Origin of the sequence: Streptomyces sp. NBC_00872, assembly GCF_045161915.1 — a bacterium.
Classification (GTDB): Bacteria; Actinomycetota; Actinomycetes; order Streptomycetales; family Streptomycetaceae; genus Streptomyces.
The window spans coordinates 3,450,415-3,906,987 of the sequence record NZ_CP108806.1 but is presented as its reverse complement, the minus strand read 5'-3'; the positions used below and the strand labels follow the sequence as shown (position 1 = coordinate 3,906,987).

Here is a 456,573-nt window from a genome sequence, read left to right as displayed (position 1 = left end):
AAGGCGGCGATGACCGAGGCGCTGGCCGAGCTGGGCGTCGAGTACGACGGCATCAGCCAGACCGAGCAGTACACCTCGGGGGTGTACCGCGCGCAGATCCTGCACGCGATGAGGCATCGCGCGGACATCGACGCGATCCTCGACCGCTACCGGACGAAGGACAAGCCCTCGCAGCTCCCCCAGGGCCAGAAGCAGGGCCAGACACCGGGCCAGAAGCAGGGGCAGAAGAAGCCTGAGGAGGCCGAGCTGGAGGCCGCCGAGGGTTCGGGCGCGGCGGCCGAGGACGACGGCAGCGGGGGCTCCGCGGGCTACTTCCCGTACAAGCCGTACTGCGGCGGCTGCGGCAAGGACCTGACCACCGTCACCTCGTACGACGACGAGACGACGGAGCTGGCGTACACCTGCGCGGAGTGCGGCTTCTCCGAGACCGTGCGGCTGAGCGAGTTCGACCGCGGCAAGCTGGTCTGGAAGGTCGACTGGCCGATGCGCTGGGCCTACGAGGGCGTGATCTTCGAGCCGTCCGGCGTCGACCACTCCTCGCCGGGGTCCTCGTTCGTCGTCGGCGGGCAGATCGTGCGCGAGATCTTCGACGGGGTGCAGCCGATCGGCCCGATGTACGCCTTCGTCGGGATCTCCGGGATGGCGAAGATGTCGTCCAGCAAGGGCGGGGTGCCGACCCCGGCCGACGCGCTGAAGATCATGGAGGCGCCGCTGCTGCGCTGGCTCTACGCGCGGCGCAGGCCCAACCAGTCGTTCAAGATCGCCTTCGATCAGGAGATCCAGCGGCTGTACGACGAGTGGGACGCGCTGGAGCGCAAGGTCGCGGACGGGTCCGTACTGCCCGCCGACGCCGCGGCGTACGCGCGTGCCACGGGTACGGCCGCCGGCCCGCTGCCGAGTACGCCGCGCCCGCTGCCGTACCGCACGCTGGCCTCGGTCGTGGACATCACGGCCGGTGCCGAGGAGCAGACCCTGCGGATCCTGAGCGAGCTCGACCCGGCCCGTCCGCTGACCTCGCTGGAGGAGGTGCGTCCCCGGCTCGACCGCGCCGAGAACTGGATCACCAGCCAGGTGCCGGCCGAGGCGCGGACGATCGTGCGCTCCGAGCCGGACCACGAGCTGCTGGACTCGCTGGACGAGCAGGCCCGGGAGTCGCTGCGGCTGCTGCTGGAGGGCCTGGACGACCACTGGTCGCTGGACGGGCTGACCACGCTCGTCTACGGAGTGCCGAAGGTGCTGGCGGGCCTGGCGCCGGACGCCAAGCCGACGGCGGAGCTGAAGGTCGCGCAGCGGTCGTTCTTCGCGCTGCTGTACCGGCTGCTGGTGGGCCGGGACACCGGGCCGCGGCTGCCCACGCTGCTGCTGGCGGTGGGGGCGGACCGGGTACGGAAGCTGCTGGGCGCCTGAGCCCTTGGGCCCCGGAGTTTTGAGCCCGGAGCCCGGAGCCCGGAGCCCGGAGCCCTGAGCCCGGAGTCCTGAGCCCGGAGCTCTTGGCTCCGGGCTCTGCCGTTTCGCTGCGACGTGCTCTTCCGGCTACGCGATGTGCTCGGAGTCCAGCTCCGCCTGGTAGCGGAAGGGGAAGTCGCGCAGGTAGGGGCGCAGGGCACTCTCGGTCAGCGGGCCGCCGTTGCGCCCCGTGATGCCGTAGAGGTCCACGAGGTAGAGGCCGAACTGGCGGGCGTTGGGGAAGCCGCCGTTCTCGCTGATGTACTTCCGGAAGGCTCCGTAGTACGCCTCTTCGCGCGAGACGTCGTCGGGCAGGCTGGGGGTGGGCAGCTCTTCCGACGGCTCCTGGTCGGCGCCGGGTGTGTCGGTGCCGGCCGGCTCGGCCTGCTGCTGGGGCTGTTCCTGCGCGCGCTGTACGGGCACCCCGCCGAGCGGGCGGCTGCGGCCGGGGCCGGACGGGATCATCACCGGTGTCGGTTCGAGGCCCTCGACGTAGGTGGGGTTGTAGGCGCCCTCGTACGCGCCTTCCGGCACCTGCGGCGCGGCGAACCACGGGCTGGTGTGGCCGGCGTTGCCGGCCTGGTTCGGGAGCTGGGGCGGGAACTGGGCCTCAGCGTCGGGCTGTTGCTGCTGCTGGTGTGGTGGCTGGGGCTGCTGCTGTGACGGGGGCTGCGGCTGCTGGCCCTGCCCGTTCTGCTGCGACTGGACCTGCTGCTGCCCGGGTATGGGTGCCGGCGCCTGGGCTTGGGCCTGCGCTTGGGGCTGAGCCTGCGCTTGGGGCTGGGGCTGGGGTTGGGGCTGGGCGTCGGCGGGTATCTCGCCCCGGCCCTGCGGGAGTTCGGCCATCGGGGGCGCGGGCGGCAGCAGCACCGGTTCGATACCGGCGGCGGCCAGACCCGAGGGCGCGGTGTCCGCGAGCGGTACGCCGTACTTGGCGAGCCGTAGCGGCATCAGCGCCTCGATGGGGGCCTTGCGGCGCCAGTTGCGGCCGAACCTCGCCTGGAGGCGCGACTGGTAGATGAGCCGGTCCTGTTCGAGCTTGATGACCTGTTCGTACGACCGCAGCTCCCACAGCTTCATCCTGCGCCACAGCATGAACGTGGGGCCGGGCGAGAGCAGCCAGCGGGTGAGCCGTACGCCCTCCATGTGCTTGTCGGCGGTGATGTCCGCGATCCGGCCGACCGCGTGCCGTGCGGCCTCGACGGAGACGATGAAGAGGAGGGGGATCACCGCGTGCATGCCGACGCCCAGCGGGTCCGGCCAGGCCGCCGCGCCGTTGAAGGCGATGGTGGCGGTGGTCAGGACCCACGCCGACTGGCGCAGCAGCGGGAAGGGGATACGGATCCAGGTCAGCAGGAGGTCGAGCGCGAGCAGGACGCAGATGCCCGCGTCGATACCGATCGGGAAGACCAGTGAGAACTGCCCGAAGCCCTTCTCCTCCGCGAGTTCGCGTACAGCGGCGTAGGACCCCGCGAAGCCGATCGCGGCGATGATGACCGCTCCGAAGACCACGACCCCGATGAGTATCCGGTGCGTGCGTGTGAGCTGCATCGCGGCCACCCGCGATCCCCTCCCGTATTCGACTCCTTATGACGCCGTGCGGCGCCTGGTGACGCCGTGTTCGACGTCGGACAGCCGGTCAGGTACTCGACAACCGGTACCCGACGGCCCGACATCCGGCGGGCACAGCCTGGCACATGTGTACGCATGACGTGGCGCGGGTAGCGTAGCGGGGCCCGCCGAAGAGGGCCGTGCTACGTGGAAAAGCGGAGAAAACGCCCTGCGTGGGGGAGCTGTTCCGGAACTCCGGGGTTCGTTTCGCAACCGCGAGACCGCGAGACCGCGAGACCGCGAGACCGCGAGACCGCGAGACCGCGAGACCGCGAGACCGCGAGACCGCGAGGAACAGGCGGGACCGCGAGGCAGGAACAGGCGGGACCGCGCAGGTGCCGTCCAGAAGACCGCACAGGTCCCCTCGTGGGCGGCCCCGCACCCCCGTACCCCGCACCCCGTATCCCGTATCCGCACCCCGTACGGCCGCGTGCCTACTTGGCCTTGGCGGTCTCCTGGGCGGCGGATTCCCCCGTGGCGGGTGTCTGCCCGGACCCGGCGGACACCGCGGCCACCACTTCCTTCGCCGTCTTCACCGCGTCCTTCGACATATCGGCGATGCTGGGCGACTTCGCGCCCGCGTACCCCGCGCCGTTGTAGGTCAGAGTCAGGACGACGTTCTCCGTACGGGCCACGACCGTGGCGTACGAGAAGTCCTCGTCGGTCTTCTTGAGCGAGTACGTGACGGTCGTCGCCTCACTGCCGATACCGGTCGACGGGGTCGCCTTGAGCTCCTTGGCGCCCTCCGTCCCCTGGACCCCGGCGACCTCCTTCGTGTAGTACTCGGTGGCGCGCTTGGCGCCGCTGCCGAGTGTCACGTCGGAGTCGTACCGGGTGAGGGAGACATCGAGCCAGCGGTACTGCGAGCCCTTGACGCCGTTGTCGTCCAGACCGTTCCAGGAGCAGCTCGCACGCGCGGCGATATCGCTGGACTTGCCGGCCGTACCGCCCTTGACCTTGGCCTTCGGCACGAGCGAGTCGATCGTCTTGCGGCCGATCGTCGCGCAGGCGTCGGGCAGCCCGGTGAACTTGGCGGGGGCGACGGTCGCGGACGGCTGGGCGGTCGGGCTCGTGGCGGAGCCGTCGGCGTCGCTCTTGTCGCCGGAGTCGGAGGAGCAGCCGGCGACGACGAGCATCACCGGAACGGCTGCGCAGGCGAGTATGCGGGTGAGTCGCGAGGCTGATCGGTGCATGGTTCCTTCAGTCGGTCATTCGTCCGGTCATTCGGCGCACGGTCATTCGTCGTACGGTCCGATCGGCCACGGTAACCGGCGAGCCGGGGCCGCGGGTCCTGGATCCGGAGTCCGTGCCCGGCCGAGGAGCGGTCCGAGGCGCGGACGGGGGCCGCTACTCGTCGAGCTCCTCGGCGAGCCTCTTGGCCAGTGTCCGGGCCTTGTCCTGCAGTTCTGCGCTGTCGGGCACCGAGGCGGTGAGCGCGGGCTGCTCGGTGTACCGGACGGTCACGATCACATTGGATGTGCGGAACACCACGCTCACCGTCCGGTGCTGGGCGGCCGAGCCGGAGCGCGCGAGGACGTCGTTCAGGAACGCGGCGTCGCCGAGGCCGTCCAGGAGGCGGGGCTCCAGGCCCTCGGCGGGCGGGGTCTCGGAAGGCGATCCGGGAGTGACGGGAGTACCGGGCGACCCCGAGGCGCCGCCGGAGGGAGCGGCCGGGGAGGAGGCGCCGGTCTGTGTCGTCGTGTTCGGATTCGTACCGTTGCCGGGATCGCCGCCGGCCTTGGGATCGGTGGCCGGTCCGGTGGCCGACCCGGTGTCGGGGGACGAGTCGCCGGGCGTACCGGACGTACCAGACGTACCGGGCGGGGTTCCGGTGTCCGTGCCGCTCGGTGACGGCAGGGCGGCGGAGGTCTCCTTCCTCGTGTAGACCTCCTGTGCGCGGTCGTCGTCGCTCACGGCCGGGTCGTACGACACCACGCGTTCCAGATCGATCACGAGCTGGTGGGAGGCGTCCGCGCCGTCGGCCTTCCAGTTGCATCCGACGCGGCGGTCCGTGTCGTACGTCACGGCGGCCGTGCCCCCGTACACCTTCGTCTGCTGGTCCTCGGGGAGCGAGGCCGCGCCGGGGAGCAGATCCTTGAGCATGGAGAGCGGTACGGCGCCGCAGGGCTCGCGGAGCGTGCGGTACTTGCCGGGGGCGGCCGCGGTGGCGGTGGTGGGGCTGCCCGCCTTGGGGTCGGCGGCCGAGCCGCCGTCCGCGCCGCCGCCGGAGCAACCCGCGACGACCGCCACGAGGAGCGCCGCCAGGCCGGGTAGGTACGCGTGTCGCGCCTTGGGCTGCACGGTCCCGGGCTCCCTTCTGTACGGGTTCCGCGCGGGGTTCCGCGCGAAAACTGCTTGCCGCCGGATGACGGTCGATGGACACAATGTCTATCGCACGCACCGCCGTCGACGCTGGTCGGCTGTCTCCTTTGACGGTCCCGGTTCCGGTTTTTGCGTTATTCAGACTTTCGGGGGAATCGAGGGGTTATGTCGTATGTAGAGATACCGGGCGCGAAGGTCCCGATCCGTATGTGGGCGGACCCCGCGGCGGTCGACGAGGGCGCGATGCGGCAGCTCCACAATGTTGCCACCCTGCCCTGGATCAAGGGCCTCGCCGTCATGCCGGACGTCCACTACGGCAAGGGCGCGACGGTCGGCTCGGTGATCGCGATGCACGGCGCGGTCTGCCCGGCGGCGGTGGGCGTGGACATCGGCTGCGGAATGTCGGCGGTGAAGACGTCCCTGACGGCGAACGACCTGCCGGGCGACCTCTCCCGGCTCCGCTCCAAGATCGAACAGGCGATCCCGGTGGGCCGCGGCCTGCACGACACCCCGGTGGACCCGGGCAGGCTCCACGGGTTCCCGACGGCGGGATGGGACGACTTCTGGGAGCGGTTCGGCGGAGTGGCGGATTCGGTCAAATTCCGCGAGGAGCGTGCCACGAAGCAGATGGGAACGCTCGGCGGGGGCAATCATTTTGTGGAATTTTGCCTGGACGAGTCGGATTCGGTCTGGCTGATGCTCCACTCCGGATCGCGGAACATCGGCAAGGAACTGGCCGACCATCACATCGGCGAGGCCCAGAAGCTCCCGCACAACCAGGGTCTGGTCGACAGGGACCTGGCCGTCTTCATCGCGGACACCCCGCAGATGGCGGCGTACCGGAACGATCTTTTCTGGGCGCAGGAGTACGCGAAGTACAACCGCGCGATCATGATGGGACTCTTCCAGGACGTGGTCCGCAAGGAGTTCAAGAAGGCCGGCGTGACCTTCGACCCGGTCATCTCCTGCCACCACAACTATGTGGCGGAGGAGCGTTACGACGGCATGGATCTGCTGGTCACGCGGAAGGGCGCGATCCGTGCGGGCAGCGGGGACTTCGGCATCATCCCGGGCTCGATGGGGACCGGTTCGTACATCGTGAAGGGCCTGGGGAACGTGGCGTCGTTCAACTCGGCCTCGCACGGCGCGGGCCGGAGGATGAGCCGTAACGCGGCCAAGCGCCGCTTCTCCACGCGGGACCTGGAGGAGCAGACGCGGGGTGTGGAGTGCCGGAAGGATGAGGGTGTGGTGGACGAGATCCCGGCCGCGTACAAGCCGATCGAGCAGGTCATCGATCAGCAGCGGGACCTGGTGCAGGTCGTGGCGAAGCTGAAGCAGCTCATCTGTGTGAAGGGCTGAGGGACAGAAGGACGGAGGGGCGGAGGGGCTGAAGAGGGGAGGGGCGACCGCGTTCGGCTCGCGGCGGGCCACGGGAAGCTCACTTTGGTGGTCGTCGGGCCCGAGGCCGGGAGGGTGATCCCTGGCCTCGGGCCGTTCTGGTCAGTTCCGTTCCGTTCTGCTCTGTTCCGCTCTGTTCTACTCTGCGCCGTTCTGTTTCCGCGCGAGTGATCAGAGTTCGCGGTGGACCTTGGTGTTGGACGCCTGGGCGCGGGGGCGGACCACCAGGAGGTCGATGTTGACGTGGCTGGGACGGGTGACCGCCCAGGTGATCGTGTCGGCGACGTCGTCGGCGGTGAGGGGCTCCGCGACACCCGCGTAGACCTTCGCCGCCTTCTCGGTGTCGCCGCGGAAGCGGGTGGTGGCGAATTCCTCCGTCCTGACCATTCCGGGGGCGATCTCGATCACCCGGACCGGGGTGCCGACGATTTCCAGGCGGAGGGTCTCGGCGAGGACATGGGCGCCGTGTTTGGCGGCCACATAGCCCCCGCCGCCCTCGTAGGTGCTGTGACCGGCGGTGGAGGAGAGGACGACGACCGTACCGTCGCCGCTCGCCGTGAGAGCGGGCAGCAGGGCCTGGGTGAGATTGAGCGTGCCGATGACGTTCGTCTCGTACATCTGACGCCAGTCGGCCGGGTCGCCGGTGGCCACCGGGTCGGCGCCGAGCGCGCCGCCGGCGTTGTTGACCAGGACGTTCAGGGAGGGGAAGCGGCCGAGTTCGCCGGCGAAGGCGTCGACGGCCGCGCGGTCGGTGACATCGAGGGTGTAGGCGGTGGCGAGATGGCCCGCTGTGGTGATCTCCGCGGCGAGCGCCTCGATACGGTCCTTGCGGCGGGCGGTGACGACGACGTGGTAGCCGGCCGCGGCGAGCTGCCGCGCGGTGGCGGCACCGATGCCGCTGCTCGCTCCGGTGATGACGGCGATGGGGGTCCCCGCGGCGGTCATGACGTACTCCTCGCGCGTGTGATCGATGTGGGGCCAGGATAGGCAGGGGTACGGGCCGACGTGCTGTCTGTCCGGAGCGCGGACCGCGCCGGAGTGCGGACGCGCCGGAGCACGGACCGTGCGAAGTGTGGACCTTGAGTGAACTGTGCCCGTGGAGTGGCGGGCAGGGCGTGAGCCGTGCCCGGGGCCGGGGCGGGGGCGTGCGCGGGGCCGTGGTGTGAGCCGTGCGCGGGGCTGTGAGGCCGCCGGTCGGTTCAGTGGCCGCGGGGCGCGTACATGATCAGCGCCATACCGGCCAGACACACCAACGCTCCCGTGATGTCCCAGCGGTCCGGGCGGTAGCCGTCGGCGACCGCGCCCCAGGCGATCGAACCGGCGACGAAGACCCCGCCGTACGCGGCGAGGATGCGGCCGAACTCACCGTCGGGCTGGAGCGTGGCGACGAAGCCGTACGCCCCCAGGGCGATGACCCCGGCGCCGATCCAGATCCACCCCCGGCCGCCTCCGGTGCCGTCACCGCGCACTCCCTGCCAGACGAGCCAGGCGCCGCCGATCTCGAAGACCGCGGCGAGCAGGAAGAGAGCGGCGGAGCGGAGAACGAGCATGCGAACAGCGTGCCATGCGGGTGATCGGAGACGCGCCGGGGTGACGATTTATCGCTATTGCGATGCGATGATCAGTATGTTCCCCTCATGGGTGTCATGCGTAACGCGCTGCTGGTAGTGGTGTCCGCGGCCACGGTGGTCATGACAGGGGCGGGTCCTGGTGCCGGTGCTTCCCGGGTCTCCGGCGCCGTCGAGCCGGAGGCCGATCTGTCGCACCACGGGCATGTGTCGCTGTGGGGCGGCGAGTTGACGCTTCGGATCCAGACCGGGAACCACGGGCCGTCCGGGCTGACGGACGCGACCGTACGACTGCACTTCTCGGCCCCTTTGATGCACGACCTCTCACTGCCGTCCGCCTGTCTCTGGGGCGGTGAGCGGGTGGTGCTGTGCCGTACGGGTCACCTCCGCGCGCTCGGACGGGGCCCGGAGATCACGGTCGACCTCAGGACGGTCGGGCGGCCGGACGAGGTGGTCGTCCGGATCGACACCGCCTGGAGCGGCGGCGCGAGTGACCGCAACCCCGAGAACCATCAGCACCGGGTGCTGGTCCCGGACACGGGCGACCGGTACGTCTTCTGAACTCCGGCACGGCGATCCGCGCGGACGCGCCGTCGCCTCCGCTACGACTGCCCGCCCCGTCCGACCTGCCCGCCCTGTGGCTACGCGGCCGCGTTGCCGAACTCCCGTACCGCCGCCTCCACGATCGCCGCCAGCCGGGCGTGGTGCGCGCCCCGCCAGTACACCCGGCCGCACGTCCGGCACTGCGCGAAGACGTCGTACGAACGCTGTGTGCCGTGTTCCAGCCGCTCCTGGACGGAGTCCTTGTCGGCGGGGCCCAGTTCGCCGTTGCAGGCGGTACAGCGTGTCCAGGGCGCGAGGGCGGGCGCGAAGCGCTCCAGTACGTCCCGGAGCTGGTCGTCCGGGCGGTCGCTGTAGATATACGCCCCGGCCCAGATCTCGCGCCGCCGCAGCAGCCCGCGGTCACGGGACAGCATCACGCGGCGCTCCGTGGCGGAGAAGGTGGCCAGCGCCGGATCCCCGAGGTCCTCGCTCTCGTACGCCGCGTCGACGCCCAGGAGCCGCAGCCGCCGCGCGAGCGTGCCGAGATGGACATCCAGCAGGAAGCGCAGGGGCGCGCCCGGCACGCGTTGCGGCCGGCTCACGGCCTGCACCTCGATCGATTCGCCCGCGGCGGGGATGTGCGCGACGGGCACTTCGCGGCCGTCGACGAGCAGCCGCCCGACCTCGGTGAGCGGGACGCCGAGCGACTCGACCGCGTGGCCGAGTGTGGACTTGCCGTCGGTGACCACGGCCGTACGTCCCTGGCGCCGCTCGGCCGCCACGAAGAAGCGCAGCTCAGAGGCGAAGCTGATCTGGATCTCCGGTCCGTTCACGCCGTCAGGATGTCATTGGAGGAGGGCAGCGGGCCAGGGCATTCCGGGTCGGCGGCGGGTCGGCGTCGAGGTCCAGCCGCCAGTCGTTGCAGCGCATCACATTCCCCGGCGGGAACTCGAAGTCGCATTCGCCCTGGAGGGAGAAACCGGCCCTGCGGCACAGTCGGTTCGACGACGGATTGTCGACGGAAGGGAAGGCGTGCAGATAGCGGTGTTTCTTCTCGGCGCGCGCCCTCTCCGCGACGGCCGCCGTCGCCGCGGCGGCGATGCCCCGTCCCTGGAACGCGCTGAGGACGCCCCAGCCCGTCTCGTACACCTCCTGTCCCTGCCAGGTCTTCTCCCAGAACCCGATCGTGCCGACCGCCTCACCGTCCGGCAGCAGTACGACGCGGAACATACGGCCCTTGCCCGTCCGGTCCGCGCTCAGGTCGACGTACCGTCTGTGCCGTTTGACAAGCTGTTCCTCCGTCTCGGGACCGCCGAGATGGGTCATCATTTCCGGCGTGTTCGCCGCGCGGAGAAGGCCGAGATCGGTCTCCGACCACGGTTCGAGCCGTACGCGCGGTGCTTTGATCTCCATGTCACGCTCCATGTCACGCACTGTAGGGCGGGGGTCTGACATATGGGCCGGGAACGGCGCGTTGGCCGTCGGCGCCGTAGCGGAACGTGAAGTTACGGCAGTGCCGCACAGAGGTAAGGGCAGGGGCGGGGACGTGGTCCGGTCCGGGAGGGCGTGGGAGCGGCTGGTTCAGAGGCCCGAGCGGCTGTAGGCCGTCGGCGGTACTCCGACGGTCGCCGTGAAGTCGCGTACGAGATGTGCCTGATCGCTGTAGCCGAGTTCGGAGGCCAGCTCCGCCCAGTCGACCTGTCGGCCGGAGTCCGGTGCCGACGCTGAGCCGGAGTTGGAGCCGGAGCCGGGATCGGGGTCGGGGCTGGACAGGGAGCCGGAGCTGGAGCCGTCGCGGGGGGCGGCGTCGGCCTCGGGGCCTTCGCCGGTGACCGTGCCCGCGTCCGACTCGGCGCGCTCCAGCGCCTCATGGATCCGGTAGCGCAGGATGACCCACTTCGGCCCCACCCCCACATAGGTGGCGAACAGCCTCTGCAGCGAGCGTGTGGAGACCCCTTCCGCCTCGGCGAGCTGGGCGACGCGCCGGATCGTACGGTCGGTCCTGATCCGGTCGGTCAGCGCCATGGCGTGGTCGGCCCCCGGGTCCGGCCGCGGGCCGACTCCCAGCAGATACGTGTCGAGCGCGGCCACCCTGGCGTTCTCCTGCCTGGCCTCCTGCTTGGCCTTCTCCGCGGTCTCCTCCCCGGACTCTTCCCCGATCTCCTTCTCGGACTCTTCGGCTTCGGCGGGGCCGAGCACCGTCTCGATGTCCGCGTCCGTCGTGGGCATGACCTCGCCGAGGGGCACCCGCCGTCCTGTCCACTCCGACACGGGCCACCGCGGCGCGAACGGCCGGAAGCCACCGGGTCTGAACTGCACCCCGCACACCCGGCCCCGGCCTTCGAGCCGCTGGGTGAACAGTTCCAGCCCGATGCCCGAGACCTCGGCGAAGGGCGGGCTGTCGGGTCCGTGTCCGAAGCGCTGGAAGACCACGTTCACCGAGGGGTGCGGCACGACATGGGAGACGTACGGCTGGGGCAGATCCCAGTCGATCAGCCAGTAGTGCTCCAGGTACGGCCGCAGGGCCGGCGCCGGTTCGCGGCGTCGGAAACGTACCCGCGCGAACAGCTCCGGGGCGTCGACGATGCCCCGCGTGTCACGCCGTGGACCGGCCATGGACGGATCCTATGTCGCGTTTGTTCAAGACGCCGAGAGCGGTCGGTTCATACGGTCGGGGCCATGAGCGACAAGATCAGCAAACTGTTGGAGGTGGCGGCCGACCGTACCGTCACCGTCGTCCGCGGCATCACCGATGACCAGCTCGCCGCACCGACTCCGTGCGACGAGTACGACGTACACGCCCTGGCCGACCATCTCTTCCAGGTCGTCGTCAACTTCCAGGCGCTGGCTGCCAAGAAGGACGCCGATTTCGGTGCCGCCCCCGAGCATCTGGCGGGGGAGTGGCGCGAGCGCTTCGCCGAGGAGACCGTGCGGCTCGTCGCGGCCTGGGACGCGCCCGGAGCGGATGAGGGCACCTCGGGGGCCATGGGGCTGCCGGCCAGGACGGTGGGTGCGATGGTGCTCGGCGATCTGGCCGTGCACGGATGGGATCTGGCGCGGGCGACGGGGCAGCCGTACGACCCGGATCCGGCGCTCGTCGAGATGCTCGGGGAGGAGTTCGCGGCGCTGGCGCCGATGGCGAGGAAGATGGGGGTGTTCGGGGAGCCGGTGGAGGTGACGGAGGACGCCGGACCGTTCGAGGTGCTGCTGGCCGCGACGGGGCGCGACCCGCACTGGAGCCGCGCGTAGCGCCTCCCGAGGTATCTCCCGCGATACCTCCCGCGATATCTCGTGCGCTATCTCGCGTGGACGTTCGCCCTTCCACCGCCCATGACCCTCAAACCGAACTGGCGAACTATCGCACTCCTGGACTGAACGCATATTCGGCGGGCAGACGTTCTGACATACACCGCGATCAACAGCGAGTGTGGTGAGAAGGAGCGGGCATGGAGATCTCCGGCATTTTCACGGCCATAGTGATCGGTATCGTCATCGGCGTGCTGGGGCGGCTCGTCGTCCCCGGGCGCCAGCACATCGGTGTGCTGTGGACGATCGTGGTCGGTATCGTCGCGGCCCTGATCGGTACGGCCCTGGCGGCGGCCGTCGGGGTCGCCAATACGGACGGTCCTGACTGGGTCGAGTGGATAATCCAGATAGGTCTGGCGGCGGTGGGTGTCGCCGCGCTCGACCGGGCCAAGGCGCGCCGCTGACCGACTTCGTCGGGGTGTGCGGGGATCCTCAGGGCGCGGCGGTGCGCAGGGGACGGCCGGCGAGCAGATTCCAGCGCCCGTCGCGCCCGCTGAGTTCGATGACGCACAAAGGCTGTACGTCGATCCTCCAGAACGACTGGGGGGAGGCACCGAGGGCGTGGACGGCGGCGGCGCGGATGATGTCGGGTTCCGCCACGGCGATGACATGTCCGCCCGAGTCCTCGCCGGAATCGGAGCCGAGGCCGTCCAGCCAGTGACCGACGCGGGTGTGGAAGGTCAGCAGGGATTCCCCGCCATGAGGTGCGGACGCGGGATCGGAGAGCCAGGCGGCCACCGACTCCGGTTCCTCGCCGACGACCTCATCGAGGGTTCTGCCCTGCCAGCGGCCCATCGCGCAGGGGGCGAGGTCGGACAGCGGCTCGGTGTCCAGGCCCAGGATCTCGGCGGTACGGCGACAGCGGTGCGAGGGGGATACGTAGAGGGCGGCGGCGCGGGGGAAGGTCTCCCGTACGGCTTCGGCCTGCCGGAGCCCGAGGGGGTCGAGTGCGTCGACGGTGTCGGGTGCGTCGACGGTGTCGGGTGCGCCGGCGCCGGCGCCGGAGTGGGTGCCCGTGCCGGTGGTGACGCCGGCGGTGCCGGTAGTGGCGTCCGCGCCCCGGGCCGGGGTCGGGTCCGTGGCGCCGTGGTCGGTGCGCTCGGGGAAACGGGCCTCGCGCAGGGCCGTGCTGAAGGCCGGTGAGACAAGCATCACCCGGGTCGTCATACGGCTCTCCTCGTTCCGGTTCCGACGGTCTTTCGACGCCTGCCGCTGATCGGTGTCCTCTTGGCCCGTCTGCCGGTTCGCGGTACCTTCACGTCGATATCACGACGGCGGGACGGAAGTCCGGTGAGAGTCCGGCACGGTCGCGCCACTGTATGCCGGGTGTCGGCCGTGTGACAGCGCGGTGGAGCCCGGTCAGTCAGACCCGACGGCCGTCGTTCGAGCTCCATCGAATGGGACGCGAGTTCCCCAAGGAGGTTCCGCCATGGCTGAGTCCATAGCCCCGCCGACCGTTTCGCCCGTCAGCGTCACGGTGACCCCGCTTCCACTGCGCGCTGTTCTGCCGTGGGCGGTGTTCGTGGGCACGCTGATGCTGGTCCTGCTGTACTTCGTCGGCGCCGAGCAGGGCGCGACGTCGGTGTTCTCGGGTGAGGGTGTGCACGAGTGGGTGCACGACGGCCGTCATCTCCTCGGCTTCCCCTGCCACTGACGCTGACGGAGATCACGCACATGCTTGCCTCCACCGTCAGAACTCTCCTGGTCCGCGGCATGATCGCGGGTGTGCTGGCCGGGCTCTTCGCGTTCGCGCTGGCGTATCTGGCCGGTGAGCCCTCCGTACGGGACTCCATCGCGCTGGAGGAGACCCAGTCGGCACCGGCGGCGGCGCACGCACCGGGAGCGACGCACGAGCACGGCGAAGAAGAGGAGGAGGAACTGGTCACCAGGCCGGTCCAGTCGACGTTCGGACTGGCCACCGGAGTCCTCGTGTACGGAGTGGCCCTGGGCGGAATCGCCTCGCTGGTCTTCTCCGTCTGTCTGGGCAGGATCGGCGGATTCGGACCGAGGGCGACCGCGGCGCTGATCGCGGGAGCGGCCTTCACCACGGTCTATCTGGTGCCGTTCCTCAAGTATCCGGCGACCCCGCCCGCGGTGGGCAACCCGGACACCATCGGCAAGCGCACCACGCTGTTCTTCCTGATGATCGTGCTCAGCGTGCTGCTGGCCGTCGTCGCCGTCATCGCGGGCAGACGGCTCGCTCCGAAGCTGGGCAATTGGAACGCGTCCGTCGTCGCCGGCGCGGGATATGTCGTCGCCGTGGCGGTCGCCTGTCTCGTCCTGCCCGGCAACTCCGATGCCGTTCGGGAGACCTTCCCGGCCGCTCTCCTCTGGGAATTCCGGCTGGCATCGGTCGCCGTGCAGGCGCTGCTGTGGACGGCCTTCGGGCTGATCTTCGGCGCGCTGGCCGAGCGGGTACTGCGGCCCGGTGGCCAGGGTGTCTCCGCGGCGGGCGTGGACGCCGGCGGTGTCACCTCACCGGTACGGACTGCCGGCTGACGTTCCGTCCGCCGACGCCCGCCCGGTCCGCCGACGCCCGCCCGGTCCGCCGACGTCCCTGTCGTCCGATGTACCGACCGCCGCCGCCCCTCTCCGCTCTTCTCATCCCTTTCGCCGGCACGGGCCCGAGCCCGGACCCGGACCTGAGCCCGCGTAGGGAAGGCCGGACCTGAGCCCGCGTCGGGAAGGAAGGAATGAGCGCGGAGAAGGGCGGGCGTCGGGCGGGCGTCAGTTGCTGACGCCGACGGCGTGCCGGACCGTCTCCGGGAGCGTCACGAAATCCAGCATGGCGCGGGCGACGTCGGCGCGGGTGATCGTACTGCCGGCCGGGCCCGTTCCCACCTGGTGGCGGTAAGTGCCCCTGCCGGCGGCGTTCGTCAGCCGGGGCGGCCGTACCGATGTCCACTCCAGGTCGCTCTCCCGCAGGAGCCGTTCCATCACTTCGAGGTCGGTGTACAGCTCCTTGAGAGCCGCCCAGAGCACGGGTGTGAGCACCCGGCGTGTGAGCCACGCCTGACCGGTCCCCGCGCGGTTGAGCGGCGCGGCGCTGACGACGACGACCCGGCGGACTCCGGTCGCCGTCATCGCCTCGACCGCCGCGCGGGCGGAGGAGGAGGCGGGCTTGAGCGGGTCATGGCGGCCGAGCTGGCCCATGCCGGACAGGACGGCGTCGGTTCCGTCGACGACCTTGATCAGAGAGGCGGGGTCGAGGGCGTCGGCCTGGAGCACCGTGAGGTTCTCGTGCGTCAGATTCAGCCGGGACGGATCCCGTACGGCGGCAGTCACCGTATGCCCGTCCGCGAGGGCGTGCGTGACGATCTGCCGTCCCACGCCGCCGGTGGCTCCCAGCACTGCGAGTTTCATGACCATGCCCCTTCGAGGGGAGTGAATACTTACTCCCCATAGTGGGTGAGTGTTCACTCACCTGTCAAAGCTAGGATGGCGGTATGACTTCAGAAGCAGCTCCGCCGCCGTCCAAGCCCCTGACGGGGGGTGCCCTGACCCGCTCGCGCATCCTTGACGCCGCCGCGCGCCTGATGAACACGGTGGGACTGACCCGTACGACGACGAAGGAGATCGCGAGGGAGGCGGGGTGCTCGGAGGCGTCGCTGTACAAGCACTTCCGCGACAAGGAGGAGATCTTCGTCACCGTCCTGCGCGAGCGTGAGCCGCGCTTCACGGACGCGCTGGCGGCGCTGCCGGGGCGCGCGGGCGAGGGCGAGGTGGCCGAGCAGCTGGAGGAGGTGGCGCGGGTGGCGGTCCTCTTCTACCGCCGGACGTTCCCGATGGCGGCCTCCCTCTTCGCCAGTCCCGATCTCCTCGCGGCCCATCGCGGAAAGCTCGACCTCAGCGCGTCGGGCCCACAGGTGCCCGTCCACTCCCTGGCCGCATATCTGACGGCGGAACAGGATCTGGGCCGGCTGTCCCCGGCCTTCGACCCGGACGCGGCGGCGATGCTTCTGATCGGCGCGTGTTTCCACCGGGCCTTCCTGACCCTGTTCTTCGCCCCGGACCCGCCGGCTGGGGCACCGCTTCCGGAGGACGAGACGGATTTCGCGCGGGAGACGGTACGGGCCCTGCTGGAGGGGATCGGGTCCTCCGCGCACGCGAGGAGCGGACGTTCCGGGTGACGGAACCGGGCGTACGGTCCACGGCTGTTCGCAGGCGTGCGGGCGTTCGTCGGCGTGTGGTCGTTCCCCGGCGTGTGGCCGTTCGGTGGAGTGCGGAGGGCTCGTCGGACTCGTCGGGGGCGGGAGACGGCGGGACAGTAGAGTGTGGGGCCGGTCTTTCTCCAGCTCAGAAGCTCAGAGGTGTATCGCAGTGAGCGCAGCACCGTCCCCGCCTTCGCCCCTTCCGGTGTGTCCGCGGTGACCGCTGTGACGGCCGTGACCGTCGTGACCGTCGTGGGGATCGGTGCCGATGGCTGGGCGGGGCTCTCCGGCGTGAGCCGGGAGGCGTTGCGGGCGGCCGAGGTGGTGGTCGGCGGGGCGCGGCAGTTGGCGCTCCTGCCGGAGGACGGGTGCGCGGCGGAGCGGGTGGTGTGGCCGTCGCCGCTGCGGCCCGCCGTGCCCAAGGTGCTCGCGGCCCACGCGGGCCGGCGGATCTGTGTGCTGGCGAGCGGGGACCCGATGTTCTACGGGATCGGACGGACCCTCGCGGAGGTGGTGGGGGCGGGGGTGCTGCGGGTCCTGCCGCATCCGTCGTCCGTGTCGTACGCCTGCGCCCGGCTCGGCTGGCCGGTGGAGGACACGGAGGTCGTCACCCTGGTCGGCCGCCCCACCGAGCGGCTCGCCGCCGCCCTGCACGAGGGCCGTCGGGTGCTCGTGCTCAGCGCGGGGGCGGCGACCCCGGCGGAGGTGGCGGCGCTGCTGAGGGACCGGGGTTTCGGGCCGAGCCGTATGCAGGTACTCGAACAACTCGGCGGCGGGGAACGGGAACGGCGTGCCGAAGGCCTCGCGCGGGACTGGACCGAGCCGTCCGGCGACCCGCTGAACGTCGTGGCGGTCGAATGCCGGCGCTCACCGGACGCGACGCGGCTCGGCGCCGTACCGGGCCTGCCGGACAGCGCGTACGAACACGACGGCCAGCTCACCAAGCGCCATGTCCGTGCCGCCACACTGGGCGCGCTGGCGCCCGCGCCGGGCGAACTGCTGTGGGACGTCGGCGGCGGGTCGGGTTCGATCGCCGTCGAGTGGATGCGTACGCACCGGTCCTGCCGCGCGGTGTCGGTGGAGCGGGATCCGGTACGGGCGGAACGGATCGGACGCAACGCGCGAGCGCTCGGCGTCCCCGGTCTGCGGGTCGTCACCGGTGGCGCGCCCGACGCGCTGGCGGGACTGCCGGTGCCGGACGCGGTGTTCGTCGGGGGCGGGCTGACCGTGCCGGGGCTGCTGGACGCCTGCTGGGACGCGCTGCCGGCGGGCGGCCGGCTGGTCGCGAACACGGTGACGCTGGAGTCCGAGGCGCTGCTGTTCGACCGGTACCGCCGCTTCGGCGGCGAACTGGTACGGCTGGCGGTCGCGCACGCCGTGCCGGTGGGTGGTTTCACGGGCTGGCGGCAGGCGATGCCGGTCACGCAGTGGTCGGTCGTAAAGGGCTCGGGTCCGGGATTCGGCTCGGGTCCGGGATTCGGTCCGGGTCCGGGTCCGGGATTCGGTCCGGACAATGGTCCGATGCCGGACTCCGGGCCGGGCTCCGAGCCGAACTCCGGGTCGGCCTCCGGACCGGGACCCGATCCCGGGCCGGGCTCTCCGCATGTCCTCTCAGGAGATCAACGATGACGGTGTACTTCATCGGTGCCGGCCCCGGCGCCGCCGACCTGATCACGGTGCGGGGTGCTCGCAGGCTCGCCTCGTGCGGCGTGTGTCTGTACGCGGGCAGCCTGGTACCGCGCGAACTGCTGGCCGAGTGCCCGCCGGACGCGCGGCTCATCGACACCGCGCGGATGGATCTGGACGGGATCACCGCGGAACTGGTCCGGGCCCACGAGGAGGGCCAGGACGTGGCCCGGCTGCACTCCGGCGACCCCTCCGTCTTCAGCGCGGTCGCGGAGCAGATGCGGCGGCTGGACGCGGCGGGCGTGCCGTACGAGGTGGTGCCGGGCGTACCGGCCTTCGCCGCCGCGGCGGCGGCGCTGAAGCGTGAGTTGACGATACCGACGGTCGGTCAGACGGTGATCCTGACCAGGATCGCCCAGCGCGCCACCCCGATGCCGGAGGGGGAGGACCTGGCGACGCTCGGCCGCAGCGGCGCGCTGCTGGTACTGCACCTCGCGGCGGGATACGCGGACCGGGTGGTCCGGGAACTGCTTCCGCACTACGGCGCGGACTGCCCGGCCGCCGTCGTTGCGATGGCCAGCCGCCCCGACGAACTGGTCCTGCGCGGCACGCTGGACGACATCGCCGGACAGATGAAGGAGGCGGGTGTGGTGCGGACGGCCGTGATCATGGTCGGCCGGGCGCTGGCGGCGGAACAGTTCCCGGACAGCCACCTGTACTCGTCGGAGAGGGAACGCCCGTGTCTGCCGGACGAGCGGACGCCCGATCCGGTGGAGTCGGCTGGGGACGGCGCGAGCCTCTCGTAAACGGCCGGGCGGAAAGCCAGGCCCTCGCACACGCAGGGATTCCAGGAGCCCAGGATTCCAGGAGCCCAGGAGCCCAGGAGCCCAGGAGCCCGCGAGCCCGCGAGTACGCCGGTGACGTCGGGGCCCGCCCAACTGCCCGACCGGTCCCCCGCGTCTGCGGGAATCCCAGCTACCGCGGGTCGCTGCGGCCCACCACCGTGCCCGCCCTGTCGATGCAGATGACGTCGACCACCACCGGCGCCCCGCGCAGTACCCTCAGTGCCTCGCCGCGCGCCTTTGTGGCGACCATGTCACCCAGTGGGATGCCCCGGGACCGGCACAACTGGAGCGCCTCCAGGCCTGTGTTGGCCTCCGACACCTCCGCCGCCAAGGTGGCGTCCGCGCCCGACTGCGTGGCCAGTGCCGCGAGGAACGACTTGTCCACCTGGGAACGGGACGAGTGGAGGTCCAGATGGCCCGCGGCCAGTTTGGAGAGCTTGGCGAAGCCCCCGCAGAGGGTGAGCCGGGGGACGGGATGGCGGCGGAGATAGGTCAGGACCGCGCCGGCGAAGTCGCCCATGTCCAGCAGGGCGTCCTCGGGCAGGTCGTATTCGGTGCGGACGGTCTTCTCGGAGGTCGAGCCCGTGCAGCCCGCCACATGTGTACGGCCCGCCGCGCGCGCCACGTCCACACCCCGGCGGATGGAGTCGATCCAGGCCGAGCAGGAGTACGGGACCACGATGCCCGTCGTACCGAGGATGGACAGACCGCCCAGAATGCCCAGTCTCGGGTTCCAGGTGGAGCGGGCGATCTCCTCGCCGTTGTCGACCGAGACCGTTATCTCCACATCGCCCGTACCGCCGTGGCGCTCCGCCACCTCCGCCACCTCCGCGCGCATCAGCTGACGCGGGACCGGGTTGATCGCCGGCTCGCCCACTTCCAGAGGGAGTCCGGGGCGCGTGACCGTACCCACTCCCGGGCCCGCGCGGAAGACGACCCCCGAGCCCGGTGGCAGCAGCCGTACCGTCGAGCGGATCAGGGCGCCGTGCGTGACGTCCGGGTCGTCGCCCGCGTCTTTGATCACTCCGGCCATCGCCCAGGCGCCGGACCGTTCGCCGGCCGGTCCGTCGGCGGCGGGTTTCCCGGCCAGTTCCTCGGCGGCCAGCGTGAAGCTCGGCGTCCGGCCCTTCGGGAGGGTGATCGTCACCGGGTCGGGGAACTCCGCCGTCAGCAGGGCAGTGTACGCGGCCTTCGTCGCCGCCGTCGCGCACGCGCCCGTCGTCCAGCCGTGCCGCAGCCCGGTGCGTTCGAGCTGGGCGCCGCGTCCACCCGCCGCCCCCGTCCCCTTTCCCATCCCCGTTTCCTCAGTCATATGGTCCCCTTGTCGTATCCGTGTCCGTTGTCCCCTTCAGCCAGGGAAGACTTGCCGCCGATGAGTGAACGCCCAAGTGAACGCCGATGAGTGAACCGTTCCATGTGCTGATCCTGGGCGGGACCACCGAGTCGCGCCGCCTCGCCGAGAGTCTGTACGGCGACGGCTGTACGTACGGCCACGGCGGTACGTACAACCAGGACGGTACGTACGGTCCCGGCGGTACGTACGGTCCCGGGGTCCGGGTCACCAGTTCCCTCGCCGGGCGCGTCACCCGGCCCGTACCGCCTCCGGGGGAGATACGCGTCGGCGGATTCGGCGGCGCCGAAGGGCTGGCGCGCTGGCTGCGCGAGCATCGCGTGGACGCTCTCATCGACGCCACTCATCCCTTCGCCGCGACGATCAGCCGGAACGCGGCGCTCGCCGCCGCCGGCGCCCATGTTCCCCTGCTGGCGGTGCGCCGTCCTTCGTGGGTGCCGGTCGCGGGCGACGACTGGCATTCGGTCGGTTCGCTGGCGGAGGCCGCCGAGGCGCTGCCCGCGCTCCCCGGGCAGCGGCGCAGGGCCTTCCTCACCACCGGACGGATGGGGCTCGCCGCCTTCGCCCGTCTCGACGAGCTGTGGTTCCTCGTACGGTCCGTGGACGCCCCCGAACCGCCGTACCCCGCCCGTATGGAGACGATTCTCGACCGTGGTCCCTTCACGCTCGACGGGGAGCGGGAACTGCTGCGCCGCCACCGCGTCGACACCGTCGTGACCAAGGACAGCGGCGGCGCCGCCACCGCGCCCAAACTCACCGCCGCCCGCGAGGCCGGACTGCCCGTCGTCGTCGTGCGCCGTCCGCCGACGCCCGAGGGTGTGGCCGTGGTGGACACCGTGGCGGAGGCGGTCGCGTGGCTGCGTCAGCTCTCCGGACGCGGGTCCGGCGCTGAGACGCTCGGCTCCGACGTGTCCGGTGCGCCGGGTGCGCCGGGTGTGCCGGGTGTGCCGGGTGCGTCCGATGCGCCGGGCGTGCCTGGTCCGTCGGCCGGGCGCGCGTCCGGGTAGCGGCGCGGCGTCCAGACGATCTCCTCGCCGCCGACGTCACCGTTCCTGCCGTCACCGCCCCTGCCGTCACCGTTGCCGCTGCCGGGGCCACGTCGTGCCGTCACCGTCTGCGAGGAGCCCACCAGCAGGATCGTCCGCATGTCGACCTGCGCCGGATCGAGATCGGCGAGCCGTACGATCCGTACGCTCTCCTCCGGCCCGCCCACATCGCGGCCGATGACGACGGGGGTGTCCGGGGCACGGTGCTCCAGCAGCAGTTCACGGGCCTTGCCGACCTGCCATGTGCGGCTGCGCGAGCCCGGGTTGTAGAGCGCCAGCACCAGGTCCGCCGCCGCTGCCGCGTGCAGCCGCTCGGCGATGACCTCCCAGGGCTTGAGCCGGTCGGAGAGCGAGAGCACGGCGTAGTCGTGGCCGAGCGGGGCGCCCGCGCGCGCGGCGGCGGCGTTGGCGGCGGTCACACCGGGGAGCACACGTACGGGGACGTTCCTGTACGGGTCGGCCGACGCGACCTCCAGTACGGCGGTGGCCATCGCGAAGACCCCCGGATCCCCGCCGGAGACCACGGCCACGCGCCGGCCGCGCCGCGCCAGATCGAGGGCGAACTCGGCGCGCTCCGACTCCACCTTGTTGTCGGAACCGTGCCGTCGCTGGCCCGGACGGACCGGAACCCGGTCCAGATAGGTGGTGTAGCCGACGAGATCGTCGGCCGCGGCCAGTGCGCCGCGGGTCTCGGGCGTCAGCCACAGCGGTCCCGCCGGGCCCGTCCCGACGACGACCACGTCACCGGTCTCCGGGGAGCTGCCGCTCTCCGGGGAGGCGTCGGTCTCCGGGGCGGTGCTGGTGTCGCGGGAGGTGTCGGTGTCCGGAGAGGGGGAGGCGGGGCGGGCGTCGACCCGGCTCGGCAGCACCGCCACCGAGAAGTACGGGACGGAGTCCGGGTCGGTGTCGGCCAGCGCGCCGGTCCGCTCGCCGCTCATGGTGGCGCGTTCGACGTACCGCGCGTCCGCGAGCCGGCCGGCCCGCTCGACGGCCCGTCGTACGGCCGGAAACGTACGGCCGAGCTTCATCACCACGGCCGAGTCCGCCGAGGCCAGCCGGGCCGTCAGCTCCTCCTCGGGCAGCGTGCCCGGCAGGATCGTCAGTACCTCCTCGCCCTCGACGAGCGGGGTGCCGAGCCGGGCCGCGGCGGCGCTGACCGAGGTGACACCGGGGATGACCTCCGTCGGATAACGGTCGGCCAGCCGCTTGTGCATATGCATGTACGAGCCGTAGAAGAGCGGGTCGCCCTCGGCGATGACGGCGACGGTGCGTCCGGCGTCGAGATGTACGGCGAGACGCGCGGCCGACTCGGTGTAGAAGTCCTCCATCGCGCCCCGGTAGCCGCCGGGGTGGTCGGTGGTGCCGGTGGTGACCGGGTAGACGAGCGGTTCTTCCAGATGGTCCGGACGCAGATGTTCCGCGGCGATGGAACGGGCTATGGAGCGGCCGTGGCGTGCGCTGTGGTACGCGATCACATCCGCCTCGGCGATGACCTGGACGGCGCGTACGGTCATGAGGGACGGATCGCCGGGGCCCAGGCCGACGCCGTACAACCGGCCGGTGCCGGTGCCGGTGCCGGTGGCCGTGTCCGTGCCGGTGTCCGTGCTGGTGGTACGGGCGGTGGCGGTGCCGGTCCCAGTGCCGGCGGTACGGGCGGTGCCGGTGCCGGTGCCGCTGGCGACCGTACCGGACGACGCCGTGCTGTTCGCGTTCACTCTTCCTCGCTCGCGATCGCGTTGATGGCCGCCGCCGCGAGGGCGCTGCCGCCGCGCCGTCCGCGTACGACCAGGTGTTCAAGTCCGGCGGAATGCCCGGCGAGCGCGTCCTTGGATTCGGCCGCGCCGATGAAACCGACCGGTACGCCGATGACCGCCGCCGGGCGGGGGGCGCCCGCCTCGATCATCTCCAGCAAGCGGAAGAGGGCGGTCGGAGCGTTCCCGACGGCCACCACCGCGCCCTCCATCCGGTCGCGCCACAGCTCCAGGGCGGCGGCGCTGCGCGTGGTCCCCAGCTCGGCGGCGAGCGCGGGGACGGACGGGTCGGACAAGGTGCAGATCACCTCATTGGCCGCGGGCAGCCGTTTACGGGTGACGCCGCTGGCGACCATCGCCACATCGCACAGGACCGGCGCGCCCGCGCGGAGGGCCTCACGGGCGCGGGCCACGACGCCGGGGGTGAAGGCCAGATCGCGCACCAGGTCGACCATGCCGCAGGCGTGGATCATCCGGACCGCGACCTGGGAGACATCGGCGGGCAGCCCGGCGAGGTCCGCCTCGGCGCGGATCGTGGCGAAGGACTGGCGGTAGATCGCCGCGCCGTCCTTCTCGTAGTCGAACACCGTGGGCTCGTTGGGCACTGTGGTCTCGCTCATCTCGTCACTGTGGTTATGCGTGCCGTCGCCACCGCGTCGGCGAGTTCCGGTCCTGGCGCGGTCACCGTCACCGTGGCCGTGGCCGTGGCTGTCCCGGTCACTGTGGCTGCTTCGGTCGCTGTCGCGTTCGTTGCTCCCGCGTCCGTCTCTGTCGCTGTCACCGCCGCTGTCGGGGATGCCCCGCGTACGGAGACGCGGTAGCCGCCCCCGGTTGTCGCGACCACATCCACCCGGGCTCCTTGGGGATGGCCGCAGCGGCGGTCACAGCCCGACCAGTAGACCGGCAGCGCGTCGTGGCCGGCCGCCGGGCGCCGCAGCGCTTCGGTCGCGTCCGCGCGTACGTCCGCGAGCGCCTTCGCGCAGCCGGGCCGGCCGGTGCAGGCGCCGACGCCGTACCAGGGGGAGTCGCGGTCGGTGATCAGTCCGGCGATGCGGAGACGTTTCAGCAGGTCGTCGGCGGCGGCGGGCTCCAGCCCCGGCACGATGACGCCACGCCAGGGCGTGACGCGCAGCGCGGTGGCCGGATCGGCGCCGCGTCGCCCGCTGCCCCGCGCACCGCCTTGCCCGCTGCCCCGCGCACCGCCTTGCCCACCGGCTCGTGTACCGCGTTGCGTACCGCCCTGGGCGACGACTCGCGCCGATGTCAGCAGCCGCCACTGGGCCGCGCTCAGCCGTCCCAGCGGCGCGTGGACGGACAGGGCCACGGTGCCGTCAGGGGAGTGGATCGCACCCGGAAGCGGAGGCTCCCCGTCCCCCGGGTGGGTTTCCGCTGCGCGAGCCGCTGCGCGGTCCGTTGTCGAGGCTGCCGCGCGATCCGCTACGTACTCCGCGGCGATGCCCGCCTCCGTCAGCCGCGACGCGACCGCCACGTCCAACCCGTGGCCGGACGGCAATTCCCGTACCCGCCAGGCGCCGGAGCCGCCCGCCTCCGCCACCGTGAGAAACGTCTCCGCGGCCAGCAGGGCGGCCCTCGGGGCGTCGGCGGCGTCCACACGGAGACCCGACCGGTTCGCCCCGGTATATACGACCGCCGTGCCGTCGCGCCGTGCGAGCAACGTCACATCCGCGCCGAGGGCAGCCACATCCCCGCGGCCGTCGTCCAGTGCGAACAGGAAGCGGCCGGAGAGAGCCGTCGCCGCTTCGCTCGCGCACAGGAGATCGTCCAGTTCCCGAGCCCACAACTGCGGTCGCCCGACACGGGATCGACCGTCGAGTCCGCCCCCGAGTCCGTTCGCGAGTGCGCCGCCTTCCCGGACCTCGCCCCCGAATCCGTCGAGACCGGCCAGCGGTGAGGCGACGATGTTCCGGACCCGCTCATGCCGTTCGGAGGGCAGCAGCCCGGCCTCGTACAGCAGGTCCGCCAGTTCGGCGCCGCAGTTCGCGTCCGCACCCAGCCCCCGGAGCTGCACATTGCCCCGGGACGTGATGTCGACATGTCCGTCGCCCAGGCGCTCGGCCGCGCTCGCCAGCACCTCCACCTGACGGTATGTCAGCAGCCCTCCGGGAAGGCGAAGTCGGGCCAGCCGTCCGTCGTCCGCCGCGTGCAGCCTCAGCGCTCCGGGACAGGCGTCACCGGCCTCCCGTACGGGGCCCCGCACAGGATCCGGAACGGAAGCCCGCGAGGGTTTCCGCGGGACAGCCCCCAGGGGAGCCCGCGAGGGAGCTTCGTCCCGGTTGGCGGGCGTTGGCGAGGTGGGCGGCATGGCGGCGAGCATACCCACGTACCTCCGCGTCCCATCCTGGCCGCCCAGGCGCCCTCCCCGCCCGTGACCTGCTGCACCTACTATGCAGACGACGGGTCCGGTGCCCGTCAACGCCAACGACGGCGTCAGGGGAGGAAGCCCGGTGAGAATCCGGCGCGGTCCCGCCACTGTGAGCCCGGCAGCAGCCGGGTGAGCCAGGAACTCCCGCCGTCCTCCCTACCGCCCGGGGCGCGGACCCCGAGGAAGGCAGACGCCGCATGATCCTGCTCCTGTCGACGTCCGACACCGATCTGCTCAGCGCCCGTGCGGCGGGCGGTCCGGTCCCGTACCGGTACGCCAACCCGGCCCGGCTCGCGCTCGACGAACTGCCCGCGCTGCTGGAGGGTGTCGGCCTTGTCGTCGTACGGCTCCTCGGCGGACTGCGCGCCTGGCAGGACGGGATCGATCTCCTCCTCGGCGACGGCGCGGCCGACCGAAGCGCCGACGCGGACGGGGACGGGGACGGGGACGCGGACGGGCCGGCGCCCCGCACGCCCTTCGCCGGCCGTCCGCCCGTCGTGGTCCTGACCGGCGAACAGGCCCCGGACGCCCAGTTGATGGAGGCCTCCACCGTCCCCATCGGAATCGCCGCCGAGGCGCACGCGTATCTCGCCCACGGCGGTCCGGCCAACCTGGAGCAGCTCGCCCGCTTCCTCTCCGACACCGTCCTGCTGACCGGCCACGGCTTCGAGCCGCCGGCCGCGGCGCCCACCTGGGGCCGGGCCGAGCACCGGGGAGAGCACCGAGCCGAGCGTCACGCCACTGCGGCCAGTCACTCCACCGCGGGCAGCCAGGCCGCAGGCAGTGACGCCACCGCGGGCAGCCCGGACGCGGTCCGCCCGCTCGTCGCGGTGCTCTACTACCGCGCGCACCATCTGAGCGGCAACACCGCCTTCGTCGACACCCTGTGCGACGCCATCGAAGAGGCCGACGGCCGCGCCGTCCCCATCTACGTGTCCTCGCTGCGCGCGCCCGAGCCCGCACTGCTGGAGGCGCTGAGCGGCGTCGACGTCATCATCACCACCGTGCTCGCCGCCGGCGGCACCCGGCCCGCCGAGGCCTCGGCGGGCGGTGACGACGAGGCATGGGACGCGGGCGCCCTGGCCGCGCTCGACGTACCGATCCTCCAAGCCCTGTGCCTCACCACCAGCCGCGCCACCTGGGAGTCCAGCGACGAGGGGCTGTCCCCGCTGGACGCCGCGTCGCAGGTCGCGGTGCCGGAGTTCGACGGCCGGCTCATCACCGTCCCGTTCTCCTTCAAGGAGATCGACGAGGACGGCCTTCCCGCCTACGTCGCCGACCCCGAGCGCTCCGCCCGTGTCGCCGGAATCGCCGTACGCCACGGCCGACTGCGCCACCGTCCGAACGCGGACAAGCGCCTCGCGCTGGTGCTCTCCGCGTACCCGACCAAGCACTCCCGTATCGGCAACGCCGTCGGCCTGGACACCCCCGCCAGCGCCGTGGCCCTGCTGCGCGAACTGCGCGCCGAGGGCTACGACTTCGGTGACGAGGAAGTCCCCGGTCTGGAGTCGGGCGACGGCGACGAGCTGATCTACGCGCTCATCGAGGCCGGCGGCCATGACCAGGAGTGGCTCACCGAGGAGCAGCTCGCCCGTAACCCGGTCCGTATCCCGGCCGCCGACTACCGGCGGTGGTACGGGAAACTCCCCGCCGCGCTGCGGGAGTCCGTCGAGGAGCACTGGGGACCGCCGCCCGGCGAGATGTTCGTGGACCGCAGCCGGGCCGCCTCGGGCGGGGACCCGGACGGTGACATCGTGCTCGCCGCCCTCCGGCGCGGCAATCTGCTGATCCTCATCCAGCCGCCGCGCGGCTTCGGCGAGAACCCCATCGCGATCTACCACGACCCCGATCTGCCGCCGTCGCACCACTATCTGGCCGCGTACCGCTGGATCCAGGCCGACCGCGAGGACGGCGGCTTCGGCGCCGACGCCATGATCCACCTCGGCAAGCACGGCAATCTGGAGTGGCTGCCCGGCAAGAACGCCGGGCTCTCGGCCGCCTGTGCCCCCGATGCCGCGCTGGGTGATCTGCCGCTGATCTATCCGTTCCTGGTCAACGACCCGGGCGAGGGTACGCAGGCCAAGCGGCGCGTACACGCCACGCTTGTGGACCATCTCGTACCGCCCATGGCGCGCGCCGAGTCGTACGGCGACATCGCGCGCCTGGAGCAGCTGCTCGACGAGCACGCGGCGATCTCCGCCATGGACCCGGCGAAGCTGCCCGCGATCCGCGCGCAGATCTGGACGCTGATCCAGGCCGCGAAGCTCGATCACGACCTCGGCCTCGAAGACCGGCCGGACGACGACGGGTTCGACGACTTCCTGCTCCATGTCGACGGCTGGCTGTGCGAGGTCAAGGACGCGCAGATCCGCGACGGACTGCATGTCCTGGGCGGCGCGCCGACCGGCGACGCGCGGGTCAATCTGGTCCTCGCCATCCTGCGCGCCCGCCAGATCTGGGGCGGTACGACATCCCTCCCCGGGCTGCGCGAGGCGCTGGGCCTGGACGAGTCGGCCGCGACCCGTACCGACGCCGACGAGACGGAGCGACGGGCCCGCGCGCTCGTCCAGGCGATGGAGGACGCGGGGTGGGACCCGGCGGCGGTGCCGCGCGTCGTGGCCGGGGACCCGTCAGACCACGCGTCAGGTGACGCGTCCGATCAGGCGGCCGGTGACGCGTCCGACGAGGTGGTCGACGACGCGTCCGATCAGGCGGTCGACGACGGGTCTGGTCCCAGCTACTCCGCCGGTCACCCGGAACAGATCGCGGACATCCTCGATTTCGCGGCCCGTGAGGTCGTGCCGCGGCTGGCCGGCACCGTGGACGAGATCGACCATGTGGTGCACGCGCTGAACGGCGGGTTCGTACCGGCGGGCCCGTCCGGATCGCCCCTGCGCGGACTGGTCAACGTGCTTCCGACCGGCCGCAACTTCTACTCCGTCGACCCCAAGGCCGTCCCGAGCCGGCTCGCCTGGGAGACCGGACAGGCCCTCGCCGACTCCCTCCTGGAGCGCTACCGCACCGACAACGGCGACTGGCCGACCTCGGTCGGGCTCTCGCTGTGGGGTACGAGCGCGATGCGCACATCCGGCGACGACATCGCCGAGGCCCTCGCGCTCCTGGGGATCAGGCCCGTCTGGGACGACGCCTCGCGCCGGGTCACCGGTCTGGAGCCGATCGCGCCCGACGAGCTGGGCCGGCCCCGTATCGATGTCACCCTCCGCATCAGCGGTTTCTTCCGTGACGCCTTCCCGCACGCGATCGGGCTGCTGGACGACGCGGTACGGCTGGCCGCGTCGCTGGACGAGCCCGCCGAGGCCAACCACATCCGCGCCCACGCCCAGGCCGATCTCGCGGCGCACGGTGACGAGCGCCGGGCCACCACCCGTATCTTCGGCTCCCGGCCCGGTACGTACGGCGCGGGCATCCTCCAGCTCATCGACAGCCGCGACTGGCGTACGGACGCCGATCTCGCCGAGGTCTACACGGTGTGGGGCGGCTACGCGTACGGCCGTGAACTCGACGGCCGGCCCGCCCGCGCCGAGATGGAGACCGCGTACAAGCGCATCGCGGTGGCCGCGAAGAACACCGACACGCGCGAGCACGACATCGCGGACTCCGACGACTACTTCCAGTACCACGGCGGGATGGTCGCCACGGTCCGCGCGCTGAAGGGCACGGCACCGGAGGCGTACATCGGTGACTCCACCCGCCCGGAGACCGTCCGTACGCGCACGCTGGTGGAGGAGACGTCGCGTGTCTTCCGCGCCCGTGTGGTCAACCCACGCTGGATCGAGGCGATGCGCCGCCACGGCTACAAGGGCGCCTTCGAGCTCGCCGCGACCGTCGACTATCTCTTCGGGTACGACGCGACGACGGGCGTGGTCGCCGACTGGATGTACGACAAGCTGACCGAGACCTATGTCCTGGACCCGGAGAACCGCGCCTTCCTCCAGGAGGCCAACCCCTGGGCCCTCCACGGCATCGCGGAACGCCTGCTGGAGGCGGAGTCCCGCGGTATGTGGGCGAAGCCGGACCCGGCGGTGCTGGACGAGCTGCGGAAGGTGTTCCTGGAGACAGAGGGTGACTTGGAGGGCGGGGAGGACGGGGAGGACTGACCGCCTTCCCGTATCCCGAGGGGCCGGGCCGGGGACCGTGGGCCGAGGGCTGGGAGCCGGGAGCCGGGGCCGGTGGCCCGAGGGACCTGGCCGCGGCCCCGGGGCGCGACGAAAACGCCGTCCCAAGAGGACGCAACAAAAACGCCCCCTCCGGGAGGAGGGGGCGCGTTGCTGCTCGATCACGCCGGCTCGATCACATCGACACGGGGCCGACGGCGGGATTCGTACCCGCGATCCGAGATCACTGTAGCGCGGGGCGGCCGCGATTCCGTGGAGGTTCGACGGACACGCCGACGCGATCTGTTTTAGCCATGCCCATGACGGAAATGGCCAAAGCGGATGTCACCTCCGTGTTGCCGCCGCGTAAAGGTGCACGTGACTCCGGCATAGGCCACCGTCCGGCCTCATGTCGGCGTGTGTGCTTTGAGACAACGTTGTCTCGCGCTGCTGACAAAAGACATCTTCCGCTGAAACGATCAACACACCGCGCGGTCGTCACATCCACATCGCACATCTCCCTGCCGTCATGAGCAAGCCGGACAGAAGGAGCACCAGGAGTGACGCACACCCCCCGTATGTCCCGTACGTCCCGCACCTCTCGTAACTCCCTTACGGACATGGCCGCTTCCCCTCACCGTCGGCGTGTGATGACGGCCGCGGCCGTCACCGTGGCCGCGCTCTTCGTATCGGTCCTCCCCGCCACGGGCGCCGTTGCCGGGCCGGCCCGCCCGGCCGACGCGGACGGCGCGTCGCGGCAGAGCGTGAACGAGCCCAGACTCGGCGCGAGACCCGTCGAGCTCTCCCCCGGGCAGAGGGAGAAGCTGCTCAAGGCGGCGGCCGATGCCGGGGCCGTCACCGCCCGCTCCCTGAAGCTGGGCGGCAAGGAGAAGCTGTTGCCGAAGGACGTCGTCAAGGACGCCGACGGCACCGTGCACACCCGTTACGAGCGGACCTACGCCGGACTTCCCGTCCTCGGCGGCGACTTGGTGGTCCACGAGCGCGCCGGCGCGCGTACGGGCGCCGCCACCGGCTCAGCATCCGCCTCCGCCTCCACATCCGCACCTGCCACCGACTCCGCCACCGCACCCGGTGTGACCGTCACCTGGGCGTCGGACGCGGCGATATCCGTGCCGACGACCAAGGCGACCGTTCCGGCCACGGCGGCGAAGAAGACGGCCCTGGCCACCGCGAGGACCGAGGGGACCGGCGAGGCCGTCCCGGACGGAGCGCCGCGGCAGGTCATCTGGGCGAAGGACGGCGTGTCCACCCTGGCCTGGGAATCCGTCGTCAACGGTGTACGGGAGGACGGCACGCCCAGCGAGCTGCACGTCGTGACCGACGCCGGCAGCGGCAAGAAGCTCCAGGAGTTCGACACGAAGCACGCCGGGGTGGGCAACGGCCAGTTCAGCGGCAAGGTCCAGGTCGGCAGCGTCCGCAACGGCGATGTCTACGAACTGACCGAGACGCAGGGCGGCAACCACCGGACGTACGACCTCAACGGCGGCACGTCCGGCACCGGAACGCTCTTCACCGACGCCGACGACATCTGGGGCGACGGGACGGTGGCCGACCGCCAGACCGCGGCCGTGGACGCCGCCTACGGCGCGCGGAAGACGTTCGACTTCTACCACGACCAGTTCGGCCGCAACGGCATAGCCAACGACGGCGTCGGCGGCTACTCCCGGGTCCACTACGGCAACGAGTACGTCAACGCCTTCTGGGACGACGACTGCTTCTGCATGACCTACGGCGACGGTTTCGACAACGTCAACCCGCTGACCGCGCTCGATGTCGCCGCCCACGAGATGACCCACGGCGTCACCTCCACCACCGCCAACCTGTACTACTACAACGGCGAGTCCGGCGGTCTGAACGAGGGGACGAGCGACATCATGGCCGCCGCCGTCGAGTTCTTCGCCAACAACCCGAACGACGTCCCCGACTACGAGGTCGGCGAACTGATCGACATCAACGGCGACGGCACCCCGCTGCGCTACATGGACGAGCCCTCCAAGGACGGCATCTCCCAGGACTACTGGTCCACCGCCACCGAGGGACTCGACCCGCACTTCTCCTCCGGTGTGGCGAACCACTACTTCTATCTGCTCGCCGAGGGCAGCGGAAGCAAGACGATCAACGGCGCCGCCTACAACAGCCCCACCTACGACAACGAGCCGGTTCCGGGCCTCGGCCTGCACAACGCCTTCAACGTCTGGTACCGGGCGCTGACCCTCTACATGACCTCCACCACGGACTACGCGGGCGCCCGCGTCGCCACCCTCCAGGCGGCCGCCGACCTGTTCGGCAGGTCCAGCGAGGCGTACGAGACGGTCGGCAACACCTGGGCGGCCGTCAACGTCGGCCAACGCTTCGTCAACCACATCACGCTGAGCCCGCCCCCCGCCCAGGAGGCGGCCGTCGGCCAGCCGGCCGCCCTTCAGATCGACGCGGCGACCAGCCAGGCGGGCGGTCTGACGTACACCGCCTCCGGCCTGCCCGGCGGTCTGACGATCGGTGCCACCACCGGTCTGATCTCCGGCAGCCCGACGGAGGCCGGTGACTTCACCCCCACCGTCACCGTGAAGACCTCCGGCGGGAACTCGACGACGGCGACCTTCCCTTGGACCGTCATCCCCTCCGGCGGCGACTTCTTCGTCAACCCCGGCAATGTGAACATCCCCGACGGCGGCGGCGACCCGGCCGAATCCGCCCTCGTCGTCACCGGCCACGACGGCGGCGCCCCCAGCGACCTCCAGGTCACGGTCGACATCGTCCACACCTGGCGCGGTGACCTGGTGATCGACCTGATCGGCTCCGACGGCACGGTCCGCCGGCTGAAGAACTCCAACAGCGACAGCGCCGACGACGTACACGAGACCTACACCGTCGACGCCTCCGCGATCCCCGCCAACGGCACCTGGAAACTCCGCGTCCAGGACGTCTACTCCTACGACACGGGCTACATCGACAGCTGGAAGCTCACCTTCTGACGCTGCTTCCCCACCACACCCACCTTCCCCGCCGCGCCCACCACCAGGGCGCGGCGGGACCATTTCCCGCCCTGCACGTTTTGGTCACAGATCTGTCACCAAGAGCGCACATACCCTCCACACCTCCGGGCACCCCCGATACGTTCGTCCCTCTCGAACCACCCACAGGGGGACGCATGTCGTACAACCAGCCGCCTCAGCAACCGCCCTGGGGCCAGCCCCCTCAGCCGTCCCACCCTTCCGGTGCCCCGAACCCGTACGTGCCGCCCATACCCGCGCCGAGCAGGCCCGGCTGGACGCGGAAGCGGGTCCTCCTTCCGTGCGCCGCGCTCCTGCTGTTCGCCGGCATCGCCATCGGCGGGGCCGGCGACGGTACGAAAACGGGTCAGACGGTGAGCGAGAAGCCCCGTCCCTCGATGACGGTCACGACGACGGCGACCACCACCGCCGAGCCCCTCCCCGCCACCACAGTGACGGCGAGCGCGAAGCCGGCCCCGACGGTCACCAAGACAAAAACGGTCCGCGTCACCGTCGCCCCGGCCGCCGCCCCGCCCGACGACGAGGGCACCGATACCTCAGACGGCTCAGGCGGCTCCACGTACTACGCCAACTGCACGGCGGCCCGAGCGGCGGGAGCGGCCCCGATCCACACCGGCGACCCCGGCTACGGACGCCACCTGGACAGGGACGGCGACGGCACCGGCTGCGAATGACCCGCCCCGGACAAAGAAGCAAGCCCCTCCTCACCGACCCCGGCACAGGCGCCGCGTGCCGACATCCTCCCGACGGCCACGGGCAGGACCCCAAGGCGCGCCCAAGACATTCCCCCTGACCTAAGGCCAGCAGACGCATCGGGGCCCGCAGACAGCACCGGACCAAGCGTCCGTCAGCGAGCCCCAACTGCGCCGCGGTCAGGGCCAGACCAAGCAGTACGGCTGGTGGCCCGCCTCGTGCAACCGATGTGAGAAGTCCTGCCACTCGTGCAGCGATTGAAAGCAGTGGGCTGCTGGCCTGCGGTTTTGTGGCGGGACGCGTGCTGACATATGAAAACAGCACTCCCTAGTTCTCACGGGTCAACACCGTTTCCCAGGCTCATATGCCCTGGATGTGCCCTGAGGCTCTCGCTCGTGGGCTGGGCTCGGGAGTTGGAGCGGCTGGCATGACCTGGCGGAGGCGACGAAGCCTCCTGCGCCGGTCTTCCTCACGTGCCTCGACGAACATTCCGCCTGTCGAACGGTAGGCGCCAGAAGGCCTGTGGGAGTTGCTCCAGCGGGTGGTTCCGCCAGCTGCGCAGCATCTGCGGGGTGGAGGAGCACGCCGTTGAGGGGACCGGGAGGTGCTGGCCGCGAGCGTGTTCGTGGCGTCTAAGGCACCCCCTCCACCTCCCTGGAACCGGCCCCGAACTCCGCCGGCAAGAACGCCTGCGACGTAATCCACCGCTTCCGCGAAAGACGCATAACTCGCAAATCCCTGCACATCCCCCCTCCAGCTCCGCTCAGTGATGCACGAGATGGAATCCCTCGGCATCGAAGAACTGAAGAAGACCACTCACTACCGCTTCCGAGCGGCCACCGACATGGCCCGGCCTCCACACTCCACCACCACTGGGCCATCGCAACCGCCCGAGCCGCCCCGCCGACTACTGCTTCCACTACATCCAACTGGGCACCCCGGACATGCACCGTCGCCTGTCCCGCCTGGCGGCGGGGAGGGCATCGACTACTTCTGCCTCGCCGACGTGGACACACCCCCGTCCACCCGACCGTCAGTCCAGGCAGCCTTCCACGCCTTCCCTGGAACGCAAGTACCCGTTCGCGAGCCACTTCGACGCAACACCGAACCAGATGGCCGCGATCGGCCAACGCCGGGCTGCAGAGCGGACAACGAGTTGATTACTCGGAGCGCCTCCGCCATGCAGCGTCAGAGTCTCCGTGTCGCCCTTCTTGTTAAAGTGACAGTAATCGAAGTACCGTAAGCAGCATGCAAGTTGAAGCCTGGTCGCCCCCGCCCGTGCTGCTGACGGTTGATCTCGTGATCCTGACGCTGCGTGAGGGACGACTGTGTGTACTGCTCGTGGAGCGGGGCGAAGATCCTTTTCGGGGCATGCTGGCTGTGCCTGGCGGGTTCCTCAATCACGCTGGTGAGGAGATCCTTGACGCCGCCCACCGTGAGTTGAGTGAGGAAACCGCTCTGGGTACCGGGTGGGTACATCTTGAACAGTTGGCCATCTACGGGGACGCGGGCCGTGATCCACGGGGACGAGTCGTTTCCGTGGCCCACCTGGCGATCGCACCGGGACTCCCCGAACCGGTCGCGGGAACGGATGCCAAAGATGCTGCGTGGGTTCCCGCGGAAGACGTCCTGTCCGGCGAGGTGGAACTTGCCTTCGATCACCGCCGAATCGTGACGGACGGAATCGAACGCGCGCGTACCAAGCTCGAATTCTCGGCGCTGGCAACGGCATTCTGCGGAGAACTCTTCACCATCGTCGAGTTGCAGCGGGTGTACGAGGCGGTTTGGGGCACCGAACTCGACACCCGTAATTTCTACCGGAAAGTCCAGGCCGTAAAGGGATTCATCATCCCCGCCGGCTCGGGACGTAGGACCACGGGAGGACGGCCCGCGCGGCTGTACCGGGCCGGGCCAAAGACGGTGTTGTTCCCACCACTGATCCGACCTGTGCCGTCCAGGACGGAAGAGGACACAAGAAAGGAAGGGTAATAGATGTCGAAAGACCTGGTGGTGATTCTCACCGCCCTCAATCTCGAGTACCAGGCCGTGCGCCGGAAACTAGCCGGTCCACAGGTGCACCGTCATGAGCGTGGGACGCGGTTCGAGATGGGAACCGTGCAGGGCACTTCGTGTCGTATCGTGCTCGGCCTGACGAACAAAGGGAATCATTCCGCCGCGGTGATCGCTGAGCGCGCGATACAGGAGTTTTCGCCCGTGGCCGTGTTGTTCGTCGGAGTCGCCGGTGCCCTGTGGGACACCGCCAGGCTGGGCGACGTGGTGATGGCGACACACGTGTACGCCTACCACGGCGGGACCAGCGAGGACGACGGACTCAAGGCCCGTCCCCGGGTGTGGGAGGCGGCGCACGGTATCAGCCAGCTCGGCTCGCATCTGGCGCGCGTGAACGACTGGGCCGACGACATGCCCGGTCATGGGCGCGCGCCGCAGGTGCGCTTCGGTGCCATCGCAGCTGGCGAAGTCGTACAGAACTCGAAGATCTCGGCCGAGGCGCGGTGGATCCGGCAGCACTACAACGACGCGCTCGCGATCGAGATGGAGGCCGCCGGTGTGGCGCAGGCCGGTCATCTCAACGGGGCACCGGTGGCAATCATCCGGGGAATCAGCGACCGAGCGGACGGTACGAAGAGCAGCGCGAAGGACCGTAACTGGCAACCACGAGCCGCGGCGAACGCGGCGGCATTCGCCACACGGCTCGCCGTGGAACTGGTGGGAGAACAGGAGCAGATTGCAATGTCCCAGGCAGACAGGGCCGATACGGCCGACGGACTCAAAGAGCACGTCAGCAACACCGCCCATAACAGCACCGTTGGCATCATGGCCGGCTCAGTCAAGGAGAGCAGCGTCTACTTGAACGCGTACCCGAAGGTAACCAGTCCGGCGGACCTGGTCGCGGAACTGGACGGTTTCCGTGAGTACCTGAAGCGTTGCCACGTCGAGGGCGCCCTCGACGACGACACCTATCGAGAGGCACTGGCGGAGCTGGGCTTTGCCCGCCGGGCAGCAGGAGAGAACACTCCCGAATCGTCGAAGAGGGCGACCATGGCACTCAAGAGGTTACGCGGTCTGATCGCAGAGTTTCCGGAGCTGGTGGCCAGCCTGGCACCACTGGTTGTTGCGGCGGGGTGACTTGTCATGAACGACGGCAGCAGTTTCACGCACAATTCGGCCGCATACGACTCCACTGTCGGAATCCAGGCCGAGATCGTACACAACTCCAACGTTTACTTCGTCCATCCGGATGCATCGCCTCAGGAAAAGTACAAGGTCGGTGTACGGTTCCTGGGGGATGGCATCCCCAGCCGTGCTCGCGACATGATCAGTGACGCGATCGCCCACGGACACGACAACGCGGAGGTCCGTTTCCACTGGGTGCTTGCCATGCTCAGCGCACGCGCCTACCACGACCTCAGCACCGAAGAAGTCCAGCGGCTGCACCATGCCTCCGGGCTCGTACGGACCTACGCCGAGGGAGAGTGGAAAGACGCTCTGCGCGTCGCTTTCGAACTGCTGGCGATGCTCAGCACCGCGGACGGCGAAACAGGACGCGTACTGGAGCGGTTGCGAGCCCTGTCACCTCACCAGCGTGACGCTATCCTCCACCACCTCGACCTCGTGCTCACCGGAGGGCTGAAGGACAGCCTGTGGGTCGAGAACCGTGAGCGGGCCGAGACAGCTCGCTTCGGCAACGACCGGGTCCAACGGGTCTGGGCCTATTTCGAACCCGACCCCATTGGGCCACGAGCTTTGCCGCCCCGTCTGGGCACTGCTGCTGCCGCCCAGGCAGCCCTCCCAGTCCGAGCCGGCCTGTTCGTCGTCGTTACTGCATTCCTCTGGATCTTGGCGCTGGTCGCGGATCCGGCTGCGGCAGTCATCGAGTTACTGGTGGCGCTCGGTGCAGGCCTGGCTGCGGCTCACTGCGGCCGCCGATGGTGGGACCAGGGACATCAGCTGAAGGCTAAGAACCGTGAGTCCCACATTTCGCACACGCGCGATCCCGCCTCTACTGGGGACGGGTTCACCAAGCGCGTCCGTCATTCGTTCGACCACTACTTCAGTACCCGCGTGCCCCACGGATTATCCCCGCACGAATGGCTCGGTCATACCGTCCACATCCGCAAGAGCCTCGTCGCCGAGATCGCGCTTCTCTACCGTGAGAGCCGAATCAGCGTGGACCGGGTCAACTGGCTGATCCGCTATCTTGCTGAGGATGCGCGAGACCGCCATAACAAAAGTACTCTGTTCGATCAACACCACCAGAACCGAACGTCGGTGGTGGCGAAGGCGCTGTGCGTGGTCGCCCTCATCACTCTCGGCATCACGACTCTGGCCCTGCTCGGGACAGTGGCCTCAGGTGCTGGCGCGTTGCAGATGCTGCTGGCCATCCTGGCCGTAGTCGGTGCGGTCTGGTCCGGACGCGCGGCTGTGTCCTCGTGGCTGGAGGCCAGGAGCGAAGAGCGCCGACTGGCCGAAGAGACTCAGGAATATCAAGAGCGGCTGACCGCACGGCAAGTCGCGTACCAGAACTGGAAGTCGTTCCTGGACACCACGCGACCCAGTGAGCTGGAAATGGAGACCTGGCTCACCTGCGACAAGACGCTGTTCGTCGACGAAGCACTCCGCCACTACCAGCTCACCTGGCGTGACCTGATCACGCACACCATCCTGATGACACCCGCACGCCCCTACAAGCGAGGGCGTGTTAAGGGCGGTCCTTGGCGATACTCGCGCTACAGTTTCCGGCTTTTCCTGGTCACGCAGGATGGCGTTCGTGAAATCAGCATGGAATTCGATTTCACCGACGCAAAACGCGGGAACGAGCAGCGAAGCAACTACCGGTTCGACGCGTTGTCCTCCGTGCAGGTCACGGAACGTACCCATGTCGGCTACGACCTGGAGCTCGTCCTCACCAACGGGCCGGCCAGGAACATTCGTGTCAAAGACGCCGACACCCATCAACTGGCGCCGGATGAAAACGCCCAGGAAATCGCCGAAATCAACCTCGATTCGGCTGGTTTCATCCACACCTTCCGCCTCCTGGAAGGAATCGCGGCGGACGGAAAAGGTTGGATCGAAAGAAACAACCCCAACAACCTGCCGTCCTTCCGTGCTGCCGACTGAGTCTTCCGGTCTTCAGGGCAGGCAGGGGCCGGAGCACCGGAGCCCTGCCCGCCCACTCATCAGCCCAGCCGGGACCCGAGCTTAGGAATGGCCGTGGCCGCCACAGAAGACGTCACCGAGAGCAGACTGCTGCTGGCCGAGTACGACCGCATCAAGGAGGAGCAGAAAAACCGGATAGGATTCCGTGACAACCTGCTCTATTTCACGCTCGCCGCGTCCACCGCGGTCCTGGCGATTACCGTCCAGAGCAGGCAGGCTCAACTGCTGCTCGCCGTCCCCGCGATCTGCCTGGTCCTGGGCTGGACCTACCTGGTCAACGACGAGAAGATCTCGGCGGTCGGCTGCTACGTCCGCGACCAGCTGGGACCGCGGTTGGCCGAGCTCAGCGGCGCCCACGGCGCAGTGTTCGGCTGGGAGATCTACCACCGCGACGACGCGAGCCGCACCACGCGCAAGCGACTACAGACCGCTGTGGATCTGTTCACGTACTTGGCCTTGCCGATGATCTGCGTGACCGCATTCTGGTGCTCTTCCGCCGTCCAGCCTTTACTCGTGATCTTCTCCCTCGCACAGACAGTTGCCCTGGCGGTACTGGGCTGGCAGTTCCTGCGCTATGCGGAGCGGTAGTGCCGCTCTGCGGCCCTGCTTCACGTTCGATTCACCGTCCCGACCGGCACGGCCGAGTAACCGCCTCCGCGGGGCTGGGCTGCACGTCGTGTAACTCGGACCGTGTACCGGCTGCCGCCAGCTGAGGCGGCGCGACTACGTACGCCGTCTGGGGGTTCGGGGGTGTACTGGAGCGCTCTGACCAGCGGCGGGGTTGTTGGCTGGTGGGGTTGTGAACGGTCCTGGACGGAGGTGAAGAGACCACAACTGAGACCACGGCCAGCGAGCATCGCCTACACAGCACCGTGATTCAGTCAGATCTGGCCAAGGGCGTCCTGTCGAAGGACTCGTCCGGGAAGACGGGCGCGCTGAGGAAGTTCGCGCCGTTGGTGGCGACGTAGATCGATACGTGTCCTGAACTGCCCGAGTCTGAGAATAGGCCGACGGCGTGGGCACGGTTGTCGACGCTGACGGGGGTGCCTTCGTTGTGGCAGAAGGTGCAGGTCATGCCGCGGCTGCCGAGCTCGCTCGTAGGCAGCCGATGGAGGGGGCCGCCCCGGGTGGGCACGGGGAGCCGACCCGCGGTGCGGGTACTCGCCTGGGGCGGACCGGTCTATGGAGTCGGTGCCGTCGCGAAGGTCAGCCCGACGACTAGGCCGCAGGATGCGCTGATGCCGATGATGAAGAGGACTCCGGCGTAGCGGCCGATGAGGCGCGTCATGGCTGTCGTCTCTCGCCGACGGCGGGTCCACGTACTGTTTGCGACGGGGCGGTAGCTCGTTCGTGTGCCGCGGGACGTACTCGTGTGGGGCCGTTTCATCGTGGTCCGTGGGATGTGCGCAGGATGTGGGCCCAGACCGTCTTGCCCGTCGGTTTGCGCGTGTGGTGGCCGACTCGTACGGCCAAGGCGCTGACGAGCGGCAGCCCACGACCGTGTTCCTCCTCGGCCGTAGGACGCAGTGCCATCGGAGTGTGGGGGCTTGCGTCCGACACCTCGATCAAGCGGCTGTGGTCCGTCGAGGTCAGAGCGACTTCGAAGAGATGCCCGGGGACGTGTCGGTGCAGCACGGTGTTCGTCGCGAGTTCGCTGGAGACCAGGACGACCCGGTCGATGTCGTCGAGTGCGTATCCCCACTCGCTGAGCGTCTTCTCGGTCTGGCGCCGGGCGAGGGAGACGCATGCGGCGGTCGAGCTGAACTGCATGCGCCATCTCTGAGCGGTCTGCTGGTCGTGCGTGGCCATCGCGTACATCGCGTCCCCTCATCGCGGGCGGTCGGAAGACCAGCTCACCGCGAAGGGCCATCACGTAATCAGGTCACGGTGATTACCCAACGTGGGTAACATCCAACGTGGCTGACCAACCGCCAGACGCCAGCGCCTGATGCGGCAGAGGAGCGCATGTGCCCGGACCCCAGCCTCATCAAGGACTTCCGCCCGAACTGCTGGCAAATCCAGAGTGGCAACGCGCATGTCGGCAGCGCGACTTCGCGAAGGTGTTCCACCTCGTAAATCAAGGCCCTTTCGGAGTACCTCGGGCACTCCGATCCCGGCTTTACCCTGCGTACGTATACGCATCTGCTGCCGTCGAGCGAGACCCGGACCTGCTCCGCGATCGACGCCGCGTTCGTCGAGGAGCCGGAAGCGCGGGGCACAACCAGCAGCGAGTCCCCGCCCATGTGCCCTTGATGTGCCCTGGCCGCCTAATGGCCCCGCCCCGCACATGACGAGGGCGGGGTCCGAAGACCCCGCCCGTACTCGGCGAAACCCCAGGTCAGGGCCAGACCAGGCAGTACGGCTGGTGGCCCGCCTCGTGGAGGCGGTGGCTGAAGTCCTGCCATTCGTGCAGCAGTTGGTAGACGTTGTACGCGTCCCTCGGGCCGCCTCGGTCGGGGACCGTGGACCAGATGAAGGCCGCGGCGCCCACCGATTCCTCTCCTATGCCGCGCAGCGGGTCCACCACCGTCATCGGGAGTTTGACCACGGCGTAGTCGGGGTGCAGGACGACCAGTTCCAGTGGGGGGACCTTGTGGAGGGGCATGCCCTGGATGCCCGTCAGGACCATCGCCGCGATTGTCTCGGGCTTGATCTTGGTGAACATGCCACCCATGCCAAGCTCGTCCCCGCCCAGTTCCTCCGGGCGCATGGAAATGGGGACACGGGCGGCCGTGGCTCCGTCGGGCGCGCCGAAGTACTTGTAGGTCACCCCCACCCGGCCACCACTCCTGCTCTCCGGACGTTGTTCGCTTCCCGGAGGTTGCTCACGCGCCTTGTGTTCGCGGCGCCGGTGCTTTCCACGCCGGGCAGGCTCGGGACCCAGGTCGTCGGTCCCCTCGCCCAGTCCGCCACCGCGATGCATATCTCCACCCGACCACTCGCAGCCCCGGCCGCGCAACCCGATCATCGTGACAGTGACCTCCCCCACGAGCGTGCGGTGAAACACCTGTCCGCAAGAACGTCCGAGGCTCTGACACCATGGATTGCGTGAGCTTCCCCTATGACGCCCCAGTTTCGCAGACGCTCTTCGACCGCGCGGCCCTCGTGACGCCCGGCGGCGTGAACTCTCCCGTTCGCGCCTTCCGCGCGGTGGGCGGTACGCCCCGGTTCATGGTGTCCGGTAACGGTCCATACCTCATCGATGCGGACGGTCGTGAATATGTCGACCTCGTATGTTCTTGGGGGCCGATGATTCTCGGTCATTCCCACCCGGAGGTCATCGAAGCGGTCCAGGCGGCGGTAGCCCGCGGTACGTCCTTCGGGACTCCGGGTGAGGGCGAGGTCGCGCTCGCCGAGGAGATCGTGGCCCGGGTGGCCCCCGTCGAGCAGGTACGGCTCGTGTCGTCGGGCACCGAGGCGACCATGTCCGCGATCCGGCTCGCCCGTGGGTTCACCGGGCGCGCGAAGGTCGTGAAGTTCGCGGGCTGCTACCACGGCCATGTCGACGCGCTCCTCGCCGCGGCCGGCTCCGGGGTCGCCACCTTCGGGCTGCCGGACACGCCCGGTGTGACCGGTGCCCAGGCCGGCGACACCATCGTCCTGCCGTACAACGATCTGGACGCCGTACGCCAGGCCTTCGCCGCGCACCCCGGCGAGATCGCCTGTGTGATCACCGAGGCGTCGCCGGGCAACATGGGCGTCGTGCCGCCGAGCGACGGCTTCAACGCCGGGCTCAAGGAGCTCTGCGCCGCCGACGGCGCGCTCTATATCTCCGACGAGGTCATGACGGGTTTCCGTACGTCGAAGGCCGGCTGGTACGGCATCGACGGTGTCGCACCCGATCTGATGACCTTCGGCAAGGTCATGGGCGGTGGCTTCCCCGCCGCCGCGTTCGGCGGCCGGGCCGATGTCATGGGACGGCTCGCCCCGGCGGGGCCCGTCTACCAGGCCGGCACGCTCTCGGGGAACCCTGTCGCCACCGCCGCCGGCCTCGCGCAGCTCCGGCTGCTGGACGACGCGGCGTACGAGAAGGTCGACGCGGCCTCTCTCCAGATCCAGCGACTGGTGACGGACGCGCTCAGCAAGGAGGGCGTCGCCCACCGGGTGCAGACGGCGAGCAATATGTTCTCCGTCTTCTTCACGGCCGACGAGGTCCGCGACTACGAGGACGCCAAGAAGCAGGAGTCCTTCCGCTTCACCCCCTTCTTCCACTCGCTGCTCGCGGACGGCGTCTATCTGCCGCCGTCCTCCTTCGAGTCGTGGTTCGTCTCCACCACGCACGACGAGCGCGCGATCGAGCGGATCGCCGCCGCACTCCCGGCCGCCGCTCGGGCCGCCGCGGAAGCCACCGAACCGGAGACGCCGGAGAAGCCGGAGAACGCCGCATGAGCGCCCCGAACGACATGAGCGACCTGAACGACCTGGACGATGTGACCGTCGTCCATCTCATGCGGCACGGCGAGGTCCACAACCCCGACGGTGTCCTCTACGGCCGCCGTCCCGGCTATCACCTCTCCGAGCTGGGCCGACGGATGGCCGACCGGGTCGCCGAGCATCTCGCGGACCGTGACATCACCCATGTCGTCGCCTCCCCGCTGGAGCGTGCCCAGGAGACGGCGGCGCCGGTCGCCCAGTCCCATGGACTGACCCTCGGCACCGACGCCCGGCTGATCGAGGCCGCGAACATCTTCGAGGGCAAGGCCTTCGGTGTCGGTGACGGCGCGCTGCGCAAGCCCGCCAACTGGAAGCACCTGACCAATCCCTTCCGGCCGTCCTGGGGCGAGCCGTACATCGACCAGGTCACACGGATGATGGGCGCGCTGGACGACGCCCGTGACGCGGCCCGCGGCCATGAGGCGGTCTGCGTCAGCCATCAACTGCCGATCTGGATCGTGCGCAGCTTTGTCGAGCGGCGCCGGCTCTGGCACGATCCGCGCCGGCGCCAGTGCACACTCGCGTCCCTGACGAGCTTCACGTACCACGGCGACAAGATCGTCGCCGTCGCCTACTCCGAGCCGGCCCGTGATCTCGTCCCCGCCCATCTCCTCGCCGGTGCCAAGCCGGTGAAGGGCGGAGCCAAGGCTTTCGGGGCATAGAGCGGGGGTCCGCCGCAGACGCGGACCGCCGCTGGTATGGACTGCCGCAGACGTGGGCCGCCATCGGTCGGTTCTCGTCGGACATCAGTAAAGATATGACAAGTCCTGGAACCTCCGCGTTCGGTACGACCTCTCTCGTATTGCCGCTTGTAAAAAATCGTACGAGCGGCATACGGACGAGATGAACGCGGATGGGATCTGTATGCGGGAGATCAGTCGAAGGGGTCTGCTCGGAGCCGGTATAGCCGGGATGGGTGCCGTCGCGACCGGAATCGCGGGATGCGGCTCCACCGGCTCCACCAGATCCGGCAACACCGTCGGCGCCGGTACACCGCGCCCTTCCGACGGAGGCAAAGGCGGTGGTGAGAGCGGAAAACCGGCACCCGGTACCCGCCCCACCGGCAAGGACGTCAGACTGATCGGCGACGGTTCCACCGCCGACACAGGAAAGCAGCCGCACCAGCCGCCCGCGCCTGTTCCCCTCGAACCCGGCGAGACCCCGCCGCAGTTCGTGGTCTTCTCCTGGGACGGGGCGGGTGAGGTCGGCAACGGTCTCTTTCCCCGCTTTCTCGAACTCGCCGAGAACCATGGCGCGGCCATGACCTTCTTCCTCTCCGGTATCTATCTGCTGCCCGAGTCGAAGAAGACCCTCTACCGCCCGCCGAACAATCCCGTCGGCGCGTCCGACATCGGCTATCTCACCGACGCCCATATCAAGGACACGCTCAGGAATGTGCGACAGGCATGGCTGGACGGCCATGAGATCGGCACCCACTTCAACGGGCACTTCTGCGGCGGCTCGGGCTCGGTGGGCAACTGGACCCCGGAGCAGTGGCGCAGCGAGATCGACCAGGCCGTGTCCTTTGTCACGGAGTGGCGTACGAACAGCGGCTGGACCGATCTCGACCCGCTGCCCTTCGACTACCGCAAGGAACTCATAGGCGGCCGTACGCCGTGTCTGCTCGGCCAGGAAAAACTGCTGCCGACCGTGAAGAAGCTGGGCTGGCGCTATGACGCCAGCTCCCCGGGCGGCACCCAGATATGGCCGGACAAAACGCATGGCGTCTGGAACCTTCCGCTTCAGGGCGTACCGTTCCCCGGTCATTCCTTCGAAGTCCTCTCCATGGACTACAACATGCTCGCCAATCAGTCCGTGAACGCGACCAGGGGCAGGACCTCCCGTTACGCGGGCTGGCGCAGGCAGGCCACCGGCGCCTATCTCGGCGGTTTCCGCCGGGCGTACGAGACGAATCGCGCGCCGTTCTTCATAGGCAACCACTTCGAGCAGTGGAACGGGGGAATCTATATGGACGCCGTCGAAGAGGCTCTGAAGGGGATGGCGGAGAAGAAGGACGTACGGCTGGTCTCCTTCCGTCAGTTCACGGACTGGCTCGATGTCCAGGACCCGGCCGTACTGGCCAGGCTCCGTACGCTGGAGGTCGGACAGTCCCCGGCCGGCGGCTGGAACGCCTTCTTTAAGGCAGCCTGACAAGGGGCCTAACGGGCACCGAGGGGGGTGCCCAAGATCCTCGAAACGCCCATGCGAAACTTTTCACATGAACTCAGGCCGCGCCCCCCTACGCCGCTCCGACCGCCGGCTCCGCGCCATCACGCCGGTCGTGGTCGTCGCGGCGGCGCTGACGCTCTCGGCGTGCACTGGCGGGGGTAAGTCCGGTGGTGGCGGCGACACCAATTTCGTGACGAACACCGGTGGTATCTCCACCGTCGCGGTGGCGGAACGCCAGTCTGTCAACAAGATCGCGGGCGAGACTCTCGACGGCGCGAAGCTCGATGTGGCCGATCTCAAGGGCAAGATCGTCGTACTCAACGTCTGGGGCTCCTGGTGCCCGCCCTGCCGCCAGGAGGCCAAGCACTTCGCGAAGGTCGCCAAGGAGACCGAGTCCCAGGGGGTCGCGTTCGTCGGGATCAACACCCGCGATCCCAACAAGGGCCCCGCGCTCGCCTTCGAGAAGGACTACGGCGTCCCCTACCCGAGCCTGTACGACCCGATGGGCAAGCTGATCGTCAACGGCTTCCCCAAGGGCAGTCTCAATCCGCAGTCCATCCCCTCCACCATCGTGCTCGACCGGGACGGCAAGATCGCGGCCCGCTCGCTGATGGCGCTCAACGAGGAGAAGCTGCGCAAGATGATCGACCCGCTGATCGCGGAGAAGTGATCCCGTGCAGGTTCTCGCCGCGGCCCCCGGCATGAATGAGACGGTGTACAGCGGAGCGCTGCTGATCGCGCTGCCGATCGCGCTCCTCGGCGGGCTCGTCTCCTTCTTCTCGCCCTGTGTGCTGCCGCTCGTGCCCGGCTATCTCTCGTATGTCACCGGCGTCAGCGGCACCGATCTGGCCGAGGCCAGACGCGGCCGGATGGCTGTCGGCGCCACGTTGTTCGTCGTCGGCTTCACCGCGGTCTTCGTCTCGGGCGGCGCGCTCTTCGGCTACTTCGGGTCGACGCTCCAGGAACATCGGGAGATCCTCTCCAAGGTGCTCGGCGGGCTGATGATCGTGATGGGTGTGTTCTTCCTGGGGCTGATGCCCTGGCTCACCCAGCGTGAATTCCGCTTCCACCGGCGTCCGGTGACCGGTCTGGCGGGGGCGCCCTTGCTGGGCGCGCTCTTCGGGATCGGCTGGACGCCCTGTCTCGGTCCGACCATCTCCTCGGTCAACACACTGGCCTTCACCGAGGCGAGCGCCGGCCGGGGGGCCATACTGACCGTCGCGTACTGCCTCGGTCTCGGCGCGCCGTTCGTGATCGCGGCGGTGGCGTTCCGCAAGGCACTGGGCGCGTTCGGCTGGGTCAAGCGTCATTACGTCTGGGTGACGCGGATCGGCGGCGCGATGATGATCGCGACCGGTCTGCTGCTGCTGACCGGTGCGTGGGACAGCATCGTGCAGGAGATGCAGGGCTGGTCCAACGGCTTCACGGTGGGGATCTAGTTCCATGAGCAAGGCTTCCATGAGCGGCGAGACGACGGCGGCGGAGACGACGGACGGCGCGAGGGACGGGACGACCGACGGGACGCCGACGGAGACCTCGGCAGGGACGGCTGCGGAAGCGGCCGCGGCCGACCGGGCGGCCTCCGAGGCACGGGACGCGCGTGAACTCGGCGCCGCGGGCTCCCAGCTCTCCACCGCGCCCCGCGAGGAGACCGTCATCGGCGGCCCCACGCTCGGACTCGTCGGCTGGCTCCGCTGGTTCTGGCGGCAGCTCACCTCCATGCGGGTCGCGCTGATCCTGCTCTTCCTCCTCTCCCTCGGCTCCATCCCCGGTTCGCTGATCCCGCAGGCCGGCGTCGACGAGCTGAAGGTCCAGGATTTCAGGGACCGGCACGAGACGCTGGCCCCGGTCTATGACAAGCTCCAGCTCTTCCACGTCTACAGCTCGGTGTGGTTCTCCGCGATCTACATCCTGCTGTTCATCTCCTTGATCGGCTGTATCGTCCCGCGCACCTGGCAGTTCGTCGGCCAGCTCCGCTCCCGTCCGCCGGGTGCCCCCAAGCGGCTGACCCGGCTGCCCGCGTACACGACCTGGCGCACCACGGCCTCGCCCGAGGCCACCCGCGAGGCCGCGCTCGCGATGCTGCGCAAGCGCCGCTTCCGCGTCCATACCGCCGGTGACGCGGTCGCCGCGGAGAAGGGCTTTCTCCGCGAGGCCGGCAATCTGATCTTCCATATCGCGCTGATCGTGCTGCTGGTCGCCTTCGCCACCGGGCAGCTCTTCAAATCGGAGGGCGGCAAGCTGATCGTCGAGGGCGACGGCTTCTCCAACACCCTCACCCAGTACGACGACTTCAAGTCCGGCTCCCTCTTCAACACAGACGAGCTGGTCCCGTTCAGCTTCACCCTGGACAAGTTCACCGGGACCTATGAGCGCAGCGGACCGCAGCTCGGCACCCCACGGACCTACAAGGCCGACGTCCGCTACACCACCGGGGCGGGCGGCGAGGAGAAGAAGTCGGTCATCGAGGTCAACAAACCCCTCGAACTCGACGGCTCCAAGGTCTATCTGAACGCCCACGGCTACGCCCCTGTCGTCACCGTCAGGGACGGCCGTGGTCAGGTGGTCTTCAGCGGCGCGGTGCCGCTGCTGCCCATCGACAACAACGTCTCGTCCACGGGCGCCATCAAGGTGATGGACGGCTACCGCGACAAGAACGGCGAGAAGGACCAGCTGGGCTTCGCCGCCTTCTTCGTACCGACCTATGGCGGGAAGGGGTCGGGCCAGATGTTCTCCCGCTTCCCCGCGCTCGACTTCCCGGTGCTCAACGTCGGCGCGTACCACGGCAGTCTGGGGGTCGACGCGGGGCTGCCGCAGAACGTGTACCAGTTGGACACCAGGAAGCTGAAGGCCTTCAAGGACGCCAAGGGCGATCTCCTGAAGAAGACCCTGCTGCCCGGTGAGAAGCTCACCCTGCCCGACGGTGCCGGCTCGATCACCTTCGAGAAGGAGGTCAAGGAGTGGGCGAGCTTCCAGATCTCACAGCAGCCCGGCACCTCCTGGGCCCTGGTCGGTGCCGTCGCCGCCATCGCGGGACTGGCGGGCTCCCTCTTCATCCAGCGGCGCCGGATCTGGGTCCGGGCCGTGCGGGGCGCCGACGGCGTCACCGTCGTCGAGATGGCGGGACTCGGCCGCAGCGAGTCCGCCAAGCTCCCCGAGGAACTGGCCGATCTGGCCGGCACCCTCCATTCAGAGGCGCCCAGCGCGCCTGATCCCGCGGACGATTCCGCAGAACAGACTGTCGAAGGGGCTGAGAAGTGAATCTCGCCGCCGCAGCAACCAATGAGAGCCTGGCACAGACCAGCAATGTGCTGATCTACTCCTCCATGGCCGTCTACACGCTGGCCTTCTTCGCGCATATCGCCGAGTGGCTGCTCGGCAGCCGCAGCAAGGTGGCCCGCACCGCCGCCGCGCTGACCGGCGACGCCCAGGGGTCCGCGGCGGGGTCGGTGAAGGTCCAGGTCACGCGCGAGGGCGGCGCGACAGCCGTGCTGGAACGGCCGAAGGTCATCACCCGCTCGGCGTCCGGCACCCGCGACATCCCGGACGGCCCCGGCGCGCACGGCGGTGACGCGCAGGGCGATCTGTACGGCCGGATCGCCGTGTCCCTCACCGTCCTCGCCTGGGTCGTCGAGGCCGCCGGTGTGATCGCCCGCGCGCTGTCCGTACAGCGGGCGCCGTGGGGCAACATGTACGAGTTCAACATCACCTTCTCCACCGTCGCCGTCGGTGTGTATCTCGCCTTCCTCGCGCTGAAGAAGAACGTCCGCTGGATCGGCCTGCCGCTCATCACCACGGTCCTCCTCGATCTCGGCCTCGCTGTCACTGTCTTGTACACCGACAGTGACCAATTGGTTCCCGCTCTTCACTCGTACTGGTTGTGGATCCATGTCTCCACGGCGATCTTCTGCGGCGCGGTCTTCTATGTCGGCGCGGTCGCCACGCTGCTCTATCTCTTCCGTGAGCGGTACGAGACCAAGCTCGCGACCGGTCTGAAGCCCGGTTCCTTCGCCACCTCCGTGATGGAGCGGCTGCCCGCCTCCGGGACGCTCGACAAGTTCGCGTACCGCGTCAACGCCGCCGTCTTCCCGCTCTGGACCTTCACGATCATCGCGGGCGCGATCTGGGCGGGCGACGCCTGGGGCCGCTACTGGGGCTGGGACCCCAAGGAGGTCTGGTCCTTCATCACCTGGGTCGCGTACGCCTGCTATCTGCACGCCCGCGCCACCGCCGGCTGGAAGGGCCGCAAGGCCGCCTATCTGGCGCTGATCGCCTTCGGCTGCTGGCTGTTCAACTACTACGGCGTCAATATCTTCGTCACCGGCAAGCACTCGTACGCGGGCGTCTGACCCACGGACGGGACGACGCCGGCGAGCACGCCGGACGCCGGACGACAGACGCCCCACGCGGAACAGGCTCCGCGTGGGGCGTCTTCGCATATGGGGGCGTCCGCGTACATACCGGGCCCGTCGGCCGTGGCCTTCGCTCGTGGCTGTCAGCAAGCCCGTCAGCCGTGGCCCTCAGTCGTGGCCGATGTCCTCGTGCCACAGCTCGGGCCGCTCCGCGATGAACGTACGCATCATCGCCGCGCATTCGGTGTCGTCGAGCAGCACGATCTCCACGCCGTGCTCCGCCAGCCAGTCATGACCGCCGTGGAAGGTCTCCGCCTCCCCGATCATCACCCGCGAGATCCCGAACTGCCGTACCAGCCCCGAGCAGTACCAGCACGGTGAGAGCGTCGTCACCATCGTCGTGCCCCGGTACGAGCGCTGCCGCCCGGCCGCACGGAACGCGGCCGTCTCGGCGTGCACGGACGGATCACCGTCCTGGACACGGCGGTTGCGGCCCCGGCCGAGCAGCGTCCCGTCCGCGCCGTACAGCGCCGCGCCGATCGGGATACCGCCCTCCGCCAGCCCCGCCCGCGCCTCGGCGACGGCCGTCGCCAGCCACCGCCGTGCCTCCGCGGCTCCCAGTGCCCCAGCCCGTACCGCTGCCATGGCGTCGTCGTCCGGCTCAGGCCTTCGGCGGCGTGTCGTCCGAGGCCGAGGTGCCGCCGCCCTGCTCACGCCGCTTGATCTCCTCCTCGCGGCGGCGCAGATCCGCTTCCCAGTCCTTCAACAGGGCCTCGTCCTTGGTGTTCTCTTCTTTCAAAGAGGCCAGGAACGCGGGGTTGTCATCGGGAGCCGTCCACTTCCCGCGGTGGCCGCGGTGCCACTCGGCGGGCGTCGAGCCGCCGGCCGGTCCGCGCCGGACCTTGCCCACCACCAGCCAGGCGATCGGACCGACCAGCACCTCGCCGAAGAGCAGGATGATGATGACCCATACCACCTTGGGGAGGCCCTTGATCTCTTCCTCGGGGGTGTTCAGGCAGTCGATGAAGGCGTAGATCCACAGCGCCAGGACCAGCAGGAACGGCAGATACCTGAGCATGGTTGGACGGTCCCCCCGGGAACGGTTGGAGGCCGCGCGACGGCCCCGGTGACCGGCCCAGGGTACCGGGTGGCCGATACTGGGACGCATGGCTTACGACGATCTTCGCTCGCTGCTCCGGGCGCTGGAGCGCGAGGGCGACCTCAAGCGCATCAAGGCCGAAGTCGACCCCTATCTGGAGGTCGGGGAGATTGTCGACCGGGTGAACAAGTCCGGTGGACCCGCGCTGCTCTTCGAGAACGTCCGGGGCTCGTCGATGCCGCTGGCCATGAATGTGTACGGCACGGACCGCAGACTGCTCAAGGCGCTGGGCCTCGGCTCGTACGGCGAGATCGGCGAGAAGATCGGCGGGCTGCTCAAACCGGAGCTGCCGCAGGGCTTCATGGGGGTGCGCGAGGCCTTCGGGAAACTCGGCGCCATGGCCCATGTGCCGCCGAAGAAGATCAAGGACGCGCCCGTCCAGGAAGTGGTCCTCACCGGTGAGGACGTGGATCTCGACCAGCTTCCCGCGCTCTTCACCTGGCCGGGGGACGGCGGGTCCTTCTTCAACCTCGGTCTGACGCACACCAAGCACCCGGAGACCGGGGTCCGCAATCTCGGGCTCTACCGCCTCCAGCGCCATGACCGGCGCACCATCGGTATGCACTGGCAGATCCACAAGGACAGCCGCAACCACTACCAGGTGGCCGCCAAGCGCGGCGAACGGCTGCCCGTCGCGATCGCGTTCGGCTGTCCGCCGGCCGTGACATACGCCTCCACCGCGCCGTTGCCCGGTGACATCGACGAGTACCTCTTCGCGGGCTTCGTACAGGGTCGGCGGATCGAGATGGTCGACTGCAGGACCGTGCCGCTCCAGGTGCCCGCCAACGCCGAAGTCGTCATCGAGGGATGGCTGGAGCCGGGGAAGACCCTCCCCGAGGGCCCTTTCGGGGACCACACCGGTTTCTACACCCCGCAGGAGCCGTTCCCGGCGCTCACCATCGACTGTGTGACGATGCGCAAGCGCCCGCTGCTCCAGTCGATCGTGGTGGGCCGCCCGCCGACCGAGGACGGACCGCTGGGACGTGCGACGGAACGGTTCTTCCTGCCGCTGCTGAAGATCATCGTGCCGGACATCGTGGACTACCACCTGCCCGAGTCGGGCGGTTTCCACAACTGTGCGATCGTCTCGATCGACAAGAAGTATCCGAAGCACGCGCAGAAGGTGATGCACGCGATCTGGGGCGCGCACATGATGTCGCTGACCAAGCTGATCGTGGTCGTCGACGCGGACTGCGATGTCCACGATCTGCACGAGGTGTCCTGGCGCGCGCTGGGCAACACCGACTACGCGCGTGATCTCACGGTCGTCGAGGGACCGGTCGATCATCTCGACCACTCCTCCTACCAGCAGTTCTGGGGCGGCAAGGCGGGGATCGACGCGACGAGGAAACTCCCCGAGGAGGGGTACACGCGGGACGGCGGCTGGCCGGAGATGGTCGAGTCCGACCCGGAGACGGCGGCGAAGGTCGACCGCCGGTGGAGGGAGTACGGCCTGTGAGCGCAGCGGAGATTCTCGGGCCCGGACCGGCACAGTCCGGCAGCAGGACCCGGGCGTTCCTGCGGCTGGTGATGATCGAGCACTCGGTCTTCGCGCTGCCGTTCGCGTATATCGCGGCGCTGACCGCGATGTTCCAGTTCGACGGGAATGTCCACTGGGGCCGGCTGCTGCTGGTCACGATCGCGATGGTCGGCCTGCGTACCTTCGCGATGGCCTGCAACCGGATCATCGACCGTGAGATCGACGCGCGCAATCCGCGCACCGCGGGACGGGAGTTGGTGACGGGCGCGGTGTCCGTGCGCTCCGCGTGGACGGGCGCCCTGGTCGCCGTCGTGGTCTTCCTCGCGGCCGCGGCGGCGCTGAACCCGCTCTGTCTCGCCCTCGCGCCGATCGCCGTGATCCCGATGGTGGTCTATCCGTACGGGAAGAGGTTCACCAACTTCCCGCACGCCATCCTCGGACTCGCCCAGGCCATAGGACCGGTGGGCGCCTGGATCGCGATCACCGGGGCATGGTCGTGGGACGCGGTGATCCTGGGGCTGGCGGTCGGGATCTGGATCGGCGGCTTCGATCTGATCTTCGCCTGCCAGGACGTCCAGGCGGACCGCGCGCACGGCGTGATGTCCGTGCCGGCCCGCTTCGGTATCCCGGGGGCGCTGTACGGGGCGCGCGCCTGCCATGCCGTCACGACCGTACTGCTGGTGTGGTACGCGCTGGCCACGGACGCCGGGGTGTTCTTCTGGACCGGGCTGGTGATCGTGGTGGCGGCCTTCCTCTACGAGCACACGATTGTGAAGCCGCACGATCTGTCGCGGCTCAACCGCGCGTTCTTCACGGTCAACGGCTTCATCGGGATCGCCCTGTTCGTGTGCGCGCTGCTCGACCTGCTGGTGCGCGGTCTCACGGGGTGACGGCGCTACGGGTCGCCGGCCGGCGGAACATGAACGCAGCGGCGACGCCCGCAATCAGACCGATCAGATGGCCCTGCCAGCTCACGGTCGTATTGGCCGGGGAGATGCCGAGCAGGATCGAACTGCCCCATATCGCGCCGATCACCAGACCGACGAGGATGCCGGCCGGCTTGCGCTCGACGAAACCGCGCACCAGGAGATAGCCGAACAGACCGAAGATCAGACCGGACGCGCCCGCCGTGTTGGTGCCCGAGGGGGAGATCAGCCAGACGCCGAGGCCGTCGGCCACGATGATCACGGCGCAGACGGCGAGGAAGCGGCGGATGCCGCCGAGGGCGGCTATGAAACCGAAGACCAGCAGCGGAACGCTGTTCGCCGCGACATGGGCGAAGCCGAAGTGGATGAAGGCGGCCGGGATGACATCGGCCAGCTCGGACGGCTCGCGCGGCACGATGCCGTACCCGTCGAGCGAGTGGGCCGTGGCCACATCCACCACTTCGAGCACCCAGAGCAGGGCCACCCAGCCCGCCATCAGCTTGGCGGCCGTCCTGGTCCGGGCCGTGCGTGGCCACTCGAATCCGGTACCGGTCACGCCGACCCCCCTCGGTTCGCTTGCTCGTACCTCGGGAACGGCCGGGGCACCTTACCCGGTTCCCGGTGGAGTGTGCCGGATAGGCTCGGATCCGTGAAGCCCGGATCGTACGCACAGCACGAAGGCCAGGAAGACCGGGAGGCCCCGGAAGTCCCGGAAGACCGGGACAGGGGAGACCGGGCGGACCGGACGGACCGCGACAGCCCTCGGCTGCCGCCCCCGCCCCGGCGCCCCTGGGTCGTGGGTGTCTCCGGCGCGTCCGGTACGCCGTACGCCGCGGCCGTACTGCGCGCGCTGCTGGCGGCCGGGGAGAGCGTGGACCTGGTCGTGTCGCGCGCGTCACGGCTGACCCTGCTCGACGAGACCGGGATCGCCTTCAGGGACGCGCACTGGCGGGACGACCTGCGGTCCTGGCTGGCCAGGGGCGCGGACGGCAAGCCCGACCGCTTCGGACCCGGAGGCCTGGACCTCGACGACGTACGGCACTGGGGCGCCGGGGATCTGGCGGCGGGGCCGTCATCCGGCTCGTACCCCGTCCAGGGGATGCTGATCGTGCCGGCCTCCACGGCGTGTGTGGCCGGGGTGGCGCTCGGACTGTCGAAGGATCTGCTCCAGCGCGCGGCGAGCGTGACCCTCAAGGAGCGCCGGAAGCTGGTCGTCGCCGTACGGGAGACACCGCTGAACGGCCAGACGCTCAAGCACCTTGTGGCGCTGGACGAGGCGGGCGCCGTGGTGCTGCCCGCCTCTCCGGCGTTCTACGCGGGGGCGACGCACATCCAGGATCTGGTGGACTTCGTCGCCGGGCGGGTGCTGGACGCGGCCGGGGTGCCGCACCGGCTCTACCGCCGTTGGGAGGGGGAGCTTGGCGGCTCTCGCGGCGACTGACGGAGCGTCCGGCAGGCCGGCCGGGTCCGACCGACCAGCGCCGGTGGCCGACCGCGCGGACCGCGCCGTTCCTGACGCGGTGATCGGCGAGGTGCCCGGCGAGGTGACCGTCAGGGGCGGACCGACTCGTCGGCCGTGCCCGTGGGAACGGCGCGGTGCGAAGAGCGGCCCGCCTGCTCGCGGCGTCGCGCGGCGAGCACCTGACGGGTACGCGAGCGGTTGGCGTGCTCCTGGAGCGACCGCATCCGGGCGTAGGCCATCTCGATCGTGTACACGGTGAAACTCACTCCTGAAAGTCGGACATTCGTCGCTGATTACTTGATCATTTGAAAGATTCGCAGGACTTAACCCCCTGCATGCCTTAGATTCTACATGTAAGTTTGCGAGATCGCTGAACAATGGAAGGCTTCAGGCTTATGGACGCCGTGGATAGGCAGCTCATCCAGGCCCTCAGGGAGAACGGCAGGGCTTCGTACGCCGAACTGGGCCGCCTCGTAGGGCTCTCCGGGCCGAGCGTCACCGACCGCATCAACCGGCTCGAAGCGGCCGGCGTCATCACCGGCTACCGCGCCACGGTCGACTCCGCCTCGCTCGGCCTCGGCGTCACCGCGCTGATCGGGATCTCGCTCTCCGACGCGGCCGACCACGAGGACGTCGCCCGCCGGATGCGCGATCTGGGGGAGATCGAGGACTGCTGGTTCATCGCGGGCGACGACTCGTACATGCTCAAGGTGCGGGCCGGCGACGTGGACGGGCTGGAGAGGACGATCCGCCGGCTGAGCGGTACGAAGGGGGTCTCCCGGACCCGCACCACCATCGTTCTCTCCACGAAGTGGGAGAACAGAGTCGGTGAACTGCCCGAGGAGTGACGGCCGAGCGGAGGGCCGCGTCGGCGCTGTCCGACCGGGGGCGTAGGCTCGACTGGCCCGATTGGTAGACGTATGGGAGGCGGCCTGATGACTGCATCTGTCCAAGATGTAGGTCTCAAGCGCGAGCTGGAGGAGAAGGTCAGGTCCGGGGAGAGGCTGACCCGCGAGGACGGCATCGCCCTGTACGAGACGGACGATCTGGCCTGGCTCGGCGGTCTCGCCCACGAGGTGCGGACACGCAAGAACGGCGATGTCGTCCACTTCAACGTCAACCGTCATCTCAATATGACGAACGTGTGCACCGCCTCCTGCGCGTACTGCTCGTTCCAGCGCAAGCCGGGCGAGAAGGACGCGTACACGATGCGTATCGAGGAGGCCGTCCGTCTCGCCAAGGCGATGGAGGGCGAGAGCCTCACCGAGCTGCATATCGTCAACGGCCTCCACCCGACGCTGCCGTGGCGCTACTACCCGCGCTCGCTCAGCGCGCTCAAGGAGGCCCTTCCGGAGGTCTCCCTCAAGGCGTTCACCGCCACCGAGATCCACCACTTCGAGACGATCTCGGGGCTGTCGGCCTCCGACATCCTCGACGAACTGATCGACGCCGGACTCGAATCGCTGACCGGTGGGGGCGCCGAGATCTTCGACTGGGAGGTCCGGCAGCACATCGTCGACCACAACACCCACTGGGAGGACTGGTCGCGCATCCACCGGCTCGCGCACGCCAAGGGGCTCAAGACCCCGGCCACGATGCTGTACGGGCATATCGAGGAGCCGCGCCACCGCGTCGACCATGTGCTGCGGCTGCGTGAACTCCAGGACGAGACCGGCGGTTTCCAGGTCTTCATCCCGCTGCGCTACCAGCACGACTTCGTGGACATGAAGGACGGCAAGGTCCGCAACCGCCTCCAGGCGCGTACGACGATGGCCACGGGCGCCGAGGCGCTGAAGACGTTCGCGGTCTCCCGGCTGCTCTTCGACAATGTTCCGCATGTCAAGGTCTTCTGGGTGATGCACGGCGTCCAGACCGCCCAACTGGCGCTCCAGCACGGCGCGGACGACATGGACGGCTCGGTCGTCGAGTACAAGATCACGCACGACGCGGACAATTACGGCACGCCCAACAAGCTCAGCCGCGAGGATCTGCTCGACCTCATCCGTGACGCGGGCTTCCGTCCCGTCGAGCGGAACACCCGCTACGAGATCATCCGCGAGTACCCCGGCCCGGACCCCGACCGCCGTGAGTCCCCGCAGCCGATGCGGGTCTGAGAGGGCACGCGATGACGCTCATGTTCGAGCTGGATCCACCGGTGGACCGGGCTTTGCGTGACGGTGTGCTCGCGCTCTGGACGGATGTCTCGAACGCGGGTGGCGCGGTCGGGTTCGTCCCGCCGGTGACGGCCGACGACATACGGCCCGAGCTGGTCAAGCATCTCGTGGCGATGGCCGACGGCCGGTGCCGGCTGCTGGTCGGGTACGACGAGGAGGGTGCCGTCGCCGCGACGGTGTTCCTCACGCTCAACACCCACCGGCTGATGCGGCACTGGCTCTGGCTCTACACCGTGATGGTCCATCCCCGGCATCAGGGGAGGGGGTACGGCCGCGATCTCATGGCCGCGGCGGCCGAGGCCGCGAGCGGTATGGAAGGCATCGAGGCGATCCGGCTCACCTGCCGGGGCGGCGCGGGCCTCGACCGGTTCTATGCCTCGTGCGGTTACAAGGAAGTGGGCCGGGTGCCGGACGCGATCAGGGTCGGTCCAGGTGACGACCGTGATGACATCTTCATGCTGCTCCCCCTGAACCGGTACTGAAGGGGACGTGCTTGACTGTTCGGGCAGGAGCGGAACCTGCCCGGCAGGAACCAGGACCCACGAAGAGAGAGAAGGCCCGCTGTGACCGCTGTGAAGACAAGCGCCACGATCCGGTACACCGCGATGCGCCTCGGCATCTTCGCCGGCTGCTTCGTCGTGGTCGCCGGCCTGGTCCAGGTCGGTGCGCTGCCGAAGGGCCTCGGTGGGTCCAACTTCATCTGGGTGCTGCTGCTCGCCCTGGTGATCTCGGCACCGCTCAGCCTGGTCCTGCTGCGCAAGCAGCGCGACGAGATGTCCGCGCAGCTCGTCACCAAGGTCGACGGGGCCAAGGCGAAGCTGGAGGCCAACCGGGCCCAGGAGGACGGCGCGACGCAGTGACGGCGCGGGCCCGACAGGACCGGGCTCCGTGACGACGCGATCCCGTGAGGACGCCCGCCCGGTGAGGACGCCGCCCTGTGAGGACACCGCTCCGTGAGGACGCGGTCCCGTTACGGCACCGTCCCGTCACGGCGCGTATCCGCGCGATCCGGTGAGCACCTCGTAAGCACTCTCCTGTCTCGACTTTCGTCCCGACTCCCGACACCCCGGCCCGGAGCCTCACTCCGGCGCCGGGGTGTTTCTGCGTCCCGGCATCGGCCACCATCATCACCGTCATCCTCAGAACAAGGAGCCGCCTGTGCCCGCTGCCGCCGCGTCCGCCGATGCCCAGTCTTCGCAGCCCCCGCAGTCCTCGCCGTCGCCGTCCCTGTCACTGGTCGAACCCGAGAAGGTGCGGGAGGACGGAACCGTCAGGGAGGTGTCCGTACCCCCGCTGGTCCCGCCCGTACGGAGCGGCTCACTCGCGGACATCCCCTTCGACAACGCTCGCGAGGCCCCGGACGAGGTCGTCCTCAGCCGTAAGGCGAGCGAGCCGAAACCGAAGGGCCGGGCGAGCGGCGCGGGCAGGACAGGCGGCGCGGGCAGGACGGGCGGCCCGGCCCGGAAGGGCGGAAAGGGCCACTGGCAGGACGTCACGGCCGCCACCTTCGCCGACGAGGTCCACGCCGTCGCCAAAGGGCTGATCGCGGAGGGACTGCGCCCCGGCGACCGGCTCGCGATCATGGCCCGTACGACCTACGAGTGGACCCTGCTCGACTTCGCCGCCTGGGCCGCCGGTCTGATCACCGTCCCGATCTATCCGACCTCCTCCGCCTTCCAGGCCCGTTGGATCCTCCAGGACTCCGGAGCGGTCGCCTGCGTCGTGGAGGACCCCCAGCAGGCCGGGCTGATCGGTCAGGAGCGCCGGCAACTCCCCGGCCTCACCCATCTCTGGGCGTTCGACACCGGCGCCGTCGCCACCCTGCGCGGGGCGGGCGAACACCTCCCGGACGAGGCCGTCACCGAGCGCCGCGCCGCCCTCACGCCCGAGTCCGTCGCCACGCTCATCTACACCTCGGGTACGACGGGACGTCCCAAGGGCTGTGTGCTCACCCACGCCAACTTCTTCGCCGAGGTGGACAACGCCGTCGAACTCCTCCACCCCGTCTTCAGGTCGGTGAGCAAGGAGCCCGCCTCCACCCTGCTCTTCCTGCCGCTGTCGCATGTCCTCGGGCGTATGGCCGCGGTCGGCTGTCTGCGGGCGCGGGTACGGCTCGGACACGCGCCCTCGATCAGGACCCAGGACCTGCTCGCGGATCTGGCGGGGTTCCGGCCGACGTTCCTGCTGGCGATCCCCTACGTCCTGGAGAAGGTCTTCAACACCGGCCGTGCCACCGCCGAGAAAATGGGCCGCGTCTCGTCCTTCGACCGCGCCGCGAAGATCGCCCGCCGGTACGGGCAGGCCGTGGAGGCGATGGAGTACGGCACCGGTCCCGGGCCCTCGTTCGCGCTGCGCACGGCCCGCGCGCTGTACGACCCGCTGGTCTACCGGCGGATACGCGCCGCCCTCGGCGGCAAGGTGAAGTACGCGGTCTGCGGCGGCTCACCGCTCGGGCGCCGGCTCGCCGCGTTCTACGCGGGTGCGGGCATCGAGATCTTCGAGGGGTACGGCCTGACGGAGACGACGGCGGCCTCGACCGTCACCCCGCCGCTCAAGCCCCGGCTGGGCACGGTCGGCTGGCCGCTGCCCGGCGCGGCGGTACGGATCGCCGACGACGGGGAGGTGCTGTTGCGCGGGGGGCAGGTGTTCGCGGGGTACTGGGACGCGGAGCGGGCCGAGGCGGTGCCCGAGCACGGCTGGTTCGCCACGGGGGATCTGGGCGCGCTGGACGACGACGGCTATCTCACGATCACCGGCCGTAAGAAGGACGTCATCATCACCTCGGCCGGCAAGAACGTCATTCCCGCGCCCCTGGAGGACTGGTTGCGGGCGCACCCGCTGGTCAGCCAGTGCATGGTGATCGGCGACAACCGTCCGTACATCACCGCCCTGATCACCCTCGAACCGGACGGCCTCGCCCACTGGCGGCAGATGAGGAAGAAGCAGGACATCCCGCACTCCGCGCTGGTCGAGGACGAGGAACTGCGCGGGGCGCTCCAGCGCGCGATCGACGAGGCCAACCGGCTGGTCTCCCGCGCGGAGTCCATCCGGCGGTTCCGTGTCCTGCCGGCCGACTTCACGGAGGAGAACGGGCATCTGACGCCTTCGCTCAAACTCAGGCGGGAGGCGATCATGGCGGACCTGGCGACGGAGATCGAGACGCTGTACCCCTGAGGCGCGCGCCCTGCTCACGACAGCCCGACCTCACGACACACCCGACCTCACGACAGCCCGACCTCATGACGCGCCCGGCGGACCAGCACGCCCGGCGAGACGGAGCGGGGGAAACCGGCCGGAAAAGAGGCAGGAGTCCTGCTTGCCCCACCCGAGTGGGGTAAGCAGGACTCCTTGGTGGTGCGTAAGTCGTGCGCGATCGCCGACCCGGGCAACTAGGCCGGGGTGACGTTCTCCGCCTGCGGGCCCTTCGGGCCCTGAGTGACGTCGAAGTTCACGACCTGGTTCTCCTCAAGGGAGCGGAAGCCGGTCGCGTTGATCGCGGAGTAGTGGACGAAGACATCCGGGCCGCCGCCGTCCTGGGCGATGAAGCCGAAGCCCTTTTCAGCGTTGAACCACTTGACGGTTCCGGTAGCCATAAGCCCTCCTTGGGCCAAAGGGTTGCCCTGCTCCAGAACCTGCAAAGAAGTCTGAAAACTACAAAAGCCTGCGGGTCACATGCTCCGCAGGCTCTGTACTGCAAGGGAAACCAAACTGCAACTTGCGGCGAGCCTAGCACGCACTCCGCGCTCGGCGGTAGAGGGAAAGATCACTTCACCCGGACGTTTGTATAGGCGTCTGACGTGCTGACGAACCGTGCCCCGGGGCGCTCGTCCGCGCGCCGCGGGGCTAGCCTCGCGCTGTGGACAGTCCCGTGGAAAACACAGAGGCAGAGACCGCGCCGGAGGCGGCGGAACCGGTGCCGGAGCCGGCGGCATCGCGCCGGGCGACTCCCCCGACAGGGCCCGCAGGAAGCGATCACCCCCGCAGTCGGCCGCGTGTCGGCCATATCCAGTTCCTGAACTGCCTGCCCCTCTATTGGGGGCTCGCCAGGACCGGAACCCTTCTTGATCTGGAGCTGACCAAGGACACGCCGGAGAAGCTCAGCGAACAGCTCGTGCGGGGTGAGCTGGATATCGCCCCGATCACCCTTGTCGAATTCCTCCGCAACGCCGACGATCTTGTCGCATTCCCCGATCTCGCGGTCGGCTGCGACGGGCCGGTGATGTCCTGTGTGATCGTTTCGCAGGTGCCGCTGGATCAGCTCGACGGTGCGCGGGTGGCCCTCGGCTCCACTTCTCGCACTTCTGTGCGACTCGCTCAGCTTCTGCTCAGCGAGCAGTACCGCGTCCGGCCCGAGTACTACACCTGCCCGCCCGATCTCGGTCTGATGATGCAGGAGGCGGAGGCGGCCGTCCTGATCGGTGACGCGGCGCTGCGCGCCTCGCTGCACGACGCGCCCCGGCTCGGTCTTCAGGTCCACGATCTGGGGCTGATGTGGAAGGACTGGACCGGTCTGCCGTTCGTCTTCGCGGTATGGGCGGCGCGCAAGGAGTATCTGGCGCGCGAGCCGGCGGTCGTACGGAAGGTCCACGAGGCGTTTCTCGCGTCCCGTGATCTCTCCCTGGAGGAGGTCGCGAAGGTGGCCAAGCAGGCGGCGCGCTGGGAGGCCTTCGACGCGGAGCTGCTGGAGCGCTACTTCACGACGCTGGACTTCCGCTTCGGCCCGGAGCAGCTCGCCGGTGTGCGGGAGTTCGCGCGCAGGACGGGCCCGACGACGGGGTTCCCTGCCACGGTGAACGTAGAACTGCTCACGGCCTGAACCGGGCCATCCTTACTCAACCCCCTCGCCACCCCCACCCCCTACTCTGCTGCTACGCGTACAGGCGGAAGCCATGACGAGGGGGGACGGGCATGCGGAGGCTGGAGGCAGGTGAACCGCCGGCCATCGGTCCGTACCGGCTGCTCGGGCGGCTGGGGTCGGGCGGCATGGGCCGGGTCTATCTCGCGCGCTCGGCGGGCGGCCGTACGGTCGCGGTCAAGGTCGTCCATCCGCACTTCGCGACGGACGAGGAGTTCCGCGCCCGCTTCCGGCGTGAGGTCGAGGCGGCGCGGCGTGTCGGTACGGGGCCCGACGGTCCCCGCTGGTCCGCGCCGGTGCTGGACGCGGATCCGGAAGCGGCCGTTCCGTGGGTGGCCACCGCCTATGTGGCGGGCCCTTCGCTGACCCAGGCGGTCGCGGGGCACGGCCGGCTGCCCGAGCACTCCGTACGGGCACTGGGCGCGGGGCTCGCGGAGGCCCTGACGGCCGTCCACGCCCTGGGACTGGTCCACCGGGACGTCAAACCGTCCAACGTCCTGCTCTCCCTCGACGGCCCCCGGCTGATCGACTTCGGTATCGCCCGTGCCACGGACGGCACCGCCTCGCTCACCTCCACCGGGGTCTCGGTCGGCTCGCCCGGCTATATGTCACCGGAGCAGATCCTCGGCAAGGGCGTCACCGGCGCCGCCGATGTCTTCTCGCTGGGCGCGGTCCTCGTGTACGCGGCGACGGGCGAGAGCCCCTTCCCCGGTGACTCCTCGGCCGCCCTGCTCTACAAGGTGGTGCACGAGGAGCCCGCGCTGGGGGCCCTGCGGGGCGATCTGCGGGACCTGGCCGCGCGCTGTCTCGCCAAGGACCCGTCGGCACGGCCCGCGCCGAGCGAGGTCGCGGGCGCACTCGCTCCCGGCGGGGCCGCCGGGCTGGTGGCGGCGGGCTGGCTGCCGGGGCCGCTGGTCGAGGAGGTCAGCCGGGCGGCGGTGCGGCTGCTGGATCTGGAGGCGGCGGCACCGGTCGCGGCCGACGGACACGGCTCCCCGGCGAGCGGCTTCCCGGCGGGCGGTGGCGCGGCGGGCGGTGGCGCGCCGCTGGGGGTCTTCGGCCCGCCAGTGGATCCGGCCGCGGGCCCAGCCACGGACCCGCCGGTGGATCCGGTGCGGGACGCCGCTGTCCCGGGACAGCGGGCATCCGACGGACGGCTGTCGGTCTCCTTCACCACGGACGCCGGTCCGGGCACCGGTTCGGGTACGGGTACGGCCCCGGGCGCTGGCACCGGCACCGGTGCGGACACCGGCACCGGTCGGCGCGGGCGCAGGGTGAGCTGCACGGTGGCCCTGACGCTGGCGGGCGCGCTGGCCGCCGTGATGGTGGGCGGCGCCTTTCTCTTCGACCTTCTGCCGGGCGGAGACAACAACGAGACCAACGACTCGGCGTCCCGCCCGTCCTCGGGCGTCTCCACCTCGGAACCGCCCGCCGATTCGAGCACGGGCCCCTCCCCGGACAGCCCGTCCCCGGAGGATTCGTCCTCGGACGCACCCGAGCCGGTCACCGAGGTGCCCGCGAAATTCATCGGCACCTGGAAGGGGCCGACCACCGAGCGCGGCGGGGTGACACACGGCGACGCCACCGCCGTGATCAGCGAGGGCGCGAAGGGCGACGACGTGGTCCGTATGACGTACACCATCTCCGTCCTCGGGGTGGACACGGAGTGCCGCAGCATCGGCACCTTCGTCTCGGGCACCGCCGAGCAGCTCCGGGTCACGGAACGGACCGACGAGGACAACGCAGGTACCCAGGGGCTGTGCACCGGTGCCGAGGCGGGACTGACCTTCACCGTCAAGGGTGATGGGGCCCTGCTCTACGAGTCCGACGAGGCGGCGGCCGGCAGCCCGAGCGGCACACTCACCAAACAGTGAACCGCGACGAACGGGCGTGAACGGCCGTCAGCCGGGGCGGGTCCGGGCCTGGCCGACGGCGCCCACGGTCCGCGCCGCGCCCTGACGTAGGCTGGACCGTCGTCTACAGCCCCCTTGGGAAGGACCCGCCCCGGTGACCGAGAAGGCCGACCCCACGTCCGTACATGTCACTGGCGTCCTCGACCGTGCCGCCGCGGGCGGTCGTATCACCCCCGAGGAGGCGCTCGACCTGTACCGCTCGGCGCCCCTGCACGCGCTGGGCGCCGCGGCCGACGCCGTGCGCCGGCGCCGGTACGCCGGGACGGAGCACATCGCGACGTACATCATCGAGCGGAACATCAACTACACCAACGTCTGTGTGACGGCCTGCAAGTTCTGCGCCTTCTACGCGGCGCCCAAGGACACCGACAAGGGCTGGACCCGCGACCTCGACGACATCCTGCGCCGCTGCGCGGAGACCGTGGAGCTGGGCGGTACGCAGATCATGTTCCAGGGCGGGCACCACCCGGACTACGGCGTGGAGTACTACGAGAAGCACTTCCGCGCCATCAAGCAGGCTTTCCCGCAGCTCGTCATCCACTCCCTCGGCGCCTCCGAGGTCGAGCACATGGCCCGGATCTCCGGTGTCTCCGTCGAGGAGGCCATCCGGCGTATCCATGACGCGGGCCTCGACTCCTTCGCCGGCGCGGGCGCCGAACTCCTGCCCGCACGGCCGCGCAAGGCGATCGCCCCGCTCAAGGAGTCCGGCGAGCGGTGGCTGGAGATCATGGAGACGGCGCACGGGCTTGGTGTCGAGTCGACGTCCACGATGCTCATGGGTACGGGTGAGACCAACGCCGAGCGCATCGAGCATCTGCGGATGATCCGTGACGTACAGGACCGTACGGGCGGCTTCCGCGCCTTCATCCCGTACACCTACCAGCCCGAGAACAACCATCTGAAGGGCCGGACGCAGGCCACGCTCTTCGAGTATCTGCGCATGATCGCGATCGCGCGGCTCTTCCTCGACAACGTCGCGCACATCCAGGGCTCCTGGCTGACCACGGGCAAGGAGGTCGGCCAGCTCTCGCTGCACTACGGGGCGGACGATCTCGGCTCGATCATGCTGGAGGAGAACGTCGTCTCCTCGGCCGGTGCCAGGCACCGCTCCAACCGGCTGGAGATCATCGATCTGATCCGCAAGGCGGGCCGGGTCCCGGCGCAGCGCGCCACGACCTACGAACACCTCGTCGTGCACGAGGACCCGGCGAACGACCCGGTCGACGACCGCGTGGCCTCGCACATCTCGTCCACGGCGATCGAGGGCGGTACGGCCCACCCGGAGCTGAAGCTGCTCAGCGCCAACTGAGCCGTCCGGATCGAGCTGTCCGTGCTGACGATTCACCACGCCGAGCTGCTGCTTCCCGGCGCGGGCCGCGAGCCCGTGCCCGGGGGCGCGGTCCTGGTCGAGGGACGTACGGTCGCGGCCGCCGGCCCGTACGAAGAGCTCGCCGCCGCGCGCCCGACGGCGCGGGTCCGACGCTGGCCGGGTGTGATCACGCCCGGTCTGCGCAATCCGTACGGTCCCGAACTGCTGGAACGCGCCTACCATCCCGATCCGCGCGAGGCCGGCGAACTGGGTACCGAGCCGCTCACCGGCGAGGCCCTCGCCGCGCTGGAGATGACCGACGCCCGCTGGGGCGCGAGCGCGCGGCGGGGGGTGCAGCGGATGCTGGCGCACGGCACGGTCGCGGTCGCGGGGGAGCCGCGGCGGCACGCCGTGCTGGAAGCGGTGGCGCGGGCGGGGCTCGGCGTCGAGGAGCGGTTCACGGACCCGCCGGGGCCTCCCACGTTCGATCTCTTCGCCGGAGGGCGGCCGGTCGCCGAGGCGTTCACACTCCCGCCGCTGAGCCATACGGGCAGGGACGCGGACTTCGCGGTCTTCGCCGTACCGACGGACGGCGACCCGTACGCGGCGCTCGCCGAGCACGGCGCGGTCACCTGCGTGGCCACGGTCCTGGCCGGGCGGCTGGTCCACCGCCGGCGCTGACAAGCCCGACGGCCTCAGCCTGACAAGGCCGGCAAGGGGGTCCGGGCGTCGCCCCCGGGTTCGGCGCCCGGCCGGTCTGGGGACACAATGGGCGGGTGACCCGCGCATCCCTGGACAAGCAGCCGCACGAAGTCGCCTCCATGTTCGACGACGTGGCGGCCAACTACGACCTCACCAACGATGTGCTCTCGCTCGGTCAGGACCGGGTGTGGCGCAAGGAGGTCGCGAAGGCCGTGAACGCACGCCCGGCGGAGAAGGTCCTGGACCTGGCCGCGGGCACCGCCACCTCCTCGCTGCCCTTCGCCGCCACCGGCGCCTATGTCGTGCCGTGCGACTTCTCCCAGGGCATGCTGCGTGAGGGCAAGCGGCGCCACCCCTGGATGCCGTTCACGGCGGGGGACGCGACGCGGCTGCCGTTCGCGGACGAGGTCTTCGACGCGGTGACGATCTCCTTCGGCCTGCGCAATGTCCAGGACACGGATCGCGCGCTGCGTGAGCTGTACCGGGTGACGAAGCCGGGCGGCCGGGTGGTGATCTGCGAATTCTCCCATCCCACCTGGGCGCCGTTCAGGACCGTCTACACCGAGTATCTGATGCGGGCCCTGCCGCCGGCCGCGCGTGCCGTCTCCTCCAACCCCGACGCGTACGTCTATCTCGCCGAGTCGATCCGCGCCTGGCCGGACCAGCCCGCGCTCGCGGCGCGCCTGCAGACGGCGGGCTGGTCCAGGGTGGCATGGCGGAATCTGACGGGTGGAATCGTGGCGCTGCACAGGGGCGTACGGGACTGAACCGGTCGGAAGCGTTCCGAACCGGAACAGCTCTGATCACGTCCGAACCGGCTCGACCGTTCCCGGAGCCCTGCGGCCCAGCGGCGCCGAGCCCAGCGGCGCCGAGCCCTGCGGCCCGGCAGCCTGAGGCCGGGAGCCCCGCGGCCCCGCGGTGCTACAGCTCCAACCCGAAGCAGTACGCCTGCTGTTCGGTTCCCCGTGACGTGAACGGATAGGTCTCCACCAGCTCCATCCCGAGCCGCCGGGTCACCGAGACCGACCGCTCGTTGCGGGTGTTCACCATCGCGACGACCCGGCCGACGCCCGCCGCCCGTACCCGTTCCAGCGTGGCCCGCGCGGCGGCCGTCGCGTAACCGCGGCCCCAGTGCGTCCGGCCGAGACGCCAGCCGATCTCGATCTCGCCCACCGGCCCGAACGACTCGTGCGGCCAGGGCTGCGCGCCGGTGAAGCCGATCACCTCGCCGTCCTCGTCCAGCAGCGTCCAGAGGCAGAAGCCGCGTTCCGCGTCGTGTCTGCGCTGCCGGGCGGTCAGCTCCTCGTACACCGAGAGCTCCGCCGACGCGCCGCCGTGGAACTCCATCACCTCGGGATCGTCGAACACCCGGTGCCAGTTGAGCGCGTCCTCGTCGGTGGGGACACGGAGCTGTACCACAGGGGCGGGGAGTGGCGTGGTCATGTTGTTCACGGGGGCAGCCCTTCGGCGGAGGCATCGGTGCGCCTGCATAGACTGCACATGTCCAGTGCCGTCCGGTACGCAATTTCGAGTCTTCGGGAGAACCCGCCGTGACCGAGCCCCGCCCCGAAAGCACCGCGGATGTGATCGTCGTCGGCGCCGGCCCCGCCGGTTCCACGACCGCGTACTACCTGGCCAAGGCGGGCCTGGACGTATTGCTGCTGGAGAAGACGGCGTTCCCGCGCGAGAAGGTCTGCGGGGACGGGCTCACCCCGCGTGCCACCAAGCAGTTGGTGTCGATGGGTATCGACATCTCCGAGGAGGCCGGCTGGCTGCGCAACAAGGGCCTGCGGATCATCGGCGGCGGAGTGCGGCTCCAGCTCGACTGGCCGGATCTGGCCTCGTACCCGGACTACGGACTGGTCCGCAAGCGGGACGACTTCGACGAGCAGCTCGCGCGGCAGGCGCAGAAGGCGGGCGCGCGGCTGTACGAGCGCTGCAATGTCGGCGCTCCGATCACCGACGAGCGCACCGGCCGGATCACCGGCGTGCACGCCAAGCTGGGCGAGGAGAAGACGCCGGTCACCTTTCACGCGCCGCTCGTCGTCGCCGCCGACGGCAACTCGACGCGGCTGTCGCTCGCGATGGGGCTGCACCGGCGCGAGGACCGCCCGATGGGGGTGGCCGTCCGTACGTACTTCACCTCGCCCCGGCACGACGACGACTATCTGGAGTCCTGGCTGGAGCTGTGGGACCGGCGGGGCCCCGGCGAGGACCGGCTGCTGCCGGGGTACGGCTGGATCTTCGGGATGGGCGACGGTACGTCCAATGTCGGTCTCGGCGTCCTCAACACCTCCGACTCCTTCAAGGAACTGGACTGGCGCGAGGTGCTGAAGGCGTGGTGCGCGTCGATGCCGGAGGACTGGGGCTACACCCCGGAGAACATGACGATGCCCATCCGGGGCGCCGCGCTGCCGATGGCGTTCAACCGTCAACCGCACTACACCAAGGGCCTGCTGCTGGTGGGTGACGCGGGAGGACTGGTCAACCCGTTCAACGGCGAGGGCATCGCGTACGCCATGGAGTCGGGCCAGATCGCCGCCGATGTGATCGTCCAGGCCCATGCCCGTGCCACGCCCGCCCAGCGTGAACTGGCCCTGCACCACTATCCGAAGGTCCTCAAGGACACCTACGGCGGCTACTACACGCTGGGCCGGGCGTTCGTGAAGCTGATCGGCAACCCGAAGATCATGAAGCTGGCGACCCAGCGCGGTCTGACGCATCCGCTGCTGATGAAGTTCACGCTGAAGATGCTGGCGAACCTGACCGACCCGACGGGCGGTGACGCGATGGACCGGATCATCAACGGTCTGTCGAAGGTGGCCCCGAAGGCGTGAGCCCCGAGGCGGCGGACCTACCCGTCCGCCCACTTCCGCAGCGCGGCCCGGTCGGCGAACGCTCCGACGTTGGTGTCGACCGGGTTGTCGGTGTACTGGTGGAACCTCCATCTGGCCTTGATCCGGGGCTCTCCCGGTGTCACATAGTCCGCGATCCACAGCGCGTCGCCCGCGTTGCTGGTGGTGTCCCTGTTCAGCCAGTAGTACTGCCCGCAGTACAGCCCGACGCGGTGCGTCGCGCCCCGGAGCCGCTTCACCTCGGCCAGGAACGCGTCCTTCTCGGCACAGGAGACCCCGTCGTCCTCCCAGTCCGCGAAGAGCGGATCGCCCTCGATGCTCGCGCACTCCTCCACGAAATATCTGGCCTGCGCCTTCATGCTCCCGGGCCGCAGGAAGTGATAGAACCCCACCACCAGCCCGGCCGCCCGCCCATGCGCGGCCTGCGCCGTCATCTTCGGATTGATGTACGAGACACCTTCGGTGGCCTTCACAAAGACGAACGAGAGCCCGTTCGTACTGAAGGTTGAATTCTGGTGCGAGGAAATGTCGATCCCGCGGATGGTCATATGCGGTACCTCCTGGGGCGGTGCGCTACGTCCACCTGGGTTCTACCCAGAAGCGATTGGCCTGCCTTTCACTCGATCGGGGGACAGCGAAGGCCCGCATCCCCCCGAGCGGGGTGCGGGCCCTCGGTAACACCTATCAGGCGGGACGTCAGAGGACGCGGACCGCACCGCTCGGCGGGTCCCAGTCCAGGGTCTTCTGGACCACGCCGGAGCTGGGGTTCTGCGCGCCGATGAATTCGCCGCCGCCGATGTAGATCGCGGTGTGGTACGCGCTGCCCGCGCCGCCCCAGTAGAGGATGTCGCCCGGCTGGAGGTTGCTCAGGGAGACCTGGGTGCCGGCCGTCGACTGGTCCTGCGAGACCCGCGGGAGGTCGACGCCGATCTGCCGGTACGCGGCCTGGACCAGACCGGAGCAGTCCCAGGCGTTGGGTCCCGTGGAGCCCATCACGTACGCGTCACCGAGCTGGGCCTGCGCGAACGCGATGAGCGCGCCCGCGGAGCCGCCGGCCGACGTGCTGGCCTTCGGGGGCGTGGTGGCCGTGCTGGAGCCCGAGTCGCTGTTCGAGGACGCGGAGGAGAGCGTCGTACGCTCGGCGGTACGGGACGCGCGCGCCGCCGCGTCGGCCTTGGCACGGGCGGTGGCCTCGGCCTTCTTCCTGGCCTCCGCCTTCTGGGCCTCCGCCTTGCGCTCCGCCTCGGCCCTGGCCTTCCTGGCGGCCTGCGCGGCCTTGGTGGCGGCGGCGTTCTCCTGGGCGCCCAGCTCAAGGTTGAGAGCGACCCTCTGGGTGGCGTCCGCGGACTGTGCGACGGCGCCGGCGAGCCCGGATGTGAGCGTGGGCATTTCGATGGTCTCGGTCACCGGCTCGGCGGCGTTCGCCGGTCCGGCGGCACCGGCCACCGCGATCGTGCTGAGGACGCCACCGGCAACTCCGGCACGGATGGCGACTTTCGACGCGCCGCGGCGGGGTTTCCGGTGGCTGGGTATGTGAGCGGTGTGGGACATGGGTACACCGGTATCAGGAGTGACCCTGTTCCCGTCAAGCATCGTGTATTGCGACACAGTTACGTCCGGAATATTTGAATCCGCTTAGTTGTCACCTTTATTGACGCCGGAACGGGCAAAACGGGCAACGGTGATCATGGTCTTGATCATGGACTTTCAAGGAAAGGTCCGAATTGCCCACTGCCTACCACCCCTTCACACTCATGGCCAACCCCGCTTCTCTCGGAGGTTGAGTGAAGTGGTACAGGTCACAGGACGGTCACCGCTCGGTGCTCGAAACGATCGCGGAGGCGGCCCGGAGGATTCGCGAGAGTGAATCGGGGGTGCGGCGAGGGCGGGGCCGGGGGCGGGGCCGGGGTCGAGGCCGGGGGCGAGGTCGGGCGAGCCGGGGGCGAGGTCGGGCGAGGCGGGGGGTGAACCGGTGCTCCCGCCATGTCGTCCCGCTTGCTCGTGAATGCGCGCACGTGTCCACTTCGGTCCCCCGCATCCCCTCGCCCGGGTGAGGCCCGGCCTCATACCACTTCCCGTCGTCCCATCGCCAATTTGCCTGTATGGTGCATCCCTTGATAGGGCAGCGGGCCTCCGACCAGCGAAAACGAGCGCGGATGTCACATCTGGTGATGGCCCGGCCGCTTCGCGTATGAAGATCACCGCTCATCCGACTTCATGATCGTTCGTCAGGTGGTGGAGATCACAAAGGTCTTGCTGTACCCCGTGTCGCAGATCACAGACCGGCAGGCATAGGATGCGGGGCAGTCGGGCTTGTGAACTGCCTCACATGTACGCGATCTTCGATGATCGGGGTGGGGCGGCGAGGTGGATGCCCGGTGCGGTCCAACGGTCAAGGACGACTGGAAGGAGCTGAGGAGCGTGAATTCCTACGCGCCGATCCTCGCGCTCGGCGCCCTCGGGGCTGGGTTTGCCATCTTCTCCGTGGTCATGGCCACGCTTATCGGCCCAAAGCGGTACAACCGGGCGAAACTTGAGGCGTACGAGTGTGGCATCGAGCCCACACCCACGCCGGCCGGAGGCGGCCGTTTCCCCATCAAGTACTACCTGACGGCGATGCTCTTCATCGTCTTCGACATCGAGATCGTCTTCCTTTACCCCTGGGCCGTCACCTTCGACGCGCTGGGGATTTTCGGGCTCGTGGAGATGCTGCTCTTCGTGCTCACCGTCTTCGTCGCCTACGCCTATGTATGGCGGCGCGGCGGCCTAGAATGGGACTAAAGGGGCCAAGGGGGCACCAATGGGACTCGAAGAGAAGCTGCCGAGCGGTTTTCTGCTCACCACCGTCGAGCAGGCATCGGGCTGGGTGCGGAAGTCGTCCGTCTTCCCCGCCACCTTCGGCCTCGCCTGCTGCGCGATCGAGATGATGACGACCGGCGCCGGTCGCTACGACCTGGCGCGGTTCGGCATGGAGGTCTTCCGCGGCTCGCCGCGGCAGGCCGATCTGATGATCGTGGCCGGACGGGTGAGTCAGAAGATGGCGCCCGTCCTGAGGCAGGTCTATGACCAGATGCCCAATCCCAAGTGGGTGATCTCCATGGGGGTTTGTGCCTCATCGGGCGGGATGTTCAATAATTATGCGATTGTCCAGGGTGTTGATCACATTGTCCCTGTTGACATCTATTTGCCCGGCTGCCCGCCGCGCCCCGAGATGCTGATGGACGCCATCCTCAAGCTTCACGAGAAGATCCAGGGCTCCAAGCTCGGGGTCAACGCCGAGGAAGCGGCCCGTGAGGCGGAGGAAGCGGCTCTCAAGGCGCTCCCGACGATCGAGATGAAGGGGCTGCTGCGGTGAGCGACGAGCAGCAATCCGGAAATAACGTTCCGTCCCCCCGTGACGACACCGGTGAGGTCATCGGCGTACGGAAGGGCATGTTCGGCGCCAACAACGGCGGCGACACCTCCGGTTACGGCGGACTCGTACGGACCGTGACCCTGCCCGGCGCCTCGGTCCGGCCGTACGGCGGCCCCGGCGGTGTCTTCGACGAGATCGCCGACGAACTCGAAGGCGCGCTGGAGGAGCAGGGACTCGCTCCCGAGAACGCCATCGAGAAGACGGTCGTCGACCGCGCCGAGATCACCTTCCACATCGCCCGCGAACACCTTGTACAGGTGGCGCGCACGCTCCGTGACGACCCGGCGCTCCGCTTCGAGCTCTGCACCGGGGTCTCGGGCGTCCACTTCCCGGGTGACAAGGGCCGTGAGCTGCACGCCGTCTACCATCTGCGCTCGCTCACCCACGGCCGGCTGATCCGGCTGGAGGTTTCCGCCCCCGACGCCGATCCGCATGTCCCGTCCCTGGTCGCGGTCTATCCGACCAATGACTGGCACGAGCGCGAGACGTACGACTTCTTCGGCCTGATCTTCGACGGCCACCCCGCGCTGACCCGGATCATGATGCCGGACGACTGGCAGGGCTTCCCGCAGCGCAAGGACTATCCCCTCGGCGGTATCGCCGTCGAGTACAAGGGCGCCCAGATCCCGGCTCCGGACCAGCGGAGGTCGTACTCCTGATGTCTGCTCCCCACGAAACCCCGCACGCCACCGCCCGCGCGACGACCGAGGGCACCGTCTACACCGTCACCGGCGGCGACTGGGACGAGGTCGTCCAGTCCGCCGCCAAGGCGGACGACGAGCGGATCGTCGTCAACATGGGTCCCCAGCACCCCTCCACCCATGGAGTGCTCCGGCTGATCCTGGAGATCGAGGGCGAGACCGTCACCGAGGCCCGCTGCGGCATCGGCTATCTGCACACCGGTATCGAGAAGAACCTCGAATTCCGTAACTGGACGCAGGGCACCACCTTCGTCACGCGCATGGATTACCTGACGTCGTTCTTCAACGAGACGGCGTACTGCCTCGGCGTGGAGAAGCTGCTCGGTATCGAGGACGACATCCCGGACCGGGCCACGCTGCTGCGTGTCCTGCTGATGGAGCTGAACCGGCTCTCCTCGCACCTCGTCTGTATCGCCACCGGCGGTATGGAGCTGGGCGCGACGACGATCATGATCTACGGCTTCCGCGATCGTGAATTGATTCTCGATGCCTATGAGCTGATCACCGGCCTGCGGATGAACCACGCGTTCATCCGGCCCGGCGGACTCGCCCAGGATCTGCCCCCGGGCGCCGTCGACCATCTGCGTGAGCTGATCAGGACGCTGCGGAAGAACCTGCCCGAGTACGACAAGCTCGCCACCGGCAACCCGATCTTCAAGGCCCGTATGCAGGACGTCGGCTATCTCGATCTGGCCGGCTGCATGGCGCTGGGCGCCACCGGACCGATCCTGCGCTCCGCCGGGCTCCCGCACGATCTGCGCAGGTCGGACCCGTACTGCGGATACGAGACATTCGAGTTCGACGTGCCGACCGCCGATTCCTGCGACTCGTACGGCCGCTTCCTCATCCGGCTGGAGGAGATGCGCCAGTCGCTCCATATCGTCGAGCAGTGCCTGGACCGGCTGGAGCCGGGACCGGTGATGGTCGCCGACAAGAAGATCGCCTGGCCCGCCCAGCTCGCGCTCGGCCCCGACGGCCTGGGCAACTCGCTCGACCACATCAAGAACATCATGGGCACGTCCATGGAGGCTCTGATCCATCACTTCAAGCTGGTGACGGAGGGCTTCCGGGTGCCGCCGGGGCAGGCGTACGCCGCCGTCGAGTCGCCCAAGGGCGAGCTGGGCGCGCATGTCGTCTCCGACGGGGGCACACGTCCCTACCGGGTCCACTTCCGCGACCCGTCCTTCACCAATCTCCAGGCCATGGCGGCCATGTGCGAGGGCGGCCAGGTCGCCGATGTCATCGTCGCCGTCGCGTCCATCGACCCCGTGATGGGAGGCGTCGACCGGTGACCGCCACACCGCCCAACTCCGAGGTCAGCCTGGGCATGCCCCAGCTCCCCGCCCCCGACTACCCGGCCGAGGTACGGGCCAGGCTCGTAGCGGACGCCAAGGAGATCATCGCCCGCTACCCCGGGACGCGCTCCGCGCTGCTCCCCCTGCTGCATCTGGTGCAGTCGGAGGAGGGATATGTGTCCCGTACGGGCATGGCCTTCTGCGCCGAGCTGCTCGAACTGACCACCGCCGAGGTCACGGCCGTCGCGACCTTCTACTCCATGTACCGGCGCAAGCCGGGCGGCGACTACCAGGTCGGCGTCTGTACCAACACGCTCTGCGCGGTGATGGGCGGCGACGCCATCTTCGACGAGCTGAAGGAGCACCTCGGCGTCGGCAACGACGAGACGACCGAGGACGGCAAGGTCACCCTCGAACACATCGAGTGCAACGCGGCCTGCGACTTCGCCCCCGTGGTGATGGTCAACTGGGAGTTCTTCGACAACCAGACGCCCGACAGCGCCAAGCGGCTCGTCGACGATCTCCGCGACGGCCGCGCCGTCGAGCCCACCAGGGGCGCGCCCCTGTGCACCTACAAGGAGACCGCGCGCATCCTCGCGGGCTTCCCCGACGAGCGCCCCGGCGCCGTCGGAGCCACGGGCGGCGCCGGTCCCGCGTCGCTGATCGGTCTGCGGCTGGCCAAGGGCGAGGCACCCCGGCCACGGGTGGTCCGCCCCCGCGACTCGGAGGCACCGCACGACGCCCCGCAGCCGGGCTCGCAGCACCTCAGTTCGCACGACGCACCGCGGCAGACGTCGGCCTCCGACCCTGCCCACCCGGCCGGACCCGTAGCTGAGGAGGGGGAGTGATGACCATGACAGCCGAGCTGGACGAGAACGGGACGAGTCCCGAGAAGCTCCTCGCACCCGTTCTGTCCGCCTTCTGGGACCAGCCGGAATCCTGGACCCTGGCCACCTATGAGCGGCACGACGGATACGAGGGACTCAAGAAGGCCCTCGCGATGGCGCCCGACGACCTCATCGCGTACGTCAAGGAATCCGGCCTGCGCGGCCGGGGCGGCGCGGGCTTCCCCACCGGAATGAAGTGGCAGTTCATTCCGCAGGGCGACGGCAAGCCGCACTATCTCGTCGTCAACGCGGACGAGTCGGAACCGGGCACCTGCAAGGACATCCCCCTTCTCTTCGCCAATCCGCACTCCCTCATCGAGGGCATCGTGATCGCCTGCTACGCGATCCGCTCGCAGCACGCCTTCATCTATCTGCGCGGCGAGGTCGTCCCCGTACTGCGCAGACTTCACGAAGCGGTCCGCGAGGCCTACGAGGCGGGCTATCTCGGCAAGAACATCCTGGGCAGCGGACTCGATCTCGATGTCACCGTGCACGCGGGCGCGGGCGCGTACATCTGCGGCGAGGAGACCGCGCTGCTCGACTCCCTGGAGGGCCGTCGCGGCCAGCCCCGGCTGCGTCCCCCCTTCCCGGCGGTCGCGGGTCTCTACGCGTGCCCCACTGTGGTGAACAACGTCGAGTCCATCGCCTCTGTTCCCGCGATCCTGCACCGCGGCAAGGACTGGTTCCGGTCCATGGGCACCGAGAAGTCCCCGGGCTTCACGCTCTACTCGCTCAGCGGACATGTCACCAACCCCGGCCAGTACGAGGGCCCCCTCGGCCTCACCCTGCGCCAGCTCCTCGACATGGGCGGCGGTATCCGCAAGGGCCACCGGCTCAAGTTCTGGACACCCGGCGGCTCCTCGACCCCGATGTTCACCGACGAGCACCTCGATGTCCCGCTGGACTACGAGGGCGTGGGCGCCGCGGGCTCCATGCTCGGCACCAAGGCGCTCCAGTGCTTCGACGAGACCACCTGTGTCGTACGGGCCGTCACCCGCTGGACCGAGTTCTACGCGCACGAGTCCTGCGGCAAGTGCACCCCCTGCCGTGAAGGCACCTACTGGCTGGTCCAGCTGCTCCGCGACATCGAGGCCGGCAAGGGACAGATGTCCGATCTCGACAAGCTCAACGACATCGCCGACAACATCAACGGCAAGTCGTTCTGCGCGCTCGGCGACGGCGCCGCCGCCCCGATCTTCTCCTCGCTCAAGTACTTCCGCGGGGAGTACGAGCAGCACATCACCGGCAAGGGCTGCCCCCTCGACCCGTCCAGGTCGACCGCCTGGGCCGACAACCACCTGGAGGTGAACGCATGACCGTCACCACGTCGGCCGCCAACTCCGGGAGCGGTGAGGCCCCGGTCCCGCCCGAGGACCTCGTCTCGCTGACCATCGACGGCATCGAGATCTCCGTCCCCAAGGGGACCCTGGTGATCCGCGCCGCCGAGCTGCTCGGCATCGAGATCCCGCGCTTCTGCGACCATCCGCTGCTCGATCCGGCCGGTGCCTGCCGGCAGTGCATCGTCGAGGTCGAGGGCCAGCGCAAGCCGATGGCCTCCTGCACCATCACCTGCACCGACGGCATGGTCGTCAAGTCGCAGCTCACCTCGCCGGTCGCCGAGAAGGCCCAGCGCGGGGTGATGGAGCTGCTGCTCATCAACCACCCGCTGGACTGCCCGGTCTGTGACAAGGGCGGCGAGTGCCCGCTCCAGAACCAGGCGATGCAGGTCGGCGATCCGGACACCCGCTTCGAGGGCAGGAAGCGCACCTTCGAGAAGCCCGTCCCGATCTCCACCCAGGTGCTGCTCGACCGTGAGCGGTGTGTGCTCTGCGCCCGCTGCACCCGGTTCTCCAACCAGGTCGCGGGCGACCCGATGATCGAGCTGCTGGAGCGTGGCGCGCTCCAGCAGGTCGGCACCGGCGAGGGCGACCCCTTCGAGTCGTACTTCTCCGGCAACACCATCCAGATCTGCCCGGTCGGCGCGCTGACCTCGGCGGCGTACCGCTTCCGCTCCCGCCCGTTCGACCTGGTGTCCTCGCCGAGCGTCTGCGAGCACTGCGCGGGCGGCTGCGCGACCCGTACCGACCACCGGCGCGGCAAGGTCATGCGGCGGCTGGCGGCGGACGACCCCGAGGTCAACGAGGAGTGGATCTGCGACAAGGGGCGGTTCGGCTTCCGTTACGCGCAGAAGCCCGACCGGCTCACCACCCCGCTCGTACGGAACGAGGCCGGTGTCCTCGAACCGGCGAGCTGGCCCGAGGCGCTGGAGGCCGCCGCCCGCGGTCTGGGCGCCGCGCGCGGCCGGGCGGGTGTGCTGGCCGGCGGCCGGCTCACCGTCGAGGACTCCTACGCGTACGCCAAGTTCGCCCGGGTCGTCCTGGACACCAACGACATCGACTTCCGCGCGCGCGTGCACAGCGCCGAGGAGGCCGACTTCCTCGCCGCCCATGTCGCGGGACGCGGCCGTGACCTGGACGGTACGGGTCTCACCTACTCCACGCTGGAGAAGGCCCCGAGCGTTCTGCTCGTGGGCTTCGAGTCCGAGGAGGAGGCGCCCGGCGTCTTCCTGCGGCTGCGCAAGGCGCAGCGCAAGCACGGCCAGCGGACCTTCTCGCTCGCCACCCACGCCACCCGCGGTCTGGAGAAGGCCGGAGGCACCCTGCTGCCGGCCGCCCCCGGCACCGAGACCGAGTGGCTGGACGCGCTCACCTCCGCCACGGGACTGGACGGGGACGGGGCACGCGCCGCCGAGGCGCTGCGCGCTCCCGGCGCGGTGATCATCGTCGGCGAGCGGCTGGCCGCCGTCCCCGGCGGGCTCACCGCCGCGGCACGGGCCGCCACCGCGACCGGCGCCCGGCTGGTGTGGATCCCCCGGCGGGCCGGCGAGCGCGGCGCGGTCGAGGCGGGCGCGCTTCCGGCACTGCTGCCCGGCGGCCGTCCCGTCGTCGACCCGCGGGCCCGTGAGGAGACCGCGGCGCTCTGGGGCGTACGCGAACTGCCGCACCGCTACGGCCGTGACACCGGCCGGATCATCGAGGCCGCCGCCACCGGCGAGCTGGGCGCCCTGGTGGTCGCGGGCGTCGAGGTCGCGGACCTGCCCGACCCGGCGGGCGCGCTGGCCGCGCTGGACTCGGTCGGCTTCCTGGTCTCGCTGGAGCTGCGGCCCACCGAGGTCACCGAGCGGGCGGACGTGGTCTTCCCGGTCGCCGCCGTCGCGGAGAAGCCGGGCACCTTCCTCAACTGGGAAGGCAGGGCGAGGACGTTCGAGGCCGCGCTCAAGCCCGAGCAGATGACCCGGCGCCTCGCACCGAGCGACGCGCGGGTGCTGCACATGCTCGCCGACGCGATGGACGCGCACCTCGCGCTGCCGGACCTGAGGTCCGTACGCGCGGAACTCGACCGGCTCGGCGGCTGGGACGGAGAGCGCGCCGACGAACCGTTCGAGTCGTCCCGTCCCGTACCGCGCCCCGGCGACGGCGAGGCGGTCCTCGCGGGCCACCGGCTCCTGCTCGACCAGGGCAGGCTTCAGGAGGGCGACGACGCGCTGGCGGGTACTCGCCATGCCGCGGTCGCCAGGCTCTCCGCCACGACGGCCGCCGAGACGGGCGTCAAGAACGGCGACGAACTGGCCGTCACCGGCCCCGCGGGCACGGTCACTCTGCCGCTGCTGGTGACGGAGATGCCCGACCGGGTCGTGTGGCTGCCGCTGAACTCCACGGGCGGCGGTGTTCTCGCGGACACCGGGTCACGCCCCGGCACGCTGGTCCGTATCGGCCCGGCCAACCCGGCACCGGAGGTGCGCGCATGACCGCCCTCGCCCACTTCGCGACGGCTCCGCAGACGGTTCTCGCCGCCGAGGACCTGTCGATGTTCGGCCGCGACCCCTGGTGGCTGGTGGCCGTCAAGGCCGTCTTCTGCTTCGCGTTCCTGATGGTGACCGTGCTCTTCTCCATCGTGTGGGAGCGCAAGGTCGTCGCCTGGATGCAGCTGCGGATCGGGCCCAACAGGCACGGCCCCTGGGGCATGCTCCAGTCGCTCGCCGACGGCATCAAGCTGATGCTGAAGGAGGACGTGATCGTCAAGCGCGCGGACAAGGTCGTCTATGTCCTCGCGCCGATCATCGCGGCGGTGCCGGCCTTCATGGCGATCGCCGTGATCCCGTTCGGTCCGGCCGGCAACGAGGTCTCGATCTTCGGCCAGCGCACCACGATGCAGCTCACCGACCTGCCGATCGCGATGCTCTACATCCTCGCCGTCGCCTCGGTCGGGATCTACGGCATCGTCCTCGCGGGCTGGTCGTCGGGCTCGACGTATCCGCTGCTCGGCGGTCTGCGCTCGTGCGCGCAGATGATCTCGTACGAGATCGCCATGGGCGCCGCGTTCGCCTCGGTCTTCCTCTACTCGGGCTCGATGTCGACGTCGGCGATCGTCGAGGCGCAGGCCGACCGCTGGTACATCATCCTGCTGCCGGTCTCCTTCATCATCTACATCGTCACGATGGTGGGCGAGACCAACCGCGCCCCCTTCGACATGCCCGAGTCCGAGGGCGACCTCGTCGGCGGCTTCAACACCGAGTACTCGTCGATCAAGTTCGCGATGTTCATGCTCGCCGAGTACGTCAACATGGTCACCGTCTCGGCCGTCGCGACCACCCTCTTCCTCGGCGGCTGGCGCGCGCCGTGGCCGATCTCCACCTTCTGGGAGGGCGCGAACCACGGCTGGTGGCCGATGCTCTGGTTCGTCGTCAAGGTGCAGCTGCTGCTGTTCTTCTTCATCTGGCTGCGCGGCACGCTGCCCCGAGTCCGCTACGACCAGCTGATGAAGCTCGGCTGGAAGGTCCTGATCCCCGTCTCGGTGGTCTGGCTGATGCTCGTCGCGACCGTACGGGCGATGCGGAACGAGAACTACGAGTTCCAGTCGATCCTGCTGTACGTCGGCGGGGCGGTCATCGCGCTGCTGCTGCTCTCCTTCGTCGTGGACATCTTCCGCGACAAGCAGGAGAGGGCCGCGGCGGCCCGGGAACCCGAGCCCCCCGCCTTCGACCCGATGGCGGGCGGATTCCCCGTACCGCCACTGCCCGGCCAGACGCTGCCACCCGTACCGCGCAGGCGGCCGAGGCGTGAGCGCGAGCTGATTGTCAGTGGCGGGGCCAATACTGTGAGTGACGGAACCGAGAGTGACGGAAAGGAGGCTGACGGTGTCTGACTCTTCGCACGGGGACATCCCCCGTCCTCCCCGGAATCCGGTGGCCGGCTTCGGCGTGACCTTCAAGGCCATGTTCAAGAAGCGGCTGACCGAGCAGTATCCGGAACAGCAGAAGGTGACGGCTCCGCGCTTCCACGGACGGCACCAGCTCAACAGGCATCCGGACGGCCTGGAGAAGTGCATCGGCTGCGAGCTGTGCGCCTGGGCCTGCCCGGCCGACGCGATCTATGTGGAAGGCGCGGACAACACCGAGGAGGAGCGCTACTCCCCGGGTGAGCGGTACGGCCGCGTCTACCAGATCAACTACGCGCGCTGCATCCTCTGCGGTCTGTGCATCGAGGCGTGCCCGACCCGGGCGCTCACGATGACCAATGACTTCGAGCTGGCCGACAGCTCCCGCGAGAACCTGATCTATACGAAGGAGCAGCTTCTCGCGGGGCTCGACGAGGGCATGGTCGAGTCACCGCACTCGATCTTCCCCGGCACGGACGAGCAGGACTACTACCGGGGGCTGGTCACCGAGGCCGCGCCCGGTACGGTCCGGCAGGTCGCGGTGAGCAAGGGCGAGACCCCGTCCGACGAGGGGGTCGGCGCATGAGCGCGCTCGCCGCCTCCGTCAGTTCGCTGACGTCCGTCACCGCCGCGGCCTCCACCACCTCGACCGGGGAGGCCGTGCAGTTCTGGATCCTCGGCACCGTGGCGGTGATCGGCGCGCTCTGTACGATCCTGATGAAGAAAGCCGTGCACAGCGCGCTGAGCCTCGCCGGGACGATGATCGTCCTGGCGGTCTTCTATCTGGCCAACGGGGCGTACTTCCTCGGCGTCGTCCAGATCATCGTCTACACCGGCGCGATCATGATGCTGTTCCTCTTCGTGGTCATGCTGGTCGGTGTCACCGCCGCCGACTCCCTCAAGGAGACGCTCAAGGGACAGCGCTGGCTGGCCGCCCTCTGCGGCGTCGGCTTCGGCGTACTGCTGATCACGGGAATCGGTAACGCCTCGCTGAACTCCTTCACAGGACTCGGCCAGGCCAATGCCGGCGGCAATGTCGAGGGACTGGCCGCCCTGCTCTTCACCAAGTACGTCTTCGCCTTCGAGATCACCGGCGCGCTCCTGATCACCGCGTCCGTCGGCGCGATGCTGCTGACACACCGGGAGCGCACCGAACGGGCCAAGACGCAGCGGGAGATGGCCGAGGAGCGGGTGCGCAGGGGTACGCAGCTTCCGCCGCTGCCCGCGCCCGGTGTCTACGCCCGGCACAACGCGGTGGACGTCGCCGGTCTGCTGCCGGACGGCACGGCCTCCGATCTGACGGTCAACAAGACGCTGAAGGACCGGGGCCAGATCCGCGATGTGTCGAGCGAGGCGATCGCGGACCTGAAGGCGCTGGAGCGGCGTTCCGCGGAGCGGCTCGGCCGTGACGAGGAGGAGGTCAACTCGTGAACCCGGTCTACTACCTCTATCTCGCCTCCCTGCTGTTCACCATCGGCGCCGCCGGTGTGCTGATCCGGCGGAACGCGATCGTGGTCTTCATGTGTGTCGAGCTGATGCTCAACGCCTGCAATCTCGCGTTCGTGACCTTCTCCCGGTTGCACGGCAATCTCGACGGCCAGATCATCGCCTTCTTCACCATGGTCGTCGCAGCCGCGGAGGTCGTGGTCGGGCTGGCGATCATCGTGTCCGTGTTCCGTTCCCGCCACTCGGCCTCGGTCGACGACGCCAGCCTGATGAAGCTCTGAGGGGTCGCTGAATCGTGGAGAACTTGATCGCGCTGCTCATCGCGGCGCCTCTACTGGGAGCAGCGGTCCTCCTCTGCGGGGGCCGCCGGCTCGACCGCGTGGGCCACTGGCTCGGCACGCTGCTGGCCGCGGCGTCGTTCGTGATCGGCGTGGTGCTGTTCAGCGACATGCTCGGCAAGAGCGGTGACGGACGCACGCTGCACCAGCATCTCTTCAGCTGGGTCCCCGTCGAGAGCTTCCAGGCGGACATCGCCTTCCAGCTCGACCAGCTGTCGATGACCTTCGTCCTGCTGATCACCGGTGTGGGCACGCTGATCCACATCTACTCGATCGGGTACATGGAGCACGACGAGCGGCGGCGCCGTTTCTTCGGCTATCTGAACCTGTTCCTGGCGGCGATGCTGCTGCTGGTCCTCGCCGACAACTACCTCCTGCTGTACTTCGGCTGGGAGGGCGTCGGTCTCGCCTCGTACCTGCTCATCGGGTTCTGGCAGCACAAGCCCAGCGCGGCCACCGCCGCCAAGAAGGCCTTCCTGGTCAACCGCGTCGGCGACATGGGTCTGTCGATCGCGATCATGCTGATGTTCACCACCTTCGGGACCTTCGCCTTCGGACCGGTCCTCGGCTCCACCGGGGACGCCACCGAGGGGAAGATGACGGCGATCGGGCTGATGCTGCTGCTCGCCGCGTGCGGCAAGTCGGCGCAGGTGCCGCTCCAGTCCTGGCTCGGTGACGCGATGGAGGGCCCGACCCCGGTCTCGGCCCTGATCCACGCGGCCACGATGGTGACCGCGGGCGTGTATCTGATCACCCGGTCCGGGGCCATCTTCAATGCCGCACCGGACGCCCAGACGGTGGTCGTGGTGGTCGGCGCGGTGACGCTCCTCTTCGGTGCCATCGTCGGTTGCGCGAAGGACGACATCAAGAAGGCCCTCGCGGGCTCGACGATGTCGCAGATCGGCTACATGATCCTGGCGGCGGGCCTCGGCCCGATCGGCTACGTGTTCGCGATCATGCACCTGGTGACGCACGGCTTCTTCAAGGCCGGGCTCTTCCTCGGCGCCGGTTCGGTCATGCACGGCATGAACGACGAGGTCGACATGCGGAAGTACGGCGGCCTGCGGAAGTACATGCCGGTCACCTTCGTGACCTTCGGTCTCGGCTATCTGGCGATCATCGGCTTCCCCGGTCTCTCCGGTTTCTTCTCCAAGGACCTGATCATTGAGGCGGCCTTCGCCAAGGGCGGCACCCAGGGCTGGATCCTCGGCTCCGTCACCCTGCTCGGCGCGGCGATCACCGCGTTCTACATGACCCGGGTGATGCTGCTGACCTTCTTCGGTGAGAAGCGCTGGCAGTCGGACGCAGCGTCTGACAGCGGCTCCGCCGCGGGCGGGCACGAGCCGCATCCGCACGAGTCCCCGAAGTCCATGACCATCCCGATGATCATCCTGGCCTTCGGCTCGGTCTTCGCTGGCGGGTTCTTCGCCATCGGCGAGCGGTTCGTGCACTGGCTGGAGCCGGTCACGGGATACCACCACGGGGAACCGCCGATCAGCGCGGCCGCCGTCACCGGGGCCACCATGGTCGTCCTGGTGATCGGGGTGGCGCTGGCCTGGGTGATGTACGGACGCCGGCCGGTCCCGGTGACCGCCCCGCGCGGCTCGCTGCTCACCCGGGCCGCCCGCCGCGATCTGCTCCAGGACGACTTCAACCATGTGGTCCTGGTCCGCGGCGGCGAGCACCTCACCCGCTCCCTGGTCTATGTCGACCACACCCTGGTCGACGGAGTGGTCAACGGCACCGCGGCGTCGTTCGGCGGGCTCTCCGGCCGGCTGCGCAAGCTGCAGAACGGCTACGCCCGCACTTATGCGGTCTCGATGTTCGGAGGTACGGCAGTGCTCATCGCCGCGACCCTGCTGATGAGGGCGGTGTAACCGGATATGTCGTTCCCTCTTCTGACGGCGACGGCGGTGCTGCCCGCGGTCGGCGCGATCGCCACGGCGGCCGTCCCGGCCGCCCGGCGCACCGCCGCCAAGTGGCTGGCGCTGGTCTTCTCGCTCGCCACCCTGGTGCTGGCCGCCCTGGTCGTGGTCCGCTTCGAGCCGGGCGGCGCCCGGTATCAGCTCACCGAGTCGCATGCCTGGATCTCCGACTTCGGGGTGCGGTACGAGCTGGGCGTGGACGGTATCGGGGTGGCGCTCCTCGCCCTGACCGCGCTGCTGATCCCGTTCGTGATCCTGGCCGGCTGGCATGACGCCGACCCGCTGGAGGACTCCCGGCCGAACCGCCGCTGGCGGCCGACCCAGGGCTTCTTCGCGCTGATCCTGATGGTCGAGGCGATGGTGATCCTCTCCTTCGAGGCCACCGATGTCTTCCTCTTCTACATCCTCTTCGAAGCCATGCTCATCCCGATGTACTTCCTCATCGGCGGCTTCGGGGACCGTGCCGCACCCGCCCAGTTCGCCGCCACCACGGCGGGCGGCGGGGACGAGGCGGCGGCGACGCAGCGTTCGTACGCGGCGGTCAAGTTCCTCCTCTACAACCTGGTCGGCGGCCTGATCATGCTGGCCGCGGTGATCGGGCTCTATGTCGTGGCGGGGACGTTCTCCCTTTCCGAGATCGCCGAGGCACGGGCCAGCGGTTCGCTGTCGATGGCCACCAGCACGGAGCGATGGCTCTTCCTCGGCTTCTTCTTCGCGTTCGCGGTAAAGGCGCCGCTGTGGCCGCTGCACACCTGGCTGCCCAACGCCATGGGCGAGGCCACCGCGCCCGTCGCCGTACTGATCACCGCGGTGGTCGACAAGGTCGGCACCTTCGCGATGCTGCGCTTCTGCCTCCAGCTCTTCCCGGAGGCGTCCAAGTGGGCCACCCCGGCGATCCTGGTGCTGGCGCTGGTCAGCATCGTCTACGGAGCACTGCTCGCGGTCGGCCAGCGCGACATCAAGCGGCTGATCGCGTACGCGTCGATCTCGCACTTCGGCTTCATCATCATGGGCATCTTCGCGATGACCAGCCAGGGCCAGTCGGGCGCCACGCTCTACATGGTCAACCACGGGATCTCGACGGCCGCGCTGATGCTGGTGGCCGGCTTCCTGATCACCCGGCGCGGCTCGCGGCTCATCGCGGACTACGGCGGGGTGCAGAAGGTCGCCCCGGTTCTCGCGGGCACGTTCCTGATCGGCGGTCTGGCCACTCTCTCGCTGCCGGGGCTCTCCCCGTTCGTGAGTGAGTTCCTGGTCCTGGTCGGCACCTTCAGCAGATATCCGGTGGTCGGCATCATCGCCACCATCGGCATCGTGCTCGCCGCGCTCTATGTCCTCGTGCTCTACCAGCGCACGATGACCGGGCCGGTGAAGGCCGAGGTCAGGACCATGCCCGATCTGAGGGTCCGGGAGCTGGTGGTCGTCGCCCCGCTGATCGCGCTGCTGCTCTTCCTGGGCGTCTATCCGAAGCCGCTCACCGAGATCGTCAACCCGGCGGTGGAGCACACGATGTCCGACGTACAGCAGACCGACCCCAAGCCCGAGGTGGAGGCCGCCCCGTGAGTGCGACAGCCGTCCACAGCCTGTGGACAACGACGGCGGCCGACGGGATCGACAAGATCCCGGCCCCGAACATCGAATACGCGCAGCTGGCGCCGACCCTGATCGTGGCGGGCGCCGCCGTCCTGGGGATCCTGATCGAGGCGTTCCTCCCCCGTAAGGCGCGCTACCACGCGCAGCTCTTCCTCTCCGTCGTCGCCCTGGCCGCCGCCTTCGCGGCGGTGGTCGCCCTGGCGGCCGGCGGATACGGCACCTCGAAGAAGCACATCGCGGCCATGGGCGCCATCGCCATCGACGGCCCGACGCTCTTCCTCCAGGGCACGATCCTGCTGGCCTCGGTCGTGGCCGTGTTCACCTTCGCCGAGCGCCGGCTCGATCCGGAGTCCCACGGCAACCGGATCGACTCCTTCGTCGCGCAGGCCGCGGCCGTGCCCGGCAGCGAGAGCGAGAAGGCCGCGGTCAGGGCCGGGTTCACCACCACCGAGGTGTTCCCGCTGGCCCTGTTCGCCGTCGCGGGCATGCTGGTCTTCCCGGCGGCCAACGATCTGCTGACGCTCTTCATCGCGCTGGAAGTCTTCTCGCTGCCGCTCTATCTCCTCTGCGCCCTCGCCCGCCGCAAGCGGCTGATGTCGCAGGAGGCCGCGGTCAAGTACTTCCTGCTGGGTGCCTTCTCGTCGGCCTTCCTGCTCTTCGGGATCGCTCTGCTCTACGGGTACGCGGGCTCCGTGTCGTACGCGCGCATCGCGGAGGTCGTCGACGGCACCGTCCAGAACGTCAGCCCGGCGCTCGCGGACACCATGGGCAATGACGCGCTGCTGCTCATCGGCGGCGCGCTGATCCTGATGGGGCTGCTCTTCAAGGTCGGCGCGGTGCCGTTCCACATGTGGACGCCGGATGTCTACCAGGGCGCTCCCACCCCCGTCACCGGCTTCATGGCCGCGGCGACCAAGGTGGCGGCCTTCGGCGCGCTGCTGCGGCTGCTCTATGTCGTCCTGCCGGGGCTGCGCTGGGACTGGCGGCCGGTCATGTGGGCCGTCGTCATCGTCACCATGCTGGGCGGTGCGATCGTCGCGATCACCCAGACCGACATCAAGCGGCTGCTGGCGTACTCCTCGATCGCGCACGCGGGCTTCATCCTGGCCGGTGTGATCGCCGCGACGCCCGAGGGCATCTCGTCCGTCCTCTTCTATCTGGGGGCGTACTCCTTCGTCACGATCGGCGCTTTCGCGGTCGTCACGCTGGTACGGGACGCGGGCGGCGAGGCGACGCATCTGTCCAAGTGGGCCGGGCTCGGGCGGCGTTCGCCGCTGGTGGCCGCGGTCTTCGCGGTCTTTCTGCTCGCCTTCGCCGGTATCCCGCTGACCTCGGGCTTCTCCGGGAAGTTCGCGGTGTTCAAGGCGGCGGCCGACGGAGGCGCGGGCGCGCTGGTGGTGGTCGGTGTGATCGCCTCGGCGATCGCGGCGTTCTTCTACATCCGGGTCATCGTGCTGATGTTCTTCAGCGAGCCGAAGCCCGAGGGCCCGACGGTCGCGGTGCCCTCGGCGCTGACGACGATGGCGATCGGTATCGGTGTGGTCGTCACGCTGGTGCTCGGTGTGGCTCCGCAGTACTTCCTGGACCTGGCGAGCCAGGCCGGGGGCTTTGTGCGCTAGGTCCTGTCCGGTCGCACGGGCGCGCGTCTGCGCCTCCGTCCGGTGTGCCCGTACGTATATATACGACAGAGCCCGGCACCTCATCGAGGTGCCGGGCCCTGTGCGTGGGGCATCGTCCGTGGGTCATCCGGAGACGATCCGGCCCGTCACCTCGCCGAGCCCGACCCGGGTGCCGTCGGGGCCCGGGGCCCAGGCCGTCAGGGTGACCTCGTCGCCGTCCTCCAGGAACGTCCGCTTGCCGTCGGGCAGTTCGAGCGGCTCGGTGCCGTTCCAGGTGAGTTCGAGGAGGGAGCCGCGCTCCTCCCGGGCCGGGCCGCTGACCGTACCGGACGCGAAGAGGTCGCCCGTACGCAGCGAGGCGCCGTTGATCGTCATATGGGCCAACTGCTGGGCCGCCGTCCAGTACATCGACGAGAACGGCGGCTCCGAGATCACCTGGCCGTTGAGTGACACCGTGATCCGCAGATCGAAGCCGCCCGGCTCCTCGTCGTCCGCGTCGTCCAGATAGGGGAGCAGCGCCTCGGTACGGACCGGGGGCGCCACCCTGGCCGCGTCCAGGGCCTCCAGCGGGGTCACCCAGGCCGAGACGGACGTGGCGAAGGACTTCCCGAGGAACGGGCCGAGCGGTACGTACTCCCACGCCTGGATGTCGCGTGCCGACCAGTCGTTGAGGAGGGAGAGCCCGAAGACATGGTCGCGGAAGGAGGCCGGCTCCACCGCCGTGCCGCGCGCCGAGGGCGTACCGACGACAAAGCCGACCTCCGCCTCGATGTCGAGCTTGCCGGTGGGCCCGAAGACGGGTGCCGGGTCGGAGGGCGCCTTGCGCTGGCCCGAGGGGCGCACCACATCCGTACCGGAGACGACGACCGTGCCGGCCCGGCCGTGGTAACCGATCGGAAGATGCTTCCAGTTGGGGGTCAGCGCGGCACCGTCGGGCCGGAAGATCCGGCCCACATTGGTGGCGTGGTGCTCGCTCGCGTAGAAGTCGACATAGTCCGCGACCTCGTACGGCAGATGCAGGGTGACGGCGCCGAGCGGATGGAGCAGGGGCTCTATGTCCGCCCGGTGCGCCGGGACGGTGACCCACGCGGTCAGGGCCCGGCGTACATCGCGCCAGGCCGTGCGCCCGGCGGCCATCAGGGGGTTGAGGCTCGGCCGGTCCAGCAGCGCCGCGTACGGGGAGCCCAGGGCCTTCGCCGCCGCTCCCGCGTCGAGCACCTGATCGCCGATACGGACACCCAGCCGTCGGCGGTCGGGCTCGTCGGCCGTGGAGAAGACTCCGTACGGCAGGTTGTGCGGGCCGAAGGGGTCGCCCTCGGCCGGTACGAGCGGGCTCTGCTCGGGCATGGGTGCTGCCTCGCTTTCCGGGTCGATGCAGGACACGTTACGTCGACGTTGCCCCGCCGCGGCACCGGCGAAAAGTCCGCTTCGACCCAAAAGTGCGAGGTGTTCCCGATGGTCCGGCGACCGTACCCGCGGTAGCCCCGAACCGGCGCCGTCCGGGTGCCCGTCCGGGGGCTTTCCGGGGCTCACGGACCTGCCTTCGCGCACCGGAGCGGCGCTGGTGTCGCCAGATGGCGGCCGCCCCCTGTTCGCCCGGCCGTCGGCCGCCGTTCCGGACAGAACGGCCGCGCCCGGTCGTATGGCCGATCCCGAACATACCGGCGGTGCCGGGAAGGCGCCCATGGTGATCGAAAGGCGACCGGATACGCTGACTTGAGTGATGACAGCGACACATCGACAATCCGTGTGATCGTCAGCAGACAGGAGTACCTCTCGTGACCGTCGTCGAGCCGTTCGGGCTGAGCGTGCGGGGCCAGGCTCTTGAGGCCGATGTCCAGACCGGACTGGCGGCTGTCGAGGCGGGGCTGCTCAAAGCCACCAAGAGCGAGGTGCCCTTCATCACGGAGGCCGCTCAGCATCTGGTACGGGCCGGCGGCAAACGGTTCAGGCCGCTCCTGGTGATGCTCGCGGCCCAGTTCGGTGACCCGTACGCGCCCGGGATCGTGCCCGCGGCCGTGGTCGTCGAGCTGACCCATCTCGCGACGCTGTACCACGACGACGTGATGGACGAGGCGGAGGTCCGCCGCGGGGTGGACAGCGCCAACGCCCGCTGGGGCAATTCGGCCGCGGTCCTCACGGGTGACTTTCTCTTCGCCCGTGCCTCGCACATCGTGGCCGACCTGGGCCCCGAGGCCGTCCGTATCCAGGCGGAGGCGTTCGAACGGCTGGTGACGGGCCAGATCCTGGAGACGGCGGGACCGCGCGACGGACGGGATCCGGTCGATCACTATCTCGATGTCATCGGCGGCAAGACGGGCTCCCTGATCGCCGTCTCCGGCCGGTTCGGCGCGATGATGTCCGGCGCGGACGAGGCCGTCGTCGACATCCTGACGCAGTACGGTGAGCGGCTCGGCGTCGCCTTCCAGCTCGCCGACGACGTCCTCGACATCGGCAGCGACACGCACGAGTCGGGCAAGACACCCGGTACGGACCTGCGCGAGGGCGTCGCGACGCTGCCGGTGCTGCTGCTGCGCGCGCAGGCCGAGGCGCACGGACTCCCGGACGATCTCGCGCTGGTCGAACTCCTGGACGGCGATCTGGCGGACGACGCGCGGCACGCGGAGGTGCTGCGCCGGCTGCGCGCGCATCCGGCGCTGGAGCAGGCCCGGCGTGACACCGTGCGGTACGCGGAGGAGGCACGGTCGACGCTGACGCCGCTGCCGGAGTGCTACGCGAAGTCGGCGCTGGTGGAGCTCTGCGACGCGGTGGTCCACCGCGCGGGCTGACGGCTGCCGGCTCGGGCTGACGGCTCGGGCTGATGGCCCCGGGCCGCGGTAGGACGAAGGCCCGGCCGCGGTCCGGGGCGCCCCGGACCGCCCTCCTCCACGACGGTCCCCCGGATGGGCTGACGGCCCGTCATCACTCATGTGGTGGCGGTGAGCGCCGCCGCCGGTGCGTTCCCCGGCCGCCCCCGAGCGGATCAACGGGCCTCCCCCTACTGGGCAGGGGAGGCATCTCGTCCGAATGTCATCCCAGAGCAGTAGGGGAAGTTGCACCCGGGGTCTGACGCTTACGCCGGGCCGATTTGGTCAGATGGACAACACCACTCCTGACCAATTCGGGTGAGAATGGCGGCGCGGAGTGGACATGTGCAGAGGACGGAAGGCCGCCGACCACGGAGGTAGGGCACACATGGCACCGAACGACAGCGCACAGATCACCGAGGAGGACAGGGAGCCTCGCGCGGGCCGTCGTCTGGCGGCGCGCTACGCGGTCCCTGCCGCGGTGGCGGGAGTGGCTGCGGCGACCATCGGGCTCGTCCCGGCACTGGCCGCGACCGGAGATCCCGAGCTGCCGAAGATCAGCGCGGAGGAGCTCATCGAGAAGATCGCCGCGTCGGACACCGAGCAGCTCTCGGGCTCGGTGAAGATCAGCACGGATCTGGGGCTCCCCTCGCTGGGCGGCCTCGGGGGCGCGGCGGGCAGCGCGCTCACCCCCAAGGGCGGCGCGGGGGCGAGCGGTTCCACCGCGGACCCGAACGCCAAGCTGATGGAGCTGACCTCCGGCACGCACACACTGCGGGTCGCGGCGGACGGTCCCGACAAGCAGCGGCTCTCGATCCAGGACGACGCCGCCGAGTACAGCCTGATCCGCAACGGCGACGAGGTCTGGGCGTACGACAGCGCCTCCAACGAGGCGTACCACGCGGCCTCCCCGAAGAACGGCGAGAAGGGCAAGCACGAGCGGACCGAGAAGGGGGCCGGGGCCAAGGGCGCGCCGGCCACCCCTCAGGACTTCGCCCGGGAGGCGCTGAAGGCCTCGGCCGACACCACCTCGGTGACGGTCGACGGCACGTCCCGGATCGCCGGGCGCGACGCCTACCAGCTCCTGATCAAGCCCAAGCAGACCGGTTCGACGGTCGGCTCGATCAAGATCGCGGTCGACGCCGAGACCGGCACCCCGCTCAAGTTCACGCTCACGCCGAGCAGTGGCGGCAAGGCCGTGGTCGACATCGGCTTCACCAAGGTCGACTTCGCCAAGCCCGCCGCCTCGGCCTTCGACTTCACGCCCCCCAAGGGCACGAAGGTGACGCGGGCCGAGGACAACAAGGCGCCGGAGATCCCCAAGGCGGACACGGGTGCCTTCGCGGAGTCCGGCGGTCAGAAGGTCATCGGCAAGGGCTGGAACGCCGTCTACGAGCTGACGACTCCGGGAGGCGCGGACCTGCCCTCGGCGACGTCGGGCGATCTGCCGGCCGAGGCGCAGTCGTTCCTCGACGCGCTGGGCGACAAGGCCACGGGCAAGTTCGGCTCGGGCACCGTCTACAAGACCCGTCTCGTCAATGCGCTGTTGACGGACGACGGAAAGGTCTACGTCGGCGCCGTGACGAAGGACGTGCTGGTCAAGGCGGCCAACGAGGCCAAGTGACGCGCTAGCGGACCGCCCCGTCGTACGTCATGTGCGGCGGGGCGGAACGCTGACCGGGGCCGGTCCGTTCTCGAAAGGGTGCCCGACGAGAGCGAGAACGGGGGAGCGAGATGACAGCCGTCACCGGGGCAGTGTCCGGCGGGCCGGGCATGCCGGGTGCGCCCGGAGGTTCCGGCGTGCCCCCTGTGATCGAGACGCGCGGGCTCACCAAGCGCTTCCGCGGCGGGCAGCTCGCCGTCGACCGCCTCGATCTGACCGTTCCCGCCGGCAGTGTCTTCGGCTTCCTCGGCCCCAATGGATCGGGCAAGACCACCACCATCCGGATGCTGATGGGGCTGATCCAGCCGACGGCCGGCTCGGCCACGCTGCTCGGCCGCCCCATGCCACACGCGGCACGCGCGGTACTGCCCCAGGTGGGCGCGCTGATCGAGGGCCCCGCGCTGTACGGCTATCTGACCGGCCGGGACAATCTCGTACGGTACGACTCGGCGGACCCGACGGCCGATCCCCGCACCCGCCGCGCCCGGGTGGCCGAGGCCCTGGACCGGGTCGGGCTGACCGCCGCCGCGGGCAAGAAGGCCAAGGTGTACTCCCTCGGTATGAAACAGCGGCTCGGGCTCGCCGCCGCCCTGCTGCAACGGCGCCGGCTGCTGGTGCTCGACGAACCCACGAACGGGCTCGATCCGCAGGGCATGCGGGAGATCAGGGCCCTGGTGCGGGAGCTGGCGGCCGACGGCACGACGGTCTTCCTCTCCTCGCATCTCCTCGACGAGATCGAGCAACTGTGCACGCACGCCGCCGTGATGGCCCAGGGGCGGCTGATCACTCAGGGGACGGTCGCCGAGCTGGCGGCCGGGACCCGGGGCAGACTGGCCGTCACCACCCCCGACCCCGGCGAGGCCGCCCGGGTGCTGAAGGGGCTCGGGGTGGCCGATGTGACCGTGGCGGGCGACCGGGTGAGCGGGGAGCTGCCCACGGGCGAGGGAGAGCCGGTGGACCCGGCGGACCTCAATGCCGCGCTGGTACGGGCCGGGGTGCGGGTGCGCTCCTTCGGTATCGAGCGCGTCTCGCTGGAGGACGCCTTTGTCGCGCTGACCGGGGAGGGCTTCGATGTCGCCGGCTGAGGGCGGGACGGGCCCCGGTGCGGGCGCGGGCACCATGCCCGGGACGGGGCCCGGCCCCGGGACCGGACCTGGGACCGGTGCGGGTGCGGGTGCCGGGACGGTGGACGCGCTGGGTGGGCCGCCGGAGGAGTTCCGGGTCCGAGGGCCCCGGCTGTGGTGGGCGTTCGGACTGTTCCGCTCCGAGCTGACCACCACGTTCCGGCGCTGGCGCACCCTCGCGCTGCTGGGTGTGCTGGCGGCCGTCCCCGTTCTCATCGGTATCGCAGTGAAGATCCAGACGAGCGACGGCGGAGGCATGGGAGGTGGCGGCCCGGAGGGCGGCCCCGCCTTCCTCACCCAGATCACCAACAACGGACTGTTCCTGGTCTTCGCCGCACTCGCCGCCACCCTGCCCGTCTTCCTTCCGATGGCGGTCGGAGTCATAGCGGGGGACGCGATCGCGGGCGAGGCAAGCGGCGGCACCCTGCGCTATCTCCTGGTCGCACCGGCCGGCCGGACCCGGCTGCTGCTCGCCAAGTACGCCTCCACGATGGCCTTCTGTCTGGTCGCCACCCTGGTCGTGGCGGCCTCGGCACTCGCCGTCGGCGCGCTGCTCTTCCCGTTGGGCGAGGTCACCACGATCTCGGGCACCCGTATCTCCTTCGGGGACGGTCTGATACGGGCCCTGCTGATCGCCGTGATCGTGGCCGCCTCGCTGATCGGACTCGCGGCGCTGGGCCTGTTCGTCTCCACTCTGACGAGCAGCGGGATCGCGGCGATGGCGGCGACGGTGGGGCTGCTGGTCACGGTGCAGATCCTGGACACGATCCCGCAGTTGCACGCGATACAGCCGTATCTCTTCCCGCACTACTGGCTGTCGTTCGCGGATCTGCTGCGTGAGCCGGTCTACTGGGACGAGATCGTCAGGAACCTCGGTCTCCAGGCGCTGTACGCGGCCGTGTTCGGCTCGGCTGCCTGGGCGCGGTTCACGGCGAAGGACATCACGGCCTGACGCCCTGAGCCGACGAGACAGGGCCGGGACGGCTGTCTGCCTGGGCGCGGTGGCACGTGCGCCCAGGCAGACGAAGGTGGTGCGGAAGTGCGTCAGAAGGTGTCAGCGAGCGTCAGCGGGCCTCAGAAGGTGAGCCGCCAGCTGTCGATGTATCCCGTGTCCTGGGCCGCCACGTCCTGGACCCGGAGCCTCCAGAGCCCGCTGGCCACCTCACTCGACGCGTTCACCGTGTAGGTGGCGATCACATTGTCCGCCGAGTCGCTGCCGCTGGAGTTCTTCAGGCGGTAGGCCGTGCCGCTCGGGCCGATCAGATCGATGACCACGTCACCGCGCCAGGTGTGCTTGATGTCCACGCCCACCCTGAGCGTCGGGGGAGCGTTGCCCGCGATGCCCGTGACGTTCAGCGACGAGGTGATGGCGGCGCCGTTGTCCGGGATGGTGACGTCCGTGAGGGTCTCGAAGACCGTACCGGTGGGCGGCGGGACGGTGGCGGCCGACAGCGTCCAGACCGCGTAGGCGACGGCGTCGCTGTTGCGGTCGAGCGCGGTGTCGTTGATGTTCGCCGTCGTGTCGCAGGAGGAGTGGTAGCAGCGGTCGAAGGCCTGCCCCGAGGTGCCGCCCCACTTCTGTGCCTGGGCCGCGGTCTTGGTGTAGTCGGCGCCGCTGAAGAGCCCGCCGACCGGGACGCCCACATTCGCGAACGGAGCGTGGTCGGAGCGGCCGTCGCCCTCGGTCTCGATCTCGGTGGGGACACCGAGGCCCGCGTAGTAGTCCTTGAAGGTCTGCTCGATCGTCGGATCGTCGTCGTAGACGAAGTACCCGGGGTTCGGGGAGCCGATCATGTCGAAGTTCAGATAGCCGCTGATCTTCGCGCGGTCGGCGGTCGGGAGGTTGGTGACGTAGTACCTGGACCCGACCAGACCCAGCTCCTCGGCGCCCCACCAGGCGAAGCGGAGATGCTTGGCGGGCTGGAGCTGAGCGCGGGAGACGGCGAGCGCGGTCTCCAGAATGGCCGAGGAACCCGAACCGTTGTCGTTCATGCCGGCGCCCGAGGTGACCGAGTCGAGGTGCGAGCCGGACATGATGACCTGATTCGGATCACCGCCCGGCCAGTCGGCTATCAGGTTGTAGCCGGTGGCGCCGCTGGAGGTGAACTGCTGGACGGTGGTGGTGAATCCCGCCGCGTCCAGCTTGCCCTTCACGTAGTTGACGGACGCCAGATAACCGGGGCGGCCGTGGGCGCGGTTGCCGCCGTTGGCGGCGGCGATCGACGAGAGCTGGGTGAGATGCGCTTTGACGTTGGCGAGCGGGATGTCGGGGGCCGCGAGGACGGCCGCCGGCGCGGACTGCGCGGGTCTGGGAGAGGCGACGGGGGCCGCGGTCGCACTTGGCGCCGTGGTGGCGAGCAGTCCGGCGAGGGCCAGCCCGACGGGCAGGGCGACTCTGGCCGATATCGTGGGAATGGCGCGTATGGCCGGTATTCGGCGCACTCCGGGAACGGAGAGTTTCATGTGGGGGCTCCGGATTCCGTACGGGGACAGGGACGGAACGTGCAAGACGCCCCACGGCGACTGCGGCGCGGGGCGTTGGAGCTGTTGGTGCGCTGTGCGTGCTGAATGGTGAGTGAGAGCTTGACTTACCGTCAAGAGCGCAAATCGGTCATGGGTGTTCGCTGAGCGGACCACGGAAGCCGGGAAGACGGGCGGATTCCGCCGGGCGAGCGGGTGAAGGTCTCCGAGGAAACCGGTGCGGACGAGGGCCCTCAGGGGACCTGGTGGATGTAGAGAGCGCCGCAGGCGTGGCAGAGAGGCCGGCCGGCGGATGTGCCCCACGCGTCCGCGGACTGGGTGAGAGCGTCCTCGTCCAGATCCCGTCCGCACAGCGCGGTCGATTCGTCCACCCGCGTCATATGCCAGATTTCCAGCCGGGGGTACCGGTCGTGGGGCGACGAGCCGTCCGCGTACTCCGCGCGCATTTCGTACCGCATGCCTTGTCTCCTGACCGGTGTGACGATCCGGGGCACCGGTCCAGCGGTGCGTGGGACGGGTGGAACAGAACCAGCAATGTCCGCGTCGACAGGTGCCCGCACGCCGCCGTCGCACGAATGGGCGCCGATGAATCGATTCTGCGGTCAGCCGTTCGGAGGTGTGGCCGTGCCTTGACCGCGATGGACTCGATGACCACCGTGCGGGTGAAGTGCGTCACAGGCGCGTTACGCCGGATTCGAACCGTTTCCGCCGGAGCCGCTTTTGGGTCATGGACGGCGTTCGGTTTCTGTCGGATCAAGTGAACCGTGTGACCGGATGCGACCGTGACCGGCCGTCCTTATGGCGATATCGATTCCGACGAGTGATTAGGCCGATGGTCATTCTCGCGCGCTCCGGCGCGTGATCGGCGACGGTATGGTCATGTGCTAGTGGGTCACTCTATTGCCGGGCAACTGCCGGAAGGTGTTCGTTCGTTTACCGCGTATGACGTCACCGAATTCGCATTCTTGGCCCATTAGTTGGAGCTTGGGCGCCGCCGCCGCAGCCGTCGGCGTGGCCGGGTCCTCGGCGAACGCGGAGCGGGGTGGTGACGCGGCAGCGCCGGTCCGTGGCGCCCGCCTGGTGGAACCGGACCAGTGCGCGGATCTGCTGGACGACTTCATGCGCGTCATGGACCGCATCGAGGACGGATTCCACCGCCATATCGGTATGCCGGCGCCCCGGGCCGCCGCTCTCGGTTCGGACAGCGGGCCGGGACAGGTGTGCCATGCATGATCACGCTGATTTCCATGATCCGCACTACATTCGCTTCGCCGAGGCCAGGGAGCCCTATGGAACGGACCTCTCGGAAGGGAACGGTTCTCCACAGGAGCCCGGCGGTTATCCGGATCCCGGCGCCTATATGGAATCCGGCGGGTACCCGGACCGCCCCGACGCCTATCCGGAGTCCGGCCTTTATCAGGAGCCCGGTTTCGATCCGGTGCTGGACACGGTCAGTCTGGAGGAGGGGCTCGCGCAACTCCTGCGCGCGTCGGCCGCGGACGGCGTGCCCGGCGCCGCCGCCCCGCCCCCGATGGCCGTACCGCGCCCGCGCTCCCGCAACCGGCGCAAGCCCAAGGAGCCGCGGTGGCAGGCGGGCACCTGGGTGAGGGTGTTCAGCCTGCTGCTCTCCGCGCTGACGGCCGCCGCCGTCACGGTGATCAGTGCCCTGGGCGCGAGCGTCTCGTACCACCCGCTCGAAGAGATGGCGCTGACCGTTGCGCCGTCGGGGCTGGCCCGGTGGTGGCCGCTGCTGGTCTTCGGCCCCTGGCTGGTGGCGACCTTCTCCATCCTGCGCTCCGCGCTGCACCGCCGGAAGATCACCCATCCCTGGCTGATCCTGCTGCTTTTCTCCTCCGTCGCGGTGACCCTGTGCGTGAGCGCCGCCCCCAAGACCCTCCCCGGTATCGCGGTGGCCGCGCTGCCCCCCATCTCGGCCTGCGCGTGCCTTTATCAGTTCATCCGGCAGATCGCCCTGACCCGTTTTCCCGAGCCCCGCCATACCGCCACCGCTCATCGCTCCATGCCCCGACGGCGGCCCGTCGTCAAGAAGTGACCGGGGGAGCGGATACGGATGTCATTCGTACGCCGTGTTCATATGCCGTGTCCTAGTGAACGCAGAATTCATTGCCCTCGGGGTCGGCCATGATGGTCCACTGCCCGGAGGGTTCGTTCGTCTCGTGGAGCACCGTCGCGCCCAGCACCTTCAGCCGGCCGACCTCGGCGGTGCGTTGCCCGGGTCCGGAGTGCACATCCAGATGGAGCCGGTTCTTGGCGGTCTTCGCCTCCGGCACGCGCTGGAAAAGGATCCGTCGGCCGAGCCCGGTGCCGCTCTCCTCCTCGTACGGATCGCCCGGATGGCGGACGGCGACCAGATCCCGCCAGGCGAGCCTGCCGTGCGACTTCACGGTGTCGGTGTCCGCTGCGGCGCCGAGGCCCAGAAGCCGCTGGATCAGCGTGCTGTTGTCCTCGACGGCGTAGCCGAGCGTGGCGGCCCAGAAGTCGGCCTGGGCGTGCGGGTCGGCCGCGTCGATCACGAGTTTCCAGTGCAGGGGCGCGGGAGGGGGTGTGATGGCAGACATGTAGCCATTTATCGCGGTTACGTGATGATGTCCCCGACGGACACGGGCGGTTTGATCCTTCGTACGCCCGAACGCCGTGCGGAGCCGGCTCGCCGCCGCGGTCAGGTCGCGGGCTCGTGGCGGCCCGCGCCCGGCGACGACTGCGAGGGCGCCGGTTCCGAGGCCAAGGGCGCCGGTTCCGACGGCGACGGAGCCGGAACCGGCGCGGCTGCGGCCGCCGCCGCGGCGGCCGCAGCCAGCCGCAGCGCCAGTGCCTGCCCCCTCGTACGCCGGGCGTTGCGCAGCGCGTCCCAGGTCAGGATCGCCAGCGCCAGCCAGACCAGTGAGAAGCCTGCCCACCGCTCCGGGGGCATCGCCTCGTGGAAATAGAGGACGCCCAGCAGGAACTGGAAGACCGGGGCCAGATACTGGAGCAGCCCCAGCGTCGACAGCGGCACCCGGATCGCCGCCGCGCCGAAGCAGACCAGCGGCAGGGCGGTGACCACGCCCGTCCCGGCGAGCAGGGCCATATGACCCGTCCCCTCGCTGCCGAATGTGGTCGAGCCGGACACGCCCAGCCACACCAGATAGCCGAGCGCGGGCAGGAAGAGGACCGCGGTCTCCGCCGCCAGTGACTCCAGACCGCCGATATTGATCTTCTTCTTGATCAGGCCGTATGTCGCGAACGAGAAGGCCAGCACCAGAGAGATCCACGGCGGCTGCCCGTAGCCGACGGCCAGGACCAGCACGGCGGCGAAGGCGATGAAGACCGCCGTCCACTGCGCGGGCCGCAGCCGTTCCTTGAGCAGCAGAACGCCCAGGGCGATCGTCACGAGCGGATTGATGAAATAGCCGAGAGCGGCTTCCACGACCCGGCCGGTGTTGACCGCCCAGATATAGAAACCCCAGTTGAGGGAGATGGTGACGGCGGCGACGGCGATGAGCCCCAGCTTTCGGGGCTGGCGTATCAGCTCGGTCATCCAGCCCCAGCGGCGCAGCGCCAGCAGCCAGATCGCGACCACGCCCAGCGACCAGACCATGCGGTGGGCGAGGATCTCCGTCGCGCCGGCCGGTTCGAGCAGTGGCCAGAAGAGCGGGACCAGCCCCCACATCCCGTAGGCGCCGACCCCGTACAGCAGTCCGCTCCGCTGCTCGCTGTCCGCCTTCACTGGCCCTCCCCGTCCGTCCCGCGCTGCCCTGTCCGCCCCGCGCCGTTCCGCCATGAAGGTAACGCCGGGCGGGGCCGCATGTCATTCCCGTACCGTCATACGGTCATGACGGTCCGGGGGCGGTACCGGGTCGGTACGGGGGGTGGTACGGGGCAGTGCTGGGCAGTGCGGGAGCGGTCACGGGGGCGCGGTACGGGGAGTGCCCCCGTGGCGTGCGGGTGCGGGTGTGAGCGGGCTGAGGGCGCGTCAGGCCTTGAGCGCCTCGGCGACCGTGTCGGCGAGCGGTGTCGTCGGGCGCCCGGCCAGCCGTGCCAGATCACCGGTCGTACGGGCGAGCAGACCCCGCGCGATCGCGTGGTCCACGTCCACGAGGATCGCCGCGAACGGCTCGGGCACTCCGGCGCCGGTGAGGATCTCCAGCCGCGTCGCGCCCGGCACGTCGCTGTACGTGATCGTCCTGCCGGTCTGCCGTGACAGCTCGGCCGCGTACTCGGCGAACGACCACGCCGTGTCGCCGCTCAGCTCGTACACCGCGTTCAGATGGCCGTCGCCGGTCAGTACGGCGGCGGCCGCCGCCGCGTAGTCGGCGCGGGACGCGGAGGCGAGACGGCCCTCGCCCGCGTTGGCGACGACGGTGCCGTGCTCCAGCACGGGGGCGAGGTTGTCGGTGTAGACCTCGGTGTACCAGCCGTTGCGCAGGAAGGTGTACGGCAGTCCCGATTCGAGGATCAGGCGCTCGGTCTCCTTGTGCTCGGCCGCCAGCTCGAAGTCGGCCTCGGGCCCGCCCAGCACGCCCGTGTACGCGAGCTGGGCCACGCCCGCCGCCCGCGCCGCGTCGATGACGGCGCTGTGCTGCGGTACGCGCCTGCCGACCTCGCTCCCGGAGATCAGCAGCACCCGGTCGCCCGCGTGGAACGCTCCCGCCAGCGTCTCGGGGCGGTTGTAGTCGGCGAGGCGCAGCTCGACACCGCGCGTCACGAGATCCGCCGCCTTCTCCTCGCTCCGCGCGACGGCGGCGATCCCGTCGGCCGGGACATCGGCGGCGAGCAGGGACTCGACGACCAGCCGGCCGAGATGTCCGGTGGCTCCGGTGACAACGATGCTCATGGGGGATTTCTCCAGTTCGTACGGTTTCGTAGCGCTCTGGAACTCACCCTACGGGCTGCACTAACCTGGGGTAAGTACCCACTTTGAAGTAAGGTACGGGTATGACCGTAAGCAGCGTGCCGGACGTCAACCGGCAGATGTGCCCCTCCCGGCTGGTCCTGGAACATGTCACGAGCCGCTGGGGTGTGCTCGTACTGGCCGCCCTGCTGGAGCGCTCGTACCGCTTCAGCGAGCTGCGGCGCGAGGTCGGCGGTGTCAGCGAGAAGATGCTCGCGCAGACGCTCAGGACCCTGGAGCGCGACGGCTTCGTCCATCGCGACGCCCGGCCCGTCATCCCGCCGCGCGTGGATTACACGCTGACCGGTCTGGGCAGGGAGGCCGCCGAGCAGGTCTGGGGGCTGGCCCGCTGGACCGAACGGCGGCTGGACGAGGTGTTCCGGGCCCGCGAGGCGTACGACAGGACCCGAGCCGCCGAGACGGACGACCCGGCCCCGGCTTCCGAGGCATACGACAAGGCCCGGATCTCCTAGAAGATCCGGGCCTCACGGCGCACGGCGCACTACGGCCGGCTACGGCTCAGCCGACGACGGTCCAGGTGTCGCCACCGGCGAGCACCGTGGACAGATCACCCTTGCCCTGCTGTTCGACGGCCAGGTCGAGCTGGTCCGACATCAAGGTGTCGTAGACCGGCCGCTCGACGCTGCGCAGTACCCCGATGGGCGTGTGGTGCAGGGTGTCCGGGTCCGCGAGACGCGACAGCGCGAACGCCGTGGTGGGGCTCGCCGCGTGCGCGTCATGGACGACGATCCGCGACTCGTTCTCGGGGGTGACGGCCACGACCTGGAGATCACCGGTCGCCGGGTCCCTGACCACACCCTTGGAGCCCTCGGCGCCGAAGCGGATCGGCTGCCCGTGCTCCAGCCGGATCACGGCCTCTTCCGCCCGCTGCTTGTCCTTCAGGACCTCGAAGGCGCCGTCGTTGAAGATGTTGCAGTTCTGGTAGATCTCCACCAGCGCCGTGCCCGGGTGGTCGGCGGCCTGCCGCAGTACCTCGGTGAGGTGCTTGCGGTCGGAGTCGACCGTACGGGCCACGAACGAAGCCTCCGCGCCGATCGCCAGCGACACCGGGTTGAAGGGCGCGTCGAGCGAGCCCATCGGGGTCGACTTGGTGATCTTCCCGAGCTCGGAGGTGGGGGAGTACTGGCCCTTGGTCAGCCCGTAGATCCGGTTGTTGAACAGCAGGATCTTGAGATTGACGTTCCTGCGCAGCGCGTGGATCAGGTGGTTGCCGCCGATGGAGAGCGCGTCCCCGTCGCCCGTGACGACCCAGACCGACAGATCGCGGCGCGAGGTGGCCAGACCGGTGGCGATCGCGGGGGCGCGGCCGTGGATGGAGTGCATCCCGTACGTATTCATGTAGTACGGGAAGCGGGAGGAGCAGCCGATGCCCGAGACGAAGACGATGTTCTCCTTGGCCAGGCCCAGTTCGGGCATGAAGCCCTGGACCGCGGCCAGTACCGCGTAGTCACCGCAGCCGGGGCACCAGCGGACCTCCTGGTCCGACTTGAAGTCCTTCATGGACTGCTTGGCCGCGGCCTTGGGGACCAGCGTCAGCAACTCGTTGGCGTCAGACATGGATGGCCTCCTTGAGAGCCGTGGCGAGCTGCTCGGCCTTGAACGGCATGCCGTTGACCTGGTTGTACGAGTGCGCGTCCACCAGATATCTCGCCCTCAGCAGGGTGGCGAGCTGCCCGAGGTTCATCTCCGGCACCACGACCTTGTCGTAACGCGCGAGGATCTCCCCGAGATTGCGCGGGAAGGGGTTGATATGGCGCAGATGGGCCTGGGCGATGGGCGTCCCGCCCCTGCGCAGCCGGCGGACGGCGGCGGTGATCGGGCCGTAGGTGGAGCCCCAGCCCAGCACCAGGGTGCGGGCGCCGTCCGGGTCGTCGACGGTCACATCGGGCACCTGGATACCGTCGATCTTGGCCTGACGGGTGCGCACCATGAGGTCGTGGTTGGCCGGGTCGTACGAGATATTGCCCGTGCCGTCCTGCTTCTCGATCCCGCCGATACGGTGTTCGAGACCGGGGGTGCCGGGCACCGCCCAGGGGCGGGCCAGGGTCTGCGGGTCGCGCTTGTACGGCCAGAACACCTCGGTGCCGTCGGCCAGTTGATGGTTCGGTCCGGTGGCGAACCGCACCCGCAGATCGGGGAGTTCCTCGGTCTCGGGGATCCGCCAGGGCTCCGAGCCGTTGGCCAGATAGCCGTCGGAGAGCAGGAAGACCGGGGTGCGGTAGGTCAGCGCGATCCTGGCCGCTTCGAGCGCGGCGTCGAAGCAGTCCGCCGGCGTCCGCGGCGCGATCACCGGGACGGGGGCCTCGCCGTTGCGCCCGTACATCGCCTGGAGCAGATCCGCCTGCTCCGTCTTGGTCGGCAGCCCGGTGGAGGGGCCGCCCCGCTGGATGGCGACGACCAGCAGCGGCAGCTCCAGCGAGACCGCGAGACCGATCGTCTCCGACTTGAGCGCCACACCGGGGCCCGAGGTGGTGGTGACGCCGAGCGAGCCGCCGAAGGAGGCACCGAGCGCGGCGCCGATGGCGGCGATCTCGTCCTCGGCCTGGAAGGTCCGTACGCCGAAGTTCTTGTGCCGGGACAGCTCGTGCAGGATGTCCGAGGCGGGGGTGATCGGGTACGAGCCCAGATAGAGCGGCACCTCCGCCTGGTGGGAGGCGGCGATCAGTCCGTACGACAGGGCCAGGTTCCCGGAGATGTTGCGGTACGTACCGGCCGGGAACGCGGAGTCGGCCGGGGCGACCTCGTAACTGACCGCGAAGTCCTCGGTGGTCTCGCCGAAGTTCCACCCCGCGCGGAACGCCGTCACGTTCGCCTCGGCGATCTGCGGCTTCTTGGCGAACTTGGAGCGCAGGAACCGCTCGGTGCCCTCCGTCGGCCGGTTGTACATCCACGACAGCAGTCCGAGCGCGAACATGTTCTTCGAGCGCTCGGCCTCCTTGCGGGAGAGCCCGAAGTCCTTGAGCGCCTCGATCGTCAGCGTCGTCAGCGGCACCGGGTGGACCTGATAGCCGTCGAGTGAGCCGTCCTCCAGCGGTGAGGTCAGATAACCGACCTTGGCCATCGGGCGCTTGGTGAACTCGTCGGTGTTCACGATGATTTCCGCGCCCCGCGGCACATCGCCGATATTCGCCTTCAGGGCCGCCGGGTTCATGGCGACCAGTACGTTCGGCGCGTCGCCCGGGGTGAGGATGTCGTGGTCGGCGAAGTGGAGTTGGAACGAGGAGACACCCGGCAGCGTCCCGGCGGGCGCCCGGATCTCGGCGGGGAAGTTCGGCAGCGTCGACAGGTCGTTCCCGAACGACGCCGTCTCCGAGGTGAAGCGGTCACCCGTGAGCTGCATCCCGTCCCCGGAGTCGCCCGCGAAGCGGATGATGACCCGGTCCAGACGGCGGATCTCCTTCTCGCCCGTGCCTTCTCGGCCCTCGGAGCCGGACAGAGAGACGTGCTGTTCACCGACGGCGGGCACACTCTTGCCCGCGTCGTCGGCCTCATCGGCATGCTCTGCTGGGCTACTGACCTGGCTGGTCACTGAACTGGACCTCCCTCGAGGCGGCGGCTCGGGACCGACCGGCCGCCGGCAGTCCCACAGGCCACCCTACGTCGGTAAGGGTCGCCTTCCCTGGACCGATCGTATGATGGACCTCGGTCTGAGATGAATCGGTGTACCGGTTTGTCACGGTTTCCCGCCCCCGTATCGGTCCGTTGTCGTCGCTCGGTTCTCATCCTTTGGTATTAAGTCCTGCTCGGGCCTGGCGGGCCTGGCCGAGGGTTTCCGCGCCGCCGCACATCTGACGGGACGGCAGCGGAACGGGTACGGCGCCGGTCGTTTCCTGGCGGCGCGGTGAGCTTTCCCGGGTCAGTTCCTCAGATAGGTCAGTACGGCCAGGACCCGGCGGTGATCTCCGTCACTGGGGGAGAGCCCCAGCTTCTGGAAGATATTGCTGACGTGCTTCTCGACCGCGCCGTCGCTCACGACGAGCTGCTTGGCGATCGCCGAGTTCGTCCGCCCCTCGGCCATCAGACCGAGGACCTCCCTCTCACGAGGGGTGAGCCCCGCGAGCACGTCCTGCTTCCGGCTCCGGCCCAGAAGCTGCGCCACCACCTCCGGGTCCAGCGCGGTGCCGCCCCTGGCCACCCGTACGACGGCGTCGACGAACTCCCGGACCTCGGCCACCCGGTCCTTGAGCAGATAGCCCACGCCCCGGCTGCTGCCGGCCAGCAGCTCGGTCGCGTACTGCTCCTCGACATACTGCGAGAGCACCAGCACCCCGACCCCCGGATGCTCCCGGCGCAGCCGCACCGCCGCCCGTACCCCCTCGTCGGTGTGGGTCGGCGGCATCCGTACGTCCGCGACCACCACATCCGGCAGGGCGTCCTGGTCCGCCAGCTCGCCGACGGTCTTGATCAGCGCCTCCCCGTCACCGACACCGGCGACCACGTCATGCCCGCGGTCGGTCAGCAGCCGGGTCAGGCCCTCCCGAAGCAGCACCGAGTCCTCGGCGATGACCACCCGCACCCTGTCCTCCACGACCTTGCAGCCCCCACTGTCGAATTACGTCACTGTCCATATCCGTCCGGGCCGGCCCGGCACGCGTCCCAGCATCGCAGTATTCGGATCGGTCCGCGTCCGCCTGTGGAAAACCGGACAGCCCCATGCGAATGCCTCCCAGGGAGGTCATCCCGGGAGGCATCGCTCTGTATGTCCTCGTACTCCCACAGCGCGGGCGCAGGCGCTCCCGCCGGCCCCGTCAACCGCGCCAGGGCAGCTCCGCCGTCACCATGGTCGGGCCGCCCGCCGGGGAGTCGACGACCAGGATCCCGTCCACCGCGTCCAGCCGCTCCGCCAGCCCGGCCAGCCCGCTCCCCGCGGAGGTGTCCGCGCCGCCCCGGCCGTCGTCCGTGACCTGGAGCATCAGCCGGTCGTGCGTCTGCCACACATCGACCGTGGCCCGCCGGGCCCGCGCGTGCTTGCTGACGTTCTGGAGCAGCTCGGAGACCGTGAAATACGCGATGCCCTCGATCGCTGCGGCCGGCCTGGAGGGCAGATCGACGCTCATGTTCACCGGGACCGTGCAGCGGGAGGCGATCGCGGACAGGGCGGCGTCGAGGCCGCGGTCGGTGAGGACGGCGGGGTGGATGCCGCGTGCCAGATCGCGCAGCTCCTGAAGCGCCGTCTTCACTTCCCCGTGCGCCTCGTCCACCATGCGCGCGGCGGCCTCCGGGTCCTCGGCCAGCTTCTCCTTCGCCAGCCCCAGATCCATGGCGAGGGCGACCAGGCGGGCCTGGGCGCCGTCGTGGAGATCGCGTTCGATCCGGCGCAGATCGGCGGCGGCCGTGTCCACGACCACACCCCGGTCCGACTCCAGCTCGGAGACCCGGGTGGCCAGCCGGGACGGCCCGAGCAGTCCGGAGACCATCAGCCGGTCCACGGTCACCAGGCCGCGTATCAGCCAGGAAGTGACGAGGACGAGCACCAGCCCGAGCGCACTGGTGACACCGACCTCGAACGGGGTGTCGAGGAAGAAGTCATTGCCCCGGCTGTCGCTGTAGAGGGAGATGCCCGACTGGTCGAGATGCCTGGGGAACACCCACTGCCAGAGCGGATAGGTGAACAGCGCCCAGCTGGTGACCCAGAACGTCACGGAGACGATGAACGCGAAGATCGCCCAGGGGAAGTGCAGCACGCCGTAGACGAGATGCCGCCAGGACACCCCGCTCTTCAGCACCGCGCCGACCCAGGACATCATCCCGCTCTTCTTCCCCCGTACCGGCGCGGGGTCGGCCACGTCCAGTGCCAGCAGCTTCCTGGCCCGCGCCCGCTCCAGCATGCCGAAGCCGCGGCAGCCGGCTAGCCCCGCCGCCAGCACCGGAATGCCGAGGAAGGTGACGAGCAGCCCTCCGCCGAGCGAGAGCGTCGTGATCGCGTAGGTGAAGAACACGATGCTGATCGGCATGCTGAGCAGCAGATATCCGAACTCGCGCCAGGTGCGTGCCTCGACCGGCGTGCGCAGGGCGGGCGGGAGGAGATGAGTCCGCCGCCGTGAACCGTGGTCGTGGCCGCGGTCCGGTTCGTACCCGTGTCCGTGTCCGTATCCGTGATCCATGGCCATCGGTGGTGTCCGTTCTGCGAGCGGGCTGTGGTCGTGGCCGCGGCTCCGGCTGAGTGGGCTGGGGGCTTCCATGTACGTCATGCTGCTGGGGCGAGGGGGGTCGGCACCATGAGGCCGGTCTCCGTCTTCACCCTGGGGTTTTCCCCACCCCGGAGGGTGCGGCTCCCGGGGGATCCGGCTCCGGCGCCGGCCTTCTCAGCCTTTTCCGCTCAGCCCTTCCGCTCAGCCCTTCCGCTCAGCCTTTTCCGCGCTGCCACCAGGGCAGTTCGGCCGTGACGACCGTCGGACCGCCGGCCGGTGAATCGAGGACGAAGAGCCCGTCGACCGCGCCGAGCCGCTCGGCCAGCCCGGACATGCCCGTACCGCCGTCCAGCCGCGCGCCACCGCGCCCGTCGTCCGTGACCTGGAGCAGCAGCCGGTCCTCCGTGCGCCGGACGTCGACGGCCGCGGTGCGCGCCCCGCTGTGCTTGCTGACGTTCTGGAGCAGCTCGGAGACCGTGAAATACGCGATGCCCTCGATCGCCTCCGCGGGCCGCTCGGCCAGATCGACGGTCACCTTCACCGGGACCGTGCAGCGGGAGGCGATCGCGGACAGGGCGGCGTCGAGGCCCCGGTCGGTGAGGACCGCCGGGTGGATGCCGCGTGCCAGATCGCGCAGCTCCTGGAGGGCGAGCTTCACCTCGCCGTGCGCCTCGTCGACCATGCTCGCAGCGGCTTCTGGGTCCTCCGTCAGCTTCTCCTTGGCGAGACCGAGCCCCATGGCGAGGGCGACCAGACGGGCCTGGGCGCCGTCGTGGAGATCGCGTTCGATCCGGCGCAGATCGGCGGCGGCCGTGTCCACGACCACACCCCGGTCCGATTCCAGTTCGGCGATCCGCCGCTCCAACTCGTCGGAGGGCGACAGCAGCCCCCGCACCATCGCCCGGTCCGCGTTGGTGAGCCCCCGCGCCACATGGGGAAGGACCGGCCACAGGACGAACAGACCCACCAGCGTGACGGTGAACGTCACCACGCCCCAGGGCAGCCGGATGAACTCGTACAGCACGGTCCGCCAGGCCACCGGGTCCTTCAGACCGGCCCACACCCAGCTCAGCAGACCTTCGGAACGGCCTGCGCGCTCGGACCCCCGTCCGCGCCCCCGCCGGTACAGAGAGCTCGGCTCGTCGATCCGTATGCCCAGCAGCGCCCGTGCCCGCGCGCGCTCCGCCCGGCCGAGCAACCGCGCACCCGTGAGACCGCCGACGAACCAGGGCAGACCGATCACCGTCACCGACAGCGCCGCGCCCGTGGAGACGGTGACCACCACATAGATGAATCCGGCCAGCGCGAACGGGAGGTTCGTGAGGAGATACGCGATCTCCTTCCAGGTGTGCCGCTCGTACGCGAAGCGCACGGGCGGTGGCCGGTCATCGGGCCGGTGGCCCGGCCGGCCGGCGGTCGGGTCGTCGTCGGGGAGGCTGTCGCTCACGGTCATGAGGCCAAGCCTGCACGGACGCGATGGCCCACGCCATGGGGTAGCTGGGTGAGGTGAAGTAGGGATAACCCCACTGTCGAGACGCGGCTGCTTACCAACTCTTTAACAGGGCCTAGACTCCCGTCCGTACAGATCGTCGAAGAAATTACTACGAGGTCAGGGAGCGAGGGACGGACGTGTCGCGATCGACCGTTCTCGCGTCGGACTACTTCCAGAGCTATTCGGTGGTCGGACTGCTCGCGGTCGTCGGTGTGCTGTTCGTCGCCGTGGCCTTCGGAGCGGGCCGGCTGCTGCGGCCGGTGGTGCCGACGCCGGAGAAACTGCTCACCTACGAATGCGGTGTCGATCCCGTGGGCGAGGGCTGGGCACACACGCAGGTCCGCTACTACGTCTACGCGTTCCTCTATGTGATCTTCGCGGTCGACTCGATCTTCCTGTTTCCCTGGGCGACGATCTTCGCCGCTCCCGGATACGGCGTCACGACACTGGTCGAGATGTTCATCTTCCTCGGTTTCCTCGCCGTGGGACTGCTCTACGCATGGAAGAAGGGCGTCCTGGAATGGACGTGACCCCCGCCGCCTCCGGCCCGCTCGCCGTTCCCGCCTCGGCCGCCGTCTCGGACGCCGTTCCCGCCTCGGCCGCCGTCTCGGACGCCGTTCCCGCCTCGGCCGCCTCGGCCGCCGCGTCCGTCGCCCGTTCGCGGCCGGAGCCGCTGCCGCTGCCGGAGCCGAGCCGTCTCGGTGTGCTCTCCCGGCTGGCCCCCCAGCCCATGAAGGTGGTCCTCAACTGGGGCCGCCGCTACAGCCTCTGGGTCTTCAACTTCGGGCTCGCCTGCTGCGCGATCGAGTTCATCGCCGCTTCCATGTCCCGGCACGACTTCATCCGGCTCGGGGTGATCCCGTTCGCACCGGGGCCGCGCCAGGCGGATCTGATGATCGTCTCGGGCACGGTCACGGACAAGATGGCGCCCGCCGTGAAGCGGCTGTACGAGCAGATGCCCGAGCCCAAGTACGTGATCTCCTTCGGCGCCTGCTCCAACTGCGGTGGCCCGTACTGGGACTCGTACTCCGTCACCAAGGGCGTCGACCAGGTCATCCCCGTCGATGTCTACGTACCGGGCTGCCCGCCCCGTCCCGAGGCGCTGCTCCAGGGCATCCTGAAGCTCCAGGAGAAGATCGCCCGCGAGTCGCTCGGCGAGCGCTACGCGTCGGGCGGCCGGCCCTCGGTGGCCGCGCTGCGCAGCGGTCTGGTCGCCGCGCCGCCGACACCGGGGGAGGGCGCCTCATGAACGAGCGGGACATGAACGCGACCGACCGGAACGGCGACGGGGACGGCCAGGGCCGGAACGGCGGCGGTGGGGACAGGAACGGCCGGAACGGCGACGGCGCGCTCGCTTACGACCGGCTCCCGGACGCGGTCGCGGAGATCTTCGGCGAGGAGGCCACGGCGGAGCGCGCGTACGGCCTTCTGACGGTCGACGTCCCCGCCCCTTCCTGGATCGCCGCGCTCGAAACCGCCCGCGACCGGCTGGGCTGCACCTACTTCGACTGGCTGAGCGCCGTCGACGAACCGGGTACGGGCTTCCGCGTCTGCGCCCATGTGGTCGCCCTGGGCGACGGTACGGTCCGCCGGCTGCTGATCCGTACGACCGTGCCGCACGAGGCGGCCGTCCTGCCCACGGCCATCGGCGTCTACGCGGGCGCGGGCTGGCACGAGCGGGAGACACACGAGATGTTCGGCGTCGCCTTCACCGATCATCCGAACCTTGTCCCCCTTCTCCTCCCCGAGACCTTCGAAGGCCACCCGCTGCGCAAGGACTTCGTCCTCGCGGCCCGGGTCGCCAAGGCGTGGCCGGGCGCGAAGGAGCCGGGGGAGTCCGACCACGGCGGCCCCAAGCGCCGCCAGATGCTTCCGCCCGGCGTGCCCGACCCGAACGAGTGGGGGCCGCTCAAGGGGCAGCTCCCGCCCGCCCCGGCCCGTCCCGCGCGCGGGGCCCGCGCCGCCACCGGCGACCGTCCGGTCCGCCGTACACGGAGCGCCTCGGAGGGATCGGCGAGCCGCCCGGCGCGCCCCGAGGGTGCTGGAAACGAGCCGGCGGGCGGTACAAACGAGACGGCGGGCGGTACGGAGACGCCCCCGCCCCAGCCCGGGACGACTCCGTCCCAGCCCGAGGCCACCCCACCGCGGCCTGGGGCCACTCCGCCCCGGACCTCGCCCCCGTCCGCGCCGGACGCGCCCTGGCACAAGCCCCGCCCGGCCTTCGACGACGGCGACGAAACGGCCCCCGAGAACGGGAACCCGGCCGGGAGCCCCGAGCGTGAGGAGCGCCCGGAGCACGACGGCTCCCAGGACAACGGCAGCCGGAGCAGCGGCCCGGAAAGCGACGGCCCGGCGAGTGACCGCCCCGCGAGCGACGGCCCGGCGAGTGACCGCCCCGCGAGCGACGGCCCGGCGAGCGACCGCCCCGCGAGTGACCGCCCGGCGAGCGACGGCCCGACGAGCGACCGCCCCGAAGGAGACGCGTGAACGACGTACTCGACGTCGCCCTCCGGCTGATCGTCGTCTTCGCCGGGTTCCTGGTCCTCCCCCTTGTCGTCGGGCAGGCCGAACACAAGGTGATGGCCCATATGCAGGGCCGGCTCGGCCCCATGCACGCGGGCGGCTTCCACGGCTGGGCCCAACTCGTCGCCGACGGAGTCAAGTTCGCACAGAAGGAGGATGTGGTCCCGGCCGACGCCGACCGCCGTATCTTCCAGCTCGCCCCCGCCGTCGCCCTTCTCCCGTATCTCCTGGTCCTGGTGGCGATCCCGGTCGGCCCCGGCAAGGGCGCGGTCGGCCAGGCCGTCGACGCGGGCATCTTCTTCGTGCTCGCCGTGCTGGGCGTCGGAGTGCTCGGCTCACTCATGGCGGGCTGGGCCTCCGCCAACAAGTTCTCCCTGCTCGGCGGGGTGCGGACCGCCGCCCAACTCCTCGCGTACGAACTGCCGATGCTGCTCGCCGCCGCCTCGGTCGCGATGGCGGCGGGCACCGTCTCGATCCCCGGCATCCTCCATGCCTTCGAGTGGTGGTGGCTGCCCTGGCAGATCGTCGGCGCCCTGGTCTTCTTCGTCGCGGGCCTCGCCGAACTCCAGCGCCCTCCCTTCGACATGCCGGTCGCCGACTCCGAGATCATCTTCGGCGCCTACACCGAGTACACGGGTCTGCGCTTCGCGCTGTTCCTCCTCGCCGAGTACGTGGGCATCGTCGTCCTCTGCGCCCTGACCACCGTCCTCTTCCTCGGCGGCTGGCACGGTCCGTTCGGCGCCGACGGCCTTGGCTGGGTCTGGACGCTTCTCAAGGTGGCCGTGCTCGCCTTTGTCGTCATATGGCTGCGGGTGAGTTATCCGCGGCTGCGTGAGGACCAGCTCCAGAAGCTGGCCTGGACCGTACTCATCCCGCTCGCTCTCGCGCAGATCGCGCTCACCGGCATCGTGAAGGTGGCGATCAACTGATGCCCCCGATTCCCGGCTCCGGCCTGGCCAAGGGCCTGGCCGTCACTCTGCGGACCATGACGAGGAAGTCCGTCACCGCGCAGTATCCGGAGGCCCAGCCCGAACTCCCGCCCCGCAGCCGGGGAGTGATCGCGCTGTTCGACGAGAACTGCACGGTCTGCATGCTCTGCGCCCGTGAGTGCCCCGACTGGTGCATCTATATCGACTCCCACAAGGAGACCGTCCCGGCCACGGCCCCCGGAGGCCGCGAGCGCAGCCGGAACGTCCTCGACCGGTTCGCCATCGACTTCGCGCTCTGTATGTACTGCGGTATCTGCATCGAGGTCTGTCCTTTCGACGCGCTGTTCTGGTCGCCGGAGTTCGAGTACGCGGAGACGGACATCCGTGAACTGACCCATGAGCGGGACAGGCTCCGCGAATGGATGTGGACGGTGCCTGCGCCGCCCGCGCTCGATCCCGGCGCGGAGGAGCCGAAGGAACTCTCCACGGCCCGCAAGACGGCCGAGAAGCTCGCGGCCGCACAGCGCGACCAGGAACCGGGCCCGGCACCGGGACAGGAGGCCGGCGAGTGAGCCTCGCAGCAACGGCGGCGACCAGCACGGTGGCGGCCGGCACCGCGGCGGCCGGACACGGTTTCCTCTCGCCGACCGGCGTCGAGATCACCTTCCTTCTGGTCGGTCTGGTCACCTTCGGCGCGGCCCTTGTCACCGTCACGACCAGACAACTGGTGCACGCGGCCCTCTGGCTGGTCGTGACACTCGGCGGCCTGGCCGTCGAATATCTGCTCCTGACGGCGGAGTTCATCGCCTGGGTGCAGGTCCTCATCTATGTCGGTTCCGTCGTGGTCCTCCTGCTCTTCGGACTGATGCTCACCAAGGCGCCCATCGGCCGCTCCCCGGAGGCCGATTCGGGCAACCGCCCGGTCGCGCTGGCCGTGGCGGTCGCCGCCGCCGCTGCCCTGGTCTGGGTGGTCGTCGACGCCTTCCGTACCACCTGGGTCGATCTGGAGGGACCGGCCCAGGGCTCCACCGAGGTGTCCGGACGGTTCCTGTTCCGGAACTGGGTGCTGCCCTTCGAAGCCCTCTCCGTGCTTCTGCTGGCCGCCCTCGTCGGCGCCATCGTCCTGTCCCGCAAGCACGGCACGGAGACGAACGGCACCGCGCCGAACAGCTCAGCGACGAACGGCACAGCGCCCCTGGGCGGTACCGGCAGCGGCAAGGAGCAGCGCTGATGCATCTCGTCTATCCCGCCGTGCTCGCGGCCCTCCTCTTCTGCACCGGGCTGTACGGGGTACTCGCGCGCCGCAACGCGATCCTCGTCCTGATGTCCGTCGAGCTGATGCTGAACGCCGTCAACCTCAATCTCGTCGCCTTCGACGTCTGGCTCCGCGACACGCTCCACACCGGCCAGGCGCTCACCCTCTTCGTCATCGCCATCGCCGCCGCGGAGATCGGCATCGGTCTGGCGATCGTCCTGATGGTCTACCGCAACCGCGGCACCTCGGACATCGACAAGCTCCGTGACACCGCCGAGCGGCAAGAACCCGACGCACCGGCGCAGAAGGCCGAGGCCACCGCGTGACCACCACGACCCTCGCCGTTCTCGTCCCCCTTCTGCCCTTCCTCGGTGCCGTCGCGGGACTGCTCCTCGGCCGTACCTCGCCCGGGTTCGTACGCCCGCTGGCCGTTCTGCCGACCCTGACGGCCGCCGCTCTCGCCGTCGTCGTGGCCGTACGCCAGGGCGGTGGCTCCGGCGGCGGTACGGCACCGCTGGAAGCCGCGACCCGGCTCACCCCCACCGGCTCGGTCCCCATCGACCTCGCCCTCTCCATCGACGGCTTCGCGGCCCTGGTCGCCGTCCTCGTCGGCCTTGTCGCGTCCTGCGTGCAGATCTACTCGACCGGGTATCTGCGCGGCGACGCGCGCTACCCCTCGTACGCGGCTCTGGTCTCGCTCTTCACCTCCGCGATGCTGCTCGTCGTCTACTCCGGCGATCTGATGGTGCTGCTGGTCGGCTGGGAGATCATGGGCATCTGCTCGTACTTCCTCGTCGGCCACTACTGGGAGACCCCCGAGGCGCGTGCCGCCTCCCTCAAGGCGTTCCTGGTCACCAAACTCGGTGATGTCCCCTTCCTCTTCGGGCTGTTCGCGCTCGCCACCGACGCCGGTACGTTCCGGATCAGCGGCATCCTGGAGACCGTCGCGAGCGGTGGCCTGGACCACCCCACCCTGGTCGCGCTGCTGCTGCTCGCGGGGGTGGCGGGCAAGTCCGCCCAGTTCCCGCTGCACACCTGGCTGCCCGACGCGATGGCGGGTCCCACGCCCGTCTCCGCGCTGATCCACGCCGCGACGATGGTCGCCGCCGGTATCTACTTCGTGGCCCGGCTCCTCCCCGTCTTCGCCGCCTCGACGGCAGCCCTGGTGGTGCTGGCCGCGATGGCCGCGATCACCATGGTCGGTTCGGCGCTCGCCGCCCTCGCCCAGGACGACATCAAGCGGGTCCTCGCCTACTCGACCATCGGCCAACTCGGCTATATGACCGGCGCCCTGGCCGTGGGCGACCGCGGCGCGGCCGTCTTCCACCTTCTCGCGCACGGTGTCTTCAAGGCCCTCCTCTTCCTCGGCGCGGGCGTGATCATCCACGCCGCCGGCACCAACTCACTGGCCGCCATGTCCCGTATGAGCGGCCTGCCCAAGCGCATCCCCGACGCCTACTGGACGACGGCGGTCGCGCTGCTCGCCCTCGCCGCGATCCCTCCCTTCGCGGGCTTCTTCTCCAAGGAGTCCGTCCTCGTGGCCGCCGAGCACGCCGCCTTCGGCGAGGCCGCCGACACCTCCGGGGCCGCGGGCTGGACGGTGCTGATCGCCGGGCTCCTCACCGCCCTCCTCACCGCCGCCTATGCCACCCGGCTCTGGCTGCTGGCCTTCCGCGGCCGCGGCGCCGAAGCCCCCGACCACGGGAAGCAGCCGGTCGCCATGAACGCCGTCCTCTGGGTGCTGGCCATCCCCTCCATCGGACTCGGCCTGGCCGTCGGCTATCTCCCCGACTGGTTCGACGGACACACCCTCGCGCCGAACCTCACCACCTCCGTCCTCGGCACGGGAGTCGTGCTCGTCGGCGGTCTGGTCACCTACGCGTGCTGGCGGCACACCACGGCGCTGGCCGCCCGCACCCCGATCGGTGCCGTCCTCGCCCACCCCGACGCCGAGCCCGCCATCGCGGAGGTGGAGGCCATGGAGATCCACACCCGTGTCTACGGCTCCATCGCCTCGGCCCCCGACCCGGCGGACCCCGGCCGACTGCTGCTGGGACCGCTGCACCGTCACGCGGCGGTCGGCTTCCATCTCGACGCCCTGTACCACCGGCTGTTCGTACGCCCCGTGCTGGCCGCCGCCCAGTTGGTCCGCTTCCTCGACCGCGAGGTCGTGGACACCTACGTACGCGGAGCGGGCACCGGCACCCGCTGGCTCGGCGCCGCGGTGCGCCGCGCGCAGACCGGCAATGTGCAGACCTATATGAGCGCTCTGCTGGCCGGCTCCGTCGTCCTGGCGATCGCCGCCGTACTCGTCGCCGCCGGAGCGTGAGCCGTGATCGATATCAGTGAGTCCGTGATGCAGTTCCTTCTCGCGTTGATCGTCGTCGGGCCGCTCATCGGCGCCGTGGCGGCGCTCCTGCCCGCCCCGCCCGGACTGCGCGGCAAGAGCCCCGACCAGGCCGTGCTGCGCCACGGTGTGACCGTGACCGGCGCGATCCTCGTCGCCGCGATCGTCCTCGCACTCGGCTTCGACCACGACCATCCGTCGAGGATCCAGGCCACGACGGATGTGAGCTGGATCGCGGCCCTGGACATCCGGATCCATCTCGGCATCGACGGCATCTCACTCCCCCTTCTGGTCCTGACGGCGCTGCTGACCTTCCTCTGCGCGCTCTACAGCTACTTCAAGCAGCCGAAGGGCGCCTCGCCCAAGGCGTTCGTCGCCCTCCTGCTCCTCCTTGAGTCCGGCACCCTCGCCACCTTCGCCGTCCTCGATCTGATCCTCTTCTTCCTGGCCTTCGAGATGGTGCTGATCCCGATGTACTTCCTGATCGCCCGCTGGGGCGGATCGGAAGGAGTCACCGGCGGCAGGCAGGCCGCCGCCTGGAAGTTCATCCTCTACACGCTGCTCGGTTCCGTGGTCATGCTGCTCGGCCTGCTGCTCATCGGGCTCCGCGCAGGCACATTCGACATGGTGGCACTCGCCACTGACAACGGCCGTGGACTCAGTACATCCGTGCAGGTCATCGCCGTTCTCACGATCGGTCTCGGCCTGGCCGTGAAGACCCCGATGTGGCCGCTGCACAGTTGGCTCCCGGACGCCCACACCGCCGCCCCGACCGTCGGTTCCGTCCTTCTCGCCGGTGTGCTGCTCAAGATGGGTACGTACGGTTTCGTCCGTATCGTCCTGCCCATCGCGCCGGACGGGATGCGCACCTTCGCGCCCTATCTCGCGGCGTTCGCCGTCGTCGGCATCATCTACGGATCTCTGGCCTGTCTCGCCCTCGCCAAGCAGGGCGCGGGCGGCGACCTGAAACGGCTGATCGCCTACTCCTCCGTCGGCCACATGGGCTTCGTCCTGCTCGGTATCGCGACCATGACACCCACCGGCGTCAACGGCGCGCTCTTCGCCAACATCGCCCACGGCCTGATCACCGGCCTGCTGTTCTTCCTGGTCGGAGCGGTCAAGGACCGGTACGGCACCGCTGACCTCGACACCCTCGCCGGGGCGACCGGCGCCGCGCTCTACGGCCGCGCACCCCGCCTCGGCGGACTGCTCGCCTTCGCGGTCGTCGCCTCCCTCGGTCTGCCGGGACTGGCCGGATTCTGGGGCGAGATGCTCGCGATGTTCGGAGCCTTCGACCCCGCGGACGGACTGAGCCGCCCGGCCTTCCTCACCTTCATGGTGATCGCCGGCCTCGGCACGCTCCTCACCGCCGCGTATCTGCTGATCGTCGTACGACGGGTCTGCATGGGCGTGAAGCCGCAGGAGGCGTCGCACCTCGCCGATGTCCAGACATACGAATTCGCCGCCTGGACCCCGCTCGTCGCCCTGACCGTGCTCGCCGGACTCTGGCCCGCGGTCCTCCTCGGTCTGACCGACCCCGCCGTGCAGCAGCTCCTCGCAGGAGGCAAGTCGTGACCGTGGCCGCCGAGAGCGCCGCCGGCGCCGTGAGCCTCGTCCAGTCCGTCGACTGGCTCGCGATCGCGCCCCCGACCGTGACGGCCGTGGCCGCCCTGATCGTCCTGGTCGCCGACCTCTTCGTACCGGAGCACCGCAAGCCGCTCCTCGGCGCGCTCACGGTCGCCGGTCTCGCCGCCGCGCTGGTCACGCTCCTGCCGTTGCGCGACGGTGACCGCTCGACGTTCTGTCTGCCCACCGACGCGGCGGTGTGCAGCTACACCGCCGACCACTTCGCGCTCGTCATCCAGCTTCTGGTGCTCGGCGGGGCGCTGCTCACCGCGCTGCTGACGATGGGCGGTGAGACACGGAAACTCCCCGTAGGGGAGTACTGGTTCCTGCTGCTCGCCTCCGCGGCCGGCGCGGCCCTGCTGCCCGCCTCGCGCGATCTCGCCACCCTGGTCGTCGCACTGGAGATGGCCTCCCTTCCCGCCTTCGCGCTGGTCGGGCTGAGGCGGGGCGACCGTCTCTCCTCCGAGGCCGCGCTGAAGTTCTTCCTCTCCTCCGTCACCGCGACGGCCGTGATGCTGCTGGGCGTCAGCTTCGTGTACGCCACGACCGGCACGCTCCACCTCACCCAGATCGCCGCGCGGCTGGAGGCGGGCGTCCCCAGCCGGCTCGACACCCTGGCGCAGGCAGGCGTCGCCCTGACCCTCGTGGGGTTCGCGTTCAAGACGGCCGCGGCCCCCTTCCACTTCTGGGTCCCGGACACCTATGTGGGCGCGCCCCTGCCCATCGCCGCGTATCTCTCCGTCGTCAGCAAGGCGGTCGGCTTCTCGGGGCTCATCCTGGTCGCCGTCATCGGCTTCCCCTCGTACGCGGACGTCTGGGCTCCCGTCCTCGCCGTACTGGCCGCTCTCACCATGACCGTCGGCAATGTCGCGGCGCTGCGGCAGTCCGCCACGCGCGCGTGGAGCGCGGTACGGCTGCTCGCCTGGTCCTCCGTCGGCCAGGCCGGCTATCTGCTGGTGCCGATCGCGGCCGCGGGCTACGCGGACGGCCGGCCGAACGGCTCTCTTGTGCCGATCGGCTCCACCGTCGCGTACGCCCTGATGTACGCCGTCGTGAATCTGGGCGCCTTCGCCGTGGTGGCCCTGGTGGCCCGTACGAAGCCCCTGAACCGCGTCTCCGACTACCAGGGGCTCGCCGCCCGGCGGCCGGTCGTCGCCCTCGCGATGGGCTTCTTCCTGCTCTGCCTGGCCGGACTGCCGCCGGGTGTCATCGGCCTGTTCGCCAAGGTCACCGTCTTCTCGGCGGCCGTCGACGCGGGGCTCGGCTGGCTGGCCGTGGTCATGGCCGTCAATGTGGTCATCGCGCTGTACTACTACCTCCAGTGGACGACGGTCCTCTTCCGCGCCCCGGAGGGAGCCGGTGAGACCGCCGTGGACCCGGGCGAGGACGCAGCGGGCGGCGGGCCCATGGGACCTGGCGTGGTCGGCGAGCCCTCGGGCCTGGGGGCACCGGTCATACGCAGGGCCCCCGCGGCCCTCACCGCGGCCATCGCCCTGACCGCAGTGGCCGGGCTCGCCCTCTCCGGAGCGCCGCAACTCGTGCTGCGCTTCGCCGGCACCAGCCTCTTCTGAGCCCGCTCCGAGCCCCGCTCCGACCCCTGCTCCGAGCCCGCTCAAGAACCCACCCCGGGCCCACCGGGACCACGAACTCCGTCCCGCACCACCGCGCTCCCCTTCGAGCGCTCCCGTGGACGCCCCCACCCGTACGGCGTACGCCCGTGGCCGGGCGCGCCAGGGAACCCGTACCGCTCGCCTGGCGTTGACCAGTACGGAAGGGTCCACTGGAGAGTGGAGAAGCACCAGCGAAGGGCTCCCCCGCCGCACCACCTGGAGGGCGTACCGTGCACCGCCGGCACAACGGGTTGAGGACCGCCGTACTCCTCGGGGGACTGTCCGCACTCATCATCGGGATCGGCAGTATCTTCGGCCGTACGGGCCTGATCGTCGCGCTTGTCGTGGCCATCGGCACCAACGCGTACGCCTACTGGAACAGCGACAAGCTGTCGCTGCGCGCCATGCGTGCCCGCCCGGTCAGCGAATTCGAGGCACCGCAGCTCTACCGCATCGTCCGCGAGCTGTCGACCGCCTCCCGTCAGCCCATGCCACGGCTGTACATCTCACCGACCCAGGCCCCCAACGCCTTCGCCACCGGCCGCAATCCGCGCAATGCCGCAGTCTGCTGCACGGAAGGCATCCTCCAGATCCTCGACGAGAGGGAGCTGCGCGGTGTCCTCGGCCATGAACTGAGCCATGTCTACAACCGGGACATCCTGATCTCCTCGGTCGCGGGCGCCCTCGCCTCGGTCGTGATGTTCCTGGTCAACTTCGCCTGGCTCATCCCCGTGGGCCGTTCCGACGACGATGACGGCCCCGGTATCTTCGGCTTTCTTCTGATCATGATCCTGGGTCCCCTGGCGGCCACGGTCATCCAGCTCGCGGTGAGCCGGTCGCGTGAGTACGAGGCGGATGCCTCGGGCGCGCAGATCACCGGTGACCCGCTCGCCCTGGCGAGCGCGCTGCGGAAGCTGGAGGCGGGGACGAGACAGCTCCCGCTGCCGCCCGAGCCGCGTATCGAGACCGCCAGCCACATGATGATCGCGAATCCCTTCCGCCCGGGACAGGGGTTCGCGAAGTTGTTCTCGACGCATCCGCCGATGGCGGAACGCATCGCCCGACTGGAACAGATGGCAGGTCGCCGACCATGAAGACAATCCTCAATGTCATTTGGCTCGTCCTGTGCGGCTTCTGGATGTGCCTCGGCTATCTCCTGGCCGGAGTGCTTCTGTGCATCACGATCATCGGAATCCCGTTCGGCTTCGCCGCTTTCCGCATCGGGCTCTACGCGCTGTGGCCCTTCGGCTATACGGCGGTCGACCGCCCCGGCGCGGGTGCGCCGTCGTTCGTCGGCAATGTCCTGTGGCTGGTTCTCGCGGGCTGGTGGCTTGCCCTCGGTCATATCTTCACCGGCATCGCGCTCTGTGTGACCATCATCGGAATCCCGCTGGGCTTCGCCAACTTCAAGCTGATCCCGATCTCGCTGATGCCGCTCGGCAAGGAAATCGTGCGCACCGACCAGCCGTTCGCCACGCGCTGACGCCGACGCCGACGCCGACCCGGGTGCGGGCGGGATACCGCGCCCGCATAGCCACGCCCTTGGGGGGCATAGTCCTGCCTGCGGGGACGGTAGCGCTGAGCGAGCGCGACGAACGAGGCCAATCCGTGCGTGGTCGTGGGCACGACCGGTCCCGCAACCGCGAGCCGCGTCCATGACGTCATTCCTGACGACACGCACGAAAGGCAGGTTCAGGGCATGAGCATCATCGGCTGGATCATTCTCGGACTGCTCGCCGGAGCCGTCGCCAAGATACTGCTTCCGGGCCGGGACCCCGGTGGGCTGATCGGTACGACCGTCATCGGTATCGCGGGGGCGTTCATCGGCGGCTGGATCTCGGCCCGCTGGCTCGACCACCCCATCAACGCTGACTTCTACGACGGAGCCACCTGGGCCGCCGCCATCGGCGGGGCGCTCGTGCTGCTCGTCATATACAGGATCATCTTCGGCCACTCACGGTCCCGCTGAGGCGACCGGATAGCCCGACAGCCGCGGCCGCGGTCGCTGTCGCGACAGCGCCTCAGCCGAGGCCTGTCTCCCGCAGGGTGATGTTCAGCCGTCCATGGGGCATGCCCGTCGCGGGGACGGCCGTTCCCGGATACACCTTGGGCACGCCGTGGTAGGCGAGGCGGGACGGTCCTCCGAAGACGAAGAGGTCGCCGGAGGAGAGCTCGACATCCCTGTACGGCCGCCCCCGGTTCTCCGTACCGCCGAAGCGGAAGACGCAGCGGTCACCGATGCTCAGGGACACCACCGGGGCGCCGGACTTCTCGTCCTTGTCCTGGTGCATCCCCATCTTGGCGTCACCGTCATAGAAGTTGATCAGCGCGGTGTCCGGGGTGTACGCCGCGCCGGCCGCCGGATCGCCGTACGCCTCGGTGAGTGCCGCGCGTCCGAGCCGCAGCAGCCAGTCCGGGAACTCCGCGACCGGGGCGCCGTTCACATCCCCGGCGGTACGGGTGTATCTGTACGGCTGCCAGTGCCAGCCCACGCAGACGGTCTGCACGGACATGACACCGCCGTTCGGCAGCACGGTGTGCCGGATCGGTACCGGCCCCCGCGCCCAGTCGCGGCAGGCGTCCACCAGCTCCCGCTGCCGTTCCTCCGGCAGCCAGTCGGGGACATGCACCGCGCCGGGCGCGATGACCGCCCGCGGCCTGGGGAAGAGTTCTCCGCTCATGACACGAGCGCACCCTCCAGACCGAGGAGGCGCTCCTTGCGCTCCAGCCCGGCGGCGTAGCCGCGGAGTGCTCCGTCCGCCCCGATCACCCGGTGGCACGGCCGTACGACCAGCAGCGGATTCCGGCCGATCGCCGTCCCTACCGCGCGCACCCCGGCCCCGGCGGAGCCGACCCGCGCGGCGATCTGTCCGTAGGTCACGGTCACGCCGTACGGAATGGCGTCCAGCGCCTGCCAGACCCGCCGCTGGAAGTCCGTACCGCCGTCCACGTACTCCAGGTCGAACCGTGTCAGCCCGCCCTCGAAATACGCCCCGAGCTGCCCGGCGATCCCGTCGAACGCCTCGGGCGCCCGCACCCATCCGTCCCGGACGACAGCCGCGCCCTTCTGCTCCGGCAGGGAGAGCGAGGCCAGCGCGACGCCACCCTTCGCGGTGGCGGACTCCTCCCCGGCCAGAAGCAGTTCACCCAGCGGGCTGTCCATCGTCGTGTACACGGTCACGGTCATCACTCGTTCCTCTCCCGCAGCGCGGTCCGCCGTCTCTCGGTAACGAGTCTCCGCCTCCGAAGCCCCGGACGCTGGCGGAAATCAGACGCCACGCCCGAAGAGCCCCCGCCGTTTCGGGCGCGCGTCCGTGCGGGTCGGAGCGGAGGTGATTACCGGTAGTTCACGAACTGGAGGGCGAAGTCGAAGTCCTGGCCCTTCAGCAGCGCGATCACGGTCTGGAGGTCGTCGCGGCTCTTCGAGCTGACCCGCAGTTCATCGCCCTGCACCTGTGCCTTGATCCCCTTCGGGCCCTGGTCGCGGATGATCTTCGCGACCTTCTTGGCGTTGTCCTGGGAGATGCCCTCCTCGATCGTGGCGAAGATCTTGTACTCCTTGCCGGACAACTGCGGCTCGCCGGCGTCCAGCGCCTTCAGCGAGATCCCGCGCTTGATCAGCTTGGACTGGAAGACGTCGAGGATCGCCTTGACCCGCTCCTCGGAGTTCGCCTCCATCAGGATCTTCTCGCCGGACCAGCCGATGGAGGCTCCGACGTTCTTGAAGTCGTAACGCTGAGAGATTTCCTTCGCGGCCTGGTTGAGGGCGTTGTCGACCTCCTGCCGCTCGACCTTCGAGACGATGTCGAAACTGGAGTCGGCCATGTCCTGTGGCTCCTTGTATCGGTGCTGCCCGGGAGCTGACCGGGCAGCACATCGGGTGCTCGTCGCATGCTCGCAGCGCGGCCGGACACCGCCGGTCGCTCCCGTAAAGCCTAGTCACCCGCACCCGCCCGAAGCGCTGATCAATCCGGTGGCGGAGCACCCCTGGGCATCGGGTATCGTTTACGTCGTTGCCACGGAGCACCGCCCCACAGCGGCCCATCCGAACGGCAGCGACATCCCATGGCGGTGTGCCCGAGTGGCCAATGGGAGCGGACTGTAAATCCGTCGGCTTAGCCTACCCAGGTTCGAATCCTGGCGCCGCCACGCGATAAATGAGATGGCCCCTGATCTGCGGAGACGCGGATCGGGGGCCATTCGCTTACGGGCCCGTCCACGAACCGGCGCGAGCCCACGCACCCGCACGAGCTCCCCACCCCCGCACCGACACCGAGGTCCCGCACGTGCCCCCCGGCCAAGTGCCCTGCCGGGGAGCCGATATGAGCGGGCGTCGGGGAACGACGGCCGTGGTTCAGCGGCGGCTCATCGGGCGCTGGCCGCCGCCTTCGTGGCCTCCGCCACCGGGACCGTGCCGCTGATCAGTTCCAGGGTCAGACCCGTCGTGTCCGGGCTCTCCAGCAGCTCCGCGAGCACCGCCGCCACATCGTCGCGCGGCACCGGACCGCGCCCCACCGACCTCGCCAGCGATACGAGCCCGGTGCCCGGGTCGTTCGTCAGCATTCCCGGGCGCAGGATCGTCCAGTCGAGAGCCGACCTGGACCGTACGTCCTCCTCGGCCGCGCCCTTCGCCCGCAGATACACGTCGAAGACGTCGTCCCCGCGGTGATCGGGGTTCGCGCCGGTCGAGGAGACGAGGAGATAGCGCCGTACGCCGGCCCGCTCCGCCGCGTCGGCGAGCAGGACCGCGGCGCCGCGGTCCACCGTCTCCTTGCGCGCCGTGCCGCTGCCGGCGCCGGCGCCCGCCGCGAACACCACGGCGTCCGCGCCCTTCAGCGCCTCGGACACCTCCTCCACCGAGGCCGACTCCAGGTCCAGCACGACCGGTTCGGCGCCCGCCTTCCGCAGATCCGCCGCCTGACCGGGGTTGCGGATGATCCCCGCGACCTCGTTTCCGCGCTCGGCGAGCAGCCGCTCCAGCCGTAGCGCGATCTGACCATGTCCTCCGGCGATCACAATTCGCATGGTCACGACCGTACGCCGGACAGGGCCGTCGCCGCCTCGCGCGACTGCGCCGTACGGCTCACGGGCCGCTGTGAGGGAGGTCGGACCGGCCCTGGCGCGGGAGTTCCAGCGCGACGGTCGCCGCCGTGTCGCAGTACTCCCGTACCGCGCTCGTACGGGCCACCACCCGTCCCCGGTGGATCACGATCCTGCTGTACGCCAGCGACAGCATGTCCGCGATCCGCTCCCCGCGCACCGCCAGCAGCTCGGCGGGGAAGCCCGCCTCCACCCGTACCTCCGGCAGGCCCATCGCCGCCCGCGCCGCCGTGCTCACCGTGTCGTACGCGTCCGCCGCCCGCATCCCGGTCTGCGAGGCCAGCAAGTAGGCGGCCTCCAGCGGATCCCCGCGGCCGACCGGATTCGACACGTCGCGCAGTGCCCCGCTGCCCGCCGCGACCCGGACGCCGGCCGCCCGCAGCAGCGGTACGGGGGCGACGCCCCGCTGTCCGGGATCGCCCCGTTCGACGCCTCCGCAGCCGCCCTGCGGCAGACAGATCACCGTCACACCGGCCGCCGCCAGCTGGGCCGCCGACCGTGCCGCGACATCGGCCGGCAGCCGGGACAGCCCCGCGCACGGTCCGAGCGTCACACCCGGCCGCATCCCGCCCGCCATCGCCGCCAGCCGGGCGAGCCGGGCCGGGTCGTCACCGTCCGTGTGCAGATCGACCGGGCAGCCGTGCTCGGCCGCGATCGCCAGCACCGCTTCCGCGTACCCGGCGGGATCCGGATCGAGATCGGGACAGCCGCCCACCACCCCGGCGCCCATCTTGACCGCGTCGCGCAGCATCGCGAGCCCGTCGGCGCCCGCGCGCCCCGTCAGCAGCCGCGGTACGGCGACGGCCGTCAGATCGCCGAGGCCGCGCAGCGAACGCCGCGCCTGGAGTACCGCCTCCATCCTGCCCAGTTCCTGCGCGTCCCCGATCCGTACGTGGGAACGCAGCGCGGTCGCGCCGTGCCCGAGCTGGAGCAGGGTGGCCTCGGTGGCCCGGCGCTGAACGTCCTCGGGGGCGTACGAGACCGGCCCGTCGCAGGTGAGCGCGGTGAGTGCGGTGTCGCAGTGGGCATGCGGTTCGGCCGGGGCGGGGAGCAGCAGATAGCCGGCGAGATCCAACCGGGAGCCGTGCGCGGTGAGACTGCCGGCCGTGCCCACGGCCTCGATCCGGCCCGCGCTGAGCCGTACGTCGACGGTACGGCCGTCGGTGAGGCGGGCGCCGGTCAGCACGAGCGCGCTGGAGTCGGCCGTGCCGCCGTCGGACGGCCGCGGGTGGCTGTCGGGCATCGCGCTCCTGGTGGTGCCGGCTTTCCTGGTGGGGGTGGTGGGGGCCGGTGGGGATGGTGGGGCGGTGGGGGCTTTCCGGTGGGCTCGGGCGTGCAAGATCACGCGGCCTGGGTCGAGCCTAGGGGCGGCTCAGCCGTGCTTCGAGGAGGAGCGCAATAGTCGTACCGGCGAGCCCACCCCTGGCCCGCCTGTGGCCTGTGAGGCGCCTCGGGACGGCTGAGGTGTCCCCTTGGGACGGCTGGGCTCAAGGGCCCGCGCGGGGCGGCAAGGCGGCGCGGGGGAGGGCGCGGGAACAAGCCTGGACGCGGCCTGGACACGGCCTGGACGCGACCGGTCAGGAGCCGGGAAAGTGACGGGGAAACGGATTTGGGCGAACGGCGACCAACCGTGTAATGTCTTCATCGCTCGCCCCAATAGCTCAGTCGGTAGAGCGTCTCCATGGTAAGGAGAAGGTCTACGGTTCGATTCCGTATTGGGGCTCAGATGTTCGGTGATCCTCGCCCTCGGGCGAGGAGATCCAACATCGAAGCGGTGTAGCTCAGTCGGTAGAGCAAGCGGCTCATAATCGCTGTGTCACCGGTTCAAGTCCGGTCACCGCTACACACAGTAGCCGATTGTGGGGTCGGTCCTTCGATCGGCTACTCTTTTATGCGTTCATCTGTTCATCCGTTGTCCGTCCAAGGAGCACTCACGTGGCTGCCACCGACGTCCGCCCGAAGATCACGCTGGCCTGCGTGGAGTGCAAGGAGCGGAACTACATCACCAAGAAGAACCGGCGTAACAACCCGGACCGTCTTGAGATGAAGAAGCACTGCCCGCGCTGCAACTCGCACACCGCGCACCGCGAAACGCGCTGAATCAGGCTCGTATGCGAGGCCGTCCCCACTGGGGGACGGCCTCGCGTCGTTTGTGGCGCCCCCGTTCGTCTGTAACGGCTCCGTGCCGTTATGTAGTGGTCACATCCATCAGGAGGGAGCGAGTCCATGGCGCTCGATCAGTCCTTCGTGGGGCGGAGCTATCCGCCCACCGAGCCGTACGAGGTCGGCCGGGAGAAGATCCGCGAGTTCGCCGAGGCGGTGCGCGACCCCAATCCGGTGTACACCGATCCCGAAGCCGCCAAGGCGCTCGGCTACAGCGACCTGATCGCCCCACCGACGTTTGTGTTCGCGATCACATTCAAGGCGGCGGGTGATGTCATCGCCGATCCGCAGCTCGGTCTGGACTACAGCAGAGTGGTGCACGGCGACCAGAAGTTCGCCTACTCCCGTCCCGTACGGGCGGGGGACCGGCTGACCGTCACCTCCACCATCGAGACCATCAAGTCGCTCGCGGGGAACGACATCATCGACGTACGCGGCGAGGTGCACGACGAGGCCGGCGAGCATGTCGTGACCGCCTGGACGAAGCTGGTGGCACGCGCCGCCGAGGAGGCGTGAGGCCGATGACGGCGAAGATCGGTTACGACGAGGTCGAGGTCGGTACGGAGCTGCCCGCGCAGAGCTTCCCCGTCACGCGGGCGACGCTGGTGCGGTACGCGGGTGCCTCGGGGGACTTCAACCCGATCCACTGGAACGAGAAGTTCGCCAAGGAGGTCGGCCTGCCGGATGTCATCGCGCACGGCATGTTCACCATGGCCGAGGCGATCCGGGTGGTGACCGACTGGGCCGGCGACCCGGGGGCCGTCGTCGAGTACGGCGTCCGCTTCACCAAGCCCGTCGTGGTGCCCAACGACGACACGGGCGCGCTGGTCGAGGTCAGCGCCAAGGTCGCGGCCAAGCTGGACGACAGCCGGGTCCGGGTGGATCTGACGGCCATGAGCGCGGGGCGGAAGGTGCTGGGGATGTCCCGTGCCGTCGTCCGCCTGGCCTGATCCCGTGCGCCCCTGCTCTCCTGTGTGTCTGTAAGGGGTGCTCGCCTACTGCGAGTGCCCCTTACCTCCGTTCCCCTTCCTGCCTCTCGCCCGTCCTCGCTTCTCACCCGCGCCCGCTGTCGCTTGACAAAGTTAGTGAGTGGCCAATAACTTTCTCGTATGGTCAGGATGAGCGCAGAAGAGCGGCGCGAGAGCGTCATCCGCGCGGCGGTCACCGAGTTCGCCCGCAGCGGCTACAACGGCACCTCCACCGAGGTGATCGCCCGCCGGGTGGGTGTCTCGCAGCCGTATCTCTTCCGGCTCTTCCCGAACAAGGAAGCCATGTTCCTCGCCGCGTCACAGCGCTGTCTCGCGGACACCACGCGCCTCTTCGAGCAGGCCTCCAAGGGGCTGGAGGGTGAAGAGGCCGTTCGCGCCATGGCCGCCGCGTACCAGCGGCTCATCGCCGACGATCCGGAGAAGCTGCAGATGCAGATGCAGATGTTCGTCGCGGTGGCATCCGCCGAGGCCGCGGGTGACCACGACTTCGGCGACAGCGTACGGGCCGCCTGGCTGAACCTCTGGGACACGGTCCATCTCGCGCTCGGGGCGGACGTCAAGGAGACCACCTCCTTCTTCGGATACGGAATGCTGATCAACACCCTGGTCTCCCTGGGGTTTCCGCCCGAGGACCGCGTCTGGTCCGGTTTCTACGACTCGGCGCAGCCGGTCGGCGACTGAGCCGCGAGGCGAACCCGAATCCCGAGGCGAGCCCCTCTTCGGCTCTCCCCGCACCGTGCACATGCTTCGGGCTTTCTTCTGTCCAAGAAAGTTAGTCATCAATAACTAATCTGAAAGGGAGAACGATGACCCCGTCAGCAGCCCGCGGCTCCGCCGCCTGGGCCCTGGTCATCACCGGTGCCGCCAGCTTCATGGCGGCCCTGGACAACCTCGTCGTCACGACCGCGCTGCCGTCCATCCGGGAGGACCTCGGCGGCGCGCTGGAGGATCTGGAGTGGACGGTGAACGCCTACACGCTCACCTTCGCCGTCCTCCTCATGTTCGGAGCGGCCCTCGGCGACCGGTTCGGCCGGCGCAGGCTCTTCCTCGCCGGTCTCACGATCTTCACCGGGGCCTCCGCCGCCGCGGCCCTCTCGCCCGGTATCGACGCGCTGATCGCGGCGCGCGCCGTCCAGGGCGTCGGCGCGGCGATCATGATGCCGCTCGCCCTCACCCTGCTGACCGCCGCCGTCCCCGCGGAACGGCGGGGAGCGGCCCTCGGCATCTACGGCGCGATCACCGGTCTCGCCGTCGCCAGCGGTCCGCTCGTCGGCGGAAGCCTCACCGAGCACTTCTCCTGGGACTGGATCTTCTGGCTGAACGTCCCGATAGGCCTGGCGCTGCTGCCGCTCGCCCGGATGCGTCTGAAGGAGTCGCACGGGCCGGGCGCCCGGCTGGACATCCCCGGCACCGTACTGATCAGCGGCGGTCTCTTCGGCATCGTCTACGCCCTGGTCAACGCCAACGCCGAGGGCTGGACCAGCACCACCGTTCTGCTGGGCCTCTTCGCGGGGACGGCGCTGCTCGTGGCCTTCGTACGCCATGGACTGCGCCGCCCGGACGCGACACTGCCCATGCGCCTCTTCAAGAGCCGTGCCTTCACCGGCATCAACGCGGCGAGTCTGCTGATGTTCCTGGGCATGTTCGGCTCGATCTTCCTGCTCAGCCAGTTCCTCCAGGGCGTGCTCGGCTACTCGCCCACGGAGGCCGGACTGAGGATGCTCCCCTGGACGGCGATGCCCCTGCTCGTCTCGCCGATCGCCGGTCTGGTCTCCGACCGCGTCGGCGGCCGTCCCGTCGTCGCGACCGGGCTGGCCCTCCAGGCGGTGGGGCTCGGCTGGTTCGCACTGGTCATCGAACCCGGGGTGTCGTACGCGGCCCAGCTTCCCGCTCTGATCATCAGCGGTATCGGTATGGGGCTGTACTTCGCCCCGGCCGCCAGCCTGGTCATGTCCAGCGTCCGCCCCGCCGAACAGGGCATCGCCTCCGGTGCCAACAACGCCCTGCGCGAGGTCGGCGGAGCGCTCGGGGTCGCGATCCTCGGCGCGGTCTTCGCGGCGCGCGGCGGTTACGAGTCCGCCGACACCTTCGCCGACGGCACCGTCCCCGCGCTCTGGATCGGTGCGGGAGCGGTGGCGCTCGCGGCGCTGACCGCACTGATCATCCCGGGGCGGCGCGCCGGGCGGACCGCCCCGATCGGAGAGGGAGAGAAGACCGCGGACGCCATCGGGACCGGGGACAGCGCCGACCGGACCGGGGACACGGACGGGGAGCAGCGCGAACGGGTGGCCGTCTGACCTCGCACCCGCCCGGTCCCGCACCACTCGACCACGGGCCGTCGCGATCGCACCTGCGATCGCGACGGCCCGTACTCTTGTCCCCGTGCAGGAACTCCACGACGCCCCTCTCGCCCCCCTGACCACCTTCCGGCTCGGCGGGCCCGCGGCCCGGCTCCTCACGGCCACCACCGACGACGAGGTCACCGAAGCCGTACGCGCGGCGGACGCGGCCGGCACACCGCTCCTGATCATCGGCGGCGGGAGCAATCTGGTCATCGGGGACCAGGGCTTCGAGGGGACCGCCCTGCGTATCGCGACCCGGGGCTTCACCCTCGACGGCACCACGCTGGAGCTGGCCGCCGGCGAGGTCTGGAGCGACGCCGTCGCCCGTACCGTCGAGGCGGGCCTGGCGGGCGTCGAATGCCTCGCCGGTATCCCCGGATCGGCCGGTGCCACCCCGATCCAGAACGTGGGCGCGTACGGCCAGGAGGTGTCCAGCAGCATCACCGAGGTCGTCGCCTACGACCGCGCCGCCCGCGAGACCGTCACGCTGACCAACGCCGAATGCGCCTTCTCGTACCGCCACAGCCGCTTCAAGGAGCACCCCGAGCGGTATGCCGTGCTGCGCGTCCGCTTCCTGCTGGAGGACGCGGGCGGGCTCTCCGCCCCGCTCAAGTACGCCGAGACGGCCCGCGCCCTGGGCGTCGAGCCCGGCGACCGCGTGCCCGCCGCCGTCGCCTGGGACACCGTGCTCAAACTGCGGGCCGGCAAGGGCATGGTGCTGGACCCCGAGGATCACGACACCTGGTCGGCGGGCTCCTTCTTCACCAACCCGGTCCTGACCGAGCGGGAACACGCCGAGTTCGTCGGGCGCGTACGGGCCCGCCTCGGCGCCGACGCGAGGCCGCCCGCGTTCCCCGCGGGGGAGGGCCTCACGAAGACCTCCGCCGCGTGGCTCATCGACAAGGCCGGTTTCACCAAGGGGTACGGCACGGGCCCGGCCCGTATCTCCGGCAAGCACACCCTCGCCCTCACCAACCGGGGCGCGGCGACCACCGAGGATCTGCTCACACTCGCCCGTGAGGTGGTCGCCGGGGTCCATGAGGCGTTCGGGATCACCCTGGTCAACGAGCCCGTGACGGTCGGCGTCAGCCTCTAGGCACTGCCCCCCCACGGGCGTTTCAGTCCGCCAGCCAGGCGTCGATCCCCGACAGCAGCTTCTCCCGTACCTCCGGGGGCGCCGCCGAGCCCCGTACCGACTGGCGCGCCAGCTCGGCCAGTTCCGCGTCGCCGAAGGCGTGGTGCGCGCGGGCCAGCTCGTACTGCGCCACCAGCCGTGAGCCGAACAGCAGCGGGTCGTCCGCGCCGAGCGCCATCGGTACCCCCGCCTCGAACAGGGTCCGCAGCGGCACGTCCTCCGGCTTCTCGTAGACGCCCAGCGCCACATTGGAGGACGGGCAGACCTCGCAGGTCACCCCACGGTCCGCGAGCCTGCGCAGAAGCCTGGGGTCCTCGGCGGCCCGGACGCCGTGTCCGATCCTGGCGGCGCGCAGATCGTCCAGACAGTCCCGTACGGACGCGGGCCCGGTCAGCTCGCCGCCGTGCGGCGCGGCCAGCAGCCCGCCCTCCCTGGCGATCGCGAAGGCGCGGTCGAAGTCCCTGGCCATCCCGCGGCGCTCGTCGTTGGAGAGCCCGAAGCCGACGACACCCCGGTCCGCGTACCGCACGGCGAGCCGGGCCAGGGTCCTGGCCTCCAGCGGGTGTTTCATCCGGTTCGCCGCGACCAGCACGCGCATACCGAGACCGGTGTCCCTGGCGGCCGCGTCCACTGCGTCCAGGATGATCTCCAGCGCGGGGATCAGCCCGCCGAGCAGCGGTGCGTACGAGGTGGGGTCGACCTGTATCTCCAGCCAGCCCGAACCGTCCCGTACGTCTTCCTCGGCGGTCTCGCGGACCAGCCGCTGGATGTCCTCCGGCGCGCGCAGACAGGACCGGGCGATGTCGTAGAGCCGCTGGAAACGGAACCAGCCGCGCTCGTCGGTGGCGCGCAGTCTGGGCGGTTCACCGCTGGTCAGCGCCTCGGGGAGGTGGACACCGTACTTCTCGGCGAGTTCGAGCAGCGTCGTGGGCCGCATCGAACCGGTGAAGTGCAGATGCAGATGAGCCTTGGGCAGCAGGCTGAGATCGCGGGGGCGGGTGGTGCTCTCCATTCCAGGATCCTGCCGCACGGGAGGGCCGACCGGCAGCCCCTTTCCCCGATCGAGATCTTGCCCGAACGCAAAAACGAGCCCCCGGCCATCGCCGGGAGCCCGTTTCCGTGGCGCGATGTCTTCGGCCCGCCCGGGAGGAGCGGCGGGAGGAAGAGCGGCGCGGGGTCAGTCCTGAGCCTCGGCCAGCAGCTTCTGGATCCGGGCGATGCCCTCCACCAGGTCCTCGTCGCCGAGCGCGTACGACAGCCGCAGATAGCCGGGCGTGCCGAAGGCTTCGCCGGGCACCACCGCGACCTCGACCTCCTCCAGGATCAGCGCGGCCAGTTCGACCGTGGTCCGCGGCCGGCTGCCCCGGATCTCCTTGCCCAGGAGGGCCTTCACCGAGGGGTACACATAGAACGCGCCCTCGGGCTCGGGGCAGAGCACGCCGTCGATCTCGTTGAGCATCCGCACGATGGTCCTGCGGCGCCGGTCGAACGCGGTGCGCATCTCGGCGACGGCCGTGAGATCACCGGAGACGGCGGCGATCGCGGCGGCCTGCGCGACATTGGAGACATTGGACGTGGCGTGCGACTGGAGGTTGGTCGCGGCCTTGACGACATCCTTGGGGCCGATGACCCAGCCCACCCGCCAGCCGGTCATCGCGTAGGTCTTCGCCACACCGTTGACCACGAGGCACTTGTCGCGCAGCTCCGGTACGACGGCGGGCAGCGAGGTGAAGGTGGCGTCGCCGTACACCAGGTGCTCATAGATCTCGTCCGTCAGCACCCACAGCCCGTGCTCGACGGCCCAGCGGCCGATGGCCTCGGTGTCGGCGGCGCTGTAGACGGCACCCGTCGGGTTGGACGGTGAGACGAAGAGCACGACCTTCGTACGCTCGGTACGGGCCGCCTCCAACTGCTCGACGGAGAGCCGGTAGCCGGTGGTCTCGTCGGCCACGACCTCTACCGGGACACCGCCGGCCAGCCGGATCGACTCGGGATAGGTGGTCCAGTACGGAGCCGGGACGATGACCTCGTCACCGGGGTCCAGTATGGCCGCGAACGCCTCGTAGATCGCCTGCTTGCCGCCGTTGGTCACCAGGACCTGGGAGGCCTCGATCTCGTAACCCGAGTCACGCAGCGTCTTCGCGACGATGGCGGCCTTCAGCTCGGGGAGCCCGCCGGCCGGCGTGTAGCGGTGGTACTTGGGGACGCGGCAGGCCTCGACGGCCGCGTCGACGATATAGCCGGGCGTCGGGAAGTCGGGCTCGCCGGCGCCGAAGCCGATCACCGGACGTCCGGCGGCCTTCAGGGCCTTGGCCTTGGCGTCCACGGCGAGGGTCGCGGATTCGGAGATCGCGCCGACTCGGGCGGAGACCCGGCGCTCGGTGGGTGGGATTGCAGCGCTCATACGGCCATGGTCCCAGACCTGAAACCTCCCCGGCACACAGGTTTCATCCAGTGAACAAACGGCGGACGGCACCGCGAACGGCGCCGGTCGTGAATCGTTACGGCGCAAGCTGTTCGACGCGGGCGCCACGACCACGTACACTCACTCGTCGTTGGGCCTCGGCAGACAGGTCCGTACCAGGCACTCCGTGCACCCGGTCGGATGCGGTAGGTTGAGGAAGACACAAAGGGTCGTAGCTCAATTGGTAGAGCACTGGTCTCCAAAACCAGCGGTTGGGGGTTCAAGTCCCTCCGGCCCTGCTACACAAGCCTCCGCCAGGCTGTGTGCGCATGCACGTACATTCAATGCACCGCCGTGCGGCTCCCCCGGGCGCGGCACGGCCACGACCGGGAATCAGGTGAGAGAGCGTGACGGACGCCGTGGGCTCCATCGACAAGCCTGATGCCGACGATGAGTCCGCTGAGTCGAAGAAGCCCCGTAAGGGTGGCAAGCGCGGCAAGAAGGGTCCTCTGGGCCGTCTCGCGCTCTTCTACCGTCAGATCGTCGCCGAGCTGCGCAAGGTCGTCTGGCCGACTCGCAATCAGCTGACGACGTACACCACAGTGGTGATTGTCTTCGTTGTCATCATGATCGGTCTGGTGACCGTGATTGACTACGGCTTCCAGAATGCGATCAAGTACGTCTTCGGCTGATCCCGCGAAGAGCGCCCGACGCGGCGCTCCTTCGCGTGTTCCACCCATTGAGCCAGGAAGAAGCAGCCACCGTGTCTGACCCGAAACTGAACGACGCCAGCGAGTCGGAGGAGTCCCGAGAGGACGAAACCGACATCGTCGAGGCGGCGGACGCTGTCGAGCCAGACCAGGCCGAAGCCGCTGACGTCGCCGCGGGCGAGCCGGCCGAAGAGGCCGCTCTCCATATCGAGGACGACGAGACCGAGGCGGACGACGACTCCGCCGAGGACGCGCGCGACGAGGCGGACACGGACGACGAGGACGCCGAGGGCGAGGCCCCGGCCGACGCTCCCGCCGACCCGATCGCCGCGCTCCGTGAGGAGCTCCGCGGTCTGCCCGGCGAGTGGTACGTCATCCACACCTACGCGGGCTACGAGAAGCGCGTGAAGGCGAACCTGGAGCAGCGTGCCGTCTCGCTGAACGTCGAGGACTTCATCTACCAGGCCGAGGTCCCCGAGGAAGAGATCGTCCAGATCAAGAACGGCGAGCGCAAGAACGTCCGCCAGAACAAGCTCCCGGGCTATGTCCTGGTGCGGATGGATCTGACGAACGAGTCCTGGGGCGTCGTCCGCAACACCCCGGGCGTCACCGGCTTCGTGGGCAACGCGTACGACCCGTACCCGCTGACCCTGGACGAGATCGTCAAGATGCTCGCGCCGGAGGCCGAGGAGAAGGCCGCCCGTGAGGCCGCCGAGGCCGAGGGCAAGCCGGTTCCGTCCCGCAAGGTCGAGGTCCAGGTGCTGGACTTCGAGGTCGGTGACTCGGTCACCGTCACCGACGGTCCGTTCGCCACGCTCCAGGCGACCATCAACGAGATCAACGCCGACTCGAAGAAGGTCAAGGGCCTGGTCGAGATCTTCGGCCGGGAGACGCCGGTCGAGCTGAGCTTCGACCAGATCCAGAAGAACTGAGCGCCGGACCGCACGGGCGTCACGCGCCCTCTGGCACAACAGCTCCGGAGCAGCGGCTCCGGAACAACAGCTTCCGACCAGGTCAGACAGGCTCCCACAGATGTCTGACCTGTCGGTTTTTGGCCGTGCAGCTATACCCGTTATCGTTGTGCGGTATGCCTCCATCCGGATGACCGGACGGTCGGCTGAAAACTCTCACTAGGACCCGGAGAGAGCACATGCCTCCCAAGAAGAAGAAGGTCACGGGGCTTATCAAGCTCCAGATCAGTGCCGGTGCGGCCAACCCGGCTCCGCCGGTCGGCCCCGCACTGGGCCAGCACGGCGTCAACATCATGGAGTTCTGCAAGGCCTACAACGCCGCGACCGAGTCGCAGCGTGGCATGGTCGTGCCGGTGGAGATCACGGTCTACGAGGACCGCTCCTTCACCTTCATCACCAAGACTCCGCCGGCCGCCAAGCTGATCCTCAAGGCCGCTGGTGTGGACAAGGGCTCCGGCGAGCCGCACGTCAAGAAGGTCGCGAAGCTCACCCGCGCCCAGGTGCGTGACATCGCCACGACCAAGATGCCCGACCTGAACGCCAACGACCTGGACGCCGCCGAGAAGATCATCGCCGGCACCGCCCGTTCCATGGGCATCACGGTCGAGGGCTGACCCAGCCGGGCAAGCCCCAGTGGCAGGGCCATGCGCGGCCCGGACCACGAACTCCACATCTGTACGAACCACCAGGAGAAGAAGTGAAGCGCAGCAAGGCTCTCCGCGGCGCGGACGCCAAGATCGACCGGGAGCGCAGCTACGCCCCGCTCGAGGCCGTCCGTCTCGCCAAGGACACCACCACCACCAAGTTCGACGGCACCGTCGAGGTGGCCATGCGGCTGGGCGTCGACCCGCGCAAGGCCGACCAGATGGTCCGTGGCACCGTGAACCTTCCGCACGGCACCGGCAAGACCGCCCGGGTCCTGGTCTTCGCGACCGGTGACCGTGCCGAGGCCGCGCGTGCCGCGGGCGCCGACATCGTCGGCGCCGACGAACTCATCGACGAGGTCTCGAAGGGCCGTCTGGACTTCGACGCCGTCGTCGCCACCCCGGACCTCATGGGCAAGGTCGGCCGCCTCGGCCGTGTCCTCGGCCCGCGTGGTCTGATGCCGAACCCGAAGACCGGCACGGTCACCCCGGATGTCACCAAGGCTGTCAACGACATCAAGGGCGGCAAGATCGAGTTCCGTGTCGACAAGCACTCGAACCTGCACTTCATCATCGGGAAGGTCTCCTTCGACGAGACGAAGCTGGTCGAGAACTACGCCGCGGCGCTGGAGGAGATCCTCCGTCTGAAGCCGTCGGCCGCGAAGGGCCGCTACATCAGGAAGGCGACCCTGGCGACGACGATGGGCCCCGGCATCCCGCTGGACGCCAACCGCACGCGCAACCTCCTCGTGGAGGAGGACCCGGCCGCCGTCTGAGCGACGGCAGCCCTGGGTCACGCGTACGGCACGTAGCGCACCGCACGGACGAAAGGCCGGTCCCCGCACCTCTCCGGAGGCGCGGGGACCGGCTGTTTATTCAGCGGGCACTGTCAGAGGCGGACGGTAGAGTTCGCCGAAAGTACAAGATCTTTTACTTATTCGTGGGGGGATCCATGAAGATCACTTATCGGAACATCGCGGCGACCGTGCTCGCGGGCGCGCTGCTCTGCGGCACGGCGGCCTGCTCGGCGGAGAGCACCAAGCCCGCCGCGGACCGCAAGAGCGACGACGGCAAGGCCGCGGCGAAGACGGTGGAGATGTCCCCGGTCGCCGCCGTCGAGAAGGCGACCGCCAACAACAAGGACCTCACCTCGCTGACCTACTCCATGAGCGGCAAGATCCCGGGCGAGGGCCCGATCGAGGCCGACGCGGCGCTGGGGCTGAAGCCGCTGGGCATGCGGATGTCGATGCGGATGGAGGTGGACGGAAAGCAGGAGGAGGTCGAGATCCGGCTCACCGAGGGCGGTCTCTATCTCAACGGAGGCAAGGAAGCCGCCGCCGAGATGGACGGCAAGAGCTGGATGAAGTTCCCCATGGACCCGTCCGGGGAGGGATCGGCGGCGGCCGGGCTGCCCAGCCAGTTCGACCAGAACCCCGCCGAGGAGTCCGCCTCGCTGACCGCCGCCGACGATCTCAAGAAGGTCGGCGAGGAGACCGTCGACGGGGTCGCCACCACGCACTACACCGGCACCCTGACGCTGGCGGATCTGCGCGACAGCCTGAAGGACGAGAAGGACGCCGAGGCCAAGGAGCGCCGTGAGAAGGGCCTCAAGGAGTACGAGGACATGGGCGTCGACAAGCTGACGATGGACATGTGGATCGACAAGAGCGACCTCACCAAGCAGTTCCGTATCCAGGGAGCCGCGAAGAAGGGACCGCTCGACCTGACGATCAAGTTCCTCGCCTACAACAAGCCCGTGACGGTCAAGGCTCCGCCGGCCTCCGAGACCGTCGACCTCGCGGAGATGATGGAAGCCGCCCAGGCCGGCTGACGGCCGTCCCGGCGCGATTTGCCTGGCATGGCGCCCTTCACGTACTGTTCCGGAGAAGCCAAAGACCGCTGGTCGTTGCCGTGTGCTCGTAAGAGGATGCGGCGGCCGAAGGATCCGCTAGCTGCGGACGACCTGCGCAGGTGACCGTGGACAGCTCCCGGATTCCATTCGGTCGAGCTACGCCCCGTGCGCCTGCGCCGGGGCGTTTCGTTTTGCCCAGCCCCTTCTGAGCGGTCCTCATCACCCGGAAGGAGGCCGACGCTCATGGCAAGGCCCGACAAGGCTGCCGCGGTGGCCGAGCTGACGGACAAGTTCCGCAGCTCGAACGCCGCCGTGCTGACCGAGTACCGGGGTCTCACCGTGGCGCAGCTCAAGGAGCTGCGCCGTTCTCTCGGTGAGAACGCCCAGTACGCCGTGGTGAAGAACACGCTGACCAAGATCGCGGCCAACGAGGCCGGGATCAACACGCTGGACGACCTGTTCTCGGGTCCGACGGCGGTTGCCTTCGTCACCGGTGACCCGGTGGAGTCGGCGAAGGGTCTTCGTGACTTCGCCAAGGACAACCCGAATCTCATCATCAAGGGCGGCGTCCTTGACGGTAAGGCGCTCAGCGCCGATGAGATCAAGAAGCTCGCGGACCTCGAGTCCCGCGAGGTTCTGCTCTCCAAGCTGGCAGGTGCCATGAAGGGCAAGCAGTCGCAGGCTGCCTCGCTCTTCCAGGCCCTTCCGTCGAAGTTCGTCCGCACGGCGGAAGCGCTTCGCGTCAAGAGGGAAGAGCAGGGCGGTGCCGGTACGCCGGCTCCCGTCGAGGCCGACTCCGAGTAATCACGCTCGTTCGGTCACAGCGGGCCGGTACGCCCGCGGAACTGTACATACGGCACCAGCCGAATTAGTGGAAGGACCGCCATCATGGCGAAGCTCAGCCAGGAAGACCTGCTCGCGCAGTTCGAGGACATGACCCTCATCGAGCTCTCCGCGTTCGTGAAGGCCTTCGAGGAGAAGTTCGACGTCACCGCCGCCGCCGCGGTCGCCGCCCCGGTCGCCGGTGTCCCCGGTGCCCCGGCCGAGGCCGTCGAGGAGCAGGACGAGTTCGACGTCATCCTCACCGGTGCCGGCGAGAAGAAGATCCAGGTCATCAAGGTCGTGCGTGAGCTGACCTCGCTGGGTCTGAAGGAGGCCAAGGACCTCGTGGACGGCGCCCCGAAGGCCGTTCTGGAGAAGGTCGCCAAGGAGGCCGCCGAGAAGGCCGCCGAGTCCCTCAAGGGCGCCGGCGCCTCCGTCGAGGTCAAGTAACACCTACGAGCCCGCCACCGCCGCCCTCGGGCGCCTGGAGGCGGTCTCGGCGCCGTGAGGCGCGATGTTGACGCGCGGGGCGATCACCCAGTCGGGTGGTCGCCCTTCCGCGTTCCCGTGGGGGCTGCCTTGCTCTTCCGTTGGCGACGAGTATCGTGATCATCGCCGTGCTTCCGTACGCCCAGTCACGCTCCGCAGGGGGTGGGGGGCCTTGACGAACCGCACGCAGCGCGCAATTCTCAGGAACGCGTCGCACAGTCGGCACAATCGATCCGGATCCGAGGCATGGATCGACGGCGAAGAGGGCAGTATCGATGTGCGCCTACGGCGCGAAGGCTTGCCGCAGTTGAGACAAGGGTGTTGAGAACAACGAGGGTGTCGGAAAACCCGCTCTGGACATCAGTGTGCCAAGTGGCTACACTGACCCTTTGCGCTGCCTGTTAGCTGCTCCCTGCCCGTCACCAGGGGCACCCCCTCGTATGAGCATCGGTGGTTGAAGGCCCTGAAGTGGGCTTTCTCTCTCCGTGCCCTGCTTGGGACCGGTACGCGCGTAGTGAGTCCGAGCCCTCGGAAGGACCCCCTCTTGGCCGCCTCGCGCAACGCCTCGACCGCGAATACGAACAACGGCGCCAGCACCGCCCCGCTGCGCATCTCCTTTGCAAAGATCAAGGAGCCCCTCGAGGTTCCGAACCTCCTTGCGCTGCAGACCGAGAGCTTTGACTGGCTGCTCGGCAATGCCGCTTGGAAGGCTCGTGTCGAGGCGGCTCTCGAGAACGGGCAGGACGTCCCCAGGAAGTCCGGTCTGGAGGAGATCTTCGAGGAGATCTCCCCGATCGAGGACTTCTCCGGGTCGATGTCGCTGACCTTCCGCGACCACCGCTTCGAGCCCTCCAAGAACTCGATCGACGAGTGCAAGGAGCGCGACTTCACGTTCGCCGCCCCGCTCTTCGTCACGGCCGAGTTCACCAACAACGAGACCGGCGAGATCAAGTCCCAGACGGTCTTCATGGGCGACTTCCCGCTCATGACCAACAAGGGCACCTTCGTCATCAACGGCACCGAGCGTGTCGTGGTGTCCCAGCTCGTCCGCTCGCCGGGTGTCTACTTCGACTCCTCGATCGACAAGACGTCCGACAAGGACATCTACTCCGCCAAGATCATCCCGTCCCGGGGTGCCTGGCTGGAGATGGAGATCGACAAGCGCGACATGGTCGGTGTCCGTATCGACCGCAAGCGCAAGCAGTCCGTGACCGTCCTCCTCAAGGCTCTCGGCTGGACGACCGAGCAGATCCTGGACGAGTTCGGCGAGTACGAGTCCATGCGCGCCACCCTGGAGAAGGACCACACCCAGGGCCAGGACGACGCGCTGCTCGACATCTACCGCAAGCTGCGCCCGGGTGAGCCCCCGACGCGTGAGGCGGCTCAGACGCTGCTCGAGAACCTCTACTTCAACCCGAAGCGGTACGACCTCGCCAAGGTCGGCCGGTACAAGGTGAACAAGAAGCTCGGCGCCGACGAGCCGCTGGACGCCGGCGTGCTCACCACCGACGATGTCATCGCGACCATCAAGTACCTGGTCAAGCTGCACGCCGGGGAGACCGAGACGGTCGGCGAGAACGGCACCACGATCGTCGTCGAGACCGACGACATCGACCACTTCGGCAACCGCCGTCTGCGCAATGTCGGCGAGCTCATCCAGAACCAGGTCCGTACGGGTCTGGCGAGGATGGAGCGCGTCGTGCGTGAGCGCATGACGACCCAGGATGTCGAGGCGATCACGCCGCAGACGCTGATCAACATCCGGCCGGTCGTCGCCTCCATCAAGGAGTTCTTCGGCACCAGCCAGCTCTCGCAGTTCATGGACCAGAACAACCCGCTGTCGGGTCTCACCCACAAGCGCCGTCTGTCGGCTCTTGGCCCGGGTGGTCTCTCCCGTGAGCGGGCCGGCTTCGAGGTCCGTGACGTGCACCCGTCGCACTACGGCCGCATGTGCCCGATCGAGACCCCCGAAGGCCCGAACATCGGTCTGATCGGCTCGCTCGCCTCGTACGGCCGGGTCAACGCGTTCGGTTTCGTCGAGACCCCGTACCGCAAGGTCACCGACGGCCAGGTCACCGACGAGGTCGACTATCTGACCGCCGACGAGGAGGACAGGTTCGTCATCGCCCAGGCGAACGCGACCCTCTCCGACGATCTGCGCTTCACCGAGCCCCGTGTCCTGGTCCGCCGCCGTGGCGGTGAGGTCGACTACGTGCCCGGCACGGACGTCGACTACATGGATGTCTCGCCGCGCCAGATGGTGTCGGTCGCGACCGCCATGATCCCGTTCCTGGAGCACGACGACGCCAACCGTGCCCTCATGGGCGCGAACATGATGCGTCAGGCCGTGCCTCTGATCACCTCCGAGGCGCCGCTCGTCGGCACCGGTATGGAGTACCGCTGCGCGGTCGACGCCGGCGATGTGATCAAGGCGGAGAAGGCGGGTGTGGTCCAGGAGGTATCCGCGGACTACATCACCGTCGCCAACGACGACGGCACGTACACCACGTACCGCATCGCCAAGTTCTCCCGCTCCAACCAGGGCACCTCGGTCAACCAGAAGGTCGTCGTCAACGAGGGCGACCGGGTCGTCGAGAGCCAGGTGCTCGCGGACGGTCCGGCCACCCAGCTCGGCGAGATGGCGCTCGGCAAGAACCTTCTCGTGGCGTTCATGCCGTGGGAGGGCCACAACTACGAAGACGCGATCATCCTCAGCCAGCGGCTGGTCCAGGACGACGTCCTCTCCTCGATCCACATCGAGGAGCACGAGGTCGACGCCCGTGACACCAAGCTCGGCCCCGAGGAGATCACCCGGGACATCCCGAACGTCTCCGAGGAGGTCCTCGCGGACCTCGACGAGCGCGGCATCATCCGTATCGGTGCCGAGGTCGTCGCCGGGGACATCCTGGTCGGCAAGGTCACGCCCAAGGGCGAGACCGAGCTGACCCCGGAGGAGCGTCTGCTCCGCGCGATCTTCGGCGAGAAGGCCCGTGAGGTCCGTGACACCTCGCTGAAGGTGCCGCACGGCGAGACCGGCAAGGTCATCGGCGTACGGGTCTTCGACCGCGAGGAGGGCGACGAGCTGCCGCCGGGCGTGAACCAGCTCGTCCGCGTGTACGTCGCGCAGAAGCGCAAGATCACCGACGGTGACAAGCTCGCCGGACGCCACGGCAACAAGGGCGTCATCTCGAAGATCCTGCCGATCGAGGACATGCCGTTCCTGGAGGACGGCACCCCGGTCGACATCATCCTCAACCCGCTGGGTGTCCCGTCCCGGATGAACCCGGGACAGGTCCTGGAGATCCATCTCGGCTGGCTCGCCAGCCAGGGCTGGAAGGTCGAGGGCAGCGACGAGTGGATGGAGCGGCTGAAGGCCATCGGCGCCGACGAGGTCGCCCCCGGCACCAATGTCGCCACCCCGGTCTTCGACGGCGCGCGCGAGGACGAGATCTCCGGTCTCTTCGAGGCCACGATCCCCAACCGCGACGGCAACCGGATGGTGCAGCCGTCCGGCAAGGCCCATCTGTTCGACGGCCGCTCCGGTGAGCCGTTCCCGGACCCGATCTCGATCGGGTACATGTACATCCTCAAGCTCCACCACCTGGTCGACGACAAGCTGCACGCGCGTTCGACCGGCCCGTACTCGATGATCACCCAGCAGCCGCTGGGTGGTAAGGCCCAGTTCGGCGGTCAGCGCTTCGGTGAGATGGAGGTGTGGGCGCTGGAGGCTTATGGCGCCGCGTACGCCCTCCAGGAGCTGCTGACGATCAAGTCCGACGACGTGACCGGCCGCGTGAAGGTCTACGAGGCCATCGTCAAGGGCGAGAACATCCCCGAGCCCGGCATTCCCGAGTCCTTCAAGGTGCTCATCAAGGAAATGCAGTCGCTCTGCCTCAACGTGGAGGTGCTGTCCTCGGACGGTATGTCCATCGAGATGCGCGACACGGACGAGGACGTCTTCCGCGCGGCGGAGGAGCTCGGTATCGACCTGTCCCGGCGCGAGCCGAGCAGCGTCGAAGAGGTCTGACGGGTTGGCCGGCCGGATCCCGTATCCGGCCGGCTCTCCCCGGACCCGTTCAGACCATTGCTGAAGTGCCCCATATTTCTCGCTGACGCGAGGGGGCTCGAACCCCCGAAAGAGGGATTGACGACAAGTGCTCGACGTCAACTTCTTCGACGAGCTGCGGATCGGCCTCGCCACCGCGGACGACATCCGGACCTGGTCCCACGGCGAAGTGAAGAAGCCGGAGACCATCAACTACCGCACGCTCAAGCCCGAGAAGGACGGACTCTTCTGCGAGAAGATCTTCGGCCCCACCCGGGACTGGGAGTGCTACTGCGGCAAGTACAAGCGTGTCCGCTTCAAGGGCATCATCTGTGAGCGCTGTGGCGTCGAGGTCACGCGCGCCAAGGTGCGCCGTGAGCGGATGGGCCATATCGAACTGGCCGCGCCCGTCACCCACATCTGGTACTTCAAGGGCGTCCCGTCGCGCCTCGGATATCTGCTCGACCTCGCGCCGAAGGACCTGGAGAAGGTCATCTACTTCGCCGCGTACATGATCACGTTCGTGGACGAGGAGCGCCGTACGCGCGACCTGCCCTCGCTGGAGGCCCATGTCTCCGTCGAGCGCCAGCAGGTCGAGAACCGCCGCGACGCCGACCTCGAAGCCCGCGCCAAGAAGCTCGAGACCGACCTGGCCGAGCTGGAGGCCGAGGGCGCCAAGGCCGATGTGCGCCGCAAGGTGCGCGAGGGCGCCGAGCGTGAGATGAAGCAGCTCCGTGACCGCGCGCAGCGCGAGATCGACCGTCTCGACGAGGTGTGGAACCGCTTCAAGAACCTCAAGGTCCAGGACCTGGAGGGCGACGAGCTGCTCTACCGCGAGCTGCGTGACCGCTTCGGCACGTACTTCGACGGTTCGATGGGCGCCGCCGCGCTCCAGAAGCGGCTGGAGTCCTTCGACCTGGACGAGGAGGCCGAGCGCCTCCGCGAGATCATCCGTACCGGCAAGGGCCAGAAGAAGACCCGTGCGCTCAAGCGCCTCAAGGTCGTCTCCGCGTTCCTCCAGACGAGCAACAGCCCCAAGGGCATGGTGCTGGACTGCGTCCCGGTGATTCCGCCGGACCTGCGTCCGATGGTGCAGCTCGACGGTGGCCGCTTCGCGACCTCCGACCTGAACGACCTGTACCGCCGTGTGATCAACCGGAACAACCGCCTCAAGCGTCTTCTCGACCTCGGTGCCCCCGAGATCATCGTGAACAACGAGAAGCGGATGCTCCAGGAGGCCGTCGACGCGCTGTTCGACAACGGCCGCCGCGGCCGTCCGGTGACCGGTCCCGGTAACCGCCCGCTGAAGTCCCTGAGCGACATGCTCAAGGGCAAGCAGGGCCGTTTCCGTCAGAACCTGCTCGGCAAGCGCGTCGACTACTCGGCCCGTTCCGTGATCGTCGTCGGCCCGCAGCTCAAGCTGCACCAGTGCGGTCTGCCGAAGGCCATGGCGCTGGAGCTCTTCAAGCCGTTCGTGATGAAGCGCCTGGTGGACCTGAACCACGCGCAGAACATCAAGTCGGCCAAGCGCATGGTCGAGCGCGGCCGTACGGTCGTGTACGACGTGCTCGAAGAGGTCATCGCCGAGCACCCGGTGCTGCTGAACCGTGCGCCGACCCTGCACCGCCTCGGTATCCAGGCCTTCGAGCCGCAGCTGGTCGAGGGCAAGGCCATCCAGATCCACCCGCTCGTCTGCACCGCGTTCAACGCGGACTTCGACGGTGACCAGATGGCCGTCCACCTGCCGCTCTCCGCGGAGGCGCAGGCCGAGGCCCGCATCCTGATGCTGTCCTCGAACAACATCCTCAAGCCGGCCGACGGCCGTCCGGTCACCATGCCCACCCAGGACATGGTGCTCGGTCTCTTCTTCCTCACCACGGACGAGGAGGAGCGCGAGGTCAAGGGCGTGGGCCGGTCCTTCGGCTCCAGCGCCGAGGCGACCATGGCGTTCGACAACCGGGAGCTCTCGCTCCAGGCGAAGGTCGACATCCGCTTCCCGGTGGGCACCATCCCGCCGCGCGGCTGGACCCCGCCGGCGGTCGAGGACGGCGAGCAGCAGGACTACCAGCAGGGCGACAGCTTCCGGCTGCGTACGACCCTGGGCCGCGCGCTCTTCAACGAGCTGCTGCCCGAGGACTACCCGTTCGTCGACTACTCGGTGGGCAAGAAGCAGCTCTCCGAGATCGTCAACGACCTGGCCGAGCGCTACCCCAAGGTCATCGTGGCGGCGACGCTCGACAACCTGAAGGCGGCGGGCTTCTACTGGGCGACCCGTTCCGGTGTCACCGTGGCCATCTCCGACGTGGTCGTGCCCGAGGCGAAGAAGGCGATCGTCCAGGGTTACGAGGCACAGGACGAGAAGGTCCAGAAGCAGTACGAGCGCGGTCTGATCACCAAGCAGGAGCGCACGCAGGAACTGATCACGATCTGGACCAAGGCGACCAACGAGGTCGCCGAGGCGATGAACGCGAACTTCCCGAAGACCAACCCCATCTTCATGATGGTGAACTCGGGCGCGCGCGGAAACATGATGCAGATGCGTCAGATCGCCGGTATGCGTGGTCTGGTGTCGAACGCCAAGAACGAGACGATCCCGCGTCCCATCAAGGCGTCCTTCCGTGAGGGCCTGTCCGTGCTGGAGTACTTCATCTCCACGCACGGTGCCCGTAAGGGTCTGGCCGACACCGCCCTGCGTACCGCAGACTCGGGTTACCTGACCCGTCGTCTGGTGGACGTCTCGCAGGACGTGATCATCCGCGAGGAGGACTGCGGCACCGACCGCGGCCTCAAGCTGAAGATCGCGGTCAAGGGCGCCGACGGTGTGCTCCACAAGACGGAGGACGTCGAGACCTCCGTGTACGCGCGGATGCTCGCCGAGGACGTCGTCATCGACGGCAAGGTCATCGCGCCGGCCAATGTCGACCTGGGCGATGTCCTGATCGACGCGCTGGTGAACGCCGGGGTCGAGGAGGTCAAGACCCGCTCGGTCCTGACCTGTGAGTCCGCGGTCGGCACCTGTGCCTTCTGCTACGGACGCTCGCTGGCCACCGGCAAGCTGGTCGACATCGGTGAGGCGGTCGGCATCATCGCCGCCCAGTCCATCGGTGAGCCCGGTACCCAGCTCACGATGCGTACCTTCCACACCGGTGGTGTGGCCGGTGACGACATCACCCAGGGTCTGCCCCGTGTCGTCGAGCTCTTCGAGGCCCGTACGCCCAAGGGTGTCGCCCCGATCTCGGAGGCGGCAGGCCGCGTCCGTATCGAGGAGACGGAGAAGACCAAGAAGCTGGTCGTCACCCCGGACGACGGCAGCGACGAGACGGCGTTCCCGATCTCGAAGCGCGCCCGGCTGCTGGTGGAGGAGGGCGACCACGTCGAGGTGGGTCAGAAGCTCACCGTGGGTGCCACCAACCCGCACGACGTGCTGCGGATCCTCGGTCAGCGCGCGGTCCAGGTCCACCTGGTCGGCGAGGTCCAGAAGGTCTACAACTCGCAGGGTGTGTCGATCCACGACAAGCACATCGAGATCATCATCCGGCAGATGCTGCGCCGTGTGACGATCATCGAGTCCGGCGACGCGGAGCTGCTGCCCGGCGAGCTGGTGGAGCGGTCGAAGTTCGAGACCGAGAACCGCCGTGTGGTCACGGAAGGCGGCCACCCGGCCTCCGGCCGTCCGCAGCTCATGGGTATCACCAAGGCCTCGCTGGCCACCGAGTCGTGGCTGTCGGCGGCGTCCTTCCAGGAGACGACCAGGGTCCTCACCGACGCGGCGATCAACGCCAAGTCGGACTCCCTGATCGGCCTCAAGGAGAACGTCATCATCGGTAAACTCATCCCGGCTGGTACGGGTCTGTCCCGCTACCGCAACATCCGGGTCGAGCCGACCGAGGAGGCCAAGGCCGCGATGTACTCGGCCGTGGGCTACGACGACATCGACTACTCGCCGTTCGGCACCGGCTCCGGCCAGGCCGTCCCGCTGGAGGACTACGACTACGGTCCGTACAACCAGTAAGGCGTGAGCGGACCGGAGGGCGGCCATCCGTACGGGTGGCCGCCCTCCGGCATGTCCGGGGCCGTGCCCGCTCAGCGGTGCTGAGGGTAGGTGGGCGGCTGAGGATGTGGGGACTGCGGTCCGTGTGGCTGCGGTGGTCCGGGCGGCTGGTGCGGCTGCGGTGGCTGGGGTGGCTGCGGTGGCAGATACGGCTGGAGATGGTGCAGCCGGGTGTAGTGGTCGGGGTGGGACGAGAGCAGCTTCGAGAGGGCGCTCTCCCGCATGGGGACACCGCCGTGCCGTGCCATGGCCATGGCTTCCTGCTGCTGGTCCGCCAGATGCAGTTTGTGGAGTACGGCCGCGAGCATCGGGGCGAAGCCCAGGGCGGCCGCGTGCTGGTCGGCCCGTAGCTCGGCGCGGCGGCCGACGGCGGCGAGCGCGTACGGCATGGCGAGGACGAGCAGCGGAAGCCCGTACAGGGAGCTGATCGTGACCAGGGCGAAGGCGCCGAAGACCAGCAGCACCATGCCGACGCCGAAGCAGGAGAAGGCCCGCGAGACGGCGAAGACGACGCGGGAGAACGCGCGCAGGAAACGCCAGGCCATCCGGCCGGGCAGCGCGTACCAGTAGCCGAGCAGGGACGACCAGGCATGGCCTCCGACATGGTGGCCGAGTTCATGCGCGAGGACGGCCGCCAGCTCTCCGTTGGGCAACTGGTGCATGGCGAACCGGGTGACCCCGACGATATGGCCGGCCGCCGCGACCGCGTTGAGGCTGTCGCTGTCCTCGATCCAGAGCTCGTAGGTCTCCGCCTCGACACCGGCTCGGGCGGTGACCTCGCGCCAGACCGGTTCGAGCAGGGCCCGTTCCTGGGGCAGCGGATGGCGCAGCCCCAAGAGCCGTCGGGCGATGACGCTCTCGGTCGGCCGGTGGAAGACGAGCAGGCCGCCGGCCAGCCAGGCGAGGATCAGCAGGATACCGAGGCTGCCCAGGAGCAGGGAGAACAGGGCGACCACGAAGAGACTGCACAGGAAGTTCGGCAGATGGAGCAGCAGCCTGCCGACGGCGGTGGCGTCCGCGCCGCGCTGGTGCTCGGCGATATGGACGCGGCGCTGGTCCAGGGTGAGGTGGTGCGGGTGCGGGGCCGCCGCGAGGGGCGCCGTGAGGGGCGTGGCGGGCGTGGCGGGCGGTGGGACGGGTGGCGCGGCCGGTATCGGCGGCTGGGTCGTCTGCGGCGGTGCGGGGGTCTGAGGGTAGGACGGCTCCTGCGGGTATGCGGGTGCCTCGGGATATGCGGGTGCCTGCGGATACGCGGCGATCCTGGGATCGCTCGGCACGTGCGGGTACGCGGGTTCCTGTGGGGACGGGTGCGGGGTCGGGTGCGCGGGGGCCTGCGGGTAGCTCGGCTCCTGGGGGTAGGGCGGGGGCGGAGGTGGCGTACCCGGGTCCTGGACCTGGGGGTGGACGGGTTCCGGCGGTTGTGTCATCGGTCGGGTCCTCATGGGGAGCGGCGTGCGGAGAACGGGGAGTGGAGACCGGGAAGGCGGTTCGTCAGCCGATCAGCAGCGAGCCAGGGATCAGCACCGCGCCCGAGCAGAAGGCGATCAGGCCGACCCGGATCCACTGGTGCTTGCGTGCCGCGATCCGGCTGGTCTCGGTCAGGGCCACCACGAGCGCGGCGGCCGACGTGCGTTCGGTCTCGATGAGGGCGGTCTCCAGCCGGCCGCTCCGCGCGGCCTGGTGGATGTCGCCGAAGTACGAGAGAGGCTGCCCGGGTGCCCAGCCCTTGGTGCGGTAGCGCGGCAGCACCGCCATCAGCAGGGCGAACAGCGCGAGGACCAGGGTCAGCGTCCCGGTCCACCAGGTGATCGTGGCGAGCGCGGAGAGAGCGTCAGGGGCCCAGACACCGCCCGCCAGCAGTCCGCTGAACACTCCCGCGGTCACCCCGAGGGCGGCCACCAGCACGGACGCCTTGCTGTCGGCGCGCGCGATGTCGACCCGTAACTCGGCGAGCAGACGCTCGGCGAGCGGCTTCGGGGGTGTGAGGGGCGGAGTGTCGGTCATACGGGGCCGCCCCCCTCACCGCGTGCCGCCGGCGGCTCACCGGGCGCCGCGGGCGGCGTCCCGGGGCCCGGTGGCCGCGGTGGCCGCGGTGGCTGTGCGGGTGATCCGGTGTCGCCGTCGCCCAGGGGCCCGGCGGGGAGCGCGCCCGGCTGGTCCGCCGGGCCTGGCCGGTCGGTCCCGTTCGCCAGGTCCGGCATCTGCTGGCGCATCAGCTCCGACACCGTCCTCAGTGCCTGCCTCGCCGGTTCCGCCTTCTGGTAGTCCTCCAGCTGCTCGTTGTTCAGCAGCTCCAACTGGCTCTGCACCAGGGCGAGCTGTTCCTGCCGCATGCTGCTCATGGCCAGCCGGGTGTCCTCCGGATGCGCGGCCAGATGCAGCGCCCAGGCCGCGACCCCGCCGTGCTGGAGGTGGTACTGATAGAAGTTGATCTTCTCCGTCATCAGCCGCTGCTGCTGCTCGGCCCGCAGCAGTTCCAGTTCATGCGCCTGCCGCGCCTGCTGGAGCTGGAACTCGTGCTCCGGGACCAGCATGTCCCGCTCGTACTCCAGGCTCCGCCTGCGCCGCCGGTGCGCGATCGCCTCGTCGTCCAGCCGCAGCCGTACCGTACAGGTCACCTGGAGGCCGACGTCCGCGGCGAAGCCCCCGTCCTCCAGCGCCTGCTGTACGGCGATCTCGGCGTCCCGGCTCTTCTCGATGGAGAAACCCCGGCTCACCGGCCGCGCGAACTGGTGGAACTCCCGGTCCAGCCGGGTGGGTACGTCCCGCTCGCCGCTGGCCACATAGCGCGCCGGATCGGAGACCCGCCAGGTCAGATCCGCGGTGGCGCCGAAGGAGAACGCGTCGTCGTCGCTGGGCAGCTCCAGCTCCAGCCGTACGGGATGGTTCCCCATGTCCACCTCGTACACCGAGGTGTACCAGCGGGTCGCCGCGTCCGAGCGGCTCGGCCGGTGCGGCGGCAGATACGTGTCGTAGGCGCCCTTGGCCGTGACGAAGACCAGCGCGTGGTCGATCGGGGTGACGGGCTTACGGGCGGTGTACTCGAAGCGCGAGATGGGCCGGACGGTCAGGACCGGGTCTCTCAACTGGCTGTGCCGGTCGGCCTGTTGCTGCCATTCCGGCTGTCGGCGGAAGTCCGCCATGGCGATTCAACTCCTCGGTGCTCCCGGTCCGCGGCCAGGGCTCCGCCAGGACGGCGGGACCGGCCGCGGACCGGGCCATGGGTCAGCGAGCGGCGTGAGTGGTGTGAGCGGTGTGCGGGGTGAGTGCGGTCAGCAGTCGCGCGGCGGCCTCCGGCGGCGGCCCGCCGTCCGCCCCGCGCACGGTGCGCAGGAGATGGCCGAGCCGCTGCTGATCGGCCGCGGTGAGGATCAGTTCGGGCAGCAGCGCGGTGAGCGCGCTCTCCACATCGGGGCGCCGGTCCGCCGCGCGCACCCAGGCCCGCATCGACTCCAGCGCGTCCCTGGTGTGGGAGAGATCGTTCAAAGCCGTACGCCAGAGCGAGGCGAGATCACGGGTTCCGTCGGGCTCGGCGGGGCCGTTGTCGGCGTACCACTCCAGGAGGCTGTCCTCGTCGACCGTGGCGCAGGACCGGGTGAACGCGGTGAGCGCGAGGGTCCGGACGGCGGGGGAGTCCCGCTGGACGAGCCGTACCAGTTCGGAGAGCATGTCGGCGCGGCGGCCCGCGGACAGCAGCAGGGTCGTGGAGCGGAAGAGATGCTCCATCTCGGCCTCGCTGCTCTCGCCGTCGGCGGCCCGCGCGGCGAGCGCGTCGAGTGCGGGCCCCACCAGTTCGGGACTGACCGGGGCGAGCAGCGCGAAGGCGCGGATGGCCGTCCAGCGGCGGGCGCCGTGCGTGTCCGTGCACCACTGGCCGAGCAGCCGGGGCACGGCGGGCGCCCCGGTGAGATGGGCCAGGGTCAGGGTGTTCGCCGCCATCAGCCGGGCGCCCAGCCCTCGGGAGGTGGCCCAGCCGTCGATCAGCAGCGCGACGGTGGACGGCAGATCCGCCTCCGCGAGCAGCGCGGTCGCGGCGGCGGCCCGGGTCCGTACGAGGGGCCGGCCGTCGCGGGCGAGATCCTTGAGCCACTCCACCAGGGCGGGCCGGGCGGACGGATGGGCGGTCCATACGTCGTTGAGCAGGGTCCGCGCGGTGCGGCTCTCCTCGAATTCGGCCATGTACTGGGGCACCTGGCCCCACTCCGTCTGCTCGTCGCGCTGTTCGCCACGGGCCCGCGCCAGATGCAGCCGGTCGCCGATGGAGGGGCCGAAGACCGGGATCTCGGCGGCCTCGTCGGGGTGGTTGAGCTGCTGGAACCGTACGAAGAGCAGATCGCCCAGCTCGGCGGCGAGGACATAGGGGGCCCGGTCGAACACCGCCAGGGAGATCAGGAACGCCTTGTCCCGCAGGGAGAGCGTGGTGTCGGTGAGCCATTCCCGGCACTGCTGTTCCACCGTGGCCCGGCTGAATTCGGCCAGGGCCGCGCGGGCCCGCTCGCTTCCGTCGTACGCGGCGAGATCCGCCGCGAAGGCGGCCACCTCGGCGAGCCGGTGATGGCCCTGGCCGAGAAAGTCCCGTACGGGCGGGAGGGCGAGCAGCCGCTCCACCTCGTCCGAAGGGGTGGTGGTGTGGGCGGTGCCGGCGACGCGGCGGGTGAGATGGGCCCGCAGGACCTCGGCCGAGGCGGGGGCCTGCCAGGCGTGGGTGGTGACGGCGTGGACATGCGACCGGTCCCGGACGGTGATCACCAGATAGCTGTCGCGCTTGGCGAGCTGCTCGCGTACGGCGCGTACGTGGATGTCGCGCAGCGGTCTGTTGCGGGACAGCGAGAGATCGCACAGCACATGGCCTCCGGCGTCGGCGAGCCCGGCGGCGAGCGACTTCGGATGCGTCTCGGAGTCCAGGTCGCGCACGGTCATGACGCCCAGCCGGTACAGCAGCATCCAGGCGGCGGCGCGGCGGCCGGTCGAGTGGGCACCCGACAGGACGAGGACGCGCTCGGTACGGAGCCGGCCCAGGGCCGCCTCGAAGAACTCCGTGTCGCCCTCGACGAACACCTCGGCGAGGCGGTCGAGTTCGGCGCGGGAGATCTCCCCGGAGGGGTTTTCGGGGCCCAGCCCCGAGGGGCCGTGGTAGTGGTGCTCGGTCTTGCCGCCCATGATCACGTCACGGCCGACCTGTCCGCCGGAGACCCCGTGCTGGGCACCCGCGACATAGGAACCGCCGAACGCGGTGGAGCGCAGCATGAACTCGGGAGCGTGGGCGAAGAGTTCGCGCTGGGCGGCGCGCGCCTCCTGTGCGTGCTCCTCCTCGGGCCGCTCACCGTCCTGGGGCGGCTGTGGCTGCGGCTGGTGCGGGGAGTGCTGATCCGCCGACGCGGCGGGAGGCGGGACGGGACCGTCCGGCCGGCCGGCGGGAGGGGGCTGCGGGATCATGACCGCTCACCCCGGTCCGTGGACGAGCCGACGTCCGGGGACGAGCCGGCGGACGTACCCGTGCCTGCGGACGTGCCTGCGGACGTGCCTGCGCCGTTGGCCGGGCCCGTGCCGTTGGCCGGGCCCGTGCCGTTGGCCGGGCCCGTGCCGTTGGCCGGGCCCGTGCCGTTGGCCGGGCCCGTGGCATTGGCCGGGCCCGTGGTCCCGCCCATGACGACATCCCCGTCGACCCGGCCTCCCGAGACACCGGTCTGATCACCCATGACCAGGCTGCCGCCGAAGGAAGGGGAGCCGCCGAAGAACTGCGGGCCGGGCGCGGGAGCCGCCGGCGGGGCCGCGGCCCCAGGGGCGCCCGTGTTCCCCGTACCGCCCTCGGTGGAAGCCGGCGCCGGGCGGCCCCCTGTACCGCCCGGCGCCGGTCTCCCCCCTTCCGCCCCCCGGCCGCCGGCCCCCGATCCGGTGGCCGCCCCCTTCGGCACCGGCCCGTGCAGCCAGGCCGGCAGCGGGCCGTTCTTGCTGCCGACCGTGACGGGGTGGAAGTCGCTCGCCGGGATACCGGCGTACTCATGGCGCACGATCCCCGCGTGCACCGGCTCGGAGACACAGAGGACGAAGTCGTCGGACCGCTCGCGCAGCGCCTCCCGCAGCAGTTCGGCGTCGAGCAGCCGGCACGCGTGGTTGAGGTCGGAGCCGACCCAGCCGCCATGTCCGTCGATCGCCACATAGCCCGTCGCGAGGACCGCGCGCAGCCGGATCTGGGCCGAGCTGGAGGCCATTCTGTTGGTGGCCCTCAACTGCGCGGGCACCTCGGTCAGCAGGGACCGCAGCAGCCGGGCCACCGAGGCGTTCGCGTCGATCAGCTCCATCACGGCGTCGCCTCGGTCCGCACGTCGCCGCTGGGGCTCGTCGATACCCGCCGCCTCCAGCGTGCGGTCCGCGATGTCGTAGAGCATGCGACGCAGATAGCTCTGCTCCACGTCGTCGCGGTCGCTGTACTTCTCGATGTCGAGCAGCAGAATCGTGCGGCTCACTGGGTCGGTCATGCTGCGCCTCTCGGTGGGATGCCGTGGTGCAGCAGCGTGGTGCCGTGACGCCTCCGGTGGTGAGGGCGGATGACGCACTGGAAGTGTGACCGTGTGCACAGAGTCACCCGAGTGATCCTCGTGCTCGCACAGAGTGACGGTGGAGGACGTGGAAATCGGCGTGACGGAGGACGGCGTGACGGAGGACGGGGTGCGTGGCGGAGGACGGGGTGGCGGAGGACGGCGTGGAGGAGGCCGGGGAGGTCTATGGCGCGCCCGGACCCGAGCGCGCGATCTGCCGGAGCACCTCCGGCCGCAGGATCAGCATCGTCCGCCGGCCCGTGACCACCGCCTGCCGGTCCCGCAAGTCCTTGAGCAGCCGCTGCACCATCTCGCGGGAGGCGCCGACGGACCCGGCCAGCTCCTGTTTGCTGAGCGGTACGGCCAGTTCGATGCCCTCCTCCGTGCGTCGGCCGTGCGTACGCGCCAGATCGAGCAGCAGCACGGCGAAGCGTTCCCGTACGCTCATCGAGCCGAATTCGAGCCGCCGTCTGTCCGCCGCCCTGGTGCGGTCGGCGGTGAGTCCGAGCAATTTCAGCGAAACCTGGGGTGAACCCGCGAGGTATTCACGGAACCGGTCGTGCTCGACCGCGACCGCCTCCACCGGTTCCAGCGCGGTCACCGTGGCCGCCCGTACCCGGCCGGTGAGCGCCGCGGACTCGCCGACGATGTCGCCGGGCCCGCGCAGGGCGAGCAGCGCCTCGTACCCGTTGGCGGCCGATGCCGTCACCTTTGTCCAGCCGCGCAGGATGAGCAGGACATGGGTGGACGGTTCGTGCTGGTGGATGAGGGGCGTACGGGGGACGAAGCGGAGGGCGCTGCCCAGTGCCAGCAGCGATGCCCGGTCCTCACGCTCCAGCCGGGCCAGAAACGGAACACGGTCGTCCAGCCCCGCTTCTTCGGGTAATTCCGATACGGACATGAGCTCCCCCGATCGTCCTGATGAACAGGACAAGCTACTGAAAGTGACGAGTACATGCAGGAAGAACGGCGTGTTTACCCTGGGAAAGCGGGAATCTCGGCGTGGCGTCTTTCCGGCGGCAGTACGGCGTGTCCGGCCCAGGGCATTTGTTTTGACCGGAGTCGATGAGGTAGGTACGCTCAGACCTTGTGCCTGGGGTGTGCCTGGGCTCCTGTGCGTGTCTTCAGCCGCATGGCGAGTTCGAGTATCGGCCACCGTGATCTGCGCCTTCCTCGCCCTCGGCGGGGTCATGCAGCATTCGACACACCCGACCGCGTGGGTCGGAGTCGTTCCAGGTTAGTTGTACTAACGGCACACAGAAACCGGAGAAGTAGTGCCTACGATCCAGCAGCTGGTCCGGAAGGGCCGGCAGGACAAGGTCGAGAAGAACAAGACGCCCGCGCTCGAGGGTTCCCCTCAGCGTCGCGGTGTCTGCACGCGTGTGTTCACGACCACCCCGAAGAAGCCGAACTCGGCCCTCCGGAAGGTCGCGCGTGTGCGTCTGACCTCCGGCATCGAGGTCACGGCCTACATTCCGGGTGAGGGACACAACCTGCAGGAGCACTCCATCGTGCTCGTGCGTGGTGGCCGTGTGAAGGACCTGCCTGGTGTTCGTTACAAGATCATCCGCGGCTCCCTCGACACCCAGGGTGTCAAGAACCGCAAGCAGGCCCGCAGCCGCTACGGCGCCAAGAAGGAGAAGTAAGAATGCCTCGTAAGGGCCCCGCCCCGAAGCGCCCGGTCATCATCGACCCGGTCTACGGTTCTCCTCTTGTCACCTCGCTGATCAACAAGATCCTGCTCAACGGCAAGCGTTCCACCGCCGAGCGGATCGTGTACGGCGCGATGGAAGGTCTCCGCGAGAAGACCGGCAACGACCCGGTCATCACGCTGAAGCGCGCGCTTGAGAACGTCAAGCCCACGCTTGAGGTCAAGTCCCGCCGTGTCGGTGGTGCCACCTACCAGGTGCCGATCGAGGTCAAGCCCGGTCGTGCCGCCACCCTCGCACTCCGCTGGGTCGTGGGTTACTCCCGCGCCCGTCGCGAGAAGACCATGACCGAACGCCTCATGAACGAGCTGCTCGACGCCTCCAACGGTCTGGGCGCCTCGGTCAAGAAGCGTGAGGACACGCACAAGATGGCCGAGTCCAACAAGGCCTTCGCGCACTACCGCTGGTAGTCGCTACCCCCATCGAGACCGAGAGAAGATTGAGCCTCATGGCCACCACTTCGCTTGACCTGGCCAAGGTCCGCAACATCGGGATCATGGCCCACATCGACGCGGGCAAGACGACGACCACCGAGCGCATCCTGTTCTACACCGGTGTGAGCTACAAGATCGGTGAGGTCCACGACGGCGCTGCCACGATGGACTGGATGGAGCAGGAGCAGGAGCGCGGCATCACGATCACGTCCGCCGCGACCACCTGTCACTGGCCGCTCGAGGACGTCGACCACACCATCAACATCATTGACACCCCTGGTCACGTGGACTTCACGGTCGAGGTGGAGCGTTCGCTCCGCGTGCTCGACGGTGCCGTCACCGTGTTCGACGGTGTCGCGGGTGTGGAGCCGCAGTCCGAGACGGTGTGGCGTCAGGCCGACCGTTACGGCGTGCCCCGTATCTGCTTCGTCAACAAGCTCGACCGGACCGGCGCGGAGTTCCACCGCTGCGTCGACATGATCTCGGACCGCCTCGGCGCGACCCCGATCGTCATGCAGCTTCCGATCGGTGCCGAGATGGACTTCAAGGGCGTCGTCGACCTCGTGACGATGAAGGCCTTCGTCTGGTCCGCCGAGGCCGCCAAGGGCGAGATGTACGACGTCGTCGACATCCCGGCCACGCACACCGAGGCGGCCGAGGAGTGGCGCGGCAAGCTGCTTGAGGTCGTCTCCGAGAACGACGACGAGCTGATGGAGCTGTACCTGGAGGGCGTCGAGCCCACCGTGGAGCAGCTCTACGCGGCCATCCGCCGCATCACGATCGCGTCGGGCAAGTCGAACGACACCACCGTCACCCCGGTGTTCTGCGGAACCGCGTTCAAGAACAAGGGCGTTCAGCCCCTGCTCGACGCGGTCGTGCGCTACCTGCCGTCGCCCCTGGACGTCGAGGCCATCGAGGGCCACGACGTCAAGGACGCGGAGCTGGTCGTCAAGCGCAGGCCCTCGGACGACGAGCCGCTGTCGGCGCTGGCGTTCAAGATCATGAGCGACCCGCACCTCGGCAAGCTCACCTTCGTCCGGGTGTACTCCGGCCGTCTGGAGTCCGGCACCGCCGTGCTGAACTCCGTGAAGGGCCGCAAGGAGCGCATCGGCAAGATCTACCGTATGCACGCGAACAAGCGTGAGGAGATCGAGGCGGTGGGCGCCGGCGACATCGTCGCCGTGATGGGCCTGAAGCAGACCACCACCGGTGAGACGCTGTGCGACGAGAAGAACCCGGTGATCCTGGAGTCCATGGACTTCCCGGCGCCGGTGATCGAGGTCGCGATCGAGCCCAAGTCCAAGGGTGACCAGGAGAAGCTGGGTGTCGCCATCCAGCGGCTCGCGGAGGAGGACCCCTCCTTCCAGGTGCACACCAACGAGGAGACCGGCCAGACCGTCATCGGCGGTATGGGCGAGCTTCACCTCGAGGTCCTGGTCGACCGTATGAAGCGCGAGTTCCGCGTCGAGGCGAACGTCGGCAAGCCGCAGGTCGCTTACCGTGAGACGATCCGCAAGGCCGTCGAGCGGGTGGACTACACCCACAAGAAGCAGACCGGTGGTACCGGCCAGTTCGCCAAGGTGCAGATCTCGATCGAGCCGATCGAGGGCGGCGACGCCTCGTACGAGTTCGTGAACAAGGTCACCGGTGGCCGTATCCCGAAGGAGTACATCCCTTCGGTCGACGCGGGTGCGCAGGAAGCCATGCAGTTCGGCATCCTGGCCGGTTACGAGATGACCGGCGTACGTATCACGCTGCTCGACGGTGCGTACCACGAGGTCGACTCCTCCGAGCTGGCGTTCAAGATCGCCGGTTCGCAGGCGTTCAAGGAGGGTGCCCGCAAGGCGTCCCCGGTGCTCCTGGAGCCGATGATGGCCGTCGAGGTCACCACGCCCGAGGACTACATGGGCGATGTCATCGGCGACATCAACTCCCGCCGTGGCCAGATCCAGGCCATGGAGGAGCGGGCCGGCGCCCGGGTCATCAAGGGCCTGGTGCCGCTCTCGGAGATGTTCGGCTATGTCGGAGACCTCCGAAGCAAGACCTCGGGTCGCGCAAGCTACTCGATGCAGTTCGACTCCTACGCCGAGGTTCCGCGGAACGTCGCCGAGGAGATCATCGCGAAGGCCAAGGGCGAGTAACTCTCCCGAGCTCACGCTTTAGGCTTGTCACCGGCAAGCCCTGGGGCATTCCCGCCGGATCACGGAGGGAATGCCCCGGGCCCCGGCATCCCAGCAAAGATCACCTGGCGCCGATGAGTAAGGCGTACAGAACCACTCCACAGGAGGACCCCAGTGGCGAAGGCGAAGTTCGAGCGGACTAAGCCGCACGTCAACATCGGCACCATCGGTCACATCGACCACGGTAAGACGACCCTCACGGCCGCCATTACCAAGGTGCTGCATGACGCGTTCCCGAACCTGAACGAGGCCTCGGCCTTCGACCAGATCGACAAGGCTCCTGAGGAGCGCCAGCGCGGTATCACCATCTCCATCGCGCACGTCGAGTACCAGACCGAGTCGCGTCACTACGCGCACGTCGACTGCCCCGGTCACGCGGACTACATCAAGAACATGATCACGGGTGCGGCGCAGATGGACGGCGCCATCCTCGTGGTCGCCGCCACCGACGGCCCGATGCCGCAGACCAAGGAGCACGTGCTCCTGGCCCGCCAGGTCGGCGTGCCGTACATCGTCGTCGCCCTGAACAAGGCCGACATGGTGGACGACGAGGAGATCCTGGAGCTCGTCGAGCTCGAGGTCCGTGAGCTTCTCTCCGAGTACGAGTTCCCGGGCGACGACCTGCCGGTCGTCAAGGTCTCGGCGCTCAAGGCGCTCGAGGGCGACAAGGAGTGGGGCCAGACGGTCCTCGACCTGATGGCCGCCGTCGACGAGGCGATCCCGCAGCCCGAGCGTGACGTCGACAAGCCGTTCCTGATGCCGATCGAGGACGTCTTCACGATCACCGGTCGTGGCACCGTCGTCACCGGTCGTATCGAGCGTGGTGTCCTCAAGGTCAACGAGACCGTCGACATCGTCGGTATCAAGACCGAGAAGACCACCACCACGGTCACCGGCATCGAGATGTTCCGCAAGCTGCTCGACGAGGGCCAGGCCGGTGAGAACGTCGGTCTGCTCCTCCGTGGCATCAAGCGCGAGGACGTCGAGCGCGGCCAGGTCATCATCAAGCCGGGTTCGGTCACGCCGCACACCAGCTTCGAGGCCCAGGCCTACATCCTGTCGAAGGACGAGGGTGGCCGTCACACCCCCTTCTTCAACAACTACCGCCCGCAGTTCTACTTCCGTACCACGGACGTGACCGGCGTGGTGACCCTCCCCGAGGGCACCGAGATGGTCATGCCGGGCGACAACACCGTCATGACGGTCGAGCTGATCCAGCCCGTCGCCATGGAGGAGGGCCTCAAGTTCGCCATCCGTGAGGGTGGCCGGACCGTCGGCGCCGGCCAGGTCACCAAGATCAACAAGTAGTTCACTGATCTGGACCGACCAGGCCGCTTCCCGGAGAGTCCCTCCGCGGAGCAACCAGGGAGCATCCCAGCAGGGGCCCCGTATCCCGTCCGCGAGGACGGCGGTGCGGGGCCTTTGTGGTGGGTGGGGTGGGGTGGGGTGGGCTTGTGGTAGGTGGGCTTGCGGTGGGGGTACGGGGGCGGCAGAGGGGCCGGGGCGCCCGTGGGGGCGTCGGGTGTCACCCGGGCGGCGTGAGGACGCCCCGTTCCGTCACGTCGGAGAGCACGCGGGCGGCTGTGCGGAAGTCGTTGTCATCGTGGAGTACGACCAGCCCGTGGTGTGCGGCCGTGGCGCAGATCAGCCAGTCGACCGCTGACAGACTCTGGTGCTGTCCCCGTTGGGCGAGTCGGTACTGGGCCGTCTCGATCCAGTCCCAGGCCCGTTTGGGGACCGGGACATCGGGATGGAGATCGGTGAACATCTCGGTCATCTGGTCGTACTCGTCGAGGCTCCGGGCCGACTGCCGGAATTCCGTGCGCTGTGGGGCGCACGATCCGATGGCTCCCTCGTCGAGCTCGTGGCCCCACAGGTCGTTCAGCTTGCGGTCGCGCTGGATGCGCCATACGGCCGTGGAGTCGGCCAGGTAGCGGACGGCGGTCATGCGGCGCTGCTCCGCGAGGCTTGCCCTTCCGGGCCGGCCCCTTCCGAGGCGGCTTTCTCGGCCGCGTGTCGTCGCTGGAAGCTCTCCTCATCCCAGAGCTGCGCGTTCTCCAGGTGGCGCAGCCGCCTCTCGGTGCGCTGACGTCGTTCGGCGTACTCGCGCAGGGCGATGTTGACCGTTTCTTTCTTCGTCTTGGCTCCGGACAGCCTCATCGCTTCGGAGAGAGCCTCGTCATCGATGTCGATCTGGGTCGCGGACATACCGCACCTCCGAGAAGTTGGTCTCATACAAAGCTAGCGCATGCTTCATACAAAGCGGACGGAAGCAGAGGGCACCGGCTGACCAGCCACGGCACGGAAAGGCCCTCCAGTGGTGCGGATCACTCACCTGGGTGATCCGCACCACTGGAGGGCCGGGGTGGCTGCTCGGGGCCGGGGCCGGGGCCGGGGCGGGGCGGGGGCGGGGCGGGGGCGGGGCGGGGGCGCGGGTCGTTCGGGGGTTGGGCAGGTGTGGGGTCAGGTGGGGGTCAGGGCTGCTGGACCAGTTGGAAGGACTGGGCCGCCGAGCCGTTGCAGGGGCGCTGGATGAGCTGGGTGCCGGAGGCGGCGGTGTCCGGGGCGCTCAGGCACTTGCCGCTGTGCCGGGCCGTGAAGTGGTAGCGGCCCGAGCTCTCCGCCACGGCCTGCCACTGCTGGTTCAGGCCGCCGGTGTAGTTCCAGAGCTGGATCGGGGCGTTGTCGGCGGTCGAGACATCGGTGACGTCGACGGCCTGCTGGGCGTTGGCGCGCGGACCGATACGGGAGAAGCCGCTGTCCGTGGCGCGGATCTGGTACTGCTGGGCCAGGGTGCTGTTGCAGGTGTACTGCTGGATCGCCGTGCCGTTCGCGGTCGCCGCGGCGCGGGCGTCCAGGCACAGGTTGTTGCCGGCGTTCACCAGCGAGTACCAGGCGGACTCGTTGATCGGCCCCTGCGGCGGCGTCGGGTCACCGCCCTCACCCGTACCGAGCCACTTGAGGCTGTCCAGGATGAAACGGTTCTGGGTCGCGCTGCCGAAGGTGGAGGAGAGCGTCTGGCCCGTGCTGTAGTTCATGGCGTTGTGCCCGAAGTTGGCGTAGATCATCTTGTAGCCGGTGTTGGTCCACATGATCGGGTAATAGCCGCTGTACCAGGACTGGTTGGGGTCCGTACCGAGCGGGAAGCTCACCGGGTCGACCGACGACAGGATCTTGATGTTCGAGCGGGTCCTGAGGTCGTTGGACCAGCTGTACCACTCGCTGACCGACGAGGTGAACGTCCCGGGCAGCCCCACGGTCGTGGGGTGCGCACGGTCCTCGACCTTGAGCGTCGCGGTCGTCGGACCCCAGGTGTTCGACCGGAAGTTGCCGGAGCCGAGGAAGTCGTTGTAGTACCAGGACCAGCCGCCCGCGTCGGTGGTGAACGCGGAGACATGGAAGCCCATCCAGGCCCCGCCACTGCGCATGTACCGCTCGAAGCCCGACCGCTGCGCGGCCGTCTGCGGCGCGTCGTCGAGGAAGAGCACCACCTGGTACTGGTCCTTGGTGATGTTCGTGAGCTGGTTCCAGTTGTTGGTCGCCGTGTACGAGAAGTTGTTGGCGGCGGCCTGCTGGGGGAACCAGGTGTTGGCTTCCCGTACGAAGCTGATGTGGGCGTCGTCCCAGGTGCCGTTGTAGAACGCCAATATCTTGAACGGCGCGGCGGCGTTCGCCTTCTGAATGGCCCCATGGGCGGCGGGAGCGGCGGTCAGGCCGAGGAGTACGGCGAGCAACGCGAGGAGCCGGATACCGGCGCTCCTCAGGCGACCTCTGTCTCTGGTCGTGGTCATCGCGGGGACGATCCCTTCTTCTGCCAACAAGTGGGGGGTGCGTGGACCGCCTGCGGGGTGCGCGTGCGTGTGCGTGTCGTGCGTGTCGCGTGTGTCGCTTCTGTCATGTATATGACACGCGTTCACGCGGGTGGCCCGCTCGTGATTTAAGAAGTGAACTCACGCCACGTCAAGGTGTTGGTATGGACCAATGTCCTGGGGGTGGGGGAGGGGTGGGGTGGGATGGGGGGGAGAGGGTGGGTGGTGGGTGTGCGCGGGAGTGGAGTGGGGTGGTGGCGCGTCGGTGTGGCGTCGGAGGGTCTTTTGTTGGCTGGGGTTCAGTCCCGTGTCTGGGGTGGGGTGGCTGTCTTCTGGTCCAGACCGAGGGGTAGTCGGGGTGGGCCGGTAGGTCCCGTGCCACGTGGGGGCCGCCCCTCTGGGTTTGAGTTTCGCGATTCCGGGCCGGGCGTCAAGGGCGCTCCTGCGTCGCGTCGCTGCGCGATGACCTCCGGTCACCCTTGACCCCCGCCCCTCCATCGCAAGTGCGGGTGATGGGAGGGGCGGCCCGGGGGAAGGGGTCCCCGGGGGGCTGAGTTGGGGGTGTCTGTTTCCTTCCCGGCCTCGGGTTGGTGGGCCCTGCGGGGCTGCGCGGCAGTGGAATGGGGCGGCCCGGCACCGGCTCAGCGACTGGCTGTCCATTGCTTGTTGAGGTTCAGTCCCGTGTCTGAGATCCGTGATCACGTGGCACCTCAAGCGCGAGGCGGACGAGCTCGCGCCCTCGTCGGCCCGGACGGGCCCGTATGTCCGCCCTTTTCGCCGGTCGGGGACGTGATAGGACGCTTCCCGCGTCACTAGGACGCAAGAGACGTCCGAAGGGCGTTGCGGGACCCATCGCCGCGCCATTCCCGGGGAAAGAGGTCTAACAGCCCGACCGATGCCCCATATGCCCACTTTTGGAAGGGGGTTGGGGAGTGCCTTGAGGCGGTCGTGTGTCCTCAGTTGCGTTAGGCGGGTCCCAGAGCGCAAACAGGTCCCCAACCGGCCCACTCGCACCCGCCACGGACACGCCCGCCCCACCAACCACCCAGCCCAGACACGGGACTGAACCCCAACCAACAGACGGCCGTCCGACGCTAAGCCAGGCCCAGAAGCCCCATTCCACTGCTGCGCAGACCACCCACCGGGCCGCAGGCCGGGGAGGAAACCAGCACCCTCAACGGATCTCCCCGGGGACCCCTTCCCCCGGGCCGCCCCTCCCGCCTGTCCGCACTTGCGATGGAGGGGCGGGGGTCAAGGGTGACCGGAGGTCATCGCGCAGCGACGCGACGCAGGAGCGCCCTTGACGCCCGGCCCGGAATCGCGAAACTCAAAGCCTGAGGGGCGGCCCCCGCGTGGCACGGGACCTACCGGCCCACCCCGACTACCCCTCGGTCCTGACCCGCAGTGGCCCCATCCGCATTACGGCCCGACTGCGGCCCCGCCGGCTCCCGTTCCCAGTTCTGCCCAGACCGTCTTGTGGGCGCCTGGCCTGCTCGTAATGCCCCAGCGGTCCGCCAGTGCGTCGACCAGTTGCAGTCCACGCCCGCCCTCGCTGTCCAGCGGGGCGCCCGTTCGTACGGTCGGCATTTGCCCCGGACGGGTGTCGGTCACCTCGATACGGAGCGTGTCCTCCGTCGCGAGGGTGAGAGCGAGCCGGAAGTCCCGTCCGGGGGCGCTTCCGTGCAGCGCGGCGTTCGACGCCAGTTCGGCCACGACGAGCGCCGCCGTCTCGAAGGGCATCTCCCACGAGCGCAGTCGCTCCACCGTGAGCAGCCGCGCGAGCCGGGCGCCCCGGCGGGTCGAGGACAGGCGGACGCAGAACTTCCGGGCTGGGAGCGTCGATTGGGCCGAAGGGTAGCGATCACTATTTTCGAGATTCACATCACACAGCGTGGCCGGGTCTGCGTAGGCTGAAAAGTGACGACGCCCATACGGACGGTGACCGTCCTGTTGTGGCGCGGATCCCGGCGGCGCTTGTCAGGGCTGTACACCGTGACCTCTCGCGGGCGTCGGCGGTAGGACGACGAGCCGGTCGGAGGGCCCACGGTGAGTATCGACAGCGGTAGTACGGACTACACGACGGACGGCGCGGACGAGCCCGACTGGGAACCCGAAGGCGGCGACGACTCCGGCGCGGTGATCGCGGCGGTCGCCCGGCAGATCAAGCTCTGGCGCGAGGCGGCGGGGCTGAAGCAGGCGGAGTTCGGCACGGCGGTCGGCTACGGCGAGAACCAGATCTACAAGCTGGAGGCCGGCAAGCGCATCCCCAGGCCGGAGTTCCTGGACCGCGCGGACGAGGTGCTGGGCGCGGGCGGAAAGCTCTCCGCGATGAAGAAGGACGTGCAGGAGGCCCGCTACCCGAAGAAGGTCCGCGATCTGGCCAAGCTGGAAGCGGAGGCTGTTGAGATCGGGGCCTACCTCAACCACAACATCCATGGTCTGTTGCAGACCGAGGAGTACACGAGAGCGCTGTTCGACGTCCGGCGCCCGGCCCTCTCCCCGGACGATCAGGACCGGTATGTCTCCGCCCGTCTCGCACGGCAGGAGATCTTCGACCGCTCACCGCTGGTCACGCTCACCTTTGTCCTGGAAGAGGTCACTCTCCGGCGGCCCATCGGGGGCAGAATGGTGCTGCGTCGGCAGCTCGAACACCTGCTGGAGATGGCCCGGTTGAGGCATGTCGAGATCCAGGTGATGCCGACGGACCGCGAGGACCACGCCGGAATGGGTGGTGAACTCCAAGTGCTGAAGCTCAGGGACGGCTCGGCGGTGGGATACGTGGCGGGGCAGCTCACCACCCGTCTGCTCTCCGACCCGAGAGAGGCCCAGGTTCTTGACCTTCGGTATGGAATCATCCGATCGCAGGCTCTCAACCCACGGGAGTCGCTGGCCTTCATCGAGAAAGTGCTGGGGGAGACATGATCCGCGACTTCTCTGCCGGGAACGCTTCCGGGCTGGAGTGGTTCAAGAGCAGCTACAGCGGCAGCAATGACAACGACTGCGTGGAAGTCGCGTCCACACCCCACACCGTCCTCGTCCGCGACTCCAAGAACCCCCACCGCCCCCACCTCGCCCTCACCCCCACCGCCTGGGCCGACTTCGTCAGCTACGCCACCGAGCGCTGACCCCCGATCCGGGGCCCGTGCCGCCCCCGCCCCGCTAAGGAGCCACCGTGTCCACTCCCGGTCGCGGGTTCTCCGTGCGGGGCGCCGGCAGCGTGCCGTCGCCGATCAGGCCCGCCACCGCGTCCGTGTGCTCGCGGGTCAGATAGTCCATCGCGTGCTCGGTCGTGGACTGGTATTCCAGCTGCTCGCCGTAGAAACGCAGTCGCTCCTGGCAGTCCTCGATGATCTCGCCCCAGGTGCGCACCCAGATCCGGAACGTGGGCTGGGAGACGGCACATCCGGGAACCCGGTCCTGCTGGCGGGCCAGCTGGCGGAGGCTGTCGTCCATGGTGTTGCCCACCAGCCAGAAGTCCCAGGTCACCCGGGGCTCACTGAACCTGCTGTCCGACATGACCGCGTGTGCGTAGCTGTTCACCTGCGCGAACTCCGTCATGCCCAGGACGACGTTCGACCTCTTCAGTTCGACCACGAGGTGGTGTCTCTCGGCCTTCCGATGACGGGCCGCGCGGGACAGCATCAGATCAACGCGCCCCGGCCGCCCGTCCTCCCGAAGGACAGGGCCGGGTGTGGGAGTCTCGCGCCCGAGCAGTCGGCAGTGCTGCTTCAGCACCGTGGTGAGACTCCGGTCGCTCACATGCAGTCCGTATTCCTCACCGAAGACCCAGCACTCCTCCTCCAGGATGCGGTGCAGTTCATCCCGCTCCTTCACCCGCTCCCTCGCCTCCGGCTCGAACACCAGATGCTCCAGCGCCGCCAGGAAGTCCAGACGGTTCGCCGCCGCCGTCGACGCCTTGATGAGGGATGACAGGGGGGTCCGGTCGAGCAGTCGGCTCAGTTCCTCCTGCTCCTGCTTCGAGAGCGCGAACAGCTCCTCCGCGATACGGAGTACATCGCCCGGCTCGTGCGCCAGGACGGAGCGCAGGAGCGCGAAGGACACCTTCTGCGCCCGCTTGCTCGCGGGCAGATGCCGGAAGACCGCGGTCGCCACGATGTCGAAGGTCTCGCGTTCCGCCCGCGCCGGGTCGCTCGCGGGCTCGCCCGTGTACGGGTACAGGCCCTCGGCGCGCCATTCGTCGACGAGTTCCCTGCGGCGCTGGTCGGCGCGGCAGCGGAAGTGCGTGCGCAACTGCTCACGGGCCGCGGCCACCAGGTCGGCGGCCAGTCCTTCCGGCATCCAGTCGGTGAAGGAGAGTTCGCCGGCCGCGTCGTCCTCGAACCCGGGCCAGGAGAGATACGCCGTGAAGTGGAAGCCCGGTGCCTGGATCTCCGCTTTGAGATGCGCCAGCGACATGCCCCGGCCGTCGCACAGGATCAGCGCCCTGGAGATCGGCCGTGACCATTCGATGATCTTGAGCTGCGCCGGTGGGTGCGTGCTCTCCGGCGGAGACGGAACCTCGTACGAATCGACGCGGAGCTGCTCGGACGACGGGTCGAGCAGCTGGCCGTCATAGGTGATCCGGATGTCGGGGTACGCCTCCAGGTGCAGGGCGAAGGCGGCGGTCAGAGTGGACATCACCGTCCCTTCGGTCAGTTTCTGGAGTTCGTCGCCGCCGAGCGCCTCGAAGACCGTGCCCGTCGGTCCTTCGACCGGCTCGGGTTCGCTGACGTCGAACTCGTCCATCGAGCCCCGGTCCGATTCGATGACCACGCGCCGCGGGCCCTCGGGGCCTTCGCTCACGCTGATCCAGCGCACCTCGCTGCCGAGCGCGAACGCGCGCACCCGGCCCCGGCCGTTCTTCCCGTGCAGCGTCCGCTTCTTGACCAGGCTGTTCTGCGCGCGTTTCTTCCAGGAGACGCCAATGTGCCGGAAGTACTCGTCGCAGCGGTCGGCGGCGATACCTGTGCCGTCGTCGGTGATGACCACCCGGTCGACTCCACCGAGATCACTGCGCACCAGCGCGACATCGACCCGCTCGGCGTCCGCGTCCAGCGCGTTCCAGACCAGTTCCTCGACCGCCCCCACGGGGTTGCGCAGCCGTGCCAGCTCCGCGACGTGCTCCCTGCCGATCGTCAGCCGCAGTCTCACCATGAGCCCGAGACCCTTCCGGACGTTCCACGGAGTGCGCCCCCGTGGACGTCACCTGTACGAATGTGTCACCCGTACTACTCGGGCCACGCGCCGAAGGTCACGCTACGCGGAAGAAACATCACAGGAGGTTGCGACGGCATCCGGGTGGCCTGGGTATGTGTCGGCGATCCGCCCGTGGGGTACCCTTTCGGGCCCGATTGGCCAGGGCCAAGTCGCCTATGGCACACTAGCCAGGTTGCTCGGTTGAGTGCCGATGCTGCGCGCCTCCCGCCGGGAGGACCGGAAGCGAGTCCCACAGTACTCGTCGTCCCAACTGCCTTATGGGCAGCGCTGGGACGGACGTACGGGAATCTTCCGGGAAGTGTCAGCGGGGCTCCGGCCAGGCGCCCGGTGGCCAATGCTTCATATGCGGCCTGCGACCGGCTCGCGGACTTGGGCCGCACCCCCTTGGTCGGGAAATCCTTCGGGAGATTTTCGTGGAGGGGATGCGACACGCCCGACCGCGTGGGTCGGAGCAGAGCGCAAGGTCACCAGGTTCCAGAGCGTTACGAGAGACAGGACTACGAAGCAGCCATGGCGGGACAGAAGATCCGCATCCGGCTCAAGGCCTACGACCACGAGGTCATCGACTCATCGGCGAAGAAGATCGTCGAGACGGTGACGCGTACTGGTGCGTCGGTCGCGGGCCCGGTGCCGCTGCCCACTGAGAAGAACGTGTACTGCGTCATCAAGTCGCCGCACAAGTACAAGGACTCGCGCGAGCACTTCGAGATGCGCACGCACAAGCGCCTGATCGACATCCTCGACCCGACGCCCAAGACCGTTGACTCGTTGATGCGCCTGGACCTTCCGGCCGGCGTCGACATCGAGATCAAGCTCTGAGAGGCGCGGAAGAGATGGCAAAGCAGATCAAGGGTGTCCTGGGCGAGAAGCTCGGCATGACCCAGGTCTGGGACGAGAACAACCGTGTCGTCCCGGTGACCGTCGTCAAGGCCGGGCCCTGTGTCGTTACCCAGGTCCGTACGAATGACTCCGACGGCTACGAGTCGGTCCAGATCGCCTTCGGCGAGATCGACCCGCGCAAGGTGAACAAGCCCCTCAAGGGCCACTTCGCCAAGGCCGACGTGACCCCGCGCCGCCACCTGGTGGAGCTGCGCACCTCCGACGCCGGCGAGTACACGCTCGGCCAGGAGGTCACCGCCGCCGTGTTCGAGTCCGGCGTCAAGGTCGACGTCACGGGCAAGAGCAAGGGCAAGGGCTTCGCCGGTGTCATGAAGCGTCACAACTTCAAGGGCCTCGGCGCCGGTCACGGCACCCAGCGCAAGCACCGCTCTCCCGGTTCCATCGGTGGCTGCGCCACCCCGGGCCGTGTGTTCAAGGGTCTCCGTATGGCGGGCCGTATGGGCAACGAGCGGGTCACCACCCAGAACCTGACCGTTCACGCCGTTGACGCGGAGAAGGGCCTGCTCCTGATCAAGGGCGCGGTCCCTGGTCCGAACGGCGGCCTCGTCCTGGTCCGTACCGCGGCCAAGGGGGCCTGAGGTAACCGATGAGCACCATTGACATCCTTTCGCCGGCGGGCGACAAGGCCGGGACCGTCGAACTCCCCGCGGAGATCTTCGACGCCAAGGTCAGCATTCCGCTGATCCACCAGGTCGTAGTCGCCCAGCTGGCCGCTGCCCGACAGGGCACGCACAAGACCAAGACCCGTGGCGAAGTCCGCGGCGGTGGCAAGAAGCCGTACCGCCAGAAGGGCACCGGCCGCGCCCGTCAGGGCTCGACCCGCGCTCCGCAGTTCGCCGGCGGTGGCGTCGTCCACGGCCCCGTGCCGCGTGACTACTCGCAGCGGACCCCGAAGAAGATGAAGGCCGCCGCCCTGCGCGGTGCCCTCACCGACCGGGCCCGTCACTCCCGTATCCACGTCGTCTCCGGCGTGGTCGACGGCGATGTGTCCACGAAGGCCGCCAAGACGCTGCTCGGCAAGATCTCGGAGCGCAAGAACCTGCTCCTGGTCGTCGAGCGCGCCGACGAGGCCGCGTGGCTGTCCGCCCGCAACCTGCCCCAGGTCCACATCCTGGCGCCGGGCCAGCTGAACACGTACGACGTGCTCGTCTCCGACGACGTGGTCTTCACCCAGGCCGCCTTCGAGTCCTTCGTGTCCGGCCCCTCAAAGGCCGCAGCCGACGCCGACGGCGCCGACGACACCGAAGGGAGCGAAGCCTGATGGCCGAGGTCACCAGCAAGACCTACACGGACCCGCGCGACATCCTCGTCAAGCCCGTGGTCTCCGAGAAGAGCTACGCGCTGCTCGACGAGAACAAGTACACGTTCATCGTCGCGCCCCACGCCAACAAGACCCAGATCAAGCAGGCCGTGGAAGCGGTCTTCTCGGTCAAGGTCGCAGGGGTCAACACGATCAACCGCCAGGGCAAGCGCAAGCGCACCCGCACCGGTTTCGGCAAGCGTGCCAACACCAAGCGCGCCATCGTGACCCTCGCTGAGGGCGACCGTATCGACATCTTCGGCGGCCCGGCCTCCTGACGGAGGCTGGATCGTTCAGAAGTCCGGAATCTTCCGAGGACTGAGAAATGGGTATCCGCAAGTACAAGCCGACGACCCCGGGCCGTCGTGGCTCCAGCGTCGCCGACTTTGTCGAGATCACGCGGTCCACGCCGGAGAAGTCGCTGGTCCGCCCGCTGCACAGCAAGGGCGGCCGTAACAACGCCGGTCGTGTGACCGTCCGCCACCAGGGCGGTGGCCACAAGCGCGCCTACCGTGTGATCGACTTCCGTCGGCACGACAAGGACGGCGTGCCCGCCAAGGTCGCGCACATCGAGTACGACCCCAACCGCACCGCGCGCATCGCGCTGCTGCACTACGCCGACGGCGAGAAGCGCTACATCATCGCGCCGCGCGGCCTGGCGCAGGGCGCCCGTGTCGAGAACGGCCCGGCCGCCGACATCAAGCCCGGCAACAACCTGGCGCTGCGCAACATCCCGGTCGGTACGACCATCCACGCCATCGAGCTGCGGCCCGGCGGCGGCGCGAAGTTCGCCCGCTCCGCGGGTGCCTCCGTGCAGCTTCTGGCGAAGGAGGGCTCCATGGCCCACCTCCGTATGCCGTCCGGTGAGATCCGGCTGGTCGACGTCCGCTGCCGCGCCACCATCGGCGAGGTCGGCAACGCCGAGCAGTCGAACATCAACTGGGGCAAGGCCGGCCGTATGCGCTGGAAGGGCGTCCGCCCGACCGTCCGCGGTGTGGCCATGAACCCGGTCGACCACCCGCACGGTGGTGGTGAGGGCAAGACCTCCGGTGGTCGCCACCCGGTCAGCCCGTGGGGTCAGAAGGAGGGTCGTACTCGTTCTCCCAAGAAGGCGAGCAGCAAGTACATCGTCCGCCGCCGCAAGACGAACAAGAAGCGCTAGGAGCGGGTTTTCAGATGCCGCGCAGTCTCAAGAAGGGGCCCTTCGTCGACGACCACCTGATCAAGAAGGTGGACGTCCAGAACGAAGCAGGCACCAAGAACGTCATCAAGACCTGGTCCCGTCGCTCGATGATCGTCCCGGCCATGCTGGGCCACACGATCGCGGTGCACAACGGCAAGATCCATGTCCCGGTGTTCGTCACCGAGTCCATGGTCGGCCACAAGCTCGGTGAGTTCTCGCCGACTCGCACCTTCCGCGGCCACGTCAAGGACGACCGGAAGTCGAAGCGCCGCTAACGCGGGGTGGAACGACTATGACTTACACCGAAGGGACAACCATGGAAGCCAGGGCCCAGGCGCGGTACATCCGCGTCACGCCCATGAAGGCCCGCCGCGTGGTGGACCTCATCCGTGGCATGGATGCCACGGAGGCTCAGGCGGTCCTGCGTTTCGCCCCGCAGGCCGCGAGCGTGCCGGTCGGCAAGGTGCTGGACAGCGCCATTGCCAACGCCGCGCACAACTACGACCACACCGACGCCTCTTCGCTGGTCATCAGCGAGGCGTACGTGGACGAAGGTCCGACCCTGAAGCGGTTCCGTCCGCGTGCCCAGGGCCGTGCCTACCGGATCCGTAAGCGGACCAGCCACATCACCGTGGTCGTCAGCAGCAAGGAAGGAACCCGGTAATGGGCCAGAAGGTTAACCCGCATGGGTTCCGGCTCGGTATCACCACGGACTTCAAGTCCCGCTGGTACGCCGACAAGCTGTACAAGGACTACGTCAAGGAAGACGTCGCCATTCGTCGCATGATGACGAAGGGCATGGAGCGGGCCGGTATCTCGAAGGTCGAGATCGAGCGCACCCGTGACCGCGTCCGCGTGGACATCCACACCGCTCGTCCGGGCATCGTCATCGGCCGCCGCGGCGCCGAGGCCGACCGTATCCGCGGCGAGCTGGAGAAGCTGACCGGCAAGCAGGTCCAGCTCAACATCCTTGAGGTCAAGAACCCCGAGGTGGACGCTCAGCTCGTGGCCCAGGCCGTGGCCGAGCAGCTCTCCTCGCGTGTCTCCTTCCGTCGCGCCATGCGCAAGAGCATGCAGTCGACGATGAAGGCCGGCGCCAAGGGCATCAAGATCCAGTGCGGTGGCCGTCTCGGCGGCGCCGAGATGTCCCGCTCGGAGTTCTACCGCGAGGGCCGTGTGCCCCTGCACACGCTCCGTGCGAACGTCGACTACGGCTTCTTCGAGGCCAAGACCACCTTCGGCCGTATCGGTGTGAAGGTCTGGATCTACAAGGGCGACGTCAAGAACATCGCCGAGGTGCGCGCCGAGAACGCCGCGGCCCGCGCCGGCAACCGTCCGGCCCGTGGCGGCGGCAACGACCGTCCCGCCGGCCGCGGTGGCCGTGGTGGCGAGCGTGGCGGCCGTGGCCGCAAGCCGCAGAACCCGGCAGGCGAGGCCTCCAAGGCCGACGCCACCGCCGCTCCGGCCGCTGAGGCGACGTCCTCTTCTACCGGTGGAACGGAGGCCTGACCGACATGCTGATCCCCCGTAGGGTCAAGCACCGCAAGCAGCACCACCCCAAGCGCAGTGGTATGTCCAAGGGCGGCACCCAGGTCTCGTTCGGCGAGTACGGCATCCAGGCGCTGACCCCGGCCTATGTGACGAACCGTCAGATCGAGGCCGCTCGTATCGCGATGACCCGCCACATCAAGCGTGGCGGCAAGGTCTGGATCAACATCTACCCGGACCGTCCGCTCACCAAGAAGCCCGCCGAGACCCGCATGGGTTCCGGTAAGGGTTCCCCCGAGTGGTGGATCGCGAACGTCAAGCCCGGCCGGGTGATGTTCGAGCTGTCCTACCCGAACGAGAAGATTGCGCGTGAGGCGCTTACCCGCGCTGCTCACAAGCTTCCGATGAAGTGCCGGATCGTTCGGCGCGAGGCAGGTGAGGCGTGATGGCGGCCGTGACCAAGGCGTCCGAACTGCGCGAGCTGGGCGACGAGGAGCTGGTCAACAAGCTCCGCGAGGCCAAGGAAGAGCTGTTCAATCTCCGCTTCCAGGCGGCGACCGGCCAGCTCGAGAATCACGGGCGGCTCAAGCTCGTCCGTAAGGACATCGCGCGGATCTACACCCTGATGCGTGAGCGCGAGCTGGGCATCGAGACGGTGGAGAGCGCCTGATGACTGAGAACAACGTGAACGAGACCACGACCGACCGCGGATTCCGCAAGACCCGCGAGGGCCTGGTCGTCAGCGACAAGATGGACAAGACCGTCGTCGTCGCTGTCGAGGACCGCGTCAAGCACGCGCTGTACGGCAAGGTCATCCGCCGTACGAACAAGCTCAAGGCGCACGACGAGCAGAACGCCGCCGGCATCGGCGACCGCGTCCTCCTGATGGAGACCCGGCCGCTGTCCGCCACCAAGCGGTGGCGCATCGTCGAGATCCTCGAGAAGGCCAAGTAAACCCCTCCGAGGGGGAGTTCCCCCTCGGAACAGTTCCGCCAGGCTCGGTGGGGCTCCGCTAGTCACTCGCGGAGCCCCGCCGGGAACCGGCAGACGATCAGGAGATAGACGTGATCCAGCAGGAGTCGCGACTGCGTGTCGCCGACAACACGGGTGCGAAGGAAATTCTCACCATCCGTGTTCTCGGTGGCTCGGGTCGCCGCTACGCGGGCATCGGTGACGTCATCGTCGCCACCGTGAAGGACGCGATCCCCGGTGGCAACGTGAAGAAGGGTGACGTCGTCAAGGCGGTCATCGTTCGCACCGTCAAGGAGCGCCGCCGTCCGGACGGCTCGTACATCCGCTTCGACGAGAACGCCGCCGTCATTCTGAAGAACGACGGCGACCCTCGTGGCACCCGTATCTTCGGCCCGGTGGGCCGTGAGCTGCGCGAGAAGAAGTTCATGAAGATCATCTCGCTCGCTCCGGAGGTGCTGTAAGCATGAAGATCAAGAAGGGCGATCTGGTTCAGGTCATCACCGGCAAGGACAAGGGCAAGCAGGGCAAGGTCATCGTGGCCTACCCCCGCGAGGACCGCGTCCTGGTCGAGGGTGTCAACCGGGTCAAGAAGCACACCAAGGCCGGTCAGACGGCCCGCGGTTCGCAGACCGGCGGCATCGTCACCACCGAGGCCCCCGTCCATGTCAGCAATGTGCAGCTCGTCGTGGAGAAGGACGGCAAGAAGGTCGTCACCCGCGTCGGCTACCGCTTTGACGATGAGGGCAACAAGATCCGCGTTGCCAAGCGGACCGGTGAGGACATCTGATGACTGCGACCACTACCGCGCCGCGTCTGAAGCTGCGCTACCGCGAGCAGATCGCCGGCAAGCTGCGTGAGGAGTTCTCGTACGAGAACGTCATGCAGATCCCCGGCCTCGTCAAGATCGTGGTCAACATGGGTGTGGGCGACGCCGCCCGCGACTCCAAGCTGATCGACGGTGCCATCAAGGACCTCACCACGATCACCGGCCAGAAGCCGTCGGTCACCAAGGCGCGCAAGTCCATCGCGCAGTTCAAGCTGCGTGAGGGCCAGCCGATCGGCTGCCACGTCACCCTCCGCGGTGACCGCATGTGGGAGTTCCTGGACCGTACGCTGTCGCTCGCGCTGCCGCGTATCCGTGACTTCCGCGGTCTGTCGCCGAAGCAGTTCGACGGCCGTGGCAACTACACCTTCGGTCTCACGGAGCAGGTCATGTTCCACGAGATCGACCAGGACAAGATCGACCGGGTCCGGGGCATGGACATCACCGTGGTCACCACGGCGACCAACGACGACGAGGGTCGTGCCCTCCTTCGTCACCTCGGCTTCCCGTTCAAGGAGAACTGACCGTGGCGAAGAAGGCTCTGATCGCTAAGGCCGCCCGCAAGCCGAAGTTCGGCGTGCGCGGTTACACCCGCTGCCAGCGCTGCGGCCGTCCCCACTCCGTCTACCGCAAGTTCGGCCTGTGCCGCGTGTGCCTTCGTGAGATGGCCCACCGTGGCGAGCTGCCGGGCGTGACCAAGAGCTCCTGGTAGTTCCCGTACGGGCACTGCCCTGAAGCTCTCGGTAAGCAGTTGGCCGGTGAGCGCCCTCCCCGAAATGCCGTAGGCTTGCGGGGTTGGGCGCCCGCTGTCCATCAGTTGCACGCGGGCCGAGCCCGCTCAGTAATGCTTACTACGCCGTAGGTCCCCGCACCGCACCCGTCCCGGCTCGACCGGGGAGAGGGATGGCGCATACAGGAAACCCCGGCGAGAGAGGCCGAAGGCCAATTCATGACCATGACTGATCCCATCGCAGACATGCTCACGCGTCTGCGCAACGCGAACTCGGCGTACCACGACGATGTCGTGATGCCGCACAGCAAGATCAAGTCGCACATCGCGGAGATCCTCCAGCAGGAGGGCTTCATCACCGGCTGGAAGGTCGAGGACGCCGAGGTCGGCAAGAACCTCGTCCTGGAGCTGAAGTTCGGCCCGAACCGCGAGCGCTCGATCGCCGGCATCAAGCGCATCTCCAAGCCGGGTCTGCGTGTGTACGCGAAGTCCACCAATCTGCCGAAGGTCCTGGGCGGCCTGGGCGTGGCGATCATCTCCACGTCCCACGGTCTCCTGACCGGCCAGCAGGCCAGCAAGAAGGGCGTGGGTGGGGAAGTCCTCGCCTACGTCTGGTAGTCGGGAACGGAGGAAAAGCTCATGTCGCGAATCGGCAAGCTCCCCATCCAGGTTCCCGCTGGTGTGGACGTCACCATCGATGGCCGTACGGTCGCGGTGAAGGGCCCCAAGGGCTCCCTCTCGCACACCGTCGCCGCGCCGATCGAGGTCACCAAGGGCGAGGACGGCATCCTCACGGTGTCGCGCCCGAACGACGAGCGTCAGAACAAGGCCCTGCACGGCCTGTCCCGCACGCTGGTGGCGAACATGATCACCGGCGTGACCCAGGGATACGTCAAGGCGCTCGAAATCAGCGGTGTCGGTTACCGCGTCCAGGCGAAGGGCTCCAACCTGGAGTTCGCCCTGGGCTACAGCCACCCGATCCTCATCGAGGCGCCCGAAGGCATCACCTTCAAGGTCGAGTCCCCCACGAAGTTCTCCGTCGAGGGCATCGACAAGCAGAAGGTCGGCGAGGTCGCGGCGAACATCCGCAAGCTGCGGAAGCCCGACCCGTACAAGGCCAAGGGCGTCAAGTACGCCGGCGAGGTCATCCGCCGCAAGGTCGGAAAGGCTGGTAAGTAAGCCATGGCATACGGTGTGAAGATCGCCAAGGGCAAGGCCTACAAGGCCGCTGCCATCAAGCGCCGCCACATTCGCGTCCGCAAGAAGGTCTCGGGCACGCAGGAGCGCCCGCGCCTCGTCGTGACGCGTTCCAACCGCCACATGGTGGCTCAGGTCATCGACGACATCGCGGGCCACACACTCGCGTCGGCGTCGACCCTGGACACCTCGATCCGTGGCACCGAAGGTGACAAGAGCGCCCAGGCCAAGCAGGTCGGGTCGCTGGTCGCCGAGCGCGCCAAGGCGGCCGGTGTCGAGGCCGTCGTGTTCGACCGTGGTGGCAACCAGTACGCCGGGCGGATTGCCGCTCTGGCTGACGCCGCCCGCGAGGCCGGGCTGAAGTTCTAGGCCCCGGTTCCGGAGCTAGCGGACGTAACAGAGAGAGGTAGATCCAATGGCTGGACCCCAGCGCCGCGGAAGCGGTGCCGGTGGCGGCGAGCGGCGGGACCGGAAGGGCCGTGACGGCGGTTCGGCTGCCGCCGAGAAGACCGCGTACGTCGAGCGCGTCGTCGCGATCAACCGCGTCGCCAAGGTTGTGAAGGGTGGTCGTCGCTTCAGCTTCACCGCGCTGGTCGTGGTGGGCGACGGTGACGGCACCGTGGGTGTCGGTTACGGCAAGGCCAAGGAGGTGCCGGCCGCCATCGCCAAGGGCGTTGAGGAGGCCAAGAAGCACTTCTTCAAGGTCCCCCGTATCCAGGGCACCATCCCGCACCCGATCCAGGGTGAGAAGGCCGCGGGCGTCGTCCTGCTCAAGCCGGCTTCCCCCGGTACCGGCGTGATCGCCGGTGGCCCGGTGCGTGCCGTGCTGGAGTGCGCGGGCGTCCACGACATCCTGTCGAAGTCGCTCGGCTCCGACAACGCGATCAACATCGTGCACGCGACGGTGGCGGCCCTCCAGGGCCTCCAGCGCCCCGAGGAGATCGCGGCCCGCCGCGGTCTGCCCCTCGAGGACGTCGCCCCCGCGGCTCTGCTGCGTGCGCGTGCGGGAGCGGGTGCGTAATGGCCCGTCTCAAGATCACGCAGACGAAGTCGTACATCGGCAGCAAGCAGAACCACCGCGACACCCTGCGTTCGCTCGGGCTCAAGCGCCTGCACGACGTGGTTGTCAAGGAGGACCGTCCCGAGTTCCGCGGCATGGCGAACACCGTCCGCCACCTCGTGACGGTTGAGGAGGTCGACTGACATGGCGGAGAACAACCCGCTGAAGGTCCACAACCTCCGTCCTGCCCCGGGCGCCAAGACCGCCAAGACCCGTGTGGGTCGTGGTGAGGCGTCCAAGGGTAAGACCGCGGGTCGTGGCACCAAGGGCACCAAGGCCCGTTACCAGGTTCCGGAGCGCTTCGAGGGCGGGCAGATGCCGCTCCACATGCGTCTTCCGAAGCTCAAGGGCTTCAAGAACCCGTTCCGCACCGAGTACCAGGTCGTGAACCTGGACAAGCTCTCCGCGCTCTACCCCGAGGGCGGCGAGGTCACGGTGGCCGATCTGGTCTCCAAGGGCGCGGTTCGCAAGAACAGCCTGGTCAAGGTGCTTGGCCAGGGCGAGATCGCCGTGGCGCTCACGGTGACGGTGGACGCCGTCTCCGGGTCCGCCAAGGAGAAGATTGCCGCCGCGGGCGGCACCGTCACCGAGCTCGTCTGAGAGAACTCGATGGCCTGAACACCCGACCGGGGATGTCTCTCACACGAGGCATCCCCGGTTGGTCGTTCCTAGGGGGGCACAGTCGCCGGTAAGGTGGCGTGCATTGTTGCTTGTTCCTTATCCGTCGATCCTCAAGACCGTCACCCTTGACGCAGTAGCGCGGGGGTCGCAGGAGGCACCGTGCTCACCGCGTTCGCCCGGGCGTTCAAGACGCCCGACCTGCGCAAGAAGCTGCTCTTCACGCTCGGCATCATCGTGCTGTACCGGCTCGGGGCGCACATTCCCGTACCCGGTGTCAGCTACGAGAATGTCCAGACCTGTGTCGATGCGGCCCAGAAGGGCAATAACAGCCTGTTCGGCCTCGTGAACATGTTCAGTGGCGGGGCGCTGCTGCAGATTACGATCTTCGCGCTCGGCATCATGCCGTACATCACCGCGAGCATCATCCTCCAACTCCTGACCGTGGTGATCCCCAGGCTGGAGGCCCTCAAGAAGGAGGGCCAGTCCGGCCAGGCCAAGATCACCCAGTACACCCGTTATCTGACGGTCGCCCTCGCCGTGCTCCAGGGCACGGGTCTGGTCGCCACCGCGCGCAGCGGTGCGCTCTTCAGCGGCTGCCCGGTCGCCTCGGAGATCGTTCCCGACCAGTCGATCTTCGTGACCGTCACGATGGTGATCACCATGACCGCGGGCACCGCGGCCGTCATGTGGCTCGGTGAGCTGATCACCGACCGCGGCATCGGCAACGGCATGTCCATCCTGATGTTCATCTCGATCGCGGCCGGGTTCCCGGGCGCGCTCTGGGCCATCAAGCAGAGCGGCACGCTCGCCAAGGGCTGGATCGAGTTCGGCACGGTCATCCTGATCGGCTTCGTGATGGTGGGCCTGGTCGTCTTCGTCGAGCAGGCGCAGCGCCGGATCCCCGTGCAGTACGCGAAGCGCATGATCGGCCGCAGGTCGTACGGCGGTACGTCGACGTACATCCCGCTCAAGGTCAACCAGGCGGGTGTGATCCCGGTCATCTTCGCTTCGTCGCTGCTCTACATCCCGGCGCTGGTCGCGCAGTTCTCCAGCTCGCAGGCGGGCTGGAAGACCTGGATCGAGGCGCACTTCGTCAAGGGTGATCATCCGTACTACATCGCGACGTACTTCCTGCTGATCGTGTTCTTCGCCTTCTTCTACGTGGCGATCTCCTTCAACCCCGAAGAAGTCGCGGACAACATGAAGAAGTATGGTGGCTTCATCCCGGGTATCCGGGCAGGTCGCCCGACCGCCGAGTATCTGAGTTACGTGCTCAACAGGATCACTTGGCCGGGCTCGCTGTACCTGGGTCTGATCGCTCTTGTCCCGACGATGGCGTTGGCGGGCTTCGGAGGCGCGAACCAGAACTTCCCGTTCGGCGGGACGAGCATCCTGATCATCGTGGGTGTGGGTCTGGAGACCGTGAAGCAGATCGAGAGCCAGCTTCAGCAGCGCAATTACGAAGGGTTCCTCCGCTGATGCGAATCGTCCTCGTCGGACCGCCCGGTGCCGGCAAGGGAACGCAGGCCGCGTACCTTGCCAAGAACCTCTCGGTGCCGCACATCTCCACGGGCGACCTCTTCCGGGCCAACATCAGTCAGGGCACCGAACTCGGCAAGCAGGCGAAGGCGTACATGGACGCCGGGAACCTGGTGCCCGACGAGGTGACCATCGCGATGGCCCTGGAGCGGATGTCCCAGCCGGACGCCACGAACGGCTTCCTGCTGGACGGCTTCCCGCGGAATGTGTCGCAGGCGGAGGCGCTGGACGAGGCGCTCAAGCGCGAGAGTCTGAAGCTGGACGCGGTACTGGACCTGGAGGTCCCCGAGGACGAGGTCGTGAAGCGGATCGCCGGCCGGCGTATCTGCCGCAACGACAGCTCGCATGTCTTCCATGTCACCTACAGCCCGCCGGAGACGGCGGGTGTCTGTGACACCTGCGGCGGCGAGCTGTACCAGCGGGACGACGACTCCGAGGAGACGGTGCGGACCCGGCTGGAGGTCTACCACACACAGACCGAGCCGATCATCGACTACTACCGGGCCCAGGGCCTCGTGGTCACGATCTCCGCGCTGGGCAAGGTCACCGAGGTGACCGAGCGGGCGATGCGGGCACTCCAGGGGGAGCAGGCCGCCTAGGCCTGGTCCCGCTGGTGGCAAGAAGGCGGTAAACGTACGGCCGTGGCGTCCCTCGGGCACCACGGCCGTAGTGTTGAGCGGGTGTTGTGCGGGGCGCGGCACTCTCGGACGAAACGTATCGGTACGGGTCCGGATCCGGATGTCAGGGCGGAAGGCAGAACGATGGTGGAGATCAAGACTCCCGAGCAGATCGCGAAGATGCGCGAGGCGGGACTGGTCGTCGCCGCCGTGCACGCGGCCACCCGCGCGGCCGCGGTACCGGGCGCCACCACCAGGGATCTGGACGAGGTCGCCCGCGAGGTGCTCTCCGAGCACGGCGCGAAGTCGAACTTCCTCGGGTACGGCGGGTTCCCCGCGACGATCTGCACCTCGGTCAACGAGGTCGTCGTCCATGGCATCCCGGACGACAAGACCGTCCTCAAGGACGGCGACATCATCTCCGTCGACGCCGGGGCGATCATCGACGGCTGGCACGGCGACGCGGCCTTCACCACCTTCGTGGGCTCCGGTCACGCTCCGGAGCTGATCGAGCTCTCCCGGGTGACCGAGGAGTCGATGTGGGCCGGTATCGCGGCGATGCGGAACGGCAGCAGACTGGTGGACGTGTCCCGCGCGATCGAGACGTACATCCGGCGCCAGCCCCGTCCCGGCGGAGGCAAGTACGGGATCATCGAGGAGTACGGCGGGCACGGCATCGGCTCGCAGATGCATATGGACCCGCATCTGCTGAACTATGTCTCCCGTAAGCGCGGCAAGGGTCCCAAGCTGGTCCCCGGCTTCTGTCTGGCGATCGAGCCGATGGTCTCGCTCGGCACGCCCGCCACGGAGGTGCTGGCGGACGAGTGGACGGTCATCACGACGGATGGCACCTGGTCCGCCCACTGGGAGCACTCGGTGGCCCTCACCGAGCAGGGGCCCCTGGTGCTGACCTCCCCGGACTGCGGCAGGGCGAAGCTGGCGGAGCTGGGTGTCACGGCGGCGCCGGACCCGCTGGCCTGACCGGCTCTCGGTTAAGGATCTCCAGGGCGGGCAAACTTCACGGATTCGTCTTTCCGGGTGTGCTGCCGTAGACTGACGCGTCGGCTCTGGTGTACCCGTGTGTCCGCATGCGGCTGCCAGAATCGATCAAGGTAGCCGATTCGAAGGGCGAAGCGTGGCCAAGAAGCAAGGTGCCATCGAAATTGAGGGCACCGTGATCGAGTCCCTCCCGAACGCCATGTTCAAGGTGGAGCTCCAGAACGGTCACAAGGTCCTCGCGCACATCAGCGGCAAGATGCGGATGCACTACATCCGGATCCTTCCCGATGACCGGGTCGTGGTGGAGCTGTCTCCGTACGACCTGACGCGTGGCCGGATCGTCTACCGATACAAGTAGATCTTGCTGGACATCCCGGCCACACCGTGGGCGGGCCGTCAGCACTGACCCGGAGAACCTCAATCCCATGAAGGTCAAGCCGAGCGTCAAGAAGATCTGCGACAAGTGCAAGGTGATCCGCCGTCACGGCCGGGTCATGGTCATCTGCGACAACCTGCGCCACAAGCAGCGCCAGGGCTGACGCACGACCGCCTGCCTCTCGCAGTACTTCGCGCGACGCGAGCAAACTCGTAATTACGCAGTGTCCGGTTCCTGTACGCGGGGGACCGACACCTCCGGCGGAGGCCGGGGACCCGGACCGGGCGCCTCTCGTGCAGACGAGGGGCCGGCCGCCGGGAGTGTCACTGCGGAAGACCTCCGAACATCAACAGGAGCCATGAATGGCACGCCTCGCAGGCGTTGACCTTCCGCGCGAAAAGCGCGTCGAGGTCGCCCTCACCTATGTCTTCGGTATCGGGCGCACCCGGTCCAAGGAGACCCTCGCCGCCACCGGCGTCGACCCCAACGTCCGTGTCCGCGATCTCGCCGAGGAAGACCTCGTCAAGATCCGCGAGTACGTGGACGCCCACCTCAAGACCGAGGGTGACCTCCGTCGCGAGATCGCCGCCGACATCCGCCGCAAGGTCGAGATCGGCTGCTACCAGGGTCTGCGTCACCGTCGTGGCCTGCCGGTGCACGGTCAGCGCACCAGCACGAACGCCCGTACCCGCAAGGGCCCGCGTCGCGCCATCGCCGGCAAGAAGAAGCCGGGCAAGAAGTAGTCCTCAGCGGACGCTCATCAGCGGTCTTCGCTGTAGGACCGATCACCTCCTCGCAGGAAGTCAAAACATGCCTCCTAAGGGCCGACAGGGTGCAGCCAAGAAGGTGCGCCGCAAGGAAAAGAAGAACGTCGCTCATGGGCACGCCCACATCAAGAGCACGTTCAACAACACGATCGTCTCGATCACGGACCCCTCGGGCAATGTGATCTCCTGGGCCTCCGCCGGCCACGTCGGCTTCAAGGGCTCGCGCAAGTCCACCCCCTTCGCCGCGCAGATGGCCGCCGAGTCGGCCGCCCGCCGCGCGCAGGAGCACGGCATGCGCAAGGTCGACGTCTTCGTGAAGGGTCCGGGCTCCGGCCGCGAGACCGCGATCCGCTCGCTCCAGGCCACCGGCCTGGAGGTGGGTTCGATCCAGGACGTCACCCCCACCCCGCACAACGGCTGCCGCCCGCCCAAGCGGAGGCGCGTCTGACCTCAGGTGCGTGTGACGCACTTGTGGCTGATGTGCGGTATGGGCGGCTCGGCGCTTTCGCGTCGTGCCGCCCGTACTCTTGAACCCGGCAGTACCGAGAAGTGAGCAGTACCGAAGGACGTCAAATAGCGGGCGTCCCCAACTGAAGGATTTCACGCATGCTTATCGCTCAGCGTCCGTCGCTGACCGAAGAGGTCGTCGACGAATACCGTTCGCGGTTCGTCATCGAGCCGCTGGAGCCGGGCTTCGGCTACACGCTCGGCAACTCGCTCCGCCGTACGCTCCTCTCCTCGATCCCGGGCGCCGCTGTCACCAGCATCCGGATCGACGGTGTCCTGCACGAGTTCACCACCGTGCCGGGCGTCAAGGAGGACGTCACCGACCTCATCCTCAACATCAAGCAGCTCGTCGTCTCCTCGGAGCACGACGAGCCGGTCGTCATGTACCTGCGCAAGCAGGGCCCCGGCCTGGTGACCGCCGCCGACATCGCGCCGCCGGCCGGTGTCGAGGTCCACAACCCGGACCTCGTGCTGGCGACGCTGAACGGCAAGGGCAAGCTGGAGATGGAGCTGACCGTCGAGCGCGGTCGCGGCTATGTCTCCGCCGTGCAGAACAAGCAGGTGGGCCAGGAGATCGGCCGGATCCCGGTCGACTCGATCTACTCGCCCGTGCTCAAGGTCACCTACAAGGTCGAGGCGACCCGAGTCGAGCAGCGCACCGACTTCGACAAGCTGATCGTCGACGTCGAGACCAAGCAGGCCATGCGGCCGCGTGACGCCATGGCGTCCGCGGGCAAGACGCTGGTCGAGCTGTTCGGTCTGGCGCGCGAGCTGAACATCGACGCCGAGGGCATCGACATGGGCCCCTCGCCCACGGACGCCGCGCTCGCCGCCGATCTCGCCCTGCCGATCGAGGAGCTGGAGCTCACCGTTCGGTCGTACAACTGCCTCAAGCGCGAGGGCATCCACTCCGTGGGTGAACTGGTGGCGCGCTCCGAGGCCGATCTGCTCGACATCCGTAACTTCGGTGCCAAGTCGATCGACGAGGTCAAGGCGAAGCTCGCGGGCATGGGCCTGGCGCTCAAGGACAGCCCGCCCGGATTCGACCCGACCGCCGCCGCGGACGCGTTCGGCGCGGACGACGACGCGGACGCCGGCTTCGTGGAGACCGAGCAGTACTGAGCCCCGCCCGGTGGCCGGGGCTCGTCCCCGGCCGCCGGACAGGCCTGAATCTTCCGCGGGGCGGCCGCCTCGCGGGAACTGACACCGGTACCTGATACGGCCGGTGCAGACACAAGGAGACACACCATGCCGAAGCCCGCCAAGGGCGCCCGTCTGGGCGGCAGCGCAGCGCACGAGAAGCTGCTTCTCGCGAACCTCGCGAAGTCGCTCTTCGAGCACGGCCGCATCACCACGACCGAGGCCAAGGCCCGCCGCCTGCGTCCGGTCGCGGAGCGTTTCATCACCAAGGCGAAGAAGGGCGACATCCACAACCGTCGTCTGGTCCTTCAGTCGATCACGGACAAGGGCGTCGTCCACACGCTCTTCACCGAGATCGCGCCGCGGTACGAGAACCGCCCCGGTGGCTACACCCGTATCACCAAGATCGGCAACCGTCGTGGCGACAACGCCCCGATGGCGGTCATCGAGCTGGTCGAGGCCCTGACCGTGGCGCAGCAGGCGACCGGTGAGGCCGAGGCCGCGACCAAGCGCGCGGTCAAGGAGGACGCCCTCAAGAAGGACGAGGCTCCGGCCGAGACCGTCGAGGACGCCAAGCCGGCCGACGCCGAGGCCAAGGCCGACGAGACCGAGTCCAAGGACGCCTGAGCGTACTGACGACGACGGCTGACGGACGGGTCCGCTCCCTGAGGGGGGCGGGCCCGTTCGGCTGTGAAGGGGAGCGGGCAGGTTGAACGAGGACATCGAGGGCGCGGCGCCCGGCTTCGTACGGGTGCGGCTGGATCTCTCGTACGACGGCAGGGACTTCTCCGGCTGGGCGAAGCAGGCGGACCGGCGCACCGTCCAGGGGGAGATCGAGGACGCGTTGCGTACGGTGACACGGTCCGCGGAGACATACGAGCTGACCGTCGCGGGGCGTACGGACGCGGGGGTGCACGCGCGCGGACAGGTCGCGCATGTCGATCTGCCGGAGTCCGTCTGGGCCGAACACCGGGAGAGGCTGCTGCGGCGGCTCGCGGGGCGGCTGGCCCATGACGTACGGGTGTGGCGGGTCGCGGAGGCGCCCGCGGGGTTCAACGCGCGCTTCTCCGCGCTCTGGCGGCGGTACGCGTACCGCGTGGTGGACCATCCCGGCGGTGTCGATCCGCTGCTGCGCGGTCATGTGCTCTGGCACGACTGGCCGTTGGACGTCGCGGCGATGAACGCGGCCTCGGCCGGACTGCTCGGCGAGCACGACTTCGCGGCGTACTGCAAGAAGCGCGAGGGCGCGACGACCATCCGTACGCTCCAGCGGCTGGAGTGGGAGCGGGACGCGCACGGGGTGATCACCGCGACCGTGCGCGCCGATGCCTTCTGCCACAACATGGTGCGTTCGCTGGTGGGCGCGCTGCTGTTCGTGGGGGACGGGCACCGGGCCGTGGAGTGGCCGGCGAAGGTGCTGGCGGCGGGGGTACGGGACTCCGCGGTGCATGTCGTACGGCCGCACGGGCTCACGCTGGAGGAAGTCGGTTATCCGGCCGACGGGTTGCTGGCCTCCCGCAGCCGGGAGGCGCGCAACAAGCGGACGCTGGGCGGCGGCGCGGGCTGCTGCTGACACGGCCGCTGTCCCTCTGTCCGCCGTGGTGCGCCCGGTGCATCTTCCGTACTCAGGGGCGCCGCAGGCGTCGGCCCACCCGGCGCAGCAGCCCCGGCGTCCTGGGCTCGGGCGGCTTGGGGGCGGCCACGCGCAGGGAGAGATCCGTCTGCGGATTGGTCCAGTACGGCGTGATACGGCGGTCCGGCGCGGTGGGGTGCGGTACGGGCGTGAGCCGCTCGGGGACATCCGGGCCGCGCAGCGCTCCGAGCCGGGCGGTCTTCGTCCAGCCGAGCGCGGTGAGCCGTACGTACAGGTCCCAGACGCCGTCCTTGAGCGGTGAGCCGTCCACGGCGGTGGCGGGATCGAGAAGCGCGGTCCCGGTGACACCCAGGGTGGTGTCGTCATGGCGGACGGTGAGGTCCGTGGGCAGCCGGTGTTCGGCGCCGCCCGCGCGCTCGCGCAGGACGAGCACGGCGGTGGCCTTCCCGGGGGAGGCGCCGCCGGTGAGCGGCTCGCTCGCGAAGCGCTCCCGCAGGGCGGGGGAGAGGCCGGTCGGGACGAGGGCCGGCTCGCCCTCGCCCGTGGTGGTGAGGCCCAGGGGGGTTCCGGCGGCCAGAGGTTCCGCGGTGAAGGCGATCCGCAGCCGCCCGCCGTCCTGCCACGAGAGCGCGTCCAGCCGGGCGCGGCAGGCGACGGAGGCCTCCCAGCGGGTGAGCGCCAGAAGATCGTCCGGGCGGTCGTCGGTGATCAGTCCGACGGCCAGCCTGCGCGCGGTGGGCAGTCCCGCCACGGCCGTGGGGGAGACGCCGTGCACGACGACCTCGCGGATCTCGTGGAACAGCTCGCGCCGCGCGTCCTCGTCCAGATCGAGCAGCCGCTTGCCGCTCAGCCGGTCCAGGATCTCCACGCGCAGCCACCGCCGGTGCAGCCGGTCGCGCGCTGCACCGGGCCCGGTGAGCGCGTCGGTCAGCTTCAGAAGCCCGCTCAGCGCGCCGTAGAACGCCGCCGGGGGCACGGGCGGCGCGGGACGCGCGGGTCCGTACCGGTAGCAGACATGGCTGCCCAGGACGGCCGTACGGCCCGCCCGCAGGGTCGCCTCGGCCGTGAACGCCTGACCGGCAAGGGGACGGTCCTCGGTGAAGCGGATCCCGTGCTCGGTGAGGAAGGCGCGGTCGAAGAGCTTGTCGGGGGTGAGGCTGTCGGCCAGCGGGTCCTTGGCGAGGGTGGCCCGGGGCCGGTCCCGTACGAACAGCTCGCGGGGCACGGGTCTGCCCTTGGCCGCCGGCTTGCCCGCGACGATGTCGGCGTCGTGCTCGATGCCGTACGCGTACATCCGCTCCAGGGCGTCCGCGGTGAGACGGTCGCCGGGCTCCATGAAGATCACATACGAGCCGGTGGCGGTGTCGGCGCCCGCGTCGCGCGGCTCGGTGCCCGGCGTGGTCCCCGCCACCTGGATCACCTCGACATCGCGGGCGGGCAGGGTCTGCGCGGTCAGTGAGGCGAGGGTGGACTCGACGGCCGCCGGATCCGCTCCGGCCGTGGGCAGGACGACGCTGATCTTCGGCGGACGGGGGCGGGGCGCCGCGTCGGTCGCGCGTACGGTCAGGGCCAGACCCTCCCCGTCGAGCGCGGCGGTGATCCTCCGGCCGCCGAGGATCTCCGGATCGGGCAGGTCCACCTCGTCGGGCGCGGTGCTCTCGCCGAGGCGCGCGTACCGGTCGAATCCGGCGCCCATCAGCCGGATCCGCACCTCCCACACCCCCTCGGCCAGCGGTGCCCCACCGGCGGCGCGCAGCGGGTCCACGGCGAAGGTGCCGCGTACGACGGGACGGACCAGCACGGTGCCGTCACCCGCGGCGTCCTCGGTCCCCGGCGCCGGCTCCTCTTCGAGCACGAGGGACGTCTCGCGCGGCATCACCCACTCGTGCGCGGTCTTCCCGTGGCGCAGCAGCACATCGGCCTTGAAGCTCTTCAGCTCGTCGGTCACGTCGACGGGCTCGGCGAGGACACCGTCCGTCAGGGCCGGCGCGAGGAAGTACCGCTCGCCGCGCCTGGCCAGCAGCAGCCCCGAGCCGCCGGGGCCGGGATCCCCCTCGAAGCGCGCGGTGAAGGAGGCCTTGAACCGGTCGCGGTTCCAGACCGGCCGCCCCACCGCGCACCGGGCCACCAGATCGCTCTGGCGCCGGGTGAACTCGGTGAGGTCCTCGCGTCTGTCCGCCCGGAGCAGGACCGATCTGGTGCGCTGTACGGCGGCCAGCCCCCGGTGCACCCCGTCCGTCATGAACTCCTCGGCCAGCTCGCGCACGACCTCGTACGGGTCGTCGCGGAACGGCGGGTCGATCAGCAGCCCCCGGGGCGGCACCCCGACCCGGTGCAGCATCTCCACCCGGTAGAAGCGGCGCAGCAGCCGGTCGCGCTCGGCGCCCGGCTCGGTGCCCGCGACGACCGTCGCCATGACCTGGCGCAGATTTCCGTAGTACCACCGGGGGTCCATGGCCGCGGTGCCCGCGTTCTCGGCGTCCTCGCGGGCCCAGTACGTGTAGCAGACGTAGTCGCCGAGCACGGAGACGACGGACGCCTTGAGATAGGCGCGGACCATGAAGAGCTGGTCCTCCAGGATCCACGGCCCCTCGGGGTGCACGATGCCGTGCTCGCGCAGGAACGCCGTACGGAACATCTTGTGCGGGGTGAGGCTGTCGATGAGCGGCGCGTTCCACACCGTGGAGCTCTCGCGGGTGCGGCTCATCAGACCGTACGGAACGCCCCGGCTGCGGAAGTTGCTCGCGACCTTGCCGATCACGATGTCGGAGCCGTTGCGCCGCCCCATCCCGTACAGCCGCTCCAGCGCCTCCGGCGCCATCCGGTCGTCGTGGTCGACGAACTGCACGTACGCGCCGTTCGCCTGCTCCACCCCGACATTGCGCGGCTTCCCCGGCCAGCCCGAGTTGGGGATACGGGTCATACGGAAGTGGTCGTGGGCGGCGACCAGCGCCTCCAAGTGGTCGGGCGTACCGTCGGTCGAGCCGTCGTCGACGAAGAGCACCTCGAACTCGGAGCTGGGCAGTGACTGCCGCAGCATGGACTCGACCAATGGCTCGATGTGGCTTCCCGAGTTGTACGTCGGGACCACCACAGTGACTTTGACCGCCATCCGCCCCACACCTTCTTGATGCTCACCGTTACCACGCAGGTCGCACAGACTTTACGCGGACCGCATGCGGGGTACGCCGGAGCAGCCGCGGTCAGGAGTACGGGCAGGGCCGCGGTCGGGATCGCGGCCGGCTGCGGTCGGGATCGCGGCCGGACCGGCGTCGGATCGCGGTCAGGCCGCGGGAGCGGTGGCCGCCGCCGAGGCCTGGGCACGCCCACGGCCGAAGATCTGACGGAAGGTGAACTCCGCTATGTCGTCACCGGTGGTGTAGACGTCCTTGTCGGACTCCTTGACGTCCTTGCCGCTGGTGAAGCCGCCGACCGTGAAGTAGGCGTACCGGCCTATGGAGTTGGTGACCTTGCGGCAGACCGAGGGGGCCCGGCAGAAGGTCCCGACACCGTTCCCGGAGAGCGAGGCGATCCCGCCCTTCGCCTCGGCCTTGGCCTTGAGCGCCTGCGCCTCCTGCTCGAAGACCGCGACACCGACGGTCACCGCCACGCCGTCCTTGCTGTAGGTGGCGCGGATGACCTGGTCGCAGCCGTTGGCGGCGAGGATGGAGCCGAGAGAGCCCTGGGCCGCCGCGGCGCAGTTGGTCGTACGGGTCGTGGCGCCCTTCTGGTACACGCGGTCGCCCATGGTCAGCTTCGTGCCGGGGAAGAGGGTGTCGGCGCTCAGCGGCGCCTTGTCCTTGTCGGCGCTGGAGATGAAGTCCTTCGGGTTCGGCGGGGGCAGCGGATCGACCGAGGAGAAGGTCGGCTCCGGCGCCGGGCTCTCGGTCGGCAGCTCGGGGGGCGCGGGCAGCTCGGTGGCGTTCGTGTCCGAGGCCCGGTCGTCGCCCTTGTTCATGGAGACGACGGCGGTCGCCACGATCGCGCCGACCGCGGCGGTCGCCAGCACCCCGCCGCCGATCATCAGCCAGCGCTTACGGCGCGCACGCGCGGCGGAGGCGTCGGCCAGCGCGGCCCAGTCCGGCGTCTGCGTTCCGTACGGGTCCTGTCCAGGAGGTCCGTACGGGTCCTGTCCGGGTGACCCGGGGCCGCCCCAGGGTCCCCCTTGCCCAAAGCTCATGCCGCGCAGTTTAAGGCCGCCCGCCCGCGCGTTGTGCCCCGGAGGGCGTAGAGGGAAAGGGGCGGGCGGAAGAAGACGGAAAAGGGCCGGCGGAAAAGGATTGGGTTCCGGCGGCGCCTGCCCCGACAATGCGGACCATGGGACATCTTGAGGCCGCGCATCTGGAGTACTACCTCCCCGACGGACGGGTGCTGCTCGGCGACGCCTCGTTCCGTGTCGGCGAGGGGGCCGTCGTCGCCCTCGTCGGGGCCAACGGCGCGGGCAAGACCACACTGCTGCGGCTGATCGCGGGGGATCTGCAACCGCACGGGGGCACGGTGACCGTCAGCGGCGGTCTCGGTGTGATGTCGCAGTTCGTGGGCTCGGTGCGCGACGAGCGCACGGTCCGTGACCTGCTGGTCTCCGTCGCGCAGCCGCGTATCCGCGAGGCCGCGGCGGCGGTCGACGAGGCCGAGCGCGGGATCATGACCGTCGACGACGAGGCCGCGCAGATGCGGTACGCGCAGGCGCTCAGCGACTGGGCCGAGGCCCGTGGCTACGAGGCCGAGACCGTCTGGGACATGTGCACCATGGCCGCGCTCGGCGTCCCGTACGAGAAGGCTCAGTGGCGCGAACTGCGGACCCTCAGCGGCGGCGAGCAGAAGCGGCTGGTGCTGGAGGCGCTGCTGCGCGGCCCCGACGAGGTGCTGCTCCTGGACGAGCCGGACAACTATCTGGATGTGCCCGGCAAGCGCTGGCTGGAGGAACGCCTCAAGGAGACCCGTAAGACGGTTCTCTTCGTCTCCCACGACCGGGAGCTGCTGGCCACCGCGGCCGAGAAGATCGTGAGCGTGGAGCCCAGCCCGGCCGGCTCCGACGTCTGGGTGCACGGCGCCGGGTTCGGCACGTACCACGCGGCGCGCAAGGAGCGCTTCGCCCGCTTCGAGGAGCTGAAGCGGCGCTGGGACGAGGAGCACGCCCGGCTGAAGGCGCTGGTCCACCGGCTGCGGCAGCAGGCGGCGATCAGCCCCGACATGGCCTCGCGCTACCGGGCGATGCAGACGCGCTTCAAGAAGTTCGAGGACGCCGGGCCGCCCCCGGAGCCGCCGCGCGAGCAGGAGATCACCATGCGGCTGCGCGGCGGGCGCACCGGCGTACGGGCCCTGACCTGCGAGGGTCTGGAACTGACCGGGCTGATGAAGCCGTTCTCGCTGGAGATCTACTACGGGGAGCGGGTGGCGGTCCTCGGCTCGAACGGCTCCGGCAAGTCGCACTTCCTGCGGCTGCTGGCCGGGGAGGACGTCCGTCACGAGGGGATGTGGAAGCTGGGCGCCCGGGTGGTGCCGGGACACTTCGCGCAGACCCACGCCCACCCGGAGCTGCTGGGACGCACGCTGGTCGACATCCTGTGGACGGAGCACGCCAAGGACCGGGGCGGCGCGATGAGCGTGCTGCGCCGGTACGAGCTGGAGCGCCAGGGCGACCAGCCCTTCGAGAAGCTCTCGGGCGGCCAGCAGGCGCGCTTCCAGATCCTGCTGCTGGAGCTGCGGGGCACGACGGCGCTGCTGCTGGACGAGCCGACGGACAACCTGGACCTGGAGTCGGCGGAGGCCCTTCAGGAGGGTCTGGAGGCGTACGAGGGCACGGTGCTCGCGGTCACCCACGACCGCTGGTTCGCGCGCTCCTTCGACCGGTATCTGGTGTTCGGCTCGGACGGTGTCGTACGGGAGACCCCGGAGCCGGTGTGGGACGAGCGCAGGGTGGTCCGGGCGCGGTAGCCACCGCGCGGGGACCGCGTCCCCGGGGCTGAGCCCGGGTCCGCACCCCCCCGTTTTGACCAGTGCGCGGGACCGACGGTATTCTTCTGGTTCGTTATGCGTATTGGCTTGGTCGTTCTCACGCGAGGGGCCCTTACGCCGGTCCACCGGGCCGATGACCAGCGGCAGGCAACGGGTTGCGTCCCCGTGTGCAGGCCAAGGCTGTCGTGATCGTCCGGGTGGCCTTGTACAGGACCCGTCCCCCAGGCCCTAGCGGGCCAGCGGAGACCCCATCACTGAAGAAGCGAAGGCTACGACCGTGCGTACGTACAGCCCCAAGCCCGGCGATGTGACGCGCCAGTGGCACATCATCGACGCGCAGGACATCGTCCTGGGCCGTCTGGCGACCACCGCCGCCACCCTTCTCCGGGGCAAGCACAAGCCCATCTACGCGCCGCACGTTGACACCGGTGACTTCGTCATCATCATCAACGCGGACAAGGTGCACCTGTCCGGCAACAAGCGGACCCAGAAGATGGCGTACCGCCACTCCGGCTACCCGGGTGGTCTGCGTTCCGTCCGCTATGACGAGCTGCTCGCCAAGAACCCCGAGAAGGCCGTCGAGAAGGCCGTCAAGGGCATGCTCCCCAAGAACACCCTGGGCCGTCAGATGCTCTCGAAGCTGAAGGTCTACGCGGGCGACCAGCACCCGCACACCGCTCAGCAGCCGGTCCCGTTCGAGATCACCCAGGTCGCGCAGTAGTTCCGGCCACCCCCTAAGACGAAAAGAAATCTGAGGAGCATCGTGGCCGAGACCACTGTTGAGAACCCCGTCGAAAGCGCGGAGGCCGAAGAGACCTTCGACGCGGTGACGACCTTCGAGTCGGAGGTCCCCGTCGAGGGTGAGTACACCTCCGAGTCCCTGGCATCCCGCTTCGGCGACCCGCAGCCGGCCGCCGGCCTGGGCCGTCGCAAGAACGCCATCGCCCGCGTCCGGATCGTCCCGGGCAGCGGAAAGTGGAAGATCAACGGTCGCACCCTTGAGGACTACTTCCCCAACAAGGTGCACCAGCAGGAAGTCAACGAGCCCTTCAAGGTGCTCGAACTGGACAACCGCTACGACGTCATCGCCCGTATCTCGGGTGGCGGCGTCTCCGGCCAGGCCGGCGCGCTGCGCCTCGGTGTGGCCCGTGCGCTGAACGAGGCGGACGTGGACAACAACCGCGCCCCGCTGAAGAAGGCCGGCTTCCTGAGCCGCGACGACCGCGCCGTCGAGCGCAAGAAGGCCGGTCTCAAGAAGGCCCGTAAGGCCCCGCAGTACAGCAAGCGCTAATCGCTCGCTGGCCGGTCCAGGCATTACGCCTCTACGGCATTCGTTCGCCCCGGCGGCACTCCGTGCTGCCGGGGCGTTCGTTTTCTTGGTGATCTCGGGCGTATAACAGCATTAGGCGCTCAATAGTTTGCATTTTCGGAGCATTTTCGCTCGGAGCGGTGATGGCTCGGAGTGTTCTCGGAGGGAGAGCTGTGGGACGACTCTTCGGTACGGACGGCGTGCGCGGTGTCGCCAACGCCGATCTGACGGCGGAGCTGGCGCTCGGTCTGTCGGTCGCGGCGGCACATGTGCTCGCCGAGGTGGGGACGTTCGACGGGCATCGGCCCACGGCGGTGGTCGGGCGCGATCCGCGTGCGTCCGGTGAGTTCCTGGAGGCCGCGGTCGTGGCCGGACTCGCGAGCGCGGGCGTGGACGTCCTGCGCGTCGGTGTGCTGCCCACCCCCGCGGTGGCGTATCTCACCGGCGCGTTGGGCGCCGACCTCGGCGTGATGCTGTCCGCGAGCCACAACGCCATGCCGGACAACGGCGTCAAGTTCTTCGCGCGCGGCGGGCACAAGCTCGCGGACGAGCTGGAGGACCGGATCGAGGCGCTGTACGAACTCCACCGCACCGGTGCGCCGTGGGAGCGGCCGACGGGCTCCGGCGTGGGCCGGGTCCGTACGTACGACGAGGGCTTCGACCGGTATGTGGCGCATCTCATCGGGGTGCTGCCGAACCGGCTCGACGGGCTCAAGGTCGTCCTCGACGAGGCACACGGCGCGGCGGCCCGGGTCTCACCCGAGGCCTTCACCCGGGCCGGGGCCGAAGTGATCACGATCGGCGCGGAGCCGGACGGACTCAACATCAACGACGGCTGCGGCTCCACGCATCTCGCCCCGCTGAAGGCCGCGGTCGTGGAGCACGGCGCGCACTTCGGCATCGCGCACGACGGCGACGCGGACCGCTGTCTCGCGGTGGACGCGGCGGGCGAGGAGGTCGACGGCGACCAGATCCTCGCGGTGCTGGCCCTGGCGATGCGCGAGGCGGGCACACTGCGCGGGGACGCGGTGGTCGGCACGGTGATGGCCAACCTCGGCTTCAAGATCGCGATGGAGCGCGAGGGCATCCATCTCGTGGAGACGGCGGTCGGCGACCGGTATGTGCTGGAGTCGATGAAGGAGCACGGCTACGCCCTCGGCGGCGAACAGTCGGGCCATGTCATCGTCCTCGACCACGCGACGACCGGCGACGGCACGCTGACCGGTCTGCTGCTGGCGGCCCGGGTCGCGGCGACCGGCCGTACGCTCGCGGATCTCGCGGGTGTGATGCGGCGGCTGCCGCAGGTGCTGGTCAATGTGCCCGATGTCGACAAATCGCGGGTACACACCTCGGCGGAGCTGGCGGCGGCGGTGTCCGAGGCGGAATCCGAGCTCGGCACAACGGGCCGTGTCCTGCTCCGCCCCTCGGGTACGGAACCGCTGGTACGGGTCATGGTCGAGGCGCCGGACATCGACCAGGCGAGCTCGGTGGCGAGCCGTTTGGCGGACGTGGTGAAGTCGGCGCTGGGCTGAAGCGGGCCCGGACTGACGGACGGTCCGCGCTCGGCGGACGCGTTGTCTGCCTTCGGATCGCCCGGTCATGACTGAGAAGGAACGATCCGGCGGCTGTCGGCCGCCGGGTCTCGAAAGGCGGGTCTCGGCGGCCGGTTCTCGAACGGTGTGCGGGGGCGGCCGGGTCCGGCCGCCCCCGCATCCGCTGTCGGTCCGGGCTTACGCGACGGCCAGCGCGTTGACCACGTCCGTGGCCGTCAGCAGATGTACCGCGTCGGCGTTCAGCCCGGCCGGATGCAGGGCGTACACCTCGGAACCCCCGGTCAGGGCGATGTCCCCGCGTACGAGGAAGGCCAGCTCGGCCCCGGTCAGGTCGAGGCCCCGGTCGAGGCCCAGGTGCAGATCCGGGTCCGGATCCGGATCCGGGGCCGGGCTCAGTCCCAGGTCCGGATCAAGATCGTCCACGGGATCCTGGGCCGGGGTCCCGATACGGGCCGCGAAGGCCGGGGCGTCCTCGCCCTCGTGCCTGCGGTACGTACTCGCCGAACCGTCGGTGTGGCGGACGACGACCGTGCGGGCACGCGCGGCCGCCTGCCAGACCGCCAGTTCGCCGAGACCGACGCGTGCGCCCGACGCGAACAGATCGTTGAGGCTCCGGCCGAGCAGCGCGATCCTGTCCACATGCCGGTGTACCGCGTGGTGGGTGCCGGACACACCCTGGACGACATCCAGCCAGCGCATCGTCCGGCCCGGTATGTCCAGGAGCAGCGGTACACACGCCCGGGACGTACCGGTCAGATCGAAGCGCTGCTCGACCGTACGCGGATCGAAGATCTTGCCGTGGCCGGGCGGTTCGTCCCGGACCATGAACCCGGCGAAGGCCGCGCCCAGTTCGGCGAACGGCACGTTGTTGTACGAGAGGCAGAGCGCGACCGCGTACCGCGCGCCGGCCTCCTCCAGCCGGGCGAGGTCCAGATCGATGAACTCGCTCGCCCCGCGCGGGGGAGGCGCGCTCGTCAGATCGCCGGAGTGCACCGCTCCGCTGCCGGCGAAGCGAAGCTTCGTGTAGTCGCAGGTGCCGATGTGCTCCCACCGCTCGTCGAACAGGGCGAGGGAGAGGTCCAGATCGGTACGGCCCGAGGTGTCGCTCTCCATCCAGTGGAGGAACAGCCTGAGGGTCTTCCCGGCCCGGCCGGCGTCGTTCCCGCTGATGTCCGTGTCCGGGCCGCTGTGTGCCTCCGGCAGGGGCAGCTCGCTGCCGCGCGGGAGTGTCACCAGCGCCCGGGACGCGGTCCGTTCCGTGAACGGCGCGATCACCCCGTTCAGCCCGGCGTCCACGACGGCCAGACCGACCGGGCCCCGCGCGGCGGCCCGTCGTACCACTTCGGCGGTGAGCGCGCGGACGGCGTCCTCGGCCGGGCCCGCGGGCAGCGGTGCCCGGGTGTCCTCGCTCACATACACCCGCGCGCCGCCGCCCTTCGGGAAGAAGACGCGGAGGAGATCCCCGGGCCCGCGGCGGCTGCGTACCGCGCCGAGCGTGGAGAGCAGCACGGCCGGGGACACGCGCGGCAGCGCGGCGGCGAGCGCGTCCACGACGATGCCGCCGCCGTCGGGTCCGGCCAGCCGCAGCAGATGGTCGAGCCGGCGCAGCAGCTCGCCCGGCCGCTGGGAGAGCAGGGCGGTGGCGGCAGGGATGTCGCGGTCGGCGAGAGCGATCTCGACACGGCGGCCCCAGGCGTTCAAGGTGACCTTGGCGCCGGACGTGTCGACCGAGCGGGATGTGTCGGCCGCGCCGGACGCACTGACCGTGTCGGCCGTGCCGGTCGCGTCGCCGCCGGTCGTGGCACCGGTCGTGGCATCGCCGCCGGTTGTGCCGGGGCCCGCGGACACCTCGATGTCGGCGGTCGTCTCCGCGGCCGTACGGAGCGTGGCGCCCAGACGGTCGTCCGACAGCTCGGTCCCGCGCAGCGCCGCCACGGCGAGAGCGGCGCGCGGGTGGCGGGCCGCGTGCTCGAAGGGGTGCAGCGCGTGGGCCGCGCGGATCCACAGGCGCCGGTAGCGGCGCATGTCGGCGACGGCGTGCGCCGGGTCGAGCGCGTCGAGGGCGGCGAGCAGGGCCCGGCGCACCGGGCGCGGGACGGGCGCGATACGGGGCATGCCCGCCAGCAGGGGCTCGCCGCCCGACAGGACGGCGAGCAGACGCAGGATGTCGGTGGCCGTGTCCAGGCGGGCGGTGACGGCGGGCAGTACGGCGGCCCGGGTCTCCGGCGCGTGCAGCAGCCAGGCCAGGACCCGCGCCTTGGTCTCCCGGCCCGGAAGGTTCGCGGGCAGCCAGTCCAGCTCGGTGCGGGTACGGGTGCCGAGGAAGACGGCGAGATCGTTCGTCTCCTGCGCGGAGAGCGCGGCGGTACGGGCGAGGAGCCCGCGCAGTTCCTCCCCGGCGGCCTCGGTGCGCGCGGCGAGGCCGCCTCCGTACGAGAGGACCCGTACCCGCTCCGGGAGGGCCTGGCGCCGTCGGAAGGTGAGACGGGGGCGGGAGGGCAGCAGGAACGGGTCGTCGGTGCGGATGGTCCGGTGGCAGACGGGGCAGGCGGAGAAGTCCGATCCGTCGAAGCAGTTACGGCAGACCAGATGCGCGCAGGGCGAGACGGCGTGGACGGTATCGACGGCCCCGCACAGGACGCACGGCTGGTGCGGGTGCTGGAAGAGGAGGGTCAGCACCCGGTTGACGAAGTACCTGCGCGTGTCATGCGGTGTGCTGTCCGGGAAACGGCGGAACAGGGGCGTGTGATCACGGTCCGAGCCGAGCGCCCCGTCGATGTCCGTGAGCAGCGCGCGTCCGGCGGCGGCCAGTGCCCCGGCGGTCCGCGCGGCGAACGCCTGACGCAGCGGTGCGGAGAGCAGGAAGCCGCGCTCAAGGAGATCGGCCTCCAGCAGCGCGACGCCCGCGTGGCTCTCCGGGACGGCAGCCGGGCTCTCCGGCATGGCAGCCGGGCTCTCCGGCGCGGGGGCGATGCCGGCCGCGGGCAGATACACGGCGCCCCGGCGGAGCAGCAGCGTGATGGCGAGGCCGCGTGCGCCGGCGTCGGCCGCGTCGTCCGCGTTGTTCGCGCCCGTACCGTCCGGGCGCGTGGTGGTGGTCATATCCGTCGGTCCCCCCCCGGGTGCCCGGCGGGGCGCCGGGCGTAAGACGCCGCGTCGCCCTGTACTCCCGTACGGGCGACGCGGCGCTGAAGTAGGTGCGCGGGGCGGAAGGTTGACGCGCTCGGGATTCATTTGCAGTGAAAGAGAAGGAAGCACGTCCGAGAGCCGCCCGGCGCTCGCTGAAGGTATCAATGAGGTGATGCCCGACGCACCCGGGATTCCACGCGGCTCTTCGTCACACCGGCGGCGTGCCCCCGGACCCGGTCCCTGCCCCGGTCCCGGTACGGCGTTCGCGCTCGCCGCGCCCGCTGTACCCGGTGCGTCCGATGCGGCTGGCGCGTCCCACGCGTCCGATGCCGCCGGTGTGCCCGTCGCGCCCTGTCCGTCGTCGCTGGGCCAGCGCCCACAGTCCCTTCTGGGCGAACAGCGTGAGCGTGCCCGCGACCAGGATGCCCGCCAGATTCAGCAGGAGCTGGCCGCTGGAGCCCCAGACCTGGTCGAAGTCGCCGTACCCGAGCGCGACCGCCGCGTTGGCGGCGGCGGGGACGGTCGTCACCGAGATCGCGACCCCGACCAGCGCGCCCGATCGGGCCGAGGTCAGCGAGAGCATCCCGGCGACGCCCGCGAGCACGGCGACGACCAGCGAGAACGGATCGGGATTCCAGATGAAGGCGGTGTTCGCGCGCTCGGCCTCCAGCATGGCGGGCGTGAAGAGCCCGAAGGCGTCCATCAGCAGGCTGAACGCCGTCGTCAGCGCCATCGCCACCGCGAAACCGCCGACGACCGCGACCAGCGAGCGCCACGCCAGCCGCGGGGCGCGCTGCACCAGCGCCGTACAGACCCCGGCCAGCGGGCCGAACTCCGGGCCGACCGCCATCGCGCCCACGATCAGGATCGCGTTGTCCAGCACCACACCGCAGGCCGCGATCATCGTCGCGAGGGAGAGGAACGCGAGATAGGTGAGGGAGAGCGTGGACTCCTCGTGGGTCACGTCCTCCAACTGCTCCCACAGCACGGCGTCGGCGCCCTCGCCCGGAGCTTTCTCCTCCGCCTCCTCCGCCCGTCTGGAGAGCGTCAGATCGATGTTCTCGACGCTGATCGAGCCGATCTCGTCGATCCCGAGGGCACGCAGTCCCGAGATCAGCTCGTCGCCCGCCTCGCGCGCCACGTCGCACATGACCAGATCGCCCCGCGGATCGCGTGCCGCACCGGGCACGACGGCGAGATGGGTCGTACCGACGGTGCTCTCGACGGTCCGTACGACCTCGTCGGTACGGTCGGCGGGCACCAGCAGACGCAGATGCAGCAAGCGAACGGCTCCTCGGGGTTCGGGCTGTCGGGTGGGTCGGGCTTCCGGGCGCTCAGAGCTTACGGAGCGAGAGCCGCTGGACCTTGTGGTCGGGACCCTTGCGCAGCACCAGCGTGGCACGGCTCCGGGTGGGGGCGACGTTCTCCAGCAGATTGGGCCGGTTGATGGTCCGCCACATGGTGCGGGCGTACTCCAGGGCCTCGTCCTCGGAGACCTGGGTGTACTTCGTGAAGTACGAGGCCGGGTTCTGGAACGCTGTCTCGCGGAGCTTGCGGAACCGGTTCAGGTACCAGCTCTCGATGTCCTCGGCGCGGGCGTCCACGTACACACTGAAGTCGAAGTAGTCCGCGAGCCCGACCCGCGTCCTGCCGTCCTTGCCGGGCAGCGCCGGCTGGAGGACGTTGAGCCCCTCGACGATCAGGATGTCGGGGCGCCGTACGGTCAGCAGCTCACCCGGCACGATGTCGTAGATGAGATGCGAGTAGACGGGCGCGGTGACCTCGTCCCTGCCCGCCTTGATGTCGGCGACGAACCGGGTCAGGGCCCGCCGGTCGTACGACTCGGGGAAGCCCTTCCTCGACATCAGCCCGCGCGCCTTCAGTTCCTCCATCGGCAGCAGAAAGCCGTCGGTGGTGACGCGCTCGACCCGCGGATGCTCGGGCCACCGCGCGAGCAGCGCCTGCAACAGCCGGGCCACCGTCGACTTCCCCACGGCCACACTCCCGGCGACCCCTATGACGAACGGCGTACCGCGCTGCGCGCCGTGCCCGTTGCCCGCGTCCCCGAGAAAGGTGTTGAGCGCACCCCGCAGCCCGGCCGTGGCCTGGACATAGAGGTTCAGCAGCCGCGACAACGGCAGATAGACGTCCCGCACCTCGTCGAGATCGATGACATCCCCCAGCCCCCGCAACCGCTCCACCTCCTCGGCGGTCAGCGGCAACGGAGTCTTCTCCCGCAACGCGCTCCACTCGTCCCGGCTCAGATCCACATACGGGGTCGGCCCGTGCTCCCCCCGGCGGAGGACACTTCGTGGCGACGAATTGATCACGCCCCATTGTCATCTCTGACCACCACTCCCGGAGGGTGTGCTCGGTCACGTACCGGGCGCCGGGCGGGGCGGCCGGGGCCGGACGAGGTACTCGGGGGGTGGGACGGGGGTGGGGGGTTCGCCGTTACGGGAGGGGCGGGGGTGGGCGCCGTAGGCTGCCGACATGTGCGGAATCGTGGGTTACGTCGGCGGACAGTCGGCGCTTGATGTGGTCATCGCGGGCCTCAAGCGGCTCGAATACCGCGGGTACGACTCGGCCGGGGTCGCCGTGCTCGCCGATGGGGGGCTGGCCGCCGCGAAGAAGGCGGGCAAGCTCGTCAATCTGGAGAAGGAGCTGGTGGAACGGCCGCTGCCGGCCGGACTCACCGGCATCGGACACACCCGGTGGGCCACGCACGGCGGGCCGACCGATGCCAACGCCCATCCCCATCTCGACAACGCCGGGCGCGTCGCCGTCGTCCACAACGGGATCATCGAGAACTTCGCCGCCCTCCGGGCCGAGCTGGCCGACCGCGGCCACGATCTGGGGTCGGAGACCGACACCGAGGTCGTCTCGCACCTCCTCGCCGAGGCCTTCTCCTCGTGCGGCGATCTCGCCGAGTCGATGCGCCAGGTCTGCCGGCGGCTGGAAGGCGCCTTCACCCTGGTCGCCGTGCACGCGGACGAGCCGGACGTGGTGGTCGGGGCGCGCCGCAACTCACCGCTGGTGGTCGGTGTCGGGCAGGGCGAGTCGTTCCTCGCCTCGGACGTCGCCGCGTTCATCGCCCATACGCGCTCCGCGATCGAGCTGGGCCAGGACCAGGTCGTCGAACTGCGCCGCGACGGCGTGACGGTGACGGACTTCGCGGGCGACCCCGCCGAGGTCCGCTCGTACCACGTGGACTGGGACGCGTCGGCCGCCGAGAAGGGCGGTTACGACTACTTCATGCTCAAGGAGATCGCCGAGCAGCCCAAGGCCGTCGCCGACACCCTCCTCGGCCGGATCGACGCCGAGGGCGCGCTGACCATAGACGAACTGCGTATCCCGCAGGAGGTGCTGCGGGAGGCCGACAAGGTCGTCATCGTGGCGTGCGGCACGGCCTTCCACGCCGGACTGATCGCGAAGTACGCCATCGAGCACTGGACGCGGATGCCCTGCGAGGTGGAGCTGGCCAGCGAGTTCCGCTACCGCGACCCCATCCTGGACCGGCGCACCCTGGTGATCGCCATCTCGCAGTCCGGCGAGACCATGGACACGCTGATGGCCCTGCGCCACGCCCGTGAGCAGGGCGCGAAGGTGCTGGCCATCTGCAACACGAACGGTTCGACCATCCCGAGGGAGTCGGACGCGGTCCTCTACACCCACGCGGGCCCCGAGGTCGCCGTCGCCTCGACCAAGGCGTTCCTCACCCAGCTCGTCGCCTGCTATCTGCTGGCGCTCTATCTCGGCCAGCGGCGCGGTACGAAGTGGGGCGACGAGATCCGGGCCGTCATCAAGGACCTGTCGCAGATCGCGGGCGAGGTGGAGCGCGTACTGGAGACGATGGAGCCGGTACGGGCGCTGGCGCGCTCCCTCGCGGACAAGCGGACGGTGCTGTTCCTGGGCCGGCACGTCGGCTACCCGGTCGCCCTGGAGGGCGCGCTCAAGCTCAAGGAACTGGCGTACATGCACGCCGAGGGATTCGCGGCCGGTGAGCTGAAGCACGGCCCGATCGCGCTCATCGAGGAGGATCTGCCGGTGGTGGTCGTCGTACCGTCGCCGCGCGGGCGTTCGGTGCTGCACGACAAGATCGTGTCGAACATCCAGGAGATCAGGGCCAGGGGCGCCCGGACCATCGTGATCGCGGAGGAGGGCGACGAGGCGGTGGTGCCGTACGCGGACCATCTCATCCGGATCCCGGCGACGCCGACGCTCCTTCAGCCGCTGGTCGCCACCGTGCCGTTGCAGGTCTTCGCGTGCGAGCTGGCGACGGCGCGCGGCAACGAGGTCGACCAGCCGAGGAATCTGGCGAAGTCCGTCACGGTGGAGTGAGGCGGAGTGAGGTGGAGTGAGGGCGGGATCATGGATCCGGCTCGTGTTCGGCTCACGGCTCGTCTACGGCTCACGGTCCGGCGATCGTCGAGCGACGTTGGTTGAAGGGATGGCGGAGTGATTATCGGGGTGGGGATTGACGTCGCGGAGATCGACCGGTTCGCGGAGTCCTTGGCACGGACTCCGAAACTGAGCGAACGCCTCTTCTCCGAGCGGGAGTTGTACCTCCCGAGCGGCGAGCGGCGCGGTATGGCCTCCTTGGCGGCTCGCTTCGCCGCCAAGGAAGCCGTGGCCAAAGCCCTTGGCGCGCCGGGCGGACTGCGCTGGACCGACGCCGAGGTGTGCGTGGAGGACAGCGGGCAGCCGCGGCTGCGGGTGCTCGGTACGGTCGCGGCGCGCGCCGCCGAACTGGGCGTACGGAGCTGGCATGTCTCGCTGAGCCACGATGCGGGAGTGGCGTCGGCCGTGGTGATCGCGGAGGGTTGACCGTATGCGTATCGCTTACAGCGTGGAGACCGTCAGAAACGCCGAACGGGAGCTGATGGCGCGGCTGCCCGACGACGCGCTCATGCAGCGCGCCGCGGGCGGCCTCGCCGTCGCCTGCGCCGCTCTGCTGCGAGATCTGCTGGGCCGGGTGTACGGGGCGCGGGTCGTCGTACTCGCCGGGAGCGGGGACAACGGCGGTGACGCCCTGTACGCCGGGGCACGCCTCGCCCGCAGAGGCGCCGGTGTCGCGGCGGTCCTGCTCGCGCCCGACCGGGCGCACGCGGGCGGGCTCGCCGCGCTGCTCCGCGCCGGCGGCCGGGTCGCGGACGGCACAGGCGGGGACGGTACCGGCGGAAGGGTCGCCGGTGGCGCGGACGGTACCGGCGCAGGCGGCGCGGGCGGCGCTACCGTCCGAGCCGGCGGACCCTTCGCCGTACTGGCCGCCGCCGATCTCGTCCTGGACGGCATCACCGGTATCGGCGGGCACGGCGGGCTGCGTCCCGACGCGGTGCCGCTGGTACGGGCGGCCCGGGACTCGGGCGCGGTGGTCGTGGCCGTCGATCTGCCCAGTGGCGTGGAGGCGGACAGCGGCGAGGTGGCGGGCGAGGCGGTGCGCGCGGACGTGACGGTCACGTTCGGTACGTACAAGCCGGGCCTGCTGATCGATCCCGCGCGCGAGCATGCGGGCGCGGTTCGGCTCGTGGACATCGGGCTACGGCCGTATCTGCCGGCCGTCGCCGAGTTCGAGGCGCTCCAGCACGCGGACGTCGCGCGGCTGCTGCCGGTGCCGACGGGCGAGAGCGACAAGTACCGGCGCGGTGTCGTCGGGATCGTCGCGGGCTCCGCGCGCTATCCGGGCGCGGCGGTGCTCGCCGTGGCGGGCGCGCTGCACGGCGGGGCCGGAGCCGTACGGTACGTGGGCCCCGGCGGTGACGCGGTGATCGCCCGTTTCCCGGAGACGCTGGTGCACGAGGGCCCGCCGTCGAAGGCGGGCCGGGTCCAGGCGTGGGCGATCGGCCCGGGTCTGGGCGAGGGCCCGGAGGTCGGCGAGGGACACGGCGTGGCGGAGGTGCTGGCCTCGGACGTACCGGTCCTGGTGGACGCGGACGGCCTGCGGCTGCTGGACGCGGCGACGGTACGGAGACGGACCGCCCCGACCCTGCTCACCCCGCACGCGGGCGAGGCGGCGGCGCTGCTGGGTGTGCCACGGGAGGAGGTCGAGTCGGCCCGGCTGACGGCCGTACGGGAACTCGCGTCCCGGTACGGCGCCACGGTCCTGCTCAAGGGCTCCACGACGCTGATCGCCGATCCGGACAAGGACGTTCCGGTCCGCGTCAACCCGACCGGTACGCCCTGGCTCGCCACGGCGGGCAGCGGCGACATCCTCTCGGGCCTCTCCGGCGCGCTCCTGGCCACGGGCCTCCCGCCCCGCGACGCGGCGTCGGCGGCGGCCTACCTCCACGGCCTCTCGGCCCGCCTCGCCTCGAAGGGCGCCCCGGTCTCGGCCCTGGACGTGGCAGCCCACCTGCCGGATGCCTGGCGGAATGTGAAGGAGTGACGGGTGGAGGTGCCAGGGCGGGCCGTACGGGCCTGAGGGGGACGCGGATCAGGCCCGTACGGCCCGCCCTGGGGCGCGGTCCAGGTCTCGGCTCGGGGCGCGGCCCGGGGTCTCGGCCCCAGGTCCCGGCTCGGGTCGTGGCCCGGCCCCGCGTCGGGCCTCGGCTCGGGTCTCGGACCGCCCCTGTGACCCCTGGACCGCCCCGGTCGGGACCGTACCGGACCGGGGCAGTCCGGGAGCTCTGAGAGACTGGCCGTGATGACCGGAATGATGCAGACCTCGACCCACCTCAGGGCCCGCGCCGAGGTGGATCTCGGCGCCCTGCGGGGCAATGTGCGTGCCCTGCGCGCTCGTGTGGGCGCCGGCACCGCGGTGATGGGTGTCGTGAAGTCCGACGCGTACGGCCACGGCATGGTGCCCGTCGCCCGTGCCGCCCTCGCCGCCGGGGCCACCTGGCTGGGGACCGCCACCCCCCACGAGGCGCTAGCCCTGCGGGCCGCGGGCATCCGGAGCAGAGTGCTCTGCTGGCTGTGGACACCCGGCGACCCCTGGCGGGAAGCCATCGAGGCCGATCTCGACATGTCCGTCAGCGGGATGTGGGCCCTGCGTGAACTGACCGCCGCCGCCCGTGGGGCCGGCCGCCCCGCCCGTATCCAGCTCAAGGCCGACACCGGTCTCGGCCGTAACGGCTGCCAGCCCGCCGACTGGCCGGAACTCGTCGGTGCCGCGCTCGCCGCGCAGACCGCGGGCCAGGTCAGGATCACCGGCCTCTGGTCGCACTTCGCCTGCGCCGACGAGCCCGGCCACCCCTCCATCGCCGCCCAACTGGACACGTTCCACGCGATGGTCGCCTACGCCGAGAAGGAAGGCGTCGAGCCCGAGGTCCGGCACATCGCCAACTCGCCCGCCACGCTCACCGTCCCCGAGTCGCACTTCGATCTCGTACGGACCGGTATCGCGATGTACGGCATCTCACCCAGCCCGGCGCTCGGCACCTCCCACGACTTCGGGCTGCGGCCCGTCATGACGCTCTCCGCCTCGGTCGCCCTGGTGAAGCAGGTCCCCCCGGGCCATGGCGTCAGCTACGGCCACCACTACCTCACCCCGCGCGAGACGACCCTCGGGCTCGTCCCCCTCGGATACGCGGACGGTATCCCCCGGCATGCCTCGGGCCGTGGTCCCGTCCTCGTCGGCGGGGTCACACGGCGGGTGGCCGGGCGGGTCGCCATGGACCAGTTCGTCGTGGACCTCGGGGGCGACACCCCCGAACCGGGCGCCACCGCCATTCTGTTCGGCCCCGGGGACCAGGGCGAACCGACGGCCGAGGACTGGGCCGAGGCCGCCGACACCATCGCGTACGAGATCGTCACCCGTATCGGTTCTCGCGTCCCCCGTGTCTATGTGAACGAGGCGAACGACGCGAGCGGGCACGAAAACGTGTGAACGCCTGTGAACGCCTGTGAATCCTGTGAACGTGCGTGAACAGGCGTGAACGCGTGTGATGCGTGAACGCGCAACCGGAGTGATCTCTCCGGGGTGAAGCGCGGCGCGGTGGGGAAGGCAAGGCTGGACGACGAGGAGCGACCGTGAGCGAGAAGAGCCCGGCGGGGGACGCGGCGGCCACGACGGCCGCCGCGGTGGCTACGGCCTCGGCAGCGATCAGCGGCAACTGGCGCAAGGCAGGCGTCGCCGGTGCCGCGATAGGCGTGATCGCCGCCGGAGCCGCCGCCGGTGTGGCGATCGAGAGGCTGACCGTCGGCCGCGGCATGCGCAGAAGGGCACGGCTCGCACTCGACGCGTCGGGACCGTACGGAGCGTTGCGCGGCGCCCCGGGCAAGGCGCTCACCGACGACGGTACGGAGCTGTACTACGAGGTCGACGAGGTGGACGCGACCGGTCCGCGGGGCACCCTGGGCATTCCAGGCTCTCCGGTCATTCCAGGCACCCTGGGTATTCCGGGCGCGCGGTCGGTGACCGGGTCCGGAACCGGCCCCGTCGCCGGAGTCGGGCCGACTGCCGGGACCGGGTCGGGCGCCGTCGCCGGGCCGGGCGCCGCGGCACCGTCGCCGGGCTCCCGACGTCGGCGTCTCTTCGGCCGCAAGGCCCCCGTACCCGTGACCGTCGTCTTCAGCCACGGCTACTGCCTCAACCAGGACTCCTGGCACTTCCAGCGCGCCGCCCTGCGTGGACTCGTCCGTACCGTCCACTGGGACCAGCGCAGCCACGGCCGCTCCGCGCGCGGTGTCGGCCAGAGCGGCTCCGGCGCCGTCCCCGTCACCATCGAGCAGCTCGGCCGCGACCTCAAGGCCGTGATCGACGCGGCGGCGCCCGAGGGACCGCTGGTGCTGGTCGGCCACTCGATGGGCGGGATGACGATGATGGCCCTGGCGGACCAGTTCCCCGAGCTGGTACGGGAACGGGTCGTCGGTGTCGCCCTCGTCGGTACGTCCAGCGGAAAGCTCGGCGAGGTCAACTACGGGCTGCCGGTCGCGGGCGTGAACGCCGTACGCCGTGTCCTGCCCGGTGTGCTCAAGGCCCTCGGCTCCCAGGCCGAGCTGGTCGAACGCGGGCGGCGGGCCACCGCCGATCTCTTCGCCGGGCTGATCAAGCGGTACTCCTTCAGCTCGAAGGACGTGGACCCCGCCGTCGTACGGTTCGCCGAGCGGCTCATCGAGGGCACCCCGATCGATGTGGTCGCGGAGTTCTACCCGGCCTTCACCGACCACGACAAGGCGCAGGCGCTCTCGGTCTTCCTGGAGGTACCGGCGCTGATCCTGGCCGGGGAGAGCGATCTGATCACCCCCAGCTCGCACAGCGAGGCCATCGCCGATCTGCTGCCGGACGCGGAGCTGGTGCTCGTACCGGACGCCGGGCATCTCGTGATGCTGGAGCACCCCGAGGCCGTCACGGACCGGCTCGCCGACCTGCTCGCAAGGGTGGGTGCGGTGCCCTCGGAGGCTAACGTTGGCAGACATGGAAGCACCGCACAGCCCGGCGGCTGAGACAGCCCTCGGGGCAGCCCGTACCAGCGAGCCGGCCGAGACCGCCGCACTTCCCGGGACGACCGTCGCCGTCGATTCCCCCGAGCGGATGCGGGAACTGGGCCGGGGGCTCGCCACCCTCCTCCGGCCGGGTGATCTGGTGATGCTCACCGGCGAACTCGGCGCGGGGAAGACGACCCTGGCCCGTGGCCTCGGCGAGGGCCTCGGCGTCCGTGGCGCCGTCACCTCGCCCACCTTTGTGATCGCCCGCGTCCACCCGTCCCTGGTCGGCGGTCCCGCACTGGTCCATGTGGACGCGTACCGGCTCGGCGGGGGACTGGATGAGATGGAGGACCTCGATCTGGATGTCTCGCTGCCGGACTCCGTGGTGGTCGTGGAGTGGGGCGACGGCAAGGTCGAGGAACTGTCGGACGCCCGGCTGCACGTGGTGATCCACCGGGTGGTGGGCGGTGCCGGAGGCGGGAACGAGACCACGGAGCACGGGATCACGGAGCACGGGATGTCGGAGAACGGGATCACGGAGAACGGCGAGATGGAGTACGACGACCGGCGCACCGTCACGGTGACAGGGTTCGGCAGCCGCTGGTCGAGGACCGATTTCGGGATTCTCGCCCGCTGATCCAATCGCTGATCCAAGGGCTGATCCAGGTAGCTGAACCAGTACTGGTCCCTGTTCCGGTACTGGTTCCTGTTCCGGCTCAGGGCCTGCGTACCCCGATTCGGCGAACGTTTCCACGGCCTTTTCGGCCAGCCGTTCCGTACGTTCCGACAAGACGTCGGCAAAATGTTGCGCGTGCCATGCCGCGCATGGTCACATGGTAGTGAGACAAGGTTAGGTCTGCCTAACTACCTGACCACGCCTGCCCCCGGAGCCTCAGGAGGCATCCATGTCGGCGTCAGAGCGCGAAACGCGTCCGCAGTCGCAGTCCTCATCGCCCCGGTCACCGTCGCCGTCGTCCGTGTCCATGAGCGTGCTGCTCGCGTCGTGCGCGGCGGCCTCGGCCGTGTCCACTCCGCCGCAGGAGCCTTCGGCGGTCGCGACGGCGCAGGCCACCGCCGCGGCGAGGGAGCTCGAACGGCGGCGCCACGCCGCCTGAATCTGAGCCGACGGGCTGGCGGTCCACGGAACCGTTCGTCGGGTTACGGGACCGGCTGTCGGGCTACGGGTCGGGGCTGTCGGGCTACGGAACGACGACCACGACAGAGCCGACCGTCGCGAACGTCCACACCGCGTTCCCGTCCGCCACCTTCATCCTGACCCCGCCCGTCTTCAGCGTCGGGTCGGGGCTGGACACCGTGCCGTCCACGGCCGCGCTGAAGCCGATCGACACATCGTTGACGGTCGTGAACCGTACGACGTGCTCGACCCGTACCCCGTCCGAGCCCGTGACCGCGCCGGAGCGCGAGGTCACGCGGTACGAGCCGGGCAGCGGGCTGACCGTGCTCGGCATGACGGCGAAGCTCCGTGTCGCCTGCTCGTTCTGGTTGACCAGCCACACCCGGCGCTGGGCCAGCGCGTACACGACCCGTGCGCCGGTGCCCGAGTCCGCGGGGATCGCCAGCGAGTTCTTTTTCTTCTGCGCGGGGGCGCCGCCCGAGGCGGGGGGAGAGGCGGACGGCGCGGTGGCGGGCTTCCCGAGGGTCTCGTCGGGAACGTTCGCCGACGCCTGGTAGGCGAGGAAGCCGACCACGGCGATGGCCGCCGCGGTGAGCCCGGCCACGATTCCCGAGCTGCTCCTGGACACCTTGATCCACCTCTCGTACGTATGACTCCGTGGTGACGGTAGCAGCAGCGGGGTGACGGGACGGGGCGCCGTGCCTTGGGCGCCGGAGCCGTAGGCTGTTTGCGTGCTTCTGCTCGCCGTTGATACCGCCACGCCCGCCGTCACCGTCGCTCTCCACGACGGCACCTCCGTCCTGGCCGCGGAGAGTCAGGTCGACGCGCGCCGCCATGGGGAACTGCTTCTCCCCGCCGTCGACCGTGTCCTCGCCGAGGCCGGACTGAAACTGGACGCCGTGACGGATGTGGTCGTGGGGGTGGGGCCGGGACCGTACACGGGACTGCGTGTCGGGCTGGTCACGGCCCTGACCTTCGGCTCCGCGCTCGGGGTGCCGGTGCACGGGCTCTGCACCCTGGACGGGCTCGCGTACGCCTCCGGGCTGGAAGAGCCGTTCGTGGTGGTGACGGACGCGCGCCGCAAGGAGGTCTACTGGGCGCGGTACGCGGACGCCCGTACGCGGCTGACCGATCCGGCCGTCGACCGGCCCGCCGATATCGCCGGTCATGAGCATGTCGTGGGAGTGCCGGCCGTGGGCGCCGGGGCGCTGCTCTATCCCGATGTCTTCCCGGACGCGCGGGGTCCCGAGCACCAGTCGGCCGCCGCGCTGGCGTCGCTGGCGGCGGAAAGACTCGCGGCGGGGGCCGCTGGGGCAACTGGGGCTCCTGGGGCCGCTGGGGCTTCCGGAGGCGCTGGGGGTGCTGGTGCCGCTGGGGGTGCTGGTGCCGTCGCGGGCTTCCTGCCGGCCCTTCCTCTGTACTTGCGCCGCCCGGACGCGCAGGTGCCCAAGAACTACAAGGTGGTCACCCCGAAGTGACCGATGCGACGGACGCAGCCGAGAACAACAGGGCCACGGACTCGACCGGGGAAGCGACGACGGCCGACGAAGCGACGACCGACGAAGCTACGGCCGACGAAGCTACGGCGGCCGGGGAGACGGCTTCTTCCGTCGTCCTGCGGGAGATGCGCTGGTGGGACATCGAGCCGGTGCTCGCCCTCGAACACGAGCTCTTCCCCGAGGACGCCTGGTCCCCGGCCATGTTCTGGTCGGAACTGGCCCACGCGCGCGGTCCGCGGGCCACCCGCCACTATGTGGTGGCGACCGAGCCGGACGGGGACGGCGGCCGGATCGTCGGCTACGCCGGACTCGCCGCCGCCGGCGGCCTCGGTGACGTACAGACCATCGCCGCGGCCCGCGACCAGTGGGGCACCGGCCTGGGCTCCCGGCTGCTCACCGATCTGCTCCAGCACGCCACCGCCTTCGAGTGCGAGGAGGTACTGCTGGAAGTGCGGGTCGACAATCTCCGGGCGCAGCGGCTGTACGAGCGGTTCGGCTTCGAGCCGATCGGCTTCCGGCGCGGTTACTACCAGCCGGGCAATGTCGACGCGCTCGTCATGCGCCTCCACATGAAGACCCATGAGAACCATGAGGCTCATGAAGCCAGATGAGGCCGACGAGGCCTGATGAAGCCCGTGAAGCCCGTGAAGTTCATGAAGCCCGTGAAGCCCCACGAAGACCCATCAAGGAACTGAGATCCATGGCTGACGAACCCCTCGTCCTCGGTATCGAGACCTCCTGTGACGAGACGGGGGTCGGCATCGTCCGGGGGACGACGCTCCTCGCCGACGCCGTAGCGTCGAGCGTCGACGAGCACGCGCGCTTCGGCGGCGTGGTGCCGGAGGTCGCCTCCCGCGCGCACCTTGAGGCGATGGTGCCGACGATCGAGCGCGCGCTGAAGGAGGCGGGTGTCTCCGCCCGCGACCTGGACGGCATCGCGGTGACCGCGGGGCCGGGGCTGGCCGGTGCGCTGCTGGTGGGTGTCTCGGCGGCGAAGTCGTACGCGTACGCCCTCGGCAAGCCGCTGTACGGCGTGAACCATCTGGCCTCCCACATCTGTGTCGACCAGTTGGAGCACGGCCCGCTGCCCGAGCCGACGATGGCGCTGCTGGTGAGCGGCGGGCACTCCTCGCTGCTGCTGGCGCCGGACATCACCAGCGATGTACGGCCCCTGGGGGCGACGATCGACGACGCGGCGGGCGAGGCGTTCGACAAGATCGCGCGCGTGCTGCACCTCGGCTTCCCCGGCGGTCCCGTGATCGACCGGCTCGCCAAGGAGGGCGATCCGGCCGCGATCGCGTTTCCGCGCGGGCTGACCGGTCCGCGTGACGCGGCGTACGACTTCTCCTTCTCCGGTCTGAAGACATCGGTGGCCCGCTGGATCGAGGCGAAGCGGAACGCGGGCGAGGAGGTGCCGGTACGGGATGTGGCGGCGTCCTTCCAGGAGGCGGTGGTCGACGTACTGACCCGGAAGGCGGTCCGCGCCTGCCGGGACGAGGGCGTGGACCATCTCATGATCGGCGGCGGGGTCGCGGCCAACTCGCGGCTGCGGGCACTCGCGGCCGAGCGCTGCGAGCGGGCGGGTATCCGACTGCGGGTGCCGCGCCCCGGGCTCTGCACGGACAACGGCGCGATGGTGGCGGCGCTGGGCGCGGAGATGGTGGCGCGCGGCCGGCCGGCGTCGGACTGGGAACTGTCGGCGGACTCGTCGCTGCCGGTGACGGACCCGCACGTACCGGGCGCGGGCCACGGTGGCAACGGTCACGGCGATGGGGGCCATCACCACGATCATCTGCATGAACTGAGCAAGGACAACCTGTACACGTGAGGCACTCATGACCGTGGCGCTGATGTGGGAGGCGAAGGCGGCCTCCTGCCGGGGCGCGGAGCTGCTGGAATGGGCGCGCGCGCAGGACCTTCCGTACGCCCCCCTGCGACGGGAACTCTTCCGCGCCCCCCAGGACCGCGTACTGGTCATCACCTGGTGGGACGGTCCGTACGACGCCGATGTCCCCGAACTTCCGGATCCGCCGGCGGACTTGACCGCCCGCCCGGTACACCGCTGGCGCTTCGAGTCCGTGACGTAGCACCGGCGCGGGGCGGAGGACGAGGGCGCGCCGCCGGGGATGAGGGCGCGCCGGGGATGAGCCGGGAAGGCTTCTCGGAAGAAGATCCCGGCGTGTGTCGATCCAGGCGTCTTCCGTTCGACGTAAAGGTGAGAGGCGGGAACAAGCCCCCGCCCCCACCGATACCGACGGTACCGAGACCGAGGAGTCACCCATGCCGCGTTTTCTGTCCATCATCAGCACTGACGAGAAGAACGCGCCCGCGGGCGGGCCGAGCCCCGAGCTGATGCAGCGGATGGGGCAGCTGATCGAGGAGATGACCAAGGCTGGGGTGCTGCTCGACACCGCCGGGCTGACGCCGTCCGCCAACGGTGTGCGCTTCCGCCAGACCGCAGGGAAGCTCGCGGTCACCGACGGTCCGTTCACCGAGGCCAAGGAGGTCATCGGCGGGTACGCGATCGTGCAGGCGAAGGACAAGGAGCAGGCCATGGAGTGGACCCGGCGCTTCGTGGACATCCACGAGGAGGAGTACGACATCACGGTCGAGCTCCGCGAGATCGCCGAGCCGTAGGCCCAGTCCGTGTCCGGCCGCATCGCCGCGTCTCATCGGGCGACGGCCATACCGAAGGGCACCGGCCCCAGGGTACGGACGAGGCCGCCGACCATCAGCACGAATGCCTCGGGTCCCCGGGCGGTCTCCACACCGCCGAGGTCGATGATCCACTCCGTCGGCCAGCCCAGTTCGGCGAGCAGAGCGCCGGCGGTCTTCTTGGCGCCGGCGTCGTTTCCGGACAGGAAGGCAGCGGGAGGAACGGCCAGTTCCGCCGGATCGGCCATGACCGATGAGTGCATCGTGTTGAGGGACTTCACCACGTGTACGAGGGGCAGCGCGCGCTGAATCTCCTCGGCGAGGCTGCCGCCGGGATACAGGAGCGCCGACGCGAAGCCGTCGGAGTCGAACGCGGTGGCGTTGGCGACGTCGACCAGGACCTTGCCCGTCAGCTCCGCCGTGAGGCCGGTGAGCACCTCCATCGAGGCATGGCCGGGTGTGGCGTTGACGACCACCTGGGCGGAGCCGGCCGCGTCCGCCAGATCGGTGACACGTATCCCGGGGCGTATTCCGGGACACGCCCCGGAACGTGTCGCGGGGCGTATCCCGGGAGCCGCGCCGGGACGTGTCCCGAAGGCGTTCCAGTCGGTGGCGGTCCGCTGCGGGGCGCGGGAGCCCACGATGACCTCGTTGCCCGCGTCCCGCAGTTTGACCGTGAGGGCTCGGGCCACATTGCCGGAGCCGAGGATGGCGATCTTCGTCATGGTCTGTTCCGCTCCTTGTTCGCTCATGAGCGAAGTTAGGCGGCGCTACCGTTGAGCGGCAGTACGCACTTCAAGGTGGCCGGCGCACGCGAAGGGATGCCATGACCACTCGCACCGCCGCTCAACGACATGCCGAGGCCCGTGTCTCGCACCGAGCCCGGTTCGCCGACTGCCCGACCAACCGGCTGCTCGACCGCATCGGCGAGAAGTGGGTCGCTCTCATCCTCAAGGAACTCGCCGGCGGCCCGCGACGCTACGGCGAGCTGGCTCGTACGATCGCGGGGGCGAGCCAGAAGATGCTCACGCAGACCCTGCGCCGCCTGGAACGGGACGGCCTGCTCACCCGCACCGTCACCCCGGCCGTCCCGGTACGCGTTGACTACGCGCTCACCCCACTGGGACAGAGCCTGATGCCCGTCATGCAAGCCATGACGCGATGGGCCGAGCAGAACATGAACCAGATAGACGCCGCGCGCGAGGACTACGACGCGTACGACGCACAGCGGCGTTGAAACGACCAGGAGGCCCTCGGCCTTCGCGGATCGCGGGGGTGAGGCGGCCGTAGTAGTACGCCTCAAGCCGTCGCGCTCCGGAACTCTCCTGGCCTAACAGGCACGTTGAGCGACCACGTTGTCCGGTCGGTCCAGCCAGGCCCGCTGGGTGTCGGGCGTGACCGTCAGGCCGTACCGGTCGACCGACGGGCGCCCCGCCCGGAGCCACTGATCGTGGGCCGTGGCGACCTCGTCCCAGAGGCGGCGCGGGCCGTGCTGGGTGACGTGGAAGGTCTTGCCCTGCCGGCCGTCATAGTCGACGCTCGCCCAACTGGTGGCCATGTCGTCCGCGAGCCAGAGCCGGGTGTGGGCTTTTTCCGTCTCGGTGTCCCAGGAATACCAGGCTCCGGGGACCGTCAGTCCGATGTGGAAATCCAGGTTCAGTTCGGCTCCGGCGACCGTCCAGGGAGAGAGGCGTGTGCTGCTCGTCTCCACGGTCTGACCGTCGCGCAGCACATCGCGGTACAGCTCGACATCGCTGCGCTGGCCGCTGATGAGCATGTAGGAACCGTAACCGGCGAAGCGGCCGGTCCCACTGCCGTCGCGTTGCCTGGTCAGACCCACGGTGCCGTAAGCGCACCACGCGCTGTCCCAGGGGGCGACGATGCGTCCGCCCGGAGGTGACTGGTCCAGCCACGCGGCGGGAATCGCGCGGACCGAGCAGGTGGCCAGGATCCGGTCGTACGGCGCGTTGGGAGCCCAGCCGTTGGCGCCGTCGGTGTTCACGATGGTCGGCGTGTACGAGAGAGCTGCGAGGTTGGCACGGGCGACGGCGGCGAGTTCGGTGTCCACCTCGATGGTGGTGACGGCGTCGGCGCCGAGGCACGCGCAGAGCAGGGCCGCGTTGTAGCCCGACCCGGTGCCGATCTCCAGCACCTGTGTACCGTCAGTCAGCCGGGCGTCTTCCAGCAGACGCAGGACCGTACTCGGCTGCGACGCCGAGGACGACGGTGAGCGGGTGCCGTCGGACTCCGTCACGAACCGGGTGATGAGAGGGGCGTCCGAATAGGCGGCGGCCATCCAGCCGTCCGGATCCCGGCTGCGGTCGCAGGGACGGTAACCGCCGTCGCCGTCCCTCAGCCATACACGCTCCGGCAGGAACGCGTCCCGAGGCACGGCGCGAAGCGTTTCCCGCCAGTGCGGCGGTACGGGCCGCTCCGCACGAGTCCGGTCGATCTCGTCCAGCAGCCGCCCGGCCCCCGCCGCACGGACGGAAGCGTTTGCGCCGGGGGTGTGAGGCATGGTCGGTCTTCTCCTGTTCTACCGTTCCTCTTACCGCTCTTACCGCTCTTACCGCTCTTACCGCTGTTATCGCTGCTTCGGATCGGGCTCCGGCTGCTTCGGCGGAATCGGTCGGCCGGGCTGCTGGCCGTCGTCCCCGATGGGCGAGCGGTGCTTCTGCGCCATGGGCGGTCCTCCTTGCTCAGGCCGGACAGGACCGAAGAGCCCCGCCCTGGTAGGTATGCCGTACCAGGACCGTAGGCGCCCATGTTTCTCCTGGGCCGCCGAGTTTCTTGATGTTTCTGATCTCGCTCGCGGTGTTTCCCGATGTTGCTCAAGGAGGGTTGAGATGAGCCGCTGGAGCCGTGGAATCAGTCAAGGAGAGTCGGTGAGAGCGGCTCTGGCACGGGTGATGATCCGGTGCGCGGATCGGCCGGAGACCGCTGACGCGGCCAGTGTGTCCCAGACCCTCCGGTACAGGGCGATGTCCTCGGCGGAGTCGAGCCACATCTCCGCGTGCCAGGACTCGGCGATGACCAGCCGGTCGTCGTGGATCCAGAAATCGTCTCCGGCCGCGATGCGGACTTCGGCCGTCAGCGGAATGATCCCGAGATCGACAGTGGACAGGCCGTTGACGGACATCAGACGGTCGAGTTGGTCGGCGAGCACCGCGGGCGAGCAGATCCGCACGTGGAGCGCGGATTCCCAGAGCAGAACGCGGTATCGCTTGCCGGGAGCGTAGAGCCCTTCCTGGCGACGTATCCGGGATGCCACGCCCGCCTCGATGTCCCGTGCTGCGCCGTGCAGTTCGGCGTAGCGGGAGAGGACGCTGCGAGCGTACTCGGGAGTCTGGAAGATCCCCGGGACGACGGACGCGGTGAAGCCTCTCAGAACCGTGGTCTTCTCGTGCTGCGCGCCGAGCGCGTCCTGCACCGCTCGGTGGCCGCCGGCCAACTGCCGGCGCCACGAACGGTAAGTGGACTCCAGCCCGGCGAGGCGGCCCTTCAGCTCAGGGGCGGATTCGGGCCGACCGACGCCGGATGCCCACGTGTCCAGGTCCGATGTGGTCGCGGTCTGCTTGCCGTTCTCCAGCTTGGAGATCTTCGACGGAGCCCAGCCGCACTCCGCGGCCAGCGCTCGGACCGTGAGCCCGGCCTCGGTGCGCAGCTCACGCAGCCGCGCGCCGAGGGCTGTTCGGGCCTGTTGGAAATCGGTGCTCACACGGGGGAAGTTACCCCTGCGCCGAACTCCTCGTACCGGATGGCGTGGTGCCAGGCGGCGTCACGGGCCTGGCACGCGTGGACGACCTCCCCGGGGTCGGTGGTCAGTTCCAGGCGGCGTGAGGCGTCGTTCCAGTTGAAGCGGGCGAGGATGCGGGAGTCGAAGAGCCAGAAGTCGTATGTCGGCAGCCCCAGTTGCTCCGCGCGGGCCCGGAACATGTACCGGATGTCCTCCCCGCACTCGATGTTGTCGCCGGTCGTCGCGAGCAGATAGCGCTGGTTGTCCGTCGCCGGAGCGTCCACCAGCCGTACGCGTTCGATGCGCTTGCCCCGGGCGGCCTGTTCGCGCACGTTCAGGAACCAGGGGTCGGTGGTGTCTCCCGGCGGCTGGATGCCACGCAGGAAGTTTTTGTATTCGTCGGTTGCCTGGTCGGACGGGTAGTCGCGGCGAGTCTCCAGCCGCCAAGCCGTGTGCTCGAAGCCTTCTTCGAAGAAACCGAGGATCTCCGTGGCGGGAACGAAGTCCTTCACATCACTCCTTGGGCGCGTAGTCGAGCAGTAATTGGCGGGGGACGACGACGAACGATTCGCCGTCGAGTACGTTCGCGAGCTGGGCGATGTCATCAGGGTCGGTGACGGTGTAGCCCTGAACGATGACGTCGCCGGTGTCGATGTCCTCGTACAAAGTGGGGCACTCTCCGGATTTGGAGTTGGTGCCCAGCATTCGCAGCCTGCGGGCCATGACGTTCCCCTCTCCGTCGTGAGCCGGTCCTGTGACCGGTCTGCTGTGAAGCGGTGGGGAGGAAGCTAGCGGGAAGACCGAGAAACACACCAGGTCCGCCGGACGTGTTCCGGAGCGATGCGGCTGATGGCGAATGTGAATGCGAATGAGAATGGGAATGCGAAACGCGAGCGCGGATGCGGATGCGGATTGCCGGTGCGGACGCGGGTGCTGAGGTGTCCCGGGTCCCGGGTTCCGGGTGGCCATGAATGGCGGCGAATGGGCCGTCGGGGATGTGGGGTGGGGGTGGGGGGTGCGGTTGAAGGTGGGGGTTGGGGTGCGGGGTGAGGGTGAGGGGGGAGGTGGGGGTGTCGGGTGCGGGTCAGGACCGAGGGGTAGTCGGGGTGGGCCGGGGGGTTTCGTGCCACGTGGGGCCGCCCCTCTGGGTTTGATTGTGGCGGGGGCGGGCCGGGCGTCAAGGGCGCTCCTTCGTCGCGTCGGCTGCGCCGATTCCGCTGCGCTCCACCCTTGACCCCCGTCCCGCCCCCGCTGGTAATGCTGGTGGGAGGGGCGGCCGGGGGGAGGGGTCCCCGGGGAGGTCCGTTGGGGGTGTCTGTTTCCTTCCCGGCCTCGGGTCGGTGGGTGGCCTGCGCGGCAGTGGAATGGGGCGGTGGCGGCACCGGCTCAGCGACTGGCTGTCCGTTGCTTGTTGGGGTTCAGTCCCGTGTCTGGGATTCGTGATCACGTGGCACCCCAAGCGCCAGGCGGACGAGCCCGCGTCCTTCCGATGGTCCGGACGGGCCGGTGTGTGTGTCCTTTTCGCCGGTCGGGGACCTGTGAGGACGCTTCCCGCGCCACAACGACACAAGAGACGTCCGAAGGGCGTTGCCGGACCCGCCTCCGCGCCATTCCCGGGGAACGAGGACCAACAAGCCCCATCGATGCCCTATATGTGCCTATTTGGAGGAGTGTTGGGGAGTGCCGTGAGGCGGTCATGTGTCCTCAGTTGCGATAGGCGCGTCCCAGAGCGCAAACAAGCCTTCAACTGGCCCATCCGCGCCCGCCACAGACCCACCCACCCCACCAACCACCCACCCCAGACACGGGACTGAACCCCAGCAAGCAATGGACGGTCAGTCGCTGAGCCGGTGTCGTCACCGCCCCATTCCACTGCCGCGTACTCCACCCACCGGGCCGCAGGCCGGGGAGGAGACAGGGACCCTCAACGGATCTCCCCGGGGACCCCTTCCCCCGGGCCGCCCCTCCCGCCTGTCCGCACTTGCGATGGAGGGGCGGGGGTCAAGGGTGACCGGAGGTCATCGGCTTGCCGACGCGACGGAGGAGCGCCCTTGACGCCCGGCCCGGAGTCGCGAAACTCAAACCCAGAGGGGCGGCCCCCACGCGGCACGGGACCTGCCGGCCCACCCCGACTACCCCTCGGTTCTGACCTGCGGCCGACACCCTCACCTCAACCCCACCCCCGGCACATCGCGGTGGCCGTCTACGGCCACAGCATCTGCTTCGTCCATCCATTGGCGCCGGTGGAGGCCCGGTAGACGAGGCGGGTGTGGCGCCGTTGCTTGTCGCCCTGCCAGAACTCGACCGACTCCGGGCGCACCGAGTACAGCGTCCAGCTCGGGGACACGAGAGCGGGCTCGTTCTCGATCCGGGCGAGTGACTCCTTGACTGCGGTGTCGCGTTCGGCCAGGTCGGCGAGTGGCTGCGACTGGCGGCCGAGCAGGGCTTCCGCGCGGGCGCCCGCTCCCCTGGCCAGGAAGTCCGTGGCGGACCGTTCCGGGGTCGCGCGCTCCACCGGGCCGCGTACCCGTATCTGACGGGCGAGCGGTGCCCAGTAGAAGGTCAGGGCCGCGTAGGGGCGCGCGGTGAGGTCACGGCCCTTGGCGCTGCCGGAGTCCGAGGCGAACTGCCAGCCCGCCGGGCTCACGTCCTTGAGGATGAGCACGCGGGCGGTCGGGTCACCGCTCGCGTCCGCCGTCGCCAGCGTCATGGTGTGCGGCTCGCGCACCCCCGCCCGTATCGCGTCGAGCAGCCACTCGGTGAAGAGTTCGACCGGACTCTCCGGTGCCTCCGAGGGATCGAATCCGGGCAGCTCACCTGTGAAGACCTCGATGTCCCGCAGCATTTGACGCACATCGACACCACCGGTCACTGTTCCACTCCTCCAGCCGTGATCGCCCGAGGTGGAACCTATCGCCACGGCAGTGACAACCAACGGCAGTGGCAACCATACGTACCGGAGCCGGCTCCCCGCCACGGTGGGCAGGTCCGCCACGGTCGCCACCGTCGGCAGGGCGCTGTCGCGACTCGGTGCGCCCAGGGGGTGTCTCTCGGGTCGCTGGACGTCTGTGGTCGCCCGCGCCGAAAGGCACCCCCTGGCCCCCGTATCCCCCTCAAGTTCCGTTCGGGTTCGCCCGGAACCTGTGTGAACAGCTTGCTGGCGGGGGCGCGAGGGCGGCAAATCATTTCGGCCTCCGCCGAAGTGCCTGTCGTGAAGGGGACTTGTCGTGGTGCGGGTGGGACTGAAGAGTTGGACGCCCTGGTCATTGTGGGACCGGGGGTACAGGGAGGCCTCGCGTGCTGCGGATTCACTTCACGTCCGAAGATCTCGTCAGAACACGGATCTCGACCACGTGGGGGCCCTTGGGCGAGACCTTCTTCGGTCTGATGACCTTGCAGCAGCCCAACGCCGGCGCGATGTTCGGGGGATGGCGCCGGCGGGCGAACGACGAATCCGTCGCTCCGGCCCACCCCGCCTCGGAACTCTTCCGTGAAGCGGCTCTCGACCTGTTCACCGTCACCGGGCAGGCGGAGTCGGTGGACGCCGGGCTGGAAGCGCTGCGCGCGGCCAGTGCCGATCACCTTCAGGCCGAGCTGATCAGCGCGGTCGAGAGCCGTGCCCGCTACTGGGACCGTACGACCCCCTGGGCCGGTACGGCCTGGGGCGATCCCGCGCACGACCGCGGGGACCGGCGGGAGCTGGTCGACTTCCTCGCGGATTTCCACCGCGTCGCCGTGGCCCCCTACTGGCCGCGGATCGAGGCGCGTCTGCGGGCCGAGCACACCGGCCATGCCCGTACCTTCGCCGAACACGGCGTGGAGGCGATGCTCGCGGGACTGCCGCCCGGCTTCCGCTGGCGTTCCCCCGTACTGGAGATCGGCCGCGGGCCGGTGGTCGGGGACGTCAAGCTGGACGGCCGTGGGCTGCTGCTGGTGCCCTCCGCGTTCTGCCGGACCAGAGCCATGACGTACAACAGTCTGGTCGACGACCAGAGCCCCGTGATCCTGTTCATGCCCGTGGTACGTACGGTCTCCGACGCCGCCGCGCTGCTGACCGTACCGGGGAGCGGGACCCTGAAGAGGCTCGTGGCCCTCCTCGGGCGCACCCGTGCCCACGCCCTCGACGCCATCGGCCACGGTCCGTGCACCACCGGGCAGCTCGCCGAGCGGCTCGCCGCCTCACCGGCGACCGCCAGTGAGCACGCGACGGTCCTGCGCGAGGCCGGGCTCATCGCCACCACCCGTCACGGCAGTGCCGTCCTCCACGCGCTGACGCCGCTCGGCGAAGCACTGCTGAACGGTGAGAGCACCCCCTCAGGGCGCGGTGTTTGAGCACGGTGTTTGAGCACGTCGTCCGAGCTTCGAGCTTCGAGCTTCGGGCTTCGGGACTTGGGACTCGGGACACGAGCCCTCCACCCCTTCATACCTTCATCGGTCGCTCTTTCCCGTCGGCGGCCCGCCAGGGTTCCTCAGTAGGCGTTCCATGTGGTCGAAGCGTTCGTGCAGTGCGCGCAGGTCTTCGGAGACCTCCGCCCTGCCCTCGTGTTCGGCGTGTTCCAGGGTCTGGGCGAGGTGGCGCATGCGGTGGACGGCGCTGCTGACGAACCAGGTGGCCAGGGACGCGGTGACGATGCTGAAGACGGAGATTCCGACGAGCATCACCACACCCGCGATGACCCGCCCCCACGGGGTGACCGGATACATGTCCCCGTAACCGACGGTGGTGGCGGTCTCGACGGACCACCACAGGGCGCGGGGGAAGGACGTGATCGTCGCGCGGGAGGCCGACGCCTCGACCGGGACGATGATCCACGAGCCGACCAGCAGGACGAGCACCAGCAGCAGGGTGGCCCAGACGGCGGCCTTCACATGGAGCCGCTGCCAGGGTTCACCTCTCAGCAGCCGTTTCAGCAGGTACGTGAGGGAGATCGGCGGCATGGCCTCGAAGCTACTGGCGGCCGGCGGGGGCGCCCTCCCCGACACTCGCACCCACGACCCACGACCCACGACCCACGACCCACGACCCACGTCCCGCACCCGCGTTCATCCCGGCACCCGCACCATCCCCATGCCGCCCTGCCGTGTCGCCCCACTCCACCAAGTCGCCCCACCCCACCACCTCGTCCCACCCCGCCGCGTCGCCCCCGTCCCGCCCCGTTACTCTCGGCCGGGTGATCAGCAAGGTCAGCGTGGCCGACCGTACGCGCGTGCCCCCGCCCCCGCCGCCCCCGCATCTGCGTTCCTGGCCCGACCGCGAGGCCCTGCTCGCCGACCGCGCCGACGCCATGGCCGCCCTCACCGGACGGCGGCTCGGGATGGGACGGCTGGTGCTGCTCTGGCTGACCGGGGCGGTCGCCGCGCTCGGCTGGGCCTCCGTGGGGCTGGCGGTCCAGAGCTTCGAGCAGGGCGGGCTCGGCGCGATGACCGGGCTGCTGGCGCTCGCCCTCGGGTCGGTCCTGCTGATACCCGCCGGGGTCGCGCTCGGTTTCTGGCTGGATCGTGGCCGTACGGTACGGGAGCGGCTGGAGGCCTGGGCCGAACTCGACCGGGACCCCGCCTCGGACGTACGGGTACGGGCACGGGCGCACCGACGGAGCGTGATGTGGCTGCTGCCGTCCGTGGTCCTCTGTGCGGTGGGGGTGTGGGCGACGGGCGGCGCCTGGGCCGGAATGGCGCCGGGACCCGGGTCCCGCACCGTGGGTGAGACGGTCTACGCGCTGGGGCTCTCGGTCACGGTCCTGGTGACGGGGATCCTGGGCGCTGTCCAGTCGTACGGACATCAGGCCTGGTCAGGGCGGTTGACGAGCCCGGTACCCGTACGCAGGGGCGGGGGCGTCCACCGCTGAGGCCGTTCTTCCGGTGTCCGTCCTATGCTGAAGAGAGAACGCATGCGCCATTCAGGGTGAAGGGGCGGCGGATGGAATGGCTCTGGTGGATTTTCGTCTTCTTCATCGTCGGCGGCTTCGGTTGGATCGCCGACACAGGCCGTACCGCGCTCAGGACCCGGCATGAGCGCAGACTTGAGCTCTACGAGCTGGAGGAGAAGGAACGGCTGGCCCTGGAGCAGGCTCACAAGCCCCCGGAGCCCGTCTGCGGCTGTACGCACCATCTCGCCAAGCATGACAAGCGGGGCAAGTGCCACGAGGACGTCGAGGTGGCGACGGAGTGGGACGAGAACAGGAAGCCCCTGCGGTACGAGCGCAGGCAGTGCAACTGCCAGCAGTACGTCGGCCCGCAGCCGCTCTCGCAGATCTACGCGGATGAACTGACCGACCTCCAATAGCTTTACGGTCGCTACGCGTCTAGCTTTACGGTCGCTACGCGTCCACCGGATGCCCGAGCAGCATGGTCGGGGCGCCCGCGACCCGGGTCAGGAAAACCGTCGCCGCGTGCGGGCCCTTGAGTTTCAGACGCCGGCGCAGTTCCTCCGGCTCCACCGCCGAGCCGCGCTTCTTCACCGTCAGGACGCCGACTTCGCGTTCGCGCAGCAGGGCCTTGAGTTTCTTGAGGCCGAAGGGGAGTTCATCGGTGATCTCGTAGGCGGTGGCGTACGGGGTGGAGCGCGCCTCGTCGGCAGTGATGTACGCGATCGTCTCGTCGAGCAGCCCGCCGTCCAGCTCCTCGGCCACCTCGGCGACCAGATGGGCGCGGATGACGGCGCCGTCGGGCTCGTACAGGTAACGGCCGGTCGCGCGGACGGGCGGGTCGGGCAGTCCGCGGCCGGTGAGGGTCACCACGGTGGGCGGGCCGGGGGGACGGCCGGGCGTGAGCAGGGTGGCGCGGCGGCCGCCGGGGGTGACGGAACCAGGCGTTCCGCCGTGCCAGAGCACCGCCTCCTTGACATCACCGCCGTCCGAGATCCACTCGGCCTCGAAGTCGTCGGGGATGAGCTCGTGCGGAATGCCGGGCGCGATCTTGACCGCGCCCGTGCCGGCCCCGCGTACCGCTTCGACGGCCCACGACAGGGGCGGTGAGTACGCCTCCGGGTCGAAGATCCTGCCCCGGCCGCCGCGCCGCGCGGGGTCGATGAACAGCGTCCGCGCACCCGTCAGGTCGTACTCCAGGACATCCGCCCGGGTCACCATCGTCGGCGGGGCGGCCGGGGCCAGGGTGCGCACATTCTCGGCGGCGATCTCGCAGGTCAGCGGGTCGAGATCGACGGCGGTCACGGTGAAGCCCGCGCGCGCCAGCTCGATCGCGTCACCGCCGATGCCGCAGCACAGGTCCGTGATCCGGAGTCCGGGCGCGAGCGCGCGGAACCGCCCGGCGCGGTACGCGGCGACGGTGCCGCGCGTGGCCTGCTCGATCCCGTTCGGCGTGAAGTACATGCGGTACGCGTCCTCGGCGCCGAACTTCGCCACCCCGCGCTGACGCAGCCGCGCCTGGGCCAGCGCCGCCGAGACCAGCTCCGCCGGGTGCTCGCGGCGCAGCCGGGTGGCGAGGGCGAGTTCCGCCGCCGGGTCGTGGTCGCGCAGTTCGGCGAGGAGCGCCTGGCCGTCGGCGGAGAGCAGCGGCCCGAGGAGGGGGAGCGGGGGTAGGGCGGAGGCGGGTGAGGGAGCGGGAGGGGAAGGCGCGCGGTCGGTCACCTGATCCATTGTGAGCCAGCCGGGGGATGGTGCGTGCCGGGGCGGCGGTGTCGGCCGGGCGCGGGGGCCGCGCGCTGACAGGATGCGACACCATGCAACTAGTACGACAAAACGAAGAAATGATGGCAAAGGCGACGACTATGGCGAAGGGGGACGGGAGCGGTAGGGGCGGGAGTGACGGGGGCGGTGGCGGTGGCGGCAGGGGCGGGAGCGCCGACGGGAGCGTCAGGAGAGGCGGGCGCGGACGGCGCGGACGCGCGGTGGCGGCGGCGCTGCTCGTCGGCGTGATCGGTTCGGGATGCGCCGGCGGCGCGGGTGAGGTGCCGAAACCCGCGGCCGGGCACCCGGGCCAACCGGGTCTGCCGGGCGGGCCGGGGCACGGCGCCCCGGGGGAGGCCCAGAAGGAGGCCCCGGCCGGGATGATCGCCGGTTACGCCGACAACCTCCGCCGCAACCAGGCGGCCCGTGCGATCGCGGCCAAGAAGTGGGGGCTCAGTGCCACCCCGCTGCCCGCGCCCCGGCCGCCGACCGTGAAGCCGGCCATCACCACCCGCGAGGGCTTCGAGGTCCAGGACAGCGAGGAACTGCCACCGATCTTCACCACCGTCCCGACCCAGGACAAGGTCGTCTTCCTGACCATCGACGACGGTGTGGAGAAGGACCCCGAGCTGCTGCGGATGATGAGCGAGCTGAAGATCCCGTACACCGCGTTCCTCAGCGACTACGTCATCAACAACAACTACGACTACTTCAAGAAGATGCAGGACAACGGGGTGACGCTGAACAATCACACCCTCAACCACCCCTATATGCCCGGACTGTCCTACGACGAGCAGAAGCGGGAGATCTGCGGCCAGCAGGACAAGCTCCAGCAGCGGTACGGACACCGGCCCACGCTCTTCCGGCCGCCGTTCGGCAACTACAACCGCGACACGCTGGTCGCCGCCAAGGAGTGCGGTGTGAAGGCCGCGCCCCTCTGGGCGTCGGAGGCGTTTCCCGACCATATGGAGTGGCGCGAGTGGGACAAGGACATGCACCCCGGGGACATCATCCTCACCCACTTCCGCGGCCCCGAGGAGTGGGCGGGCTCCATGCCCGACATGATCCGCCAGGTGATGAAGGTGATCACGGACAAGGGTTACGCCGTGGGCAAGCTGGAGGACTACGTATGACAGCGGGGGAGTACCTATGAGGCTCGGGGAGGACGCGTGCGGCCCGGTCGCCCCGGTCGCCCCTGCCCCGGCCGCCCCGTCGGGCGCGGCGCGTACGCGCGGGGCCGCGGGGGGCCGTATGAGAGCCGAGTACCGGCTGCTGGCCGGTGCGCTGGCGGCCGGCGCGCTCATCACCGCCACCGCCGGCTGTGCGCAGTCGTCCGATCCGGTGGACCCGATCGAACGGCTCGGCCGCAAGGCGGCGCAGAAGGTCGGCCCGCACGCCCCGCCCCCGGCGCCGGGGGCGGACGGCGGGCCCGGCGCCGTACGGCTCGCTCCGCAGCCCCGGGAGATGTGCCCGGGGGAGGAGCGGCCCGCCCGGGACCTGGAGCCGGGCGGCGGTCCCGGCGGCGGCCTCGGCGTGAACGCGCGAGCCCAGCTGTGAGTACCAGGCCTGGCTGTGAGCGCCGGACCCCGACCTGACTGTGAGCGCCGGACCCTGACCTGACCTGACCTGACCGTGAGCGCCGGACCCCGATGTGAGCCCTGGGGTCCGGCGGCAGCGTGCCCTGGGGTCCGGCCGCGTGCGCCGGGTTCCGGCCCGGGGTCCGGCCGCGTGCGCCGTCCACAGGCGTGTGCGCTGTTCGTACAGTCGTACGGAATCCAGAGCCCCGCATGCCCGTTTCCGTATCGAGACGGAACCGCCACGCCGGGCCGTATTGGCACTCCGCTTGACCGAGTGCTAATCGCGGTCATAGTCTCGGGTCTGGCACTCCCCACTGGAGAGTGCCAAAGCGCGACTGGCAGGTCCGGCACCCGCGACGACGGATCGACCTGGTCGCCACCCTCAGACAGTTAACCCCGTGAGATCTCCGAAGGGGGAGGTCGGATCGTGACGACCGCCAGCACCAAGGTTGCCATCAAGCCGCTCGAGGACCGCATTGTGGTCCAGCCGCTCGACGCCGAGCAGACCACGGCCTCTGGCCTGGTTATCCCGGACACCGCCAAGGAGAAGCCCCAGGAGGGCGTCGTCCTGGCTGTCGGTCCGGGCCGTTTCGAGAACGGCGAGCGGCTCCCGCTCGACGTTTCCGTCGGCGACGTCGTTCTGTACAGCAAGTACGGCGGCACCGAGGTGAAGTACAGCGGCGAGGAGTACCTCGTCCTCTCGGCTCGCGACGTGCTCGCGATCATCGAGAAGTAATCACCCACGTTCGAGTTTGCTTGTGAACCGCGCCCCTGGCCGCCCTGCGATTGCCGGGCGGACAGGGGCGCGGTTCGTGTGAGAGGACAGAGAAAGCTCCCATGGCGAAGATCCTGAAGTTCGACGAGGACGCCCGTCGCGCCCTCGAGCGCGGCGTCAACAAGCTTGCCGACACGGTGAAGGTGACGATCGGCCCCAAGGGCCGCAACGTCGTCATCGACAAGAAGTTCGGCGCCCCCACCATCACCAACGACGGTGTCACGATCGCCCGCGAGGTGGAGATCGACGACCCGTACGAGAACCTGGGCGCCCAGCTCGTGAAGGAGGTGGCGACCAAGACCAACGACATCGCGGGTGACGGCACCACCACCGCCACGGTGCTGGCCCAGGCGCTGGTCCGCGAGGGCCTGCGCAATGTCGCCGCCGGCGCTTCCCCGGCCGCCCTGAAGAAGGGCATCGACGCCGCGGTCAAGGCCGTCTCCGACGAGCTGCTCGCGACCGCCCGTCCGATCGAGGACAAGTCCGACATCGCCGCCGTGGCCGCGCTCTCCGCGCAGGACCAGCAGGTCGGCGAGCTGATCGCCGAGGCGATGGACAAGGTCGGCAAGGACGGTGTCATCACCGTCGAGGAGTCCAACACCTTCGGTCTGGAGCTGGACTTCACCGAGGGCATGGCCTTCGACAAGGGCTACCTCTCCCCGTACATGGTCACCGACCAGGAGCGTATGGAGGCCGTCCTCGACGACCCGTACATCCTGGTCCACCAGGGCAAGATCTCCTCCATCCAGGACCTGCTGCCGCTGCTGGAGAAGGTCATCCAGGCGGGTGGCTCCAAGCCGCTGCTGATCATCGCCGAGGACGTCGAGGGCGAGGCGCTCTCCACCCTCGTCGTCAACAAGATCCGCGGCACCTTCAACGCGGTCGCGGTGAAGGCCCCCGGCTTCGGTGACCGCCGCAAGGCCATGCTCGGCGACATCGCCACCCTCACGGGCGCGACCGTCATCGCCGAGGAGGTCGGCCTCAAGCTCGACCAGGCCGGTCTGGACGTGCTGGGCTCCGCCCGCCGCGTCACCATCTCCAAGGACGACACGACCATCGTCGACGGCGGAGGCAACTCCGGTGACGTCGCGGGCCGTATCAACCAGATCAAGGCCGAGATCGAGGGCACGGACTCCGACTGGGACCGCGAGAAGCTCCAGGAGCGCCTCGCGAAGCTGGCCGGCGGCGTGTGCGTGATCAAGGTCGGCGCCGCCACCGAGGTGGAGCTGAAGGAGAAGAAGCACCGTCTGGAGGACGCCATCTCCGCGACCCGCGCCGCGGTCGAGGAGGGCATCGTCTCCGGTGGTGGCTCCGCCCTGGTGCACGCGGCCAAGGTGCTGGAGGGCAACCTCGGCAAGGAGGGCGACGAGGCGACCGGTGTCGCGGTCGTCCGCCGCGCCGTCGTCGAGCCGCTGCGCTGGATCGCCGAGAACGCCGGCCTTGAGGGCTACGTCATCACCGCGAAGGTGGCGGAGCAGGACAAGGGCCACGGTTTCAACGCGGCCACCGGCGAGTACGTCGACCTGGTGAAGGCCGGCGTCATCGACCCGGTGAAGGTCACCCGTTCCGCGCTGGAGAACGCCGCGTCCATCGCGTCGCTGCTGCTCACGACCGAGACCCTGGTCGTCGAGAAGCCGGCCGAGGAAGAGGCCGAGGCGGGCCACGGCGGCCACAGCCACAGCCACTGACGAGCCACCGGCGCGGGTCCGCCCGCGCCCACGGCCTGAACGCACCGAGGCCCGGCGCCCCTTCGACAGGGGCCGCCGGGCCTCGGCGCGTCCGCCTCCGGACCCCCCGGCGCGGCACGCGCTGCCGCCCCGGCACGACACGCGCTGCCGCCGCGCCGCCCCGGGGACCTACCGCGGGCCGTACTTGCGGCCCGTCTTCGAGGTGATTCCGCCGAGCAGGCCGCGCGGTGCCAGTTTCACCGCGCCCATCAGCGCCTTGTACCGGGGGTCCGGCACGGACACCGTCTTTCCCCGGGACAGATCCGCCAGCGCCGCCGCCACCAGTTTGTCCGCGTCGAGCCACATCCAGCCCGGGATGTTGTCCGTGCCCATTCCGGCCCGTTCATGGAACTCGGTCCGTACGAATCCGGGGCACAGCGCCATCAGCCGCACCCCCGTCCCGGCCAGATCCCGGGACACGCCCTGGGTGAACTGCACGACCCAGGCCTTCGAGGCACCGTACGTACCACGCGGTACGAACGCCGCCACCGACGCCACATTGACGACTCCGCCCCGGCCGCGCTCCCTCATCCCCGCGACCGCCGCCGAGGTCAGCCGCAGCACCGCCTCGCAGTGCACCTTCAGCATCGTCAGCTCATCGGCCATGGTGACATCGAGAAAACGTCCCTTGTTGCCGAAGCCCGCGTTGTTGACCAGGAGATCGACCGGCTGTCTGCGGTCCGAGAGCCGCCTCTCCACCGACGCGATCCCGGTGTCGGTGGAGAGGTCGGCCGTCAGCACCTCGGCCTCGATGCCATGCCGGTCGTGCAGCTCGGTGGCCTGTTCCCGCAAGCGCGTGGTGTCGCGCGCCACCAGTACGAGATTGTGCCCGTCCGCCGCCAGCCGGCGCGCGAAGGCGGCGCCGATCCCAGCCGTCGCGCCCGTAATCAAAGCAGTCGTCATACGCGGCACGTTAGTGCCTGAGTCAGTGCCCCTGATGTGTGTGGACAGCAGATGGACGGCCCGCCCGCTGTCCCTTCTCGACCACCACGAACTGGCCCATCATCCCCTGGTCCTCGTGGTAGAGCAGATGGCAGTGGTACATGTACGGAGCGTTCGGGTCGGAGGGTCCGTCGAAGCGCATCGCCAGCTTCACGGTCGTACGGTCCGGGATGAAGACGGTGTCCTTGGCGCCGCGCAGAGCCGGTTCCGGTTCCCGGCCGTTCACCGACAGAATCCTGAACTGCACATCGTGGACATGGAAGTTGTGCGGCATGCCGTTGTTGTTCCGTACGGTCCAGATCTCCGTCGTACCGCGCGTGACCGTGTCGTCGATCCGGTTCATGTTCATGCTGCGGCCGTTGATCCCGGGGAGCTGGAGGTCGAAGAACCGTCCGCGTGCCGGGTGCGCGCCGCTCGGTATCTCCAGCTTTCCGAGGGCGGCGGGCAGCGCGGGGGAGCGACGCAGCCGCTTCTTGGCACGCAGTTCCAGGATGTCGAAGGTGTCGTCGCCCCCGTTGAAGCGCTGGTTGTAGAAGTCCTGGCCGATGGAGAGGGGGTAGCTGCGCAGTACGGTCCGCTCCCCGGGCCGCACCCGCACCACGATCTCGGCGCGCTCGCCGGGCGAGAGCTGGATCCGGTCCATGGACACCGCCTTCTCCAGCAGTCCGCCGTCGGTGGCGATGAGCGAGAACGCGCGGCTGTTGTCGAAACCGAAGTCGTAGGTGCGGGCGGTCGAGGCGTTGAGGAGCCGCAGCCGTACGAGTTCGTCGCCGACCACGCGGTAGGGGTCGAGCGTGCCGTTCACCATCGTCCGGTCACCGAGGAAGCCGACCGTCTGCAACAGCCCGTGTCCGTGGTCGAACCGGGCTCCGTCGAACTTCACGTCCTGGACGATCAGCGGGAGATCGTTGACGCCATAGGTGTCCGGCAGCCCGAGTCCGAGGGACTTCGCGTCGTCCAGGATGAACATCCCGGCCAGTCCGCGCTGTACGTGGTCCTCGGTCTCGCCGTGCGGATGCGGGTGGTACCAGAGCGTCGCGGCCGGCTGGTCGATCTTCCAGTGCGGCGACCAGGTCTCTCCGGGAGCGACCATCTGATGCGGGCCGCCGTCCATCTTCGCGGGCAGACGCATCCCGTGCCAGTGCACGGTCGAGGCCTCGTCCAGGGTGTTCCTCACTCGCACCCGGACCTTCTCACCGCGCTCGGCGCGCAGCGTGGGTCCCAGATAACTGCCGTTGAAGCCCCAGGTCGGGGTCTTCTTCCCGGCCGTGAACTCCGTTTCGCCGGACTGCATCCGCAGGTCGAAGACCCGGGTGCCGTCGGGGCCGACCGAGGACTTGGCGAGCGGCGGCACGGTCAGTTCGTTACGGAAGCCGCCCCGGCCGGCCGTGGACACCTTGGCGCCGGAGTACACCCAGAGGAGACCGCCGCCGGCCGCCAGGGTGAGAACGATTCCGATCGACAGCAGCATGATGAGGACGCGCTTGAAGCCAGACATGCTCAGAGCGTCCCGGCGGGCGCCACTCCACTTCATCGGGGGCGCCCCCGAGGCGCCCCCGAGACCCCGCCCCGCACTCTCAGGGGCATCCCCTACGCAAGAAGTATTCCGCCCAACGAGCCCCAGGTCAGGGCCATTTCACCGGTATTCCCAGACCTCGGGGCGACCCTGATTCCCGCCTGACCGCCGCTTGAGTCCTGCCTGAGTCCCGCTTGAGCCCCGCTCGGATCCGCCCGCCGCACGGCCATTCCGCCGCCCCGCCGGTACGCCCCGCCGCCCCCCGTACGAGCCGCCTCTACGCCGTCGCCACGCCGTCTCCGTACCGGGCCACATACTCGCGCGCGGTCCTCAGCTTCCCGGCGTGGAGCGCCTCTCCCGCCGCGAGGAGGCGCGGCAGCAGATCACGCTCGGTGGTGACGGCACGGAACGCCATGGACACCGTCACCTCGTGAGCGGGCTGGTGGACGATCTCGATGGCGTCGCCCGCGCGGATCTCGCCGGGAGTGATGACCCGCAGATACGCGCCCGTCACGGCCTGTCCCGTGAAGCGCTTGAGCCAGCCCGTCTCACCGAGCCAGGCCTGGAACGTACGGCACGGAATCCGGCCGCTCGTCGTCTCCAGCACCAGATCCGAGCCGATCCGCCAGCGCTCACCGATCTTCGCGCCGGTGATGTCGAGCCCGTACGTGGTGAGATTCTCGCCGAACGCGCCATTGGCCAGCGGCCGGCCCAACTCCCGCTCCCAGAAGTCCAGATCCTCCCGGGCGAACGCGTACACCGCCTGGTCGCTGCCGCCGTGGTGGCGCAGATCGCAGACCGTGTCCCCGGAGAGACCGCTGCCGCCCTCGCCCTTCGGCCCCGGATCCGCCACCCGTACGGGACCGTCGACGGGCCGCTTGTCGATTCCCGTAACGCCCGCGTCGGCGTACTCCACGGCCTTCGGCCGCCCCACATTCACGGTCAGAAGCTTCATCCCGCCACGTTATCCGGGCTCGGCCGGTCTTCCCTCAAAGGATTCATCCGTTATCTGGTGATATCCCAAAGACCCTCTTATGGTGGAGGGATGATCGAGGCCCGTCATCTCCGTGTGCTGCGCACCGTGGCCGCCACCGGCTCCTTCTCGGCGGCGGCGCGTGAGCTGGGGTGTACGCAGCCGGCGGTCAGCCAGCAGATGAAGGCGCTCGAAGCGTCCGCGGGCACCGCGCTGATCGTCAGGACCGGCCGTGAGACGCGGCTGACGGAGGCGGGCGAGGTGCTCGTACGGCACGCGACGGGCATTCTCGCCGGACTCGCCGCCGCCGAGGAGGAGATGGCGGCCATCGCGGGGCTGCGGGCGGGCCGGGTCCGGCTCGTCTCGTTCCCCAGCGGCAGCTCCACACTGGTGCCCACCGCGCTCGCCGCCCTGCGCGCGGCCCATCCGGGCACCCGGGTCTCGCTCGTCGAGGCCGAGCCGCCCGCCTCTGCGGTGATGCTGCGCGAGGGGGACTGCGATGTGGCGCTGGCGTTCCGGTACGGCGGCTCCGCCGCGGAGTGGGACGACCTGGTCGTGCGCCCCCTGCTGGTGGACCGGCTCGTCGGAGTGGTCCCGGAGGGACACCGGCTGGCGGGTGCGGGCGCGGGCGCGGGCGTGGGGACGGGGACGGCCGGGAGTGACGGCGCGAGTGCGGGAACGGTCGCGATCGGTGAGCTGGCGGACGAGCCGTGGATCGCGGGCTGTCCGCGCTGCCGCAAGCAACTCGTCGACGCCTGCGAGGAGTCGGGGTTCACGCCCAGGATCGACTTCGCGACGGACGACTATCCGGCCGTGATCGGCCTGGTCGCGGCGGGGCTGGGGGTGGCGATGCTGCCGGAGCTGGCGCTGGAGGCCGTACGCCCCAGGGGTGTCCGTACGCTCACGGTCGAGCCGTCGGTCCACCGGGAGATCGTCGCTCTGACGCTGCCGGATCTGGCGAAGGTGCCGGCGGTGGCGGCGACATTGGATCAACTGGTCCTGGCCGCCGCGCGCTGATTCCCTCGTGGGCGGGGGAGGCGGGGTGGGGAGAAGACCCGCGCAGGACTGTGCAGGAACGTTTCTTCGTTGTGCTGGCGTGCGCGTTCTGTCAGTCGTCGGTGTGGCTGTCGTGCCCGTCCGAGCCGTTCGTACCCGGTGCGGAGGCCGAGGCCGACGTCGAGGCCGACGCGGTGATCAGCCGGGTGCGCGCGCGCCCCATCAGCTCCTCACGCTCGTCCTCGGTCAGTCCGCCCCACACGCCGTACGGCTCCCGTACCGCAAGCGCGTGCGCCGCGCACTCCGCGCGTACCGGGCATCGCATGCACACCTCTTTTGCCGAGTTCTCACGCGCGCTCCGTGCCGCGCCTCTCTCCCCCTCCGGATGGAAGAAGAGTGAACTGTCGACACCACGACAAGCTGCCAGGAGCTGCCAGTCCCACAGATCTGCGTTCGGTCCGGGAAGGCGGGAGAAATCTGCCATTGCTCATGTCCCCTTGAAACCGTGCTAAGTGGATACGGGCCGCTTGGACGCCGGGTACGAGCCCGACGCGCAACTCGCACCGGTGCTCACGACCGTACATCTACTATCCAAGTAGATGTAAATATGACTCATTGCGAATCTAGCCACAGACACCAGCAAAAGTGAAGAAAAGCCGCTAAATGGGGCATAGCTCTGAGTGAAGGCCGGGCGACCCGCGGCGCTCTCCTCTGTGTCCGGCCCCTCACGGGGAGTGCCGAACTCCACCGTCCGACCCGTAACTCTTTCGAGTGACCGTCGTTGAGTGTGCGAGGCGGTTGACAGAACGAGCGCTCGGGCGCATGTCCGAGAGCGTCAATCGCACAGGTGACGATATGTACCCAGCCTGGAGGCTCAAGGTGACGCGCATTAGCTGCGGAGGACGGTCATGACATCCGTCCTCGTCTGCGACGACTCCCCGCTTGCCCGAGAGGCGCTCCGCCGCGCGGTCGCGACCGTGCCCGGCGTCGAGCGCGTGACGACCGCGGCCAACGGCGAGGAAGTCCTCCGCCGCTGGGGCGCCGATCGGTCCGATCTGATTCTGATGGATGTCCGCATGCCGGGCCTGGGCGGTGTCGAGACGGTCCGCCGACTGCTCTCGGCCGATCCCGGGGCCCGGATCATCATGCTCACGGTCGCGGAGGACCTGGACGGCGTCGCGCTCGCGGTCGCCGCCGGTGCCCGCGGGTATCTGCACAAGGACGCCTCGCGCGCCGAACTGCGGGCGACCGTCACCCAGGCGCTCGCCGACCCGACCTGGCGGCTCGCGCCGCGCCGGCTCCGCTCGGCCGAGATGGGCGCCGCGCCCACGCTCACCGCGCGCGAGATCCAGGTGCTCGAAGGCATGAGTCACGGCCGGTCGAACGCGGAGATCGGCCGTGAGCTGTTCCTCTCCGAGGACACGGTCAAGACGCACGCCAGGCGGCTCTTCAAGAAGCTCGGTGCCTCGGACCGCGCGCACGCGGTGGCGCTCGGCTTCCGCTGGGGCCTGGTCCGCTGAGTCCGGGACCTGGTCCGCCGGGACCGGGGCCGGGACTGGACCTGGTCCGCAAGGGCCTGGTCCGCCGTACCGGGGCCCGGTCCGACGAGGCGACAGGTCCTCATCACCCGTCCGCCGCCGGGTCCTGTCCAGCAGGGCAGGACCCGGGCGGGGCGGGGCAACGTACGCCCGTGCGCATCCGTTTCCCGCGCGATGCCGCATCCTTGAGGGTGTGGAGTTCCTCGGGGACGAGTCGGACGAGCGCGAGGGGAGGGCGCAGGGGATGAGTTCTGCCGCACCCGCTCATAACGCTTCGGTGCACAACTACGGACGCGGTGCCACCGATCAGCAGCCGCCAAGGCACCATGGTCCGATGCGCGATGACGAGACCACGGTGATCGGTGCGCTCGTTCACCGTGCCGTCGACGGCGACGCACAGGCCACACACGATCTTCTGGCTCGTGTGCATCCACTCGCGCTGCGCTACTGCCGTACGCGGCTGAGCAGGCTGCCGGGTGACGCGCGGCACTTCGTGGAGGATCTCGCGCAGGAGGTCTGTGTCGCGGTGCTGATGGCACTGCCTCGTTACCGCGACACCGGCAGGCCCTTCGAGGCGTTCGTCTTCGCCATCGCCGGGCACAAGGTCGCCGATCTCCAGCGGGCCGCCATGCGCCACCCGGGATCCACGGCCGTACCGTCCGACGAGATGCCGGAACGGCCCGACGACTCACTCGGTCCTGAGGAGCGGGCGCTGCTCAGCAGCGACGCCGAGTGGGCCAAGAAACTGCTCGCCAATCTGCCGGAGAACCAGCGCGAACTGCTGGTGCTGCGGGTCGCGGTCGGGCTGACCGCCGAGGAGACCGGCCAGATGCTGGGGATGTCCCCGGGCGCGGTCCGGGTCGCCCAGCACCGCGCCCTGAGCAGACTGCGGGCGCTGGCGGAGCAGTGACACCGCCCGGAGCAGTGACACCGCCCGCGCTCCGCCGGTCGGCGGGCGCGGGTGGGATGCGACGGGGTGGCACGGGCGGGCAGCACCGGCTGTCACGGGGCGCGGGTGGCGTGTGACGGGCTGCCGTGGGGTGTGACGCGATCGGCACCCGGGAGCGGAGATCGCGTACACGGGTGTGGAATGTGAGGCGTGTGGAGCCCGTTACCATGGACATCCGCACCGATCAAGGCCATTTGGGGAAGGTGTCATGACTGCAAACGTCGACGGAGTGCCCGAGAAATTCGCGACGCTCGGGCTGACATACGACGACGTGCTGCTGCTGCCGGGCGCGTCCGATATGGCGCCCGATGCCATCGACACCTCCTCGTACATCTCCAAGAACGTACGGGTGAACATCCCGCTGCTCTCCGCGGCGATGGACAAGGTCACCGAGGCCCGGATGGCGATCGCGATGGCGCGGCAGGGCGGCGCGGGCGTGCTGCACCGCAATCTCTCCATCGCCGACCAGGCCAACCAGGTCGACCTGGTGAAGCGCTCCGAGTCCGGGATGGTGACCGACCCGATCACGGTCCACCCGGACGCGACGCTCGCCGAGGCCGACCAGCTCTGCGCCAAGTTCCGGATCAGCGGTGTCCCGGTGACCGACCGCGGCGGCAAGCTGCTGGGCATCGTGACCAACCGCGACATGGCCTTCGAGGCGGATCGTACGCGCCAGGTGCGCGAGGTCATGACCCCGATGCCGCTCGTCACCGGCAAGGTCGGTATCTCCGGGGTGGACGCCATGGAGCTGCTGCGGCGCCACAAGATCGAGAAGCTGCCGCTGGTCGACGACGCCGGGGTCCTCAAGGGCCTGATCACCGTCAAGGACTTCGTCAAGGCCGAGAAGTACCCGAACGCGGCCAAGGACAAGGACGGCCGGCTGCTCGTCGGCGCGGCCGTCGGGGTCGCGGGCGACGCGTACGAGCGCGCGCAGGCGCTGATCGAGGCGGGCGTCGACTTCATCGTCGTCGACACCGCGCACGGTCACTCCCGGCTGGTCGGGGACATGGTCGCCAAGATCAAGTCCAACTCCGCGGTGGATGTCATCGGCGGCAACATCGCCACCCGTGACGGCGCCCAGGCGCTGATCGACTCCGGTGCCGACGGCATCAAGGTCGGTGTCGGCCCCGGCTCCATCTGTACGACGCGGGTGGTCGCCGGTATCGGTGTTCCGCAGGTCACCGCGATCTACGAGGCCTCGCTCGCCGCCAAGGAGGCGGGCGTCCCGGTCATCGGCGACGGCGGTCTCCAGTACAGCGGCGATATCGCCAAGGCCCTGGTCGCGGGCGCCGACTCGGTGATGCTCGGCTCGCTGCTCGCGGGGTGCGAGGAGTCGCCGGGCGAACTGCTCTTCATCAACGGCAAGCAGTTCAAGTCGTACCGCGGCATGGGGTCGCTCGGCGCGATGCAGTCCCGCGGCGACCAGCGTTCGTTCTCCAAGGACCGTTACTTCCAGGAGGGTGTGGCCTCCGACGAGAAGCTGGTGCCCGAGGGCATCGAGGGCCAGGTGCCCTACCGCGGCCCGCTCTCCTCGGTCGTCCACCAGCTCTCCGGCGGACTGCGCCAGTCGATGTTCTATGTCGGCGGACGCACGGTGCCCGAGCTCCAGGAGCGCGGCCGGTTCGTACGGATCACCTCGGCGGGGCTCAAGGAGAGCCACCCGCACGACATCCAGATGACGGTCGAGGCGCCGAACTACACCAAGGGCTGACAGGGCACCGGGCCCGCTGACACGGCACCGGGCTCACGGAGCGGTCGGCGCGTGTGCCCACGAGGGGCGGTCCCGGTGGTACGGGACCGCCCCTCACCGGTGTGCCCGGGGTGTCCTGGATACTGGAAAACGCAGACGCAGAGCGAAAGGCCACACATCGTGACTGAGATCGAGATCGGGCGCGGCAAGCGCGGCCGCAGGGCGTATGCCTTCGACGACATCGCCGTCGTCCCCAGCCGGCGCACCCGGGACCCGAAGGAGGTCTCGATCGCCTGGCAGATCGACGCCTACCGGTTCGAGCTGCCCTTCCTGGCGGCCCCGATGGACTCGGTCGTCTCCCCCGCGACCGCGATCCGGATCGGTGAGATGGGCGGTCTGGGTGTGCTCAACCTGGAAGGCCTGTGGACCCGGTACGAGGATCCGGCACCGCTGTTCGAGGAGATCTCCGCTCTCGACGGGCCGAGCGCCAACCGCAGGCTCCAGGAGATCTACGCCGAGCCGATCAAGGAAGAGCTGATCGGGCAGCGCATCAAGGAGGTGCGGGACTCGGGCGTGGTCACGGCCGCCGCGCTCTCGCCGCAGCGCACCGCGCAGTTCTCCAAGGCCGTGGTGGACGCCGGGGTCGACATCTTCGTCATCAGGGGGACGACGGTCTCCGCCGAGCATGTCTCCGGGGCCGCCGAGCCGCTGAATCTGAAGCAGTTCATCTACGAGCTGGACGTGCCGGTCATCGTCGGCGGCTGCGCCACCTACACGGCGGCGCTGCATCTCATGCGTACGGGCGCGGCGGGCGTGCTGGTCGGCTTCGGCGGCGGCGCCGCGCACACCACGCGCAATGTGCTGGGTATCCAGGTGCCGATGGCCACGGCGGTCGCGGATGTCGCGGCGGCCCGCCGGGACTACATGGACGAGTCCGGCGGCCGGTACGTCCATGTGATCGCGGACGGCGGGGTCGGCTGGTCCGGCGATCTGCCCAAGGCGATCGCGTGCGGCGCGGACGCGGTGATGATCGGCTCCCCGCTGGCGCGGGCGTCGGACGCGCCGGGCCGGGGGCACCACTGGGGCATGGAGGCGGTCCACGAGGACGTGCCGCGCGGCAAGCTGGTGGATCTGGGCATCGTCGGGACGACGGAGGAGGTCCTGACGGGGCCTTCGCACATCCCGGACGGATCGATGAACTTCTTCGGGGCGCTGAAGAGGGCGATGGCGACGACGGGTTACAGCGAACTCAAGGAGTTCCAGCGGGTCGAGGTGACGGTGGCGGACTCGCAGCACCGCCGCTGAGCGCGAGCTCCGAGCCTGGGCCGAAGGGGCGCGAGTCCCCGCGCCCGTGCCGAAGGGAAGGTGCCCGGACCGTGTGCTGGTCCGGGCACCTTCGCCGTTCACGACGTCCTTACTCGGCGGCCTTCTTGGCCCCCGCGAACGAGGCGAACGCGGCGAACGCGAAGAAGACGAAGGTCATGAGGTCCTTGCTCTCGCCCCATGCCTCGTTCAGCAGACCGAAGTTGTTGAAGAAGATGTCCGTCGCCGAGACATTCAGCTCCTTCGCGATGATGACCGCGATACCGACGAGCTGGCCGAGGTAGACGGCGCCCAGGGACAGGACGGCGCCGGCGACCGGCAGGAGGGGGCTGGGCCCGCCGACCTTGCCCGCGGCGAATCCGACCAGGAAACCCACACCGATGGCGACCCAGCCGATCTCGCGCTCGATGGCGCCGGCGATCCCGCCGTACACCCCGGCGGCGACGAGGGCCGCGACGAGGGCCGCCACAAGACCGAGTCCGATGTTGTCGCGGACCGGGGCGGGCGGGTCGCCGAACGGGGCGGGCGGGACGGCGCCGTCCGGCTGGGCGGCGCCCTGGGCGAACGGGTTGCCGGGCGGTGGAACGGGCTGGCTCATACGGAAGATCCCCCCACGGGATGAGTGTCGTGCGCATGACTTGAGCACGATGGGCCAGGACAGTAGCAGTCCGGTACGACACTCCCGTAGGCATTTGATCAGAGCCGGTACGCGGTCCCCGCCGGGCTCGCGCCCCGTGTGTCCAGCAGGAGTTGGGCCTTGACCGCCAGGCCCTGGAGGTCGTACGTACGGTGGTGCTGGAGCAGCACCGTCAGATCGGCGTCGGCCGCGGCCTCGTAGAGCGAGTCCGCGCGCGGGACGGGCACCTGGCGCACCCGCCAGTCGGGGACGTAGGGATCGTGGTAGGTGACCGTCGCGCCCAGATCCATCAGCCGGCAGGCGATCTCCTTGGCCGGTGAACTCTCCTGGTCGGCGAGGTCCTGCTTGTAGGTGACGCCGAGGAGCAGGATCCGTGCGCCGCGCGCCGACTTGCCGTGCTCGTTGAGGAGCGTGGCGCAGCGCTGGATGACGTACTGCGGCATCCGCGTGTTGATCTCCTGGGCGAGACCGACCATACGCAGCGGATGGCCGGGGGTGCGGCCCGCGTGCGGCAGACAGCTGGGGTCCATCGGTACGCCGTGGCCGCCCACACCGGGGCCGGGCCGGAAGGCCTGGAAGCCGAAGGGCTTGGTCTCGGCGCAGCGGATCACGTCCCAGAGGTCCACACCGAGGTCGTGGCAGAGCACGGCCATCTCGTTGACGAGCGCGATGTTGACATGCCGGAAGTTGGTTTCGAGCAGCTTGACGGTCTCGGCCTCGCGCGGGCCGCGCGCGCGGACGACCTTCTCGGTCAGGCGGCCGTAGAACGCGGCGGCCGACTCGGTGCAGGCGGGAGTGAGACCGCCGATCACCTTGGGGGTGCCGGCGAAGCCGTGGGCGCGGTTGCCGGGGTCGAGCCGGCCGGGGGAGTACGCGAGATGGAAGTCGCGGCCCGCGCGCAGGCCCGAGCCGTCTTCCAGGATGGTGCGGAGGAAGCCCTCCGTGGTGCCGGGCGCCACGGGTGACTCCAGCAGCACGGTGGTGTGCGGGCGCAGCCGGGCGGCCAGCGCGCGGGCCGCTTCGCCGACCGCGCCCAGATCGGGGGTGCGGTCGGCGCCGAGGGGGGTGGGGACACAGATGACGGCCGTACGGACCCGGCCGAGATCGGTCGGGTTGGTGGTCGGCCGGAAGCCTCCCGAGAGCATCCGGCGGATCTCGGAGGCGGTGAGCGAACCCTCGACCGGTGGATGTCCCGCGGCCAGTTCGGCGACGGGCCACGGATCGGTGTCGTAGCCGATGGTGTCGACACCGGCGGCGACGGCGGCCTGTGCGAGGGGCAGACCGAGGTGGCCGAGTCCGATGACGGCGAGATCTGCGGGCACGGTGGTGGCCGTCCTTCCCATAGCCGAGGTGGGCAGTGAGCGCAAGCCCGGTGGACAGAATGGGGAAGCGCAATGTCAGACTAGGCTTAAATATGACCGTTATGCGGTATTGCGCGGCCGGGCAGAGTGTGTTTCTCCCCCCTCGGCTCGCCCGGGTCCGCTTCCCCCGCCCGGTTCCGGTCCGCTCCTCCCCGCCCGGTTCCGCCTGGTCCCGCTCGGTCCCGCTCGGGGTGTGACCGGTGTTATCCACAGGCGGTGGCTGAAGTCGTGTGGTGCGGACAGAATCGATGTTGTGAGCCCGACCAGACGGGGGACTACGGGAGGCAGCGGTGAGGACAGCGACACTGGGACCCGCCGAGCGCTTGCGGGCGCTCGCGGCGATGGCCGAGGGTGAACTGGACGTGCTGGTGGTGGGCGCGGGTGTGGTCGGAGCCGGGACCGCCCTCGACGCCGTGACCCGGGGGCTGTCGACCGGACTCGTCGAGGCGCGCGACTGGGCGGCCGGCACATCGAGCCGTTCGAGCAAGCTGATCCACGGCGGTCTGCGCTATCTGGAGATGCTCGACTTCGCACTGGTGAGGGAGGCGCTCAAGGAGCGGGGGCTGCTGCTGGAGAAGCTGGCGCCCCATCTCGTGAAACCGGTGCCGTTTCTGTATCCGCTGCGGCACAAGGGCTGGGAGAGGTTCTACGCGGGCTCGGGCGTCGCGCTGTACGACGCGATGTCCGTGTCGTCGGGGCACGGCCGCGGACTGCCCGTGCACCGCCATCTCTCACGGCGGCAGGCGCTGCGGGTGGCGCCCTGTCTGAAGAAGGACGCGCTGGTGGGCGCGTTGCAGTATTACGACGCCCAGATGGATGACGCGCGCTATGTGGCGACCCTGGTCCGTACGGCGGCGACCTATGGCGCGCAGGTGGCCGGCGGGGCACGGGTCGTGGGCTTTCTGCGGGAGGGCGAGCGGGTCGTCGGCGCACGGGTGCAGGACGTGGAGGCGGGCGGGGAGTACGAGATCAGGGCCAAGCAGATCGTCAATGCCACCGGGGTGTGGACGGATGACACCCAGGGGCTGATCAATGAGCGCGGACAGTTCCATGTCCGGGCCTCCAAGGGCATCCATCTCGTCGTGCCCAAGGACCGGATCCACTCCACGACGGGGCTGATCCTGCGGACGGAGAAATCGGTCCTGTTCGTCATCCCCTGGGGGCGCCACTGGATCGTCGGCACCACCGACACCGACTGGGATCTGGACAAGGCGCATCCGGCGGCCTCCAGTGCCGATATCGACTATCTGCTGGAGCGGGTGAACGCGGTGCTGTCCGTCCCGCTGACCCGGGACGACGTCCAGGGGGTGTACGCGGGACTGCGCCCGCTGCTCGCCGGGGAGTCGGACGCGACGAGCAAGCTCTCCCGCGAGCACACGGTCGCGCATCCGGTGCCCGGCATGGTGGTGGTCGCCGGCGGCAAGTACACGACGTACCGGGTGATGGCCAAGGACGCGGTGGACGAGGCGGTGCACGGCCTCGACCAGCGGGTGGCGGAGTGTGTCACGGAGGACGTTCCGCTGCTCGGCGCCGAGGGCTATCACGCGCTGTGGAACGCGCGAGCGAGGATGGCCGCGCGCACCGGTATCCATGTGGTGCGGGTGGAGCACCTGCTGAACCGGTACGGGACGCTGGTGGAGGAGCTGCTGGAGATGATCGCCGCCGACCCCTCTCTGGGCGAGCCCCTCGCGGCGGCCGACGACTATCTGCGTGCCGAGGTGGTCTACGCGGCCTCGCACGAAGGAGCACGCCATCTCGAAGACGTGCTGACCCGGCGGACCCGGATCTCGATCGAGACCTTCGACCGCGGCACGCGCAGCGCGCGGGAGTGCGCGGAGCTGATGGCGCCGGTGCTCGGCTGGGACAAGGACCGGATCGAGCGCGAGGTCGAGTACTACGAGAAGCGGGTGGAGGCGGAGCGGGAGTCACAGCGGCAGCCGGACGACCAGACGGCGGACGCGGCACGGCTCGGTGCGCCGGACATCGTGGCGATCTGACGCCTCACATCTCCTCTCACATCTCACCTCATATCTCCCCTCTCACAGCCGGCGCCCGGGGGCGTCCGCCGCCCGGTGGGCGGCGTCCGGCGCCGGGCACGTGACGTCTGATACATGGCACTTGGTGCATGGCGGCGGGTGTCCGATACCTGACACCCGCCGCCGTGGCGGAGGTTCGGGGCCGGACGGGGGCCGGGGCCCCGGATGCCCTGCCGACGTGACGATGGCGGGTCCGCTGTCCGTGTTCGGTGTATCTTCGCTCACTCCGTCCCCATGAGGCACACGCGTACCCAGCACATTTGTGTCAAGTCCGAACAAGGCCATGATGTATCCAGGACCCGGGAGCGGTGACGGTCCCGGAGTGAGGGACAATGAAGGCTCTGTCAGGGCGCGTTACGGCACCGCGCGGGCGGGCGGCAGTCGCGGGCCAGGATCAGGGATCGCAGAGGGGACGCATGTCGGAGTCGAAGCAGTCGCGGGACACGGCGCAGGAGCCCCAGCGGGACGAGGAGAAGGGCTCCCGGGACGAGAAGACGGGCTCCGGCGCCGTCGGCACCCCGGAAGGGCGCCTGCTCGCGGGCAGATACCGGCTCGGCGCGGTGCTCGGCCGTGGCGGTATGGGCACGGTCTGGCGGGCCCTCGACGAGACGCTCGGCCGTACGGTCGCGGTGAAGGAACTGCGTTTCCCCTCCAGCATCGACGAGGACGAGAAGCGCCGGCTCATCACCCGCACACTGCGCGAGGCCAAGGCGATCGCCCGGATCCGCAACAACGGCGCGGTCACGGTCTATGACGTCGTCGACGAGGACGACCGGCCGTGGATCGTCATGGAGTTGATCGAGGGCAAGTCGCTCGCCGAGGCCGTTCGCGAGGACGGCGTGCTGACACCGAGGCGCGCCGCCGAGGTGGGGCTCGCGATCCTCGACGTGCTGCGCTCCGCGCACCGCGAGGGCATCCTGCACCGCGATGTGAAGCCGTCCAATGTGCTGATCGCCGAGGACGGGCGCGTGGTCCTCACGGACTTCGGTATCGCCCAGGTCGAGGGCGACCCCTCGGTGACCTCCACCGGCATGCTCGTCGGCGCCCCCTCGTACATCTCGCCGGAGCGCGCCCGTGGCCACAAGCCGGGGCCCGCCGCCGACCTCTGGTCGCTCGGCGGTCTGCTCTACGCGTCGGTGGAGGGCTGCCCGCCGTACGACAAGGGCTCCGCGATCGCCACGCTCACCGCCGTGATGACCGAGCCGCTCGACCCGCCCAAGAACGCGGGCGCGCTGGAGGAGGTCATCTACGGGCTGCTCGCCAAGGACCCGGCGCAGCGGCTCGACGACGCGGGCGCGCGGGCGCTCCTCATGGACATCATCGAGGCGCCGGAACAGGCGCCGGGTGTGCCCGAGCCGGGTCCCGACGCCACCCGGGTCGTACCGCTGCCGCCCCTGCCCGCCGAGGACAGGTCCGCGCGGACGGCCCCGGCTCCGGCCGGTGACACGGGTGGCGACCGGGTGCGCGGTGCGCTGCGCTCCGTACGGAACGCCGCCTCGGCGACGTCCGGCGCCGGGCAGCGGCCCGAGCCGGTCCAGCCGTCACGGCCCTCGCCGCCGCGCGCCTCGCTCACCGATGTGGTGCCCCGGCGCACGCTGGTGATCATCGCGATCGTGGCCGCGCTGGCCCTGGTGTCCACCGTTCTGATCGTCGCCCTGAACGGGGGAGGCGGTGAGGCGTCGGAGAAGGGCACCGGCACCACGGCGTCTTCGGCGGGCGACGGCGCCGCCGCCGACGACGCCAAGGGCAAGGACCAGGAGCAGACCCCCGAACCGGACACGAGCGGCAAGGGCGACGGCCAGGGGGACGCGGCGGCCTCGGCGGGGAAGGAGTCCGGTGACCCCGGTTCCGGTTCCGACGCGTCGGGCGACGCCGGTGACATCGGCGGCAAGGAAACCGGGGGCGACGCCCTGCCCGCCGGGTATGCCACGGTGACCGACGGGCGGTTCCGTTTCTCGATGGCGATGCCCAAGGGATTCCACAGAACAGGCATAGCCGGGCAGAACTCGGGTGGTATCTACAGCGCCGACGGCGGATTCCCGCGCGTCCAGGTCGACTTCAACGACAGTCCGACCGACGACGCGGTGGCCGCGTGGCAGGGACTTCAGCAGGCGGTCAGCGGCAGCAGCAGCAATTACAAGCTCCTCGGCATCAAGAAGGTCGACTACAACGGCTATCCGACCGTCGCCGACTGGACGTTCGAGCGGGACCAGAGCGGTCAGCGGATCAAGGTGCTCGACCGGGGCTTCAAGATCGACGCCAAGCGCGGCTACTCGATCATGATCAGTTGCCGGGCGAGTGAGTGGGACGCGAAGGAGTGCGCCACGCTGCGTGAGACGGCGTTCGGCACGTTCCAGCCGAAGGGCTGACCGGACCGGCTGGTTCCGGCCGGCGGGTGATCGGCGCGACGGCCGCCTGGGGGATCGGCTCCGGGCACCGGATGTAAACGTTCCGCACCGGGTTGTCCCGACCCTGCGGCATGTTCGCCCGCGGCCACGTATCGTGAGAACCCGCGAACCGTACGCATCCACAATGAGCCGGTAAACGACCGGAATTGGCGGTTTCGCGGGTCTCCGGGACCGGGAGACAGCGTGTGTGTGGGGAGGCGTTGTGGACGACTACGCGGGGCGGGTGCTGGCCGACCGCTATCGCCTGCCGTTGCCGCCGTCCGACGAGTACGAACTCGTCGAGACCCGGGCGTTCGACACGTACAGCGGGCAGGAAGTCCTCGTCAGACAGGTGCCGTTGCCGGAGGTCGTGGAGGCGGAGGTCGTCGACGCGGAGGGGGCCGCCACGCCGCGGCGGGTCTCCGGGCGCGCGCCGCGCAAGGCCACCGACCCGGCGGTGCGGCGGGCCATCGAGGCCGCGCAGACCGCCGCGCAGATCCCCGACCACCCCAGACTCGACCAGGTCTTCGACGTGTTCGCGGACGGCGGCTCGCTGTGGATAGTGAGTGAACTCGTCGCCGCCAGACCGCTGGCCGCGCTGCTCGCCGAGAGGCCGCTGAATCCGTTCCGGGCCGCGGAGATCGCCTCCGACGTGCTCACCGCCGTACGGGTGCTGCACGCGCACGGCTGGACCCACCGGAACATCACCGTCCGTACGGTGCTCGTCTGCGACGACGGCCGGGTCGTACTGACCGGCCTCGCGGCGGGCGCGGCGGAGGAGGCACTGTGCGGATACGCGCCGGTGCCCGAGCCGCCGGACCAGCGCGGGCTCGACGAGCGGCTCGCCCCGGACGGGCAGCTGGGTTCCGGCGCACGGCCCGACGCCGAGCGGCAGCTGGGCGCCGACGAGACATCCGCCACCACGGGACGGCTCGGCGCCGGCCCCGGGTTCGGCACCACCGAACAGCTCGGGCAGCGGGAGCAGTCCGCGCGGCCGGAGATGCCGGCGGCCCAGGAGGCACCGGCACTGCCGTACGACCCCGGGCCGACCGCGGGGGTGCCAGGGGCGCCAGGCCGGGCCGCGCTGGGCCCCGGCCGAAGCGCGGAGAGCCCTTACGGCGACGGCACCTCGTCCGCCACGTCCGGCGCGATGCCGCGTCCGGGCACCGGTACGCCGGGGATCCCCGCTCCCTACGGCGGCGCACGCGGCGCGCTGCCCGGCGGGACCGCCTCGGGGGACATCCGGGCCGCGCGCGCCGGTGCCATCGCGGCCTACCGCGCGGGAGCGCGCGCCGCCGCCCGAGCCAGCGAGGACCAGCGCGCCGCCGGCAAGGGCGGGCCCGCGGTGCCGCCGCTGCCGGAGGCCGCCGACGGCACGGGCCCGCAGGAGCTGCCGCAGCGCGGCGGCAACGACCCGGACTGGTGGGCCCAGCCGCGCCCGTTCGAGGGACCGGACGGCGACGAGGACGACGACCCGCAGACCCCGCACCGCGCGGAACTGGCCGGCACCTGGCGCGACGGCCCGGCCCCCTGGAACGACGCCTCGGGGTCCGTCCCCGCGGGCGGCAGCCCGTACGGTCCTGACTCGCCGGGCCCCTTCGCCGGCGGCACGTCCGGCATGCCCGCCGGGGGAGGCGCGGGCGGGACCGGGCAGGGCGGCGAGATCGTCGTGGCCCGGGGCGGGGACACCCCGTACTCGGGACCCGGCAGCGGCGGTGGCGGCGGCTGGCCGTCGGGCGGTGCGAGCGACGCGCTGCGCGCCGACGCCCAGCGCGAGACCGCACGGCTGCCCGCCGTGGCCGGAGTCGGCGCGGGCACCGGACGGTGGGACGACATCGTGGCGAGCGGCTCCGTGCCCGCCTACCGGGGCCCCGCCACCCCGCTCGCCGCCGAGCGCGCCCGGCAGGCCCGTATCGCGATCGTCGGGGCCGTCACGGAGCGCTGGGCGCCCGAGCAGGCGGGCCCCGTCCACGAGAACTGGCAGCTCGCGCCGCCCATCGGCCCCGCCACCGATCTGTGGGCGCTTGGCGCGCTGCTCTACCGCGCGGTGCAGGGGCATGCCCCGTACCCCGAGGAGAGCGCCGTCGAGCTGGTCCAGCTCGTCTGCGCCGAGCCGCCCGCCTTCGCCGAGGAGTGCGGCCCGCTGCGCCCCGTCGTCGAGTCGCTGCTGCGTCAGGACCCGACCGAGCGGCCGGACTTCGAGGAACTGCGCGGCTGGCTGCGCTCGCTCGTCCGGTCGGCGCCCGAGCCGGAGGCCGGACTCGACGTCGTACCCGTACCGGCGGACGAGACACGGCTGCCGATAGTGCGCCGCCGCGGCGAGCTGGTGCGCAAGCGCCGTGGACGCAAGGGCGACGCGGGGCGGCACCGGCACAAGAAGGGCAAGGAGCGCAAGGAGAAGGCGGACAGGGGCGGCCTCGACGACCAGCGGCAGTATCAGCACGAGCACCCGTCGGAGCCCGAGTACCAGCAGCCCCACGCGCCGGCGCACCCGCATCCGCAGGCGCACTCGCAGCCGGCCCCGCGGTCGTACGAGTCCGAGGAGTCCTACGACCGGCTGGAGGGGCTGGAGCGGCGGTCGGACAGGTCCGAGAGAAGCGGCGGCCGTGGCCCCCGTTCCCTGGGCCGTACGCTCCTGGTCCTGATACTGCTCCTGTTCGTGGGCGCCATCGGGTACGCCGTGGTCTTCATGCCCAAGGCCGATACGGGACAGCGGGGCCAGAGCGTGGGCGAGGCGACGCCCGGCGCGTCCTCCGCGCCGCAGCCCCCGGACGACCAAAGCACGGACGGCGACGGCTCGGGCGGGGCGGACCCCGCCCCTTCGGATCCCGCCACCTCCGCTCCTGGGACCTCCGCTCCCGCGACCTCCGGATCCGCCGTCGATCTCGCCGACGGATATGTCCTGCGCGACGACCCCGAGGGCTTCCGGGTCGGGGTCGACAAGGACTGGCAGCGGAGCCCCATCAACGACAGCGGTCAAGTCCGCTATGGCGGCGGCGACTTCACCCTGATCGTCGTCCCAGGCCGGGACAGCGTGGCGGACAACGGCAGCGACCCCATGGTGTATCAGCGCGACAAGGAGCGGGAGCTTCAGCCGTTCCGGGACTCCTCCTGGGCCACGGCCTCCGGGCTGCGCCGGATAGACGTGGGCCGACAGGCCATGGCCGAGGGGCAGTTCACCTGGCAGGACAGCAGCGGGCGCGAGGTCTTCGTGCGGAATCTGGCCATGGTCGTCGGCGACCGATACCACATCATCCAGGTCATCGGCCCCGACAGCCAGCGTGACAAGGTCGACGAGATCTACCAACAGGCCACGGTCGCCTACCGGGTGAGCGACTGAACGGTCGCCCCCGCCGGCGCGGTGCGGGGGCGGCGCTCCGCGTCACAGTGCTGTTTCCGTGTGGGACCCGAGGTTCCGCGTCCGCGCTTCCCCTCCGTAACCTGTCATCCCAAGGAACAGGGCGGGGGACGTGGATCATTCACAGAGCACGGGCGTGGGTACGGGCGCGGGCGCGGGTACGGGTGCGACCGCTGGAGCGGGTGCCGGTGCCGGTAAGGGCATGGGACTGGTGCTCGCCGGGCGCTACCGGCTCGGCGAGACCATCGGCGCCGGCGGCATGGGCAAGGTATGGCGCGCGCATGACGAGGTCCTGCACCGGACCGTCGCCGTCAAGGAGTTGACGGCGGGGCGCTATGTCTCCGAGGCCGACCGGGCCGTACTGCACCAGCGCACCCAGAAGGAGGCGCGGGCGGCGGCGCGTATCACCCATCCGGGTGTGGTCACGGTCCACGACGTCCTCTACCACGACGACCGGCCCTGGATCGTCATGCAGTACGTCGACGGCCCCTCGCTCGCCGACACCACCAAGGAATCGGGTCCGGTCTACTTCCGTGAGGCCGCCAGGATCGGGATCGAGGTCATGGGCGCGCTCCGCGCCGCCCATGCCGCCGGCGTGCTGCACCGCGATGTGAAGCCGGGCAATGTGCTGCTCGCGCGCGATGGCCGGGTACTGCTCACGGACTTCGGAATCGCGGCGATCGAGGGCGATTCCACCATCACCAGGACCGGTGAACTCGTCGGCTCCATCGACTATCTGGCACCCGAACGGGTACGCGGCAACGACCCCGGCCCCGCCTCCGACCTCTGGTCGCTGGGCGTGACGCTCTACACGGCGGTCGAGGGCATCTCGCCGTTCCGCCGCTCCTCGCCGCTCTCCACCATGCAGGCCGTGGTCACGGACGAGCCGGACCACCCCGGCCAGGCGGGACCGCTGGCACCCGTGATCGCCGCGCTGCTGTGCAAGGACCCGGCGGGGCGGCCAGGAACGGCCGAGACCGAGCGGATGCTGCGCGCGGTGCTGGAGGGACGTCCGTCCGACGACGCGCGGGCGTACGCACCGACCCAGGTCGTGCCGGACGGCGAACGGTGGCAGGCCACCGCACCACTGCCCCCGCACCCCGTCGCGTCCGGGCCCGTACCCGTCTCCGCCGCCCCTCCTCCCGGCACCGTCTCTCCGGCCACGGTTCCCAGCGCGCTGCCCTCGGGCGCGGGTCCGGGGCCCGGGGCGGGCGCGGTGGGCGGCCGCCGTGGCCGCTGGCGTACGACGGTCGCGGCCGTCGTCGTCGCGGCGGTCCTCGGCGGCGGCGCGGGCTACGCCGCCCTCAAGTACGCCGAGAACGACGGCAAGAGCGACGGCACGCGGAGCGCGGACACCACCGGCGGTCAGTCGGTGAACGGCACTACGGACGAGAGCAACGGTACGGACGAGAGCAGCGGTACGGGAGACGGCGGCGGCGGTACGGACGAGGGCGGCGGCTCCATATCCGACGGCTGGGAGCGCGTGGAGGCCCCCGAGGGCTTCAGCCTCAGCGTCCCGCCGGGGTGGGAACGCCAGATGGACGGCGACCAGATCGACTTCACCCCCGACAACGGCCGCCATCTCATCCGGATCAGCGTCGGCGCGCCCGACTTCGAGAATCCGTATCTGCACATGCTGAGCATGGAGAAGAGTCTTCAGCGGCTGCCGGAGTACACGCGGGTCAAACTGGCTCCGGACACCTTCCGCGACCAGACGCAAGCGGCTCTCTGGGAGTTCACCTGGATCGAGGAGGAGGGGCACCCGGGCCCGCGGCACGCGATCGACCAGATGTATTTCTCGGACGACAACAGCACCGAGTACGCGATCTACATGTCCGGTCCTGAGGAAGACTGGGCCACGACGCGCAAGCAGTTCGACGCCGTGCTGCGGAGCTGGAAGCCGCCGCCCGGCGATTCCGGTCAGTGAGCGGAAGGGGACGGTATTGCCCGACGACCGGCAGCCCGCGGAGAGCGGTCGGCCTTTGGACAACCGGCGGCCTACGGGCGGCCAGCAGCCTTCGGACAGCCCGGAGCCCCCGGCCGGCCGGCCCCCCGGCGGTGGGCGGCCCCCGGACGGCAGGCAGCTTTCGGACAGTCGGCAGCCTTCGGAGAGTGGGCGGCCCTCGGAGGGCCGGCAGTCCCCGGCCCCGGACGCGCGGCTGATCGCCGGGCGCTACCGGCTCGGCACCAGGCTCGGGCGCGGTGGCATGGGCATCGTATGGCGGGCCGACGACGACCTCCTCGGCCGGCCCGTCGCCGTCAAGGAACTCCACGCGGCGCACGACGGCGAGGGCATCGCGACACTGCGCGAGGCGCGTGCCGTCGCCCGGGTCAGACATCCCCATGTGGTCGTCGTCCACGATGTCGTGGAGGAGGACGGCCGCCCCTATATCGTGATGGAGCTGGTCGAAGGCGGTTCGCTCGCCGACCGGCTCGCCGGGCAGGGACCCGTCGACCCGCCCGAGGCGGCACGGATCGGGCTCGCGCTGCTGGGCGCGCTGCGTGCCGCGCATGAACTCGGAGTGCTGCACCGGGATCTCAAACCCGCCAACGTACTGCTGGAGGACGGCACCGGACGGGTCGTACTGACCGACTTCGGTATCGCGCGGCTGGTGGGCACCACGACGATCACCGATCCGGGTTCGTTCGTGGGTTCGCCCGAGTACACCGCCCCCGAGCGGGTGCTGGACGGCGACGTGGCCGGTCCGGCGTCGGACCTCTGGTCGCTCGGCGCGCTGCTGTGCGCGATGCTGAGCGGTGAATCGCCGTTCCACCGCGACTCGTTGGCCGGGGTGCTGCACGCGGTGGTGCAGGCCGAGATCCGGCCGCCCGCCGCGGCCGGGCCGTTGCTGCCCGTTGTACGGGGGCTGCTGGAGCGCGATCCGGAGCACAGGCTCGACGCGGCGGGGGCGGAACGGCTGCTGCGCGCGTACGTGGCCACGGGAGTCCCCGTACCGCCTCTGTCCGATCCGCCCGGAGCGCCCGTAGGGACGCCATCCTCGGCGCTTCCGCCGTCGGCCCCGGCCGCGTCGGCCGCGTCGGCCCAGGCCCAGGAGATCCCTCCGGCCGGATCGCCCGTGTCGCCGGTGCCGGTGCCGGTGCCGGTGTCGTCCTTCGCGTCCGTGTCCCGGCGTCGGCCCCTCGGTGGTCCCGCCTTCCGCGCCGTGCCCGTGGACGCGTCCGGCCGCCGTGGCCGCCGTACCGCACTCGTCGCCTGCGCGGTGGTCGCGATGATGGTCGGCGCGGGCGCCCTGTCGGTGGTCCTGCTCCGGAACGGCGCGGGCGACGGCGACCGTACGGACGGCCGCCCGAGCCGTACGTCCCACGCCGCCGCCGACAGCGACGCCACCGCCGATACCGGCGCTCCACCCGACAGCGATGCCACCCTCGGGTCCGGTCCCACGCCCGGCACCGCGCCCCCGGTGACTCCCGTACGGACGCCTTCCACCTCGCCGGCGCCCGCTCCCCCCGGCTATCACCTCGTCGACGACCCGATGGGCTACACCCTCGCCGTCCCCGACGGATTCCTCCGCTCCCACGACGACAAGCGGGTCCTCTACATGTCGCGCGACGGGGCGTTCCGGATCGGCGTCCGCGTGCAGCCCGCGATCCCCGCCGGTCCGGTCGGGGCCATGCGCCTTTCGGACGCCAACGGCGCGGACACCAACCCCGGTTACCACGACGGCAGTGTCACCCGTACCACGCACAACGGATTCCCGGCGGCACTCTGGGAGTTCACCTGGAACGGCTTCTCACGGGAGGAGGGCGAGCGCCACACCTCCGACCTCTGCTGGGACCAGGACGGGCGGATGTACGACGTCTGGGTCTCGGCCCCGCTGGACGGACTCCACACGGCGCGGGCGCACTTCGACACCGCCCTCGACTCCTTCGTCCCCGTACCGGCGCGCGTGCCTGTGCCCACCCCCGTGCGCTGATCCCGTACACCGATCCCGTGCGCCGGCAAGCGCCGGCAACTCACCTCGTCCGCCGTGAGGTTCATGTTCACATGCACGTTTACTTTCTCTCCCACTGTCACGGCTCTGCATCTGCTCCGCTTTCACGCTGGCGACCGCGACCACTCTTCGTAAGGATGTGCGCATGACCAACGACGGGGGAGTCGGCGGACGGGTGGACGAGCCGACCAGTTACGCACTCCAGCCACCGAATCCCGCACAGGTTCCGATTCCTCCCCAGGGCGCGCCGCAGGGCGCGCGAGAGGCCGTACCGCAGGCCGTACCGCAGGCCGTACCGCAGGCCGTACCGCAGGCCGTACCGCAGGCCGCGTCGCACGTCGCGACGGCGGGTGCCCCGGTGGGCGATCCGGCCGTGGGGAGGCTGCTCGGTGGCCGGTACCGGCTGGTCTCCCGCCTCGGGCACGGCGGTATGGGCACGGTCTGGCTGGCGCACGACGAGGTCGTGGACCGCGATGTGGCGGTCAAGGAGCCGCGCGTTCCCGACCACTTGAGCGATCGCGACCGGGACCGCGTCTATCTGCGGATGCAACGGGAGGCGCGTTCCGCCGCCAAGATCGACCACCCCTCGGTGGTCACCATGCACGACGTGGTGATCGAGGACGCCAAACCGTGGATCGTGATGGAGCTGGTGCGCGGTCAGTCGCTCGCCGACCGGCTCCAGGAGGGCACGCTCGACCCGCGCGAGGCCGCCCGTATCGGACTCGCCGTACTCGACGGGCTCACGGCGGCGCACGAGAAGGGCGTACTGCACCGTGACGTCAAGCCGGACAACGTTCTGCTGGGCCGTGGTGACCGGGTCGTTCTGAGCGATTTCGGCATCGCCCAGATCGAGGGCGAGCAGGGGCTGACCGAGACCGGTTCGTTCGTCGGCTCGCCCGAGTTCATCGCGCCCGAGCGGGTGCTGGGACAGCGGCCGGGACCCGAGTCGGACCTGTGGTCGCTTGGGGTCGTGCTGTACGCGGCGGTCGAGGGCATGTCCCCGTACCGCCGCTCCAACGTCCCCGCCACGCTTCAGGCCGTGCTCTCCGCCGAACCGCAGATGCCCGCCCGTGGATCCGGGGCCCTGGGCACACTGGTGATGCAGCTTCTGCGCAAGGACCCGGCCGAGCGGCCGGACGCGGCGGAGATCCGGGCGGTCCTCGACTCGGTGATACGGCCGCCGACCCCGCTCGTCCCGACACAGCCCAACGGTGGCGGGAGCGGTGGCAGGGGCGGCGGCTGGGGACCCGGTGGTGGGCAGCGGCCGACGGGCGCCGCCGCGTGGGTGCCGCCGGTGCTGTACGGCAGCCGCGCGGCGCGGTACGGACTCGGCAGCGGGGTACTCGCCGTGGCGCTCGCCCTGTTTCTGATCCTGGCCGATCCGTTCGGGGGCGACAAGCTGCCCGAGGGCTGGGGAATCCGTCCGGAGAACGAGATCCTCGGCGCCAAGATCGGGGTCCCCGACGAGTACAAGCGCACCCAGAGCACCAATGGCACCGGCGTCACCTACCAGGACCCCAGCGGTGTCTTCTCCATCTACGCGGAGCGCGTCCAGCAGCAGGCGGACGACGAGGACATCCTCGCGCCGAGGCCGACCGTCTGGAAGGCGCACTACGAGCGTGGTGGATCGAACGGCATGGAGATCAAGGACGCCGAGGTCACCAACAAGAACATCGTGCACCAGGGCAAGGAAGGCTTCGAGACCGTTGTCGACTTCACGCCGTACAGCGCTTCGGACGACGACCCGATCCGCTACCGCTGGCACGAACTCGTCATCCCCGGTGAGAACAATGTCTATCTGCGGCTGCGGGTGGCCATGCCCGCGGAGGGCGCGGCGGTGAAGGACGGCGAGGAGCTGTACGCGAACGTCGTCGACCATCTCGACACCGGGCAGTCGTAGGCCGGCGAGCACACGGCGAGCACACGGTGAGTGACCGACGGGCGGCCGGTGAAAAGGTGTTACCGGCGGGTACCCAAAGCCCGCCACGCGCCCTACCCTCGGCCTCATGACGGACTCGCAGGCTCCCGGCGCGGGCGCCGGTACCAACCCCGTGGCAGCCGCCCCGGCCGGCGCGCGCACCGCGGCCGATGTGGTCACCCCCGAGGTGGTCGCCCAGCTCACCCATGGTGTCGTCGGTTCCCGCCGTACCGCCAACCACACCCCCCTCACCGGGGAGAAGCTGGCGGACCTGCCCGAGTCGACCCCCGAGGACGTGGCGACCGCCTTCGAGCGGGCCCGTGCCGCCCAGCCCGGCTGGGCCGGCCTCCCGGTACGGCGGCGGGCCGCCGTACTGCTCCGCTTCCACGATCTCGTACTGGAGCGCCAGGCCGAGGTGCTCGATCTGATCCAGCTCGAAACCGGCAAGGCCCGGCTGCACGCCCATGAGGAGGTCCAGGCCGTCGCCGTCGCCGCCCGCCACTACGGGCGCTCGGCGGGCTCGTATCTGCGGCCGAAGCGCCACACCGGGGCCATTCCGGTCCTCACCAAGGTCACCGAACTCCGTCAGCCGCGCGGGGTCGTCGGCCAGATCGCCCCCTGGAACTACCCCCTCGAACTCTCCGTCGGCGACGCCCTGCCCGCGTTCGCCGCCGGTAACGCCGTGGTGATGAAGCCCGACACCGGGACCGCGCTCACCGCGCTCTGGGCCCGCGATCTGCTGATCGAGGCCGGACTGCCCGCCGAGGCATTCCAGGTGGTGCTCGGCGAGGGTCCGGTCGTCGGTCCCGAGATCGTCAGGCACGCCGACTACGTCTCCTTCACCGGCTCCACCCGTACCGGCCGTGAGGTCGCCAGGGGCGCGGCGGACCGGCTCGTCGGTGTCTCGCTCGAACTGGGCGGCAAGAACGCCATGCTGGTCCTGAAGGACGCGGATGTGGAGAAGGCCGCGGCGGGCGCGGTGCGCGCCTGTTTCTCCTCCGCGGGCCAGCTCTGCGTCTCCATCGAGCGGCTGTACGTCCACGAGTCGGTGGCCGACGCGTTCATGGCGCGGTTCGCCGCCCGTACGAAGGCGATGCGGCTCGGCAACGCGCTCGCCTACGGCGCGGACATGGGCTCCCTCGTGAGCGGGCGCCAGCTCGCGACGGTCACACGCCATGTCGAGGAGGCCGTCGCCAAGGGCGCCACGGTCGTCGCGGGCGGTGTCGCGCGCCCCGACATCGGCCCGCTCTTCTACGAGCCGACCATCCTCGAAGGCGTCGAGGCACCGATGGCGGTCTGTACGGAGGAGACGTTCGGCCCGGTCGTGTCCGTCTACCGGTTCGGCGACGAGGACGAGGCGATCCGGCTCGCCAATGCCACGCCCTACGGCCTCAACGCCGGTGTGTGGACGAAGGACGCGGGACGCGGTCACGCGGTGGCGGCCCGGCTGCGGGCCGGCACGGTCAACATCAACGAGGGGTACGCGGCGGCGTACGGCAGTGTGCGGGCGCCGATGGGCGGCATGAAGGACTCCGGGCTCGGCCGGCGGCACGGCGCCGAGGGCATCCTCAAGTACACCGAGGCCCAGACCGTCGCACAGCAGCGGATCATGCCCCTCGCCCCGTCCTTCGGCATGAGCGACGAGAGGTACGCGGCCTTCATGAGCCGCAGTCTGCGGGCCATGAAAGCGCTGGGGCTGCGGTAGTTCGACCGGTCGTTCTCGATGAGGAGAGCCAGTGCGACAGAACAGCCATGCCCGGAATCAGGGCGACGCCGGGAACGACGCCGAGTACGACGCCGAGTACGACTACGACGTGATCGTGGTCGGTTCGGGTTTCGGGGGCTCGGTCTCCGCGCTGCGGCTGACCGAGAAGGGGTATCGCGTCGGTGTCCTGGAGGCGGGCCGCCGCTTCACCCGCGAGACCCTCCCCAAGAGCTCCTGGGACATCAGGAACTACCTCTGGGCACCGGCCCTCGGCCTCTACGGCATCCAGCGGATCCATCTGCTCGGCGATGTGATGGTGCTGGCGGGCGCCGGGGTCGGCGGCGGCTCGCTCAACTACGCCAACACGCTGTACGTACCGCCCGCCGCGTTCTTCGAGGACCCCCAGTGGGCGGCGATCACCGACTGGGAGCGGGAGCTGAGGCCGTACTACGACCAGGCCCGGCGGATGCTCGGCGTACGGCTCAACCCGACCATGACCCCCTCGGACGTCCATCTCAAGGCGGCGGCCGAGGCGATGGGTGTCGGCGACAGCTTCCATCCCGCGCCGGTCGGTGTCTTCTTCGGGGACGGCGAGGACGCCGACGGTACGGCGAGAGCCGAGCCGGGCGCGGCCGTCGACGATCCGTACTTCGGCGGGGCCGGGCCCTCGCGCAGGGCCTGCACCGAGTGCGGCGAGTGCATGACGGGGTGCCGGCACGGGGCGAAGAACACCCTCGACGAGAACTATCTCTATCTCGCCGAGCGGGCGGGGGCGGTCATCCACCCGATGACCTCGGTGATCGCGGTGGAGGAGGAGACGGACGCCGGGGAGAGGGCGGGGGAGGGTGCTGCGGAGAAGGCGGGGGAGAGGACGGAGGCGAAGGCGTGCGGCTTCCGCGTGACCACCGTCCCCACGGACGCCCGCCGATGGGGTCGCCGGCCGGGCCGGCGGGGCCGCGACCGTACGCGTGTCCTGCGCGCCCGCCAGGTCGTGATCGCGGCGGGTACGTACGGCACGCAGACCCTGCTGCACACGATGAGGGACCAAGGCCTGCTGCCGCGTGTCTCCGCGCGGCTGGGCGAGCTGACCCGTACCAACTCCGAGGCGCTGGTGGGCGCGCAGACCGGCAACCGGCGCTACCGCGCGCGGCACGGCGCGGCCAGGGCCGACTTCACGCGGGGCGTCGCCATCACGTCCTCGGTCCATCCGAACGCTTCGACGCATATCGAGCCGGTGCGTTACGGCAAGGGCTCCAACGCGATGGGCGCGCTGTCCATCGTCCAGGTCCCGGTGAGCGACCGTCGTGTACGGGCCTGGCTCGGGAACGCGGCGAGGCACCCGCTGTGGCTGCTCCGCTCGCTCTCCAACCGCCGCTGGTCGGAGCGGACCATCATCGGTCTGGTCATGCAGTCGCTGGACAACTCGCTGACGACGTACCGCAGACCGGGCGGACCGGGAAAGGGCCTGCTCACCGCGCGCCAGGGGCATGGCGCCCCCAACCCCAAGCAGATACCGGAGGCGACCCGGGCCGCGACGCTCATCGCCGAGGAGATCGACGGCTTCGCGGGCAGCAATGTCGGTGAACTGCTGGGGACACCGCTGACCGCGCACTTCCTGGGCGGATGTGTCATCGGGGCCTCGGCGGAGGAGGGCGTGATCGACCCGTACCACCGGCTGTACGGACACCCCGGTATCTCGGTGGTCGACGGCTCGGCGGTCTCGGCGAATCCGGGCGTGAATCCGTCCCTGACGATCACGGCCCAGGCCGAGCGCGCGATGTCCTTCTGGCCGAACAAGGGCGAGCCGGATCCCCGCCCCGAACAGGGCGCGGGCACCGCGTATGTGCGTCCCCACCCGGTCGAACCGGTGTCCCCGGCGGTTCCGGCGGAGGCGTTCGGCGCGCTGAGGCTGCCGTTCCTGGGCATACCGACGGTCCCGCCGAAGCGGATCTTCCCGCCGAAGCGGATCTGAGAAGCGGCCGTGGGCATCGCGGCCGTGCATGCCGTGGACGTGGGTGCCCTGGACGTCCTGGAAGCCGTGGACGCGCCAGAGGCGCTGCACCCCCCTCCGAGTGCAGCGCCTCTGGCGTGTATGCGGGCCGTACGCGGGTTACGCGACGGCGCTGCCCTGGCGGCGCCTCAGCGCGAACACCACACCGGCACCGGCGACGATCGCGATCGCGCCGGCCATACCGATGACGGGCACCATCGAGGACGATCCGGTCTCGGCCAGGCTGCCCTGCGGCTTGATCTCGTTGTCACCCGTGGGCTTGGGGAGCGGCTTCTTGCCACCCTCCTGCGGCTCGGCCTCGTTGGGCTCGCCCGGATCCGCACCGGCGCCGAGGATCTCGAACTCGTAGAAGGTGTCGTTGTCCTCGATGACGCAGTTGCCGTCGGAGTCCGAGTGCAGACCGATACTGAAGACGACACCGGGACCGGCCGGGGCCGACTTGGCCACGCTCAGCCGCAGATCGATGGTGTACGACTGCTTGGCCTTGACCTCGGTGTAGCCGATGTAGCCGTAGTTCTCGTCCTCCTCGTCGAGGGAGATGTCCTCCCACACACCCGACTCGGGGTCCTTGAACTGGAGCGCCAGATACCGGTCCGTTTCCTGGCCTGTCTCGTCGCCCGGCTCCTCGTCGACGAGCCGGCTCGCGAAGACGCCGAAGTCGACGCGCTTGAAGTCCTCGTCGCTCTTGTTCGTGACGTTGAGCTTGAGGGCGTGGAAGCCGCTGCCCGCGACGATCTTCTCGGGCAGCCCGCTGACGGCGGTCCGGAGGTCCTTGCCGAAGATGACCTCCCCGTTCTCGTCCAGGCAGCCCGCCGGTCCCTCGCTCGGCTCGTCGCTCGGGCTCGCGCCGGGAGTGGAGGGAACGCTGGTCCCGGTCGCGGGCGGGGAAGAAGCCGGCGTGGAGCTCTCCGAGGTGGCCGGGCTCGACGGCGTACCGCTCGTGGCGGGCGGCGGAGCCGAGGGCGTGCCGCTCTCCGAGTCCTCCGGGGCCGGAGACGTGGTGCTCTCGGAAGGACTCGCGGAGGGTGACTCGGTCGTGGTGACCGTGCCGTCGCCGTGCGCGTACGCGGCCGGCGCCGAGAAGAGCGCGGCGGGCGCGATAACGGCGGTCGCGGCGGCGACGGCCATGGCACGGCGAAGCTTCATGAGACCTCAGGGAAATCCGGCGCACCGCGCGGGCGCGGTACGGAGTCGTTGGGCCTTCCCGGATATGGAGGTCGCAGGTGAGGCCGGTCATTACGCAAGCAAGACCCGTGACATGGGGCGATGGTTGCAGCCGACTTCACAGAATCTTTAAGTGGCCTGTGTCACATGTTCAGTCGTAGTCGTACGTGTGTCCACAGACGGGCCGTGCGTATGCGTCGGCCGCGCGTATGCCGCGCATGTGTCGACAGACGGCCGAGCGCCGAGGACCGAGCGCCGAGGATCGAGCGCCGAGGATCGAGGATCGAGGATCGAGGCGAGGACCGAGGGGGGAGCGGGTTCGAAGCTCGCCGGGCGGTCGGTCCGGGCGTCCCCGGAACCGACCGCCATGGGGTGACCGGGCTGCTGTCCCCTGCCTACCGGTCACGAACGCCGGGACGAGGTCCCACGACGTATCTGCGGTACGTCGCACGCCCCGGCGGTGGCCACGCGTGGTTCTCTGCCATCTCTGCGAGCCCGCCCCTGGGTGGCACGGACGCCTGGTCCAACGAGGCCCTCGCGGGTCCGGTCACGCGCCGTACGGGTGAGAGCCGTACCCGAACTCAGATACGGCCCCGGCTCAGCTCCAGCAGGGTCATCGCCAGGGCCGTGCCCGGCTTGCCGAGGGCCTCCCGGTAGCGGCCGAGGATCTCCATCTCACGGGAGAGATGGACGCGGCGGCCCCCGGAGGTGATCCGGGCGTCCTGGACGGCGGCCGAGACCGCCATCCGTTCCTGGACGAGACCGATGATCCGGTCGTCCAGCGCGTCGATCCGTTCCCGCGCGCCGCCGATCAGCGTGGCGGCCTCGTCCGTACGCGCGCCGGTGGAAGCGGTCGAGGAGGCGGTGGAGGTGGTTGAGGTGGAGGTGGCGGTGGAGGTGGTCTTCATCTCGGGGTCCTTGTCGGGAGTGCGGTGCGCCCCGAAGGTCGTACGGCCCCGAACGCGACAGACGCCCCGGGCCTTGTCGGCCCGGGGCGCCTGGGAAGTCGCGTGTCAGTTCAAGCAGCACGACCATGGCAGCCGGACGGGCCGGTGCCATAGGTAAAGACGAAGGTCTGCTGCTCGCGCATGCCGACAGTATGGACCCGGCGCCCCCGCGCGGGTCAAAACGGGCCGGATGGTGAGACGTATCGGCGGCCCCGGCCCGTCGTCGCTCCCCGTTAGAATCGAGACAACCAGAACCCATGTAAGTAACGCCGGAAGGCCGCCCCGTGCCAGCAGCGCCCCCCGCCGCCGCCCCCGATGTCGTCCTCGTCGTCGACTTCGGTGCGCAGTACGCCCAGCTCATCGCCCGACGCGTCCGCGAGGCCCGGGTCTACAGCGAGATCGTCCCGTCCACGATGCCCGTGGCCGAGATGCTGGCGAAGAAGCCCAGGGCGGTCATCCTCTCCGGCGGCCCGTCCTCCGTCTACGCGGAGAAGGCTCCCAGCGTCGACAGCGCGCTCTTCGAGGCCGGCGTCCCGGTCTTCGGTATGTGCTACGGCTTCCAGCTGATGGCGACCGCGCTCGGCGGGACCGTCGACAACACGGGCGCGCGTGAGTACGGCCGTACCCCGCTGCATGTCTCCAAGACCGGTTCCACCCTCTTCGAGGGCACCCCGGCCGAGCAGGCGGTCTGGATGTCGCACGGCGACGCCTGTTCCGCCGCGCCCGCCGGGTTCACCGTCACCGCGTCCACGGACGTCGTGCCCGTCGCGGCCTTCGAGAACGACGAGAAGAGGCTGTACGGAGTCCAGCACCACCCCGAGGTGATGCACTCCACCTACGGTCAGCAGGTCCTGGAGCACTTCCTCTACCGGGGCGCCGGTATCGAGCCGACCTGGACCACCGCCAATGTGCTGGACGAGCAGATCGCCCTCGTCCGTGAGCGGGTCGGCACCAAGCGCGCCATCTGCGGTCTGTCGGGCGGCGTGGACTCGGCCGTGGCCGCCGCGCTGGTCCAGCGGGCCATCGGAGACCAGCTCACCTGCGTCTATGTCGATCACGGTCTGATGCGCAAGGGTGAGACGGAGCAGGTCGAGAAGGACTTCGTCGCCGCCACGGGCGTCCAGCTCAAGGTCGTCGACGCGCAGGAGCGCTTCCTCGCCGCGCTGGCCGGGGTCTCCGACCCCGAGCAGAAGCGGAAGATCATCGGCCGTGAGTTCATCCGGGTCTTCGAGCAGGCCCAGGCCGAGATCGTCGCCGAGGCGGGCGCGGAGGGCGAGGACGTCGCCTTCCTCGTACAGGGCACGCTCTACCCGGACGTCGTCGAGTCGGGCGGCGGCACCGGCACCGCCAACATCAAGTCCCACCACAATGTCGGCGGGCTTCCCGACGACATCGAGTTCGAGCTCGTCGAGCCGCTGCGGCAGCTCTTCAAGGACGAGGTCCGGATGGTCGGCCAGGAGCTGGGCCTGCCGGACGAGATCGTCCACCGCCAGCCCTTCCCCGGCCCCGGGCTCGGTATCCGTATCGTCGGCGAGGTCACGCGCGAGCGCCTCGACCTGCTGCGCGAGGCGGACGCGATCGCCCGCGAGGAGCTGACCGCGGCCGGTCTCGACCGTGACATCTGGCAGTGCCCGGTGGTCCTGCTCGCGGATGTACGGTCCGTCGGCGTCCAGGGCGACGGACGGTCGTACGGTCATCCGATCGTGCTGCGCCCCGTCTCGTCCGAGGACGCGATGACCGCGGACTGGACGCGGATGCCGTACGACGTGCTGGCCCGGATCTCCACCCGGATCACCAACGAGGTCGCGGATGTGAACCGCGTGGTCCTCGATGTGACGAGCAAGCCGCCGGGCACCATCGAGTGGGAGTGACCGCGCGAGCGGTGGCGACCACGGCCGGACCGATTGCGCGCGTACCTCACTCCGTACGGCACAATTCCCAGGCGTAGCAAGGAAGTTCGTGGGCGGGGCGGGGAAGGCGGCATTCGGCGTGGCTGTGCAAGTGGCAAGAGAGGGCGCGCACGGCGGGGGCTGTACGTGCGGCGACTGCCCGCACGGAGCGCGCGAGGGGCATCGGCGTGCCGTGGCCGCGTTCCTGGCGAAGCGGGACGAACTGGCCGCGGGGCACGGGCTGCCGGTCGCGGTCGCGCACTCCGCGGGCGCCTCCCGGCAGTGGGTGTCGGACGAACTCACCCAGTCCGCGCGGGCGGTGGCCGATCGCAGCCGCGAGGCGGGGGACGCCTGGCTGCACTCCGTCTGGCGGCACACGCTGCTGGTGGTGTGGGGCGCGGTCGTGGCGCTCGCGCTGGCACAGACCGCGACCGCGATCGGGGCCGGCTGGAGCGCCGCCCGTACGGCCGGACTGGTCGCCGCGCTCGTCGTCGCGGGGCTGCTGACCGTCGCGGCCCGGCTCCACCGCGCCCGTGGCGGACTGCTCGCACCGCTGATCGGTGAGGACAACCGGCTGTCCACCTCACGGACCATCGCCTCCGCCTGGGTGCTGCTCGTCGTCTTCTCCGTGCTCGTGCTCGCCCTCCAGCTCGCGGGCGCCTCCGGACACGGCCGGCGCGACGAACTGATCGCCGGGCTCGATCTGGCCCGGGGCGCGGGCATGGTGACGGTCCTGGCCGTGGTGTGCGGGATCGCCGTGGTCGTCCGCCGGGTGGTGTCCGTACGCGTACTGGCCCAGCGGCTCCAGAAGGTACGGGCCGAACGCCCGCGGCTGGCCGATCTGCTCTGTGACGACGGCGGGCGCGGCAGCTTCACCGATGTGCAGTACGCGGTGGTCAATGTCGTCGCGCTCCTCTTCTCCGGTGTCCGTCTGGCCCGGCGGCCCGAGCAGCTTCCCGATCTGCCCTGGGCGCTCGCCCTGCTGGTCGCCGTCTCCGCCGCCACCTACTTCGCGGGCAAGTACGCGGAGGGCGGGCGGCCCCTCGTCCTCTCGGTGGTACGGGCCAGGGAGGCGGGCGACCTGGACGCCCCCATCCGTACCGGCGACGACATCGAGATCCGCGGCGCCGGTTTCGTACCCCCCGGCGCGGGCACCCCGGACCGGCTGGCCCGGATGGTCGTGCGGATCGGCTCCGTCCATGTGCATGTACCGCTGGTGCCCGTGCCCGGCGGCTTCGCCAATCCGTCGGACACCTGTCTCACCGTGCCCGTACCGGTCGATGTGGAGCCGGGTTCCGTCGAGGTGCAGGTCGTGACCGCGGCGGGAGTGGAGACCAACCGCGTGATCGTCGAGGTCATGGACTGACCGCGTCGGACCGACCGCATCGGTACGTATCTTGAGCGCTGTTGTTCAAACCCTTCACAGGCATGGCCGATTTCTGAGGTCCGGCGGCTGGTTCACTGAGCGCCGGACGGGTCGTATCCGTATGGATGGGCAAGGGCACACGGGAGCAGCGGCTCCCGTGGCAGCGGTGTGGGACAGGGAGAGGCGGACCGGCGATGACGTATGGCTACCGGACGGACACCTATGGACAGGTCGGCGGTGAGCGGCGCGGCTGGCGGGAGAACGCCACACGCTTCGCCCTGCTGCCGTTGCGGATCTTTCTCGGCGTCACCTTCATCTACGCGGGAATCGACAAACTGACCCAGGGCGGATTCTTCTCGGCGACCGGCCCGGGGTCGGTCGGCGAGCTGATGCGGGGGGTCCGGGACAGCTCGGCCATCCCCGCGCTGGTCGATCTCGCGCTCAAGAGCCCCTCGGGGTTCGGGTACGCCATCGCCATCGGTGAACTCGCCGTCGGCCTGGGCACGCTCTTCGGGGTGCTGGCCCGGCTCGCCGCGTTCGGCGGTGCCCTGATCTCGCTGAGCCTATGGCTGACCGTGAGCTGGCAGAGCGACCCGTACTACTACGGCAACGACCTCGCCTATTTGATGGCCTGGCTGCCGCTGGTGCTCGCCGGCGCTCCCGTCCTCTCCCTCGACGCCCTCCTGGCCGACCGGCGGCGACGTATGAGGTAGTCGGCGGCGGAGACGCAGGAGGCCAGGAAGAGACCGCCGAAGACCACCGGGAACGCGGCGTACCACGGTGTGTGCCAGGAGCCCGCCGCGTCACCGGCGTACGCGACCGCCGCGCCCAGCACCGCCAGTCCCGCGATCAGCCGGCCGGGACGGATCTCATGACGCAGCACGGGTCACCTCCACCTGGCCGAGGCCGACTTCCAGCTCCAGATCCAGCGTGCCGGCCGGGGCCGACCCCGCGCGCGGGGTCAGCGTGCGCTGCCGGGACCGGTCCGGGGCTATGTCCACATCGTTCGGCGGGTCTCCCGGCAGCCGGACATCCCCGAGCCCCGCCTGGGCACGCAGTCTCACGGTCACTCCTCGCGGTACGACGACCTTGAGCTGCCCGGCGCCCACCTCGGCGGACGTACTGACGGTGCGGCCCTTGGGTACGGAGAGCCCGGACAGGTCGAGTGTGCCGACGCCCGAGCCCAGCTCGTACCGAGGCTGCACCGCGGCGACCGAGACGGGCGTCCAGTGCTGACGGCCCCACTCCGTGGTGATGTTCTTCGGAACGGCCGACGCACCCGCGAGCAGCCCGGCGGTGACCACCGTCAGAAAGATCGTCCCGACACCGGTGCGGCCCAGGAAGGCGCTGACCGCGAGACCGATCCCGAAGACCGCGAGCGCGCAGGCCAGTCCCGTCTCGACGCTCGTACCGAACGGCTGGCTCTCCCACGACAGGCCCGTGCCGAGCCCGCCCGCGATGAGCGCGAGCAGCAGGACGCTGCCGCCGATCCCGTGCGACCCCTCGGGGCGCGTCGGGCGCGTGGAGGTGGCCGAGCGGTGCCACGACCGGTCCGCGCCGCTCCCGCTGTCCTCAGGACCCCACAGATAGACCCCCACGGCCGGGCCCGTGGTGCCGTCCTTGACTATCGGGTCACGCCACCACGAGTGGATGCCGGGTATCGGCGGCGCCATCGTCTCCGGAGGGGCCTCCGCCACGGCCTGCGCCGTCGCCGGGTCGAGCGCCGCCCCGTCGGGCACGGCGGCCCGGCGACGCTGCGACCACACGGCGGAGCCCACGACGGCGAGCGACAGCATGGCGGCGAAGCCGAGGGTGCCGTCATCGCCCAGCATGGACAGGAACAGTCCGCAGCCGATCAGCGCGAGCAGCACGGCGATCAGCGAAGCCCCGTCGACCCGTCCCGACAGCAGTCTGCGGGCCTCGTTCTCCTCCTCGCCGTCCAGCGGGATCAGCAGCCACGCGAAGCCGTAGAAGATCAGCCCGATCCCGCCGGTGACCGTGAGCACCCCGACGACGATCCGGAAGATCACCGGATCCACGTCGCAATACCGCCCGAGCCCGCCGCACACACCGGCGAACACCTTCTGGCGCGGGCTGCGCTGAAGCTGAGGAGGCGCGAGAGGCGGCGGCGCGGAGCCCGGGGCGGATGCGGAAGCGGACGCCGGGGGCGGCGCGGCGGCCGACGCGGAAGGCGGCGGGGCCGACGGCTGGGTCATATGTCCATGGTGACGGTCCGTGTCCCGCGCCTCCAGCCATCCCGACCCTGGGCTCACCCTGATATTGGTCCCGGGGTGGCTTCGGGGATCATGGACGTTTGCGTGTGCGCCGTTCCGGAGGGACGAGTCCCCGCAGGAACCTTCCCGCGCCATCCAGGGGTGCGGAGCGTCACAGCCCTGAGGTCCGGCACTGCCGCGACTCCTGGGTTCCGCACCGTTACGGCCCCCTGGATCCGGGACCGGTACGGCATCAGGGTCGCGTCAGGGGTCCGACCCTGATGTCCCCCCACACCCCGCCATGTGACCATCGAAGGCATGCCAGCCGCCCCGCCCCGCCCCACCGCGCCCTCCGCCGCCCGTGCCCCGGCGCCGGAGGAGCCGCCGACGCGCAAGCTGTACCGCAGCGCCGACGGCCGTCTTCTCGGCGGTGTGGCGCGCGGTCTCGCCGGGCATCTCGGGCTGCCGGTCGTCTGGGTACGGCTCGTCTTCCTCGGTCTCTTCTTCACCCAGGGTCTCGGCGCGCTGCTCTACGCCGTCTTCTGGATCGTCGTCCCGCTCGGCGTCGGCGGCACGGCGGTCGAGTCACGCTCCGTCTTCGAGATCAGCCCCGACGGCAGGCGCCGGCTCCGCAAGCCGGACAAGGGCCAGGTCTTCGCACTGATAGCCCTGGTGATCGGCGCCGGCGTCTTCGTCGGCAACGTCAGTTTCGGCCGCAGCCACGCCGACCGCTACATCTGGCCCCTGCTGCTGACAGGCGCGGGCGTCGTCCTGGTCTGGCGTCAGGCGGACAACGCGCGCCGCGCCCGCTGGACCGAGGTCGGCCGCCGCCGAAGGCTGTTCCAGCTCGCGCGCACCCTCGCGGGAGTCGCCCTGGTCGGTCTGGGCCTCGCCGTCTTCATGGTGGTGCGCGGCTCGGCGGCCCAGCTCGGCAACGTGCTGACCGGTGCCATCGCCGTCGTCGCCGGGGTCGCGCTGCTCGCCGGGCCCTGGCTCGTACGGATGACACAGGACCTCTCGGAGGAGCGTCTGATGCGCATCCGCGCCCAGGAGCGCGCCGAGGTCGCCGCGCATGTCCATGACTCCGTGCTGCACACCCTCACCCTGATCCAGCGCAATGCCGACGAGCCGGGCGAGGTCCGCAGACTCGCCCGCGCCCAGGAGCGTGAGCTGCGCGCCTGGCTCTACAAGCCGGAGGGCCGGGGCAAGGACGAGGAGGACGAGCCCACCACCCTCGCCGAGGCGGTGAAGCGGACGGCGGCCGAGGTGGAGGACCACCACGGGGTGCCGATCGAGGTCGTGGTCGTCGGCGACTGCCCGCTCGACGAGAAACTGGCGGCACAGATGCAGGCCGCACGCGAGGCGATGGTCAACGCCGCCAAGTACGGTGGCGATGGGGGCGCGGTGCAGGTCTTCGCGGAGGTGGAGGGCCGTACGGTCTTTCTCTCCGTACGGGACCGCGGCCCCGGGTTCGACGTGGACGCGGTGCCGGCCGACCGTATGGGCGTACGGGAGTCGATCATCGGCCGGATGCAGCGCAACGGCGGGACGGCGCGGCTGCGTTCGGTGCCGGGCGGCGGCACCGAGGTCGAGCTGGAGATGGAGCGGGCGGACGGATGACCCGTGTCCCGCGCGGTGACCACTACCAGGACGAGGGGCAGAGACCATGAGCGAGGGCGTACAGGCCGAGGGCAATCCGGCGGACAGCGGCGGGGGCCGGGCCGGGGACGGCCGTCGTGTACGGGTCGTGCTCGTCGACGACCACCGGATGTTCCGTACCGGCGTGCAGGCGGAGATCGGCCGTACCGAACAGACCGGTGTCGAGGTCGTCGGTGAGGCGGCCGATGTGGACCAGGCGGTCACCGTGATCACGGCGACCCGCCCCGAGGTGGTGCTGCTCGACGTCCATCTGCCGGGCGGGGGCGGTGTGGAAGTGCTGCGCCGCTGCGCGCCGCTGATGGTCGCGGGCGAGAATCCGGTGCGCTTCCTGGCGCTGTCGGTCTCCGATGCCGCCGAGGATGTCATCGGGGTGATCAGGGGCGGCGCCCGCGGCTATGTCACCAAGACGATCACCGGCACCGATCTGGTCGACTCGATCTTCCGGGTGCAGGAGGGCGACGCGGTCTTCTCGCCCCGGCTGGCCGGCTTCGTCCTCGACGCGTTCGCGTCGACGGACGCGCCGCCGGTGGACGAGGACCTGGACCGGCTCACCCAGCGGGAGCGTGAGGTGCTGCGGCTGATCGCCCGGGGATACGCGTACAAGGAGATCGCCAAGCAGCTCTTCATCTCGGTGAAGACCGTGGAGTCGCATGTCTCGGCGGTCCTCAGGAAGCTCCAGCTCTCCAACCGGCATGAGCTGACGCGATGGGCGACGGCGCGCAGGCTGGTCTGACGGGGACGCGCGGGCCGGTCCAACGCCGTCCTGGGGCGCCGTACGCATGTGCCCTACGAGCAGTGCCACTCGGTGACGTACGTCCTGTCCCCGTGCTCCAGCAGGCCGCGTACGCACTCTCCCGGCGCGGTCCTGAGCGTGCCGCTCAGCGCGGCCCGCCCGCCCTGGGTGCGCTGGGTCCCGAACCAGCCGGGGAACGCGACGATCCGGTCGTCCTTGCGCTGATAGCCGAGGCGTACGGCGGTGCCGGGCCGGTCCGCGTGCTGGACGTACCACGTGGTGAACCGGCCCGAACCACCGATCGGGCCCTCGATGCAGAGCCGCCCGTTGGAGAGATCGCCGCAACCCTCGGGCGTGACGCCGACGGGGGCCAGGACGAAGAGCGCGCCGACGGTGAGGACGGACGCGGTGACGGCGGTGGCTCGTCTCACGGCTTCCCTTTCACGGCCGACGGCATACTGCTGCTCATCGTGGCGTGAAGGGTGGGGCGGGGCACCCCGGAAGGTCCGTCCTGGTTACGCGTCGGCCCGTCCGGATCAGCCGTGCGGCCCTGCCCGGTACGCGGGCGTCCCAATCGCGTGGCCGTCCCGATCGCGTGGCCGTCCCGGTTACCCGGGCGTCCCGGTTACGCGGGCCGGGCGGCTCCCGCGAACGGCATCTGGTCGATCGGCGCCAGCCGCACCGCCGAGCCGGGGCGCGGGGCATGGATCATCTGCCCCCCGCCGACATAGATCCCGACATGGCTGACACCGGAGAAGAAGAACACGAGATCACCGGGGGCGAGCCGGTCGCGTGTGACGCGCTGTCCCGCGTTGATCTGCGTGTACGTGGTACGGGGAAGGGATACGCCCGCCGCGCGCCAGGCGGCCTGGGTCAGCCCCGAGCAGTCGAAGGAACCGGGCCCGGTCGCGCCCCAGACGTACGGCTTGCCGATCGCCCCGTACGCGAAGGCGACGGCCGCCGCCGCGCGGGAGTCCATCGCCCCCACCGCGCTGCCGGCCGCCCCGCCAGGCCCGTACAGTCCCGTTTCGCCGTCCTCGCCGTACCCGGTGCGCTGCGCGGGGTCCAGCCGGTCCAGAAGCCGCCGTGCGGAGTCGAGCTTCGCCTCGATGGTGGACTTGTGGCGGGCCAGCTCCGACCGGCGGGCCCCGAGCTCGTCGAGCCGTCCGTCGGCCCGGCTGCGGAGCTGGGCGATCGCGGCGAGTTCCTTGCGGATCCCGGCGGCCATGGCGGCCTGACGGGCTCCGGCGCGTTCGGCCAGTCCTGCGCGTTCGAGGAAGTCGTCGGGCCTGGAGCTGAGCGCGAGCTGTACGGCGGGGTCGAGGCCGCCCGTGCGGTACTGCGCGGTGGCGATCGAGCCGAGCGCGTTGCGTGAGACGTTGAGCCGGTCCGTTCTGCGGGTGGCCTCGTCACGCAGCCGCGCCAGCGAGGCCCGTGCCTCGTCCGCCTTCTCCTTCGCCCCGTTGTACCGCTCGGTGGCGACCTCGGCCTGCTCGTACAGGCTGTCGATCTCGGCCTTGACCTGGGCGGGGGTGAGCTGGGGCTCCGCGTGCGCGGGAGCGCCCGAGGCGGTGGCGGTCGCGGCGCCGGCGAGGGCGAGGGTGAGGGCGGTGCGGCCGGCCGGACCGGTGAGCCGGCGCTGCTTGCGTTTTCGGTGCGCTGCCACGAGGGCGTCCACTTCCTTGAGTTCCTGGGTTCCTCGGACCCGTACGGTCCGGGCCCGGCGGTACGAGTCGACCGCCTGGAGAGGGACGCTATGGCGCAAGGTCACAGCCCGGTGTCGGCATGGCCGCTATTGGCTGGAGGTGAAGCTTCCGAAGCGCTTTGTGATCACCACGATCCGGGCGGAACGGTGCCCTTCCGGTCCGACCCGGCCGAAAGGGAAAGAGAGCCCCACCTCACCTCGGAGAGGTGATATGGCCCCCGTTAGGCTCCGGCCATGGACGTACTCATCGAAGGGCCTGTTCGGCGCCGTCGGCAGTCTGGCCGTCGGCGGTCTGACGGTGGTCAATATCCTCATCGCCACGGTCTGGACCTGACGGCGTGGACGCGAGTGCCGTGAACGACGCGAGCGCCGTGAGTGCCGTAAGTGACGGGAGTGCCGTGAGTATGAGCGCGGCGACCAAGATGATCACCGTCCCGCCGGGGCGGGTGACACTGTCGGACCGGCGGACACGGCGAAGCTGGACGGTCGAGCTCGCGCCCTACCGGCTCGGGGCGTTCCCGGTCACCCAGGCGTTGTACGCACGGATCACCGGCGAGCGGCCCGGCACCGCCCAGGGGGACCGGTTGCCCGTCGAGAGCGTTTCCTGGTCGGACGCGGTCCGGTTCTGCAACGCCCTGTCCCTGAACGACGGGTTCACACCCGTCTACCGCCTCCACGCCGGGGCCGAGGCGGAGGCCGAGGGCAGCGGCGAGGGCGTCGAGTGGGACGCGTCCGCCGACGGCTACCGGCTGCCGACCGAGGCCGAGTGGGAGCACGCCTGCCGGGCCGGTACGAGCGGCCCGGGTTACGGGCCGCTCGACGAGATCGCGTGGTACCGCGACAACTCGCACGGACGGATCCACGACGTGGGCGGCAAGCGCGCCAACCCGTGGGGCTTTCACGACATGCTCGGCAACGTCTGGGACTGGTGCTGGGACGTCTACGACGCCGAGGTCTACGGCACCTACCGGGTGCTGCGTGGCGGTGGCTGGTTCGACGAGCACTGGAGCTGCCGGGCCTCCGCCCGCCGACGCAGCCACCCGAGCTTCCAGGTCGACGACGTGGGCTTCCGTGTAGCGCGTTCCGTCGTGGATCGAACCGATCGAGCTGATCGGACAGATGAGACGGATCAGGTGGATCGGACGGATCGGGCGCGTGGAACCGATCAGGCCGGGCGGACGCTCCCGTAGATCGGCATGTAGTAGATCGACTCCTCGCGGACGTTCGCGCCCGGCTTGGGGGCGTGGATCATCATGCCGTCGCCTATGTAGATGCCGACATGGCTGATGTCGTCGTAGAAGAAGACCAGATCGCCGGGGAGCAGATCCCCCGTCGCGACGCGCGTGCCGGTCTCGACCTGCTCCCAGGTGGTGCGCGGCAGTTGCACGCCCGCTTCCCGCCAGGCGGCCTGGGTCAGGCCCGAGCAGTCGTACGAACTGGGGCCCGACGCGCCCCAGACGTACGGCTTGCCTATCTGCGCGCGTGCGAAGGCGAGCACCTTCGCGGCCTTGGTGGCGTAACCGCTGTCGGCGGATCCGGATCCGGATCCGGATCCGGATCCGGAGCCCGTTCCCGTGCCCGAATCCGTACCCGCGCCCGTACCTGTGCCCGTACCGGTCGCCGGGGACTGAGCCTGCTGCCGCTCTCGCTCGCGCTCGGCCTCCGCCTGGGCGCGGGCCTCCTCCTTGGCCTTCGCCTCCGCCTTCCGGCGGGCCTCCTCTCCCTTCTTGCGCTCCAGCGCCGCCAGCCGCTCCTGCTCCTCCGCGGTCAGCCGCGACAGCAGCGCACGGGCCGTCCCGAGCTTCTTCTGTACGTTCTCCTTGCTGGTCCGCAGCGTGGCCTGCGACTCGGTGAGCGACTCCAGGCTCTTCGTCGCCTCCGCCCGCTCCTTCGCCGCCGCGGCCTGCTGCGCCTGGTAGTCGGCGAGGACGGCGCTCTGACGGTCCGACAGCCGGTCCATCATCTGCGTCTGCTCGAAGTACGCCTGCGGGCTGTCGGAGAACAGCAGGGCGGCGGTCTGGGTGAGCCCGCCCTCGCGGTACTGCTCGGCCGCGAAGTTGCCCAGCGTACGGCGGGCCTCGTTCAGCTTGTCCGCGCGCTTGGCGACCTCGTCCAGCACCCGGCCCACGGCGCGCTTCTGCTTCTCCGTGGCTTCCTTCGCCTTGTTGTACTGCTGTGTGGCGCCGCCGGCCTGGCGGTACAGATCGTCGACCTTCTTCTGCACCTCTTCGACGGACGGCCGGGGTTCGGTGGGCGCGGCGTTCGCGCTCTGCGCCGAGAGCAGCGTGACCGAAGCGAGGGCGGCCGTCGTGATCCCGACGGCGGGGGAGTTGGTGCGTACTCCGCTACGGGTGCGCGACTTGCGATGCGACGCCAAGGCCAGCATCTCCTTCCGTCGAACTTCCCTATGGAATGTCCGATTTCGGCATAGGCCGCCCGCTCGGCGCGGGTCGCCTTCGGGGGTACGGGGTGCCTGACCGAGCACGCTAGCCAAAGTGTGGTCCTCATGTGAAGGACGATGGTCGATATGCCCGATACATTTTCGTGACCATTTGCTCATGCGACGGGGGAAAGTGTTTACGGAGGGCCGGCGCGGGGTCGGACAGGGGTTTTCGTCACACCGTGTGACCGGACGGGGACTTCCCGACTTTCCAAGGCGGGCGCGGGCTGTCAGTCCGGCGTCCCAGGTCCTGTCCGGTCGGTCTTCATGGATCAGCCCGGGGCGGCTGGTGGAGGGGGTACCTCCCGTGCCGTTCAGGCTACGGGGGAGCATCGCAAGGCGGAGGATCGTCCTCGTACTGGACGTACTTGGACGACTCCGACAACGCGGCGAGGTGCCGTGCCAGGCGTTCCGGGCCCATGAAGACCGACCGGACAGGGCCTAGACTCGGAGAGCGATGAGCAGCCTCTTTGACGACAGTTTCCTGGCGGATCTCCAGCCCTCCGGCGACGAGCACCCACCGCCGCCCGAGGACCACGACGAGCATGCCCGGGAGGCGGTGCCCGACGATCTTTTCGACGGCGCGTTCGACGCACCGCCGGCGCGCGATCCGTATCACCGCGGCGGCTCCCCGCGTACGGTCGTGGACCCCGCCGCGCTGCTCGAAGGGCTGAACGAAGAACAGCGCGCGGCCGTTGTGCACATGGGATCGCCCCTGCTCATCGTGGCCGGGGCCGGCTCGGGGAAGACCCGGGTCCTGACCCACCGGATCGCGTATCTGCTGGGCAACCGCGCCGTTCACCCCGGCCAGATACTGGCGATCACCTTCACCAACAAGGCCGCGGGCGAGATGAAGGAGCGGGTCGAGCAGCTCGTCGGACCGCGCGCCGGTGCCATGTGGGTGATGACCTTCCACAGCGCCTGTGTACGGATCCTGCGGCGCGAGTCCAAGCGGCTCGGGTTCACCTCGTCGTTCTCGATCTACGACGCCGCCGACTCCAAGCGGCTCATGGCCCTGGTCTGCCGTGATCTGGACCTCGATCCCAAGCGCTATCCGCCGAAGTCCTTCAGCGCCAAGATCTCCAATCTGAAGAATGAGCTGATCGACGAGGAGACCTTCGCCGACCAGGCCTCCGACGGGTTCGAGAAGACGCTCGCCGAGGCGTACCGGATGTACCAGGCACGGCTGCGCGAGGCCAACGCCCTCGACTTCGACGACATCATCATGACCACCGTCCATCTGCTCCAGGCGTTCCCCGATGTGGCCGAGCACTACAGGCGGCGCTTCCGCCATGTGCTGGTGGACGAGTACCAGGACACGAACCACGCCCAGTACACACTCGTACGCGAGCTGGTGGGCCCCTCCGGCGCGGGACCTTCCGGCGCGGGACCTTCCGGCGAGGAGCACGACCCGGCGGAGCTGTGTGTCGTCGGTGACGCGGACCAGTCGATCTACGCCTTCCGTGGCGCCACTATCCGTAACATCCTCCAGTTCGAGGAGGACTATCCGGACGCGACCACGATTTTGCTGGAGCAGAACTACCGCTCCACGCAGACGATCCTCAGCGCCGCCAACGCGGTCATCGAGCGGAACGAGAGCCGCCGTCCGAAGAATCTGTGGACCAGGGCCGGCGCCGGTGCCCAGATCACCGGCTATGTCGCGGACACCGAGCACGACGAGGCGCAGTTCGTCGCCGACGAGATCGACCGGCTGACGGACGCGGGTGAGGCCAAGGCGGGTGATGTCGCGGTCTTCTACCGGACGAACGCGCAGTCGCGTGTCTTCGAGGAGATCTTCATCCGGGTCGGCCTGCCGTACAAGGTCGTCGGCGGAGTGCGCTTCTACGAGCGCAAGGAGGTCCGCGATGTGCTGGCCTATCTGCGGGTGCTGGCCAACCCGGAGGACAACGTCCCGCTGCGCCGCATCCTCAATGTGCCCAAGCGCGGTATCGGGGACCGCGCGGAGGCCATGATCGACGCCCTCGCGCTGCGGGAGAAGATCACCTTCCCGCAGGCGCTGCGCCGGGTGGACGAGGCGTACGGCATGGCGGCCCGCTCCGCCAACGCCGTGAAGCGCTTCAACACGCTGATGGAGGAGCTGAGTACGGTCGTCGAATCGGGCGCCGGGCCCGCGACGGTGCTGGAGGCCGTGTTCGAACGGACCGGTTACCTGGCGGAGCTTCAGGCCTCGACCGATCCGCAGGACGAGACCCGTATCGAGAACCTCCAGGAACTGGCGGCGGTGGCGCTGGAGTTCGAGCAGGCGCGCGCGCAGGCCGCCGGCGCGACGGGCGACGGTGCGGCGGGCGACGGCGCGGGTGCGGGCGACGGCGCGGGTGTGGGCGCGGACGCCGGTGCGGCGGCTGCCGGGGATGCCGGTGCCGGTGCGGCCGCTGGTGGCGGCGCGGCTGCTGGTGGCACTGGCGCCGGCGCGACCGGCACGCTCGCCGAATTCCTGGAGCAGGTGGCCCTCGTCGCCGACTCCGACCAGATCCCCGACGAGGACGAGGACGGCTCCGGCGTCATCACGCTGATGACCCTGCACACCGCGAAGGGCCTTGAGTTCCCCGTGGTGTTCCTGTCGGGCATGGAGGACGGCGTCTTCCCGCACATGCGCGCGCTCGGCCAGACGAAGGAGCTGGAGGAGGAGCGGCGGCTGGCGTATGTCGGTATCACGCGCGCCCGCGAGCGGCTCTATCTGACGCGCTCGTCGATGCGGAGCGCCTGGGGGCAGCCCTCGTACAACCCGCCGTCACGGTTCCTGGAGGAGATCCCGGGCCACCATCTGGAGTGGAAGCGCACCGGAGCGCAGATCCCGGCGGGTCCGACGTCCGGGATCGCGTCCTCGTTGTCGGCGGCCTCGGGTTCCGGGTCCGGTTCCGGATCCTCGCGCACCAGGTCCGGCGGCCCTTCGGGCTTCGCCACACGGCGTACGACCGACCGGCCGGTGATCTCGCTGGCGGTCGGCGACCGTGTCACGCACGACCAGTTCGGTCTGGGCACGGTGACGGCGGTGACGGGGACGGGCGCGGACACCCAGGCGACGGTCGACTTCGGGGACACCAAGCCCAAGCGGCTGCTGCTGCGGTACGCGCCGGTGGAGAAGCTTTAGCCGACGGACCCTGGTCCGGCCTGGTCCCGGGCCCGGCTCGGGCCCTGGTCCGGTCCTGGCGGGCCGGACCACGGTGGGAGGAAAGCGGAAAGCCCCTCGGTGCGGAGAACCGAGGGGCTTTGTGCCTTGTGCTTCGTGCTCTGTGCGTGCGTGCGTGCGTGCGTGTCTAGGTGGGGTCGAGGCCGTGGCTGCGGAGCCAGGACAGCGGGTCTATCGCCGAGCCGCCACCGGGACGTACCTCGAAGTGCAGGTGGGGGCCGGTGGAGTTGCCCGAGTTCCCCGAATAGGCGATCACATCACCGGCCTTGACCGTACCGGAGCGGATCTTCGTGCTGCTGAGATGGCAGTACCACGTCTCGGTGCCGTCGGCCGCGGTCACGATCGCCATATTGCCGTAGGCGCTGTTGTACTGCGTGCGTACGGTGCCGTCGGTCGCGGCCATCACCGGTGTGCCGTACGAGACGGGGAAGTCGATCCCGGTGTGTACGGACATCCAGTTGACGCCGGCCTGGCCGTAGTACGCGCTGAGGCCGTGCATGGCCACGGGAAGGGCGAACTTGGGGCGCAGGGCCTCCTTGCGGGCGGCTTCGGCCGCGCGCTGCTTCCGCTCCGCCTCCTGCCGCTCCTTGAGGTCGATGCGCTCCTGCGTACGGCTGGCGCGGTCACCGAAGTCACGGGCGTCGGCACTGAGGGCGGCGAGCTGGGTGTCCAGCTTGTTGTTCGCGGCGACGGGCTTCACGGAGCCGGGATCGGCGGCCGTCGCCGTGGTCTTGGTGTCGTCCTGCGTCTCCTCCGCGCCGAGGCCGCCGACGGAGGCGGCGGCGATACCGGCGACGCCCATCACACAGGCGGAGGGCACGGCGACGGTGAGGAGTGCGGAGCGCTTGGCGGGGGTACGGCGGCGGCCACGGCTGCCGTTTCCACTCCCGCCTGCCCGGCGTACCGGGCGAGATGTCACGGGCGTCACGGTTATGGCGGGCACGGTCATGGTCGGGGCCATGTGCAGTGAGTCGACCTCGGGGTCGAACTCGCCGTCGGCGTCCGCCCCGGTCCTCGGGCCGTCGCGGTCGTCGGCCTCGTAACCGGGCTCCGCCTCGAAGCCGTCGGCGGGTTCGGGCTCGGGCCCGGGGGCGCCGTACTCGGCGTCGGGGTCGAACTGGTCGGGGTCGTACGGGGCCTTCGTGCCGTACTGACCGTCGGCGTCGTAGTGGCCGTCCGTGCCGTACTGGCCATCGGTGCCGTACTGACCGTCCGGGGTGTACTGCCCCTCCGCGTCGTACTGGCCCTGCTCCGGATCGGCCGTCGTGCCCGCCGAGTTCCACGCGGTGGCGTCGTACGCGTCGGTGTCGAACGAGGGCGCCATCCACACCGCGGTCGGTTCGTATCCGACGGGGGCGGCCGTGAACTGCTCGGGGTCGAACGGGGCGGTCTCGAACTGCGCGGCCTGCCGCGCCGGGTCGAACGGCGCCGTCGCGGTCCCGCCCGACGCGTCGTATCCGAACGGCGCGTTCTCGAACTGCCCCGGGTGGCCGGTCCCGTTGAGCTGGTTCGCCTGGCTCCAGGCGTCGGCGTCCCACTGGCCGGTCAGGTCGGGCTCGGCCGCCGGGGCGGGGACGCCCATCGACGGCTGGTAGTCCGCCGGCTGCTGATAATCCGCCGACGGGTGGTAGCCGGTGCCGCTGGTGGTGACATTCGCCCACTGGCCGCTCGTGTCGTACTGCGGCGTGGCGTACGCGTCGTATCCGGCCGTCTGGTGCTGCTGCGCGCCGCTGTCCCACTGGGCTCCGGCGTCGTACTGCGTCTCGTACGGCCCGGTGGGGGCCGGAGCGCCTTCATAACCGCCCGGCAGGGAGCCGAAGAGCGGGTCGGTCTCATAGCTGCCGGTCTGGTAACCGTCATATGCGGCGTACCCGGCGTGGGCGTGCTGGTCGTTCACCAACTTCTCTCTCGCCTCGGCAGCAGAACCAGGGTCTGGGGAAAACCGGTCCTGAGTGGAGAGGACCCCCAGAGGGAAAGCAGTGGCCGCGACTGTACCCGGCGGTATGCGACGGCGACAATCTTCCGCAGGTTTTGGGATCCGAGGAAACGGGCATTCGGCCGTGTTTCGGCGGACTGCGGGCACAGGCTTGGCCGTACGTTCGAAGGGTGTTCGAGTGAGCGGTCCGGTCCGATGCCCGGTCCGATGCCCGGTTTGGAGGCTGGTCGGGGCTCAGGCGACGGACGCCGGTCCGTCGGCCGCGGAATCCCCGTCGGGCTCGCCGCCGGAACCGAGATCGGGCAGGAATCCCGATTCGAGTACACGCCGTACACCGGCCGCGACCGAGGGATGAACCGGCAGGGTGAGATGGCCGAGACCGCCCACATGCACGTTCTGTGTGAGGAGATCGGGGTGACTGATACGCGCCGCCTCCACCGGGTCCATGAGCTGGTCGAGATCGCTCCAGAAGCTCACGAACCGGGTACGGCAGCCGGGCGCGGGCAGCCTCAGCTCCTCGATCAGGGCGGATCCCGGCCGCATCTGCCGCACCACGGGGTGGGCGTCCGCCAGCGGCACGGCGGTGGTGCCCTCGTGGGGCGTACCGAGCGTGACCAGGATACGAATCCGGGTGTCGCCGCCCAGACGCTGCGCGTAGTACCGGGCGATCAGACCGCCCAGGCTGTGCCCCACCACATCGACCTGACTGTGGCCGGTCCGGACGCAGATCTCCTCGATGTGCCGGCTGAGCAGCTCGGCGGCCGTACGGATGTCGAACGTCAACGGCGAGTAGTTGAGCGAGATCAGACGTGTCCAGCCGTGCCGGGAGAGGGAGCGGCGCAGCATCACGAAGACGGAGCGGTTGTCGACGAGGCCGTGGAGCAGCACGACGGGGGGCCGGGCGCGGCCCTCGGTGGGGAGCTGGGGGGTTTCGGGCGACAGCGGCGCGGCGCGGCGCTCCTGGACGATCCCGGCGGGGTAGAGGACGAGATGGCCGGTGAGGATGGCCAGATCGATCGCGCTGGCGCGGAGCAGGGCGGCCGGGGGTGTCGTCACCTCGCGTACGCGGCTCACCTGGCGCAGCAGTGGAGGCAGGAGCGGAGAGAGCGGAAAGAACGGCAGAATTTGCATGGCCGACCTCCGAACGGCACCCGGGAGGCGGCTCTGACCCCCGTGTGCCCTCATGGGGCGCCGCTCACGCGGGTCGGATCGCGGCCGACGTGCCGGAGCCGACGCACCGGTAACCTCCACCGCACCGCCCCGGCGGTCCGGTGGAACGCGCCTGTGTGGCGGCTCCTCTGCGGCTCCCCTTGCGGCTGTCCCGACCCGGCCGTGGGGCCGAGCGGTACCGGAACACCGCAAAGCGAACATGTCCCACGTGTGATTTCCCCCTCGCCGACCGTCGCGAAACAGCGGGGTGCGGGATGCTGTGGATAACGTTCGTTCACCTCTCCGGGCCAGGCGGGCGCGGGGACCCGGGCCAATTGACGACGCAGTCGGTATGTGGAGGCAGTGATGGGTGTGACCGGTCCGATCCGCGTGGTGGTGGCCAAGCCGGGTCTCGACGGCCACGATCGCGGGGCCAAGGTGATCGCGCGGGCGCTGCGCGACGCCGGTATGGAGGTCATCTACACGGGGCTCCACCAGACCCCTGAGCAGATCGTGGACACCGCGATCCAGGAGGACGCCGACGCGATCGGGCTGTCCATCCTGTCCGGTGCGCACAACACCCTTTTCGCGAAGGTGATCGAGCTGCTGAAGGAGCGGGACGCGGAGGACATCAAGGTCTTCGGCGGCGGCATCATCCCGGAGGCGGACATCGCGCCGCTGAAGGAACTGGGCGTGGCGGAGATCTTCACCCCTGGCGCGACGACGACATCGATCGTCGCCTGGGTCAACGACCATGTCCGCCAGCCGACGGGCGCGTGAGCTCCGGTCCCGGTGTGCCCCGCATATTCGGCATGCCTTGTAGGTAACGCAGGGTGGGCGGGCCCTCAGGCTCGGGCCTCCAAGGCTCGGGCCGTTACGGCTCTACCACTGCTACGGCGCTGAGGGTTCTGCGGATAGGTGCGGCGCGGCCTGTACGGCTGGTGCGGCCTGTAGGGCCTGTACGGCTGGTGCGGTCAGATCGGCCAGTTCGGCCAGTTCGGCCGGTGGCGCCGGCACCTCCGGTTCGGTGGTTTCCCTCAGTTCCGACAGCATCGCCGCGCGCAGCCGGAGCGTGGAGACCAAGCGCTGGAACGCCTCCGACCAGTAGCCGCCCGCGCCCGGCGAGGCGTCCTCGGTCTCGTCCGGGGTCGCGGTGAGCAGGTCGAGCCGGCTCGCCTCGGCAGGGTCGAGGCAGCGTTCCGCGAGGCCCATCACCCCGCTGAAGCTCCAGGGGTAACTGCCCGCGTCCCGGGCGATGTCGAGTGCGTCGACGACCGCCCGGCCGAGCGGCTCGGCCCAGGGCACCGCGCAGACGCCGAGCAGCTGGAACGCCTCGGAGAGGCCGTGGGCGGATATGAACGCGGCCACCCAGGAGGCCCGTTCGGCGGAGGGAAGCGTCGCCAGCAGTTTCGCCCGCTCCGCGAGGGACGGTGTACCGGTGCCGCTCTCCCGGGATGTCACCGGTGTGCCCAGCAGCGCGGCGGACCAGCGCGCGTCCCGCTGCCGGACGGCCGACCGGCACCAGGCCGCGTGGAGTTCGTCCCGCCAGTCGTCCAGGACGGGCAGCGCGACGATCTCCTCCGGAGTGCGGCCCCCGAGCCGGTCGGGCCAGGTGCCCAGCGGGGCGGCCTCCACCAACTGGCCCAGCCACCACGACCGTTCCCCCCGTCCGGCGGGCGGCGTCTGGACCACGCCGTCGCGCTGCATGTCCGTGTCGCACTCGTGCGGGGCCTCGACCACGATGACCTGGCCGCCGCCCGTGCGGTCCATGCTCACGCAGGTCGCCGCCCGCGCGGCCATCCGTCCCGCGAGCGCGGACTCCGGGAGCGCCGAGAGCAGTTCGGCCGCGGTGGAGCGGACATTGCGGCTGCGGTCCGACAGAGCCCGTTCCAGGAAGGGTTCGTCCGCCCCGGACAGCCCCGTACGCAGGGAGTCGAGGAACATCAGCCGGTCCTCGGCGCGCTCGGTCTGCCAGGTCGACGCCAGCAGCGCGCGGGCCGCCTCGCCGTCCTGCGCCCGTACCGCGCCGAGCAGGGCGATCCGCTCGGCGAACAGACCCTCCTCCCAGAGCACCCGCACGGCCTCGGCGTCCCGCGCCTCGGGCAGGACCGAACCACCGGAAGCGCCGCGCAGGGCGAACTTCCACTCGGGATTGAACCGGGCGAGCCAGAGACCGCGCGGCCCCGCGAAGGCCAGGGCCTGCGGCCGCAGATCGGTACGCGCGCGGGCCGCGTCGAGCAGCGCGGGCAGTACGGCTGCGGGCGCGCGGTAACCGTGCTCATTGGCGGCCGCCAGCCACTGCGGAAGCAGCTCGGTGAGATCGGGGGCCGTACCGCGGCGGCCTCCACCGCCCGAGGGTGCCGACCGGTCGGTGAGCAACTGTCCGAGCCGCCTCCCGGCCGACTCGGGCAACTGCCGCCGCCCGTCCCGGGGCGCCGGTTCGGGACGGGCGGCGGCGCGCGCGGGAAGCAGGCCCGCCCTGCGCCGTACGGTGTGCAGCGCGGCGGCGTCCAGCAGGGCGGCGGGCGCGTCCTGGCCGGGCGCCATGATCTCCGCGGGCGGGGTGCGGCGGTCCGTACCGAGCAGGGCCGCGGTGACCAGCCCTTCCCAGGCGGTCGTGCCCCCGCGCGCGCCGGTGGTGCCCGTGGCGCTGCTCGTGCCGGTGGCGCTGCTGGTGTCGGTGGTGCTCGTCATCGGGTCCTCCGTACATGCATCGGGTCCTCCGAAGGTGCGCGGGCGGCACCGCGCGCGGCGGTCGGATGAGCGGGACGGTCAGGTGAGCGGGACGGTCCCCGGTATGTCCTCGGCCCAGGCCGCGAGCGGATGGAAACCGCGGTGGCCGCACTCGCCGAAGACCGTCACGGGCGCGCCGCCGGAGACCGCGGCCAGCTTCCAGAGGCCGGGACGCCCCAGAGCCGCCGGTGCCACGGGCAGAGCGGATCCGCCGTCGGCGTCGGCCAGTTGCCAGCCGCCGCCCGCCTCGGGCACGGGTACGGGGACGACATCCCGCAGGGTCACCGGCCAGGCGTCGAGCCACGGGTCGTCCCGCAGCGCCGCGCCGTACGCCTCGATCGCCGCTGTCGTGGATCCGCCGGGCGGCGGCTCCTGGATCGGGCCCGGGACACCGAACTGCCGCCCCCAGTCGGCCCTCAGCTGTCCCGCGCCCGCGTGCGGGGTGACCTCGGCGTCGATCACCAGGCCCACCGGCAGTCCCAGCTCCGGGGACCGGCCCGCGGCCCCGAAGGAGAGCAGCAGCGCCGAGCGGCCCGAGTCCCGTCCGTACAGCCGGATCCGACGGGTGATCAGCTTGCCGTCCGAGGAGTCGTACTGAGCCAGGACCAGCCAGTGGTCCCTGACCGGGGCGCCCCCGAGGGGCGACGGGAGGCCGACCCGGGTACGGACCGTCGTCGCCAGCGGCTCCGGCAGCCGGTCGAGCCCCTGCCATCCCGCGGTCAGCAGACGCAGGAGCGCGGACTCCTCCAGCAGTCGCACCGGCCAGCCGGCCCCCGAGCCCGGGATCGCCCCCAACTCCCGTACCCTGCCCGCCAGTCCCGGCGCCTGTGCGTCGACCATCCGGGCAGCCGTCTCCTCCCACAGCCCGTACCCCGACTGCTCCGCCGCGGCCAGCCCGCCGCGCAGCAGATCCGTCAGCCGCTGCTCCAGCTCCGTCGTCCCCGCCGTGATCCGCGCGGCCCTGCGCTCCGCCCTGCGCCGCGCGGCCTCCGGATCGGCCGCCTTCCCCGGCGCGCCCCCGCCCGCCGTGCCCTCCGCCGCCTTCTCCTCGTCCCGCTGTCTGCGCCCTTCGAGCCACTCCTCGGCCCAGTCGGGCGCCTCCGACCGCCCCACGGTCTCCTCGTCGGCCGCCCAGAGCAGCAGCAGTCCGAGCGCGTGCTTGCACGGGAACTTCCGGCTGGGGCAACTGCACCTGTACGCCGGTCCCGTGGTGTCCACCACCGTCTGGTACGGCTTGCCGCCGCTGCCCTTGCACAGCCCCCACACGGACCCCGTGGCACTCGCTCCCGCGCCCGACCACGGTCCGGCCGTGCCCAGTCTGTTCCCCGCCTTGCGCGACGCGTCGTCAGGAGCCAGGGCCAGCACCTGTTCCGTCGTCCAGCGCACCCCCGTTGGATTCATGGACACGACGTTAGGACCCACCACTGACAATCGCCCCGACCTGCGATTTCAAGGACGATGCGGGCTCTTGCGCCACTCTCGCCCTGCCCTTTGCACTTCCTTTACGATTGTGTACGAGCGACATACGCGAAGACCCGGGGGGATCACAGATGAGCGGTACCACTCGCACAGCCCGTACCACCACCCGCACCACCCGTACGGTCAGGGCCGCCCTCGGCGCCCTCGCCGTCACCGGTCTGACGCTGGGACTGAGCGCCTGCTCCGAGACCGTCGACCAGGTGGACAAGGCCTTCAACGAGACCTACGAGGTCACCTACGAGGTCACGGGCAAGGGTGTCGACACGATCGAGTTCCACGGCGGCGGGGGCAAGGCCATGGATCCCAAGATCGAGACGGTCGAACGGCCCACGCTGCCGTGGAGGAAGACGGTCACACTCCGGGGCATCATGCCGCCCGCGGTCATGCCGACCGCCGTGGACATCACCGGCGCCGAGGTCACCTGCAAGATCATCTACAAGGGTGAGGTCATCAAGGAGGAGACGGGCGAGGGCCTGGCCACCGTGGGCGGCTGCATCGCGATCTCACCGATCGGCGACTGAACTCCCGCCCTCCGCACGGCCGTCCGCCGGGCCCCGGTCCGCGCGGACGGCCGATTGTCAGTGGCGTGGTGCACCGTGGAAGCCACATCCGGTCGATCGATCTGGAGGGGGATCCATGACCGTGCCCGAAACCACCGCCGCCACCGTGACCACGGGGAGCGAGGCGCTCCGTCCGCACGCCGAGGACGCGTTCGCCCACGAGCTGACGGCCCTGGCCGCGGCCGACGACCGGCAGCGGCCCGTGCGGTGGCGGCTGTCGCCCTGGGCCGTGGCCACCTATCTGCTCGGGGGCACGCTGCCCGACGGCACGGTGATCACACCGAAGTACGTGGGACCGCGCCGGATCGTGGAGGTCGCGGTCACCACCCTCGCCACCGACCGGGCACTGCTGCTCCTCGGTGTGCCGGGCACCGCCAAGACCTGGGTCTCCGAGCATCTCGCGGCGGCCGTCAGCGGTGACTCGACGCTGCTGGTGCAGGGCACGGCGGGCACACCGGAGGAGGCGATCCGGTACGGCTGGAACTACGCGCGACTGCTCGCCCACGGCCCCAGCCGCGGCGCGCTGGTGCCCAGCCCGGTGATGCGGGCCATGTCCGAGGGCATGACCGCGCGGGTCGAGGAGCTGACCCGTATCCCCGCCGATGTGCAGGACTCGCTCATCACGATCCTGTCCGAGAAGACGCTGCCGGTCCCCGAGCTGGGGCAGGAGGTGCAGGCGGTGCGCGGTTTCAATCTGATCGCCACGGCCAACGACCGCGACCGCGGGGTGAACGACCTCTCCAGCGCGCTGCGCCGCCGTTTCAACACCGTCGTCCTGCCGCTGCCCGCCACACCCGAGGCGGAGGTCGACATCGTCTCCCGGCGCGTCGATCAGATAGGGCGCTCGCTCGACCTGCCGGCCGGGCCCGAGGGCATCGACGAGATCCGCCGGGTCGTGACGGTCTTCCGTGAGCTGCGCGACGGTGTGACGACCGACGGCCGTACGAAGCTCAAGTCCCCTTCGGGGACGCTCTCCACGGCCGAGGCCATCTCCGTCGTGACCAATGGCCTGGCACTCGCCTCCCACTTCGGCGACGGTGTGCTGCGGCCCGGTGATGTGGCGGCCGGCATCCTCGGCGCGGTGGTCCGCGACCCGGCGGCGGACCGCGTGATCTGGCAGGAGTATGTCGAGACCGTGGTCCGCGAGCGCGACGGCTGGAAGGACTTCTACCGCGCCTGCCGCGAGGTGAGCGCGTGACGGCGGCGCGGGCGGCCGCCGGTGCCGCCGGGCGCGCGCCGCTGCTGCTCGGGGTCCGGCACCACGGGCCGGGGTCCGCGCGGGCGGTGCGGCGTGCGCTCGACGCGGCGGCGCCGCGCGTGGTGCTGGTCGAAGGGCCGCCCGAGGGCGACGCGTTGCTGGCGCTCGCGGGGGACGAGGCGATGCGACCGCCGGTCGCGCTGCTCGCGCACGCGGTGGACGATCCCGGACGGGCCGCGTTCTGGCCGCTGGCCGAGTTCTCACCCGAGTGGGTCGCGATCCGCTGGGCGCTGGCCCATGACGTACCGGTGCGGTTCATCGATCTCCCCGCGGCGCACTCACTGGCGCGGGCCGCGCAGGACAGCTCCGAGGACGAGCCCGGTGCCGGTCCAGAGCCCGACGCCGAGGAACTGCGCGTCGACCCGCTCGCCGTTCTCGCCGAGGCCGCCGGGTACGACGATCCCGAGCGCTGGTGGGAGGACGTCGTCGAGCATCAGGGGCCGGGCAGCCGTTCCGACGGCCCCTTCGCGCCGTTCGAGGCGGTCGCCGAGGCCATGGGCGCGCTGCGCGAGGAGTACGGCTCCGGCGGACACCGGCGTGATCTTGTCCGCGAGGCCCATATGCGTATCCAGCTGCGCGCGGCCCGCAAGGAGTTCGCCGACGGAGACATCGCGGTCGTCTGCGGTGCCTGGCATGTGCCCGCGCTGGCGGGAAGGACCACCCTCGCCGCCGACCGCGCCCTGCTGAAGGGCCTGCCCAAGGTGAAGACCGAGGTGACATGGGTGCCCTGGACCCATCGCAGGCTCGCCCGGCACAGCGGCTACGGCGCGGGGATCGACTCGCCGGGCTGGTACGGACATCTCTTCGCCGTGCCCGACCGTCCCGTGGAGCGGTGGCTCACCAAGGTCGCGGGTCTGCTGCGGGAGGAGGACCGCATCGTCTCCTCCGCCCATGTCATCGAGGCGGTACGGCTCGCCGAGACCCTCGCCGTGATGCGCGGCCGTCCACTGGCCGGTCTCAGCGAGACGACCGACGCCGTACGGGCCGTGATGTGCGACGGGTCGGACATCCCGCTCGGGCTCATCCAGGACCGGCTCGTCGTCGGGGATGTGCTCGGTGATGTCCCCGGCACGGCGCCCGCCGTGCCGTTGCAGCGCGATCTCGCCCGGCTCCAGCGCTCGCTGCGGCTCAAGCCGGAGGCGCTGGAGCGCGAGGTGGACCTCGATCTGCGCAAGGAGACGGACACGGCGCGCAGCCGGCTGCTGCACCGGCTGCGGCTGCTGGGCATCGACTGGGGCGAGCCCGCCGCGGGCCGGGGGAGCACCGGCACCTTCCGGGAGAGCTGGCGGCTGCGCTGGGAGCCCGAGCTGTACGTACGGGTCGCGGAGGCGGGCGTGTGGGGCACCACCGTGCTCGCCGCCGCCACCGCCAGGGCCGAGTCCCAGGCCGTGTCCGCGACATCGCTCGCCGAGGTCACGTCACTGGCCGAGCGCTGTCTGCTGGCCGGACTGCCCGATGCCCTGCCCCTGGTGATGCGGGCCCTGGCCGACCGCGCCGCGCTGGACGCCGATGTCGGCCATCTCGCCCAGGCGCTGCCCGCGCTCGCCCGCTCGCTGCGGTACGGGGACGTACGGTCCACCGACACCGCCGCGCTCGGGGATGTGGCGGCCGGGCTCGCCGAGCGGATCTGTGTGGGTCTGCCGCCCGCCTGCGCCGGGCTCGACGCGGACGGCGCCGCCGAGATGCGCAAGCACCTCGACGCCGTGCACACGGCGATCGGCCTGCTCCCGGACGCCCGTGGCGACGGCCACGAGCGTGACCGTACCCCCGCCCCTGCTCCCGCCCCTACCCCTGCTCCCGTCCACACCCCCGTCCACACCGAGGGCCGGGATCTCGCCGGGCGCTGGGGAACCGTCCTGCGCAAGCTCGCGGAGCGGGACACCGTGGCGGGGGTGATCAGAGGGCGGGCGGCCCGGCTGCTGCTGGACGACGGGCGGCTCGCCGAGGACGACGGCGCACGGCTCATGGGGCTCGCCCTGTCGCCCGGCACCCCGCCGGCCGACGCCGCCGCCTGGATCGAGGGTTTCGTCGGCGGCGCGTCGGGCGGCGGCATGCTCCTGATCCACGACGAACGGCTGCTCGGACTGGTCGACGGCTGGCTGACCGGGGTGCCGGCCGACTCCTTCACCGATGTACTCCCGCTGCTGCGCCGTACGTTCTCGGCGTACGAGCCGGGAGTACGGCGCACGCTGGGCGAGCTGGTCCGGCGCGGCCCCGCCGGCGGGGGGCCGGTGGAGTCCGGGTCCGGGGCCTTCGCGCCCGGCTTCGGCCCGGGGCTCGACGAGACGCGGGCCGATGCCGTGCTGCCGGTGCTCCGCCTGCTGCTGGGGCCCGCCGGGGCCACCGGCCCCGGCGTCGGCGTCGGCCCTGACCATGACCACGACCTCTCGGAGGTGACGGGATGACCGGGAACGCGACGGCCGGGGACGCGACTGCTGGCAACGGGACGGCCGGGGACGGCGCGGCGGACGAGCGGCTGCGCCGCTGGCGCATGGTGCTCGGCGGGGAGAGCGCCGACGGGACGGGCCGCGCGCTCTCCGGCAAGGACGCGGCGATGGACGGCGCGCTGTCGGCCCTCTACGGCTCGGGCAAGGAGCGTGGCAGCGGCGCCGGCCGCTCCGCCGGGCTCGGCGCCTCCGCGCCCTCCGTCGCCCGCTGGCTCGGGGACATCCGTACGTACTTCCCCAGCACCGTCGTCCAGGTCATGCAGCGCGACGCGATCGACCGGCTCGGTCTCTCCGCGCTGCTGCTCGAACCGGAGATGCTGGAGGCGGTCGAGGCGGACGTCCATCTCGTCGGCACTCTGCTCTCGCTCAACAAGGTCATGCCCGAGACGACCAGGGAGACCGCCCGCGCGGTGGTGCGCAAGGTGGTCCAGGACATAGAGAAACGGCTGGCGACCCGCACCAGGGCCACCCTGACCGGGGCGCTCGACCGGTCCGCGCGGATCAGCGGGCCGCGCCACCGGGACATCGACTGGGACCGTACGATCCGGGCCAACCTGAAGAACTACCTCCCCGAACACGGCACCGTCGTCCCGGAGCGGCTGATCGGCTACGGCAGGGCCACGCGGTCCGTGAAGAAGGAAGTCGTCCTCTGTATCGACCAGTCCGGGTCGATGGCCGCGTCCGTCGTCTACGCCTCGGTCTTCGGCGCGGTCCTGGCGTCGATGCGTTCGATCGCCACCCGGCTCGTCGTCTTCGACACGGCCGTCGTCGATCTCACGGACCAGCTCGACGACCCCGTCGACGTCCTCTTCGGCACCCAGCTCGGCGGTGGCACGGACATCAACCGCGCGCTCGCCTACTGCCAGTCGCGGATCACCAGACCGGCCGACACCGTGGTCGTCCTGATCAGCGATCTCTACGAGGGCGGCATACGCGACGAGATGCTCAAGAGGGTCGCGGCCATGAAGGCCTCGGGCGTCCAGTTCGTGGCGCTGCTCGCGCTGTCCGACGAGGGAGCCCCGGCGTACGATCGGGAGCATGCCGCGGCCCTCGCCGCCCTGGGCGCACCGGCGTTCGCCTGTACGCCGGACCTCTTTCCGGAGGTGATGGCGGCGGCGATCGAGAAGCGCCCGATCCCCGTGCCGGACAAGGATCTGCCGGGTACGAGACTCATGTGACAGGTATCACCGCTCAGGTGTGATCTGCGATTTAGGGACCCACGGCCCTCGGGGATAACCTGCGAGACGGACATGCCGCGTACCGGACAGCGAGTACGCCTTCCTCAGTGACAGCGCAGTCACGTTGCCCTTCGCGGCACGCCCACGCAGACAACGAACCCGCGATCACCAGGCTGCGGTTTAAAAGACAAAGGGACGGACACGCGTGGACCTGTTCGAGTACCAGGCGAGGGACCTCTTCGCCAAGCACGGTGTACCGGTGCTGGCCGGTGAAGTCATCACGACGCCTGACGCGGCTCGCGAGGTGACCGAGCGTCTCGGCGGCAAGGCCGTTGTCAAGGCGCAGGTCAAGGTCGGCGGCCGCGGTAAGGCGGGCGGCGTGAAGCTGGCCTCCGACCCGGCGGACGCCGTCGAGAAGGCCGGTCAGATTCTGGGCATGGACATCAAGGGCCACACGGTCCACCGGGTGATGCTGGCCGAGACGGCCGACATCGCGGAGGAGTACTACGTCTCCTTCCTGCTGGACCGCACCAACCGCACCTTCCTCGCCATGGCCTCCGTCGAGGGTGGTGTGGAGATCGAGGTCGTCGCCGAGGAGAACCCCGACGCGCTCGCCAAGGTCCCGGTCGACGCCAACGAGGGCTGCACCCCGGAGAAGGCCGCCGAGATCGTCGCCGCCGCGAAGTTCCCGGCCGAGATCGCGGACCAGGTCGCCGACGTGCTCCAGAAGCTGTGGACCGTCTTCATCGAGGAGGACGCGCTCCTCGTCGAGGTGAACCCGCTGATCAAGTCCGGCGACAACAAGATCATCGCCCTGGACGGCAAGGTCTCGCTCGACGAGAACGCCGACTTCCGCCAGCCCGGACACGCGGCTCTTGAGGACAAGGCCGCCGCCAACCCGCTGGAAGCCGCCGCCAAGGCCAAGAACCTCAACTACGTCAAGCTCGACGGCGAGGTCGGCATCATCGGCAACGGCGCGGGTCTGGTCATGTCGACCCTGGACGTCGTCGCGTACGCCGGTGAGGCGCACAGCGGTGTGAAGCCCGCCAACTTCCTCGACATCGGCGGCGGCGCCTCCGCCGAGGTCATGGCGAACGGGCTGGAGATCATCCTCGGCGACCCGGATGTCAAGTCCGTCTTCGTCAATGTCTTCGGTGGCATCACCGCGTGCGACGAGGTCGCCAACGGCATCGTCCAGGCCCTGGAACTGCTCAAGTCCAAGGGCGAGGAGGTCACGAAGCCGCTGGTCGTGCGGCTCGACGGCAACAACGCGGAGCTGGGTCGCAAGATCCTGTCCGACGCCGACCACCCGCTCGTGCAGCGCGTGGACACCATGGACGGGGCGGCCGACAAGGCCGCCGAGCTTGCCGCGGCACGCTGACTTCGCGCGTCTCCGACACGACAAAGGACCAGGAACTCCAACACCATGGCTATCTTCCTCACCAAGGAAAGCAAGGTCATCGTCCAGGGGATGACCGGCGCCACCGGCATGAAGCACACCAGGCTCATGCTCGCCGACGGCACCAACATCGTCGGCGGTGTGAACCCGCGTAAGGCGGGCACGTCCGTCGACTTCGACGGGACCTCCGTACCCGTCTTCGGCTCCGTGGCCGAGGCCATCGAGAAGACCGGCGCCGATGTCTCCGTCGTCTTCGTGCCCCCGGCCTTCGCCAAGGCGGCCGTCGTCGAGGCGATCGACGCCGAGATCGGTCTCGCCGTCGTGATCACCGAGGGCATCGCGGTCCATGACTCCGCCGCCTTCTGGGCGTACGCGAGCAGCAAGGGCAACAAGACGCGCATCATCGGTCCGAACTGCCCCGGTCTGATCACCCCCGGTCAGTCCAACGCCGGCATCATCCCGGGCGACATCACCAAGCCCGGCCGTATCGGTCTGGTGTCCAAGTCCGGCACGCTGACCTACCAGATGATGTACGAGCTGCGTGATCTCGGCTTCTCGTCGGCCGTCGGCATCGGTGGCGACCCGGTCATCGGTACGACCCACATCGACGCGCTCGCCGCGTTCGAGGCCGACCCCGACACCGATCTGATCGTGATGATCGGTGAGATCGGCGGTGACGCCGAGGAGCGCGCGGCCGACTTCATCGCGAAGAACGTCACCAAGCCGGTCGTCGGCTATGTCGCCGGCTTCACCGCGCCCGAGGGCAAGACCATGGGCCACGCCGGCGCCATCGTCTCGGGCTCCTCCGGCACGGCGCAGGCGAAGAAGGAGGCCCTGGAGGCCGCGGGCGTGAAGGTCGGCAAGACGCCGACCGAGACGGCCGGGCTGGCCCGCGCCATTCTGGCCGGCTGACCCTTCCGCACGACCGCAGGACCGCAGGACCGCACGACCGCACGGCTTTTTTTGTACGGCACGACCCGTACGGGGTCGTCACTCGTACGGCACCACGCGCGTGGGCCCGCACCCCGAGTCAGGGGTGCGGGCCCACGCGCGTCGTGCGCGCCGTGTCAGAACGGTTCCGGTACGAGCCGGGGCGGCCCGTTCGTCAGCTCGGAGTGGAGCTTGTCGCGCAGCTTGCGGTCCTCCTTGCTCAGCCGCTGCGGGCCGCTGGGCACCGGCACGTCGCCGATCTGTTCGCCCGGCGCCTGCGGCGCTTCGTACCGCGTCGGAGCGGTGGCCAGGGTGAAACTCGTCGCCCCCACGATCAGCGCGGTGAAGGCGATGGCGACCCGCGTCCAGAGCTTGGACCTGCGCTCGCATCCGGTCCGTACGGTGCGGGGTGCGGTGAGCTTCGGCGGGGGCACGGCCTCGGTGAGGACGCCGAGGCGCTCGCCCAGCAGCTCGATGTCGGTCAGCTCGGGATCCTTCGCGGCGACCGCCTCACGGGCGTGCGTCACCCGGCTCGCGGCGGCCGGGGTGCTCGCCTCGGTCTCGGCCGCGGTGTCGGGCAGATCGAGGCCGAGACCGTCGTAGAGCAGCAGCGTGCGGCGGTACGACGGCGGGAGGGACAGCAGCGCCTCGCGGAGCAGCTTCCGGGCGGGCGTGTCCTGCTCGCCGGGCATGGTGTCGGGGCGCTTGGGGGAGCGGCGCATCCGGTGCCAGGGCGACAGCGCGTACTCGTGCGCCGCGGCCCGGATCCAGCCCACCGGGTCGCGGTCGACGGCGACCTCGGGCCAGCGCTGCCAGGCGAGCCGGAAGGCGCGCTCGACGGACTCCTGGGAGAGGGAGTGCCGCCCGGTGAGCAGATAGGCCTGGCGTACGAGGGAGGGCGCGGCGAAGGTGTACAGCGCGTCGAAGGCCTGCTCAGGGGTGAGCGGTCTGCTTTCGAGGCCGCTGCCGCCGGCACTGCTGTCGCTGCTGTCGTCGGTGCCGGTGCCGTCGCTGCTCGTGCCGGCGCGGGTGGCGGTTCCGCTTCCCTTTCTTCCCTTTCCGGTTTCGCCTCCGCTTCCCTTTCCACTTGCGCTCGTGGTTCCCGTGCCGGGCGTCGTGCTCTGGGTTCCGGCGCCGGTGGTGGTACCCGTCCGGGCACGTGCCCGGGGTTCCGTTCCGGTACGCGCCCAGGACGGGGCCAGGGGTGCCCGGGGCGCCATGGGCATCGGGGACCCGGCCGGTGGCCTGGCGGTCGCCGGATCGCGTGACGGCTGGACGGACGGGGACGGCTGAACGGCCGGCCACGCCGCTTTCGGGGGTGCCGGCGTCCGCCCGGCCCTGCTGCGGCTCTGCGGCGCTGACGATGTGCCCTGCTGCCGTGCGGCGGAACGCTCCATGGCCGCCCTGCGCGCCTCCCGCTCGGTCCGCGCGGCCTTCTCCCGCAGCTCCGCGTCCAGGGCGGCCAGCAGCTTCGCGTAACTCTCCGCCTTGCGCCCGCGCGGAGTCGTGCGGCCGGCCTCCCAGGACCGGATCGTCGCCCGCGAGACACCCACGGCCGAAGCGACCTGCTTCTCGGTCATCGACCTCGCCTCCCGCAGCCTGCGCCGCTCCTCGGGAGGCGGCAGCGGCGGGACGGCGGGGGAGCCGTCCGCGGTGCTCTGCGTGGTGTTCTGCGTCATGAGGGACTCCCCGCAGCACGATTCTGGCCAAAAAAGCACATAAACTTATATTGGGCGACACGGCGAACATTCGCCTGTTACGTGGATCAAGCGCGTGTCGTGGGCAGCATGGCGACGTGACCCAATTGACCGATCGCAGCGCGCCGTTGTCCTCGGCCTCGGCGGTGGAACGCGGCAGGGCGGCGGCGCTGACCGCCTCGTTCCTCCGCGGGGCCATCGCCGCGTGCCTCGGCCTCGGCCTGTTCGCGGTGCTGGTGCTGGCGATGTGGATCATTTCGCCCTACCCCGACACCGGGGCGGGCGGAGCCCTGCGCGTCGCCGCCGCGCTGTGGCTGCTGACTCATGGCATCGAGCTGGTGCGCGCCGACACCCTTTCGGGAAATCCCGCGCCGCTGGGGGTGATCCCGCTGCTCCTGATGGCCCTGCCGGTCTGGCTGGTGTACAGGACGGCCAGGGACGCCCTGGAACCGGACGACGGGCCGCCCCGTCTCTCCGCGTCGGCCGTCGTGTTCACCCTGACCGGTGGATATCTGCTGGTCGGCACGGTGTCGGTGCTCTACGCGACGGGCGCTCCGCTCAGCGCGCACCCGCTGCGTGCCGCGCTCACGCTGCCCGTGGTGGCGGCCCTGTCCGCGACGGCCGGGGCGTGGACGGCGGGCGGCGGACGCCCGCGTGGTCTCCTGCCGTCCTGGCTGCCCGGTGGCCCCCGGAGAGCGCTCGTCCGTGCCATTGGGGCGCCCGCGGCCCGGCGCGGGGCCGCCGTCGCGCTGCGGGCGGGCGTCGCGTCGGTGCTGTTGCTGCTGGGCGGCGGCGCGCTGCTGGTCGGGATCTCCCTGGCGTGGCACGGCGAATCGGCGCATCTGTCGTTCGTACGGCTCGCCTCCGACTGGTCGGGACGGTTCGCCGTGCTGCTGCTGGCGCTGGTGCTCGTGCCGAACGCGGCGATGTGGGGCGCCGCGTACGGCCTGGGACCGGGCTTCGCGCTCGGTACGGGCGCGACGGCCACCCCCTTCGGGGTCACGGGTGACTACTCGCTGCCGTCCTTCCCGCTGCTCGCGGCGGTGCCCGAGGGGCCGGGGTCGGCACTGACCTGGGCCGCGGCGGGCGTGCCGGTGCTCGCGGGAGGCGCGCTGGCCTGGTTCACCGTACGGGTGGCCGCCCCGCCGTACGCGGAGAAGGAGGAGGCCTGGGGTGTGGGTGCGACCGCGGCGACGGCGGCGCTGGGCGCGGTGGTGTGCGCGGTGCTGACGGCGTTCCTGGCGGCGATGTCGGGCGGGCCGATGGGCAACGGCAGACTGGCGGTCCTCGGGCCGGTGTGGTGGCTGACGGGCGCGGCCGCGCTGGTGTGGACGGTGGGGCTCGGCGTACCGATGGCGCTGGTGCTGCGGGCCTGGCGACTGCGGGAGCGGCGGGGCGGCGACGCACCGCCACCGCCGGAACCGGCGGCGGGAGCCGGGGCCGGTGCGAAGGCGCCCGACGCGAGCGGTGGGGCCGATGGCGAGGCCGCGGAGTCGGGAGGTCCGGCGGCGGCGTGGTGGCCGGCGCCTTGGCGGCGGCTGATGTGGCTGCTCAGCGGCAGGGCGGTGACGGAGACGCCGGCGCCGGAGCCGTCGTCGAAGGCGGTCGGCGGCCTGGGTGTCCTGGCCCGGGACCCGGACGCGCACCCGGATGCCCAGGGCCGCTCCGGCGCCCAGGCCCGCACTCGTACCCGGGCTCGTGCCCGCCCCCGCTCCGACGCCCGGGTCCGGGGCGCCCGCGCGGTCCCGGCCGCGCACAGGGCGGAGGTGAGAGAGCCGGAATTCGAGCCGTACGACTTCCTGCTGGACGAGGCCTGGCACGAGCGCGGTGCGCGGCAGACACGGTGGGCGGCGATCAAGGCGGCCTCGGGCGGTCCGGCGGCCGACTTCCCGCCCACGGGAACGCCCCAGGGGCCGCCCTACGCCAAGCCACCCGGGCCGCCCTACGCCAAGAAGAGCGACTTCAAAAAGAGCGACTCCAGCAAGGGCGGCTTGAGGAAGGCCGGCTTCAGGAAAGGCGGACGCAGGAAGAGCGGTCCCGACGGATCCGTCCCGGATTCCGGCACGGCCTCCGGTCCCGGGTCCGGGTTCACTCCTTGACGCCGAAGACCGGGACCAGCGAAGACGGCAGCTCGTCGTTGCAGGAGAGCTGGCCCGTCTTCGTCAGGGAGTCGTTGAGACAGGTGTAGTAGTCGCGGTAGACCACCTGCACGGTGAAGGTCGCGGCCACGATCGCCAGCGCGATGGCGGCCGTCACCAGGCCGCTCACCGCCGCCGTCGTCTGCTGCCGGCTCGACACCGCCACCGGACCGGCCGGGCCGTGGCCCGGACCTCGGGGGCCCTGGGCCGGGGCGTTCTGCCCGGTGGCCGAAGTGGCCGGCGCGGTCGGAGCGGGGAAAGCGGACACGCCTGACGGCGAGCCGCCGGACGCGGCGCCGTCCTGGCCGGAGGACGAACCGCTCGCCGGCTTGTTGCGCAGGGAGCTGATGCCCCAGTACAGCGCCAGGGAGCCGAGCAGCAGGGCGATCTCCGGGAAGTCGAAGAGCGCGAAGAAGAAGGCCCACATCCCGCCGAGCAGCGCGTAGCGGGCACGGCGCTGGATCGGGTCCGTCGGATCCCAGCGCAGCCCGCCGCCACGGCCTCCCTCGGGACCGTCCTGGTCGGAGCCCTGGCCCTGCTGCCCGTTCTGACCGCCCGGTCGGCTGCCGAAGCCGCCCGTGGAGCGGCCCGGCTGGCGGCTGCTCCACTGGCTGCCCCAGCCGCCCCGGTCGGGGCCGGATCCTGACCCGTCGCCGGACGGGCCGGCGCCCTCGGGGTGCCGGGGCCGCCAGGGCTGGTCGGGCCTGCCCTCGGGCGGCGGTGCGAAAGGATTGTCGTCTACGGGCCCTGAGGACCCACCGGACCCCGAGGACCCACCGGCACCCGGGCCCGAAGCGGGGCCGGAGTCCGGGGAATCCGGGGAACCGGAGGATCCCGTGGTCCCCGACGGCCCGGAGGAGGACTGGCGTTCCCGCGGCAGCAGCACCGGCCCAGCGGGCGGCGGGAGGTGGAGTGCCGTGCGGCGGCGTCGGTCCTGCATCTGGTGAACGTCTTCCCCTCAGACCCTGCGCGCGGGGGTCTTGTCTCGTATGGCCCGTCCCGGAGACGGAAACCCTGTCCCCAGACGCTACCTCTCGGCCACGCCCCCGTCCCGTGGGGGCCGCTCGGTGTGCCGGTATCGTTGCTGACGGTCGGCTCCTTCGTAGAGTTCCCCGTATGGGGGAATGTGATTCGTTCGTAGGACCACACAAAGCCCTGCGACCACGTCACATCGCCGGCCACACAGCCGACCCATGACGCCGCACGACCCGCGAGGCTGTGCTCGCTCCCAGAAAGGCGCCCGCCGTGGCCCCCCCGCCCCCCGCCTCTCCGCCCCCCGCCTCCACGCCCACCCCCGCACCCTCCGTGGCCTTCCCGCCCGCCACGGCCGGTCCGGCCCGTGTGGTGGTCCTCGTCTCCGGTTCCGGCACGAATCTCCAGGCCCTGCTCGACGCCATCGGCGACGACCCGGAGGGCTTCGGGGCACGGATCGTCGCGGTCGGCGCGGACCGTGGCTCCATCGGGGGTCTGGAGCGCGCCGAGCGCGCCGGGCTGCCGGTCTTCGTCCGCAGGGTCAAGGACTACGGCACACGTGACGAGTGGGACGCGGCGCTGACCGAGGCGACCGCGGCGTACGAACCGGATCTGGTGGTGTCGGCCGGCTTCATGAAGATCGTGGGGAAGGAGTTCCTCGCGCGCTTCGGCGGCCGGTTCGTCAACACGCATCCCGCCCTGCTGCCCAGTTTTCCCGGTGCCCATGGCGTACGTGACGCGCTCGCGTACGGCGCGAAGGTCACCGGCTGCACCGTCCACTTCGTCGACGACGGCGTCGACACCGGCCCGATCATCGCGCAGGGCGTGGTCGAGGTACGGGACGAGGACGAGGAAGACGCTCTCCATGAGCGCATCAAGGAAGTCGAGCGACGCCTGCTCGTCGAGGTCGTGGGGCGTCTGGCCCGGCACGGCTACCGCATTGAGGGACGAAAGGTAACGATCCAGTGACCGCCGAAGGTACGAACCGCCCCATCCGTAGGGCGCTGGTCAGCGTCTACGACAAGACGGGCCTGGAGGAGCTGGCCCGCGGGCTGCACGAGGCGGGCGTCACCCTGGTCTCGACGGGTTCCACCGCCTCGAAGATCGCCGCGGCTGGGGTACCGGTCACCAAGGTCGAGGAGCTGACCGGCTTCCCCGAGTGCCTGGACGGCCGCGTCAAGACGCTGCACCCGCGCGTCCACGCAGGGATCCTCGCCGACCTCCGGCTCGACTCGCACCGCGAGCAGCTCGCCGAGCTGGACATCGAGCCGTTCGATCTGGTCGTCGTGAACCTCTATCCGTTCCGTGAGACGGTCGCGTCCGGCGCGGACGCCGACGAGTGCGTCGAGCAGATCGACATCGGCGGGCCCTCGATGGTCCGCGCCGCCGCCAAGAACCATCCGTCGGTCGCGGTCGTCACCAGCCCCGAGCGGTACGCGGACGTCCTCGGGGCCGTACGGAGCGGCGGGTTCGACCTGCCGACCCGCAAGCGGCTGGCGGCGGAGGCGTTCCAGCACACCGCTGCGTACGACGTGGCCGTGGCCTCCTGGTTCGCGGACGACTACGCCGCCGCCGACGACTCGGGGTTCCCGGACTTCCTGGGCGCCACGTACACCCGTAAGAACGTGCTCCGCTACGGCGAGAACCCGCACCAGCCGGCCGCGCTCTACACCGGCGGCGAGGGCGGTCTGGCCGAGGCCGAGCAGTTGCACGGCAAGGAGATGTCGTACAACAACTACACGGACACGGACGCCGCGCGCCGGGCCGCGTACGACCACGCCGAGCCCTGTGTCGCGATCATCAAGCACGCCAATCCGTGCGGGATCGCGGTCGGCGCCGATGTGGCCGAGGCACACCGCAAGGCGCACGAGTGCGACCCGCTGTCCGCGTTCGGCGGGGTGATCGCCGTCAACCGGCCGGTCTCCGTCGCGATGGCCGAGCAGGTCGCCGAGATCTTCACCGAGGTGATCGTCGCCCCGGACTACGAGGACGGTGCGGTCGAGGTGCTCGCCCGTAAGAAGAACATCCGGGTGCTGCGCTGTCCCGAGCCCCCGGCCGCGACCGTCGAGGTCAAGCCGGTCGACGGCGGTGCGCTGCTCCAGGTCACCGACCGGCTCCAGGCCGGTGGCGACGACCCGGCGAGCTGGACCCTCGCGACCGGCGAGGCGCTGTCCGGGGCCGAGCTGGCGGAGCTGGCCTTCGCCTGGCGCGCGTGCCGCGCGGTCAAGTCCAACGCGATCCTGCTCGCCAGGGGCGGCGCGTCGGTGGGCGTCGGTATGGGCCAGGTCAATCGTGTCGACTCCGCGAAGCTCGCGGTGGAGCGCGCGGGCGAGGAGCGCGCGCGGGGGGCGTACGCGGCGTCCGACGCGTTCTTCCCGTTCCCCGACGGACTGGAGATCCTGCTGGCCGCGGGCGTCAAGGCGGTCGTGCAGCCCGGCGGGTCCGTCCGTGACGAGCAGGTCGTCGAGGCGGCGCGGAAGGCCGGCGCGACGATGTACTTCACGGGGACGCGCCACTTCTTCCACTGACGTGTGACGCGCGGCGCCGACTCGCGATGCCTCACTCGCCATGTGTCACTCGCCATGTGTCACTCGTGGCGCGTTCATGTCGCGGCAGAGATGCCGGAAGGCCGTAATACCCACTGGACCAGGGGGTATTACGGCCTTCGGACTACGTCATGTGCGCGTAAGAGACGCACTGGCGGGGCGTCAGTAGCGGGGGCGCTGGAACCAGGCCGCGCCGTCCGACTTCGCGACGAATACGATGATCAGGATGCCCAGCGCCATGGTGACGATGCCCAGCGGCAGCGAGAACACCCCGCCCAGCGTGGCGAACGCGCCGTAGACGATCGCGCAGACACGGGTGGCGTTGCCACCGTTCTTCATCTTCAGCGCCAGCAGGATCGAGAGCGCGGCGAAGATCAGCATCAGGACCGCCATGAACGCCAGGATGCCCTTGCCGAGGTCGGCGAAGGTCTGGGCGTCGGCGCTGGTGGCGCCGCTGTTGTCGATCGCCTCGTCGATGGTGCCCATCGAGGCCAGCAGGAGGACTCCGGCGAGGATCTGGAAGGCGGAGATGACCCACAGCATCACGCGGGCCGCCTTGACACCGCCCGGCATCTCCATCTGGCCGCCGGGACCGCCCGGGTAGCCGCCGTACGGCTGGACCGGCGGGGCCTGCGGATAGCCGTAACCGGGCTGCTGACCCTGCGGGTAGCCGTAACCCTGCTGACCGGACGGCTGGCCGTAGCCCGGCTGCTGGCCGGGCTGCTGGCCCTGCTGGCCGTAAGGGTTGTTGGGATCGCCGAAGCTCATGGCGGGGTTCCTCCGTTGGTGAAGCTGGGGACGTTACGACCCGGACAGGAGGAACTTCTCAAGACTGAGCGGTCTGCCCCCCGACGCTGGCCGCGTATTGCGCGGTAATCGTGGTATCAACGTCGTATTTTGTCCAGCGGCATTACAGGGGCGTTGTGCAAGTGCAACCTGCTGTCCGGCGACCGGGCGGGCGCGGCACATGTGTGACGGAGGACACCGGCGGGCCGCGAATTGGAACCGGAGAGGGGTCATCCGCGAGGATGGGGGCATGACCGCCCAGATTCTCGATGGCAAGGCCACCGCAGCCGCGATCAAGTCCGACCTGACCGCCCGTGTGGCGGCCCTGAAGGCGAAGGGTGTCACGCCCGGCCTGGGGACCCTGCTGGTCGGGGACGACCCCGGCAGCCGCTGGTATGTGAACGGCAAGCACCGCGACTGCGCCCAGGTGGGGATCGCCTCGATCCAGCGCGAGCTGCCCGACACGGCCACCCAGGAGGAGATCGAGGCGGTGGTCGCCGAGCTGAACGCCAACCCCGAATGCACGGGATACCTCGTGCAACTGCCGCTGCCCAAGGGCATCGACACCAACCGCGTACTGGAGCTGATGGACCCGGCCAAGGACGCGGACGGGCTCCATCCGATGAGCCTGGGGCGGCTGGTGCTGAACGAGACGGGGCCGCTGCCGTGCACCCCGTACGGCATCATCCAGCTGCTGCGCCACCACGGTGTGGAGATCGCGGGCGCGCATGTGGTGATCGTGGGCCGCGGTATCACGGTCGGCCGGTCGATCCCGCTGCTGCTGACCCGTAAGTCCGAGAACGCGACCGTGACGCAGTGCCACACGGGCACCCGCGATCTGTCGGCTCAGCTCAGGCAGGCGGACATCATCGTGTCGGCGGCGGGCGTGCCGCATATCGTCAAGCCGGAGGACGTGAAGCCGGGCGCGGCGGTCCTCGACGTCGGCGTGAGCCGGGACGAGAACGGGAAGATCGTCGGAGATGTCCATCCGGGCGTCGCGGAGGTCGCGGGCTGGATCTCGCCCAACCCGGGCGGTGTGGGCCCGATGACCCGCGCCCAGTTGCTGGTCAACGTGGTCGAGGCGGCGGAACGCGCCGTCGCCGACGCCGACGCGGGCTGAACCGTACGGTGACGCGGAAAGGGGCATCCATGGGTGCTGGTACGAGCACGGGCGACGCGGCCCGACCGGGGCGCGACGCGCGCGAGGCGCCGGAGCGCGCGGCGGCTGCCGCTGCCGTGCCGGTCCCGGAGGTGTCCGAGCCGGCTGCCCCGGTCACGGCGGCACGGCCGGCGGACGCGAAGCGGCCGTCCGTGGCGAAGCGGGAGTCCGCCGGGAAGCGGAATTCCGCCGCGAAGCGTATGTCCGCCGAGACCGTACCGGTGGCGGACGGCGGGGACACGGTGCGGGCCGCCGCCGTACTGGACGCTCCGGAGGCGGTCCCTGTGGCCCCCGCGACCGCTGTGGCCCCCGCGCCCCCTGCGACCCCCGTGGACGAGCCGGACGCGGCGGCCGACGGTGAGGCTGAGCGGGCCGGGACGGCCGGCTCGGTGAAGACCGAGGGCGCCGAGAAGGTCGACGGGGTCGACGAGGTCGCGGAGAGTGCTGAGCAGGCGGAGAGTGCTGAGAAGGCCGAGCAGGCTGAGAAGGGCGAGCGGGCTGATGCCGTCGCTCCCGAGGAAACGAGCGCTCCCGAGGAGACGAGCCAGCGGTTCTCGGCGGTCACCCTCGACACCGCGCGGCCCGAGGGCGGTGGCCGGGCGGCCCCGGGGGACGCGTCCGCGCCTGCCCGGCAGTGGCCCCTGCTCAGCGTGCTCGGGACGACCGGACTCGGGCTGCTGATCGTCGGTCTGCACCCGTTCGCGGAGGCGTTCCGGATCGGCACGATCCTGATCGGCCTCGCCCTCGTCGGCGGTGCCGTGCTGCGTCGTGTGATGCCCTCCGTGGGCATGCTCGCCGTGCGCTCGCGCTTCACCGACATGGTCACGTACGGCCTGCTGGGCGTCGTGATCGTGATGCTCTCCCTCATGACGCAGCCCAAGCCATGGCTGGAGATCCCGTTCCTGGAGGACATCGTCCACTCGACCGTGCCGTAGGTCCTGCCCTGCCCTGCCCTGTCCGGCCCTGTCCGGTCGGCGCCCGACACCGTCGCCGCCGTCGGCGCCGTTGTCGGCGCCCGCGGACCGGCCGGTTCGATACGGGACGGTTCGATACATCTCGATATATAACGGTGGCCCGTACTCACCCCCGAGGAGTACGGGCCACCGCCGCATCAGGTGCGGCTCACCTCCACCGCGGTTCCTGCGATGTCTCCCCCGTTGCTGGGGCGGCGCGGGGTGGACCGCGCCGCCCGGTGTGCACCACGGACTGTTCCGCGTCATATCGGCCCGCGCCAGACAAGCCCCTCGATGTGGGCAGTCGTGGGACGCGTACGACGTCGACCTGCGGGGACGCCGGTCGCCATGGGACGGCGTGGGACGAGGCGGGGGCGTCGCCGCGGCGAGTGGCCTGTCCTGAAGGTGGCGGACGGCCGCCAGGCATCGGAACCCTGTGTTCAGAGGTCGCCGTCCCGGGGAGAAACGGGCTGGAGTGTCGAAGCGACCCGATAGCGCATGAGGTGGACATGCCGCGTTGGAAAGAGCTTCCTTCGGACCTGCCCGAAAGGGAACAGCGACTTCTCGTACAGCTACGGCGGTTGAAGGACCGCTCCGACCTCGGTCTGGCAGCCCTGGCGGCCAAGACCAGTTACAGCCGTTCCTCCTGGGAGCGGTATCTCAACGGCAAGCAGCCGGTGCCGCGCGGGGCGGTGGAGGAGCTGGCGTGGGTGTGCGGCGCGGATCCGACACGGCTGCTCGTTCTGCATGAAGTGGCCATGGAGCGGGTTCCGGCGGTGAACGGCGACTCCGGTGCCGCAGGTGGCGCCGATGCCGGAGCCGATGTCGGCACCGGCGCTGGTGGCGGCGCTGGTGGCGGCGCTGGTGGCGGACGGACCGAAGGGGCCGGGGGGTCCGGGCAGTCGGGCGAGGAATCCGGACGGCCCGCGCCGCCCACTCCCTTCACTCCCTTCACTCCCTTCTCTCCCTCCTCTGCCACCTCTGTCGCCGGGGATCCTCCCGACGCCCGCCCCGCTCCCTCCCGACGGCTCGTCCCCCTGCGGTACGCGCTCGCCGGGGCGGCCGTCTCCGCGGTCGCGGCCTTCTCCGGGGGTCTGCTGGTGGCCCCGGCCGAGGAGGCGGAGACCCCGTCCGTACAGACCTACGGCCCAGGCCGTACGTACGACTGCGCCACCGGCCGCAAGGACGGTCTGGCCTACGCCGGCCACAGCGTGACCACCGAAGCGCTGATCGACATCAACGGCAATGGGCGCGATGTAGTCGAGGCGCAGTGCCTGCTCCGCCGCCACGGCTTCGACCCGGGTGAGATCGACGGACTGTACGGGCCGGGCACCAAGGCGGCCGTGAAGACCTTTCAGGCAGCCCGCCAACTTGTCGAGGACGGCATCGTCGGGCCGGACACCTGGGGAGAGTTACGGCGATGAGCGGAGCCGACGCGGTGTCGAGAGCCGCGGAGGGGGAGCGGCTGGCGGCCGAGCTGAGCGCGTTGCGGGAGCGTACGGGGCTGAGTCTGGCGGCGCTCGCCGAGCGCACGCCGTACAGCAAGTCGTCCTGGCAGCGGTATCTCAACGGGACGCAACCGCTGCCGAGACAGGCGGTGGAGGCGCTCTGCGCGCTCGCGGACGAGCCGTCCGTACGGCTGCTGGCGCTCTGGGAACTGGCCGATGTGGCGTGGAGCGGCCGGGCGGAGACGGCGGGCGCGACGCGCGGCGCGGCTACGGCGGGAGGTGCGGGCACGACGGGCGGTGCGAGCGTGACGGCCGTCGCGGATACGGCGGGTGGTGCGGGCACGGCGGATACGTCGGCGGGCGCGGCGGACCGGACGGGTACGGCGGACAGGGCGGGCGCGGCACGGACACCGTCGGGCGGAGCGTCCCGTAAGCGCGGCAGGGCTCTGACGCTCGCCCTGGTGGCGACGGCGGTGGCCATCGTGGCGGTCGCCCACACGGCGGTCCTCGACGGAGCCGGGCTGCTACGGGACGGCGACGCCGACGGCGACGGGCGACGGCGGAACGCCGCCGACGCCACATGGATCCAGGCCTCGCCCCTGGTGCCGGGCTGTACGGAATCGGCCTGTGACGGCAAGAACCCGACCCTCATGGACTGTGGTGGCCAGGGGATGGTCACGACCGTCGACACCTTTACGGCCACGGGCGGGCAGCGGCTGGAACTGCGGTACGGGGAGTACTGCCGTGCCGTCTGGGTACGGACGAGTCGGCTGCGGCTGGGGGACCGCGTCGTACTGACCGTATCCGGCGGAAAGGCCGCACAACTGGTCGCGATCCAGCGGGATGTCGGGCGCTATGTCTCCACTCCCATGGCCGGGTCGAGCGATCCGGCCGATGCGCGGGTCTGTCTGACGCCGGGCGGCGGCGACCGGCGCGGGAGCGAGGAGTGCTTCGGCTTCGGGCCGTCCGCGAGTCCGTGAGCGGGAAATCGGTGCGGGAAACGCGCGAGGCGCGTGAGCAAGGAGAACGGCGTCCGTCCTCACCCCCGAAGAAGGACGGGCGCCGCCAACCCGAGGTGCCGGTTCGCGGCGTCGGTCCGCGGTGTTCTGCGACACAGATATCAGCGTCATGGACCCGCCAAACGGGTTCAAGGGTTGCCTATCGCCTGATGCATGGAGGTGACCATTCCGCCATGGTGTGATCAACAAGCAACGGATGCGAGACTTGACGCGGGGTTCGGTACGGGGGCGCGCGAGAGCGCGCGATACTGCCCCCAATGCCTCCGTGCGCCGCCGATTCAGGAACTGCCACCCTGGCACCGCGCATCCCTGTGGGTAGTCCGCGGTCAGGGGGCCGGGGACGGCAGAGCGCGGGAGAGCGCGGAGCACATCGGGCACGTCGCGGGGGGACAAGGGGAAGGCACATGCCTCGTTGGAAGGCGCTACCGGACGAACTTGATCCGGAAGTCAAGGAGTTCACCAGCCAGCTCCGCAGGCTGGTGAACCGCAGCGGTCTGAGCATCGCCGCGGTGGCTGACAGGACGGGCTACAGCAAGACGTCCTGGGAGCGCTATCTCAACGGGCGGCTGCTCGCGCCCAAGGGCGCGATCGTGGCGCTGGCCGATGTCACCGGCACGAATCCGACGCATCTCATCACGATGTGGGAGCTGGCGGAACGCGCGTGGAGCCGCTCCGAGATGCGCCATGACATGACCATGGAAGCGATACGGATCTCCCAGGCGCGGGCGGCGCTGGCGGAGACCGGCCAGAACCCGGTCGTCGGAGGGCCCGGGGGACCCGGCGCCCAGGACGGATCCGGCTTCCCGGGCGGACGCGGCGCCTCGGACAGGCCCGGCGCCTCGGACAGGCCTGGCGTCTCCGACAGGCCCGGCGTCTCCGACAGGCCTGGTGGCACAGGCCGTTCCCGGCGGTCCGACGGATCCGGACGGTCCGGTGGACCTGGTGGCTCCATGGGCACCGGCGCGCCCGGCGGTCCCGGTATATCCGGCGGTCCAGGCGGCGGCTTCGGTGGCCCGGGTGCCGGCCCTGGCGCCGGCTCCGCGGGCCGGGCCGGTGGTGGAGCCACCCTCGACTTCGGCCGCGGCCGGGGCCAGGGCAGGGACATGGGCGGTCCCGGTGGGCGCGCCGTACCGCCGCAGGGCGGCCCCGCGGCCCCGCCCCGGCCGCCGTCGCCGGGCCCCGGCCGGGAAAGCGCGCGCCGACGCCGCAAGGTGACGATTTTCGTGGCGGGCGTCGTCGGCGCGCTGCTGGTGGTGACCGCCGCGGTGCTGCTGACCGATATCGGGGGTGACGACGGCGGCGGGAAGACCGTCGCGAAGACCCCGTCGCCCTCGCCGTCCACCAGCAGCCCCGCACTGCCGCCCGGTGTGAAGTGCGGTGGTGACGACTGCTCAGGACAGGACCCGGAGACGATGGGCTGCGGCGGCGAGTTCGCCGAAACCGTCTCCAGCGCCACGGTGGGCACGGCCCTGATCGAGGTACGCCACAGCCGGACGTGCGGTGCGGCCTGGGCCCGGATCACCCAGGCCACCACGGGCGACGAGGTACGGATCACCGCGGGCGGCAAGGCCCAGAACGGTGTGGTGGAGGCCGCCACCAACGCGTACACGCCGATGGTCGCCGTACCGGACCCCGGAAGCGCGAAGGCGTGCGCGACACTCACGACGGGCGAGACGGGCTGCACGTCGACCCAGTGAGCACGCGCCGAGCATGCGCCGAGCGCGCGCCGAGCGCGCGGCTGTTGGCCCGGCTGGGAGCCCGGGTCAGGAGCCCGGCCGGGAGCCTCGGGTGGGGGAGTCCGGCGGGGGGAGCCCGGCGAGGTGAGCCCGGCTGGGGGGCGCCGCGTCCCGCCGTACCGGTACGACACGACGCCCGTGAGCCGTGCCACAAGGGGGCGACGGCTCGCGGAGACGCGGGTCGGATAGCCTGATCGCCGGATATCTCTTCACGTCAAGATTCGCGGCCGCGGAGATGTCCCGCACCAGGGGCAGGGACCCCCACCGCCAGCGTCTTACGGAGACCGCCATGACCCGCACTCCCGTGAATGTCACCGTCACCGGCGCGGCCGGCCAGATCGGCTACGCGCTGCTCTTCCGCATCGCCTCCGGCCATCTGCTCGGCGCGGATGTGCCGGTCAAACTGCGTCTCCTGGAGATCCCGCAGGGTCTCAAGGCCGCCGAGGGCACCGCGATGGAGCTCGACGACTGCGCCTTCCCGCTGCTCGGCGGCATCGAGATCACGGACGACCCGAACGTCGCCTTCGACGGCGCCAACGTGGCACTGCTGGTCGGCGCCCGTCCCCGTACGAAGGGCATGGAGCGCGGCGACCTGCTCTCCGCCAACGGCGGCATCTTCAAGCCGCAGGGCAAGGCCATCAACGACCATGCCGCGGACGACATCAAGGTCCTCGTCGTGGGCAACCCGGCGAACACCAACGCGCTGATCGCGCAGGCCGCCGCGCCCGACGTACCGGCCGAGCGCTTCACCGCGATGACCCGTCTCGACCACAACCGCGCCATCTCGCAGCTCGCCGCGAAGACCGGCGCCGCCGTCTCCGACATCAAGCGGCTGACGATCTGGGGCAACCACTCCGCCACCCAGTACCCGGACATCTTCCACGCGGAGATCGCCGGCAAGAACGCCGCCGAGACCGTCGACGACGAGGCCTGGCTGGCCGACACCTTCATCCCGACCGTCGCCAAGCGCGGCGCGGCGATCATCGAGGCCCGTGGCGCCTCCTCGGCCGCCTCCGCCGCCAACGCCGCCATCGACCACATCCACACCTGGGTCAACGGCACGGCCGAGGGCGACTGGACCTCCATGGGCATCCCGTCGGACGGTTCCTACGGTGTGCCGGAGGGCCTGATCTCCTCCTTCCCGGTCACCGCCAAGGACGGCGCGTACGAGATCGTCCAGGGACTGGACATCAACGCGTTCTCGCGCGCCCGGATCGACGCCTCGGTACAGGAGCTCCAGGAGGAGCGCGACGCGGTGCGCGCGCTGGGCCTGATCTGACGATCCCGAAGCCCGAACCCCGAAGCCCGAAGCCGCGGACGAACGCCGCACACCGGAACGCCCTCGACACCCGTCGGGGGCGTTCCGTCGTACAGCGAGTGAAAAGACGTGTGCGCGGTGTCGCCGGAATGCCCTACGATGCCACCTTCACCGCCGTCAACGCTCAACTCCCCGTGCCGTAAGGGAAGTTGACTCGTACGGCAGAGGCATACGGGGGACTCGTTGACCGAGATCGCGATGGCCCGGGGGCCGGGCGGCATGGGCGCCGAGGAGTGGGGCAGACCGCCGGTGGAGCCCGCCGCCAGTGAGGCGTGCCGGCTGCTCTGCGCCGGGGCGTATCTGGACAGGGGCTACCGGGACGCCGTCCTCGACGAGCTCTACATCCACGAGGAGCGTTTCATCGCTCCCTCGACCGGTTTCGACGCGGCCCGGGTACTCGCGCACGCCCTGCGTGCCCGCCGTACCGAACTGGCCTGGAGCGCCGGCATGCTGGTGCTCTGGATCGCCGCCGTCCCGCTCACCGACGGGCTTCTGCTGCTGCTCCTCTTTCCCTGTCTGCTGCTGGCGATCGCACCCTGGATCAGGGGCCGGGGAGCCGGCGCGCCCTGGTACCGCAAGGCGGCGGCGCTCGTGGTGCGCTGGTACGGGCGGCTCGCGCTGGTCGTCGCCGTCGTGGGTCTGATGGCCCTGCTGGCACAGGGGTTTTCGGACGGATCGGACGGATCGGACGGATCGGATGGTTCGGGCGGGTCGTACGGTTCGGGTGGGGACGTGCCGGGCGGGGTGGAGCTGGTACAGGACATCGGCGGACTGGTCCCCGGGATCCAGGGTGTCACGGCCGGCTTCGGCACCTCCGCGGAGCCCGGCCGGGCCTGGGCGACCCTGATCCTGTTGCTGCTGATCGCCGCCGGAGTGGGGCTGCGGCGCGGACAGTTCGCCCGGGTGATGACCAACGAACTGTCCGAGTACCGTTTTCCCGCGGCCTCCTCCGACCCCGCCGAACTGGCCACCGGCGGCCGTCTTCAGCGGCTGAGCGCCCGTATCCGCGCCGAGCAGCACGCGCCACTGGTGATGTACCACTCGGCGAACCCGTTCCTGGGCGTCGGAGAGCCGTACCGGCCCTGGACACTCGCCGTCGAACTGCGCCCTCGCAAGGACTGGCAGGGCGGTGAGGACGGTACGGGCGGTACGGATGGTGCGGGCGGTGCGGGCGGCAAGGGAGCTCCGGGCGGCGGGCCGGTGCCGATCGACAACGGTGAGGTTCTGCGCCAGATCGTGCCGTTGCTGGAGGCCCTGCGGGTGCCCTCCCCGCACGGTTCCCCGGAAGCGGCGGCGGCCGTGCGTGACCGGCTGCGCGAGCTGCGTGTCGACGAGTGCGTCTTCCTCCCGGTCGACGGACTCCAACGGCGGGACGGAGCGCCGTACGACGCCGTGGGCTTCGCCCGGCACCGCGCCGACTCCGTCGAGGAGGGAGGCGAGACACGGCGCCACTTCCTCCGTATCAGAGTGGGCGGATGGCATGAGGAACTGGTCGTCACCGTCTTCGTACGGGTGCACACCCAGGGCGGCATGCTGATGCTGGAGGTCGCTCCGCATGTGCTGCTGCCCGTACGGCGCCAGTTCCGTGAGGCGGACCGGCTGGCGCACCAGTATCTGAACAACTCCTGGTTCGGCAAGGCCGTCTGGGCCCTGACGCATACGCCGGGATCGATCGGGCAGATGCTGCTCACCCTCGGGCGGTACGCGGTCGTCGAGTGGCGGCGGCTCAGCGGCGGATACGGCGGCGCGCTGCCGGCCGGGCCCGCGCTCTCCATCCGGGAACTCGGCTCCGACAGCGAGGCCTCGCTCTTCCAGGAGATGGATGTGAGCCGGTACCTCAAGAGCGTCGAGGACCGGGTGGCGGGCGGTGTGCGGCAGGCGCTGTACGAAGCGGGCTGGCAGACGGCCGAGTTCGAACAGAAGATCATCAACGTCACCAACGGCGGAGTCTTCATCGAGTCCGTGCAGAACAGTGCCGTCGGCATCGGCGACCACAACACGATCGGCAACCGCGACGAGGCAGCGGGAGGCAGCAATGGCGGCAACTGACGAGGACGGTCAGGCGCGTCGGACACAATCGGCGAGCCCGGCGAACCCGGCGCGTCCGGAGGTGCGGATCGGCTCGGTGAGCGGCAGCGCGATCGGCATCGGTGACCACAACACCGTCACCAACACCAACACCGGTACCGGTGCCACGGGGCAGGCGAGTGATCCCGCCCAGGCGGAGTTGCTGGCGGCGGTACGGGCGCTGCGCGAGGACCTGGGGCGCTTCGTCGCCACGGACGGCACCGCCGTGCTCGACGCGGAACTCGTCGCCGCCGAGGAGGAGATCACCACGGCCGGCGCGGCGGGCCCCGGCAGGCTCGCCGGTCTCCGGGACGCGCTGGCGCTGACGGGCGGTGTCGTGGGGACGCTCGCGTCCGGGGTCGCGGTCGGCGAAGCCGTCGGCGCGCTGCTGGGCGGCTGACGCATGGCCGGGGGCGAAGCCGGGACCGAGACCGGGGCCGGGCCGCGCTGGAATGCCGGGACCCAGCGGTGGGAGAGCGGCAGGGCGCCGTTGCCGTACACCCCGCCGCCGCCCCCGCTGCCGCTGTTCGCGCCGTACGACCAGGGTCAGGTCCAGGGGCAGGGTCAGGGGCATTCGCAGGCGGGCGGCCAGCACGAGGGCGTCGGACAGACGGGTGCCGAGCCGACGGGTGCCGAGGGGACGGACCTCGTGCGGACCGGGGGCGCGGTTGATCCGTACGGCCGTTTCTTGGACCGTGCCTTGGGCCAGGGATCGCGCCGTATGCCCCTCGTGGTGATCGCCGTCGCGGCCGTGGTGGGCGCGGGCGCGGTGGCTGCCTGGATCACCTGGGGCCGGGACGGCGCCACGGACGGGACGGCCGCGGGGCCGGGCGTCAGCGTCTCCGAGTCCGCGTACCCGTCCGACTCCGCCGGCTCCTCGGCGTCCTCCGCCGACGCGGGGACCGACGCTCCCACCGACGGTCTCGGCGGGACGGACGCGACGGATGCGACCGGTGACCCCTCCGCCGGCGGTCTGCCGCCCGGGTTCCGGGTGGCCGAGGACCCCAAGGGCTTCACGGTCGCCGTACCCGAAGGCTGGGAGCGGACCTCGCGCGACAACGGGGTCTTCTACACGACGGACGACGAGAGCAGTCTGATCCAGGTCTTCGCGATCTCGGAGGAGGACATGACACCGCTGGATCTGGTCCGCCAGTCGTCGGCGGACCTCGCGACCAGGAACGAGGGCTATACGGAGGTCGGCGTAGGCACGGTCGTCGGCGGGGACGAGAACCCGACCGGTGACGCCGCCGAACTGGTCTACTCGTACGACAATGACACGTCCGGAGGCCGCCGCCAGTGCGTCGAGCGGGTCTTCACCGCCACCGACGGCGGGCAGTACGCGGTACTGGTGGCCGCCCCCGCGGGGCAGGTATCGGATCTGCGGCGACTGCTGGGCACGGTCCTGGAACCCTTCGAGCCCGGCTGGAGCTGACCGGCCGGGCGCGGGGCGGGCGGTCGCGGGGCGGGCGGCGCCCGACGCCGGGAAGCCGTCGGCCGAGGGTCAGTGCGCGAACTGGCCCGGCGTGTAGTGGCCGGGGACCATCCGGGTGGAGACACCGAACCGGTTCCAGGCGTTGATCACTGTGATCGCGGCGATCAGATGGGCCAGCTCGGTCTCGTCGAACTGCTCCGCGGCCCTCTCGTACACCTCGTCCGGCACGAAACCGTCGGTCAGCACGGTGACCGCCTCGGTCAGCTCGATCGCCGCGATCTCCTTCGGTGTGTAGAAGTGCCGGGACTCCTCCCAGGCGCTGAGCTGGATGACGCGTTCCACCGACTCGCCGGCCGCCAGCGCGTCCTTGGTGTGCATGTCGAGGCAGAACGCGCAGTGGTTGAGCTGGGAGGCGCGGATCTTGACCAGTTCGAGCAGGGTCGGGTCGACGCCGTGCCGGGCCGCGGCGTCCAGCCGGACCATGGCCTTGTAGACCTCGGGGGCGAGCTTGGCCAGCTCCAGCCGCGGGGAGTGCTCGGGGGCGTAGCGCTTCGTCTCGTTCTCTGTGTGCGTCGTCATACGTCCGACGCTACGCGTCCGGTGGCACAGAGGTATGGTCCATTTCCATGAGGGATTCCTGGGCCAATTCTCAGGCTGATTCGCCGGACGACCGGCCGGACGACGCGTCGGCCGGACCTCCCGCCAGCCCTCCCGTCGGCCCTTCCACCGAACCTTCCGCCGGACCTGGGGCAGGCGGCGTCCTCGGTGTGGATCTCCATCTTGAGCCGCGTGGTTCCGGGTTGCGCGCCGGTCTTATGGACGCCCTGCGCGAAGCCGTCCGTACGGGCCGGCTCGCCCCCGGCACCCGGCTGCCGTCCTCCCGCTCGCTCGCCCTCGACCTGGGTGTCGCCCGTAACACCGTGGCCGACGCGTACGCCGAACTGGTCGCCGAAGGGTGGCTCACCGCCCGGCAGGGCTCGGGGACGCAGGTGGCCCGGCGGGCCGCGCCCCGCCGGACCGCGCCCGCGCCGCCCAGGACCCGGCCGGCCCGTCGTGGGCCCGCCCACAGCCTGCTGCCCGGCTTCCCCGACCTCGCCGGATTTCCGCGCGCCCAGTGGCTCACGGCCGCTCGCCGGGCGCTGACGGCCGCGCCGCACGAGGCCCTCGGGTACGGCGGCCCCCTCGGCCGAATCGAACTGCGTACCGTCCTCGCCGACTATCTGGCGCGGACCCGTGGCGTGTACGCGACCCCGGAACGGATCGTCGTCTGCTCCGGATTCATCCATGGGCTGATGCTGCTGGGGCAGGTGCTCAGGGCCCGGCGGGTGCGGGCGGTGGCCGTCGAGTCGTACGGTCTCGACCTGCACTGGAATGTGCTGGCCGAGGCGGGGCTGCGGACCCCCGCGCTCGCGCTCGACGCGCGCGGCGCCCGCACCCAGGAACTGGCGCTGACGCGCGGCGTCGGAGCCGTACTGCTGACCGCGGCGCATCAGTTCCCCCTCGGCATGGCGCTCCACCCCGACCGGCGCTCGGCCGCCGTCGACTGGGCGCGCGGCACGGACGGGCTGATCCTGGAGGACGACTACGACGGCGAGTTCCGCTACGACAGACAACCCGTCGGCGCGCTTCAGGGACTCGACCCCGAACGGGTGGTGTATCTCGGCACCGCGAGCAAGTCCCTGACGCCCGGACTGCGGCTCGGATGGCTGGTACTGCCGGAGGAACTGGTCGGGGAGGTGAGCGAGGCGAAGGGCGGGACGGACTGGGTGTCGAGCGTGTTCGATCAGCTCACGCTCGCGGAATTCATCGCCTCGGGCGCGTACGACCGTCATGTCCGCTCCATGCGGCTGCGCTACCGGCGCCGCCGTGACCAACTCGTGGCGGCGCTCGCCGAGCAGGCCCCGGAGATCCGGGTGACCGGGATCGCGGCCGGTCTCCACGCCGTCGTCGAACTCCCGCCCGGCACCGAGCGCTCGGTCGTCGAGGCCGCGGCCTGGCAGGGGCTGGCGGTGTACGGCATGAGCCGCTTCCGGCACCCGTCCGTCCCGCCGGGCGCCGATGCCCTGGTGGTCGGTTACGGCACCCCGTCGGACAGCGCGTGGCCGGGCGCGCTGGACGCGCTGTGCCGGGTCCTTCCCTAGGCCGTGTCTTCAAAGTGGCGTCTGGCCGGAGACGCCCGGCACGGCACCTCGCCGCGTTGTCGGAGTCGTCCGAGTACGCCCGGTCCATCGACGACGCCGATCCTCCGCCTTGCGATGCACCGCACCGCGGTGACATCAGCCGCTCCGCGACGGGCGCCGGCCCCGCCCTGCGGGCGGACGACGCCACTTTGAAGACACGGCCCAGGCTCATGCCGGCGGTCGACAGCTTTCGGGGCTCGAATTAGGATGATCGGTACGGCATCGCGTGTCGGTCACCGTCCGGGTGAGGCATGGAGGCGCCCGTGAGTTTGCCTTACGGAGGCATTCCACAGTGTCGATCCAGTTGAATCACACCATCATTCACTCCCGGGACAACCGGGAATCCGCTGAATTCCTGGCCCATATCCTCGACCTCCCGGTAGGGACCGAGTGGGGCCCGTTCATCCCCGTCGAACTGAGCAACGGCGTGACCCTCGACTTCGCCTCCATACCGCCGGAGTCGATCGTGCCGCAGCACTACGCCTTCCTGGTCAGCGAGGAAGACTTCGACGGAATCTTCCGGCGCATCCAGGACGAGGGCGTCACGTTCTACGCCGATCCGCATCAGAAGCACCCCGGCGAGATCAACCACAACGACGGTGGCCGCGGCGTGTACTTCATCGACCCGGTCGGTCACGCCATGGAAGCCATTACCCGCCCGTACGGCGGCGGCGAGAACTAGTCCCCGTCCAACAGCGGCCCTGGGGGCGGCGGTTCCGCCGCCCCCAGGGGTTTGCCGGGATCTGCCCGGACTCGCCGCGATGGTGCACCACCTCTTCGATGAGCAAGTGTGGCCAATTACTGTGTACGAACGGTCAGAAAGAGACCGCTTCGCATACAACGGGTTCACGTGCAACGGGGGAGGGCGGCGCATGACCGCGCGGCAACGGAGACTGAGGTCGAGCACGGTCGTGCTCGGCGGTATGGGACTGCTGGCGATCACGATCACATCCTGCGGGTCGGAGCCCGACAAACGGTGCGCCGACCGGACGACCCGGGCGTCACTGCCCAGCTCCCAGTGCGAGAGCGGCGGCAGCGGCTCGTACTACTACGGCGGATCCAGCAAGAAGGGCAAGGTCGAAGGGGGCAGCTTCGACAAGTCCGCCGTCGACCGCGGTGGTTTCGGCTGCTCCAACTCCGGTTCGGGCGGCGGCTGAATGACGCCCCGTCGCTCCGCCACCCGCCCCGGCGCCCGGGTGACGCGCTGATGAAACGTCACACCATCGAACCCCGGGCCAACTGGCAGCAGACCGTCGAGGAACAGGGCGTCATCTATCCGCTCACCCGCTACCCGGACGGAACGCTCCGTCCGTACTGGGACGAGAGCGCCTACTACACCTTCACCCTGCCCGAGGTGGAGGCCCTCGAAGAGACCGTCGAAGAACTGCACGCCCTCTGTCTGGGCGCCGCCGCGCATATCGTGGAACGGAACCGGTTCGCCGAGCTGGGGATCACCGACCCCGGCCTGGTGGCCCTCATAGCCGAGTCCTGGCGGCGCCGCGCCGAACTCCCCTCCATCTACGGCCGGTTCGATCTGCGCTACGACGGCACGGGCCCGCCGAAGATGCTGGAGTACAACGCCGACACCCCCACCTCACTGGTCGAGGCCGCGAGCGCGCAGTGGTTCTGGCTGGAGGACCGGTTCCCCGACGGCGACCAGTGGAACTCCCTCCATGAGCGCCTCGTCGCCGCCTGGAAACGTCAGGCCGGCCTCCTCCCGCCGGGTCCCGTCCACTTCGCCCACTCCGACGGGGACGAACTGGGCGAGGACCTGATGACCGTGGCGTATCTGCGGGAGACCGCCGAACAGGCCGGGCTCGCCACAGAGGCCCTCTCCGTCGAACAGATCGGCTGGGACCGGCTCTCCGGCCGTTTCGTCGACGACCGGCTCCGCTTCATCCGCACCTGCTTCAAGCTCTATCCCTGGGAGTGGCTGACCACCGACCGGTTCGGGCCGTATGTACGGGACACCCTCGACAACGGCGGTGGCACCGGCACCACCTGCTGGATCGAACCCGCCTGGAAGATGCTCCTCTCCAACAAGGCACTCCTCGCGATCCTCTGGGAGCTCCACCCCGGTCACCCCCATCTGCTCCCCGCCTATCTCGACGGCCCCCGCGAACTCGCCTCCTCCCGCGGCTATGTCGCCAAGCCCCTGCTCGGCCGCGAGGGCGCCGGGGTCACCGTCCATGAACCCGGCCGGGCCCCGGTGATACGGGACGAGGCCTGCTGCTACCAGGAGCTGGCCCCGCTGCCCGACTTCGACGGCAACCGCGTGGTGCTCGGCGCCTGGATCGTCGAGGACGAGGCGGCGGGACTCGGCATCCGGGAGTCGTCGGGCCTGATCACGGACGAGTACGCCCGCTTTCTGCCCCACGTCATTCTCTAGGCCGCCCGGCCCGATCCGGGCGGGACCCGGGCCAGGCGGCCTACCCGGGTGGGGTCCGCCGCATCGGGGCTGGCCCGATCCGGTCAGACGGGGGCGCCCGCACGCTCCCGTCCGTCGGTCCCCGGCTGCCGGTCCTCGTCCGTCAGCACCGCGCGCAACTGGTCCAGGCCCCAGTCCAGGTCCTCCTTGCTGATCACCAGCGGGGGAGCGATACGGATCGTGGAACCGTGGGTGTCCTTCACCAGCACACCCCGGTCCATCAGCCGCTCCGAGATCTCCCGGCCCGTCCCGCGCGACGGTGTGATGTCCACCCCGGCCCAGAGCCCACGGCCCCGTACCGCCTCCACCGCCCCGCCGCCCACCAGCAGCCCCAGCTCATGGTGGAGATGGTCGCCCAGCTCCGCGGCGCGCTGCTGGAACTCACCGGTCCGCAGCATCTCGATGACCTCCAGTGCCACGGCGCAGGCGAGCGGGTTGCCGCCGAACGTCGAGCCGTGCTCACCCGGGTGGAACACACCCAGCACCTCGGCCGACGACACCACCGCCGACACCGGCACCACCCCGCCGCCCAGGGCCTTGCCGAGGACGTACATGTCGGGGACCACACCCTCGTGCTCGCACGCGAAGGTCTTTCCCGTCCGGCCCAGGCCCGACTGGATCTCGTCCGCGATGAACAGCACATCGCGCGCCCGGCTCATCTCCCGCACCCCGGCGAGATAGCCCGCCGGCGGGACCAGCACCCCGGCCTCGCCCTGGATCGGCTCCAGCAGCACCGCCACGGTGTTCTCCGTCATCGCCGCGTCCAGCGCCGTGAGATCGCCGTACGGAACGATCTCGAACCCCGGTGTGTACGGCCCGTAGTCCGCCCGCGCCTCGCTGTCGGTGGAGAAGCTGACGATGGTGGTCGTACGCCCATGGAAGTTGTTGGCCGCCACGATGATCTTCGCCATCCCGTCCGGCACGCCCTTGACGCGGTACCCCCATTTCCTGGCGGTCTTCACCGCGGTCTCCACCGCCTCCGCCCCCGTGTTCATCGGCAGGACCATCTCCATGCCGCACAGCTCCGCCAGCCGCGTACAGAAGTCGGCGAAGCGGTCGTGGTGGAACGCCCGGGACGTCAGGGTCACTCTTTCGAGCTGTGCCTTGGCCGCGTCGATGAGTCTTCTGTTGCCATGGCCGAAGTTGAGCGCCGAATATCCGGCGAGCATGTCGAGGAAGCGACGTCCCTCGACGTCCGTCATCCATGCACCGTCCGCCGAGCTGACGACCACGGGCAGCGGGTGGTAGTTGTGCGCACTGTGGGCCTCCGCCGAGGCGATGGCACTCTCCGTAGTCGACACGGGCTCTCCGATCGGTCAGGACAAGCTGTCCGGCGTGGGCGGGGCGACGCCCTACTTTCTATCGTCGCTCACCCTGTGCGGGAAGAAACCTTGCACCCGGCGTGCCCGGCTGAACAGGTCCCGGGAAGGACGGACAGGTCCCGGGACGAGACGTCCGGTCAACACGTCCGTCCGGTCGGGACAGCTACCGGTCGGGACAGCTACACGTCCAGGAGCTGCTGACGCGGTCCGTCTCCAGGCCCCCGCTCACCACCGCGCCGGAAGGGCGGGCGCGGCAGCCGCGCCACCAGGGGCCGTACCCCCAGACCGATGGCGACCCCGGCCGCCAGCCCCGGTATCGCCCACCACCAGACAGAGCCCGCATCCGCCCCGGAACTCCGCGAACCGGCACTCTCCGTCCCCCTGTCCTCCTCCGGACCGGCCGACGCCGACGGGACGAGGGCACCGGGCGCGGCACTCTCCCCGGTCTTCGGGCCCATCACCCCCAGCTTCCTCAGCAGCGTGTGCAGCTGCGCCGGTCGCTTCGCCCTGCGCCAGACCCCGTCCGACGACGAGGGTTCGAATGCCGTATGGATCCAGACCGTGGCGGGGTCCGCGCTGGGATACAACTGGTCCACCCGCCAGGGCTGCACATCATGGACCATCCAGGTGACATTGATCAGCCGTGAGCCCACCGCCCCGTCCAGCGAGACCGGGCGCTCCGGCTGCCCCGTCGGCCGCGCCATCGGGTCCGCCAGGGCGCCGAGCTGCCGCATCAGCTCCTCATAGTCCCCATCGCTGTAGTAAAGAGCGGCCGTCTCCCCGCTCTCCGGCGAGGCGACCAGCACGCTGGTCGGCCCTCCGGCCACCGCGCTCGGGGCACACACCCAGGTCAGCGCCAGCATCGCCACAAGTGCGCCGATCCACCGGAGAGTTCGCGCATATCGCGGTCGCATGATTCCCCCTGCCGACGCGCGGTACGGACCGTCCGAACCGCGTCCGCGTCACCTCCTTTACACCGCCCGGCCCCGATCGGTTCCCACTTCTCCCGCGTCTTCCGAGTCTTTTCCCGCGCCGGACAGGACCTAGCGCGGCGATCCGCCGTCTCCGCGCACCGATTCCGCGATGGCCTCCGCCCGTGCCACCGACGTCACCCCTTCCAGCCGCAGCGTCAGCCGGTCGCCGTGCTGCCAGAGCAGCGTGGGGCCCGCCGGCCGGACGGATTCGGACCAGCCCTCGCCGTCCCCGCCGATCAGCCGGAAGCGCAGCAGATGCGGCTTCCCGAACCACAGACCCGTGGTCCCGTCGCGCAGCGAGAGCCATTCCGGCAGCACGCTGACTTGCTTCACAAAGCCGATGTCCAAGGTCGCCGGGAACTCGTCCAGACGGATCGTCCGCCCCCGCTCGGTCCAGCAGAGACTGACCACGGACCGGCCGGGCGAGGTCTCGGCCAGCGACACCACATCCGGGTCGCCCAGCTCGGCCGGCACCCGGGGGGTGAAGCCGGCTCGCCGCGCCGCCTCCGCGATCGTCACCGGCCGGTGGCACCCCGGGGCCGGCACCGCGGAGGGCGTGGCGGGTGGCGTACGAGGGCCGGCCGACGGGTCATACCGCACCTCGACCCCGCCGAAGTCGAACCAGTCCGCGACCGCCGCCCGCACCGGAGGCGTCAGCACCAGCACGACCAGCAGTCCGGAGAGCCCGGCGGCCACCCTTCGCCATCGCTCGCGCAGCCACCGGCGCACCCGCGCCGATCGCCCCGGCGGCCCTGGCGGCCCCGGCGGCTCAGGCACAGCCGCGGGCTCCGTCCCCGCCGCTGTCCTCGATCCTGTCCCCGACCCCGGTACTGGCACCGGTACGGCCTCGGCGAGGAGCTGGGCCAGCACCCGCTCGGCCATCGTCTCGCCGTCGACATCAGGAATCCGCATCCCGCGCCCCAGCGCCCTCAGCTCCTCCACCAGTGCGCTGTCCTCCTGCGATCCGCCCGCCGCCGCCCTCTTGCCACCCCTGTCGCCGTCCGCCTCGTCACCCATGCCCCTCACCTCCCTCCCAGCCGTCCGGACCTGGTGCCGTCACGATTCCGCTCAGCTTCTTCAGCGCGCGGTTCAGCCGCGACTTGACCGTGCCGCGCGGCCAGCCCAGCACCTCGGCCGTCTCCGCCTCGTCCATCTCCAGCAGATAGCGGTACGTCACCACCTGCCGCTGGTCCTCGCTCAGCTTCTCCAGCGCGGACACCAGCAGCGCGCGCCGCTCCTCCGCCACGGCCGCCATCGCCGGGTCCACCGACTCCGGTATCAGCGGCTCGGAGCCCAGCAGCATCGCCTCCCGCCCGGCCACGGCCCGCAGCCGGACCGCCGAGCGCACTGTGTTCCTTGTCTCATTGACCACGATCCGTATCAGCCAGGGGCGGAACGGGGAGCCGTCCTTGAAGCTTCCCAGCGAGCGATACGCCTTGAAGAACGCGGCCTGCACCACATCCTCCGCGTCCGGCCCCGCGCCACAGGCGACGGCGGCCCGCAGGGCGACGCCCGTATACGCGCGCACCAGCTCCGCATACGCCTCCGGCTCACCGGAACGCACGCGCGCGATCACCGCCGACTCATCCGCAACCGTCAGGGTGCGGCCCCCCTCCAGGGTCCCCTCCCGAGTGCTCACAGCTTTGATACACCGCCCGCCCCGGATCGGTTCCCACTCCACGGAGATCCGTTCACGGGCTGTGGGTCACACCTGAGAGAATGGTGGACATGGCCTCTGATCGTCCCCGCGCGCTCTCCGGAATCCAGCCCACCGCAGGCTCGTTCCACCTCGGGAACTACCTCGGTGCGGTGCGCCAGTACGTGGCGCTGCAAGACACCCACGACGCCTTCTACATGGTCGTGGACCTGCACGCGATCACCGTTCCGCAGGACCCCGCCGAGCTGCGCGCCAATACGCGCCTCGCCGCCGCCCAGCTCCTCGCCGCCGGTCTCGATCCCCGGCGCTGCACGCTCTTCGTCCAGAGCCATGTGCCCGAACACGCCCAGCTCGCCTGGGTCATGAACTGCATCACCGGCTTCGGCGAGGCCTCCCGGATGACGCAGTTCAAGGACAAGTCGGCCAAGCAGGGCGCGGACCGCGCCACGGTCGGCCTCTTCACATATCCGATCCTCCAGGTCGCGGACATCCTGCTCTACCAGGCCAACTCCGTGCCGGTCGGCGAGGACCAGCGCCAGCACGTCGAGCTCACGCGCGATCTCGCCGAGCGGTTCAACACCCGCTTCGGCCCCACGTTCACGGTCCCCGCGCCGCACATCGTCAAGGAGGTCGCGAAGATCTACGACCTCCAGGACCCGACGATCAAGATGAGCAAGTCCGCGTCCACGCTCAAGGGCCTGGTCAATCTGCTCGACGAGCCGAAGACCACCGCGAAGAAGATCAAGAGCGCGGTCACCGACACGGGCACGGAGATCCTGTTCGACACCGTGGCCAAGCCGGGCGTGAGCAATCTGCTCACCATCTACTCCACACTCACGGATACGCCCGTCGCGGAGCTGGAGCAGAAGTACACCGGTAAGGGTTACGGCGCGCTGAAGACGGATCTGGCGGACGTCATGGTCGATTTCGTGACCCCGTTCAGAACCCGCACCCAGGAGTATCTGGACGACCCGGAGACGCTGGACTCGATCCTGGCCGAGGGCGCGGAGAAGGCGCGGGCCGTCGCCGCCGAAACCCTGGCGCAGACCTACGACAGGGTCGGCTTCCTGCCCGCCAAGCACTGAGGCCGGACGGGCCGGACACCCTCCGCCGCCCACCCCCACCGCCCGTCGGCCGCCGTCTGCCAAGCACCCGCCCGCCAAGCACCCGCCCGCCAAGCACCCGCCCGTCGAGCACCGCCCCGCCGGGCACCGGCGACCGGGCACCGTCGGCCTGTGGCCGCCCGCCGAGCACCGCTCATCGAGAGCCGGCGGCCACACACGGACGGCGGCTCCGTCCGTCGGTCGGCGTACGCGGAGGGGCGAGCGCTGGCCAGTCGGCCGGTGCGACCGTCACACTGGCGGACGGTGGCCCTGCTCATCACCACCCGACACACGGACGACACACGGACTGAGGAGAACGACGTGGGGACCGTAACGCTCGGCGTTTCGATCGCGGTCCCGGAGCCGTACGGCAGCCTGATCCAGGAGCGGCGTGCGGGCTTCGGCGATCCCGCCGCGCACGGCATCCCCACGCATGTCACGCTGCTGCCGCCCACCGAGGTCGACGCGTCGGCGCTGCCCTCGATCGAGGCGCATCTCGCGTCGGTCGCGTCGGCGGGCAGGCCCTTCCCGATGCGTCTCTCCGGTACGGGTACGTTCCGCCCGCTCTCCCCGGTCGTCTTCATCCAGGTCGTGGAGGGCGCGTCGGCCTGCACCTGGCTCCAGAAGCGGGTCAGGGACAGCTCGGGACCGCTCGTCCGCGAACTCCAGTTCCCGTACCACCCCCATGTGACCGTGGCGCACGGTATCGCCGAGGAGGCGATGGACCGGGCCTACGAGGAGCTGTCCGAGTACGGCGCCGCCTGGAGCTGCACTTCCTTCGCGCTGTACGAGCAGGGCACCGACGGGGTGTGGCGCAAGCTGCACGAGTACGCGTTCGGCGGGGACGGAGAGGCCTCGGGAGTGCCCTTTCAGACCACCCCCGTCCGCGATGACACCCCCGTCGATCACAGCACCCCCGCCGACCGACCCGCCTCGATGAGCCCCTGAGCCCCTGAGCCCCCCCAAGCCCCTGAGCCCGCAGGGCGCCCAGGCAGCCCGGGGCCCAGGGCGACGGCTCGGACGGGGTTCGGCTCGCAAGGGGCGCGGCTCGGACGGGCTCGGCTCGCCTCAGCCCGGCAGTCTGCGGAACACCGGACGCGGCAGATGCCGTACCGCCGACATCACCAGCCGCAGCGCCCCCGGCACCCACACCGTCTCCGAGCGCCGCCGCAGTCCCAGCTCGATCGCCGCCGCCACCGCCTCCGGCGTGGTGGCCATCGGCGTCGCCTCAAGGGCGGCCGTCTTCCGCGACCGTACGGAGCCGGGCCGTACGATCATCACCTGCACCCCCGTGCCCTGCATGGCGTCCCCCAGCCCCTGGGCGAACGCGTCGAGACCCGCCTTGCTCGACCCGTAGATGAAGTTCGCGCGGCGGGCGCGCTCACCGGCCGCCGACGAGAGCACCACCAGCGCGCCATGCCCCTGCATCTGCAACGCGCCCGCGCACACCAGTGCGGCCGAGAGCGCGCCGGTGTAATTGGTCTGCGCGACACGGACGGCCGCGAGCGGGTCGGCCTCGTCGTGCGCCTGATCGCCGACGATCCCGAACGCGAGCAGCACCAGGTCGATGTCGCCCTCCGCGAAGACCTTTCCGAGCGACTCCGTGTGGGAGGCGGGGTCCAGGGCGTCGAAGGCGACGGTACGGACGTCCGCGCCGAGGGTCCGCAGCCGGTCGGCCGCGGTGTCCAGGGCGGGGGAGGGACGGCCCGCCAGCCAGACCGTACGCGTACGGCGTGCGATCAGCCGGCGCGCGGTGGCGAGACCGATCTCCGACGTACCGCCGAGGATGAGCAGGGACTGCGGGATGCCGAAGGCGTCCTTCATGGTGGATCGCTCCTGGAAAAGCGCGGGAACACGGGGGAGACATGAGGGAGACACGAGGGAGACACGGGGGGAGAAGATGAGGAAAACGCAGGAAGGCCCCGGAGAGGCCCCGGAGAGGCCACGGAAGGACCCCGGAAAGGCCTACAGATCCAGCCGCCGCGAGAGGTCCGAGGTGAAGGCGGACGACGGATCCACCTCGGCCCGCAGCGCGCGGAACTCGTCCAGCCGCGGATACATCGCGGCCACCAGATCCGGCCGGAGCCGCGCGTCCTTCGCGAGATTGACCCGTCCGCCCGCCGCCGCGACGTCCTCGTCCAGTTCGTCGAGGAACGAGCCCGCGCCGGTCACTCCGGCCGGCAGGTCCAGGGCCAGCGCCCAGCCCGCCACCGGGAACGACAGCCACCCGGGGTCCCCCTGACCGAACCGTTTCAGTAGGGCGAGGTAGGACGGGAAGCCCCGGCGCGCGACCCGCTCCACGATCCTGCGCAGCGCCCGCTCCTGACCGTCCCCCACGACGAACTGGTACCGGACGAAGCCGTCCCGTCCGTAGACCCGGTTCCAGCGCGGCACACCGTCCAGCGGATGGAGGAACGCCGAGAGCCGGCGCAGCTCACCGGCGCGCCGCCGCCGGGGCGCCGCGCGGTACCACATCTCGTTGAAGAGTCCGACCGCCCCGCGTCCCAGCAGTCCTGACGGTACGTGGGCGGGTGCGGCAGGCAGCCGTCCCGGCCGGAAGGCGAGCGGCCGGCGCCGAGCGTGCGCCGGGAGCGCGTCCAAGGCCTCCAGCGGCGCGTGTTCCCCGCGCAGCAGGACCGAGCGCCCCAGCGCCGCCCCGCGCGCGAGCAGATCGATCCGCGCGACCGCGTACCGGTACGGGCGCCCGGTCGCGGGGTTGACCGTGGTGAGCCGGGTGAGCAGATCGTCCAGGTCCGAGGCCCGTTCGGTGTCGACGGACATCAGGGAGGTCGTGACGGGGTGGAGCCGTAAGGCCGCCGAGAGGATCACCCCGGTCAGACCCATGCCGCCGGCGGTCGCGTCGAAGAGCGGGGTGCCGGGGAGAACCGTACGGACCTCACCGTCGGCCGTCAGCAGTTCCAGCGAGAGCACATGGCGGGCGAACGATCCCGACATCTGGTGGTCGCCGCCGTGGATGTCGCCGCCGATCGCACCGCCGACCGTCACATACCGGGTCCCGGGCGTCACCGGTACGCACCAGCCGAGCGGAAGCAGCACGTGCGTCAGCCGGTGCAGGCTCACCCCCGCGTCGCACATGACGACGCCTCCCTCCCCGTCGACGGCGTGGATACGGTCCAGGGCGGTCATGTCGAGCACGGAGCCGCCCGCGTTCCGCGCCGCGTCGCCGTACGCCCGGCCGAGACCACGGGCGATCGCGCCACGGGGTCCCGCGCCGCGTACGGCGTCGGCCGCTTCCTCGTACGAACGGGGGCGCACGAGCAGCGCGGTCGTCGGAGCCGTACGGCCCCAGCCGGTCAGGGAGACATAAGGGTCGGCAGACATGATGGTGACCGTATCGCCCTGTAAGGCATTCTTTGTCACCTTTCCTGTCGTGCTCGTATGAATGGGTGGTCGGTGATGTGTGACGCTGGTTCGCCGATCCCGGGGTAGGTCTCCACCATGGACTGGCTGAAGAGAATTCCGGTGATCGGGCCGCTGATCGGCCCGCTCGTGGACCGGCTGGCGCGGACGCATGCCTGGCGTTCGTACGAGACGCTCGACCGGGTCCACTGGACCCGGCTGGCCGCCGCCATCACCTTCATCAGCTTCATCGCGCTCTTCCCGCTGATCACCGTGGGCGCGGCGATCGGTGCGGCGCTGCTCAGCCAGGACCAGCTCGGCCGGATCAAGCACGGTGTCGAGGAGCAGGTCCCCGGTATCTCCGGCGAACTCGACATCGACGCCCTGGTGGCCAACGCGGGCACGGTCGGAGTGGTGGCCGGCGCGCTGCTGCTCTTCACCGGTATCGGCTGGATCGGCTCGATGCGCGAATGTCTGCGGGCCGTCTGGGAGCTGGACGAGGCCGACCAGGGCAATCCGTTCGTGCTCAGGGCCAAGGACGCGGTGGTGCTCCTGGGCCTCGGCGCGGTCGGACTGGGCTCGCTCGGTGCCTCCACCGTGGGCTCCACGGCCATCGGCCGGACCGCCGCCGGACTGGGTGTCCCCGAGGGCGGCGCGGGCGGGGTGGTGTTGCAGGCCGCCGCTCTGCTGGTGGCGGTCGTGGCCGACTTCGTGATCCTGCTGTACGTGCTGACGCTGCTGCCCCAGGTGCAGCCGGCGCGCCACAGGCTCTTCGTCGCCGCGCTCGTCGGCGCCGTCGGCTTCGAACTGCTCAAGCTGCTGATCGGCGGCTACATCAAGGATGTGGCGGCGAAGAGTACGTACGGCGCGTTCGGGGTGCCGGTGGCGCTGCTGCTGTGGATCAACTTCACGGCGAAGCTGCTGCTGTTCTGCGCCGCCTGGACGGCGACCCCGGACCGGGACCCCCCGGCCGAGGACGACAGCGTCGCCTATGACGGCGGCGCCCCCGCCCCCTGCGACGGGGCCACGCGCGCGGACGTGGCGCCTCGCGCGGACGTGGCGCCTCGCGCGGACGTGGCGACTCGCACGGACGAGACGACCGGAGCGGACGCCGCCACGCGGGCGGACGGGGCTACTCGCGGGGACGCCGCCGGACGAGGTCGGGGAGCGGCCAGCGACGGTTGACCAGATAGACACCGCCGGCCAGCACGATCAGCGCCCCGCCCGTCACCGCGAGCGCCGTGCCGACACCGCCCGTACCGCCGCTGTTCGCCGCGGCGAGCGGCTTGCCCTGCTCGATGCCCTTGATCGCCTCGGCACCCACGGGGGTGGGGGTCGGTGAGGCGTTCGTCGTGGCCGACTTCGGCGGCACCAGCGTCCCGACCGGCTTCACCTTCCCCGCCGCCGCGAAGCCCCAGTCCAGCAGACGCGTGGTCTCCTGGTAGACCGCCTGGCCCTCGTGCGAGGACGGGTTCATGACCGTGACCAGCAGCACCCGCCCGTTCCGCTCGGCGACCCCGGTGAAGGTCGCGCCCGCGTGGGTGGTGTTGCCGTTCTTCACGCCCGCGATGCCCTTGTACGGGGCGATCCCGGGGGCGCCGGTGAGCAGCCGGTTGGTGTTCTGGATCTCGAAGAACTCGCGCCCCGGCTTGACCTTCTTGCTCTTCTCCGGCTTCTCGCTCTTCTCGCCCTTCTCCGGTTTCTCCGTCTTCTCCGGCCTGATCAGATCGCCGGGGAACTTGGCCGTGGAGGTCGCGCAGTACTCGCGGAAGTCCTTCTTCTGGAGGCCCGAGCGGGCGATCAGGGTGAGGTCGTACGCGCTGGAGACCTGCTTCGGCTCGTCGTAACCGTCGGGTGAGACCACGGTGGTGTCGAGTGCCTGGAGCTCGTCGGCGTGGTCCTGCATGTCCTGCACGGTCTTCGCGACTCCGCCGTTCATCGCCGCGAGCACATGGACGGCGTCGTTCCCCGAGCGCAGGAAGACTCCGAGCCACAGATCATGGACGGTGTACGAGAGGTTCTCCTTGACGCCCACCAGGCTGCTGCCCGCGCCCACGGGTTCGAGGTCCTTGGGCTTCACCTTGTACGACCGGGTCTTGGAGAGCTTGGGCAGCAGTGTGTCCGCGAAGAGCATCTTGAGCGTGGAGGCCGGCGGCAGCCGCCAGTGGGCGTTGTGCGAGGCCAGTACCTCCCCCGACTCCGCGTCCGCGACGATCCAGGACCGGCCGCTCAGTTTCTTCGGCAGGACCGGGGCGCCGGCGCCGAGATTCACCTGGGTGCCCGCCTTGCTGAGCCTGGCCCCGCCGACGGTGGACATCGACGCGGGCGGCTGGGGCTCCTTGTCGGGGCTCTCGGTCCTGGCGTCCGCCGACGCGGGCACGGCGGTCAGAATGGGCAGCAATGCGGCGGCGATGACCGTCAATGCGGTCTTTTTCAAAGCGGACACGATCGGAAACGTACATTGTGACGACATCATTTCCGACACCGGCGGGGTGAACCGCCGCTCCCTCCGCCGAACCGGCCCAATGCCGCCCACCTTTGGCCGGACTTCGGCCCCTTCCGGCCCTCCGGTCCCAGGACCCCGTTGCCGCCGCCCGTGGAACGCCGGTGATACTGAATCCATGAAGCTCAGCCGCCCCGTGTCGTGGTTCCTGCTCGTGTTCGGGGTGTGGAGCTGGTTCATCTGGATCACTTTCGTCAAGAACCTCTGGCAGGACGGGAGCGGACTCGCTTTCGACGACGCCGGTGAGCCGACAGGTTATTTCTGGGTGCACCTGCTGCTCGCCGTCGTGTCCTTCCTTCTGGGGACGGCTGTGGGCGCGATCGGGTTCCGTGGCGTACGCGCGCTCAAGCGCGAACAGCGCTGACCGTCGGCAACAAGGGCTGACCGCCAAACAACTAGGACAGGAATAGGGGGACCGTTCGTGGTCGTCGTGGTCGTTCTCGCGGTGCTCGCCGTCGTGGCGGTGATCGTCGGGGCGCATTGGTTTGTGTGGCGGCGCCTGGTGCGCGACACGACGGAGTCGAGCGGTACGGCCCGCAGGCTGGGCACCGTCGCCATCGTCGTACTGCCGGTGCTGTCCGTCGCCGCCGTGAGCGTGGGGCGGTCAGAAACGCCCTTCTGGCTCCAGCGGGTGCTGGCCTGGCCGGGCTTCCTCTGGCTGGCGGTGCTGCTGTATCTGGTGCTGGCCCTGGCGGTGGGTGAGGCCGTACGGCCCCTGCTCCGGCGGCTGATGGACCGCCGGGAGACGGAGCGCGAGGCCGCCCCGGACCTGGTCACCGCCGGAACCACGGCCGGAGCCCCTGCTGCGGCCCGTGCCTCGACCGGCGCCGGAGCGGGAACGGGAGCGGGAGCGAAGGCCGAGGCCCGTACGTCATCCGCGTCCGCCGCGTCATCCGCGTCCGCCCCCGCGAGCGGGGTCATAGCCGACGGTCCGCGTGACGGTCAGGCCTCCCCTCCCGCCACCGCCACGGGCACCACCGCCTCGCCCTCCCGCCGGCTCTTCGTCTCCCGTGTCGTCGGCGGCGCAGCCGCGACCGCCGCGCTCGCCACCGTCGGCTACGGCACCTACGGCGTGCTGCGCGGCCCCCGGATCAAGCGCGTGACCGTACCGCTCGCCGGACTCCCGCGCGGCGCCCACGGTTTCCGTATCGCCGTCGTCAGCGACATCCATCTCGGCCCGATCCTGGGCCGCGCCCACACCCAGCGCATCGTCGACACCATCAACTCCGCGAGCCCCGATCTGATCGCCGTCGTCGGGGACCTGGTGGACGGCAGCGTCGAGGACCTGGGCCCGGCGGCGGAGCCGCTCGCCGCCCTGGAGGCACCGCACGGCGCGTTCTTCGTCACCGGCAACCACGAGTACTTCTCCGGCGCCGCCGCCTGGGTCGACCATGTACGCGAACTGGGGCTGCGACCCCTGGAGAACGAGCGCGTGGAGATGCCCGGCTTCGATCTCGCCGGTGTCAACGATGTCGCGGGCGAGAGCGAGGGCTCGGGTCCCGACTTCGAGAAGGCGCTCGGCGACCGCGACCGGACCAGGACGTCCGTACTCCTCGCCCATCAGCCCATCGTCATCGACGACGCCGTACGCCACGGTGTCGGCCTCCAGCTCTCCGGACACACGCACGGCGGCCAGCTCTGGCCGGGCAGCCTCGTCGCCGAACTGGCGAACCCGACGGTGGCCGGACTGGAGCGGTACGGCGACACCCAGCTCTATGTGACACGCGGCGCGGGCGCCTGGGGCCCGCCCGTACGGGTCGGGGCCCCCTCCGACATCACCCTCGTACAGCTCGCCTCGCGCCAGGCGTGAGAGCCGCCGGGAGGGCCGGCCGCGACTCCGTGGCCGGCCCTCCCGGCGGAGCTGTTCCGGATCGCACGCATCGGGTGGCCATGTCCCGGATGGCCGTTCACGACCGTTACCTGTGAGACGCGCGGTTTTCCTTACACGCGTCTTTCGCTTGTGGTTGGGTGAGCGCCATCACGGTCAGGGGTGGGCGTGATAGAGGGGCACAGCGATGCGGCCGATCCGTCTGCGGATACTCATCACAAGTCTGGTACTGGTGGCTGCGGGAGCGGGTGGCTGGCAGCTGCTCCCGTCCGACCGGGCCGAACAGAAACCGATCACGGTCGGGACGACCGATGTGGTCACGTCGCTCGATCCGGCGGGCGCCTACGACGCGGGATCCTGGGCGCTGTTCAGCAACATCTACCAATCTCTCCTGACGTTCAAACCCGGTTCCGTCACACCGGTGCCGGACGCGGCGCGGAGCTGCGCCTTCGTCGGAACGGATCTGCGGACCTACCGCTGCGAGCTCCGTGACGATCTGCGCTTCCCCGGCGGGCGCGCGATGACCGGCGAGGACGTCAAGTACTCCTTCGACCGGGTGCTGGCGATCAAGTCGGACGTGGGCCCGCGGTCCCTCTTCACCACGCTCAAGTCGGTGGTGGCGAAGGGCAGGACGGTCACCTTCCACCTCGCCTCGCGTGACGCCACCTTCCCGCTCAAGGTCGCCACGGGAGCCGGTTCGATCGTGGACCGCACCCGGTATCCGGCGGACACGCTGCGCGCGGGCTTCGAGGCCGACGGCACGGGGCCGTACATCCTCACGACCTACACACCCGGTTCCACCGCCCATCTCGTGCCCAATCCCGGCTACCACGGCGCGGTCGAGGAGACCGGCGGTCCCGTCGACATCGCCTACTTCGAGACGTCGGACCAGCTGGCCGCCGCCTGGAAGGCCCGTACGGTGGATGTCACCCACCGCCAGCTCCCGCCGTCGCTGATCGCCGGACTGGACGCGGGCAACGACGGGGTCAGGGTCAACGAGGCCGAGAGCGCCGCGATCCGCAATCTCGTCTTCAATGTCCGCCAGGGTTCGCCGATGGCCGGCACGGCGGTGCGCAAGGCGATCGCCGCGACCGTCGACCGGGCCGCGATCGTCACCGGTGTCTACGACTCGACCGTCGATCCGCTCTACTCGCTGGTCCCGCAGGGCATCACCTCGCACACCACTCCCTTCTTCGACTCCTATCCGGATCCGGACCCGGAGCGGGCGAAGCGGCTCCTCGCGGACGCGGGGGTGCGGACGCCGGTCCGGTTCACGCTCGCGCACGCACAGGGCGGTTCGGCGGCGCCGGAGGCGGCGGAGCTGCGCGAACAGCTCGAAGCCACCGGGCTGTTCGAGGTGAAGGTCGTCGAGAAGGAGTGGACGGAGTTCCAGAAGGGCTACTCCCAGGGAGAGTACGACGCGTACTGCGTGAGCTGGCTCCCGGACTTCCCGGACCCCGACAACTTCGTACAGCCCCTGGTCGGCGGTGAGTCCACTCTGCACAACGGCTACGCGAGCGAGCAGGTCGACCAGTTGATCGAGTCCACCCAGCAGTACAGCGAGCGTGCGCGCGCCTCGCAGGACTTCAGGACGCTCCAGAAGGTGGTGGCGGAGGATGTGCCCGTGCTGCCGCTGTGGCAGAAGAAGGACTATGTCCTCAGCACCGAGGACATCACGGGCTCGCAGTACCTCTCGGACGGTACGGGCCTCTGGCGGCTGTGGGCACTGGGCCGGCTCTGACCTCGCGGCGGTTCGGCGGTGACGGTTCCGAGGGTGCGGTCACGGTGACGGGCGCGGCAGTGTCACCGTGACCGCGAGGCCCGCGCCCGGCGCGGTCTCCACCGTGACCTCGCCGCCGTGGGAGGCCACCACCGCCTGCACGATGGACATACCGAGCCCGCTGCCGCCCGTGCCCATGCCAGTGCCCGTGCCCGTGGCGCCCGTCACCCGGAAGAAGCGGTCGAAGATACGGTCGGCGTCGGCCTCTTCCATCCCCGGGCCCCGGTCCGCGACCCTGAGCCGTACCTCGCCGCACTCCGAGCGTGTCAGCTCCACCGTCACCGGCGCGGCCTCCGGGGTGTGGACCCGGATGTTCGTCAGCAGATTCCCGATGACCTGCCGCAGCCCCGGCTCGTCCCCCTGGACGAGCATCGTCCCGGCCGCCGCCACCTCGACCGTACGGTCCGGCTGCTGGGCGCGCAGATCGTCCGCCGCGTCCCTGACCAGCCGGCTCATGTCCACCGGCCGCAGCCGCAGTTCGGGCCGCTGGTCCAGCCGGGCCAGGGTGAGCAGTTCGTCGACGAGCCGGCTCATCCGGTCCGCCTCCGCGTTCATCCGGGACATGGCGCGGGTACGCTCCGCCGGCTCGCGCAGCATCCCGCGGTCGTAGAGCTGGAGATAGCCGCGGATCGCGGCGAGCGGGGTACGCAGCTCGTGCGAGGCGTCCGCGACGAAGCGGCGGAGCTGGGCGGCACTGCGCTCGCGCGTCACATACGCGGACTCGACCTGCTGGAGCATGGAGTTGAGCGCGAGCCGTAGCTGTTCGGTCTCCGCGATGGTGTCGTGACGGCCCGGTATCCGGCGGGTCAGATCGCCCTCGGCGATGGCGGACGCGGTCTCCACCATGTCCTTCAGCGGGCGCAGCGTACGGCCCGCGCCCATCAGCGTCATGACCGCGAGCAGGACCAGCAGCAGGGTCCCGAAGGCCAGATCCAGCTTGAGCGCGGCCTTCAGACTCTGGTGGACGGTCTTGGTGGACTTCGCCAGCAGGACCACCGTGCCGTCACGGAGCTCGGCGGCCGTCATCCGGTACGGTTCGCCGTCCACGTCCACATCGCGCGCGGTGGTGAAGCGGGCCGCCGCCTTCGGGTCGGTGACCGCCTCGGCCAGGGCCCGCTGGCGCGCGCTCGGCCCGATCCCGGCGAAGAACACCGCCCGGCCGGAGGGGGCGACGGAGACGAAGACCGTCTCGGGTCTGGGCAGCGTGCTCGCCCCCGAGTCGCCGGGGGCGAGGACGTCCCGTACCGCGGCGAGCGCGCTCAGGGACTCGATCTGCTTCATGGTGATCCCGCTGCGCCGGAGTGCGTCGCGGGACCCGGTCAGCTCTGAGTCGATGGCGCCGAGAAGGTAGTGGCGGAGCCCGAAGAGGCTGACGGCGGTCGCGACGGTGATCCCGAGGGCGAGCAGCAGCACATTGACGAGGGTGAGCTTGGTCCGCAGCGAACGCGTGCGGTGCGGACGCCCCGTACGGCGCAAGAGCCTCGCGGGGAGGAGTCGTCCCGCGCCGGGGTGTTCCGCGCCGGGGCGTTTCGTACGGAGGGGGCGCCCGGCGCGGCTCATACCGGGCGCGCCAGGCCGTATCCCACACCTCGGCGCGTGGTGATCAACGGCGGTCCCAGCGGGTCGAGTTTGCGGCGCAGATAGCTGATGTACGTCTCCACGACCGTGGACTCGGCCGCGTGCTCGTACCGCCAGACATGACGGAGCAACTGCTCCTTCGTCACCACGGAACCGGCGTTGCGCACCAGGAACCGCAGCAGCGCGTACTCGGTGGGGGTGAGGTCCACGGGCCGGCCCGCCCTGCGCACGGTGTAGGTCGCCTCGTCCAGCTCCAGATCCGCGTACCGCAGCGGCGGCCGGGCGGGCAGCCGGTCCGCGGGCCGCGTACGGCGCAGCACGGCGCGGATCCTGGCGATCACCTCGTCCACGTTGAACGGCTTGGTGATGTAGTCGTCGCCGAGCCCGAGTCCGCCGACGATCTCGGCGGGCGCGTCCCGCGCGGTGACGAAGACCACCCCGATCTCCGGGTGGCACGCGCGGAGCTGACGGGCGATCTCACGGCCGTCGCCGTCCGGCAGCATCACATCGAGCAGTGCCACATCGGGGCGCGTACGCCGGACCGCCTCCGCGGCCTGCCGCACGCTCGCGGCGGACACCACCTCGTACCCGTGGTAGCGCAGGGCGATGGCGAGGACGTCCGCGATGCTCGGTTCGTCCTCGACGACCAGCACGGTCGCCGCCGCCGTCCCCTCCCCATCTGTCATGCCCCCAGTATCCGCACCGCGATCGCCCCGGGCGCCGCCGGCCGCTTGGGAGTTCCCTGTGAGTAGGGGCCGCGCTCCGCCGTACGCCCGGCGGCGGACCGATTCTGGGATCGGGCCAGGGGGACGGACGGATACGGGTGACCGGGAGAGGGCGGAGAACGTGGAGGCATGGGCACGCTGGTGCTACCGGCACAAGGGGGTGGTGCCGGTGCTGTGGGCGGCGGCGCTGCTGGGCCTGGGGGCCGCCGGGCGCGCCGGGCTCCGGGGCGAGATGGGCGGCCAGGCCGTCACCTGGGTCGTGCTGAGCGTACTGGCCGCGGTGATGCTGCTGCTCGGTCCGCTGGGGAAGCGGGGGCTGAGCGGGCGTCAGGGGGCCCGGCCGGCGGCGGGCGGACCGGAGCCCGAGGAGGCGGAGCCGCCCGGCGCCGTCGCCCGGAAGGAGCAGGAGCCCTGGGGCTCGCCGTCCGGGCCGTCCTACGCGTCGGCGGTGCACGGTTTCGTACGGACGGACGAGGGCGATGCGGTCGGCTCCGCGGCGCTCGTCCTGAGCACCGTGGACGGCCGGCGGCTCGACGGCGTGGAGTCGCTGGCCGACGGCTCGTACATCCTCGCCGCCCCGGCGGCCGGACCGTATCTGCTGACGGTGACGGCCACGGGTTTCACACCGCGGACCCGGCGCGTCCTGATCGGCGAGGAGCCGACCGTACATGATCTGGCGCTGGAGGAGACGGCCGTGGACGCGGTGAACTGACGGCGCACCGGATCCGTCACGGGCGGGTCCGCCCCCCGGCCGGGTCCGCCCCGGCCGGGTCCGCCCTGGTCGGCCCGTAGCGGCCGGTCCGTGACGGTCAGGCCGTGGCGGTCAGGCCGTGCGGTCGGTCCGTGGCGGTCAGGCCTTCTTCGGTTCCGGCTTCTCCGGCTTGGTCCTCGCCTTGCGCGAGGCCGCCGCCTCCGCCATGCCCGGCAGGAAGTCCGTGAACAGCTCGTGCACATCACGGACGAGCGGGCGCAGTACCCGGAACCGGGAGAGCGCGACCCCCCGCGCGGTCAGCAGGGCCCCGCGCTCCGCCAGCCGACGGCTGCGGGCACTGCCCTCCGAGCGGTCGAAGACCCAGTACAGGACGAGTCCCATCTGGGAGAGCCACATCAACTCGGGCAGTATGTCGGCCAGTTCGTCCGCGACCTTCGCCTTGGACCCGGCCAGTGCCTCGCGGTGGACGGCGATGGCCGCGTCGCGGGCGTGTTCCGACTCCGGGGAGAAGGGGCTCAGCGGGCTCTCGGGGTCCGCCGCGTTCTTGAAGAACTGCGCGGCGAACTCGTGGTACGGCGCGGCGATGTCGAGCCAGACCTTCAGCACCCCCGCCATCCGTGCTTCGAGATCGGTCTCACGCTCCAGGACGGGCCGGACCGCCACCCGGTGTTCGGCGGCGATCCGGTCGTAGAAGCCCTGGACGAGATGTTCCTTGGACGAGAAGTAGTAGTACGCGTTCCCCACGGAGACCCCGGCCTCCTGGGCGATGGCCCGCATGGTCGTCCTGTCGTAACCGCGCTCCTGGAAGAGCCGCAGCGCGGTTTCGAGGATGAGCGTGCGGGTCTGTTCGCTCTTGGGGGCCGGGGTCCTGGAGGCGCCGGCGGCCCTGGACGTACCCGGAACCTTCGCGCCTCCGGCGGCCTTGGGGTCCTGTGCGTCCTTCACGGCGTTCTCGTCCTTCACAGTGCCTGAGCCTAGTGTGACGGGGCGGGCACCTCGCACGCCCCGTCGCAGGACGCCGCTGTCAGCTCCCGGTACTTCGCGGCGGCGAGCACCGTGACCCTGGCGAAGGGGGCGCCGGCCGGGGTGGCCAGCCAATGGGCCTTGGGCCGGTGTTCGGCCAGTGCCCAGAGGCAGACGATCCAGGCGGCGGTGCCCCGGTAGATCTGGCCCCGGTCACCGATGACGGTGATCTCCTTGAGCGTGGACCCGTGGTCGAGGTCCGGATACCGCCGCCGGGCCTCCCGCGAGGCGGCGGGCACCAGATCGATCGGTACGAGCTGACGCTGGCGCAGCAGCCAGTGCCGCACATGGACACAGAGCGGGCACCGCGCGTCGTACAGCACGGTCAGCCGCTGTACGGGCGTACCGGCTTCGGGCGGGCGCACCACGGTCTCCCCTGGCATGGCCGCTCACGCCCCGGCGGCGGGGGTGGTGGCCCAGGGGCCCTTGCCGGCCGGTCCCGTCCAGCCCTGCGGCGGCACCGGGGGCCGCTGCTCGCGCTCCATGAGCCCGCGCCGCCGCATCTTGTTGAGCACATAGACATTGCCGAGATGCATCGCCCCGAGCACCAGCAGCACCACACCGATCTTCACCGAGAGCGCCTCGAAGAGCCCGCGGGCGTTCTCGACGGCGTCGGCGTTCTTGAGATAGAGCGTGACGAAGCCCAGGTTGACCAGATAGAAGCCGACCACCAGCAGATGGTTGACGGCGTCCGCGAGCTTCTCGTCCCCCTTGAGCACATCGGCGAGAAAGATCCGCCCGTTCCTGCTCAGCGTCCGGGCCACCCATACGGTCAGCGCCACGCTGATCAGCAGGTAGACCACATACGCGACAACAGTGAGGTCCATCCCCCACCCTCCCTTTGAACATGTTCAAAAGCTGGTTGTCATGAACTCTAGACCCGTTTTTGAACATGTTCAAGCGAGCTTGGAGTCCGGCGTGACATGACGCCGCCCCCTGACGCGACATGGCGTCAGGGGGCGGTGGAAAGCGCGGTGTAGAGCGCGGCGGAGGGCTCGGTGGGTCCGGCGCCGGGAGCGGGTCCGGCGCCGGCCGGTCTCACATGTTGCTCAGTGAACGGGCGTAGTTGACCTGGCCCATGACGGCATGGAAGGCGCCCGGGTGGGTGGCCGGGATCATGGTCGAGTGGTGCTTGCCGCCGCTGGTCACCGAGGCCTGGATGAAGCCCGTGGTCGTCTTCTCCTTCATCAGCAGGAAGAGCAGACCGACCAGACAGAAGAGGAAGAAGACGATCGCCAGGACGATGGCGTACGCGGGGATCTTCTCCTCCGTACGGGACATGTCCGTCGCGTTCCAGACCGCGCCCCTGAGCGGCAGCGTGCCCGACGGGGTGATGATCGAGTCGTTCAGCACGGTGATGTCACCTATCGACACCAGCGGCATGCCGCCGCCGCCCGTCGGCACGGGGTACGGGGCGCCCGACTGCGGATAGCCGTAGCCGGGTCCGGGGTTGGGCCCGGGATGGCCGTAGCCGGGGACGGAGCCGGACCCGCCGTCGATGAGCGTGGGATTCGGGAAGTCGTACTCCGGTGTGCCCGGCGCTCCGGTCGCCCCCGGCCCGGGGCCCGGCGACGGCGGCGGCCCCCATGTGTACTCCCCGTCCGCGTACGGATTCGGCTCGGTCATTTCTCCCCGCTTCCCGTGGTCCCGAATGCACTTCCGATCCTGGCACACGGAAGGCCCGCTTCTGAATGGACTTCCCCACAGAAACGGGCCCTTGGACGTATCCGCGACGTGTCCGCGGGAGCGGACGCGCTCAGGAGCGGACGCCCTAGAAGCGACGCGTGATCAGCGCGCGCTTGACCTCCTGGATCGCCTTGGTGACCTCGATACCGCGCGGGCAGGCGTCCGTGCAGTTGAACGTCGTGCGGCAACGCCACACGCCGTCCTTGTCGTTGAGGATCTCCAGGCGCTGCTCGGCGGCCTCGTCACGCGAGTCGAAGATGAAGCGGTGCGCGTTCACGATCGCGGCGGGACCGAAGTACTGGCCGTCGTTCCAGAAGACCGGGCAGGACGAGGTGCACGCGGCGCACAGGATGCACTTCGTGGTGTCGTCGAAGCGCTCGCGGTCCTCGGCGGACTGGAGCCGCTCCCGTGTGGGCTCGTTGCCTGAGGTGACCAGGAACGGCATCACGTCGCGGTACGCCTGGAAGAACGGCTCCATGTCCACGATCAGGTCCTTCTGGACCGTGAGCCCCTTTATGGGCTCGACCGTGATCGGCTTGTCCGGGTTGATGTCCTTGATCAGCGTCTTGCACGCCAGCCGGTTACGGCCGTTGATACGCATCGCGTCCGAGCCGCAGATGCCGTGCGCGCAGGAGCGCCGGAAGGTGAGCGAGCCGTCCAGTTCCCACTTGATCTTGTGGAGACCGTCGAGCACGCGCTCCTTGGGGTCGATGTCGATCTGGAAGTCCTGCCACTGGGCCTCGTCGGAGACCTCGGGGTTGAAGCGGCGGATCCGGAACGTGACCGTGATGTACGGGGAGGCGGCGGACTCCGCCTCGACCTTGTCCAGTACGGGGGTAGCCATCAGTACTTACGCTCCATCGGCTGGTAGCGGGTCTGGACGACCGGCTTGTAGTCGAGACGGATGGACTCGTTGCCGTCGTCGCCGACCTCGCGGTACGCCATGGTGTGGCGCATGAAGTTCACATCGTCACGGTTGGGGTAGTCCTCGCGGTAGTGACCGCCGCGGGACTCCTTGCGGGCGAGCGCGGACACGGCCATCACCTCGGCCAGATCGAGCAGGTTCCCCAGCTCGATGGCCTCCAGCAGATCCGTGTTGAAGCGCCGGCCCTTGTCCTGGACGGACACGTTCAGATAGCGCTCGCGCAGCTCGCCGATCTTCTCGACGGCCGTCTTGATGGTCTGCTCCGTACGGAACACCATCACATTGGCGTCCATGCACTCCTGGAGTTCGAGCCGCAGTGTGGCGACCCGCTCCTTGCCGGTGGACGCGCGCAGCCGCTCGACCTGCGCCTCGACCCGCGCCGCCGGGTTCTCGGGCAGCTCGACGTACTCGTGCTTCGCGGCGTACTCGGCGGCGGCGATACCGGACCGGCGGCCGAAGACATTGATGTCCAGCAGTGAGTTGGTGCCGAGGCGGTTGGCACCGTGCACGGAGACACACGCGACCTCGCCGGCCGCGTAGAGACCGGGGACGACCGTCGTGTTGTCGGCGAGGACCTCGCCCTGCACATTGGTCGGGATGCCGCCCATGGCGTAGTGCGCGGTCGGCTGGATCGGGATCGGGTCGGTGTACGGCTCGATGCCCAGATACGTGCGCGCGAACTCGGTGATGTCGGGCAGCTTGGCGTCGAGCTGCTCCGGCGGGAGGTGCGTGAGGTCCAGATAGACGTGGTCGCCCTCGGGACCGCAGCCGCGGCCCTCGCGGATCTCCGTGTAGATGGACCGGGACACCACGTCGCGGGAGGCGAGGTCCTTCATGACGGGCGCGTACTTCTCCATGAAGCGCTCGCCGTCCTTGTTGCGGAGGATGCCGCCCTCACCGCGGGCGCCCTCCGTCAGCAGGATGCCCATGCGCCAGATGCCCGTCGGGTGGAACTGGAAGAACTCCATGTCCTCCAGCGGCAGTCCGCGCCGGTAGCACGCGGCCTGCCCGTCACCGGTCAGGGTGTGCGCGTTGGAGGTCACCTTGAAGAACTTGCCGGTGCCGCCGGACGCGTAGATGACGGACTTCGCCCGGAAGACATGGATCTCACCGGTGGCCAGCTCGTACGCGACGACACCGGCGGACTTCTTGACGCCGCCGACCTCGGTGATGAGCTGGTCCAGGACGTAGAACTCGTTGAAGAACTCCACGCCCTCCTTGACGCAGTTCTGGTACAGCGTCTGGAGGATCATGTGGCCCGTACGGTCCGCGGCGTAGCAGGACCGGCGGACGGGGGCCTCGCCGTGGTTGCGGGAGTGGCCGCCGAAGCGGCGCTGGTCGATGGTGCCGTCGGGCGTCCGGTTGAACGGCAGGCCCATCTTCTCCAGGTCGAGGACCGCGTCGATGGCCTCCTTCGCCAGGATCTCGGCGGCGTCCTGGTCGACCAGGTAGTCACCGCCCTTGACCGTGTCGAAGGTGTGCCACTCCCAGTTGTCCTCCTCCACGTTGGCGAGCGCGGCGGCCATACCGCCCTGCGCGGCGCCCGTGTGGGACCGGGTCGGGTAGAGCTTCGTCAGCACTGCGGTACGGCTGCGCTTGGTCGACTCGATGGCCGCGCGCATACCGGCGCCACCGGCGCCGACGATGACGGTGTCGTACTTATGGATCTTCATAGTGAGTCTCGTCAGCCCCGGCTTTAGCGGATGTTCGGGTCGAAGGTGAAGATCACCAGCGAGCCGAGAAGGATGGTGAACACCGTGGCGGTGTACAGCAGGCCCTTGAGCCACAGGCGCGTCGTGGCGCGCTCCGCGTAGTCGTTGATGACCGTACGGAGGCCGTTGCCGCCGTGCAGCATCGCCAGCCACAGCATCAGCAGATCCCAGACCTGCCAGAACGGGGAGGCCCAGCGGCCCGCCACAAAGGCGAAGCCGATCTTGGACACCCCGCCGTCCAGGACGAGCTGGATGATCAGATGGCCGATGACCAGGACGACCAGCACGACACCGGAGAGGCGCATGAAGAGCCACGCGGCCATCTCGAAGTTGCCGCGGGTCGACTTCGGGGTCTTGCCGGTCCGCTTGCGCGGCGCCTCGATGAGAGGGGCCGGGAAGTCGGCGTCGTACAGGCTCTCGCCCTCGACGTCACCGATCGCGGAGGTGGTGCCGGCGACAGTGTTGTTGGTAGACATGGGCGGACTCTCAGCTCCCGAAGACTTGGCGTACGGCGTGGCCGAGCACGGGGTAGAGGGCGCCCACCATCAGGACGAGCCAGATACCCACGGCGGTCCAGAGCATCTGCTTCTGATAGCGCGGGCCCTTGGACCAGAAGTCCACGGCGATGACGCGCAGGCCGTTGAGCGCGTGGAAGAGGATGGCGGCCACAAGGCCGTACTCGAGCAGCGCGACGACCGGGTTCTTGTAGGTCGCCACGACATCGTCGTAGGCCTCGGGAGAGACACGGACGAGAGCGGTGTCCAGCACGTGTACGAACAGGAAGAAGAAGATGAGGACGCCGGTGACTCGATGAGCCACCCAGGACCACATTCCTTCCCGGCCGCGGTACAGCGTTCCAGCCGGCACGGAAAAACCCTCCGGGAGCGGTGATCGGGGAGCCGGCCGCCATCTTCTACTCAATAAGCACAGTGGTGTCGGTCGCGCCCGGCCGGGTACGGTCCTCCGGCCCTGGCCATGGTAGCGACGAGTTGTCGGTTCCTCCGCCCGGGGGCCCATAGGTGTGATCAAACAGGCAATCAAACAGCCACGGACGGGCTATCGGGGCAGCCCTGCTGCCCGGCTCCCGAGGGCCCGCGTCCCGAATGGCCCGTATGGCTTGCGTGGACCGTATGGTCCGGATGGCCGGTGCGGCCCGTGAAGCCGGGTTGCGGGAGCTGGGGCGTGGGGTCGGCCGCGGGGTCGGCCGCGGGGTCTGCCGTGGGGTCGGCCGTGCGGCCGGTGTCACCCGGCTCCCGGGGCGGGGCGACCAGCAGCGCGATCCGGCTCCGGGCGAGGCGCCGCAGCTGGTCCGCGGCCACGGCCCTCTCGTGGTCGGGTTCATGGGAGAGCCGGGTGTGGATGCCCGCGAGCACCTCGTCGAGATACTCCTCGGGCCGGTGGCCGTCGAGGCTGATCACGAAGGCGTGGCCGAAGCTGCTCTCGTACGCGGCGTGCGCGGCGCGCAGGGCGGTACGGGCGGCGGCCGGGGCGCTGTGCGGCGGACCCGAGGACGACTCGTCGGCGAGCGCTTCGGTGAGATCGGCCTGGGAGAGGTCGTAGCTCGCCTCGTCGGCGGCCGCGAGCAGGGTGTCGAGATCCGGGTACGGGCGGTGCGCGGCGAGGCGCTGGGCCCAGCGGCGGCTGCCGCAGCAGGTGAGCAGCGCGGCTTCGGCGGCGAGTGGCGCGGCGGTGTTGAAACGGTGGAGGCCGTTCGGGTGGCCGGCGTGGGATGCGCTGGACAGCGGGGGCTCCTCGAACGCGGCGGGCGGCGGAGGTCGTGGGCGGAGGCCGTGGGCGGGGACCGGCCGTGGGGCGGAGGCCGGGAGTGGGGTGGAAGCCGGACGTAGGGACAGACGTGGGAAAGGGGACGTCGGTTGACGCGGCCGGTGCGTCGGTTGGGCCGGGCGGGTGGGTCTGCTGGGCCTGTCGATGGCCTGTCGATGGGCTGTCGGACCGGCCGTGTGACGGCTGGGCCGCAAGGGGCGGATGCGCCGTAACGCTATCGACGCGCCGGGGGGTACGTCCGACGGACGCGCGATTTTCACCCGGATGGGAGAGTTTCCCGGCGCATGATGGACGCCGCCGTGGGATCTTCACCGTAAGTGCGCCGCACTTTCGCGGTGCGGGGGGTGCGCCTGGCCCTCTTTGGGAGGTTACGGAGTGATGCGAATATCCCGGATTCCCCGGAGTTCTCGGATAGTCGGGGCGGTGGTTGCGATGGCCGCCGCCGCCACGATGGCCGCCTGTGACTCCGGGAACGGGAGCGCGGGCGCGAGAGACGGGACGGAGGCGTCGAGCGCCGCCGCCGCGTCCGACGCCGCCTCCTTGGACCGCGCCTCCCCGCACTCCTCACTGGCCGCCGCGCCCTCGCCCTCAAGGACGTTCCCGCTCTCCCGGGCGCCGCGCGGTATCCCCTCCGTACGCAAGCACGAGGCCGCCCGCGGCCCCGGCTGGAAGCCGTCCTCCGGCAGCGGTGTCGTCCTCGCGAGCGGCAGCGAGGGTCTCGCCGACGAGGGGAAGCTGCTCTCGGAGGAGCTGAGGATCGCCTACCGGGGTACGGCCGCCGCCCGCGCCGGCGATGTCGAGCTGGCCCTCAGGAGCGGAAGCGGCGCCGCCGAGTCGTACACCCTGACCACGAGCGGCGGCCGGGTGCGGATCACCGGACCCGATCAGGCCGGTGTCTTCTACGGCACCCGCACGCTCAAGCAGTCGCTGCGCGCCGACGGGGTGATGCCCGAGGGCGTCGTACGGGACAGTCCCAGCAGGCCGCAGCGCGGGCTGAACCTCGACATCGCGCGCAAGTACTACACCCCGGGGTGGATCGAGGACCGGCTGCGTGAGATGGCCGACCTCAAGCTCAATATGCTCGGGCTGCACTTCTCCGACGACCAGGGCTTCCGTATCGAGTCGACCACCCATCCCGAGATCGTCTCCAAGCAGCATCTCTCCAAGGCCGAGGTCAGGAAGATCCTGGACCTCGCGGACCGGCTGCACATCACGGTCGTCCCGGAGATCGACTCCCCGGGACATCTCGGCGCGGTGCTGGCCGCCTATCCCTCGCTCCAGCTCCGTAACGCGGACGGTGTGGCCACCAAGGGCGCGATCGACATCTCCAAGCCCGCGTCGGCGCGGCTCATCGACGAACTGCTGCGAGAGTTCGCCGGGCTCTTCAAGGGCCGGTTCTGGCATCTCGGCGGGGACGAGTACCAGGCGCTGGTGGTCGCGAACCCCGAGGCGTCGTATCCGGAGCTGGCCGCGCTGGCCGTGAAGAAGTACGGCGCCGAGGGCCGGATCCAGGATCTGACGACGGCCTGGACGAACGACCGCGCCGCGGCGCTGCGCCCCTTCAACAGGACGTTCAAGGTGTGGAACGACGGTGTCTTCCGGGACGGTGTCGTGCGGGCCGACAAGGACCTGGAGATCGAGTACTGGACGGGCCGGGAGATCGGGGCCAGGCCGCCCGAGGAGTATCTGGCCGAGGACCGCCCGGTCGTCAACCTCAATGACGAGTACCTCTATTACGTGCTCGGCCAGCCGAACAACTTCATGTACCCGACCGGTCAGCGGATCTACGAGCAGTGGACCCCGCTGGTGCTGCGCGGGACGAAACCGGTCGACGCGAAGTACTCGAAGCAGATCCTCGGCGGACGGCTCGCGGTGTGGGGCGACTTCCCCAACGCGCAGACCGAGGAACAGGTGGCGCGTGGGATCAGGCTGCCCCTGGCCGCGCTGACCCAGAAGCTCTGGAACCCGGCGAAGCCGTCGCTGAACTGGAGCGGTTTCACGGCGCTCGCCACGAAGGTGGGAGGCGCCGCGTGAGTCGGACATGGACGTACGGTCCGGGCTGACGACCCGGGCTGACGGTCTGGGCTGACGGTCTGGGCTGACGATCCATCAGAAGCGGTCGCCCGGTCGGCGGGTGCGGCGGCGCCCCGGTGAAGTGCCGGGCGGGCGGCGGCCGGAATCATTCGCCGATGTCTCTTCTTCCGGCCGCTCGACGGGTCCGGAATTCCGGGCGTATCGGATCTTCGTGGTGTTCCGGACCTGATGGATGGGTCCGTACGCGGCCCGGAAGGGGTCGCGGGTCGTCTACGCGCGGTGATCGAGTGACGTATTCCAGCCGCCCGGCGCAGAGTGGTCAGTACGGCCGGTACCGCTTCCGCGACGGGAGACTTGAATGAGCCTGGTGAAGCTGATCGCACAGGCGGATGCCCGCGGCCTGGCCGCGAGCGGGCTCGCCTGCCTCGACCGATGTCTGCCGCTGCTCGCGGACGACGCCGATGTGCTGCGACCGCTGTGGGCGGGTGTGGCGGTCCGTGAGCGGGACTGGCCGGAGCGGCTGGCCGCGTCCCGGCAGGCCCTGGACGCCACGACCGCCGCCACCGCCTCCGTCGCGGGCGTCACCGCCGTCGCGGGCGCCGGGCCGGGAGCGGTGCCGGTGCCGGTACCGGACGGTGCTTCGCCGGACGAGAGCGTCGTGCTCGTACGGACCATGCTCGCCTCCGCGCCCTCGGAGTGGGCGGCCGGGCCGCTGCGTGACTGGGCGGAGATCTGCTCCGTCGCCGCGCTGGAGATCCATCAGAGACTCGACTCGGTGGGCGAGAGCGGGGGCGCCGCCGCCGCCGAGCGGCTGGCACGGGCCCGCGAGGACACGGCCGCCGTGTCCGACGCGGTGGACGGCGCCGAGGGCACGGACGGTGTCGGCCCGCTGGTCGCCGGTGAACTCCGGCGCCAGATCAGGATCCTGGAGATCCTGGCCGAGACGGACGGGCCCGCCGGTGTGCGCCAGGCCATGGATCTGTCGACCGAGGGACAGCGCGTCCTGCGCGCGGTCGTCTCACGACGAGCCAGGGCGCAAGGCTGACGCACGGGGTGCGCTGACACGGGGTGCGCTGACGCACGGGGCGCCGGGGCCGGTATTCCGGGACTCGCACGAGGGCACGGGGAGCAGCGCGTGGGCGCCCCCGGAGCACTGAACCGCCGTACGACCGGCCGCGCGTGGATGCCGCACCGGATGCCGTTGGCCGCTGTTCCGGGAACTGAAAGCTTGAGGCAGGGCTCGCCTGTGAAGGCGAGCCCTTCGCCTTGTTCGCCTATACCGAATAGAGAGTGGGCAAGTCGACCAGGAGGACGTCGTGTCGGCGGGCGGCCAGCTCGATCAGGTCGGGGTAGAAGCCGTGCAGCGAGTACAGGGCCAGGATGGTGCCGGTGGTGTCGTAGCCCTGGTCGGTGAGCAGTTCGCGGATGTGTTCCAGGCGTTCCAGGTCTCCGGTGCCCCGGCGGGCGGCGGTGGCTTTGGCCTCTCCAAGGAGCGCGATCTTCGCGCGGGGTGCCTGCGGGCGCTCGCCGGCGGCCAGGGCGATGACGTCGACCTCGTGTTTTGTCCGGGCGGCTTGGTCGGCGACCTCGGTGGTGCCGAGTGGTCCGGGCAGACCTGCGGGCAGCAGGGTGTGGGCGTAGCGGCGGGTGAAGTCGCGGGCCAGATCCTCGAAGTGCGGGCCGAGGATCTTGGAGTTGAAGGTCGGGGCGGCTTGCCGCCAGACCTCTTCTGCGAATCCCTGCTCGACCGCGGCGGCCTGCGGGAGGGTGATCAACTGGTTGAAGCGGATGACCGGGTCGGCAAGCGTGATGACCGGGTGCCGGGTGCGCAGGATGTCCTGCTCGCGCCGGATGTAGCCGGTCGACTCCAGCACGCCGAGCGGGTGGGCGACGGCGTTGCGCGGACGCTCAAGGGCCGCGCCGATCTTGCTGGGGGTGGTGGCGCCCTGGGCGATGGCGGTGAGGATGTCGTAGTACAGCGTGTGCTGGGTGATCCTCGGGTCCTCGCGTAGCAGGTACTCGGTCTCGGTCCGTGAGTACACCGCCCGGCCGGGGTCGAGCAGGGTGTGGGCGAGCCAGGTATCGAAGCCGTCGTCGGGGTGCGGGCGGGCGGCCACCGGCCGGTAGCCGGGTGCGCCGCCGAGGACGGCGTGCACTTTCAGTGCGGTCAGCGGGTCGCTGATCTGCCAGAAGGTGCGGCTGCCCCGGTAGTCGAAGGGCCCCAGCCGTAGATCGACCACGGCCCGGCCGCGCAGCGGCTTCGTCCCCGAGAGCAGTTCGTGCATGACACTCATCGCGGAACCGCACAGGATCAACCGTGGGCCCGGTCCGGCGCTGGGGCGGGAACCGCGCTGGCGCTCGTCGTAAAGCTGCTGGAGCAGGCCCGGGATCTCGGGCGAGTGCTGGAGCAGATAGGGCAACTCGTCGATCACCAGGAGCGGGTGAGGTGAACGGGCGCTCACGTCCAGGGCGTTGGACAGTACATCCCGCCAATCGGTCAGGCGCAGACTGCCGGGCCGCAGGCCCGCGTGGGCGGCGACCGCATCGCTGAACCGCTGGATTGCGGGCAGCCGCCCCTCCTCCCGGACCGCCGTGACATACAAGCCGCCGACCTGCTCGGACAGGGCCTGCAACAGGTACGACTTCCCGTGCCGACGCCGCCCGGACACGATGCCGAGCCGCATCGCGGGATCCGGATCGGAGAGGAACTCTGAGAGCAGACCCCACTCCCGGTCCCGATCGACCACGTCATCCGGCTTGGCAAGCAGCTTCGTCTTCACCGGGCCTCCTACATGTCGACTGCGACGCTTTTCGTCTAAGTGTACTTCGACGAAATGCGTCTCAGCGGGATTGCCCATAGGCCGCTCGGAGAACCGCTGTGCTCCTGAGAGCCGTTTTCCCTCGTGGTCCCGGGACGGCTCGTGCACACCGAGGCAGTCCTGCGCCGCCTCGGTGACGGTCCCGAACTACGCCTGCCCGTACGGTCCGAGGGGCTACACGCCGACTGGAAAATGTGGCTACGTCCGGGCCGCCGACGTGGTTGACCTCCGGACACAGAACGCGTGTTTTTGCCGCGCTGGCGCGGCGCGTTGGCCTCGGGAGGATCGGGTGATCGTCGGCCGCGTTGGTCACGCGTTGGTCGTGTGGAGGCGCCGCGACCCGCATATTGCCTGGTCGGAGCGGCGGCAGTCAGGAGGACGACCGGGGCCGCCACCCCCCACAGGAGAGGCCCCGGTCGCCGTCCACCGGAGCCGCGGTGCGGCCCCGTACTCATCTCAGCGCCATGGATGCGTTTTCTGTCACACCGCATAACGTCAGCAAGTTGTTGCAGGTTGTACAAGTCATGGACGAGAAGGCGGGAAGGCCGTAGCGTTCAGGAACGCGTGGGGCGGCGCGGCAGTGACCAGCCGCGATTTCAGGACAGGTTGTGGGAGTGCTGGGGGACGACGCGGAGCTGACGGCCGCGGTGCTCGCGGCACAGGACGGGGACGAGGACGCCTTCCGTACTGTGTACCGCGCGGTGCACCCGCGGCTGTTGGGCTATCTACGGACACTCGTCGGTGAACCGGACGCCGAGGACGTGGCCTCCGAGGCATGGCTCCAGATCGCCCGCGACCTCGCCCGGTTCACCGGGGACGCCGACCGCTTCCGCGGCTGGGCCGCCCGTATCGCCCGTAACCGCGCGCTCGACCACATCCGGATGCGCGGCAGGCGCCCGGCCATCGGCGCCGACGAGACCGAGCTGACCGGCCAGCCCGCCGAGTCCGACACGGAGGACGAGGCCATGGAGGCGCTCGCCACCGGCCGGACGATGGCGTTGATAGCGCGGCTGCCGCAGGACCAGGCCGAGGCCGTCGTGCTGCGGGTGGTGGTCGGACTCGACGCGAAGAGCGCGGCGCGCACGCTGGGCAAGCGGCCCGGCGCGGTACGGACGGCCGCGCACCGCGGGCTCAAGCGGCTGGCCGAACTGCTCGACTCCGACGAGGAGCGTCCCGGTTATCCCGATGACGCCGGTGGCACCGACGGCTCTCGGGAAAACGCTTACTTCGGGGACGGGCCGCCCGGCGCCGGTGCGGGCGGAGCGGGCGGTGCGTCCGCCGGCACGTCGGCCGATACGGCGGCCCGTACGTCCGGATCGGCGGCCACCGGATCCGGTGACGCACCGGACAGCGGCGGCCGTCGCACCGCGCACCGTGCCTCCGCAGGTCACGGCGGCGGACTCGGTGTCGTACCGCAGCAGCGCACCGCTCGACCGGAGGTCGCGGCGTCCGCGGGTGTGACGCATTCGCGCCTGCGGACGCAGAAGGACATGTGATGGCCGACGAGCGTGACGCGTGGCTCGACAAGGACGTGGCGGAGAGATTGCTGCGAGGTGAGCCCGTGGAGGCCCTGGACGACGACGTCCTGGCCAGAACGGAACGGCTTGCCGAGGCCTTGCGGGACATTGCCGCCATCACGTACGCAAACGATGCCGAACTCCCCGGCGAGGCCGCCGCCCTGGCCGCTTTCCGCCGTGCGGGCACGGCGGGCGAGAGCGCGACAGGCGCGACAGACGCGACAGCGATGGGCGCCGGTGCCGGTCTCGGCCTCGGTCTCGACTCCGGTCTTGGCGTCGGCGTCGGCGTCGGCGTCGGCGTCGGCGTCGGCGTCGGCGTCGGCGAGAGTCTGCTCGGTGCGGTACGGCTCGCTCCCGCGCCCGGTGACATCGGCGCACCGCGCCTCGGCCGCCCCGTGCGGAGGGGACTCGCCGTGGCGGTGGCCGGCTGCGCGCTCGGCGGTATCGCCGTCGCCGCGAGCGCCGGGGTCATGCCCCCGCTCTTCGCCGGCGAGCACGATCCCGTACCCGCCAACTCCGTCTCGTCGGTGACCTCTCCGGGACCGCGCGTCTCCGGGTCGTCCGACGGCGGCCGGGACACCGCCGGTCCCTCGGAGACTCCCGGACCGGACCGTGAGGAAGCGCTCACGCCGCATCCCTCGTCCGAGGAGGGCTCGGACGGCGCGCACGCGCGGGACGGCGACTCCGGGCGGGACGAGGACGGCGGCGCCCTCGCAGGGAGCGGCTTGTCGGCGTCCGCGCAGGGATACCGCGCGGGCACGCTCTACCGCGAGACGCTCGACGCCTGCCGTGCCCTTCGCGGCGGCACGATCGACGAGGAGCGCAAGCGGGCCCTGGAGTCGGCGGCCGACGGCCCCGGGGGAGCGAAGCGCTTCTGCGACCGGCTGCTGGACGGCAGGAGCGCCACGGGCGGCAAGGGCGGCAAGGGTTCGACCGGCGCCGGCGGTGACCATGACGGCAGGGGCGACGGGTCGGTCCGCAACGGCGTCGGCGATGGCATCGGCGACGGGCACGGCTCCGAGAACGGTAGCGGCAACGGGCACGGCGGCCATGGCAACGGCGGGAACAGCAACGGCGGTAACGCCAACGGCGGGAACAGCGGCGGCGGGAACGGCGGCGCAGGCGGCGGCGGAGGAACGGGCGACGGATCGCCGGACGGCCCCGTCCTCTGGACGCCGTCCCCCACGCCCCTCCTGACACCCGTACCGTCCACCACGCCGCACCCGGCCCCGGACCCCGAACCGGCCCCAGGCGCAAGCCCGGTCGAGTCCGTGCTCGAAATCCTCTGACCTGCCGCTTTCCCCTCGTCGACCGACAAGTGTGACGTTTTTTCGCGCCGCGACGCAGTTAAGAGTGAGCCGACTGGTCATCGGCCGCGCATCGAGCCGGGGTTCCCCCCGTACCTTCGGCTCAGCGCACTCGGCGCGGGCGGGTCACGTTCCCCCGGTCCCGCCCGCGCCACTCCCGCTCCGGCCGTTCCGATACGGACATCCGCGTCGGACACGGTTGTCCCACACCGGCGGATCTACCAGTAGATGACGACCTTGTCGCCCGTGCGGACCTCGTCGAAGAGCGCGGCGATCTTCGTCTCGTCCCGGACGTTCACACAGCCGTGCGAGGCGCCCTCGTAGCCACGGGCGGCGAAGTCCGCCGAGTAGTGGACCGCTTGGCCGCCGCTGAAGAACATCGCGTACGGCATGGGTGTGTCGTAGAGCGTCGAGACATGGTGCCGGGACTTCCAGCCCACCGCGAAGGTGCCCTCGCGGGTCGGGGTGTACTGCGAGCCGAAGCGGACGTCCATCGAGGACTTCACCGTGCCGTCGACCATCCAGGAGAGCGTGCGGCTGTTCTTGCTGATGCACATCACCCGCCCCTTCAGACACCGCGGATCGGGCTTGGCGACCGGCTTGGTGGTGGGCGGGCGCAGTTCGTCGCGGGTCGGCCTGTCCGTCATCGCGAGCAGCCTCTCCCAGGTGACGGCGTCCGTCTCGCCGGTGGGGTCCAGACCGCGCTTGGTCTGGAAGGAGGAGACGGCGGCGGCCGTGACCGAGCCGTAGTAGCCGGTGGGAGCGCGGTCGAAATGGCCTATCTGGCGCAGTCGGGCCTGGAGTTCCCGTACCTGCTCGCTCTCGTCGCCGCTCGCCATCAGCGGCTCGGGCTCCGGCTCGGGGGCCGGGTCCGGCGCGGTCTCCGGCGCGCTCTCGCTCGGGGCGGGCGGGGGAGGCGGGGGAGTCGTACGGTCGGCCGCCGGGCGCGCCGACGGTTCCCCGGACTCCGTCCGCGACGGCTCGGCCGACCCGTTCCCCGGTGTGACACGCGCCCCCGCCGGCGTGCCGCCCGGCCTGGCGTCCGTCAGCGGCCCGCTGCCGCCGGGCTGCACCGTACAGCCGACGCTCACAGCCAGCACGGCGGTCGCGACGAACCCCGTGCGCAGGGCCGATGTCCTGAACATCGCCATCCCCGTGTCCCTCCCCGTACTCCGAGTCCCATGGCGTGCGTTCCTTCACTGTCCCCTCAGACAGTTGTCGGCGGGGAAGGGTTGCCGCAAGCGGGCGGGCGTCGATCCGGCCATCGACCAGGCCGGAGCGGCCGAGGCCGTGTGGGTGATCGGCGTCTCGCCGGTTGACACCTTTCAACTCAATTGTTCATTCGAAAATTGACGTTCCATCAGAATCTGTTCATTCGGTGCGCGATTGATCTACAACCGCGATCCGCCCATAATTTCACCTTGAGTGACGGAAGTGACGCATGGTGTTACCTCCTCGCCGGGAGTCCTGTGCGCTGTTTCCTCGATGTCGCAAATGTCTGACAGGGTGACGTCTTTTTGTCCGCCCTGTTCGGGTGGAGGGTTCGTGGTCGTCACGGCGGCGGACTCTCAGCGCGTTCCGCCCGTCCGCTGACTGGATCTCAAGGGAGTAACTGTGAAGTTTCGTCTGCCCTTCGCAACGGTGACGGCGCTGGCCGCACTCGTCGCACTCGCCGCTCCGGCCTCGGCCCAGGGCCCTGATGTGCCTTCGGGCGACAGTAGACAGATGGTGCACGGCACCCTCGTAAGCCCGCAGGAGAGCATAGCGGCGGCATTCTCCTGCTACACGTACCAAGGGACCTTCGCCGCCAACAGCAACAGCCCGGCCGGGGTTTACCTCTTCGCGAGCGGTACGCAGGAGTGCTTCGGGATCGCCCCCTCCGGAACGATCTGGCACGCATGGCCGGGTTCGGGGGGTTGGAAGGAAATGCCCCACGGCGGTCGCGCCGCATTCTTCCTCAATGCCTATGAGTTCGGTTGGGCAAAGGCCGTTCAGGTCATGACGACAAGCGGCACGGTCTGGTGCAGCTTGAACAGCTACTCGACAAATACCTGGACCGCCTGGTACGAGGACGTCGCCGGTCAGTGCGCGACCGTCATTTCCACTTTCAAGGCGAACTGACGGTCTTCCGACGGTCCGGGCCGTCCCCTTGCCGCCGTGCGAGGGGACGGCTCCTGGCGTGCCATGCCAAGGACCATCCTCCGCGCCGGCCTCCCGCGTGTGGCCCGTCGCCCGGCGTGCGTCCGCCACTACAGTCCGTCAGGGAGCCGGTGGCGGTGCGCGTGACCGTGATCGGCGGTGACGGGTGGACCAGCGGGAGGCGGAACGGATGGCGAGCGGGCCCGGCGGTGCCAGGAGCGACGGGAGCGGGGCCCCTGGCGCCGGGAACGGCGGTGGGAGCAGTGCCCCCGGCGGCGGGGGCGGTGGTCGGACGACCGAGAGCGGGCTGCCCGTCGAGCCGGTCTACGGCCCCGGCGCCCTGGCCGGCTGGGACCCCGCGGAGAAGCTCGGCGAGCCCGGCTCGTACCCCTTCACCCGCGGGATCCATCCGTCGATGTACAGGGGCCGGCCGTGGACGATGCGCCAGTACGCGGGCTTCGGCACGGCCGCCGAATCCAACGCCCGCTACCGGCGGTTGATCGCCCACGGTACGACCGGTCTGTCCGTCGCCTTCGATCTGCCGACCCAGATGGGGTACGACAGCGACGCCCCGATCGCGAGCGGCGAGGTCGGCAAGGTCGGGGTCGCGATCGACTCGGCCGACGACATGCGGGTGCTGTTCGACGGGATCCCGCTCGGCCAGGTCTCCACCTCGATGACGATCAACGCGCCCGCCGCCCTCCTGCTGCTGCTCTACCAACTGGTGGCCGAGGAGCAGGGGGTGCCCGCCACCGCGCTGACCGGCACCGTCCAGAACGACGTGCTGAAGGAGTACATCGCGCGCGGCACGTACATCTTCCCGCCCAGGCCCTCGCTGCGGCTGACCGCGGACATCTTCCGCTACTGCCGCGCCGAACTGCCCCGGTGGAACACCATCTCGATCTCCGGCTACCACATGGCGGAGGCGGGGGCCACGCCCGCGCAGGAGATCGCGTTCACCCTGGCCGACGGCATCGCGTACGTGAGGACCGCCATCGCCGCCGGGATGGACGTCGACGACTTCGCGCCCCGGCTGTCCTTCTTCTTCGTCTCGCGTACGACGATCCTCGAAGAGATCGCCAAGTTCCGTGCCGCGCGCCGGATCTGGGCCGGGATCATGCGGGACCAGTTCGGGGCCCGCGACCCCAGGTCGTGGATGCTGCGCTTCCATACGCAGACGGCGGGCGTGCAGCTCACCGCGCAGCAGCCCGAGGTCAATCTCGTACGGGTGGCGGTGCAGGGGCTCGCGGCGGTCCTCGGCGGTACGCAGTCGCTGCACACCAACTCCTACGACGAGGCCATCGCCCTGCCGACGGACAAGGCGGCCCGGCTCGCCCTCCGTACGCAGCAGGTTCTCGCGTACGAGACCGATGTGACCGCCACGGTCGACCCGTTCGCCGGTTCGTACGCCGTCGAGCGGATGACGGACGAGCTGGAGGCGGCGGCGGTCGCGCTGATGACCCGGGTCGAGGATCTCGGCGGCGCGGTCGAGGCGATCGAACGGGGCTTCCAGAAGGGCGAGATCGAGCGCAGCGCGTACGCCGTGGCCCGGGAGACCGAGAGCGGCGAACGCGTGGTCGTCGGCGTCAACCGCTATCCCCTCGACGGGGCCGAGGAGGAACCGTACGAGCCGCTGCGGGTCGATCCCGCGATCGAGGCCCGGCAGGCGGCCCGGCTGGCCCGGCTGCGGGCGGAGCGCGACCGGGGCGCGGTGGAGGGGGCGCTCACCGCGCTGCGGAAGGCGGCGGAGGGCACGGACAATGTGCTCCCGCCGATGAAGACGGCGCTGCGGGCGCGGGCGACGGTGGGGGAGGTCTGCGACGCGCTGCGTGAGGTGTGGGGGACGTACGTACCGACGGACGCGTCCTGAGACCGGTCCGGGGCCGGGCGGTCCGAGTCCGGGGTTCCGGGACCTGGGGAGCGGGGTCCGGGACCTATCGGGGTCCGGGTCCGGGACCTGGGGAGCGGGTGCGTGCACGCCTGCTGAACTCATATGCGTCCATTCGCGCGCGTGTGCGACACTCCGCTCCATGCTGGGTGTCACTGATCTGCCGACATATCTGGTCGGCCTCGTCCTGATCGTTCTGCTGCCGGGGCCCAACTCGCTCTATGTGCTCTCGGTCGCGGCCCGCCGCGGGATACGCGCGGGCTACAGCGCCGCCGCCGGTGTCTGGTGCGGCGACACCGTCCTGATGGTGCTCTCCGCCGCGGGTGTCGCCTCCCTCCTCCAGGGCAATGAACTGCTCTTCGGGATCGTCAAATACGCGGGCGCCGGATATCTCACCTGGCTTGCGGTCGGCATGATGCGCGCCGCGTGGGCGCTCTGGCGCACCCGGCACGAGCGCGAGGAGGCCGCCGCGTCCGAGGCGCCCGCCACCGCGCCGGCCACCGCGCCCGCGACCACGCCCGCGACCACGCCCGCCGCCGCGCAGGCCACGGTGGAGCGGCCCTACCGCAGGGCCCTGGTGATCAGCCTGTTCAATCCGAAGGCGATCCTGTTCTTCATCTCCTTCTTCGTGCAGTTCGTCGACCCGGCGTACGCGCACCCCGCGCTGTCGTTCGTCCTGCTCGGGCTTCTCGCCAATCTGGCCAGCGCCCTCTATCTCTCGGCCCTCATCTTCGGCGGCACCCGCCTGGCCGCCGCCTTCCGCCGCCGCAAGCGCCTCTCGGCGGGGGTGACCTCGGCGGCGGGAGCGCTGTTCCTCGGTTTCGCCGTCAAGCTCTCCCTGAGCAGCGCCTGACGGGAAAGCGACCGACGAGCAGCGCCTGACGGGAAAGCCGCACGTCACGTGGCCGTCCCGAGCGCACAGTGACGGATGACACATCGAGCGCCACGCTCCCCGGCCGGCCGAGGAGCGACGTTTCCCGGACGGATGTATTGAGTTCACCTTTGAGTCGTGTCCGTTTCCTAGCTTGTTGCCGACCCGCCATTCGTCAGCGGGGCGGCAAACGCTTGGAGAAGCATGACAATGGGCCGTAACCGATGGCCGAGGCCGCGTAACGGGGGGAGTCCGGCCGTTACGCCCGACAGCGGAGCACCACAGGCCCGGATCAACCCGGTCGAGCTGGAGGACTGCATCCAGGCCTGTGCGGTTCACAGCGGCAAACTTGTCGCGAGCCTGGACCGCAAGCGCATCGAGCTCGCGGAGAAGCTGCGCGGTCTGCTCGCCACCTACGCCCTGACGCAGTCCTCCGCGTCCCGCGCCTCTGCCCCGTCCGGAGGCGGCGCCACCGCACTGCTCCGGCGCGGTGCCAAGGCCGCCACCGGCAGCGGCGGCACCCTCAGCAGTGAGCTGCTCGACGCCCTGCTGGCCGTCGGGAACAAGGCCCTGGAGTGCCGTTACGACGACGAGCTGAAGCTCGCCGCGGTCATCAGCGACACCGTGCTCACCGCCCGCAAGGGATCGCGGGCCGGCTGGCGGCTGCGGGCCAGAACGCTGGAGGCCCTGGGCGACGAGGCGGGGACCATCGAGGCGTACGACCGCTACCTCGCGCTCACCGACGACGACGGATTCGGTGTCGTGTCCAAGAACGCCGGTATGCGCATCGGCCGGCAGCGCCAGGAGGAGCTGCTGCGGCTGCTGGAGAGCGAGTCCCCCAGAGCCGCGCTCCACGGCGGACCCGCCACCGACGTCTGGGCCGAGGGTCTCGCCCTGCACGACCTCGGCGACTGGGCCCAGGCCGAGCCCCGGCTGGTCGGCGCGCTTCTCACCATGTCCAGGGACGCGGCCTATCCGCTGCCGGACCTCCAGGACGCCATCGCGCACTACCTCGACCTGCGGATCGGTGTGAACGGGGGCGACGCCTCCGAGCTGCGGGAGCTCGTCGGCCTCTACGCCGAGCAGCGCAGGAACCGGCAGCGCGGCCCGGTCGCGGACCCCACCTTCGGCGATGTCGAGTGGCTCACCCTCGGTGAGTTCCGCAATCAGATAGCCGGCAAGTCCATCTGTCTGATCGCCAACTCCCAGCGGGTCGGGAACGGATCGCTGGGCCGTGAGATAGACGCGTACGACCTCGTCGTCCGCTTCAACTCGTACAAGATCGACGCCCCGGCCACCGGCAAGCGCACCGACATCCATGTCTCCATCCACAAGCACGGCTTCAACTGGGACCAGAAGGTCACCACGCGGCTGATATTCGGCGGGATCTCGGGCGACTGGAAGTACTCCCTGCGCAACCGGCTGGTGCCCGGGGCCCAGCAGTATCTGGGCGACGAGTCCCTGCGCTGGCCGGTGCGCAACATCGGCAAGCTGGGCGCCGACGTCTGGAGCTCCATCCCGACCAGCGGTTTCAACATGCTCTGGCTGCTGGACTTCCTGGACGTCAGCCCGAAGCTCGATCTGATCGGCTTCGACTTCTACGAGAGCGGCGCCTACCGCCTCAAGGAGGCGATGAAGATGCCCATCACCTCCGTCCACGAGTACACCAGCGAGAAGGCGTGGGTCATGGAACGCGCCCAGAGCGTGACCGATGCGAGGATCTCCCTGCGATGACCGCCACCACCTTCTCCGCCGTCGGCCGCACCGCCGCCACCGCGTCAGCGCACGCGCTGACGGGCAAGCGGCGCGTCGCGTTCGCGAGCTTCGTCGACGAGAACTATCTGCCGGGCTTCCTGGTGCTGCTGCGCAGTCTCGCCCTCTCCAACCCCGGGGTGTGCGAGGACTTCATCGTCCTCCACGACGATCTGCGGCCCTCCTCCATCGCCAAGATCCGCGCCCTGCACCCGCGTATCGAACTGCGCCGCGTCGACGCGGCCCGCTACGACTCGTACGCCAAGGGCGACCAGGACAACTACCTGGTGCGCAAGGCGTACTTCATCCTCGACGTGTTCCGCATCCGTGACTACGACACCGTGATCACCCTGGACACCGACATGGTGGTGCTGGGCGATCTGGGCGAGCTGCTGAGGCTGCGCGAGGGGCTGGCGGCCGTACCGCAGTTCTTCTACGGCCAGCACAAGCTCAACAGCGGGCTCCTGGTCATCCAGCGCGAGTATCTGAGCGACGAGTTCTGCGCGCGGATCGACGCCGTGGGCCGCAGCGGTGACTACGAACTGGACAAGCACGACCAGGGCATCCTCAACGCGGTCCTGGACGGCGACTTCCTCCAGCTCGACAGCCGCTACAACTTCGTCAAGCGGCGGCTCTCCGGCGATCTGGCCGTACCGGACGAGACGGCGATCCTGCACTTCACCGGGCGGCACAAGCCCTGGCAGGGCGGCGAGCACGGCTACGGCAAGGCCGAGAGCCGCTGGCGCGAGTACGAGCTGTCCGACGCCGAGTTCCACGCCGCGTACATGGCGGCGTCCGGGACCACCCACCACGATCTGCTCGTGCACTTCGGCACCCCGCATGTCGCCCGTACCGGCGATGTGGAGAGCGCGCGCCGGGTGGCGCTGGCGCACATCGGCGCGGGCGAGTTCCAGGAAGCGGTGGACATCCTCGGGTCCGTGCACATCCCCGTGGACGCCGCCTGGCCGCACGAGGTCTACGGACACGCGCTGATGAGCGTGTCCCGCTACGAGGAGGCCGAGGCCCAGCTCCTGCTGGCCACCTCCGCCCCCAACCGGGCGGCGACCGGCTACTCCCGGCTGGCCCAGATCGCCTGGATCCACGGCGACGACGAGACGGCGCGCAGCTACGCGCTGGACGGGCTCTCCGTCGACCCCACCCACCGGGGCAACCGGCTGATGCGGCTCCGTACGCAGGACGTACCGGGCCCCCGCGAGGGCGCGCCCGAGGACCAGCTCGCCCATGTGGCCTTCTACATGCCCCAGCAGGGCAACGCGGGCGACAAGCTGCTGCCGGAGTCCGTACGGCTGACCTTCGACGCCGACACCGGGCCCCGCCGCTGGCACTCGATCCACGCCCACCGCTACTTCGACGAGGCGGCGCTGGAGCGGGTCAACGCCCGGCGCGGGCTGGTCATCGGCGGCGGCGGGCTGTTCATCCCGGACACCGCGCCCAACGGCAACAGCGCCTGGCAGTGGAACGTCCCGGACGAGCACCTCGGCCGGATCGACGTGCCCATCGTGGTGTACGCGGTCGGCTTCAACGCCTTCGACGGCCAGTCGTACCGGGCCGGGCGCTTCAACGCCAGCCTGCGGCTGCTCGTCGAGCAGGCCTCCTTCTTCGGGCTCCGCAACCACGGCTCGATCGAGAAGGTCCGCGCGCTGCTGCCGGCCGAGCTCCAGGACAAGGTGCGCTTCCAGCCCTGCCCGACCACCGTCACCCGCCAGCTCGTCGACGGCTGGACCGATCCCGCGTTCCGCGAGGACACGGTCCTGATCAACGCCGCCTACGACCGGGCCGGGCTGCGTTTCGGCCACGACTACGCGCACTTCCTCGCGGAGATGGCCAAGGCGGTCCGCGCGCTGGGCGAGCACGCCGAGGTGAAGTGTGTGGCGCACTCGCTCGACGACGAGAAGATCGCCTTCGATCTGCGGCGCGAGCACGGTATCTCGATGCCGGTCATCCCGATGTACGACTTCGAGAACGACGAGATCCGCGACACCTACGCCCGTACGAAGCTGGTCATCGGCATGCGCGGACACGCGGGAATGATCCCGTTCGGCTGCGGGACGCCGATCATCAGCCTGATCTCGCACCCGAAGATGGCGTACTTCCTGGCCGACATCGAGCGCCCGGAGTGGGGCGTCTCCGTCCACGACAAGAACCTCGGCGCGGTGCTGACCGAGCGCGCGGTGGGGCTGCTGGACGACCACGCCGCGTCCGTCGCCGATGTGCACGGCCGGCAGCAGGAGCTGTGGAAGATCACCCAGGCGAACGCGGCGGACCTGCGGGCGATCCTGGGGACCCCGGTCCGCTAGTTCCCGTCCGCTGGTTCCCGTCCGCTGGTTCCCGTCCGCCGGGACCGCGCGGAAGACGAACGAGTGAGGGCGGGCCACCTTCCCGGTGGCCCGCCCTCGTCGTTCTCGTCGTTCTTCTCGCGCCCCGCTGCGCGTCAGCGCGGGCTGACGCGCAGCACCGCCCGGCGCAGCCGCCGCGCCCGGCGCACCATCCGCTGGGCGGTCGCGTTGCGCGGAAGACGGTTCAGCTGCTCCGGGATACCGCCCGGCAGCCCGAGCGAGGTGAGCCGGCGCCGCTTGAAGTACCGCCAGGTCCGGTCGTCCAGCCGCTCCGAGAGATAGCGCTCGGCCGTGGGCCGCAGCTCCGGATACATCCGGTGCTGCATCGCGTAGCCGACGGTCGCGACCAGATCCGCGAGCCGGGTCTCGGGCTCGTGCGTCTCCTTGCCCTCCAGGGGCGGCACCAGCGCGTCCACGATGGTCAGCGGTACGCGGTTGCTGTTCTGGTACGGGGCGAGCCGCTCCAGCAGCAGATCCGTGCCCGTGCGCGCCACCGGGATGCCGTAGAAGGCGGAGGCCGTGAAGAGCGCCGTCGAGAAGCATCCGACGACCAGTGCCGGCTTCAGCCGCCGGTACAGCACCTCGGCGAGCACCGGGGAGTCCAGGATGGTCAGCTCGGCGCCGAGCTTCTCCGCCTCCCGCTCCAGCCGCCGCGACCAGACCGCCGGCGCGGTGGGATGCGGCTTGAACACCACCTCGGTGTGCCCGAGGGCGACCGCCCCGCGCACCATCCGGATATGCAGCTCCTCCTCCTCGCGCTCGCTGATGATGCCGAGCGCGGAGAGGTACTGGCCGAGGAGCAGCGCCGGAGGGGCCGACGGCGTCCGGATCCCGGTCACGGCGTCGGAGAGCTGGTCCAGGACCCGGAGGAACGCGTCCGTCGGCACCAGCTCGGGCTCCACGCCGAACTCCGTCAGGAGCAGCGGCTTGAGGCCCGGTACGAGGTCGAGGTGGAGCAGTCTGCGCACGCGGTCGCCGATGAGCGGATCGATCTTGTTACGGGTGGGCCCGTAGCTCATCAGCCCGTCCGCGTACACCTCAAGGGTCGCGTCGGTGAGGATCTGCGCGATCGCGAGGGCGGGGTTGACCTGGATCGACTCGACGATCAGCTCCACCCGGTCGTCGCCGAGACGCCAGGCCAGCCGCAGATGCCGCTCCCACATGGGGACGTCCTCGGGGCGCGGCTCCCAGACCCCCGGATGCGAGGGCGCGATGGTCTCGTTCCACGACACGAGATCGTCGAAGCGGTCACGGAGCTGCTCGAACCCCGGCATCTCGTTCACCGAGGGTGTCAGCTCGGGCGTACCCGCGTTGTTGCTGACGAGCAGCACCCGCCGGGCGGCCGGGCGGAAGAGACCGGCGTCGACGGCGGCGGCGAGGGTGGCGGCTCCGTAGAGCGTGGAGGCGCAGAAGATCTGCGTCGTCCTGCGGTCGGACCGGTCCATCAGGCCGCCGCCTTTCCTGAGGAGGAGACCATCCGCCGGCGCAGGCGGCGCAACTGGGCCGAGCGGTCCAGATCCATCGAGTCGAGTGCTTCTTTCAGAAGATCCTGGGGCAGCCGCTTCAGGGCGGCGGCGCTCATGGCACGCAATTGCTTCGCCACGGCCGGCTCGAACCGGTCCTTCGCCGCGAGATGGTGGGCGATGATGGCGCAGTACGTACGGACGGCCTTGGGCAGAAGGCGGTCCGCCTCCCGGTCCTTCGACGTCTCCTCGACGACCTCGTCGAAGGCCCGGATGAAATCGAGCTGCCGCACATCACCGATCTGGGTGAGCGACGAGGCGACCCCCCGCCGGTAGAAGACACCGAGCAGTCCGACGGCGGCGAAGGACTCCGCCTCGCGGTGCAGCCGCCAGATCCACGGCCGGTCCTCGGCGGTCCGCAGCCCGTCCGTGAAGTGCACCAGACCACGGTCGACCAGCCGCCGGTGGTAGGCGCCGGCCCAGGCGAACGCGTAGTCGACCGAGTTCGTACGGTTCACGGGCAGGATCGCGTCGCGCGGGTTCAGCACCTCGTCGCGGCGGCCGACCGGGACCCGGTGGATCGTCCGCTCCCTCGCCGTGAACTGGACATGGTCGGTACGGATGAAGTCGACCCCGAGCCCCTCGATCGCGGCGACGAGCCGCTCGAAGTAGCCGGGCGCCACCCAGTCGTCGCCGTCCAGGAACGTCACGTACTCGCCGTGCGAGGCGTCGAGTCCGGTATTGCGTGCCGTAGCCAGTCCGCCGTTCTGTTCATGTCTGAGCAGGACCGCCCCCGGAAGATCGCGGGCGGCCTGTTCGAGAATCTCGGGGGTTCCGTCGGTCGAACAGTCGTCGACCAAAAGGAACTCGAAGTCGTCGCGGCTGTTCGCGCGAAGGCTTCTCAGGGTTTCGAGGGCATATGTCTGCACGTTGTAGAACGGCACGACGACGGAGAGCTTGACCACGTCCAGGACGCTAGGCGGCACAAGACCATCCGTTCTGACATCTGGGCGTATGGAAGGTGAACGAAGAATGGCGGAACAGTGAAGCGCGGCTCTCCTGGAGCGACTTCGCCATCCGTAGATGTGTTGTTAACCCTTTATTGCCATTGAGTTCGGCCGACAAACGGAATCTCTTTCTAACGTCCTCGTCGTGCCATCACGTACCAACGAAGCGGTCCGGGTCGCAGTGCTCGCCGACTCCGACACCCGGTGGAAGTGGGGTGCGCTCACCGCGCGCCGCATCGCCCCGGAAGGCCGCTCCACAGAGCTGAGCGGCTATCTGCTGCGCGGCAGAGCCACGCCCACCGCCCGCCAGCTCGCCGAGGTCGGCGCGGACGCGGACGCGCTGCGTGAGGTGACCGGCACCGCGTTCCTCCAGACGCTGCGCGAGAAGGAGTACGACCTCGTCGTGCTCGCCCTGGTCGGAGGCGCCGTACAGGCCGTGCTCCACGGGATCGCCGCGCTGAACCTGGAGGTCCGGCCGGTCATCGTGACCGGCTATGTGGGCGTTGTCTACGAGAAGCTCTCGGACGGTCTGCTGCTCCGGCACGGCGCGGATGTCGTCCTCGCGAACTCCCGGTACGACGGCCAGCGCTTCCGCGCCGTGTACGAAGGCGTGGGCGCCGACGCTTCCTCCGTCACCGAGGCCGCGCTCCCCTTCCTCGGCGGTGAGCGCTATGTCCCCGAGGAGGGCCGTGACACGGTCGTCTTCGCCGCGCAGCCGTCCGTACCCGCGAACCGCGCCGACCGCGCCTATCTGCTGAAGCGCCTGGTCGAGCACGCCCGGCTGCACCCGCGCCGCGAGGTCCTGCTGAAGCTGCGCAGCAAGATCGGCGAGCACACCACCCATGTGGAGGAGTTCCCCTACCAGCGGCTCGCCGAGAAGGTCACCGGCGGTCTGCCGCCCAACTTCAAGCTGGTCTACGGGAACATGGGCGAGGTCCTCGACCGGACCGATCTGCTGGTCACCGTCTCCTCGACCGCGGCCCTGGAAGCCCTGCACCGGCGCATCCCCACCGCGATCCTCACCGATCTCGGGGTGCGCGAGCCGCTGGGCAACCACCACTTCATCGGCTCCGGCTGTCTCGCCTCCTGGGACGAGCTCGACAGCGGCGGACGCCCGCGCGCCGACGCCGTCTGGGCGGACCGCCAGGGCGTCGCGGCCGACGGCTCGTACTCCTCGTCCTTCGACACGGCGCGCGGACGGGTCGCCAAGCTGCTCGACGGGCCCGTGCTGCCGCCGCTGAACCCGTACTACACGGTCACCACCGCGCCCGGCTATCTCCCGGGGCTCCTCGCCCGCTACCACCTCGCCGCCGACGGCACACCGCTGCCGTCGGCCGCCAAGGCCGCGGCGGGAGGCAACGGCGGGGTCCGCCGTGTGGTGCGCGAGGCGGTACGGGGAGCGGCGCGCGGCGCGTACCGGCACGGCGTGCAGCGCGTGGCCCCCGTCATCCGGCGTATGGGCGACCTGTGAGCCGCCGCCCCACCCGGCACCACCCGTACACAGCGCCACCCGCGTCACCGGCACCACCCGCGTCACCGGCAGGAGAACAGCACCGAGCCGCAGCAGCAGGAGCCGCAGCAGCGGAGCAGGAAGCACGAGCCGCAGCAGAGCAAGAAGCACGAGCCGCACAGCGACCAGCCGCGGAGGCAGCACCCGCGGACCAAGGAGTACAGATGACCGTCCTCGCGGTAATTCCCGCACGCGGCGGATCCAAGGGCGTGCCCGCGAAGAACCTCGCCCCCGTCGGCGGCGTCCCACTCGTCGTACGCGCCGTCCGGGCGAGCCTCGCGGCCCGGCGCGTCACCGATGTCGTCGTCTCGACCGACGACGCGGCCATAGCCGAGGCGGCCCGTTCCGCCGGCGCCGAGGTCGTCCTGCGCCCCGCCGCGATCGCGGGCGACACCGCGACCAGCGAGGCCGCCGTCCTGCACGCGATGGACGCGTACGAGGCGATGCGCGGCGTGGCGGCCGACGTGGTGCTGCTGGTGCAGTGCACCAGCCCGTTCATCACGGCCGAGGACCTGGACGGCGTCGCCGGCGCCGTCACCGAGGACGGCGCCGACAGCGCGCTGACCGTCGCGCCCACCCACGGCTTCATCTGGCGCCAGGACAGCGCGGGCAGCGACGACTCCGGCGCCTCGGGCGGCTACGGCGTCAACCACGACAAGTCGAACCGGCCGCGCCGCCAGGACCGTCCCCAGGAGTATCTGGAGACCGGCGCCGCGTACGCGATGCGCGCCGACGGCTTCCGCGCCGCCAACCACCGCTTCTTCGGGCGTACCGCGCTCGTGCGGACCGACGCGGCCCGGGTGCTGGAGATCGACGATCCGCACGACCTGGCCCGCGCCCGCCTTCTCGCGCCGCTGCTCGACCCGGCCGTCCTGCCCACGTACGACGACGTCGACGCGGTCGTCCTCGACTTCGACGGGACCCAGACCGACGACAAGGTGATGGTCGACTCGGACGGCCGCGAGACGGTCGCCGTCCACCGCGGCGACGGGCTCGGGATCGCCGCGCTGCGCCGCTCCGGCCTGGAACTGCTCATCCTCTCCACCGAGCAGAACCCGGTCGTCGCCGCGCGCGCCCGCAAGCTCCAGGTGCCGGTGCTCCATGGCATCGACCGCAAGGACCTCGCACTGAAGCAGTGGTGCGACGAGCACGGGATCACGCCCGAGCGCGTGCTGTACGTCGGCAACGACGTCAACGATCTCCCGTGCTTCGGCCTCGTCGGCTGGCCGGTGGCCGTCGCGAGCGCCCATGACGCCGTACGCGCCGCCGCGCGTGCCGTCACCACGACCCCCGGCGGCGAAGGGGCGATCCGCGAGATCGCCGCCTGGCTCCTCGGTCCGGGTCTCCAGACCCCCCACACGAACACCCTCAACAAGTAAGGACCCACCCATGAGCACCGACGCCACCTCCCGCCTGCGGACTTTCGGCACGCGGACCGCCGGCCCCGGCCAGCCCGTCTATGTCACGGGTGAGATCGGCATCAACCACAACGGCGAGCTGGACAACGCCATCGCCCTGATCGATGTGGCCGCCGAGGCGGGCTGTGACGCGGTCAAGTTCCAGAAGCGCACCCCGGAGATCTGCACCCCGCGCGACCAGTGGGACATCGAGCGCGACACCCCCTGGGGCCGGATGACGTACATCGACTACCGTCACCGCGTCGAGTTCGGCGAGGACGAGTACCGCGCCATCGACGAGCACTGCAAGGAGCGCGGGATCGACTGGTTCGCCTCCCCGTGGGACACCGAGGCCGTCGCCTTCCTGGAGAAGTTCGACCTGCCGGCCCACAAGGTGGCCTCCGCCTCCCTGACCGACGACGAGCTGCTGCGCGCCCTGCGCTCCACCGGCCGTACGGTCATCCTCTCCACCGGTATGTCGACGCCGAAGCAGATCCGTCACGCGGTCGAGGTCCTGGGCAGCGACAACATACTGCTCTGCCACGCCACGTCGACGTACCCGGCCAAGGCCGAGGAGCTGAACCTGCGCGTGATCAACACGCTCCAGGCCGAGTACCCGAACGTGCCGATCGGCTACAGCGGCCACGAGACCGGTCTCCAGACCACCCTCGCCGCCGTCGCCCTCGGCGCCACCTTCGTCGAGCGCCACATCACCCTCGACCGCGCCATGTGGGGCTCGGACCAGGCCGCCTCGGTCGAGCCGCAGGGTCTCCAGCGCCTCGTCCGTGACATCCGCACCATCGAGGCGTCCCTCGGTGACGGTGTCAAGAAGGTCTACGAGTCGGAGCTCGGCCCGATGAAGAAGCTCCGCCGTGTCGCGGGCGTCGTCGCCGAGTCCGCGGAGTCCGCCGAGCCGGCGGCGGTCTGACGGCCATGACCGGTCCCAGCGGGGGCCGCCCCCCGCACCCTCGGGTGATCGCTTTTGTGGAGAGCCCCGTCCAGCTGCTCAATGTGCTGGAGTGGGCGCGCGCGAGCGCGACCGGTGACGCGCTCACCGTCGTCGTGCTCTCGCCCACCGATCCCATGTCACGCGGCCAGCTCCGGCGGATGGCGGAGCTGGCCCGCGACGAGGGCTTCACCGTGCGCTGGCAGGACGCGCGCGGTGGCGCGGGGGCGCCCCTGCGGACCGTACGGGAGCTGGCACCGCTGCTGCGGAAGGCCGGCAGGATCGTCATAGGCGATCCGTTCTCCCGTTATGTACAGCTCCTGCTGACCCTGGTCGGCACCAAGGAGCTGACGGTCGTGGACGACGGGACCGCGACCATGGAGTTCATAGGACAGATCGCCCGCGGTGAGCGGCTGGTGCGCTGGCACCGGCGCGGTGGCTCCCGCGGGCCCCGGGAACTGGTGCTCGCACCCGTCACCGCCGCCGCGCGGCGCCGGCTGACCCCGTCCGGGGAGCGCCCGGTCGAGGTCTTCACCTCGATGCCCGTCGAGGACGTACCGGACGGCATCACCGTGACCGCCAACCGCTTCGAGTGGACCAGGGCCACCTTCGGGCCGCCCCGGGTCCACGAGGGCGCGGACATGGTCGGCACGTCGCTGGTGGAGACGGGCGTGGTCGACGCGGACCAGTACCTCGCCGCGGTCGCCGCCCTGGCCCGTACCCACAACGCCACCCGCTACTTCGCGCACCGCCGCGAGAGCGCGGACAAACTCCACCGCCTGCACGCGGCCACCGGCCTGGAGATCGTCCGCCCGGACCTCCCCCTGGAACTGATCGCCCGCCGGGGCCCGGTCGGCAGCACGATCCTGAGCTTCCCCTCCACGGTGGTCCACACCCTCCCCCTGGCCCTGGCGGGCACGGGCGTCCGCGTCGCGGTCTGTGACATCGCCCCGGAGTGGCTCAAGTCCTCGGCCTCTCCCCGCGCCCAGGGCTTCCTCTCGGGAGTCACGACCACGGCCCGCGACGTCCACAGACTCCCGAAGATGGCGTCACCGGCGTAGCGCTGGGGGCGGGGCATGGCCGGTCGCCGGGTCAGGGACGACCGGGGCGGCCGGGGCGGCTTCGCCCGGACCGCGGGTGGCCGGGGCGGCTTCGCACGACCCGAGAACCGGTCACGGAGCGACCGCCCGGACGAGGAGCGTCCCGATGTGCCCGGCGTGAGGGGCGTCAAGGATCCGCGCCTCGGCTGCGGCGAACCCGGCCCGGGTGAGCAGACGCTCCCACACGGCCGGACGGTAGCTGTAGCGGTAGGTGAACAGCGCCTTGCCCGCGAAGCCTCCCTTGTACATGCCTTGCGGTCCGTACGCGCCGGGGATGGCCGGAGGCTGGGAGAAGACGAAGACACCGCCGGGCTTCAGCCGCCGCCGTACGAGCGGCAGGAGACGGCCCGGGTCGGTGAACCAGGCGGCTCCGAAGATGGAGTAGACGGCGTCGTACATGTCGTCGTGCCCGCTCAGATACTCCAGTACCTCGGCGCATACGAACACCGCACCGGTGCCGGCCCACTTCGCGGTGGTCTTCCCGACCATGACGGGGGACAGATCGACGCCATGAGCGACGATGCCGCGCCCGGCTAGATGGGCGAGTGCGCGACCGGTACCGCAGCCGATCTCCAGCACGGAGCGCGGCTCCCCGAGCAACTCCGCCCCGGGCCCGTGACCGGCGTACTGGGTCCAGCCGAAGCCCGGCTCGGCGTCGTCCTTGAAGGCGTAGGCGGCGTAGGTGTCCCACAGCTCGGTCTCGGCGGCGATGTCGTGGTGTGCGGGCAAGACGGTTCCTCTTCACGGGGGCGGGCCCCCTGCCCTCCGGAGGACAGGGGGACAGGAGGCCGGCGCGGGACGGTTCAGGTTCAGTGGCTGTCGGGGACCTTGTTGTCGCACGGCGAGCAGTCCACTACTGGCCTTACTGGCCTTCATGGGCCGCGAGTTCGGCTTCGAGGTCCACGAACGTACAGCCGTGCAGCCGCGCGAGGAGCTGCGAGGCGACGACCCAGCGGACGGCGGGGTCGCGGTAGTGCACGGTGACCTGCTCGACCGGGCCGAGGAGCGGGTCGTGCGGGAGGTATCGAGCGCCGAGTACGCCGGTGATCCTGGGCTCCTTCACACGTACGGCGACGAACCTGCCGCGCAGCGAGGGGCAGACCCGAACGGATTTACCGGCGCACGGCAGACAGAGCGGCGGATGCGGTGAACCCATCAGCTCCGGCCAGCCGGGCCAGTCGCCACGGTAGTCGCTGAGCAGCCACAGCCAGCCCTGCTCATTGCGGTCGGCCGGTCCCGCGCAGACCTGGCAGAGCATCCTCCGCATCGCCTGCCGCTGCCGTAGCGGATGGACGCGTCCGAACTCGGGCAGGCCCTGTCCCTGTCTGAGCAGAGACCGGGCCCACAGGACGCCTTCCTGGTCGCGGTCGTAGAGATCCTCGTCGGCATACGCGATGCCCAGGCGCGGGCGGGCCGTCACGAGAGGGGTCGGGATTCGCTCCGCGCTCCACGCGGTGATGTACGGCACGACATCCGGCCGACCGTTCATGACGCACCTGCCGCGAAGGCCAGGTCGAGTTCGAACCAGACGCTCTTACCGATGACATGTCGGAGCACTCCCCAGCGGTCCGCGAGCGCTCCGACCATCAGCAGCCCCCGCCCGCCCTCGGCAAGGCGCTCGGGAACATCGCCGTCCCCGCGCCCCGGCGGCGGAACAGTCTGCGGCATACCGGTGGCCCGGTCCCGTACCTCGACCCGCAGCCGCGCCCCGTCCAACTCGTAGGTGACGGTGACACGACTGCCTCGGGTGGCACGTCCGTGCACGACGGCGTTCGAGACCAGTTCACTGACCGCCGACTCCAGGGCATCACTCATTTCGGTGAGTTGCCACTCCTCGGCTAACTCGCGTGCTCGTGCTCGTGCAGCCTTGGCTGCGGGTCGGTTCCGGCAGTAGCGCGCCTGTTCGGTCCTGATGACAGCCATGCACGCCTCCTTGGCGTGAGTCCGGGCCTATCCTGGGTGAGCACTATGCACATTGGGAGAACTAGAGTGTCAAGTCACCACTTTGGTAAGAGTGATGGGCTGTTGTCCTCCAAGTTGACGACCGGCACACTTGACCTGCGAGAAGCAGGAGGAAGGCGGCGCGAAGTGGCCACCAACAACAACCCGACGATCCGTCAGCGACGTTTGGCGCGCAGGCTCCGCGAGCTTCGGACCGCGGCCGGCATGACCCATGCCGATACGGCGGAGATTCTCGGTTCGGCCGAGTCGAAGGTCGGGCGCATCGAGAACGCGCTGTCGGGAGTCCGACTCCCGGATCTGCGCGCGCTGATGGACGCGTACGGGGTGATCAATCCGGCTGAGCGCGCCGCGATCGAACAGCTCTCCCGCCAGGCGAAGCAGAAGGGCTGGTGGTCGCGGTACTCCGATACCGCTGATCCCGCCTATGCCGCGTACATCGCGGTCGAGTCCGACGCGGCCAAGATGTACAGCGTCCAAATCGGTCTGGTTCCCGGACTTCTGCAAACACCGGAGTACTTCGAGTCACTCGCGAGGCTGCTGACGCCTGACATCACTCCAGAGGCGCTGAAGGCGCAGGTCGATATCCGTCGCGAGCGCCGGACGGTCCTGACGCGCGAGAATCCGCTTCAGCTTTGGGCCATCATCGCGGAGAGCGTGCTGTACCACCGGGTGGGCGGACGCGATGTCATGAAAGGGCAGTTGGAAGCACTGATCGAGGAGAGTCAGCGCCCGAACGTCCAACTCCAAGTGCTTCCCAGGGAAGACCCGATGAACGCCTGCCTGTTCGGCCCGTTCGTCATCTTCGGCTTCCCGAATGCCGCGGAGACTGAGATCGTGTACACCGAGGCGCTCACCAGCGGGCTCTACTACGAGGAAGACTCCGAGGTGGAGACGTATTCCACGCTGCTACGACGCCTCAACATCGCCTCGGCCAACGCCGGTCAATCCCGGGATCTGATCGAGAACGCTCTCAAGGAAATGGGGTAGCTCGTGGAGCCATACGTGCAATCCGCCTCAGCTTCGGGGCTGACGTGGGTGAAGTCCTCGTACTCCGGGGTCAACAACGATTGCGTGGAGGTCGCCGCCCTGCCGCCCGGCGGCCATGCCCTGCGCGACAGCAAGACCCCGCACGGCCCGGTGCTGGTGTTCGGTCCCGGCCAGTGGGACGCCTTCGTCAGCGGTGTGACGGCCGGCGAGTTCGGCTGACCCGCGCCCACAAGCGCGGCGGACTACGATCCCGTTCCGGCAGGGCAGGGCAGGGCAGGGCAGCGCAGGGGTGGACGGGTGGGGGTAGGGGTGGTTGAGGGGTGGGAGTGGGACGACACGTTGTTTCTGGGGGCCGCTCCGTACTACCGGCGCGGGAGGTTGCCGTACGCGCCCGGGTTCGCGGAGGTGCTCGCTGAGGCGCTCGGGCTGGACGGGCGGGGGCGGTTGATTGATGTGGGGTGTGGGCCGGGGACGCTCGCGCTGGGGCTGGTGGGGTTCTTCGACGGCGTGGTCGGGGTGGACCCGGACCGGGGGATGATCGCCGAGGCCGGGCGTCAGGCCGCGGCGGAGGGCGTGGCCGCGCGTACCCGGTGGGTCCGGGCTCGCGCCGAGGAACTTCCCGCCGGTCTCGGGACCTTCACAGCGGCGACTTTCGGCCAGTCCTTCCACTGGATGGACCGCGATCTCGTCGCGGCCAGGGTCAGGGACATGCTCAGACCCGGTGGAGCGCTCGTTCATGTCTCGGATCTCAAGACGGAACGGCTGAGCGCCGACGGGCTCCCGTATCCGGCGGTTCCCTCTGCCGCGATCGGGGATCTGACCAGGCGCTATCTCGGACCGGTCCGAAGAGCCGGCCGTGGCGTGCTCCCGTACGGAACCCCCGGCGGCGAGGCCGCCATACTCACCCGGGCGGGCTTCACCGGTCCCCGGCGGTATGTCGTCCCCGGCGGTCAGGCGCTGGAGCGTACCCGCGACGACATCACCGCGTGGGTGTTCTCCCTGTCGGCCTCCGCGCCGCATCTGTTCGGTGAGCGCCTCGGAGCGTTCACGTCGGACCTTGGCCGGCTGCTCAGGGAACACTCCGCCTCGGGCCGCTTCTCCGAGCGTCAGCCGAGCACCGAGATCTTCATCTGGCACCCACCCGTCTGACGGGAGCGGAACGGCACCGGCCGGTCGTGGTGACCGGCCGGTGCCCCGGGCCCCCGGGGATCAGCCCTGATGGGTCAGCTGCTTGAGCGTGTGCTCCAGACGCGGCAGCAACGCCCGCGCGTCGTCCGTGTCCAGCGCGGTCACCTCGTCGATCAGCGTCCGCAGCCGGGCGGCGCCGTCGTCGGCACGGTCCATCTCCTGCTCGGTCCAGGCCATACGTACGGCACAGCGGACCCGCTCGTCCACGACGCCGGCGCCGAGCGCGGCGAACGCCGACTCCGCCAGCTCCAGCAGCCGCAGCGCCTCCTCGCGCACACGGAGGGCATCGGTGTGCTTGGCCTGCTCGGGCTGCTCGACCTGCCCGGTCCGCTCGGCCTGGTCAGGCTGCTTGCCGGCGTCCCTCCCGGCCGCCGCGTCCTGTCCGTCCTCCGACGCTTCGTCCTCGTCCTCGTCCTCGTCCTCGTACAGACCGTTCAGCAGCAACTCGCCCGTCTGGGACCACGTACGCGCCCGCTCCAGCCGGTGTCCCTCGCTCTCGCCGTCGACGGTCGCCAGCGCCTGTGCCATCAGCTCCTCCGCCGACTCCCGATCTCCCTCCCCGGCCTCCAGCCAGGCCAGGGAGCGCAGGGCCCGCGCGGCGGCGACCGGCTCGCCCAGGCTCCGCCACAGCTCGATGGCCCGGTGGTACGCGGCGACGGCCTCCTCGCGCAGGCCCGCCTCCGACAGACACTCGGCGGCGAGTGTGGCCAACTGCGCCTGCGGACGGTCGTCCTCCCAGCCCCCCACCATTTCGGCGGCGAGCAGATACTGCTCCGCCGCGGCCCGCTGGTCGCCGAGCGCGCGCAGATTCCGCCCGAGCGCCTCCCGGGCCCGTACGGTCTGCCCCTGGCCGTGTTCCAGCAGATCCGGCAGCGCGGACTCCAGCACTTCGGCAGCCTCGGCATGGCGTCCGGTCTCGCCGTAGGACTGGGCGAGGAGCAGCCGGGCGTACGCCCCCGCGCCCGCCGACTGCCCTGCCGCGTCGAGCCAGTGGGCCGCTTCGAGCGCGTACTCCGCGGCCTCGGCCTCCTTGCCGTCCTGCTGATACAGGGCGTCCGCCAACGTCAGCCGCAGATGGCCCAGTTCGTTCGCCTCGACCAGCTCCGCGCCATGCTCCAGCGCGGCGCGCGCCGGGCTCTCGGCCTCCTGCGGCCGGCCCAACATGAGCAGCAGCCGTGCCCGCTGGGCGAGCGGTTCGGCCGCCTCCCACGGGTAGCCTCCGTCGACAGCGCGCCGCGCGGCCGATACGAACAGCGCGTCCGCCCGGTCGGTGGCGCCCTCCCGCCACGCGTGCTCGGCGCGCAGAGCCTCGGCCTCGCTGAGCAGATCGGCCAGGTTCGCGGGGTCACCGGGATCGCGGGGGGCGCCGCCCTCGTCCGTCGGCGCGGTGGAGAACTCCGCGACGAAAGCCGCCAGCTCCGCGTCCGTACGCGCGTGATCATGGGCGGCGGTGTTCTGACCACCGCTCCCGTGGTCGGCGTCGCCGTGCTCCTCGTGCTCCTCGTGCTGATGGCGCAGGGTCGGGCCGAGCCTGATGGTGTTCAGGGCGATCGTCGCGATCCGCCGTGTCCTCGTCGGATCCGTCAGCGGCAGTGCCCGTGCCGACGCCTCGGCCGTCGCCAGCAGCGCCCGGATCTCCCCGGGAGACGCGCCCGCGCGCGCAGCCACGTAAGCGACGCGCAGTTCGTTGAGCGCGGCGCGGCTGAGCTCGCCGACGGCCCGATAGGCGACGACGACCTCTTCGAAGAGCTCGCGGACGGTCTTCTCGCCCGTACTGCCCGTACTGCCCGCATCGCTGGTACCGCCCGCACGGCCCGTGCCCGCGTTGCCCGCGCTACCCGCGCGAACCGCCCCGCGCTCCAGCAGCTCGGCCGTGAGCAGGGGGTCGGCCGTCATGCCGTCCCGCGCGAGCCGGGACGCGATCAGGTCCCACACGCCCGACGTACCGGGGTGTCCCTGGCCGCGCATCTCACGGGCCTCGGCGACCAGCTCCGGCACCGTCCGTACGGCGCCCGCCCCGGGGCCTGTGCCCGCCGCCGTCCGCGAGCCGGCCCCCGCAGAGCCGACCCCCGTGGCGCCGGGCGCCGCCGCAGATGTCGGCGCCGCCCCACCGGCCGTCGTCAGCGTGGCCGCCCGCACCCCCAGCGGCAGTGCGCCGAGGAGCGGTTCGCACTCCAGCCTGCTCTTCAGCAGGCCCGATACGACATCACTGCCGTTGCGCGCGTCGAACCTCGCCGCGATCGACGCGGCCTCCGCGTGCAGCAGGTCGTGCAGCTCACGTACCGTACGCCGCTGTTCCGCCATCGGGACCGCGGGCCGCGTGTCCAGACCGAGCGCCAGCAGACGGCGCAGCAGGGTGAGCGCGCCGGTGAACAGCTCAAGCCGCGAATACGCGTTCCCGTCGGAGGACAGGTGCTGGGCGTGCTCGGCGAGCAGTTCCAGCCCCCGGCCCTCGTTGCCGGTCAGTGCGCAGAACTCGATGTGCCTCCCGATGGACGGCAGCAGACTCTCGTTGCCCCGGGCCATGCGGTAGCCCCGCAGATGGTTCGCGCGCGCCTCCTCCAGCCGGCCTGTCCGCACCAGCGGCAGCAGCGACTTGGCGAGCACCCGGTGCGGCTCCTCCGCGCAGTGCGAGCGGTCCGCGAGGACCGGCTCCCAGATGCCCAGCGCCTTGTCGTCCTGCCCCTGGCTCATCCAGTAGGTGCCCTGGTCGTTCAGCTCGCAGGCATGGCAGTTGGCCATCCGGTCGCGCTCCGCGGCGGTCCACGCCTCGAACGCCCGCGCCGTCCGCCCGGTGTCACCGGTCTGCTCGGCGAGGTCGAACTCGGCCTGCCGTACGGCCCGTTCGGTGAAGCCCGCCGTCCGGTACCGGCGCTCCATCTCGGCGAGCCACTGCTCCATGGTCGCGAGGGGGATCTCGGGCAGCGACAGCATCCCCGAGCTGACCCACTTGAACATCCAGTGGAAGGTATGGGTGTCCGCGCCGTCGAACGCGGACGGGTCCGCGTCCCACTCCTGGAGCAGCCGGGCGAACGGCACCAGCATCTTGCCCCGCTCGGTGCTGTACTCGTACGCCTGGATCAGGCCGAACAGCGCCGCACGGAGCAGATCCCGGTCCCCGGTCGACTCCGCCGCCGCGGCGAGCTCCTCACCGCGCGCGTTGCGCAGGGGGCCGTTGGGCGCTGACTGGTTTTCCCACAGGGCCCGGCGGATCTCCTCGGGCGAGAGACTGGTGGTCACTTGTCGTCCTCCTCGGTGACGGCCGGCTCCTCGTCGCTGACACCGGTCCCCTTGCTGACACCCGGACGGTTACCCTCCGGATCCGGAGGGCCGGCCACCGGATGCGTGGCCCACTCCAGGAGGCCCAGGAAGGCCCGGTTGAGCAGTGAGGTGTCCGCCGGGCGCAGCGGACGCTGGGCCATCAGCAGCGCCTGTCCGTACAGCGACTCGACCGCCGTCCCGGCCAGCTCGGCATCGCTGATCGCCGCGATCCGCCGCACCAGCGGGTTGTTGTGGTTGAGCACCAGCCGGGCACGCGGGGCGGAGCCGCGCAGCGCGCCGAGGATGCCCGTCCAGAGACTGTCGGCGCTCTCCTCCGCCGCGGCCCGGTCCCGTTCGTGGCGGGCCGCGCGGTCGTCGAGGAACAGCGCGGGCACGGTCACGGGCTGGAAGGAGCGCAGCGCCACATCGCAGCCGAGCGGGTCGAGCCGGGTCCTGGCGGTGGCCAGGAAGGAGGCCAGGGCCAGCTCCTGCCGGGGCTCGACCGGGTCGAGATGCGCGGTGACGGCTCCGGCGTCCAGCTCGCTGATGGTGACGTCGTCCCTGATCCGCGGGAGCAGCGCGATCAGATCGGCGTCATAGGTGTATCCGCCGTTGACGATGCCGAGGCCGTGCGCGGCGGCGATGGGCGAGACCTGGCGGAACTCCTCCACCGTACGGGTGAAATGGACCTCGGGGTGCGCGCGGACGAACTCGTCGAGCGTGACCCGGCCGTCGCTGGTCTCGAAGGGCAGCCACGGCAGCATCAGCGCGAAGAGCTCCGCGTCGTGCCGGGCCATGGACTTCACACCCAGGTGGTGCACGCCGAGGAACGCCGCCAGCCGGTCGGGATCGCCCGCCGCCAGCTCGGCCAGCCACTCACGGATACGGGCGCCCAGCGCCTCGCGTACGGCGGCGAGCGTCTCGTCGTCGTACAGATTCTCCCGGGACGCGGTGGGGCGCAGCGTGTCGGTGTCGAGGACGACCCGGACGAAGAACGCCCAGTCCGGCAGCAGATTGTCGGCCCGGCTGGTGAGCAGCATGCCCTTGAGATAGACCCGGTGGGCCGCTCGCTGGGCGGGACTGGTGGCGTCGGGCAGGACGTACGCGACGCCCCGCACCCCCGCGACGGGAAGGTCCAGATCGATCGAGTCGAGAGGGCTGAACCCGAAGACGCGCGCGCAGTGCCCGGCGAGCGCGACCCGGCGCGCGGTGGGTGTCGGATACGAGCGGTCCCAGACGGCGGGCCGCTCGGTCAGCGGCCGGTCGGTGACGCCGGGGCCGGTGAAGGTGACCTCGTGGGAGAGCAGCGAGCCGTAGTCCGCGGCCAGTTCGGCGACGCGCCGTGGCTCGGTCCACTCCTCGGCGCCGGGCCTGGGCTCCAGCCGGACGGTCGTACCGGGCTCGGGGCGCGCCTCGTGCGGCAGCGTCCGTACGGTGTACGAGCCGTCGTCGCTCGCGAGCCACTCGACGGGCGGCGCGTCGGGCGTACGCGCGGAACGCGACACGACCCGGATCTGCCGGGCCACCACGAAGCAGGCGAGCAGCCCGATGCCGAACTGCCCGAGGAACTCCTGCCGGGCGTTCTCCAGGCTGTCGCGCTTCGAGCTGCGGCCGATGGTGGCGAGCAGCGTGTGCACCTCGTCGGAGGTCAGCCCGATGCCGCTGTCCTCGATGACGACCGCGCCGTCGGTGGCCGTGAGCCGGATACGGGCGGGCGGCGCGGCGGGATCGTGGGCGAGCCGCGCGGTGACGGCGTCCACGGCGTTCTGGAGGAGCTCGCGCACATAGACGCGCGGGCTGGAGTAGAGGTGGTGGGAGAGCAGATCGACAAGGCCCCGCAGATCCACCTGGAACGTGTTGACGGACGGCACGGGCGGCACGGACGGCACGGGCGGGACGGGAGACACGGGCTGCACGGGAGGGATCGGCGGGACGGACGGCACGGGCGAGTGAAGGTTCATGGAGTCTCAAGGGGGCGACCTCACGGCCCCGGATCGGCGGCCGCTGGCGCGGGTCGGGCGATCGCGGGGTCCCCCCCTCACGAATCGCGATGGCCCCGGCCCTGACCTCGACGGCACACACATGTGCCCACCACCGAGCTGGACTGGGAAGGTACCGATCATCGTAGAGAGCCGCACTGACAACGCCCAGCGCGTTTTCCCCGAGCCCTCCGCCGACCGTCGCCGACCTCGCCCGCCCCCCCCCGCCGCCCCTCGAGGAGCGGGGCGGTATACCCGCTCCTTCGTGGGGCTATGCGCCGCCGCGCCGGGTTTCTTCCCCTGGGTGGCTGAAATTTTGCTGATCGTGACTTCGTTGATCCCTGAAGAGGCCTAGTCTTCGACAGGTGAGCCAGTTGATGTCCCCAGAGTCCGAGACCGACGAGCTGCCCGGCGACAGCGTGCTGCCGGGGGAAGCCGCGCTGCCCGGCGCGGTGAGCGAGGGGTTGCGTGCCGAGCTGATCGCCTTCCGGCGGGACATGCACATGCATCCCGAGCTGGGCAATCAGGAGTTCCGTACCACCGCCGCGCTCAAGCACCGTCTGGAGCGGGCCGGGCTCGCCCCCCGGGTGCTCGCGGGCGGGACGGGACTCGTCTGTGACGTCGGGACCTGGGACGGGGTACGGCCCATGCTGGCGCTGCGTGCCGACATCGACGCGCTGCCGATTCCGGACACCAAGACCGACGTCCCGTACCGCTCCACCGTGCCCGACCGCGCGCACGCCTGCGGACACGACGTCCACACCTCCGCCGTCCTCGGCGCCGCCCTGGTGCTCGCCGGGCTCGACCGGCAGGGCCTGCTGCCCAACGCCGTACGGCTGATCTTCCAGCCCGCCGAAGAGGTGCTGCCCGGCGGCGCCGCCGACGCCATCAAGGACGGGGCGCTGGACGGAGTCGGCCGGATCATCGCGGTGCACTGCGACCCCCGGGTCGACGCCGGGCTGATCGGGCTGCGCCCCGGGCCCATCACCTCCGCCTGCGACCGGCTGGAGATCTCCCTCGACGGTCCCGGCGGCCACACCGCGCGCCCGCATCTCACCACCGACCTGGTCACCGCCGTGGCCAAGGTCGCCACCGAGGTCCCGGCCCTGCTGGCCCGCCGGGTCGACGCCCGTTCCGGGCTCGCCGTCACCTGGGGACGTATCGACGCGGGCCACGCCTGCAATGTCATCCCGCAGCACGCCGAGCTCTCCGGCACCGTCCGCTGCCTGGATCTGCCCGCCTGGCGCGACGCCCCCGACATGGTCCATGCCGCGATCGACGAGATCGCCACGCTCCACCACGCCAAGTCGCAGATCAACTACGTCCGGGGCGTGCCGCCGGTCGTCAACGACCCGGTCGTCACGGAGCTGATCCGCGCCGCCCAGACCGCGCGCCGCGGATCGTATGCGATCGAGGACACCGAGCAGAGCCTCGGCGGGGAGGACTTCTCCTGGTATCTGGAGCATGTGCCGGGCGCGATGGCCAGGCTCGGTGTGCGGACGCCCGGCAGCCAGGCCCGGTACGACCTGCATCGTGGTGATTTCGATGTCGACGAGCAGGCGATCGAGGTCGGTGTGGAACTGTTCACGGCCGCCGCGTTGATCGACGGAAACCGTTTGTAACCGGCCATGAACACCTCCCGTCACCTCCCGTTCGCGACGATCCGATAACAGCTTCCGTACGGGTCTTTATCTGACATCTACGCGCGTTACGATCGCCGCGAAACCAGCGCCGGAAGAGGCGCTTCGGTCAGGTTGAAGGGACCACCCTCTTGCGCCGGGTAACCAAGATTGCTGCGGCGGGCATCGCCTCCGCCGCGCTCGCTCTGACTGCCACCGCGTGTGGCAGCACTTCGGCCGACAAGGCCAAGGAAAACGACACGTCGAGCTCGGCTTCCGCCGCGGACGGCGTCAAGGTCGGTGTCGCCTACGACGTGGGCGGCCGTGGTGACCACTCCTTCAACGACTCCGCCGCGCGCGGTATGGACAAGGCCAAGTCGGAGTTCGGCGGCGAGGTCAAGGAACTGACCGCCAAGACCACCGACACCGAGGCCGACCGCGTCGAGCGTCTGACCCAGCTCGCCCAGGCCGGGTACAACCCGGTCGTCGGCATCGGTTACGCCTACTCCAACTCGATGAAGCAGGTGGCGGTCAAGTTCCCCGACACCACCTTCGGCATAGTCGACTCCGTTGTCGACGCGAAGAACGTCGACAACATCGTCTTCACCGAGGAGCAGGGCTCCTATCTCGCGGGTGTGGCCGCGGCCCTGAAGACGCAGAAGAAGCACGTCGGCTTCATCGGCGGTGTCGACGTCCCGCTGATCAAGAAGTTCGAGGCCGGCTTCGTCCAGGGCGTCAAGGACACGGACAAGAGCCTCAAGGTCGACGTCCAGTATCTGTCGCACGGTTCCGACACCTCCGGTTTCGCCAGCCCCGACAAGGGCAAGGCCGCCGCGCAGGGCATGCTCGACAAGGGCGCCGACGTGATCTACTCGGCCGCCGGCTCCTCCGGTTCCGGTTCCATCGAGGCCGTCAACGGCGTCAAGGGCGCCTGGGCGATCGGCGTCGACTCCGACCAGTACAACCAGGCCTCGCTCGCCAAGTACAAGGACTCGATCCTGACCTCGGTCGTCAAGAACGTCGATGTCGGCGTCTACGACCTGATCAAGTCGGTCCACGAGAAGAAGCCGCTGCTCGGCACCAACAGCTACTCGCTCGCCAAGGACGGCGTCTCGCTCTCCACCAGCGGTGGTTTCATCGAGGACATTCAGGCCAAGATCGACGAGGCCAAGCAGAAGATCGTCGACGGTTCCATCACGGTCAAGACCACCCCGTGACCTCCGGTCAGGACCGCCCGGCGACCCCCGGCCAGGACCACTCCGTGGCCTCCGGCCGGGATCACTCCGGGGCCCATGGGCGGGGCTGCTCCGCAACCCTCGGTCATGACCGTCCCGCAACCCCCTCCGGCACGCGTTTCCGGGTTCTTCGGAGTCCCGCCGCCGGCTGAGCGTTCGGGCCCGGGGAGAGGCTTTCACCCCCTCTTCCCGGGCCCATAACGATGTGTCAACTCTACGCGCGTAGGCGGGAGTTGACGCGCTAGCGTCACCACGCCCCCCGCCCCAACGCTCCTTCCTCCGAGGAGAGTGCGCCATCAACGCGTCCAGCCCTCCCGCCGTCGAATTGCGCGGCATCACCAAACGCTTCCCCGGCGTCGTCGCCAACAGCGATATCGACATCACCGTGCGCAGAGGCACCGTGCACGCCCTCTGCGGCGAGAACGGCGCCGGCAAGTCGACCCTGATGAAGATCCTCTACGGGATGCAGAAGCCCGACGAGGGGACCATCACCGTCGACGGTGACCAGGTCGCCTTCGGCAGCCCCGCGGACGCCATCGCTCGTGGCATCGGCATGGTGCACCAGCACTTCATGCTCGCCGACAACCTCACGGTCCTGGAGAACGTCGCCCTCGGCGGCGAGAAGCTCTACGGCATCGGCTCCCGCGCCCGCGCCAAGATCAAGGAGATCTCGGACGCGTACGGCCTCGGCGTACGGCCCGACGTCCTCGTCGAGGAACTCGGCGTCGCCGACCGGCAGCGCGTGGAGATCCTCAAGGTCCTCTACCGGGGCGCGCGGATCCTGATCCTCGACGAGCCCACCGCGGTGCTCGTCCCCCAGGAGGTCGAAGCGCTCTTCGACAATCTCCGGGAGCTCAAGTCCGAGGGCCTGACCGTCATCTTCATCTCCCACAAGCTGGGCGAGGTGCTGTCGGTCGCGGACGAGATCACCGTCATCCGCCGCGGTACGACCGTGGGCACCGCCGATCCGCGCTCCACCACCTCCCGGCAGCTCGCCGAGCTGATGGTCGGCAGCGAGCTGCCCTCCCCGGAGACCCGTGAGTCGACGGTCACCGGGGTACCCGCCCTGACGGTCCGTGATCTGAGACTGACCGCCACCGACACCGACGGTGTCGTACGGGACGTCCTCGCCGGGATCGACTTCACCATCCACCGGGGCGAGGTCCTGGGCATCGCGGGCGTCGAGGGCAACGGCCAGGCCGAACTCGTCGAGGCGATCATGGGGATGCGCGATCCGGACGGCGGTGTCATCACCCTCGACACCACCGACATCTCCCACGCGCCCACCCGCAAGCGGCGCGAGAGCGGTATCGGCTACATCCCCGAGGACCGCCACCGGCACGGACTGCTGCTGGAGGCCCCGCTCTGGGAGAACCGCGTCCTCGGCCATGTCACCGAGCGCCCCAACTCCAGGGGCGGACTCATCGACGCCAGGGCCGCCCGCCTCGACACCGAGCGGATCGTGCGCGAGTACGACGTACGCACCCCCGGCATCGATGTCACCGCGGGCTCCCTCTCCGGCGGCAACCAGCAGAAGCTGATCGTCGGCCGCGAGATGAGCCACACGCCCAAGCTGCTGATCGCCGCGCACCCCACCCGGGGTGTGGACGTCGGCGCCCAGGCGCAGATCTGGGACCAGATCAGGGAGGCACGCCGCGGCGGTCTCGCGGTCCTGCTGATCTCCGCCGACCTGGACGAGCTGATCGGCCTGTCCGACACCCTGCGGGTGATGTACCGGGGCCGGCTGGTCGCCGACGCCGACCCCGCCACGATCACCCCCGAGGAACTGGGCTCCGCGATGACAGGCGCCGCCACCGGCCATCTGGAGGCACAGGACACGGCCGGCGCCCCGGGCGCCGCGACCGGTCCCGGCACCGAGGCCGGTCCTGCGGCCGGGCCCGCCGCCGGAACCCGCGCTGGGGGAGAGGACCGATGAAGAAGCTCACCTCCCGGATCGACAAGGAGCGGCTGCTCCTCGCGATCGCCGCCCCCGTACTGGCCGTGGTCGCCGCGCTGGTCGTCACCGCGCTGGTCATCGCCGTCACCGGCAAGAACCCCTTCGAGGCGTTCGACGACATGCTGTCGTACGGCTCCGCCAGCGACAGCCAGGTCTACATCCTCAACAAGGCGACCACGTACTACCTCGCGGGCGTCGCGGTCGCCATCGGCTTCCGGATGAACCTGTTCAACATCGGCGTCGACGGCCAGTACCGCATCGCGGCCTTCTTCGCCGCGGTCGTCGGCGGCACCCTCGATCTGCCGGGCGTCGTCCAGATCCCGGTGATCATCATCGTCGCGATGCTGGTCGGCGCGATGTGGGCCGGGATCGCCGGTGTCCTCAAGACCTCACGAGGGGTCAGCGAGGTCATCTCGACGATCATGCTGAACTCCATCGCCACCGCGATCATCGGCTATCTGATCCAGCCCGAGCGGCTCGGCCAGCTCGACGAGGCGGGCACCCTGGTCTCCACCAAGCCACTGCCCGAGTCGTCCTGGTTCTTCACCATCGACATGGGCCCGGCCGGACTCCTCTGGGGCTTCCTCTTCATCGCCGTACTGGCGGGCCTCGCCTACTGGTTCGTCCTCGGCCGTACCCGCTTCGGCTTCGACCTGCGCGCCGTCGGCCAGTCCGAGTCGGCCGCCGCCGCGAGCGGTGTCAGCGTCAAGAAGATGATCGTCACCAGCATGATCCTCTCGGGCGGTATGGCCGGGCTGATCGGTATGCCGACGCTGCTCAACGAGAGCCACATGTACAGCAACGACTTCCCGCTGGGCATCGGCTTCACCGGTATCGCCATCGCCCTCCTCGGCCGCAACAACCCGGTCGGCATCGCCCTCGCCGCACTGCTCTGGGGCTATCTGGAGCGCACCACCAACCACCTTGAGGTGATCGGCTACGACAAGGAGATCCTCGGCGTGCTCCAGGGCGTCATCGTCCTGTGCGTCGTGATCGCCTACGAACTCGTGCGCCGCTACGGCCTCAGGCGCCAGCAGCAGCGGGTCGGCGCCGAACTCGCCGCCCAGGCCGCCCAGGCTGCCAAGACCGAGAAGCTGGAGGTGGCGGGATGACTGCCACGACGACCGACACTCCGCCTCCGGCCGCGCCGAGGGCCACGGCCCCGGGCGCCAAGCCCGTACGCCGCAAGCTCACCCTCGCCCGGGTCCTGCTGATCATCGCGGGCGCCCTGATCCTGCTGTCCGCCGTACGGATACTCACCGGCGCCGACCAGCTCACCTCCACCGGCCAGATCAGCGCCTCGCTCGGTCTCGCCGTGCCGATCGGTCTCGCCGGACTCGCCGGTCTCTGGTCCGAGCGGGCCGGTGTGGTCAACATCGGTCTCGAAGGCATGATGATCCTCGGCACCTTCGGGGCCGGCTGGATCGGCTGGCAGACCAACCCCTGGCTGGGACTGCTCGCCGGGGTCGCCTTCGGGGTCCTCGGCGGACTGCTGCACGCGGTCGTGACCGTCACCTTCGGGGTCGACCACATCGTCTCCGGTGTGGCGATCAATCTGCTGGCGCTCGGGGTCACCCAGTATCTCGCCAAGATCTTCTTCAACTCCGGCGAGGCGCTGACCAAGGGCGGCAACCCCAAGCAGTCGCCACCGGTCGACTCCATCCCCGATGTCACCGTCCCCGGCCTCTCCGACGGTCTCACCTCCCTGGCGAACCACCACTGGTTCGTGGTCTCGGACCTCGCGGGCATCCTCGGCGGTCTGGTCACGAATGTCTCGGTGCTGACGGTCTTCGCCGTGGTCCTCTTCATCGCCACCTGGTGGCTGCTGTGGCGGACCCCGTTCGGACTGCGGCTGCGCTCCTGCGGTGAGAACCCGGTCGCGGCCGAGTCGCTGGGCGTCAACGTCTACTCGTACAAGTACGCGGCCGTCGCCGTCTCCGGCGGTCTGGCCGGTCTCGGCGGTGCCTTCCTCGCGACCGTGCCCTCGCACATCTATCTGGAGGGCCAGACCGGCGGGCGCGGTTATATCGGTCTCGCCGCGATGATCTTCGGCAACTGGCGGCCCGGCGGGCTCGCCATGGGCGCGGGTCTGTTCGGCTTCTCCGACGCGCTCCAGCTGCGCAACGGCGGCGAGACCGTCCACGCGCTGCTGCTTCTGCTGGTCGTGCTGCTGGTGCTGCTCGCCCTGTGGAAGGCGTACCGCAAGGCGATGGTCCAGGCGGGCGCGAGCGCGGCGGTCGCCGTGCTCATCCTGGTCTGGTACCTGCTGACGGACACCGTGCCCGAGGACTTCGTCGGCGCCACGCCGTATGTCGTGACCCTTCTGGTGCTCTCCCTGTCGGCGCAGCGGCTGCGGATGCCGAAAGCTGATGGCATGCGCTATCGCAGAGGACAGGGCAAGTGACCGCCGCCGCCGGGAACGGGGACACCGCCGGGAACGGGGACGTCGACTGGGGGACGCTGCGGACCGCCGCGCGCGAGGCGATGGCCCACGCGTATGTGCCGTACTCGCGCTACCCGGTCGGCGCCGCCGCGCTGGTCGACGACGGCCGTACGATCACCGGCTGCAACGTCGAGAACGCCTCGTACGGTCTCGGACTGTGCGCCGAGTGCGGTCTGGTCTCCGCCCTCCAGCTCGGCGGCGGTGGCCGGCTCACCCACTTCACCTGTGTCGACGGCAAGGGTGAGGTGCTGGTGCCGTGCGGACGGTGCCGGCAGCTGCTGTACGAGTTCGGCGGCCCGGAACTGGTCCTGGAGACCCCGGACGGGATCCGCACGCTCGACGAGATGCTTCCGCAGGCCTTCGGGCCGGGGCATCTGATCTGAGACCCGGCCCCGGCACCGCCGCGATCCGGCGGGCCGGGGCCGTACTGCCTGTGTACGACGTCTACGACGTGTACGACCCGCTGTACGAAAGGAACGCCATGGACGTCATCTCCGTCATCCGCGCCAAGCGGGACCGCGGCGAACTGACCCCGGAGCAGATCGACTGGGTGATCGACGCCTATACGCGCGGCGAGGTCGCCGACGAGCAGATGTCGGCGCTGGCGATGGCGATCCTGCTCAACGGTATGAACCGTACGGAGATCGCCCGCTGGACCGCCGCCATGATCGCCTCCGGCGAGCGCATGGACTTCTCCGCGCTCTCGCGGCCCACGGCCGACAAGCACTCCACCGGCGGAGTGGGCGACAAGATCACGCTGCCGCTGGCCCCGCTGGTGGCCGCCTGCGGCGCCGCCGTACCGCAGCTCAGCGGCCGGGGTCTCGGCCACACCGGCGGCACGCTCGACAAGCTGGAGTCCATCCCCGGCTGGCGGGCCCTGCTCTCCAACGCCGAGATGCTGGAGGTCCTGGAGACCACCGGCGCGGTCATCTGCGCGGCGGGCGACGGACTGGCCCCCGCGGACAAGAAGCTCTACGCGCTGCGCGATGTCACCGGCACCGTCGAGGCCATCCCGCTGATCGCCTCCTCGATCATGTCCAAGAAGATCGCGGAGGGCACGGGATCGCTCGTCCTGGACGTCAAGGTCGGCTCCGGCGCCTTTATGAAGACCGTCGAGGACGCCCGTGAACTGGCCGCCACCATGGTGGGTCTGGGCACCGACCACGGTGTACGGACCGTCGCCCTGCTCACCGACATGTCCACCCCGCTCGGACTGACCGCGGGCAACGCCCTGGAGGTACGGGAGTCCGTCGAGGTGCTCGCGGGCGGCGGGCCGGCCGATGTCGTGGAACTGACCCTCGCTCTCGCGCGCGAGATGCTCGACGCGGCGGGCCTCAAGGACGCCGATCCGGCGAAGGCACTGGCCGACGGCTCGGCGATGGATGTCTGGCGCCGGATGATCGCGGCCCAGGGCGGCGATCCGGACGCGGCGCTGCCGGTGGCCAGGGAGCGGCATGTGGTCACCGCGCCGGCGTCGGGAGTCCTCACCAGGCTCGACGCGTACGGTGTCGGCGTCGCCGCGTGGCGTCTTGGCGCGGGCCGCGCCCGCAAGGAGGACCCGGTCCAGGCGGGCGCGGGTGTCGAACTGCACGCCAGGCCGGGCGACGAGATCACCGCGGGGCGGCCCCTGCTGACGCTGCACACCGACACCCCGGAGAAGTTCGGCTACGCGCTGGAGGCGCTGGAGGGCGCGTACGACATCGCCCCGTCCGGCACCTCGTACGAGCGGACCCCGGTGGTGCTGGAGCGCGTCTCCTACCCGGTCGGCTGACCCGGGCGGGGCGGCCCCCCGGCCGCCCCGCCGCCCTGCCGGGCTCGGCCCCCTGGTGCCCTGCCGGGGTCGGCCCCCGGCCGCCCGACGGCATCGGGGCCGGGGGCGCCGCGATGAGTTCCGGCCATGGCGCCGGTCTCATTCGGCGTGGACGCCACAGAACCGATCGTTCTTGTCATCACGGGCCGGCTCACCCCGGCCGATGTGCCCAGGCTGTGCGAGGAACTGACCGCGCGGCTGTACGGCACGGAGGCGGCCGAGGCGATCTGTGATGTCGGCGGGCTCGGCCCGCCGAATCTCGCGGCCGTCGAGGCGGTGGCACGCCTCCATCTCACCGCCCGGCGCCACGGCTGCCGCCTCGGGCTGCGGGGCGTCGGCGGTGAGATGCGGCTGCTCCTGGACCTGATGGGTCTCTCAGATCTCGCGGGCACGCTTCAGGAGACGCCCGGTGCGGGTACGGGTGCGGGGGCCGGTGCGGGCGCGGGGGCCGCGACCGGGACCGGGACCGTGACCGGGGAGAGGGAGGGCGAGGGCGAGGGAGGCGAAAGCCGCTGAGATCACTCCTTCTCCAGCCTCGGCGGCAGACCGAACAGCGGGAACCAGCGGGCCGCGTCGAGGAAGTTGTTGATCCCCACGATCCGGCCGTCCTCGATCTCGATGATCTGGAGCGCCCACGGCGTATGGCCGGAGCCGTCCTCGGCCGGGTGGTAGTGCGCGAACGCCGGGGTGCCGTTGGCCGCCGTCGGGATGAGCCGCGAACCGCGGCAGACCGAGCCCACACCGAGCAGCCAGCCGACGATGTCCTCATGGCCCTGGAGCCAGAGGTCGTAGGGCGGCATGGAGAACTTGGCGTCGTCATGGAGCAGCGCGGTCAGCGCCTTCATGTCATAGCCCTCGAAGGCCGTGACATACCGCTCCAGCAGCGCCTTCTGCTCGTCGTCCAGCGGATCGGCCGTATCGGTCTCGGCGGGCCCCGCCTCGGCGAGGGTCGCACGGGCCCGCTGGAGCGCGCTGTTGACGGAGGCGACCGTGGTGTCCAGCAGCTCGGCGACCTCGCTCGCCTTCCAGGCCAGCACCTCACGCAGGATCAGCACGGCCCGCTGCTTCGGCGGAAGATGCTGGAGCGCGGCGACGAACGCCAGCCGGATCGTCTCCCGCGACACCGCGGTGTCCGCCGGATCCGCCACCGACGGCAGCACGCGCCCGTCCGGCACCGGCTCCAGCCAGGTGATCTCCGGACGGGCGCTGAGCTGGGCCTCGGCCACCGGTGTCGCGGCCGTGAGATCGACGGGCCGCGCCCTGCGGTTGCCCGCGTTGAGCATGTCCAGACAGACGTTGGTCGCGATGCGGTAGAGCCACGACCGGAGCGAGGAGCGGCCCTCGAACGCGGCGAATCCGCGCCACGCCCGCACCATCGTGTCCTGCACGGCGTCCTCGGCCTCGAAGGCCGAGCCCAGCATCCGGTAGCAGTAGCCGGTCAGTTCCGTGCGGTGCTTCTCCAGCCGGGAATCAAGGTCCTGTGCCGGAACAAGATCACTCATAGGTCACCCCAGTCGCCCCCTTGAACAGTCTCCCGGAAGCTACCGCACGGCACTGACATCGATGCTGATACTCAGGTTCCCGGCTTCCGGCCGTAGACGTAGACGTCGTCACCGTTCTTCAGCAGGGACCAGTACTTGACGGCGGCGGTCTTGGTCATGTTCACGCAACCGTGCGAACCCGGCGGGTTCCACATGCTGACGCCGACCGAGTGGAAGGCCTGGCCGCCGTCGAAGAACTGGCTGTACGGCATGGGCACGTCGTAGATCGAGGAGACGTGGTTCTTGTGCCGCCAGTAGATCTTCTTCAGCCCGGTCCGGGTCTCGTACCCGTTGCGCCCGGTACGGACCGCCACGGGCCCGTACACCAGCTTCTTGCCGTCCTGCACCCAGCTCAGCTGCCGGGTGAGGTCGACACAGGCGATACGGCCCTTGTTGACCGGGCACTTGCCGGCCTTGTTCGGTGTCTTGCCCGCGGCCTTCTGCTTGTTCATCAGATCCATCACGCCCCAGGTGACGGGTCCGGCGTAGCCGATGGTCGGCGTGATGCCGTGCTTCAGCTGGAAGGAGCGGATGGCCTTGCAGTCGGCCGCGGACTGCTTGCCGTCCACCGGCCGGCCGAGGAACTTCTCGACCTGCTTCTGATACGGCCCCTTGCTGGTCGTACACGAAGCCGCCTGCGCGGGCGCGGCCCCCAGCACCACGGTCAACGGCACCACCAACGCGGCAACCCCCGCCGCCACGGCACCGGTACGTCCTATGTGCCCCATCCCCACCCCGTCCGTCAGGGGCGCGTGTCACCCGTCGGTACACGTCACCCGTATGGAGTCTTCCGGGTGCTAGACGGATGAGAGACCCCCGCAGTTGCAGGGAGGGGCGGGCGAATCTGACACACAGCGCCGTCCGCCTCTCGGGTGAGCCAGGTGGGATTTGTCGGACAGGCTCTAGGCGTGGCTCCACGACCGGATTGCACAGACGTCCCAGGAGAATCGGCGCAGTCGCGCTTGCCTGATGTGTGTGGCGGTGTCGCCATAGTTGATGTTGAGGTGCCGTCCGAGAACGACGACTGCCACACTTCCCGCTCCAGCGGCTTTCAGCGCCGCGGCCGCGGACTGGGCATGGCTGCCCGTCGTCCAGGTGTCATCGATGAGCAGGACGCTCTCGCCCCAGAGTGCCGATGACGTGTAACGCTCGGCCGAGACGGTGCGGCCGAGTGCGGACGCGTTCGGTGCGGGTGTGAGCAGGTCGCGGTAGCGGTCGCGGGTGACGCCTGCCATGTCGGCCACCATGATGCGCAGGGGATGGTTCTCACGTCCGCTCGTGCTGGGCACGATGGTGACGGTGTCGAAACCGGGTACGGCGCAGTGGGCCGCGACGCAGTCTTCGTGCAGGGCGAGAAAACGCCACAGGACAGCAGCCAGCCCCACGCGGAAGTGCTGCTGCTGAGGGCCGGCAGCGTTCTTGTAACGCCACAGTTCGTTGGCGTACTGCTCACCCTTGAGGGCCAGGCTGACCGGCACCACGGCGTCGGCGACTCCTGTGCCGAGGACGTTGCCGGCCTGCCGGCACTGCCAGCAGGTGGGGTAGCCGGTGTTCGCCGGGCCGCGGCAGACCTGGCAGACGCCAGGGCCGGGCGGCAGGGAGTGGACGAGGAAGTTGGCGTAACGGGCGGACAGCCCGACGACGGTTGCCACCCTGATCCGCCGGCTACGCCCAGGTGAGCTCGCCCGCGGCGGGGACGAGCGAGTCGAGTTCGTCGAAGACGTCGTCGGGGCCGTCGATGACGGTTGTGTTGGGCCTGGTCGCGTACTCCCGTGCCCACTCGTGAGTCATCAGAGAGCGCATGAGGAAGACCCGCCGACCGTGCTCCAAGGCCAGGCGCGCCTGCATACGGGCCCCGCTGCGGTAGGCGGCCTCGACTACGACGGTGGCCAGGCTGTACCCGCTCATCACGGCGTTACGCATCGGGAAGGACGTCTTTGAGGGCGGAGCGTCCGGCCAGAACTGGGAGATCAGCAGGCCCCGCTCTGCGATCTCCTCCTGGAGCCGTGCGTTCTGCGGGGGGTAGGAGCGCCGCAAACCGGTGCCGATGACACCGACGGTCCGGCCGCCGACGGCGAGGGCGGTTCCGTGCGCGGCGGCATCGATTCCGGCGGCCAGTCCGCTGACCACTGTGACGCCGCGTTCGGCGAGCCCGCCCGCGATGGCGCGGGCGTGGGAGACGCCCTCCGGGGTGGGCGTGCGCGTGCCGACGACGGCGACCCGCAGATCGTCGCTGACAGGTGCGCCGCGCAGGAACAGGAAGGGTGGGCGCTGGTGGACCAGCCGCAGGTAGAGCGGGTAGCCCTCATCCAGGATCGTGACCAGCCGCATGCCCTCGCGCTCCCAGGCCGCGATCTCGGCCGCGACGGCTTTCAGATCCGTGGCGGGCTCGGTGTTGAAGAGCGCGCCCTGGCCCGAGGCATCGAGCGCGTGCTCCAGTACATCGCATGCGCTCCCGACGGTCTCGATCTGGTCGGTGAGTTCGGACCAGGAGCGATCGCCTCGTCGCAGGAGCGCGACGAGGGCGGCGCGCTCCAGTTCCTGGTCCATGGGCCAAGTATAGGTAGACCGCCGGGGCAGGATTCCGGGGGAGATACCGGCACGATCGGCTGAGGCGCTGGGCTCACTCGGCGAGGACGGCCCGGTTCCGGACCGTGTCGGCGGCAAATCAGGCCGCCGCGGCGGTCAGGCGGCGCTCCGCTCGGGCGCGGTGGGTGCCGTAGAGGGTGAGGGAGACGACGCCGAGCACCGCCGCCAGGCCCAGCAGTACGGTCGCCACCCAGCCGCCCGCGTGGAACGCGATCGCGCCGAGCGTGCCGCCCGCGCTGCTGCCCAGGTAGTACGCCGACTGATAGAGCGCCGAGGCCTGCGCGCGGCCCGTCTTCGCCGTACGGCTCACCGAGGACGAGGCGACCGCGTGGCCCGCGAAGAAGCCCGCCGTGATCAGCACCAGACCGAGCAGCACCGCGGCCAGGGTGTCCGCCAGGGAGAGCAGCAGCCCCGCCGCCGTCGTCCCCACGGCCAGATAGAGCGCGCCGCGCCGGCCCAGCCGTCCGACCAGCCGCCCGGCCGCCGCCGAGGAGACCGTACCGACCAGATAGACCAGGAAGATCGAGCCGATGACGCCCTGCGGGAGGTCGAACGGCGCCTCCGCCAGCCGGTAGCCGATCACCGTGTAGACCGCGCCGAACACCGTCATGAAGAGCGCGCCGATCGCGTACAGCCTGCGCAGCAGCGGATCGGCGAGATGTCCGCCGACGGTCCTCGCCAGCGACCGCGGACTCAGCGAACGCGGGGTGAAGTTCCGTGCCTTGGGGAGCAGAACGCGGAAGGCCACCGCGCACACCACCGCCAGCAGTCCGACCGCGCCGAGCGCCGCGCGCCAGCCCCAGAGCTGGGCGACCCAGCCGGTGAGGATACGGCCGCTCATCCCGCCGACGCTGTTGCCCGCGACGAACAGACCGATCGCGGCGACCAGCGCCTTGGGCCGTACCTCCTCGGCGAGGAACGCCATCGCCGACGCCGGCAGCCCGGCGAGCGCCGCGCCCTGCACCGCGCGCAGCGCCACCAGCCACTCCAGGCTCGGCGCGAACGGCACCAGCAGCCCGACCACGACGGCGACCGCAAGCGAGACGGTCATCAGCGTGCGCCGGCCGGACCGTTCGGACAGCGCGCTCAGCGGCAGGACGAAGAGCGCGAGCGCGCCCGTGGCCGCCGAGACCGTCCAGCTCGCCTGGCTCGCGGTCACACCGAGGCCGGTGGAGATGGCGGGCAGCAGGGCCTGGGTGGAGTAGAGGAGGGCGAAGGTCGCGACCCCCGCGGCGAAGAGGGCGAGGCTCATACGGCGGTAGCCGGGCCGGCCGGGGCTCAGATGCGCGGAGGCGGAGGCGGGGGCGATGGCGGGATCGGCGGTGGCTGTGGACGGCGAGGGGGAGGCGCCCACGGTGGTGGGCGCCCCGGTACTGACGGAAGGCATGTTCCGAACGTAAGCACCGCGGCTTCATGCGTCCAATGCATGGAACGGCGATAATCGTTCCCATGACGCATGAGCACAGGTCACAGAGGCACGTGTCATCGAACAGTTACGAAGAAGACATGGCGGCGACAGCCGGGGTCGGCGGTGCCGGTGGTGCTGCCGGTGGCGGTGGTGCCAGCGGTGCCGCCGAGCTGGATCCCGAGTCCTGGTCGGCGGTCCTCGCGCCGCGCCTCGCGTACTTCGCGGGGGTGGCCCGTCATGAGCATGTGACCCGCGCGGCGCAGGACATGGGTGTACCGCAGTCCACCCTCTCGCGGGCGATGGTCCGGCTCGAACAGGACCTGGACATCGCGCTGTTCGCCCGTAAGGGCCGTACGGTCTCGCTCACCCCGGCGGGCCGGACCTTCCTCGCCTCGGTCGAACGGGCCCTCGCGGAGGTCGAGCGCGCGGCCGAGTCCGTACGGGCCGACGCCGACCCGGCGTCCGGCAAGGTGGCCTTCGGCTTTCTGCACACGATGGGGTCCGAGACCGTACCGGGCCTGATCAGGGCCTTCCGCGCCGACCATCCGCGGGTCCGGTTCCAGCTCGTCCAGAACTACGGCGAGGCGATGCTGGAGCGTATGCGCGCGGGCGAGCTGGACCTCTGTCTGACCTCGCCGGTGCCCGACGCCCCGGATCTGGTCGCCCGCCGGGTCGACGAACAGCGGCTGCGGCTGGTCGTCCCCGACGACCACCGGCTCGCCGGCCGCCGGCGGATCCGGCTCGCGGAGGCGGCGGACGAGACGTTCGTCACCCTGGAGCCGGGATACGGGCTGCGCCGGATCACCGACGACCTCTGCGCCGAGGCGGGCTTCCGGCCGCGCGTGGCCTTCGAGGGCGAGGAGGCGGAGACCCTGCGCGGGCTGGTCGCGGCGGGTCTGGGGGTGGCCCTGCTGCCCCCGCCCGCCGTGCCCCGCCCCGGAGTGGTCGAACTGACGGTCACGGCACCGCGCGCGGTACGCGAGATCGGCCTCGCCTGGCTCGGCGGCCACCCGGACACCCCGCCGGTGGCGGCCTTCAAACGCTTCCTGCTCTCCCGCAGAGGCCAACTGCTCGCGAACTGAACCGGCGCGGTGCGCCGTAAGGACCGTCGGCCCCGACCGTCCGCCGCCAGCCGCCCCTTGACCCCGACCGCCCGCCGCCGTCCGCCCCTACGGACGCAGTAACCTGCCGAACCCCGCCGCCAGCGGCATACGCAGACCCAGCGGCGGCGGGGCCGCCAGGGCGTCCGCGACCGGGCGGGAGTAGGAGCGGGAGAGCAGGGCGCCCAGGACGAAGTCCGTGGCCAGCGCCAGGACTTCGCCGTGGTGCTGGCGCAGCGCGTGGCCGTCGGAGTGCACCTCGAAGCGGCAGATGTCGCGGTTGATCTTCTTGGCCCGTTCGGCCAGCCGGTAGGAGAGTTCCGGGTCGCTGCGCTCGTCATTGGTGCCGTGCATGATCAGCACCTGTCTGCCCGCGAGCTGCCCCACCGGCTCCGGCTCCACCGCCCTGTCCTGCTCGGGCAGCCAAGGGGCCATCGCCAGCACGGAGTTGACCGCGGAGTGCCCCGCCGCCTGGAGCGCGGCCCGGCCGCCCATCCCGTGTCCGGCCAGACACACCGGTACGTCGCCGTACCGCCGTACGACCTCCTCCGCCGCCCACTCGGCGTCCGCCGCGAGCTGCGCGTCCGTGCCGTTCCAGCCCCGCCTGCGGTAGTGCACCACATGCACGGCCAGCCCCTCGGCCGCCCCGGGTCTGGCCAACGCCCGTGCCAGCGGCAGCACCCGGGCGTACGCGACGGGGGAGGGACGGCGGTCGGAGACCTGCTCGCCGGTGGGAAGCACCAGGATCACGCCCCCCGTGCCCACCCCCGTGGGAAGTGCGGTGAACGGCCGCCCCAACCGTGCCCGCGGCTCCGCGCGACGCGCGCGTGCCGAACCGCCCCGGCCTGCCGTACGTCCCCCCGGCCCGGGAACTGCGTTCTGTCCCATAGCAGAACAGTCTCAGAAGGACGGGTGTACTCCACCCGTCCGCCTGATCACTGTTACATATCGACGGCCATATCCACGGCGGCATTCTACGCGCGTAGGCGTTAGAGTGCGGAGATGACGAGCCAGACCTACCGTCCGCCCACCGCCGACCAGATCCGCCGCGCCCCCAAGGCACTCCTCCACGATCATCTCGACGGCGGACTGCGCCCGGGGACGATCATCGACCTCGCCCGTGAGGCCGGCTACGAGAACCTTCCCGAACGCGAGTCCGACAAACTCGGAGTCTGGTTCCGTGAGGCGGCCGACTCCGGTTCGCTGGAGCGCTATCTGGAGACCTTCGCGCACACCTGCGCCGTCATGCAGACCCAGGACGCGCTCTTCCGGGTCGCCGCCGAGTGTGCCGAGGACCTCGCCGAGGACGGCGTCGTCTACGCGGAGGTCCGGTACGCGCCCGAGCAGCACCTGGAGAACGGGCTCACCCTCGAAGAGGTCGTCGAGGCCGTCGACGCGGGCTTCCGCGAGGGCGAGCGGCGCGCCCAGGCGAACGGGCACCGCATTCGGGTCGGCGCCCTGCTCACCGCGATGCGCCACGCGGCCCGCGCCCTGGAGATCGCCGAACTCGCCAACCGCCACCGGGACTCGGGAGTCGTCGGCTTCGACATCGCGGGCGCGGAGGCCGGCTATCCCCCCACCCGCCATCTCGACGCCTTCGAGTATCTGAAGCGCGAGAACAACCACTTCACCATCCACGCGGGCGAGGCCTTCGGGCTGCCCTCGATCTGGCAGGCGCTCCAGTGGTGCGGCGCCGACAGGCTCGGCCACGGTGTGCGGATCATCGACGACATCGAGGTCGCCGAGGACGGCTCGGTGACGCTGGGCCGGCTCGCCGCGTACGTACGGGACAAGCGCGTCCCGCTGGAGCTGTGCCCCAGCTCCAACCTCCAGACCGGCGCGGCGGCGTCGTACGGCGAGCACCCCATCGGGCTGCTGCGCAGACTGCACTTCCGGGCCACGGTCAACACCGACAACAGATTGATGAGCGGTACGAGCCTGAGCCGGGAATTCGAGCTGCTGGTCGACACGTTCGACTACACGCTCGACGACATGCAGTGGTTCACGGTCAATGCGATGAAATCAGCATTCATTCCTTTCGATGAACGACTCGCGATGATCAATGACGTGATCAAGCCCGGATACGCGGAGCTGAAATCCGAGTGGCTGTTCAAGTAGAAGGCCCTGACCAGCGCATATATGTCTGAGGTGGAGGGGATGGCATTCTGGGGAGCGGTCGGGAACACATGATTCCGGCCGCTTCCCGGTGTTTGCGGGAGATGTACGGGACTGGCTACCTTGCGGAGCCGCGCGCATATCCGCTCCCGTTTTCCTCCCGAAGTTCCGAAGCTCCTCCCGAAGTTTCGAAGCCCCCCTCCCCAAGGACGAAATCCCAGATGAAGCAGTCCGCCGTCAAGACTCTCGGAGTCGCCGCCCTCGGTGCCGCCTTCGCCGCCGCCGCCGTGGGCACCGCAGCCGCCGCGCCCGTGCCCGTGGGTACCGGTGCCCTCGTCGGCGCCGGCGCGGTCTCCGCGCTGGACACCGTCGGAAACACCGCCGAGCAACTGCCTCTGGAGGAGGTCGCGGAGCAGCTTCCCGCGCCCACCTCCGATGTCGTACAGGGCAGCCGGATCGCGCTCGGCACTCTGCGGACGGTCACGCCGTACGTCTTCGGCGCCGCGCAGACCGCCAACCCGCTCAAGGGACTGCTCGGCGGACTGCCCGTGAACGCCCCGGGCGGACTGCCGGTCAACGGGATTCCGATCGGCGGCTGAACCGCCCGGCCCGGCGGTCCGGGACCACGTCGGTGGGGCGCACACCCGCATCCGGGTGTGCGCCCCACTGTGTGCCGTACGGACACGGGTCCCTGCCGTCCGCGTTGTCCTCACGCGTACGGAACCCGTGCGCGCGGACCGGACCGCTACCAGGCGGTCGTGGCGGTCCTCTCGTTCGGCAGGAGTGCCCACAGCGCCACGTAGAGCAGGAACTGGGGCCCCGGCAGCAGGCACGAGACAAGGAAGATCGCACGAACCGTGTACGCGGAGATGCCGAAGCGCCGTGCCAGCGCCGCGCACACTCCGCCGATCATCCGTCCGTCACGGGGGCGGATCAATGCGGCCATGGTGGGCTCCTTCGAGACCTTGGGGGAGCCTCTTCTCGTGTGCTCCCGTTGTCTCCATGGTGCGGGCGGAGCCGGGGCCCGAGCGTCGCTCTACGGAGCGATGCCGACCCTGGGAATCGTCGGGGTCGCTCCCTGAGGGGCCTCGTCCCGATGGGGGGTTTCCGCGCCGTCGCCCAGGCGGGGTGCGCGACGCGGCGTACGGGACCGGCGCCCGCGCCGCAGCCGTGCCCGCCCGGCGGGCACCAGCAGCAGATGGGCCAGCGCCACACCCGCCGTGTTGAGCAGGAGCGAGTCGACGTCGACCACGCGGCCGGGGACCCCGGTCTGCAGCAGCTCGATGCCCAGGGAGATCAGCGCGCCCGCCGTGACCGTACGGGCCATGGAGGCCCAGCCGGACACGGCGATCCTGCCCCCCGCCATGGGCAGCAGCACCCCGAGCGGGGCCAGCAGGAGCAGTCCTTCGGCGATCCGGCGGGCGCCCATGAGGAGGCCGAGCGCCAGATCCGCCTTGATGCCCGCGAACGGTGTCAGATTGGCCGCGTGCACCCACGGAACGTCCAGTGGGCGGAGCGTCAGCCACCCCACCAGCGCGAGATGCAGAAGGAGGAGTACGAGCCCCGCCGTACGGAAGCGGATGACGGCGATGCCGCCCGGACCTTGACGCACGTACCCAAGGACGCGCGGGCCGGCGGAATCGGTTCCGCCACCGGTGCGGGAACGCCGCCATGAGACGGGCATCACCCCGGCACGGCGGTTGTCACGGCGCCGACGCGGAACGGGACGCCGAAACGGAACCGGACGCGGAAGCGGAACCGGAAGCCGACGCGGAACCGGAAGCCGACGTGGAAGCCGAGGGACGCGGCGCGAGCGTGGGGACCGCCGTGTCCGGGTTGCTCTTCGTCTTCTGGTCGCACCCGTAGCCGCGCGGGGGATAGTCGCCGGGGCCGCCCAGGATCACCGTGCCGGCCGTGAACTCGCTCTCCGCGAAGGTGCAGACGATCTGGGCGAGCGCGGTCGCGGGCAGGTCCTCGGGCTGGCGGCTGAGCCGCAGTGTGCCGGCGGGGTCGCCCTCGCGGGGCGGGGAGAGGATCAGCGGACCCCGTACGTAGGTGGTGAAGCCCGCTTCCCGCTCGCTCGTGGACGGCTGTGCCTGGAGCTCGTCGAGCAGGCTCTGCGCGATCGACACGCGGCCGTCGACCGACTTCCCCTGCGGGATCGGCGCCGCGCGCTCCACCGACGCGAGGCCGGACGCGCAGGCCAGATAGATCCGCACGGGAACGCCGGGCCGCGACTGTGTGATCACGCTCTCTCCCGCGACCTGGCACGGCATCCGCGAGGGCGCGGGCCCCGCGTCCACCGGCACCGAGGTGGTCCTGATCCCGCATCCCGCGGCGAGGGCGGCGAGCAGGACGACCAGGGCGCCCGCGAGCCGCGCGCCCCGGGATCCCGGCCGGCGGGCCCGGCCCGCGCGGGCCGTACCGTCACCGGTCCGGTTGTCGCCGGTCCGGTCGTCGTCGGCCGTTCCGCCGCCGGTCACGCGGTCCGGCCCGAGCCACGACCCGCGCCGGGCCCCGCCGGTCACCGGGCCGAGCCGGGCCCCGAGCCGGGCCCCGAGCCGGGTGCCGGCCGTCCTCCCGCCGTTCCGTCCGCTTCGCGTCGGCCGCTTCGTCCGCGTCACCGCGCGTCGCCTTCCTCTCCCGGTTCCGCTTCCCCGTCCCGCGCCGCCGCGTCGTCCGGCTCCGCGCCGTTCCTGGGCAGGCGCAGTACGAACATCGCGCCGCCGTCCGGCACATTGGCCGCGGTGATGTCACCGCCGTGGATATGGGCGTTCTCCATCGCGATCGACAGCCCCAGACCGCTGCCCTCCGAACGCGGCCGTGACGCGCTCGCCTTGTAGAAACGGTCGAAGACATGCGGCAGGACGTCCTCGGGGATACCGGGCCCGTGGTCCCGTACCTCGATCACGAGGGAGCCGCCCTCCGTGCGCACCGCCACCCGCACCGGCGAACCCCCGTGCTTGAGCGCGTTGCCGATCAGATTCGCCATGATCACATCGAGCCGCCGCGGATCGAGCCGCGCCATGGTGCCGCGCTCCGCGTCCAGCTCCACCGCGTCCAGCCAGGCCCGCGCGTCGATACAGGCCGTGACCTGGTCGGCGACATCGACATCGTCCAGGACGAGCCGGGCCGTACCCGCGTCGAAGCGGGTGACCTCCATCAGATTCTCCACCAGCACATTGAGCCGCCGGGTCTCGCTCACCACCAGGGTCACCGCGGGCGCGATCATCGGGTCGAGACTGTCCGCCTCGTCCTCCAGCACCTCCGTCACGGCGGTCAGCGCGGTCAGCGGCGTACGCAGCTCATGGGACATGTCGGCGACGAAGCGGCGGCTGGACTCCTCCCGCGCGCTCATGTCCGCGACCTTCTTCTGCAACGACTCGGCGGCCTTGTTGAACGTACGCGAGAGATCCGCCAGCTCATCCGTCCCCGACACCCGCAGCCGGGTCCCGAACTTGCCCTCACCGAGCTGCCGGGCCGCCTCGCCCAGCCGCTGCACGGGCTTGAGCACGGTCGTGGCCGCGGCCTGCGCCAGCAGCGCCGACCCGACGAGCGCGAGGGCCGTCGCGATCCCCAGTGACCAGGCGAGCGAGTTGAGATCCGCGCGCTCCTGGTCCAGGGACTTCAGGAGATAGCCGGTCGGACCGCCCCCGATGATCCGCGTACCGCCCACCAGATAGGGCGTACCGCCCAGTTCGGTGCGCAGCCAGAAGACGTGGTACGGGTAGTCGTTCCCGGAGGTGACCTTCTGCCGGCCGTTCACGGCCTGCTGGAGCGACTTCGGTACGTCGTCCAGGGTGAAGGTGTCCCGGTCCGAGGCGCCGACGACGGGCTTCCCCTCGGCGCGCTCACCTATCAGCAGCACGCTGTAACCGGCGTTGCCGTCCGCCATCTGCTCCGCGGTGTTCTGGAGCTCGCTCTGGCTCGGCCACAGGGGCAGCTCCGCCGCTCGGTTCTGCATCTTCTGCTGGAAGTCGTTGAGCGCCGAGTCCTGGGTGCGGGTCAGCACGGCCTCGCGGTTGAGCCAGTACGCGATCCCCGACGCGGAGACCGCCGCCGTCAGGGCCACCGCCCCGAAGACGACCACGAGCCGCAGCCGCAGACTGGTCCAGCGGAGCCCCGCGAGGATCGCCTTCTTCGTGGCGCTGCCCTTCTCCGCCGCGCTGCGCCGCGTACCGCCGACGCCCCCGCCCGTGCCGACGCCGGAGCCCGAGCCGGTACCCGTGCCATCGCCGGCACCCGCGCCGTTCTCCAGCGGGCCGTGCGGGCCGTGCGGGCCGCGGTCCGGCCCGTCCATCGCGTGTGCCTCACTCACGAAGGCGCGTCCAGCCGGTATCCCACTCCGCGCACCGTACGGATCAGGGTCGGCGAGGACGGTACGTCCTCCACCTTCGCGCGCAGACGCTGCACACACGCGTCCACCAGACGCGAGTCGCCCAGATAGTCGTGCTCCCACACCAGCCGCAGCAGCTGCTGCCGCGAGAGCGCCTGGCCGGGGCGGCGGCTCAGCTCCAGCAGCAGCCTCAGCTCGGTCGGGGTGAGCTGGAGGTCCTCGCCGTTCTTGGTGACCGTCATCGCGGACCGGTCGATCACCAGACCGCCGAAGGTCGCCGAATCCGTGGACTCCCGCTCGCCGCGCCGCAGCACCGCGCGGATCCGCGCGTCCAGCACCCGGCCCTGCACCGGCTTGACCACATAGTCGTCGGCCCCGGACTCCAGGCCGACCACCACATCGATGTCGTCGCTGCGCGCGGTCAGCAGAATGATCGGCAGCTGGTCGGTGCGCCTGATGCGCCGGCACACCTCGAAGCCGTCGATCCCGGGCAGCATCACATCCAGCACGATCAGATCCGGCCGCTGCTCGCGCAGCAGTTTCAGGCCGTCCTCTCCCGTCGCCGCGGTGGCCACTCGGTGGCCCTGGCGCGACAGCGAGAGTTCGAGGGCCGTGCGGATGGCGTCGTCGTCCTCGATCAGCAACAGGAAAGGCACGGAGGTCATTCTGTCCCATGGGGGGACCACAGTTCGACAGTTGGAGCGCTCCCATCCTTTCCGCCCGGTTCGCGCAAGGTACGCCGCCGCCTGTGACAGGCCTGTGACAGTCGGCGGACAGCGCCATGAAACTGCCCCGGCAAGCTCTTGGTCACAGGGAAAGAAGCAACTCCAAACGACGGGGGGCGCGGGATGAACGCAGTGCACGGCACGGCCTCGAACGCGGTGGTCACGCGTCTTCACGACGTCACAAGGAGCAGTGAGAAGTCCGGCGCCGTGAACGGGCGGGGGTGCGTTCGCGGCGCCGGGCGTCAGCACAAGCCGTCGTACATGACGGTGGTTGACGCGGACCTGGCGGGCAACGGGGGAGCCGCCACGTACGGGGAGGCCTCGGGGGAGCGGCAGAACCCGGCGCGGACGGGGGACGCCGAAGCGGCGTTCACCGCCTACGTCCAGGAGCGCCGCGCCTCCCTGTACGCCACCGCCTACCACCTCACCGGCGACCGGTTCGAGGCCGAGGACCTGCTCCAGAGCGCCCTCTTCTCGACGTACCGGGCGTGGGACAGGATCAGCGACAAGGCCGCGGTCGGGGGCTATCTGCGGCGCACCATGACCAATCTGCACATCAGCGCCTGGCGCAGGCGCAAGCTCAACGAGTATCCGACGGAGGAGCTGCCGGAGACGGCGGGCGACACCGACGCGATGCGCGGCACGGAACTGCGCGCGGTGCTCTGGCAGGCGCTCGCACGCCTGCCGGAACTCCAGCGCACGATGCTGGTACTGCGCTACTACGAGGGCCGCACCGATCCGGAGATCGCGGACATCCTCGACATCAGTGTCGGCACGGTGAAGTCGAGCATCTGGCGGTCGCTCCGCCGGCTGCGCGAGGACGAGGTCCTCAGCTTCGGCCGTGACGAGGAGGAGTCCTTCGGCGAACTGGTCGCCTGAGGGCCGCAGGGGGAAACACGGGGGAGCACGGGGGAAAGTGGGGGGCCCGCGGTCTCGGGGGAGACGGCGGGAGTACGGGGAAAGCACGGGGGTGCACGGAGAACTCGGGGGTCGTGGGGGCCTACGGGGGATCACAGGGAAAAGAAGCGGGACCGTACAGGACCGGGGGGTCTTGTGCGGTCCTGTTTTTGCGCGGCCGAACGGCCGGCCGCTCCCGCGGAGGCGGCCGACCGCTCCCGCGCGGCAGGCCGCTCCCCGTGGGGGTCGCTCAATGACCGCTCGCGGTGGGGCTGGACGCGGATGAGGAACAGGGCGCGGCATTCCGTACCGCCGCTCCCGCTGCCCCCGCTTGTGCCGCCGCCGTTTCCGTCCCGGCGGCGGCGATACGGCCCAGTGCCTCCGCCTTGCCGCACGGATACGCGCCCAGCGCCGTCTGCCGGGCGACGATCGCGCGCTCCGCGCGCATCAGCCGCCAGCCGCGCCGCAGCAGGAACCCGACCGACTTCCGCCCCTCGCGCAGATCGCGCAGCAGCCGTCGCCGGAAGGTCGTCGAGGGCCGGCCGCGCAGACAGAGCGCGTCGGCCAGCACTCCCGACTCCCGGCAGCGCGTGACGATGTCCGCGGCGAAGATGCCCTCCGCGAGGAACACGGGCGTGTGCGCGAGGTCGAGCACCTCCGTGTCCACCCGGGCGCTGGTGGCGATGGAGTAGACGGGAACGGCCGTACGGCCCGTACGGCACAGCTCCTCGATCGCCGCGACGGCGGCGTCCGCGTCCCAGGACAGGGCGGAGTCCCAGTCGATGTCCGAACTGTCCGGGACCAGCGGCAGCGTCGGGTCGTCGCCCTCCTTGTAGAAGTCGTCGAGGCGCAGCACGGGCAGACCCGTACGCGCGGCGAGGGAGGACTTTCCGGAGCCTGAGGGGCCCGCGAGCAGGACGACCCGGGCGGGATGGGAAGGAGGACTCACGGGACACCAGTGTGCGGCATGGACCCGGGTACGTGACCCCCCGGGTGTACGGAACCACGACGGATCATGGCCAGCCGATGACGGACCGGGGCGGACCGGTGCGGACCGATCTGGGGCCGACCGGCCCTGAGGACGAGTCAGACCGCAACTCCGCCCGGCCGGGTGTCGTTACAAAACAGGAAATTCCCCTCGGCCAGGCAGGAAAACTCATGGCACGTCATGCGGCTCCCACCTCTCCGCGCCGCGCTCTGCTGCGCGCGGGTCTGACCGTCACCGCGGCGGGCGCGGCCCTCGGCCTGGGCGGAGTGCCCGCCGCCGTGGCCTCGTCGGACAGCGGCCTTCAGCTCGCCGCGGCGGGCGAGGCGGCGGGCCAGGGCCTCGCGGGCGCGCTCACGCACTCCACCACCGGTGCGCTCGCGCCTGTCACCAAACTCAAGCTCAACCCGCTTTCCGGCACCGGCGTGGACCCGCTGGACAACGCGGTGGGCACCCAGGTCGCCGACTTCAAGCCGCTGTCCACGTCGGCGCTGACGGACCCGCTCGCCAAGGGCGGCGGCGCGCTCCAGGATCTCCCCCTGGCGGGCCCGGCACTGAAACTACTGCTCCCGGACCCGCCGGCCTGACGGTCAGACAGTGCGGCCGAGATGGGTGACGAGGATCCGGATGACGTCGTCATCGATCAGGTAGAGGACGCGGTAGTCACCGATGTGCAGGCGCCGCACATCATCCGATCCATACGGGATCGAGTCGGCGGGGCGGGGTTCTGCCGCGAGCGTGTCCACGGCTTCGTATACGGCCGAGAGTCCGGCCGGGTCGTCCTTGAGGTGGCGCAGAGCCGCGTTCGTGGCGCGGGGCTCCCAGATGATCTCGTAGGTCACTTACCGCAGCCCCAGCATGCGGCCGACCTCGTCGTGCGGGATGCCGGGCTCAAGTGTGCCGCGCTCCTGCCTGAGCCGGTACTCGGCCAGCGCCAGCGAGTCCTCCAGATCCGCCAGATCCTGCGGGTTGATCAGTATGGCCGCCACATGTCCGTGGTCTGTGATGGCGATGCGTTCGCGCGAGTGGGCTGTCCGACGCACGAGCGTGCCGAAGTTGGCGCGGGCATCGGTCATGGCGTAGGTGTCAGTCATGTCTGGAAGAGTACGGTTCTGCCAAGCGGTGGGCATGGAAAGGGCCCCGCTTTCGCCCGAATGAGGGAAAGCGGGGCCTGGACCGTGCGAGGTCTCCCGGGCGTCAGTAGGACGAGCCCGAGGCGCCCAGGCTGCCGGTGGGGTGCCAGACCGTCTTGGTCTCCAGGAAGGCCGTCAGACGGTGGGTGCCCGGGTCGGACCACCAGTCGGTGGTGTGCGGGCGCAGTACCCGCTTGAGGTTGTCCGCCGCCGCGATCTCCAATTCCTTCGCCAGGGCCGCGTCCGCGCCGGTCAGGTCGATCCCGTTGACGTCCTGGTGCGCGGCGAGCGGGGCCGCGATCTCGGCGGTCCGTCCCGACAGGACGTTGACCACTCCGCCGGGCAGGTCCGAGGTGGCCAGCACCTCGCCCAGGGAGAGCGCGGGCAGCGGGGAGCGCTCGCTCGCGACGACGATCGCCGTGTTGCCCGTGGCGATCACCGGGGCGAGCACCGAGACCAGGCCCAGGAAGGACGAGTCCTGGGGCGCCAGGACGGTGACGACACCGCTCGGCTCGGGCGTGGAGAGATTGAAGAACGGACCCGCCACCGGGTTCGCGCCGCCCACGACCTGGGCGATCTTGTCGGTCCAGCCCGCGTACCAGACCCAGCGGTCGATCGCCGCGTCCACCGCCGCCGTGGCCTTCGGCTTCGACAGGCCCTCCGCGTCGGCGGCCTCCCGGACGAACTGGCCCCTGCGGCCCTCCAGCATCTCGGCGATCCGGTAGAGGATCTGGCCGCGGTTGTACGCGGTCGCGCCCGACCAGCCGCCGAACGCCTTGCGGGCCGCGACGACCGCGTCCCGGGCGTCCTTGCGGGAGGACAGCGGGGCGTTCGCCAGCCAGGTGCCCTTGGAGTCGGTCACTTCGTACACCCGGCCGCTCTCGCTGCGGGGGAACTTGCCCCCGACGTACAGCTTGTAGGTCTTGAAGACACTCAGTCGCGTCGGGTCAGCGGTGCTCATCAGTGCTCGCCCTCCGGGCTCGACGGGGCGAGATACGCCTCCAGACCGTGACGGCCGCCTTCACGGCCGTAGCCCGACTCCTTGTAGCCGCCGAAGGGCGAGGTGGGGTCGAACTTGTTGAACGTGTTGGCCCAGACGACGCCCGCCCGGAGCCTGTTGGCGACCGCCAGGATGCGGGAGCCCTTCTCCGTCCAGATACCCGCCGACAGGCCGTACTGGGTGTTGTTGGCCTTCGCCACGGCCTCCTCCGGCGTACGGAACGTCAGCACCGACAGCACCGGGCCGAAGATCTCGTCACGGGCGATGGTGTGCGCCTGGGTGACGTTCGTGAAGAGCGTCGGCGCGAACCAGTAACCGGACGACGGCAGTTCGCAGGCCGGGGACCAGCGCTCCGCGCCCTCCGCCTCGCCCGTCTCCGCCAGCGCCGTGATACGGGCGAGCTGCTCGGCGGAGTTGATCGCGCCGAGATCGGTGTTCTTGTCCAGCGGGTCACCGACGCGCAGCGTCGAGAGCCGGCGCTTGAGCGACTCCAGCACCTCGTCGTGGACCGACTCCTGGACGAGCAGCCGGGAGCCCGCGCAGCAGACCTGGCCCTGGTTGAAGAAGATCCCGGTGACGATGCCCTCGACGGCCTGGTCGACGGGGGCGTCGTCGAAGACGATATTGGCGCCCTTGCCGCCCAGTTCGAGGGTGACCCTCTTGTCCGTACCGGCGATCTCGCGCGCGATGGCCTTGCCCACGGCGGTGGAACCGGTGAAGGCGATCTTGTCGATGCCCGGGTGCGAGACGAGCGCCGCGCCCGTACTCCCGTCACCGGTCACGATATTGACGACGCCCCGGGGGAGCCCCGCCTGACGGCAGATGTCCGCGAAGAAGAGGGCCGAGAGCGGGGTCGTCTCCGCGGGCTTCAGCACCACGGTGTTGCCGGTGGCGAGCGCCGGGGCGATCTTCCAGGCGAGCATGAGCAGCGGGAAGTTCCACGGGATGATCTGGCCCGCGACACCCAGCGGCCTCGGATCCGCCCCGTACCCGGCGTGGCCGAGTTTGTCCGCCCAGCCCGCGTAGTAGAAGAAGTGGGCCGCGACCAGCGGGAGATCGGTGTCCCGGGTCTCCCTGATCGGCTTGCCGTTGTCGAGGGTCTCCAGGACCGCCAGTTCGCGTGAGCGCTCCTGGACGATCCGGGCGATACGGAAGAGATACTTGGCGCGTTCGGCGCCGGGGAGCGCCGACCACTTCCCGAAGGCCTTGCGGGCGGCCCCGACGGCCCGGTCGATGTCCTCGGAGCCGCCCTGGGCGACCTCGGAGAGCACCTCCTCGGTCGACGGGGAGACGGTCTTGAAGACCTTCCCGCCCGCCGCCTCGGTGAACTCGCCGTCGATGAACAGCCCGTACGACGGGGCGATGTCGACGATTCCACGGGACTCGGGCGCCGGCGCGTACTCGAACACAGAAGCCATGGTGATCAGTCCACCGTCACATAGTCGGGGCCGGAGTAGCGGCCGGTGCTGAGCTTCTGACGCTGCATCAGCAGATCGTTCAGCAGACTGGAGGCGCCGAAGCGGAACCAGTGGCTGTCCAGCCAGTCCGCGCCCACGGTCTCATTGACCAGCACCAGGAACTTCACCGCGTCCTTGCTGGTGCGGATACCGCCCGCGGGCTTCACCCCGATCTGTACCCCGGTCCGCTCGCGGAAGTCCCGTACGGCCTCCAGCATCAGCAGCGTGTTGGCGGGGGTGGCGTTGACCCCGACCTTGCCGGTCGACGTCTTGATGAAGTCCGCGCCCGCGATCATGCCGAGCCAGGAGGCGCGGCGGATGTTGTCGTACGTGGACAGCTCGCCGGTCTCGAAGATGACCTTGAGCCGGGCGGCTCCGGCCGCCTCCTTCACCGCGCGGATCTCCTCGTACACCTTGAGGTAGTGACCCGCGAGGAACGCGCCGCGATCGATGACCATGTCGATCTCGTCGGCGCCCGCGGCCACGGCGTCGCGGGTGTCCGCGAGCTTCACCGCGAGCGAGGCCCGGCCGGCCGGGAAGGCGGTCGCGACGGACGCGACCTTCACCCCGGACCCGGCGAGCGCGGCGACCGCCGTCTCCGCCATGTCCGGATAGACACAGACGGCCGCGGTGGCGGGCGTCGTACGGTCGGTCGGATCGGGCCGCAGGGCCTTGGCGGCGAGCGCCCGGACCTTGCCGGGGGTGTCCGCGCCTTCGAGCGTCGTCAGATCGATCATGGAGATGGCGAGATCGATGGCGTACGCCTTGGCCGTGGTCTTGATCGAGCGCGTCCCGAGCGAACCGGCGCGCGCCTCCAGGCCGACGGCGTCGACACCCGGCAGCCCGTGCAGGAAGTGGCGCAGCGCGCTGTCGGACGCGGTCACGTCGGCGAATACGGGAGTGATGGTGGGCATGGTCACCAGAGGAGCATATCTACGCGCGTAGCGACCTGTACAGAGGTGAGTCCGAGCTGTGACCGGAGGTCCGTCGAGGCTTTACGGACGCGTACGGCAGAATCGGGCATATGACGAGTCCAGCGCCCCAGACCTCCCAGCCGACCTACCGCGACCGTGTCTTCCGGTCGGGCGGCGGGATCCTCGGCGGTCTCCTGCTGCTGGCGATCGCGGGCTGGCTCGGCGTCGACGCGCTCGTCCGGGGCACGGGCCGCACCCCCTGGCTGGCGCTGGCCGGTCTCCTCTTCTCCGTACCGCTCGTCGTCGCGTTCAGTCTGCGCCCGGCGGTCTTCGCGGGGGAGGACCGGCTGCGGATCAGAAACCCGTTCCGGACGATCACGCTGCCCTGGGCGACGGTGACGGAGATTCGCGCCGCGTACTCGTGCGAGGTGCTCACCGAGAGCGCCGGGAAGTTCCAGCTCTGGGCGGTCCCGGTCTCCCTGCGCCAGCGCAAGCGCGCCCACCGCTACCAGGACCGGCTGGCCCGCGGCGGCGCCTCCGAGGCCCCCGACCCGGCCCGGCTGGCGCTCGTGGACCGCGCGGTCGCGGAGATGCGCGAACTGTCCGAACGGGCCACGACCCGCCCCACGGCGCAGGGCGAGCCGGTGGTGCGCTGGGCGTACGAGGTGATCGCCCCGGCCCTGGCGGGCCTGGTACTCCTGATCGTCCTCCTGACCACGACCTGACCACGCGCGTCCCAGTCCTCAATCGCCGGACGGGCTTGGTGTGGGCCCGGACCGGCCCGCAGCCGGGCGTCCGGCGGGAGGGGGTCGGGGTCGTAGGAGGTGCGTGTTCGGACACTAAAGCGTGATTTGTGCCGCATACGAGACCCGCACCCAGCAGCCGGTCCGCACGCGGCGTAAATCATGCCGTCCGGACATGTACCTCCGGAGGCCCCGGCACCCGCACCACCCACGCACCGCCCCCGCGCCGCAGGCGCGAACCGCCCCCGCCGGGAGGCGACCCGCACCGCCTAAATACCCGCCGCCGCCGACAGATCCCGCCTCAGCGCCGCCAGCACCCCCGCCCCCATCACCCGCGCCCCCGCCAGCCCCGGCGCGTCCGCCACCGGGATCACGACCTCCAGGTAGCACTTGAGCTTCGGTTCCGTACCGCTGGGCCGCACGATGACACGCGCCCGGTACGTCCCCTCCAGGTGGTAGCGCAGGCCGTCCGTCGGCGGCAGCGTGGCCGAGCCCTCCGCCAGGTCCTCCACGGAGACGACATCCAGCCCGGCCAGCACCACCGGCGGCTTCTCCCGCAGCCGGCGCATCGCGTCCGCGATCAGCGACAGGTCCTTGACGCGCACCGAGAGCTGGCCCGTGGCGTGCAGACCGTGGGTGACGGCCAGATCGTCCAGGAGATCGCTGAGCGTACGGTCCTGGGCCTTCAGCTCTGAGGCCAGTTCGGCGACGAGCAGCGCGGCGGTGATGCCGTCCTTGTCCTTCACCCCGTCGGGGTCGACGCAGTAGCCGAGCGCCTCCTCGTACCCGTACCGCAGGCCCTCGACGCGTGCGATCCACTTGAAGCCGGTCAGTGTCTCCTCGTACCCCAGCTCCGCCGCCCCGGCGATCCGCCCCAGCAGCGAGGACGAGACGATCGACTCGGCGAACGTGCCCGTCGCCCCCTTGTGGACGAGATGCGCGGCGAGCAGCGCGCCGGTCTCGTCGCCGCTGAGCATCCGCCAGCCCGCGCCGCCCTCCGCCGTGTCGTCGGGCACGGCCACCGCGCAGCGGTCCGCGTCCGGGTCGTTGGCGATGATCAGATCGGGCTGGGCGCGCCGGGCCGTGGCGAAGGCCAGATCCATCGCGCCCGGCTCCTCCGGGTTGGGGAACGCGACGGTCGGGAACGCGGGGTCGGGCTCCGCCTGCTCCGCCACCAGGACGGGCTCGGGGAAACCGGCGCGCGCGAAGGCCGCGAGGAGGGTCTCCGTGCCGACACCGTGCAGCGCCGTGTGGACGATTCGCGCGGTCCGCGGTGTGCCGGGGGTCAGGACCGCGTCCGTACGTTCCAGATACGCGCCCAGGACCTCGTCCCCGAGGATCTCCCAGCCCTCGCCCGGACGCCGTACGGAGCCCAGCGGGCCGACCGCGTCGATCTCGGCGGCGATCTCGCCGTCCGACGGCGGCACGATCTGGGAGCCGCCGCCCAGATAGACCTTGTAGCCGTTGTCCTGGGGCGGGTTGTGGCTCGCGGTGACCATCACCCCGGCCACGGCGCCGAGATGCCGTACGGCGAAGGCGAGCACCGGGGTGGGCAGCGGCCGGGGCAGTACGGCGGCGCGCAGTCCCGCGCCGGTCATCACGGCCGCGGTGTCCAGGGCGAAGTCGGCCGACTTGTGGCGGGCGTCGTACCCGATGACGACCAGTCCCCCGTCGGCGCCGCGGTTCATCAGATACGCGGCGAGCCCTGCCGCGGCGCGGATGACCACGGCGCGGTTCATCCGCATGGGCCCCGCGCCCAGTTCCCCGCGCAGTCCGGCCGTGCCGAACTGCAACGTCCCGGCGAACCGTTCGGTGAGTGAGTCCAGATCCCCGGCCTCGATGACCGCGGCGAGTTCCGCGCGGGTCCCGGGGTCCGGGTCCTCGGCCAGCCAGGCCCTGGCCCGGCTGATGACGTCCTGCTCCATGGGGTCCTGCTGCTGCACGGTGGGGGACCTCCTCGCGCCTAAGCCGGCGCCGCTCTCGCGGAGTGGTTGGTCTCCGCTTCGGTTGCTCGATGCGCTTCGGTTGCTCGGTTGCCCGATACGTGGTTGACGCGGTACCGGTACCGGGACCTGGTCGATCGTCCCGGCCAGATGTCATTCCCGGCTCAGACGCGCTCAAGCACCTGGGCCAGCAGGGCACCCATCTGCGTCGCCGAGTCGCGGCCCGCCTGGAGGACCTCCTCGTGGTTGAGGGGTTCGCCCGACAGACCCGCGGCCAGATTGGTGACCAGCGAGATCCCCAGCACCTCGGCGCCCGCCTCGCGGGCCGCGATGGCCTCCAGGACGGTGGACATACCGACGAGATCGCCGCCCATCACCCGGACCATATTGATCTCGGCCGGGGTCTCGTAGTGCGGCCCGGGGAACTGTACGTACACCCCCTCCTCCAGAGCCGGATCGATCTCCTTGCACAGCGCGCGCAGCCGCGGCGAGTACAGGTCCGTCAGATCCACGAAGTTCGGGCCGACGATCGGGGAGACGGCCGTCAGATTGATGTGGTCGCTGATCAGCACGGGCTGGCCGGGGCGCATGCCCTCGCGCAGTCCGCCGCAGCCGTTGGTCAGGACGACGGTCTTGCAGCCGGCGGCGACGGCGGTACGGACCCCGTGGGCCACGGCGGCGACGCCCCGGCCCTCGTAGTAGTGCGTACGGCCGAGGAAGACCAGCGCGCGCTTCTCGGCGATCTTGTACGAGCGGATCCTGCCGCCGTGACCCGCGACGACGGGCGGGGGGAACCCCGGCAGATCGGTCACGGGGAACTCCGCCTCGGGCGCGCCGAGCGCTTCGACGGCCGGGCCCCAGCCGGAGCCCATCACAAGGACGACGTCATGGGTCTCGGCGCCGGTCAGTTCGCGCAGGCGCGCGGCGGCGGCGCCGGCGGCGGCCAGAGGATCGGCGGGTCCGTCGGCGTTGGCCTGGATAACAGATGCGTTCACGCGGATGAGGGTAGCCGGTCATTCCCTACGCGCGTAGATGATGGGCACACGGTCTTGACATCGTTGTACTGCCGTTTCGGACAGACGGCATCGCCGCGGGAGTGCGAATGGGTGATCGGACGCCCGGTATGCGCCCTATGTCCATCGATTTCAGGCCGGGTGCGTGTCACCTCGGCGCCATGGCTCAGCAGGGACGCTTGCGCAGTTCCATCACATAGTCGTGGGGCGCGCCCGCCGATTCCGCCGCGTCCGCCAGCTCGCCCAGATAGCGGGCGGAGGGGAGGCCGCCCTCGTACCCGTTGAGCACATACATCCAGGCCGGCTCCTCGCCGTCCAGGGTGTGCACCCGGATCCGCATCCGGCGGTATATGTCGAGCCCCACGCCCTCCCAGCGGTCCATGGAGTCCTCGTCCATCGGGGCGATGTCGTACAGCGCGACGAAGACCTGGGAGCGCGGCGCCTCCACGACCGTGACCAGCGCGCCCTCCCAGCCCATCTGCTCGCCGCCGAAGGTGAGCCGCCAGCCGTTGAGCCAGCCGGTGCCGCGCAACGGGGAGTGCGGGGCGCGGCGGGTCATCAGCCGCGCGTCGAGGTTGCCGGCGTACGCGGCGTAGAGCGACATGAGGTTGAGGGTACGGGAGGTACGGGCGTGGCCGCCGATCCACCGGTCCGGCCCGACGGCCGGGTTCACCGGACGGGGCGGACGGGTTTCCTGGCGGGGCCGGGGGTTTCGCGGCGGCGGGGGCCGGGGTTTCCCGGGCGGCGGGCCGCGTGGCTTTTCCGGCGGCGGGCACCATGGGTTCCCGGATGGAGGCCCCGGGGCGAAGCCGCTTGAAGCGTGCGGGACAATGGAGTACGTACTGCATCCCCCGGGGGCTCCCCCGGAACCCCGGCCGGGGTGGCAGACGGGCCGGGTCGACAACGCGAGGCGGACTTTTTCGTGACCCGGATCGTGATCATCGGCGGCGGACCCGGCGGCTACGAGGCTGCCCTGGTGGGCGCCCAGCTCGGGGCCGAGGTGACCGTCGTCGACTGCGACGGCCTCGGCGGGGCGTCGGTGCTCACCGACTGCGTACCGTCGAAGACGCTCATCGCGACGGCCGAGGTGATGACCACCTTCGACTCCTCGTACGAGGAGCTGGGCATCATCGTCGCCGACGACACGCCCCCCGCGGAGCAGTCGGCCCGTGTCGTCGGGGTCGATCTGGGCAAGGTCAACCGGCGTGTGAAGCGGCTCGCGCTCGCGCAGTCCCATGACATCACCGCGTCCGTCACCCGGGCCGGCGCGCGCGTCATGCGCGGCCGGGGCCGGCTCGACGGGCGGCAGGCCATGGACGGTTCGCGGCAGGTGATCGTGACCGCGGCCGACGGCAGCGAGGAGTCGCTCACCGCCGACGCCGTGCTGATCGCCACCGGAGCCCACCCCCGGGAGATCGAGGACGCGCGGCCGGACGGCGAGCGCATCCTCAACTGGACCCAGGTCTACGACCTCGACGAGCTGCCCGAGGAACTGATCGTGGTCGGCTCGGGTGTGACCGGAGCCGAGTTCGCCGGTGCCTACCAGGCGCTGGGCTCGCGGGTCACACTGGTCTCCTCCCGCGACCGGGTGCTGCCCGGCGAGGACCCGGACGCCGCCGCCGTGCTGGAGGACGTCTTCCGGCGCCGCGGGATGAACGTGATGTCCCGCTCCCGGGCCGAGGCCGCCAAGCGCGTGGGCGACCGGGTCGAGGTCACCCTCTCCGACGGGCGGATCATCACCGGGTCGCACTGTCTGATGGCGGTCGGCGCGATACCGAACACCGCGGGCATGGGTCTTGAGGAAGCGGGCGTGGTCCTCAAGGAGTCGGGCCACATCAAGACCGACCGGGTCTCCCGTACCTCAGCGCCCGGTGTCTACGCGGCCGGCGATGTCACCGGGATCTTCGCGCTCGCCTCCGTCGCGGCCATGCAGGGCCGGATCGCGATGTACCACTTCCTCGGCGACGCGGTGGCTCCGCTCAACCTCAAGACCGTCTCGTCGAACGTCTTCACCGACCCGGAGATCGCCACCGTCGGTTACAGCCAGGCGGACGTCGACAGCGGCAGGATCGACGCGCGCGTCGTCAAGCTGCCGCTGCTGCGGAACGCGCGCGCGAAGATGCAGGGCGTCCGGGACGGCTTCGTCAAGATCTTCGCCCGTCCCGGCACGGGCATCGTGGTCGGCGGCGTGGTCGTCGCGCCGCGTGCGAGCGAGCTGATCCACCCCATCTCGCTCGCGGTGGACAACAGCCTGACCGTCGAACAGATCGCCAACGCCTTCACCGTGTATCCGTCCCTGTCGGGCTCGATCGCCGAAGTGGCACGGCAGTTGCACACCCGGAAGACGGCGGAGGAGAACTGACACGGACGGGGTTCCCGCCGCCCGGGGACCGGCCGGGGGCTCCGTCCCGGTTCTCCGCGGGAGTCGTACCCGGGTCCCGCCGCGGTTCCTCCGGGGGTTCCGCCGGGGGCGCTTCGCGGTTGTGACGCGGTCCTGATGTGATCGCGGCGCCGGGTTCCGGTGGGGTTCTGACGGGGTTTGGGCGGCTTGGACGACGGTCGTGTCCCCGTATACCACTTCGTGCGCTCGTCTGTGTACAACTTCTGTTATTCGGCGCAAACTGCTGAAAGCAGACGGTCGTTGGGGTTACTGTCAGTTTCGTGTTCGCTGCAGAACGTCGTCAATTGATCCTCGAAATGGTGCGAGCCAACGGAGCCGTGTCGCTCCGTGAGCTCGCCCGCGTCGTCCAGACCTCCGAAGTGACCGTACGGCGGGACGTGCGGGCGCTTGAGGCAGAAGGACTCCTCGACCGCCGGCACGGCGGTGCGGTATTGCCGGGCGGATTCACGCGAGAATCCGGCTTTCCGCAAAAGTCCCATCTCGCGACGGCGGAGAAGACGGCCATCGCCGATCTCGCCGCGAGCTTCGTCGAAGAGGGCGAAGCCGTGGTCGTCGGCGCCGGTACGACCACGCAGGAGCTGGCCCGCCGGCTCGCGCGGATCCCCGGGCTGACCGTCGTCACCAACTCACTGCTGGTCGCCCAGGCGCTGGCCCATGCCAACCGGGTCGAGGTCGTCATGACCGGCGGCACGCTGCGCGGGTCGAACTACGCGCTGGTCGGCAGCGGGGCCGAGCAGTCCCTCCAGGGGCTCCGGGTCACCCGTGCGTTCCTCTCGGGGAGCGGGCTGACGGCGGAGCGCGGTCTCTCCACCTCCAACATGCTCTCGGCGAGCGTCGACCGGGCGCTGGTGCAGGCGGCGGCGGAGGTGGTGGTGCTGGCCGACCACACCAAGCTCGGTACGGACACGATGTTCCAGACGGTGCCGACGGATCTGATCAGCCGGCTCGTGACCGACGAGCCGCCCGCGCACGACGACCGTGCCGGTACGGAGCTTCAGGCCCTGGCGGACCAGGGCGTGCAGATCGCGGTGGCGGGTGCCGGTGGCGCCGGCGGCGGTGCGGGTGTCCAGGGCGGGGTCGGCGGGTCGGCGGGCGCGGGTGGCCCGGTGGGCGCGGGCGGCTCGGGCGGGGACGGGGTTCCGACGGGGCGTCAGGCCCGCAGGGACGTGCCGCTTCCGGGGCAGCGGCGTACGCACACGGGCGGTCCGGGGCCGCAACTGCGCAGCGCGGCGTCGTCGCTGACCACGCAGGAGCCCGGGGAGCGGGCGCGAGTGGCGGATCTGCGGCGGCGGTAGCGGTCCCGGCGGGTCGGTGCGGGGCGCCGGTGCGCGGTGCGGGTCCGGAGGCGCGGGTGCGTGGTGCGCCCCGCCCCGGCCCGTCCGCCGATTGAAGACATGGCCTAGGGCTGCGGCTTCAGGCCCGTCAGGGTCAGGTTCAGCAGACGGGCCGCCAGCTCCGGATCCGCCGGTGACTGCTCCGCCGCCAGCGCGATCGCGTTCGTCAGCTGCATCAGATCGTCGATCGAGACCTCCGGCCTGACACGGCCGGCTCGCTGCGCCCGTACCAGCAGCCGTTCCCCCGCCGCCCGCAGCGGCACGCTGCACTGCGACAGCGCGGAACTCTTGTCGTACGAGACCGACATGAGCGCCCGCGCGAGGCCGCGGTACTCGCCCGCGTGGGTGATGAGGGCGCGTAGCCACTCCACCAGCGCGTTGCAGGGCGGTTCCGCGTCGGCGAGTTCGCGTGAACGTTCGAGCAGGGCCGCGAGGGCCTCCTGAAAGACCGCGTTCAGCAGCGCGTGGCGGTTGGGGAAGTGCCGGTAGAGCGTGCCGATCCCGACGCCCGCGCGGCGCGCGACATCCTCCAGCGAGGCGTCCGTACCGTGCTCCGCGAAGCTGGCGCGCGCTTCGAGGAGCAGCCGGTCGTAGTTGCGGCGCGCGTCCGCGCGCATGGGCCGGGGGCGGCTCTGTGCCGTGCTCGTCGCCATTCGCGGTCCTTCCCTCGCCCGTCCCAGCATGCCAGGCCCGGGGAAACGCCGGGGGGCCACCGATGTATACGGTGGCCCCCCGGTGCGGACGCGTCAGTCCTTGATCTCGCAGATGGTGGCGCCGGAGGTGAGGGAGGCGCCGACTTCGGCGGCGAGGCCCTTGACGGTGCCCGAGCGGTGGGCGTTGAGGGGCTGCTCCATCTTCATCGCCTCCAGGACCACGATCAGGTCGCCTTCCTTGACCTCCTGGCCCTCCTCGACCGCGACCTTCACGATCGTCCCCTGCATCGGCGAGGCGAGGGTGTCGCCCGAGGCGGCCGAGGCGGACTTCTTCGCCGCCCGCCGCTTGGGCTTCGCGCCGGCGGCCAGACCGGTCCGTGCCAGGGTCATACCGAGGCTGGTGGGGAGGGAGACTTCGAGGCGCTTGCCGCCGACCTCGACGACCACGGTCTCGCGGCCGGGCTCCTCGTCGGTGTCGGCGTCGGCGGGGGTGGTGAAGGCGGGGATGTCGTTGACGAACTCGGTCTCCATCCACCGGGTGTGGATGGTGAACGGGTTCGCGGTGAAGGCGGGGTCGGTGACGACCTTGCGGTGGAAGGGCAGCGCGGTGGCCATGCCCTCGACGGTGAACTCGTCCAGTGCGCGGGCGGCGCGCTGAAGGGCCTGTTCGCGGGTGGCGCCGGTGATGACGAGCTTGGCGAGGAGGGAGTCCCAGGCGGGGCCGATGACACTGCCGGTCTCGACACCGGCGTCGAGACGGACTCCGGGGCCGGTGGGGGGCGCGAAGAGGGTGACGGTGCCGGGGGCGGGCAGGAAGCCCCGGCCGGGGTCCTCGCCGTTGATCCGGAACTCGAAGGAGTGCCCCCGCACCGGCGGGTCGTCGTAGCCGAGCGGTTCGCCGTCGGCGATCCGGAACATCTCGCGGACCAGGTCGATACCGGTGACCTCCTCGGTGACCGGGTGCTCCACCTGGAGACGGGTGTTGACCTCCAGGAAGCTGATGGTGCCGTCGGCCGCGACCAGGAACTCCACCGTGCCCGCGCCCACGTATCCGGCCTCCTTGAGGATGGCCTTCGACGCCGCGTACAGCTCCGCGTTCTGGGCGTCGGTCAGGAAGGGGGCGGGGGCCTCCTCGACCAGTTTCTGGTGACGGCGCTGGAGGGAGCAGTCCCGGGTGGAGACGACCACGACATTGCCGTGGACATCGGCCAGGCACTGGGTCTCCACATGGCGGGGCCGGTCGAGGTAGCGCTCGACGAAGCACTCGCCGCGGCCGAACGCGGCCACCGCCTCACGGACCGCGGAGTCGAACAGCTCCGGGATCTCCTCCAGCGTGCGGGCGACCTTGAGACCGCGTCCGCCGCCGCCGAAGGCCGCCTTGATCGCGATCGGCAGACCGTGCTCCCGGGCGAAGGCCACCACCTCGTCCGCGCCGTCCACCGGATCCGGGGTACCCGCGACGAGCGGGGCACCGGCGCGCTGGGCGATATGCCGGGCGGCGACCTTGTCACCGAGGTCACGGATCGCCTGGGGCGGCGGACCGATCCAGGTCAGACCGGCGTCCAGGACCGCCTGCGCGAACTCCGCGTTCTCGGACAGGAAGCCGTAACCCGGATGCACCGCGTCGGCACCCGAATCCTTCGCCGCCTGAAGCACTTTGGCCATGTCCAGATAGCTCGCGGCCGGGGTGTCACCGCCGAGAGCGAACGCCTCGTCCGCCGCGCGGACATGCGGAGCGTCCCGGTCCGGATCCGCGTACACCGCGACGCTCTCGATCCCGGCGTCCCGGCACGCACGGGCAACCCGGACAGCGATCTCGCCACGGTTGGCGATGAGCACCTTGCGCACGATGGCTCCCTCCTTGAAACAAGCTGAGTTTAGGGACTGCCGACACGCCCCATCGAACAGTCCCCATTCGTGAGCTTCCCCACACGGAGCGTGTTTCGAGGCTCGCTCAAGTCGCGAAATCCCTTGTGACACCACGGTACGCCGCGATCCCCCGTCGCACAGTAGCGTCCGGATGTGGTCCAGCTCTCTGTCCGAGTGCACCTCGGCGGATCGCGATTCTTTGTGGAGTCCCTACGAATGGCCGAATGATTCTTTGCCTCCGCTCGGGCCCTTGTCCGGAGGTTTACCCGTTAGTAGCGTGCGCGATGTCGTTCGTACTGGCGGTAACAGCGATGAGGGGGGAAGCCGTGGCGCGGAGACCGGTGGCATGGGTGGCTGCGATCGTGCTGCTGTTGGAGGCGATGGGCGTCGTGTTCGTCAACGGGGTGCTCGCCACGGTGGTGGACAACCAGCAGATGTCCCTGGCGGGGCTCGACCCGGGCGCGATGTCCACGGGCACCTGGGTGACGGGCGGTGTCCTCGGGCTCTTTCTCGTACTCTGCGCGGCGGTTCTGGTCCGTACGGCCGTCAGGGACCGCGCCCCCGGCCGGACCGGCCGGTTCACGCTGGCCGCCTGCGCGGTCGCGCACGCGGTGCTGGGCGCGGTGTCGGTGGGGCTGCTCGGGTGGACGGCCTTCGCGTTCATGATGGCCGTCCTGGGGATGCTCGTACTGGTCCTGGTCGCGTACGGACCCGAGCGCGGGAGTCGTGACGACTCCGCGCCGGCGGAGGGACCTGCTCCCGCCTGAGTCAACCGCCGTGAGGGCGTGGGCGGTTCAGACCCACAGATCGGTGATCCCGGTCCCCAGCTCGGCGAGCAGACCGCGCAGCAGGGGCAGCGACAGACCGATGACATTGCCGTGGTCGCCGTCGATCGAGTCGACGAAGGGCGCGGAGCGGCCGTCCAGGGTGAAGGCGCCCGCCACACGCAGGGGTTCGCCGGACGCGACGTACGCGGCGATCTCGGCGTCGCTCGGGCTGCCGAAGCGGACGGTGGTCGAGGCGGTCGCGGAAGCGCGCCGGCCGGTCGCGGTGTCGATCACGCAGTGACCGGTCCGCAGCACCCCCGCACGGCCGCGCATCGACTTCCAGCGGAAGGTGGCCTCCTCGGCGTCCACGGGCTTGCCGAGCGCCTCGCCGTCGAGGTCCAGTACGGAGTCGCAGCCGATGACCAGGGCGCCGGCCGCCTCCGGGAGCGCGGCCACGGTGGAGGCCTTGGCCTCGGCGAGCACGAGGGCCAGTTCGGCGGGGGTGGGCGCGGACAGCGCGTCCTCGTCGACACCGCTGACGACCACCTCGGGCGCGAGCCCGGCCTGCCGGAGCAGTCCGAGACGGGCGGGGGAGGCGGAGGCGAGGACGAGCCGGCGGCGCTGATCAGTCATACGGGTCATCGTAGGGCGCGGTCCGCCCGTCAATGAAGGCCGAGCACGATCATGGCCACCACCGCCGTCAGTGCGAGCAGCACACCCGCGCGGCGCAGCATGGTCTGCGCGTCGCGCAGCTCCTCGGGCGGCTCGTTCTCGGGATCGGACCAGAGCATGGGACCGATCCTCCGGCCGCCGCGCCCGGAACGCTTGAGTACCCGTACTCAGCCGCCGTCATCACTCAGCCGCCGTCATCCGGGCCAGTACGTCCGTGCCCAGGCGCGCGGACCCGGGCTCGGGGCGCGGTGGCGGGCGATACGGGTAGGGGAGGACCACTCGGCGGGCGGCTCGGGCGCCCGCTCCGGGGAGCGGGCCGCCGCCGCGGCACGGGCCTGGACCACCGCCAGCGCGGCGGCCAGTTCCTCCCGGGTCGGCTTCCCCCGTACGACCTTAATCATCTGCGACTCCCTTCCCGCCAGGGCGGAACGACCGGACACCCTAGAGCGGAATGTTGCCGTGCTTCTTCGGGGGCAGGCTTTCCCGCTTCGTACGGAGCTGACGCAGTCCCTTCACGATATGCGCGCGGGTGTCCGAGGGCATGATCACCGCGTCGACATAGCCGCGTTCGGCCGCCGCGTACGGATTGAGCAGCGCGTCCTCGTACTCCTGGATCAACCGGGCGCGCGCCGTCTCCTGCGCCTCCTCGTCACCGGCCGCGGCGATCGTACGGCGGTGCAGGATGTTCACCGCGCCCTGCGCGCCCATCACGGCGATCTGCGCGGTCGGCCAGGCCACATTGAGATCGGCGCCGAGATGCTTGGAGCCCATGACGTCGTACGCGCCGCCGAAGGCCTTGCGGGTGATCACCGTGATCAGCGGGACGGTGGCCTCCGCGTAGGCGTAGATCAGCTTGGCGCCGCGCCGGATGATGCCGCCGTACTCCTGGTCCACGCCCGGCAGGAAGCCCGGGACGTCGACGAAGGTCAGCACCGGGATGTTGAAGGCGTCGCACGTACGGACGAAACGCGCCGCCTTCTCCGAGGCGTTGATGTCCAGACAGCCCGCGAACTGCATCGGCTGATTGGCGACGACACCGACCGGGAAGCCCTCGACCCGGCCGAACCCGGTGATGATGTTCGGCGCGAACAGCGCCTGGGTCTCCAGGAACTCGCCGTCGTCCAGCACATGTTCGACGGCGGTGTGCATGTCGTACGGCTGGTTGGCGGAGTTGGGGATCAGGGTGTCGAGTTCGCGGTCGTCGGCGGTCGTCTCCGGATCGGCCTGCTCGGGGAAGGCGGGCGGCTCGGAGAGATTGTTCGACGGGAGGTACGAGAGCAGGGACTTGACGTACTCGATCGCGTCCTTCTCGTCGCCCGCCATGTGGTGGGCGACCCCGGAGGTGGTGTTGTGGGTACGGGCGCCGCCCAGCTCCTCGAAGCCCACGTCCTCGCCGGTCACCGTCTTGATGACATCGGGCCCCGTGATGAACATGTGCGAGGTCTGGTCGACCATCACCGTGAAGTCGGTGATCGCCGGGGAGTAGACCGCGCCGCCCGCGCACGGGCCGACGATCAGGCTGATCTGCGGCACCACACCCGAGGCGTGCACATTGCGGCGGAAGATCTCGGCGAACAGACCGAGCGCGGCCACGCCCTCCTGGATACGGGCGCCCCCGCCGTCGTTGATGCCGATGATCGGACAGCCGGTCTTCAGGGCGAAGTCCATCACCTTCACGATCTTCTCGCCGTAGACCTCACCGAGCGAGCCGCCGAAGATCGTGAAGTCCTGCGAGTAGACACAGACGGGCCGGCCGTCGACCGTGCCGTAACCGGTGATGACACCGTCGCCGTACGGGCGGTTCTTCTCGATGCCGAAGGCCGTGGAGCGGTGCCGGGCGAACTCGTCCAGTTCGACGAACGACCCCTCGTCGAGCAGCAGGCCGACGCGCTCACGTGCCGTCAGCTTGCCCTTGGCGTGCTGTTTCTCCACCGCGCGCGCGGAGCCCGCGTGGGTGGCCTCCTCGATACGGCGCCGCAGGTCGGCGATCCTGTCCGCGGTGGTGTGGGCCGCGGCGGTCCCCGGGGACGTTTCCGCGGGGACACCGGCGGCTTCGGCGGTGGGTCCCTGGGCGATTTCCGGCTCGGACATCGGGATGCGGCTCCCTGCGGGTCACGGATGCGGGTGTTCCGGTGCTACTGATCCGTAGCGTATCGGCGTGGATACCGTTCGGCAGTGCGGTGTTTGCCACACCTAGGGTGGCTTGCATGAACGACTCCGACACCCCCGTGAGCCGCTGGTCCGACCTCGACCGGCCACCTCTCAACGCTAGCGCGCTGCGCCGCGGGCTGATCAGGCCCGGCGCTCTGTGGACCTCCCTCGACGTGGTCCCCGCGACCGGCTCCACCAATACCGATCTGGCCGGGCGGGCCGCGGCGGGCCTGGCCGAGGGCGCGGTGCTGGTCGCCGAGGAGCAGACGGCGGGACGGGGCCGGCTGGACCGGCGGTGGACGGCGCCGGCCCGTTCGGGCCTCTTCTTCTCCGTACTGCTCAGGCCGGGACCGGACGTACCGGTCCGGCACTACGGCTGGCTGCCGCTGCTGACCGGAGTGGCCGTGGCGACCGGTCTGGCGCGGGCGGCGGGCGTGGACACATCCCTCAAATGGCCCAACGACCTGCTGGTGACCGTGGGGGGTGAGGAGCGCAAGGCGGGCGGGATCCTCGCCGAGCGCGCGGGGGACGGCGCGGTCGTGGTGGGCATCGGGCTGAACGTCTCACTGCGCGAGTCCGAACTGCCCGTGCCGACGGCCGGTTCACTCGCCCTGGCGAACGCGGTGTCCCTGGACCGGGACACCCTGCTGCGGGGAGTGCTGCGGTCACTGGAGCGGTGGTACGGCGAGTGGCGGACGGCGGGCGGCGATCCGGCGCTGTCCAGGGTCCAGGAGGCGTACGCGGCGGGGTGCGCGACCCTGGGACGGCCGGTACGGGCGGAGCTGCCGGGGGGCCGGGAGCTGGCCGGGGAAGCGGTCGCGATCGACAGCGAGGGCCGGCTGGTCGTACGGACCGGGGACGGTGAACGGCACGCGGTGGGCGCGGGCGACATCGTGCATCTGCGGGCGGCCGGGTGAGCCGGGACGGCGGACACCGGGTGAGGCGGTGGCGGCGGGGGTTCGCCGGGTGAGCCGGTGGCGGCGCGCGACGGGGTGAATCCGGGGTGTCAGGACCCGGCGGAACCGGTCACGCCGACGGCCCCGCGGACGTATAAATAGGCTGGTGGGTGGGACGTGAGCCAGGGCACATCTGCCGTATCGTTGAGGCGGTCCACGACAGATCGGCAGGACAGTGCGCAGGGAACGGGCAGGAGGCGGCTGGTGACCGTCGACGATTCGACTTCCGGCGAGGACGCGCAGCGGCCGTCGGAACCGTCCGGATTCCCGACCCCGCACCATGTCGTCGACCACACGGCCGAGCCGACCGACGACCCGCTGGCCATCCGTCTCGAACAGCTCATCCTCGGCGCGGAGCGCCGCTACACCCCCTTCCAGGCGGCCCGTACCGCCGGGGTCTCGATGGATCTCGCCTCCCGCTTCTGGCGCGCGATGGGTTTCGCCGACATCGGCCAGGCCAAGGCGCTCACCGAGGCGGACGTCCTGGCGCTGCGCAGGCTCGCGGGTCTGGTGGAGGCGGGGCTGCTCAGCGAGCCGATGGCGATCCAGGTCGCCCGGTCGACGGGACAGACCACCGCCCGGCTGGCGGAGTGGCAGATCGACTCCTTCCTGGAGGGGCTGACCGAGCCGCCCGAGCCGGGCATGACCCGTACGGAAGTCACCTATCCGCTGGTGGAACTGCTCCTGCCGGAGCTGGAGGAGTTCATCGTCTACGTCTGGCGGCGCCAGCTCGCCGCCGCGACCGGACGTGTCGTCCAGGCCGCCGACGACGAGGAGATGGTCGACCGGAGGCTCGCCGTCGGCTTCGCGGATCTCGTCGGGTTCACCCGGCTGACCCGCCGGCTGGAGGAGGAGGAACTGGGTGAGCTGGTCGAGGCGTTCGAGACGACCTGCGCCGACCTCGTCGCCGCGCACGGCGGCCGGCTGATCAAGACGCTCGGTGACGAGGTCCTGTTCGCGGCGGACGACGCGGGCACGGCGGCGGAGATAGCGCTGCGGCTCATAGAGACCATGACCCATGACGCGTCCATGCCGGCGCTACGGGTGGGGATCGCGTTCGGTACGGTCACCACGCGGATGGGCGATGTCTTCGGTACGACCGTGAACCTGGCCAGCAGGCTCACCTCGATCGCGCCCAAGGACACGGTGCTGGTCGACGGCGCGTTCGCGGAGGATCTGATCCGCTCGGGCGAGGCCCCCGCCTCCGAGGCCCAGGCGGCCGAGGCGGCGGCGGAGGCCGAGAAGGAGGGCCATGCCCCGCCCCCGTACCGCTTCGGACTCCAGCCCATGTGGCAGCGGCCGGTGCGCGGGCTCGGTGTGGTGGAACCGTGGCTGCTGGGACGGCGCGATACATAGTGCGCAGGCCTAGGATCGACCCCCGGTGAACCATCGTTAACCGGGAGGGTGTGGTCATGGCCGGGACTGAAGAGACCGATGGACAGCGGTTCGGGGAGTTCGTCGCCGTACGGCGGCACGGCGGCGGCGGTCATGTCGCGGAGCTGGTCCTCGACCGCCCCAAGGCGATGAACGCCGTGTCGACGGAGATGGCCAGGTCCATCGCCGCCGCGTGTACGGCGCTCGCCGCCGACGGGAGCGTACGTACGACCGTTCTGACCTCCACCCACGCGCGGGCCTTCTGCGTGGGCGCGGACCTCAAGGAGCGCAACTCCCTGAGCGACGCCGAGCTGGTGCGGCAGCGGCCGCTCGCACGCGCCGCGTACACCGGGGTGCTGGAGCTGCCCATGCCGGTCGTCGCCGCGGTGCACGGCTTCGCGCTGGGCGGCGGGTTCGAGCTGGCGCTCGCCTGCGATCTGATCGTCGCGGACCGTACGGCGGTCCTCGCACTGCCCGAGGTGTCGGTCGGGGTGATCCCCGGCGGCGGCGGTACGCAACTGCTGCCGCGCCGGGTCGGGGCCGCGCGCGCCGCCGAGCTGATCTTCACGGCCCGGCGCGTGGAGGCCGCGGAGGCGGAGCGGCTGGGACTGGTCGATCTGCTGGTGGACGAGGGCGCGGACCGGGACGAGGCCCTCGCGCTGGCGGAGCGCGTCGCCGCGAACTCGCCCGTCGGCCTGCGGGCCGCGAAGCGCGCGCTACGGCTCGGGCACGGGCTCGATCTGCGGGCGGGCCTGGAGGTCGAGGACGCCGCGTGGCGCTCCGTGGCCTTCTCCGGGGACCGCGCGGAGGGGGTCGCGGCCTTCAACGAGAAGCGGAAGCCGCAGTGGCCGGGGGAGTGAACCGGCTCCTGGGTGAACGCACGGTGAGCGCCTCCCGCCATGGATGATCAAATCCCGCCATACCGCCCTAAGCTGGGGTTATGGGAGTGGACGGGAGACTGCGCGCCATAGTGGAACTGTCTCAGGCGATGGCGGCGGCCCCTACGGCGATCGAGTCCTGGCGGGCCGCCGCGGAAGGCGCGCGGGAGGCGCTCGGGGGGAGCTTCGCGGCGCTCTCGGTATGGGAGCGCGAACTCGGACGGCTCAGGGTGCTGGTGAACACGGGGGAGCGGGCCGAGGGGGAGGAGGAGTTCCCCGAGGACGAGACCTATCCCGTGCACCGGTTCCCCGAGATCGCCGAATTCCCGCACGGGCGGCGGGCGGCGGGCGGCGGTCCGAAGGCCTGGGTCGAGACGGCGGACGGGGAGCCCGGCCGCCGTCATGGGCGGGCCGCCGCGCTCCGTGGCCGAGGCCGTGGCTGCTGTGTCGTCGCGCCGATCGTGCTGAACGGGCGGGCGTGGGGCGAGCTGTATGTGGCCCGTCCCCCGGGAGAGCCGGTCTTCGGCCCGGACGACGCGGATTTCGCGGCCGTCGTCGCGTCCGTGGTGGCGGCGGGTGTCGCCCAGACGGAGCGGCTCGAAGAGGTCCGCCGGCTCGCCTTCACGGACCCGCTGACCGGGCTCGCGAACCGGCGGGCGGTCGACGCGCGGCTGGACGAGGCGGTCGGCAGACACCGGGAGGACGGGGCCGTGGTGAGCCTCGTCGTCTGCGATCTCAACGGACTGAAGCGGGTCAACGACACCCTTGGCCACGCGGTGGGCGACCGTCTGCTGGAACGCTTCGGCACGGTCCTCTCCGTATGCGGCGCGAAGCTCCCCGGGGCGCTGGCGGCGCGGCTGGGCGGTGACGAGTTCTGCCTGGTGGCGGTGGGGCCCACGGCGGACGAGGTGATCGCGGTGGCGGACGAACTGTGCGCGCGGGCGGCCGAGCTGAATCCGGGGGAGGGGGTGGCGTGCGGGATCGCCTCGACGGGGGACCCGATCGGGGAGGTGCGGACGGCGCGACGCCTGTTCCGGCTGGCGGACGCGGCGCAGTACCGGGCGAAGGGGGCGAGGTCGAGGGGGCCGGTGGTGGCGGGCCGGGACGGAACGGTACTGGCCCTGGCGGACACACCGCCGGAAGGCCCGGACCGCCGCCGCTTCCGCGGGCCACCTCCCGGTTAGGGGGCCGGTTCTCGGTCTGCGGGTCCGTCCGCGTGCCCGTCCGTCCGCGTGCCGGTCCGTCCTCAATCGCCGGGCGGGCTTGATGCGGGCCCGGACCCACCGCCGGCCCGTGACAGAGAGGGATTCAGTCCGTAGGCTCCTGAATATGGATATGCACACTGTCGTGGTGGGGACGGCCGGGACGACCGGCGAGGATGTGGTCGCCGTGGCCCGTGGGCTCGCCAGGGTCGAGCTCTCGCCCGAGGCCCTCGACGCGATGGCCGCCGCGCGGGAGGTCGTGGACGCGCTCGCCGCCAAGCCCGAGCCCGTCTACGGCGTGTCCACCGGGTTCGGCGCGCTCGCCACCCGGCACATCGGCCAGGACCTGCGCACCCGGCTCCAGCGCAACATCGTGCGGTCGCACGCCGCCGGGATGGGGCCGAGTGTCGAGCGCGAGGTGGTGCGGGCGCTGATGTTCCTGCGGCTCAAGACCGTGGCGTCCGGGCGTACCGGCGTACGCCCCCAGGTCGCGCGGACCATGGCCGACGTGCTGAACGCCCGGATCACCCCCGTCGTGCACGAGTTCGGCTCGCTCGGCTGCTCCGGCGATCTCGCGCCGCTCTCCCACTGCGCGCTCACGCTCATGGGCGAGGGCGACGCCGAGGGCCCCGACGGAGTGGTGCGGCCGGCCGGTGAACTGCTCGCCGCGCACGGCATCGAGCCGGTCGAGCTGCGCGAGAAGGAGGGCCTCGCCCTGCTCAACGGCACGGACGGCATGCTCGGCATGCTGGTGATGGCGATCGCCGATCTCCAGCGGCTCTACACCTCCGCCGACATCACCGCCGCGCTGAGCCTGGAGGCCCTGCTCGGCACCGCCAAGGTCCTCGCCCCCGAGCTGCACGCCATCCGCCCGCACCCCGGCCAGGGCGTCAGCGCCGCCAATATGCTGCGGGTGCTCGCCGGGTCCGGGCTGACCGGCCACTTCCAGCAGGACGAGGCACCGCGCGTCCAGGACGCGTACTCCGTGCGCTGCGCCCCCCAGGTCGCCGGCGCCGGGCGGGACACCCTGGAGTACGCGGGTGTCGTCGCCGGCCGCGAGCTGGCCTCGGCGGTCGACAACCCCGTGGTGCTGCCCGACGGCCGTGTCGAGTCCAACGGGAACTTCCACGGCGCGCCCGTCGCGTATGTCCTGGACTTCCTGGCGATCGCCGCCGCCGACCTCGCCTCCATCGCCGAGCGCCGTACGGACCGGCTGCTGGACAAGAACCGCTCGCACGGGCTGCCGCCCTTCCTCGCCGACGACCCCGGCGTCGACTCGGGCCTGATGATCGCCCAGTACACCCAGGCCGCCCTGGTCAGCGAGATGAAGCGGCTGGCCGTCCCCGCCTCCGTCGACTCGATCCCGTCCTCCGCGATGCAGGAGGACCATGTCTCGATGGGCTGGTCGGCCGCGCGCAAGCTCCGTACGGCCGTCGGCCATCTCACCCAGGTGATCGCCGTCGAGCTGTACGCGGCGACGCGCGCGGTCGAGCTGAGGGAGGGTCTGACACCCGCGCCCGCGTCCAGGGCCGCCATCGACGCCCTGCGCGCCGCCGGTGCCCAGGGCCCGGGTCCCGACCGCTTCCTCGCCCCCGATCTCGCGGCGGCCGAGGCCTTCGTCCGTGAGGGCGGGCTGATCGCGGCGGTGGAGCGGGTGACCGGACCGCTGGCCTGAGGCGTACGGCGACCGGCCTGAGGCGTACGGCGAAGGGGGCCGCCCGGTGTCCGGGCGGCCCCCTCCGTGGTGCGGATGGATCTCAGGGCGCGGATGGATCAGAGCGCGTCGGCATTCCTTCGTGCCGAGTACGCGACGAACCCCGCGCCGATCATCAGAAAGGCTGTCCCGCCGAACAGATACGGCGTGGTGTCCACGCCGCCGGTGTCGGCGAGGGCGAGGTGCCGTGGGCTCTCCGAGCTGTCGGAGTCCCCGGCGGCGGTGCTGTGAGCGGTCGCCGCTGACATGTGAGCCGGTTCGCTCCGCTCATCGGTGGCGTTCGCGGACGGAACGAACCACAGGGCACAGAGCAGGGTCCCGGCGGCGGTGGCTGTCAGCAGCGGTCGGCGTACGACGGACACGGATTCGATCCCCCTTGTGACAACGCCGAATTGGCTGGGTGCGCCGATGCTAGTGAAAGCAGCGGGTCGCGGGAAAGTCGCGGGGGGTCTGAGCCCTACGCTCCGTCGTATGACCACTACAGAAACATCACGGTATGTACGGCTTCGGGTGGAATTGGTGCTGGAGGTCGACGACCCCGAGAAGCTGAGCGCCACCGCCCTCGCCCGTATCGGCGCCGACGAGTTCATGCCCGACGACGAGCGTGCCCACGCCGAGACGGCGGTGGGGGAGGACGAGGCCGAGGCCATCGCGTATCTCGTCGAACCGTTCGACCTGGTCAGGACGGTCCCCGGGGTCCAGCTCGCCCAGGCCTCGTGGACCAGCGAGCAGATCGACTACGACCCGGACTCCGCGGAGTGGGACCTCGACGACGAGGACCGGGCCGCGCCCGTGGAAGAGGAGGAGGACGTCCCGGCTGGTCGGCACTAGCACGCGAGCGTGTCACTCTGGTAAGCCCCGGTCCGCGTCAGCCGACGGGCCGGGGCTCGCCCATGCCCAGGGCGAGTGGTGTGCGACACATCTCGGTTGAAGTGGAACCGGGCGAACCGGTACAGCAGTTCTTAAAGGATACCGGCAGGGTTGGCGTCGATGATGGAGAAGCGTGTGATGACGGACAGCAAGCGGCGCAGGGGCCTCATGGCCGCGTCCGCGGTGCTCGGCGGTGTACTGGTGCTTTCGGCCTGTAGCGAGGGCGCGGACAACGCGTCCGCCGAGAACACGAAGTCCCCGTCGTCGCAGGCCCAGGTGGACGAGGCGGCGGCCAAGGACACCTCCGAGGCCCAGATAGCCATCTCACCGAAGAACGGCGCGACGAACGTCGGCATCAACAACGACGCCGAGGTCAAGGTCACCAAGGGCACCCTCACCGAGGTCACGATGACCACGGCGGACGGCACGGATGTGCCGGGTACGCTCTCCGCCGACTCCACGAGCTGGCAGCCGGACGGCCAGCTCGACCGGTCGACCACCTACAAGATCGCCGCGTCGGCCAAGGACGGCAAGGGCCGCGAGGCCCATGAGAACTCGTCCTTCACCACCGTCTCGCCCGACAACAGCTTCATCGGGAACTTCACCCCCGAGGACGGCTCCACGGTGGGCGTCGGTATGCCCGTCTCGATCAACTTCGACAAGGCGATCACCGACCAGAAGGCGGTCCAGGAGGGGATCACGGTCACCTCCAGCAGCGGCCAGGAGGTCGTCGGGCACTGGTTCAGCTCGCAGCGGCTCGACTTCCGCCCCGAGCAGTACTGGCAGGGCAACTCGACCGTCACCCTCAAGCTGAACCTGGACGGGGTCGAGGGCGCCGACGGTGTCTTCGGCGTCCAGCAGAAGACGGTCACGTTCACGATCGGCCGCAACCAGGTCAGCACCGTCGACGCCCAGAAGAAGACGATGACGGTCACCCGGGACGGCCAGACGGTCAAGACGATCCCGATCTCCTCGGGCTCCCCCGAGAACCCGACGTACAACGGGCAGATGGTGATCTCCGAGAAGTTCAAGGAGACCCGGATGAACGGCGCCACGGTCGGCTTCACGGACAACGACGGCAAGGGCGAGTACGACATCAAGGACGTCCCGCACGCCATGCGGCTGTCCACGTCGGGCACCTTCATCCACGGCAACTACTGGGGCGCCAAGTCCATCTTCGGCACCGCCAACACCAGCCACGGCTGTGTCGGTCTGGCGGATGTGAAGGGCGCGGGCGACCCCAACCAGCCGGCGGCGTGGTTCTACGAGAACTCGCTCATCGGTGATGTCGTCATCGTCAAGAACTCCCCGGACAAGATGATCAAGCCCGACAACGGCCTCAACGGCTGGAACCTCAACTGGGCGGACTGGCAGGCCGGTTCGCAGGTCTGATCCGGTCGCTCCCGGCCTGCCGGGAGCGGTCGTCTCCTCGTACGCCCGACGGCGGCGGCACCCTCGCGGTGCCGCCGCCGTTCGCGTTCTCATCCAGCTCTCACCGGGGCCTCAACACTTCATCACGCCCGGTGCCTAGCTTCACGCCCATGTTCTTCACCTATCTCAGGCGCGAGCTGCGCCGTCGCAGAAAGGCGGCGCTCGTCGTCGCCTCGGGGCTCGCCCTGGGTATCGCGCTGGTGATCATCGTCAGCTCGGTCTCCTCCGGTATGAGCCAGGCACAGGACAAGGTCCTGCAATCGCTGTACGGCCTGGGCACCGACATGACCGTCACCAAGGCCGCGCCCCCGCCCGCCGAGGGCGGCCAGAACAGGCCGCGCTTCGAGTTCGACGCCCAGGGCGACGGCGAGCAGAGCAGTGACCGGGTGGTGGTCCAGGGCTTCCAGACGCTGGCCGCCTCGACCGTGACCGACGTCGGCGGCCAGGACGGGGTCGCCGACGCCGTCGGCGGGCTGAGCCTGACCGTGCTCAAGGTCAACGGGGAGTTCAAGCCCGGCGAGTTCACCCCGGGGCAGGGCGGTGGCGGCGGTGGCGGTGGCGGTGGTGGTGGCGGTGGTGGTGGCGGTGGTGGTGCCGGCGGGAGCGGTGAGGTCCGGGGCGGCGGCGCCGCGTTCGACGTCAACACCTACTCGGTGTACGGCACCGATGTCTCCGCGCCCGCCCTCGGCCCGCTCACCTCTTCCAAGATCACCTCGGGCCGTACCTTCACGAGCGGTGAGACCGACGCGGCCGTCGCGATCGTCGACAGCGCGTACGCCAAGGAGAAGAGCCTCGCGGTCGACAAGACCGTGACCATCTCGGGCACCAAGTTCACCATCGTCGGGGTCGCGACCGCCGACAGCGGCGACGCCGCAGCCAATCTCTACGTTCCGCTGAAGAAGGCCCAGACCCTGGCCGACTCCAAGGACAAGGTCACCACGGTCTATGTGAAGGCCGCCGACTCGCAGCAGATCGAGGGCGTCAAGTCCGCCATCCAGAAGAACGTGCCGGACACGACCGTCACCACCTCGGCCGATCTCGCGGACACCGTCTCCGGTTCCCTGTCCACGGCCTCCGATCTCGCCACGACCGTCGGCAAGTGGCTCTCCATCGCCGTACTGATCGCCGCCTTCCTGGTGGCCGGTCTGCTCACCTCCTCGGCGGTCAGCCGCCGGGTACGGGAGTTCGGCACGCTCAAGGCGCTCGGCTGGAAGAGCGGCCGGGTGACCCGTCAGGTGGTGGGCGAGGCACTGGTCAACGGCCTGCTCGGCGGTGTGCTCGGTATCGCGCTGGGGCTCGGCGGCGCCTATCTCGTCACGGCCGTCAGCCCGACCCTGACGGCGCAGCTCGGCTCCACGGGCGGCGGCGGTGGCGGTGGCGGCTTCGGTGGTGGCGGCGGTGGCTTCGCCGGCGGCGGCGGACCCGCGCGGCAGACCGCGGCCAAGGCGCTCGACATCACCCTGACCGCGCCCGTCTCGCTCGCCACCCTCGGTATCGCCGTCGGACTCGCCGTCGCGGGCGGTCTGATCGCGGGCGGCTTCGGCGGCTGGCGCGCGTCCCGGCTGCGCCCGGCGGACGCGTTGCGGCGGCTGGAGTGACGGGCCGCCGAGCGGGCCGCCGAGCGGCTCCCTCCGGCCACTGTCCCCGGCACCGGCGGAACCCTCCTCACCGCCTCACCCTCCCGCACCACCCCGTCCCACACCCTCGAACGGCAGTCCGCAAGGCAGTCCGTACAGCAGTCCGTACAGCAGGAGTTGAACCGTGTACCAGCTCAGCGGCGTCACCAAGCGCTATCAGCGCGGCAAGAAGACCGTCGACGCGCTCGCGGGCGTCGATCTGACCATCGAGGACGGCGGCCGGCTCGTCATCCAGGGTCCCACCGGCGGCGGCAAGTCCACCCTCCTCCAGATGCTCGGCGGGCTCGACCGGCCGACCAAGGGCACCGTCGAGTTCGACGGGGTGGATCTGGCGACCCTGCCCGAGGCCCGGCTGACGAAGGTGCGCGCCGAGAACATCGGTTTCGTCTTCCAGAGCTTCAACCTCATCCCCACCCTGACCGCGCAGGAGAACGTCGAGACCGCGCTCGTGCCCCTCGGTGTCAGGGGCGCCGCCCGGCGGCAGCAGGCCGCGGAGGCCCTGGACTCCGTCGGTCTCGGCGAGCGGCTCGGCCATGTGCCCGGCGAACTCTCCGGCGGCCAGCAGCAGCGTGTCGCGATCGCCCGCGCGCTCGTCAAGAGGCCGAAGGTGCTGCTCGCCGATGAACCCACGGGAAATCTCGACGAGTCGATGCGTGACGAGATCATGGAACTGCTGGAGGGCCTCTGGAAAGAGCACGGCCTGACGTTCATCATGGTCACTCACGACAGCTCGATCGCCCGCCGGGCCCCACGGCTCGCCACGATCCGCAAGGGACGGGTCACGGTCACCGAGAACGCGGCGGCCTGAGCCGCACCGGCCGCGGCGGCCGTGCCGTGCCACCCGGACCGTGGAGCCGGGCGGACCAGGCAGCGGGGGGCGGGTCCTGTCCGGCCGGACAGGGTCTGGCCGGACAGGGTCCGGGGGTGCTTGTGCTGTCGGGGCACGAGCACCCCGTCCCGCCCCGCCCGGACGTCCCGTCAACTCGGGGGCGTCGCCCTCCTCGTACGCGTAGGTTCGGTCCATGCTGATCACTCTGGGAAGCCCGCCGTCGGACGCCGAGACAGATGCCTATCACGCGGTGATCAGCGCCGCACATGTCCGCGATCTCCCCGCCTCGGTCCCCGAGCCCAGCAGGGGGGAGACCGCGGGCAGGCTGCGGGTGCCCCCGCTGCACGGCAGTAACGTTCATCTCGCGACGACGGGGCCCGACGGCTCGTACGAGGGTGTCGCCTCGCTGCTGCTGTTCACCGACCGGGACAGCCGCCACACCGCCTTTCTCGACGCCCTGGTGGTACGGCCCGACGCCCGGCGGTCCGGGGTCGGCGCCGCGCTCTGGGCCGCCGTACGCGCCGAACTCCTCGCGCACGGGCGCACCTCGGTCTCGACCGTGCTCGAACTCGGCGGCGCGGGCGAGGCGTTCGTGGACAGCCTGGGCTTCACGAATGTGCTTCCGCTCGGCTGGTACGTACTCCGTGTCCAGCAGGCGGTGGACGAGATCCCGCCGCCCGCGCTGCCCGACGGCCTCCGTTTCACCGACTGGTCGGGCGCGGTCCCCGACGGACCGGCGGAGTCCTTCGCCCGCGCCCGTGGGACGGTACGGGACGCGCCGACAGCCGTGCCCGGAGGGCAGTTGGACGAGCGGAGACCGAGCCCGGACGTGGCACGGATACGAGCGGGCGCCCAGGTGATGGAGCGGCGCGGCGGGATCGTCCTCACCGCCGCCGTGCTCGACACGACGGACGGCGACGCCGTGGTGGCGTACACGGAGGTGGCGCTCCGCGACCCCGCCGACACCCGCGCGGTCCAGTACGACACGGTCGTCGTCCCGGCCCACCGGGGGCGCGGTCTCGGCCGGGCGGTCAAGCGCCATCTGCTGGGGCGGCTGCGCGAACTGCACCCCGCCGTACGGGAGATCACCACCACCGTCGCGGACGGCAACGCGTCGATGCTGGCCGTGAACGAGGCGCTGGGCTACCGCCGCGAGCGCCCCGCCGGCATCTTCCGTACCAAGCTCTGAGAGCCGTACCGCCCCCTCAGGTGGGGATGGGCTTGGTCCGGGTGCAGTTCTTCCATTCGACCCAGGGCCGTGCGCCGCCGTTCTGCGGGCCGGTGGCATAGGTCGGGTCGCCGGTGATCGTCTGCTCCTTGTGCTCATGGGTGATGTCGATCCCGAAGAGCTTGAAGCCGAGGGAGAACTGCCCGACGGAGATGCCGAAGCCGATGCCGAGCGAGGCGTTCCACCAGTCGGTGTTCGCTTTGTAGTCGAGCTTGCTGAGTTTTCCCTTGTCGTGCAGGAGGCGTTCCAGTGGGCTGGCGTCGGGGCCCGGTACTTTCGCGGCGTCGGAGGGGGAGGGCAGTGGGTTGTTCGAGGGGTCGCCGTTGCCGCGGAGCCAGTCCTCTACGGCGGTGCTGTCGGCGTCGTTGTCGAGGATGAGTTCGGCCGATTCGGTGTGTATCTCGGATTCGGTGGTTCCGCCGCCGCCGCCGACGTCGATGGTCACGGGACCGGCGTTGGCTCCTGCCTCGCCTTTGAAGCCGCTGCCGTCGCCGGCTTCCTGGCTGGTGGTGATCACCAGCTTCTCGGGGTGGTGCGGGGTGTCGTCCTCCTCTTCCTGGTCGTAGGCGGCGGCGTCGTAGGTGACCGCGACCTGCTGCATCCTCTCGCCGGTGGCCACGCCTCCCGCGCCGGCTATGCCTTTGACGGTGAAGGTGTAGATGAAGGTGATCTTCCCGGCGTTCTGGCCGGTGTTGTGGCGCATGACCACGACATCCTCGGTCATGGTGCCGGACAGCACCTCGCCGGAGATCTTGCCGAGATCCTTCGGGCCGTCACTCTTGCCCGCGTCCTTGCCGCTCTTGCCGTTGCTCTTGAACTTCCCGCCGAAGCTGACATTGCCGGACGCCTCGGTGGAGGTCTTGGTGATGTCGACGTCCGGCGCCCGCTCCGGTTCGAGATCGGGCTTCTTCTTGCCCGCGTGGTAGCCGCAGATCATGCCGAGTTCGGAGGAACGGGGGCCCGCCGGCCGGCTGTTGCAGTCGTCCATGGCCTTGAGGTACTCGGCGAACTGCTTGGCGTCCGCGAGGTTGGCCTCCAGGTCCGCCTGGGGGTTGTCGCTCTTGTTCCCGTTGAAGAGCCACTGTCCGCCGCTGCCGCTGCCCGCCAGATAGGTGCCGCTCAGCTTGGCGCTGCCGCCCCAGTCCTTCAGCCCCGGAATGCCCGCGGAGATGCTGGCCGTGACCCCGCCCCCGGTCTCGGTGATCCGCTCCAGGGTGACGGTGCCGTCGGACCACTGCTGGAGCTTGACCGTCTCGGAGCTGCTGATCTTGATGAAGAAGATCTGGATGACGACGGTGTCCTTGGTCTGGTCCTGGGAGAGCAGACACTTCGCGGGTTCGAACGGGTCGCCGTTGGGCACGAAGGGATCCCCGTCCCCGCCCCCGCCTCCGCCACCCTCTCCGCCGCCTTCGCCGCCGCCCTCGCCGTCCGCGTAGTCGCCGGTGGCGCAGGCGTCGGACCCGCTCAGCGGGTGGAGTATCCGGCACACCGCGCTCTTCAGCCCGGTCGCCGTGTCGGTCGGCACGCTGACACCGACGATCGCGGCCACGACCAGGGACACGACCCCGACCATCGCGGCGTACTCGGCCCCGCTCTGCCCGCGGTCACTCCACCCCCGGCCGTGCCCATGTCCCTGCCCGTGCCGCTGCCGGAGCCGAAGCCCGTACCGACTGTGGAACCTGCCTGCGCCCTTCACCTGTTCTCCCAGCTCACGCCCTTGTTGCCCCCCGAGCGGACGCAGCCTAAGGACGGTTCGGGGCCCACCCGCAGGGCCCACGGACCCACTGGAGGGCCCAGGCAGGGCCGACCTGATAAGCGTTCATTTGTCGGTTGATCAATGACCCCCTCGGGGCCGCCTGCTGTCTTCCGCGCCGGCCCCGGGGCCGGTTTCCCGTACGACACGGCCCGCGCTCAACTCCAGCCGCGTGCCCGTGAAACCGGCCGTTGGAAAAGTGCGTGACTCTATGCGACTCCTCCCGTTTGACCCCTTCAGCACATTGAGTGGTTCTTATGCGCTTTTGCTGGCAAGTATCGGATCCCCCCGTACGGTCATACCGCTCTACCTGCACTTTTCCTGACATGGACGACAGAGGGGTATGCACGTGAACAAGAGGATGCGAGTGGCCGGGATCACGGTGGCCGGCCTGTGCGCCGCTGGTCTCGCCGTGGCCGGTGGGATGGCGATTGCCGCGCCCTCGGGCTCTCAGGCGCCCTACGCCCAAGCCGGCGCCTTGGTCAAGGCCGACGGGACGGTCGCGCACTCCAAGGGCGTCAGCGCGGTGACGAAGCCGGCGGGTCACACCTACTGCGTCGAGATCAGCAGCGAGGACGTGGACCTGTCCAGGGCCATCGTGGCGGCCACGCCTCGCGACGGCATCGGCTACACCGTCCGCGCGATCGCGGGGGGATGCGCGAACGGGAAGGGCGTCCTGGTGGGCACCTACGACGCCAACGGCGGTGGCAAGGCCACGGCGTTCTACCTCGCCGTGCTGTGAGCTGAGCACGCACTCCCCGCGACGGGGGAGGCCCGGCGCACTTCGAAGTGACGCTCTCGGTCCATCCGGGCCCGCACATGACGTCGGCCTTCAAGACCTGGTGGTGGTCCTGAAGGCCGGCGTTGTCGTACGAGGAGATGCCTGCCCGGCATCGGCGGGCCGAATGGTCTGTACCGGAATGGCACGCGGCCACCCGCCCGGCGGCGAGAGCTCCGGGCGGGCGGCCGGACTACCGGCCGGATCACCGACTGGATCAGCGGCGATGACGCCGTGTCAGTTCGGAAGCCGCTTGATGATCCACTCGCACAGTTCCTGGGTGATCGCGGTGTGCGGGGTGGTGGTCGAGGACCAGAAGATCTCGTCCAGCTCACTTTCCTCCAGGTCGATCGCGGCGACCTTCGCGTACAGGTCCTCCTGCTTGTCGATGTCGCGGATCGCCACCGCGCTGACGGTCGGGACGAAGCAGATGGCCTCGTGCCGCAGGTCGACCTTGCCGCCCTTCGCCACCAGTTCCTCCGCCACGATCTTGTAGGAGGCGAGCGTGCCGCCCGGTGCGCCGTCCAGCTCGGGGTAGCCGCTGGTGGTGACCGTCTTCGAGGCGAGTGGGAGCAGCCGCTTCAGCTGGGCCACCGTGGCGTTCTCGTCGGCGGCCTGGGTGTAGAAGGTCGTGCCGGGGAAGGCGATCAGGCCCGTACTTTTCAGCGCCATCTCCCCGGGGGGCACGTCGAGGCCGGTGCCGTCGCCGGTGCCGTTGGCCACCGCGATCTTGATCGGGATCTGCGGCCAGCGGCCCATGCGGTCCAGGTCATCCAGCAGCTCGGTACGCAGCGGGTCGGTCTCGCCCCGGCCGGTCTCGCTGTCGTAGTGGCGCCAGAGCATCTGCCGGGCCGCGGGGCTGTTCATCTGCTCGGCGAAGGCGTTGTCCTGCGGGATGAAGTGCGCGAACGCCTGAAGGCCGATCGGGATCACGGCGCCGCGATGCGGGGTGTCGTAGGAGAAGTACAGCGCGGTCTGGTGGTCGATCCGCTGCGTTTCCAGCTTGGCGAGCGCGTAGCGGGTGACCAGGCCGCCCATGCTGAAGCCGCCGACGGTCAGCCGGTCGTCACCGACGCGCTCCCCGAGGGTGCGCATGACCGCGGCGATTACGGTCTCGGCGTTCTTCTGGATCGGCGCGGTGCGCTCGTCGAACCCGACCAGGATCACGGTGCGCCCCTGCTTGCGCAGGGCGCTCAGGAACTTGTACCCCCCGCCGTCCAGGCCCTGGGCCAGCCACTGCAGGTCGCTTCGGCCGAGGTTGAAACCGTCCGCCATGATCACCGGCTTCTGGACGGAGTCGGTGCCCTCGCCGTAGTAGACCCAGGCGAAGCCGTTCGGCAGTTCCCACTCCGTGTCGCGCTGCTGCACCGGGACCTGGATGGGCGGCTCCGAACTCAGCGGATCCGCCGCGATCAGCTTGCCGCTGATCTGCTCCGCCTTGGCGTCCTTGCCGTCCTGGGCTCCGGACATGGGCAACTCCTTCTGACTACGCGCACGGCTCAGCGGTCCGGCCAGGCCGGACGCGCGGCGGTGCGGGGGGATACGCGATGACGGCCCATCATGTGCACACGCAGCGCATTGGATCGATTACATACCGCCGCATTCGCTCGTTAGCGGGAACCCTCGGCAGCTGCGTTTGGACCGAAACAGCGACTGGTGCGATGCGATGTGACCCCACGCGATGTGGTGCGGTGTGGTGCGCTACTACGGCGCGAAGGAGCAGGGCGCCCGTCTCGCGCGGGCTCAGCATCTCTCGACGGCTCGTCAGCGCCGGGGACCCGCGAGCGCGTAGACGAGCCCGCCGCCGACCGCCAGCACGGCCGAGGTCCAGGAGGCGGCCGGGGTGCCGGACGGCTGGAGCATCCAGGTCGCCACCTGGGCGGGCACTCCGCCGGAGACCGGTACCGGTACGAAGAACGCGGTCAGGCACCAGCCGAACGGCACCGTCCAGGCGTACCGGCCGCCCCACACCGCCGCCCCGATCGCGGCGGCGCCCGCCGGCCCGGCGCTGTTGCGTACGGCGTACGCGACCGGGACCGGCTCGCCGCCCGGCGCCGACAGCACCGACAAGGCCGACAGGGCCAGCAGTACGGCCACGGCGAGCGCGGCGATGAGCAGCACGTGCGCCGCGCGCCGGGGTGCCCAGCGGATCGCCGCCGTACGGTCCAGCGCGAGGTCCTGCCCGCTCAGCCCGGTCGAGGCCACCGCCACCACCGAGGTCAGCAGCAGGGCCACCATCCTCGGATCGCCGGATGTCCCGCTCCGGGGGAGCGACCATATGAAGACGGCACAGACGAGCACGGCGGTGAGCGAGACGGGGACCTGCCGGGACCGCGCGTAGAGCACCGGCCACCGGACGCCCCGCGCCAACGGCCCTGCGGGGGACGGGTGTTCCCGCGACTCCGGCCCGTCCCCCGGCGTCATGTCCCTCACCTCGGGCCGTCCTCCCCCAGCACCGTCAGCAGATCGCCCTCGCAGCTCAGCGCGGCCGTCCGCAGCGCCGCGATCCGCTCGCGCTGCTCGTCCGCCGGCAGCGCGCGCAGCGTCTCCCAGGCGGGCCCGGCGAGCTTGCCCGCCCCGGCCCCCAGCGGGCCCGTGCCCCGCAGGGGCTTGAGGTCGCCGAGGAACCAGGCCGCGGCCACCGTGCGCGCGGCCACTTCGCGTACGGCCTTGGTCTCGTCGTAGCGCTGCTCCTCCTCCTCGGTCGGATACGTCCTGAGCGGTACGACACAGGGCGCGGTACCGGCCCCGGCCAGCAGACCGCGCAGGACCTCGTCCTTCGGGGCGCCGCTGAGCGCCCGTGCCTCGAAGTCGACGGGAACGAAACCGGCGGGCTGCGGCGGCGCCTGCGGCTGCCATACGCCGGGCGGCCACACGGGGACCGTCTCGCGCACCGTGGACGGCGGGTCCGGCAGGGCCGCCAGCAGCCGCAGCGCCTCCTCGGCGGGGCCCTCGGGACCGGCGATCGCGGCCAGTTCGCGTTCGTGCAGACGCGTGACACAGACCGGGCCCTCGCACACCAGCGCCGTCGCCGCCTTGTCGATGACGTAGTCACGGTCGTGGCTCGCGGGCAGGAGCGGCACCGCGACCGCCGCACTCAGCACCACCGGCAGGAGCGCCAGCAGCCGGGCACGACGGTTCCCCGCCACCAGCAGCAGGAAACCCGTGGCGGCGAGACCGAGCAGCCACACCGTCTGCCCGGCGTTGACACGCCAGGCGACGGTCAGGAACGCGCTGTGCACCTCGGCCAGCGACGGCGACAGCAGAACGATCCGGTTGGGGAACATGTCCTTGGTGACCGCGTCATGGACGAGGATCACGGCCATCAGCGACGCCATCGTGAGCGCGGGCGGGGTGAGCGCGGACGGCAGGGTCCTGGCGATCCCCATCCCCAGCCAGGCGCCGGCGACCAGCGCCAGCGCCCCGACCGCCAGGATGGGCAGCCAGCGGAGATGCGCGTACCCCTCGTTGCCGATCACCTGGACCCCGCCGTAGAGGAAGACCAGCACATAGGCGGTGGCGAGGGCCAGCCCGAGCGCGCCCGCCGTCCTGGCCGCGCGCTGCCACGGCGGGCGCGGTGTGGTGCCGATGAGTTCCGTCATACCGGAACGGTGGTCCCGCAGCCCCTGCACGGCCCCGGCGGCCACGGACAGCGGCCACAGGAACGCCATCAGATACCGCTCCCACCAGGCGGCGGACGTCCACTGCGCGGTCCAGGACTCGGCGTCCTCCGCCCACGGTCCGCCGCTGAAGAGCTGGAGCAGGGCGAGCGAGCCGAACAGGAGGAGCGCGCTCAGCCACAGGCCGCTGGAGCGGCGGAGTTCGATCCGCAGGATCCGCCCTCTGCGCGGGGCCTTGGGGTTCTCGGTGCGCGGCGTCCGGGTCGGGTTGTCCGCGTACGACGGCTGTGTCGACGGCTGTGTCGATGGCTGTGGCGACGGCTGTGGCTGTGGCTGTGTCGAGTTCACCAGGTACCCCTTCCGGGCTCGGAGCCCATGAGCAGCGCCGCGTATCCACGTTCGATCGGGCTGTCGCCCGGGTCGTCCGGCCCGCCCGCGTCGGCGAGCTGGTCCGGTGTGCCGCTGAACACGGTCCGGCCGTCGGCCATGAGCAGTACGTCCGTACAGGCCGCCGCGACGTCCTCGACGAGATGCGTGGAGACGACGACACAGCTGTCGGTGCCGAGCTGGTGGAGCAGTTCGCGGAAGCGCAGGCGCTGGGCGGGGTCGAGTCCGGCCGTCGGCTCGTCGAACAGCAGGATCCGCGGGTCGTTGACGATCGCCTGCGCGATACCGGCACGCCGCACCATGCCGCCGGACAGCGTCTTCATCCGGTGGTCGGCGCGGTCCGCGAGCCCGACGCGCTCGACGGCGCGCTGTACCGCGCCGGGGATCTCCGCCGCCGGGACCTCCTTGAGCCATGCCATGTACTCGATGAACTCGCGGACGGTGAAGCGCCGGTAGTACCCGAACTCCTGCGGCAGATAACCGATCCGCCGGCGCAGTTCGCGGCGGCGGTTCTGCGCTCCGGCGGGAGCGCCGAGCAGTTCGAGGGAGCCGTCGGCCGGCCGCAGGACCGTGGCGAGGGCACGGATGAGAGTGGTCTTCCCGGCGCCGTTGGGCCCGAGCAGCCCGTGCACCCCGGTGCCGAGGGTCAGGTCCAGACCGTCGACGGCCAGCTTGCGGCCCCCGGCCCGTACCTTGAGCCCTTCGGCGTGGATCTCCCAGGCGTATGCGGTGGGCGCCACTTCGGCAGCGGTCACGCCGCGTGTCATGTCGTCACTTCCTCGGTCATGGGTGAGGAACCTTCCGGTGGTTGGCGGTTGGCGGTTGGTATTGGTGGCGCGGGGAGGGGCGGGCGCGGGTGGCGCGGGGTGCCGACGGGCGCCTCAGCGGCGCGCTCCGAGCAGGGAGTACGCGCCCCTGCGGACGATCACGACCGCCAGGCCGAGCGCGAAGACGGCGGCCCACACGGGGAGGGCGTCCGTCTGGAGGGTGAAGGGCGTACGGTCCGCGAAGGGCATACGGCTCACGGCCACGGTCGGCGCCACGATCACGACCACCCACGCCAGCACCAGTCCGGCCGCCGCCCGGGTCACCCCGACCAGCCCGCCGAGCGCGAGCGTGCCGGTGGTGAAGGCCAGACAGGGCAGCAGCCACTGCGCGATGCCGGTACCGGTGATCCAGCCGGCGAGCGTCAGCAGCGAGATCACCACGACCAGTACGGACGTGGTGCGCCGGAGCACCAGGGGGAGCCCGGCACGCGGTGTCCCCGCGGTGAGTTCGTACGCCGGGTCGAGACCGCGCGCCCAGGACGCGGCGACGCCCAGTACGGGCAGTACGGGGGCGAGAAGGAGGACGAAGTCGAATCCCGGGCCGTTCGTCTGGTCGAACAGGATGGCGAGCAGGGTGATGAGGACGGTCGTGCACACCCACGGCACCATCACCGGAGAGGCCCAGGCCAGCAGAGGCAGGGCCCAGCGGCGGCGCCTGGGCATGGGGGCGGTCGTGGGCAGCAGCGGCGCCAGCTCGGACCAGACGCCGTCGACGAGCGCGCTCACGGTGGGCGCCGTGCTCTCCACGGCGGCGGCGAGCCGGGCCCGGCAGAGCGCGCAGGATTCGAGGTGGGCTTCCAGCGCCCAGATCTCGTCGCCGGGGATGGCGGTGTCGCCGCGTGCGTAGCGGGTGATGAGCGGCTCGGAGGCGTGGTGCGCGTCGGGCGTGCGGCTCACGTCGGACGCCCTGCGGCGCCTACGGACCCGGTCCCGGCCCGCGCCCCAGCCCCGGCCCGAGCCCGCGCCCGACCCCGTACCCGACCCGGAGCTTGACCCCGGCCCTGAGCCCGAGCCTGATTTCGACCCCGACCCCGACGCCGACCCCGAGCCCGACCCCGCGCCTGACCCCGAGCCCGCGCCCGTACGCTTGTTGGTGCTCATGAAAGTGCCTCCCGCATGGCTCGCCGTGCCCGACGGGCGCGGGTTTTGACGGTTCCTTCCGGCAGACCGAGCAGAACGGCGGTCTCCCGTACGGTGAGCCCGTCGAGCACCATGGCTCGCAGCACGTCGCTCAGTTCGGGCGCGAGCCGCCGCAGGGCGTCACCGACCTCACCGTCGACGGCCGCCGCGAGCACCTCGTCCTCGGCGGCGGGCGCGACGGTACGGGCGGTCCCGGCGGCCATCGCGTCGGGAAGGCGTGCGTGGTGCGCGCGGCGGCGGAACGCGTCGACCAGACGCCGGGCGGCGATCGTCCACAACCAGCCGACGGCCGTACCGCCGACCGCCGCGCCGGCGAACGCGTCGGCGGCACGCCACACCGCCAGATACGTCTCCTGCATGACTTCGGCGACGATCTGCTCGTCCGCACACCGCCGCCGCAGCCGCACGGTCAGCCAGGGGGCGGTGCGCCGGTACAACTCCTCGAACGCGGCGCGGTCGCCCTTGGCGACGAGCCGGACGAGTCCCTCCTCGTCCAGCTCAGCGAGTGTCCTCCTGCGTGATCCCACACCGGCAAGACGTTCGGAGAGGCCGCCAGGTTTTCGTACGGGTGTGCTCTGCGTCACATACCGCGAGTGCCGCGTGGGTCGCTGACGGTTCGTCGGCGGATCGCTCCCGTGCCCGACAAAGGGGCCAACTGGCCTGGAACCAAAGCCAGTAGGTCTGGTGCCCCGGATCGCGGCTCTGCCAAGATCGCAGCCCCTACGAACGAGGCGGATCCTGACCGAACCGCGTCCCGGCCCCGCTGAGGGTCTGCCCCTCAGCGGGGACCACGCACCTCGTGTGCTTTCTGTGATGAATCGATTACGGAGTGGCAGATCGGCGCGTACGCTGCGACAGGGGGTCATGGCTCGACAAAGCGCGTGACAGGAAAGGGGCGTTGGAATGACGCAGGAGGAGAAGCGCGGAGAGAAGCGTGACGCGCGGGAGTATCTGCCGCCGCGCAAGCACTTCGGACAGGAACTGCGCATCGCGCGTGAGGCCGCAGGGCTGACACAGCAGCAGCTTGGCGAGAGCGTGGTCTGCCACGCCACCCTTCTCGCCCACTTCGAGGCGGGCCGCCGTATGCCGCGCCCTGACGACGCACAGCGCATCGACCAGGTGCTGGGCACGGGAGGGCGGTTCTACCGGATGCTGCGAACTCTCGACGAAGCCAAGTACGCAGCACATTTCCGCGAGGCGGCCGAGGCGGAGCGGTTGGCGACCGCGATCCATCAGTACGCGGTCTCGTTGGTCCCCGGCATTTTCCAGACGGCGGATTACGCCCGTGCCGTGTACCGGTCGGGGGAGCCCAACCCCAATCCGAAGAGGATGGACGAGTTGGTCGCCGGCCGAACTGCGCGCCGACAGTTGCTGGACAACCCGGAGACTCCCGTGACCTGGGTCATCCTCAGCGAGACAGTCCTGCGGACCGTCGTTGGTGGTCCCGCTGTAATGGCTGAGCAACTGCGCGACCTCGCAAGGCTGATGCGAGCTGACAGGATCTTCTTGCAGGTCGTCCCGTTCTCCGCCGGAGCCCACGCGACCATGAGCAGCATGGTCACCCTGATGAGCTTCGACGATGCCCCCGACATGGCCTACGTTGAGGGCGTGTTCACCGGGAACTTGTTCGACGATCCGCACCTCGTGCGACGGCTTCGTCAGGCATACGATTTGACCAGGGCCGCCGCGTTGCCGCCAGCGGCATCCCTCACCCTGATCGAATCGGTAGCTGAGGAATACGAAGATGACTGTTAGCCGCATTCCCAAGGCGTCCGTCCTCACTGGCTGGCGCAAGTCCAGCTACAGCGGTCCGGACAACGGTGATTGTGTCGAGGTGGCGGACACCATCACCGCGCCGCTGCTCGCTGGCTGGCGCAAGTCCAGCTACAGCAACCCGGACGGCGGCAGTTGCGTCGAGGTCGCGGACGGCGTCCCCGGCATCGTCCCCGTCCGGGACAGCAAGAACCCCGACGGCCCCGCCCTCGCCGTCCCCGCGCCCGCCTGGTCGTCCTTCATCGGCTCCCTCACCGAGGGAGCCCTGAGCGCCTGACCGTTCACGCGCCCGGCTCTCATGAGCCCCCTTGTCCCAAAGGGCAGGTGGGGCTCAGCACTCTGCCGCCGCCTGCTTGGTTCCGAAAACCTCGGGCAGTTGACAGCCGTCGCGTCATGAACACCTGTCTGGTCTCTGCGTGGGAGCAGTGCGACGTGGATGGATGGCTTCACCCCGCCCGCGCAGGGGCCGCGCCCCTTTGAACGTCTGTTCATCACCAAGGCGGTTCGCCGTGTCCAAAATGGGACGGCACTCGCTACACGACGGTGGATCACTCCAGTGATGTAACTCCCTTCTCGCTGTTCGGGAACGCGTCGCCGGACGCTCCACCGTCGATTCCGCACCGCGCGATGTGACCACGGGTGAGTACGACTGGGCTAAGGAACTGGCCGGTCAGTGGCCGACGGACTTCGTCCTGGTGGAGATGGTGCGGGACGAACCAGTCCGCGTCACCGCCGGTCCGTGCGGGACGACACCGCTCTACCTCGCGCACGACGACACGAGCTTGTACGGCTCCTGGGACATGGCCGACCTGCTTCTGTGACGTGTGTCAGGTTCTCTCCGCCGGAGGCCCGGCCACCGACCTCTCGCTGTGGGAGGCTGCTCTGCTGGAAGAAAACGCACGGAGGTCTCACCCATGTACGTCATGCGCCTGGCCACGGTGGCCGACGGTCCCGGAGTCGCCGCCATGATCCGCTCCCGTTCCACCTGGCTTGAGGAGCGCGACATGCCGAGCTGGCGTGACAGCGCGGACAACCTCGCGGCCCAGGCGGAGAACTCCCACGGAGGCATGTGGGTGCTGGAGGACGATGCGTCCCGCATCGTGGGCTGCACCACCGTGCAGGAGGAAACGCCTCCGTGGGGCTGGACGCCCGAGGAACTCGCCGAGCCGGCTCACTACCTCTTCACCACGGTGACCGATCCGGCGTACCGCGAGCACAAGCCCGGAACGCTCATCGCCCTTTGGGCGGTGGACCGGGCCGCGCGTGAGGGCAAGCGGTGGGTCCGGCGGGGATGCATGTTTCCCGGCCTGGTCGACTACTACCGGACTCAGGGATTCGCTCTGCTGCACGAGGTGCAGCGCACGCGAAACCGCGTGTACCTCATGGCGCGACGCGCGGAACGGATCGCGGAACTGGAGCGGATGTTCAAGGGTGGCGATACGCACGCCTCTTGAGTGAGCCGTGCCATAAGCGCGGTATCTCCGCCCGACGGCCCGGTGCGCTGCCCGGACGTGCGAGGTGCCCGGACGCTGGGCCGGACCTTACCGTTCTCGATCCGGCTCACTTTGGACTGTGACATATTGCAGCGCGCGGCGAGTCGATCTCCGGAGAGGCCGGCCCGCTTGCGGAGGTCTTTCAGCACGGGGGCCAAGTCCTGTTGCGACCGTCCGAACTGCTCCGGCTCGAACGTCACTCCTTTACGTACTCCAGAAACGGCACGGACTCGGCCACGGCGATCCGCTGGTACTCGATCTGCCCGCATTCCCCGTTGCCGTTGCCGTTACGGGTGAGACGGATGAGCCCCGTACGTTCAGACATGCCAAACCCCCTGGTCTAGAAGCCCACGGTCTCGGTTGGGCCCCGTATACAAGACCGTAGGGGGGCCGGGCGCGGGCGTCCATGCGGACTCGCGACTATGCGCGTTGTCGCATAAAAGGTGGCTCGGGGGCGGCTTCGAGGGGGGGATTACCTCCCGCCGGAGACCCTCAGGACCGTGCCCGTGGTGTACGAGGCGTCCGGCGACAGCAGCCAGGCGACGGCGGCGGCGATCTCGGACGGCTGGCCGGGGCGGCGGAGCGGGATCTCGGGGGCGGCCTTGGCCGGGCGGTCGGGGTCGCCCATCGTGGCGTGCATCTCGGTTTCGATGACGCCGGGGGCGACGCCGTTGACCCTGATGCCGGCCGGGCCGAGTTCCTTGGCCAGACCGACGGTCAGCGCGTCGGTGGCCGCCTTGGTCGCGGCGTAGTGGACGTACTCGCCGGGGCTGCCCAGCGTGGCCGCCGCGGAGGAGACGTTGACGATGGAGCCGGTGCCGAGGGCGGTCATGTCCTGGGCGGCTCGGCGGCAACAGAGCAGGTAACCCATGAGGTTGACGTCGACCACCCGCCGCAGGTCCTCGGTGCGGACGTCGGCGAAGCGGCCGAGCGGGCCTGTGACCCCGGCGTTGTTGACCAGGCCGGTCACCGGCCCGAGTTCGGTCACCGCCGTGTCGAACAGCCGCTCCACGTCCGCCTCGTCGGACGTGTCCGCCCGTACGGCCACACAGCGCGCCCCCGCCGCCCGCACGGCGTCCGCGACCAGCTCGGCCGCCGCGCCGTTGCTGACGTACCCCAGGACCACGTCATGCCCGTCGCCCGCCAGCCGGACACACGTCGCCGCGCCGATTCCCCGACTGCCGCCGGTGACGATGGTGACCGGACGTGACATGCGCTCTCTCCTTATCGGGTGCGTACGGTCGTCAGGAGGGCGAGGGCGAGCGTGAGGGCGGCAGACGGCGGATCCGGTTCAGACGTCCCGCCAGCAGGTCCTCGTGAGGGAGGACGAAGTCGCCGTTGGGCAGGGGGCGTTCGCCGAAGTACGTGCCCATGACGGTGCCGGGGAGAAAACCGCGCAGTTCGTGGCGCATACGGGGCGGATAGCCGACGGGCTCGCCCCAGCCGGCCGGAGCCTCATCGGTTCCGTACAGGACCCAGTGATCCGCGGACACCTTGCCCTTGAGGTCCGGTGGCTCTCCGGTGTGACAGTCCAGGGCGGGCAGGGTCAGCCGGTCGGGGAACATGGGTTCGTACCACATGAGCAGTGGCTTCGCCTGTTCCGCTTCGGCGTTGTCGAAGCAGCACACCGCGATGGGGTACCCCGGGTAGTGGTCGGCGTAGAACTCCAGCAGCAGGGGGTTGAGACGGGGACGCCGGTGCGGCGGGACCCGCGCGAGGGCGGCGGGCAGCAGGGTCGGGTCGGTGGCGAGGAGCACGGTGTAGATGTCGTGGTCGAACACCTCGACCCGTTCGCCGTCGTCCCAGCCCATCCACGCGATGTCGGACCGCGTACCGGCGGCGACGGGTCGTACGGCGTCGACCATTCGGTGCAGTACATCCGAACCGCGCCCCACCGAGAGGAAGTTCTCCCTGCTCATCCGCCGCGCCGGGAGATGGAGCAGCATGGCGTTGGGGCCGTCGGCGAGATTCACCGCGGTGTTCTGATAGCCGAGCACATGGACCAGCCCATGCACGTCGTGGCGCAGCCGCCCGGCGTACAGGGTGGTGCCGGCGAACTCTGCCTGATCCATGGACACGCACATGAGCCCAAGCTAGCGCCGCCGCCCGCCGGTCCGCGCGCGACTTCTCGCACGGGCGGGTGCGGGCGAGCTGTGCGGGCGGGTGCGGGCGGGTGCGGGCGGGCGCTCTCGGGTCACTCGGGTGTGTTGTGTCGGGTGCCGAGAGTAACCGGAAACGGTTCCTTCACGTGCCGAGCGCGGGCAGGAAACAGGTTCTGACTAGTGTCCGCGCTCATGACACGGGGTCATGGCTGATCCGTCCCAACTCCTCCCACCGCTCCCGCACTTGCGCCGTACGGACGACCCCCGCGGTGCGCCCCGCGTGTACCGCGTACAGCCTGCCCGGCCGGTGACGAGCATCGCCCTGAACAGTCCCACCTCACTCTCCCCAGGAGGCGCGGCATGAGCAGCGAGCCACAACTGATGGCGCCCGGCAGCGGTCAGGAGCCCCCGGCGCCGGAGACAGGGACCGGTCCGGCGGGGCCGGTAGGTCCGGCGGGGTCGGCCGGGCCCGAAGATCTCACGGGTCCCACGGGGGCTGCCGGGCCCGCCGCCAGCGAGACTCTGGAGGACTACACCCTCCGCTTCGCGCCCCGCAGTTACCGCCGCTGGACGCCCATGGTCGTGGCGACCACCGCGCTGGGCGGTATCGCGTACCTCGCCGACTTCTCCATCGGCGCCGGCATCGGCTTCACCCACGGCACCGGTAACGCGCTGGCCGCGATCGCTCTCGCGGCGGCCGTCATCTTCGTCACCGGCTTCCCGCTCGCGTACTACGGGGCCCGGTACAACATCGACCTGGACCTGATCACCCGTGGTTCCGGATTCGGCTACTACGGGTCCGTACTGACCAGCGTCATCTTCGCCAGCTTCACCTTCATCTTCTTCGCCCTCGAAGGCTCGATCATGGCGCAGGGGCTGAAACTGGGGCTGGGCCTGCCCCTGTGGGCGGGCTATCTGGTCTCCACGCTCATGGTGATTCCCCTGGTCATCTACGGGATGAAGGCGCTCAGCAAGCTCCAGGTCTGGACGACGCCCATCTGGCTTCTGCTGATGGCGGGACCGCTCATCTATCTGATCGCCACCGACCCCGGCACGGTGGACCGCTGGCTCTCGTACGCGGGCACCGACGGCGAGGGGGCCGTCAACACGGCCTCGGTGCTGCTGGGCGCGGGCGTGTGCCTCTCGCTGATCGCGCAGATCGGTGAGCAGATCGACTACTTGCGCTTCATGCCGCCCAAGACCGAGGCGAACCGCCGTACCTGGTGGACGGCCGTGATCATGGCAGGTCCCGGCTGGGTGGTCCTCGGGGCGCTCAAGCAGGCCATGGGGGTGTTCCTCGCCGTCTACGTCCTCTCCGAGGTGGGACCGGCCGCCGCCACCGAGCCCATCCAGCAGTTCCGGGGCGCCTTCGACGCGATGATGCCGTCCTGGCTGGTCGTTCCGCTGGCGGTGGTCCTCGTCGTGATCAGCCAGATCAAGATCAACGTCACCAACGCCTACTCGGGCTCGCTCGCGTGGACCAACTCCGTCACGCGCGTCACCAAGCACTATCCGGGCCGGATGGTTTTCGTCCTGGTCAATCTGCTGTTCGCGCTGATCCTGATGGAAGCGGACATGTTCAGCTTCCTCAACAGCATCCTGGGGTTCTACTCCAACTGCGCGATCGCCTGGGTGGTGACCGTCGCCACCGACATCATGGTCAACAAGTACCTGCTCAAACTCTCCCCGCTCATACCGGAGTTCCGCAGGGGGATGCTGTACGCGGTCAACCCGGTCGGTGTCGTGGCCTTCACCGCCGCCTCGGGGCTGTCCATCGCCATGTACTTCCATGTCCTGGGCGACGCGCTGCAACCGTACTCGGCGGTCGCCGCCGCCCTGATCGCGTTCGTTCTCACCCCGCTGATGGCGATCGTCACCAAGGGCCGTTACTACCTGCGGCGCACCGACGACGGTATCGACGAACCGCTGCTCGACGCCGACGGCAACCCGAGCGCGGTGCCGTACGAGTGCCACGTATGCCACCAGGAGTTCGAACGCCCCGACGTGGCCGCCTGCCTTACGCATGACGCGATGGTCTGCTCGCTGTGCCTCAGCACGGACAAGGCAGGCGTCCACCTGCTGCCCGCCGGGCTCGCGGACCGCGTCTCCTGACACACCACTGGCCGGCGGCACAGCCCGATGCTGTCTGCCGCCGGCTCAGTCGGGCCCAGTCGGCTCGGCCGGGGCTCAGCCGGTGGTCTTGGCCACGCCGATCGGGCAGGAGACGCCCGTGCCGCCGATCCCGCAGTAGCCCGCCGGATTTTTGTCCAAGTACTGCTGGTGATATGCCTCGGCCGGATAGAAGGTGCGGCCCGTCGAGGGGAGGATCTCCGTGGTGATCGTGCCGTAGCCGGAGTCCTTCAGGACCTGCTGGTAGGCGTCGCGGGAGGTGTCCGCGGCTTCGGCCTGGGCGGGGGAGTGGGTGTAGACCGCCGAGCGGTACTGGGTGCCCACGTCATTGCCCTGGCGGAAGCCCTGGGTGGGGTTGTGGGACTCCCAGAAGAGCTTCAGCAGCTCGGCGTACGAGATGACCTTGGGGTCGTAGACCACGCGGACCGCTTCCGTGTGGCCCGTGAGGCCGGAGCAGACCTCTTCGTAGCTCGGGTTCGGTGTCGTGCCGCCCTGGTAGCCGACGAGCGTCGTCCAGACGCCGTCCTTCTGCCAGAACGTGCGCTCGGCGCCCCAGAAACAGCCCATACCGAAGTCGGCGACCTCCAGGCCCTCCGGGTACGGACCGAGCAGCGGGTTGCCGAGGACCGTGTGGCGGGAGGGCACCGGGAAATCGCGCTCGGGGCGGCCGGGCAGGGTCTGCTCCGGGGTGGGGAGCTCGGGGGTGCGGCGGGTCAGGAACATCTCAGGTCTCCTCGGCTGTGGGGTCCTGCTCTCTCCAACGTACCGGCCCCCTCGGACATTCCGTAAAGCCGTCCGGACCGGGCCCGCGCCCGCCTCACCTCGACTTGCGGACCGCCTCCTCCCGGTGCGCCGCATAGAGCTCCTTGCTGTTGTAGTAGCGCCACGGCAGCGCGTCCACATAGCCGTCCACCAGCCGGAACTGCTCCACCGCCGCCTCGTACCTGCGCTGCTTGACCAGGAAGTACGCGAGCAGATGCCGCAGCTCCGGCAGGCGCGGATGGCTCTCGTCGGCCGCCGCCGCGTCGGCCAGGGCCGCGTCCACCAGAGAGGTCAGCTCCGGACCGCGGTACGTCGACGGCTTCGCCGGCTCGTCCAGGTGCGCCTCGAAGAAGACGATCAGCGGGAACGCCGTCATCAGCGTCCCGGGTGCGGCGCCCTCCGCCGCGCGCGCCGCGAAATCGTGGGCCTGCTCGTCCGAGCCGCGCCACTTCGCGCACCAGTACTGGAGGGCGCTGAAGTGGGCCTCGTAGTGGTGCGGGGCGCGGGCCGTCACCTCCGCCCAGAGCCGGTGCATCTCCTCGTCCGGATAGCCGAGGCCGAGCGCGGTCCAGATCTCGGTGAGATACGGGGTCGGGTCCTGCGGATTGAGCTCCGCGGCGCGGGCCAGCTCACCGCGCGAGCGGGACAGCGTGCGGTGGAAGCCGTCGAACTGCTCACGGCTCGTACGGACGGCGCGGGCCGCGCCCCGCAGCTCCCACGCGAGGCTCACGGTGCTCCGGGCCCGGACGATGGCCGCGTCCGGATCGGCCGGGCGGGTCTTCTCCCAGGTGAGGAGCCAGCCGTCGTCCTTGGCCGCGAGGGTACCGAGGTCGAACGCGTACATCGAGCGTCTCTCCCAGTCCGTACCGACGGCCGCGAGGAGTTCGGCGGCGGGCCGCCAGTCGCCGGACCGGACACCGGCGAGCGCGCGCAGCAGTTCGGGCGCGGGCGGTGCGCAGTGGTCGTCGTCGAGCTGTTCCACGGGCAGGAAGCCGAGTTCGGCGGAGCGGGCGGACGGTTTGACGGTGGCGGGCGGGACGGGGGAGCCGGCGCGGCGCGTCTTGAACCAGTAGTAGACGGCGATCGTCGCAAAGATCACGGGGAGCAGGCGGACCATGGGAATCCGATCAAAGGGATGGGGATGGAGATGGCTACGGGGACAGCGACGGGGATGACGAGGATGGGGAACCAGGGATGCGGAAGGACGGGGCGGACGGGGCGCGGAAGGACCGGGGCGCCGACCGGACGCCGACCGGACGCCTCAAGGCGCCCCAAGACGCTCAGCGCGCCTCAAGGCGCCTCAGGACGGTCAGGACGCTCGACGTGCCTTGAGACCTCAGGACGCTCGACGTGCCTTGAGGCGCTCGACGTGCCTTGAGGCGCCTCAGGACGCCAGCAGCTTCCGCAGCGGCGCCGTGTCCGGTGCGTCCGCCACCGCCGCGTCCAGCGCCGCCGGCAGCGACTCCTCGTAGCCCGCCGGCATCCGCAACCGCGCGGACTCCGTCCATGAGAGCTGCCAGTGCGCCCGGCCGCGCCGGATCAGGTCGCTCGTCACCAGGTGCGACAGGCCCCGGCGCAGCGCCGGGCGGGCGAACTCGCGCGCCACACGGCCCGTCGCCGCCCGCGCCTGCTCGGACTTCGGCAGCCGGTCGGCCACCTCCCACAGCGCGCCCCCGTCGATCACGTCCAGCAGCGCGGACAGCGAGGACGAAGGGGAGGACGAGGATGGGGACGAGGACGAAGAGGGGGACAAGGATGGGGACGCGGACGGGGACGCGGACACAGACGGCCGTGCCGCAACCGCGCTCGGCACCGCCACCGCCGCCATCGCCTCCCGCAGCGGCTCCGCCAGGCGGTCCGCGTACACCGCCATCGACTCGTGCACGAGCTGCGGCCACTCCGCCCGCTGCATCGCCAGCGCCTCGGGCGTGAGCACCACCTGTTCGAGCGCGGCGAGGGCCTCCTCGGGCGAGCTCAGCAGGCCGAGCGACGGACGCGTCGGTTCCGAGGCGCGCCCGTCGTCGGGCAGCGCCTCGATCCTGGCGACCCGCTCGGCGATCGGCGGGTGCGAGTCGTACGGCGACGACGTCTCCGTCGGCAGCTCGCGCCGCATCGTGTCCAGCTCCTCATGGCGCGCGGCCAGCAGATGCCGGATACCGCCGAACACCTCGCCCCGAGGCGGCAGCAGTCCCGCGCCGACGCCGAGCGTCGCGTACGACCGCATGTAGAACTCGTGCGTGGCGTCGAGCACCGGGATCTCGCGCAGCGCCGAGGCCGTCGCGTCACGCCCGGCGATCCGGGCGGCGGCCAGATCGGCCGCCAGTTCCTGGCGGCGCGAACCCGACTCGGTGGCGCGGACGTAGAGCTTCGCGTACGCCGTGTAGAGCCTGGCCATCGTGCGGTAGGTGACGCCCGCGCCCCAGGTGTCGACCTCCTTGGCCTTCTTGCCCTTGGCCAGCGCCTTGGCCGCCTTCTTCTCCTGCCTCGCCCGCTCCTTGGCGGCGGTCCTCCCCGCCCGCTCCTCGAAGTGGGCGACGGTACGCAGCACTTGGAACCGGCCGCGTACGGTGATCGCCGCGAGCCGGGTGTCCGCGTTGCTGTAGTGGCCGAGTTCATGGGCGAGTACGGCCCGTAGCTGAGCCTCCGTCAGCCCGGCCATCAGCGGCAGCCCGAGGAAGAGCCGGCGCCTGCCGCCGACCAGACCCAGGCAGCGGGAGTCCTCGCTGACCGCCGCGTTCGTCTCGCCGACGAGGACGATCTCGTCGGGCGCCCGTGTGCCGACCTGCTCGGCGAGGGTACGTACGGTCGCCCAGAGCCGGGGCTCCCGCGCCTCCGTGACCGGCAGACCGGCGACGTCCTCGTTCTTCGGCGTACGGAGCAGGAACATGCCGCGGACGACCGGGATCGCGAGGAGCGCGGTGATGATGTAGAGCTTCCCGTACACGGAGGCCGGGGCCCAGAGCGTCGCGGCCCAGTCGAGGGCGGCGAGGGCCCCGAGCAGGATGAGCCCGAACAGATAGAAGCCGGTCAGCAGGACGAGGGCGCGCAGAGCGCGCAGAGTTGCGCCCATCGGACAGATTCCCCCCACAGGAAAATGAGCATGACAGTGTTGCGTGGGGGGACCGGGAGTATGTCGCACCACAGGTCGGCGCGGCAAAGTGAATACGGCGGCGGTGAACGCCGGTCGACGGCGGATGGCGCGGTGGACGGCAGGGCCTACCGCGGCAGCGTCGCCGGGTTTCCGCCGTTCGCCTCGTACCCCGCCACCGCCAGCGCCCGGTACACCGCGTACACCTGCGCCGGGTCTCCTTCGAGCGTCCACGGCAGCGCCCCGACATGCCCGTCCACCTGTACGAGCTGGTTCATCGCCTCCGCCCAGCGCTCCTGCCGTACGAGGAAGAGGATCAGCAGATGCCGTGCATGCGCGAGCATCGGGTCGTCGGGCCGTGCCGCGTGCACCGCGAAGAGCGCGCCCTCCACCGCCTTGCCCACCACCGCGCTCTGGTAGAAGCCCTGCACCAGATTGACCTCGGGCAGATGCTCGTACACCGCGAACAGCGGCAGCGCCGCCAGCAGTGAGCCCCGCGGGGCGCGCGCCGCGGCCGTCGTCGCGAAGTGGTCGGCCTCCTCGCGCGAACCGTGCCACTTCTCGCACCAGTAGTGCAGCGCGGCGAGATGCGCGCCCATGTGCGCCGGGGCGCGGTCGATCACCTTCGCCCAGAGCTGGTCGAACCGCTCGTGCGGATAGGCGAGCCCGCGGGCCACGGCCAGCTCGGTGATGTACGGCACCGGGTCGCCGGGCGCCAGCAGGGCCGCCTCGCCGCAGACCGTACGGGCCTCCTCCAGGATGATCCGGAAGTCGTCGGTCCCGGCGGCCGAGGACCGCCAGGCCTGCTGCACCAGGAACTCCGCGTGCACCGCGGCGCCGCCCGCGTCCTTCGGCGCGTCGGAGCGCCAGGCCCGCAGCCAGGCGCCGCCGACGCCGGGCCGCCGCTGGAGCTCCAGCGAGGCCGCTCCGGCGAACGCCTGGACGCGCTGCCAGCGCACCTCGCCGTCCTTGCCGGTGCCCGCGAGCAACTGCGCGGCGGCCCGCCAGTCCTGGGTGTGCTGGACGACATCGAGCACGTCGAGGAGATCCTGGTCCGGGCCGGGCAGCCGGATGTCCAGCTCCTCCTGGAGCACGAAACCGTACGCGGCCGGATCGGCGGCGTCGGGCGAACCGGGGGCGACCTGGCGGATACCGCCGCGGCGGCGCATGACGTACGGGCCGATGACCGCGGCCAGCAGGCCCGTCGCGATCAGGAACCAGAGAATCTCCATGGCCCCATTGTCCCGGACGCCGCACGGCGCGTACCCGCCCGGTGCGCACGCCTGTCCGGCCCTCCGGGGCCGCCCCCGGTCGGGCCCCTCTGTCCGGCCACCTCCGTCGGCCACCGTGCCCGGTCACCGTGCTCGGCCACCGAGCCCGGCCGCCCGCCCCGGCCGGCCGCCCGTCGGGTCACCCCGGCCGGTCACCCCGGCCGCCGCGCCGCGCGTGTGCCCGGTGCTCCGCGACCGGCGCTACGCTCGGGCCTCATGAGCCACCAGCACACCAGCGAGCAGTACCCCGGCGAGCACGAGCACGAGTTCCCGCACGAGCACCATCGCTTCGAGACTCTCGCCATCCACGCGGGCAACACCGCCGACCCCCTCACCGGCGCGGTCGTGCCGCCGATCTACCAGGTCTCCACCTACAAGCAGGACGGAGTGGGCGGGCTGCGCGGCGGTTACGAGTACAGCCGCAGCGCCAACCCCACCCGTACCGCGCTGGAGGAGAACCTCGCGGCGCTGGAGGGCGGCCGGCGCGGACTCGCCTTCGCGTCGGGTCTCGCGGCCGAGGACTGCCTCCTCCGTACGCTGCTGGCGCCCGGCGACCATGTCGTGATCCCGGACGACGCCTACGGCGGCACCTTCCGGCTCTTCGCGAAGGTCCTCTCGCGCTGGGGTGTGGACTTCTCGGTCGCCCACACCTCCGACCCGGCGGCGGTACGGGCCGCGCTCACGCCTCGTACGAAGGTCATCTGGGTCGAGACCCCGTCGAACCCGCTCCTCAACATCACCGACATCGCGGGTCTGGCCGGGATCGCGCGTTCGGCCGGGGCGAGGCTTGTCGTCGACAACACCTTCGCCAGTCCGTATCTCCAGCAGCCGCTGGCGCTGGGCGCGGATGTGGTCGTCCACTCGACGACCAAGTACATGGGCGGTCACTCGGACGTGGTGGGCGGCGCGCTGATCGTCGACGACACCGAGCTGGCGGACGAACTGATCTACCACCAGAACGCGATGGGCGCCGTCGCCGGGCCGTTCGACGCGTGGCTGGTGCTGCGGGGCATCAAGACGCTCGCCGTGCGGATGGACCGCCACTGCGAGAACGCGACGCGGATCGCGGAGATGCTCACCAAGCACCCCCGGGTCTCGAAGGTCCTCTACCCGGGCCTGCCCGACCACCCCGGCCACGAGGTCGCCGCCAAGCAGATGAAGGCGTTCGGCGGGATGATCTCCTTCCGGGTCGACGGCGGGGAGGAGGCGGCGGTGGCGGTCTGCGACCGCGCGAAGCTCTTCACGCTGGGCGAGTCCCTGGGCGGCGTCGAGTCGCTGATCGAGCACCCCGGCCGGATGACCCACGCGTCGGCGGCGGGCTCGGCGCTGGAGGTGCCGTCCGACCTGGTCAGGCTGTCGGTGGGCATCGAGTCGGGAGACGATCTGCTGGCGGACCTCCAGCAGGCGCTGAGCTAGCTAGGGAGTGTCCGGGGAGTGTTTCGAAAGGCCCTGTCCGAGCAGGGTCTTTCGCTCCACCCTCCAGCGCCCTACCACTCCAGCGCTCTACCACTCCAGCGGCGGAGTCGTCTCGACGGGCGGCACGGTCCACGGGTGGGCCACGGACGCCCAGACCGTGAAGACGACCACGGCGACGAACAGCAGCGTCCACAGCACCCGGTGCACGGCGCGGCGGCGGTGCAGCAGCCGTACGCCGAGTTCGGTGGCGCGCGGTACGAGATCGCCGGGCACGGCGGGCCGGCCCGCCTCCAGCATGCGCCGTACCTCGGCGGACTTGCGGTCGCGGTGCTCGTACCCGCTCATGACCGCGCCTCCCGCGGTGGCACGGCCCCTCCGAGGGGACTCCCTGCGAGGGAACCCCCTGCGAGGGGACCCACCGCGCCCACCGCGCCCACCGCGCGGGGGCCGGGCGCCGGGCGGCGGACGGTCTTCTGCCGCAACGTTCTCATCGCGCGTGCGCAGATCGTGTGGACGCGCTCCACCGGGAGGCCGATCAGGGCCGCCGTCTGCTCCTCGGCCACGCCCTCGTACAGCCGCAGGACCAGTACGACCCGCTCCTGCGGACCCAGCCGGGCCAGGAGACCCGTCATGGGGCGGCGCCGGCGGGGGTGCCAGGCGGTGCGGGCGAAGCGGAGGGCGAGATCCTGGCGGGTGTGGTCGTACGGGTCCTCGCCGCGCAGCCGGTCCCAGTCCGCGTACGTACGGGCCAGCGCGGCGATCAGCAGACGCTGGGCGCGCGGCGCCGCGTCCGGGGGCTCGCCCGTGAGCAGCGCCGCCGCATGCAGCAGCCGGCCGCCCGCACCCGCGGCGAACGCCTCGAACTCCAGGGCGCGGCGGCGATCAGTGGCAGTCCGCCGCTCTCGCACGTCCTCAATAGACGCGCGTCGGCGGGCCACGGTCAAGAGTGCCTTTCAAGCACAGGCCGGTCATGAGCGGGTCGGCCGGAGCGGCCGGTCATGACCGGGTCGGCCATGAGCCGGCGGCCATGAGCGGGCCGGTCACGATTCCCGGCCGCCGGGGGCGGCCACGGGCGGGCCGGTCAAATACCGCCCCCGGCCGGTCACATGCCGCCCCCGGCCGGTCAAGCGCCGCCCCCGGGACGGGCTATGAGTCCCCGGCCGCGTCCCGGCCGTCCGAATCGCCCTCGCCCTGCGGCAGTCCGGCCGCCCGCGCCGACAGCGCCCCGTTGAACCGGGTCAGCAGTGTGGTGAAGGACTTCCGTTCGTCGGCCGTCCAGCCGCCCGTGACCTGTGCCATCAGTTCGCGCCGCGACGAGCGGACCTCCTCCAGCCTGGCCAGTCCGCGCGCCGAGAGCTGGAGCACGACCGCACGGCCGTCCTCCGGGTGCGAAGTACGTTTGACAAGGCCGGTGTCCACCAGCGGTGCCACCTGCCGGGTGACCGTGGAGGAGTCGATGCCCATGCCCGCGGCCAGGGCCTTGACACCCATCGGGCCCTCCTGGTCGAGCCGGTTGAGCAGCAGATACGCGGCGCGGTCCATGGAGTTGCGGACCTGGCCGACACCGCCGAGCCGGGTCTGTTCGGCCCGCCGGGCGAAGACGGCCACCTGGTGCTGGAGTGCATCGAGGAGGCCGGCGTCACCCAAAGGTTCGGAGGCCATCTCCCTGGAGGCCGACGCAGCGGAAGTCATGTCCTGAATGGGGGGCATGGCTGGGGGCTCTCTGGTGCGGGGGTCGGTTGGTGGGGGACAGAGTACGCGTGGATGACCCCGCCCGTACCCGGGCTGCGCAAACCCATGGGCAGGGATTCACGGTCGGCGGTCATGGACAGCCGCCGACCCGGTGAGCTGCGAGACTGACATCCATGAGCTTCGGTACGTCGCGCCCCGTGCGTCCCCTGATCCTCGATGACATCAGAGGGGCGCAGAAGATGCTCTCCGGCGTCGCGAGGACGACCGCGATGGAGGGCAGCAGATATCTGAGCCGGCTCGTCGGCGCCCCCGTCCATCTCAAGTGCGAGAACCTCCAGCGGACCGGTTCGTTCAAGCTGCGCGGCGCCTATGTGCGGATCGCGGGTCTCTCCCCGGAGGAGCGCGCGGCGGGTGTCGTCGCCGCCAGCGCGGGCAACCACGCCCAGGGCGTCGCGCTCGCCTCCACCCTTCTCGGGGTGCGGTCGACGGTGTTCATGCCGCTCGCGGCGCCCCTGCCCAAGATCGCGGCCACCCGTGACTACGGCGCCGAGGTCCGGCTGCACGGACAGGTGGTGGACGAGACCCTGGCCGCCGCGCAGGAGTACGCCAGGGACACCGGCGCGGTCTTCATCCACCCCTTCGACCACCCGGACGTCATCGCCGGACAGGGCACGGTCGGGCTGGAGATCCTGGAGCAGTGCCCGGAGGTACGGACGGTCGTCGTGGGGATCGGCGGCGGCGGGCTCGCCGCGGGGATCGCCCTCGCCGTGAAGTCCGTACGCCCCGAGGTGCGGGTGATCGGGGTGCAGGCGGAGGGTGCCGCCGCGTATCCCCCCTCGCTGCGCGCGGGCCGGCCGATGTCGGTCGAGACCCCGCAGACGATGGCGGACGGCATCAAGGTGGGCCGCCCCGGCGACATACCGTTCCAGATCGTCCAGGAGCTGGTCGACGAGGTCCGCACGGTCTCCGAGGACGAGCTGTCGAGCGCGCTGCTGCTCTGTCTGGAACGGGCGAAGCTGGTCGTGGAGCCCGCGGGGGCGAGCCCCGTGGCCGCGCTGCTCAGCGATCCGGGGGCCTTCCAAGGGCCGGTGGTGGCGGTGCTCTCCGGCGGCAATGTGGACCCGGTGCTGATGCAGCGCGTCCTGCGGCACGGGATGGCCGCCGCCGGGCGGTATCTGAGTCTGCGGGTACGGGTGACGGACCGGCCGGGCGCGCTCGCGACCATGCTCACCGTGCTGTCGGTGGCCGACGCCAATGTGCTCGATGTGAGCCATGTGCGGACCGATCCGCGGCTCGGGCTGGCGGAGGCGGACGTGGAGGTGCATCTGGAGACCAAGGGTCCGGAGCACTGCGCGGAGGTCGAGGCGGCGCTGCGGACGGCGGGTTACGCAATCCTCTTGTGAGTCGCGATGTATCGCGTTAGTGTTCCGGTCCTGGCGTGCCACGACCGTACTCCGGCAATGCTCGGGCATGGGACGACCAGCGAACCTAAGCTCTGCATAAGCAGAAGCACCGACAGCGATCCACTGGAGAAACTTCATGCCAGGCGCCATCTACGCCGAAGGCCTGGTGAAGACCTTCGGCGATGTAAGGGCTCTGGACGGCGTCGATCTCGATGTTCCCGAAGGCACGGTCCTGGGGCTCCTCGGACCCAACGGCGCCGGCAAGACCACCGCCGTGCGGGTACTGACCACCCTGCTCCAGCCCGACAGCGGCAAGGCCGTGGTCGCGGGCATCGACGTCCTCAAGCACCCCAACGAGGTCCGCCGCTCCATCGGCCTCTCCGGCCAGTTCGCGGCGGTCGACGAGTATCTGACCGGCCGCGAGAATCTGCGGATGGTCGGCCAGCTCTACCAGATGAGTTCCCGGGCGGCGAAGGCCCGCGCGGACGAGCTGCTGGAGCGCTTCAATCTCTCCGAGGCGGCGGACCGCACCGCGAAGACCTACTCCGGCGGTATGCGCCGCCGGCTCGACCTCGCCGCCGCGCTCGTCGTCTCCCCGCCCGTGATGTTCATGGACGAACCGACGACCGGCCTCGACCCGCGCAACCGGCAGCAGCTCTGGGGGATCATCCAGGAGCTGGTGGCCGGCGGTACGACCCTGCTGCTCACCACGCAGTATCTGGAGGAGGCCGACCATCTGGCCCATGACATCTGTGTCGTGGACCACGGCCGGGTCATCGCCCGTGGCACCGCCGACCAGCTCAAGGCCCGTACGGGCGGTGAGCGCGTCGAGGTCGTCGTGCACGAGCGCGACCTGATCGGCACCGCGCGCACCGTGCTCGCGGCATTCGGCAAGGGCGGCGAGACGACGGTCACGGTCGACGAGCACACCCGCAAGCTGACGGTCCCGGTCACCGGTGGCGCCAAGCTGCTCGCCGAGGTCATCAGGGAGCTGGACACCCGCGGGGTCGAGATCGACGACATCGGTCTGCGCCGCCCCACCCTCGACGACGTCTTCATCTCCCTGACCGGGCACGCGGCCGAGGACGCGGTGACCGACGGCGAGGAGAACCCCGGCACCGCCGGATCCGCCGGAACCACCGGAACCACCGGCACCGGCAGGGCCGCCAAGGCGGCCAAGAGCGTCACGACCACGAAGGAGGCCGGGAAGTGACCGTCACCACGGAAGCCGCACCGACCGCGGCCCCTCGCCCGCGCGGCGGGATCGTCCAGTCGGCCACCGACTCGCTGGTCGTCGCCCGCCGCAATCTGATCCGGATGACCAGGATTCCCGAGGTCGTCCTCTTCGGGCTCATCCAGCCGATCATGTTCGTGGTGATGTTCAGCTATGTGTTCGGCGGCTCACTCCAGGTGGGCGGCAGCGTCGACGCCGATGTCTACCGCAACTTCCTGATGGCCGGGATCTTCGCCCAGACCGTGACCTTCGCCACGGCGGGCGCGGGCGCCGGAATCGCCGACGACATGCACAAGGGCCTCATCGACCGGTTCCGCTCGCTGCCCATGGCGCGTGGCGCGGTCCTCACCGGCCGTACGCTCGCCGACCTGGTGCAGACCGCGCTCACCGTGGTGGTGCTCGCGGTCGTCGCCGTGCTCGTCGGCTGGCGCATCAACGAGGGTGTGCCGAAGGCGCTCGGCGCGTTCGGGCTGCTGCTCCTGCTCGGTTACGCCTTCTCCTGGATCGGCGCGCTGATCGGGCTGTCCGTCCGTACCCCGGAGGCCGCCACCTCGGGCGGGCTGATCTGGCTCTTCCCGGTGACCTTCATCTCGAACGCCTTCGTGGACACCAGCGGGATGACGGCGTGGCTGCGGCACATCGCCGAGTGGAATCCGTTCAGCGCGACGGTGCAGGCCTGCCGGGTGCTGTTCGGCAACCCGGGGGTCTCGGAGTCCACGGCCTGGCCCATGGAGCATCCGGTCCTGGCCTCGTTGATCTGGTCGGTGCTGATCATCGTGGTGTTCCGGACGCTGGCGGTACGGAAATACCGCTCGGCGACGGCCTGAGGACCTGAGGGCCTGAGGTCCCTGCCGTCTGAGACGACGCGTACGCCGTACGGAAACAGCCCCCGGCTCTCATGGGCCGGGGGCTGTTGTGGCGCTCAGGCCTGGTGCCTCAGGCCTGGTGCCTCAGCCCTGGTACGGCTTGGCGTCCAGGATCTTCACGGAGGCCTTCTTGCCGTTGGGCAGTTCGTACTCCGCGGTGTCGCCGACCTTCTTGCCCTTGACACCGCTGCCCAGCGGGGACTGCGGCGAGTAGGTCTCGATCTCCGAGCTGGCGTACTCGCGGGAGGCCAGCAGGAAGTCCAGGGTGTCGTCGGGATCACCGTCGAAGGCGATCGTCACGACCATGCCGGGCTCGACGACGCCGTCGTCCGCGGGGGCCTCGCCGACCTTCGCGTTCTGCAGGAGCTGGGTGAGCTGGCGTACCCGGAGCTCCTGCTTGCCCTGCTCCTCCTTGGCCGCGTGGTACCCGCCGTTCTCCCGGAGGTCGCCCTCCTCACGGGCCGCCGCGATCTTCATGGCGATCTCGGTGCGGGCGGGACCAGACAGGTACTCCAGCTCGGCCTTGAGCTGGTTGTACGCCTCCTGGGTGAGCCAGGTGACGTTTTCGCTGGTCTGGGTCACAGGTGCTCCTCGTAGGTACCGGGAATACAAAGCAACGCCCTACCCAGAAGAATGTTTCCTTCTCGGTCGGGCGAAACCACGAGCCTAACAATTTCGTGGCGCGAGGGGGAGGACGAAAGCCATCAGAATTACGTCGGCGCAGGTCAGCGCCGAGACGCGGGGCGGGACACACGGCGGGTCCGGTGCCCGGGGAGCCGGTCCGAGCGGAAGCAGTCCGCCACGGAATCGGTCCGGCGTGACGCCGAACCCGGTCCGACGTCGTGACGCGGAACTCAGTCCGACGTACAGTCCAGCAGCTCCGCGCTGGTCGCGGTCGCCGTCGTACGCACGGTGACGACCTGGTCGATCCTGGTCTCGCCGGGGCCGAAGCGCACGTCCTTGCGGCCCACCTCGGCGCCGTTCTCCGCGAGGGAGCGCAGCGTACAGCTCCCGCCGGCGTCCCGGTCCTTGCGGACCTCCAGATGGACCTCGACAGAGGTGGCGGAAACCACCTTGAACTTGATGAGTTCCCCGGAGACACTGCGATCGACCACATAGTGATAGCCGAACCAGCCGATCAGGGCGATCACCACGGCGCCGAGGACGGCGCCGACGATCCGCAGCCGGTGGTCCGCGTGCTCGTCCGCCGAGCGGCCGTAACGACCGGGGGGAAGCTGCTCGCGCACCACAGCCATGATCGTCCCTTTCCGCGTCGGGCGGCCGGAATTTCCGCCCCCGGGTATCCGTCACTATAGAAGCCGTCCGATGCGACGAATCACTGAGGATCGAGTCTTGACTGAGCAGCTACGGCTGATGGCCGTTCACGCCCACCCCGACGACGAGTCGAGCAAGGGCGCGGCCACCATGGCCAAGTACGTGTCCGAGGGGGTGGACGTGCTGGTCGTGACCTGCACGGGTGGCGAGCGCGGCTCCATCCTCAACCCCAAGCTCCAGGGTGACGCCTATATCGAGGAGCACATCCACGAGGTCCGTAAGAAGGAGATGGAGGAGGCGCGCCAGATCCTCGGCGTCGAGCAGGAGTGGCTGGGCTATGTCGACTCCGGGCTGCCCGAGGGCGACCCGCTGCCGCCGCTGCCCGAGGGCTGCTTCGCGCTGGAGGACGTCGACGAGGCGGCCGGCCGGCTGGTGCGGCTGATCCGCTCGTTCCGGCCGCAGGTCATCACGACGTACGACGAGAACGGCGGGTATCCGCACCCCGACCACATCATGACCCACAAGATCTCGATGGTGGCGTTCGAGGCGGCGGCGGACAAGGAGAAGTACCCGGAGGACGAGTTCGGTCCGGTCTGGCAGCCGCAGAAGCTCTACTACAACCAGGGCTTCAACCGGCCGCGTACGGTCGCGCTGCACGAGGCGCTGCTGGCGCGCGGTCTTGAGTCGCCGTACGGGGACTGGCTCAAGCGCTGGAAGGAGTTCGAGCGCGACGAGCGGACGCTGACCACGCACGTCCCGTGCGCGGACTTCTACGAGATCCGGGACAAGGCGCTGATCGCGCACGCCACGCAGATCGACCCCGACGGGGGCTGGTTCCGGGTGCCGATGGACATCCAGCGCGAGGTCTGGCCGACCGAGGAGTACGAGCTGGCGAAGTCCCACGTCGATACGTCCCTCCCCGAGAGCGACCTCTTCGCGGGCATCCGCGACAATGCCTGATATGTATGCGACCCAGGCAATGACGCACATGCTTCCGCTCGCCAAGGAGCTGGACGAGAACAAGGTGACGCCCGGTGTGCTCGGGTTCATCGTGTTCGCGGTGATGGCGGGCGGCGTGTGGCTGCTGATGAAGTCGATGAACCGTCACATGAGCATGGTCAACTTCGAGGAGACCCCGGAGCCGGAGAAGACCCCGGCCGCGGCTCCGCCGAAGACGCCGCACGGCGAGTAGCGCGTCTGCCGCCGACCGGCCGCCCCGAGGGGCGGCCGGGGTCCCTCGGCGTCCGGGCGGGGGACGCCCGGGTCTCGTGCGCGGGCCGTACGAGCGCAACGTATGCGGGACGTACGAACAAGGGCCCTTCCGCCGTGCGACCGGTACCGCTCGCGCGTACGCGAATGGTCACGCCGACCGTATGGTCACGCCGGCCAGGCGGTGACGATGTCCCGGGGGCCCCAGAGCAGCCCGACACGGTCCGGGGTGATACCGGCCGTCGCTCCGGAGCGGGTGGCGACGACGAGACCGGCGGTGCCCGGGGTGAAGCCGGGCACCCGCACCGCGCCCTGTTCCAGCGTGGCGAGGTCGTGCTGGTCGAACGGGGTGGCCAGCCATTTGACGGAGCCGGCGAAGAACAGCGATCCGGCCACGGGCGCGCGGTCCGCGCCGATCAGGTCGATCTCCGGGCTGAACCGCCGGTTCCACCAGCCTCCGACCGCCTCGGTCTCCGGCCAGAGGAAGTCTCCCTCCGTCGCGGCCAGTTCGAGCGACTCGCGGATCAGCGGTTCCACGGCGGCGCGCACCAACAACCGCTCGGCTTCGGCCCGGTGGCTCTCCCGCATAAGCGCCCCCCTCCGCAAGCACTGGGTGGAGGGACATTGTCCTGTGCGCGGCCTGCGAACGCGAGGGGAGCTCGCCGACCGCCCCGGATCACCTCGCACCCGCCGTCGCCGTCCCCCCGGCCGGGGCGAGCGGGATGTGCCGGTGCTGCTGAGTGCCGGGTGAAGCAGTTGTCACTGGTGCCACTGAACTCGCAAACCGAGTGGTCCGCGGCCTCACACCTCTCTGATGATCACGCGGTCTCCGCAAAGCTTCGACCAGTCGTCACGGTCGGAGGTCAGGACGATCACGGGGGCCGGGGCTCGGAGCGCGAGCGCGGCGACGAGAGCGTCGATGGCGTACTTGTGTCCGTGCAGCCCACCTGCGTCCCGAAGTAGCGTCACTGCGGTCAGGGAGTCTTCCTGGCTGACTTGTTCCACCCGCAGCCGGGAGAGCACCCACTTCAAGCGCGCCAGATCGGTCTTCACCTGTGCTGCTTCAACGATGGTCAGCACGGACAAGAGGACGGGGACTCCGGCCTGCCGGGATACCTCGATGCGAGCTGCCATCCTGCGGTCGTTGCGCAGGAGCAGGGAGAGTGCCTCGGAGTCGAGCACCAGAGAGCGGGCCGGCTGCTCCTTCACGCAGCGCCCCGTTCGATCTCCCGGGCATTCTCTTCCCCGAAGAGTTCGCGACGAGCGGCTTCGATCTCCTGCTCCGTGAGCGCGCCGTGTTCCTCTTCGTGTGACGTGACGATCTCGGCGAGCCCGTCCATGGCGAGCTGGTGCCTGACAGCCTCGGTGATGTAGCTGGACAGCCCGCGACGACCTGTTCGAGAGCGGAGCTCAGTGATCAGCTCTGTAGGCATGGACACGGAAATGTTTTCGGTGGTCCCGGCTCTCGTTGGCTTCATTCTCTCAGTGTAAGACAGCATCTATTACAACGTGAGGATTTTTGGTTCTGGCGGTTGCCCGCATTGACAAGAGGTTGACAGGGGAGGTGCTCGGCCGCAGGCACACGGCGGGAGCGATCGTGGGATAGTCGACGGAACCGACGTTGTTGAGTCCAGGTGGGCCAGGCGGGGGAACATTGGCGCAATGGATGGAGCAGCTGGTCCAGGCAGTGGACGAGGTGCTGGCCGGTGAGGGCCGCATCGGCGGTCGCGCGGAATCTCCGAGGCACACGCGGGTCGGGGACGTGCACCACTTGGAGGACGGCTGGTACGGGCTGCCCACCTACGCGAGCCGGATCGACCCGGACGACCTTCAGGACATGCGGCTGGCGACCGGGGCAGGGCCCGACGATCGGCGGGGTCGGTCGTTCACCGTCCTCGGCTGGCGGGTCGAGTCGGAGCGGGTCCGACTTCAGGTGGCGGCCCACGCACCGCGGAGCGGATTGGCGCTGTGGGCGGTGCGGCGCCCGCCCGATTTCCTGCTTCGCTCGCTGCGCGAAGCGCTGGCGGCCTTGCCGGACACCGGACTCGCGGAGCGGCTGGTCGGCGGCCGGATCGACGCGGTTGCGCCCGCGGAGGCCTCGGCCTGCGGCGGTGTTCTGAAAGGCGGCCAGGCACAGGCATATCTGGCCTGCACATCTCCGGGCCTGCGACTGGTCTGGGGGCCGCCCGGCACCGGGAAGACGACCGTGCTGACCCGAGCGTTGAGCGACCTGGCTCTGCGGGGCAAGCGCGTTCTGCTGGTCTCCGGCACCAACGTGGCGGTGGACAACGCGTTGGAGGGCGTGCTCAAGGGCCGTTCGTCGCTGCCGCCTGGGTTGATGGTCCGGGTCGGCTCTCCCGCGCTCCGCCACGTCGCCGAGGACCCGCGGGTTTCGCTGCCCCTGCTGGTGCGGGCAAGGGTGGCGGAGGCCGAGCGGGCAGTGGAAGGAATCGCCGAGCAACTCGCCTCCCTGGCAAGCGAACCAACGCTGACCGAACTGCGTGAGACGGAGACCCGACTCGCCGGTTTCGATCCCGACACATACGAGCAGGCCAAGACACGTCTTGCCCACGGTGTCCTGGTGGAGCGCCTCGCGACCGAACTGGAGGCGGCCGAAGCAGGCGAGGCGGATGCTCGGATCCGGAGCGGTCATGCCTCCAGGGAGCATCAGGGGGCTCGGGGGCGTTGGGAGAGCTGGGCGCGGCAGCGGGCCCTGCTGGAACAGGTGGCGCAGTGGCTGTCCGAGATCGAGAAGGGGGAGGAGAGCCTGCGGCAGCTGCGGGCGGCGCTGATCGACGCCGAGG

At 70.2% G+C, this 456,573-nt stretch carries 418 protein-coding genes, 4 tRNA genes, 3 pseudogenes and 2 riboswitches (2 of these 427 cut by a window edge); of the genes and pseudogenes, 261 read left to right on the top strand and 164 right to left on the bottom strand.

Going from position 1 to position 456,573, the window contains the following annotated elements; genetic code table 11:
• On the top strand, positions 1-1,407 hold the 3' portion of the coding sequence (gene lysS, locus OG214_RS16685; RefSeq protein WP_405985168.1) for a lysine--tRNA ligase. 366 nt of this gene lie to the left of the window's left edge; only the last 1,407 of its 1,773 coding nucleotides appear in the window; its start codon lies beyond the left edge, outside the window; the stop codon is at positions 1,405-1,407.
• Between the two features lie 126 nt (positions 1,408-1,533).
• Here lysS and OG214_RS16680 read toward each other — a convergent pair whose 3' ends face one another.
• From OG214_RS16680 to OG214_RS16670, 3 genes are all read right to left on the bottom strand, one after another.
• Entirely contained in the window at positions 1,534-3,006 is a 1,473-nt protein-coding gene (locus tag OG214_RS16680; protein WP_405985167.1) for a DUF2637 domain-containing protein, read from the bottom strand.
• Between the two features lie 485 nt (positions 3,007-3,491).
• Positions 3,492-4,250, bottom strand: coding sequence for a DUF3558 domain-containing protein (locus OG214_RS16675; RefSeq protein WP_382861358.1), 759 nt, complete (start codon positions 4,248-4,250; stop codon positions 3,492-3,494).
• A 154-nt stretch (positions 4,251-4,404) separates the two neighbouring features.
• On the bottom strand, positions 4,405-5,358 hold the full coding sequence (locus OG214_RS16670) for a DUF3558 domain-containing protein (protein ID WP_405985166.1): 954 nt from the start codon (positions 5,356-5,358) through the stop codon (positions 4,405-4,407).
• A gap of 186 nt (positions 5,359-5,544) precedes the next feature.
• Between OG214_RS16670 and OG214_RS16665 the strand changes: the two genes are divergently transcribed.
• Positions 5,545-6,738, top strand: coding sequence for an RtcB family protein (locus OG214_RS16665; protein WP_363079133.1), 1,194 nt, complete (start codon positions 5,545-5,547; stop codon positions 6,736-6,738).
• 210 nt (positions 6,739-6,948) lie between these two features.
• On the opposite strand, the gene OG214_RS16660 is transcribed toward OG214_RS16665, so the two are convergent.
• Together OG214_RS16660 and OG214_RS16655 are read right to left on the bottom strand one after the other, a co-directional pair.
• Positions 6,949-7,722: an SDR family NAD(P)-dependent oxidoreductase gene (locus OG214_RS16660; protein ID WP_382861366.1), complete on the bottom strand. Its 774-nt coding sequence runs from the start codon at positions 7,720-7,722 to the stop codon at positions 6,949-6,951.
• 254 nt (positions 7,723-7,976) lie between these two features.
• On the bottom strand, positions 7,977-8,327 hold the full coding sequence (locus tag OG214_RS16655) for a YnfA family protein (RefSeq protein WP_363079131.1): 351 nt from the start codon (positions 8,325-8,327) through the stop codon (positions 7,977-7,979).
• Between the two features lie 87 nt (positions 8,328-8,414).
• On the opposite strand from OG214_RS16655, the gene OG214_RS16650 reads away from it, so the two are divergent.
• Complete coding sequence (locus OG214_RS16650; RefSeq protein ID WP_363079130.1) at positions 8,415-8,906, top strand: hypothetical protein; 492 nt, start codon at positions 8,415-8,417, stop codon at positions 8,904-8,906.
• A gap of 80 nt (positions 8,907-8,986) precedes the next feature.
• Here OG214_RS16650 and OG214_RS16645 read toward each other — a convergent pair whose 3' ends face one another.
• The 3 genes from OG214_RS16645 to OG214_RS16635 all read right to left on the bottom strand — a co-directional run bounded on the left by OG214_RS16645 (position 8,987) and on the right by OG214_RS16635 (position 11,504).
• The gene (locus tag OG214_RS16645; RefSeq protein ID WP_405985165.1) at positions 8,987-9,721 is read right to left on the bottom strand and encodes a Mut7-C RNAse domain-containing protein; all 735 of its coding nucleotides are present in this window, start codon (positions 9,719-9,721) and stop codon (positions 8,987-8,989) included.
• Positions 9,722-9,725: 4 nt separating this feature from the next.
• The gene (locus OG214_RS16640; RefSeq protein WP_363079128.1) at positions 9,726-10,313 is read right to left on the bottom strand and encodes a GNAT family N-acetyltransferase; all 588 of its coding nucleotides are present in this window, start codon (positions 10,311-10,313) and stop codon (positions 9,726-9,728) included.
• A 156-nt stretch (positions 10,314-10,469) separates the two neighbouring features.
• Entirely contained in the window at positions 10,470-11,504 is a 1,035-nt protein-coding gene (locus OG214_RS16635; protein ID WP_405985164.1) for a DUF6597 domain-containing transcriptional factor, read from the bottom strand.
• Between the two features lie 63 nt (positions 11,505-11,567).
• Here OG214_RS16635 and OG214_RS16630 point away from each other — a divergent pair, with 63 nt between their 5' ends.
• Together OG214_RS16630 and OG214_RS16625 are read left to right on the top strand one after the other, a co-directional pair.
• On the top strand, positions 11,568-12,137 hold the full coding sequence (locus OG214_RS16630; RefSeq protein WP_405985163.1) for a TIGR03086 family metal-binding protein: 570 nt from the start codon (positions 11,568-11,570) through the stop codon (positions 12,135-12,137).
• 197 nt (positions 12,138-12,334) lie between these two features.
• On the top strand, positions 12,335-12,598 hold the full coding sequence (locus OG214_RS16625; protein ID WP_363079125.1) for a GlsB/YeaQ/YmgE family stress response membrane protein: 264 nt from the start codon (positions 12,335-12,337) through the stop codon (positions 12,596-12,598).
• 28 nt (positions 12,599-12,626) lie between these two features.
• Here OG214_RS16625 and OG214_RS16620 read toward each other — a convergent pair whose 3' ends face one another.
• Positions 12,627-13,361: a histidine phosphatase family protein gene (locus tag OG214_RS16620; protein WP_405985162.1), complete on the bottom strand. Its 735-nt coding sequence runs from the start codon at positions 13,359-13,361 to the stop codon at positions 12,627-12,629.
• Positions 13,362-13,417: 56 nt separating this feature from the next.
• A riboswitch (cobalamin riboswitch) is annotated at positions 13,418-13,586 on the top strand.
• A 37-nt stretch (positions 13,587-13,623) separates the two neighbouring features.
• Here OG214_RS16620 and OG214_RS16615 point away from each other — a divergent pair.
• The gene (locus tag OG214_RS16615; RefSeq protein ID WP_363079123.1) at positions 13,624-13,848 is read left to right on the top strand and encodes a CbtB domain-containing protein; all 225 of its coding nucleotides are present in this window, start codon (positions 13,624-13,626) and stop codon (positions 13,846-13,848) included.
• A gap of 20 nt (positions 13,849-13,868) precedes the next feature.
• Entirely contained in the window at positions 13,869-14,693 is an 825-nt protein-coding gene (locus OG214_RS16610) for a CbtA family protein (RefSeq protein ID WP_405985161.1), read from the top strand.
• Positions 14,694-14,921: 228 nt separating this feature from the next.
• Here the strand turns inward: OG214_RS16610 and OG214_RS16605 are convergent, their stop codons facing one another.
• Complete coding sequence (locus OG214_RS16605) at positions 14,922-15,557, bottom strand: NAD(P)-dependent oxidoreductase (protein ID WP_405985160.1); 636 nt, start codon at positions 15,555-15,557, stop codon at positions 14,922-14,924.
• Positions 15,558-15,640: 83 nt separating this feature from the next.
• Here OG214_RS16605 and OG214_RS16600 point away from each other — a divergent pair, with 83 nt between their 5' ends.
• From OG214_RS16600 to cobM, 3 genes are all read left to right on the top strand, one after another.
• Positions 15,641-16,324, top strand: coding sequence for a TetR/AcrR family transcriptional regulator (locus OG214_RS16600; RefSeq protein ID WP_405985159.1), 684 nt, complete (start codon positions 15,641-15,643; stop codon positions 16,322-16,324).
• Positions 16,325-16,561: 237 nt separating this feature from the next.
• On the top strand, positions 16,562-17,974 hold the full coding sequence (gene cbiE, locus OG214_RS16595; protein ID WP_405985158.1) for a precorrin-6y C5,15-methyltransferase (decarboxylating) subunit CbiE: 1,413 nt from the start codon (positions 16,562-16,564) through the stop codon (positions 17,972-17,974).
• Complete coding sequence (gene cobM / locus OG214_RS16590; RefSeq protein ID WP_405985157.1) at positions 17,971-18,777, top strand: precorrin-4 C(11)-methyltransferase; 807 nt, start codon at positions 17,971-17,973, stop codon at positions 18,775-18,777. The genes cbiE and cobM overlap by 4 nt, the downstream gene beginning before the upstream one ends.
• Before the next feature lie 169 nt (positions 18,778-18,946).
• Here the strand turns inward: cobM and OG214_RS16585 are convergent, their stop codons facing one another.
• Positions 18,947-20,128, bottom strand: a complete 1,182-nt coding sequence (locus OG214_RS16585; RefSeq protein ID WP_405985156.1) for a cobalt-precorrin-5B (C(1))-methyltransferase — start codon at positions 20,126-20,128, stop codon at positions 18,947-18,949.
• Between the two features lie 86 nt (positions 20,129-20,214).
• On the opposite strand from OG214_RS16585, the pseudogene OG214_RS16580 reads away from it, so the two are divergent.
• A pseudogene (locus tag OG214_RS16580) lies at positions 20,215-21,030 on the top strand (cobalt-precorrin-6A reductase); the annotation flags it as partial.
• Here the strand turns inward: OG214_RS16580 and OG214_RS16575 are convergent.
• The 3 genes from OG214_RS16575 to OG214_RS16565 form a co-directional block, all read right to left on the bottom strand.
• Positions 21,030-22,766, bottom strand: a complete 1,737-nt coding sequence (locus OG214_RS16575; RefSeq protein WP_405987527.1) for a precorrin-2 C(20)-methyltransferase — start codon at positions 22,764-22,766, stop codon at positions 21,030-21,032. The pseudogene OG214_RS16580 and the gene OG214_RS16575 sit on opposite strands and share 1 nt — an antisense overlap.
• 158 nt (positions 22,767-22,924) lie before the next feature.
• Positions 22,925-23,551: a precorrin-8X methylmutase gene (locus OG214_RS16570; RefSeq protein ID WP_405987526.1), complete on the bottom strand. Its 627-nt coding sequence runs from the start codon at positions 23,549-23,551 to the stop codon at positions 22,925-22,927.
• A 29-nt stretch (positions 23,552-23,580) separates the two neighbouring features.
• Positions 23,581-25,287 carry a cobalamin biosynthesis protein CobG gene (locus OG214_RS16565; protein WP_405985155.1) on the bottom strand — a complete coding sequence of 569 codons (1,707 nt, stop codon included), beginning with the start codon at positions 25,285-25,287 and terminating at the stop codon, positions 23,581-23,583.
• A 75-nt stretch (positions 25,288-25,362) separates the two neighbouring features.
• Positions 25,363-25,511: riboswitch (cobalamin riboswitch) on the top strand.
• Between the two features lie 372 nt (positions 25,512-25,883).
• Between OG214_RS16565 and cobN the strand changes: the two genes are divergently transcribed.
• From cobN to OG214_RS16530, 7 genes are all read left to right on the top strand, one after another.
• Complete coding sequence (cobN, locus tag OG214_RS16560) at positions 25,884-29,465, top strand: cobaltochelatase subunit CobN (RefSeq protein ID WP_405987525.1); 3,582 nt, start codon at positions 25,884-25,886, stop codon at positions 29,463-29,465.
• Positions 29,466-30,112: 647 nt separating this feature from the next.
• On the top strand, positions 30,113-32,455 hold the full coding sequence (locus OG214_RS16555) for a M4 family metallopeptidase (protein WP_405987524.1): 2,343 nt from the start codon (positions 30,113-30,115) through the stop codon (positions 32,453-32,455).
• Between the two features lie 260 nt (positions 32,456-32,715).
• Positions 32,716-33,168 carry an excalibur calcium-binding domain-containing protein gene (locus tag OG214_RS16550; RefSeq protein WP_405985154.1) on the top strand — a complete coding sequence of 151 codons (453 nt, stop codon included), beginning with the start codon at positions 32,716-32,718 and terminating at the stop codon, positions 33,166-33,168.
• Positions 33,169-34,435: 1,267 nt separating this feature from the next.
• The gene (locus OG214_RS16545) at positions 34,436-35,176 is read left to right on the top strand and encodes an NUDIX hydrolase (RefSeq protein WP_405985153.1); all 741 of its coding nucleotides are present in this window, start codon (positions 34,436-34,438) and stop codon (positions 35,174-35,176) included.
• Positions 35,177-35,179: 3 nt separating this feature from the next.
• Positions 35,180-36,334, top strand: a complete 1,155-nt coding sequence (locus OG214_RS16540) for a purine phosphorylase (protein WP_405985152.1) — start codon at positions 35,180-35,182, stop codon at positions 36,332-36,334.
• Between the two features lie 6 nt (positions 36,335-36,340).
• Positions 36,341-38,326: a hypothetical protein gene (locus tag OG214_RS16535; RefSeq protein ID WP_405985151.1), complete on the top strand. Its 1,986-nt coding sequence runs from the start codon at positions 36,341-36,343 to the stop codon at positions 38,324-38,326.
• Between the two features lie 87 nt (positions 38,327-38,413).
• Entirely contained in the window at positions 38,414-38,953 is a 540-nt protein-coding gene (locus OG214_RS16530; protein ID WP_405985150.1) for a hypothetical protein, read from the top strand.
• A 795-nt stretch (positions 38,954-39,748) separates the two neighbouring features.
• Here the strand turns inward: OG214_RS16530 and OG214_RS16525 are convergent.
• A complete protein-coding gene (locus OG214_RS16525) occupies positions 39,749-40,183 on the bottom strand; it encodes an ATP-binding protein (protein WP_405985149.1) in 435 nt (144 codons plus the stop codon).
• Between the two features lie 258 nt (positions 40,184-40,441).
• Between OG214_RS16525 and OG214_RS16520 the strand changes: the two are divergent.
• Positions 40,442-40,618: pseudogene (locus OG214_RS16520) on the top strand (site-specific integrase); the annotation flags it as partial.
• A gap of 85 nt (positions 40,619-40,703) precedes the next feature.
• On the opposite strand, the gene OG214_RS16515 reads toward OG214_RS16520, so the two are convergent.
• Positions 40,704-41,288 (bottom strand): hypothetical protein, encoded by a 585-nt coding sequence (locus tag OG214_RS16515; RefSeq protein WP_363079107.1) that lies wholly within the window; start codon positions 41,286-41,288, stop codon positions 40,704-40,706.
• A 116-nt stretch (positions 41,289-41,404) separates the two neighbouring features.
• Between OG214_RS16515 and hemL the strand changes: the two genes are divergently transcribed.
• The 7 genes from hemL (at position 41,405) to ccsB (ending at position 49,317) form a co-directional block, all read left to right on the top strand.
• The gene (hemL, locus tag OG214_RS16510) at positions 41,405-42,754 is read left to right on the top strand and encodes a glutamate-1-semialdehyde 2,1-aminomutase (protein WP_405985148.1); all 1,350 of its coding nucleotides are present in this window, start codon (positions 41,405-41,407) and stop codon (positions 42,752-42,754) included.
• Positions 42,755-42,768: 14 nt separating this feature from the next.
• Positions 42,769-43,461 (top strand): histidine phosphatase family protein, encoded by a 693-nt coding sequence (locus OG214_RS16505; protein WP_405987523.1) that lies wholly within the window; start codon positions 42,769-42,771, stop codon positions 43,459-43,461.
• Between the two features lie 202 nt (positions 43,462-43,663).
• Positions 43,664-44,950 carry a hypothetical protein gene (locus OG214_RS16500; protein ID WP_405985147.1) on the top strand — a complete coding sequence of 429 codons (1,287 nt, stop codon included), beginning with the start codon at positions 43,664-43,666 and terminating at the stop codon, positions 44,948-44,950.
• Positions 44,951-45,017: 67 nt separating this feature from the next.
• Complete coding sequence (locus tag OG214_RS16495) at positions 45,018-45,638, top strand: TlpA disulfide reductase family protein (RefSeq protein WP_363079105.1); 621 nt, start codon at positions 45,018-45,020, stop codon at positions 45,636-45,638.
• A gap of 31 nt (positions 45,639-45,669) precedes the next feature.
• Positions 45,670-46,407 (top strand): cytochrome c biogenesis CcdA family protein, encoded by a 738-nt coding sequence (locus tag OG214_RS16490; RefSeq protein ID WP_363079143.1) that lies wholly within the window; start codon positions 45,670-45,672, stop codon positions 46,405-46,407.
• A 4-nt stretch (positions 46,408-46,411) separates the two neighbouring features.
• Positions 46,412-48,229, top strand: coding sequence for a cytochrome c biogenesis protein ResB (locus OG214_RS16485; protein WP_363079104.1), 1,818 nt, complete (start codon positions 46,412-46,414; stop codon positions 48,227-48,229).
• Positions 48,226-49,317 (top strand): c-type cytochrome biogenesis protein CcsB, encoded by a 1,092-nt coding sequence (gene ccsB, locus OG214_RS16480; protein WP_405985146.1) that lies wholly within the window; start codon positions 48,226-48,228, stop codon positions 49,315-49,317. The genes OG214_RS16485 and ccsB overlap by 4 nt, the downstream gene beginning before the upstream one ends.
• Before the next feature lie 171 nt (positions 49,318-49,488).
• Here ccsB and OG214_RS16475 read toward each other — a convergent pair whose 3' ends face one another.
• Both OG214_RS16475 and OG214_RS16470 read right to left on the bottom strand, forming a co-directional pair.
• On the bottom strand, positions 49,489-49,965 hold the full coding sequence (locus OG214_RS16475) for a nucleoside deaminase (RefSeq protein ID WP_405985145.1): 477 nt from the start codon (positions 49,963-49,965) through the stop codon (positions 49,489-49,491).
• 16 nt (positions 49,966-49,981) lie between these two features.
• The gene (locus OG214_RS16470; RefSeq protein WP_363079101.1) at positions 49,982-50,398 is read right to left on the bottom strand and encodes a PLD nuclease N-terminal domain-containing protein; all 417 of its coding nucleotides are present in this window, start codon (positions 50,396-50,398) and stop codon (positions 49,982-49,984) included.
• A gap of 88 nt (positions 50,399-50,486) precedes the next feature.
• Here OG214_RS16470 and OG214_RS16465 point away from each other — a divergent pair, with 88 nt between their 5' ends.
• Both OG214_RS16465 and mqnP read left to right on the top strand, forming a co-directional pair.
• Positions 50,487-51,938 carry a menaquinone biosynthesis decarboxylase gene (locus OG214_RS16465; RefSeq protein WP_363079100.1) on the top strand — a complete coding sequence of 484 codons (1,452 nt, stop codon included), beginning with the start codon at positions 50,487-50,489 and terminating at the stop codon, positions 51,936-51,938.
• Positions 51,935-52,849, top strand: a complete 915-nt coding sequence (gene mqnP / locus OG214_RS16460) for a menaquinone biosynthesis prenyltransferase MqnP (RefSeq protein ID WP_405985144.1) — start codon at positions 51,935-51,937, stop codon at positions 52,847-52,849. Before OG214_RS16465 ends, mqnP begins: the two co-directional genes overlap by 4 nt.
• Here mqnP and OG214_RS16455 read toward each other — a convergent pair.
• Positions 52,839-53,381 (bottom strand): rhomboid family intramembrane serine protease, encoded by a 543-nt coding sequence (locus OG214_RS16455; protein ID WP_363079142.1) that lies wholly within the window; start codon positions 53,379-53,381, stop codon positions 52,839-52,841. The two genes, mqnP and OG214_RS16455, sit on opposite strands and share 11 nt — an antisense overlap.
• 270 nt (positions 53,382-53,651) lie before the next feature.
• Between OG214_RS16455 and OG214_RS16450 the strand changes: the two genes are divergently transcribed.
• Positions 53,652-54,326 (top strand): UbiX family flavin prenyltransferase, encoded by a 675-nt coding sequence (locus OG214_RS16450; protein ID WP_363079141.1) that lies wholly within the window; start codon positions 53,652-53,654, stop codon positions 54,324-54,326.
• 110 nt (positions 54,327-54,436) lie between these two features.
• Here OG214_RS16450 and OG214_RS16445 read toward each other — a convergent pair whose 3' ends face one another.
• Positions 54,437-54,601: a hypothetical protein gene (locus tag OG214_RS16445; protein WP_365904615.1), complete on the bottom strand. Its 165-nt coding sequence runs from the start codon at positions 54,599-54,601 to the stop codon at positions 54,437-54,439.
• Positions 54,602-54,742: 141 nt separating this feature from the next.
• On the opposite strand from OG214_RS16445, the gene OG214_RS16440 reads away from it, so the two are divergent.
• The 5 genes from OG214_RS16440 (at position 54,743) to OG214_RS16420 (ending at position 59,695) form a co-directional block, all read left to right on the top strand.
• Positions 54,743-55,195, top strand: coding sequence for an Lrp/AsnC family transcriptional regulator (locus OG214_RS16440; RefSeq protein ID WP_363079097.1), 453 nt, complete (start codon positions 54,743-54,745; stop codon positions 55,193-55,195).
• A gap of 87 nt (positions 55,196-55,282) precedes the next feature.
• Positions 55,283-56,461, top strand: a complete 1,179-nt coding sequence (mqnE, locus tag OG214_RS16435) for an aminofutalosine synthase MqnE (RefSeq protein ID WP_382861451.1) — start codon at positions 55,283-55,285, stop codon at positions 56,459-56,461.
• Between the two features lie 11 nt (positions 56,462-56,472).
• Positions 56,473-57,003, top strand: coding sequence for a GNAT family N-acetyltransferase (locus OG214_RS16430; RefSeq protein WP_405985143.1), 531 nt, complete (start codon positions 56,473-56,475; stop codon positions 57,001-57,003).
• 81 nt (positions 57,004-57,084) lie between these two features.
• Positions 57,085-57,381: a DUF4229 domain-containing protein gene (locus OG214_RS16425; RefSeq protein ID WP_363079094.1), complete on the top strand. Its 297-nt coding sequence runs from the start codon at positions 57,085-57,087 to the stop codon at positions 57,379-57,381.
• Positions 57,382-57,679: 298 nt separating this feature from the next.
• The gene (locus OG214_RS16420) at positions 57,680-59,695 is read left to right on the top strand and encodes an AMP-dependent synthetase/ligase (protein ID WP_405985142.1); all 2,016 of its coding nucleotides are present in this window, start codon (positions 57,680-57,682) and stop codon (positions 59,693-59,695) included.
• Positions 59,696-59,910: 215 nt separating this feature from the next.
• Here the strand turns inward: OG214_RS16420 and OG214_RS16415 are convergent, their stop codons facing one another.
• Complete coding sequence (locus OG214_RS16415) at positions 59,911-60,114, bottom strand: cold-shock protein (protein WP_017948713.1); 204 nt, start codon at positions 60,112-60,114, stop codon at positions 59,911-59,913.
• 410 nt (positions 60,115-60,524) lie between these two features.
• On the opposite strand from OG214_RS16415, the gene OG214_RS16410 reads away from it, so the two are divergent.
• The 5 genes from OG214_RS16410 (at position 60,525) to OG214_RS16390 (ending at position 66,067) form a co-directional block, all read left to right on the top strand.
• Positions 60,525-61,337 carry a menaquinone biosynthesis protein gene (locus OG214_RS16410; protein WP_363079139.1) on the top strand — a complete coding sequence of 271 codons (813 nt, stop codon included), beginning with the start codon at positions 60,525-60,527 and terminating at the stop codon, positions 61,335-61,337.
• 92 nt (positions 61,338-61,429) lie between these two features.
• Complete coding sequence (locus OG214_RS16405) at positions 61,430-63,250, top strand: serine/threonine-protein kinase (protein ID WP_405985141.1); 1,821 nt, start codon at positions 61,430-61,432, stop codon at positions 63,248-63,250.
• 133 nt (positions 63,251-63,383) lie between these two features.
• The gene (gene mqnC / locus OG214_RS16400) at positions 63,384-64,598 is read left to right on the top strand and encodes a cyclic dehypoxanthinyl futalosine synthase (RefSeq protein WP_363079092.1); all 1,215 of its coding nucleotides are present in this window, start codon (positions 63,384-63,386) and stop codon (positions 64,596-64,598) included.
• A 21-nt stretch (positions 64,599-64,619) separates the two neighbouring features.
• Positions 64,620-65,279, top strand: coding sequence for a hypothetical protein (locus tag OG214_RS16395; RefSeq protein ID WP_405985140.1), 660 nt, complete (start codon positions 64,620-64,622; stop codon positions 65,277-65,279).
• Between the two features lie 95 nt (positions 65,280-65,374).
• Positions 65,375-66,067 (top strand): demethylmenaquinone methyltransferase, encoded by a 693-nt coding sequence (locus OG214_RS16390; RefSeq protein WP_363079090.1) that lies wholly within the window; start codon positions 65,375-65,377, stop codon positions 66,065-66,067.
• Between the two features lie 154 nt (positions 66,068-66,221).
• Here OG214_RS16390 and OG214_RS16385 read toward each other — a convergent pair whose 3' ends face one another.
• Positions 66,222-66,743 (bottom strand): GNAT family N-acetyltransferase, encoded by a 522-nt coding sequence (locus OG214_RS16385; RefSeq protein WP_405985139.1) that lies wholly within the window; start codon positions 66,741-66,743, stop codon positions 66,222-66,224.
• A 107-nt stretch (positions 66,744-66,850) separates the two neighbouring features.
• On the opposite strand from OG214_RS16385, the gene OG214_RS16380 reads away from it, so the two are divergent.
• Positions 66,851-68,137, top strand: a complete 1,287-nt coding sequence (locus OG214_RS16380) for a geranylgeranyl reductase family protein (protein ID WP_363079088.1) — start codon at positions 66,851-66,853, stop codon at positions 68,135-68,137.
• A gap of 17 nt (positions 68,138-68,154) precedes the next feature.
• Here the strand turns inward: OG214_RS16380 and OG214_RS16375 are convergent, their stop codons facing one another.
• On the bottom strand, positions 68,155-68,703 hold the full coding sequence (locus tag OG214_RS16375) for a glycoside hydrolase family 25 protein (RefSeq protein ID WP_363079087.1): 549 nt from the start codon (positions 68,701-68,703) through the stop codon (positions 68,155-68,157).
• 148 nt (positions 68,704-68,851) lie between these two features.
• A complete protein-coding gene (locus OG214_RS16370) occupies positions 68,852-69,706 on the bottom strand; it encodes a C40 family peptidase (RefSeq protein ID WP_363079086.1) in 855 nt (284 codons plus the stop codon).
• Positions 69,707-70,576: 870 nt separating this feature from the next.
• Between OG214_RS16370 and OG214_RS16365 the strand changes: the two genes are divergently transcribed.
• From OG214_RS16365 to nuoN, 14 genes are read left to right on the top strand one after another with little or no spacing between them, the layout of a single operon-like run.
• Positions 70,577-70,936: an NADH-quinone oxidoreductase subunit A gene (locus OG214_RS16365; RefSeq protein ID WP_046505070.1), complete on the top strand. Its 360-nt coding sequence runs from the start codon at positions 70,577-70,579 to the stop codon at positions 70,934-70,936.
• Positions 70,937-70,955: 19 nt separating this feature from the next.
• A complete protein-coding gene (locus tag OG214_RS16360; protein WP_363079085.1) occupies positions 70,956-71,510 on the top strand; it encodes an NADH-quinone oxidoreductase subunit B family protein in 555 nt (184 codons plus the stop codon).
• Positions 71,507-72,229, top strand: coding sequence for an NADH-quinone oxidoreductase subunit C (locus OG214_RS16355; RefSeq protein ID WP_363079084.1), 723 nt, complete (start codon positions 71,507-71,509; stop codon positions 72,227-72,229). The genes OG214_RS16360 and OG214_RS16355 overlap by 4 nt, the downstream gene beginning before the upstream one ends.
• Positions 72,229-73,563, top strand: a complete 1,335-nt coding sequence (locus OG214_RS16350) for an NADH-quinone oxidoreductase subunit D (RefSeq protein WP_363079083.1) — start codon at positions 72,229-72,231, stop codon at positions 73,561-73,563. The genes OG214_RS16355 and OG214_RS16350 overlap by 1 nt, the downstream gene beginning before the upstream one ends.
• 35 nt (positions 73,564-73,598) lie before the next feature.
• Entirely contained in the window at positions 73,599-74,414 is an 816-nt protein-coding gene (gene nuoE, locus OG214_RS16345) for an NADH-quinone oxidoreductase subunit NuoE (protein ID WP_363079138.1), read from the top strand.
• Positions 74,414-75,769: an NADH-quinone oxidoreductase subunit NuoF gene (nuoF, locus tag OG214_RS16340; RefSeq protein WP_405985138.1), complete on the top strand. Its 1,356-nt coding sequence runs from the start codon at positions 74,414-74,416 to the stop codon at positions 75,767-75,769. Before nuoE ends, nuoF begins: the two co-directional genes overlap by 1 nt.
• A complete protein-coding gene (locus tag OG214_RS16335) occupies positions 75,766-78,261 on the top strand; it encodes an NADH-quinone oxidoreductase subunit G (RefSeq protein WP_405985137.1) in 2,496 nt (831 codons plus the stop codon). Before nuoF ends, OG214_RS16335 begins: the two co-directional genes overlap by 4 nt.
• Positions 78,258-79,658 (top strand): NADH-quinone oxidoreductase subunit NuoH, encoded by a 1,401-nt coding sequence (gene nuoH, locus OG214_RS16330; protein WP_405985136.1) that lies wholly within the window; start codon positions 78,258-78,260, stop codon positions 79,656-79,658. Before OG214_RS16335 ends, nuoH begins: the two co-directional genes overlap by 4 nt.
• Positions 79,651-80,256, top strand: a complete 606-nt coding sequence (gene nuoI / locus OG214_RS16325) for an NADH-quinone oxidoreductase subunit NuoI (RefSeq protein WP_363079079.1) — start codon at positions 79,651-79,653, stop codon at positions 80,254-80,256. The genes nuoH and nuoI overlap by 8 nt, the downstream gene beginning before the upstream one ends.
• Positions 80,253-81,101 carry an NADH-quinone oxidoreductase subunit J gene (locus OG214_RS16320; RefSeq protein ID WP_363079078.1) on the top strand — a complete coding sequence of 283 codons (849 nt, stop codon included), beginning with the start codon at positions 80,253-80,255 and terminating at the stop codon, positions 81,099-81,101. The genes nuoI and OG214_RS16320 overlap by 4 nt, the downstream gene beginning before the upstream one ends.
• Positions 81,098-81,397 carry an NADH-quinone oxidoreductase subunit NuoK gene (gene nuoK, locus OG214_RS16315; protein ID WP_046505044.1) on the top strand — a complete coding sequence of 100 codons (300 nt, stop codon included), beginning with the start codon at positions 81,098-81,100 and terminating at the stop codon, positions 81,395-81,397. The genes OG214_RS16320 and nuoK (OG214_RS16315) overlap by 4 nt, the downstream gene beginning before the upstream one ends.
• 14 nt (positions 81,398-81,411) lie before the next feature.
• Positions 81,412-83,331 carry an NADH-quinone oxidoreductase subunit L gene (gene nuoL / locus OG214_RS16310; protein WP_405985135.1) on the top strand — a complete coding sequence of 640 codons (1,920 nt, stop codon included), beginning with the start codon at positions 81,412-81,414 and terminating at the stop codon, positions 83,329-83,331.
• A 6-nt stretch (positions 83,332-83,337) separates the two neighbouring features.
• On the top strand, positions 83,338-84,942 hold the full coding sequence (locus OG214_RS16305; RefSeq protein WP_405985134.1) for an NADH-quinone oxidoreductase subunit M: 1,605 nt from the start codon (positions 83,338-83,340) through the stop codon (positions 84,940-84,942).
• Positions 84,939-86,591, top strand: coding sequence for an NADH-quinone oxidoreductase subunit NuoN (gene nuoN / locus OG214_RS16300; RefSeq protein WP_363079075.1), 1,653 nt, complete (start codon positions 84,939-84,941; stop codon positions 86,589-86,591). Before OG214_RS16305 ends, nuoN begins: the two co-directional genes overlap by 4 nt.
• 123 nt (positions 86,592-86,714) lie before the next feature.
• On the opposite strand, the gene fahA is transcribed toward nuoN, so the two are convergent.
• Positions 86,715-87,938 carry a fumarylacetoacetase gene (gene fahA, locus OG214_RS16295; protein ID WP_405985133.1) on the bottom strand — a complete coding sequence of 408 codons (1,224 nt, stop codon included), beginning with the start codon at positions 87,936-87,938 and terminating at the stop codon, positions 86,715-86,717.
• A gap of 431 nt (positions 87,939-88,369) precedes the next feature.
• Between fahA and OG214_RS16290 the strand changes: the two genes are divergently transcribed.
• The 4 genes from OG214_RS16290 to OG214_RS16275 all read left to right on the top strand — a co-directional run bounded on the left by OG214_RS16290 (position 88,370) and on the right by OG214_RS16275 (position 93,137).
• Positions 88,370-89,380, top strand: a complete 1,011-nt coding sequence (locus tag OG214_RS16290) for a polyprenyl synthetase family protein (protein ID WP_363079073.1) — start codon at positions 88,370-88,372, stop codon at positions 89,378-89,380.
• 406 nt (positions 89,381-89,786) lie between these two features.
• Positions 89,787-91,022 carry a LolA family protein gene (locus OG214_RS16285; RefSeq protein ID WP_405985132.1) on the top strand — a complete coding sequence of 412 codons (1,236 nt, stop codon included), beginning with the start codon at positions 89,787-89,789 and terminating at the stop codon, positions 91,020-91,022.
• Positions 91,023-91,171: 149 nt separating this feature from the next.
• The gene (locus OG214_RS16280) at positions 91,172-92,146 is read left to right on the top strand and encodes an ATP-binding cassette domain-containing protein (RefSeq protein WP_405987522.1); all 975 of its coding nucleotides are present in this window, start codon (positions 91,172-91,174) and stop codon (positions 92,144-92,146) included.
• The gene (locus tag OG214_RS16275) at positions 92,133-93,137 is read left to right on the top strand and encodes an ABC transporter permease (RefSeq protein WP_405985131.1); all 1,005 of its coding nucleotides are present in this window, start codon (positions 92,133-92,135) and stop codon (positions 93,135-93,137) included. Before OG214_RS16280 ends, OG214_RS16275 begins: the two co-directional genes overlap by 14 nt.
• Before the next feature lie 122 nt (positions 93,138-93,259).
• On the opposite strand, the gene OG214_RS16270 is transcribed toward OG214_RS16275, so the two are convergent.
• Positions 93,260-94,648, bottom strand: coding sequence for a M28 family metallopeptidase (locus OG214_RS16270; RefSeq protein WP_405985130.1), 1,389 nt, complete (start codon positions 94,646-94,648; stop codon positions 93,260-93,262).
• A 251-nt stretch (positions 94,649-94,899) separates the two neighbouring features.
• A complete protein-coding gene (locus OG214_RS16265; protein ID WP_405985129.1) occupies positions 94,900-95,124 on the bottom strand; it encodes a hypothetical protein in 225 nt (74 codons plus the stop codon).
• 526 nt (positions 95,125-95,650) lie between these two features.
• Between OG214_RS16265 and OG214_RS16260 the strand changes: the two genes are divergently transcribed.
• Positions 95,651-95,899, top strand: coding sequence for a hypothetical protein (locus OG214_RS16260; RefSeq protein WP_363079067.1), 249 nt, complete (start codon positions 95,651-95,653; stop codon positions 95,897-95,899).
• A complete protein-coding gene (locus tag OG214_RS16255; protein WP_405985128.1) occupies positions 95,892-96,719 on the top strand; it encodes a DUF2637 domain-containing protein in 828 nt (275 codons plus the stop codon). The genes OG214_RS16260 and OG214_RS16255 overlap by 8 nt, the downstream gene beginning before the upstream one ends.
• Positions 96,720-96,771: 52 nt before the next feature.
• On the opposite strand, the gene OG214_RS16250 is transcribed toward OG214_RS16255, so the two are convergent.
• The 3 genes from OG214_RS16250 to OG214_RS16240 all read right to left on the bottom strand — a co-directional run bounded on the left by OG214_RS16250 (position 96,772) and on the right by OG214_RS16240 (position 99,500).
• Entirely contained in the window at positions 96,772-97,245 is a 474-nt protein-coding gene (locus OG214_RS16250) for a VOC family protein (protein WP_363079065.1), read from the bottom strand.
• A 101-nt stretch (positions 97,246-97,346) separates the two neighbouring features.
• On the bottom strand, positions 97,347-98,393 hold the full coding sequence (rarD, locus tag OG214_RS16245) for an EamA family transporter RarD (RefSeq protein ID WP_405985127.1): 1,047 nt from the start codon (positions 98,391-98,393) through the stop codon (positions 97,347-97,349).
• Between the two features lie 246 nt (positions 98,394-98,639).
• A complete protein-coding gene (locus OG214_RS16240; protein ID WP_405985126.1) occupies positions 98,640-99,500 on the bottom strand; it encodes an SDR family oxidoreductase in 861 nt (286 codons plus the stop codon).
• Positions 99,501-99,601: 101 nt separating this feature from the next.
• Here OG214_RS16240 and OG214_RS16235 point away from each other — a divergent pair, with 101 nt between their 5' ends.
• Positions 99,602-100,030: a helix-turn-helix domain-containing protein gene (locus tag OG214_RS16235; RefSeq protein WP_363084740.1), complete on the top strand. Its 429-nt coding sequence runs from the start codon at positions 99,602-99,604 to the stop codon at positions 100,028-100,030.
• A gap of 46 nt (positions 100,031-100,076) precedes the next feature.
• On the opposite strand, the gene OG214_RS16230 is transcribed toward OG214_RS16235, so the two are convergent.
• From OG214_RS16230 to OG214_RS16210, 5 genes are all read right to left on the bottom strand, one after another.
• Positions 100,077-101,135, bottom strand: a complete 1,059-nt coding sequence (locus OG214_RS16230; RefSeq protein WP_363084741.1) for a 2-oxoacid:ferredoxin oxidoreductase subunit beta — start codon at positions 101,133-101,135, stop codon at positions 100,077-100,079.
• Positions 101,128-103,107 (bottom strand): 2-oxoacid:acceptor oxidoreductase subunit alpha, encoded by a 1,980-nt coding sequence (locus OG214_RS16225; protein WP_363084742.1) that lies wholly within the window; start codon positions 103,105-103,107, stop codon positions 101,128-101,130. The genes OG214_RS16230 and OG214_RS16225 overlap by 8 nt, the downstream gene beginning before the upstream one ends.
• A 327-nt stretch (positions 103,108-103,434) precedes the next feature.
• Complete coding sequence (locus tag OG214_RS16220; protein WP_363084745.1) at positions 103,435-104,094, bottom strand: response regulator transcription factor; 660 nt, start codon at positions 104,092-104,094, stop codon at positions 103,435-103,437.
• A gap of 232 nt (positions 104,095-104,326) precedes the next feature.
• The gene (locus OG214_RS16215; RefSeq protein WP_405985125.1) at positions 104,327-105,688 is read right to left on the bottom strand and encodes a sensor histidine kinase; all 1,362 of its coding nucleotides are present in this window, start codon (positions 105,686-105,688) and stop codon (positions 104,327-104,329) included.
• A gap of 235 nt (positions 105,689-105,923) precedes the next feature.
• Entirely contained in the window at positions 105,924-107,162 is a 1,239-nt protein-coding gene (locus OG214_RS16210) for a sensor histidine kinase (RefSeq protein WP_405985124.1), read from the bottom strand.
• Between the two features lie 176 nt (positions 107,163-107,338).
• Here OG214_RS16210 and OG214_RS16205 point away from each other — a divergent pair, with 176 nt between their 5' ends.
• The 13 genes from OG214_RS16205 to OG214_RS16145 all read left to right on the top strand — a co-directional run bounded on the left by OG214_RS16205 (position 107,339) and on the right by OG214_RS16145 (position 119,460).
• Positions 107,339-107,731: an NADH-quinone oxidoreductase subunit A gene (locus OG214_RS16205; RefSeq protein WP_363082044.1), complete on the top strand. Its 393-nt coding sequence runs from the start codon at positions 107,339-107,341 to the stop codon at positions 107,729-107,731.
• A complete protein-coding gene (locus OG214_RS16200; protein WP_405985123.1) occupies positions 107,722-108,450 on the top strand; it encodes an NADH-quinone oxidoreductase subunit B in 729 nt (242 codons plus the stop codon). The genes OG214_RS16205 and OG214_RS16200 overlap by 10 nt, the downstream gene beginning before the upstream one ends.
• Positions 108,447-109,688, top strand: a complete 1,242-nt coding sequence (locus tag OG214_RS16195) for an NADH-quinone oxidoreductase subunit C (RefSeq protein ID WP_405985122.1) — start codon at positions 108,447-108,449, stop codon at positions 109,686-109,688. Before OG214_RS16200 ends, OG214_RS16195 begins: the two co-directional genes overlap by 4 nt.
• Positions 109,685-110,653, top strand: a complete 969-nt coding sequence (locus OG214_RS16190; protein WP_363082047.1) for a complex I subunit 1 family protein — start codon at positions 109,685-109,687, stop codon at positions 110,651-110,653. Before OG214_RS16195 ends, OG214_RS16190 begins: the two co-directional genes overlap by 4 nt.
• Positions 110,653-111,225, top strand: coding sequence for an NADH-quinone oxidoreductase subunit I (locus OG214_RS16185; RefSeq protein WP_363082048.1), 573 nt, complete (start codon positions 110,653-110,655; stop codon positions 111,223-111,225). The genes OG214_RS16190 and OG214_RS16185 overlap by 1 nt, the downstream gene beginning before the upstream one ends.
• Entirely contained in the window at positions 111,222-111,884 is a 663-nt protein-coding gene (locus OG214_RS16180) for an NADH-quinone oxidoreductase subunit J (protein WP_363082049.1), read from the top strand. Before OG214_RS16185 ends, OG214_RS16180 begins: the two co-directional genes overlap by 4 nt.
• On the top strand, positions 111,884-112,234 hold the full coding sequence (gene nuoK, locus OG214_RS16175) for an NADH-quinone oxidoreductase subunit NuoK (protein ID WP_363082050.1): 351 nt from the start codon (positions 111,884-111,886) through the stop codon (positions 112,232-112,234). Before OG214_RS16180 ends, nuoK (OG214_RS16175) begins: the two co-directional genes overlap by 1 nt.
• On the top strand, positions 112,231-114,237 hold the full coding sequence (locus OG214_RS16170; protein WP_405985121.1) for an NADH-quinone oxidoreductase subunit L: 2,007 nt from the start codon (positions 112,231-112,233) through the stop codon (positions 114,235-114,237). Before nuoK (OG214_RS16175) ends, OG214_RS16170 begins: the two co-directional genes overlap by 4 nt.
• 27 nt (positions 114,238-114,264) lie before the next feature.
• Positions 114,265-115,830, top strand: a complete 1,566-nt coding sequence (locus tag OG214_RS16165; protein ID WP_405987521.1) for a NuoM family protein — start codon at positions 114,265-114,267, stop codon at positions 115,828-115,830.
• Positions 115,827-117,452, top strand: a complete 1,626-nt coding sequence (locus OG214_RS16160) for an NADH-quinone oxidoreductase subunit N (protein ID WP_405985120.1) — start codon at positions 115,827-115,829, stop codon at positions 117,450-117,452. Before OG214_RS16165 ends, OG214_RS16160 begins: the two co-directional genes overlap by 4 nt.
• A 269-nt stretch (positions 117,453-117,721) precedes the next feature.
• On the top strand, positions 117,722-118,585 hold the full coding sequence (gene htpX / locus OG214_RS16155) for a zinc metalloprotease HtpX (RefSeq protein WP_363082053.1): 864 nt from the start codon (positions 117,722-117,724) through the stop codon (positions 118,583-118,585).
• A complete protein-coding gene (locus OG214_RS16150) occupies positions 118,582-118,974 on the top strand; it encodes a YccF domain-containing protein (RefSeq protein WP_383032082.1) in 393 nt (130 codons plus the stop codon). The genes htpX and OG214_RS16150 overlap by 4 nt, the downstream gene beginning before the upstream one ends.
• A 216-nt stretch (positions 118,975-119,190) precedes the next feature.
• The gene (locus tag OG214_RS16145; RefSeq protein ID WP_363082055.1) at positions 119,191-119,460 is read left to right on the top strand and encodes a GlsB/YeaQ/YmgE family stress response membrane protein; all 270 of its coding nucleotides are present in this window, start codon (positions 119,191-119,193) and stop codon (positions 119,458-119,460) included.
• Between the two features lie 52 nt (positions 119,461-119,512).
• Here OG214_RS16145 and OG214_RS16140 read toward each other — a convergent pair whose 3' ends face one another.
• From OG214_RS16140 to OG214_RS16130, 3 genes are all read right to left on the bottom strand, one after another.
• Positions 119,513-120,172 (bottom strand): alpha-ketoglutarate-dependent dioxygenase AlkB family protein, encoded by a 660-nt coding sequence (locus tag OG214_RS16140; RefSeq protein WP_405985119.1) that lies wholly within the window; start codon positions 120,170-120,172, stop codon positions 119,513-119,515.
• On the bottom strand, positions 120,169-120,672 hold the full coding sequence (locus OG214_RS16135; RefSeq protein WP_405987520.1) for a methylated-DNA--[protein]-cysteine S-methyltransferase: 504 nt from the start codon (positions 120,670-120,672) through the stop codon (positions 120,169-120,171). Before OG214_RS16135 ends, OG214_RS16140 begins: the two co-directional genes overlap by 4 nt.
• 155 nt (positions 120,673-120,827) lie before the next feature.
• Positions 120,828-121,316 (bottom strand): YajQ family cyclic di-GMP-binding protein, encoded by a 489-nt coding sequence (locus OG214_RS16130; RefSeq protein ID WP_093596820.1) that lies wholly within the window; start codon positions 121,314-121,316, stop codon positions 120,828-120,830.
• Positions 121,317-121,558: 242 nt separating this feature from the next.
• Here OG214_RS16130 and OG214_RS16125 point away from each other — a divergent pair.
• A tRNA-Tyr gene (locus tag OG214_RS16125) sits at positions 121,559-121,640 on the top strand.
• A gap of 216 nt (positions 121,641-121,856) precedes the next feature.
• On the opposite strand, the gene OG214_RS16120 is transcribed toward OG214_RS16125, so the two are convergent.
• Positions 121,857-122,516: an SDR family oxidoreductase gene (locus tag OG214_RS16120; RefSeq protein WP_405985118.1), complete on the bottom strand. Its 660-nt coding sequence runs from the start codon at positions 122,514-122,516 to the stop codon at positions 121,857-121,859.
• Between the two features lie 58 nt (positions 122,517-122,574).
• Entirely contained in the window at positions 122,575-123,834 is a 1,260-nt protein-coding gene (locus OG214_RS16115; RefSeq protein ID WP_405985117.1) for an amidohydrolase family protein, read from the bottom strand.
• A gap of 407 nt (positions 123,835-124,241) precedes the next feature.
• Between OG214_RS16115 and OG214_RS16110 the strand changes: the two genes are divergently transcribed.
• The 8 genes from OG214_RS16110 to OG214_RS16075 all read left to right on the top strand — a co-directional run bounded on the left by OG214_RS16110 (position 124,242) and on the right by OG214_RS16075 (position 129,181).
• Positions 124,242-124,314 (top strand) — tRNA-Thr (locus OG214_RS16110).
• 47 nt (positions 124,315-124,361) lie between these two features.
• Positions 124,362-124,434, top strand: a tRNA-Met gene (locus OG214_RS16105).
• Positions 124,435-124,526: 92 nt separating this feature from the next.
• Positions 124,527-124,691: a 50S ribosomal protein L33 gene (gene rpmG, locus OG214_RS16100; RefSeq protein WP_003956487.1), complete on the top strand. Its 165-nt coding sequence runs from the start codon at positions 124,527-124,529 to the stop codon at positions 124,689-124,691.
• Positions 124,692-124,817: 126 nt separating this feature from the next.
• Complete coding sequence (locus OG214_RS16095; RefSeq protein WP_363082059.1) at positions 124,818-125,270, top strand: MaoC family dehydratase N-terminal domain-containing protein; 453 nt, start codon at positions 124,818-124,820, stop codon at positions 125,268-125,270.
• A 5-nt stretch (positions 125,271-125,275) separates the two neighbouring features.
• The gene (locus OG214_RS16090; protein ID WP_405985116.1) at positions 125,276-125,704 is read left to right on the top strand and encodes a MaoC family dehydratase; all 429 of its coding nucleotides are present in this window, start codon (positions 125,276-125,278) and stop codon (positions 125,702-125,704) included.
• A gap of 159 nt (positions 125,705-125,863) precedes the next feature.
• Entirely contained in the window at positions 125,864-126,424 is a 561-nt protein-coding gene (locus OG214_RS16085) for a TetR/AcrR family transcriptional regulator (protein ID WP_363082061.1), read from the top strand.
• Positions 126,425-126,549: 125 nt separating this feature from the next.
• Positions 126,550-128,040: an MFS transporter gene (locus tag OG214_RS16080; RefSeq protein WP_405985115.1), complete on the top strand. Its 1,491-nt coding sequence runs from the start codon at positions 126,550-126,552 to the stop codon at positions 128,038-128,040.
• A 58-nt stretch (positions 128,041-128,098) separates the two neighbouring features.
• Entirely contained in the window at positions 128,099-129,181 is a 1,083-nt protein-coding gene (locus tag OG214_RS16075; RefSeq protein WP_405987519.1) for a UDP-N-acetylmuramate dehydrogenase, read from the top strand.
• A 22-nt stretch (positions 129,182-129,203) separates the two neighbouring features.
• On the opposite strand, the gene OG214_RS16070 is transcribed toward OG214_RS16075, so the two are convergent.
• Both OG214_RS16070 and OG214_RS16065 read right to left on the bottom strand, forming a co-directional pair.
• Positions 129,204-130,232 (bottom strand): adenosine deaminase, encoded by a 1,029-nt coding sequence (locus OG214_RS16070; RefSeq protein WP_405985114.1) that lies wholly within the window; start codon positions 130,230-130,232, stop codon positions 129,204-129,206.
• Positions 130,233-130,397: 165 nt separating this feature from the next.
• On the bottom strand, positions 130,398-131,624 hold the full coding sequence (locus OG214_RS16065) for a pyridoxal phosphate-dependent aminotransferase (RefSeq protein WP_363081957.1): 1,227 nt from the start codon (positions 131,622-131,624) through the stop codon (positions 130,398-130,400).
• A 226-nt stretch (positions 131,625-131,850) separates the two neighbouring features.
• Here OG214_RS16065 and OG214_RS16060 point away from each other — a divergent pair.
• The 10 genes from OG214_RS16060 (at position 131,851) to OG214_RS16015 (ending at position 145,169) form a co-directional block, all read left to right on the top strand.
• A tRNA-Trp gene (locus tag OG214_RS16060) sits at positions 131,851-131,923 on the top strand.
• A 108-nt stretch (positions 131,924-132,031) separates the two neighbouring features.
• On the top strand, positions 132,032-132,316 hold the full coding sequence (secE, locus tag OG214_RS16055) for a preprotein translocase subunit SecE (RefSeq protein WP_066942727.1): 285 nt from the start codon (positions 132,032-132,034) through the stop codon (positions 132,314-132,316).
• A gap of 71 nt (positions 132,317-132,387) precedes the next feature.
• Positions 132,388-133,266, top strand: a complete 879-nt coding sequence (gene nusG, locus OG214_RS16050) for a transcription termination/antitermination protein NusG (RefSeq protein ID WP_383032070.1) — start codon at positions 132,388-132,390, stop codon at positions 133,264-133,266.
• Between the two features lie 218 nt (positions 133,267-133,484).
• Positions 133,485-133,919, top strand: coding sequence for a 50S ribosomal protein L11 (gene rplK, locus OG214_RS16045; RefSeq protein ID WP_363081959.1), 435 nt, complete (start codon positions 133,485-133,487; stop codon positions 133,917-133,919).
• An 83-nt stretch (positions 133,920-134,002) separates the two neighbouring features.
• The gene (rplA, locus tag OG214_RS16040; protein WP_363081960.1) at positions 134,003-134,725 is read left to right on the top strand and encodes a 50S ribosomal protein L1; all 723 of its coding nucleotides are present in this window, start codon (positions 134,003-134,005) and stop codon (positions 134,723-134,725) included.
• A gap of 176 nt (positions 134,726-134,901) precedes the next feature.
• A complete protein-coding gene (locus tag OG214_RS16035; RefSeq protein WP_363081961.1) occupies positions 134,902-135,780 on the top strand; it encodes a DUF6612 family protein in 879 nt (292 codons plus the stop codon).
• A 264-nt stretch (positions 135,781-136,044) separates the two neighbouring features.
• Positions 136,045-136,605 (top strand): 50S ribosomal protein L10, encoded by a 561-nt coding sequence (gene rplJ / locus OG214_RS16030; RefSeq protein WP_363081962.1) that lies wholly within the window; start codon positions 136,045-136,047, stop codon positions 136,603-136,605.
• An 84-nt stretch (positions 136,606-136,689) separates the two neighbouring features.
• Positions 136,690-137,073 (top strand): 50S ribosomal protein L7/L12, encoded by a 384-nt coding sequence (gene rplL / locus OG214_RS16025; protein WP_363081963.1) that lies wholly within the window; start codon positions 136,690-136,692, stop codon positions 137,071-137,073.
• 583 nt (positions 137,074-137,656) lie between these two features.
• Entirely contained in the window at positions 137,657-141,139 is a 3,483-nt protein-coding gene (gene rpoB, locus OG214_RS16020) for a DNA-directed RNA polymerase subunit beta (RefSeq protein ID WP_365903706.1), read from the top strand.
• A 127-nt stretch (positions 141,140-141,266) separates the two neighbouring features.
• Positions 141,267-145,169, top strand: coding sequence for a DNA-directed RNA polymerase subunit beta' (locus OG214_RS16015; protein ID WP_363081965.1), 3,903 nt, complete (start codon positions 141,267-141,269; stop codon positions 145,167-145,169).
• 71 nt (positions 145,170-145,240) lie between these two features.
• Here OG214_RS16015 and OG214_RS16010 read toward each other — a convergent pair whose 3' ends face one another.
• The 6 genes from OG214_RS16010 to OG214_RS15985 all read right to left on the bottom strand — a co-directional run bounded on the left by OG214_RS16010 (position 145,241) and on the right by OG214_RS15985 (position 152,648).
• Complete coding sequence (locus OG214_RS16010; protein ID WP_405985113.1) at positions 145,241-146,635, bottom strand: M48 family metalloprotease; 1,395 nt, start codon at positions 146,633-146,635, stop codon at positions 145,241-145,243.
• A 64-nt stretch (positions 146,636-146,699) separates the two neighbouring features.
• Positions 146,700-147,212 carry a Pycsar system effector family protein gene (locus OG214_RS16005; RefSeq protein WP_365903709.1) on the bottom strand — a complete coding sequence of 171 codons (513 nt, stop codon included), beginning with the start codon at positions 147,210-147,212 and terminating at the stop codon, positions 146,700-146,702.
• Positions 147,209-148,351, bottom strand: coding sequence for a PE-PGRS family protein (locus tag OG214_RS16000; RefSeq protein ID WP_363081968.1), 1,143 nt, complete (start codon positions 148,349-148,351; stop codon positions 147,209-147,211). Before OG214_RS16000 ends, OG214_RS16005 begins: the two co-directional genes overlap by 4 nt.
• Before the next feature lie 82 nt (positions 148,352-148,433).
• Positions 148,434-150,644, bottom strand: a complete 2,211-nt coding sequence (locus OG214_RS15995; RefSeq protein ID WP_405985112.1) for a hypothetical protein — start codon at positions 150,642-150,644, stop codon at positions 148,434-148,436.
• Positions 150,641-151,687, bottom strand: coding sequence for a hypothetical protein (locus tag OG214_RS15990; protein WP_405985111.1), 1,047 nt, complete (start codon positions 151,685-151,687; stop codon positions 150,641-150,643). The genes OG214_RS15995 and OG214_RS15990 overlap by 4 nt, the downstream gene beginning before the upstream one ends.
• Before the next feature lie 244 nt (positions 151,688-151,931).
• A complete protein-coding gene (locus OG214_RS15985; protein ID WP_363085198.1) occupies positions 151,932-152,648 on the bottom strand; it encodes a Crp/Fnr family transcriptional regulator in 717 nt (238 codons plus the stop codon).
• A gap of 373 nt (positions 152,649-153,021) precedes the next feature.
• Here OG214_RS15985 and rpsL point away from each other — a divergent pair, with 373 nt between their 5' ends.
• The 4 genes from rpsL to tuf all read left to right on the top strand — a co-directional run bounded on the left by rpsL (position 153,022) and on the right by tuf (position 157,378).
• Positions 153,022-153,393, top strand: a complete 372-nt coding sequence (gene rpsL / locus OG214_RS15980; protein WP_003948652.1) for a 30S ribosomal protein S12 — start codon at positions 153,022-153,024, stop codon at positions 153,391-153,393.
• Positions 153,394-153,395: 2 nt separating this feature from the next.
• Positions 153,396-153,866 (top strand): 30S ribosomal protein S7, encoded by a 471-nt coding sequence (rpsG, locus tag OG214_RS15975; protein WP_030742163.1) that lies wholly within the window; start codon positions 153,396-153,398, stop codon positions 153,864-153,866.
• 38 nt (positions 153,867-153,904) lie between these two features.
• A complete protein-coding gene (gene fusA / locus OG214_RS15970; protein ID WP_363085197.1) occupies positions 153,905-156,031 on the top strand; it encodes an elongation factor G in 2,127 nt (708 codons plus the stop codon).
• A 153-nt stretch (positions 156,032-156,184) separates the two neighbouring features.
• Positions 156,185-157,378: an elongation factor Tu gene (gene tuf / locus OG214_RS15965; protein ID WP_363085196.1), complete on the top strand. Its 1,194-nt coding sequence runs from the start codon at positions 156,185-156,187 to the stop codon at positions 157,376-157,378.
• Positions 157,379-157,595: 217 nt separating this feature from the next.
• Here the strand turns inward: tuf and OG214_RS15960 are convergent, their stop codons facing one another.
• From OG214_RS15960 to OG214_RS15945, 4 genes are all read right to left on the bottom strand, one after another.
• On the bottom strand, positions 157,596-158,018 hold the full coding sequence (locus tag OG214_RS15960) for a PIN domain-containing protein (RefSeq protein ID WP_363085195.1): 423 nt from the start codon (positions 158,016-158,018) through the stop codon (positions 157,596-157,598).
• Positions 158,015-158,278 carry a type II toxin-antitoxin system VapB family antitoxin gene (locus tag OG214_RS15955; RefSeq protein WP_363085194.1) on the bottom strand — a complete coding sequence of 88 codons (264 nt, stop codon included), beginning with the start codon at positions 158,276-158,278 and terminating at the stop codon, positions 158,015-158,017. Before OG214_RS15955 ends, OG214_RS15960 begins: the two co-directional genes overlap by 4 nt.
• A gap of 266 nt (positions 158,279-158,544) precedes the next feature.
• The gene (locus tag OG214_RS15950) at positions 158,545-159,861 is read right to left on the bottom strand and encodes a ThuA domain-containing protein (RefSeq protein WP_405985110.1); all 1,317 of its coding nucleotides are present in this window, start codon (positions 159,859-159,861) and stop codon (positions 158,545-158,547) included.
• Between the two features lie 1,437 nt (positions 159,862-161,298).
• The gene (locus tag OG214_RS15945) at positions 161,299-161,760 is read right to left on the bottom strand and encodes an ATP-binding protein (protein WP_405985109.1); all 462 of its coding nucleotides are present in this window, start codon (positions 161,758-161,760) and stop codon (positions 161,299-161,301) included.
• 165 nt (positions 161,761-161,925) lie between these two features.
• On the opposite strand from OG214_RS15945, the gene OG214_RS15940 reads away from it, so the two are divergent.
• Both OG214_RS15940 and OG214_RS15935 read left to right on the top strand, forming a co-directional pair.
• Complete coding sequence (locus tag OG214_RS15940; RefSeq protein ID WP_405985108.1) at positions 161,926-162,801, top strand: helix-turn-helix transcriptional regulator; 876 nt, start codon at positions 161,926-161,928, stop codon at positions 162,799-162,801.
• Positions 162,798-163,004, top strand: a complete 207-nt coding sequence (locus OG214_RS15935; RefSeq protein WP_405985107.1) for a DUF397 domain-containing protein — start codon at positions 162,798-162,800, stop codon at positions 163,002-163,004. Before OG214_RS15940 ends, OG214_RS15935 begins: the two co-directional genes overlap by 4 nt.
• Before the next feature lie 34 nt (positions 163,005-163,038).
• Here OG214_RS15935 and OG214_RS15930 read toward each other — a convergent pair whose 3' ends face one another.
• Positions 163,039-165,033, bottom strand: coding sequence for an ATP-binding protein (locus tag OG214_RS15930; protein ID WP_405985106.1), 1,995 nt, complete (start codon positions 165,031-165,033; stop codon positions 163,039-163,041).
• A gap of 573 nt (positions 165,034-165,606) precedes the next feature.
• On the opposite strand from OG214_RS15930, the gene rpsJ reads away from it, so the two are divergent.
• From rpsJ to truA, 31 genes are all read left to right on the top strand, one after another.
• Positions 165,607-165,915 (top strand): 30S ribosomal protein S10, encoded by a 309-nt coding sequence (gene rpsJ, locus OG214_RS15925; protein ID WP_003948644.1) that lies wholly within the window; start codon positions 165,607-165,609, stop codon positions 165,913-165,915.
• Positions 165,916-165,929: 14 nt separating this feature from the next.
• Positions 165,930-166,574 (top strand): 50S ribosomal protein L3, encoded by a 645-nt coding sequence (gene rplC, locus OG214_RS15920; protein ID WP_066943612.1) that lies wholly within the window; start codon positions 165,930-165,932, stop codon positions 166,572-166,574.
• Between the two features lie 8 nt (positions 166,575-166,582).
• A complete protein-coding gene (rplD, locus tag OG214_RS15915; RefSeq protein WP_363080954.1) occupies positions 166,583-167,257 on the top strand; it encodes a 50S ribosomal protein L4 in 675 nt (224 codons plus the stop codon).
• On the top strand, positions 167,257-167,574 hold the full coding sequence (gene rplW, locus OG214_RS15910; RefSeq protein WP_066943608.1) for a 50S ribosomal protein L23: 318 nt from the start codon (positions 167,257-167,259) through the stop codon (positions 167,572-167,574). The genes rplD and rplW overlap by 1 nt, the downstream gene beginning before the upstream one ends.
• A gap of 47 nt (positions 167,575-167,621) precedes the next feature.
• Positions 167,622-168,458 carry a 50S ribosomal protein L2 gene (gene rplB / locus OG214_RS15905; RefSeq protein ID WP_129770859.1) on the top strand — a complete coding sequence of 279 codons (837 nt, stop codon included), beginning with the start codon at positions 167,622-167,624 and terminating at the stop codon, positions 168,456-168,458.
• Between the two features lie 14 nt (positions 168,459-168,472).
• The gene (gene rpsS / locus OG214_RS15900; RefSeq protein ID WP_030351437.1) at positions 168,473-168,754 is read left to right on the top strand and encodes a 30S ribosomal protein S19; all 282 of its coding nucleotides are present in this window, start codon (positions 168,473-168,475) and stop codon (positions 168,752-168,754) included.
• A 41-nt stretch (positions 168,755-168,795) separates the two neighbouring features.
• Entirely contained in the window at positions 168,796-169,143 is a 348-nt protein-coding gene (gene rplV / locus OG214_RS15895; protein WP_004571827.1) for a 50S ribosomal protein L22, read from the top strand.
• Positions 169,143-169,988 carry a 30S ribosomal protein S3 gene (gene rpsC, locus OG214_RS15890; RefSeq protein ID WP_405985105.1) on the top strand — a complete coding sequence of 282 codons (846 nt, stop codon included), beginning with the start codon at positions 169,143-169,145 and terminating at the stop codon, positions 169,986-169,988. Before rplV ends, rpsC begins: the two co-directional genes overlap by 1 nt.
• Before the next feature lie 5 nt (positions 169,989-169,993).
• Positions 169,994-170,413 carry a 50S ribosomal protein L16 gene (rplP, locus tag OG214_RS15885; protein ID WP_046504633.1) on the top strand — a complete coding sequence of 140 codons (420 nt, stop codon included), beginning with the start codon at positions 169,994-169,996 and terminating at the stop codon, positions 170,411-170,413.
• Entirely contained in the window at positions 170,413-170,637 is a 225-nt protein-coding gene (gene rpmC / locus OG214_RS15880) for a 50S ribosomal protein L29 (RefSeq protein WP_046504635.1), read from the top strand. Before rplP ends, rpmC begins: the two co-directional genes overlap by 1 nt.
• Complete coding sequence (rpsQ, locus tag OG214_RS15875; protein WP_363080956.1) at positions 170,637-170,921, top strand: 30S ribosomal protein S17; 285 nt, start codon at positions 170,637-170,639, stop codon at positions 170,919-170,921. The genes rpmC and rpsQ overlap by 1 nt, the downstream gene beginning before the upstream one ends.
• A 110-nt stretch (positions 170,922-171,031) precedes the next feature.
• The gene (gene rplN, locus OG214_RS15870; RefSeq protein WP_003974257.1) at positions 171,032-171,400 is read left to right on the top strand and encodes a 50S ribosomal protein L14; all 369 of its coding nucleotides are present in this window, start codon (positions 171,032-171,034) and stop codon (positions 171,398-171,400) included.
• 2 nt (positions 171,401-171,402) lie between these two features.
• A complete protein-coding gene (gene rplX, locus OG214_RS15865) occupies positions 171,403-171,726 on the top strand; it encodes a 50S ribosomal protein L24 (protein ID WP_066943600.1) in 324 nt (107 codons plus the stop codon).
• Positions 171,726-172,286, top strand: coding sequence for a 50S ribosomal protein L5 (gene rplE / locus OG214_RS15860; RefSeq protein ID WP_363080958.1), 561 nt, complete (start codon positions 171,726-171,728; stop codon positions 172,284-172,286). Before rplX ends, rplE begins: the two co-directional genes overlap by 1 nt.
• Positions 172,287-172,288: 2 nt before the next feature.
• The gene (locus OG214_RS15855; protein WP_003948630.1) at positions 172,289-172,474 is read left to right on the top strand and encodes a type Z 30S ribosomal protein S14; all 186 of its coding nucleotides are present in this window, start codon (positions 172,289-172,291) and stop codon (positions 172,472-172,474) included.
• A 237-nt stretch (positions 172,475-172,711) separates the two neighbouring features.
• Positions 172,712-173,110 (top strand): 30S ribosomal protein S8, encoded by a 399-nt coding sequence (rpsH, locus tag OG214_RS15850; protein ID WP_030351444.1) that lies wholly within the window; start codon positions 172,712-172,714, stop codon positions 173,108-173,110.
• Between the two features lie 21 nt (positions 173,111-173,131).
• Positions 173,132-173,671 (top strand): 50S ribosomal protein L6, encoded by a 540-nt coding sequence (gene rplF, locus OG214_RS15845; protein WP_363080960.1) that lies wholly within the window; start codon positions 173,132-173,134, stop codon positions 173,669-173,671.
• A gap of 3 nt (positions 173,672-173,674) precedes the next feature.
• Positions 173,675-174,058, top strand: a complete 384-nt coding sequence (gene rplR / locus OG214_RS15840; RefSeq protein WP_066943596.1) for a 50S ribosomal protein L18 — start codon at positions 173,675-173,677, stop codon at positions 174,056-174,058.
• A 46-nt stretch (positions 174,059-174,104) separates the two neighbouring features.
• A complete protein-coding gene (rpsE, locus tag OG214_RS15835; protein WP_066943594.1) occupies positions 174,105-174,710 on the top strand; it encodes a 30S ribosomal protein S5 in 606 nt (201 codons plus the stop codon).
• Positions 174,710-174,892, top strand: coding sequence for a 50S ribosomal protein L30 (gene rpmD, locus OG214_RS15830; protein WP_024491595.1), 183 nt, complete (start codon positions 174,710-174,712; stop codon positions 174,890-174,892). The genes rpsE and rpmD overlap by 1 nt, the downstream gene beginning before the upstream one ends.
• A gap of 1 nt (position 174,893) precedes the next feature.
• Positions 174,894-175,349 carry a 50S ribosomal protein L15 gene (gene rplO / locus OG214_RS15825; RefSeq protein ID WP_363080961.1) on the top strand — a complete coding sequence of 152 codons (456 nt, stop codon included), beginning with the start codon at positions 174,894-174,896 and terminating at the stop codon, positions 175,347-175,349.
• Positions 175,350-175,529: 180 nt separating this feature from the next.
• On the top strand, positions 175,530-176,849 hold the full coding sequence (gene secY / locus OG214_RS15820; RefSeq protein WP_066943587.1) for a preprotein translocase subunit SecY: 1,320 nt from the start codon (positions 175,530-175,532) through the stop codon (positions 176,847-176,849).
• Complete coding sequence (locus tag OG214_RS15815) at positions 176,849-177,508, top strand: adenylate kinase (protein ID WP_363080962.1); 660 nt, start codon at positions 176,849-176,851, stop codon at positions 177,506-177,508. The genes secY and OG214_RS15815 overlap by 1 nt, the downstream gene beginning before the upstream one ends.
• Before the next feature lie 162 nt (positions 177,509-177,670).
• A complete protein-coding gene (gene map, locus OG214_RS15810; protein WP_363080963.1) occupies positions 177,671-178,507 on the top strand; it encodes a type I methionyl aminopeptidase in 837 nt (278 codons plus the stop codon).
• A 154-nt stretch (positions 178,508-178,661) separates the two neighbouring features.
• A complete protein-coding gene (gene infA, locus OG214_RS15805; RefSeq protein WP_003956442.1) occupies positions 178,662-178,883 on the top strand; it encodes a translation initiation factor IF-1 in 222 nt (73 codons plus the stop codon).
• Between the two features lie 67 nt (positions 178,884-178,950).
• The gene (gene rpmJ, locus OG214_RS15800; protein WP_003956441.1) at positions 178,951-179,064 is read left to right on the top strand and encodes a 50S ribosomal protein L36; all 114 of its coding nucleotides are present in this window, start codon (positions 178,951-178,953) and stop codon (positions 179,062-179,064) included.
• A gap of 199 nt (positions 179,065-179,263) precedes the next feature.
• Positions 179,264-179,644, top strand: a complete 381-nt coding sequence (gene rpsM, locus OG214_RS15795; RefSeq protein WP_363080964.1) for a 30S ribosomal protein S13 — start codon at positions 179,264-179,266, stop codon at positions 179,642-179,644.
• Between the two features lie 67 nt (positions 179,645-179,711).
• Positions 179,712-180,116: a 30S ribosomal protein S11 gene (gene rpsK / locus OG214_RS15790; protein WP_003956432.1), complete on the top strand. Its 405-nt coding sequence runs from the start codon at positions 179,712-179,714 to the stop codon at positions 180,114-180,116.
• A 158-nt stretch (positions 180,117-180,274) separates the two neighbouring features.
• Positions 180,275-181,297, top strand: a complete 1,023-nt coding sequence (locus tag OG214_RS15785; protein ID WP_003956430.1) for a DNA-directed RNA polymerase subunit alpha — start codon at positions 180,275-180,277, stop codon at positions 181,295-181,297.
• 126 nt (positions 181,298-181,423) lie between these two features.
• Positions 181,424-181,942, top strand: a complete 519-nt coding sequence (gene rplQ, locus OG214_RS15780) for a 50S ribosomal protein L17 (RefSeq protein WP_363080965.1) — start codon at positions 181,424-181,426, stop codon at positions 181,940-181,942.
• An 82-nt stretch (positions 181,943-182,024) separates the two neighbouring features.
• Entirely contained in the window at positions 182,025-182,888 is an 864-nt protein-coding gene (gene truA, locus OG214_RS15775) for a tRNA pseudouridine(38-40) synthase TruA (protein WP_405985104.1), read from the top strand.
• Between the two features lie 52 nt (positions 182,889-182,940).
• Here truA and OG214_RS15770 read toward each other — a convergent pair whose 3' ends face one another.
• On the bottom strand, positions 182,941-186,021 hold the full coding sequence (locus tag OG214_RS15770) for a glycosyltransferase family 2 protein (RefSeq protein ID WP_405985103.1): 3,081 nt from the start codon (positions 186,019-186,021) through the stop codon (positions 182,941-182,943).
• Positions 186,022-186,192: 171 nt separating this feature from the next.
• Positions 186,193-187,089, bottom strand: coding sequence for a hypothetical protein (locus OG214_RS15765; RefSeq protein WP_363080968.1), 897 nt, complete (start codon positions 187,087-187,089; stop codon positions 186,193-186,195).
• A 137-nt stretch (positions 187,090-187,226) separates the two neighbouring features.
• On the opposite strand from OG214_RS15765, the gene OG214_RS15760 reads away from it, so the two are divergent.
• The 4 genes from OG214_RS15760 (at position 187,227) to glmM (ending at position 191,708) form a co-directional block, all read left to right on the top strand.
• Entirely contained in the window at positions 187,227-188,846 is a 1,620-nt protein-coding gene (locus OG214_RS15760; protein WP_405985102.1) for an ABC-F family ATP-binding cassette domain-containing protein, read from the top strand.
• Positions 188,847-189,144: 298 nt separating this feature from the next.
• A complete protein-coding gene (gene rplM / locus OG214_RS15755) occupies positions 189,145-189,588 on the top strand; it encodes a 50S ribosomal protein L13 (RefSeq protein ID WP_363080971.1) in 444 nt (147 codons plus the stop codon).
• 42 nt (positions 189,589-189,630) lie between these two features.
• On the top strand, positions 189,631-190,158 hold the full coding sequence (rpsI, locus tag OG214_RS15750; RefSeq protein WP_363080972.1) for a 30S ribosomal protein S9: 528 nt from the start codon (positions 189,631-189,633) through the stop codon (positions 190,156-190,158).
• Between the two features lie 191 nt (positions 190,159-190,349).
• The gene (gene glmM / locus OG214_RS15745) at positions 190,350-191,708 is read left to right on the top strand and encodes a phosphoglucosamine mutase (RefSeq protein WP_363080973.1); all 1,359 of its coding nucleotides are present in this window, start codon (positions 190,350-190,352) and stop codon (positions 191,706-191,708) included.
• Positions 191,709-191,906: 198 nt separating this feature from the next.
• On the opposite strand, the gene OG214_RS15740 is transcribed toward glmM, so the two are convergent.
• From OG214_RS15740 to coaA, 3 genes are all read right to left on the bottom strand, one after another.
• Positions 191,907-194,831, bottom strand: a complete 2,925-nt coding sequence (locus OG214_RS15740) for an RING finger family 4 domain-containing protein (RefSeq protein ID WP_405985101.1) — start codon at positions 194,829-194,831, stop codon at positions 191,907-191,909.
• A 235-nt stretch (positions 194,832-195,066) separates the two neighbouring features.
• Complete coding sequence (locus OG214_RS15735) at positions 195,067-196,140, bottom strand: DUF389 domain-containing protein (RefSeq protein ID WP_405985100.1); 1,074 nt, start codon at positions 196,138-196,140, stop codon at positions 195,067-195,069.
• Positions 196,141-196,192: 52 nt separating this feature from the next.
• Positions 196,193-197,188, bottom strand: coding sequence for a type I pantothenate kinase (gene coaA / locus OG214_RS15730; RefSeq protein ID WP_363082538.1), 996 nt, complete (start codon positions 197,186-197,188; stop codon positions 196,193-196,195).
• Positions 197,189-197,351: 163 nt separating this feature from the next.
• Here coaA and glmS point away from each other — a divergent pair, with 163 nt between their 5' ends.
• From glmS to OG214_RS15695, 7 genes are all read left to right on the top strand, one after another.
• Entirely contained in the window at positions 197,352-199,199 is a 1,848-nt protein-coding gene (glmS, locus tag OG214_RS15725) for a glutamine--fructose-6-phosphate transaminase (isomerizing) (protein ID WP_363082537.1), read from the top strand.
• 117 nt (positions 199,200-199,316) lie between these two features.
• Positions 199,317-199,685: a holo-ACP synthase gene (locus OG214_RS15720; RefSeq protein ID WP_363082536.1), complete on the top strand. Its 369-nt coding sequence runs from the start codon at positions 199,317-199,319 to the stop codon at positions 199,683-199,685.
• 4 nt (positions 199,686-199,689) lie between these two features.
• Positions 199,690-201,243 carry an NAD(P)H-hydrate dehydratase gene (locus OG214_RS15715; RefSeq protein ID WP_405985099.1) on the top strand — a complete coding sequence of 518 codons (1,554 nt, stop codon included), beginning with the start codon at positions 199,690-199,692 and terminating at the stop codon, positions 201,241-201,243.
• A gap of 258 nt (positions 201,244-201,501) precedes the next feature.
• The gene (gene alr / locus OG214_RS15710; RefSeq protein WP_405985098.1) at positions 201,502-202,686 is read left to right on the top strand and encodes an alanine racemase; all 1,185 of its coding nucleotides are present in this window, start codon (positions 201,502-201,504) and stop codon (positions 202,684-202,686) included.
• 143 nt (positions 202,687-202,829) lie between these two features.
• Positions 202,830-204,245 carry an alpha/beta fold hydrolase gene (locus OG214_RS15705; protein WP_405985097.1) on the top strand — a complete coding sequence of 472 codons (1,416 nt, stop codon included), beginning with the start codon at positions 202,830-202,832 and terminating at the stop codon, positions 204,243-204,245.
• Complete coding sequence (tsaE, locus tag OG214_RS15700; protein ID WP_363082533.1) at positions 204,217-204,864, top strand: tRNA (adenosine(37)-N6)-threonylcarbamoyltransferase complex ATPase subunit type 1 TsaE; 648 nt, start codon at positions 204,217-204,219, stop codon at positions 204,862-204,864. The genes OG214_RS15705 and tsaE overlap by 29 nt, the downstream gene beginning before the upstream one ends.
• Positions 204,865-205,132: 268 nt before the next feature.
• Complete coding sequence (locus OG214_RS15695) at positions 205,133-205,342, top strand: hypothetical protein (protein ID WP_363082532.1); 210 nt, start codon at positions 205,133-205,135, stop codon at positions 205,340-205,342.
• A gap of 84 nt (positions 205,343-205,426) precedes the next feature.
• Here OG214_RS15695 and OG214_RS15690 read toward each other — a convergent pair whose 3' ends face one another.
• A complete protein-coding gene (locus tag OG214_RS15690; protein ID WP_363082531.1) occupies positions 205,427-205,990 on the bottom strand; it encodes a hypothetical protein in 564 nt (187 codons plus the stop codon).
• 103 nt (positions 205,991-206,093) lie between these two features.
• Between OG214_RS15690 and tsaB the strand changes: the two genes are divergently transcribed.
• The 5 genes from tsaB (at position 206,094) to OG214_RS15665 (ending at position 209,498) form a co-directional block, all read left to right on the top strand.
• Positions 206,094-206,840 (top strand): tRNA (adenosine(37)-N6)-threonylcarbamoyltransferase complex dimerization subunit type 1 TsaB, encoded by a 747-nt coding sequence (gene tsaB, locus OG214_RS15685; protein WP_405985096.1) that lies wholly within the window; start codon positions 206,094-206,096, stop codon positions 206,838-206,840.
• Positions 206,841-206,986: 146 nt separating this feature from the next.
• Positions 206,987-207,472 (top strand): ribosomal protein S18-alanine N-acetyltransferase, encoded by a 486-nt coding sequence (gene rimI / locus OG214_RS15680; protein ID WP_405987518.1) that lies wholly within the window; start codon positions 206,987-206,989, stop codon positions 207,470-207,472.
• A gap of 89 nt (positions 207,473-207,561) precedes the next feature.
• Positions 207,562-208,689 carry a tRNA (adenosine(37)-N6)-threonylcarbamoyltransferase complex transferase subunit TsaD gene (gene tsaD / locus OG214_RS15675; protein ID WP_405985095.1) on the top strand — a complete coding sequence of 376 codons (1,128 nt, stop codon included), beginning with the start codon at positions 207,562-207,564 and terminating at the stop codon, positions 208,687-208,689.
• Between the two features lie 7 nt (positions 208,690-208,696).
• Positions 208,697-208,948, top strand: coding sequence for a hypothetical protein (locus tag OG214_RS15670; protein ID WP_405985094.1), 252 nt, complete (start codon positions 208,697-208,699; stop codon positions 208,946-208,948).
• A 193-nt stretch (positions 208,949-209,141) separates the two neighbouring features.
• Complete coding sequence (locus OG214_RS15665; protein ID WP_363082527.1) at positions 209,142-209,498, top strand: YciI family protein; 357 nt, start codon at positions 209,142-209,144, stop codon at positions 209,496-209,498.
• 32 nt (positions 209,499-209,530) lie between these two features.
• On the opposite strand, the gene OG214_RS15660 is transcribed toward OG214_RS15665, so the two are convergent.
• Complete coding sequence (locus OG214_RS15660; protein ID WP_405985093.1) at positions 209,531-210,241, bottom strand: NADPH-dependent F420 reductase; 711 nt, start codon at positions 210,239-210,241, stop codon at positions 209,531-209,533.
• A gap of 101 nt (positions 210,242-210,342) precedes the next feature.
• On the opposite strand from OG214_RS15660, the gene OG214_RS15655 reads away from it, so the two are divergent.
• Entirely contained in the window at positions 210,343-210,753 is a 411-nt protein-coding gene (locus OG214_RS15655) for a winged helix-turn-helix transcriptional regulator (RefSeq protein WP_405985092.1), read from the top strand.
• Between the two features lie 93 nt (positions 210,754-210,846).
• Here the strand turns inward: OG214_RS15655 and OG214_RS15650 are convergent, their stop codons facing one another.
• From OG214_RS15650 to OG214_RS15630, 5 genes are all read right to left on the bottom strand, one after another.
• Positions 210,847-212,034, bottom strand: a complete 1,188-nt coding sequence (locus OG214_RS15650; protein WP_405985091.1) for an rRNA adenine N-6-methyltransferase family protein — start codon at positions 212,032-212,034, stop codon at positions 210,847-210,849.
• A gap of 354 nt (positions 212,035-212,388) precedes the next feature.
• The gene (locus OG214_RS15645) at positions 212,389-213,234 is read right to left on the bottom strand and encodes a helix-turn-helix domain-containing protein (protein WP_405985090.1); all 846 of its coding nucleotides are present in this window, start codon (positions 213,232-213,234) and stop codon (positions 212,389-212,391) included.
• Positions 213,231-213,764, bottom strand: coding sequence for a DUF6879 family protein (locus OG214_RS15640; protein WP_405985089.1), 534 nt, complete (start codon positions 213,762-213,764; stop codon positions 213,231-213,233). Before OG214_RS15640 ends, OG214_RS15645 begins: the two co-directional genes overlap by 4 nt.
• Position 213,765: 1 nt before the next feature.
• Complete coding sequence (locus OG214_RS15635; protein WP_363082521.1) at positions 213,766-213,975, bottom strand: hypothetical protein; 210 nt, start codon at positions 213,973-213,975, stop codon at positions 213,766-213,768.
• Positions 213,976-215,455: 1,480 nt separating this feature from the next.
• Complete coding sequence (locus tag OG214_RS15630) at positions 215,456-216,097, bottom strand: pyridoxal 5'-phosphate synthase (protein WP_405987517.1); 642 nt, start codon at positions 216,095-216,097, stop codon at positions 215,456-215,458.
• 452 nt (positions 216,098-216,549) lie between these two features.
• On the opposite strand from OG214_RS15630, the gene OG214_RS15625 reads away from it, so the two are divergent.
• Complete coding sequence (locus OG214_RS15625; protein ID WP_405985088.1) at positions 216,550-217,584, top strand: ArsR/SmtB family transcription factor; 1,035 nt, start codon at positions 216,550-216,552, stop codon at positions 217,582-217,584.
• Positions 217,585-217,680: 96 nt separating this feature from the next.
• Here the strand turns inward: OG214_RS15625 and OG214_RS15620 are convergent, their stop codons facing one another.
• Complete coding sequence (locus OG214_RS15620) at positions 217,681-218,190, bottom strand: potassium channel family protein (protein ID WP_363085067.1); 510 nt, start codon at positions 218,188-218,190, stop codon at positions 217,681-217,683.
• A gap of 233 nt (positions 218,191-218,423) precedes the next feature.
• Between OG214_RS15620 and OG214_RS15615 the strand changes: the two genes are divergently transcribed.
• Both OG214_RS15615 and OG214_RS15610 read left to right on the top strand, forming a co-directional pair.
• Complete coding sequence (locus OG214_RS15615; RefSeq protein ID WP_405985087.1) at positions 218,424-219,098, top strand: hypothetical protein; 675 nt, start codon at positions 218,424-218,426, stop codon at positions 219,096-219,098.
• 71 nt (positions 219,099-219,169) lie between these two features.
• A complete protein-coding gene (locus OG214_RS15610; RefSeq protein ID WP_363085065.1) occupies positions 219,170-219,535 on the top strand; it encodes a hypothetical protein in 366 nt (121 codons plus the stop codon).
• A gap of 34 nt (positions 219,536-219,569) precedes the next feature.
• Here the strand turns inward: OG214_RS15610 and OG214_RS15605 are convergent, their stop codons facing one another.
• Complete coding sequence (locus tag OG214_RS15605) at positions 219,570-220,847, bottom strand: THUMP-like domain-containing protein (RefSeq protein ID WP_405985086.1); 1,278 nt, start codon at positions 220,845-220,847, stop codon at positions 219,570-219,572.
• Positions 220,848-221,098: 251 nt separating this feature from the next.
• Here OG214_RS15605 and OG214_RS15600 point away from each other — a divergent pair, with 251 nt between their 5' ends.
• From OG214_RS15600 to groL, 4 genes are all read left to right on the top strand, one after another.
• A complete protein-coding gene (locus tag OG214_RS15600; protein ID WP_383032000.1) occupies positions 221,099-222,010 on the top strand; it encodes a polysaccharide deacetylase family protein in 912 nt (303 codons plus the stop codon).
• A gap of 16 nt (positions 222,011-222,026) precedes the next feature.
• Complete coding sequence (locus tag OG214_RS15595) at positions 222,027-222,434, top strand: hypothetical protein (protein ID WP_405985085.1); 408 nt, start codon at positions 222,027-222,029, stop codon at positions 222,432-222,434.
• A 447-nt stretch (positions 222,435-222,881) separates the two neighbouring features.
• Positions 222,882-223,190, top strand: a complete 309-nt coding sequence (gene groES / locus OG214_RS15590) for a co-chaperone GroES (protein ID WP_023539274.1) — start codon at positions 222,882-222,884, stop codon at positions 223,188-223,190.
• Positions 223,191-223,291: 101 nt separating this feature from the next.
• A complete protein-coding gene (gene groL, locus OG214_RS15585; RefSeq protein ID WP_363086330.1) occupies positions 223,292-224,917 on the top strand; it encodes a chaperonin GroEL in 1,626 nt (541 codons plus the stop codon).
• A 168-nt stretch (positions 224,918-225,085) separates the two neighbouring features.
• Here groL and OG214_RS15580 read toward each other — a convergent pair whose 3' ends face one another.
• From OG214_RS15580 to OG214_RS15570, 3 genes are all read right to left on the bottom strand, one after another.
• Entirely contained in the window at positions 225,086-225,859 is a 774-nt protein-coding gene (locus OG214_RS15580; protein ID WP_363084062.1) for an SDR family oxidoreductase, read from the bottom strand.
• A gap of 22 nt (positions 225,860-225,881) precedes the next feature.
• The gene (locus OG214_RS15575; RefSeq protein WP_405985084.1) at positions 225,882-227,396 is read right to left on the bottom strand and encodes a multicopper oxidase family protein; all 1,515 of its coding nucleotides are present in this window, start codon (positions 227,394-227,396) and stop codon (positions 225,882-225,884) included.
• 295 nt (positions 227,397-227,691) lie between these two features.
• A complete protein-coding gene (locus OG214_RS15570; RefSeq protein WP_363084064.1) occupies positions 227,692-228,369 on the bottom strand; it encodes an MOSC domain-containing protein in 678 nt (225 codons plus the stop codon).
• Positions 228,370-228,459: 90 nt separating this feature from the next.
• Here OG214_RS15570 and OG214_RS15565 point away from each other — a divergent pair, with 90 nt between their 5' ends.
• Complete coding sequence (locus OG214_RS15565) at positions 228,460-229,404, top strand: LysR substrate-binding domain-containing protein (RefSeq protein ID WP_405985083.1); 945 nt, start codon at positions 228,460-228,462, stop codon at positions 229,402-229,404.
• A 91-nt stretch (positions 229,405-229,495) separates the two neighbouring features.
• Here the strand turns inward: OG214_RS15565 and OG214_RS15560 are convergent, their stop codons facing one another.
• Positions 229,496-229,867: a WhiB family transcriptional regulator gene (locus tag OG214_RS15560; RefSeq protein ID WP_363084066.1), complete on the bottom strand. Its 372-nt coding sequence runs from the start codon at positions 229,865-229,867 to the stop codon at positions 229,496-229,498.
• 424 nt (positions 229,868-230,291) lie between these two features.
• Between OG214_RS15560 and OG214_RS15555 the strand changes: the two genes are divergently transcribed.
• The 4 genes from OG214_RS15555 to OG214_RS15540 all read left to right on the top strand — a co-directional run bounded on the left by OG214_RS15555 (position 230,292) and on the right by OG214_RS15540 (position 234,865).
• On the top strand, positions 230,292-230,903 hold the full coding sequence (locus OG214_RS15555; RefSeq protein WP_003948568.1) for a response regulator transcription factor: 612 nt from the start codon (positions 230,292-230,294) through the stop codon (positions 230,901-230,903).
• A gap of 352 nt (positions 230,904-231,255) precedes the next feature.
• The gene (locus tag OG214_RS15550; RefSeq protein ID WP_066949642.1) at positions 231,256-231,831 is read left to right on the top strand and encodes a sigma-70 family RNA polymerase sigma factor; all 576 of its coding nucleotides are present in this window, start codon (positions 231,256-231,258) and stop codon (positions 231,829-231,831) included.
• Between the two features lie 247 nt (positions 231,832-232,078).
• On the top strand, positions 232,079-233,581 hold the full coding sequence (guaB, locus tag OG214_RS15545; protein ID WP_363084067.1) for an IMP dehydrogenase: 1,503 nt from the start codon (positions 232,079-232,081) through the stop codon (positions 233,579-233,581).
• Positions 233,582-233,740: 159 nt separating this feature from the next.
• Positions 233,741-234,865 carry a GuaB3 family IMP dehydrogenase-related protein gene (locus OG214_RS15540; RefSeq protein WP_363084068.1) on the top strand — a complete coding sequence of 375 codons (1,125 nt, stop codon included), beginning with the start codon at positions 233,741-233,743 and terminating at the stop codon, positions 234,863-234,865.
• 109 nt (positions 234,866-234,974) lie between these two features.
• Here the strand turns inward: OG214_RS15540 and OG214_RS15535 are convergent, their stop codons facing one another.
• Positions 234,975-235,481 carry a hypothetical protein gene (locus OG214_RS15535; RefSeq protein WP_363084069.1) on the bottom strand — a complete coding sequence of 169 codons (507 nt, stop codon included), beginning with the start codon at positions 235,479-235,481 and terminating at the stop codon, positions 234,975-234,977.
• Between the two features lie 98 nt (positions 235,482-235,579).
• On the bottom strand, positions 235,580-236,842 hold the full coding sequence (locus OG214_RS15530) for a nucleotide sugar dehydrogenase (RefSeq protein ID WP_405985082.1): 1,263 nt from the start codon (positions 236,840-236,842) through the stop codon (positions 235,580-235,582).
• Positions 236,843-237,171: 329 nt separating this feature from the next.
• Here OG214_RS15530 and OG214_RS15525 point away from each other — a divergent pair, with 329 nt between their 5' ends.
• The 8 genes from OG214_RS15525 to OG214_RS15490 all read left to right on the top strand — a co-directional run bounded on the left by OG214_RS15525 (position 237,172) and on the right by OG214_RS15490 (position 254,210).
• Entirely contained in the window at positions 237,172-238,878 is a 1,707-nt protein-coding gene (locus OG214_RS15525) for a glycerol-3-phosphate dehydrogenase/oxidase (RefSeq protein WP_363080415.1), read from the top strand.
• Between the two features lie 455 nt (positions 238,879-239,333).
• Positions 239,334-241,286, top strand: a complete 1,953-nt coding sequence (locus tag OG214_RS15520) for a protein kinase domain-containing protein (RefSeq protein WP_405985081.1) — start codon at positions 239,334-239,336, stop codon at positions 241,284-241,286.
• 241 nt (positions 241,287-241,527) lie between these two features.
• Positions 241,528-244,644, top strand: a complete 3,117-nt coding sequence (locus OG214_RS15515; RefSeq protein ID WP_405985080.1) for a protein kinase — start codon at positions 241,528-241,530, stop codon at positions 244,642-244,644.
• Between the two features lie 220 nt (positions 244,645-244,864).
• Positions 244,865-246,589: a serine/threonine-protein kinase gene (locus tag OG214_RS15510; RefSeq protein WP_405987516.1), complete on the top strand. Its 1,725-nt coding sequence runs from the start codon at positions 244,865-244,867 to the stop codon at positions 246,587-246,589.
• Positions 246,590-246,821: 232 nt separating this feature from the next.
• On the top strand, positions 246,822-248,597 hold the full coding sequence (locus tag OG214_RS15505; protein WP_405987515.1) for a serine/threonine-protein kinase: 1,776 nt from the start codon (positions 246,822-246,824) through the stop codon (positions 248,595-248,597).
• Positions 248,598-248,760: 163 nt separating this feature from the next.
• Positions 248,761-250,515 carry a protein kinase domain-containing protein gene (locus tag OG214_RS15500; protein ID WP_405985079.1) on the top strand — a complete coding sequence of 585 codons (1,755 nt, stop codon included), beginning with the start codon at positions 248,761-248,763 and terminating at the stop codon, positions 250,513-250,515.
• Between the two features lie 106 nt (positions 250,516-250,621).
• Positions 250,622-252,238, top strand: a complete 1,617-nt coding sequence (locus OG214_RS15495; RefSeq protein ID WP_405985078.1) for a succinic semialdehyde dehydrogenase — start codon at positions 250,622-250,624, stop codon at positions 252,236-252,238.
• Positions 252,239-252,269: 31 nt separating this feature from the next.
• Positions 252,270-254,210 (top strand): GMC oxidoreductase, encoded by a 1,941-nt coding sequence (locus OG214_RS15490; protein ID WP_405985077.1) that lies wholly within the window; start codon positions 252,270-252,272, stop codon positions 254,208-254,210.
• A gap of 138 nt (positions 254,211-254,348) precedes the next feature.
• On the opposite strand, the gene OG214_RS15485 is transcribed toward OG214_RS15490, so the two are convergent.
• A complete protein-coding gene (locus tag OG214_RS15485; protein WP_405985076.1) occupies positions 254,349-255,395 on the bottom strand; it encodes an LAETG motif-containing sortase-dependent surface protein in 1,047 nt (348 codons plus the stop codon).
• 599 nt (positions 255,396-255,994) lie between these two features.
• Positions 255,995-256,321: a chorismate mutase gene (locus OG214_RS15480; RefSeq protein WP_405985075.1), complete on the bottom strand. Its 327-nt coding sequence runs from the start codon at positions 256,319-256,321 to the stop codon at positions 255,995-255,997.
• 323 nt (positions 256,322-256,644) lie between these two features.
• Here OG214_RS15480 and guaA point away from each other — a divergent pair, with 323 nt between their 5' ends.
• From guaA to OG214_RS15465, 3 genes are all read left to right on the top strand, one after another.
• Positions 256,645-258,231, top strand: a complete 1,587-nt coding sequence (gene guaA, locus OG214_RS15475; RefSeq protein ID WP_363080407.1) for a glutamine-hydrolyzing GMP synthase — start codon at positions 256,645-256,647, stop codon at positions 258,229-258,231.
• 118 nt (positions 258,232-258,349) lie between these two features.
• Complete coding sequence (locus OG214_RS15470) at positions 258,350-259,615, top strand: hypothetical protein (protein ID WP_383031969.1); 1,266 nt, start codon at positions 258,350-258,352, stop codon at positions 259,613-259,615.
• 194 nt (positions 259,616-259,809) lie between these two features.
• Positions 259,810-260,328 (top strand): DoxX family protein, encoded by a 519-nt coding sequence (locus OG214_RS15465; RefSeq protein ID WP_363080405.1) that lies wholly within the window; start codon positions 259,810-259,812, stop codon positions 260,326-260,328.
• A 156-nt stretch (positions 260,329-260,484) separates the two neighbouring features.
• On the opposite strand, the gene OG214_RS15460 is transcribed toward OG214_RS15465, so the two are convergent.
• A complete protein-coding gene (locus OG214_RS15460; RefSeq protein WP_405985074.1) occupies positions 260,485-261,831 on the bottom strand; it encodes a PspC domain-containing protein in 1,347 nt (448 codons plus the stop codon).
• Positions 261,832-262,146: 315 nt separating this feature from the next.
• On the opposite strand from OG214_RS15460, the gene OG214_RS15455 reads away from it, so the two are divergent.
• Positions 262,147-263,448, top strand: a complete 1,302-nt coding sequence (locus OG214_RS15455) for a PspC domain-containing protein (RefSeq protein WP_363080402.1) — start codon at positions 262,147-262,149, stop codon at positions 263,446-263,448.
• Positions 263,449-263,494: 46 nt separating this feature from the next.
• Positions 263,495-264,220, top strand: coding sequence for a response regulator transcription factor (locus tag OG214_RS15450; protein ID WP_363080401.1), 726 nt, complete (start codon positions 263,495-263,497; stop codon positions 264,218-264,220).
• A 53-nt stretch (positions 264,221-264,273) separates the two neighbouring features.
• Here the strand turns inward: OG214_RS15450 and OG214_RS15445 are convergent, their stop codons facing one another.
• Both OG214_RS15445 and OG214_RS15440 read right to left on the bottom strand, forming a co-directional pair.
• Positions 264,274-264,651 (bottom strand): hypothetical protein, encoded by a 378-nt coding sequence (locus tag OG214_RS15445; protein WP_363080400.1) that lies wholly within the window; start codon positions 264,649-264,651, stop codon positions 264,274-264,276.
• 194 nt (positions 264,652-264,845) lie between these two features.
• On the bottom strand, positions 264,846-265,886 hold the full coding sequence (locus tag OG214_RS15440) for an NlpC/P60 family protein (protein ID WP_405985073.1): 1,041 nt from the start codon (positions 265,884-265,886) through the stop codon (positions 264,846-264,848).
• A 250-nt stretch (positions 265,887-266,136) separates the two neighbouring features.
• Here OG214_RS15440 and OG214_RS15435 point away from each other — a divergent pair, with 250 nt between their 5' ends.
• On the top strand, positions 266,137-266,259 hold the full coding sequence (locus OG214_RS15435) for a hypothetical protein (protein ID WP_405985072.1): 123 nt from the start codon (positions 266,137-266,139) through the stop codon (positions 266,257-266,259).
• Positions 266,260-266,329: 70 nt separating this feature from the next.
• Positions 266,330-267,115: a formylglycine-generating enzyme family protein gene (locus OG214_RS15430; protein WP_405985071.1), complete on the top strand. Its 786-nt coding sequence runs from the start codon at positions 266,330-266,332 to the stop codon at positions 267,113-267,115.
• Here OG214_RS15430 and OG214_RS15425 read toward each other — a convergent pair.
• Positions 267,091-268,302 carry an NlpC/P60 family protein gene (locus OG214_RS15425; protein ID WP_405985070.1) on the bottom strand — a complete coding sequence of 404 codons (1,212 nt, stop codon included), beginning with the start codon at positions 268,300-268,302 and terminating at the stop codon, positions 267,091-267,093. The two genes, OG214_RS15430 and OG214_RS15425, sit on opposite strands and share 25 nt — an antisense overlap.
• Before the next feature lie 520 nt (positions 268,303-268,822).
• Here OG214_RS15425 and OG214_RS15420 point away from each other — a divergent pair.
• Positions 268,823-271,477, top strand: a complete 2,655-nt coding sequence (locus tag OG214_RS15420) for an ATP-dependent DNA helicase (protein WP_405985069.1) — start codon at positions 268,823-268,825, stop codon at positions 271,475-271,477.
• 166 nt (positions 271,478-271,643) lie between these two features.
• Here the strand turns inward: OG214_RS15420 and OG214_RS15415 are convergent, their stop codons facing one another.
• Positions 271,644-273,098, bottom strand: coding sequence for a peptidoglycan DD-metalloendopeptidase family protein (locus tag OG214_RS15415; protein ID WP_405987514.1), 1,455 nt, complete (start codon positions 273,096-273,098; stop codon positions 271,644-271,646).
• A 588-nt stretch (positions 273,099-273,686) separates the two neighbouring features.
• Positions 273,687-274,583 carry an alpha/beta fold hydrolase gene (locus OG214_RS15410; RefSeq protein WP_363080394.1) on the bottom strand — a complete coding sequence of 299 codons (897 nt, stop codon included), beginning with the start codon at positions 274,581-274,583 and terminating at the stop codon, positions 273,687-273,689.
• A gap of 384 nt (positions 274,584-274,967) precedes the next feature.
• Here OG214_RS15410 and OG214_RS15405 point away from each other — a divergent pair, with 384 nt between their 5' ends.
• Positions 274,968-275,381, top strand: coding sequence for a cobalamin B12-binding domain-containing protein (locus tag OG214_RS15405; RefSeq protein WP_363080393.1), 414 nt, complete (start codon positions 274,968-274,970; stop codon positions 275,379-275,381).
• A gap of 111 nt (positions 275,382-275,492) precedes the next feature.
• Here OG214_RS15405 and OG214_RS15400 read toward each other — a convergent pair whose 3' ends face one another.
• The gene (locus tag OG214_RS15400) at positions 275,493-277,295 is read right to left on the bottom strand and encodes a DUF5691 domain-containing protein (RefSeq protein WP_405985068.1); all 1,803 of its coding nucleotides are present in this window, start codon (positions 277,293-277,295) and stop codon (positions 275,493-275,495) included.
• Between the two features lie 78 nt (positions 277,296-277,373).
• Entirely contained in the window at positions 277,374-278,735 is a 1,362-nt protein-coding gene (locus OG214_RS15395) for an SWIM zinc finger family protein (RefSeq protein WP_405985067.1), read from the bottom strand.
• Positions 278,736-278,884: 149 nt separating this feature from the next.
• On the opposite strand from OG214_RS15395, the gene OG214_RS15390 reads away from it, so the two are divergent.
• From OG214_RS15390 to sucD, 6 genes are all read left to right on the top strand, one after another.
• Complete coding sequence (locus tag OG214_RS15390) at positions 278,885-279,334, top strand: MmpS family transport accessory protein (RefSeq protein ID WP_382856599.1); 450 nt, start codon at positions 278,885-278,887, stop codon at positions 279,332-279,334.
• A gap of 115 nt (positions 279,335-279,449) precedes the next feature.
• Entirely contained in the window at positions 279,450-280,571 is a 1,122-nt protein-coding gene (locus OG214_RS15385) for an AAA family ATPase (protein ID WP_405985066.1), read from the top strand.
• Positions 280,568-283,036 (top strand): DUF5682 family protein, encoded by a 2,469-nt coding sequence (locus OG214_RS15380; RefSeq protein ID WP_405985065.1) that lies wholly within the window; start codon positions 280,568-280,570, stop codon positions 283,034-283,036. The genes OG214_RS15385 and OG214_RS15380 overlap by 4 nt, the downstream gene beginning before the upstream one ends.
• A gap of 86 nt (positions 283,037-283,122) precedes the next feature.
• The gene (locus OG214_RS15375; protein WP_405987513.1) at positions 283,123-284,256 is read left to right on the top strand and encodes a VWA domain-containing protein; all 1,134 of its coding nucleotides are present in this window, start codon (positions 283,123-283,125) and stop codon (positions 284,254-284,256) included.
• 205 nt (positions 284,257-284,461) lie between these two features.
• On the top strand, positions 284,462-285,637 hold the full coding sequence (sucC, locus tag OG214_RS15370; RefSeq protein ID WP_363084602.1) for an ADP-forming succinate--CoA ligase subunit beta: 1,176 nt from the start codon (positions 284,462-284,464) through the stop codon (positions 285,635-285,637).
• Between the two features lie 45 nt (positions 285,638-285,682).
• A complete protein-coding gene (gene sucD, locus OG214_RS15365; RefSeq protein ID WP_363084601.1) occupies positions 285,683-286,567 on the top strand; it encodes a succinate--CoA ligase subunit alpha in 885 nt (294 codons plus the stop codon).
• Between the two features lie 155 nt (positions 286,568-286,722).
• Here the strand turns inward: sucD and OG214_RS15360 are convergent, their stop codons facing one another.
• Positions 286,723-288,264, bottom strand: a complete 1,542-nt coding sequence (locus tag OG214_RS15360; protein WP_405985064.1) for a helix-turn-helix domain-containing protein — start codon at positions 288,262-288,264, stop codon at positions 286,723-286,725.
• A 116-nt stretch (positions 288,265-288,380) separates the two neighbouring features.
• Here OG214_RS15360 and OG214_RS15355 point away from each other — a divergent pair, with 116 nt between their 5' ends.
• Complete coding sequence (locus OG214_RS15355) at positions 288,381-290,381, top strand: DUF6350 family protein (protein WP_405985063.1); 2,001 nt, start codon at positions 288,381-288,383, stop codon at positions 290,379-290,381.
• Here OG214_RS15355 and OG214_RS15350 read toward each other — a convergent pair.
• A complete protein-coding gene (locus OG214_RS15350; RefSeq protein WP_405985062.1) occupies positions 290,371-291,360 on the bottom strand; it encodes a hypothetical protein in 990 nt (329 codons plus the stop codon). The genes OG214_RS15355 and OG214_RS15350 overlap by 11 nt on opposite strands.
• 365 nt (positions 291,361-291,725) lie before the next feature.
• On the opposite strand from OG214_RS15350, the gene purN reads away from it, so the two are divergent.
• The gene (gene purN / locus OG214_RS15345) at positions 291,726-292,361 is read left to right on the top strand and encodes a phosphoribosylglycinamide formyltransferase (RefSeq protein WP_363080811.1); all 636 of its coding nucleotides are present in this window, start codon (positions 291,726-291,728) and stop codon (positions 292,359-292,361) included.
• Positions 292,358-293,920, top strand: a complete 1,563-nt coding sequence (gene purH / locus OG214_RS15340; protein ID WP_405985061.1) for a bifunctional phosphoribosylaminoimidazolecarboxamide formyltransferase/IMP cyclohydrolase — start codon at positions 292,358-292,360, stop codon at positions 293,918-293,920. Before purN ends, purH begins: the two co-directional genes overlap by 4 nt.
• A gap of 180 nt (positions 293,921-294,100) precedes the next feature.
• Here purH and OG214_RS15335 read toward each other — a convergent pair whose 3' ends face one another.
• Positions 294,101-294,706 carry a hypothetical protein gene (locus OG214_RS15335; protein ID WP_363080803.1) on the bottom strand — a complete coding sequence of 202 codons (606 nt, stop codon included), beginning with the start codon at positions 294,704-294,706 and terminating at the stop codon, positions 294,101-294,103.
• A 268-nt stretch (positions 294,707-294,974) separates the two neighbouring features.
• Here OG214_RS15335 and OG214_RS15330 point away from each other — a divergent pair, with 268 nt between their 5' ends.
• The 9 genes from OG214_RS15330 to OG214_RS15290 all read left to right on the top strand — a co-directional run bounded on the left by OG214_RS15330 (position 294,975) and on the right by OG214_RS15290 (position 305,856).
• Positions 294,975-295,844 carry a bifunctional methylenetetrahydrofolate dehydrogenase/methenyltetrahydrofolate cyclohydrolase gene (locus OG214_RS15330; protein WP_363080802.1) on the top strand — a complete coding sequence of 290 codons (870 nt, stop codon included), beginning with the start codon at positions 294,975-294,977 and terminating at the stop codon, positions 295,842-295,844.
• A 29-nt stretch (positions 295,845-295,873) separates the two neighbouring features.
• Positions 295,874-296,818, top strand: coding sequence for a DUF3017 domain-containing protein (locus OG214_RS15325; protein ID WP_405985060.1), 945 nt, complete (start codon positions 295,874-295,876; stop codon positions 296,816-296,818).
• A 527-nt stretch (positions 296,819-297,345) separates the two neighbouring features.
• Entirely contained in the window at positions 297,346-298,260 is a 915-nt protein-coding gene (locus tag OG214_RS15320; protein WP_405985059.1) for a peptidoglycan-binding protein, read from the top strand.
• A complete protein-coding gene (locus tag OG214_RS15315; protein WP_405985058.1) occupies positions 298,257-299,264 on the top strand; it encodes a helix-turn-helix domain-containing protein in 1,008 nt (335 codons plus the stop codon). The genes OG214_RS15320 and OG214_RS15315 overlap by 4 nt, the downstream gene beginning before the upstream one ends.
• Positions 299,265-299,707: 443 nt before the next feature.
• On the top strand, positions 299,708-301,000 hold the full coding sequence (locus OG214_RS15310) for a DUF2690 domain-containing protein (RefSeq protein WP_405985057.1): 1,293 nt from the start codon (positions 299,708-299,710) through the stop codon (positions 300,998-301,000).
• A 328-nt stretch (positions 301,001-301,328) separates the two neighbouring features.
• Complete coding sequence (locus OG214_RS15305; protein ID WP_363080797.1) at positions 301,329-302,318, top strand: malate dehydrogenase; 990 nt, start codon at positions 301,329-301,331, stop codon at positions 302,316-302,318.
• 222 nt (positions 302,319-302,540) lie between these two features.
• Positions 302,541-304,406 carry a hypothetical protein gene (locus tag OG214_RS15300; protein ID WP_405985056.1) on the top strand — a complete coding sequence of 622 codons (1,866 nt, stop codon included), beginning with the start codon at positions 302,541-302,543 and terminating at the stop codon, positions 304,404-304,406.
• Positions 304,393-304,824, top strand: coding sequence for a hypothetical protein (locus tag OG214_RS15295; RefSeq protein WP_405985055.1), 432 nt, complete (start codon positions 304,393-304,395; stop codon positions 304,822-304,824). Before OG214_RS15300 ends, OG214_RS15295 begins: the two co-directional genes overlap by 14 nt.
• A 3-nt stretch (positions 304,825-304,827) precedes the next feature.
• Entirely contained in the window at positions 304,828-305,856 is a 1,029-nt protein-coding gene (locus OG214_RS15290; protein ID WP_405985054.1) for a hypothetical protein, read from the top strand.
• A 69-nt stretch (positions 305,857-305,925) separates the two neighbouring features.
• Here the strand turns inward: OG214_RS15290 and OG214_RS15285 are convergent, their stop codons facing one another.
• Positions 305,926-306,435, bottom strand: a complete 510-nt coding sequence (locus OG214_RS15285; protein ID WP_382856648.1) for a carboxymuconolactone decarboxylase family protein — start codon at positions 306,433-306,435, stop codon at positions 305,926-305,928.
• A gap of 236 nt (positions 306,436-306,671) precedes the next feature.
• On the opposite strand from OG214_RS15285, the gene OG214_RS15280 reads away from it, so the two are divergent.
• From OG214_RS15280 to OG214_RS15265, 4 genes are all read left to right on the top strand, one after another.
• Positions 306,672-307,997 (top strand): PLP-dependent aminotransferase family protein, encoded by a 1,326-nt coding sequence (locus tag OG214_RS15280; RefSeq protein WP_405987512.1) that lies wholly within the window; start codon positions 306,672-306,674, stop codon positions 307,995-307,997.
• 331 nt (positions 307,998-308,328) lie between these two features.
• Entirely contained in the window at positions 308,329-308,718 is a 390-nt protein-coding gene (locus OG214_RS15275; RefSeq protein WP_363080791.1) for a VOC family protein, read from the top strand.
• A 190-nt stretch (positions 308,719-308,908) separates the two neighbouring features.
• Entirely contained in the window at positions 308,909-309,193 is a 285-nt protein-coding gene (locus OG214_RS15270; RefSeq protein WP_363080790.1) for a hypothetical protein, read from the top strand.
• 50 nt (positions 309,194-309,243) lie between these two features.
• The gene (locus tag OG214_RS15265; RefSeq protein ID WP_382856653.1) at positions 309,244-310,425 is read left to right on the top strand and encodes a glutathionylspermidine synthase family protein; all 1,182 of its coding nucleotides are present in this window, start codon (positions 309,244-309,246) and stop codon (positions 310,423-310,425) included.
• An 83-nt stretch (positions 310,426-310,508) separates the two neighbouring features.
• Here OG214_RS15265 and rocD read toward each other — a convergent pair whose 3' ends face one another.
• The 4 genes from rocD to OG214_RS15245 form a co-directional block, all read right to left on the bottom strand.
• Complete coding sequence (gene rocD, locus OG214_RS15260) at positions 310,509-311,765, bottom strand: ornithine--oxo-acid transaminase (RefSeq protein WP_383031899.1); 1,257 nt, start codon at positions 311,763-311,765, stop codon at positions 310,509-310,511.
• 200 nt (positions 311,766-311,965) lie between these two features.
• Positions 311,966-312,700, bottom strand: coding sequence for a hypothetical protein (locus OG214_RS15255; protein ID WP_405985053.1), 735 nt, complete (start codon positions 312,698-312,700; stop codon positions 311,966-311,968).
• Between the two features lie 129 nt (positions 312,701-312,829).
• Positions 312,830-313,777, bottom strand: a complete 948-nt coding sequence (locus OG214_RS15250) for a hypothetical protein (protein ID WP_405985052.1) — start codon at positions 313,775-313,777, stop codon at positions 312,830-312,832.
• A complete protein-coding gene (locus OG214_RS15245) occupies positions 313,770-314,399 on the bottom strand; it encodes an RNA polymerase sigma factor (protein WP_382856665.1) in 630 nt (209 codons plus the stop codon). Before OG214_RS15245 ends, OG214_RS15250 begins: the two co-directional genes overlap by 8 nt.
• Positions 314,400-314,488: 89 nt before the next feature.
• Here OG214_RS15245 and trpS point away from each other — a divergent pair, with 89 nt between their 5' ends.
• Together trpS and OG214_RS15235 are read left to right on the top strand one after the other, a co-directional pair.
• Positions 314,489-315,502: a tryptophan--tRNA ligase gene (gene trpS / locus OG214_RS15240; RefSeq protein WP_405985051.1), complete on the top strand. Its 1,014-nt coding sequence runs from the start codon at positions 314,489-314,491 to the stop codon at positions 315,500-315,502.
• 339 nt (positions 315,503-315,841) lie between these two features.
• A complete protein-coding gene (locus OG214_RS15235; protein ID WP_405985050.1) occupies positions 315,842-316,468 on the top strand; it encodes a 2'-5' RNA ligase family protein in 627 nt (208 codons plus the stop codon).
• Between the two features lie 120 nt (positions 316,469-316,588).
• Here OG214_RS15235 and OG214_RS15230 read toward each other — a convergent pair whose 3' ends face one another.
• Positions 316,589-317,344 carry a decaprenylphospho-beta-D-erythro-pentofuranosid-2-ulose 2-reductase gene (locus tag OG214_RS15230; protein WP_405985049.1) on the bottom strand — a complete coding sequence of 252 codons (756 nt, stop codon included), beginning with the start codon at positions 317,342-317,344 and terminating at the stop codon, positions 316,589-316,591.
• Positions 317,345-317,485: 141 nt separating this feature from the next.
• Positions 317,486-318,862, bottom strand: coding sequence for an FAD-binding protein (locus tag OG214_RS15225; protein ID WP_405985048.1), 1,377 nt, complete (start codon positions 318,860-318,862; stop codon positions 317,486-317,488).
• A gap of 117 nt (positions 318,863-318,979) precedes the next feature.
• On the opposite strand from OG214_RS15225, the gene OG214_RS15220 reads away from it, so the two are divergent.
• Positions 318,980-320,065, top strand: a complete 1,086-nt coding sequence (locus OG214_RS15220; protein ID WP_405985047.1) for a YihY/virulence factor BrkB family protein — start codon at positions 318,980-318,982, stop codon at positions 320,063-320,065.
• Here the strand turns inward: OG214_RS15220 and OG214_RS15215 are convergent.
• A complete protein-coding gene (locus tag OG214_RS15215; protein WP_405987511.1) occupies positions 320,013-321,353 on the bottom strand; it encodes a D-alanyl-D-alanine carboxypeptidase family protein in 1,341 nt (446 codons plus the stop codon). The genes OG214_RS15220 and OG214_RS15215 overlap by 53 nt on opposite strands.
• A 148-nt stretch (positions 321,354-321,501) precedes the next feature.
• On the opposite strand from OG214_RS15215, the gene OG214_RS15210 reads away from it, so the two are divergent.
• From OG214_RS15210 to OG214_RS15200, 3 genes are all read left to right on the top strand, one after another.
• Positions 321,502-321,747: an SCO4848 family membrane protein gene (locus OG214_RS15210; protein ID WP_363080777.1), complete on the top strand. Its 246-nt coding sequence runs from the start codon at positions 321,502-321,504 to the stop codon at positions 321,745-321,747.
• Between the two features lie 57 nt (positions 321,748-321,804).
• Positions 321,805-323,193: a metallophosphoesterase gene (locus OG214_RS15205; protein ID WP_405985046.1), complete on the top strand. Its 1,389-nt coding sequence runs from the start codon at positions 321,805-321,807 to the stop codon at positions 323,191-323,193.
• Between the two features lie 205 nt (positions 323,194-323,398).
• Positions 323,399-324,952 carry an ABC transporter substrate-binding protein gene (locus OG214_RS15200; RefSeq protein ID WP_405985045.1) on the top strand — a complete coding sequence of 518 codons (1,554 nt, stop codon included), beginning with the start codon at positions 323,399-323,401 and terminating at the stop codon, positions 324,950-324,952.
• 39 nt (positions 324,953-324,991) lie between these two features.
• On the opposite strand, the gene OG214_RS15195 is transcribed toward OG214_RS15200, so the two are convergent.
• Together OG214_RS15195 and OG214_RS15190 are read right to left on the bottom strand one after the other, a co-directional pair.
• Positions 324,992-326,551 carry an ATP-binding protein gene (locus tag OG214_RS15195; RefSeq protein WP_405985044.1) on the bottom strand — a complete coding sequence of 520 codons (1,560 nt, stop codon included), beginning with the start codon at positions 326,549-326,551 and terminating at the stop codon, positions 324,992-324,994.
• Complete coding sequence (locus OG214_RS15190; protein WP_363079746.1) at positions 326,548-327,255, bottom strand: response regulator transcription factor; 708 nt, start codon at positions 327,253-327,255, stop codon at positions 326,548-326,550. The genes OG214_RS15195 and OG214_RS15190 overlap by 4 nt, the downstream gene beginning before the upstream one ends.
• Positions 327,256-327,415: 160 nt before the next feature.
• Between OG214_RS15190 and OG214_RS15185 the strand changes: the two genes are divergently transcribed.
• Entirely contained in the window at positions 327,416-328,006 is a 591-nt protein-coding gene (locus OG214_RS15185) for a carboxypeptidase-like regulatory domain-containing protein (RefSeq protein WP_405985043.1), read from the top strand.
• A gap of 138 nt (positions 328,007-328,144) precedes the next feature.
• Here OG214_RS15185 and OG214_RS15180 read toward each other — a convergent pair whose 3' ends face one another.
• From OG214_RS15180 to OG214_RS15140, 9 genes are all read right to left on the bottom strand, one after another.
• Positions 328,145-328,969, bottom strand: a complete 825-nt coding sequence (locus OG214_RS15180) for a TetR family transcriptional regulator (RefSeq protein ID WP_363079748.1) — start codon at positions 328,967-328,969, stop codon at positions 328,145-328,147.
• 11 nt (positions 328,970-328,980) lie between these two features.
• Positions 328,981-329,412 carry a thiol-disulfide oxidoreductase DCC family protein gene (locus OG214_RS15175; protein WP_405985042.1) on the bottom strand — a complete coding sequence of 144 codons (432 nt, stop codon included), beginning with the start codon at positions 329,410-329,412 and terminating at the stop codon, positions 328,981-328,983.
• 6 nt (positions 329,413-329,418) lie between these two features.
• Positions 329,419-329,856 (bottom strand): hypothetical protein, encoded by a 438-nt coding sequence (locus OG214_RS15170; RefSeq protein ID WP_365906053.1) that lies wholly within the window; start codon positions 329,854-329,856, stop codon positions 329,419-329,421.
• A gap of 211 nt (positions 329,857-330,067) precedes the next feature.
• Positions 330,068-330,655: a hypothetical protein gene (locus OG214_RS15165; RefSeq protein ID WP_405985041.1), complete on the bottom strand. Its 588-nt coding sequence runs from the start codon at positions 330,653-330,655 to the stop codon at positions 330,068-330,070.
• A gap of 145 nt (positions 330,656-330,800) precedes the next feature.
• Positions 330,801-331,559 carry a succinate dehydrogenase iron-sulfur subunit gene (locus tag OG214_RS15160; protein WP_066944320.1) on the bottom strand — a complete coding sequence of 253 codons (759 nt, stop codon included), beginning with the start codon at positions 331,557-331,559 and terminating at the stop codon, positions 330,801-330,803.
• Positions 331,559-333,313, bottom strand: a complete 1,755-nt coding sequence (gene sdhA, locus OG214_RS15155) for a succinate dehydrogenase flavoprotein subunit (RefSeq protein WP_405985040.1) — start codon at positions 333,311-333,313, stop codon at positions 331,559-331,561. The genes OG214_RS15160 and sdhA overlap by 1 nt, the downstream gene beginning before the upstream one ends.
• A 23-nt stretch (positions 333,314-333,336) precedes the next feature.
• A complete protein-coding gene (locus tag OG214_RS15150) occupies positions 333,337-333,828 on the bottom strand; it encodes a succinate dehydrogenase hydrophobic membrane anchor subunit (protein WP_363079755.1) in 492 nt (163 codons plus the stop codon).
• A 10-nt stretch (positions 333,829-333,838) separates the two neighbouring features.
• Positions 333,839-334,219 (bottom strand): succinate dehydrogenase, cytochrome b556 subunit, encoded by a 381-nt coding sequence (sdhC, locus tag OG214_RS15145; RefSeq protein WP_363079756.1) that lies wholly within the window; start codon positions 334,217-334,219, stop codon positions 333,839-333,841.
• Between the two features lie 170 nt (positions 334,220-334,389).
• Positions 334,390-335,331, bottom strand: coding sequence for a 2-oxo-4-hydroxy-4-carboxy-5-ureidoimidazoline decarboxylase (locus tag OG214_RS15140; RefSeq protein ID WP_405985039.1), 942 nt, complete (start codon positions 335,329-335,331; stop codon positions 334,390-334,392).
• Positions 335,332-335,569: 238 nt separating this feature from the next.
• Between OG214_RS15140 and OG214_RS15135 the strand changes: the two genes are divergently transcribed.
• Both OG214_RS15135 and OG214_RS15130 read left to right on the top strand, forming a co-directional pair.
• Positions 335,570-337,171: a beta-N-acetylhexosaminidase gene (locus OG214_RS15135; RefSeq protein WP_405987510.1), complete on the top strand. Its 1,602-nt coding sequence runs from the start codon at positions 335,570-335,572 to the stop codon at positions 337,169-337,171.
• Between the two features lie 358 nt (positions 337,172-337,529).
• Positions 337,530-338,216 carry a hypothetical protein gene (locus tag OG214_RS15130; protein WP_405985038.1) on the top strand — a complete coding sequence of 229 codons (687 nt, stop codon included), beginning with the start codon at positions 337,530-337,532 and terminating at the stop codon, positions 338,214-338,216.
• A 229-nt stretch (positions 338,217-338,445) separates the two neighbouring features.
• Here OG214_RS15130 and OG214_RS15125 read toward each other — a convergent pair whose 3' ends face one another.
• Positions 338,446-339,951 carry an ATP-binding protein gene (locus OG214_RS15125; protein ID WP_405985037.1) on the bottom strand — a complete coding sequence of 502 codons (1,506 nt, stop codon included), beginning with the start codon at positions 339,949-339,951 and terminating at the stop codon, positions 338,446-338,448.
• Positions 339,952-340,604: 653 nt separating this feature from the next.
• On the opposite strand from OG214_RS15125, the gene OG214_RS15120 reads away from it, so the two are divergent.
• The gene (locus OG214_RS15120) at positions 340,605-341,486 is read left to right on the top strand and encodes an RNA polymerase sigma factor (RefSeq protein WP_363079785.1); all 882 of its coding nucleotides are present in this window, start codon (positions 340,605-340,607) and stop codon (positions 341,484-341,486) included.
• A complete protein-coding gene (locus tag OG214_RS15115) occupies positions 341,486-342,796 on the top strand; it encodes a hypothetical protein (protein ID WP_405985036.1) in 1,311 nt (436 codons plus the stop codon). Before OG214_RS15120 ends, OG214_RS15115 begins: the two co-directional genes overlap by 1 nt.
• A gap of 236 nt (positions 342,797-343,032) precedes the next feature.
• On the opposite strand, the gene OG214_RS15110 is transcribed toward OG214_RS15115, so the two are convergent.
• Complete coding sequence (locus tag OG214_RS15110; RefSeq protein ID WP_405985035.1) at positions 343,033-343,965, bottom strand: peptidoglycan-binding protein; 933 nt, start codon at positions 343,963-343,965, stop codon at positions 343,033-343,035.
• Positions 343,966-344,428: 463 nt separating this feature from the next.
• On the opposite strand from OG214_RS15110, the gene OG214_RS15105 reads away from it, so the two are divergent.
• From OG214_RS15105 to OG214_RS15085, 5 genes are all read left to right on the top strand, one after another.
• Positions 344,429-344,935, top strand: a complete 507-nt coding sequence (locus tag OG214_RS15105; protein ID WP_363079761.1) for a hypothetical protein — start codon at positions 344,429-344,431, stop codon at positions 344,933-344,935.
• Positions 344,936-345,143: 208 nt separating this feature from the next.
• Entirely contained in the window at positions 345,144-346,823 is a 1,680-nt protein-coding gene (locus OG214_RS15100) for a methylmalonyl-CoA mutase (RefSeq protein WP_405985034.1), read from the top strand.
• A gap of 160 nt (positions 346,824-346,983) precedes the next feature.
• Complete coding sequence (gene leuE / locus OG214_RS15095; protein WP_405985033.1) at positions 346,984-347,694, top strand: leucine efflux protein LeuE; 711 nt, start codon at positions 346,984-346,986, stop codon at positions 347,692-347,694.
• A gap of 222 nt (positions 347,695-347,916) precedes the next feature.
• On the top strand, positions 347,917-349,446 hold the full coding sequence (locus OG214_RS15090; RefSeq protein ID WP_405985032.1) for a hypothetical protein: 1,530 nt from the start codon (positions 347,917-347,919) through the stop codon (positions 349,444-349,446).
• Entirely contained in the window at positions 349,443-351,782 is a 2,340-nt protein-coding gene (locus OG214_RS15085; protein ID WP_383031838.1) for a glycosyltransferase, read from the top strand. The genes OG214_RS15090 and OG214_RS15085 overlap by 4 nt, the downstream gene beginning before the upstream one ends.
• 134 nt (positions 351,783-351,916) lie before the next feature.
• Here the strand turns inward: OG214_RS15085 and OG214_RS15080 are convergent, their stop codons facing one another.
• Complete coding sequence (locus tag OG214_RS15080) at positions 351,917-353,266, bottom strand: polysialyltransferase family glycosyltransferase (RefSeq protein WP_405985031.1); 1,350 nt, start codon at positions 353,264-353,266, stop codon at positions 351,917-351,919.
• Positions 353,266-354,249 (bottom strand): glycosyltransferase family 2 protein, encoded by a 984-nt coding sequence (locus OG214_RS15075; RefSeq protein WP_363079786.1) that lies wholly within the window; start codon positions 354,247-354,249, stop codon positions 353,266-353,268. Before OG214_RS15075 ends, OG214_RS15080 begins: the two co-directional genes overlap by 1 nt.
• A gap of 187 nt (positions 354,250-354,436) precedes the next feature.
• Here OG214_RS15075 and OG214_RS15070 point away from each other — a divergent pair, with 187 nt between their 5' ends.
• From OG214_RS15070 to OG214_RS15055, 4 genes are all read left to right on the top strand, one after another.
• Positions 354,437-355,762 carry a DUF6716 putative glycosyltransferase gene (locus tag OG214_RS15070; protein ID WP_363079767.1) on the top strand — a complete coding sequence of 442 codons (1,326 nt, stop codon included), beginning with the start codon at positions 354,437-354,439 and terminating at the stop codon, positions 355,760-355,762.
• Positions 355,763-355,965: 203 nt separating this feature from the next.
• Positions 355,966-357,180, top strand: coding sequence for an acylneuraminate cytidylyltransferase (locus OG214_RS15065; RefSeq protein ID WP_363079768.1), 1,215 nt, complete (start codon positions 355,966-355,968; stop codon positions 357,178-357,180).
• A 10-nt stretch (positions 357,181-357,190) separates the two neighbouring features.
• On the top strand, positions 357,191-358,126 hold the full coding sequence (locus OG214_RS15060) for an N-acetylneuraminate synthase family protein (RefSeq protein WP_363079769.1): 936 nt from the start codon (positions 357,191-357,193) through the stop codon (positions 358,124-358,126).
• A 5-nt stretch (positions 358,127-358,131) separates the two neighbouring features.
• Positions 358,132-359,205 (top strand): hypothetical protein, encoded by a 1,074-nt coding sequence (locus OG214_RS15055; RefSeq protein ID WP_363079770.1) that lies wholly within the window; start codon positions 358,132-358,134, stop codon positions 359,203-359,205.
• Between the two features lie 111 nt (positions 359,206-359,316).
• On the opposite strand, the gene OG214_RS15050 is transcribed toward OG214_RS15055, so the two are convergent.
• From OG214_RS15050 to OG214_RS15040, 3 genes are all read right to left on the bottom strand, one after another.
• Positions 359,317-359,973, bottom strand: a complete 657-nt coding sequence (locus tag OG214_RS15050; RefSeq protein ID WP_363079771.1) for a class I SAM-dependent methyltransferase — start codon at positions 359,971-359,973, stop codon at positions 359,317-359,319.
• Positions 359,974-360,106: 133 nt separating this feature from the next.
• Positions 360,107-360,733: a hypothetical protein gene (locus OG214_RS15045; RefSeq protein WP_405985030.1), complete on the bottom strand. Its 627-nt coding sequence runs from the start codon at positions 360,731-360,733 to the stop codon at positions 360,107-360,109.
• A complete protein-coding gene (locus tag OG214_RS15040) occupies positions 360,730-361,167 on the bottom strand; it encodes an ATP-binding protein (protein WP_405985029.1) in 438 nt (145 codons plus the stop codon). Before OG214_RS15040 ends, OG214_RS15045 begins: the two co-directional genes overlap by 4 nt.
• 165 nt (positions 361,168-361,332) lie before the next feature.
• On the opposite strand from OG214_RS15040, the gene OG214_RS15035 reads away from it, so the two are divergent.
• The 3 genes from OG214_RS15035 to OG214_RS15025 all read left to right on the top strand — a co-directional run bounded on the left by OG214_RS15035 (position 361,333) and on the right by OG214_RS15025 (position 363,342).
• A complete protein-coding gene (locus OG214_RS15035) occupies positions 361,333-362,193 on the top strand; it encodes a helix-turn-helix domain-containing protein (protein ID WP_405985028.1) in 861 nt (286 codons plus the stop codon).
• Positions 362,194-362,208: 15 nt separating this feature from the next.
• Positions 362,209-362,412, top strand: a complete 204-nt coding sequence (locus OG214_RS15030) for a DUF397 domain-containing protein (RefSeq protein WP_405985027.1) — start codon at positions 362,209-362,211, stop codon at positions 362,410-362,412.
• A 90-nt stretch (positions 362,413-362,502) separates the two neighbouring features.
• Complete coding sequence (locus tag OG214_RS15025; protein ID WP_405985026.1) at positions 362,503-363,342, top strand: class I SAM-dependent methyltransferase; 840 nt, start codon at positions 362,503-362,505, stop codon at positions 363,340-363,342.
• A gap of 60 nt (positions 363,343-363,402) precedes the next feature.
• On the opposite strand, the gene OG214_RS15020 is transcribed toward OG214_RS15025, so the two are convergent.
• Complete coding sequence (locus tag OG214_RS15020; RefSeq protein WP_405985025.1) at positions 363,403-366,621, bottom strand: tetratricopeptide repeat protein; 3,219 nt, start codon at positions 366,619-366,621, stop codon at positions 363,403-363,405.
• Positions 366,618-368,549, bottom strand: a complete 1,932-nt coding sequence (locus tag OG214_RS15015; protein ID WP_405985024.1) for an HSP90 family protein — start codon at positions 368,547-368,549, stop codon at positions 366,618-366,620. Before OG214_RS15015 ends, OG214_RS15020 begins: the two co-directional genes overlap by 4 nt.
• A 449-nt stretch (positions 368,550-368,998) precedes the next feature.
• Here OG214_RS15015 and OG214_RS15010 point away from each other — a divergent pair, with 449 nt between their 5' ends.
• The 8 genes from OG214_RS15010 (at position 368,999) to OG214_RS14975 (ending at position 378,201) form a co-directional block, all read left to right on the top strand.
• Positions 368,999-370,243: an amidohydrolase gene (locus OG214_RS15010; RefSeq protein ID WP_405985023.1), complete on the top strand. Its 1,245-nt coding sequence runs from the start codon at positions 368,999-369,001 to the stop codon at positions 370,241-370,243.
• Between the two features lie 149 nt (positions 370,244-370,392).
• The gene (locus OG214_RS15005; RefSeq protein ID WP_363079780.1) at positions 370,393-371,457 is read left to right on the top strand and encodes a BMP family ABC transporter substrate-binding protein; all 1,065 of its coding nucleotides are present in this window, start codon (positions 370,393-370,395) and stop codon (positions 371,455-371,457) included.
• A gap of 343 nt (positions 371,458-371,800) precedes the next feature.
• On the top strand, positions 371,801-373,411 hold the full coding sequence (locus tag OG214_RS15000) for an ABC transporter ATP-binding protein (protein ID WP_405985022.1): 1,611 nt from the start codon (positions 371,801-371,803) through the stop codon (positions 373,409-373,411).
• A complete protein-coding gene (locus tag OG214_RS14995) occupies positions 373,408-374,544 on the top strand; it encodes an ABC transporter permease (RefSeq protein ID WP_405985021.1) in 1,137 nt (378 codons plus the stop codon). Before OG214_RS15000 ends, OG214_RS14995 begins: the two co-directional genes overlap by 4 nt.
• A complete protein-coding gene (locus tag OG214_RS14990; RefSeq protein ID WP_365906077.1) occupies positions 374,541-375,836 on the top strand; it encodes an ABC transporter permease in 1,296 nt (431 codons plus the stop codon). Before OG214_RS14995 ends, OG214_RS14990 begins: the two co-directional genes overlap by 4 nt.
• On the top strand, positions 375,833-376,258 hold the full coding sequence (locus OG214_RS14985) for a cytidine deaminase (protein WP_405985020.1): 426 nt from the start codon (positions 375,833-375,835) through the stop codon (positions 376,256-376,258). Before OG214_RS14990 ends, OG214_RS14985 begins: the two co-directional genes overlap by 4 nt.
• Before the next feature lie 98 nt (positions 376,259-376,356).
• Positions 376,357-377,646, top strand: a complete 1,290-nt coding sequence (locus OG214_RS14980) for a thymidine phosphorylase (RefSeq protein ID WP_365906094.1) — start codon at positions 376,357-376,359, stop codon at positions 377,644-377,646.
• Between the two features lie 126 nt (positions 377,647-377,772).
• Entirely contained in the window at positions 377,773-378,201 is a 429-nt protein-coding gene (locus tag OG214_RS14975; RefSeq protein WP_405985019.1) for an STAS domain-containing protein, read from the top strand.
• Positions 378,202-378,203: 2 nt separating this feature from the next.
• Here the strand turns inward: OG214_RS14975 and OG214_RS14970 are convergent, their stop codons facing one another.
• The 5 genes from OG214_RS14970 to OG214_RS14950 form a co-directional block, all read right to left on the bottom strand.
• Entirely contained in the window at positions 378,204-379,187 is a 984-nt protein-coding gene (locus OG214_RS14970; protein ID WP_363085138.1) for a sigma-70 family RNA polymerase sigma factor, read from the bottom strand.
• Between the two features lie 71 nt (positions 379,188-379,258).
• Complete coding sequence (locus OG214_RS14965; protein ID WP_363085139.1) at positions 379,259-379,954, bottom strand: L,D-transpeptidase family protein; 696 nt, start codon at positions 379,952-379,954, stop codon at positions 379,259-379,261.
• A gap of 174 nt (positions 379,955-380,128) precedes the next feature.
• A complete protein-coding gene (locus OG214_RS14960) occupies positions 380,129-380,878 on the bottom strand; it encodes a hypothetical protein (protein ID WP_405985018.1) in 750 nt (249 codons plus the stop codon).
• Positions 380,879-380,891: 13 nt separating this feature from the next.
• Positions 380,892-381,776, bottom strand: a complete 885-nt coding sequence (locus OG214_RS14955) for a DNA-processing protein DprA (protein WP_405985017.1) — start codon at positions 381,774-381,776, stop codon at positions 380,892-380,894.
• Positions 381,777-381,894: 118 nt separating this feature from the next.
• Positions 381,895-383,202, bottom strand: a complete 1,308-nt coding sequence (locus OG214_RS14950; RefSeq protein ID WP_405985016.1) for an MFS transporter — start codon at positions 383,200-383,202, stop codon at positions 381,895-381,897.
• Positions 383,203-383,264: 62 nt separating this feature from the next.
• On the opposite strand from OG214_RS14950, the gene OG214_RS14945 reads away from it, so the two are divergent.
• Positions 383,265-384,305, top strand: coding sequence for a LysR family transcriptional regulator (locus tag OG214_RS14945; protein WP_405985015.1), 1,041 nt, complete (start codon positions 383,265-383,267; stop codon positions 384,303-384,305).
• Positions 384,306-384,392: 87 nt separating this feature from the next.
• On the opposite strand, the gene OG214_RS14940 is transcribed toward OG214_RS14945, so the two are convergent.
• Positions 384,393-385,073 carry an alpha/beta hydrolase gene (locus OG214_RS14940; protein WP_363085142.1) on the bottom strand — a complete coding sequence of 227 codons (681 nt, stop codon included), beginning with the start codon at positions 385,071-385,073 and terminating at the stop codon, positions 384,393-384,395.
• Between the two features lie 252 nt (positions 385,074-385,325).
• Here OG214_RS14940 and OG214_RS14935 point away from each other — a divergent pair, with 252 nt between their 5' ends.
• Both OG214_RS14935 and OG214_RS14930 read left to right on the top strand, forming a co-directional pair.
• Positions 385,326-386,441: an adenosine deaminase gene (locus tag OG214_RS14935; protein ID WP_363085143.1), complete on the top strand. Its 1,116-nt coding sequence runs from the start codon at positions 385,326-385,328 to the stop codon at positions 386,439-386,441.
• Positions 386,442-386,659: 218 nt separating this feature from the next.
• Positions 386,660-387,037, top strand: coding sequence for an ATP-binding protein (locus tag OG214_RS14930; RefSeq protein ID WP_363085144.1), 378 nt, complete (start codon positions 386,660-386,662; stop codon positions 387,035-387,037).
• 146 nt (positions 387,038-387,183) lie between these two features.
• On the opposite strand, the gene OG214_RS14925 is transcribed toward OG214_RS14930, so the two are convergent.
• The 5 genes from OG214_RS14925 to afsQ1 form a co-directional block, all read right to left on the bottom strand.
• Complete coding sequence (locus OG214_RS14925; protein ID WP_363081335.1) at positions 387,184-387,384, bottom strand: PspC domain-containing protein; 201 nt, start codon at positions 387,382-387,384, stop codon at positions 387,184-387,186.
• Between the two features lie 90 nt (positions 387,385-387,474).
• Positions 387,475-388,050 carry a VanZ family protein gene (locus OG214_RS14920; RefSeq protein WP_405985014.1) on the bottom strand — a complete coding sequence of 192 codons (576 nt, stop codon included), beginning with the start codon at positions 388,048-388,050 and terminating at the stop codon, positions 387,475-387,477.
• 91 nt (positions 388,051-388,141) lie between these two features.
• Positions 388,142-389,062, bottom strand: coding sequence for a hypothetical protein (locus OG214_RS14915; RefSeq protein WP_405985013.1), 921 nt, complete (start codon positions 389,060-389,062; stop codon positions 388,142-388,144).
• Positions 389,059-390,756, bottom strand: a complete 1,698-nt coding sequence (locus tag OG214_RS14910) for an ATP-binding protein (RefSeq protein WP_405985012.1) — start codon at positions 390,754-390,756, stop codon at positions 389,059-389,061. The genes OG214_RS14915 and OG214_RS14910 overlap by 4 nt, the downstream gene beginning before the upstream one ends.
• Positions 390,753-391,430, bottom strand: coding sequence for a two-component system response regulator AfsQ1 (gene afsQ1, locus OG214_RS14905; RefSeq protein WP_079124961.1), 678 nt, complete (start codon positions 391,428-391,430; stop codon positions 390,753-390,755). Before afsQ1 ends, OG214_RS14910 begins: the two co-directional genes overlap by 4 nt.
• A gap of 192 nt (positions 391,431-391,622) precedes the next feature.
• On the opposite strand from afsQ1, the gene OG214_RS14900 reads away from it, so the two are divergent.
• A complete protein-coding gene (locus tag OG214_RS14900; protein WP_363081331.1) occupies positions 391,623-392,378 on the top strand; it encodes a SigE family RNA polymerase sigma factor in 756 nt (251 codons plus the stop codon).
• A gap of 268 nt (positions 392,379-392,646) precedes the next feature.
• Here OG214_RS14900 and OG214_RS14895 read toward each other — a convergent pair whose 3' ends face one another.
• The gene (locus OG214_RS14895; protein ID WP_405985011.1) at positions 392,647-393,345 is read right to left on the bottom strand and encodes a uridine kinase; all 699 of its coding nucleotides are present in this window, start codon (positions 393,343-393,345) and stop codon (positions 392,647-392,649) included.
• 209 nt (positions 393,346-393,554) lie between these two features.
• On the opposite strand from OG214_RS14895, the gene OG214_RS14890 reads away from it, so the two are divergent.
• Positions 393,555-393,968, top strand: a complete 414-nt coding sequence (locus tag OG214_RS14890; protein WP_405985010.1) for a hypothetical protein — start codon at positions 393,555-393,557, stop codon at positions 393,966-393,968.
• 3 nt (positions 393,969-393,971) lie between these two features.
• On the opposite strand, the gene OG214_RS14885 is transcribed toward OG214_RS14890, so the two are convergent.
• The 5 genes from OG214_RS14885 to deoC all read right to left on the bottom strand — a co-directional run bounded on the left by OG214_RS14885 (position 393,972) and on the right by deoC (position 397,885).
• Positions 393,972-394,223 carry a type II toxin-antitoxin system RelE/ParE family toxin gene (locus OG214_RS14885; protein WP_363081328.1) on the bottom strand — a complete coding sequence of 84 codons (252 nt, stop codon included), beginning with the start codon at positions 394,221-394,223 and terminating at the stop codon, positions 393,972-393,974.
• The gene (locus tag OG214_RS14880) at positions 394,224-394,475 is read right to left on the bottom strand and encodes a type II toxin-antitoxin system Phd/YefM family antitoxin (protein ID WP_363081327.1); all 252 of its coding nucleotides are present in this window, start codon (positions 394,473-394,475) and stop codon (positions 394,224-394,226) included. It abuts the gene before it with no gap.
• Positions 394,476-394,578: 103 nt separating this feature from the next.
• Positions 394,579-395,475, bottom strand: a complete 897-nt coding sequence (locus OG214_RS14875; protein WP_405985009.1) for an aldehyde dehydrogenase family protein — start codon at positions 395,473-395,475, stop codon at positions 394,579-394,581.
• Positions 395,475-396,932 carry an aldehyde dehydrogenase family protein gene (locus tag OG214_RS14870; RefSeq protein WP_363081325.1) on the bottom strand — a complete coding sequence of 486 codons (1,458 nt, stop codon included), beginning with the start codon at positions 396,930-396,932 and terminating at the stop codon, positions 395,475-395,477. Before OG214_RS14870 ends, OG214_RS14875 begins: the two co-directional genes overlap by 1 nt.
• A gap of 5 nt (positions 396,933-396,937) precedes the next feature.
• Positions 396,938-397,885, bottom strand: a complete 948-nt coding sequence (gene deoC / locus OG214_RS14865; RefSeq protein ID WP_363081338.1) for a deoxyribose-phosphate aldolase — start codon at positions 397,883-397,885, stop codon at positions 396,938-396,940.
• A 110-nt stretch (positions 397,886-397,995) separates the two neighbouring features.
• Between deoC and OG214_RS14860 the strand changes: the two genes are divergently transcribed.
• A complete protein-coding gene (locus OG214_RS14860; RefSeq protein WP_405985008.1) occupies positions 397,996-398,610 on the top strand; it encodes a PH domain-containing protein in 615 nt (204 codons plus the stop codon).
• 287 nt (positions 398,611-398,897) lie between these two features.
• Here the strand turns inward: OG214_RS14860 and OG214_RS14855 are convergent, their stop codons facing one another.
• From OG214_RS14855 to OG214_RS14845, 3 genes are all read right to left on the bottom strand, one after another.
• On the bottom strand, positions 398,898-400,553 hold the full coding sequence (locus OG214_RS14855) for a phospho-sugar mutase (protein ID WP_405987509.1): 1,656 nt from the start codon (positions 400,551-400,553) through the stop codon (positions 398,898-398,900).
• Positions 400,554-400,735: 182 nt separating this feature from the next.
• A complete protein-coding gene (locus OG214_RS14850) occupies positions 400,736-401,566 on the bottom strand; it encodes a purine-nucleoside phosphorylase (protein WP_363081323.1) in 831 nt (276 codons plus the stop codon).
• 184 nt (positions 401,567-401,750) lie between these two features.
• Positions 401,751-402,188 carry a gamma-glutamylcyclotransferase gene (locus tag OG214_RS14845; protein ID WP_066944551.1) on the bottom strand — a complete coding sequence of 146 codons (438 nt, stop codon included), beginning with the start codon at positions 402,186-402,188 and terminating at the stop codon, positions 401,751-401,753.
• A 318-nt stretch (positions 402,189-402,506) separates the two neighbouring features.
• Between OG214_RS14845 and OG214_RS14840 the strand changes: the two genes are divergently transcribed.
• The gene (locus OG214_RS14840; protein WP_363081322.1) at positions 402,507-403,946 is read left to right on the top strand and encodes an NAD(P)H-quinone dehydrogenase; all 1,440 of its coding nucleotides are present in this window, start codon (positions 402,507-402,509) and stop codon (positions 403,944-403,946) included.
• 335 nt (positions 403,947-404,281) lie between these two features.
• Positions 404,282-405,280 carry a DeoR/GlpR family DNA-binding transcription regulator gene (locus OG214_RS14835; RefSeq protein WP_405987508.1) on the top strand — a complete coding sequence of 333 codons (999 nt, stop codon included), beginning with the start codon at positions 404,282-404,284 and terminating at the stop codon, positions 405,278-405,280.
• Positions 405,281-405,384: 104 nt separating this feature from the next.
• On the opposite strand, the gene OG214_RS14830 is transcribed toward OG214_RS14835, so the two are convergent.
• Together OG214_RS14830 and OG214_RS14825 are read right to left on the bottom strand one after the other, a co-directional pair.
• Complete coding sequence (locus OG214_RS14830; protein ID WP_405985007.1) at positions 405,385-405,972, bottom strand: TetR/AcrR family transcriptional regulator; 588 nt, start codon at positions 405,970-405,972, stop codon at positions 405,385-405,387.
• Between the two features lie 93 nt (positions 405,973-406,065).
• On the bottom strand, positions 406,066-407,820 hold the full coding sequence (locus tag OG214_RS14825) for a biotin carboxylase N-terminal domain-containing protein (RefSeq protein WP_363081319.1): 1,755 nt from the start codon (positions 407,818-407,820) through the stop codon (positions 406,066-406,068).
• A gap of 332 nt (positions 407,821-408,152) precedes the next feature.
• On the opposite strand from OG214_RS14825, the gene OG214_RS14820 reads away from it, so the two are divergent.
• Positions 408,153-408,608: a hypothetical protein gene (locus tag OG214_RS14820; RefSeq protein ID WP_363081318.1), complete on the top strand. Its 456-nt coding sequence runs from the start codon at positions 408,153-408,155 to the stop codon at positions 408,606-408,608.
• A gap of 27 nt (positions 408,609-408,635) precedes the next feature.
• Here the strand turns inward: OG214_RS14820 and OG214_RS14815 are convergent, their stop codons facing one another.
• From OG214_RS14815 to OG214_RS14800, 4 genes are all read right to left on the bottom strand, one after another.
• Complete coding sequence (locus OG214_RS14815; protein WP_405985006.1) at positions 408,636-409,250, bottom strand: Maf family protein; 615 nt, start codon at positions 409,248-409,250, stop codon at positions 408,636-408,638.
• Between the two features lie 20 nt (positions 409,251-409,270).
• Positions 409,271-409,399: a morphogenic membrane protein MmpB gene (gene mmpB / locus OG214_RS14810; protein WP_363081316.1), complete on the bottom strand. Its 129-nt coding sequence runs from the start codon at positions 409,397-409,399 to the stop codon at positions 409,271-409,273.
• A 75-nt stretch (positions 409,400-409,474) separates the two neighbouring features.
• Complete coding sequence (locus OG214_RS14805) at positions 409,475-409,681, bottom strand: acyl-CoA carboxylase epsilon subunit (protein ID WP_405985005.1); 207 nt, start codon at positions 409,679-409,681, stop codon at positions 409,475-409,477.
• A 40-nt stretch (positions 409,682-409,721) separates the two neighbouring features.
• Positions 409,722-411,371 carry an acyl-CoA carboxylase subunit beta gene (locus OG214_RS14800; protein ID WP_405985004.1) on the bottom strand — a complete coding sequence of 550 codons (1,650 nt, stop codon included), beginning with the start codon at positions 411,369-411,371 and terminating at the stop codon, positions 409,722-409,724.
• A gap of 116 nt (positions 411,372-411,487) precedes the next feature.
• On the opposite strand from OG214_RS14800, the gene OG214_RS14795 reads away from it, so the two are divergent.
• From OG214_RS14795 to hutH, 5 genes are all read left to right on the top strand, one after another.
• Entirely contained in the window at positions 411,488-412,348 is an 861-nt protein-coding gene (locus tag OG214_RS14795) for a biotin--[acetyl-CoA-carboxylase] ligase (RefSeq protein WP_405985003.1), read from the top strand.
• 243 nt (positions 412,349-412,591) lie between these two features.
• On the top strand, positions 412,592-413,743 hold the full coding sequence (locus tag OG214_RS14790; protein WP_405985002.1) for an adenylate/guanylate cyclase domain-containing protein: 1,152 nt from the start codon (positions 412,592-412,594) through the stop codon (positions 413,741-413,743).
• Positions 413,744-413,799: 56 nt separating this feature from the next.
• Complete coding sequence (locus OG214_RS14785) at positions 413,800-414,621, top strand: enoyl-CoA hydratase/isomerase family protein (RefSeq protein WP_405985001.1); 822 nt, start codon at positions 413,800-413,802, stop codon at positions 414,619-414,621.
• Between the two features lie 80 nt (positions 414,622-414,701).
• Entirely contained in the window at positions 414,702-415,823 is a 1,122-nt protein-coding gene (locus tag OG214_RS14780; protein ID WP_363081310.1) for a GGDEF domain-containing protein, read from the top strand.
• Positions 415,824-415,974: 151 nt separating this feature from the next.
• On the top strand, positions 415,975-417,516 hold the full coding sequence (gene hutH / locus OG214_RS14775; RefSeq protein WP_383032249.1) for a histidine ammonia-lyase: 1,542 nt from the start codon (positions 415,975-415,977) through the stop codon (positions 417,514-417,516).
• 98 nt (positions 417,517-417,614) lie between these two features.
• Here the strand turns inward: hutH and OG214_RS14770 are convergent, their stop codons facing one another.
• A complete protein-coding gene (locus OG214_RS14770) occupies positions 417,615-417,917 on the bottom strand; it encodes a hypothetical protein (RefSeq protein WP_363086257.1) in 303 nt (100 codons plus the stop codon).
• A gap of 109 nt (positions 417,918-418,026) precedes the next feature.
• Between OG214_RS14770 and OG214_RS14765 the strand changes: the two genes are divergently transcribed.
• From OG214_RS14765 to OG214_RS14745, 5 genes are all read left to right on the top strand, one after another.
• Entirely contained in the window at positions 418,027-418,386 is a 360-nt protein-coding gene (locus OG214_RS14765) for a hypothetical protein (protein WP_363086256.1), read from the top strand.
• 162 nt (positions 418,387-418,548) lie between these two features.
• Entirely contained in the window at positions 418,549-419,817 is a 1,269-nt protein-coding gene (locus OG214_RS14760) for an Ig-like domain-containing protein (protein ID WP_405987507.1), read from the top strand.
• A 149-nt stretch (positions 419,818-419,966) separates the two neighbouring features.
• Positions 419,967-421,454, top strand: coding sequence for an ABC transporter permease (locus OG214_RS14755; protein WP_405985000.1), 1,488 nt, complete (start codon positions 419,967-419,969; stop codon positions 421,452-421,454).
• Between the two features lie 163 nt (positions 421,455-421,617).
• Positions 421,618-422,301: an ABC transporter ATP-binding protein gene (locus OG214_RS14750; RefSeq protein ID WP_363085845.1), complete on the top strand. Its 684-nt coding sequence runs from the start codon at positions 421,618-421,620 to the stop codon at positions 422,299-422,301.
• A 214-nt stretch (positions 422,302-422,515) separates the two neighbouring features.
• Positions 422,516-423,511 (top strand): GNAT family N-acetyltransferase, encoded by a 996-nt coding sequence (locus tag OG214_RS14745; RefSeq protein WP_363085844.1) that lies wholly within the window; start codon positions 422,516-422,518, stop codon positions 423,509-423,511.
• 16 nt (positions 423,512-423,527) lie between these two features.
• On the opposite strand, the gene OG214_RS14740 is transcribed toward OG214_RS14745, so the two are convergent.
• Positions 423,528-425,111, bottom strand: a complete 1,584-nt coding sequence (locus tag OG214_RS14740) for a hypothetical protein (RefSeq protein ID WP_405984999.1) — start codon at positions 425,109-425,111, stop codon at positions 423,528-423,530.
• 541 nt (positions 425,112-425,652) lie between these two features.
• Between OG214_RS14740 and OG214_RS14735 the strand changes: the two genes are divergently transcribed.
• Positions 425,653-426,045, top strand: coding sequence for a hypothetical protein (locus OG214_RS14735; protein ID WP_363082007.1), 393 nt, complete (start codon positions 425,653-425,655; stop codon positions 426,043-426,045).
• A gap of 273 nt (positions 426,046-426,318) precedes the next feature.
• Here the strand turns inward: OG214_RS14735 and OG214_RS14730 are convergent, their stop codons facing one another.
• The 6 genes from OG214_RS14730 to OG214_RS14705 form a co-directional block, all read right to left on the bottom strand.
• Positions 426,319-427,551 (bottom strand): lipase family alpha/beta hydrolase, encoded by a 1,233-nt coding sequence (locus OG214_RS14730; RefSeq protein WP_405984998.1) that lies wholly within the window; start codon positions 427,549-427,551, stop codon positions 426,319-426,321.
• A 294-nt stretch (positions 427,552-427,845) separates the two neighbouring features.
• A complete protein-coding gene (locus OG214_RS14725) occupies positions 427,846-428,505 on the bottom strand; it encodes a hypothetical protein (protein ID WP_405984997.1) in 660 nt (219 codons plus the stop codon).
• 5 nt (positions 428,506-428,510) lie between these two features.
• The gene (locus OG214_RS14720) at positions 428,511-430,049 is read right to left on the bottom strand and encodes a hypothetical protein (protein ID WP_405984996.1); all 1,539 of its coding nucleotides are present in this window, start codon (positions 430,047-430,049) and stop codon (positions 428,511-428,513) included.
• Positions 430,046-430,855, bottom strand: coding sequence for an ABC transporter ATP-binding protein (locus OG214_RS14715; protein WP_405984995.1), 810 nt, complete (start codon positions 430,853-430,855; stop codon positions 430,046-430,048). The genes OG214_RS14720 and OG214_RS14715 overlap by 4 nt, the downstream gene beginning before the upstream one ends.
• Before the next feature lie 114 nt (positions 430,856-430,969).
• Positions 430,970-431,812 carry a zf-HC2 domain-containing protein gene (locus OG214_RS14710; RefSeq protein WP_405984994.1) on the bottom strand — a complete coding sequence of 281 codons (843 nt, stop codon included), beginning with the start codon at positions 431,810-431,812 and terminating at the stop codon, positions 430,970-430,972.
• A 200-nt stretch (positions 431,813-432,012) separates the two neighbouring features.
• Entirely contained in the window at positions 432,013-432,582 is a 570-nt protein-coding gene (locus OG214_RS14705; RefSeq protein ID WP_363082001.1) for an RNA polymerase sigma factor, read from the bottom strand.
• A 376-nt stretch (positions 432,583-432,958) separates the two neighbouring features.
• On the opposite strand from OG214_RS14705, the gene OG214_RS14700 reads away from it, so the two are divergent.
• From OG214_RS14700 to OG214_RS14685, 4 genes are all read left to right on the top strand, one after another.
• Entirely contained in the window at positions 432,959-433,810 is an 852-nt protein-coding gene (locus tag OG214_RS14700) for a Scr1 family TA system antitoxin-like transcriptional regulator (protein WP_405984993.1), read from the top strand.
• A complete protein-coding gene (locus OG214_RS14695; protein ID WP_405984992.1) occupies positions 433,800-434,105 on the top strand; it encodes a DUF397 domain-containing protein in 306 nt (101 codons plus the stop codon). Before OG214_RS14700 ends, OG214_RS14695 begins: the two co-directional genes overlap by 11 nt.
• 352 nt (positions 434,106-434,457) lie before the next feature.
• The gene (locus OG214_RS14690; RefSeq protein ID WP_405984991.1) at positions 434,458-434,649 is read left to right on the top strand and encodes a hypothetical protein; all 192 of its coding nucleotides are present in this window, start codon (positions 434,458-434,460) and stop codon (positions 434,647-434,649) included.
• A 93-nt stretch (positions 434,650-434,742) separates the two neighbouring features.
• A complete protein-coding gene (locus OG214_RS14685; protein ID WP_405984990.1) occupies positions 434,743-435,282 on the top strand; it encodes a GNAT family N-acetyltransferase in 540 nt (179 codons plus the stop codon).
• 77 nt (positions 435,283-435,359) lie between these two features.
• Here OG214_RS14685 and OG214_RS14680 read toward each other — a convergent pair.
• From OG214_RS14680 to OG214_RS14665, 4 genes and pseudogenes are all read right to left on the bottom strand, one after another.
• Positions 435,360-435,470: pseudogene (locus OG214_RS14680) on the bottom strand (helix-turn-helix domain-containing protein); the annotation flags it as partial.
• Positions 435,471-435,517: 47 nt separating this feature from the next.
• Complete coding sequence (locus OG214_RS14675) at positions 435,518-435,646, bottom strand: hypothetical protein (RefSeq protein ID WP_405984989.1); 129 nt, start codon at positions 435,644-435,646, stop codon at positions 435,518-435,520.
• 147 nt (positions 435,647-435,793) lie between these two features.
• Positions 435,794-436,534, bottom strand: coding sequence for an SDR family NAD(P)-dependent oxidoreductase (locus OG214_RS14670; protein WP_405984988.1), 741 nt, complete (start codon positions 436,532-436,534; stop codon positions 435,794-435,796).
• A gap of 31 nt (positions 436,535-436,565) precedes the next feature.
• On the bottom strand, positions 436,566-437,393 hold the full coding sequence (locus OG214_RS14665; RefSeq protein ID WP_405984987.1) for a hypothetical protein: 828 nt from the start codon (positions 437,391-437,393) through the stop codon (positions 436,566-436,568).
• 411 nt (positions 437,394-437,804) lie between these two features.
• Between OG214_RS14665 and OG214_RS14660 the strand changes: the two genes are divergently transcribed.
• A complete protein-coding gene (locus tag OG214_RS14660) occupies positions 437,805-439,535 on the top strand; it encodes an allantoin permease (RefSeq protein WP_405987506.1) in 1,731 nt (576 codons plus the stop codon).
• A gap of 75 nt (positions 439,536-439,610) precedes the next feature.
• On the opposite strand, the gene msrA is transcribed toward OG214_RS14660, so the two are convergent.
• From msrA to OG214_RS14640, 4 genes are all read right to left on the bottom strand, one after another.
• The gene (msrA, locus tag OG214_RS14655; RefSeq protein ID WP_363081994.1) at positions 439,611-440,276 is read right to left on the bottom strand and encodes a peptide-methionine (S)-S-oxide reductase MsrA; all 666 of its coding nucleotides are present in this window, start codon (positions 440,274-440,276) and stop codon (positions 439,611-439,613) included.
• A 94-nt stretch (positions 440,277-440,370) separates the two neighbouring features.
• Positions 440,371-441,414 (bottom strand): hypothetical protein, encoded by a 1,044-nt coding sequence (locus OG214_RS14650; RefSeq protein WP_405984986.1) that lies wholly within the window; start codon positions 441,412-441,414, stop codon positions 440,371-440,373.
• Between the two features lie 285 nt (positions 441,415-441,699).
• Positions 441,700-443,385 carry a M48 family metalloprotease gene (locus tag OG214_RS14645; protein ID WP_405984985.1) on the bottom strand — a complete coding sequence of 562 codons (1,686 nt, stop codon included), beginning with the start codon at positions 443,383-443,385 and terminating at the stop codon, positions 441,700-441,702.
• Positions 443,386-443,531: 146 nt separating this feature from the next.
• Complete coding sequence (locus tag OG214_RS14640; protein ID WP_363081991.1) at positions 443,532-444,635, bottom strand: hypothetical protein; 1,104 nt, start codon at positions 444,633-444,635, stop codon at positions 443,532-443,534.
• A 255-nt stretch (positions 444,636-444,890) separates the two neighbouring features.
• On the opposite strand from OG214_RS14640, the gene OG214_RS14635 reads away from it, so the two are divergent.
• Complete coding sequence (locus OG214_RS14635; RefSeq protein WP_405984984.1) at positions 444,891-446,090, top strand: cystathionine gamma-synthase; 1,200 nt, start codon at positions 444,891-444,893, stop codon at positions 446,088-446,090.
• Between the two features lie 87 nt (positions 446,091-446,177).
• Here the strand turns inward: OG214_RS14635 and OG214_RS14630 are convergent, their stop codons facing one another.
• From OG214_RS14630 to OG214_RS14620, 3 genes are all read right to left on the bottom strand, one after another.
• The gene (locus OG214_RS14630) at positions 446,178-446,435 is read right to left on the bottom strand and encodes a hypothetical protein (RefSeq protein WP_363081989.1); all 258 of its coding nucleotides are present in this window, start codon (positions 446,433-446,435) and stop codon (positions 446,178-446,180) included.
• On the bottom strand, positions 446,432-446,998 hold the full coding sequence (locus OG214_RS14625) for a sigma factor-like helix-turn-helix DNA-binding protein (RefSeq protein ID WP_405984983.1): 567 nt from the start codon (positions 446,996-446,998) through the stop codon (positions 446,432-446,434). Before OG214_RS14625 ends, OG214_RS14630 begins: the two co-directional genes overlap by 4 nt.
• 238 nt (positions 446,999-447,236) lie before the next feature.
• Entirely contained in the window at positions 447,237-447,800 is a 564-nt protein-coding gene (locus OG214_RS14620; protein ID WP_405984982.1) for a MarR family winged helix-turn-helix transcriptional regulator, read from the bottom strand.
• Between the two features lie 155 nt (positions 447,801-447,955).
• Here OG214_RS14620 and ilvA point away from each other — a divergent pair, with 155 nt between their 5' ends.
• From ilvA to OG214_RS14605, 3 genes are all read left to right on the top strand, one after another.
• Positions 447,956-449,185 (top strand): threonine ammonia-lyase, encoded by a 1,230-nt coding sequence (gene ilvA / locus OG214_RS14615; protein WP_405984981.1) that lies wholly within the window; start codon positions 447,956-447,958, stop codon positions 449,183-449,185.
• Positions 449,186-449,321: 136 nt separating this feature from the next.
• Positions 449,322-450,398, top strand: coding sequence for an ATP-binding cassette domain-containing protein (locus OG214_RS14610; protein WP_405984980.1), 1,077 nt, complete (start codon positions 449,322-449,324; stop codon positions 450,396-450,398).
• Positions 450,395-451,246, top strand: coding sequence for an ABC transporter permease (locus OG214_RS14605; RefSeq protein WP_405984979.1), 852 nt, complete (start codon positions 450,395-450,397; stop codon positions 451,244-451,246). Before OG214_RS14610 ends, OG214_RS14605 begins: the two co-directional genes overlap by 4 nt.
• Before the next feature lie 123 nt (positions 451,247-451,369).
• Here OG214_RS14605 and greA read toward each other — a convergent pair whose 3' ends face one another.
• Together greA and OG214_RS14595 are read right to left on the bottom strand one after the other, a co-directional pair.
• On the bottom strand, positions 451,370-451,867 hold the full coding sequence (gene greA / locus OG214_RS14600; protein WP_363081455.1) for a transcription elongation factor GreA: 498 nt from the start codon (positions 451,865-451,867) through the stop codon (positions 451,370-451,372).
• Between the two features lie 272 nt (positions 451,868-452,139).
• Positions 452,140-452,541 carry a DUF4307 domain-containing protein gene (locus tag OG214_RS14595; protein WP_363081454.1) on the bottom strand — a complete coding sequence of 134 codons (402 nt, stop codon included), beginning with the start codon at positions 452,539-452,541 and terminating at the stop codon, positions 452,140-452,142.
• Positions 452,542-452,638: 97 nt separating this feature from the next.
• Between OG214_RS14595 and mca the strand changes: the two genes are divergently transcribed.
• Complete coding sequence (gene mca, locus OG214_RS14590) at positions 452,639-453,520, top strand: mycothiol conjugate amidase Mca (protein WP_363081453.1); 882 nt, start codon at positions 452,639-452,641, stop codon at positions 453,518-453,520.
• Positions 453,513-453,752, top strand: a complete 240-nt coding sequence (locus OG214_RS14585) for a hypothetical protein (RefSeq protein ID WP_405984978.1) — start codon at positions 453,513-453,515, stop codon at positions 453,750-453,752. The genes mca and OG214_RS14585 overlap by 8 nt, the downstream gene beginning before the upstream one ends.
• Positions 453,753-453,937: 185 nt before the next feature.
• Here OG214_RS14585 and OG214_RS14580 read toward each other — a convergent pair whose 3' ends face one another.
• From OG214_RS14580 to OG214_RS14570, 3 genes are all read right to left on the bottom strand, one after another.
• Entirely contained in the window at positions 453,938-454,357 is a 420-nt protein-coding gene (locus tag OG214_RS14580) for a hypothetical protein (protein WP_363081451.1), read from the bottom strand.
• A gap of 213 nt (positions 454,358-454,570) precedes the next feature.
• A complete protein-coding gene (locus tag OG214_RS14575; protein ID WP_405984977.1) occupies positions 454,571-454,978 on the bottom strand; it encodes a PIN domain-containing protein in 408 nt (135 codons plus the stop codon).
• Positions 454,975-455,247, bottom strand: coding sequence for a hypothetical protein (locus OG214_RS14570; protein ID WP_363081448.1), 273 nt, complete (start codon positions 455,245-455,247; stop codon positions 454,975-454,977). Before OG214_RS14570 ends, OG214_RS14575 begins: the two co-directional genes overlap by 4 nt.
• A gap of 188 nt (positions 455,248-455,435) precedes the next feature.
• Between OG214_RS14570 and OG214_RS14565 the strand changes: the two genes are divergently transcribed.
• Positions 455,436-456,573: the start of an AAA domain-containing protein gene (locus OG214_RS14565; protein WP_405984976.1), read on the top strand. 2,309 nt of this gene lie beyond the right edge of the window; 1,138 of the gene's 3,447 nt are visible here — the first part of the coding sequence; its start codon is at positions 455,436-455,438; its stop codon lies beyond the right edge, outside the window.

Bases quoted from the DNA above. Each gene is read 5' to 3' on its own strand.
- OG214_RS16675 (WP_382861358.1), bottom strand. From the start codon at position 4,250: ATGCACCGATCAGCCTCGCGACTCACCCGCATACTCGCCTGCGCAGCC.
- OG214_RS16665 (WP_363079133.1), top strand. From the start codon at position 5,545: ATGTCGTATGTAGAGATACCGGGCGCGAAGGTCCCGATCCGTATGTGG.
- OG214_RS16660 (WP_382861366.1), bottom strand. From the start codon at position 7,722: ATGACCGCCGCGGGGACCCCCATCGCCGTCATCACCGGAGCGAGCAGC.
- OG214_RS16655 (WP_363079131.1), bottom strand. From the start codon at position 8,327: ATGCTCGTTCTCCGCTCCGCCGCTCTCTTCCTGCTCGCCGCGGTCTTC.
- OG214_RS16650 (WP_363079130.1), top strand. From the start codon at position 8,415: ATGGGTGTCATGCGTAACGCGCTGCTGGTAGTGGTGTCCGCGGCCACG.
- OG214_RS16640 (WP_363079128.1), bottom strand. From the start codon at position 10,313: ATGGAGCGTGACATGGAGATCAAAGCACCGCGCGTACGGCTCGAACCG.
- OG214_RS16635 (WP_405985164.1), bottom strand. From the start codon at position 11,504: ATGGCCGGTCCACGGCGTGACACGCGGGGCATCGTCGACGCCCCGGAG.
- OG214_RS16630 (WP_405985163.1), top strand. From the start codon at position 11,568: ATGAGCGACAAGATCAGCAAACTGTTGGAGGTGGCGGCCGACCGTACC.
- OG214_RS16625 (WP_363079125.1), top strand. From the start codon at position 12,335: ATGGAGATCTCCGGCATTTTCACGGCCATAGTGATCGGTATCGTCATC.
- OG214_RS16620 (WP_405985162.1), bottom strand. From the start codon at position 13,361: ATGACGACCCGGGTGATGCTTGTCTCACCGGCCTTCAGCACGGCCCTG.
- OG214_RS16615 (WP_363079123.1), top strand. From the start codon at position 13,624: ATGGCTGAGTCCATAGCCCCGCCGACCGTTTCGCCCGTCAGCGTCACG.
- OG214_RS16610 (WP_405985161.1), top strand. From the start codon at position 13,869: ATGCTTGCCTCCACCGTCAGAACTCTCCTGGTCCGCGGCATGATCGCG.
- OG214_RS16605 (WP_405985160.1), bottom strand. From the start codon at position 15,557: ATGAAACTCGCAGTGCTGGGAGCCACCGGCGGCGTGGGACGGCAGATC.
- OG214_RS16600 (WP_405985159.1), top strand. From the start codon at position 15,641: ATGACTTCAGAAGCAGCTCCGCCGCCGTCCAAGCCCCTGACGGGGGGT.
- cobM (WP_405985157.1), top strand. From the start codon at position 17,971: ATGACGGTGTACTTCATCGGTGCCGGCCCCGGCGCCGCCGACCTGATC.
- OG214_RS16585 (WP_405985156.1), bottom strand. From the start codon at position 20,128: ATGACTGAGGAAACGGGGATGGGAAAGGGGACGGGGGCGGCGGGTGGA.
- OG214_RS16565 (WP_405985155.1), bottom strand. From the start codon at position 25,287: ATGCCGCCCACCTCGCCAACGCCCGCCAACCGGGACGAAGCTCCCTCG.
- cobN (WP_405987525.1), top strand. From the start codon at position 25,884: ATGGAGGCCTCCACCGTCCCCATCGGAATCGCCGCCGAGGCGCACGCG.
- OG214_RS16555 (WP_405987524.1), top strand. From the start codon at position 30,113: ATGACGGCCGCGGCCGTCACCGTGGCCGCGCTCTTCGTATCGGTCCTC.
- OG214_RS16545 (WP_405985153.1), top strand. From the start codon at position 34,436: ATGCAAGTTGAAGCCTGGTCGCCCCCGCCCGTGCTGCTGACGGTTGAT.
- OG214_RS16540 (WP_405985152.1), top strand. From the start codon at position 35,180: ATGTCGAAAGACCTGGTGGTGATTCTCACCGCCCTCAATCTCGAGTAC.
- OG214_RS16535 (WP_405985151.1), top strand. From the start codon at position 36,341: ATGAACGACGGCAGCAGTTTCACGCACAATTCGGCCGCATACGACTCC.
- OG214_RS16530 (WP_405985150.1), top strand. From the start codon at position 38,414: ATGGCCGTGGCCGCCACAGAAGACGTCACCGAGAGCAGACTGCTGCTG.
- OG214_RS16525 (WP_405985149.1), bottom strand. From the start codon at position 40,183: ATGTACGCGATGGCCACGCACGACCAGCAGACCGCTCAGAGATGGCGC.
- OG214_RS16515 (WP_363079107.1), bottom strand. From the start codon at position 41,288: ATGCATCGCGGTGGCGGACTGGGCGAGGGGACCGACGACCTGGGTCCC.
- hemL (WP_405985148.1), top strand. From the start codon at position 41,405: ATGGATTGCGTGAGCTTCCCCTATGACGCCCCAGTTTCGCAGACGCTC.
- OG214_RS16505 (WP_405987523.1), top strand. From the start codon at position 42,769: ATGAGCGACCTGAACGACCTGGACGATGTGACCGTCGTCCATCTCATG.
- OG214_RS16500 (WP_405985147.1), top strand. From the start codon at position 43,664: ATGCGGGAGATCAGTCGAAGGGGTCTGCTCGGAGCCGGTATAGCCGGG.
- OG214_RS16495 (WP_363079105.1), top strand. From the start codon at position 45,018: ATGAACTCAGGCCGCGCCCCCCTACGCCGCTCCGACCGCCGGCTCCGC.
- OG214_RS16490 (WP_363079143.1), top strand. From the start codon at position 45,670: ATGAATGAGACGGTGTACAGCGGAGCGCTGCTGATCGCGCTGCCGATC.
- OG214_RS16485 (WP_363079104.1), top strand. From the start codon at position 46,412: ATGAGCAAGGCTTCCATGAGCGGCGAGACGACGGCGGCGGAGACGACG.
- OG214_RS16475 (WP_405985145.1), bottom strand. From the start codon at position 49,965: ATGGCAGCGGTACGGGCTGGGGCACTGGGAGCCGCGGAGGCACGGCGG.
- OG214_RS16470 (WP_363079101.1), bottom strand. From the start codon at position 50,398: ATGCTCAGGTATCTGCCGTTCCTGCTGGTCCTGGCGCTGTGGATCTAC.
- OG214_RS16465 (WP_363079100.1), top strand. From the start codon at position 50,487: ATGGCTTACGACGATCTTCGCTCGCTGCTCCGGGCGCTGGAGCGCGAG.
- OG214_RS16455 (WP_363079142.1), bottom strand. From the start codon at position 53,381: ATGGCGGGCTGGGTGGCCCTGCTCTGGGTGCTCGAAGTGGTGGATGTG.
- OG214_RS16440 (WP_363079097.1), top strand. From the start codon at position 54,743: ATGGACGCCGTGGATAGGCAGCTCATCCAGGCCCTCAGGGAGAACGGC.
- mqnE (WP_382861451.1), top strand. From the start codon at position 55,283: ATGACTGCATCTGTCCAAGATGTAGGTCTCAAGCGCGAGCTGGAGGAG.
- OG214_RS16430 (WP_405985143.1), top strand. From the start codon at position 56,473: ATGACGCTCATGTTCGAGCTGGATCCACCGGTGGACCGGGCTTTGCGT.
- OG214_RS16415 (WP_017948713.1), bottom strand. From the start codon at position 60,114: ATGGCTACCGGAACCGTCAAGTGGTTCAACGCTGAAAAGGGCTTCGGC.
- OG214_RS16405 (WP_405985141.1), top strand. From the start codon at position 61,430: ATGCGGAGGCTGGAGGCAGGTGAACCGCCGGCCATCGGTCCGTACCGG.
- OG214_RS16385 (WP_405985139.1), bottom strand. From the start codon at position 66,743: ATGACCACGCCACTCCCCGCCCCTGTGGTACAGCTCCGTGTCCCCACC.
- OG214_RS16375 (WP_363079087.1), bottom strand. From the start codon at position 68,703: ATGACCATCCGCGGGATCGACATTTCCTCGCACCAGAATTCAACCTTC.
- OG214_RS16370 (WP_363079086.1), bottom strand. From the start codon at position 69,706: ATGTCCCACACCGCTCACATACCCAGCCACCGGAAACCCCGCCGCGGC.
- OG214_RS16360 (WP_363079085.1), top strand. From the start codon at position 70,956: ATGGGACTCGAAGAGAAGCTGCCGAGCGGTTTTCTGCTCACCACCGTC.
- OG214_RS16350 (WP_363079083.1), top strand. From the start codon at position 72,229: ATGTCTGCTCCCCACGAAACCCCGCACGCCACCGCCCGCGCGACGACC.
- nuoE (WP_363079138.1), top strand. From the start codon at position 73,599: ATGCCCCAGCTCCCCGCCCCCGACTACCCGGCCGAGGTACGGGCCAGG.
- nuoF (WP_405985138.1), top strand. From the start codon at position 74,414: ATGACCATGACAGCCGAGCTGGACGAGAACGGGACGAGTCCCGAGAAG.
- OG214_RS16335 (WP_405985137.1), top strand. From the start codon at position 75,766: ATGACCGTCACCACGTCGGCCGCCAACTCCGGGAGCGGTGAGGCCCCG.
- nuoH (WP_405985136.1), top strand. From the start codon at position 78,258: ATGACCGCCCTCGCCCACTTCGCGACGGCTCCGCAGACGGTTCTCGCC.
- OG214_RS16320 (WP_363079078.1), top strand. From the start codon at position 80,253: ATGAGCGCGCTCGCCGCCTCCGTCAGTTCGCTGACGTCCGTCACCGCC.
- OG214_RS16305 (WP_405985134.1), top strand. From the start codon at position 83,338: ATGTCGTTCCCTCTTCTGACGGCGACGGCGGTGCTGCCCGCGGTCGGC.
- fahA (WP_405985133.1), bottom strand. From the start codon at position 87,938: ATGCCCGAGCAGAGCCCGCTCGTACCGGCCGAGGGCGACCCCTTCGGC.
- OG214_RS16285 (WP_405985132.1), top strand. From the start codon at position 89,787: ATGGCACCGAACGACAGCGCACAGATCACCGAGGAGGACAGGGAGCCT.
- OG214_RS16280 (WP_405987522.1), top strand. From the start codon at position 91,172: ATGCCGGGTGCGCCCGGAGGTTCCGGCGTGCCCCCTGTGATCGAGACG.
- OG214_RS16275 (WP_405985131.1), top strand. From the start codon at position 92,133: ATGTCGCCGGCTGAGGGCGGGACGGGCCCCGGTGCGGGCGCGGGCACC.
- OG214_RS16270 (WP_405985130.1), bottom strand. From the start codon at position 94,648: ATGAAACTCTCCGTTCCCGGAGTGCGCCGAATACCGGCCATACGCGCC.
- OG214_RS16265 (WP_405985129.1), bottom strand. From the start codon at position 95,124: ATGCGGTACGAAATGCGCGCGGAGTACGCGGACGGCTCGTCGCCCCAC.
- OG214_RS16255 (WP_405985128.1), top strand. From the start codon at position 95,892: ATGCATGATCACGCTGATTTCCATGATCCGCACTACATTCGCTTCGCC.
- OG214_RS16250 (WP_363079065.1), bottom strand. From the start codon at position 97,245: ATGTCTGCCATCACACCCCCTCCCGCGCCCCTGCACTGGAAACTCGTG.
- OG214_RS16240 (WP_405985126.1), bottom strand. From the start codon at position 99,500: ATGAGCATCGTTGTCACCGGAGCCACCGGACATCTCGGCCGGCTGGTC.
- OG214_RS16235 (WP_363084740.1), top strand. From the start codon at position 99,602: ATGACCGTAAGCAGCGTGCCGGACGTCAACCGGCAGATGTGCCCCTCC.
- OG214_RS16230 (WP_363084741.1), bottom strand. From the start codon at position 101,135: ATGTCTGACGCCAACGAGTTGCTGACGCTGGTCCCCAAGGCCGCGGCC.
- OG214_RS16215 (WP_405985125.1), bottom strand. From the start codon at position 105,688: ATGGCCATGGATCACGGATACGGACACGGACACGGGTACGAACCGGAC.
- OG214_RS16210 (WP_405985124.1), bottom strand. From the start codon at position 107,162: ATGACCGTGAGCGACAGCCTCCCCGACGACGACCCGACCGCCGGCCGG.
- OG214_RS16200 (WP_405985123.1), top strand. From the start codon at position 107,722: ATGGACGTGACCCCCGCCGCCTCCGGCCCGCTCGCCGTTCCCGCCTCG.
- OG214_RS16195 (WP_405985122.1), top strand. From the start codon at position 108,447: ATGAACGAGCGGGACATGAACGCGACCGACCGGAACGGCGACGGGGAC.
- OG214_RS16185 (WP_363082048.1), top strand. From the start codon at position 110,653: ATGCCCCCGATTCCCGGCTCCGGCCTGGCCAAGGGCCTGGCCGTCACT.
- nuoK (WP_363082050.1), top strand. From the start codon at position 111,884: ATGCATCTCGTCTATCCCGCCGTGCTCGCGGCCCTCCTCTTCTGCACC.
- OG214_RS16165 (WP_405987521.1), top strand. From the start codon at position 114,265: ATGCAGTTCCTTCTCGCGTTGATCGTCGTCGGGCCGCTCATCGGCGCC.
- OG214_RS16150 (WP_383032082.1), top strand. From the start codon at position 118,582: ATGAAGACAATCCTCAATGTCATTTGGCTCGTCCTGTGCGGCTTCTGG.
- OG214_RS16145 (WP_363082055.1), top strand. From the start codon at position 119,191: ATGAGCATCATCGGCTGGATCATTCTCGGACTGCTCGCCGGAGCCGTC.
- OG214_RS16140 (WP_405985119.1), bottom strand. From the start codon at position 120,172: ATGAGCGGAGAACTCTTCCCCAGGCCGCGGGCGGTCATCGCGCCCGGC.
- OG214_RS16130 (WP_093596820.1), bottom strand. From the start codon at position 121,316: ATGGCCGACTCCAGTTTCGACATCGTCTCGAAGGTCGAGCGGCAGGAG.
- OG214_RS16120 (WP_405985118.1), bottom strand. From the start codon at position 122,516: ATGCGAATTGTGATCGCCGGAGGACATGGTCAGATCGCGCTACGGCTG.
- OG214_RS16115 (WP_405985117.1), bottom strand. From the start codon at position 123,834: ATGCCCGACAGCCACCCGCGGCCGTCCGACGGCGGCACGGCCGACTCC.
- OG214_RS16095 (WP_363082059.1), top strand. From the start codon at position 124,818: ATGGCGCTCGATCAGTCCTTCGTGGGGCGGAGCTATCCGCCCACCGAG.
- OG214_RS16090 (WP_405985116.1), top strand. From the start codon at position 125,276: ATGACGGCGAAGATCGGTTACGACGAGGTCGAGGTCGGTACGGAGCTG.
- OG214_RS16085 (WP_363082061.1), top strand. From the start codon at position 125,864: ATGGTCAGGATGAGCGCAGAAGAGCGGCGCGAGAGCGTCATCCGCGCG.
- OG214_RS16080 (WP_405985115.1), top strand. From the start codon at position 126,550: ATGACCCCGTCAGCAGCCCGCGGCTCCGCCGCCTGGGCCCTGGTCATC.
- OG214_RS16070 (WP_405985114.1), bottom strand. From the start codon at position 130,232: ATGGAGAGCACCACCCGCCCCCGCGATCTCAGCCTGCTGCCCAAGGCT.
- OG214_RS16065 (WP_363081957.1), bottom strand. From the start codon at position 131,624: ATGAGCGCTGCAATCCCACCCACCGAGCGCCGGGTCTCCGCCCGAGTC.
- rplK (WP_363081959.1), top strand. From the start codon at position 133,485: ATGCCTCCCAAGAAGAAGAAGGTCACGGGGCTTATCAAGCTCCAGATC.
- OG214_RS16035 (WP_363081961.1), top strand. From the start codon at position 134,902: ATGAAGATCACTTATCGGAACATCGCGGCGACCGTGCTCGCGGGCGCG.
- rplJ (WP_363081962.1), top strand. From the start codon at position 136,045: ATGGCAAGGCCCGACAAGGCTGCCGCGGTGGCCGAGCTGACGGACAAG.
- rplL (WP_363081963.1), top strand. From the start codon at position 136,690: ATGGCGAAGCTCAGCCAGGAAGACCTGCTCGCGCAGTTCGAGGACATG.
- OG214_RS16010 (WP_405985113.1), bottom strand. From the start codon at position 146,635: ATGACACAACCGCCGGAACCCGTCCACCCCCAGGTCCAGGACCCGGGT.
- OG214_RS16005 (WP_365903709.1), bottom strand. From the start codon at position 147,212: ATGACCGACACTCCGCCCCTCACACCCCCGAAGCCGCTCGCCGAGCGT.
- OG214_RS16000 (WP_363081968.1), bottom strand. From the start codon at position 148,351: ATGGCGGACTTCCGCCGACAGCCGGAATGGCAGCAACAGGCCGACCGG.
- OG214_RS15995 (WP_405985112.1), bottom strand. From the start codon at position 150,644: ATGATCCCGCAGCCCCCTCCCGCCGGCCGGCCGGACGGTCCCGTCCCG.
- OG214_RS15990 (WP_405985111.1), bottom strand. From the start codon at position 151,687: ATGACCGACCCAGTGAGCCGCACGATTCTGCTGCTCGACATCGAGAAG.
- OG214_RS15985 (WP_363085198.1), bottom strand. From the start codon at position 152,648: ATGTCCGTATCGGAATTACCCGAAGAAGCGGGGCTGGACGACCGTGTT.
- rpsG (WP_030742163.1), top strand. From the start codon at position 153,396: ATGCCTCGTAAGGGCCCCGCCCCGAAGCGCCCGGTCATCATCGACCCG.
- fusA (WP_363085197.1), top strand. From the start codon at position 153,905: ATGGCCACCACTTCGCTTGACCTGGCCAAGGTCCGCAACATCGGGATC.
- OG214_RS15960 (WP_363085195.1), bottom strand. From the start codon at position 158,018: ATGACCGCCGTCCGCTACCTGGCCGACTCCACGGCCGTATGGCGCATC.
- OG214_RS15955 (WP_363085194.1), bottom strand. From the start codon at position 158,278: ATGTCCGCGACCCAGATCGACATCGATGACGAGGCTCTCTCCGAAGCG.
- OG214_RS15950 (WP_405985110.1), bottom strand. From the start codon at position 159,861: ATGACCACGACCAGAGACAGAGGTCGCCTGAGGAGCGCCGGTATCCGG.
- OG214_RS15935 (WP_405985107.1), top strand. From the start codon at position 162,798: ATGATCCGCGACTTCTCTGCCGGGAACGCTTCCGGGCTGGAGTGGTTC.
- OG214_RS15930 (WP_405985106.1), bottom strand. From the start codon at position 165,033: ATGGTGAGACTGCGGCTGACGATCGGCAGGGAGCACGTCGCGGAGCTG.
- rpsJ (WP_003948644.1), top strand. From the start codon at position 165,607: ATGGCGGGACAGAAGATCCGCATCCGGCTCAAGGCCTACGACCACGAG.
- rplC (WP_066943612.1), top strand. From the start codon at position 165,930: ATGGCAAAGCAGATCAAGGGTGTCCTGGGCGAGAAGCTCGGCATGACC.
- rplD (WP_363080954.1), top strand. From the start codon at position 166,583: ATGAGCACCATTGACATCCTTTCGCCGGCGGGCGACAAGGCCGGGACC.
- rplW (WP_066943608.1), top strand. From the start codon at position 167,257: ATGGCCGAGGTCACCAGCAAGACCTACACGGACCCGCGCGACATCCTC.
- rplB (WP_129770859.1), top strand. From the start codon at position 167,622: ATGGGTATCCGCAAGTACAAGCCGACGACCCCGGGCCGTCGTGGCTCC.
- rpsS (WP_030351437.1), top strand. From the start codon at position 168,473: ATGCCGCGCAGTCTCAAGAAGGGGCCCTTCGTCGACGACCACCTGATC.
- rplV (WP_004571827.1), top strand. From the start codon at position 168,796: ATGGAAGCCAGGGCCCAGGCGCGGTACATCCGCGTCACGCCCATGAAG.
- rpsC (WP_405985105.1), top strand. From the start codon at position 169,143: ATGGGCCAGAAGGTTAACCCGCATGGGTTCCGGCTCGGTATCACCACG.
- rplP (WP_046504633.1), top strand. From the start codon at position 169,994: ATGCTGATCCCCCGTAGGGTCAAGCACCGCAAGCAGCACCACCCCAAG.
- rpmC (WP_046504635.1), top strand. From the start codon at position 170,413: ATGGCGGCCGTGACCAAGGCGTCCGAACTGCGCGAGCTGGGCGACGAG.
- rpsQ (WP_363080956.1), top strand. From the start codon at position 170,637: ATGACTGAGAACAACGTGAACGAGACCACGACCGACCGCGGATTCCGC.
- rplX (WP_066943600.1), top strand. From the start codon at position 171,403: ATGAAGATCAAGAAGGGCGATCTGGTTCAGGTCATCACCGGCAAGGAC.
- rplE (WP_363080958.1), top strand. From the start codon at position 171,726: ATGACTGCGACCACTACCGCGCCGCGTCTGAAGCTGCGCTACCGCGAG.
- rpsH (WP_030351444.1), top strand. From the start codon at position 172,712: ATGACCATGACTGATCCCATCGCAGACATGCTCACGCGTCTGCGCAAC.
- rplF (WP_363080960.1), top strand. From the start codon at position 173,132: ATGTCGCGAATCGGCAAGCTCCCCATCCAGGTTCCCGCTGGTGTGGAC.
- rplR (WP_066943596.1), top strand. From the start codon at position 173,675: ATGGCATACGGTGTGAAGATCGCCAAGGGCAAGGCCTACAAGGCCGCT.
- rpsE (WP_066943594.1), top strand. From the start codon at position 174,105: ATGGCTGGACCCCAGCGCCGCGGAAGCGGTGCCGGTGGCGGCGAGCGG.
- rpmD (WP_024491595.1), top strand. From the start codon at position 174,710: ATGGCCCGTCTCAAGATCACGCAGACGAAGTCGTACATCGGCAGCAAG.
- rplO (WP_363080961.1), top strand. From the start codon at position 174,894: ATGGCGGAGAACAACCCGCTGAAGGTCCACAACCTCCGTCCTGCCCCG.
- OG214_RS15815 (WP_363080962.1), top strand. From the start codon at position 176,849: ATGCGAATCGTCCTCGTCGGACCGCCCGGTGCCGGCAAGGGAACGCAG.
- map (WP_363080963.1), top strand. From the start codon at position 177,671: ATGGTGGAGATCAAGACTCCCGAGCAGATCGCGAAGATGCGCGAGGCG.
- rpmJ (WP_003956441.1), top strand. From the start codon at position 178,951: ATGAAGGTCAAGCCGAGCGTCAAGAAGATCTGCGACAAGTGCAAGGTG.
- rpsM (WP_363080964.1), top strand. From the start codon at position 179,264: ATGGCACGCCTCGCAGGCGTTGACCTTCCGCGCGAAAAGCGCGTCGAG.
- rpsK (WP_003956432.1), top strand. From the start codon at position 179,712: ATGCCTCCTAAGGGCCGACAGGGTGCAGCCAAGAAGGTGCGCCGCAAG.
- OG214_RS15785 (WP_003956430.1), top strand. From the start codon at position 180,275: ATGCTTATCGCTCAGCGTCCGTCGCTGACCGAAGAGGTCGTCGACGAA.
- rplQ (WP_363080965.1), top strand. From the start codon at position 181,424: ATGCCGAAGCCCGCCAAGGGCGCCCGTCTGGGCGGCAGCGCAGCGCAC.
- OG214_RS15770 (WP_405985103.1), bottom strand. From the start codon at position 186,021: ATGGCGGTCAAAGTCACTGTGGTGGTCCCGACGTACAACTCGGGAAGC.
- OG214_RS15765 (WP_363080968.1), bottom strand. From the start codon at position 187,089: ATGAGCTTTGGGCAAGGGGGACCCTGGGGCGGCCCCGGGTCACCCGGA.
- OG214_RS15760 (WP_405985102.1), top strand. From the start codon at position 187,227: ATGGGACATCTTGAGGCCGCGCATCTGGAGTACTACCTCCCCGACGGA.
- OG214_RS15740 (WP_405985101.1), bottom strand. From the start codon at position 194,831: ATGACCACCACCACGCGCCCGGACGGTACGGGCGCGAACAACGCGGAC.
- glmS (WP_363082537.1), top strand. From the start codon at position 197,352: ATGTGCGGAATCGTGGGTTACGTCGGCGGACAGTCGGCGCTTGATGTG.
- OG214_RS15715 (WP_405985099.1), top strand. From the start codon at position 199,690: ATGCGTATCGCTTACAGCGTGGAGACCGTCAGAAACGCCGAACGGGAG.
- alr (WP_405985098.1), top strand. From the start codon at position 201,502: ATGACCGGAATGATGCAGACCTCGACCCACCTCAGGGCCCGCGCCGAG.
- tsaE (WP_363082533.1), top strand. From the start codon at position 204,217: ATGGAAGCACCGCACAGCCCGGCGGCTGAGACAGCCCTCGGGGCAGCC.
- OG214_RS15695 (WP_363082532.1), top strand. From the start codon at position 205,133: ATGTCGGCGTCAGAGCGCGAAACGCGTCCGCAGTCGCAGTCCTCATCG.
- rimI (WP_405987518.1), top strand. From the start codon at position 206,987: ATGCGCTGGTGGGACATCGAGCCGGTGCTCGCCCTCGAACACGAGCTC.
- tsaD (WP_405985095.1), top strand. From the start codon at position 207,562: ATGGCTGACGAACCCCTCGTCCTCGGTATCGAGACCTCCTGTGACGAG.
- OG214_RS15670 (WP_405985094.1), top strand. From the start codon at position 208,697: ATGACCGTGGCGCTGATGTGGGAGGCGAAGGCGGCCTCCTGCCGGGGC.
- OG214_RS15665 (WP_363082527.1), top strand. From the start codon at position 209,142: ATGCCGCGTTTTCTGTCCATCATCAGCACTGACGAGAAGAACGCGCCC.
- OG214_RS15660 (WP_405985093.1), bottom strand. From the start codon at position 210,241: ATGACGAAGATCGCCATCCTCGGCTCCGGCAATGTGGCCCGAGCCCTC.
- OG214_RS15655 (WP_405985092.1), top strand. From the start codon at position 210,343: ATGACCACTCGCACCGCCGCTCAACGACATGCCGAGGCCCGTGTCTCG.
- OG214_RS15650 (WP_405985091.1), bottom strand. From the start codon at position 212,034: ATGCCTCACACCCCCGGCGCAAACGCTTCCGTCCGTGCGGCGGGGGCC.
- OG214_RS15635 (WP_363082521.1), bottom strand. From the start codon at position 213,975: ATGGCCCGCAGGCTGCGAATGCTGGGCACCAACTCCAAATCCGGAGAG.
- OG214_RS15630 (WP_405987517.1), bottom strand. From the start codon at position 216,097: ATGCTGCGGGACATCGAGGTCTTCACAGGTGAGCTGCCCGGATTCGAT.
- OG214_RS15620 (WP_363085067.1), bottom strand. From the start codon at position 218,190: ATGCCGCCGATCTCCCTCACGTACCTGCTGAAACGGCTGCTGAGAGGT.
- OG214_RS15610 (WP_363085065.1), top strand. From the start codon at position 219,170: ATGGAATGGCTCTGGTGGATTTTCGTCTTCTTCATCGTCGGCGGCTTC.
- OG214_RS15605 (WP_405985086.1), bottom strand. From the start codon at position 220,847: ATGGATCAGGTGACCGACCGCGCGCCTTCCCCTCCCGCTCCCTCACCC.
- OG214_RS15595 (WP_405985085.1), top strand. From the start codon at position 222,027: ATGAGGCTCGGGGAGGACGCGTGCGGCCCGGTCGCCCCGGTCGCCCCT.
- groL (WP_363086330.1), top strand. From the start codon at position 223,292: ATGGCGAAGATCCTGAAGTTCGACGAGGACGCCCGTCGCGCCCTCGAG.
- OG214_RS15580 (WP_363084062.1), bottom strand. From the start codon at position 225,859: ATGACGACTGCTTTGATTACGGGCGCGACGGCTGGGATCGGCGCCGCC.
- OG214_RS15575 (WP_405985084.1), bottom strand. From the start codon at position 227,396: ATGTCTGGCTTCAAGCGCGTCCTCATCATGCTGCTGTCGATCGGAATC.
- OG214_RS15570 (WP_363084064.1), bottom strand. From the start codon at position 228,369: ATGAAGCTTCTGACCGTGAATGTGGGGCGGCCGAAGGCCGTGGAGTAC.
- OG214_RS15565 (WP_405985083.1), top strand. From the start codon at position 228,460: ATGATCGAGGCCCGTCATCTCCGTGTGCTGCGCACCGTGGCCGCCACC.
- OG214_RS15560 (WP_363084066.1), bottom strand. From the start codon at position 229,867: ATGGCAGATTTCTCCCGCCTTCCCGGACCGAACGCAGATCTGTGGGAC.
- OG214_RS15555 (WP_003948568.1), top strand. From the start codon at position 230,292: ATGACATCCGTCCTCGTCTGCGACGACTCCCCGCTTGCCCGAGAGGCG.
- OG214_RS15550 (WP_066949642.1), top strand. From the start codon at position 231,256: ATGCGCGATGACGAGACCACGGTGATCGGTGCGCTCGTTCACCGTGCC.
- guaB (WP_363084067.1), top strand. From the start codon at position 232,079: ATGACTGCAAACGTCGACGGAGTGCCCGAGAAATTCGCGACGCTCGGG.
- OG214_RS15535 (WP_363084069.1), bottom strand. From the start codon at position 235,481: ATGAGCCAGCCCGTTCCACCGCCCGGCAACCCGTTCGCCCAGGGCGCC.
- OG214_RS15520 (WP_405985081.1), top strand. From the start codon at position 239,334: ATGTCGGAGTCGAAGCAGTCGCGGGACACGGCGCAGGAGCCCCAGCGG.
- OG214_RS15510 (WP_405987516.1), top strand. From the start codon at position 244,865: ATGGGACTGGTGCTCGCCGGGCGCTACCGGCTCGGCGAGACCATCGGC.
- OG214_RS15500 (WP_405985079.1), top strand. From the start codon at position 248,761: ATGACCAACGACGGGGGAGTCGGCGGACGGGTGGACGAGCCGACCAGT.
- OG214_RS15495 (WP_405985078.1), top strand. From the start codon at position 250,622: ATGACGGACTCGCAGGCTCCCGGCGCGGGCGCCGGTACCAACCCCGTG.
- OG214_RS15485 (WP_405985076.1), bottom strand. From the start codon at position 255,395: ATGAAGCTTCGCCGTGCCATGGCCGTCGCCGCCGCGACCGCCGTTATC.
- OG214_RS15480 (WP_405985075.1), bottom strand. From the start codon at position 256,321: ATGAAGACCACCTCCACCGCCACCTCCACCTCAACCACCTCCACCGCC.
- OG214_RS15465 (WP_363080405.1), top strand. From the start codon at position 259,810: ATGACGTATGGCTACCGGACGGACACCTATGGACAGGTCGGCGGTGAG.
- OG214_RS15460 (WP_405985074.1), bottom strand. From the start codon at position 261,831: ATGACCCAGCCGTCGGCCCCGCCGCCTTCCGCGTCGGCCGCCGCGCCG.
- OG214_RS15455 (WP_363080402.1), top strand. From the start codon at position 262,147: ATGCCAGCCGCCCCGCCCCGCCCCACCGCGCCCTCCGCCGCCCGTGCC.
- OG214_RS15450 (WP_363080401.1), top strand. From the start codon at position 263,495: ATGAGCGAGGGCGTACAGGCCGAGGGCAATCCGGCGGACAGCGGCGGG.
- OG214_RS15435 (WP_405985072.1), top strand. From the start codon at position 266,137: ATGGCCCCCGTTAGGCTCCGGCCATGGACGTACTCATCGAAGGGCCTG.
- OG214_RS15430 (WP_405985071.1), top strand. From the start codon at position 266,330: ATGAGCGCGGCGACCAAGATGATCACCGTCCCGCCGGGGCGGGTGACA.
- OG214_RS15420 (WP_405985069.1), top strand. From the start codon at position 268,823: ATGAGCAGCCTCTTTGACGACAGTTTCCTGGCGGATCTCCAGCCCTCC.
- OG214_RS15415 (WP_405987514.1), bottom strand. From the start codon at position 273,098: ATGGGCGTCCCCGCCCCGGCGGCCGAGCCCGACCTGACCGGCCAGTGG.
- OG214_RS15410 (WP_363080394.1), bottom strand. From the start codon at position 274,583: ATGCAAATTCTGCCGTTCTTTCCGCTCTCTCCGCTCCTGCCTCCACTG.
- OG214_RS15405 (WP_363080393.1), top strand. From the start codon at position 274,968: ATGGGTGTGACCGGTCCGATCCGCGTGGTGGTGGCCAAGCCGGGTCTC.
- OG214_RS15400 (WP_405985068.1), bottom strand. From the start codon at position 277,295: ATGACGAGCACCACCGACACCAGCAGCGCCACCGGCACGAGCAGCGCC.
- OG214_RS15395 (WP_405985067.1), bottom strand. From the start codon at position 278,735: ATGAATCCAACGGGGGTGCGCTGGACGACGGAACAGGTGCTGGCCCTG.
- OG214_RS15390 (WP_382856599.1), top strand. From the start codon at position 278,885: ATGAGCGGTACCACTCGCACAGCCCGTACCACCACCCGCACCACCCGT.
- OG214_RS15385 (WP_405985066.1), top strand. From the start codon at position 279,450: ATGACCGTGCCCGAAACCACCGCCGCCACCGTGACCACGGGGAGCGAG.
- OG214_RS15375 (WP_405987513.1), top strand. From the start codon at position 283,123: ATGGTGCTCGGCGGGGAGAGCGCCGACGGGACGGGCCGCGCGCTCTCC.
- sucD (WP_363084601.1), top strand. From the start codon at position 285,683: ATGGCTATCTTCCTCACCAAGGAAAGCAAGGTCATCGTCCAGGGGATG.
- OG214_RS15360 (WP_405985064.1), bottom strand. From the start codon at position 288,264: ATGACGCAGAACACCACGCAGAGCACCGCGGACGGCTCCCCCGCCGTC.
- OG214_RS15350 (WP_405985062.1), bottom strand. From the start codon at position 291,360: ATGCAGGACCGACGCCGCCGCACGGCACTCCACCTCCCGCCGCCCGCT.
- OG214_RS15335 (WP_363080803.1), bottom strand. From the start codon at position 294,706: ATGAGCTTCGGCGATCCCAACAACCCTTACGGCCAGCAGGGCCAGCAG.
- OG214_RS15330 (WP_363080802.1), top strand. From the start codon at position 294,975: ATGACCGCCCAGATTCTCGATGGCAAGGCCACCGCAGCCGCGATCAAG.
- OG214_RS15325 (WP_405985060.1), top strand. From the start codon at position 295,874: ATGGGTGCTGGTACGAGCACGGGCGACGCGGCCCGACCGGGGCGCGAC.
- OG214_RS15320 (WP_405985059.1), top strand. From the start codon at position 297,346: ATGCCGCGTTGGAAAGAGCTTCCTTCGGACCTGCCCGAAAGGGAACAG.
- OG214_RS15315 (WP_405985058.1), top strand. From the start codon at position 298,257: ATGAGCGGAGCCGACGCGGTGTCGAGAGCCGCGGAGGGGGAGCGGCTG.
- OG214_RS15310 (WP_405985057.1), top strand. From the start codon at position 299,708: ATGCCTCGTTGGAAGGCGCTACCGGACGAACTTGATCCGGAAGTCAAG.
- OG214_RS15305 (WP_363080797.1), top strand. From the start codon at position 301,329: ATGACCCGCACTCCCGTGAATGTCACCGTCACCGGCGCGGCCGGCCAG.
- OG214_RS15295 (WP_405985055.1), top strand. From the start codon at position 304,393: ATGGCGGCAACTGACGAGGACGGTCAGGCGCGTCGGACACAATCGGCG.
- OG214_RS15290 (WP_405985054.1), top strand. From the start codon at position 304,828: ATGGCCGGGGGCGAAGCCGGGACCGAGACCGGGGCCGGGCCGCGCTGG.
- OG214_RS15285 (WP_382856648.1), bottom strand. From the start codon at position 306,435: ATGACGACGCACACAGAGAACGAGACGAAGCGCTACGCCCCCGAGCAC.
- OG214_RS15280 (WP_405987512.1), top strand. From the start codon at position 306,672: ATGGACGCCCTGCGCGAAGCCGTCCGTACGGGCCGGCTCGCCCCCGGC.
- OG214_RS15270 (WP_363080790.1), top strand. From the start codon at position 308,909: ATGACCGCGCGGCAACGGAGACTGAGGTCGAGCACGGTCGTGCTCGGC.
- OG214_RS15265 (WP_382856653.1), top strand. From the start codon at position 309,244: ATGAAACGTCACACCATCGAACCCCGGGCCAACTGGCAGCAGACCGTC.
- OG214_RS15255 (WP_405985053.1), bottom strand. From the start codon at position 312,700: ATGCGACCGCGATATGCGCGAACTCTCCGGTGGATCGGCGCACTTGTG.
- OG214_RS15250 (WP_405985052.1), bottom strand. From the start codon at position 313,777: ATGGGTGACGAGGCGGACGGCGACAGGGGTGGCAAGAGGGCGGCGGCG.
- trpS (WP_405985051.1), top strand. From the start codon at position 314,489: ATGGCCTCTGATCGTCCCCGCGCGCTCTCCGGAATCCAGCCCACCGCA.
- OG214_RS15230 (WP_405985049.1), bottom strand. From the start codon at position 317,344: ATGAAGGACGCCTTCGGCATCCCGCAGTCCCTGCTCATCCTCGGCGGT.
- OG214_RS15225 (WP_405985048.1), bottom strand. From the start codon at position 318,862: ATGTCTGCCGACCCTTATGTCTCCCTGACCGGCTGGGGCCGTACGGCT.
- OG214_RS15220 (WP_405985047.1), top strand. From the start codon at position 318,980: ATGGACTGGCTGAAGAGAATTCCGGTGATCGGGCCGCTGATCGGCCCG.
- OG214_RS15215 (WP_405987511.1), bottom strand. From the start codon at position 321,353: ATGTCGTCACAATGTACGTTTCCGATCGTGTCCGCTTTGAAAAAGACC.
- OG214_RS15210 (WP_363080777.1), top strand. From the start codon at position 321,502: ATGAAGCTCAGCCGCCCCGTGTCGTGGTTCCTGCTCGTGTTCGGGGTG.
- OG214_RS15200 (WP_405985045.1), top strand. From the start codon at position 323,399: ATGCGGCCGATCCGTCTGCGGATACTCATCACAAGTCTGGTACTGGTG.
- OG214_RS15195 (WP_405985044.1), bottom strand. From the start codon at position 326,551: ATGAGCCGCGCCGGGCGCCCCCTCCGTACGAAACGCCCCGGCGCGGAA.
- OG214_RS15190 (WP_363079746.1), bottom strand. From the start codon at position 327,255: ATGACAGATGGGGAGGGGACGGCGGCGGCGACCGTGCTGGTCGTCGAG.
- OG214_RS15175 (WP_405985042.1), bottom strand. From the start codon at position 329,412: ATGCCAGGGGAGACCGTGGTGCGCCCGCCCGAAGCCGGTACGCCCGTA.
- OG214_RS15170 (WP_365906053.1), bottom strand. From the start codon at position 329,856: ATGGACCTCACTGTTGTCGCGTATGTGGTCTACCTGCTGATCAGCGTG.
- OG214_RS15165 (WP_405985041.1), bottom strand. From the start codon at position 330,655: ATGACCGAGCCGAATCCGTACGCGGACGGGGAGTACACATGGGGGCCG.
- OG214_RS15160 (WP_066944320.1), bottom strand. From the start codon at position 331,559: ATGGCTACCCCCGTACTGGACAAGGTCGAGGCGGAGTCCGCCGCCTCC.
- sdhA (WP_405985040.1), bottom strand. From the start codon at position 333,313: ATGAAGATCCATAAGTACGACACCGTCATCGTCGGCGCCGGTGGCGCC.
- OG214_RS15150 (WP_363079755.1), bottom strand. From the start codon at position 333,828: ATGTCTACCAACAACACTGTCGCCGGCACCACCTCCGCGATCGGTGAC.
- OG214_RS15135 (WP_405987510.1), top strand. From the start codon at position 335,570: ATGGCCGCCGCCGCCACGATGGCCGCCTGTGACTCCGGGAACGGGAGC.
- OG214_RS15130 (WP_405985038.1), top strand. From the start codon at position 337,530: ATGAGCCTGGTGAAGCTGATCGCACAGGCGGATGCCCGCGGCCTGGCC.
- OG214_RS15115 (WP_405985036.1), top strand. From the start codon at position 341,486: ATGGCCGACGAGCGTGACGCGTGGCTCGACAAGGACGTGGCGGAGAGA.
- OG214_RS15110 (WP_405985035.1), bottom strand. From the start codon at position 343,965: ATGGCGATGTTCAGGACATCGGCCCTGCGCACGGGGTTCGTCGCGACC.
- OG214_RS15100 (WP_405985034.1), top strand. From the start codon at position 345,144: ATGGCGAGCGGGCCCGGCGGTGCCAGGAGCGACGGGAGCGGGGCCCCT.
- leuE (WP_405985033.1), top strand. From the start codon at position 346,984: ATGCTGGGTGTCACTGATCTGCCGACATATCTGGTCGGCCTCGTCCTG.
- OG214_RS15090 (WP_405985032.1), top strand. From the start codon at position 347,917: ATGACAATGGGCCGTAACCGATGGCCGAGGCCGCGTAACGGGGGGAGT.
- OG214_RS15085 (WP_383031838.1), top strand. From the start codon at position 349,443: ATGACCGCCACCACCTTCTCCGCCGTCGGCCGCACCGCCGCCACCGCG.
- OG214_RS15080 (WP_405985031.1), bottom strand. From the start codon at position 353,266: ATGGACCGGTCCGACCGCAGGACGACGCAGATCTTCTGCGCCTCCACG.
- OG214_RS15065 (WP_363079768.1), top strand. From the start codon at position 355,966: ATGACCGTCCTCGCGGTAATTCCCGCACGCGGCGGATCCAAGGGCGTG.
- OG214_RS15060 (WP_363079769.1), top strand. From the start codon at position 357,191: ATGAGCACCGACGCCACCTCCCGCCTGCGGACTTTCGGCACGCGGACC.
- OG214_RS15055 (WP_363079770.1), top strand. From the start codon at position 358,132: ATGACCGGTCCCAGCGGGGGCCGCCCCCCGCACCCTCGGGTGATCGCT.
- OG214_RS15045 (WP_405985030.1), bottom strand. From the start codon at position 360,733: ATGAACGGTCGGCCGGATGTCGTGCCGTACATCACCGCGTGGAGCGCG.
- OG214_RS15040 (WP_405985029.1), bottom strand. From the start codon at position 361,167: ATGGCTGTCATCAGGACCGAACAGGCGCGCTACTGCCGGAACCGACCC.
- OG214_RS15010 (WP_405985023.1), top strand. From the start codon at position 368,999: ATGTCCCCAGAGTCCGAGACCGACGAGCTGCCCGGCGACAGCGTGCTG.
- OG214_RS14995 (WP_405985021.1), top strand. From the start codon at position 373,408: ATGAAGAAGCTCACCTCCCGGATCGACAAGGAGCGGCTGCTCCTCGCG.
- OG214_RS14990 (WP_365906077.1), top strand. From the start codon at position 374,541: ATGACTGCCACGACGACCGACACTCCGCCTCCGGCCGCGCCGAGGGCC.
- OG214_RS14980 (WP_365906094.1), top strand. From the start codon at position 376,357: ATGGACGTCATCTCCGTCATCCGCGCCAAGCGGGACCGCGGCGAACTG.
- OG214_RS14975 (WP_405985019.1), top strand. From the start codon at position 377,773: ATGGCGCCGGTCTCATTCGGCGTGGACGCCACAGAACCGATCGTTCTT.
- OG214_RS14970 (WP_363085138.1), bottom strand. From the start codon at position 379,187: ATGAGTGATCTTGTTCCGGCACAGGACCTTGATTCCCGGCTGGAGAAG.
- OG214_RS14965 (WP_363085139.1), bottom strand. From the start codon at position 379,954: ATGGGGCACATAGGACGTACCGGTGCCGTGGCGGCGGGGGTTGCCGCG.
- OG214_RS14955 (WP_405985017.1), bottom strand. From the start codon at position 381,776: ATGGACCAGGAACTGGAGCGCGCCGCCCTCGTCGCGCTCCTGCGACGA.
- OG214_RS14950 (WP_405985016.1), bottom strand. From the start codon at position 383,202: ATGCCTTCCGTCAGTACCGGGGCGCCCACCACCGTGGGCGCCTCCCCC.
- OG214_RS14945 (WP_405985015.1), top strand. From the start codon at position 383,265: ATGACGCATGAGCACAGGTCACAGAGGCACGTGTCATCGAACAGTTAC.
- OG214_RS14935 (WP_363085143.1), top strand. From the start codon at position 385,326: ATGACGAGCCAGACCTACCGTCCGCCCACCGCCGACCAGATCCGCCGC.
- OG214_RS14930 (WP_363085144.1), top strand. From the start codon at position 386,660: ATGAAGCAGTCCGCCGTCAAGACTCTCGGAGTCGCCGCCCTCGGTGCC.
- OG214_RS14925 (WP_363081335.1), bottom strand. From the start codon at position 387,384: ATGGCCGCATTGATCCGCCCCCGTGACGGACGGATGATCGGCGGAGTG.
- OG214_RS14900 (WP_363081331.1), top strand. From the start codon at position 391,623: ATGAACGCAGTGCACGGCACGGCCTCGAACGCGGTGGTCACGCGTCTT.
- OG214_RS14890 (WP_405985010.1), top strand. From the start codon at position 393,555: ATGGCACGTCATGCGGCTCCCACCTCTCCGCGCCGCGCTCTGCTGCGC.
- OG214_RS14880 (WP_363081327.1), bottom strand. From the start codon at position 394,475: ATGACTGACACCTACGCCATGACCGATGCCCGCGCCAACTTCGGCACG.
- OG214_RS14875 (WP_405985009.1), bottom strand. From the start codon at position 395,475: ATGAGCACCGCTGACCCGACGCGACTGAGTGTCTTCAAGACCTACAAG.
- OG214_RS14870 (WP_363081325.1), bottom strand. From the start codon at position 396,932: ATGGCTTCTGTGTTCGAGTACGCGCCGGCGCCCGAGTCCCGTGGAATC.
- deoC (WP_363081338.1), bottom strand. From the start codon at position 397,885: ATGCCCACCATCACTCCCGTATTCGCCGACGTGACCGCGTCCGACAGC.
- OG214_RS14860 (WP_405985008.1), top strand. From the start codon at position 397,996: ATGACGAGTCCAGCGCCCCAGACCTCCCAGCCGACCTACCGCGACCGT.
- OG214_RS14855 (WP_405987509.1), bottom strand. From the start codon at position 400,553: ATGGAGCAGGACGTCATCAGCCGGGCCAGGGCCTGGCTGGCCGAGGAC.
- OG214_RS14845 (WP_066944551.1), bottom strand. From the start codon at position 402,188: ATGTCGCTCTACGCCGCGTACGCCGGCAACCTCGACGCGCGGCTGATG.
- OG214_RS14835 (WP_405987508.1), top strand. From the start codon at position 404,282: ATGGTGCGAGCCAACGGAGCCGTGTCGCTCCGTGAGCTCGCCCGCGTC.
- OG214_RS14830 (WP_405985007.1), bottom strand. From the start codon at position 405,972: ATGGCGACGAGCACGGCACAGAGCCGCCCCCGGCCCATGCGCGCGGAC.
- OG214_RS14820 (WP_363081318.1), top strand. From the start codon at position 408,153: ATGAGGGGGGAAGCCGTGGCGCGGAGACCGGTGGCATGGGTGGCTGCG.
- OG214_RS14815 (WP_405985006.1), bottom strand. From the start codon at position 409,250: ATGACCCGTATGACTGATCAGCGCCGCCGGCTCGTCCTCGCCTCCGCC.
- mmpB (WP_363081316.1), bottom strand. From the start codon at position 409,399: ATGCTCTGGTCCGATCCCGAGAACGAGCCGCCCGAGGAGCTGCGCGAC.
- OG214_RS14805 (WP_405985005.1), bottom strand. From the start codon at position 409,681: ATGATTAAGGTCGTACGGGGGAAGCCGACCCGGGAGGAACTGGCCGCC.
- OG214_RS14800 (WP_405985004.1), bottom strand. From the start codon at position 411,371: ATGTCCGAGCCGGAAATCGCCCAGGGACCCACCGCCGAAGCCGCCGGT.
- OG214_RS14795 (WP_405985003.1), top strand. From the start codon at position 411,488: ATGAACGACTCCGACACCCCCGTGAGCCGCTGGTCCGACCTCGACCGG.
- OG214_RS14785 (WP_405985001.1), top strand. From the start codon at position 413,800: ATGGCCGGGACTGAAGAGACCGATGGACAGCGGTTCGGGGAGTTCGTC.
- OG214_RS14780 (WP_363081310.1), top strand. From the start codon at position 414,702: ATGGGAGTGGACGGGAGACTGCGCGCCATAGTGGAACTGTCTCAGGCG.
- hutH (WP_383032249.1), top strand. From the start codon at position 415,975: ATGCACACTGTCGTGGTGGGGACGGCCGGGACGACCGGCGAGGATGTG.
- OG214_RS14765 (WP_363086256.1), top strand. From the start codon at position 418,027: ATGACCACTACAGAAACATCACGGTATGTACGGCTTCGGGTGGAATTG.
- OG214_RS14760 (WP_405987507.1), top strand. From the start codon at position 418,549: ATGGAGAAGCGTGTGATGACGGACAGCAAGCGGCGCAGGGGCCTCATG.
- OG214_RS14755 (WP_405985000.1), top strand. From the start codon at position 419,967: ATGTTCTTCACCTATCTCAGGCGCGAGCTGCGCCGTCGCAGAAAGGCG.
- OG214_RS14745 (WP_363085844.1), top strand. From the start codon at position 422,516: ATGCTGATCACTCTGGGAAGCCCGCCGTCGGACGCCGAGACAGATGCC.
- OG214_RS14730 (WP_405984998.1), bottom strand. From the start codon at position 427,551: ATGTCCGGAGCCCAGGACGGCAAGGACGCCAAGGCGGAGCAGATCAGC.
- OG214_RS14725 (WP_405984997.1), bottom strand. From the start codon at position 428,505: ATGACGCCGGGGGACGGGCCGGAGTCGCGGGAACACCCGTCCCCCGCA.
- OG214_RS14715 (WP_405984995.1), bottom strand. From the start codon at position 430,855: ATGACACGCGGCGTGACCGCTGCCGAAGTGGCGCCCACCGCATACGCC.
- OG214_RS14700 (WP_405984993.1), top strand. From the start codon at position 432,959: ATGACGCAGGAGGAGAAGCGCGGAGAGAAGCGTGACGCGCGGGAGTAT.
- OG214_RS14695 (WP_405984992.1), top strand. From the start codon at position 433,800: ATGACTGTTAGCCGCATTCCCAAGGCGTCCGTCCTCACTGGCTGGCGC.
- OG214_RS14685 (WP_405984990.1), top strand. From the start codon at position 434,743: ATGTACGTCATGCGCCTGGCCACGGTGGCCGACGGTCCCGGAGTCGCC.
- OG214_RS14675 (WP_405984989.1), bottom strand. From the start codon at position 435,646: ATGTCTGAACGTACGGGGCTCATCCGTCTCACCCGTAACGGCAACGGC.
- OG214_RS14670 (WP_405984988.1), bottom strand. From the start codon at position 436,534: ATGTCACGTCCGGTCACCATCGTCACCGGCGGCAGTCGGGGAATCGGC.
- OG214_RS14665 (WP_405984987.1), bottom strand. From the start codon at position 437,393: ATGGATCAGGCAGAGTTCGCCGGCACCACCCTGTACGCCGGGCGGCTG.
- OG214_RS14660 (WP_405987506.1), top strand. From the start codon at position 437,805: ATGGCGCCCGGCAGCGGTCAGGAGCCCCCGGCGCCGGAGACAGGGACC.
- msrA (WP_363081994.1), bottom strand. From the start codon at position 440,276: ATGTTCCTGACCCGCCGCACCCCCGAGCTCCCCACCCCGGAGCAGACC.
- OG214_RS14645 (WP_405984985.1), bottom strand. From the start codon at position 443,385: ATGGGCGCAACTCTGCGCGCTCTGCGCGCCCTCGTCCTGCTGACCGGC.
- OG214_RS14640 (WP_363081991.1), bottom strand. From the start codon at position 444,635: ATGGAGATTCTCTGGTTCCTGATCGCGACGGGCCTGCTGGCCGCGGTC.
- OG214_RS14635 (WP_405984984.1), top strand. From the start codon at position 444,891: ATGAGCCACCAGCACACCAGCGAGCAGTACCCCGGCGAGCACGAGCAC.
- OG214_RS14630 (WP_363081989.1), bottom strand. From the start codon at position 446,435: ATGAGCGGGTACGAGCACCGCGACCGCAAGTCCGCCGAGGTACGGCGC.
- OG214_RS14620 (WP_405984982.1), bottom strand. From the start codon at position 447,800: ATGCCCCCCATTCAGGACATGACTTCCGCTGCGTCGGCCTCCAGGGAG.
- ilvA (WP_405984981.1), top strand. From the start codon at position 447,956: ATGAGCTTCGGTACGTCGCGCCCCGTGCGTCCCCTGATCCTCGATGAC.
- OG214_RS14610 (WP_405984980.1), top strand. From the start codon at position 449,322: ATGCCAGGCGCCATCTACGCCGAAGGCCTGGTGAAGACCTTCGGCGAT.
- OG214_RS14595 (WP_363081454.1), bottom strand. From the start codon at position 452,541: ATGGCTGTGGTGCGCGAGCAGCTTCCCCCCGGTCGTTACGGCCGCTCG.
- OG214_RS14585 (WP_405984978.1), top strand. From the start codon at position 453,513: ATGCCTGATATGTATGCGACCCAGGCAATGACGCACATGCTTCCGCTC.
- OG214_RS14580 (WP_363081451.1), bottom strand. From the start codon at position 454,357: ATGCGGGAGAGCCACCGGGCCGAAGCCGAGCGGTTGTTGGTGCGCGCC.
- OG214_RS14570 (WP_363081448.1), bottom strand. From the start codon at position 455,247: ATGAAGCCAACGAGAGCCGGGACCACCGAAAACATTTCCGTGTCCATG.